We start from the raw sequence: 369,179 nt of genomic DNA on the forward strand, positions 1-369,179 counted from the left end.
TTCGACCTTCTCGATTTCGACGGCCATGATCTTAGGCCGTTGGAATTCACCGCGCGACGGCATCTCCTGGGAGGGGCTGATCAAGAGCAGGGATGATGTCATCCGGCTTTCGGAGGAGATCGAGGCAGACGGAGACCGGCTGTATTTTGCTGCCTGCGATCACGGCCTTGAAGGCATCATCGCGAAAGACCGTGAGAGCCCGTATCGCTCCGGCCGGCGTGGCGACTGGCAGAAGATCAAATGCATCCAAAGCGACGGCTTTGCGATCGTCGGCTATGAGCATTCCTTTGTTGCGCGTGCCTGTATCGGTTCACTGCTGCTCGGAGCGCGCCAGGCCCGCAAGCTGGTCTATGTCGGATCGGTCGGGACAGGCTTCAATGAACGAACGGCGCATGAGCTCCGCGAAGCTCTCGACAAGCTCAAGGTGAAGAAGCCACCGGTGGAATATTCCGGCCGGCGAAAATATATCGTTTGGGTGAAGCCAACGCTGGTGGCCGAAGTCGAATATCGCGCTGGACGCATGACGGCAAGCTGCGGCAGTCGTCCTATAAGGGACTGCGCGATCCGGAGGAGAATGCCGGGATGTTCGAGATCGAATGAGGCTGAAGTCAGTCCCGTTTTTGGCACGGGCCCGGGAATGTCACGTGGCCGCGACCCTTTCCCAATGTCCGCGCGTCATGGTGCGCTTATCGATACCTTAGGCGCGATCGACATGATCGCGTTACCCTCACCCGGTTCGTTCCCGACATTCCAGAACAATGAAAGGATGACGAACGTCTCCACCAATAGTATCGATATGATCGATAGCCAGTTCGGCCGGAGAGTGAAGCCACCAACGCTAGTAGGTTGAATGTGTGCCATGTCTGCCCCTCTGCCCGTCGCCTTGGGGAATCGCCGGTCATTGTGACACTAGGTCAGTGAGCATGGACAAAAAAGCTATCCCTTTTGGGTACTCTTGGTGCCTTTAGTACGCCTTCTGGGTGACCCACTGATTGCCGAGATCGAATATCGCGCGTCGACGCACCACGCTCGAGCCGGAGGAGGATGCGGATATTTATGCGATTGAATGAAAGCGAAGGAACCCGGTCGTAGCCGCGGAAGTTCGGCGACGGGAGGTTCCCATGGTTCGCCGCAGATTGACAAAGGGACCGAAGGCCGCGTCCGTGCAACTGATAGACCGCTCATGGTCAGTGCTGGACAAGGAAACGGGCCTGCCTGTCGAGGCATCCGGATGCAAGCTCACTGGATTGTCCCGTGAGGAAGCAGACGACATAGCCGCGCGGCTAAAGGCTGCCTACATCGATCACATCTCCGACACTAACCCGGAACATCATGAGAGCCATGGTGTTGAGGATGGATCATAACTGAAGCTAATGGGAGGATCATCCAATGCTTCTGAAACTCATCACCGTCTCAGTACTTTCGATCGGTCTTGCAACTTCGGCCATGGCTCAGGCCAGCGGCGGTTCTGGTGGAACTAGTGGTTCTGGCCAGTCCGGCGACACGTCAGGTTCGGGTACCGGATCTGGTACTTCAACCTCTGGGACGAGCTCTTCCGATAAAGACAAGGATTCCCAAGGCAAGCAAGAGTCTTCCGACTGCGCACCGGGTCAGGTTAAAAATGCGGCCGGCAACTGCCAGTAAAAATCTCGCAGTCCGTTAAAGACAAACCCCGCAGTTCAACTCTGCGGGGTCCGAGAACATTCGGAAAACCGTTATTCAGAATGAAAAAAGGACCGTATTCAGAATGAACCCCCTTGCGCTTCTCCTAGGATCATTCTAAATCCGCGCCACCACAGCATAAAACGCTTACGGATGGCCTCGTGGCGGAGTGGTGACGCAGAGGACTGCAAATCCTTGTACCCCGGTTCAATTCCGGGCGAGGCCTCCAAACGCTTTCATTAGCAAAATCAGCATCTTAAAGCGACGAAAAGGCGAGCGTTTTGCCCTTTGATGTCGCGTTCATGTTGCAATCAGCTTTCGTTGATTTCCAGCGGTTTCCTTGAGGCGACGGCAAATCCACGCGACATGAAACGCGACATGTCGGAGCCGTCGCACCGAACCCACACTTTTGAGGTCCGCACTGCTCATGAATCGCACTAACCTGCTGGTATGAGCACCACGATGTCACTCTTCGGTCCCAAGGGCGACGATCAGACAGTCAAGGATTTTATCGAACATGCCGCCGATCGAGGATGAATGACGATGGCTAAGCAAGAGAGGACCAAAAAAGAGCGCGAGGCTCGGATCAGGAGCGCTGAGCGCATTCATGTCGTGATATGAAAGGCCTCGAAATCCACCAGAAGCAGATTGAGGCCTTCTCAATCGCCGCGATGCGAGCTCCGGCATTGGTCGCAGCTGGCGGCGTGGCGGCCAGCTTGGGCTTTTATAGCGCGAATTACTCTCGCCTCGCCGGGAAATCGGAGGCGCTCGACTTATTTAACGCGTCATGGGCGTGGCTGCTTGCAGGTCTCCTGCTCACGGTTCTCGCACCAGGTATCGCCTATTTTAGTCAACTGGCTTATTCACACTCGATCGAAAATCACGAGCATACGTGGGAGTTTCCCTTCTCAACCGAAACCCGACGGTCGCGGATCGCGCACCGAGTGGGCAATGCATCCAGGTGGTTGTGCGTAGCATTGGTGCTTCTATCGATTGCTGCCGTCAACAGCGGGGGAATCAAGTTTCTTCATCTGGTCGCGACACTGTAGCCAGATCGACGCATCCATCACGCCCCTTGCGATTCCACATCCACCCAAGGCTTCACATCCTTTCCGGCCGGCAGGAAAGCGTCTCTGCTAAGTGATGTGTTTGGGTTTTTGGCGCGTGGGTACTGTGAAGAGGGCGGCGGGAGTCCAGTTCCTTGCGACCCTCCTCCGACTCTGCCCACGGTGTGACATCCTTGCCGGCCGGCAGGAAGGCGCTGATCAATTCCGAACGTGTCCAATCATCGTTTGCTTCCTGGTCGACAAAGTCCGCGCAGCCAAACATGTATTCGGCCTTTGCGTGAACTCCTTCCAGGCTGGTTGGACGGTAGAAGCACAGCGCCTCGGCGGCCTCGTCCTTTTCATGGCTTAACTAAACGCCAATGCATCGGCGGCTTCGTCGTCGGGCCATATCTCGTCTGGAAAATCGTTCTAGCGTTCTGGCGGAGCTTTGATGCTCGTATCCCTCGAAATTCACCGGCAGCAGTTGAATGGCTCACGAAGGAAACCAGCACGACTGACACCGCGAGGATTGGTCGTGTCATTGCTACCCCTGAGTATGCTTTGTGGACGCTCGCGAATACCTCATCCGGATGCGTAAAGCTCTTCGAGCACCTCAATGAGAGCCTCGACGGTAGCTCTCTTCGTGAGCTCTACATCTGGACCAAAACGCTATCTTGTTACAAAGACCCCGACGACTTGCTGATCTACTTGCAGAGGGCCGGTCTATCAAATGGTAGGGCTGACGGCGAATTTCACATGCAGCATTTTTCATTCTATCACGACACGGTCACCGGCTACATTGCGAACGCGATCGAGGCTGAGAAGCATCCGTAATCTAACGAGAGGTTAGAGGGTGATCGATAGGAGGAATGTGGCAAATGGCTGATGTTCCAGCCGAGCTTGAGGCCGCTCGTCGGCGCTATAACGACCTTTATCCGGATCGCCCGATCAAGCGGGTCGGCGATACGCCGGAAGCGTCTTACTTTCTCGTCGGGCTCAGCGTCGCCTGGCTCAACGGAATCCCTCTGACCGAGGATGAAATCGCTGCGGTCGAGATGATGACACCGGCGGGGATGTTCTCCTGAACTTTCATTCCTTACCGGGAACCGCCTCACAAGGTCCGCGACCGTACTAGCGCTACTATCCCGCGACTTTTTCCTCTGCCGGACTCGTTTTCGGTGCAGCAGAAGAGCAGAGCTGCAGCACCCGACAGGGCCCGCGTTGATTTCATAGCCCAATGCGGGCCCTGTGTCGCACAGCGACGTGAGGCGACGGCAACGACGCCTTCAAAGAGGGAATGCAAGCCACGCTCAATCGAAAAGGCCCGCCGGGGTGTTGGCGGGCCTTCGAACAGGTGGTCATTGAAAGGCCACCGCTATGCCTCCTGCGACAAAGGCAAAGCGGTGGCCGAGAACCGAACCATAAAGCGTGAAGGCCCTATATATGGCAACTAGCTAATATGGGCTATACGTATCCTAGGGAACGAACCTAGATCGATGGACTTACGTTAGGAGTGCAATCATGTTGATCCAACGTTGGAAGGAGCCCCTCGTCTTGGGAGACGGCCGTATCCGGATTGTTCTCGGCTCGGCTGAGGAGGCTATGAACTGGCTTATTCACGAGCCCAATCAAAACAGCGAAAAGTGGCGTCATGCGTGGCGCACCTGCAATGCGGCTCACGAAGGCCGACTGTCTGCCGAGGAGGCCAGGTCCGCCGTTCAGCTTGCGGCGGCTCCCAGTCGCTGATCGGCTGTAAACGGCATTCGCTGGCTTCGTCACCCGACGCTGTCGATCTTAGCCTATGGGGCATCGCAGACGCGCGTCACGCTCTTTCCGGTAGTCGGCCACTCGAAAACGGCTGCATTCGTTCCACGGGCATGTGGGGCCGAAATGAGGCCCATCCGAACCGCCTCGGCATATCCGTCCATGACGTCACCCAGGCGAAGAAGCCTTCCGCTTGCCTGGCTTGATATAGCCTTCTCCCAAAGGGTCAGATTCCGCACACCCTCCGAGGAGCGGGGGCACGAGCGTGTCGATAGCAAAGACGGCTACATCGTCACCATCGTCGATGAAGAAAACCCTTGGACAGGTGCGAAGACGAGGCCCGTTCATAAGCACCGATGGCTTTGGGGACGGTCCCATCCCTGAAGGGCATGTCTTGAAGTGCCTCGACGGAGACAAGACGAACTGCGACCCGTTCTGCCGCATCTCAGTGGCCGCTTTGGCTTTGCATACGACCAGGCGGAACCAGAGGTGAAGCCGGCAATGATGGCGGTCGCGAAGCTCAAACACGCCGTCAAGCAGGCTAGATCCAAGGTGAGGTCAGGATGAACGAATTCGCCCTCGGAGCCATGCCCGTCGGCTGCGGCTTCATCGTACTAAGCCAGCATTTTTGCATCCGCGGCAGCGTTTACAAAAGCCTGTCTCGCGAGTTCAAGACTCCCATGCTTGCACACGGCAGCCAAACACAGTTGCCTCGCCTGTGCGTAAAGCTCGCACCGCTTTTCGGGCCAACGGTGTTTCAAACATTCCAATGCAGCATCCGGCCCTGAGATCTCCTGTCGGATGCCATTTCCGACGCGCACATGGACCGGCGAACTCCAAGTGACCCCGAAATCAACCTTGATGACTTCAGCCATCTGAATTCCCCGGTTTTTACGGCGTCGAACCTTCCTGGAGGGGCAAATGTTCCATGGAGGATCGGCGTTTGCAAAGGATTGGACGCATGACAAGCTGTTTCGCAGTAGGAGCAACGAAGCGTGGCCACGGCTGGATCGCCTATTATCGGCGCCTGCATGACGCCGAGAACCGGGTACTTCGCGACGGCAAGCACGACATCATCTTCGCGACTGAAGCCGAAGCACTGAAGGCCGCGAACGCGGAGTTCCTGAAATACCTCTACAGCCAGATCACCGGCATCTCCTCCATGGGCGGTAGCAAGAAGAGCGTGGCGAAGAAGGCGGCTGATCGTCTGTTCAAGAAGGGCGGCGGCACGATCGAGGTAGAACGCCGGGGGATTGAGGCATGATCCACGCCGTCAGACAATGCGCCTCCGGCGCAGAGATCGTCGCCAGCTACGCCGCCGTGCGTCAGAGGCTCTACGGGCGCTCGAACGTCGTCAATCTCTTCAAGCCGAAGCAGCCGGAACCTGTCGCACCGATCCCGCTCACCTACTGGGAGCGCCACAAGACTTATTTCGACAGCCACGTTCATGCCTACCGCCGATGGAAGACAGGCCAGCCGTTAAAGCTCTACATCAAGCGTCGATGCCGGGAGTTCGGCTGCTCCTATCGCGAGATGGTCAGCAGTTGCCGCCAAGACCGCCTGGCATGCCGTTAACAAGATGACGGAACGCTTCGAGAGGGCGGCCGAATGAGCAAAGGCAAGCTCGACGCACTGCTCGACGGTCTCGGCATCAAGTTGGTGCCGGTCTATCGACGCCGTGCGGCCGCGCAAAGCCATGCACGAGATCCGCGACCAGTATGGCGACGGTCATCTCGTCTTCGTTCTCCGGTGCATCAAGCAGACAAACAACAATCGCGACGAGCTTTGGAGCGAGACGATCGGCGCAGTCTCCGATATCCTCATCCAGCGTCAGGATTGGGCATTGGACCGCCCCTCAGAGGTCTTGGAAGCTTTCGACAATATCCCCCTTGGTATCTTGCGCGGAAAGGCCGTAGCGCGCCGTCCGTGGCCAGTACGCGCAACTCTCCGAACCTACATTTACGATCGATTGGAGAGCATTCTCGATGAACCAGAACAGCGCCTTGCGGTTTGAAGACCTGACGGAAAGTGCGGCAGTGATCGCCGACGCCAGCCTTATCGTGAGGGCGAGGTTCGTCGAGGCCGCCGACACACTGCTGCATGTCAATGTCCCTGGTCTTTGGCCGGCCGCCCTTAAGGCCTTTTGGCCGGAGCATGCTCTCGATTACAAGGAGGTGCGGCTCCGGTATCGCCCGAGCGCATCCGCCATATCCAGGGCAGAGGAAGTCATGCACGGTTGGCTTCTGGAATATGTGAAGGACGAGGACCGCCGCGTCCTGCTTGGCAAGTGGTTCATGTGCCTTGCCGCCCCTCATGTCGCCGGATCGTTTCGGGATTTCTGCAAGGATACAGGGCGAATTCGTAGGACGTCGGAGCGCCATCTTCAAAGTGAATTCCAGCGTATTTCCAGCGAACTAATTAAATTTCCTCAATCGTTACAAGAGTCTGACTGGTCCAGAGTGTCGCCAAATGATGCCGAATTCGGCTACTGATTTGGATAAGGTTAGAACATCTGTTGCCAAGCATGATCTTCATCATCTGATGGACGGCGCAAACCCGGTCTACGCTCCGCTGAGCCCGGAGCTTGCGGAACTGGTTAAGCGCTTGGAGAAGGCGAACCGCCGGCGTGAACGCAAGCGCCAGGCAGCATAGGTTGAAGGGATGGCCGAGACAACCATCCCCGGCCGCCGTTATCGAGCGGCGAAGATCATTGCGAGGAACGCGGCGGAAATCGCGAGCTCGATAGTCAGTTTGCGGTAGTGGATTTTAAGGTTCATCAAATCTCCTTCGGTTAGCGAAGGGATCACAGTGAACCCTTCGAAAGCATTTAGGGAAAACCATCTCCAAAGCCAACTGCGGTCCGAGATTTTATTCCACGTAGTAACGACGAGGTCCCCGGCGCCCAGATACATTCGTCGGGCACGCTTGCTATCGTCGGTGTCAGCACCGGCAATGGCCAGGAAAGCCGACAAATAATTCCAGGTGATAGTTCGGCCCGCCTGAGACTAGCCGTGGTTATTGCCGCGCCCTACCTTCACCTTCTTAGGAAAGGAGGAGCAAATGAAAAGCATCAGCGACTGGCTCGACGACAAGGTCGACGACATCATCAATACGCCGGGCTTTGAAGAAAGCTCGTCTGGGTTCGAAAGGGAAGCTGAGATATTGCGCGCGCAGGCGGAAGCCGATGGCTTCACCACCAAGGATCTCCAAGACGCATGCGGAGGCGATATTGCAGCCTATCTAATGGAGCGTCAGAACGCGTTTACTGAATCGGAGATGCGTCAGAAGATCGAAGATGATCCTTATGGCAAGTGACTGGACGTTACACAAATAGATCGCTCAGGACACCAGGCCGCAAACTGAGCTGGTGCGCCCGTAATTTCAGCCCGCCACCTTAACCGGTCGGCGGGCTTTTCATTTGTCGAATTGGCATCACGCTCGCCCTGGTGCGGCGACAGCTGGATTGGTCGTGAGCAGGCGTACGACCTCCGCAGCCAACTCTGTCACATCGTAAACGATTGCCGCTCCATGGTTGCCAGTGGCAGTCGTGACTATTGACGTCCGGTCAGGGAGTGCCACCAGCGACACAACCTGATCCGGGTTTACGAAAACTGGCATTGCAGCCTGTCCAACAAGCGTCAATTGCACAAGCCTCATATCATCCTCCTACAAGAGTGATGCTCTTCGAGGCAAAAACGCAAAAAATCCGGAAAAGTTTATGTGGGATTGCGGTCGGGAGGCTACCTCGATCGCTATGATCCAGCCCTGTAAGGGGTGGTAATACGAGGGGAAGCCGACGCGCCCCGACCTTGAAAGTGCTGGATACGCAACCAGTGCCGTCGGCCAAGCCGGGAGGGTAGCCCGTCATCATGCCCCGAGTGAGGAACTGCCGTAGAGCCCGAGGTGCGTGGCTCGCTGAAATCCGGTCGCCGATCATCTCGGCTAGGGGCGCCCGTATTCATGTCGGAGTAGAGTAGCCCGGTAGCTCGCCAGCCTCATAAGCTGGAGGCCGGAGGTTCAAATCCTGCCTCCGCAACAATACCAGCCGCGGGACCTGTTGGGCCCGGTGCGAGAATGCTGCTCCAGTCAAGTGTTTCGGAAATTCCGAATAACTGCCCGTCGCCTCACCCGGTTTTCTCGCCGCCTAGCCCTAGGTAGATCATTAAAGAGGCCGACTGCCGATTTCTATTGAGACGATTAGGTTGCGACCGTTCTCAGCGTGGGCCTCTAATTTGGTTTCGAGCCCGGCGGCGACAAGGGCGTTGCATACATCCACGGCCGCGCTCTTAGCTCTTGCGTCGCCATAGATTGGGGCAAAAACGGTAATGCCTACCCCCGGCGCGATAGGTACGCCAGCGGGCGGTGAACCAACAGAGAGACCTCTTGGCTGCGCAAGCTTCCAACCTGCAGCTTGAAGCGTGGTTACAAGCTGGCCCCAAAGAGGACGTGCGTCAGGAACGCCGTCGGCAACCAACCCAGAAAATATCTGCCCTCGGTAGATCATCGCTGCCTTGCTGATCTCTAGTGCTGTCTGCTCTGAGAGTGCTCTTGGCTTGCGGTAGTTTGCGAGTTGCAATTGAGATTCGGCGGCCTTGGCTTCGGCCTGGGCAGCGCGCGACGAGGCAGAGGCCAAGTCAGCGTTTGCTCGGCGTTCCTGAACGGCTGTAGCCCACATCATGAGGATGGTGCCGATGAACGTAGTTAATGCCGAAAAGAAAGCGGTTGCTGTAAGCGGTTCGATTGCAGCGGCAACGGCGGTCACCGCTCCGATCAGTAGGAAGGCCACCCCAAAGTGCTGGCCCTTCTTCGCATAATCAGAGGGAACGTTGAAAAACTTGCCCAATCACGACCCCAAGGTTAGTTCATGCCAGTCCCGACAAAATGCGCGGCATGAGAAATTCGCCCAGACGCTCGTCAAAGGCAAGACGCCAGCGTGGTGCTATGGGATTTGAGCCGGTGCGAGCGTGAACGCTTCGTACGTCCACCAAGCCCCGATTCCGAAGGAACTGAATGCCCCGATACCCGCGAGAATCGCGACGACGTTTGCAACGAACCCAGCCTTTTTCGCTATCGGGCCGCCGGCGTAAAGCCATTGGGTTAAATAAGTTCCGCCAGAGACCAGGCCGCCGAGCAAGGTGCCTATGGCAAACGGCAGAAGGCAGGAGGCATAGGTGGAGATGAACGGGGATTTGTTCACTGCCAAGTGGGCGATGAAGGCGAGCATAGCAACAGAAGCGCCGCCGTTTATACCGACAATCGTGCGGATGGCGTTCTGTCCCGCCATGATGACTGACTTAAACATCTCGATCTCGCCGTTGTAATTGTGTTTGGCGGCCTCAAGATGAGAGCTGAGATCAGCCTTATAGCGTTCGAGCTCGGCCATTGATGGTTCTGCTGACGGGGCGTCCGATAGTTGATGAGGTTGTCGACGAAGATTGCGGCGGTTCCTTGCTGCTTTATCGCTTCAATCTCTGCCTTCATCTGTGCTGCGAATTGCTTGGCGTTCATGTTTAATCCTGCGTCGGTTGCATAAGCAGGAAACGATGGATGACCTTGAGTCGCAAGTGCAGCTCAACAACAGCCCCGGGCGTGCCGCGAAATCCGTAACGATTTGCACATTGTTCGACTTCTCCACAGCGTGAGAGACGATGATCGATAATTTCCTGATGCGGGCGCTGATGCTACTCGGCGCCCATTGGCTGTGCGATTACCCGCTGCAGGGACAGTTCCTCTCCGACGCCAAACAATCAGGCCCGCTGCGCGTTTATCATCTGATCGCACACTCCGGCATCCAAGGCGCCGGCGTGGCAGTGGTCACGGGGAATGTCTGGCTAGGTCTGTTCGAATGGACGGCACACGCGATGATCGACGAGGCGAAGGTGAGGGGCAAGACGACGTTCGCCCAGGATCAGGCTTTGCACATCGGCTGCAAGGGGCTGTGGCTCGTCTGCCTGGTCGTGTCCGCCGCATTCTTTTCTGGGCAATCTATCTCGGTCTGGTGGCGCTGATCTTCATCATAGGTTCTCTGCCGATGTGGTGGCTGTTATGAGTCCCCGTGCAGAACGCGCGATCCTTACACTTCTCTGTGCTGTTGCTGCCGCCTGTCTCGTCTATGCGGTGTGGTCCATCTGGTAGAAAATTCATATCGCGAAATGCGAAGGTCACATCGGCTAGTAGAAATGATTTTGCGTCATCTGCCAAGAACGAGGCGAATTGCTTCAATTTGGCGACTGCGATCGTCGAAAAAGCGACCGCAAGCGCAATTAGGCGTTCCGTGCGTCCCAAGGTGGTTGCCGTCTGCAGCAGCTTGCCGTCCCAGTAGAGGTTATTGTTCGCATCGATGCCCAGCAGCGAAACGCCTTCGATAGAGATGGAGTTGACACCGGGCGGCCAATCTGCCGGCGGCTTCTCTCTTATGAATTTGAGGCGTCTTATTTTGTCCCAATCTAACGGCTGCTTCATCGAAAGCTCCAAATGCCAGTCCTGAAAAACGCACGGCTGATTATTCTGCGCTTACCGGTTTCGTGCGGGTGAACGCCCACGGGGCGGCAGTATCATATCCGAACTTAGAGCACTCATAGACCTGGCCTTTTACGTCCCTCCTCGGATCGGCGTAGCCAACTGCGAGCATGATCGTCGGCGGGAACTGACAATGACATAGCTTGTAGCCGAGCGACCTTGCCAGTTCAGCTTCGGCTATAGCCAGCTGCTTTTCCGAATTTTCGATGGCCAAGGAGGCCGCTGCTTGCTTGTCGGCAGGCAGCATGTCCTTTGCATCTCTGAATACGCCCAGGAGTTGCCGGATCGCCTTGAAGGAAGCAGACGCCGCGCTTGCGCCAGCTGCAATATTTTCAGGTGTAATTTCCATCGCGTCTTAGCGGTTGCATGAGCAGGGAACTCTCAACCGGCTTGAGTCGCAAGTGCAGTTTGGCAACGTGACCGGGCTTTGCACATGGTTGCTCACAGTGTTCTACATATATTCACAGCCTGATCGGCCTTTGAATTTAATCAACCGGAAATCAAATATGCGCGGTGGACCGAGAAAAGGCGCTGGGCGCCCCAGAGGAGCCGCGACAAAGCGAACTCGCAAGATCGCGGATAGGGAGAGTCAGAAAGGCTTGACGCCTCTGGAGGTCATGCTGAAGGCAATGCGCGAACACGCCGACAAGCAGGATTGGGATGCTGCAGCGTCGATCGCGAAAGATGCAGCGCCTTACATGCATGCCAAGCTCGCCAGTATTCAACACACCGGCCGCGGTGGCGGCCCTATCCAAACCGTAACGTATCGGAAGGACAGCTCAATGCACACGATGCCATCTTTGGCCCGCCTGCCACCGGCAGCGGAGATGATGAGGGCTGTACCCGCAGGTTGATTGGCTCGAGATGGGCGAAAGCTGGTCGCCACGGCTTGAGATCTGCGTCGGAGGCCCGCGCCAGATGCAAGGCATGGGACCGGATGGAAAGTACAAGGCCCTGCTGATCACGGCCAATGAACTGAAATAGCGGCCATGGTCGAGCTCGGGGCATCCTGGGAATGGCCGGAGGATCAGCCGCATATCTCCATCCAGATCGGCTTGAAGGTCGCTGCCCTCATACGTGAGCACGGCAAGCCTGATTTTGTAGTGCTGGAGGAGCAATCCCTCGCCAAGATCGGCAACACCAGCGCCGACGCACTCATTTATCCATGGGTGGCGACCACGGCCATTGTCTCGACGATCGCCAACTTCGGCATTCCCTAGGGCACGCTCCCGCAAGGCACTTGGCGCAAGAGCTTCTACGGACAGACCGTGAAGCCATCGCTAGACAACAAGGGCAAGAAGGATTGGAAGAGCGCCGCCGTCACCGGATGGGAGCGCATCGGCATCCGTCTCCCGTCTCGGAGAACGCTCGCCCACAATGCTGCGGAGGCATGTGCTCTTGCGATCTGTTGGTGGTGAAGGAAATGAAGGTTCATGCCGGCCGGTATCAAGAGCCGCTGATGGCGCTGCGGATGCAGCGGAATGAAAGGGCTGCGGCATGAGGTTTTCAGCCAACTATTGGCTTTGTGTCGGTCCGAGCAGCTGCCAAGGCCTATCCCGATCTGGTCGAGAAACAACGTCTCCGCCTGGTTCGCGTTCTTCGATGGTTTGCCGCTGGGATGGCTACAATTCTGGGCTCTGGACCTCGATGGCGTCATATCGAAACGACACGCCTTGGGCGAGATGATATACGAGAGGATGCACCGGCGCTTCGGAGCCTTTGCGGTCCAGCCTGATCTTCTCGATGACAGACGAGGTGCGGCATGACAGGGCGTGAAATTGGAGAGCGGTTCAGTCGGGCCGTGGAAATCAGCATGTGGTCGTTCTCATCAGTAGGACGCAGGTTCCGAACCGTGCCGCATGGATCGAATATCCATACACCCAGGCCGACAAGAACGGCTGGGGCGGCGAACTGCTCTCCGAGGAGCGCAAGGATTTCTGGTCGACCCTCAGCCGGATAGCGTCAGCCCGCGAAATCAGCGAAGCCGAGGAAACCCAGACATGGCTCTCCTATGTCGACGATGAGAGCGAGCGTCGTTGCCTCACAGCATGGGCGTGGTGTCCGGCTCGGAAGGGGTTCTTCAAGAACTGGTGCAAAGAAGAGGGCATCCACCCCGAGACCGGACGGCGCCGAAAAGAGGGGCAATCTTGCGTATTTTGTTAGCTTTGTCTCGCAAGCCATTGCAGCATAACGAAATCGACCTTCAAGGCCTGTTCCCTGATGACCCTAAAATCAGCGACAAACATGTCATCATCGCAGAAGGTGCGACACACTGGCGGGCCGCAGAGGCAAAGCCCATGGCCTGTGACTTTGATACCGATCTCGCTGGATTTGATTGGGCGGCAAAGCAGAACGAACGCCGCCGTCAGCGAGAGGCCCGCAAGCGTCAGGCGGCATAGAGGTCTGAAGTTCTGCCCGGGTTGATCGCCGGATGCATCCTCACTCGCCCGGCTCGGGCACCAATTCGAGGCAATGCCTCAACAATACAGAATTTGTTTTGAATGCCGCTGGCAGCGCTGTTTAACTCGCCTCTAGGAGGAGTTCCCATGAAGAACGTGATTTTAGCAGCTACGCTTTTGCTCCCGTCGTCGGGCCTTGCCGCCCAGGCCGTGGAAGTCAATGCCCGCGCTCACACGTGTGGCCAGATTGCGCAAATTATCCGCCAATCCAAAGCGGCTTTTGTACGCACCGGCTTCGGCGGCCGCAGCTTCCGCTATCCGCCGTCCCGCTGTAGGCTGGGTGACAAGCGCGCCATCGTCAGCTTGCGGGATGCCAACGGACAGATGTGCACCCTCGACTATGCGTGCGTTAATGATCCGGCATCGCCCTATAACTGGTCCTTGGATTAGCGCTCCGGAGCCCAGTGGATAACTCAACCGAAGGCGGCGCGTCGAACCTGGACCGGCCTGACCACCACAGCCCGCCACCTTAACCGGTGCGCGGGCTTTTCATTTCAGCAGAAATGGTGTGACCGCGGCTATGCAAGATGAACGCCGCTTATCCGTGCTGGAAGTCCCTGTATTGCGTATCTGGGGAGACGACGCCATGTAGATCCAACCGTATTCCGGTTGAGGATGTCCATGAATTCGGAGGCATCCTTGCCCGTCAGGTCTTTCAACTGCTTGTACCCGATCGTAGCAGGATAGCCAGTGATGGCATCAACAACGGTCCACGTGCCGTCTGCTTCTGCGCGGCGGTCGTATGCCATGCAAGAGATTTCGGAAGACATGATGTCCTCCTTTCTGGCGCCCCGTAAGGAGTGGCGCGTATAGGATAAACGCGAAGTAGGCCCATTTGTTTCGGTCCTGGGGCCAGCACCGTCCGTGCCGGCGGGTTCGGGCAAATAAGGAGAAGTCGCATGAGCGAATAGAACCGCCCCGTAAACCAAGGCGAAATTCTTCTGCAGCGGCAAGGACGGGAACACTGTTTTCCTTCCGCCGTCTATTCCGAGGATATCCAATCCGAGGATGACGGCGGGAGAGATCGACCGCGATCCCCGATCCGAATGCCGGCTTGTGGTGGATGGCGTCCTGCCCGGGCTCGAATGCCGCGGTCGAGGAACAGGAGCGTCTGAGCAGAGCTTGCCGCCGCAGCTTCCTCTCAGAGTGCGACAAACCCTCGGAAGGTGGGGTCTCCGCTCGCCAGACCGCCGACGCCGCTCCACGGTCGCTGTATGTCAGCCGTAAGGTCATTAATGCGGTATACAAAGGGGCAGGGTTTCGAAACCACGTTGCCGGCCGACGACCTGCATGTGACGATTACCTACAGCCGGACCCATGTCGACTGGATGGCGATGGGCTCTGCATGGGATGACGAAGTGAAAATCCCGCGGGGTGGGCCCGCGGCTGATGGAGCGGTTCGGAGAGCTGTTCGCGTCGAACATGAGCTGGGATTACGCCGAGTACGGCTGCATATCACCATCTCTTACGACGACGATGCTCCGGAACTCGCGACCGTCGAACCCTATCAGGGCGAGATCCTGCTCGGACCGGAGGTGTCTAAGGAAGTGATCGACGACTGGCTTGCGAGCGTCAGGGAAGTGGAAGTCTGATGCTCGGTGTCATCGGTGTCACGCAGCCAGAAGAAATTCTTGATCTACCTCGCGGTTCAATGCTCCGACCAACTCCTTGGCCTCCTCGGCTGTGAGCATGTCCATGACAAATCCGTTGATCACGGCTTTCTGCCCGGTGACTTCATCGAACACCGACCAATAGATGTTGAGATTCTTGTGAACGTTATACCTGTGGGCTTCCATGGGGAATTCCTCCTTCTTGAAGCATCGATAGAAAAGCACGTCGCCACCAAAAGATGAATCGTGCGTGTGTATATCGAGCCTATCCATTGGGATAGTGCCCGGCTACGCCGCTAACCTCGGGTCCACAATGAATTTTACCGACGCTGTAACCGTCGCGGGAACGCGCCGGCGCGACGACGGCTACCTTGTTGCCGAACGCTCGTATCGCCAGTACAGGCATCCAGATCTATCTGGGATCCGACGTGGGAAAACCGGACATGCGCACGGTGCCGCGTCTATCGCGCGGGCGCTGAGGTCTTCGCCGAGGACACGCTCAAGAGTGCTGGTCACCGGCCGGTGACGAATGACCACCCGCCGGAAATGGTCCCGGCGGATAACTGGAAAAACTACGTAGGCCAGACTGGAGACGAGATCACCGGCGAGGGCATCTTCATTCGCGTCCCGCTTGAATATTCAACCTCTGCTTCAACGGATATCGCCGGCATCGTTGCGCTCGCCACCGGTCGTGACGACGATCGAAGGGCTGCTCTGGCCGTTCCTGTGCCCGATCCCGCCGGGGGCGCTCGCAGTCTAGGCTCTGTAAGCCGCCTCACTAGCTAGCCTGATGACGTAGTCTTCGGATGCGTCGGCGAGGGCGAGGGCCACCTCAGCTCGTCCAAGGCCTTGTGAGTGCAGCCTTTCGATCAATTCAAGCATGGCAGCATCGACGATCTGCCGACAGTTCATGCGTGTTGGTTGTGGTCCTATAAAGTATAGCTTGGCAGTCATGGCACCCCCTTTTGATCGCTTGCAGGATGCCACAATTTCGCAGGTGCACAAGCAACTGCTAATTTTAATATGCGGTGCAATATGGAACAGTTTAACCATAGGCGCTTGCAGGCACCGCCGACCGCCTCATCGCGAAATTCGGCCAGAGCGGCACCGTAACGCGCGTCACGCCTCCAGATCCTGTCGTCGGCGGCGATCCGGTCGAAAAAATCGTCCACGGCCAAGGGCGTGCCGATGGGGTATACGGCGCGCGAGATCGACGGGACTGTCATTCGGGCCGGAGACGTGCAGGTTTACATCTCGTCTGTGGGGCTCGCGATCGCACCGGCCGTCGGCGATCTCGTCGTCACGGCCAATGGCAAGCAGGATCGCGTCGTCAACGGTGATCCCAGAATGACGATGGTGTGACCAACGTCGTCTTTGTCGTCCAATGAAGGATTGCGCCTCAGTCGTCGTGGGACGCCGCCCATTCGCGCTCGAATTGGATGCTGTCATCGAGTGATGGGAACCAGCAGTGAGCGTCGACCGCAGGCGTTCCTGGTCCGCCGCTTGGTGCCTTGAGTATGTATACGCCGGCGCACTTCTTCACGGAATTTGAGAGCTTTTCCAAATCCGAATAGGGAATGTTTGCGATAATCACGGGCCCGAAGTTTCCCATCCGTCACTCCGTGTCTCTGCTTAGCTGAGTATCATCGAAAGCCGAAACGATGGAAAGGAACACCTATGACTAAGTTTCTACTGCATAAGACCTATAGGGCCCGCAAGCCCGGGAACGATCCTCGACGTCCCCCAGCGTGAGGCGGGTTCATTCGAAGCCATCGGCCTCGGGCAGATCATCCAGGTGAGTGTCCGCTCCGATGACACTCATGGCCGCCATACGCTTTATGGCGCAATCTAATTTAGGTAGGCGCACTCTTTGTTTTCATCCTTGTCGTCTCGGGGGCGGCCAACGCCATGTCCCATGGTGAAGCCGGAGGAGAATGCCGGGATTTTACGAGATAGAATAGGCGATAAGGTGTGGCAGGGTGTGGCAGCCACCGTTCTCAAAGGATTGTATTTCAGGCCAAGTGTGGCAGTGCTCTGGTCCGGGCGAGGCCTCCAAACTTCTCAATGCTTTGACATTTCGGCGTTAGATACAATTTGGGAAGGTGTCTAAGCGAGTTGGCAAGCTTTTGCCGCGAGTGACGGCTCACTGGTGGACGCATTGGCCGCGTCTAATTTCATCCCGATTTTTCGCTCTGGCGTATCTCGCGATCATGCCGGCCGGGCACCTCTTGTCGTCGTATAGAACGGCTTCGCCTGGGGCTAATGATGAAACGGTCGGTTTTTGCTTTACGACCTTCATTGCAGCCTCTGCCGGCGCGAAGCCAGCCGAGAACAGAACTGCCAATGCGCAAAGAATGTTCATCGTGCGTTTCATTTTCCCCTCCATCCATTCGTGAATGCTAATAGATATAGCGGTTTGGTCTCAAAGGAAACTTCGCAATCGGATTAGCTCGAAACCGTAACAGGTCGGAGGTTTTTAAAGCGGGTGCATCCACCGTCCGCCAAGCAATTATTTGACAAACAATCATATTTTTGGAAAATGAGGGCCTCTCCAGGAGTAAACCTCCAAGGCAAAAGCCGGGCGCTGCGGTCTGGCTGAATTGCCGAAATCAGTCCGCTGTGATCCGATATGCCGGCCATTGAACAGGAAATTCGACAGGACGCGCGCATTCCGTCCGGCTATAGCGTTAGCGAGCTTCTGGCGTCTCCGCTGTTTGCAATGTCGCTGACGGAGGCGGCGAGCCGCCTCATAGCCATCTATCATCAGGCGCCGCGCGCGGTGCGCTATACGTCTGATCTGCGCCGTTGGCTCGTCGCCCAGGCCGCGCTCGCCTTCTATTTCGAGCGTCGGACGGATGCGAGCCGCGAGGATCTGACGGTGACGCGTCTTACCGAGTTCGCGCCACTACATAGATTCGCAAGCAGGAATACGATCGCTTCCTATATAGCGCAGATGCGCCAGTACAAGCTCTTCACCGAACGGGAGAGCCACGACAAGAGACTGCGGCCGCTGGCGCTTTCCGAAACGGCGGAGCGTCTTATCCGCAACTGGTTCGACAGCCATATGGCATCGCTGGACAGGTTGGACGGGGGGGAGCGGCTCGCTCTTTCCCAGGCCGACCCGCGGCTGCTTTACTATTCCCATCCGCCCGCTGCCCGGGCACTCATCGCCGATCCGCGCTGGAACGATCCGCCGGAAAGCGTAAAGACCTTCACGTTCACCAATCTCGGCAGCAATGTGATTCATGACCTGGTGGCCCGTTTTCCCTCGGGCAATACGCTTTCCGAGCGCTGCTATGTTGGCGAATTGAGGCCGGGAGACCTTGCAAGCCGCTACCATGTCTCGCGCACGCAGACCGTGCGGGTGTTGAACCGTGCGAGAGCCCTCGGCGACATCGGCTGGGACGGATCGCAATATGGCGAAAATTTCTGGATTTCCGCCCGCCTGATCGAAGATTATCGGGGATGGCAGGCCGTCAAATTCGAAGCGCTGTCGAGGTCGATGAGCGACGCTTGCGCGCAGATATACGCATAGTGGGCGTTCCGGCGCGCTGCACTTCACAACTCTGGGCGCACTCACGCTATCGTGTCGTTTCGCTGTCCAGCAGCCCGCAGCAGAATATGGCGATGAGCGCTGCGATGATGAAGAAGTCGAACAGCGTGAGATACTCGAAAAAGGCAGACATGGCCTGCACCTCCTCCATTTCCTCCGGTTGTAAGAATACCACAAACCATCGCTTTGTTCCAAACAAGAGTTGCAGTCGTGGCCGCGTCGGACAGCTGTCGGCTCAAGCGGGAGGATTCTTGCCGCAGTTGCTTACTGTGCCTTGAAAGCGCACGCCGCGGAGATTAAGAGGACGGGTGACAATGCCGCGTTCAACGGGCGAGAGGATATGATGGATTTCGAAGCAGCACGCGCAAAGATGGTCGACAACCAGATCCGTACGACGGACGTCACGTCGCATTCCGTGCTGACGGCCTTCCTGACGGTGCCGCGCGAGGCCTTCGTGCCGGAGAAATCCAAGGCTCTGGCCTATATCGACAACGATGTCGAAATCTCGCCGGCAGCAGGCGGCAAGTCGGCGCGCTTCCTGATGGAAGCTTCGCCGCTGGCAAAGCTGCTGCAACTCGCTGCCATCACCACGGACGATGCGGTCCTCGAAGTCGGCTGCGGCACGGGCTACACCTCGGCTCTGCTGGCCATGCTTGCCGGTTCGGTCGTTGCGGTTGAATGCGACGAAGCGCTTGCGGCCGAAGCAAAGAAGAACCTTTCCGGCTGCGCCAACGTTTCCGTCATAACCGGCGCGCTGGAGCAGGGCAACAGTGCCGGCGCGCCCTACGATCTGATCTTCGTCAATGGCTCCGTCGAGGAGGTCCCCGCTGCCCTTCTCGGCCAGCTCGCCGAGGGCGGCCGTCTTGTCACCGTTCAGGGCTACGGCAACGCCGCCCGCGCCAAGGTGTTCTTCAGCGAAAACGGCGCTGTGTCGGAAAACGTGTTCTTCAATGCTTCTGTCAAGCCGTTGCCGGGCTTTGCCAAGGTTCGAGAGTTCGTGTTCTGACCGCAATTTTCAGGATTTATGAAGCGGGCGCCTCGGGGCGCCCGTTTTGTTTTCCGCCTGTCGCAAAAGCGTCAGCGGCGCTGGCCTAGACTGCCGCAACAAAACTGTGCACGGGCGCATTCATTTGATTCGCGCTGATTTTTTTCATGTCTGGGGTATTCTAAGGTCTGGATGATTCGGATGCCCACTCCACGCAATCCGATCTTGTTGCAGGGATAACGGGGATAGATATGGCTCAGCCAAGCGTAGTGCGTGAACCGTCCATGGAAGAGATTCTGGCGTCGATCCGCCAGATCATCGAGAGCAATGAGCCGGGCGCGGGCAGGGCGATTTCGCCGTCGCTACCGCCTGTCTACGGCGCCGATGACGAGGAGAGCGACTCCAACATCCATCTGACGGTCGACGAGACTTATGCTGACGTCGAGTTCCCCGAGCCTATGATGATGTCCGATCCGCGTTTCGTTGCGGCGAATTCGGCAGGCAGCCGCGAAGCGGAAGCGCCGGCGCCGACGCGGGCGATGTCGCTTGCCGATGTTGCTGCCCGCGTTCGTGCCGCCTCGGAGCGTACCGCACCGCAACCGCAGCGCGAAGCGCCGCCGGTCTTTCGCCAGCCGGAACCGGCCGGATCCCCCGACCAGGACGCCCGCGATCCGGTGGAATCCGTTTCAGCGCCTTTTGGTGCTCCGCCGCCGGCCGCAATTCCAGCCCCGGCCGTTGCGCAGGCAGAACGCGTTGACATGCCGCAGCCAGCCGCCGCAGAAGCGGAGAAGCAGGCTGCCGTCCCGCTGGCGGCCGACGCTGAAGAAGACCGTTTGCCGAATGTCGCCGAAGAAACACAGAGCCTGATTTCGCAGAGTGCCGGACTGCAGGTCGCACGTTCGTTCGAGGAGCTTGCGCTTGCGATGGATGGCGCCGAGCGCCGCTCGCTGGACGAGATTGCCGAGGACATGTTGCGCCCGATGCTGCGCGAGTGGCTGGACGACAATCTGCCGACGCTTGTCGAACGGCTGGTGCGCGAAGAAATCGAACGCGTGGCGCGCGGCCCGCGCCGCTGACCGGGACCGCTTTTATCGAACAAGCCGCTCCGGTCTCCGGGGCGGCTTTTTTATTGACTTGCCGTCAGCCATCCTATTTACAACCCCCATCCTAAAACCCCGAAGTTTGGTCATAAAATGCTCGACAAGACCTATGATTCCGCCGCAGTCGAACCGAAAATCGCCGCGAAATGGGATGAGGCCGATGCGTTCCGCGCGGGCGCCAACAAGAAGCCCGGCGGCGAGACCTTCACGATCGTCATCCCGCCGCCGAACGTGACCGGTTCGCTGCACATGGGACATGCGCTGAATAATACGCTGCAGGACATCATGGTCCGCTTTGAGCGCATGCGTGGCAAGGACGTGCTCTGGCAGCCGGGCATGGACCATGCGGGCATAGCCACACAGATGGTCGTCGAGCGCAAGCTGATGGAACAGCAACTGCCGGGCCGGCGCGAGATGGGCCGCGACGCCTTCATCGAGAAGGTTTGGGAGTGGAAGGCGGAATCGGGCGGCCTGATCTTCAACCAGCTGAAGCGCCTGGGTGCTTCCTGCGACTGGTCGCGCGAACGGTTCACGATGGACGACGGGCTCTCCGAGGCGGTTCTCGAGGTTTTCGTCACGCTCTACAAAGAGGGTCTGATCTACAAGGACAAACGCCTCGTCAACTGGGACCCGAAGCTTCTGACGGCGATCTCCGACATGGAAGTCGAGCAGATTGAGGTCAAAGGCAATCTCTGGCATTTGCGCTATCCGCTTGAAGAGGGCGTTACCTATCAGCATCCCGTTGCCTTTGACGAGGAGGGTAAGCCCACCGACTTCGAAACGCGCGACTACCTGGTTGTTGCGACGACGCGGCCCGAGACCATGCTCGGCGATACTGGCGTCGCGGTAAATCCCGACGACGAGCGCTACAAGTCGATCATTGGCAAACACGTCATTCTGCCGATCGTCGGCCGCAAGATTCCGGTCGTTGCCGACAACTACGCGGATCCGACGGCCGGCACCGGCGCCGTCAAGGTCACCCCTGCACACGACTTCAACGATTTCGACGTCGCCAAGCGCACGGGCCTGCGTGCGATCAACGTGCTCAATACCGATGCTTCGGTTACCATCAAGGACAACGAGGACTTCCTGGAAGGTCTCGGCCATCCGGCCGCCTTGCATGGCGCCTGGGACCGGCTGGAAGGCCAGGATCGCTTCACGGCACGGAAGATCATCGTCGAGATTTTCGAGGAAGCGGGCCTGCTCGACAAGATCGAGCCGCACATACATACGGTTCCGCACGGCGACCGCGGCGGGGTGCCGATCGAGCCGCGTTTGACCGAACAATGGTGGGTGGACAACAAGACGCTTGCAAAGCCCGCCATCGCATCGGTCCGTGAAGGCCGCACCAAGTTTGTTCCGAAGAACTGGGAGAACACTTACTTCCAGTGGATGGAGAACATCCAGCCCTGGTGCATTTCCCGCCAGCTCTGGTGGGGCCATCAGATCCCGGCCTGGTACGGTCCGGACGGACAGGTCTTCGTCGAGAAAACCGAGGAAGAGGCGCTGCAGGCTGCCATCCAGCATTACCTCTCGCACGAAGGCCCGATGAAGGCCTATGTCGAGGACCTCTTGGAAAACTTCAAGCCGGGCGAAATCTTGACGCGCGACGAGGACGTTCTCGACACGTGGTTCTCCTCAGCGCTGTGGCCTTTCTCCACTCTCGGCTGGCCGGAGCAGACGCCGGAACTGGCGCGATACTACCCGACGAGCGTTCTCGTCACAGGCTTCGACATCATACCGTTTTGGGTAGTTCGTATGATGCAGATGGGCCTGCACTTCATGAAGGACGAGGACGGCAATCCGGTCGAGCCCTTCCATACCGTCTATATCCACGCGCTCGTCCGCGACAAGAACGGCCAGAAGATGTCGAAGTCGAAGGGCAACGTCATCGATCCGCTCGAACTGATGGACGAATACGGCGCCGACGCATTGCGCTTCACGCTGGCGATCATGGCTGCACAAGGCCGCGATGTTAAGCTCGATCCGGCGCGTATCGCCGGTTACCGGAACTTCGGCACCAAGCTTTGGAACGCCACGCGCTTTGCCGAAATGAACGGTGTCAAAAGCGACCCGAACTTCGTTCCGGAGGCGACGGGGCTGACGATCAACCGCTGGATCCTGACGGAGCTTGCCCGCACGGAACGTGACGTAACGGAAGCAATAGAATCCTACCGCTTCAACGATGCGGCCGGGGCGCTTTACCGGTTCGTCTGGAATCAGGTCTGCGACTGGTATCTGGAACTGCTGAAGCCGGTCTTCAGCGGTGAAGACGAGGGCGCGAAGAAGGAGGCTCAGGCCTGCAGCGCCTATGTTCTCGAAGAGATCTACAAGTTGCTCCATCCCTTCATGCCGTTCATGACCGAGGAGCTTTGGGCGCATACAGCAGGCGAAGGCGTCGAGCGCGACACGCTGATCTGCCATGCCGAATGGCCGGCGCCGTCCTATGCCGACAATGCTGCGGCCGACGAGATCAACTGGCTGATCGATCTCGTCTCCGGCATCCGCTCGGTTCGCGCCGAAATGAACGTTCCGCCGTCGGCGACTGCGCCGCTGGTGGTCGTCAAGGCCAACAATCTGACGCGCGAACGGCTTGCCCGTCATGAGGCGGCGATCAAGCGCCTTGCCCGTGTCGAAGCGATTACGCTTGCCGATAGCGCCCCGAAGGGGGCAGCGCAGATCGTCGTCGCCGAAGCGACCGCCTGCCTGCCGCTCGGCAGCCTGATCGATCTTTCGGTTGAAAAAACTCGCTTGGAAAAGGCAATCACCAAGACCGAAGGAGAGATCGCGCGCATCAACGGCAAGCTTTCCAATGAGAAGTTCGTCGCCAATGCCAATCCGGACGTGGTGGAAGCGGAACGCGAGCGGCTGGCCGAATTCCAGAGCCAGATCGCAAGCCTCAAGGTGGCGCTGTCGCGCGTCATTGAGGCCTAAGCTTCCCGTGGGCGTATAATACCTTAGGGCGTCCGGTCTGCTCGGACGCCTTTTTTATGCCGTTGGAATGATTCGATCGTTTTGGCTGATTATTCCCGGCTGAAAACATACAGTTTTGCGAATTTATGAAATGAACTGCCCTCTCGGGGCGAAAATCACGACTGTTGTCAGATTGATACAGACCACCCGATGTGTGGAATGACAATCCAAAAATACCCATAAATGATTAGGGTATTAGGATAAAATTTTATGACCAAAAAATATTGACGTGCCCGTCAATTCCTTACGTCAATTTAACTCCTCTCCCGCATTGTGGCTGCAAGATGGCGCAAGTTGCCATTTATTGCGATCGCCTGCACTCTGCCGCCATTGGAGTGCTTTAGTGGGGGAGACACAGTTGGCATCTCGTATGTTTTCCAAAGGCGTAGCATTGCTCGCCATCCTTTCGGCCATCGCCTCGCCATCGTTTGCAGGCGGCCTGGAGCGCGGCGGGTATAATATCGATCTTCTGTTTGATCCTTCACGCTTTGCGGTCGAATCCACCGCCACTTTCGTGATGCCGCAACGCAAGCTGAAGAATGTGGATGATATCAACCCTGCGAACGGCGATCTCAACGCGATCCCGGGATATTCCACCTCGGCGGATGACAGCGAGGACTACTGGTCTCCCCGTATCGGCGCCAAGGCTGCAATCGGCGATGCGGACTGCATGTTCGATTATTCGCAGCCCTATGGTGCTCACACCAATCCAGGTGCTCGCTGGGCGGGCGCAAACGATAACATCGAGACGAAGGTCAACAGCGACAATTATGCTCTGACCTGCTCTTACAAATTCGACATGGGGCCAGGCCAGTTTCGCGTCATTGGCGGCGCCAATTACCTCGAAATGGATGGTTTCAAGGAACGCCTCCTTGTTCCACCGGAGCTCCTTGGCCTTTTGGGGCTTCCTGGAAGCGGTGTGGGTCGTCTTGATCTTGAGGGGGACGGCTGGGGATGGCGAGCCGGCGTGGCATACGAAATTCCGGAATATGCGCTTCGTGCGAGCTTGATGTACTACAGTGAAGTCAAGCTCAACGAAGTCACGGGAACGGTGGACTTGACGCAGGTGCCGGCCGCTCTTAATCCCCTCGGAGGGCTGATTATTCCGGTCGAGGGATCGACGGCGATGCCGGATGCTGTCGAACTGAAGATCCAATCAGGGATTGCACCAGATTGGCTTGCCTTCGGCTCCGTCAAATGGACGGACTGGAGCCAGTTGCAGCGCATCCCGTTCTATAATAGCGGTGTCGAAATCACCTCCCTCGATCTGGGTTATCGAGACGGCTGGACAATCACCGGCGGTGTCGGTCACAAGTTCAATGATCAGTGGAGCGGCGCCGTCAGCGTCACTTGGGACCGCGGCACATCTCAGGAATTCGGTTCGCAGACCGACAGTTGGCTGCTCGGTGCCGGTGTTTCCTATTCGCCGAACAAGAACGTCGAGTTCCGCTTTGGTGGCGTGCTCGGCATATTGACGAGCGGGGATTCGTCTCCGACAACGATTGACGGTGTTGGCGTGGGCGACGAGGCGACATACGAGTTCGACAACGATCTGGTGACGGCGCTCTCGACATCACTCAAAGTCAAATTCTGATCTTGCATCAACGAAGTAGAAGAGCCCGGCAAAAACGCCGGGCTTTTCTTTGCGCCTTCCGTATTAACCTTGCGCCAAGTCATCTCATTTTGTGACGATTCAGCAACACATTTTTACGACAGTTCGCATATCATGGCGGCGGGGCGAGTTTGTCCATTTCCCGCCACAAACAGGGCGCAGCGATATTTGCGGGCGAGGGAATGGCAGGCGTAGGGTACGTTTAAGAAGCAAGATGGGTCGAGTTTTTTCCGCGACGGGCAGAGAGCGTATGAGCGCCGGCTTTGATGCCGCTTCTTGTGCGATTCAGCTTTTCCCGCAAGGCGATTCCGCCCAAAAAACTCACGCAGAAGTCACGCACCCAAGCTGTTCTTCCCCCGATGATACGGCGTCCATTGTCGCCGCACGCAGGCACCGCGATCACGCCAGCACCGGTTTGGTCACATTTGGTGTTTACGAATATTCGAAAGGCGGAAGGATGCTTGTTCGCTCCGCAGGAATGACGCCGCAGGCATTGCAGGCGGACCAGGCCGGAACGCGGGTGGTCTATCGCGATGCGCAAAAAATTCAGGCCCTCGAAGAAGGGCCAAAGGCTGGATGCGACGCGGGCAAAGGGGCCATTGAGCCCGCCGCGGGATCGCTCGCCTGGAGGAATACGCCGGGAAGCCGGGCAGCGGAGTATATGCTGCCCTGGCGGTCTGCGATGGAAGCGAAAGAAACCGAGTGAAATGCTGACATCCGAGTTCAGACTTTTCAGATTTACGCTTATGGGGCTGTCTATCGCGCTTTCGGCGGCGATATCCTCCCCGGCCAAGGCATTCGATATCAATGCAGGCGTTACCAAGGAATCCGGTCCCTTCGATCTCTTCAAGTTCGGCTTCAAGGCCTATAAGAGCGGCCAGAAGGAAGAGGCCATCGAAGCCTATAAATACGCCGCCGAAAAGGGCCATACCGGTTCGCGCTGGGCGCTCGCCAATATGTATGCCGACGGCGACGGCGTCGCCCAGGACGATTTCGAAGCCTTCAAGATTTACAGTGAAATCGCCCAGCAGGGCGTGGAGCCCGGCTCCGAAGATACCGGCTTCTTCATCAACGCGCTTTTGTCGCTCGCCAACTATTACAAGCATGGCATTCCCGGCAGCCCGGTGCGGACAGATCTCAGCCAGGCCCGCCAGCTCTATTTCCAGGTCGCATCGACCTTCGGCGTCGCTGAAGCGCAGTTCCAGCTCGCGCAGATGATGCTGTCGGGCGACGGCGGCACGCGCAGTCCGCAGCAGGCGAAGAAGTGGCTGAACCAGGCCCGTAAGAGCGGCCACCCTGGCGCCATGTCGGTCTTCGGCAATATTCTCTTCCAGGAAGGCCAGTCGGCTCGCGGCCTGGCGCTGATGACGGCGGCGCTCGACCGCTGCAAGCCGAAGGATTGCGGCTGGATGGAATCGCTGCAGGAGCAGGCCTTCTCGGTCGCGACCGAAGGTGATCGCCGCACGGCTGTTTCGCTCTCCCACAAGATCGCGACCGGCAGCGATTAATCTCCGACCTTAAGCTGCGAAGTCGAAATAGGCGACGACCGGAACGTGGTCGGACGGCTTTTCCCAGGCCCGTACATGCTTTTCGATCGCCACCGACCTCATGTGATCGGCGGCCTCCGGCGAAAGCATCAGGTGGTCGATCCGGATGCCGTTGTTCTTCTGCCAGGCGCCGGCCTGGTAATCCCAGAAGGAATAGAGCTGAACGGCGTCCGTCGAGGTGCGGACGGCATCGGTAAGCCCGAGATTTTCGAGCCTGCGGAAGGCCTCGCGCGTTTGCGGCAGGAAGAGCGCATCGCTTTCCCAGACCTTCGGATCGAAGCAGTCGTGCGGTTCGGGGATCACGTTGTAGTCGCCGGCAAGGATGAAGACGTCCTCATAGGCGAGGCGCGAGACCGCAAATTGGCGCAGCCGCTCCATCCAGGCGAGCTTGTAAGGATATTTTTCGGTGTCGACGGGGTTGCCGTTCGGCAGATAGAGGCAGCACACGCGAAGGGCGCGATTGCCGGGAATCGAGAACACGGCTTCCAGAAAGCGCGCCTGCTCGTCGAGAGCATCGCCCGGCAGCCCGCGGCTCACCTCGTCCGGCGTGGTCTTCGAAAGGATCGCAACGCCGTTGAAACCCTTCTGGCCATGCGTTTCGACGTGATAGCCCATCGCCTCGATCTCGAGCCGCGGAAAAGCCTCGTCGATCGTCTTGATCTCCTGCAGGCAGACGATGTCCGGATCGGAATCCTTGAGCCATTGCGTGAGGTTGTCGATGCGCGCCTTGACGCCGTTGATGTTCCAGGTCGCGATCTTCATAGGTTGTTCCTTTTGCCGCTTCGTGCCTGAGCTTTATCGTGCCGGCCCAGGTGCGGACAAGACAATAAACCAGCCGGAGGGGATACTTCGGCCGGTTCGATGTGGATAGACAGGCAAGCTTTAAATCGAAAAGCTGGTGCCGCAGCCGCAGCTTGCAACCGCGTTCGGGTTCTTGATCTGGAAGGATTGACCGAGAAGGTTGTCGACGAAGTCGATTTCCGAGCCTGCCATATAGACCAGCGACAGGCTGTCGATCAGTACCTTGGCGTTGTTCTTCTCGATGACGATGTCATCGTCCCGGGCATCGCCGGTAAGATCGAACTTGTATGAAAAACCCGAGCAGCCGCCGCCTTCGACGGAAACGCGCAGCGCGTTCTTGCCGGTTTCGGCACCGACGATCGCCGCGATTCGTTTTGCCGCCGCGTCGGAAAGGGTTACACTTGTATCCGTCATGTTTCCTCCTGCCGGGGTCAAGATCCGGAGAGAATTGATACTGGCCGATGAAACGTCAAACGGCTGATATCAAAAGAATTTACCACCGGCGTTGCCGGAACGCATTATTCGGCAAAGCAGTTAAGAAAGCGCCTCTTTGCCGTTTGTATTGGCTATAGGTATGAAGAGCGCGATGCGGCGTCAATGGGCGAGGTGCTGCGCGGTGTTGAATGACGGTGAAAAATGAAGATCGACAGGCAGGCGTTGGGTTTTGGAAATGGCGAGCGGGCAACCTATGCGGCAGACCCCTGGACGACGCGCGGAAGGCTTTATGCCGAAAGCTCCAGCCCGACACGCTCCGAATTTCAGCGCGATCGTGACCGCATCGTCCATACGACGGCTTTTCGCCGCCTGAAGCACAAGACGCAGGTCTTCATCGCGCAAGATGGCGATCATTATCGCACGCGCCTGACGCACACGATCGAGGTCGCCCAGATCGCCCGTGCCCTGGCGCGCGCCCTGAAGCTTGACGAGGACCTGGCGGAGGGCGTGGCGCTCGTCCACGACTTTGGCCACACGCCTTTCGGCCACACCGGCGAGGACGCGCTGCACGAGGTACTCTTGCCCTATGGCGGCTTCGACCATAACGCCCAATCGCTCCGCATCGTCACCAAGCTGGAGCGGCGCTATGCCGAATTCGACGGCATCAACCTGACCTGGGAGAGCCTCGAAGGCCTCGTGAAGCACAATGGGCCGCTCTTGACGAAGGACGGGCAGGGCATGCGGGGACCGGTGCCGCAGCCGATCCTCGATTACTGCGAAATCCACGACCTCGAACTTGCGACCTTCGCCAGCCTCGAAGCACAGGTGGCAGCGATTGCCGACGACATAGCCTATAACACCCATGACATCGACGATGGTCTGCGTTCGGGCTACCTGACGTTCGAGATGCTGGAGGAAATTCCGTTCCTCGCCGGTCTGATGGCTGAGGTCCGCGAGCGCTACCCCCAACTTGAAAAGAGCCGGTTCACGCATGAGATCATGCGCCGGCAGATCACGCGCATGGTCGAGGATGTCATTGCCGTCGCCCAGGAGCGCCTGACTGAGGCGAAACCGAAAAGCGTCAATGATGTACGCGAGGCCGGCAAGGTGATCGCAACCTTCTCGGCGGCGATGTCGGAGACGGACAAGCAGATCAAGCAGATGCTCTTCAAGCGCATCTACCGCCATCCCGACATCATGCGCATCCGCGCAGGCGCCGCAAAGATCGTCACCGATCTTTTCGCCGCCTACATGGCCAATCCGAAGGAGATGCAGAGCCATTACTGGGTCGATCATATTGCAGGCCTTGCCGATGCGCCGAAAGCCCGCCATGTCGGCGATTATCTGGCGGGCATGACCGACACCTATGCAATCAGCGCTCACAGGCGATTGTTTGACCGAACTCCGGATTTGCGATAGGCAGCGGGCGCCGCGGCAGGAGCTGCGGCACAGCCTATGCATGGAAGAGTGCGATGAACCTTTTTACCGACTTCGAAGCCAGGATTAAGAGCGCCCTTGAACAGATTGATATCGTCAAGGAAAAGCGATCCGAGCTCGATTTCGGCCGCATCGCCGTCGAGCCGCCGCGTGATGCAAGCCACGGCGATGTCGCGACCAATGCCGCGATGGTGCTGGCAAAGGCGCTGGGGACCAATCCGCGCGCGCTCGCCGAAATCATCATCGCCAAGTTGAAGGAAGATGCCGACGTAGCCGACGTCTCCGTCGCCGGCCCCGGCTTCATCAACATCAGGCTTTCCATCGGCTACTGGCAGCGCTTGCTTGCTTCGATCATCGAGGCCGGAACCGATTACGGCCGCTCGAAGCTTGGCGCCGGCAAGAAGGTCAATGTCGAATATGTCTCGGCAAACCCGACCGGCCCTATGCATGTCGGCCATTGCCGCGGGGCCGTCGTCGGAGACGCGCTGGCTAACCTGCTTGCCTTCGCCGGCTATGCCGTCGAGAAGGAATACTACATCAACGATGCCGGCTCGCAGATTGACGTGCTGGCGCGCTCGGTCTTCCTGCGCTACCGCGAAGCGCTCGGCGAAAGCATCGGCGATATCCCGCCCGGCTTTTATCCGGGCGATTATCTGATCCCGGTCGGAAAGTCCCTTGCTGGCGACTATGGCGTGCGGCTGCACAACATGCCGGAAGAGCAGTGGATGCCGATCGTCAAGGATCGCGCGATCGACGCGATGATGACGATGATCCGCGAGGATCTCGCAGCCCTCAACGTGCATCACGACATCTTCTTTTCCGAGCGGATGCTGCATGATGCCGGCGCTGCCGCGATCCGCACCGCGATCAATGATCTGACCTTCAAGGGCTATGTCTACAAGGGCGCGCTGCCGCCGCCGAAGGGCCAGGTGCCGGAAGACTGGGAAGACCGCGAGCAGACGCTTTTCCGCTCGACGGAAGTCGGCGACGACATGGATCGCCCGCTGATCAAGTCGGATGGCTCCTACACCTATTTCGCCGCGGATGTCGCCTATTTCAAGAACAAGTTCGACCGCGGCTTCGACGAAATGATCTATGTGCTCGGCGCCGACCACGGCGGATACGTGAAGCGCCTGGAGGCCGTTGCCCGCGCCGTTTCCGAAGGGAAATCGAAGCTCACCGTTCTGCTTTGCCAGCTCGTGAAGCTCTACCGCAACGGCGAGCCGGTGAAGATGTCGAAACGCTCCGGCGATTTCGTGACGCTGCGCGACGTGGTCGAGGAAGTCGGCCGCGATTCGGTTCGCTTCATGATGCTCTACCGCAAGAATTCCGAGCCGCTCGATTTCGATTTCGCCAAGGTAACGGAGCATTCGAAAGACAATCCGGTCTTTTACGTGCAGTATGCGCATGCCCGCTGCATGTCGGTTTTCCGCCAGGCGAGGGAGGCGTTTCCGGATCTTGACGTATCGCCCGCAGATCTTGCGGAAGCGGTCTCCGGGATCTTCGATCCCACGGAATTGCAGCTGGTTGCGAAGGCTGCGGAATTCCCGCGCATCGTCGAATCTGCGGCACAGTCGCAGGAGCCCCATCGCATCGCGTTTTACCTCTATGATCTCGCAAGTTTCTTCCATGCGCACTGGAATAAAGGTAAAGATCAAACGGACTTACGATTTGTTAACGATAAGAACCGAGAATCGAGTATTGCCAGACTTGGGCTGGTGTATGCTGTCGCTTCGGTTTTGAAGTCGGGACTCGCCATTACAGGCACTGCCGCACCGGATGAAATGCGATAACGTCACCATTTCCCCACATTGCGCTGGCATTTGACCGCGTGGGTTTACGGGTGGGATGAGTATGGCTGACAAACAACTGGCGTATGATACGCGAAAGAAGACGGAGCTTTTCGATGAAGGCGATCCGCTGGCTGAGCTCGCGCGCATCGTAGGCTTTGAGCCGCGCATAGCCGCCAATACGGTTCCTGACCTGCCCCGGCAGGAGCCGGCATTCAATCTCGAGGACGAGCTTCTCCGCGAATTCGAGCGTTTCGACGCTCCGCGTCCGCTCGCCGGCCTTGATCGTCCGGCCGAACCTGTCGCCGAGGAGTACGACTATCCCGCAGCCGACGCGATCGTCGAGCCGGAGCCTGTCGATCCGCCGGCTGCCGCATCGCCCGCCTTGGAAGAGGCCGAGGTCCTTTCCGCCGCCGATTGGGCCGCGCCCCAAGCGTCCGAGCCGGTTATCGGTGGTGCCCGCGATCTGATCGAGGAGCTTGAGCTTTCGATCGGCGGCCCCACGGTTCAAATCCCGCAGGCGTCAGCTCCTGCCAAGGCGCCGCAGTGGTCGGCTGCCAGCATCAAGCTTCCGCTTGCAAACTTCCATGCCGCCCGCCGCGACGAGCCGGTTGAAGTGCCCGTAAAGGCCGTTGCTCCTGTCGAGGTGGTTGCTGCTGCCGAACAGCAGCCCGAGCCTGTTGCGCAGGTTCAGCCCGTTATCCAGCCCGAGGCGGTAATGGAGCCGGGCATCGAGCCGGTCGCCTTTGATCCGGCCGAGGAATTTGAAACGGCAGCTTCGCAGGGCTTTCCGGCCGAACTCGATCGCCATGACGAAGTGGTCGTGGATGACGAAATGGTCATGGATGAAGCGCCAGCCCAAGAAATGCTTGGGCCGATGGAGGCGCCGGTTGCGATGGAGCCGCGGGTTGAAGCTGAACCCTTCGATCTGGTTGCTGCCGCAACGCAAGGCGTCGTACAGGCGGATGCCGCGCTGACTGAAGCACCTCCCGAAGATCAGCCGATCGCCTTCGATTTCGATGATCTGCTGGCGGACGTCTCCCGTTATCCGGTTCCTCAGCGCGCGGCCTCTGCGCCCGAGGAGCCGAAGGCGGCACCTTTCGAGGAGTGGGAGCCACTGGTCGTCACGCCTGCTGCTGCACCTGTCGCCGCTCCGGTGGTTGTTGCTCCTGTCGCCGCCGAAGTTCCCGCTGTGGCCGCACCTGCTAAGCTGGATGCTGACAGCGAAGATCCGTTTGCCGGCCACGATTTCGAACTCGACCTCGAAGGCATCGAACTCGAACTCGCCGATTTAGATTTTGCCGAGCCTGCAAAGACGCCGGAACCTGCTCCGGTCGTCGCGGCAGCGCCGCCTGCCGTGGTCGTCGCGCGGCCAGTCGGGCAGGTTGCCGCCGCTTCGCTTTACGATGGGCCGCATCCCGCAGCCGTGGAGAGCAAGACCGCTGCAGCCGATGCCGATGAAGATCTGCCCTTCGATGCCTCGATGATTGCTGAGGCCGACCATCATCCCGAGACTGTCGAGGACATGCATGTGCCGTCGCTGCCGCCCGTCGAGCAGCCGGCGCCGGCTGCGCCGGTAAACGACTTCGATTTCGACGTCGACGCGGAAATTGCAAGCCTCTTCGAAACGCCGGTCCAAAAAGAGCCGGCTGCGGCGGCACCTGCTTGGGCTCCTCCAGCAGCCGCTGCCGTCGTTGCAGCACCGCCGGTCGCGGCTCGGCCGCAGTCGGCCGGCGGGCTTGACGAATTCGAGCGTGCGCTTGAGGAGGATTTCCGCCGCAGCGTTCGTGAACCGGTTCGCCGCGCCGAAGCGCCAGCCGAGGTCCGTATCCAATCCGCGGCTGAGGCCGAGGACATGGGCCGTGCCCGTTCCATGAAGCGGCTGCTTGCGGCTGCCGCTCTGATCGTCGTCTTCGCCGGCGGTGCCTATGGCGTCTATTCGGTTGTTACCGACGGCGGCCTCGGCATTGCTGGCGGCGAACCGCGCGTGATCGTGGCCGACAAGGAACCGGTCAAGATCGTCCCGGAAAATCCGGGCGGCAAGACTGTGCCAAACCAGGACAAGGCGGTCTATGATCGTGTTGCCGGTGCGACCGAGGCGCCGAAGCAGAAGGCGCTCGTTTCATCCGACGAAGAGCCTGTCGATGTCGTTCAGCGCACCTTGACGCCCGAAGTTCTGCCGGAAGACAACGACGGACCCATCGCCGATAATGTGGCAAGTACGCCGGTCGGCGATACGCAGGATCCTCGTCTGCTTCCGAACGAGGACACGGCGGAGAACGGTGCTGCGGCCGAGGACGGCCCCGATGGCGATCGTCCGCCGGCTGTTGCACCGCGCAAGGTCCGCACGATGATCGTCAAGCCGGACGGAACGCTGGTTGCGCGCGAAGAGCCTGCCGCACCGGTTGAAGAGCCCGCCGTTCAGCCGCCGGCCGCTGTGACCGCCTCTAAAGGTTCGGCGGCAAGCTTCCCGGCGAGCAAGGAGGTTGCCTCCGCCGATATCCGCGCGACGCCTGTTGAAACGACCACCGTCGCGCCGCTGCCGGCCTCTCAGCAGCCATCCACGTCTACCCTGGAAAAGGTTGCCGCTGCAGATCCGGTAAATGCGAAGGTCGATCAGCCGGTCCACCCGGTTCAGACGCCGCCCGCCGCTGAAAAGCCTGCCGATACGGCACCGGTACCGACGGCCCGTCCGGCCGAGCAGCCGGTCAATGTCGTCGGAACCGTCACCGAGAAAGGCAATGTCCGCCCGGCCGAACAGCAGCCCAAGCCGGCTGAAGTCGCATCGGTCGAGCCTGCCGCTGCCAAGCCGCAGCAGGCTGCACCGGCTGGCGGATACGGCATGCAGATCGCATCGCTGCCGTCCGAAGCAGAGGCGAACAAATCCTATGCGAGCCTGTCGAAGAAGTTTGCAAGCGTTCTCGGCGGCCGCAGCTTTGAAATCCGAAAGGCCGAAATCGCCGGCAAGGGCACGTTCTACCGCGTCCGGATCCCGGCCGGCTCCAAGGACGAGGCCGCAGCCCTTTGCCAGCAATATCGCTCAGCCGGCGGCAGCTGCCTGATTTCGAAGTGAACGACTGATCGTTGATCCGGAGCGGCGGGCATGTCCCGCCGTTTTTTTGTGTCCTGCTTTCCTGTGAATGGCGCTTGACCTTACTCGCAATTCCCCATGAGGCCTCTATGATTCGGATATGACCGAATCAAAAGCGATGATCCTGGGCTGTAGCGGCCTGTCACTCACCCCTGAAGAAAAGGCCTTCTACAAGGCTGAGCGGCCCTGGGGCTTCATCCTCTTCGGCCGCAATATTTCCGAACCGCAGCAAATCGCCGATCTCGTCGCCGAAATGCGCGAAAGCGTCGGCTGGCACGCGCCAGTGCTGATTGATCAGGAAGGTGGTCGCGTGCAACGCATCCGCCCGCCGATCCTGCAGCACTATCCCTCCGGCCAGGCGCTCGGGGATATCTACCGGCGCAATCGCGAGCAGGGGCTGCGCGCCGCATGGCTGATGTCGCGCTTGCACGCCTTCGATCTTCTCAAATTCGGCATCAATGTCGATTGCCTGCCTGTTCTCGACGTGCCGGTGGAGGGCAGCAGCAGCGTCATCGGCAACCGCGCCTATGGCGGCGATCCGAAAACCGTCGCCGATATGGGGCGTGCCGCGGCCGAGGGGTTGAAGGCCGGCGGGGTGCTGCCGGTGATGAAGCATATGCCGGGCCACGGCCGCGGCTTTGCCGATTCCCACCACGAACTGCCGGTCGTCACGGTCTCGCGCGATGAACTGGAAGCGCATGACTTCCCGCCCTTCATCGCCATGAAGGACGAGCTTGCGGCAATGACCTGCCACGTCGTCTTTACGGCGATCGATCCGGACAATCCGGCGACGACCTCGAGCAAGGTGATCGACGGCGTGATCCGAAAGCGCATCGGTTTCAAGGGCCTGTTGCTTTCCGATGATACGTCGATGAACGCCTTGGCCGGGACAATCGGCGAGCGGGCTGCGAATATCATTGCAGGCGGATGCGATATCGTGCTGCATTGCAACGGCCATATGGACGAGATGCAGCAGGTCGTGGCAAACACGCCGGTCTTGGCGCATGCCTCGCTTGAGCGGGCAAATGCCGTGCTGGCGGGCTTCCCAAAAGTCGACCAGGCGGACGAGGCGGCGATCCGCGCCGAATTCGACGGAATGTTCGCAACCGTCTGAGCAATGGAAGAGAGGCAGTGGTGAACACGGTCAAAGGCACAGAGTGGACACAGGCGGCGGCAACGCCGATGGACAAGCTTTGGCAGGACAATGGTGCCGACCGCGCGAGCCATGAGCCGGCACTGGTGATCGACGTCGCCGGCTTCGAAGGCCCGCTCGATCTGCTCCTCTACCTCGCCCGCAACCAGAAGGTCGATCTTTCGCGCATTTCGGTGCTGGCGCTTGCCGAGCAGTATCTGCAGTTCATCGAAACCGCCCGCCGCATCCGCATCGAGCTTGCGGCCGATTATCTCGTGATGGCGGCGTGGCTCGCCTATCTCAAGTCCCGCCTGCTGATCCCGCAGCAGGTCAAGGACGACGGTCCCTCCGGCGAGGAGATGGCCGCAACGCTTGCCTTTCGCCTGAAACGCCTCGAAGCCATGCGCGAGGCTGCAAGCGGGCTCGTCAACCGCAACCGTCTCGGCCGTGATATCTTTGCCCGCGGCGCGCCCGAGCATATTCCGGACCGGCAAAAATCCGCTTACGAGGCAAACCTTTACGATCTCCTGACCGCCTATGCGTCGCTCCGCCAGCGCCAGGCCGTGACCCAGGTGACGATCGCGCGCCGGACCGTCTGGTCCCTGACCGATGCCCGCGAACTGCTGACGCGCATGATTGGCGACATCGGCGGCTGGACGGTGCTGGAGCATTACCTGCTGCGTTATCTGGCATCGCCGGAAGAGCGCATCACGGCAATCGCCAGCGCCTTTGCCGCCTCGCTTGAACTCGTACGCGAGGGCAAGCTGGAGATCCGCCAGGACGCCGCCTTCGAGCCGCTCTATATGCGCCGGGGACCGAAGCATGCGACCCTGCAGGTCGTCGAGCAGGAGAGGCCCGCTTGATGGATTCCAGAGACGATATCGGTCGCGGTGAAGGCGAGAGTGCTTTCCACGAGAGTTTCCAGGCGGAGATGGAGGCCGAGCGCATCGCCGAGGCCCTGGTCTTTGCGTCCTCGCAGCCGGTTTCCGAAGCCTTCATCGCTGATCGTTTGCCGAGAAATTTCAACGTTCGCGCCGTCATGCTCCGGCTCAAGGAGCAGTATGCGCCGCGCGGCGTCAACCTTGTCCAGGTGGATGATGCCTGGGCCTTCCGCACTGCCGCCGATCTCTCCTTCGTCATCCGCCGCGACGACAACGAGGTCAAGAAGCTGTCGCGTGCCGCCCTTGAGGTTCTGGCGATCATCGCCTATCACCAGCCGGTCACCCGCGCCGAGATCGAAGATATCCGCGGCGTGCAAACCTCACGCGGCACGCTGGACGTGCTGATGGAAGCAGGCTGGGTGCGCTTCCGCGGTCGGCGCCGCACACCCGGCCGGCCGGTGACGCTCGGCACGACCCGCGATTTCCTTGATCATTTCGGCCTCGAGGAACTTCGCGACCTGCCCGGGTTGGAGGAGCTGAAGGGTGCCGGCCTTCTTTCCGGCCGCATCCCTGCGAATTTCAACATCCCATCGCCCTTGATGAGCGACGAACTAACCGAGGACGAGGATCCGATCACGCAGATGGACCTTGAGGAATTGGGCCTTCTCGCGCCCGGCGGCGCCTCCGAAGATTAGTGTCATCCGGTCTTTGTTTTGACACCGACGACGAAAACAATAGAGATCACTATAATTCGATAGCCGGACGACTTGTCATCATGGGCGAAGCCGTGACATTAAGCGTCAATTCAAGGGGAGTTTTGATATTGGAAACGATGTCGGAAACTCTTACATCGAAGAAAGATCGCAACAGGGAGTATGCGTAATGGGTTCTTTTAGCATGTGGCACTGGTTGATCGTTCTGGTCATCGTGCTGTTGCTGTTCGGCCGCGGTAAGATTCCGGAGCTCATGGGCGATGTTGCCAAGGGCATCAAGAGCTTCAAGAAGGGCATCAACGACGAAGAAGCGCCGGACACGGCGAAGACCGTCGATCACAAGGCCGACGAACCGAAGTAATAAGTCCGGGAACGGGTGGCTTTTGCCCCGCTTCCCCTCCAGGAGCCTTGAATGTTCGATATTGGCTGGACCGAGTTGCTTGTCATCGCGGTCGTGTTGATCGTCGTCGTCGGTCCGAAGGACCTGCCGCCGATGCTGCGCGCTTTCGGCAAGATGACGCAGCGTGCCCGGAAGGTCGCCGGCGAATTCCGCGCCCAGTTCGACGAGGCGTTGCGGGAGGCGGATCTCGATGACGTGCGCCAGACGATCAGCGATGCGCAGCGTCTTAATCCGGCAAACAGCTTGCGCGAGGCGATGAACCCGCTTCGCCAGATGGGCAACGACATCAAGGCCGACCTCCAGAAGGCAACGGCGGTCGAAAACAAGACCGAAGCGCCGCCGGTTACCGTGCCGGCGCCGTCGATGAGCCTGCCGGAAACGCCGCCTGTCGTCGCGCCGGCTCCGGAAGCTGCGCCGGCACCGCTCGTCGCCGAAAAGCCGAAGGCCGTGCGCAAGCCGCGCGCTGCGCCCGGAAAGGCGCTGCCTGCGGCCGCAACCGAGGCTGCTCCCGCTGCAAAGCCGAAGCGTGCGACTGCTGCAAAGACCGCCGCCGCCGCGACACAACCGGCCGCAGCAACAAAGGCTGCGCCGGCAAAGCCTGCTCCGGCAAAGAAGACTGCAGCCGCTCCGAAGAAGACGGCGACCAAGAAGAAGGACGAGGCATGAGCGGTGATATCGAAGACAAGCCGCAGCCGTTGATCGAGCACCTGATGGAGCTGCGCACGCGGCTGATCTGGGCGATCGGCGCGTTCTTCGTCGCCTTTATCGTCTGCTTCATCTTCGCCAAGCATCTCTTCAACGCCCTGGTTTACCCTTACAAATGGGCAGTCAACTGGGCCGGCCTCGATGTAACGAAGGCGCAGCTCATCTATACGGCTCCGCAGGAGTTCTTCTTCACGCAGGTGAAGGTCGCGATGTTCGGCGGCCTTGTGATCGCCTTCCCAATCATTGCCGCGCAAATCTACAAGTTCGTCGCCCCCGGCCTCTACAAGAACGAGCGTGCGGCCTTCCTGCCGTTCCTGATCGCATCGCCGGTCCTGTTTCTGCTTGGAGGCGCACTCGTCTATTTCTTCTTCACGCCGATGGTCATGTGGTTCTTCCTGACCATGCAGCAGGCGCCGGGAGAGGGCGATGTCGCGATCTCGCTGCTGCCGAAGGTTTCGGAATATCTGAGCCTCGTCATGACGCTCGTCTTCTCCTTCGGTCTCGTGTTCCAGCTTCCTGTCGTCACGACGCTGCTTGCGCGCGTCGGCCTGCTCACCTCGCAATGGCTTGCCGAGAAGCGCAAGTTTGCGATCGTGCTCGCCTTTGTCGTCGCCGCCGTGCTGACGCCGCCCGATCCGATGTCCCAGATCGGCCTTGCACTGCCGACGATCCTTCTCTACGAGATTGCCATCTACGCTGCGCGACTCGTGGAGCGCCAGCGTTCCCGGCAGGCGGTCGAAGAGGCGGACGGGTCTGCGGACGTTGCCAAGACGGACAGCGTCTGAGCGGTTCTCCGAAATTCCCTCCAGAACGCATGCAAAATATCCGGTCGAGGCCCGGTCAGGCTTTGGCCGGGTCATGTCCTTCGTAACGACCCGGAACGACAATGCTCGATATCAAATGGATCCGTGAGAATCCCGAGGCGCTCGATGAAGCACTGGCCAAGCGCGGTGCGGAGCCCTTGGCCCAAAGCCTCATAGTTCTCGATGAGAAGCGCCGCTCCGCCGTACAGAAGGTGCAGGACCTGCAGTCCCGCCGCAACGCCGCCTCCAAGGAGATCGGCGCGGCGATGGCGCAGAAGAACAGCGAGCTTGCCGAAAAGCTGAAGGCCGAAGTCGCCGAGATGAAGGTTTCGCTGCCGGCGGCCGAAGAGGAAGACCGCCAGCTGACGAGCGAGCTCAACGACGCGCTGGCGCGCATTGCGAACGTGCCGCTCGACGACGTACCGGTCGGCAAGGACGAGCACGACAACGTCATCGCTCGCACGGTCGGCGAAAAGCCGCGCTGGAACCACACGCCGAAGGAACATTTCGAAATCGGCGAAGCCCTCGGCTACATGGATTTCGAACGTGCCGCCAAGCTTTCCGGTTCGCGCTTTACGGTGCTGACAGGACCGCTTGCCAGGCTCGAGCGGGCGCTCGGTCAGTTCATGATCGACCTCCACACGACGGAACATGGCTATAGCGAAGTCAGCTCGCCGCTGATGGTGCGCGATGAGGCCGTGTTTGGCACCGCACAGCTTCCGAAGTTCGCGGAAGACCTCTTCAAGACGACGGACGGCCGCTGGCTGATCCCGACGGCTGAAGTAACGCTGACCAATCTGGTCTCGGGTGAGATTCTCGATCAGGAAAAGCTGCCGCTCCGCTACACCGCGCTGACCCCGTCCTTCCGTTCTGAGGCAGGTTCGGCAGGGCGCGATACGCGCGGCATGCTGCGCCAGCACCAGTTCTGGAAGTGCGAACTCGTGTCGATCACCGACGCGGAGAGCTCGATCGCCGAGCATGAACGCATGACGGCCTGCGCCGAAGAGGTGCTGAAGCGCCTCGGCCTGCATTTCCGCACGATGACGCTCTGCACCGGCGACATGGGCTTCGGCTCGCGCAAGACCTACGATATCGAGGTCTGGCTGCCAGGGCAGAACGCCTATCGCGAAATCTCGTCCTGCTCGGACTGCGGCGATTTCCAGGCGCGGCGCATGAATGCGCGCTATCGCGGCAAGGATGACAAGAGCACGAAGTTCGTTCACACGCTGAACGGCTCCGGCACCGCCGTCGGCCGCTGCCTGATCGCAGTGCTCGAAAACTACCTGAACGAGGACGGCTCGGTGGCTATCCCCGACGCGCTGCTGCCCTATATGGGCGGCTTGACGAAGATCGAACGGGCGGCCTGAAACGATGCGCATCCTGCTCACCAATGACGACGGCATCCATGCCGAAGGTCTCGCGGCACTTGAGCGGATAGCGCGCACGCTTTCCGACGATGTCTGGATCGTCGCGCCGGAAACGGATCAGAGCGGCCTGGCTCATTCGCTAAGCCTTTCCGAGCCGCTTCGTCTGCGTCAGGTGGCCGACAAGCATTTCGCGCTCCGCGGCACGCCGACCGATTGCGTCATCATGGGCATCAAGCAGGTGATGGACATCAAGCCTGACCTCGTGCTTTCGGGCGTCAATTCAGGTTCGAACGTCGCCGACGATGTCACCTATTCGGGCACCATCGCCGGCGCGATCGAAGGCACGATGCAGGGCGTGCGCTCCTTTGCGCTGAGCCAGGCCTATAGCTATTCCGACGGGGCGCGCATCGTGCCGTGGGAGGTCGCCGAGGCGCATGCGCCCGCGCTGCTCGACAGGCTGATGACGGTCGACCTGCCGGAAGGCACTTTCCTCAACCTCAACTTCCCGAACTGCCATCCGGAGGATGTGCAGGGTGCCGAAGTCACAGCCCAGGGCAAGCTCGCCTTCAACCTGCAGATCGATGCGCGCTCCGACGGCCGCGGCTTACCCTATTATTGGCTGAAGTTCGGCGAGCGTGCCGGCGCCTTTGCAAAGGGCACGGATATTCACGCGCTGAAGCATAATAAGATTTCGGTAACGCCTTTGAAACTGGATCTGACCGATTATTCCGTGAAGGACCGCGTGGCGCGGGCGCTTTCGGGTACGGAGTAGGACGTTTTGACGGCACGGCTGGTCGAGAAGGAAGGTTTTGCAGCACTCGTCTTGAGGCTGCGGGCGGAGGGTATCTCAGACATCGATCTGCTGACTGCGGTTGAGCAGACGCCGCGCTCGCTTTTCGTGCCGCCGCAATTTTCCGACGACGCCTATTCCACCCGGACGATCCCGATCGAGTGCGGTTCGTTCCTGGAAGGCGTCGATCTTGCCGTTCGCATCCTGCATCTTCTGAAGGTCAAGCCCGGCCAGCGTGTGCTCGAAGTGGGGACCGGCAGTGGCTTCACCGCAGCTGTCATCGGCCGCATCGCCGAGCGCGTGCTGACGATCGACCGCTACAAGACGCTGACGGCCAATGCGCAGCGCCGCATGGATCAGCTTGGCCTTCGCAGCATCGTCGTCCGGCAGGCCGATGGCAGCAACGGCCTGCAGGGCGAGGGGACTTTCGACCGCATCCTGGTGACGGCTGCCTTCAATTCCATGCCGCGCTTTTATGCCGACCAGCTCGTCTCCGGCGGTTCGATGATCGCGCCGCTGATGATCTCCGAGGACCAGTGCCGCATGGTCCGGCTGACGAAGACCGGCAGCCGCTTCGAGCGCGAAGAGCTTTTCGACGTACCCTATTTGCCCATCGTGCCGAGATTGGCTTCCCAGCTCTGAGGCCTTTTGGCGAGCATTTCCGGTGTGTCCGGCGGCTATGATTTCCCACCCGCAAGACTATGGTTATCAATTCCTCAAAAAAAATCGCACTGATTCCAGCGCTTTAACCGGGTGGTAACACTAACGCGCTTTAATATACCCACGAATGGTTGAGTTATGAGTGGGTCGAGTCATGCGTTTTAGCGTTTCGCCAAAGTTCGGAAAGCCGGCCGGCAATCTCTTGTTTATTGCCTTGCTGGCAAGTACCGCAACGGGCTGCAGTTCGGATGTGACCCGCTTCGGCGGCCTCTTTGCCGGGTCGGGCCAGGATCAGATGACAACCGGTTCTGTGCCGAGGCGGAACATGAATGGCTCACAGGGCGATCCGGTCCCGAGCGCCGATCTTCAGTCCGGAATGGCGCAACCCTCATACAATGCCAGCAATGACGCACTGAATCAGCCTTATCCGGCGACGACCGGAACGACAAGCTCCAGCGCGCGCCTTGCATCTGCTCCAGTTTCTGTCCAGCGCACCGAACTTGCCGCCCCGACGGACGCATCCCCAGCGCCGTCGCGGCAAAAGCAGATTGCCATGGCCCAGCCGTTCCCGGCAGCGCCTTCCAGCTCGCAGGCCCCCCGCCAGATGCAGGCTGCTCCGAAGCTGGCTGCGCCCGATCCGATGACGACAGGCACGACGCCGAAGGTCTCCGGATGGTCCGCGGCCAACGCGCCCACCGTCCTGGTGCGTCCGGGCGAAAATCTGTCGACGCTCGCCAACCGCTACGGCGTTCCCGAAAAGGAAATCCTCCGCGTCAACAACATGAAGTCGGCCGCTGCCATCAAGCCGGGCGAAACGATCCTCATCCCGACCTTTAACGGCGGCAGGAATGCTGCCAAGGCTGCCGCGCAGGCCGCCGACCTTTCCAAGACCGGTAAGCTTCCGCAGCCGTCGAAGACGCCGGACCAGAATCTCGCGGTGTTGCCGGGCGCAAGTGCTGCTCGCGACAAGTCGCAGGCAGGCGCGGATGCGGCCGCAGGCAAGATTGCGGCCGGTGCCGGAAAAGACCCGAATGCAGGCGGCGGCACTTACACGGTCAAGCCGGGCGATTCCCTCGCCAAGATTGCCAAGGCGACCGGCACGAAGATCGATGATCTCAAGGCTGCGAACAACCTTTCCGCAAGCTCGATCCGCATCGGCCAGACGCTGACGATCCCGAACGGTTCTAGTTCCGCCGATCAGACGAAGACCGCGTCCATTCCGGCCAAGGCCGAGCCGAAGCCTGCTGCTCCGGCCGCAGTTGAAACGGCGTCCGCTCAGCCGGTCTCCTACCAGGCGCCGGTCGCAACACAGACCGTCGACGAAGTCGAGAAGAAGTCCGATGTCGCCTCCGCAGCCCCGGAATCGACCGGCATCGGCAAATATCGCTGGCCGGTGCGCGGCGCCGTCATCGCCGCTTACGGCGCGAACGTCAATGGCAGCCGCAACGACGGTATCGACATCTCGGTGCCGCAGGGCACGCCGATCAAGGCCGCCGAAAACGGCGTGGTCATCTATGCCGGTAACGGTTTGAAGGAGCTCGGCAACACCGTCCTCATCCGCCACGACGACGGCACCGTGACCGTCTACGGCAATGCCGACACGCTGAGCGTCGCCCGTGGCCAGAAGATCCAGCGCGGCCAGACTGTCGCCGTCTCCGGCATGAGCGGCAGCGTCAAGCAACCGCAGGTCCACTTCGAAGTCCGCAAGGACGCCTCGCCGGTCAATCCGATCACCTTCCTCGAATAGGTAAAGCGTCTCGGGGAAGTGCAAAAGCCCGGCTGACCGCCGGGCTTTTGTCGTTCTGCGGCAGCCGTGGCCCGGCTCAGGCGCGGGCGAGCGTGACGCGCATGCGCCCTGCGAGATCCTGGATGTACTGCCATGCGACGCGGCCGGAGCGCGCACCGCGCGTGGTCGCCCATTCCAGCGCTTCCGCATGCATCTTTTCGCGATCGAGCGTCAGCTTGAAATGCTCGGCATAGCCGTCGATCATCGTGAGATAGTCTTCCTGGCTGCATTTGTGGAAGCCGAGCCAGAGGCCGAAACGGTCGGAAAGCGATACCTTTTCTTCGACGGCCTCGGATGGATTGATCGCGGTCGACTGCTCGTTTTCCATCATATGCCGCGGCAAAAGGTGGCGACGGTTGGAGGTAGCGTAGAAAAGCACGTTGTCCGGCCGGCCTTCGATGCCGCCATCAAGCGCTGCCTTGAGCGACTTGTAGGCGGTATCGTCATGGTCGAAGGAAAGGTCGTCGCAGAAAACGATGACGCGATGCGGCACTTCCTTCAGGATATCAAGCAGGGTCGGAAGGCTCGCAATGTCCTCGCGATGCACTTCTACAAGCTTCAGCGAGACGCCGCTTTCCCGCCGCACGTCCTCATGCACGGCTTTGACCAGCGACGACTTGCCCATGCCGCGCGCGCCCCAGAGCAGCACGTTGTTGGCGGCAAATCCCTCGGCAAAGCGCACCGTGTTTTCGTGCAGGATGTCACGCACATGGTCGACGCCGCGGATGAGCTTCAAGGCAATACGGTTCGGCCGCGCGACGGGCTGCAGATGCGTGCGGGCAGGCGACCAGACGAAACAGTCGGCGGCATTCCAGTCGTTGACGCCGGGCGCTGGACCCGCCAACCGCTCGACCGCATTGGCAAGCCGCCTCAGCTCCTGCAAAATGACGCTGTTCAGTTCTTCGGCCATTGCATGTCCTCCTGAATTTCCTGCCGCGGCATCCGCGCCCGAGTTTTTCGACGCGCAGTAGCATGGCCTTTCCACAGCGGAAAGGTTATGAGACAGGGGAATCGGTACGCCCGCAGGCTGTTTTTGTTGCATTCGTTCTTGCCGCAACTATAGTCCGGCCACCCGAAAAAGAGAGGCGGATATACGCCGCCCGTAGTTGAGGAGCTTATCAATGTTCATCACCCCGGCATTTGCCCAGGCCGCACCGGATGCCGCTGCGTCGCCCTTCGGCTCCGGCTTCGAAATGATCATCCTGTTCGTGCCGCTGATGGTCGTCTGGTACTTCCTGCTGATCCGTCCGCAGCGCGCCCAGGCCAAGAAGCGTGCAGAGACCCTGAGCGCGATCCGCCGCGGCGACCAGGTCGTCACGGCTGGTGGCCTTGTCGGCAAGGTAACGAAGGTCGTCGACGACAAGGAACTGGAAGTCGAAATCGCTGAGGGCGTGCGCGTTCGCGTGGTCCGCAGCGGTATCGCCGACGTTCGCGTGAAGGGCGAGCCCGTAAAGGCAGACGCCGCGTAATTCCGGCAGGCAGATCAGCCGGATCAGAGGCGTCGAGACTGAAATGCTCCATCTTTCCCGTTGGAAAACAGTTCTGATCTGGCTCATTGTCTTTGTGGCGGCGCTATGCGCCGCCCCAAATCTTTTCACGGACGTCTCGCTGCCGGGCTGGATGCCGCACAAGCGGGTGGCCCTCGGCCTCGATCTCCAGGGCGGCTCGTATATCGTGCTGAAGGCGGAGCGCTCCGATATCGTCAGGAAGCGGCTCGAAAATACCGTTGCGAGCGTGCGCGGCAGGCTGCGTGAAGCGGGAATTCGCTATACGGGCCTCGCCGGCAATGGGCAGACCATTCAGGTCCGCATCACCGATCCGAACCAGATCGATCGGGCCGTCAGCGTTCTGACGCCGCTGACAGCTGCGGCAACCGGAGCCCCGGATCCCGACGTCACGCTCTCGAAAGGCAATGACGGCCAGCTGACGCTGCAAATCACCGGCAAGGCGATCGGCCGAAGCCTGTCGGCGGCGCTCACACAATCGGTCGATATCGTTGGCCGCCGTGCCGTCGAGGCGGGCGGGATTGATCCTGTCATCGAAACCCGCGGCCCGGATCGATTGTCCGTTCAGGTGCCGGGTCTCGCCGACCCGCAGCGGTTCAAGGATCTTTTGAGCCAGGATGGCCGGCTCTCCTTCCACCTGATCGATAGCAGCATGTCGCCGCAGGATGCGATGAGCAGCACCGTGCCGGCGCGCTCGCGGATCGTCTATTCGCAGGATGACCCGCCGGACGCCTACCTTGTAGAGCGCACGGAAGTGCTGTCGTCGGCCGATTTGAGCGATTTCCAGGTCGAGCCTGGCAACGACGAAGACAGTTCCATCCTGACCTTTCGCTTTAATCCCGAGAGTGCCAGGCGATTTGCCGAGCTGACGCAGAACAATGTGGGGCGGTCCTTCGCGCTCCTGTTGGACGATCAGGTCATTGCCGCGCCTGATATCCGCGAACCGGTCACCGGCAATAGGGGTGAGATACCGCTCAACTATTCGCAGGAGGAGACGGAGGACCTCGCCGCAGTCTTGCGCTCCGGCGCGCTTCCCGCAACGCTGACGATTGTCGAAGAGCGGACGATCGATCCCGGTCTCGGCGCCGGATCCATCCTTTCCGGCCTCGTCGCAGGGCTTGTCGGGGCCGTTTTCGTGATCGGCCTGATGGTGGCTTTCTATGGTATCCTCGGTGTGATTGCCGGCGCTGCGCTTGTGGTCAACATCATGATGATCCTTGCGGTTCTCAGTCTGTCGGGAGCGCCGCTGACCTTGCCGGGTGTTGCAGGGATAGTGCTGACGATCGGCATTGCGGTCGATGCCACCGTTCTGATCTACGAACGCATCCGCGAAGAGGTCAAAGGCGGCACGCATCTCGATCAGGCGATCGGCGTAGGCTATTCCAGGGCTTTTATGACCGTCGTCGATGCCAATATCACGACCTTGATTGCGGCAGCGATCCTCTTCTACCTCGGAAGCGATGCCATACGCGGCTTTGCAGTCACGCTTGCGATCGGCATTCTAACGACGACGTTCACGGCCTTCCTCTTCACGCGCCCGCTGGTCGTTGCCTGGGTGCGCCACCGCCGCCTCAAGCATCTGCCGAAGAGCGTCCACACTGATCTCTTCGACGGCACGAACATCCGCTTCATGGGCATCCGCCGCTACAGCTTCACCGCGCTTGCGGCCCTTTCGCTCGTTTCCATGCTGGCCGTAACGACGATTGGCATGAATCTCGGCATCGATTTCACAGGCGGCTCCGTCATCGAAGTGAGATCCAAGCAGGGACCGGCCGATCTTGAGGATATCCGTTCGCGGCTGAGCCAACTGAATATAGGCGATATCCAGGCCAGGCGCCTGCGCGATGCCGCAAACGCCATCATCCGCATTGAAGCGCAGGGCGGCGGCGAAAATGCCGAGCAGTCGGCAATCACCCTCGTGCGCAGCGAGCTTGCGGACCAGTATGATTTCCGCCGCGTCGAAGTCGTCGGCCCCGCTGTTTCCGGCGAGCTGACGAAGACGGCGACGCTCGGCGTTCTTGCTTCGCTTGCGGCGATCCTCGTCTACATCTGGTTCCGCTTCGAGTGGCAGTTCGCCGTCGGTGCCATCATCGCGACGTTGCACGACGTCATCCTGACGCTCGGTTCCTTCGTCGTCACCGGGATCGAATTCAATCTGACGAGCATCGCCGCATTGCTTGTGATCGTCGGCTATTCGCTGAACGACACCGTCGTCGTTTACGATCGCATGCGCGAAAACCTGAAGCACTTCAGGAGGATGCCGCTACCGATCCTAATCGACGCCTCGATCAACCAGACGCTGTCGCGCACCATCCTGACGTCGGCCACGACGCTGCTTGCGCTGCTCGCGCTCTACCTCTTCGGCGGCGAGGTCATCCGCTCCTTCGCGCTCGTCATGCTTTTCGGCGTTGCCGTCGGAACCTTCTCCTCCATTTATATTGCAGCACCGGTACTGATCCTCTTCAGGCTTCGCCCGAAGACCTTCGATGAGAACGAGGATGGGACCACCGATGAAAAATCCGGAAAGGCCACAGTGTAAGCCATGGCTAAAGGCATCGAAATCCGCGAGGCCCATTTCCCCGGCCGCGCTCCCGTCGACACGTACGGAAATGGCGGCTTCCGCTTTGCCGATATGTCGCATCGCGGCTCTATCCTCTGCCTTCCATCAGGCATCTACGGCTGGGACATGGATATGTCGAAGGCGCTCTCCGTCGAGAGTTTCCAGAGAGTGCTGGATGAGGCAGATGACATCGAGGTTCTGCTCGTCGGGACAGGCACCGAGCTTCGCCGCCTGCCGCCGGAGCTGAAGAATGCCCTGAAGGCCCGCGGCATTTCCTCCGACCCGATGAGCACGGGTGCTGCCGTCCGGACCTTCAACATCATGCTCGCAGAATCGCGCGCCGTCGCGGCGGCCCTGATCGCGGTCTGACAATGACGGACAAACCGATGAGCAACCAGGAGATCTGCCTGGCGATGCTGCGCGACAGCGACCGCGATCGCTATCTCGCCTGCCTTTTGTCTCCGCAGGACAAGCGCGGCGCACTCGCCGCCCTTTACGCCTTCAATGCCGAACTCGCCCGCATCCGCGATCTCGTACACGAGCCGCTGCCCGGCGAGGTGCGCATGCAATACTGGCGCGATCTGCTGGAAGGCAGCGCCCACGGCTCGACCGAGGCAAATCCTGTTGCCGCATCCTTGCTGAGCGCGGTCGAAGCCCACCGCCTGCCGCGCCAGACGCTCATCGACATGATCGATGCGCGCATTTTCGATCTCTACGACGATCCGATGGAAACGCGCACCTCACTCGAAGGCTATGCCGGAGAGACGGCCTCCGCGCTGATCCAGCTGGCGAGCCTCGTCTTGTCGGCGGAAGAGGCGGCGAAATCCGCGGAGGCCGCGGGCCATGCTGGCGTCGCACAGGCTATTGCCGGCATGCTGCTGCTGATGCCGCTGCACCGCCATCGCGGCCAGCTCTATATTCCGCTCGAAATTCTGAGCGCCACCGGCCTCGACCGCGAGAGCTTCCTGGCGGGCAAGGACAAGGCGCGAATTTCCGCTGCTATCGAAGCCTTCGTCGGTCTTGGCCGCGATCATCTCGCAAAGGCCCGTGCGGTCGTGCTCCCGCCCGCCATTTTCCCAGCCTTCCTGCCGGTGACGCTTGCCGAGCCAATGCTGATGAAGGCGCGGAAGGCTGGTGCTGCACTGTTTGATCAATCGCTGCAACAGCCGCAATGGCGCCGCCAGCTCGGCATGACGCTGGCGCTGATGCGCAGGAAAATCTGAATCTGTTCAAACTCGCGCAAGGCTCGGGCACTATAAGCGGACAACCGCTAAGCCTGAATCGGAGAAAACGGCGTTGAGCATGATTGTCTGGTCCGTCATTTTTGCCCTTGTGGTCTTCCTGGCCTTCGTCGCGACCCGCATGGCCGCGCAGAACAAGGATGGGGAGGGCTTTCACGATACCGGTCTCGCGATCCTAGAATTCAATCGTGCCTTCCCGCACGAGGCGATCCGCCAGCTCCAGGCGACGGCCGACGGACAGGTGGTTTTCGTGCGACTGCACGACAACAAGGCGGGCTTCATGCGCAATATGCACCGCCACTTCTCCTGCCATGTGCTGGAGCCGGGCAGGGTGCGCGTCGTCAGTTCGGAAACGGGAAGGGGCCTGGTCATCGATTTCCTCGATCACCCGCATCACAACGGCGTTTTCGAATTCGCTTCCGCCAAGGAGGCAGCCGAGGTTTCGCTGTGGCTGCTCGGCAATTACGTCGCCGACGCAGACCTTGCGCTGCCGCCGGCCGAAGGGCCGGCAGCCAACAATCAGTAAAACTCAGGCGCTCACTGCAAAGGGCGCGCTCTGGCCGAGCCACGCGGTGCAATCGGCAAGTGCGCGCTTGGCGATCAGCTGCCGCTTCAGGATGGTCTTGTCCTTGCCGCGGAAGCGCTTGACGCCCTCCGGTTTGACGATCGAGCCCGGCTGCAGGTCCGGAAACAGGCCGAAATTGATGTTCATCGGCTGGAAGGAGCGCTTGCCCGGTTCCTCGTCGGTAATGAGATGCCCGCCGGTGATATGGCCAAGCAGCGAACCCAGAGCCGTGGTCGCCGGCGGCAGCAATACCGCTTCGCCCTTGCGTTCGGCGGCGGCGAAACGCCCGGCCATCAGCCCGACGCTGGCGCTTTCGACATAACCCTCGCAGCCGGTGATCTGGCCGGCAAACCGCAGCCCCGGCCGCGACTTCAAGGTCAGCGACGGATCGAGCAGCGTCGGCGAGTTGATATAGGTGTTGCGATGCAGGCCGCCGAGGCGGGCGAATTCGGCGTTCTGCAGGCCCGGGATCATCCGGAAGATTTCCGCCTGCGCGCCGTATTTCAGTTTCGTCTGGAAACCGACCATGTTGTAGAGCGTACCGAGCGCATTGTCCTGACGAAGCTGCACGACGGCGTAGGCTTTGACCGATGGATTATGCGCGTTGGTCAGCCCCATCGGCTTCATCGGCCCGTGGCGAAGCGTCTCGCGACCGCGCTCCGCCATCACTTCGATCGGCAGGCAGCCGTCGAAATAGGGCGTGCCTTCCCACTCCTTGAAGCCGACGGTGTCGCCAGCGATCAGCGCGTCGACGAAGGCATTATACTGCTCCTCGTCCATCGGGCAGTTGATATAGTCCTTGCCGGTGCCGCCGGGACCGACTTTGTCGTAGCGCGACTGATACCAGCAGATATCCATGTCGATGCTGTCGCGATAAACGATCGGTGCAATCGCATCGAAGAAGGCAAGCGCGTCCGCACCCGTTTCTTCCTGGATTGCCGCAGCCAGTGACGGCGCCGTCAGCGGTCCGGTGGCGACGATCGCCAGATCCCATTCCTTCGGCGGCAGCCCAGTCACTTCCTCGCGAACGACGCTGACGAGCGGATGGTCGTTGATGAGCTTCGTCACTGCGTCGGAAAAGGCCTCGCGATCGACGGCGAGCGCCCCGCCCGCTGGAACCTGGTGCTTGTCGGCGCAGGCCATGATGAGCGAGCCTGCCATGCGCATTTCGGCATGGATCACGCCGACGGCATTGCTCGTCGCGTCGTCGGAGCGGAAGGAATTGGAGCAGACGAGCTCCGCAAGGCCGTCGGTCTTATGCGCATCCGTGCCGCGCACGCCACGCATTTCGTGCAGGATGACCGGCACGCCGGCATTGGCAATCTGCCATGCGGCCTCCGAGCCGGCGAGCCCGCCGCCGACGACGTGGATGGGGGAATACGAAGAGGTCTTGTTCATGTGCGGCTGATATCACGCCCGGCGCGAACAGGGAACTCCCGGTGTGAAAAAGCGGACGTGAGCGGCAAATTCCAGAAGATACCAATCCCAAGAGTGTTGCTGGCGAGTGCACCGAAGATCGTATGTCGCAGTCGTCGGGGAATTGCCCTGCGCTTCCTCCTTGGCGTGGATTCCGTCGAATCCATAGGCTCTCTGGCCGAGCGCAACGCGGCTCTCGTCCCGCGCGTACCAGACTATATCGGTTCGGCAGTCTCTGTGAAAAAGCATGGCCTCAAGCCGGCACCAGTTGCGCCGCTCCGCGCTCGAATTTTGCCGAAGCCCTGCCGGTCTGGTTCCGTCGCGATGTCTTCTGCCCTTTGCTTGCAGCAACCGGCGCCGCTGCGGCTTGTTCGGTTTCGCTGACGATCCGCCGCAGAGCCTCGCGCGACTTTTCAGCGAATTTCCGCTGCAGTGGATTGTCGTAGTTATATTGCTCGACCATGGCGAAGACGCGCGCAGCCTCCGGCTGGCGGCCCGCCGCCGCCAGTGCCACCCCTTGCTTGTAGTGCGCCTGCGCGTCGTAGGGCGAGCGTTCGATGATGCGGCCGAAAGTCCTCGCAGCCTCGTCGTAGCTGCCGAGCGCGAGTTGCGTGTCTCCAAGACGCAGATAGACCGGATTCGGGTCGTCGATGCGGCCGATAAGCGCCGTGAAGCCGGCCTCGGCTTCGTGCAGCTTGCCCTTCTCGAACATGAGGCTCGCCAGCCCGAACTCCGCACCCATATGGCTGGGGACGGTTTCGAGAAGCTGCCGGAACGCCGCTTCGGCAAAGGCTTTGGCGCCGTCGCGGTACATCTGCAGCGCCTGGTCGTAGACGAAGCGGATGCTGCGGGGATGGATCACGTCACCGAGATTGCGGCCGCTGCGCGTGCGGAACAATGTGCAACTGATCCGGCGCTCGTCGGGGCCGAACATGTATTTATAGGGCTCGTTGCCGCGCAGGAAGTCGTATGTCTTGAATCCGTCCGTTATCGCCCTGCGAATGCAGTAGCCATGCAGGATGAGGCCGGGCGAAGGCGTCTTCCAGGTCTCGTCGCGGCCGGTGATGTAAAAGAGGATCGACTTCTTCTGCCGGTCGATGATGTTGGCCAATGCGCCGAGCGGCCGGTCGCCGTACCACATCACCGGCACATCGAGATTGCCGTCCTTGAAGCTGTCCATCAGCAATTGGCGCGTCGCTCCGATCAGCCGTTCGGTGCGTTCCTTGCCCTTCCGCCCAATCCACTTCGTGCGCCACAGCTCGAAGAGAATATCGAGGTCGCGGTCGATGGTTTCCGGCGTCGCCATCGTGATGCGATAGTCGTCGTCGCCCTCGACCTTGCGCAGGAAGCGCCGCAGTTTCTGGCGCGTCTGGCTGCTCATCTTCTGTTCCAGATAGTCGTCAAAGCTCGGTGGCAGCGTGACGACCGGGCAGATGCAGTTGTCTATGTTTTCGGGATTTCGCGGGGAGCTGTCGCGGAACATCACCTCCGGCCCCTGCAGCGCGCGAACCAGTGCTTCGCGCCGTTCCGGAGGGCCGCTGAAATATTCCAGCTTCAGATGCGTCCAGTTCTGCCGTTTCAGATAGGCGGCAAATCCGGCGATCGCGTGATGCTCATAGTCTGGCTGCGCGATGAAGCCGGTATAGTCGGCCGAAAAATTGCCGGCCATGATGATTTCGTCGAAAAAGACGCCCGTCTTCTTGTCATGCTGGGTTGTGACACGCAGAGGAAAGAAGGCGACGTAGGGAGAGCGATCCTCGCGTTCGCGCAGCGCTAGGATGAACCAGCGTTTGCGATGAAAAAGATAGGACTTCAGCCATATCCAGGACAGGAAGTGTTGCGCATGAGGATCGTCCATATAGACCCGATCCCAGTCTTCGCGGACAGCCTCGAAGCCGGCCTCGGTGTCGATCACGTCAATGCGCATGGTCCCCTCCCAATACCCATAACACATTCGGGAGGCTTCATTCTAAGGGCAAATGCAGGGCTTCAAATATGCCGTTCGGATGAAACGTTTCTATTAAATATGATTAGCCGCCGGGGGTTAGGAGCAGGGCTAAAGCTCGCCGGAAACATGTGAGCTTGCGTTAATGAAGCTCCAGAGCGATTGGCTGATCGAGACGATCTCGGCGATCGATTTCTCCAACGCCGCAATCTCCTTTTCGTCGAGTTGCTCGACCTTGCCGTAGCTAATTTCCTTGTCGTCCTCGACGAAGCGCATCAGTTGCGTGCCGGAGATCTGGCCCTTGTCGTCGAAGGAATAGATGCAGTGGTTATACTTGTTACGCATCTTGGATTCCTTCTTCATGCGCGACATGGCGTGAAGAACGGCCTTGCGGTCTGCTGCGGGCGTGGAATGCAGCTTTGCGAGGCGCTCGACCAGGTCGATTCTCGCCCGTGTCGTGTTGAGCGTCAAGAACACGACGATTGCCGCATCCTTCCGGATTTTGAGAAGGTGGGCAATGATGTAGATCAGCAGGCTTTCCGTATTGGTCCAGACATAGTTCAGGCGGCCGACCCGCAGCAGCACGTCAGACATCGCCGCCATGAAAGCCTCCCTCCGTCGATCCTCTAGTGAAACGATACTTCAGATCGCCGTAGGAGGCTTTTGTTTTCTTTTGCTGCCTGCTGCCATCAGCGTTCCTTGAATGCACGCGACATGCTGTCGGTGATCGGTTTCGTCAGATATTCGAAGAAAGTGCGTTCGGATGTCTGGATCAGCACGTCGGCCGGCATGCCGGGCACCGGATGGAAGCCGTGAACCCGACTGATCTCTTCGTCGGGTATTTGGACACGCACGATATAGACATCCTTCACCTGCTGGCCGGCATTCTCCTCGATCGAGTCTGCGGAAACGTAGAAGACGTTGCCGTTCAGCACCGGCGTCGTGCGCCGGTTGAGCGCGGAAAGGCGGATGGCTGCCGTCTGGCCCTCATGCAACTGGTCGATGGACGTGCGCAGTACCTGCGCTTCGATGATGAGCGGCACATGCGCGGGCAGGATTTCCATGATCGGCTTGCCGGTGGTGATGACGCCGCCTGCGGTGTGATAATAGGTGCGCACGACGGTGCCATTGACCGGCGAGCGGATGACCGTGCGCTCGAGGACGCCTGCTGCTTCGCGAACCTGCTCGCGCACGCTGTCAAGTTCGGATTCGGCAGTTTCCAGGGCGTCGAGTGCAGCCTGCTTGTTGGAGTTGACGGCGATGACCGCTTCCTGACGGAACTTGGCGACTTCCGCCTCGCTTTCATTGAGCTCGCCGGTCAGCCGCGATATATCGCCCAGCGCGTCGGCCATGGCGCGTTCGATCGCCAGAAGGTCGGTCTTGCGCATATAGCCGACCTTGACGAGACGCGCCTTGGAATCGCGCTCTTCGGTCAGAAGAGCCAGCTGGCGCTCGAAGGCTTCCCTCTGGCCGTTGTATCCCTTGAAGCGGTATTCCAGGGACTTGATGTTCTTCTCGATGAGGTTGAGCTGTTCTTCCAGCTTGATCTGCTTGCTGTGGAAGACGACGTTCTGGCTCTGGATGATCGCATTGACGTCTGGGTCGCTCGCCTCGGCCATGACGATGTCGGGTATCTTGAATTGGCGGGCGCCTTGGGCCTCGGCGCGCAGCCGCGCCACCACCGCTTCAAGGCGCAGGCGCCGCAGCTTCAGCATCCGCTCGTTAGAGAGCGCGGCCGTCGGGTCGAGTGTCACGAGAACGTCGCCTTCCTTGACGACATCGCCTTCGCTGACGCTCATTTCCTTGATGATGCCGCCTTCGAGATGCTGCACGATCTTGTTGTTGCCGGTTGCGACGAAGCTGCCCTGCGCGATGATTGCGGAAGCAAGAGGTGCGGTTGCCGCCCAGAAGCCGAAGCCGCCGAAGGAGGCGAAAAGGACGCCGAGCCCGATGATGCTGTGATAGCGGATGGAGCGCGGCACTTCGCTGTACCATTCGATCGGGTTGCCGGCCGGTTGCGGTTTTTTACTCACCATTGTCGTTGCCTTCGATACGCGGCGGCTGCCGGCCGTTACTCTTGGAAAGCGCTTCCAGGACCTCGACACGCTCGCCGAACATGGCGACGGAGCCTTCCTTCAGAAGCAGGATCTTGTCGACGCACTGCAGCAGGGCGGGGCGCTGCGTGATCGTTACCGTCGTGATGCCCTTTTTCTTCGCATGGATGAGGGCACGTGCCAGCGCTGCCTCGCCCTGCGAATCGAGGTTGGAGTTCGGCTCGTCGAGAACGACGAACTTCGGATCGCCGAAGAACGCACGGGCAAGCGCGATACGCTGTTTCTGGCCGCCGGAAAGCGGGGCACCATCGGCGGCAACGATCGTCTCGTAGCCCTGTGGAAAGCTCGCGATCAGCTCATGTACGTCGGCAAGCACGGCCGCCTCGAAGATCTGCTGGTCTTCGACGTCGTCGCGCATGCGCGATATGTTGGCCTTGATCGTACCGGGAAAGAGCTGAACGTCCTGCGGCAGATAGCCGATGCTTTCGCCGAACTGCCGTTGGTCCCAGTTGCGCAGGTCCATGAGGTCCAGGCGCACGTTGCCGGAGGTCGGCAGGATCGAGCCGACGAGCATCTTGCCGAGCGTCGTCTTGCCGGAGCCGGAATTGCCGATGATCGCCAGCGACTCGCCCTTCTTCAGGGAGAACGAGATGCCGTTCAGGATCACCTTCTTCTGCGGCGGCGGTACGAAGAGAATACGCTCGACATCCAGCCGGCCTTCCGGATTGGGCAGCCGCAGCCGCGGAAAGTTCAGCGGCGAGGTGATCAGCAGCTGCTTGATCCTGCCGAAGGCAGACGCCGACTTGTTGAACTGCTGCCAGCCTTCGATTGCACCTTCGATCGGCGCCAGCGCGCGGCCCGAAACGATCGAGGCCGCAATAACCATGCCGCCCGTCATCTCGCCCGAAAGCGACAGATGCGCGCCCCAGCCGAGCAGCGCGACCTGCGTGATCATGCGGCAGGCCTTCGAGACGCCGGAAAAGACGATATTCCGGTCCTGCGCCGAGACGTGCGATTTCAGCGAGCCGGCCGTCTCGCGGCCCCACATTTTCACCGCCTCGGGGATCATGGCGAGCGCATTGATGATTTGCGAGTTGCGCGACATGGAATCGAGGTGGAAGTTCGCACGGCTGAGATAGCCGTTCGCCTCCGCGAACTGCCGCGCCGTGAACTTCTGGTTCAAATAGGCGATGACGAAGAGCACTGCGCAGCAGGTCATAATGATGAGACCGAGATGTGGATGCACCAGATAGACCACGACGACGAAGAGCGGCATCAGCGGTGCATCGAGAAAGGCGATGAGCGTGCCCGAGGTCAGGAAGGACCGCAGTTGCTGCAGATCCTGCAACGTCTGGTAGTCCCTGCCGTTGCCGTGCAGCGATGCGCGAGCGGCGGCACTCAGGATCGGCGCCCCGAGTTGCACTTCGAGCTCGACCGCCGTGCGCATCAGAATGAAGCGCCGGATCGAATCCATGAAGGCCTGCAGGATGACGGCGCCTAGAACGGCAACCGTGAGCATGACCAGCGTATCGATTGAACGGCTCGTCAGCACGCGGTCGGAAATCTGGAAGAGATAGAGAGGGATCGCAAGCAGCAACACGTTGATGGCGATCGTGAAGGCCATGACGATGACCATGTTGCGCCGGACAGCTGCGATACCCCTTGCGAGGCTAACGGCAAAGTTCACCGGCTCGCTGCGCTTGTGGAAGCTGGCGCCGCCACCGCCGCTACCGCCGCCACCGCCAAAATCGGGGGTCTTGCCGTTGTTGCCGCCGTCGTTGCGCTGGCGGCGCTCGTTCTCCCTGATTGGCCCGCGATTGCCGTCGATTGTCTTGCCGAAAGGAATTGTGGGATTGGCCTTTGCCTCGCTCTGATCACCCGGCGTCTTGAGCGGCACGACGGGCGTGTCAGGTGTTGTCTTGGCAAAGGTTTCCCCGGCCTTCGCCTGTTCCGTCGACCGCTCGGGACCTGGGACGGCTTGCGAGCGTAGCGGGATCAACGGGACCGTCTCCTCGGCTGGATTTTCGATCGGCTCAGGTGCTTTTTCGGCCTTCGGCTCGGTAGGCGAAACGGACTGCGCCGGCGCCGTGCGGTTCTCCGTGAGCTTCCGCAGGCTCGCAACGGCTTCGTCGATCGCCGACATGCATGCGCCCGTCACCGTTTCGTCGACGCGGCCGGTACTGCCAAATCTGAGCGAGCGGTCGGCGGCAAGCGTCTGTTTTGAAATATGGTTCACGTAACGTCTCCCTCTGGCTCCGGTTAGGCGACGACGGTTTGCATTACGTCGGCCGGTTGCGCCAGCGTCCATGAAAGGTCATGACCTGCGTTGATGACCGCGTCCTCGGATCCGCCAAGCGGCTCGTCCTCCCCGAGGAATGCGATAACTTCATTGGCGAGATGATCGCTGTTCGGCTGTGGCTGCGATGTGTCGTGCTCCACCAGGCCGCCCTGGATCAGGATGGCATCCGAATAGAGCTGGCCGGCAAGGTAGGTCGTCTGGCCGAAGCTGTCGTAATCGGTAATCTGCGCGATGTTGACGACGGCATTGCTGCCCGTGTCGATCTTTATATCGGCGCCCTGGTTGTGCTCGAGAATGTTCGATACGGCCTGTGTCACGTCGTCGGAATCGCCAAGGATGCTCACCTGCTTGATGATGTTCACATCGTAGAGATTGCCGGTGATGTAGAGGACGTTAAGGCCGATATAACCTTCGAAATTGCCGTCATGCGATAGCCCCGACGGCATCGCTGCATCGCGGTCCTCGATTGCCTTTTGCGTCTGCACCACATAGTCGGGCATCGCTTCGAAACGGTCGTTTGCGCCGACGTTATGGATGGATGCGAGGTTCCAGATCAGATTGTTGCCGGATTGCACGGTGGCTCCCGGAGCTCCGTCCTCGGCGCGCACCCAGTCGTTGTCGTAGAGCAGGGCGATCTGCGAAATGACATTCATGTCGAGAATGTCGCCGCCGACGATGATCAGGTCGTACTGCATGCCGATCCCGAGGAAGGAGGCAAGGTTGACGGCGGCATTGCCACCCGTCAGCACGGTTGCCTCCGAACCGGTCGTCGTCACAGTCATCGTGTCGTTGTCGCTGATGAAGTGATACTGCTCGATCCAGTTCACGAAGGAAACATCGCCTTCGATCACGCTGACGCGCCATGCGGTCGGAAAGATCGTCTCAGCCGCCGGTTCTGCGGTATCCGGCCTTCCGTCGTCGTAAGTGCTGCGCTCGAAAATCGCGATGTTGTTCGCAACGGTCGTCGCGCTGTCGTCATGATTGAAGACGGAAGCGATCTCGTCGCGGTCGCTATAGACGTAAAACTGCGAAATCGCATCAATCTGATGGTAGTTTCCCATCACGGCGGTAACCGGCGATATGATCGCCGTCTCGGTGATCTCCACCACGTTTACAAGCACATTGGCGCCTGCGGCCACATCGAGGCTGTTGCCGCTGCCGCCATCCTGTTCCACGGGTACGTCGCTTTTCTCAGGCTCCGCGGGCGGCGTTGCGATGCCGCGGTCGGGCATGAAGTCGTCGATCGAAGGCGCGTCTTCGACGAGCTGACCGTTCACATAAGTATAAGTACTAACGCCGTCGATCTGGTTGTCTGGGAGCACGATGATCTGCGGTTCCCCGCTTTCCATCGTCGTTGCGCCGCTCTCACGCGCCGCCTGGATAAACTCGTGGATATCGTCGGCGATCGCCCGCAGGCCCTCCTGCGTATCGACGCGGTCATAGGAAGAGAAGGGCGTAGAGGCGTCCGCTTTCTCGCTGAATTCCATGAGGCGGTGTGTGACGAAGCTCGTGTCGCGCAGCTCCGGCTGATCGCCGGTCATATTCAGGTGGTCGTCGTCGATCAGCATATTCGCCTGGGCGACATGGCTGATGACTGAGCCTGGTCCCTGGAAGACTTCGAGTTCTTCTTCCTTTTCGCCGGGAAGGTAGACATTGGCGCCGAAGTGTGGAGCGCTGAGATCGCGCGATGCAATCTCGGCCAGCTTCTTCAGGGTCTCTTCGAATACGCCGCCGAAGTGGCGCGGATCTCCGTAGTTAATATCATAGCTGACGGAGCGGTAATCGACGCCCGGATCGTAATCTTTCAGCTGAAGGTTCGAAGCGAAGGCCGGGCTGGAAACCTCGTCCTGTGACAGCGAAGGATCTGCTTCGCGCGGACGGGCGCCGTCCAGGTAATTGCTTCGCATCCGCGCTTCGTCGGTTGCGGCGCCGAATAAGCCGATGAAATGGGCAACGATTTCCGAAATCTTCTCTGCATGCATGACAGCCCCTCCCGTTCAACACGGTGTCCGGCCTGAAAGGCAGCAAACTCATCGATGACGAGCTATTCTTCTCAGCCGCTTCTCAAGCCGCCAAACTGCACCGGCGCAATGCCGGTGCAGTTTGTTTCCGCAGTGGTCGGAGGTCAGGCTCCAGAGTCGGCGTCGTCCCCCGCCAGGTTGCCGCCTACGACGCTGCTGTCGAACGTGTTGGAGAGCAGGTTGGCGCCTTGCACGACTTCCAGATGGAAGCCGGAATTGGCAATGATCGCCGAAGCATCTGCCGTGCTCGTGCCGGTGACGTCGTCGCCTGCGCCGCCTGCCCAGCCGGCACCGCCGATGTCGATGCCTTCCGAGCCGAAGGCCTTGCCGCCGTCCGCTTCGAGATGGTTGCGGGCCCCTTCGTTATCCATCTTGATGTTCCAGGCACTGTCCTGGTCGGCAAGATGATTTGCCTGGACAGCGCTGAAGCCGTTGCCGCCAGCACCGAGCGAGCCGTTGAGGATGTTGTCGACATCAAGCGTGAACGAGAAGTTGTCACCGATATTGAGGTTGCCGCCGGCGATCCCGAGGTTGTCGAAATCCTTGACGTCTTCAAGAACGGCGAAGTCTGTGTCCGTCTTGTTGAAGCTGTCGGTCGTCGTCGTATTGTGGCTGTTGGTGTCGGTGATCGTCTTGATATCGGTGTCAGTATCGGTGATCGTCTTGATATCGGTATCGGTAATGGTCTTGATGTCGGTGTCCGTCTTGGTGCTGGTGATCGTGTCGTTGTCGCTGTACGACTTGCTGTCGTAGCTCCAGTCATAGTCGGTCTTGACGTCCGTATCGGTAATAGTGGTCGTCTTGGTGTTGGTGATGTTGTCGTTGTCGCTATACGACTTGCTGTCGTAGCTCCAGTCGTATGAGTTGTCGCGGTTGTCGCCGTTGTTGGCATCGACATCGATCTTGGAGTCCACGTCGACATCGACGCTGCTGTCGCTGTTGTTGCGGTTGTCGCCGTTTGCCACACCGCCGACATAGCCGGTGGAGCCGTCATCTACGTCAGTATCGTTGATTGCAGTATTGGCGAAGCCGTCGGCAAGTGCGCCGACATTCGTTTCGTCGCCGCCATTCGGATAATTGTAGCTCATTTCGCATTTCTCCAAAAAAATTCGGAGCAGCTTTCGAAATCCCTTTCATCTCAACGGGATTTTGCTCGCGCTTGCTCCGATACTGTTACAGATCGGCAGATGTAAGCACTACCTTGTCACCTGCATTTGACGTTCCGGTTTGTAGACCAAACCCTCATTGAACTGCGCATTACTAAGTACAAAGGCGCAGGTAACTGATCCGCAATTGTAACATTGCAGACTTCATGCACTTATTTCTTTGAGTTACCCCAGCTAAGGCGCCGCGATACCGCAGGCACTAGGTGATATTCCGACGCCTCCCATGTCGCCATTTGGCAACGGTGCGACTGTGGCCGAGAAAATATTTTGTTGATAGATACCAATTCGGGCTAGCGAATCAGGAATTACTGGAGACAGCCGGAGGTAGTCATGGAAAATAGACTAGCGAGGCACTCGGGCATCCAGTCTCGCCCTCGCAACCTGATGCCGCAAGGCCGCTGGCCCGGTGGTCCCGAAGGTTCAGCTTGCTGGATTCGCGGCCAGAACGTTTTCATAAGTAACTTCTTAGTTCACGGCCGCGATAGTAAAATACCAAAAATAGTCGGTCTTTTATATTGGGACACAAATACCATTTCGAGACAAAAATATTGGAACATATAGCCCAGAAGTTAGCTGTACTTACGCCGATACAACCGGAACAATAGGAAATATCACTTTAAATCTGCAAAAACTAACCCATTTGGGCCATTTATTTTCGTATCTGTTCATATTACCATAATTAAGAAATGGCTAACTAACTAAGTCGGAAATTTTCAGGGCACACCTCTTTGGGTGTTTTCACAGTATCGCCCAAAGCATCTGTAACGTGTAACGCTATGGGGAGGCGTAAATGTTCATGACGGCGTCGAAGACGGGGGATGCCGACCAAGGCCGAAAGTTCGGCCCGGCCGGAGATACTATACTGGTCATTGCAAATGCGGATTTGTTTTCCGAATGCCTAGCAGAGGCTTTGGCGAAGAAATTTGCAGGCTGCGAAGTGGTCAGCAAGGGCTATTCAAAGGCCTTGCTGGAAAACGACGCAAACGATGCCAAGCTTGTGCTCTTCTATCATATAGCCGGCACCGAACTGAACGAGGCGCTTCAGGTCGTGCGGGAAAACCACCCGTCGACGTCGATCGGTCTCGTTGTCGAGGCGATCGACATGCTGGAGCCCTATATAAACCGGCTGGTTGAAGCGCGGGTCATTGATGGCGTGCTGCCGCTCAATCTCCGCCTGGACGTGTTCATGGCGGCGGTCGACCTTCTGATGAAGGGCGGCGAGCATTTTCCATCGGCGCTGCTTAACCGGCTCACGGCCGCGCAGCCGGAGAAATCGCTTTACGACACGAAGTCAGTTGCTGCGGCCAGTGGTGGCAATTTGAGGGTTCGCCAAGGCGATCTTTCCGCGCTCACCACCCGCGAAGTCCAGATCCTGGACCTGATCTGCAAGGGTACGCAGAACAAGATCATCGCCGATGAGCTGCACCTTTCCGAAAACACCGTGAAGGTGCACGTACGGAACATCTATAAGAAGATGAACGTCCGCAACCGCACTGAGGCCGCTTCACGCTTCTTCAACAATGAAGCCGGCAATGCATCGGGCAGGTGGCGAAACTAGACGCTCGTGGTCATCAGGTGGCCGGTCGCGCGAAGCAGCGCGACTTCTGGCCGAACCCGCTCGGCGTGCAGATCCAGGGCGCGGACCCATAATAAACCTTGGACCCCGCGCTCACTGGCGCTGCCGCTTTGGTGCTCGCCACCGCATAGCTGTAGATCTTGCTGCTGCGCGGCACATTGGTAACCACGGTTTTTGCCGGCTTTGCATTGGAGGCAAGTGCCAGGTCGTCATCGACGGCCGCGCATGAGATCGGTCCTGCAGCGATGAGCATCAGCCCAAAAGCCAGCGCAGTCCTGCGGACGGTATCCGACGTCCGCATTCCGGTGAAATCGAAGTTCCGCATCGCTCTTTCCCCTCAACAAGGCAGCCTTTTGCCTGCCTTCCCCACCCATGTCTAGAACGTATTGGTTGAGCGAAGCTTGCATTGTCGATTCTGTAACCAAATCCAACATGGTTAAGCAGGATTAAACACGCTTACATCAACTGTATTACAAGAGTAATCAATTCGAAATAGCCCACGGTTTTTATATTGACGGAATATAAAAGCCTAATATCATCAACCGTAGATAGACTTGATTTAGCAGGTTGGGCCAAAATCTACTTGGATAATTCAAGTATTTATCTATTTTGCTTCGGAGTAATTCTGGAGACTGAAGGAGATCTATTAAAATTTAGGGGTCAGTGTTCTTGATCCCATTGGGAAGGGGTTTGTAATGCGTAGTTTCGTTCCCAACGAAATATGTTCCGGTCATGATAACCTATCGGGCCGGACACCGAAGAAAGTGCTCGTCAACGGAGGCGCAGGATTCCTCGGCTCCCATCTTTGCGAGCGGCTTCTCAAGGGCGGCCACGAAGTCATCTGTCTGGATAATTTCTCGACCGGCCGCCGATCCAACGTCCACCATCTCCGGCCATTTTCACGTTTTCGGATCATCGAGCACGATGTTCGCAGTCCGTTTGACGTGGATGCGACGCTGATTTTCAATTTCGCGTCTCCGGCATCTCCGCCCGATTATCAGCGTGATCCGGTCGGGACGCTGCTCACCAATGTGCTCGGCGCCGTCAATGCGCTTGATCTCGCACGGCGGAACGGGGCGACGATCGTGCAGTCCTCGACCTCCGAGGTCTACGGCGATCCGGAGCACAGCCCGCAGCGGGAGAGCTATTGCGGCAACGTCAACCCGGTCGGTCCGCGTGCCTGCTATGACGAAGGCAAGCGCAGTGCCGAGACGCTGTTCTTCGACTACCATCGAACCTACGGCGTCGATATCCGGGTCGGGCGGATATTCAACACCTACGGGCCGCGCATGCGTCCGGATGACGGCCGCGTGGTCTCGAATTTCATCGTCCAGGCGCTGCAGAACAAGAACATCACCATTTACGGCGATGGCTCGCAGACCCGTTCCTTCTGCTATGTCGACGATCTGATCGAAGGGTTCCTTCGTTTCTCGAACGCCGGGAAGAAATGCACCGGGCCGATCAATCTCGGCAATCCGGCCGAAATCCCGGTGCGCCAGCTCGCCGAGATGATCCGCGAGATGACGAACTCGCGCTCACGCATCGTTCATCTGCCTCGGGTCACAGATGACCCGAAACAGCGGCGGCCGGATATCTCTCGGGCCCAGGCAAAACTCGGCTGGCAGCCGCGTGTCGCGCTGGAAGTCGGCCTTGGAAAGACGATCGAATATTTCGAGGCACGTCTTTCCGCGGCAAAGGTAGCGGAGGCCGTATGAGATGTCTCCCTACATCATCGTCACTGGTGGTGCCGGGTTCATCGGCAGCCACATCTGCAAGGCGCTGGCCGGCGCGGGGTTCACGCCGGTCGCATATGACAATCTGTCGACCGGCCATCAGGATGCCGTTCGTTGGGGTCCGCTTATCGATGCCGACATCGCCGATGTCGGCTCCCTGAAAAAGGCGCTCGGCCGGTTCGAGCCGGTATGCGTCATCCATTGCGCGGCGAATGCGTATGTCGGCGAGTCCGTCGCAGATCCGCGCAAGTACTATCGCAACAATGTTTCAGGCAGCCTTGCGCTTTTGGAAGCGTGCCTTGACCAGCAAGTTGATCGCATCGTCTTTTCGAGCAGCTGCGCGACCTATGGCATTCCGGCGGCATTGCCGATCCGCGAGGAGATGGCTCAGCAGCCGGTCAATCCCTACGGACGAACGAAACTGATCTTCGAAATGGCGCTGGAGGATTATGCCGCCGCCTATGGCCTTCGTTTCGTGTCACTGCGTTACTTCAATGCCGCCGGCGCCGATCCGCAGGGCGATCTTGCCGAACGTCATGAACCTGAAACTCATCTCATCCCGCGCGCGTTGCTTGCGGCTGCACACCGTCTGCCGTGCCTGGAGGTTTTCGGCAATGACTACGAGACCGAGGATGGCACCTGTGTTCGCGACTACATCCATGTCAGCGATCTCGCGCAAGCCCACCTTGCCGCCGTCGACTACCTTGCAAGCGGCGGCGAAACGCTGCGAGTCAATCTCGGTTCCGGACATGGCACCTCCGTCGGCGAGATACTGAGCGCCATCCATCGCATCACCGGACACGAGGTCCCGGTTCACTACGATATCCGCCGCGCCGGCGACCCGCCGGTGCTTTTTGCCGATACCGCACGGGCGCGGGCGGTTCTCGGCTTCACGCCGCAGTTCTCCGATATCGACACGATCATCCGCACGGCGAGCCCGACCTTCGGTCTGGAGGTACGCGCATGAACGTAGCGCCATTCGTGACCAGACAGAGAAGGGCGACGACGGCTCGTGCTGCTAGACAGGACGCGCTCGAGCCCATCTTTGCAGGCTGGAGCCGCGCCGCCTACTGGTTCGGTGTCGCCTGCTGGCTCGCCGCGCTTGCCTATTTCTGGACATGGTGGCTGCAGCCCTCCCATGTGATCTCAACGCCGGCATTCATCATGACGACGGCGACCGTTGCCTGGCTCACGCTGATCCCGGCCTATTTCATCTTCATCTTCGTCAATGCGAAGCGGATGAAGCATTCGGCTGCCGTGCCCCCGGGCCGCATCGCCATGGTGGTCACCAAGGCGCCGTCCGAGCCCTTCGAGGTGGTGCGCAAGACATTGCTCGCCATGCTGGATCAGAAAGGCGTCGAGTTCGACATCTGGCTCGCCGACGAGGATCCGGCGGAAGAGACGAAGCGCTGGTGCGCCCAGCATGGCATCTTCATTTCGACGCGCAAAAGCGTTGCCGCCTATCACCGGACTGAGTGGCCGCGCCGGACGCGCTGCAAGGAAGGCAACCTTGCTTATTTTTACGATCGCTACGGTTATGACCGCTATGATTTCGTGGCGCAGTTCGATGCCGACCACGTACCCGAGCCGACTTATCTGCAGGAGGTCATGAAACCCTTCGCCGATCCGCGCGTCGGCTATGTCTCGGCTCCTAGCATCTGCGATGCGAATGCCGCCGGCAGTTGGGCCGCAAGAGGCAGGCTCTATGCCGAGGCAAGCCTCCATGGTTCGCTTCAGGCTGGTTACAACGGCGGCTGGGCGCCGCTCTGCATCGGCTCGCATTATGCCGTGCGCACCGCAGCGTTGCGTCAGATCGGCGGCCTCGGACCGGAACTCGCCGAAGATCACTCGACGACGCTGATGATGAACGCCGGCGGCTGGCGCGGCGTGCATGCGCTCGATGCGATCGCCCATGGCGACGGCCCGGCGACGTTTGCCGATCTCGTCGTCCAGGAATTCCAGTGGTCGCGGAGCCTGGTGACGATCCTGCTGCAATACTCGCGCAACTACGTGCCGAAGCTGCCGCTGAAGCTGAAGTTCCAGTTCCTGTTTTCGCAGGTCTGGTATCCGCTGTTTTCGGCGTTCATGGTGCTAATGTTCGCCCTGCCGGTCTTGGCCCTGCTGACAGGTCACGTCTTCGTCGGCGTCACCTATCCGGACTTCCTGCTGCATTTCTCGCCGCTGTCTCTGGTGCTGATTGCGCTTGCTCTCTTCTGGAGGCGCAGCGCAACTTTCCGGCCATATGACGCCAAGCTTTTCGGCTGGGAGGGCATTGCCTTCGTTCTCCTGCGCTGGCCGTGGTCGCTTGCCGGAAGCCTGGCCGCGCTGCGCGATCACGTCTCCGGCTCCTTTGTCGATTTCCGCATCACGCCGAAGGGCACGCAAGCGCAGAGGACGCTGCCGCCGGTCGTTCTGCTTCCCTATGTGCTGCTGGCGGGTATTTCCCTTGCCGCGATGGTGCTGGCACCTGCCGAAGGCGCTGCCCGCGGCTTTTATATCTTCGCCGGCATCAACGCCGTGATCTACGCCGCGCTGGCCGTGCTGATCGTTGCGCGCCACGCACGCGAAAACGGGCTGCCGCTTATGCCCCGCACACATGGTCTTAGGCTCGTGGCGGCCAGCGCGCTGACGCTTCTTGTCGCCAGCAGCGGCGAAATCCGCCTGCACGGCCTGGGCAGTCTCGAAGCGCTGTCGCATGGCCAGGGCATCGTCAGTTTCACGGAAGCAAAATTCGCAGTCGCAGGCGCCGGTCTCGGCGGCGGCAAGACGCGGATCGTCAAATTCCGCTTCAAGTGGAACGGGTTCCGGCAGCAGGCTGCCGCAGGATCAAAGAGAGTGGAGCCGAGCGCGTAGAGTCAAAGCCATGTCGGCGGGTGCGCTTCGGTCGAAGGAGGGTGCAATGAGAATAGGAACAAGAACATATGGCGCGGCGGCTGCCGTCCTCAGCCTCGTACTTTGCTTGCCGGGCGCGGCAGCGGGAGCCGAAGCGAAGAAAGCGCCGATGCCGCTCAGCGCCTACGAACTCTACCAGCTCTATCGCGACAAGACCTGGACCTGGGCCGCCGGTGGCGGCCGCTTCATGGACGAAGGCCGCCGCTTCGTCGCCTGGACGAATGATGGCGGCAAACAATGGGTGGCCGAGGGCCGGTGGGCTGTCGACGATCTCGGGCAGATGTGCATGCGTGCTACCTGGACGAACGAACAAGGCCCGGCCCGCGTCAGCACCTGCTTCGGTCACCGCAAGATCGGCAGGGTGATTTATCAGAAGCGCCAGCCCGACGGCAATTGGTACATCTTCCGCCACGCCTCAGCGCGCGCCGGCGATGAATATCTGAAGCTCGTGCCGGCGGACACCGTCAGCGCCAATGCGGATGCCTACAGGCAGAAGCTGATGGCTCGGAGGTAAGAGGAGAAGGCCATGAAGAAGCTAAGGGAAAGAATAGTCTCGGCCACCGCGATCGCGCTGCTGCTATCGGTCGCAGCCGGCCCCGCAACGCCGAGCCTGGCGCAGGACGCAGCTGGAGTTCCAGCACCCTTGAGCCGGTCAATCGTTGACAAGCGTCCCGTTCTGCATGCGGACGGCATCAAGTTCGGCGCCTATGACCCGCACGGCGATTTCACGTCGCAGCAGGGTGTCGCGACCGAACACCTGTTCCTGCCGTGGGAAGACGTCGATCTCGAAACGCTGGAGGCGGCAGACGCCTATGCGCAGGCGAGGGGACGCAACCTGCTGATTTCCGTCGAACCCTGGTCATGGGATGTCGACTGGCGACTGACCTCCGATGAGCTGCGCCGGAAGGTCCTGCGCGGCGATTACGACGTCAATATGCGTGCGATCGCCCGGGCGATCACAAAGCTCAAGAGCCCGGTCATCGTCCGCTGGGGGCAGGAAATGGAAGATCAGGACAGCCGGTTCTCCTGGGCTGGCTGGAACCCGCGCGACTATGTCACCGCATATCGGCGAATGATGGATATCGTGCGTGCCGAGGCACCTGGGGTGGAAGTGATGTGGTCGCCGAAGGGGCTTGACGGCCTCGATGCCTACTATCCGGGTGACGATTATGTCGATCTCGTCGGCCTCTCCGTCTTCGGCCTGGAGCCCTACGACACGCTCGCCTATGGCGGTCCGCGTGACTTCCGCCAGGCGCTGACGGACGGCTACCGCCGAGTCTCGGGATATGGCAAGCCCATCTGGGTAGCCGAACTGGGCTATGAGGGGACAGACGCCTACATGCGGCCGTGGATCGACACCGTGACGTTGAAGCATAGCGATTTTCCGAAACTGGAAGAAGTCGTCTATTTCAACGACCGCGACGTCCATGCCTGGCCCTTCAATCTTGGCCGTCCCAACTGGAGGGTCATCAAGGGCGACGAGACGAACTAGGCGTCGTCGACCAAGAGCTGTAGATGGCTAGCCCGGTCTCTCGCGACTGCATCGGGCTGGCGCAGGCCAGGAGAAGTAGATTATAAGCGAGTTATCGACCCCGATCTGCTGATAGGCACGCCGACATGACTGAGCCTGGCTCGGTGATCGACTGGCTTCTCCACTCCGACCCATCGATCCGATGGCAAGTGATGCGCGACCTGATTGACGCCCCGGAACCGGAGTGGGCGGCGGAGCGGGCGAAGGTGGAGACCGAGGGCTGGGGCGCCTGACTTCTTTCCTACCAGGACGAGGACGGGCAATGGGCGGGCGGCTCCTTCGTCCCAGCCGATTTTGATCCTTGCGAGTGGAAGGAGCACGGTCAGCCGTGGACGGCCACGACCTTTTCGTTGTCGCAGCTCCGGGAATTTGGTCTCAATCCCTCGTCGGATCGGGCCAAACGAACTGTCGAATTGATTGGCGTTAACGCACGTTGGGATGAGGGCGGCCAGCCCTACTGGGAGGGCGAAGTCTAGGAGTGCATCAACGGCCGGACCGTTGCCGATGGTGCCTATTCTTGGGGTTGACGTCTCGTCCATTGTCGACAGGCTGATAGGCGAGCGTCTCGCTGACGGCGGCTGGAACTGTGAGAGGCTTGCCGGCTCGGTCCGCTCGTCATTCGCCAGCACGATCAACGTGCTGGAAGGGCTCCTGGAATACGAGATAGCCACAGGGGGGTACGCGCAAATCTCAAGAGGCTCGCAGGTCTGGCGAGGAATATCTGCTTGAGCGTAACCTCTTCCGCCGTCTCGGCACGGGTGAGCCGGCAGACGAGCGGTTTCTGCGCTTCCTGCATCCGAACCGTTGGCGCTACGACGTCTTGCGTGCGCTCGACTATTTCCGCTGCTCTGCGATGCTGACCGGCGCCGATCCCGACCCGCGACTTGGCTAGGCTATCGGCCACGTCCGTTCCAGACGCCTGGAGAACGGTACCTGGCCCCTCGACTGGAGCCTGACGGGGCGGGTGTGGTTCGAGGTCGACGACGGGCAGGGCCGCCCTCGCGATGGGTGACCCTGCGGGCTATGCGGGTGCTTAGGTGGTGGGAGGGCCGATCGGGAAATTCCCATCAGGCCTACGAACATTCCACAAAGGGAGAGATCGAGGCTGTTCGTTTCGCTGGCGCGCAGTGCCTGGGCTGACAGGGCCCAGAAACGAAAACGGCGCCAAAGCGGCGCCGTTTTTGGTGTATCACGCCTGCCGCGATTAGCGGAACGAGCGGGATGCGATGTTGCGAATCTCGTAGCGGCTGATGCCGATGTCGGAGAGCGTCTGGTTCGAAAGGTTGCCCAGCTCGTTGAGCGTGCGGCGGTAGCTAATCCAGCTCTTAGCAATGCGGATCGGGTTCATTGTCATCTTCCTTAGAACGTTGCCTCGCGGGCGGCGCCATCGCCGTCTCTGCGGTTGACATTCATATAATGGTTCCCGGTCATATTGTGCAGTGCAAAGAAAAGGCATCTGCTATGCGTTTGTGCAATGTAATGCACGATAAATACGCAGAAGCCATTTTTTGAGCGGTAAAAGAGAAGGCGTTTTTCGCTGCAACTATTGCGAAAGTGTAAATTGAACAAAAGAAAACGCCCGTTGCCGAAGGCACCGGGCGTTTTGAAGGAGGAGATCAGCTTGGGAGGACGCTGATCGCCTGAATTAGCGGCCAGAAGCCTCACGAGCAACGCGATGGATGTCCGAACGGTCGATGCCGAGGTCGTGCAATTCGCGGTTGGTCATGCGGCCGAGTTCAGTAACGGTCTGACGGTACTTGCGCCAGTTGTTGAAAGAGCGTGTGAAGTTCATTTTAATCCCCTTTCCGAGGGCTTGCCATCTGCCAGCTGCTGCCCATCAGCGCTGGCTTGCGTTTGATGACCAGAATATATGTTGCGCCGCGAAGAACTAACAGAGACAAGATTTCATTCCACCTATGCATTCGGCGCAAGTCTCTGGCGGGAAATTACGCGATTTCGCCGTTTTCTGGTCAACGAATAGGCAGAATGTTTTTTGGTGGGCATGGCTTTAAGTTCGATTGGTCAAATCGCGGTCAGCCGGGATCGCTGCCGATATGGCCGCCTTCAAATTAAAAACCAAGATCATCTCGCCCTTCGCCGCAGTTTTGTTATTGGCAAGAGCCCGGCGCGCTTTCCAGACCGTCGGAGCCGGGCGTTTCATGACTTAGCGAGCCTGTCGGCGAAATCCCTGCAAACCGGGAGGCTAATCGTTTTATGCCCGCAAACCAAAACGCCCACCGGGGGAGGATCCGGTGGGCGTCATGTTGATGACTGACAACTGGGAGGAGGAGTGTTGTCAGTCTATCGGAGGGCGCTGGGAGGAGGAGTGCGCTGCTCCGAATTTCGTTTACGGACATCATATCCGCAGGCATCCGGCAAACCGGGTCGGGCTGCCATGCCCGCGCTTCTTGATTGTCAATATAGTATGACTAATGATTATTTTGCAGTGCAATATTTTCATGGTGGCCATGCGTTTCATGCATGCCTTATCTGCAACGACTCTATAGTACCTCGCTGCTGTTAATGCCCGGTTAATCCCGTGCCAAGTTCGCACAGTGAAGTATCTTCAACGGCATAGGTCCGGGAGATTGCGAAAGACGCTGCTCCATCTATAAGATTGACGGGGAAAGCCGCTGGAATCGGCACGGAGGCAGGGATGTATCGGGGACGGTTGGAGCGGGATCTGTCGCTCTGGGTGGAAAAGGGCCTGCTGCCCGAGGCGATGGCGGAATTGCTGCTTGTCGAATATGACAGCCGGCCTGCAAGTTTCAGTCTCGGCAATGTGCTGATGGTGCTTGCCGCGGTCTTGCTTGCAGCGGCAGTCCTGCTGCTCATCGCCTCCAACTGGGAGGCGATCCCGCGGCTGGTCCGAGTCGGCACGATCCTCGCCCTGATCTGGGCTGTTTATCTCGGCGCGGCACTAATGTTTGCCCGAGGGGCTTCGGCGGTTGCCAGCGGCCTGCTCGTCATCGGTGCCTTGAGCTTCGGCGGCGCGATCTCCCTCATCGGCCAGATGTATCATCTGTCGGGTGACGAGCAGACTGTCATGTATCTCTGGTTCGCGGTCGCGGCTGTGTCTGCCGCGCTCTTCCGCTCAGGTGCCGTGACTGCCATAGCCGGCTTTCTGTCCTGGGCCTCATTTGCTGTTTATCTGACGGACTACGGCGCGCGTTGGGTGGGCGTCGATCCCTGGGCGCCGCCCGTCATGGCCGTGATCATTGTCGCACTGGTGCGCTTTACCGGTGCCGATCGTGCACGGCATCTTGCCTATCTGCTTGCTGTGGGCTGGCTTGCATGGCTCTACACCTTGCATGAGGATATCCGGGTGGCGTTTGCCTTCGTGCTTTGCGGCATGGCCGCGTTCGTGGCCGTCAGCCTGCCGCCGCTGCTTGGCTTTGCATTCATAAGGACTGCGGGTGCTGCGCCGGCCTTTTACGCATTCTTGGTGGCGGCAGTCGGATTGCTGTTGCTCAACATAGAGTACGATGAAAGCTGGCCGCTTGTTGTGGTCGGCATGGCAACGCTCGCAATGGCCGTGCTTGCGATTGCGCTGCAGGGCCGGGACAACGGCGCCGTGCGGTATCTTGCCTACGCCACCTTTGCCGCCGAGGTTTTCTATCTTGCTTCCGTCACAGTCGGTTCGATCCTCGGAACGTCGAGCCTCTTTCTCCTGTCCGGTCTGCTGGTGGCGATCGTCGCCTGGGTGGTGATCCGCCTCGAGAGACGTTTCGGTGCAAGGTCGACGGAGGTGACGGAATGAATGCGCTGTCTTCAAAACGTCAATCGGGCAGGGGTTTCCTGATTGCAGCGGTCATTGCTGCCGCCCTCCAAACCATCATTCTCGGATACATAATCGAAAGCCGCGCGGCGATCCTGCGTAGCGGCACCGAAGTCCTGCTGAAGACGACACCTGTCGATCCACGTGATTTCCTGCGTGGCGACTACGTCGTGCTGAATTACGCGATTTCGTCGGTTCCGGCACAAACGGTGGTCGGCGAACTGCCCACTGTACCGGGCGAGCAGACGCTCTGGGTCCGCTTGAAAAAGCAGCCGGACGGATTTTGGGCAATCGCCGAATCGGCGTTCCACCCGCTCCCCGAGGCAGCGGAAAGCGCTGTGCTCAGGAGCCGTCCATTTTACAGCTACGGTGTGCGCACGGCCGACACGATCCGCGCCGAATACGGGATCGAACGCTATTATGTGCCGGAAGGCCATGGCAAGCCGCTGGAGGAGGCCCGGCAGGACGGCAGCGTCTCGATTGCTGCGCGTGTTTCAAGCGATGGCACGGCTCAGATCCGCAGCTTGCTCGTAGACGGCAAGCCCGCCTATGAGGAGCCGCTTTACTGACTTTGGCGAAATGCCAGGAGAGGGGCTCCGCAGCCCAAAAAATCCCTGTCATTTGGCCTTCATTTTTCCTTTGCCTCCACCAAATCGGGTGATATAGAGACGCCGCGCTCCGGAAGGCCTCATGTGCAGGCAAATGCATTGCGGTTTTGCGAACGCGGGTATGGTGAAATTGGTAGACACGCCAGATTTAGGTTCTGGTGCCGCAAGGCGTGGGAGTTCAAGTCTCTCTACCCGCACCAAAGCTGGCTTGCAGGTGGGAAGACCGGGATAGGTCGCCCCAATTACCCGGCAGGATGGCGCCGTCCCCCCTTGGGGGGGATGCATTGGAATCTGACAAAAGCCACGCGCGGCAATTTTCCGGCGTCGTGCTCATCGAAACGAACGGCGTCTGGGCACGGCCGCCACGAAATGAAGGTAGGAAGACATGCAGGTTATCGAAACGCTCGCTGAAGGGCTGAAGCGCGAAATCAAGGTCGTTATCCCGGCCAAGGACATGGAAGACAAGATGAACGAGCGCCTTGCCGACGTAAAGGACAAGGTGCGCATCAATGGTTTCCGTCCGGGCAAGGTCCCGGTCGCCCACCTCAAGAAGGTCTACGGCAAGTCGATCATGGCCGATCTCGTCAACGAGATCGTTCGCGAGCAGCCTACCCAGATCCTTTCCAGCCGTGGCGAGAAGTCCGCCACGCAGCCGGAAATCGCAATGACGGAAGACAAGGACGAAGCTGACAAGATCCTCGCTGCTGAGCAGGACTTCGAATTCACGCTCTCCTATGAAGTTCTGCCGCCGATTGAACTGAAGTCCGTCGAGGGCATCAAGATCACCCGCGAAGTCGTTGATATTTCTGACGAAGAAGTCAACGAGCAGGTTCTCAAGGTTGCCGAAAGCGCCCGTTCTTACGAGACCAAGAAGGGCAAAGCCGCCAATGACGACCGCGTCACGATGGATTACGTCGGCAAGGTCGACGGTGAAGCCTTCGAAGGCGGCACCGATCAGGGTGCTGAACTCGTCCTCGGCTCCGGCCGCTTCATCCCGGGCTTCGAAGACCAGCTCGTTGGCGTCAAGGCTGGCGATGAGAAGACCATCACCGTGACCTTCCCGGCCGACTATCCGGCAAAGAACCTCGCCGGTAAGGAAGCCACCTTCGACGTCACCGTCAAAGACGTTGCTGCTCCGGCCGACGTGGAAATCAATGACGAGCTGGCAAAGAAGCTCGGCCTGGAATCCGCTGATCGCCTAAAGGAAATCGTCCGCGGCCAGATCGAGTCGCAGTACGGCTCGCTGACCCGCCAGAAGGTCAAGCGCCAGATCCTCGACCAACTCGACGAGATGTACAAGTTCGAGACTCCGAAGTCGCTCGTTGAAGCCGAATATAACGGCATCTGGAGCCAGGTGAACAACGATCTCGCTCAGTCCGGCAAGACGTTCGAAGACGAAGACACTACTGAAGAGAAGGCCAAGGAAGAATACAAGACACTCGCCGAACGCCGCGTCCGCCTCGGCCTCGTCCTCTCCGAAATCGGCGAAAAGGCCGGTGTCGAAGTGAGCGAGGACGAAATGCAGCGCGCGATTTACGAGCAGCTGCGCCAGTATCCGGGCCAGGAGAAGCAGATCCTCGAGTTCTTCCGCAGCCAGCCGGGCGCCGCCGCTTCGATCCGCGCGCCGATCTTTGAGGAAAAGGTCATCGACCACCTGCTGACCGAGATCGAGGTCACGGACAAGAAGGTCACCAAGGAAGAGCTGCTCGCCGACGAAGAAGGCGAAGGTTCAGTGAAGGAAACCAAGAAGGCCGCGCCGAAGAAGAAAGCAGCCGCAAAGGCTGAAGCTTCCGAAGGCGACGAGGCCGCTGCTCCAAAAAAGAAGGCCGCTCCGAAGAAGAAGGCCTCCGAAGGCGACGCCGAGTAATCGGTTCTTCAAAGTCTAAAATTTAAGGCCCTGCCGGGTGGTTCGGCGGGGCCTTTTCTTTGGGCGGCAATGCGAGTGCTGTGCTGGGCAGCGCTTGCCGAATGAGGCGGGCGGCTCAGAGTTCCGATTTGATGTCGCCCATGCGGTTCCAGGCGTCGAGACCGGCGATCTTGTAGGCTTCCGCAAGCGTCGGATAGTTGAAGGTATTCTCGACGAAATACTCGACGGTGCCCTTGAGGTTGAGCACCGCCTGGCCGATATGCACGAGTTCGGTCGCCCCTTCGCCGACGATGTGAACGCCGAGCAGGCGGCGGGTCTTCAGTGAAAAGATCATCTTCAGGAGACCGGTTTCGAGGCCCATGATGTGACCGCGGGAGGTCTCGCGGAATCGAGCGATGCCGCATTCGTAGGGAATGCCGCGCTCCTTGACCTCTTCTTCCGAAAGGCCGCAGGTCGAAATCTCCGGCACGGCATAGATGCCGTAAGGGAAGTATTTCGGAGGCTCCTTGGCGATCGCGCCGATGGCGACGCGGGCGGCGATGCGGCCCTGCTCCATCGAAGTCGAGGCGAGGCTCGGAAAACCGACGACGTCGCCGGCGGCATAGATGTTCGGCACCGAGGTCTGGAAGGTTTCCGGATTGACCTTCAGTCGACCGCGGCTGTCGGCCTCGAGGCCGGCGGCAGCAAGGTTGAGCGCGTCCGTCGCCCCCATGCGTCCGGCGGCAAAAAGCACCATGTCTGTCGTCAGGTGGCGGCCGTTGTCGAGCGTCAGCGCGACTTTGCCATTGTCGAGAGTCTCCACCTTGTCCGCCTTCTGGCCGAGCAGCAATTTCATGTTGCGGTCGCGGAGCTGGTAGGTGAAATCCTCGACGATCTCCTTGTCAATGAAATCGAGCATGGTCGACTTGGGATCGAGCAGGGTCACGGCCGTATCGAGGGCGCTGAAGATTGTCGCATATTCGATGCCGATGACGCCTGCGCCGATGACGATCATCGAACGCGGCAGTTCCTTGATATCGAGCAGTTCATCGCTGTCGATCACGCTCTTGCCGTCGAAGGGGATGTAGTCCGGGCGGAAAGGCTTGGTACCGACGGCAAGCAGGATGCTGGCGCAGCTCACCTGCATGGTCTCTCCGTCATCCTTGATCACCTGCAGCGTCGAGGGATCAACGAAGCTTGCCCTGCCGCGGATATGCTGGACGCGGTTGCGGGCGAACTGGTGCTCGAGCACTTCGACCTCGTGGTCGAGCGTGATCAAGAGGCGGCGGCGCAGATCCTCGGCGCTGATCTCTTCCTTGACGCGATAGGCACGGCCGTAGAAGCCGCGCTCGCGCCAGCCGGAGAGATTGAGAGCCGTCTCCCGCAGCGTCTTGGAAGGGATGGTGCCGGTATGAACCGAAACACCGCCGACACGCTTGCCCTGTTCGATGACCAGGACCTTCTTGCCGAGCTTCGCAGCCTGGATGGCGCCTCGGCGTCCCGCCGGACCGCTGCCCACAACAACAAGATCGTACTGAAACATGGCGCAGCCCCGGAATTGGAATTTGGAATCATATATTGCGTCGCAAAATGTCGCTCATCCACGGGTAGCTGGTCAATGTGACAGATTGTTTTTGGGGCTGCTGTCAGGAACTGCCGAAAACGAAGGTCTCCATTTTCTCGAACGTGCGATCCATCGCGAAAGCGCGGCTGAACGGGAAGGGCAGGTGCCCGTAGAGAAGCGATAACTGCTCCTCGGCAGCCTCTTCGCCCTTGCCGGCCACGGCGGCCAGATAGAGAGCGGAGGCAAGCCCGGTGCGATCGGCACCGGCGCGGCAATGAATGAGCAGCGGTTTCGGCGCGTCCCGCATGATGGCGATGAGGTCCTTGGCCTGTTGCGGGCTCAGTTCCCTTCCGGCGGACATTTTGAAGTTGATATGGACGATGTTCAGGGCTTTCGCCTGCTGAACCTCGTCGGCGTACCATTTGGAGCTGTCGGCTTCACCCCTGAGGTTGAGGATCGTCCTTATGCCATACTGTTTTTCAAGCTCTGTGATTGATTGGGCGGACGGCTGCGACGAACGGTAAACTTCGCCGGCAACGACCGTTGCGAAATTGTCCGTTGCCTGCAGATAAAGAAAATAACCGCCTGCGGTGAGCAGGAATAGGCCGAAGAGCCTTAGCGCCGCCTTCCCGTAGCGTGGGAAGAATTTTATCGTCATCGAATGCCTCTGCCTCGGAACGCTACCTGCGAGGCAGCATGCGCTCATTGCGACCCGAAGCTGACAGACACCTGAATGGTGGCGCTTTTGCCCCTGGATCAGCCGAAGCCCGTCCTTGCCGATAATGATGTGGTTGCGGTCAATTCAAGGGCATCTGCCGGGATTGGCTTCTGTTCGGCTAAATTTTGACTCTTGCCAACGATGGCAGCGACAACGTGCGCCGGGGCGTGGGACGACGGGACCTGCTTAGATGGCTTACGAAAACTAATCTTCTGCGACGCAGCATCGATCGCCATGCCCACGGACACCATCGCATACGCTATCGGGCAGCGCGATGCGATGGACGTCGGAGAGATCGTCATCCGGCCAACGGCCCAGGCATTACGAGGAGGATAGACAGTGCAATCACCCTGGACGGCAAGGTCGCCCCGGTCGCTGGGCGACAGTGGAATGGGCCTTCGAGTAAGATGTAGTAGAATATTGGGCAACGGCCAAAACCAGATCGGCGCTGCGCCACTATCGGGTCGAGACGGAGCTGTCTGCGATACGATCCGTAAGGCGACGCAAAACCATACCGCCGTGGTGCAAGGTTTTTGCGTCGACGAAGTCGCCATCGGCGGTGAAGCCGGTGTCGTCCCAATACTCGATATGTGTGCCGGTCACTTCGTAACGCCCTTCATAGGCGCGTTCGCGTTTACCGCGTGCCTCGACATAACGCCCGCTTGGCAGGAGTTCGTGGCGGACATGGCCGTCGTCGGTCACCCACATGCCGGTATAGGAATGGTTAGCCTGCAATTTGGATTCCCCGGCTTGTACGGATTCACTCGACAATGTGGCGGTTAACACGATTGCAAATGCATGCCGCATGATCGGGCTCCTAGTCATCTATTGTATATCTTGGCTGCCAGAGCCGAATTAGGTTCTGCATGGGTCTGAGGTCCGGCCGTCTTGGCGGCTGACGATGCGAGAGGCCAACCCACAGCTGGACTCATAACCGCCAGCTATTGCGCACGCGGCTCGTTCTCGACAACCTGCTGGTAGGCGACGAGATCCAGAAAGGCCTCGGCCTCGACGACAGAGCCGTCCTTCATCCGGAATATCCAAACGAACTGGTTGCGATAAGGTGCTCCCGAGGTTGTCGTGGCCGTGCCGTCGAAGCGGATGACGACCATGTCTCCATCGGCCATGATGTCATGCACCTGCGGCAACACAGGCGTCGTGAGACGGCTGACCAGGGGGCAGAGGCTCGCTCGACGAAATCCTGGAGACTGCGGTAGGTGCCGGCTGCCGGGCCGGAGCCATGGATTGTCCAGACGACGTCGGGCGCGAGAAGCTCTGCAAAGACGTTACCGCCTGCACGCCATTTCTCAAACGCCTTGCGCACGATGGCCTTGTTCTGCGTCTCGATATTGGTCTCCTGGATCTCGACACGGGCGTCCGACGCGCTGGTCTCGGCATGCGCCGGTCCGATGATGGCCAAGAATGCTGACGCGGCCAGCAGTTTGCGGCCCGCAGCGATGAGGCGACCGGTCAGTGAGGAAAAGGTCATGGTATCATTGCTTTCTTGGGTTGCTGAAGGGCGAGAAGGCCGCTGTCTGGACAATCGCCTTCACGCATGTTGGTCTTCTTCGTCTGAGTTCAGATGCGGCGAGCCACAAAGGCTCCGCCGAAGATGAGTTGCTGAACCAATGGGCGATCTACGAAACGGGCAGGGAATATCGGATCTGGGTCGCTTACTCGGTTCAGGCGATCGAGCTGCTCCGGCGACAGCGCCACTTCCAGAGCGCCCAGATTTTCCTCCGCCTGGGCGACGGTGCGGGCGCCCATGATAGGCGACACGACTGTGGGATTCGCAAGCGTCCATGCAAGCGCTACCCGAGACGGTGTCGAGCCCATTTCCTGCGCAACGGTGCGAACCTCGTGCGCGATCTCGATCGAGCGCTCGTTGAGATGCCCCGACGAGGCGATGACGCCCTTGCGGCTGGGAGACACGGCCGCTTCTCGGGAATCCTGAACGTCCGCTCGGGAGTATTTGCCGGCCAGCACGCCGCCGCCTAGCGGCGACCACGGGAGCACGCCAAGTCCCAAGGATGCGGCCATCGGCATGAGCTCATGCTCGACGGTGCGTTCCACGAGACTGTATTCGATTTGGAGCGCGACGAAGGGGGACCAACCGCGCATGTCGGCGAGCGTCTGCATTTCGGCGATCCGCCATGCCGGCGTATTGCAGATGCCAATATAGAGAATCTTTCCCGACCGAACGAGATCGTCGAGGGCGCGCATCACCTCGTCTGGCTGGGTCGTCATGTCCCATCCGTGCAGATAGAAGAGATCGATGCGATCAGTGCCAAGCTGCCGGAGGCTTTGCTCGACAGACCGCATCATGTTGAGGCGATGATTGCCGCCCGAATTAGGGTTGCCAGGCTCGCGGGCCATCGTAAACTTCGTCGCGAGGACGAGCCGCTCACGCTTGTCGCCGACGAATTCCCCGAGGAAGCGTTCTGCGGCGCCGTTGGTGTAGTTCACCGAGGTATCGATGAAATTGCCGCCCCGATCGACATAGAGATCGAAGATGCGGCGGGCTTCGACACTGTCGGCGCCCCAACCCCAATCCGACCCGAAGGTCATGGTGCCCAGGCTTATGGGCGAAACACGCAAACCTGAGCGTCCTAGCAGCTTGTAGTTTTCGAGCATCATCTTGTGGCCATCTCCAATTCACCGAGCCAAACGTAGAGGCTGCTGGAGGAGCGGACAACTTGCCCAATCGTGACCACGCTGGTAAGTTAGACTAACCAATGGCTGTGGATCTGAATGGCATCTCTGTTTTTCTGGCCGTCGCGGAGGCACGAAGCTTCCGCGCGGCCGCCGAGCACTTAGGTGTCACGCGGCCAGCGGTGAGCCAGACGATCCGTCGCCTCGAAGATCGGGTTGGCGTCGCGCTCGTTCAGCGAACAACCCGGAGCGTCAGCCTGACAGAAGCTGGCGAGCAGCTTTACCAGCGCGTGGCGCCAGCCATTGCGGAGGTCGGCCTGGCCCTGAACGCCACCGCGGATCGAGACATCGCTCCGAGCGGCCTTTTGCGGCTGGCAGTGTCCTCGATCGCAGAACGGTTCATCTCAGGACCGCTGCTGTCGAGCTTTGCGGACGCCTACCCTGCCGTCCAAATCGATCTGTCCGTCACGGACGAAGCATTCGACATTGTGGCGGAGGGATATGACGCGGGGGTGCGGCTTGGCGAAGTGATCGACCAGGATATGATCGCTATCCCGGTGTCGGGCGAGCAACGTCAGATCGCGGTTGCCGCGCCTTCCTATATCGAGCGCTTCGGGAAGCCCTCGCATCCCTCGGAGTTGGCCCAGCATCGCTGTATTGGCTGGCGTCCCGCACCGCACACCGCGCCTTACCGCTGGGAGTTTGGTGAAAATGGACGTGAGTTTGACGTGGCGGTCAATCCTCAGATCACCACCAATGATATGTGGTTGATGATCCGCACGGCCTGCGCCGGGGGAGGCATAACCTTTGGCATGGAGGAGACCTTCAGACCCCTCGTCTCATCCGGCAAGCTGGTGCCTCTCCTCCAAGAGTATTCCCCGCCGTTTGCGGGCTTTTTTCTCTATTTTCCCAACCGGCGGAATCTCGCCCCGAAGCTACGTGCCTTGGTTGAACATGTAAGGCGGTGGCGATAGCGCCGACGATCTGCGGTTCGAGTGAACCGCGGCGATCGGATGTCGCATCGATGCCAGGACTGAGCGGAAGCCGCGCTGTGGTGACCGGGGCGTGGCTGAAGGAGCCCAGCTCGGGCTTGCCCAAGTGGGCCGAGATCGTTGCGCGGCCTGCCGTCAAGCTTGCAGGCGATCGCGCGGGACTGACAACCGAATGACGAGGCCTTCCGGCTTCCAGTCTCGCTGGATCTCGCCGCCAAGCTGGCTACGGACCGTGGCGCGGCCGAGAGTCGTGCCGAAGCCGTCCCCGTCAGCGGCTTGTATTACGGGCGGGCCGTCTCGCTCGGTCCAGGTGAGGATGAAGGTGTCGCCTTCCTCTTCGCACGCGATTTCGACGCAGCCCTTGTCGGTCGACAGCGCCCCATATTTCGCGGCATTGGTCGCAAACTCGTGCAGCAGCAGCGCGAAGCTCGTGAGAGACCCCCCGGAGATCGTCGCGTCGGGGCCACTTACGACCGCATGGGGTGTGGATGCGTCTGCGCCGCGATCATATGGCGCTAGGATCGTCCGCAACAGGGTGTGGAGCGTGGTCGCCTGCTCGATGCGGTCCGACGCCTGGGACGTCCGCGTCACCGTCAAGGCGTGGGCCTGGGCGAGTGCTCCCAGCCTCTGAGACACTGCTGTGGCGAGCTCGCGCGGTGTCGTCGCCCTTTTTGCACTCAGCGACACGACGCTGCTCGCCAGCGCGAAAAGGTTCTTGACGCGGTGATCCATCTCTCGGAGGAGAAGGTGCTGCTGCTCTTCGGCGCGCCTGCGTTCGGTGATGTCACGCGCGATCTTGGATGCGCCGATCACTTGGCCTGCGCGATTTCGGATCGGCGACACCGACAAGGATATCTCGACAAGGCTCCCATCCTTGCACCGGCGGATGGTCTCGTAGTGGTCGATCTTTTCGCCCCGTCGAAGCCGGGCGAGGATGTTCGGCTCCTCGTCGGCTCGATCCAGTGGGATGAGCATGGTGACCGAGCGGCCGATGGCTTCTTCGGCAGTATAGCCGAAAAGCCGCTCGGCGCCGCGGTTCCAGTCGGTGATTGTGCCGTTGAGATCCTTTGCCAGGATGGCGTCGTCGGATGATTCGACTATAGCTGCGACCCGCTGCGCGGCTTCGTCGGCGACAGCAGCGTCCGATTGATCGACGAGCATGTTGACCGCACCGAGCAGCGTGCCCTCGGCGTCGAAGATCGGAGTCGGAAAGGCCCGGAACAGGACCCGGCGGCCGTCCGGTCGCTCGGCAAATGCTTCGAGCCCTCGCACCGGGCGCTTTTCGCGCAGCGCCACGGCCATAGGGCATTCGTCATGTGGCAGGGGCGTGCCGTCCGGCCAATATAGCTTCCAGGAGCCGCAGAATTCGCTCTTCCCGAGCTCCGGCCTCACTCCCCAGAGCTCGGCGGCCGCCTCGTTGTAGAAGGTTATCAGCCCTGACGCATCGGTCGTATAGACGGCTTCCGGTAGAGCCTGAAGGATGTGCTCGATCGTCATGTTCGCGTGAATCGCGATGGTTGCTGCGTGCGGTTCCGCCTCGTGAGGGGGCCTAGTGAAGGGCGTCTCGCTCTGGCTCAGGGGCTTGTTCATGCGATACTCCTCGTGGACTTCGTGACGGTCACATTGCTATTGGCTCTTCTCCGGGTGTCCGCACGATCTGGCCGCTGGTGCGGCTGAAGGTAAAGGCCCGTAAGGCGAAGGCTTAAAGCTACCGGATGCAGCGGCGGTTTGATAGGGCCCCGTCGTAAGCAGTCTGGATTTGACGATACTACCGGAAATCCCGCGTGTTCACCTTAATCGTGTCCCGGTGCAGGTCGGAAATGTAGATGTCGCGCGTGCGCAGTCCTTTGGGCGGCAAACCGCGCGGGTCGGGTGCGGGCGGTCCATGATGGAATTCGTCGCCCCGGGCCACGCTGCGGGAAGCCGCCGTCCCGGTCTCCGACACTCGCCAACTCGGCAGATAGATCCGTCAGGCTCTGCGCGACAAGCGAACGACTTCGCCCGCGCGCCGCATGCGACCGCGCACGGCGATCATTTCGGCCGAGAAAATGGTGCGCCGGTTCTTTCTTCTCGAACACCTGCGGCCAGACTACGAGATTGGCGATGCCGCTTTTGTCCTCGAGCGTGATGAACGTGACGCCTCAGCGCTGCCTGGCCGCTGATGGACTGGCACGATGCCGCGGTCTCGAGCCAGCGGCCGTCGCGGGCACCGCCGCCCTGAGCATCCCAAGCCGGTGGCCTAAGGCAGCTTTGAGGGATGCTGTGCACCGGTGTGAGCGTCGAATGCTGAAATGATTTCATCCCAATCCTCGGGATGAATTTCATGGCCGCCGCCCTCAAGACGGAGAAGTTCTGCGCCTTCGACGGTTTCTGCCAATAATTCGCCGTGCTCGACCGGGAAGATCGGGTCTGCCGTACCGTGGACGATGAGAAGGGGCGCGACCAACTCGCCGAGCTTGCTTTTCCACGCATCGCCACCCTTCAGCATGACATGATTGGTAGCACTGACGAAGTTTTTAGCGCGCTTGACGTCGCGCTCCACAAGATTACGGGTACGTTCCTCATCATGGCGGTGCGCCGTGCCAGCAATCATCCGCGTATCCTTGACGATGAAGTCGATGACCTGAGCGTTGTCGGTCCAATCAACGCTCTCGCCTGCCGCCGCATGCTCCATATAGGTATCGCTGGTTTGCGGTAGAGTGGAGGTGTCAACGCCGATCGGCGTGGTAGAGATCAGCGTCAGCGTTCTCACCCGCGCTGGATGGGCGAGGGCAGCGATCTGTGCGATCATACCGCCCAGCGACATGCCGACCAGATGGGCGCTCTCGATGCCGTAAGCTTCGAGTACGTGCATTGCTTCCTCGGCCATGTCGTCCATCGTATAAGGCGGGCTGCCCGGCTCGTAGAAGGTCGAAAGGCCGGTGTCGCGATTGTCATAGCGGATGACATAGCGGCCTTGGGCGGCGAGCTGATGGCAAAACTCTTCCGGCCACCAAAGCATTGAGGCCATGGCACCCATAATAAGCAGCGTAGGCTCGTGGGTCGGGTCGCCAAAAACCTGCGTGGCAATTTCCAGGCCGTCAGCCATGATGATGCTTTCATTCATTTCGGTGGTCCCTCCCTTGCAAAGGATGAAGTCGCAAAAGGCTGAGGTGTGAGTGTCGCCACGCTTAGCGATGGACGCAGCAGAGCGCGGTGGGTAAGGCTCATGGTTCCGGCTGTGGTGAAGTGCCTGCCATTGCCCTTCTCTATCCAATTGCATTATGCAACTGGTTGTGTTATTGCATAACCAATCCCATTATGCAACCGGTTTTCCCGGAAGGATCGATATGCTCGACAATCGCTCAGGCTGCCCCATCAACCTGACCATGGAAGTTATTGGAGACCGTTGGAGCCTTGTCGTCATTCGCGACATGATGTTCGGCAACCGCCGCCATTTTCGGGAACTGCTTGAGAATTCGATGGAGGGCATCGCCTCGAATATTCTGTCTGCACGGCTCAAACACCTCGTCGATATAGGCTTGCTCAGCCGCAGCGACGATCCAAGCCATAAGCAGAAGGTGATCTATTCGCTCTCAGAATCGGCGATCCAACTGGTTCCGGTCATGGCCACGATAGGCGCATGGGGGCGCCGGCACCGGCCCGCGACCAGGGAGCTCAGCATTCGGGCTCAATTGCTCGAAGAGGGCGGACCAGAGTTATGGGAAGAATTCATGGACGAGCTGCGCGTCCTGCATCTCGGGGCTTCACCCAAGAGCGAATTTTCCGTGCTGCAAAAACTGACGGAAGCCTTTCAAGCCGCCGCGGAAGCGACGAAAAGCGAACTTCCGTCAAGTGACCGAGACAAAATCAAGTGAGGTGGAGACGTTGGATCGTGCCGACTTCTATGACGCAGAATTAAAGCGGCACAACGGGCATTTGCGCGCCGCCGCGAGCGTTGGAGTACGTGACCGCGTGCTCGATATCGGTTGCGGGGCAGGACAATCAACGCGTGAGGCCGCCCGTGTCGCGGTGCAAGGCGACGCGCTCGGCGTGGATACGTCCTTGGAGATTCTCGAGGTTGCGCGACGACGTTCCAACGAAGCGGGGTTGCAAAATGTTGTGTTTGAGCACGGTGATGCCCAGCACCACGCATTTCCCGCTGCCAGATTCGACCTCTGCATCAGCCGGTTTGGCGTGATGTTCTTTGCTGATCCGGTGGCGGCGTTTGCCAATGTCGCCCGCGCGATGCGTCCGGGCGCGCGCCTTGTATGGATGGTTTGGCAGAGCCAGGAGCGCAACGAGTGGTCTGGTGCCATTCGGCGAACCTTGGCCCCCGGAACCGCGGTTTCCGCAGCTGCTGTCACACCGTTTTCACTTGGCGATCCCACCATCGCTAAAGAGCTTCTGAGCACGGCGGGCTTTGTTTCGATCGATTTTACCGACGTGCGAAGGACGCGCTCGCGCGAACCGATGAAGCGCCCGACAAGGCATTGCAGCGACTGCGCGATTTACTGGAGGCGCATATGACCACGCAGGGCGTACTGTTTGAGTCGCGCGCGTGGATCATTACCGCTCACAGGGGACAGAGTAGGTGACGGGTTGTCCGCGCTACGAACTTTAGCTCATTGCCGGCACTGTTAAATTCAACAATGGCTCAATCGAGCCGTTCCCTCGCCCTGGTGCACTTGCTCCTCAGTCTCGATGATCTTGGTGACCTCGAACTTCCTGAAGCGCCGAGGCCTTGACTTCCTGCAGGAGGGGTGGCTGCTTCGCCGAAGACGGCGGCCAGCGAAACCGAAACGCTCAAGCAGCGCCTTGGCGATCGGCTACGTATCGTGCCGCGGGATTAGCCAAAACAGCGGCAATCGAGATTCGTAACGGCAAGTGCAGTATCGCGAGGTCGCGGAAGCGGCCGCGTAGCCGCTCACGATGGCCGCGATAGTTCTTCCTTGGAGAGAGCCCGGGCAGCGGTCTGTTTGCGGATTAGAGCGGGCTTAGCCGGCTGTTCGGCAAAGAATTGGCGCTCGTCAACCGGCCATGGTGGCCTAAGTCGAAAGGCAGTTCATGGTTCTGGCGGAAGCGATCTGCGTTCACCCGTTGAGCGGCAGGCCCGGACGGTCGATGCCGCCGGGCGAAAGCGTGAAGATCTCGCAGCCGCCGGCCGTGACACCGACGGTGTGTTCGTATTGCGCCGAAAGCGACCGGTCGCGCGTGACCGCCGTCCAGCCATCGGCAAGCACCTTCACATGTGGACGGCCGAGATTGATCATCGGCTCGATCGTGAAGATCATGCCTTCGCGCAACTCCGGACCCTCGTTGGCCCGGCCGTAATGCAGGATGTTTGGCGAATCGTGGAAGAGGCGGCCAACGCCGTGGCCGCAGAAATCGCGGACGACCGAGCAGCGCTCGTTTTCTGCGTAGGTCTGGATCGCCTCGCCGATCGCGCCGGTGCGCGCGCCGGGGCGGACGGCGGCAATGCCGCGCATCAGCGCTTCATGCGTGACTTCGAGGAGACGTTCGGCGGCACGCTTGATCTGCCCGACCGGATACATGCGGCTGGAATCGCCGTGCCAGCCGTCGAGCACGAAGGTCACGTCGATATTGACGATATCGCCTTCGCGCAGCGGTTTTGCGTCCGGAATGCCGTGGCAGACGACGTGGTTGATCGAGGTGCAGGTGGATTTGGTATAGCCGCGATAATTGAGCGTCGCGGGATGGGCGCCGTTGTCCATGCCGAATTCGAAGACGAACCGGTCGATCGCGTCGGTCGGAAGCCCGGGCCTGACGATCGCCGCGAGTTCGTCGAGGCAGCGGGCGGTCAACTGGCACGCCTTGCGCATGCTCTCGAAGGCCTCGGGACCATAGAGCCGGATGGCGCCGGTATTCTTCGGCGGCGCGGAGGAGGCTTCGATATAATTCACCATTGCAGGGCCTTAGCGGAGATTGTCCTCATCGTACATAATGCAGCTATGCCGCGTTCGTCCATCGCGATCAACCGCTACCAAGAGATTTGTACCACTTCGACAAGGTGCGTCGGTATGCCTTTCCAGTCACGCGGTGGGTTTCACCCGTGTTTTGCGTCTTGCGCTCCACTCGGACGGCGCTTTCGGAGCGAAACGGACATTGCGCAAATCGCGCTTACAGAACCGGATTTATTGAGGACTTGCCCTAGCTTTTCTGATTGGACACAAGGAAACGCGGCGGGACATCATGAGCGAAACGCGACGCAAGCTGACCACCATCTTCTCCGCCGACGTGCAGGATTACACGCGCCTGATGGGTGCGGATGAGGAGGGCACGCTGGCGATGCTGAAGCGGTATCGCAATGCGATGTCGCGGCTAATCGCGTTGCACGGAGGGCGGGTGATCAATACCTGGGGCGACGGATTGATCGCCGATTTTCCGAGCGTCGTCGAGGCGGTGCGTGCGGCAGTCGACGTTCAGAACGAGCTCGCGGGCATGAACGCTACGCGGCCAGCGGACGGTCGCATGCTGTTCCGGATCGGCATCAATCTCGGCGATGTGATCGTCGAAGGCGAGGATCTCTATGGTGACGGCGTCAATATTGCCGCGCGGCTGCAGGCGTCTGCCACCGCCGGCGGGATCGTGATATCGAATACCGTCTACGACCAGGTCCGCAACAAGGTGGCCGTCGGTTTCGATTTTCTCGGGCCTTTGGTGGTGAAGAATGTCACGGAGCCCGTGCCGAGTTATGCCGTGCGCATCGGCGAAGGCACAAAGAGCGCCCTGCAGCCGGAGGCTGCAGCGAACCGCCCGGATGCTCCGGCAATGACCAATCGGCCGCTTGGCGCAAAGGCTCGCAAGATGTTTGGTCTGCTCGCCTTGTTGAGCGCTGTGCTGGTCGTCATTAATCTTCTTTCCTGGCGGGGCGTCTTCTGGGCGGCATGGCCGCTTCTTGCCTTTGCTGTCCTGACGGCAATGACATGGGTGCGGAACCAGAACCGCGTCGATCGGGGCATTGCCGCCCTCGGCATCGCCGGTCTTGGCATGATCGCGATCAACCTTTTATCGTGGCACGGGATATTCTGGGCGATATGGCCAGTTCTGGGCCTGGCTGCCGCTGCCGGCGTTCGGTGGGTGATGCGAAACTGACCCAACGAGCGCATTGGCCGTGACTACGAGGGGGCGTTGCCAGTGTTCCTGAATTGCGTATCTTGCCGCGCTGCTCGATGATCGACGAAAGGCACCATGACAACGGAAAAGTTAGATCAGTTCCGGGACATCATTCTCAGCGAGTATCCGGACTTGGCGGCATCGACATTCGAGCTCGCCCCGGTAGGCTGGGATTCGATCGCCGTTGACGTGGACGACCGGCTGATCTTCAAGTTTCCACGCAATGAGGTCGCACAAAAGGCGCTTGTGAGGGAGGCCGCACTGCTTGCTGTCGTGCGACCCAGGGTCTCAATGGCCGTCCCGGCGCTGCGCATTTTCGAGAGAGGTCAGCACCTGTTTTCTCTTCATGAGAAGCTGAAGGGCGAACATCTGCTCACGGCCGAATATGACAGGCTGCCGGAGGATGCGCGCCAGCGCCTTGGCGATGCATTGGGGCAGTTTTACACCGAACTTCACCGGCTCGACAAGGAGCAAATGGCGGATGCCGGCGCCGCGCCGATCGGCGCATGGCAAAGCCCTGCAACGCTTCGCGGCAAAGCCGTGCCGGCCCTTCCGGCCGAACTTCGCGGCGTGGCCGAGGATATCATCGCAGGATTCGAGCGGCTTGCGCCCGATCCCCACGGACAGACCTATGGCTTTTTCGACGGCCATGGATGGAACATGGCTTTCGACCGTGTGCGGAGCCGCCTCAACGGCATCTACGATTTTGCTGATTCCGGCTTTGGTCCGGTCCACCAGGAGTTCATCTATTCGAACTTCATATCGCCGGATCTCACCGAGCGGATCGCTGCGGCTTATGAAAAGGCGTCGGGCCGGACGCTCGACCGGTGCCGTATCGCGATCCTCACCGGTATTCATAGGCTGTCGGAACTGGCAGAGCTACCGGACGATTCCCGCCACGCTCCGGCAATGACCCACCATACCGTGATATGGCTCGAGACGATGTCGGACCGCGGGTTCGCTGCGAGCTAATGGGCGAAAAAGGCGGCGGAGACGATTTCAGACAACGGAACCAAAGAACCGAGCTGCGATGCTGGCGACTTCGTCGTGAATAGACCGCCGATCGATGCCATCGGCATCCGTGAATATGTCCGGTGCCAGTTTCCGGCCTTGCGGCGTCGGTTCCGGCACAAAAACGTAATGGTCAACTCCGCCTTTGAGAATATCCAGCCCGGCGCCTGGCAGATGGCTGTGCAGCCAGCCGCAGCACTCCTGCGCAGGCGCAATGGTATCCGCATCACCGCCGACAATTCGAATCGGCTTTGCGATCCGCTTCAGGCTCTCGGCCGAAAAGCCCAACACCGAGCGGCCAGGCGCAAGGACGAGGGCAGCATCAAATCGAGGGTCGCTATAGTCTTTTGATCTGCGGCTCCACGACGCGCGGAAAACTTCGCTGCGCTCCAGCAGGGGAGATATGTGGTCGGCCAGATCGGGAAACTCCCTCGGCCCACGGTGCGGGCTCTTGATCGGGTTTGCAGATTCAAACTGGGAATAGGCCACGCGTGCGCCCATCAGCAACATAGCCGTGTAGGCACCGGCGGAAAAACCAGCGACGCAGGCGTGAGCGCTGATCATTCCGCCCAGTTGCCTTCGCCAGCTGCGATCGTCGAGCATTGCACTTATGTCGCTTGCCCGTTCCCAGAGGCAGAGGAAGCCTTCCGGTCTGTAGGGTTCGGCACCGGTGTGGCCGTGATGATTGACCGCAAGGGCGACGAAGCCCCGCTGCGCCAGGCGATGGGCCAGCCATTCGAGACCGGCGGCAACTCCCCCGGTGCCATGAGAGAGCAGCACGAGGGAATGGGGCCTCGCTGCCGGTTTAAGAGCCGCGTCACGCGCAACAGGCTTCAGCCAAAACCAAGATGCTTCAGGTACGGTCGTCTCGACTGCGCCGTCATCCGCAGGATACCAGGCCGCCCAGGAAAGAGGCCGGGGGCCGCTACCCTCCCAATTCGTCCTGTTCGCATCAAGGCAGAGGCCTTTTGCGAAGCCCACCGGCATCTCATTGCTCCAATTCGCCAGCTATCCCGTCGCGTCCTACCTTCGCAGGAAGATGGACTAAAGGCCATCCAGCGAGGTGAGGCAGGTGCTTAGCTTCGTTTCGAAAACAGCGATGCGAGGCTTGGACGTGGAGAGGGCGGGTTTTTCAGGCGCGGCACGACCACGAGGCGTTTGACTTCGCCGCGCTTGAAGGCGGCAAGGAAGCGGCGGTAGTCCTTGAACGAGATGCATCCGTTGGAATCGCCACGCTTGCCGAGCATGTAGGTGTGGGCGAGCAGGCCGACGCGACCGTGGATCTTCTGCGGGCCGCCGATGGGATGGAGGCGGATCGCCTCGACGCCATGGAAAAGCGCTTCTCGCATGGCGAGGTCATAGGTGTGCGGCGGGGTGGGGCCGCGCATTTTCTTATCGGCGTAGCGCGGATTGTCGCGCATGGCGCCGAGGCCGGAATGGGCTTCGAGCCTTTCGCCGCTCGGCAGATAGACGATGCTGGCCTCGATATCGTAGATCGCCACCCCATTGCGGGCGCTCGGCATCAAGGCCGGCTTGGCGAATGCTGGCATCTCCTCGTCGTCATCTTCCGTTCGCGCATAGGCAAGAGCCGGTCCGGCTTCGGGCGCGTCGATCTTCGGCTTGCCGGGGCGTGCCATCGGCAGCGGAATATCGGTGCCAGGCGCCAGAACGAGGCCGAAAGGCTCGTCGGACGTTGTCGTCTCGGCGGAGGCGGTTTCGACAGGAGCGGCGGCAGGTATCGGCTGGGCGGAAGGAAGCGTTGCCGCAAGCGCGAGGCTTGACGCCGGTTCAACCGGCTTGGCGGAGGCGGTCTGAAGCGAATAATCAGGTGCCGGAAGGGCCGCAGGCGCGGTGACCGCCGGAACTGGTGCGGCGCTTGCAAGCACCAGCGCCTGCTGCTTCAGCGCTGCGGCTATCGCCGCGCTGTTGTTGCGCATGGCAAGCAGCGACAGGCCGCGGCGCTGCATGAGGGCGACCATATCCTTGGAGGATTTTGGCGAGGGTTCGGCAACCATGCGGTCCGAAACCGTCGTCTGGCCCGGAAGGCGCGAGAACTTGCTGACGCGGATCAGCGGATGCGCAGGCGTGGCAACATGTGGAGCCGGCTTCCGGGCGATCGCGACATCGGCGATCGTCGCAGCTGCGGGTTGCGGCATGGCGGAGGCGTGCATGGCCGCGATCGAGGCAATCGTCCAGGCGGACAGAGCGACCGCGATACCAATTGCAGCAGTTCCGGAGATGAGCCGGAGGGGTCTGGCTGAGCGAAAAAAAGCCCAGCCGAAAGGGTTGACGCTTTCACGCGTCTCAACAGCAAACGCCATACTACTCGGTTTCCCAACGCGTCACATTACCGGCGGCTTACGCGGAACGCCCTTGCCGGAGCCGGTAATGAAGCAAGAGGGCCAAAATGAGGCCCGATGCGGCTTGCCGACTGCCTGGAAGCATGACGCACTATGGTAACTAATTCCTTTACGGGCTTATCTGGCTGGACGAAATGGACCGGTTTGCCTGTCCTCGCGATGTGTAACGAAGGAGCTGGCGCCGTCGCCGGCGAGCCTCATCGCCTTTGAAAGAACGCGTTTGCCTTGCAAGCCGTGCCGTTATGCCCGCTCCATGACGTAGCTGCCCGGTGCTTCCTCGATGGCGTTGAGGGCCGTGCCGCCGGGTTTGCGCGCTGGCACGCGTTTAGCGTCCTTGGCTTCGATCCAGGCGTGCCAGTGTGGCCACCAGGAGCCGGGGTTTTCCTCGGCTTTGGCAAGCCAGGTGTCGTAATCGCCCCTGGTCGGGCCGCCGGTCCAGAACTGATATTTCTTCTTGTCGGGCGGGTTGACGACGCCGGCGATATGGCCGGAGCCGGCCAGCACGAAATCGACTTTTCCGCCGAAGAACCGGCTGCCGACGAAGACGGAGTTCGCAGGAGCGATATGGTCTTCGCGGGTCGCCAGATTGTAGACCGGGATCTTCACGTCCTTCAGCGATACGGTCTTGCCGCCAAGCATCATTTCGCCGGCGGTGAGCGCGTTCCTGAGATAGCAGTTGCGCAGGTAGAAGGCGTGGTTGGCGGCCGCCATGCGGGTGGAATCGGCATTCCAGAAGAGTAGGTCGAAGGGCATCGGCATCTCGCCCTTCAGGTAGTTGTTGACGAAATAGGGCCAGATCAGCTCGGAGGCACGCAGCATGTTGAAGGCGGTCGCCATCTTCGAGCCGTCGAGATAGCCGGTCGCCTGCATATGCGCCTCGAGTGCTTCCAGCTGCTCCTCGTCGACGAAGACCTTGAGGTCGCCCGCATGGGTGAAGTCGACCTGGGTGGTGAACAGCGTCGCCGTCTTGATGCGCTTGTTTTTCTCCTTGGCGTGCAGCGCCAGTGTTGCCGCAAGCAGCGTGCCGCCGACGCAATAGCCGACGCTATTCACATCCTTTTCATCGGTCGCCTTTTCGATCGTTTCCAGCGCGAAATCGATGCCCTCGCGGGCATAGGCCGTCCAATCCTTCCCGGCATGGCGGGCATCAGGGTTCACCCATGAGATGACGAAGACGGTATGGCCCTGGTCGACGCACCATTTAATGAAGGATTTCTGCGGGTTGAGGTCGAGAATATAGAATTTGTTGATCCACGGCGGGCAGATGAGGAGAGGGCGTCTCAGCACCGTATCCGTGGACGACTCGTACTGGATGATCTGGCAGATGTCATTCTGCGCGATCACCTTGCCGGGGGTCAGCGCCATGTCCCGGCCGACGGCGAATTTGGTCATGTCGGTTTGGCGCAGTTTCAGGTCGCCGCGGCCGGCCGCGATGTCCTCCGCCAGCATCTTCATACCGCGCACCAGGTTTTCGCCGCTGGTTGCGATCGTTTCGCGGTAGAGCTGCGGGTTGGTGGCGACAAAATTGCTCGGCGAAAGGGCAGCGGTGATCTGCTTCACGTAGAAGCTCGCCTTATGTCTTGTATGCTCGTCGAGCCCCTCGGTCTGGGCGACGATTTTCTCTGCCCAATCGGCGGTGATGAAATAGACCTGACGCAGGAAATCGAAGAAGGGGTTCTTCTGCCAATCTGCGTCGGAAAAGCGCTTGTCCTTGCGCTCCGGCTCGGGCTCGCCAGCCTCGCCTTGCAACCGTTGCATCGAACGCATCCAGACGCCGAAATAGCTGCTCATCAGCTGTGTTTGCGCCTCGAAAGTCCGGCGCGGATCGGACATCCAGTATTCGGTGACCTTCGAGAGCGTCTTGACCATGTCGGTCATCGGCGCGGCGAGCCGGTCGTTGATTTCCCCGCTCTTGCGCGGCGCCAGCCAAACGGAGGCCGCCTTGCCGAGGTTTTCCAGCGCGCGGGCAATGTTCATCGCCATCGCCTCGGGATCCTTCAACAGGTAAGGATCGAGATTCGGTTCGAAACCCGGGGTTTTCGTCTTCCCGCCATTTTCCTGCTTGCTGTCGGTCACGTGTCTCCTCCGGCGGCAGCATTCTCTTGCATATTAAGTTGTACATCGTCCCGGATCGAGAAAACAAGTTCAACGCAAGCGCACTCGTGCTATTGCTTTGTTGCTGCGACAAATTTAACAGTCGCTGAGGCTTCAGGATTTGGAAGATCTGGCATGACGACGAACGGCATCTTAGGCATGGCACTCGCAACCCGCATGGCACTCGCTGCCGCGGCCGCAGCGATGACGCTTGCTGGATGCGCATACACGCCGGAGCAGAAGGCGGCCGCCGCGGCGCGGCGCGCGCCTCCGACGGCCGTCGTCATGACGCCGACCAAGGGCGAGGAGCCGGCACAAAGCAGCCTTGCCCATTATCCGGACGGCTATCCGAGCTTCGGCGCGCCGCTGACGGCAGCAAACGCCCAGATGAGCAACGAGGAAGCCGCAAGCTTGGGGCAGAAGCTTTCGGGACTTCGCGTCCAGCGCAAGGCAGGCACGATTTCGGAAGCCGAATATCAGCGGCGGGTGGCCGAATATCGCAAGCTTGCCGCCGAGCACGGCACAGACGCGCTCTCTGCAATCGGCAATTAAGCCTTGCCTTTCAGGCGATTTGGACGCAAAGCCTTCCGCAGCTGGCGGGAGACGCAATTTTCCCGATAATGCGCGTCTGTCGCGGCCTTTCGTCAAAGATTCGCCGCGGGACGAAAGTCTGATGAATACGGCGTTTGCGATTGTGAAGTTCGTGTCGCAGGCAGCCGGGAACAAACGAGCTTCGAGCGCGGTCATGGTGGCCGCATTTCCATGGGGAAAGAGATGGAAGAGTTTCACAAAGTCCGGCGTTTGCCGCCTTACGTTTTCGAACAGGTCAACCGTTTGAAAGCGAGCGCGCGAGCGGGCGGCGCCGATATCATCGATCTCGGCATGGGAAATCCGGATCTCCCCACTCCAAAGGCGATCGTCGACAAACTGTGCGAGGTCGTCCAGGATCCGCGCACGCACCGCTATTCCTCCTCCAAGGGCATCCCCGGCCTTCGCCGGGCACAGGCCGCCTATTACGCCCGCCGTTTCGGCGTGAAGCTCAATCCGGATACGCAGGTCGTCGCGACCCTCGGCTCGAAGGAAGGCTTCGCCAACATGGCGCAGGCGATCACCGCGCCGGGCGACGTCATCCTCTGCCCGAACCCGACCTATCCGATCCATGCCTTCGGCTTCCTGATGGCGGGCGGTGTGATCCGTTCGATCCCGGTCGAGCCGGATGAGAACTTCTTCCAGCCCTTGGAGCGGGCCGTGCGCCACTCGATCCCGAAGCCCTTAGCGCTGGTCCTCAACTATCCGTCCAACCCGACGGCCTTTGTCGCGACGCTCGATTTCTACAAGGATGTCGTTGCCTTCGCGAAGAAGCACGACATCATCGTGCTTTCGGACCTCGCCTATTCGGAAATCTACTTCGATGGAGAGCCGCCGCCTTCGGTCCTGCAGGTTCCTGGCGCCATGGATGTCACCGTCGAGTTCACCTCGATGTCGAAGACCTTCTCGATGCCCGGCTGGCGCATGGGTTTTGCGGTTGGCAACGAGCGGCTGATCGCGGCCCTGACGCGCGTCAAGTCCTACCTTGACTACGGCGCCTTCACGCCGATCCAGGTCGCGGCGACGCATGCGTTGAACGGCGACGGTTCCGACATCGCGGAAGTCCGCAACGTCTACAAGCGCCGCCGCGACGTAATGGTCGAGAGCTTCGGCAAGGCCGGTTTCGACGTGCCGCCGCCGGCAGCCACGATGTTTGCCTGGGCGAAGATCCCGGAAAAGTTCCGTCATCTCGGTTCGCTGGAATTTTCCAAGCTGCTTGTCGAAAAGGCCGATGTCGCGGTCGCACCGGGCGTCGGCTTCGGCGAGCAGGGCGACGATTACGTGCGTCTGGCGCTCGTGGAGAACGAGCATCGCATCCGCCAGGCCGCCCGCAACATCAAGAAGTTCCTGTCGACGGCCGACGAGACGATGCACAACGTCATCTCGCTCAACGCGCACCGCTGATATCTTCACACTTCAACGGCAGCCGCTTTTTGGCGGCTGCCTCTCATAAAACACGCAGGATCGTTCCATGACAGACGCCCTCAAAATCGGCATTGCGGGCCTTGGCACCGTTGGTGCTTCGCTCGTCCGTATCATTCAGAGCCGCAGCAACGAGCTTGCTGCCACATGCGGGCGGCCGATCCTGATTACGGGCGTTTCGGCTCGCGACAAGACCAAGGACCGCGGCCTTCATCTTGCCGGCGTCGAGTGGTTCGACCGGCCGGAAGACCTGGCTGAAAAAGGTGACATCGAGGTTTTCGTCGAACTCATCGGCGGCGCCAACGGCCCTGCCAACAGTTCGGTGCGCGCCGCTCTCGAACGGGGTCTCCATGTGGTGACGGCCAACAAGGCGCTGCTTGCCTATCACGGCGTCGAACTGGCGACGATCGCGGAAAAAAAGGGCACGCTGCTGAATTTCGAAGCGGCCGTGGCCGGCGGCATTCCCGTCATCAAGGCGCTGCGTGAATCGCTGACAGGCAACACGATTTCGCGCATTTACGGCATCATGAACGGCACCTGCAACTACATCCTGACCAAGATGGAGAAGGAGGGCCTCTCCTTTGCAGATTGCCTGAAGGAAGCACAGCGTCTCGGCTACGCCGAAGCCGATCCGGCCTTCGACATCGAGGGCAATGATACGGCGCACAAGCTCTCGATCCTGACGACGCTTGCCTTCGGCAACCAGATCGCGGCTGACGACATCTACCTCGAAGGCATAACGAATATTTCGATCGAGGATATCCATGCGGCGGCCGAGCTCGGCTATCGCATCAAGCTGCTCGGCGTCGCACAGCGCACCGATACCGGCATCGAACAGCGCGTGCACCCGACCATGGTGCCTGTCGATTCGGTCATCGCCCAGGTGGACGGCGTCACCAACGCTGTGGCGATCGAGTCCGATATTCTCGGTGAATTGCTGATGGTTGGCCCGGGGGCCGGCGGCAATGCGACTGCATCCTCGGTGCTTGGCGACATCGCCGACATCGCCAAAAGCCAGCCTGGCGCGCAGCGCGTGCCGGTTCTCGGCCATCCGGCAAAGGCGCTGGAATCCTATCGCAAGGCCCGGATGAAGAGCCATGAAGGCGGCTACTTCATCCGCCTGACGGTGCTTGACCGCACCGGCGTTTTTGCGAGCATCGCGACGCGCATGGCGGAAAACCACATCTCTCTGGAATCCATTGTGCAGCGGTCGCAGCAGCACCTGGCGCCGTCGCACCACCAGACGATCATCCTTGTCACCCATGCAACGATGGAGGATTCCGTGCGCAAGGCTGTTGCTGCTATCAAGGGCGAAGGCTACCTCGTGGGCGAACCGCAGGTGATCCGCATCGAGCGTCCCAAAGAAGATTGAGAACCCGTCTTCCTTAAAAGAACTGATGAGCGAGGCGGCCGGGGGGCATTCTCGTCCACAGCTAACATGGGCCTTCGCGTCCAAAATCGTTGTGTGCTCCACCAAAGCCACATAAATCTGCCGACAGCGCCCCGGTCCCGGGGCGGTGACAAGCGATGGGCGATCAGAGGGGCGTTGTGGATTTAGCGGCCGATCCGGTACAGCGGGCATTCCTGGGAGTGGAGAAATCCGTCCTCGATAACCGCTGGGTGTCGCGCCTGGATCAGGCGGGACAGAACCGCGCGCTTGCCATATCGCAGGTGCACGGCCTGCCGGATTTGATTGCCCGCGTGCTTGCCGGGCGGGGTGTCGGGGTCGACGAGGCCCTGGAATTTCTCGATCCGACGATCCGCAGCCTAATGCCTGATCCCTATACGCTGACGGATTGCGAGAAGGCGGCCAGACGTCTGGTCGAGGCAATCCGGCGCGGCGAGAACGTTGCGATCTTCGGCGACTATGACGTCGATGGCGCGGCTTCCTCGGCGCTGATGTACCGTTTCCTCACGCATTTCGGCGTTAGGGCCAATATCTACATTCCCGATCGCATCTTCGAAGGCTACGGACCCAATCCGGGCGCGATCGATCAGCTGATCGACAACGGCGCGCAGCTGATCGTGACGGTCGATTGCGGCTCGACCAGCCACGAAGCTCTGGGGGCCGCCGAGAAGCGAAATATCGACGTCGTCGTCATCGATCACCACCAGGTGACACATGATCTGCCGCACTGCCATGCTCTGGTGAACCCGAACCGCGAGGACGATCTTTCGGGGCAGGGGCATCTCTGCGCTGCGGGCGTCGTCTTCCTGGTGCTGGTCGCGGCGCTGAGGCTGTTGCGCGAGGCGGGCGACAAGCGAATTTTGGCGATCGACTTGCTGCAATGGCTGGACATCGTGGCGCTGGCGACGGTCTGCGATGTCGTGCCGCTCAAGGGGCTGAACCGGGCCTATGTCGTCAAGGGCCTGGTCGCCGCGCGCCACCAGAGCAATGCCGGGCTCACCGCACTTTTTCGCAAGGCGGGCCTTTCCGGACCGGTGACGCCCTATCATTTCGGCTTCCTCATCGGTCCGCGCATCAATGCCGGCGGCCGCATCGGCGACGCGGCACTCGGCAGCAGGCTTCTGACGCTGGACGATACCGGCGAGGCGGAGGCCATCGCCCAGCGGCTGGACGAGCTCAACCGCGAGCGCCAGGCGATGGAAGCGGCGATGCTGCAGGAGGCCGAGGCGGAGGCGCTTGCCGAGTATGGAGACGGCGAGGGAGCTTCGGTGATCGTCACCGCACGGGACAAGTGGCATCCGGGCATCGTCGGCCTGCTGGCTGCGCGGCTGAAGGAGAAATTCAAGCGTCCGGCCTTCGCCATCGCCTTCGACCCGTCGGGCCGCGGAACGGGCTCCGGCCGCTCGATCAACGGTTTCGACATGGGAAGGATGGTGCGCGCGGCGGTCGACGAAGGCCTGCTTCTCAAGGGGGGCGGCCATGCGATGGCCGCGGGCTTGACCGTCGAGCGCGAAAAGCTCGGAGCCTTGCGCAACTTCTTTACAGAACGTGCCGAAAAAACCGTTGCGGCGCTGGTTGCCAATGAGACGCTGAAGATCGACGGCGCGATCGGCGCCAGCGGTGCGACGATCGAACTGATCGACCGGCTGGAAACGGCCGGGCCCTACGGCTCGGGGCATTCGCAGCCGATCTTCGCGGTGCCCGCGCATCGCCTGCGCGACGCGCGGATGGTCGGCGAGAAACATGTGAAGGTAACGCTTGAGGCGATGGACGGCTCCCGCCTCGACGGCATCGCTTTCCGGGCCGCGGACACCTCGCTCGGCAACCTTCTGCTCAATTCCCGCGGGGCGAGCCTGCATGTGGCGGGAATGCTGGGGGCCGAGCATTATCAGGGTGCGCGGCGCATCCAGCTGCGTGTCTGCGACGCGGCGCCGGCGCGGTAGACCGAGCGAGCTCACCAGTCAGAGGAGAGCTTCGTCAGATATTGACCGTAGGCGCTCTTGCCGAGCCTTTCGGCGAGCTTGGCGAGGTCATCCTGCGAGATGTATCCCATGCGCCAGGCGACTTCCTCGGGACAGGCGATCTTGAAGCCCTGGCGTTTCTCCAGCGTGCTGACGAAACCTGCGGCGTCGAGCAGGCTGTCCGGTGTGCCGGTGTCGAGCCAGGCATAGCCTCGGCCCATCAGTTCCACGAAGAGCTGTCCGCGCTCGAGATAGGTGCGGTTAACGTCGGTGATCTCCAATTCACCGCGCGGTGACGGCTTCAGATTGGCGGCGATATCGACCACCTGCTGGTCGTAGAAATAGAGGCCGGTCACCGCCCAGTTCGATTTCGGCTCATTGGGCTTTTCCTCGATCGACAGCGCATTCATGTTCGCGTCGAATCCGACGACGCCGTAGCGTTGCGGATCGGTGACGTGATAGGCGAAGACGGTCGCGCCTTGAAGGCGGCTCGTGCCGGATTTCATGATTTCCGGCAGGCCGTGGCCATAGAAGATGTTGTCGCCGAGGACGAGAGCCGAGGTGTCGCCATGCACGAAGTCGGCGCCGATGATGAAGGCCTGGGCGAGGCCGTCCGGGCTCGGCTGCACTGCATAGGTCAGCGAAATGCCCCATTGCGATCCGTCGCCGAGAAGGCGCCTGAAGGCTTCGACGTCATGCGGCGTGGTGATGATCATGAGGTCCCGGATGCCGGCGAGCATCAGCGTCGTCAGCGGATAGTAGATCATCGGCTTGTCGTAGACCGGCATCAGCTGTTTCGAGACGGCCTGGGTGATCGGGTGCAAACGAGTTCCGGTACCCCCAGCGAGAATAATCCCCTTCATCGTATCTCCCTAAGAGCCTTTGTTAAAAATGACTTGCATGACAATCCTCATGGATTGCTTCCAGTCCGGTAGTCGGATTGCGTATATGCTGGCGAGCTTGTCGCCGTTGAGGCGTGAATTGGCGGGACGCTTCGCCGGCGTCGGATAATGCGCTGTCGTGATGCGTTCGACGCGAATGCTCTTGCCGCCGGATTTGTGAAGTTCGGCGAATATCTCCTCGGCGAAATCCGCCCAGCTCGCTTCGCCGCTGCCGGTCAAGTGAAAGGTGCCGCGGAGCGATGGTGTCGGGTCCGTGACGAGACGGGATGCGATCGCAAGGATCGCGTCGGCGATGTCGAGCGCAGATGTCGGGCATCCGGTCTGGTCGGCGACGACGCTGAGATGTTCCCGCGTCTCGGAAAGCCGCAGCATCGTTTTCAGGAAATTGGCGCCGAAGGGCGAATAGACCCAGGCGGTACGCAGGATGACGTGATTGGGGTTTGCGGCCGCCACGGCCCGTTCACCCGCAAGCTTCGACTGCCCGTAGACGGAGATCGGCCCGGTCATATCCTCTTCGGTATAGGCTGCCGGCTTGTCGCCACTGAAGACATAATCGGTCGAAATGTGGATGACGGGCACACCGATCCGCGCGGCAGCTTCGGCAACCGCCGCAGCACCTGCCGCGTTGACGGCAAAAGCGAGGTCGGGCTCGCTCTCGGCCTTGTCGACCGCCGTATAGGCGGCAGCCGAGACGATGACATCGGGATGTAGGACCGAAAAGGCGGCTGCAACGCTGGCGGGATCGGAAAGGTCCATTTCCGGACGCCCGACCGCGATGATTTCGACGCCCTTCTCGGCGCCGCGTCTCATCAGCGACTGGACGGCCTGGCCCTGTTTGCCGGTGACGGCAATGCGCATCGCTATCGCCCCTTGAAGACGCCGAGGCGTTCGCCGGAATAGACGTTTTCGCGCAGCGGCCGCCACCACCATTCATTTTCGAGATACCAGTGTACGGTCTTCTCGATGCCCGTTTCGAAGGTCTCCTCAGCCTTCCAGCCGAGTTCGCCTTCGAGCTTGGAGGCATCGATCGCGTAGCGTGCGTCGTGTCCGGGGCGGTCGGTGACGTTGGTGATCAGCTGCGCATGCGGGCCGTTGTCCTTGTAGACGCCGTCGAGGATGGCGCAGATGCGCTGAACAACATCGATGTTCCGGCGCTCATTGCGGCCGCCGACATTGTATTTTTCGCCCGGGCGGCCACGGGAGGCGATGGTGTAGAGGGCGCGGGCGTGGTCTTCGACGTAGAGCCAGTCGCGGACATTGGCGCCGTTGCCGTAGACCGGTAGCGGCTTGCCTTCCAGCGCATTCAGGATCATCAGCGGAATGAGCTTTTCCGGGAAGTGGTAGGGGCCGTAGTTGTTGGAGCAGTTGGAGACGACGACCGGCAGGCCGTAGGTGCGGTGCCAGGCGATCGCCAGATGGTCGCTGGCGGCCTTGGAGGCGGAGTAGGGCGAGGACGGATCATAGGGCGTCGTCTCCTCGAAAAGACCCTTCTCGCCAAGCGAGCCGTAGACTTCGTCCGTCGAGACATGCAGGAAGCGGAAAGCACTCTTTCCACGGGCGTCAAGGTCCTCCCAATAATGCCGCGCGGTATCCAGCAGGCTGAACGTCCCGACGATGTTGGTCTGGATGAAATCGGCAGCTCCCGAGATCGAGCGGTCGACATGGCTTTCGGCGGCGAGATGCATGACGATGTCGGGGCGGAAGGAGACGAATGCTTCCTGGATCTTGGCGCGGTCGCAGATATCGGCGCGCAGGAACTGGTAGTTCGGCGCCGATTCGACGGACGCCAGCGATGCCAGGTTGCCGGCATAGGTCAGCTTGTCGACGTTGAGCACCTCGGCGCCGATATCGCCGACGAGATGGCGCACCAGTGCCGATCCGATGAAGCCCGCTCCGCCCGTGACCAGTATGCGCATCGTCGATCAATCCTTGGGTTGTTTTGCTGAATAAGAAAAGTGGTTAGGCAAGTCGGCGAGCCGCGGCAGCGTCCTGTCCTTGTCGGACAGCACCATGGCTTTCTCGTCGACCGGCCAGCGGATGCCGATCGCCGGGTCGTTCCAGGCGATGCCGCGATCATGCTGCGGGTTGTAGGGAGCGGTTACCTTGTAATTGATGACGCTGTTGGGCTCGAGCGTGGCGAATCCATGCGCGAAGCCGGGCGGCACCCAGAGCTGCGTGCCGTTTTCCGGCGAGAGCTCCTGAGAGAGCCAGTTGCCGAAGCTCGGTGAGCCGGTGCGAATATCGACGACGACATCCATGATCCGGCCGGCAACGCAGCGCACCAGCTTGCCCTGTGCGAAGGGCGGTATCTGGAAATGCAGTCCCCTGACGGTGCTGGGCTCAGCCGAAAGCGATTCGTTGTCCTGGATGAAGGTGACGTCGGCCACATTTTCTCGAAACCAGGCGTCCTTGAACACCTCGGAAAAGTAGCCGCGGTGATCGCCGAAGCGTGGCGGCGTGATCGCGACGATGCCCTCGATGGCCGTGGTCTCAATACGCATGACGCACCTTTCCTGTCGTTTTCATCGAGCGTCGGCCTCCATGACGCTCATCAGCATTTCCGCCTGCGAGCGGGTTTGCATTGCCGCAAAACCCTTTGCGGCAATGGTATCGCGCTCATCGGCATCTGCGATCAGCTTGTGGCAGCGCTCGATCATGGTGTCATAGGGCTCGATCGCCAGACCGCCGATGAACGGCTGGAGGTCCGGATCGCGGATGTCGCCTTCGCTCAGCACGCAGACGCAGTTGGCGAGTAGATAGGAGATGCGCACGATCTCGAAGACGCCGCTCGCATAATGATGGATGTTGATGACGACCTTGGCGCGGGCAATGGCCGCATCGCGTTCCGCACCATAGATGTTGAAGAGATGTGCGACCTTCAGCCCGCCCTGTTCGAGAGCTTTCAGGATATGGTGGCGGCGCTCGTTCATCGAGCCGTAAAAGAGCACGTCGATATCCTTGACGGGGGCGTGCTTTATCTGGCTGAGGCAGCGGCTGTAACCGATTTCGAGCACACCGGCGTGTTCGATTCCCTTGGCGGCGAGGTTTTCCCGGTTGCGCGGGCTGTAGTCGAGAACCGGCAGCGACTTCAGGATCGAGGTGTAGCGCGAATTGATCCAGATGCTTTCTTCGGAGACCTGCTCGAGATTGATGACGACGCTGTCCTTCGGTAGGTGTCCAACAATTTCGGCAGGGAGAAGATTGCCCCCGTAGATGATCGGCGCACGGCCCGCGAAAGCGTTCATGTCGCGGACGATCGGTGCCGAGCCACCGAGTTCCTCGAAGGCACCCTGCAGGCCGAGCGCGACCTCGTCGAAGGCGTGGCTATGGTTGTAATTGGCCGGTGTCACGATCCAGATGCAATGACGGTCCTTGTGCGCCTGCCATCCGCCGGCAAAGGGCCGTATTGCGTTGCGGAGTGGCTCAATCTTCGGTGCGGCAGGCGCCGCCGGCATTTCGGCATGTACCTCTTGCTGCTTGGCCGCGGCGGCGCCAGAAGGCTGCGGAGCATCGGCGCGCATCATTTCGCGGCCACCGGTGAAGTGGCCGCGCGGCATCCAGGCCGGCGGGTCGTCGGCGCCCCAGATGAGATGCGGCTGCTTGATCAGCGGCTGGCGGCCCTCCTGCCAGGAGGTCAGGAGAGCTTGGTCGCGGCTTTGCAGAAAGGCTTCCTTGGCGGCGAAGAGGCTATGCAGCATACGGCCGAGGCGGACGCCAAACTTCCACTCGAAATCGGCGACTGTCGGTACGAAGGCGGTGATCTTCAATCCGGAGGCGGCAGCCTGCTGGACATAAAGCCCGAGCAGACGCTCGATCACGAAGGGACGCATATTCGCATTGGCATCGCGTGAATAGTTTGCCGCACCTGCATAGGCGGCGCCCGCCGCCGTGCCGAGACGCGCTTCGTTTTCCAGCGATTCGAGAATGCGTTCGCAAAAGGCGAAATACCCGGACCAGAATTTCCGGTTGCCGCAGAAATAGTTGCAGAACATGAAGGCCCTCTTGTCCTGCGGCAGCGCGATTGGATGACCGAGCTTCTGGATATGCAGGAAGATCGGCTCCATGCCGGGATGACCACCGAGCAGAGAATGTTCCCAGACATTGCTGTAGATTGCCGCATGGCCGATCAGCGGATTGTAGAGATAGGCATCCGCACCATCCGCCCTGGCCTTTTCCGCCTCGGTAACGAAGGAGGGGAAGCTGGTGACGGACTTCATCTCGAATTTGCTGGAAAGCAGCCCCCAGAACACGTCGTCGCCAAGGCCGATCGCCTCGTGATGCTGATGCAGGATGCGGAAGAGCTCGTATTCGCGGGTCGAAGCCTGCGTATTGAATGAGATGTCGAGCGGCACTGCGGCTTTGTCGAGCTGGCCGCGCTGCGAAGGATCGAGATAAGGCTGATAGATAATGACCGATCCGGTGCTGGCAGCTTTTTCCGTGAGAAACGCCAGATCAGGAAGGCCGGCCGGCAGCGCGGAAATGGGCTGATTGATCGTCAAGGCATCGTCCTTCGCGCATGGCTGCCGTCCGTGATTCACGAAACGGCATTCGGGCTTGTTTGGGTGCCGACTATTGGACGTGAAGCTTGCGCCACACTGTTCGCGCGGACTTTCGCTGGTCAGCCTGGGAACAGGTTGAAGCATGATGTTGGACGAAGCCCACTTTGCGCGATATGCCCAACCTCTGGACGGCGGTCATGAAAAACGAGAAGATCTTTGTAACGAGGCCCAGTCTGCCGCCGCTCGAGGAATTCATTCCATCGCTGGAAGCGATCTGGAACAACCGCATCCTGACCAATGGCGGACCATTTCATCAGCAATTGGAGCAGGAACTCTGCAGCCATCTCGGTGTGAAGCATGTCAGTCTCTTCTCCAACGCCACCGTTGCGTTGCTGACTGCGCTTCAGGCACTCCGCATCACCGGCGAGGTCATCACCACGCCTTACTCCTTCGTGGCCACCTCGCATTCGCTTCTCTGGAACGGCGTGAAACCCGTCTTTGTCGATATCGATCCGGTGACGCTCAATCTCGATCCGGCAAAGATCGAGGCGGCGATCACGCAACAGACGACGGCGATCATGCCGGTGCATTGCTACGGCCACCCTTGCGACGTCGACGCGATCCAGAAGATCGCCGATCTCTACAATCTCAAGGTCATCTATGACGCTGCCCATGCCTTCGGCGTGGAAGACGAGCGGGGAAGCGTTCTCAATCACGGCGACCTTTCCGTCCTGAGCTTCCATGCGACGAAGGTCTTCAACACATTCGAAGGCGGGGCGATCATCTGCCCGGACGCAAAGACGAAGACCCGGATCGACCAGCTGAAGAACTTCGGTTACGTCGATGAAGTGACCGTGGTGGCGCCGGGCACGAACGGCAAGATGAGCGAATTCAACGCCGCGCTCGGCCTGCTGCAACTGAAATACATCAAATTCGCGCTCGAACGCCGCGAGGTGATCGACCGCGCCTATCGCGAGCGGCTTCGCGGCGTTGCAGGCATCGAATGCCTGGACCGTTCCGGCGAGACCGTCTCCAACTTCTCCTATTTCCCGATCCTCGTACGCCCTGGCTATCCCATCTCGCGCGACGGACTGTATGAGAGGCTGAAGGAGAACGGCATTCACCCGCGCCGCTACTTCTATCCGCTGATTTCGAGCTTCTCGATGTATCGCAGTCTGCCGTCTGCGCACCCATCGAACCTGCCGGTCGCAACCGAAGCCGCCCAGCAGGTGCTTTGCCTTCCCATTTATCCCGACATGGAGTTGGAGATCGTCGATAAGGTCTGCGCGCTGATCGAGTCGGCCTAAGAACACGATATTCCGACTGTCGTCTGGCGGCTTCAGATCGAAAGACCTGCGGCGCGAGATCGCGTGCAATAGCCGGCCAGTGGCCCCATTTTTTCACACGTTAAGAGCAAGCTCGGCCTCAGCGATTGGCGCCGCAGATGAAAATCGCGTTTCATTGGCGGCTGGTCATAAGGAAGCGGCGTGACTATTGATCACGCCGCTTCCGGTTACTCTCATTGGCGCTTGGCTAGAGCGCCAGTTGCGGGGCCCGGATTTCGACCCGTTCCGCAACCGGGTGGTGTACGCCTTGCGGCTCGATCTCGACCCAGCGGTTTTCAAGCCGCGAGCATTCGATTGCTTCCAGCAGCCGCAGTCCTTCCTCCGCCTCCTCGAGTCCGAGCACGTAGGGATGGGGCAGGCGTGTGGTACTTGTCTTGCATTGCAGTAGGGCATCGGCAAGGTCGGCATAGTAATTCGCGAAGGCTTCGATGAAGCCTGACGGATGGCCTGCCTTGAAGCGCTCATAGCGCGTATCATTGGCGATCATGATGTCCGGGCTGGCGCGATCGAGGATCTGCTTGCGGCCGTTTCGGTCGTAGAAATAGGCGACCTCGGGGACTTCCTGGTGCCATTCGATCGATGCCTTGGAACCGTAAAGTCGCACACGCAGGCCGTTGCGTTGACCGAGCGCGGTCTTGCCGTACCACATGCTGCAATGCAGGCCGCCGGCGCATCGAACGAGCGCGTGGACATTGTCGAGCACCTGCGGAAAGTTGCCGAAACTCTGGCTGGTTGCGCAGACTTCTTCCGGCTTCCGCTGCGTCAGGAAATATAGAAGCGAATGCACATGAACACCGAGATCGAGCGAGACCGTTGGCACGACACCGTCGTGCAAGCGCCAATCCTGCGGTGTCATCGGCGTCCCGTCGCGGCGGAAACGGAGGAAGGTCTCCTGCGGCATCTCGATATGGATCTGCTGCAGCTCACCGAAAATGCCGTGCTCGACCATGCTGCGTATTTCGCGAAGCATGGGATATCCTGTGTAGTTGTAGGTAACGGCCAGAAATCCTCCGTTCGCGCGGGCTCCGCCGATCATACGGGCTTCGGCGCTGGAACCGGCAAGTGCCTTCTCGCAGATCACCGAGATGCCCGCCTCGAGTGCTGCGACAACCTGCTTCGTATGCTGCTGCGTCGGCGTGAGCACGACAAGGGCGTCGATATTGCCGGCCTCCTTGGCAAGCAGGGTATCGAAGTCGGCATGGCAATGTTCCGGCAGGATGCGATACTGCCGCGCCGTCTCCCGATTGATGTCGTCGTGGCGGCTGAAGCAACCGGCGACGAGGTCGAATTTCTGATCAAGCTCGATTGCATCGCGATGGGCGCGACCCACGGCAGAATTGACGGCGCCGCCTAGAAAAGCGAGGCGCAGCTTCTCCGGAACTCCCTGTCTTGAGCGGATCATGCGAGATCTCCTTGCAGCGTTTGAAGCGAAACGAATGTCTTGAAATCCGGCGTCACCTTCAGCATCTCGTCGCGCGTCTCGAAGCGCGCGTAGAGGATGGCGAGCTTGTCGAACGGCGCCGCATTCATCGGCTTGCCGGTGGTCTTGAGCTGCGCGATGCGGACATCGGATGACGGAATGAAGTGCGAGAAGGAAAACGGCGTCGACGGCGTATCGGAGGTGATGGTGTGACGCCCAAAGAACAGCGGCGGCTCGAAGCGCGGCGTGACCGAGAATGCCTCGCCGAGCAATAGCGTTATGACGAGATCGGCATAATCGATGCCGAGAGACTGGTCGACGAGCGAGCCATAAAGATCGCCGGGGCAGCGTCGCATGCATTCGATGATCCAGACATCGTCGCCATTCGACAAAAACTGCGTGTGGATCAGGCCGTCCTCCAGTCTTAGCAGCTTGACGACGCGCGCCATGATGGCTCGCGTCTTCGAGCGAACGGTTTCGCAAAGGCGTGAGGGATGGTTCGATGAATCGACCTGGTACGGATAGACCGTGCAATATTCATCGACGAAGACGTCGAACGCGATCTCCTGATCTTTGATGAAGGCGGAATGGCTGTGCAGGCTGCCTTCGATGAATTCCTCGATGACGACCTCAGCAGAGCGCGAGTTCCGTCGGGCATCGGCGACGGCGGCGGCAAGTTCCGTTCGGTCGAAAACCTTCGTGACGCCGCGGCCGCTGAAACTGTCGCTCGGCTTCACCAGCAGCGGATAGCGCAGCGCCCCGGTCTCGATTGGCGCATCGCCCTGCAGGCGCACCGAGCGCGGGGCGGGGATATCGTTGCGCTCTGTAAAGCGACGGAACGCCTGCTTCGTGTGAATGATGGTTGCAGTTTCCATCGAATCGAAGCGCGGAAATCCGAGTTTTCCGGCAACGAAAGTGGTCGACATGTAGGCGACATCGTTGCCCGTTGGGACGATGAAGTCGAAATCGCCGTTCTCGACGAGGGAAAGCAGCGCGTTCGGATCGCTGTAATCCATGAAATGCGATTGATCCGCATGCGCATGGCAGGGTTCATCCGGCCGGTTTCCGCAAACGGAAATATGCAGGCCGCGCCTTTTCAAAGCGAAGAGAAGAGGAACTGCGCTGAAGTTACTGCCGACGAGCAATGCTCTCTTGGTCATTCTCAAATCCATTCCACGCATCCCTGGATGGGTCAGATGCGCTGCACATTGGCCTGTTGGAACGGCACAGCCCGTAACAGGGTGTGCAGTCCCATTTCGTCCGATTTCGATATGCAAAAGACTGAAACGGACGCGATAGCGAGAGTCATAGGATGCGGGCGTTACCTGAGGCTTGCCGACTGGAGGGCGGCGTCTGTGTTCAACCCCGTGTCGCTGCCTTGTTTGTGGGAAGCAGACGGGCCGCCTTGTTAAGCCGAGTCCCATCTCATACGCTTTCAGTCGTGATTCCAACCTCCGCATCGGCCAAGATGCTGACTGCAGCTGCGAAAAGAGACACCGCGCAATGAATGAAAAACTGCCTGATCTGATTGAGGGCGAGCGCATCTTCTTCCAAAAGGTGTTCGAACGGCAGTCCCGCGCGACAATGGAGATGCGAGAGCAATGGCGCGCGGAAACGATTCTTCAGCGAAGAAGACGTGTGTCGTCGGAGATCTACGACCTGCTTGGGGGCGTGGTGAAATACGGTCCGTTCAAGGGGCTTTCGCTTGCGAAGAACAACTGGTGGGGCGGCGGCGACTTCGGGTCGATGCTCTTGGGCCTCTATGAGAAGGAAATATTGGATTTCCTGTTCTCCGAAAGACTGGATGGCTTTGAGAGTTTCGTCGATGTCGGGGCCGCCGATGGATACTATGCGATCGGCATGCTTCGGTCGGGCCGGGTGAAAAACGCCGTCTGCTTCGAGCTGAGCGAGGAAGGACAGCGCACCATTGCATCGAATGCCGAGTCGAATTCCGTGTCGGACAGGATCGAAATATTCGGCGCCGCAGACAGGCTGTTTTATGAAAAGCTCAGCCACCTTGATCTGGCGAAAACAGTCGTCCTCGTTGACGCCGAGGGTGCGGAATTCGAAATCTTCGACGACGACTCTTTGGCGGCCCTGAAACAGGCGACGATCGTCATCGAGATCCACAATTGGATTGAGGATTTCTGGGACAAATACACCCGTTTCCTCACCTCGGCCGCAGCGCTGTTCAATGTCGAATTCATTGCTCCTGCAGTCAGGGATCTGACGCAGTTTCCGGAATTGAACGATTTCACCGACGACAACCGCTACCTCATTTGCTCCGAGGGGCGGCCAAACGTTATGCGCTTCATGGTTTTGACGTCCAGGGGCTGATTGCGCCGAGAAGTCTGGAGCGCATAAAACGCTCCAGCCTGTCATTCAGGCACGGCACTGCCTTCCAATTTTGCCGATACTCCGACCGAGCTCCAGAAGTCCCGGGTGAAGAGATAGCCGAATTCCTTTTCCTCGCGCTCCATTTTCAGCTTGGCATTCAGGATATCGTGCAGCATCGGCAAATTGTAATAGGGAACCGACGGCAGCAGGTGGTGCTCGGCGTGGTAATTCATGTTGGCATAGAAGAATGCGACCGGTGCCGGCAGATTGACCGTTCTTGAAAAAAGAAGCGCGTTTTCGTCTTTGTGGTCTTCTAGACCGACGTGTTGCGCAAGCGCCAGGACGCGGTTCGGGAGCGATCCGGCGAACGGCGTGACGAAAAACATGAGAGCGAGCGCAGGGGACCCCGTCACCAGGAAAAACAGCACCAGGCAGATGGCGTTGAGCGCAAGCATAGAGATCGCATCGGATTGCGCCGCGCGCCGTTCGGGGGGCATCAGTTTCAGTCGGATGCCCTTGCCGAAATACGCTTCGTAGCCGAAGGCATTGCAGAGTGCATAGAGGATCCGCCTGCAAAGGCTTTGATAATCAAGCAGGACGAGACGCGCTGCGCCCAGCAAGTCGAGCGGAAAATCGCGATAGATTTCGCTGTCATCCTCATGGAAAGTGGAAGCGTGGTGGAACTGATGGCTTTTTTCGAAATAGCTCGGATTGTTCCAGGTCACATAGGAAAACAGCTTGAAGAACAGAGTGTTCAGCCATTTCCTGCTGAAGACCTTCTTGTGAAACAGCTCATGGCCGATGCCGGCATAGCCGGCGAACTGCCATAGGACGGCGTTAAGATAAAAGGCTGCGAAAGCAAGCGCGGGATAGCCGCCTTCCCATGTGCGGACCATCGCGAAAAGCAGGCCGGCCTGGATGCCGATCCTGAGCGCCAGGTGGGAATAAGCGATCCGGTCATTCGGTGCCGTGAGTTCCCGGAACTCGTCCTTCGTCAACAGGCTGCCGATTTTGATCTCGCTGGCACCCATGATCAGAGCTCTATGTTGACCAGCGCAAAGGCCACAAGGCTGTTTGCGACATGGAAGACCACCTGCGATTTCGAGAACTCCGCCAAATACTCTGTGACGTCCCCGTGAATCTTAGAATTGTAGTCATGCCAGACGATGACGCCGCGCTTGACGATTCCGAATGCGTTTTCCGTATCCGATTGGACGATCTGGTGCTCATGCCCGCCATCGATGAAGATCATCTCGGCCGACTGGAAGGCCTCGTTGAAATCGATTGTCGTCGAGTCTTCCTTGACGAGCGTGAGGCGCTTCCTTTGCGCCTCGGTGATCGACGCCAGATAGGCCTCGCCGTCGATTTCCTGGCGCTTGCGGAGATAATCGTCATTCTGCTCGGCGGACGACAGGGCGCTGCGCTCGTCAGTCTCGGCTAGATGCGCCGTGAGGCCCTTCGGCAGGTCGATGGAGACCACGTCGCAGTCTTCCGGCGTGTTTTCGATGAAAAGGCGTGTGGTGAAACCTTTGTACGTGCCGATCTCGATGATCTTGCGGGGCTTCACGATCTTGGCGAGCAGCACCAGGACAACCTGGTCGACGAGCGTGATGCTGCCGATTTCGATCGGGGGAAGGCTGGCGGTATACTCTTTCGCGATGTTCAATTCGTCGGCGAGTTCCAGAAGCGCGCGCAATTTCAGTTCGTAAATTCCAGATTTCGCGGCAAGCGCGGAGCGTAACGCCGCGGCACTTTCAATGAGCTTCTGCATCCCTGATCCCGTGATTCCGTCCATTGTGATTTAATCCTTTACGATTTCTATTGCGCCTGCATGGGACTTAGAGACGCGCGCTGATGCGGGCGATCCGTTCATCCAGTTCCGGGAACAATCCTCTCCAGTAGGAATAGTGATTGATGAGGTTCCGATGGGCGATGGGCAGATCGGAGGGCTGCAGGTAGCCCTTCTCGATCGCGAGATCGAGCACTTCCTCGTAGTAGGTGATCGAGTAGATGAAATAGCGGTTGGCGGCCGGATTGGACTGCGAATTGGAGTGCTGGCGGAAATAGGAGAGGGGCATGGGATGCCCGACGATCGCCCCGCGGAGGGAGAGCCCCACCCAGGACGAAAGATCGAGCGGCCCGGAAATGATGCCATCCACGACCTTGAAAAGACCGAAACGGCCGGATTCATCGAAGCAATCGGCCGTTCTCAAGAGCACCGACGAGAACTCGCCAAGCAGATTATGATGCTTGACGGCGGTGATGCGTATGAAGTCGCGGCCCTCGATCACCTTCAGAGAACCTTCGACCATCAATCCGTTGCCGAGATTCGTAACCTGGTTCCGCTCGTCGATGAAATAGCGCGGGGAAAACGCAAGTTTCGTCCCTCTGTTCTGTGTGGCTTCAAGCGCCTGGAGGAGGTACTGGATGCAGAACGGATTGAGGACGTCGTCGTCGAAGAGATATTTGATGTACTCGCCGCTGGCGAGCCCGGCGAGCCGTATGACGTTTTTGTATTCGGCGGGATCCGGATTGCGGCTGTACTGAACAACGCTGGAGTATCTTTCGCAGATCTTCTCGACCGCATCCGTCGGGCAATCGTCAGAGACAATGATTTCCGTGTCATCGAAACTTTGCGCGATCGCGCTTTTTAGCGCGAGTTCAAAGAAATCGGGCTTGTAGGCCGGTATACAGATCGACACGCGCGGCAAATGTTTCTCCCTTCAGGTACCTCTCTCAAGCCGGTTGAAACGTCTTCGTATTCCGCCGGCAAGAGCGATGGTCGGCGCTCCGAAGGACCGAAGCAGACCCGCTTGCCATGCTCATAGAGCGCGGACTTTACGCGAGGCTTGCGGAAGTCCAGGCGGTAGGGGAGACCCGCATGGCTGGCCCGGCGACATACCTGTATTTGAGAGGAGAAAAATGGCACGCCCTAGGGGAGTCGAACCCCTCTTCCCAGAATGAAAATCTGGTGTCCTAACCGATAGACGAAGGGCGCTTCCTTCGTGGTGGCGCCCTTATAGTCAGCACTTTTGTGCGCCGCAAGCGGCAAAACGCGAAAAATTTGCGATCATGCAGATTTTTTCGAGGCTTGTGGAAAAGACGGTTGTTACATCCGTGTCGGGACGAACAAAATCATCCTGGGCGGCCTTGTTCAACCTTAGATGTGGCACCGTCGCCGAGACGATCATTTTGGACTTGTCGGCGGCAAAATCCTGTCCTGCAATACCGTCGGCGCTTGCTTTGCTCGGTGCGGGGGCGCCCGCCCCAAAGCTGACCTCTCGGCCTGCCGCGAATCATCGATAGTTACCCAACTATTTTTTTAAATAACTATATGATTTTGCTTTGTAAATTTGGTACGCCCTAGGGGAATCGAACCCCTCTTTACAGAATGAGAATCTGTCGTCCTAACCGATAGACGAAGGGCGCGTTGCGTCGGGTGCAGATAAGAACACTCGCCCGCTTTCTAAAGCGTACCGATAAATAGACACAATGAAAAGAAAAATGGCACGCCCTGGCCTGCTCCTCGCCCCCGCGTGGAGGAGCTTGCGCGCTGCCGAGCTCTTCGGGCGTCTCCAAATGAGCTACGCAAACGACATGCCATGCCGCCCACCCGTGGAAGCAGGATGCTCCCGAGCGAAATCGTGACCGTTACGGGAATGCGAATGTGGCAGAAGTCCAGACGTATTCGGGCGCCAACTCAACGACGGAACTGGTTATCGGGGAAACTCCGAACTGCTTTTTTGATAGTTGAAAGGTTGGTTGCCGGGCAACCCGCCTTCTTGCGGGTCGGGGTAAATGTTTACCCGTGGTGCTACCCGAAACTATCCGACTTGCCGATTTTGTCGATGGATTGATGGCACGCCCTAGGGGAGTCGAACCCCTCTTCCCAGAATGAAAATCTGGTGTCCTAACCGATAGACGAAGGGCGCTTCCTTCGTGGTGGCGCCCTTATAGTCAGGCGCTTTGGATCCCGCAAGCGGGAATATCGGTTTTCCTTCAAAAAAATGACAGGATATCCGAGGCTGTGTGAGAGACCGATTATCCGAGCTGAATCAATAGGCTGCCGACTGTTCCTTTAACGGGATACGGCCGCGTTGCCGCAACGTGATGCGGGAAACCGCGCTTCCGTTAGATGGCTCTTGCGTTCGGTGTCCTGGTGCGTCCGGCGCCACAGCCCCAGTTCCAGTCGCGGCTTTTGCCGGTGTCGAGATGGACCGATTCGGTATGGCAATAGGTGCCGACGCCGCCGCGGTTCGGCAGCGAGCGGATAAAGGCGGCGATTTCCCATTTTGAGACGCCGTCGATCTTGATATCGGCTGCATCGCAGGTCTTGTGCATCGATTCTTCGGCGCCGCCGACCATGCGGTTATGCCCCGCGTCGCGATATCCGGAGGTGACGATGACCGGCTTGCCGAAATGGGTTTCGACCGCCTTGATGACATTGAGCATCTCGGGCTTGAAGCAGCCGACTTCGACATTGTTGTTTTGGATGTGTAGGCCGTTCGGCGCCACGCGCGTCATGCCCGGCAGAGACGCCTTCTCAAGGAGCCCGGCGAGGCCGCCGACGAGGTTCTGCTTCGGAGCGGCATAGAGCGCATTCATCGACCCGCCTTGAAGGCGGCCGGTCGCGAGCGATGCCGTCTGAGAGGCCGGCGCAAGTCTTGTGGTGGTTTTTTCGGAGGATTGCTGGGGCAGAAGCGTCTCGCCCTCCTGTGCCGGCTGGGCGGGTGGCGGCGCGCTGAAGACGCTGCTGCGCGCGGCATCGATGCCCTGAGCGGGTGCATAGGCGTTGGCGTCCGCCGGCTGAATGATCGTTGAGGTCGTGTTGTTCTGCGGCGTCGCCGGCTGGGCTGAAAAGATACTCATCGCGTTCGCATTGATCCGGCTTGGCTGCATCGCCAGGCCGCCGATATTGGCGGGCTGCGTGGCCGTTGCGCCGGCGGACATGGTGGCGGCATTGGGATCCTGCGCTGCCGCCGTCTGCTGCGCGCTCGACACATTCGTGACCATCGGATCACGATAGGCGCCCTTGGCGGTTCTGCCCAGCGTGTTCGCGGCAAGCTGCTCGGCTGAAGGATCGGTCGCCACGGCGGCTGCGGAATCGAGGGCCTTGTGGTTTGAGACGCAGCCGGAGAGCGCAACCGCGGCAACAGCAATGAGAAGCGCGCCCGTGGCGGGCATCCGCTTTTGGAGAATGAGCAAGCGACGGTCTCCGTTGTGCGAAGGACGTTCAACCGTGTCGTCTTCCGCTTCGAGTCGGCCGGAGAGTGCCTACGGGGCGGGCTTGCGGCAAGCGCGAAGCGGGCGCGGCGGCCCGAAATCGCAAAAACCGCAAGCCTCGCAAAAGCCTCAGCTTACCAGGCGCCGGTATTGCCCATCGAAAGCCACGGCTCGGCCGCCGGAAGGCTGCCGTTCTTCTGGAGGATTTCGATGGAAATCCCATCCGGCGAACGAACGAAAGCCATGCGGCCGTCGCGGGGCGGACGGTTGATGATGATGCCGTTGTCCATCAGATGCCGGCAGGTCGCATAGATGTCGTCGACCTCGTAGGCGAGGTGGCCGAAGTTGCGTCCGCCCGTATATTCCTCGGGATCCCAATTGTAGGTAAGTTCGAGGCAGGGGGCGCCATTTTTCTCTGCATTTGTGATATCCTCGTTTGCGGCGAGGAAAACCAGCGTAAAACGGCCGCTTTCGTTTTCGGAGCGCCGGATTTCCTTCAGGCCGAACAGCGTGCCGTAGAAATGCAGGGAGGCATCCAGATCCTTCACGCGGACCATAGTGTGGAGATAACGCATTCTATTTCCTCTCTAAAATGTGGGAGCTGCTTCGTTATGTGGCGGGGGGTCAGCTTCGGGCAAGGCATGCGACTAAAATGAGCAGTTGGGAATAACCGAAAACAGGACTTGCGCTTATCCGTTACCAAGATGTTAATCTTGATTGCAAGAATCAGTTAACCGTAACAGTGTGACGCGTATTGAGGGGCTGGCGACATGGCTGACAGGATTTCATCGAAGGAATTCACCGATATCGACGAGCTGTCCGGGGATGCCGTCGACCTCGTTGAAATCACCGGTGTCGTCAAGTGGTTCGATGTCGCCAAGGGCTTCGGCTTCATTGTCCCGGACAATGGCATGCAGGATGTCCTGCTGCACGTAACCTGCCTTCGCCGCGACGGTTACCAGACGATCCTCGAGGGCACGCGCATCGTCGCGCTGATCCAACGCCGCGAGCGCGGCTATCAGGCCTTCAAGATTCTCTCGATGGACCAGTCGACCGCTGTCCATCCGTCGCAGCTGCCGCCGGTGCGCACCCACGTGCAGGTTACCCCGACGAGCGGCCTCGAGCGGGCACTGGTGAAGTGGTTCAACCGCACGAAGGGCTTCGGCTTCCTGACGCGCGGCGAGGGTACGGAAGATATCTTCGTGCATATGGAAACGCTCCGCCGCTTTGGCCTGACGGAGCTTCGCCCCGGCCAGGTCGTCCTCGTCCGCTACGGCGACGGCGACAAGGGCTTGATGGCGGCCGAAATCCACCCGGATATGCCAAGCCCGGCAAGCCGGTCGCATTGATGCCTCGCGGCATGGCAATACATGCCATCAAAGGCGCCTTTCTGGCGCTTTTTTTCATCCTGGCAGTCTCCGCCTTTGCCCAGCAGCAACCGCATTTCGACAAGGAGCCGTTGGTGATCCAGACTGCCTCCGGCAGGATGCTGAATTTCACGGTGGAGATTGCCGCCAGCAATGAGCAGCGGCAGTACGGCCTGATGTTCCGCAAGGAAATGGCCGAGGATGCCGGAATGATCTTCGACTTCGGCCAGCCGCGGCGGGTGACCATGTGGATGGAGAACACCATTTTGCCGCTCGACATGCTCTTCATCGATAGCGGCGGCACCATCCGCCACATCAAGGAAAATGCCGTGCCCTATTCGAGGGCGATCATTGATTCGATGGGTGAGGTGAAATACGTCGTCGAGCTGAATGCCGGCGTGGTCAGGAAATTCGAAATCAAGGTCGGCGACAAGGTCGCAAGCGCGACGGTAACGAAGAAAAAGTAGCGGCAAGCCGAAGCGTCCGCCCGATCTCTCTTAGAATTACTGCTTTCTTACCGGTTTGGCCTTGGCCTGGATCAGTCGCTCCATGAACAGCGCCATTTTGCGCTTTATGGCGCCGTAGGTGCCGAGTTCGAAGTCGCAGTGATAGCAGGTGATGATGTCGCTATCGAGTGGCTGCGGGCGCGGAAAGTTCATCCGGGTCTTGCCGCACTTGGGGCAGGGGACTTCAACTTGCATTTAGGGCTCCTGCGCAGCGCCACTGGCCGCCTGCGAAGACAACATTTTTTGAAAGGATGGTCGGAGTGGAGAGATTCGAACTCCCGACCCTCTGGTCCCAAACCAGATGCGCTACCAGACTGCGCTACACTCCGTGAGAGGGGGCAATACACGCTTCACCCCGGCCCCGCAATATCTAATTCGCGTCTTCCCCGTCTTCAACACGGCATTGTTGTTTCAATCAGCAAGCCGTCCGGCGGACTGGATCCTGGCTTGCGGCGCAAGCATTCCCCTCAGTCGGCTTTTTTCTTGAAAGTCGAGGGATTCGCGGCTAAGCAAAATTCATCTCCTCGCGTTATAGAGGCGATGAAGACCATTCCGGAGACGGGGTGGAAGGCTAAGTTACAGCGGGTCAGGCCCGCATATCCGGAGGCGTGCAGCTGATGTCTGCCAAGATCTACCGTCCAGCCAAGACCGCCATGCAGTCCGGCAAGGCGAAGACGCATCTTTGGGTGCTTGAATTCGATCAGGAGCAGCCGCGCAAGATCGATCCCATCATGGGCTACACGTCCTCCGGCGATATGCGCCAGCAGGTGAAGCTGACCTTCGAGACGCAGGAACTGGCGGAAGCCTATGCCAATCGCAACGGCATCGAATACCGCGTGATTGCGCCAAAGGAACCGGCTCGCCAGACAGTCGCTTATCCTGATAATTTCCGCTATACCCGCACGCAGCCCTGGACGCATTGAGCGCTCAGGCATGCCGCCTCTCACCGCTGCACGGACGCAGCGGCCGGATGGCCCCTTAGCTCAGCTGGATAGAGCACCTGCCTTCTAAGCAGGTTGTCGCAGGTTCGAGTCCTGCAGGGGTCGCCAATCTTTTCAACTGTTTAACGCGGCCGTTCAGTCGCCCTGGCGCGCTCCGGGTAACGAATGGGGTAACGGCAGCGCAAAAAAGCCCGCCTCATTCGCGAGACGGGCATAAGTGCGAGGTCGTTTGAGTTAATTATTAGCAGGCTTGTCATATCGACTGGTGAAGTCAGCCATGCGACCCACGGTGTCAGAAATAAACCGGTTCATAGCTGCCACGCGAACAAGATCGGTGTTCCTGCTTCCGTCTTGCCGTACGTAGTCCATCTCGCACAAAATCTCGCGGACTGTCTCGGTAAGTTGGTGCAGATCCTGCAGCTCATAGTACAGATCCGAAAGTTGGTAAGCAGGATCAAACGTCTCCATTTCTTCTCTCCCTGTGAGTTTGCGCGAAATTAGCCTTCGAATGGTCGGCAGCCAAAGTAGAGGCCAAGGCGGCGAACTGCGGGAGGTCATCTCTGAGCCGCGCGTGATAACCGAGCAGCAACCAAGCGCGCGCTTTAACTTCGTCCGGTTCGATGGGCGCTGCTTCGTTGGCGAGTGAAGCTAACAAATCAATCACACCATCGACAGAGGTGATCGTGTCATCGAGTTCATCTTCGGCATTGGAGGTGCAGCGGGGCTGGTTGAGTACACCCGCGAGACCGTCGCGCGCGGCAGTTAAGCCGTCTAGGATCAATCCAAGATCCTTCATGCTCAACTTGCGGAAGCTATCGGCGTTAAACGCAATTGTCACCGCATGCATTAAATCACCCTCCCGCCATAGTTTTCGACCTTGCGCACGGCGCGCGCACGGCGCTCGGGCTTGCGATAGGGACAGACGTGCAGGCATATGACGCCCTGCTTCAGTCGATTGCCGGGCTCACCACCTCGGCGAACCAGATGATCTATCTCACCGGCACGGATACGGCAGCGGTGGCGACCATCACCGCGTACGGGCGTTCCCTGATCGATGACGCTGACGCAGCGGCCGCCCGCACGACACTCCCTGGGCACCATGGCCACCCAAGCGGCTAGCGCAGTGGCAATCACCGGTGGTTCCATCGCGGGCATTACGGATCTGGCAGTGGCAGACGGCGGCACAGGGGCGAGCAGTGCTTCGGCAGCTCGCACTAATCTTGGCCTGGTGATCGGGACAGATGTCCAAGCTTTCGATGCAGCCTTAAGCGCCATCGCTGCATTGGCTGTGACGGACGGGAATATCATCGTTGGGAACGGCACTACCTGGGTGGCTGAGAGCGGCGCCACAGCAAGAACGTCCTGGGGCTTGGTTCGATTGCCACCCAAGCCTCAAGTTCTGTGTCAATCACAGGGGGGTCGATTACGGGAATCACGGACCTAGCCATAGCAGATGGCGGGACTGGGGCGTCCAGCGCTTCAGCAGCCAGAACGAACCTCGGCCTCGGCGGCCTCGCCGTCTTGGACTTTAGCGATCTGGTTTATACGGGTACGAGCAACAGCAACACCACCTTTCCCGTAGGGTCTTCGGTCATGTTCACGGGAGCCGATTCAGGTAGCACACGCAACGCTACCGTCACTGTCCGGCTAGACGCCGATACGTCTGCATTCAACAACACTTCAGGAACTGCCCTTTCGGGAACGTGGAGAAACCGGGGCAGGTCGGGGTCAACTGGGATTGCTGAAAGAGCAGCATAAAGGATTGAGCAACATGGAAAAAATAGCTGAAGAAGCCGCCGTGGAGGGACCGCAGAGCAGGCTGACGCTTAATGAAGTGCACTCGGTGCGCGCAACCGCGGAAGCAGACTCGTATGTCCTGTTTTTCAACCTTACCGATTTTCGCGGCGATACCTACGACTGTGAATATTGCAGCCGTCCAGACGATCCCTATGGTTTGAACCCGGTCATTCGGCAATGGCTTACTGACAAGATCAAGGGTGACAAGCTGCCGCCGGCGTCTCATACGTCGTCTTCGACGGCGCAGTTAATTCCGGCGTTGCTCAGTCCGTCAAATGGCTACAGCGTGCGCTTCAGGCTCTCGGTCTGTACAAGAGCGGCATTGACGGCATCCTTGGCCAAGGAACGCTCCTGGCGCTCTCCGGCGTCAATGACAATGACGCGCTCGTCGGCCTCATCCTCGATCGCCGCATGGTCTTTCTGCGGGCTCTGAAGACATGGAAGACGTTTGGCAAGGGCTGGACGGCCCGCGTCAATGGCGTGCGCGCTGTCGGCCAGGCCTGGGCCTCTGGTTCGGTCGGGCCGGAGGTTCAGTACATCGTCGGCGGCGATGCCAAGGCGTTCCTCTCCGATGCAAAGCGCGCTCCAACGCTTGCCGTTGCAGATGCCACCACGGGCGGCGGCGTTGGCTCTGGCGGCTTGGCCGCCACGCTTCAGCAGGTTCAGGATCAGCTTGCGCCGCTCAGCTACAGCAGCGAACTCATCGGCAAGGTGGTTGCTGGCCTCATCGTCATCAGCGCCGTGCTGACGATAGGTGGCCTTGCGTATCGCTGGTACGCCAACCGGCGCAAGACGGAACGCCTCGACGCCCTCGATCTGCAGGTAAAGACCGATGCTCAAGCTGCTGCCTGAATGGCTCAAGATTGGCGGCGCAGACAGCGACAAAGCCGGTTGCATGCGCAGGGTTCGAGAAGCTTCAGCCAAGCCTTGAGACGTCGGTGACAATCCTGACGACGGATCGCCCGTTCGCCAATCAGGTCGCGTCACACAACAGGTTCGGTAAGTCGCAAGGCTGCTGGAACTGAAAACGCGGATACTTATCGAAGACTGAGGGAACGACGTGACGACAGAATTTGATCCTCGCCTGCATCAGCAGATGGGGGAAGTACTTGCCGAAATCCGCAACCTGCGTGATGCCTTTCGCCAATCAGAGATCAAGTCGGACAATAGTCGTGCCACCATGCATCAGCGCATGGATATGCTGGTCGACCGCGTCGCGACAGTCGAGAGCAACGTCGTCGCCGTTCAGACTGACATCAAGGAAATGAAGCCGGTGACCGATGACGTTGTCCGCTGGAAGCTGATGGGCATCGGCGCGCTTGCCGTTATCGGTATCGGGGCCATGGCGATGGGCGTCACCTTTGCCGATGCGATCCGGCGGATTGGCGCGATCATTCTTGGACGGTAGTGCCATACGACGAAGGCCTACCTCGTCGCCACTGGCGTTCACTCGTCAACAAGAGACCTAGGATACTCGGGGGCGGGCGGCGCGCAAACCTCATCGAGCCTCTCCACGATGGCACCCGGCGAACTAATGCCGGAACTGACGAGGGCGATGGCCTGCGTTAGCGCCGCCTGGCCGTGTTCGCTTTTGACATCGACATGATTTCTCTCTGACCAACGGCCGACTACGGACGTGACCAGTTCAATCTCATCATCGGTAAAGGAAATTAATTCGAAAAGAGACATAACAGCTCTCCTATTGCAGGCAAGAGCAAAGCGTCTCTCAAGCGGCCCGGGGCACCCGGTTGAAATTGTCGGGCCGATAAATAAGCATGCGCTTAAATACTGCATAAGGCAAACGAAGCCATCAAGAATCATGGTTTCCGTACGCTAACAGACCGATGCGCGAAGAATCGAGGCGGACCGCACGACCACGTGCTAGGGGATAAGCACGGTGACGGGAGAGATTAGCCGCACGATCCAATCCGCCGAACATCCGAAGCGGCTGAATGTTCCTAGTCTTCCGCTTCATACTCCTGATCAGCAATTTCATCGTCGAGCTCCTGAATTTTTTCGCGGATAATGCTCCTGAGGCTGCCGAGAAGATCGGCCAGTTCGAAGTCTCGATCCTCAGTCGCCTTTGCGGCTCGTACTTCAGCCTTGCCGACGTAAAATTGGAAAGTGTGCCGCTTGCTGCCAAATCGCAGCTTCCCAGCCTTCTCCCCGCAAGACGTGCATTTCAGCCGCTTCTCAATGTCGCTGATAAGCGCGTGCCGCATTGTACAGCTTGTCCCGCTGAAACTCCCGCGTCTCACCGCAGGCCGTGCATTCCACCAGGATGTCGATGTGATGCGGGCAGACGTTCATATAGTCCGGCGTCCAATCAAGTATTCGCACAAATCGGCGCATGCTCGCTCCTCGACCGGTTACCGATGACCATAAGCGGTGGAAGCTTATGGGAATCGGCGCGCTTGCGGTCATCGGCATTGGCGGCATGGCGATGGACGTCACGTTCGCCGATGTTGTGAAGCGCATCGCAGGCGTTATCCTCGGGCGCTAGTCAAAGCGGCTCGCATTTGCCTCGGCTGCCGTTTCCCCGATCGAGAAGGCCCTGATAAACGGCACCAGCTGCCAAAGGGCGGAGAGACCGACGAGGATATAGATGATCGTCGAGAGCGCGCTGTCGCCGCCGAACAGGGTGGCAACCAGATCGACATCTGCAATGCCGACAAACAGCCAGTTGATGCCGCCAACAATAACAAGCAGCAATGTGATTAAGTTAAGCGTTCGCATTTCTTTCTCTCCAATTGGGGGGCGACCGCGCGGCCCAGGACGAAGGGTCTTTCATCGCTGGCGGTTGGGTAGGAGGACTGCCGCGCGGCCAACCCTTCTAACGACCTGAGCACTGTGGCGTTCCGGTCCGCTAGCGTACGGTCAAAAAGAGCCCCGCCGGGGCAGCTTGGCTAACCAAGGTGGAATCGTGAGGCTTTCGTATGAGGTAACGGAAGGGACCGGAAGAGAGATCGACCACGCGATCCCAACGGCTCCAACCCTCAAGACGTAGCCATGTTCCGGCTCGGAGCAAAAAGAAGGCCCTGCTGCTAGGGAGGGTAACGGGCAGGGCCAGGTCGCCAGCATTGCTGGCTGGACGCGCGTCTAGCAGGGCGTGCCAGATCACGCAATCCACTAATCTCACCTGAATTGTATTGATGATGTTCCAGTGCGCCAGCGATTTGGTCAAAAAGAAGTCCCGCCGCAGCGAGGCAATCTGATCCAGAGGACCGCGCGGCCTTCCGAAGGGCGGAAGGGCTTAGCAGGAGCCGCGCCACGCGATCCCAAACACTTAAACGAACGGGTTTCGCTGATGTTGCGGTAGATGAAAACCTCGTTCTCTAGTCAACCGAGACGAAACGTGACAGGTTTCATCCCGGTAGTTTAGGGGAAAGGATTACCTTGTGAGAGGGTTCGCACGGGGGAAGAAATGTTTAATAGGATTCTCAACCTTCTCGAAGACAGCGACCGCGAGCGCCTGCTAAAATATCTGGAGCCCGTCGCTCTTCCGCGACTGGCAGTGCTTTCCGAGCCTGATCAGCCTCAGGAGTTCAGCTACTTTCCGGAATCTGGCATTGGCTCGATCATGGCTGTCTCGCCATCAGGAGAAACAGCCGAAGTGGGCATCTTCGGGCGGGAGGGAATGTCGCCTCCAAACAGTCTGTTTGAAGACGATCGAGCACCCTTCAAAGTATTCATGCAAGTGGAAGGGAATGGTCACAAAATCAGGAATGAGCACCTGTTCGCGGCCCTTGTCTCAAGCCGCACCATGCGAAAGCTCTTGAGCCGCTACGCACAAGCGCTGTTCGTCCAAACGGCCTACACCGCCCTTACGAACGCCACTCACCATGTCGACGAACGACTGGCGCGATCGCTATTGATGGTTCACGACCGTACAGCCGGTGATAGGCTTTCCGTTACGCACGATTTCTTGGCAGGATTGCTCAATGTGAGACGCCCAAGTGTAACGACGGCGCTCCACGTTCTTGAGGGACACCGCTTTATTGTGGCCGAGAGAGGTCAGGTGACCATACGCAACCGCGAGGCGTTACAGGCGTTCGCCGGTGACGCCTATGGGATTGCCGAACGGGAATTCACGCGCCTCATTGGATCAATGCGCTAGGAATTCGTACGAACGGAACACCGTCCCCAGCAAATGAATATTCTGACCGCTCGGCAGGCACTTGACCGTGTCAGCGTCGACCGCGACCATAGTAGCCCAGACAACCAACTCAGCGATCATCGCGTCATCCCTCCATGCGGGGCAGGTCGCGATACTTCAGCGGTTGATCTTGTGGCGTCTGCGCGCTAATCGGAAGTCATGCAGCGTTTTCCAAATTCCCTCCTGGACGGCTATCGCAATTTCATGAACGGGCGTTACGCCGAAGCCTGCGACCGTTATAAGATGCTGGCTGAAAACGGTCAGAGTCCGAATACGCTGGTTATTGCCTGTTCGGACTCGCGCGCAGCACCGGAACTTATCTTCGATGCCGGGCCCGGTGAGCTTTTCGTCATCCGCAACGTCGCCAACATGGTGCCGCCTTACGAGCCGGATGGCCATTTTCACGCGACATCTGCCGCCTTGGAATTCGCCGTACAGGTCTTGAAGGTTTCCGACATCGTCGTCATGGGTCACGGTCGCTGCGGCGGTATCCGCGCAGCACTTGATCCCAATGCCGAGCCACTGTCGCCCGGCGACTTCATCGGCCGCTGGATGTCGCTCGTCCGGCCTGCTGCGGAACAGATTCAGAGCAATGAGGTAATGACCGCCGCTGAGCGTCAGACGGCGCTCGAGCGCGTCTCGATCCGCAACTCAATCAACAACCTCAGAAGTTTTCCGGATATTAAGGCGCTGGAAGAGGCAGGAGAGATTGCCCTGCATGGAACCTGGTTCGATATTTCGACCGGCGAATTATGGGTGATGGACGCGGAAACGCTCGATTTTATCCGCCCGGAAGTATAAACCGCTCGGGCGGAATCTGACTCGCCGTCGATCCACTGGCATCCGTTCCCGTATCTCATCACGCTTTTGACCAAGTGTGCCAGATCCCTGCTTCGGTCATAGCTTCGATCCCTTGCCGCGGTATGTCACTGGCGGCGGCAGCGCCTCGTGTGCTTGTGCCAGCGTTTCCAACCAAGCCGCCAGACCTGCTGGGATTTCCTCATTCCCAGCTTCGAGCGCCTCGATCCAAGACAACTCGCATTGAAGAGCGACCGCGATGTTGATCGGCGTCCACCGGATATGCAGGAGGCATTCGGAAAATCGTTCTGGTGTCATGAGTTCGCCCACGTCCTAGCTGTGATTCCGGCAGGGCACAGTCGCACATAGGGCTTCGTAGTCAACGACGGCTTCAGGAGAAAAACAGAGAAGTAGCGTGGCGAACCCGCACATTACGAACTGATCAGGCTCCGCTCGACCTTGGGCGAGGAAATCGCGCTGATCGTGGGCGGCGTCAAGTGCTGCTCTGACAATTGAGATGGATTGGCGATCTGCAGTTCAAGAAGGCATCTATCCGGTCGCCTTCGCTGCAAAAATGACTGAGATGACGAACGCCCGTGTGGCGTCGTGGTTTCGTGCGCGCTCTCAGTCCACTCTCGCTCCGGCGATCATCACCCCATATGAGCCTGTAAAAGGCCAGCTCATTATGCCGTTCCTGGCTCTAGTGGAAAGCCGCTTCGTCGCTCGGTTTCGCAAGCATGGTCTTTCCCTTCAGACTATCCGCAAGGTAGCGAAGAAGCTTCGACAGAAGCATGATCTTTTGCACCCCTTCGCTACCCAGTCGCGATTCAGAACGGATGGTCGGCGAATCATGATGGAAATAGCTGACGACGAGGAACGACGTCTGCTGGATATCATGACGGATGAATGGGCGTTTCCGAGTGTCATCGAGCCATCATTGTTCGACAGTGTCGTTTATGTCGATGACATAGCGGTTCGGATGCATCCCTTCCCCGAATTCTCCCACGTCATCATCGATCCGAAATACGCATTGGGTAGGCCGATTATTGATGAGGGATTCATTCCGACAAGAACGCTAGCGTCAGCGTACTTGGCCGAAGGTGATCTTGAGGCTGTTGCGGATTAGTTTAACACGACGCCTGATCTCGTTTCTCAAGCAATCGGTTTCGAGCAACGGATCTCTGCGTGAAAATCAAGTTCGATGAGAACATTTCACCGCATATCGTCCAAGCCATACGGTGCCTGGAAACCGACAAAAGCATTGCCATAGAATCGGTTCTCGAAGACTACGGGGCAGGCACCAGCGATCCAGATTGGATGTTTCGCTTCAAGGACGAAGGTGGTTCCGGCATGATTTCCGGAGACCATCGGATTCTTCAAGACCCGGTTAATTTGGTCGCCTATACAGAGTCGGGCCTGGTCTCAATTTGGCCAGACAGCGCTTGGCAGCCGCTGAAGCGTTTCGGGCAGGCTGCTTTGCTGGCTCGTTGGTGGCCATGTATCAAGGAGCGCATTGCAAGCTCGACCAAAGGCCAAAGGTGGCGCCTTCCAACTTTGTGGACAGCTGAGGTGAATAAGTTCAAAGAACTCCGTGATCCACGAGTTGGCTAGAGAAATCCATCCCCGGCATGATCTTTGAACCGATCGGCGCGGCGAACATAAGTTTCCACCGTCCTCGGGTCTTGATGCCGGGTGACTTCCCATGATGCGGGGAGGTGCCCGATTCTCTGTAGCGATGTGACAAAGCCTGGCGCGCAGAGCCGTTCGACTTCGAGTCCGGCCGCGGCGGCTTATCCACAGAGCGTCAAAACAGGCCGGCGACCGATTGGCGTTTTGTATGGGATCCATTAGGCTCGTCTGAATTTTCGTGGAAGTGGTGATGGAAAGGCAGTCAGTGAATGCGTTTCGGTGCATCCTCGATTTGCTCAAGGATTTGGATAAGGCCCAAGACAGCCCTTTTTTCGAGACCCACAAGTATAAGACCCGACCTTTCAGCCGGTTGGCCGGTACGTCGATCGATGATCGTCCAAGTCTTGTCTGTTTGCTTAAGCGCTTCGAAGCGGGGTTCGGCTGTCATGTTCGCTCTTTCCAATTTCGCGTTTGGCCGAAGACGGAGAACATTGGACCGCCCAGAGCAGGATCACATAGGCTACGGCTCCCTGTAAAGCCTCAGCAGTTCGGCCGCTATTCCCTCGTTCACGAGGCGCGGGCAACAGGTCCGCTCATTCACCCGCCCAGCCTGGCCCGCGCACTGGCCAGTGTTGATTTCAAAGCGACGGGTATTTATCGTAGTAGCTGCTCAAGCTCTTCCACGCCTTCATTCCATTTTTGGTCAACCACACCTCGTCAACCACGTTCGGCTTATCGGTCTCGTAGCTCACGGCGATGTAGCCACGGTGCTCCAGCTTCTTTTGGGTTGATGGCCCGAAGTTCTTCAGCGTGCGCCAACAAGTTCGAACCTCGGCTCCAAGCGTGGCCAAATGTTGCATAGTCTGGTGCTCTCTCCAGTCGAAAGGTGGGTCAACGGGCTCCCGGGGCCTGTCTGAGATCCGATGGATAGGATTTAGATGCGCTTCGGAATTTTCTTGGTGATTGGGGCAGATACGGACGGTGACGTCGCCGTCCACGTATTCTACCACGACGCCAAACTCCTTGGCGACTTTCGCCATTCGAAGCATATCGGCGGTTTTGAGCGGGAGCTTTATTATCGGCATTCTGCACCAATCATCTAATGTCTCTCAGCCCTTCCGTTTGCCTTTCGACGTCAACATGGCGCGCAATTCGCGCTCCTTCTTGGCGTCTTCCTCGCGATCCACCTCCGCCCAAAAATCATCATCATCCGCCCAGACGTCTAGCAGCTTGCGCTCGAACAATGTCTGTTCCCGCTTGCGGAGGATTACTGCCCAACCGAAACTGCCCGTGTGCTGCACGAAATACCGCCCTTCGACGGAATAAAATTCCGCTTCTCCGCGCAGAGTTTCGCAAATCACATCCCCTATTTGCGGGCAACTGCCGAAATGACTCAGGGGCAGGACTGAGTCGGACTGAAGTTCACCATCATCGCCCACGATATAGAACCGGATTTCGATAGACATCGAAGGTCTCGCTTTATGATTTGCCCGGGCGATAAACTCGGGCTCTCTGCCTTGCTGCCCTCAGATCAGCAAGACGTTTCTCAATGTCGATAATTTCATAAGTGGCTGACGCAGCCGACTTGATCTGCTGTTTCAAGACCAACGGCATCGCCGTCGTGCGCCGCCTTGCGATGAACTCGTGAATGTCTTTTGGAAGGTATCGGCGAGTAGGACGCTTGTTTCCGAGCCCAATGTTCACAAAGGGCATTTCGCCTGCAACGGTAAGGTGGGTCAGCTGCTTGACGGAAATGGCAAGTATTTTTGCGGCCGCGGCGGGAGTGAGTAAAAGGGATGGGTCGTTTGGTCCATCACCCTTCACCTCTTCGCCGCTGCAATTTCAGGCGGAGTGCCTCCTGCGCGCTCATCCCCCGTTGATTTGAAGGGGTCTGTTGTGCGGTTTTTTGAGTGCAGCTCTCGATCATCCTTCTTATCGCATTCCTGGTCACAAAGTCCTTGTTTGCGATCCGGACTATTTCAAGATTGCCTTTACGCGCCTCGGTGCGGAGCGCCGATTTCGTAAGGCGACCATTGAAGAAGAGCTGCGCGGCGTCTCGAAGGGGAACGGGTTCATCGTCGCCAACAACATCATCGCTCATTAGGTAATCCTCGCGGCTTACTTCCTTAAGGCTGTTATCGAGGTCACGTAATCTGCCCAGGCCGTCAGAGCGGCGCGCTTTTCGCTCGCATAATCGTATCGATTATACACCGCTGCAACCCCTTTGATTGAACCGGATGTGTGGTTGAGAACCGCTTCCAACACGTGGATGGCGACACTCAGTCGCGCCATCCCGCTCGCAGCCGTCCGGCGCAGATCATGGAATGTCCACGGTTCCCACGGCGTAAGCCGATCGGGATCTTCGCCTCTTTTCATCGCCTCGTCTTTGACGATCGACAGAATCTCCTTATCCAGACTTTTCTTGGCGTTGCCGTAGCCGGAAACGTGCGTCCTGCCAGTCGTAGTGAAAAGGAAAATCGGATCTTGGTCTTCTTTCGGCTTCACCTTTGGAAGCTTCTCGATTTCGGCCAAGGCCAGAGAGCTGAGGGGAACGAAATGTTCCTTTCGGTTCTTCGATCGCTCGGGCGGGATCACCCATAGCTGGTTGTTGCCGCCAAGCTCCAGTTCCTTCCACTCGAAGCCCGCTACCTCGCTTCGGCGCTGGCCGGTGAGAAGCAGTAGCCGTATCATCGGCCCGAAGGGATAGCCCATTTTACCTGCGGCAAGCCAAACAATGCGGATCTCGTCGTCCGAGAGAATGCGGTCTCGCGTCTTTTCCTCTCCTGGCGGATCGATCTTCTTTTCCATTGGAGACGTGTCGATGATGTCCCGATCGACTGCCCAAGAGAAAAACTTGCGGAGCAGGGCGAGGAGCCGATTTGCGACGATTGGCGCACGCTCGGCTGTATCGTCGATGAGCTTGACCACGTCGAAGCGGGTTATGCTGCGCATAGTGCGCTTTCCCCACTTTGGACGGACATCTTTGTCAAAGAGCCGCGTCCGCTCCTTGAGTGTCGTCGAGCGATTCTTGACGGTGACGTGGCGCTTCAGGAAATAGTCGATCGCATCATTGACGCTATCGACCTTGCGGGCTTTGCGAAACGACTTCTCTTCGGCCGGGTTCTTTCCTTCAGAGACTCCGCGCATTAGCCGGCTGGCTTCCTCGCGCGCCGTCTTGAGCGAATAAGCGGGGTAGGAGCCGATCGTATGTTTCTTCGGCCTGCCGTCGAAACGGTAGCGTACGGCCCAGCTCATGACAGGCGGTAGTTCTTTGCCATCGCGCTCACGCTTCGGCTGCACGATCAAGTAGAGACCCGGCATGCCGCCGTCTGGGATTTCACGGCGAAGCGTATCTGGTCGAGTAGCGTCAACTGATTTGGCCGTGAGTGTTTTCGCCATGGGGTATTTTTCTCAGGGTAACGTCGGGGTAACAGAAATGGCCTGTTAAGTGATGATTCGAAATGTTATTAACACCACCAACCATTAGGGCCGCAAGCCCTGAGAACAAAGGAATCTGGGGATATCTATTGTGAGGCGATGTTAGCCGCTGTTGCCATGCGGTACCTGCCTTCTAAGCAGGTGGTCGCAGGTTCGAATCCTGCAGGGGTCGCCAATCTTTTCAGTGTGTCCGACCCGGAGACATCGGTAACAAAACGTACCTAACACATGGGTGACAACCTCGTGCTGAACGGGTTGTCGATGGTTTGCAAGGTCCTCTGCTCCAGGTCGATATATCCCAGATCATAATGCATGAAGCTGACGAGCCAAGCCGGGTTCCTGGCGCTCCTGCAGTAGCCGAACGAGAGGAACGCGGCATGAGGGAGCGCTTGGACTCACTTCATCGTCGGCGGAAACTCTTTTGGAGGCGGGGTTGGATTCGGAACTTCTTCCGGCGGCAAATCCGGAATCGGCTCTTCGACGGGCGGATCGGGAACATCGGGCGGCCGATCAGGAACAGGCCCAGGCTTGGGGCTTGGCGTCGGCTCAGGCGGAATGATCGTCAGGGAGGGCTCCCTTCTATGACCCCAAACCATTCCAGTATTGGTTTGTTCCTGCGACCCACAGTGAACGACAGTGATCACCGGAATGCCAGCTTCCTCGGCCGCTCGGATGAGTGCAGATCTCGCCTCTGCCGGCGACGTCGTCCCGTGCAACGCCTCCAAACACGTCTTAACGGCCACGAGGTATTCCTCGCCATCGTCTAGGGGCCACGATGCGAACAGGGCTTCTGCAGCGTCTCCCACCGACTTCACCAACCTGTATTTTTCAGAGCCATTCATCACCAACATCAGCGGCGCGAACGGTCCGAATTTGTGCCAGTTCATTACACTTGAACTCCTAGCGGCAAACACATTGGTAACTGTGCAAGAGTCGTGCCGTTCGGGGTGGCAGCATGAACATCTACCGTGACGGGCAGGTTCTTAGCAGTGTTAGAGCGCAAGATGGACACGTCACCTGAAGTAGAAAAACGATCTCTTAATTCCAGGTTGGCAGAGGTCTCGTAGGCTTGCCCGCGGAACCGAGCTCAACAGGAGGCTTGAAGTTTCCAGACGACTGTTGACATTCACCGGACGGCCTACAGACTTGGTCTCAGGTATTCGAAAGAGCCATTACTCACGTAGCGGGTGATGCAAGGCCGGCCGCACCATGTTTTAAATTAGATCATTCGAAAGCGGGTGGGTGGTGGGCTGCGTGGCAGACACCCAGTGTACCCACACAGAGACGCCGCGATCCTTCAGTGTATCGAAGATACGCCTGGCCTGCGTGCCGGCCGTCATGACCTCGTCTAGAACTCTCTCTTCTTTCAGCGCCGGCAAGTCGAGCAGAGCTTCGATGTGGTCTATCCCGGTACTGAGCCTCAGGTATTCCAGTCTCTGGCATGACAGAAGGGCGCGCACGTCGACGCTTTCGATCATCGAGATCGCAGAAAAGCTTTTGAGATTCCTGCAAAGCTCGATCCCTGACAGGTCCTTCACGTCGAAGACATCGTCCTCGCCGTCCCAGAAATACCAGACAAACGGATAGGCGGTTCCTCCGCCGTCGAACTCGATCTCCTCCACGGCAGCGAGAAGCTCGTTATCGCTCCAGATAGTCCTGTGCCGCGGGAAAGATTTCGTAGCCTTCGTCCTCGAGATCGAAGGCTCGGCCCAGGACGTGGGTCGCGAGCTGCGCTGGAGTGCCGAGATCGATCTGCTTCGCATCGAGAAGCGAAGACAGCACGACGAGTTTGAGATTTGGGTCCGCAAAGGGCGCTCCGGCCATGCCCACGGCCGCCGGATAGGATGGTTCCGTCGGTTCGGGATATTCCCCCGCAGGGTTGGAGAAGCCGATTTCGTTGACGGTCTCGAGGGTGAGGCGGACACGCTGAGTGTAGCTCTCGGGAAACTGTCGCACGCCCATGCGCACGCCTCGCATCAATGGAGCGTCGTCTCCGATTTCGAGAGACGGCATGGCGGCGCGCACCTGCTCGATCGTCATTTCCATGGTGATCTCGCCGACCGGGTGCCGGAAGCGATGGTCGTAATCGAGGATGCCGATCAGCCCGTTCCGATCGATCCATACGACGAAGCCGTGGCTGTTTTCGAGCAGGTCGATCTTGCCGCCTTTATGTGGAGCAGGTGGTCTCCAGGCGGGACCCATTGCTGCCTCGACCTTCGCCATTGGCATTCCGGGCCTTAGCCTGCGAGCGCCGCGACATCCACATTCTCATTCAACCCCGCCATCACCCGCCCTCCATGAATGCCCGCAAGCGCGATCGCGGCCACGCCGATCATCAATTCTCGCTTCCGCATCAAAATGTCAGCCATCCTCGGTGTCCCCGGCTATGTTAATGCCGCCGTGCGACAAATATGTCCCCGTTGACGGACTTTGCATGCAGGGGAAAAACGGACCCTCCTGAACTCGCTTCTCTGAGCTCGACGCGTTCACAGCCAGATGTTGCGAGATCATCGAACGCTAAAGTTACCGTCGCGCTTGCCACATAGGACCGCAAAAGTATGCAGCGGTTTTCCGATCCGATCCGGCGAACACAGGCTTTAGAAGTTGGGAGGGACTGCTTCCGGCCCAAAACCGCCATCGCTACACGGCATGTCGTATTTGGGTGGATTGCAGTCGTTGGTTGGTCAAACCTGAGCTAGCAATATCTCGGTCAGAGCCTCGGGCTTCAGCCGTGCTACATTGTGCCCGCAATCGAAGGCAAAGGTCGACCACTCCGGCTCGCCGTTTAAGCGTTGATAAAGGTCAAGGAACGGACTTCCTTCCCATCCAAATGCGCCGATGAAGCTCTTGCGTGGCACTTCACGCCAACGTCCGCTGAGATTGATTGATTGGAGAAACGTCCCAATCGGATGCGGTCGGCATCGCGGGTCAAGATTGGGAGGCGGAGTGCAAGTTAGTCCGTCAGCCTTCGCGCCCGCGACGAAGACATCTCGAAAGCGAGGCGTCGTCAGGGACCAGACGGAGTCACCGGAATCAGGCACATAGGCGTCTACATAGACCAACGCCCGGATTTGCGATGGCGCAGCATCAGCTGCGCCGCTCACGACCATCCCGCCGTAGGATTGTCCAACAATGACCAGGTCGTCGCCATGCGACTTCACAGCGCGAACGACCTCATCGATGTGATCTTCAAGATTGGCCGTTGGGGCGGGAGCATCGCCGAGCCCCGAAAGAGTGATCGGTAAGGCTTTGTGCCCGTGCGCAGTAAGTATGTCTGCCACCTTTTGGTAGACCCAACCGCCCTGCCAGCCTCCGGGTATAAGGATAAAGGTGGCCATATTATTCATCCCTGACTTTGACGCCTACGGAGCTTCGACACCTCTTCCGCCGAAATTAAGACCACTGTGCCGGCTGACTGTGCTGAGTGTCCGTAAAGGCCGAAAGCGGTTAATGACCTTTCTCGCAGAAGTCCCCGATAAAAACGACACTTGTTTTCCTGACTGTTGCGACATCGCAGAATAGGAAATTCTGCAACGGTCGCAATGGCCGGTATTGACGCAATACGGCCAAGGCTAAGCTTCCGCAGTCGGCACACAATGCGGCCAGTTGCCTGCGTCTGGTACGGGCGCTTGCCGTCGAAACGCACGAGAACTGGCTCGAAGACAACCGCTACATCAACATGGAGGACCTGAAAGAACACAAGGAGATCATGCTCAAAGCAGCCGCATGACCAGCTTCATGACCGCCAATTTTGCAGAACTTGACGCACACAACCACGCACGGGGGAGGGATCCGCCGGGCTAGCGCCTTGTCGCGCGCCGTCGAGCCTAGCCGGTCCCTTGATCGACCTCTTTGCATTTCGAGAGAATCCGTCGACAATGACGGCGAGCGGCGCAGTGGCGTCGATCACGACACCACACTTCGGAACATCCTCTTTCGTTGCAAGCAATCGCGCAATCAGCTCCCGTTCGGCGGGTCTTCCGCCAAACTCGTCTACTGGTCTCCCGGCAAGTTGCCGGTTCAACGTGTCGAGATCGACGTCGAGAACGAAAACCCGGTCAAACAAATCAATAAAGCGGGAGAAATTTCGAGAGCCGCCGCAGAAGAAGGAGATCGCGTTGCGTTGATCAGCGACCACGGATGTGACTTCGTCTACATCCCAAATGTGGTGTTCGTGCCCCCATGTGACACTGTCCGTCACGGTCTCGTGGGAAAGCCCGTCCAGCCGTTCACCAGTCTCGGGATCGCCTACATAAGACAAGTCCCGGTCACCGTGGATGACGTGGTAACCGCGCCGCTGCAGTTCTTCCGCCACCGTGGTTTTGCCGGTGCCGGAAACGCCTTCGATCAATTAGTTTCTTACGCCCATTTAGTGCTCGTTGCTCCGTCCCTCACCGCCGTCGGGTGAGATGGCGCGATTGCCTTAACACCGATTGCCCCCTCTGAAACGCCACGAGCACCCAGACGCGCTAGGGGGCATGAGTGCAGCCGAGGGCCGCGGAATGTTCGGCACCGCTTTGTCAACTTGTCAGGCAAGTGTGACGGTCCGCCCGGTTGAATTTCGGACGGACGTTTCGTGTCAGCCTTGGCGATTGGGCGACAGCCAGTGGCGGTGAAGTGCCTCCACGTCGCCTTTAGTCAAGATTGGCATCGCCTTCCTCAACTCGGCATCAGACCAATCCCACCACTTCATTTTGAGTAGCAATTCAATCTTCCTATCCTCGAAACGCTTGCGGATTGGCTTGGCGGGATTGCCTCCAACTATGGTGTACGGTGCGACATCACGTGTCACCACTGCACGCGTTCCGAGCACTGCACCATCAGCAACCTTGACACCAGGCATGACGACAACCTCAGAACCGATCCAGACGTCGTTGCCGATCACGGTGTCGCCGCTCGGCAGGTATCCGTTTTCCGCTCCGCTGAATTCGGGTACCTCTGGCATCCAGAAAAACGGAAACGTGCTGATCCATTCATGACGGTGCCCCTGATTACCCGCCATAATGAAGGCAGCGCCCGATCCGATTGAGCAGAAGCTCCCGATTACGAGCTTATCGGCTCCCTCGTCGTCCAAAAGGTAGCGGGCGCAATCGTCGAAGCTGTGGCCATGGTAGTAGCCCGAATAATAGCTGTATCTCCCAACGATTATGTTGGGATTCGTGACCTGCTTGTCGAGCGTAATGCCCTTGAAAGGGCTTTCAAAATAGTTGTTCATCGATGTTCTCTCTACAGACCTTCCTGACCGCTTGCGCCATGGCAAACGGATGCAAGGCGAGAAGCCGTTCAGACTCTCGCTAAGCTCATCGCGTTAGCGCGGGAGCACGATGTAGGGGGTACTCGATGCTTTGATCATGCCGACTTCATATCGCAAAAACAGCTATAAGCCAATGACGGCAGTTAGCGCTAGTGATCACTCGACCGCTTTCGGCCCAGACCTGGGGAGGCGAGTTAGAATGCCTGCCATGGCCGAACCAATCCTCGCGCAAACAAAAAGGATGAACTCGCCCTTGAAGTCGGCGCACCACAGATCGTTCGGCAGACAGGGATGAGATAGAGCCGTTCCGTCAGCCCGAAAGCGTTGGCGTTTACGGGCATGGGCGACCGGCCCGGTCGACAAACGCATGCACCGTGCTCTTGGACGGCACAAAACGTCAACTATCTCTCAGGTCGGCAGATTGATTTTAAAGTGAAATTTGCCGTACCTATGGGCGTTGCCAATCTGGTCTCTGAATGTCCAATGATGGGGTTAGGATGCCGAAGCAAATCGACGAAGCCTTGCGGATGACCGGCCCCGTCCTCTCAGGGCGATTTGATGGCTATTCTTTCGCCTTTGCTGCTGGTTCGATCATTCGCGGGGAGGGTACAGAAAACTCCGACATCGATCTGGTGGTCGTGTTCGAGAAGCTCGATCGTGCATGGAGGGAGTCGTTCGTTGAAAACGGTCTCCCCTTCGAAGCGTTCGTTCATGATCTAGAGACGCTCAATTGGTTCTTTGAGCGCGACTTGAATTCCGGCCACCCGCTCATTGTTCACATGGTGGCGTCCGGACGGATTATAGGACCGGGCAAGGAGAACGGCCGAGCTTGGCAAAGCCATGCTGCGCAATTGTTGGAGGACGGTCCACCTGAGCTTGCCGGGCAGGAGCTGGATGCTCTGCGATATCAGATCACCGATTTGTTGGACGATCTTCGCGGTGAACGCAGTGGAGCTGAAATCCGCGCGATTGCGTCCCAGCTTTATCAGCCTCTTGCCGATCTAATACTTCTTGGACGCGGCACATGGTCCGGGAAAGGAAAATGGATTCCACGCCTTCTGAAGCAGCTCGACAACGAGTTGTTCGAGACGTTCGACTTAGGTTTCAAACGCGCCGCTGAAGGGCGGGCTGAAGAGCTTTACCGTTTGACCGACGCGGAGCTGGCTCGCAAGGGTGGTCGGTATTTCGATGGAGATCGTCGCGAGGCGCCGCTTGATGCCCGCAAGACAAGTGCCGTACCGGGACGTTCCCGCTGATTTGCGATGAGCTGGGCTTCGATGCAGGATTTGGGATAGTGAAAATCTTCTTTGATGTTGATGGTGTTCTCATCGATGGCTGGCATTCAGATCCGTCGCTTCGCAAGCCCTGGGACGCGACGATCGAGGCTGATCTCGGCGTTGACCGGGCGGCATTCGGCAATCTCTTCTTTGGAAATGGAGGCGGCCGTTCGAACTCGCTTATGGCGGAATGCATCACCGGCAAACGCGATCTCGCGGAGGCGCTTGCCGAGATTCTCCCGGAGGTTGGATATCACGGCGATGCGAAGGACTTCATGAGATATTGGTTCGAAAAGGATTCGAATCTCAACAGTGAGGTCTTTGATCTGGTCGAGAGCATAAGGAGCGGCAGTGATGTCGAACTCTACGTGGCAACTGGCCAGGAGCATCACCGGGCGCAATTTCTCTGGAACGAGCTCGGCTTCTCGAAGCTGTTCGACCGTATGTTTTACAGTGCGGAAATTCGATACCCGAAGAAGGACATCCGCTTTTTCGAGGCGATCAATTCCCGATTGAGCATCGGCTCTGGCGAGTGCCCGATATTTTTCGACGACCAGCCCGAAATCGTGGCGGTGGCAAGGCAGGCAGGCTGGGACGCAAATCCGTTCGTTTCCGCGTTAGACATTCGCCAGCTCCCGCGGCTGCGCCATCTTTGGGCATCCGGGTGATCGCTGGTGGATATGGCCCGCGTTTCCGCCCTGGAATGCGCGCAAACGCTGCTCGCTTCGCAGGGCGGTTGGGCGGAAGGTGGAACCCTCAGTGGCTTCCGGCTTTCTTGCTGGCGAGCAGCATCACATAGTCTTCGGCCGCGTCCGCAAGCGCGAGCGCTACTTCCGCAGGCGTCCAGCCGTGCTGCTGCAAGCGCTTGATCATTTCGAACATCGCGGCTTCGACTTCCGTCCGGCAGTTCAGAGGATGCTCTGGTCTGCCATTTGCATGCTGAGAACCGTGAATTTCTATCATTCTCTCTGCCCCCGTGTTTTGGACCCGTGCTATTTCAGGCGCCATTTTAGGCAAAGAGCATGGCATAACTTCACGCTGAAGCAAATGGATGCCTAATCAAGAGTTAAAGCAGACCGTTGCATGACGTCATTTGACGACATCTCAGCAAGCTGCGCATTGGCGAATTAATGGGCTGGGATGCCACCATGCCCTGTCGCGGCGCCTTTTAGCGGTCATCACCCCAGTCGAAAAAGGGGCGGTAGACGCGCCTTGCAATCATCAGGCTGCGGTCGGGCCGGATGATGTAGGTCTCCTCCACCTCGCGTCCCCTGTTATCGTAAAATGTGTGCGGGAATGCGGAACCGATCGGTGATTTCGTCAGCTTCGTACGCGGCTGGCCGCTATAGGTGATGCTGCCGGGGATGGGCTCCAAGCCGGGACCGGAAATGTCGCCTACGGCCGTACATCCTGCGATCAATGCCCCCACGATAAGAATTGCGGCAAACTTGGCTTTCATCGGAATGCTCCATGGCGTGGGTCGGCAATGCTATCCTAGATAGGTATGCCCCTCCGCTTTTCCATGGCCGAACGAATGCCGATCCTTCAGTGTACGTTGCCGTTCACGCGGGTAATTCTCCAACCGTTGTTGTGAGCGATGAGAATGCTCGCTGGCGATAAAAAAAGCCGCCGGAGGGCCTCTCCGCCGGCTTTTCCAAGGCAGTTCTTTCGCTCAATGCAGGATCTGGCTGAGGAAGAGTTTGGTGCGCTCGTGCTGCGGGTTGTCGAAGAATTCGGCGGGCGAATTCTGTTCGACGATCTGGCCCTGGTCCATGAAGATGACGCGGTTTGCGACCTGACGGGCAAAGCCCATTTCGTGGGTCACGCAGAGCATCGTCATGCCTTCTTCCGCAAGGCCCACCATCGTATCCAGCACTTCCTTGATCATTTCCGGATCGAGCGCCGAGGTCGGCTCGTCGAAAAGCATGATCTTCGGGTTCATGCAGAGCGAGCGGGCAATCGCCACGCGCTGCTGCTGGCCGCCGGAAAGCTGGCCGGGATACTTGTTCGCCTGTTCCGGAATCTTGACGCGCTTCAGGAAGTGCATTGCGACTTCTTCCGCCTGCTTCTTCGGCATCTTGCGCACCCAGATCGGCGCCAGCGTGCAGTTTTCCAGGATCGTCAGATGCGGGAACAGATTGAAGTGCTGGAACACCATGCCGACTTCGCGGCGCACTTCGTCGATCTTCTTCAGGTCGTTCGTAAGCTCCGTGCCGTCAACGAGAATGTGACCCTTCTGGTGCTCTTCCAGACGGTTGATGCAGCGGATCATTGTCGACTTGCCGGAGCCCGACGGGCCAGCGATGACGATGCGCTCGCCGCGCATGACCTTGAGGTTGATGTCGCGCAGCACGTGAAAATCGCCGTACCACTTGTTCATGTTGATGATCTCGACCGCCACATCCGTTGCGGAGACGGTCATTTTCTTGGGTTCAGCCATGTTTATTCCCTCATTCTTATCGTTTGTGGCCGGTGTCGAGGTGGCGTTCCATGAACACGGAATAGCGCGACATGCCGAAGCAGAAGATCCAGAAGACGAAGCCTGCGAAGACGAGGCCCGTCAGCGGCGTGACAGAGCTTGCCCAATTGGCGTCGGTGAAGTTCAGGCGGACGATACCAAGCAGGTCGAACATGCTGATGATCGAAACGAGCGACGTATCCTTGAACATGCCGATGAACGTGTTGACGATGCCCGGGATGACGAGCTTGATCGCCTGAGGTAGCACGATGAGCCGCATCTTCTGCCAATAGCCAAGGCCGAGTGAGTCGGCTCCCTCATACTGGCCCTTCGGGATCGCCTGCAGGCCGCCGCGAATGACTTCTGCCATATAGGCGGAGGCGAAGATCGATACGCCGATCACCGCGCGCATCAGCTTGTCGACATTCCAGCCGGTCGGCAGGAAGAGCGGCAGCATGACGCTTGCCATGAAGAGGACCGTGATCAGCGGTATGCCGCGGATCACTTCGATGAAAGTCACGCAGACCATCTTCACGACGGGCATTGTCGATCGCCGGCCAAGCGCAAGCACGATACCGAATGGCAGCGAGACCGCCATGCCGACGAAGGACACGACCAGCGTCACGAGCAGGCCGCCCCAGAGCGGTGTCTCGACGATCTCGAGGCCGAAGCCCCCATAGAGCATAAAGAACGAGAAGACCGGCAGCACAGCGAAGAGCAGGATCGCGTTCAGGCCCTTGCGCGGCACAGACGGGATCAGCATCGGCACCAGCAAGAGCACGAAAAGGATGCCGACGAGCGTCGGACGCCAGCGCTCGTCGAGCGGATAGCGGCCGAAAATGAACTGATCGAACTTCGCACTGACGAAGGCCCAGCAGGCGCCGCTCCAGTTCTCTGGTTGCACGCCACCCTGCACGGCGGTTGCACAGAAAGTGCGGTCGGTGCCGGTCCACACGGCCTGGATGAACAGCCAGTCGATCATCTGAGGCACGACCCAGGCGAGGGCGGCGATCGCGAGCACCGTCAGCACGATGTCCCTCGGCGTTGCGAGCAGGTTGCGCCTGACCCAGGCGGCAGCGCCGCGTTCACCGGGCGGCGGCGGTTCCGCCGCCAATATCGCCGTTCTGACAAAGGAGGTGTTGGAAACGGACATCTTATCTCTCCACCAGTGCCATCTTGGCGTTGAACCAGTTCATGAACAGCGACGTGAGAATACTGAGACTGAGATAAACGACGATCCAGATCAGCACGACTTCGATGGACTGGCCGGTCTGGTTGAGGGTCGTTCCCCCGACGGCGACAAGATCCGCAAAGCCGATCGCAATGGCCAGCGACGAGTTCTTCGTCAGGTTCAGATACTGGCTCGTCAGCGGCGGAATGATGATGCGGAAGGCCTGGGGCACCACCACAAGGCGGGTGATGGAGGAAGCATGCAGCCCAAGGGCGCCTGCCGCCTCCGACTGTCCTTTGGCTACACCGCGAATGCCGGCGCGGACGATCTCGGCGATGAAGGCTGCCGTATAGAAGGACAGTGCCAGGAAGAGCGACATGAATTCCGGGCCGACGACCGAGCCGCCCGTCAGGTTGAACTTGCCGGCGACCGGGACGTCGAAGGTCATCGGCAGCCCGGCCAGCAGGAAGGCGAAGATTGGCAGACCGGCGATCAGTGCGATCGAGACCAAGATCGTGTGGAACGGCTGGCCCGTCGCGGCCTGGCGCTTATGCGCCCAGCGCGCGGTTGCAAAGGCGGCGATGATGCCGACGACAAAGGCGATCAGAACCGCCCACATGCCCGCTTCGAATATCGGCTTCGGGAAGGCGAGACCACGATTGTTCAGGAACATGCTGAACGGCAGATGCAGGGATTCGCGCGGCTGCGGCAGAACGGCGAGAACGCCTGAGTACCAAAAGAAGATGACAAGCAGCGGCGGGATGTTGCGGAACACCTCGACATAGACCGTGCACAGCTTGGCAATCAGCCAGTTGTGCGACAATCGCCCGATGCCGACGATGAAGCCGATAATCGTTGCGGTGATGATACCGGTAACCGCGACCAGGAGAGTATTCAGGAAGCCGACGACGAGCGCGCGTCCGTAGGTCGAGTCGCTGGAGTAGGAAATCAGCGACTGACCGACCTCGAAGCCGGCGCGTCCCCTGAGGAAGGCGAAACCAGAGGCCGTATTGCTGCGTGCGAGATTCTCGATCGTGTTGTCCACAATCCACCAGATCACTCCAGCGATCACGAGGATGGTGAGAACCTGATAAAAGATACCCCGGTATTTGGGATCATACATTGCGGACCGGAAGGTCCCGCCGGTTTTAGGCAACGGTGTCGTGCCCAGAGCCTCTTGCGTCATGCCGAGCCAATTCCCCTATGTGCCCGTTTTGGGCTTTCTTCTTGGACGTGGGAAAGGCGGTTGCCCGCCTTTCCGGTATTTCATTCCAGGCCGGCGATCAGCGGACCGGGGGCGCGTACTGGATGCCGCCCTTGCTCCACAGAGCATTCAGGCCGCGTTCGATCTTGAGCGGGCTGCCCTGACCGATGTTGCGCTCGAAGACTTCGCCGTAATTGCCGACGCCTTTGATCACATTATACGCCCAATCGTTTGTGAGTCCGAGGTCGGTGCCGATCTTGCTGTCGGCTTCGGAACCGAGGAAGCGCTTGATGTCCGGGTTCGGCGAGTTCTTCATCTCGTCGACATTGGCCTGCGTAATGCCGAAGTCTTCAGCATTGACCAGAGCGAAGGCCGTCCAGGAGACGACATCGAACCACTGGTCGTCACCCTGGCGAACGGCCGGGCCAAGCGGTTCCTTGGAGATGATCTCCGGAAGGATCATGTGCTCGTCGGGGTTCTTGAGCGTCAGACGCAGAGAATAAAGGCCGGACTGGTCGGTCGTGTAAACGTCGCAACGGCCGGAGTCGTATGCGGCGTTGACTTCCTCGAGCTTTTCGAAAACGACCGGGTTGTACTGAAGGTTGTTGGCCTTGAAGTAGTCGGCGAGGTTGAGTTCGGTGGTCGTGCCGGCCTGAACGCAGACGGCAGCGCCGGAGAGTTCGAGAGCCGACTTAACGTTCAGGCTCTTGCGAACCATGAAGCCCTGACCGTCGTAATAGGTGACCGGGCGGAAATTGAAGCCAAGCGCGGTATCGCGGTTGATCGTCCAGGTCGTGTTACGCGACAAGACGTCGACTTCGCCGGACTGCAGGGCCGGGAAGCGGTCTTTCGCGGAAAGAGGCGTATACTTGACCTTGGTCGGATCGCCGAACACGGCTGAAGCGACCGCCTTGCAGAAATCGACGTCGAAGCCGGCCCAGTTGCCGGACGCGTCAGGCTGAGCAAAGCCGACGAGGCCGCTGTTGACGCCGCACTGGACGAAACCCTTTGCCTTCACGTCTGCGAGAGTGGCTGCCGACGCAGCCGAGGCGCCAAGGGCGAAAACTGCTGCGCCGACGGCGGCGGACAGGAGCTTAATCTTCATTTTTCCCAACCTTTATCTGTTGTCTTATGTTTTTGTGGAGGGGACGGCTGAAGCAAACCATTCGCCCCCCAATTCTCGACACCCTCCCGGCGCGAGCGGTTCTATCACAGTCGCAAATATCACCACGGTCAAGTGTCGCGGTCCACAATTGTGGCAGAAATTGGCATTTTGGTAAAATGCGCCGCCGTGATAGGCATTTGAGCAGGAAATGGGCAGCCCTTTGCGGAAAATTATCGCGTAATCCACTGATATATCTGATAAAGTAACGAACTGGGGAATTTGCATAGTCTTAGCCCGGGGTTGACCGTTTTGCGGGGCGGGTCCAGAAGTGCAGCTTTGCATCATTCCGCCAAGGGCCATTCCAGATTATGAACGACAGAGACAATTTACTGCAGAACGCGGGCATCAATACGCGCCTGACACATATCGGCAACGATCCTTCGGACTACTTCGGTTTTGTCAATCCACCGGTCGTCCATGCCTCCACGGTGCTCTTCCCCAATGCCAGGACGATGGAGACGCGGTCGCAGAAATATACTTACGGCACCCGCGGGACGCCGACGACGGATGCGCTCTGCGATGCGATCAATGCACTTGAGGGCTCTGCTGGAACGATCCTGGTTCCTACGGGCCTTGCCGCCGTTACGGTGCCGTTGCTCGCATTTCTCTCGTCTGGCGATCATGTCCTCATCGTCGATTCGGTCTATACGCCGACGCGGCATTTCTGTGACACGATGCTGACGCGTCTCGGCGTGGAGGTCGAATATTACGACCCGGCGATCGGCGCCGGCATCGAGCAGCTTTTCAAGCCGAACACGAAGCTGGTGCACACCGAGGCACCAGGGTCGAATACCTTCGAAATGCAGGACATTCCCGCAATTGCCGCAATCGCCCACAAGCATGGTGCGGTCGTTGCAATGGACAATACCTGGGCGACGCCGGTCTATTTCCGGCCGCTCGACTTCGGCGTCGATATTTCGATCCATGCCGCGACGAAATATCCCTCCGGCCACTCCGACATCCTGATGGGCACGGTTTCGGCCAATGCCACGCATTGGGAGCAGTTGAAGGAAGCCAATATCACGCTCGGCATTTGCGGCGCTCCGGACGACGCCTACCAGATCCTGCGCGGCCTGCGCACCATGGGTGTACGGCTTGAGCGGCACTATGAAAGCGCGCTGACGATCGCCAAATGGCTTGAGGGCAGGGAGGAGGTCGCGCGCGTCCTGCATCCGGCTCTGCCGAGCTTCCCGTCGCACGAACTCTGGAAGCGCGATTTCAAGGGTGCGAGCGGCATCTTCTCCTTTGTGCTCGCAGCCGATGCGCCGGGGAAATTCAAGGCGAAGGCGCATGCCTTCCTCGACGCCCTGCAGATCTTCGGCCTGGGTTATTCCTGGGGCGGCTTCGAGAGCCTTGCAGTCCACGTCAATCTCAATGATCGCCGTATCCGCAAGGCGCCGCAGGAAGGGCCTGTCATCCGGCTTCAGGTCGGTCTTGAAGACGTGGTAGACGTCAAGGCCGATATCGAACGCGGTTTTGCAGCCGCCAATGCCGTCTGATCAGTCGATCGGACGGTAGCCGTAGACCCAGTCGAGCTCCGCCGCGAGGGTTTTCGGCGCCTTCAGCAAAAGAACGATATCGCGGCCGATGCGCACCGGACCGCGGGCATGATAGACGAAGCGGTTGAAGGCGCCGCGCTTGCGAATTTTTGCGACGCGCGGCGCGCGCTGTTGTTCGAAGCGAAGCAGAGCTTCCTTCACAGGATGGGCTGCAAGCAGCGCCGCGAGCTCGTAGGCATCTTCGATCGCCATCGCCGCGCCTTGGGCCGCAAAAGGCGTCATGGCGTGAGCCGCGTCGCCGATAAGGACGGTGTCACTTCCGTTTTGCCAGTTGCCCTCCGTCGCCTCGTAGAGCGGCCAGAAGGTAATCCGGGCGTCACCGAACAGCGATTTGATATCGGCACTCCATCCGGAAAAGCGTGACGAGAGCTGCTTCAATTGCTGCTCCGTCGGCTGGTTGCCCCAGTCCTGCGGCGCAGCATTGCCGGCCGTGATGGCGACGAGATTGAGGCTGCCGGTCTCCTTCAGCGGATAGCAGATGAGATGGGCCGCCGGCCCCAGGAATGCCGAGACATTGGCGCGGTCGAGGAACGCCGGTGCGGAATTGCCGGCGATCGTGAAGCGATAGGCTACGTGGCCGGAAAAGTGCGGCGAGGGACTACCCGTGATCGACTGCCGCAGCTTCGACCAGACGCCGTCGGCGCCGATGATGACATCCGGCTGGCGGGTGTGTTCAGGAAGCGCGCCCGGGGCGATCCGACGGCCGAGATGGATCGTGCAAAGAGGGTTTGCTTTGACTGCCGCAAGCAGCGCCCCTTGCAGCGTCGCGCGGTGCAGGACGCCGTAGGGAGCGCCCCAGCGGATGCGAGCGAAGTCGCCTGCGGGAACGGCCGCAAGCGGGCGGAGCGTATCGCCGGAGAAAAGGCGAATGAATTGCGGCTCGAGCCAGACTTTTTCGATGTTCTGCAGAACGCCGAGCTTTGCGAGGATGCCCGAGGCATTCGGCGAGATTTGCAGGCCGGCGCCGACCTCTGCAAGCGCGGCAGCCTGCTCGAAAATATCCGAACTGATGCCGCGCTTAGCCAGCGCCAGAGCCGCGGTCAGGCCCGCAGTTCCGGCGCCGATGATGGCGGCGTGTTCGACCGGCATCTGATGTCCGATCTTGAGTGAATTTAGGCTGCCTTGACGTGGAAGACGCAACCGGCCGGGTTCGTCTGGCTCGGCTTCAGCGCTCCGTTGAAGCGATAAAGCGTCGAACAGTAGGAGCAGACCTTTTCGTTGTCGTCGCCCATGTCGATGAAGATATGCGGATGATCGAAAGGCACGGATGCGCCGGTGCACATGAACTCCTTCACGCCGACTTCGATCACGCGGTGTCCGCCGTCGTTCTGGAAGTGGGGAATGTTGTGGCCGGCCATGTCTGTCTCCGAATGCTTTGAAATGTGCGCGGACATTATAATCCTTCGCCTCAAATGTGTAGAGCCAAAGCGCCGCACGGCACATGGTTTTTTGGCGTGGCGAGGGTTCACCTCCGCTGCTCGATAAAATATGGTCCGGCCAAAAAGGACGGCATTATGAATCTGAATACGCCCGCATTTTCCAGTTTCACCCACCGCGGCCTGAAACTCGTCTTTTTCGACGAAGGGGATCCCAACGGCCCGCCGGTGCTGCTCATTCATGGTTTTGCTTCGACCGCCAACGTCAACTGGGTGCATCCCGGCTGGGTGAAGACGCTGGGCGATGCAGGCTATCGGGTGATCGCGATGGATAATCGCGGCCACGGCGCAAGCGACAAACCCCACGATGCCGAAGCCTACCGGCCGTGGATCATGGCCGAAGATGCCGTGGCGTTACTCGACTATCTAGGCATTCCGGAAGCCAATGTCATGGGCTACTCGATGGGCGCGCGGATTTCGGTCTTCACGGCGCTTGCCCATCCGCATCGCGTGCGTTCGCTGGTGCTAGGCGGCCTTGGCATCGGGATGACGGACGGCGTCGGCGATTGGGATCCGATTGCCGATGCGCTGCTCGCGCCCTCGCTGGACGACGTCACGCATGCTCGCGGGCGCATGTTCCGCGCCTTCGCCGAGCAGACCAGGAGCGACCGGCAGGCGCTCGCTTCCTGCATCCGGGGATCGCGCGATCTCGTGGCGCGGGCCGACATGGGCAGGATCGATGCGCCGACTTTGATCGGCGTTGGAACAAAAGACGATATTGCAGGTTCGGCAGAGGAATTGGCGGGCTTGATGCCGCATGCCGAGGCGCTGGACATTCCGGGCCGCGACCATATGTTGGCGGTTGGAGACAAGGTATTCAAGAAGGCGGTTCTAGCGTTCTATGAAAGAGTCGCCGGGCGGTGACAGTCCGTCTCAGAGTGCCGTGATTACCGAAAAAACATCCTAAAAAAGCATAGGACCGGCACCCATTTATGTTCTGGGCATTATGCTCTATATAATGTTGTTCCGACGGAAACGAGGAGACCTGGAATGGTCGCGAAGACTGACGTTCGTTCTTTTGAGGCATCAAACCCGCTGAAGGTCATGGATCCGATCTGGGACAGCCTGCGCGAAGAAGCGCGGGTTGCTGCCGAGAAGGATCCGGTGCTGGCGGCTTTCCTTTATTCGACGGTGATCAACCACCGTTCGCTGGAAGAATGCGTCATTCATCGTATCTGCGAACGTCTCGACCATCCCGACATGCAGGCGACGCTGCTTCGCCAGGTCTTCGACGGAATGCTCGAAGACTGGCCGGAATGGAGCGATATCCTGCGCGTCGATATTCAGGCCGTCTACGACCGCGACCCGGCATGCCTGCGCTTCATGGAGGCGGTGCTGTATTTCAAGGGATTCCATGCGCTGCAGACGCATCGCCTGGCCCACTGGCTGCTCAATCACGGGCGCCGGGATCTGGCGCTTTATCTGCAGAGCCGGTCGTCCAGCGTCTTCCAGACGGACATCAATCCGGCAGCGCGCATCGGCCGGGGAATCTTCCTCGATCACGCGACCGGCCTCGTCGTCGGCGAAACGGCGGTAATCGGCGACAACGTCTCGATCCTGCATGGCGTCACGCTTGGCGGCACTGGCAAGGAGGGTGCTGACCGTCATCCGAAGATCGGCAGCGGCGTGCTTATCGGTGCGGGCGCGAAGATTCTCGGCAATATCCAGATCGGCTATTGCTCGCGCGTGGCGGCCGGCTCGGTCGTTCTAAAGGCCGTCCCGCCGAAAACGACGGTTGCTGGCGTGCCGGCGAAGGTGGTCGGAGAGGCCGGGTGTTCGGAACCGTCGCGCATCATGGACCAGGTGATCGGCGCCGATATCTGATCCGATATATTTGTCAGGACGGAAAAGCTGGCAAAATCCTGAGGGGAAAGCCGGGGCAGATATGCCGCGGCAACCTTTACAGCTCCGCTTTTCCTGTGCAAGAAGCGGCCAACGAAGACCGCTAGGAGACCAAGTGTGAAGCCTGAAGAACTCAAGAAGCTCGACGCCTATTTCAAGAAGACGCTCAATCCGCAGATCGTCGTCAAGGCGCGCCCGCGCAAGGATGATTCCGCGGAAGTTTATCTCGGCGAAGAATTCCTGGGTGTCGTCTATGTCGATGACGAAGACGGCGATCGTTCCTACAACTTTTCGATGGCGATCCTCGACGTCGATCTCTGATGATCCTAGGGCGGGCCGCATCATTGCGGCTTGCCTTGCCTGACGGCATCGGCTCGTCCCCAGTCTGCTCGGCATCAATTTAGCCATCCGCGCTGGATGAGTTCGTCCTCCGCCCCATTTTAGTTTCTGCGAATGCAACCGAACTAAATTGGAGGATGAGACGTGGGTATTTTCGATAAAATCAAGAACGCGATTTTCGGCGGCGAAGCGCAGGCAGCTCCGGTGACCGAGGCGGCGGCCGCGCCGAAAATGGAACCTGCACAGAAGCCGGCCGCGCCATCGGCGGCACCGTCCGCAACCCCAACGACCGCGCCCGCAACGACGGCGTCCGCGACCGTCGATATCGTTCCGATTCTCGATGCTGCCGTCAAAAAGAGCGGACAGAAGCTGGATTGGCGGCACTCGATCGTCGACCTGATGAAGGCGGTCGGTATGGATGCGAGCCTTTCCGAGCGCAAGGAACTTGCCGCGGAGCTCGGATATTCGGGAGACACGGGCGATTCCGCCAAAATGAACATGTTTCTTCACAAGGCGCTCATGAAGAAGCTGTCCGAAAATGGCGGCAAGGTTCCCGCAGATCTGATGGATTGAGACAGCGTCTGCCCGCCTCAAGATTGTGGCTTCGCGAGATTGTTTATGAAGCCTCAGGTTGTGGCCCCCTGATATATGTTTTGAAAATCAATCGGCGACGTACGTTGCTCTTTTTTCAAGGCGCTTTAGAGCAGCGTTATGCAATCCCCGGTAGTTGTGCAATGCACAAAATCGCTTGACTATTTGTGCGACGCAGCTACCTTTGCAACAGCCAGTATCCCAAAAGGAGGAGACGAACATGTTCAACTTCGACGACACGAGCCGGAAGAGCAAGGAAGCCATGGACACGATGCTGAAGAGCTATTCCGACACGGCCAAGGGCGTCCAAGCGATCGCCACCGAAGCTGCCGAATATTCCAAGAAATCCTTCCAGGACGCCGTCAATCATTTCGAGACGCTCTCGGGCGCCCGAAGCTTCGAAACGGTCTTCGAATTGCAGACCGGCTTCATCAAGTCTTCCTACGAGAATTTTATCGCCGAGGCGACGAAGATGGGGGAAATGTACGCCGATCTCGCCAAGGGCGCCTATAAGCCTTACGAACCGCCGGTATCGGCTCCGTCCGCGAAGTCGTCCAAGGCTCCTCAGGTGACGCCCGCAGCTGCGTAAATGCAATGGTGCGAACAGCGCACCCCTTGAAAAACGAAGACCGGCAACGCATCTGCGGCCGGTCTTTTTTGTTTCCAGAAGCCCTTCAAGAATTCGAATGGGACTTTTTTAGTCTTTGCGTCGAGTCCTGGCGAATTGTGATTGCAGTCGCAAACAAGGGGCTTAAAATCGCTCTATTATGAACTAAGTTAGTGTTTCAGATATCCGGCGGGTAAAGCAGCCTCCCATGCACCACCGGATAGACCGAGGAATGAATGACAATGATCGCAAAGCCGATCCGGATGCAGAACGACAGCGAAAGGAACGGGGACAACGGAAATCGCGGAACCTCGGTCATCACACGCACAAAGCCGAAGACCAAGAAGCCAAATCTCTACCGCGTGCTGATCCTGAATGACGACTACACTCCCATGGAATTCGTCATCCACATCCTGGAGCGTTTTTTCCAGAAGGATCGTGAAAGTGCCACCCGCATCATGCTTCATGTCCATAACCACGGCGTCGGCGAATGCGGGATATTTACATACGAGGTAGCGGAGACGAAGGTAAGCCAGGTGATGGACTTCGCCCGTCAGCACCAGCATCCGCTGCAGTGCGTCATGGAAAAGAAGTGAGGATCTCAACGTGCCAACATTTTCGCCTAGTCTTGAGAAGGCGCTCCATCAGGCACTGACCTTTGCCAACGAGCGGCATCACGAATATGCGACGCTCGAGCATCTGCTGCTCGCCTTGATCGACGATGCCGATGCGGCAGCTGTCATGGGTGCATGCAATGTCGATCTCGACGCGCTGCGCAAGACGCTGATCGAATACGTCGACAATGAACTTTCCAATCTGGTCACCGGATACGACGAGGACTCCAAGCCGACCTCCGGCTTCCAGCGCGTCATCCAGCGTGCCGTGATCCATGTGCAATCGTCCGGCCGCGAAGAAGTGACGGGGGCGAATGTCCTTGTCGCGATCTTTGCCGAGCGCGAAAGCCACGCGGCCTATTTCCTGCAGGAGCAGGAAATGACCCGATACGACGCGGTCAACTACATCTCCCACGGAATCGGCAAACGCCCGGGCTCTTCGGAAGTCCGCACGCCGCGGGGCGCCGACGAGGAAGCCGAAAGCAAGCCGACTGCATCGCGCGGCGGTGAGGATGAAGGCGGCGCCAAGAAGCAGCAGGATGCTCTGAAGGCCTATTGCGTCAATCTCAACGAGAAGGCCAAGAGCGGCAAGATCGATCCGTTGATCGGCCGTAACTCGGAAGTCAGCCGCACGATCCAAGTGCTGTGCCGCCGCTCCAAGAATAACCCGCTTTATGTGGGCGATCCGGGCGTCGGCAAGACGGCGATCGCTGAAGGCCTCGCCAAGCGCATCGTCGAAGGCAAGGTGCCGGAAGCGCTCGCCGACGCCACCATCTTCTCGCTCGACATGGGCACGCTGCTTGCCGGCACGCGTTACCGTGGCGATTTTGAAGAGCGCCTGAAGCAGGTCGTCAAGGAACTCGAAGAATATCCGGGGGCCGTGCTCTTCATCGACGAAATCCATACCGTCATTGGTGCGGGCGCCACCTCTGGCGGCGCGATGGATGCATCGAACCTTCTGAAGCCGGCGCTTTCGTCGGGCGCGATCCGCTGCATCGGTTCGACGACCTACAAGGAATACCGCCAGTTCTTCGAGAAGGACCGAGCTCTGGTTCGCCGCTTCCAGAAGATCGATGTCAACGAGCCGTCGATCGATGATGCGATCGAAATTATGAAGGGCCTGAAGCCTTATTTCGAAGAGTACCACCACCTGCGCTACTCGAACGACGCCATCAAGTCGGCGGTCGAGCTGTCGGCCCGCTATATCTCCGACCGCAAGCTGCCTGACAAGGCGATCGACGTCATCGATGAAACGGGTGCCGCTCAGATGCTGCTGCCGCCATCCAGGCGCCGCAAGCTGATTACCGAAAAGGAGATCGAGGCGACGGTCGCGACGATGGCCCGCATTCCGCCGAAGAGCGTTTCGAAGGACGACGAAGCCGTTCTCGCCAACCTGGAGCAAGAACTGCGCTCGGTGGTCTACGGCCAGGATATGGCAATCGAAGCCCTTTCGACCTCGATCAAGCTGGCGCGTGCCGGGCTCCGCGAGCCGAACAAGCCGATCGGCGCCTACGTCTTCTCCGGCCCGACCGGGGTCGGCAAGACGGAAGTAGCCAAGCAGCTCGCGTCGTCGCTCGGCGTCGAGATGCTGCGCTTCGACATGTCGGAATATATGGAACGGCACACCGTTTCTCGCCTGCTTGGCGCACCTCCCGGCTATGTTGGCTTCGACCAGGGTGGACTTTTGACCGATGGCGTCGACCAGCATCCGCATTGCGTGGTCCTGCTCGACGAGATCGAGAAGGCGCATCCGGATATCTACAATATCCTGCTGCAGGTCATGGACCACGGCGCGCTGACTGACCATAACGGCAAGAAGATCGACTTCCGCAACGTCATCTTGATCATGACGACCAATGCGGGCGCGTCGGAAATGGCCAAGGCCGCAATCGGCTTCGGTTCGTCCAAGCGCACCGGCGAGGATGAGGAGGCGCTGACCCGCCTGTTCACGCCGGAATTCCGCAACCGTCTCGACGCGATCATTCCCTTCGCGTCACTGCCTACGGCCGTCATCCACAAGGTCGTGCAGAAGTTCATCATGCAGCTGGAGGCTCAGCTTTCTGAACGCAACGTCACTTTCGACCTGCAGGAGGAAGCGATCGATTGGCTTGCGGAAAAGGGTTACGACGAGAAGATGGGAGCTCGCCCGCTTGCCCGCGTCATTCAGGATGTGATCAAGAAGCCGCTGGCGAACGAAATCCTCTTCGGCAAGCTGAAGAAGGGCGGCGTCGTGAACGTCACCGTCGGCCCGAAGGAAGACGGCACGCCTGGTATCATCCTCGAAGCGATCCCCGAATCCGCGCCGATCAAGCCGAAGCCGGAAGCCGAAACCGTTCATCTGGAAGCCGACGACGAGGACGACGGCGAGCTGAAGACGAAGGCAAAGGCCAAGAAGACGGCGGTTAGGAAGGCGAAGGCTGAGGTCAGGGACGCACCAAAGAAGGCGAGCGCAGTGCCGAAGGTGCCGCGGAGGAAATAGGTCGTCGTCGTGACGTAAATGAAGAAGGCCGCAGCGATGCGGCCTTTGATTTGTCTGGGTTTTCGGGGCGCAACGCCGCGCGAACAGAGCGTGTTAACATCATTAGGCTTTGGCGCGATCAGCAGTCTCCGGACGCCTGGCGGGAGGTCGCGAACCCGCCGAAAATCGATAAGCGGGAAACCGACGTGAACCTTCACCGGACTGAAAAAACTTTCTGACACGTGTACGCCGACTTTGACCGATCTCAGCTGCTCGAACTTGGGAACGGTCAAGGCTGGGCCCGCAGCAGTCATTCGACGCGCTGCTAATTAATAGGTCCTGAAACTAGTTCCCAAGCTCACCCTTTATCTTTTCGGCGTTCGCCGCAAGCACGCCGCCATCCTCCATCTTGCCGGAATGCGGCTTGAGGGCAACGCCCTCGTGGCGCGGGATGACGTGGAAGTGCAAGTGGAAGACGCTCTGGCCGGCGGCCGGTTCGTTGAATTGGCAGACCAGGACACCGTCGGCATCGAAGGCCTCTTTCACGGCCTTCGCGATCTTCTGGACGACGGGTATCGTCTGCGCGAGGACCGTGGGGTCGGCATCGAAAATATTGCGCGACGCCGCCTTCGGCACGACCAGGACATGGCCGGGAGCCTGCGGCATGACGTCCATGAAGGCTACCGTCTGCTCGTCCTCGTAGATGCGGTGCGACGGGATCTCGCCGCGCAGGATTTTGGCGAAGATATTGCTGTCGTCGTAAGCGGCGCTGGTCATCTCGAAATCTCCTCGTTCTCCGGTGATCGGGTAGCGCAGCAAAGGCGCGAGCGTCAATCCTCCTGCTGCCGCTCGCCTTTGCGGAACGGACTGTGCTCGGCGAGAATCTCGTTCATGTGCTCGACGTCCTCGCGTTCGCGTTCCAGATAGTCGGCAATCGCGCGCCGCAGGCCGGCATGGGCGACATAGTGCGCCGAATGTGTTGTCACCGGCAGGTAACCGCGCGCGAGCTTGTGCTCACCCTGCGCGCCCGCCTCGACCCGCTTCAGGCCCTTGGCGAGCGCAAAGTCGATCGCCTGATGATAACAGACCTCGAAGTGCAGGAAGGGATGGTCTTCGACGCAGCCCCAGTGGCGGCCATAGAGCGTATCGCCGCCGATAAAGTTGATGGCGCCCGCGATATAGCGGCCGTTGCGCTTGGCCATCACCAGCAAGACATCTTCCGGCATACGCTCGCCGATCAGCGAATAGAACTTGCGGGTCAGGTATGGCCGTCCCCATTTGCGGCCGCCGGTATCCATGTAGAAAGCGAAGAACTGGTCCCAGATGCGTTCGGTGAGATCGCTGCCGGTCAGCCAGTCGATACTGATGCCGTTTTCGAGCGCGGTGCGGCGCTCCTTGCGCAGCGCCTTGCGCTTGCGCGAGGCCAGCGTTTCGAGGAATTCCTCGTGATTGGCATAGCCCTCGTTGATGAAATGGAACTGCTGGTCGGTCCGGTGCAGGTAGCCGTCGGTCTCGAAGACGCCGATCTCGTCTTCAGGCACGAATGTGACGTGCGCCGATGAGACGCCGAGGCGACGGACGACTTCCTTCAGTCCCTCGGCAACGGCGTTCTGGATCGGCCGCCGTTCAAGGCCCTCCGCAACGAGCAAGCGCGGACCGGTCGCCGGGGTGAAGGGAATCGAACATTGCAGCTTCGGGTAATAGCGCCCGCCGGCGCGTTCGAAAGCATCTGCCCAGCCGTGGTCGAAGACGTATTCGCCCTGGCTATGACTCTTCAGATAACCGGGCAGAGCGCCGATCAGCTCGCCCCTGTCCTCAAGTAGCAGATGATGGCCGAGCCAGCCGGTTTGCGCGGTGGCAGAGCCTGACTCTTCGAGCGCGGAGAGGAAAGCGTGGGACAGGAAGGGATTATAGGCGAGCGCCTTGCCTTCCTTAGACGTTCCGGAAAGCCGGGACCAGCTCTCCGGGGAAATCGCGGTGAAGGACCGTTCGACGCGGATCGATAGTTCGTCTGTCATGGAGCAAATGCGAGGTCCTTGGGAGGAGGATTATTGGCTCCCCTCAGTCTGCGCACGATCTTGTCCAAAAAGCGAGCGTCAAACCGAAACGCGGGGATCGAAACCTTCGAACGTCATCTGATCGGCATTCTCGAAGGTGTGCTTGCGCGCCTTCTCGTCGCGGACCGTCCAGGTGATGACCGGGATGCCCTTCGCGCGCTGGCCGGTGATGAAGGCATTCGGCAGATCGGCGAAGAAATAGGAGATGAAATCGAGGCCGATTTCCATCGCCCGTTCGTGGTTCGCGAATTCTTCCGGCTTGTTTCCGCCGGCGGTGAGGCCAAGCGGGTAGGGCGCGCTCGAGGCTTTGAGGTCGCGCAGCAGCCAATGGTCGAAGCTCATGAGCGCGACTTTGCCGTCATAGCCTTCCAGCACTTCGACCACCGCTTCGGCAAAGCCCTCGTCATCCGCCTCGCGGCCCTTGAGTTCGAGGACGAGCGGAACCTTGCCCTTCACGAGATCGAGCAATTGCCTGAGCGTCGGGATCTTGTCGATCGTGCCGCCGACGGACAGCAGGCCAAGTTCCCTGGAGGTGCGCTCGCGGATATCGCCCTTTATGTTACAGAGACGTTCGAGGTTCTCGTCATGAAAGATGATTGGCACGCCATCGGAGGCATAATGGAGATCGCATTCGATCGCGAAGCCGGCTTCGACGGCGCGGGCAAAGGCGGTGAGCGTATTTTCCCAGACGAGCTTGTTGGTGTCGTGGTAGCCGCGATGGGCGACCGGCAGTTCCTTAATCCATGCGGCGGCAGTCATGACGCAATTTCCATGATGGCATCGATTTCGACTGCGGCGTTGAGCGGCAGCGCCGCCATGCCGACGGCGGCACGGGCATGCTTTCCGGCCTCGCCGAGGACGCCGGCGATCAGGTTTGATGCGCCGTTGATGACGAGATGCTGTTCGACGAATTCCGGGGTGGAGGCGACGAACCCGTTGAGCTTGATGACGCGCTTGATACGGCCGAGATCGCCGCCGAGCGCCGCCTTGGCCTGAGCGAGAATGTTGATGGCGCAAAGCTCGGCGGCGCGCTGACCGGCGGGAACGTCGACATTCCTGCCAAGATGGCCGCTCACGGCGACCTTGCCGCCTTCGAGCGGAAGCTGGCCGGAAATATAGAGCAGGTTGCCGCTGATCACATAGGGAACGTAATTGGCAGCGGGTGCGGCGGCTTCCGGCAGAGTTATCCCCATTTCCGTCAGGCGGGCCACGATTTCATTCGACATTTTCGTCTCCGCTTTTTGTTTCAGTTCTTCAAAAAATCATGCATCGGGACTAGAATCTTTGAGTATGACGGTTTCGAGCCTCGATTTGGCCGAAAGCGTTCTTATAACATCGCGGCCGAGTCCAACAGGAGATAATGGATGTTCCGACCGAGTCTTGCCGCCCTTCTTCTTGCCGGCGTCGCAACGAGTGCCGGGGCGGCCGCGCCTGCCTCCGGCGCTGCGATCGCCTCCGGTCTGGTCGCTCACCGGGCGATCTACGATCTCGAACTGAAGGACGCGACCGAGCGCTCTGGCATCGCCGGCATGTACGGCCGCATGGTCTACGAATTCAACGGCAATTATTGCGACGGCTTCACCACCAATTTCCGCTTCGTGACGCAGATCAACACCGGCGACAGCACCCGCGTCAGCGACCAGCAGACGAAAACCTTCGAAAACGTGAAGGACCGCCGCTTCACCTTCGAAACGAAGTCTTTCACGGACGATCAGCTCGACAAGGAGGTCAACGGCGAGGCAAACGACAAGCCGGACGGCGTGACAGTCGACCTGACGCGCCCTCAGAGCAAGGAACTACAGCTTGCCGAAAGCCGCTTCCCGACCGAGCACATGCTCGACGTGATCGAGAATGCCAAGGCGGGCAGGCGTTTCTTTGAAGCCCGCGTCTTCGATGGCTCGGACGATGGGGACAAGCCGCTGGCGACGACGACCGTGGTCGGCAAACAGATTACGCCGGTTGCCGGTGACGAGGCGGATGCCGGCAATGCCGGCGCGTTTTCAAAGACGGCCGTCTGGCCGGTGACGATCTCCTATTTCAACGAGAACACGAAATCGGACGCGCTACCGGTCTATCGCATGTCATTCAAGCTTTATGAGAACGGCATTACGCGCGATCTCACCATGGATTATGGTGATTTCGTTCTGACCGGCAGGCTCGCGAAGCTGGAAATGCTGGATAACAAGGCCGATACCTGCAAGTGAACCGCTGGCGGCATTGAGGCGCAATTTAGACAACGTGTTATGCCCTATTTCGCTTTTTCTGGTGCATAATAGAAGTGCAGGACAGACATTGTCCTGCCCGGGCCTGCCTCCGTTGACGGGGCGGGGCCGATAGGGGGTGGGATATGAAGGACTTGCCACGGATTGCACGTTCAGGGCTTATGGTGGCGCTCGTTGCCGCTGCGACCGCGGTATCGGGCGGTCATGTGATGGCGGCCGATTGCCACGACACGCCTAACGCAGGCGTTGACTGGAGCGAATGCACCAAGAAGAACCTGATGCTTGAGGGCAGCGACTTCGAAAAAGCTAGTCTCGCAGGCACGGATCTGTCGCAGACCAGCCTCAAGAATGCGAACCTTGCCTCGGCAAACCTAGAGAAAGCCACCCTGATACGCGCTTGGCTCGAAGGTGCAAAGGCCGACGAGGCCAGATTCGACAAGATCGAAGCCTACCGGGTCGTGTTCCAGAATGCGTCGGCGCAGCGCGCTTCCTTCATCAGCGCTGAGCTGCAGCGTGCGGATTTCACTGGCGCACAGCTTTCAGGTGCGAACTTCGAAAAGGCCGAGCTTGGGCGCGCAACTTTTGAAACGGCCGTATTGACCGGAGCCAGGTTTGCGCTTGCCAATCTCTCCCGCGCCGATCTCAGCGGCGCGAGCTTCGAAGGTTCGATCGATTTCGATCGCGCCTTCATGTTCCTGACGAGAATAGAGGGGCTCGATCTCTCCGCTGCAACAGGGCTTCAGCAGTCGCAGATCGAACTGGCCTGCGGCGATACGTCGACCAAGCTTCCTTCCGGTCTCACGATGCCGAAGAACTGGCCCTGCGCAACGGACTGAGTGGGCGCGCAAACGGTGGCAATGAAATCAATGTCCCGCGGGAGGCGCCGGCATGAATTTCACATTTGCGGTTGGCGACATCCATGGCTGCCTGGAGCCGTTGAGAGAGATGTTTGATCGCATCGGGACATACGCACGCGCCGGCACGGTGGTTTTCATCGGCGACTATATCGACCGCGGCCCTGACAGCAAGGGAGTGATCGATCTCCTGATGAACGGATCGGGCAGCGAATCCTGGCGATGGGTATGCCTGAAGGGCAACCACGAGGATATGATGCTGCGCGCCTACGCTAACGATGACGAGCGCACCTGGTGGTTGGAAAACGGCGGGTTTGAAACGGAGCTTTCCTATGGGGGCAAAGTGGCCGCAAACCATCTGCAGTGGGCCAGTCAGCTGTCGTTGATGTATGCCGATAGCCACCGGATCTTTGTGCATGCCGGCGTTGTTCCGGATCTGCCGCTGGAGATGCAGGCCCCCCAAGACCTGCTTTGGCTTCGAGTTCCCGATGACTATTCAGCGGACTATTGGGGGAAGCACTTGTGTCATGGACACACGCCCTCGGACGCGAATCCGTTGACCGTCGGCAACCGCACGAATGTCGACAGCGGATGCGTGTTCGGCGGTCCGCTTTCCTGCGCCGTGTTTGAAGATTCGCTGGCCGGCGGGCCGGTCGAGTTTATCCAAGTGCAGGGCTAGGGGCGGTCAGATGGCAGTTTTTTTGAGCGAACGCCTTGCATTTTCGGCGGATCGACGGTAAGGGCAGCCGCATTCCACACGTAAGGCATGGGATCGTCCGGGAGAAATCCGGATTTTTCCGCCGGTGGCATCTTCGAAGAGGATGCTGTTCGCCTTGCGGAGGTTCAACCGGAAAAGGAGTCAAAGGCATGGCATTGCCTGATTTTTCTATGCGCCAGCTTCTGGAAGCTGGTGTTCACTTCGGCCACCAGACTCATCGCTGGAACCCGAAGATGAAGCCGTACATTTTCGGCGATCGTAACAACATCCACATCATCGATCTGGCTCAGACCGTACCGATGCTTTCGCGCGCGCTGCAGGTTGTCAGCGACACCGTCGCCCGTGGCGGCCGCGTTCTCTTCGTCGGTACCAAGCGTCAGGCTTCCGAGCTCATCGCTGACTCGGCCAAGCGTTCCGCCCAGTACTACGTCAACTCGCGCTGGCTCGGCGGCATGATGACGAACTGGAAGACGATCTCCAACTCGATCCAGCGTCTGCGCAAGCTCGATGAAATCCTTTCCAACGAAGCCCAGGGCTTCACCAAGAAGGAACGTCTGAACCTCGAGCGCGAGCGTGAAAAGCTCGACAAGGCTCTTGGTGGTATCAAGGACATGGGCGGTACCCCGGACCTGATGTTCATCATCGATACCAACAAGGAAAAGATCGCGATCGACGAAGCCAAGCGCCTCGGCATCCCGGTTGTCGCAATCATCGACTCGAACTGCGATCCGGACCTGATCGACTATCCGATCCCGGGCAACGACGACGCGTCGCGCGCCATCGCTCTCTACTGCGACCTGATCTCCCGCGCCGCTATCGACGGTATCGCCCGTCAGCAGAGCGCATCGGGCCGCGACCTCGGCGCTTCCGTTGAAGCTCCGATCGAGCCGACGCTCGACGAGGCTCAAGCCTGATAAACAGGCGGACGGGCCTTCAGGTCCGTCCAGCTTGACTGGATTGGGAAAGGCCGCGCGAGACTTGCGAAGCTCCGGCGGCCTTGACCTTTTTAGGGCGGTAGGTTCAGGCCGATCCGCCCAACAAGTTCTGTTATGGCGCGTCTTCATCACGCTGTCATACATAAAGGTACATTTCGTGCCTCAATCCGGTGGCGCAGAGCATTTTGCAGACCACCGTAAACCGACAAGAGGAAGCTTATGACCGAGATTACGGCTGCAATGGTGAAGGAACTGCGCGAAAAAACCGGCGCAGGCATGATGGACTGCAAGAAGGCTCTAGCTGAAACCAATGGCGACATGGAAGCGGCGATCGACTGGCTGCGCGCCAAGGGCATCGCCAAGGCTGACAAGAAGTCGGGCCGCACCGCCGCCGAAGGTCTCGTCGGTGTTGCCAGTGAAGGCACCAAGGCAGTCGTGGTCGAAGTCAACTCCGAAACCGACTTCGTTGCCCGTAATGACGCCTTCCAGGATCTCGTGCGCGGCATCGCAAAGGTTGCCGCTTCGACCAACGGTTCTGTCGAGGCCGTTGCTGCAGCGACCTATCCGGCTTCCGGCAAGTCCGTTGCGGACACGATCAAGGACGCGATTGCGACCATCGGCGAAAACATGAACCTGCGCCGCTCGGTTGTCCTCTCCGTTGAGGACGGCGTCGTCGCCACCTACGTCCACAACGCTGTTTCCGACGGTCTCGGCAAGCTGGGCGTTCTGGTTGCGCTGAAGTCGACCGGCAACAAGGAGGCGCTGAACGCCATCGGCCGTCAGATCGCCATGCATATCGCTGCGACCTCGCCGCTCGCCATTCGTCCGGAAGAAGTCGACGCCGCTGTCGCCGAGCGCGAACGCAACGTCTTCATCGAGCAGTCGCGCGCTTCCGGCAAGCCGGACAACATCATCGAAAAGATGGTTGATGGCCGCATGCGCAAGTTCTTCGAAGAAGTCGCGCTGGTTTCCCAGGCTTTCGTCATCAATCCGGACCTGACGGTCGGTGCCGCACTCAAGGAAGCTGAAAAGACCGTCGGTGCGCCGATCGAGATCACCGGCATGGCACGCCTGCTCCTCGGCGAAGGCGTCGAGAAGGAAGAAACCGACTTCGCAGCCGAAGTCGCGGCTGCCGCCAAGGGCTGATAAAACCTCATATAATGTGAAAACGGCAGGGCATCGCGTGACAACGCGGTGCCCTTCGTGTATCCGGCAATCATGCCAACATACGAGGAGCCAAGATGTCGTCAGAGCCTGTCTATAAACGCGTTCTACTCAAGGCTTCCGGCGAAGCGCTCATGGGCAGCCAGGGATTCGGTATCGACGTTGCGGTAGCGGACCGCATCGCGTCGGATATCGCCGAAGCCCGCCAGATGGGCGTCGAAGTCGGTGTCGTCGTCGGCGGCGGCAATATCTTCCGCGGTGTAGCCGTCGCCTCCAAGGGCGGCGACCGTGTGACGGGCGACCACATGGGCATGCTTGGTACCGTGATCAACGCGCTGGCGCTCGCAACCTCGCTGCGCAAGCTGAACATCGATACGGTCGTGCTTTCGGCGATCTCCATGCCGGAGCTCTGCGAGAGCTTCTCGCAGCGCGCGACGCTCTACCATCTGTCGATGGGCCGCGTGGTCATCTTTGCGGGCGGCACCGGCAATCCGTTTTTCACGACCGATTCTGCCGCAGCCCTTCGAGCCGCCGAAATGGGCGCCCAGGCGATCTTCAAGGGCACCCAGGTGGACGGAATCTATTCAGCCGACCCGAAGAAGGATCCGTTTGCGACGCGCTTCGACCGGCTGACGCACCAGGAAGTGCTCGACAAGGGCCTTGCCGTGATGGACGTCGCGGCTGTCGCCCTCGCGCGCGAGAATTCCATTCCGATCATCGTCTTCTCGATCCACGAGAAAGGCGGTTTTGCTGAAATCTTGACGGGCGGTGGCCTCAAGACCATCGTATCGGACAACTGATTGAGAGACAGCGCTACGACGGCTGCGCGTCTTCGACTGACAGGAGTATTGAGCATGACTGAAGCTACAGACATCAAGGAACTGAAGCGCCGCATGGACGGCGCGATTTCCGCATTCAAACACGATATCGCATCGCTGCGTACCGGCCGCGCCTCGGCCAACATTTTGGACCCGGTGACGGTCGAAGCCTACGGTTCGCGCTTGCCGCTCAATCAGGTCGCCAATATCACCGTGCCGGAGCCGCGCATGCTTTCGGTATCCGTCTGGGACAAGTCGATGGTGAGCGCGACGGAACGTGCGATCCGCGAGTCGAATCTCGGACTCAACCCGATCGTAGACGGTCAAAACCTGCGCATTCCGTTACCGGAACTCAACGAAGAGCGTCGCAAGTCGCTAGTCAAGGTCGCGCATGACTACGCCGAGAAAAGCAAGGTGGCGATCCGCCATGTGCGCCGCGACGGCATGGACGGCCTTAAGAAAGCCGAAAAGGACGGTGTCATAAGCCAGGACGAAAGCCGGGCGCAATCAGATCGTGTGCAGAAGATGACGGATGAGATGATTTCCGAAATCGATCGCTTGCTTGCCGACAAGGAAAAGGAAATCATGCAGGTCTAGGGCTTTGCCTGCGCCCCTGGAGACCGGACGGGAAATGTCGGAACCAGTATTCTTGAGTATGCCAGAACATGTTGCCATCATCATGGATGGCAACGGCCGTTGGGCAAAGCAGCGAGGGCTGCCGCGCGCGATGGGTCACCGCAAAGGTGTTGAAGCCGTTCGCGAGACCGTGCGCGCCGCAGGCGACGCCGGCATCAAGTACCTGACGCTCTTTGCCTTTTCTTCGGAGAACTGGCGCCGGCCGGAAGCGGAGGTCTCGGACCTCATGGGATTGCTCAAGGCCTTCATCCGGCGCGACCTCGCCGAACTGCATGCGCAGAATGTGCGGATCAGGATCATCGGGGACCGGCATAGTCTTCGCAGCGATATCCTCAACCTCCTGCTCGAAGCCGAAGAGACGACGCGGGACAATACCGCGCTGACGCTGGTCATCGCCTTCAACTACGGCTCGCGCGACGAGATCGCCAGAGCCATGGTGAGCCTTGCCGAGGATGTCGAGGCCGGGCGGCTGCGAGCCCAGGAGATCACACCCGAGCTCGTCAATGCCCGGCTGGATACGGCCGGCATTCCCGATCCCGATCTCATCATTCGCACCAGCGGCGAGGAGCGCCTTTCGAACTTCCTTTTGTGGCAGGCCGCTTATTCCGAGTTCGTCTTTGTGCCGGAATTCTGGCCGGATTTCGGCCGGGAGCTCTTCTATGCCGCGCTCGAGAAGTTCGCAGCGCGCGACCGTCGATTCGGCGGCCTGTCGCCGCAGGCCGCGGCAGTGGGCACCTGATTGATGCAGCAGGAACTGAAACTCCGCATTATCTCCGGTGTCATTCTGGCAATCGTCGTGCTCGCGGTGACCTGGTACGGTGGCCTCGCCTTCCGCCTGCTCTCGGCGGTAATTGCCCTGCTTATCTATTATGAATGGTCGACAATCACGCGGCTGCAAACCGAACAGCCGGTCGCGAATGTGGCAGGCTGGGTGGGGCAGGCGGCCATCGCGGCTGCAATCCTGCTCGGACGCTTCGATTTTGCGTTGAGCCTGCTTGTCTTCTTTGTTGCGATCGCTGTCGGATTCGTGGCGGCGCAGAGCGCCAGCCGATGGTTTCCGGCAGGCATCGTCTATGCCGGACTGACCGGCATCGCACTTGCCGAGATCCGGGGCGGCGACGCTGCAGGGCTGCAAGCCATGCTCTTTGTCTTCGCGGTGGTCTGGGCAACCGACATCCTTGCCTATTTCGTCGGCCGAGCAGTCGGCGGGCCGAAGCTCGCACCGAGGATTTCACCGGGAAAGACGCAATCCGGCGCTTTGGGCGGCGCAGTTTCGGCTGTGATTGCGGGCAGTGTCATCGCCTACTTCTTCATTCCCGAGGCGGACTGGCTGATGGCTGCGGCCGTCGCCTTCATTCTTTCCGTCTGCAGCCAGGCAGGCGATCTCTTCGAATCCTTCATCAAGCGGCGATTCGGTGTGAAGGATTCCAGTCATCTCATTCCGGGACACGGTGGCGTGATGGATCGCGTCGACGGGCTGATATTCGCTTGTTTTGCAGCCTTCTTGCTCGCGACACTATTTTCCCTGATAAAGGGTGACGGCATGGCGCCGCTAGGCGCCGCTTTGTTCGGGTTCTGATATCTGCGCTGGGCGCAGCGGAAGGATTTATGGAAGGCATGACCGGGATATTCGGCTTTCTGACGGGTTATATCATTCCGTTCGTTCTGGTCCTCTCGCTGCTCGTTTTCGTGCACGAGATGGGTCACTATCTGGTCGGCCGCTGGAGCGGCATCCGCGTGCTCGCTTTTTCTGTCGGCTTCGGACCAGAGCTTGCGGGCTTTACCGATAGGCATGGAACGCGCTGGAAGATCTCGGCGATCCCACTTGGCGGCTATGTGCGCTTCTTCGGCGACGAGGATGCCTCGAGCAAGCCGGACATGGATAAGCTCGAATCGATGTCGGAAGCGGATAGGGCGCGCTCATTTGCGGGCGCGAAGCTCTGGAAGCGCGCAGCGACGGTGGCCGCAGGTCCCATCGCCAACTTTCTGCTTGCGATCATCATCTTTGCGGTTCTTTTCTCGATCTACGGCCGCTCGATCGCCGATCCGGTCGTCGCCGAAGTGAAGCCGGAGAGCGCTGCCGCCGAGGCCGGAATCCTGCCCGGTGACCTGCTGATCGCAATCGACGGCGGGAAGGTCGATACGTTCGACGATGTGCGCCGCTATGTAAGCGTTCGCCCGGAACAGCGGATCGTCGTTACCATCGAGCGGAACGGCGAGAAGATGGACCTGCCGATGGTGCCAAAGCGCACCGACATGACGGACCAGTTCGGGAACAAGATGGAGATCGGTCTGATTGGGATCGTGACGAACCAGGAGGTCGGCCATTTCCGCGTGCAGACATACACGCCGCTCGCAGCCTTGGAGGAAGGCGCCGTTCAGACCTGGCATATCGTCACCGGTACCTTCAAATATATCGGCAATCTTTTCGCGGGCTACATGAAACCCGATCAGCTCGGCGGACCGATCCGCGTGGCCCAGGCATCCGGCCAGATGGCAACGCTCGGTGTTGCAGCCCTGCTTCAGCTTGCCGCGGTGTTGTCCGTTTCCATCGGATTACTGAATTTGATGCCTGTTCCGGTACTTGATGGCGGGCATTTGATGTTCTATGCGATTGAGGCGGTGAGGGGTAAACCGTTGGGGGCATCGGCCCAGGAAATTGCATTTCGCATTGGTCTGGCTATGGTCCTTTCACTGATGGTTTTTGCTACCTGGAATGACATTAGCGCGTTGATAGGTTAACACGCGCGGTGAGGGGAAATTACCGTTTATTTACGATGTTTCAAAGCTGTAGTGGCGAATGGGTCACGCTTCGAAATGAAGTAAACAGAAATTAACTTGCTGCCTTGCTTGTAGGGCAAAAGCGGGTAAAACGACACACGTGCCGGAATCGGGTTCGCCCGGCGACGGGGACGAGAAAAAAGGTAATGGGTGAAATGAAGGCTGGTTCAAGATTTTTGAACGCAGTATCGGCGGTTGCGCTGTCTGCAGGTATTGTTGCTTCGGGCGCAAGCGCAATTACTATCGTTTCTGCGACGGCTGCGGAAGCAGCGGTTATTCAGCGGATCGATGTGCGTGGAGCGAGCCGCGTCGGCGCTGAGGCAGTCCGGTCCAATCTCACCATTGCCCCAGGCAGGAACTTCTCGAATACCGACATCGATGACTCGGTAAAGCAGCTCTACGGCACGGGGTACTTCTCCGATGTCAAAATCTCCGTCTCCGGCAGCACGCTGGTAGTGACTGTCGAGGAAGCCCAGCTCGTCAATCAGGTCGTTTTCAACGGCAACCGCAAGGTCAAGGACGACAAGCTGGCTTCGGTTGTACAGACGCATGCCTCCGGTCCCTACAACGATGCGCTGATCCAGGCCGATATCGCGGCGATCAAGGAAGCTTACGCGGCAACGGGCCGCAGCGAAGTGCAGGTCACGACGCAGGTCGTTCCGCTTGGCGAAGGCCGCGTCAACCTCGCTTTCGTCATCGATGAAGGCGACCGCACGAAGATCGCAGCCATCAATTTCGTGGGCAACAATGCCTACAGCACCGGTCGTCTAGCTGCCGTCATTAGCACCAAGCGCTCGAACTTCCTCTCGTTCCTGACCCGCAAGGACGTTTACAGCGAAGATCGCCTGCATGCCGATGAAGAGGCGCTGCGCCAGTTCTATTTCAACCGCGGCTATGCCGACTTCAAGATCATCTCTTCGGATGCTACTTTTGACGAAGCCACGAATAAGTACACGCTGACCTTCAATATCGAGGAAGGCCCGCGTTACGACTTCGGTCCGGTAACCGTACAGTCGACCGTAGAAGGCGTAACCGGCGAGCAGCTTCAAGGCCTGGTAGAGACGCGCGAAGGCGAAGTCTACAGCGCCAAGGACGTCCAGAGGTCCATGGAAGCCATTTCGGATCAGGTTGCCTCGGCAGGATATCCGTTCGCCCGTGTCACGCCGCGCGGTAACCGCGACCTCGGCAACAATACGATCGGTGTCGAATACCTCGTCGACCAGGGTGAGCGTGCCTACATCGAGCGCATCGAAATCCGCGGCAACAGCCGCACGCGCGATTACGTCATCCGCCGCGAATTCGACATGAGCGAAGGCGACGCCTTCAATCAGCAGATGATCACCAAGGCGAAGCGCCGTCTCGAAGCGCTCGGCTTCTTCTCGTCGGTGAATATCTCGACCGCGCCGGGCAGCTCGCCTGACCGCGTCGTTGTCATCGTAGATGTTCAGGATCAGTCGACGGGTTCGTTCGGTATCGGTGCCGGTTACGCCGCAGGCGGCGACGGTCTGATCCTGGAAGCGTCCATCGAAGAAAAGAACTTCCTGGGTCGCGGCCAGTATATCAGGGTTTCTGCCGGTGGCGGTGTCGAAGGCTCGCAGAGTTATGGTTTGAGCTTTACCGAGCCTTACTTCCTCGGTTATCGCCTTGCGACCGGTTTCGACCTCAATCACAGCCAAACCTCGAGCAACGACAATTACGACTATACCGAAGATAGCGTCGTTCTCCGCGCGACGGCGCCGATCACCGAGGATCTGGCGACGACGTTCCGCTACAACTTCAAGCGGATGGACTACGATGCCGATGGCAACGATCTGTCCGATCTTTCGACGCCCTATCAGGATCTTGTGAACGATGGACCTTGGATCCGTTCATCGATTTCCAATACGCTGACCTATAACACGCTCGATGACATGACGCTCCCGCGCGAGGGTATATACGCGACGTTGACGCAGGAAATTGCCGGGTTGGGTGGCGACTCGCAGTTCTACAAGATCTACGGGAAGGCGCGTTATTATCATCTGCTGGCTGACGATGCCGATATCATTGGATCTGTTGCGGCCGGCGCGGGCCATGTTGTCGGCATCGGCAAAGACCTAAACATCTTCGACCAGTTCACATTGGGCAACAACGACATCCGCGGCTTCGAAAACAAGGGTATCGGTCCTCGCGTTGGTGGCGGACCGGATGATCCGCTCGGAGGAACGACTTATTTTACCGTGTCGGCGGAAGCGACCTTCCCGATGCCCGGATTCCCGCGTGACTTTGGCCTTCGTGGCGCGGTCTTCGCTGATGCGGGTACATTGTTTGGAAATGATGTTGACGTGACTTCGCCAGAATTCGTGCGAGGCGATAGCGCAGCACTTCGCGCGTCCGTCGGTGTTGGCCTTGTCTGGCAGTCGCCGTTCGGCGCGCTGCGTGTCGACTACGCGATCCCGGTCGTGAAGGAAGATTACGACCAAACGCAGTACTTCAAGTTTGGCATCAACAACCAATTCTGATATCGGCAATCCAGAATCGAAAACTGGAGCTTTGCCGGTGGAGCAGAACAATTTCTTTCCGCCCCGCGACGGCGTCAAACTTTCGGAGTTGGCGCAATATCTCGGGGCGGAACTTGCCGATCCCGAAAACGGCGACATCCTTATACGATCGGTGTCGCCGGTCAGCCGTGCGAAGGCCGGTGATCTTTGCTATATCATCTCACGCAGGAGCCGTGCCGAGCTTGAAACCTGTCGGGCGTCGGCAGTTCTTTGCGAGCCCGCGATAAGGTCGGCCGTACCTCCTCATATTCCGGTTCTCTTGTCGAAGAATCCCCATGCCGCTTTTGCGATGGCAGGCGGGCATCTCCATCCGACTGCCCTGCAGCCGCTGGCAACAATGTCTTCGACGGCAGAGATCGCGGCGACTGCGGCTGTCGATCCGACGGCGCGGCTGGAACCGGGCGTGTTCGTCGAGCCCTTGGCTGTCATCGGCGCGAATGCGGAAATCGGCCAGGGAACACGGATCGGTGCCGGCGCGCTTATCGGTCCCGGTGTCAAGATCGGCCGCGATTGCACGATCGCCGGCGGTGCCAGCGTGATATGCGCGCTTTTGGGCAATGGCGTGATCGTGCACAACGGTGCGCGTATTGGCCAGGATGGTTTCGGATATGCGCCGGGCCCCAGAGGGATGATCAAGATCGTTCAGATCGGCCGGGTCATCATCCAGGACAATGTCGAGATCGGCGCGAACACGACGATCGATCGCGGCACGATGGACGACACGGTCGTCGGCGAGGGAACGAAGATCGACAACCAGGTGCAGATAGGCCACAACGTCAGGATCGGGCGTCATTGCGCGATCGTTTCGCAGGTCGGCATCGCCGGCAGTGCGGTTATTGGAAACGGCGTGCAGATCGGCGGCCAGACAGGAATTAATGGCCATATTACGATTGGCGATGGCGTACAGATCGCGGCAAAGAGCGGCGTCATTCAGAGCATTCCTGCCGGTGAGCGTTATGGCGGCATTCCGGCACGTCCGGTAAAGGATTTTCTTCGAGAGTCGGCGGAGATAATGGCGCGCGCGAGCGCTCGGACTCATAAAACGGGAGATCAAGAATGACTGAAGGGGTCAAGGAGACGCTTGCTTCGGCGGACATCATGGAGATCATGAAGCTTCTGCCGCATCGCTATCCGTTTTTGCTGGTCGACCGGATTATTGAGATCGATGGCGATGATTCCGCGATCGGCATCAAGAACGTCACTGCCAACGAACCTCATTTCACCGGCCACTTTCCCGAGTCGCCCATCATGCCGGGGGTGCTGCTGATCGAAGGCATGGCGCAGACGGCGGGTGCGATCTGCGCGCGTAAAGATGGAACGAGCGGTAACCTCGTCTATTTCATGACCATCGATAATGCACGTTTCCGCAAGCCCGTCATCCCAGGCGATCGCGTCGAATTTCATGTGAAGAAGCAGAAGCAGCGCGGTAATATCTGGAAGTTCCATTGCGACGCCAAGGTCGACGGCGCATTGGCCGCGGAAGCTGATATCGGCGCGATGATTCTTCGTAAGGACGAGGCATGAGCACGATCGCAGGGAGCGCCCGCATCCATGCCATGGCCGTTGTCGAGGATGGCGCGGTCATCGGCGAAGGCGTGACCGTCGGTCCGTTCTGCCATGTCGGTCCGAGGGTTGTTCTTCATGACAATGCCGAACTGCTGGCGCATGTCGTGGTAACCGGTAGTACCGAGATCGGCAAAGGCACCCGGATTTTCCCGATGGCGGTCATCGGCGGCGACCCCCAGAGCGTGCACCATGGCGGTGAGGAGACGACGCTGACGGTGGGCGAGAATTGTACCATCCGCGAAGGCGTGACGATGAATACCGGCACTGCCGATTTCGGCGGCAAGACAATCGTCGGCGACAACAACCTGTTTCTCGCCAATTCTCATGTCGCCCATGACTGCCGCGTCGGCAATCATGTCATCATGTCGAACAATGTCATGCTCGCTGGGCATGTGACGATCGAGGATCGGGTCATTCTCGGCGGCGGATCGGCCGTGCATCAGTTCACGCGCGTCGGCCGCCAGGCCTTCGTCGGCGGCCTTTCGGCTGTCAGCTACGATGTCATTCCGTATGGGATGCTCAATGGAAATCCCGGTTTGCTGGGCGGTCTCAACGTCGTCGGCATGACGCGGGCCGGGATTGATCGCGCTGTCATCCATACGGTGCGGCGCGCTTACAAGGCGATTTTTGAAGGATCAGGCTCGATCCGCGACAACGCGGCAGCGATCCGCGACGAATATGCCGATTGCGAGCCGGTGATGCAGATCCTCGATTTCATTGCCGCGGAAAGCGACCGCGCGCTGTCATCGCCGACGCGAGGGCAGAAAGGCTGACCTTGTCTCCCGCCGATGATACCGACAAAGGCCGTCTGGCGATCATTGCGGGAAACGGTCTTCTGCCGTCTTATGTCGCCGAGGCGGCGCGGGCAGCTGGCGAGGATCCATTCGTGATTTCGCTGAAGGGCGAGCTCGACCGGTCATGGGAGGGCTATGACCATGCAGTCATCGGCGTCGGTGATTTGTCGGCGCTGGCAGAAATTTTCAAGCGCAACAACATTACCCGCGTCGTCATGTCCGGCGGCGTTCGCCGTCGCCCGGAATGGCGGGAAGTGCGGCCAACCTGGCGGACGGTCGCAAAGATGCCGGGTGTGGTGCGTACGCTGCTTTCGGGCGGCGACGATACGGTGTTGCAGATGGTCATCAAGCTCATCGAGGATGACGGCCGGCGCGTCGTCGGCGCGCAGGATATTGCCCCCGACCTGCTGGCAGCTGTCGGGCCGATCGGCGCCATGTCGCCGGGGAACGACGACAAGATCGATATCCTGAAGGCGGCAGCAGCCGCCGAAGCGCTCGGTGCGCTCGATGTCGGGCAGGGCGCAGTCTCTGTAGGCGGACGCATCGTGGCGCTCGAAGGCGCGGAGGGGACCGACGGCATGCTTGAGCGCGTCGCATCGCTGCGTGCCGCCGGGCGCATATCGCCGCGCCGCCGTGGCGTGCTGGTCAAGCTCTGCAAGCCGCAGCAGGATGTCCGCGCCGACCTTCCGTCGATCGGCCTCTCCACAGTGACGAATGCCAAGGCGGCGGGCTTGGCGGGAATTGCCATCGAGGCGGGACGTGCTCTCGTGTTGGATCGCCAGGCTGTCATCAAGGCAGCCGACCAAGCCGGGCTTTTTGTCTGCGGGCTCGATCGCGGCCTGCCGTCATGGGGGCTGAGATGAAGATCGCGATCGTGGCAGGCGAGGTTTCCGGAGACCTTCTCGGCGCCGATCTCGTGGCAGCACTAAAGCGCAGGCATGCCGGGATTGAACTTGTCGGCGTCGGCGGCGACGCGCTGGAGGCTCAGGGCCTGAAATCGCTCTTCGACTTCTCCGAGCTTTCGATCATGGGCATCACGCAGGTGCTTGGAAAATTGCCGAAGCTTGTCGCCCGCATCAGGCAAACGACGGCTGCAATCATTGCGGCAAAGCCCGATATTCTGATCATCATCGACAGCCCGGATTTCACCCATCGCGTTGCCAAACGTGTTCGCGAAGCCCTGCCGGAACTCCCGGTCGTCAATTACGTCTGTCCCAGCGTTTGGGCGTGGAAGGAATATCGCGCCCAGCAGATGCTCGGTTATGTCGACCATGTGCTGGCCGTTCTGCCGTTCGAGCCGGCGGTGATGGAGCAGCTCGGCGGACCGCAAACGACCTATGTCGGTCACCGGCTAACGGCGGATGCGGAATTGATTGCCGCCAGGCGCGGCCGGGCAGAAAGGCTCAAGACCGGCGCGGAGGGCCGGAAAACGATCATGCTGCTCCCCGGCTCGCGCTCGTCGGAGATCACAAAACTGCTTCCCTATTTTCGCGATGCCGTCAATGAGCTCGTCGCCCGCAGTGGCGCAATGCGGTTTCTCATGCCGACCGTCAGCCGCAGGGAATCGATGGTTCGCAACCTCGTGGAGGACTGGGAAACCAAACCCGAGATCCTGACTGGCAATGAACAGAAATGGCGGGCTTTCGCAGAGGCCGATGCGGCAATGGCTGCCTCGGGGACTGTGATCCTCGAGCTTGCACTTACAGGTGTGCCGACTGTCTCAGTCTATAAGACAGACTGGATCATCACGATGATGACGCGGCGCATCAAGACGTGGACAGGCGCAATCCCGAATCTGATCGCCGACTATGCCGTCGTCCCGGAATATATCAACGAGGTCGTTCGTGGCGCGAGCCTGGCGCGCTGGATGGAGCGCCTTTCCAGCGACACGCTCCAGCGGCGCGCAATGCTCGAAGGTTTCGACCTTGTCTGGCAGCGCATGCAGACGGAAAAGCCGCCGGGCGAGAAAGCGGCGGATATCGTTCTCGACATTCTGGACAAGAAAAAACCCGGCCGTCTCTGACCGGGTTTTCTTTTCGGGCGGAAGCGGCTTAGCGCTTCGAAACCGGAACGTAGTCGCGCAGCGGTTCGCCGATATAGAGCTGGCGCGGACGGCCGATGCGCTGCTGTGGATCCTCGATCATCTCGTTCCACTGGGCGATCCAACCGACCGTGCGGGCCAGCGCAAAGAGCACCGTGAACATCGTCGTGGGGAAGCCCAGCGCCTTCAGCGTGATGCCGGAATAAAAGTCGATGTTCGGGTAGAGCTTCTTTTCGATGAAGTATTCGTCGGTCAGCGCGATGCGTTCCAGCTCCATCGCGACTTCGAGAAGCGGATCGTCCTTGTGACCGAGTTCGGCGAGAACCTCATGCGTCGTCTTCTGCATGATCTTGGCGCGCGGATCGTAGTTCTTGTAGACACGGTGACCGAAGCCCATCAGGCGGAACGGGTCATTCTTGTCCTTGGCGCGGGCGATATATTCCGGAATGCGCTCGACCGAGCCGATTTCCGAAAGCATGTTGAGCGCCGCCTCGTTGGCACCGCCATGAGCCGGGCCCCAGAGGCAGGCAATGCCGGCCGCGATGCAGGCGAACGGGTTGGCGCCCGAAGAGCCGGCGAGACGAACTGTCGAGGTCGAGGCGTTCTGCTCGTGATCGGCGTGCAGGATGAAGATACGGTCCATGGCGCGCGAGAGGACCGGGTTCACGACATATTCTTCGCACGGTACGGCGAAGCACATGCGCAGGAAGTTCGAGGCGTAGTCGAGATCGTTCTTCGGATAAACGAAAGGCTGGCCGATATAGTACTTGTAGGCCATGGCCGCGATAGTCGGCATCTTGGCGATCATGCGCAGGCTTGCGACCATACGCTGATGCGGATCGGTGATGTCTGTCGAGTCGTGGTAGAAGGCAGACAGAGCGCCGACACAGCCGCACATGACGGCCATCGGATGGGCGTCGCGGCGGAAGCCAGTGAAGAAGCGAGACATCTGCTCGTGCACCATAGTGTGATGCGTGACGCGGTAGTCGAAATCCTTCTTCTGGGCAGCCGTCGGCAATTCACCGTAAAGCAGCAGATAGCAGACTTCCAGGAAGTCGCCATGTTCGGCAAGCTGCTCGATCGGGTAGCCGCGATGCAGCAGAATACCTTCATCGCCGTCGATATAGGTGATCTTCGATTCACAGGAAGCGGTCGAGGTGAAACCAGGATCGTACGTGAAGGAACCGGTGTTTTTATAGAGTGCACCAATATCGATGACATCCGGACCGATCGTTCCGCTTTTCACGGAAAGATTGGCGGTTTTGTCGCCGATTTTGATTGTTGCGCTTTGATCCGTCATGCTGATCCTCCAAACTGGCGGCGGCGCCATAAAAGCGCCATAGGGTTAAGCGTCCTCTCCGATAGCTATATGATCACGGCGCCAATGCCAAGTTACCGTGGCGCCATTTTGTGCATCGCAGTATCAACTTTTAGACACTCCTGCGATGCCGGAGGCGCATAGCGGAAGCCAATGATTTAATTCGGCTTTTTGCAATCCAATTTTTTGGTCTTTTTTCAATCGATTATTGTTGCTGAAACGCCCTCAGGGCTGCATTCTGGTTGTATTTATAGGTATCGGCGGACTGGGTGCATGCCGGAGTTGAAAACGACCGAGCGGCGCATTTCCGCTTCAGCAGATGTCGCGGACGAGCAGTGCGGAAGCCTTCGGCAAACGCAAAGCTCTCGCCCGCCAATAGCCACCGTTCAGTCCCATAGCCATCGATCAGTCATTGTGGCGGCATTCCCAGGCTTTCCGCCTGCACATGGCGAGCAGCCGTGAGGCGCTGCGACCCGCGAAAGACGGAGGGAAAGCGAAATTTTAAACCGGAGCAGCATGAAGAGGCAAGAAATGCGATGCGGAACAGTGCGACGGCCGGCTATTTCTCGTGCGTCAAGAAAGCCTGGTGTCCGGCAAGAGTCGAAAACGGTTCCGTGCTGACGGTGCTCGAAAATGCCGCCTATCTTGGCCCGGCTTGCGATACCTAGGACATCGTCATCACGCGGGTAAGGCTTAGGTTCGGCGCCTGCCGGTCCGGCGCCGTGCATTTGCGGATGAAACCCTGCGGAAAACCGGCGCCGTCGAACCGCGCTTTGAACAATCGCCTTCGAGAAACGCAATCGCCCCTAGAGCAGTCATGGCTATGATTGGCGCAGCGGCGCCTTTGCCGGCGACGCCTGCCGGTCAATGGTAGCGGCGGATAAGGCCGACGAGCTTACCCTGAACCTTTACGCGATCCGGTCCGAAGATGCGCGTCTCATAGGCCGGGTTTGCCGCTTCAAGGGCGATGGACGCACCCTTGCGGCGGAACCGCTTTAGCGTCGCTTCCTCGTCATCGACCAGTGCTACGACAATGTCGCCGGGATTGGCGGTGCTGGTGTTGCGGATGATGACCGTGTCGCCATCGAAAATGCCAGCATCGATCATCGAATCGCCCTTGACCTCAAGCGCGTAGTGTTCGCCGGAGCCGAGCATATCGGCCGGAACGTTGATGTCGTGGGTGTTGTTCTGGATCGCCGAGATCGGCACGCCTGCCGCAATGCGGCCCATGACGGGAACCGAAACAGAGCTGTGATTGTCTTCGTTCGCCGGCTTCGGCGCGGCGGCCGCAGGCTGTGGCTTGCCGAGGCTGCCCTCGATGACGCTCGGCGAGAAGCCACGGCGGGGCTGGATGCTCGGGCTATAGGCCTCCGGCAGCTTGATCACTTCAAGCGCGCGGGCGCGGTTCGGTAGGCGACGAATGAAACCGCGCTCTTCCAGAGCGGTAATCAGCCGGTGGATGCCGGACTTGGACGCGAGATCCAGCGCATCCTTCATTTCGTCGAAGGACGGCGGAACGCCGGATTCCTTCATACGCTCATGAATGAAGAGGAGAAGCTCCTGTTGTTTGCGTGTCAGCATCGAAGTTTAACCTCAGATTCGTGAAACAAAGCCAGAACAGACACTATATGTTCCATATGTGTTCCGCAAGTACCTAAATTTTCGTAAAACTTCGTCTCAACTGCGTTCATTTTCGGAAAATTTTGTTTGCCGGATCAGCGCTTTCAGCTTGCATTGACCACATAGCGGCACACATCTTCAGCACAGGAGATGGAGACCTGACGCCATGCTGCATCCGTTGGATCATCTTGTTCTACCGGTCACCAACATCGATCTGGCGCGGGAGCGGTTGGGACGGTTGGGGTTCACGGTTGCCGCCGATGGCCGTCATCCTTTCGGCACGGTGAATGCTTGCGTTTTCTTCTCCGACAAGACCTATCTCGAGCCGCTTGGCGTCGCGAGCGCGAAAGAATGTGAAGAATCAGTGCGGCACGGAAACGTCTTTGTGGCGCGCGACCAGGCCTTTCGTTTCCGGTGCGGCAATGACGGGTTCTCTGCGGCAGCATTCAGCACGGAGGACGCGGACGCCGATCATGCTCATTTCGTGCGTGCGAGAAAGAGCGGCGGCGCCATGCTGGAGTTTTCGCGCCTGATCAAGATGCCGGACGGGTCGCAATCGACAGGCACTTTCAAGCTTGCCTTTGCCGCTGATCTTCGGGCGCCGGATTTCTTCCTCTTTGACTGCCAGCGCATCAACGCCTTTCCCGCCGGTCGCAGCGCGCTGGAAAAGCATGCGAACGGTGCAACCGGTATCTCGGAGATCGCGCTGAGCGCGCCGGAGCCCGAAGCCTTCGGCTCGTTCCTTCAGTTGGCCGCGTCTACGACGGAAATCGAGCGAACACCGTTTGGCGTGGCGATCGCCGCAGCGAATGCCAGGATCAGTCTGCTATCGCCGGAAGGGATGGAGGCTTATTTCGATTCGGTGCCGTTAACCGTGGATAAGGGACTGAGAGGCAGCGCTATCGTCTTCCGCACCACCGATCTTGCCGTGACAGAAGCGCTTTTGGCTGATAACGGGATGCCCTATACACGCAAGAACAACAGAATCCTGGTGAAGCCCGCGCCCGGCCAAGGTGCAATCTTCGCCTTCGAGGAGACCCGATGAGCAATACGAATTCCGAAGTCGCAGTCGGCGAAGGTGCCGGACGCGTCGTATTTTCCAACAATGGCAAGCTGTCGCTGATCGCCGGCGCATGCGAAATGGAGAGCCGCGACCATGCCTTCATGGTTGCGGGCACGCTCAAGGAGCTTTGCGGCAAGCTCGGCATCGGGCTCGTCTACAAGACCTCCTTCGACAAGGCGAACCGCTCTTCGCTGTCGAGCAAACGCGGTATCGGTCTAGAGAAGGGCTTGGAAGTCTTCGCCGACCTCAAGAAGGAACTCGGCATTCCGGTTCTGACAGATATCCATTCGGAAGAGCAATGCGCGCTGGTCGCCGAGGTTGTAGACGTTTTGCAGATTCCGGCCTTCCTCTCCCGTCAGACGGACCTGCTTGTGGCAGCCGCGAAGACCGGCCGTGTCATCAACGTCAAAAAGGGCCAGTTTCTCGCTCCCTGGGACATGAAGAATGTTCTCGCCAAGCTAAATCAGAGTGGCAATCCGAATGTTCTGCTTTGTGAGCGTGGCGCGTCCTTCGGGTACAATACGCTGGTCTCGGACATGCGCTCGCTGCCGATCATGGCGGCCATGGGGGCTCCGGTCATCTTCGATGCGACCCATTCCGTACAGCAGCCCGGCGGCCAGGGCACGACGTCGGGCGGGGAGCGCCAGTTCGTCGAGACGCTGGCGCGGGCGGCGGTTGCGGTCGGTGTTGCAGGTGTCTTCATCGAGACCCACCAGGATCCGGACAATGCTCCCTGCGACGGCCCCAACATGGTGTATTTGAACGACATGCCGCGGCTTCTGGAAAAGCTGCTGGCCATCGACGCCGTCGCCAAGGCGGCCTGAAACTGGCGGAAGGTGCCCGCCGTCAACCGGCGAGCGCCATCCTTTGGCTTGAGTACGCGGCGGATGCCGATACGTCGTCGAGAAGGAAACGGGCCAGCAGGTGGTTGAGGTGTATCGTCTCGTCACCGAGCTCGCGGCAGGCGGCACTTGTCTGTTCAACCATCGCCGCGTTCTGCTGCGTGACGCTGTCCATAGTGTTGACGGCGGCGTTGACTTCCAGGAGAGCGGTCGTTTGTTCGGCAGAGGAACGCACGATCGACTCGATCAGCGCGGTGACCTTCAGAACCTGCTGATCGATATTGCTGAGCGCTTCACCGGTGCGGTTGACCAAGGCAACGCCGGCTGAAACCTGGCTGGAAGACGTCTCGATCAACTGCTTGATTTCCTTCGCCAGATTGGCGGAGCGGCCGGCTAGGTCGCGCACTTCCTGTGCAACGACCGCAAATCCCTTTCCGGCCTCGCCCGCTCGGGCGGCTTCCACGCCGGCATTGAGCGCAAGCAGGTTGGTCTGGAAGGCGATTTCGTCGATGACGTTGATGATCTCGCCGATCTGCGTAGATGATGTCTCGATCTTCTTCATCGCAGCGACCGCCTCGTGCACGACGGTTGCCGAATAGCTGGCGCTTTCCTTTGTCGCCGTCATCATCACGTTGGCTTCATTGGCCCGTTCCGACGAGTTCTTGACGGTGACCGTGATCTGGTCGAGCGCCGAAGCCGCCTGCTCCAGCGAGGCGGCTTGATGCTCGGTTCGCCGGGCCAGATCGTCCGTGCTCGATGCGATTTCGCCTGAACCGGTCCTTACTACATTCGTCACGGTCGAGATTTCCTTCATCGCTCCGGAAAGCGTGCGGACGCTCGAATTGAACTGCTCGCGCAGCTTCTCGTAGGCGGCGTCGAAAGGCTCGCTAAGCTGGACCGTGAGATCGCCGCCGGAGAGCCGTTCCAGACCATGGCTCAGGCTGGCGATGACGCCCTCGCGGACGGCTTCCTCGTCTGCCTTGGCAGCGGCAAGCGCCGCATCGCGCTGTGCTTGGGCTTGACGTTCGGCATCCTGGCGCGCGCGGATATTGTTCCGCTCTTCGGCGGATTCGCGGAAGACGGTGACGGCGCGCGCCATCTCCCCGATCTCGTCGGCCCGGCGGCTGAAGGGCACATCCTTCGAATAGTCGCCGCCGGCAAGGATCGCCATATAGTCGCGCATCGCCGAGAGCGGCACGATGGCGCGGCGGCGGAAGACGTAAAGGCCGCCAAGAAGCAGGCAAAGCGAGACTGCGGCAGCCGCGAGCGTGATAGCCGAAAGGATGCGTGTCTGTTCGGCGGCGTCCTTTTCAGCGGACGCCAGGAAGGTGTTCGCCATATCGACGAGTTCGTTGACGGCGTTTTCGTGGATATGGAAATTCGTCGCAAGCTTTTCGAAGGACGCCGGAATGACTGCGGAGTCATTCTTGACGATGGCCGGTGCGAGTTCCTCCTGCATCACCTTCCAGAACACGTCGCCTTTGACAAGGACATCGTTCAGGAGCTTCTGCTTAAGGTCCGAGCTGAGCGCGGTCGCCAGCCAATATTTGCGGCGGTCCTCGTAGGCGGGCTTCAGGACATTTTCGATGCGGTCGACGTTCTTCTTGGCAACTTCGGGGCGCTGCACCGCTTCGAGCGCAAGCATGTAAGACTCAACGAGGTAGAGGGGCGGCGGCAGAATATCGGCGACGAGATCCTTGCCGTAGATGATTTGCTTGTACATCTCGCCGTTCACCCGCAGCTTATTGAAGGCATAATTCTGTATGCCGATCGAAGCGATCAATCCCGCGGCGACGACCATCGCGAAGATAGCAAGGCTGCGTGCAATATTGAGTTTCATCCTGCGCCCCATGAATTGAATAGCGAACAGATGCAGTTCGTTTGAAAATTATTCTGGAATTTCCAAAGGGACCTGAAATTGGAAAGGTCCGTATAATCAGGCGGATTTGGACCGCACGAGGAAGCGCATCATGCAATACTACTTGCCGGAAAGCGGGGCAGTATTTCCTCACTGAGTATTAATTGTAATATTGATTGGTTACTGACCGATAAATTTACAACCAGATCGAAAGTGACGGGTGTTGTTTTCAAAACCTGAGGTTCCGAAACGCCGGAGCAAGCTCGCGGACAGGGAAGCGATGGGGTGGCGAAGCGGCTTCTTCAAAAGCCTGACATATTCGGGTTATAGGCCATGCCATGCCGTGTGTCGTCGGTGTGGCATTGTAATTTGCGTGCCTTCGATTAAACAGGCTTCGAACGATTTATCACCCACCGAGCAGGAAGAGATCATGACTGCAATTACCGACATTATCGCCCGCGAGATTCTCGACAGCCGTGGCAATCCGACCGTCGAAGTCGATGTCTATCTCGAAGACGGCAGTATGGGCCGAGCGGCTGTGCCGTCCGGCGCCTCGACCGGTGCGCATGAGGCCGTCGAAGTTCGCGACGGCGGCAAGCGCTATCTCGGCAAGGGTGTTGAAAAGGCTGTCGAGGCTGCCAACACGGAGATCTTCGACGCGATCGGCGGCATCGATGCCGAGAACCAGATCCAGATCGACAACATCATGATCGAACTGGACGGCACGCCGAACAAGTCCCGCCTCGGCGCCAATGCCATTCTCGGCGTATCGCTCGCCGTCGCCAAGGCCGCCGCCCAGGCTGCCGGCCTGCCGCTCTATCGCTATGTTGGTGGTGCGAGCGCGCATCTGCTGCCGGTTCCGATGATGAACATCATCAACGGCGGCGCGCATGCCGACAACCCGATCGACTTCCAGGAATTCATGATCATTCCGGTCGGCGCCGATTCGATCCGCGACGCGGTTCGCATGGGCTCGGAAGTCTTCCACGTCCTCAAGAAGGAGCTTTCGGCCCAGGGGCACAACACCAATGTCGGCGACGAGGGCGGCTTCGCGCCGGGCCTGAAGAGCGCGCCCGAAGCGCTCGACTTCATCATGAAGTCGATCGAGAAAGCCGGCTACAAGCCGGGCGATGACATCTGCCTCGGTCTCGATTGCGCTGCGACGGAATTCTTCAAGGATGGCAAGTATGTTCTCGAAGGAGAGGGCCGCACGCTTGAATCGGGCGCCATGGCTGAATACCTCGCCGATCTCGCCGGAAAGTACCCGATCATCTCGATCGAGGACGGCATGGCTGAAGACGATTGGGACGGCTGGAAGGCCCTGACGGACCTCGCAGGCCAGACGGTGCAGCTGGTGGGCGACGATCTTTTCGTCACCAACTCGGAGCGCCTGCGCGACGGCATCCGCATGGGCGTCGCCAACTCGATCCTCGTGAAGGTCAACCAGATCGGATCGCTGACGGAAACGCTCGACGCCGTCAACACCGCGCACAAGGCAGCCTACACCGCCGTCATGTCGCACCGCTCGGGCGAGACCGAAGACTCCACGATCGCCGATCTCGCCGTCGCGACCAACTGCGGTCAGATCAAGACCGGCTCGCTGTCGCGTTCCGACCGTCTGGCGAAGTACAACCAGCTGATCCGCATCGAAGAGGGCCTTGGTCCGCAGGCTCGCTACGCCGGCCGCTCGATCATCCGTGGCTGATAGCCTTTAAAAATCAGTTCCTTGAAACCCGCGCTTTGCCGGCGCGGGTTTTTTGTTGCTCTAAATTCATAGTCAACGGACGGTTAATCTCTCAGGCGTAAGCTCGTTAAATAGGTAGTGCGTTTGAGAGCATGTGTGCGTATGTGGACAAAGCATCATAAGAAGAGAAAGATCGGCCGGTTCGTCATTCCGGCCATGACGGTCGCTTTTCTCTCCTATTTCGGTTATCACTGCATTCACGGCGACTATGGTCTCCGGGCCACGGAAGGCTTCGAGAAGCGCCGAATTGCGCGTGAGCGTGAGCTTGCGGTGTTGAAGGCGAAACGCGAACATCTGGAGCAGCAAGTCGCGCTGTTGAGCGATGGCTCGCTCGACAAGGACATGCTGGACGAAAAAGCCCGCTATCAATTGAACATGTCGCGGGCCGACGAAATTGTGATTTTCAATTCCTATGCCAATTAACCGGAAATAGGTTAATTGGCAATTCCGTAGCTTTATCAATTATTTAAAGCAGAATACGTGCCATGCATTTATGGCATTGCTGTGGCCAAATTTCTTCCCTATGGTACGCCCCACCCAAGAAACGACAAACCCATAGGGAGGGTTGAATGGCGCCGCGAAAGACCGCGACCGTTTCCAGCCGCAAAACCAGCGCAAAACCTCAGAGCAAGCAATCGAATGGCGGGGCTATCGCCGATTTCGACCGCGATACCGAACTTAAGGCCTATCGCGAAATGCTGCTCATCCGGCGTTTCGAGGAAAAGGCAGGCCAGCTGTACGGCATGGGCTTCATCGGCGGGTTCTGTCACCTTTATATCGGCCAGGAAGCCGTTGTTGTCGGCATGCAGTTCGCCCTCAAGGAAGGCGACCAGGTCATCACCGGCTACCGCGATCACGGCCATATGCTGGCGACCGGCATGAGCGCGCGCGGCGTGATGGCTGAGCTTACGGGACGCAGGGGCGGCTATTCCAAGGGGAAGGGCGGGTCCATGCACATGTTTTCCAAGGAGAAGCATTTCTACGGCGGCCACGGCATCGTCGGCGCCCAGGTTTCGCTCGGCACCGGCCTCGCGTTCGCCAACAACTATCGCGGCAATGACAATGTTAGCGTCGCCTATTTCGGCGACGGCGCGGCCAACCAGGGCCAGGTCTACGAAAGCTTCAACATGGCGCAGCTCTGGAAGCTGCCCGTCATCTACGTGATAGAGAATAACCGCTACGCCATGGGTACCTCGACCGCCCGCGCGACCGCGCAGGCCGATTTCTCCAAGCGCGGCGCGTCCTTCGGCATTCCGGGCATGCAGGTGGACGGCATGGACGTGCGCGCCGTCAAGGCTGCTGCCGATGAAGCGATCGAGCACTGCCGTTCCGGCAAGGGTCCGATGATCCTCGAAATGCTGACCTATCGCTATCGCGGCCATTCGATGTCCGACCCGGCGAAGTATCGTTCGAAGGACGAAGTGCAGAAGATGCGCTCCGAATCCGATCCGATCGAGCAGGTGCGCCTGCGCCTCATCGAGAAGGGCTGGGCGTCGGAAGACGACCTGAAGTCCATCGACAAGGACGTGCGCGATATCGTCGCCGACAGCGCCGATTTCGCCCAGGCCGATCCAGAGCCGGATGTATCCGAGCTCTACACCGACATTCTGCTCTAATCGGGGAGGGAACCTATGCCTATCGATATCCTCATGCCCGCCCTCTCTCCGACGATGGAAGAAGGCACGCTGTCCAAATGGCTCAAGAAGGAAGGCGACAAGGTCACTTCCGGTGATGTGATTGCCGAAATCGAAACCGACAAGGCGACGATGGAAGTCGAAGCCGTCGACGAAGGCGTGATCGGCAAGCTGCTGGTCCCGGCCGGCACCGAAAATGTCAAGGTGAACGCCAAGATCGCCGTGTTGCTGCAGGATGGCGAGTCGGCTTCAGACATTTCCACGGCAGCGCCTGCCGCACAGCCGGCTCCGGCTCCGGCTGCGGCTCCTCAGGCCGAGGAAAAACCAGCCGCCCAGGCGCCCGTTCCGGCCGAGCCTAAGGCGTTCGTTCCGAACGATCCGGAAATCCCGACAGGCACCGAGATGGTGTCGATGACCGTTCGCGAAGCGCTTCGCGACGCCATGGCCGAAGAAATGCGCGCCGACGAAAGCGTCTTCGTCATGGGCGAGGAAGTTGCCGAATACCAGGGCGCCTACAAGGTAACCCAGGGCCTCTTGCAGGAGTTCGGCTCGCGCCGCGTGGTCGATACCCCGATCACCGAACACGGCTTTGCCGGCATCGGCGTCGGTGCTGCTATGGCCGGCCTACGGCCGATCGTCGAATTCATGACTTTCAACTTCGCCATGCAGGCGATAGACCAGATCATCAACTCCGCCGCCAAGACGCTCTACATGTCCGGCGGCCAGATGGGCGCACCGATGGTCTTCCGCGGCCCGAACGGCGCGGCTGCCCGCGTTGCCGCCCAGCACAGCCAGGACTACGCTGCGTGGTACTCAAGCATTCCGGGCCTCAAGGTTGTCATGCCGTACACGGCGTCGGACGCCAAGGGACTGCTAAAGGCAGCCATCCGCGATCCAAACCCGGTCATCTTCCTCGAGAACGAAATCCTCTACGGCCAGCACTTCGACGTGCCGAAACTCGATAACTTCGTTCTGCCGATCGGCAAGGCCCGTATCCACCGTCCAGGTAAGGATGCGACCGTCGTTTCATGGGGCATTGGCATGACCTATGCCACGAAGGCGGCCGCCGAACTCGAAAAACTGGGCATCGACGTCGAACTGATCGACCTTCGCACCATCCGTCCGATGGATCTGCCGACCGTCATCGAATCGGTCAAGAAGACGGGTCGCTTGGTCACGGTCGAGGAAGGCTATCCGCAGTCGTCCGTCGGCACGGAAATCGCCACCCGCGTCATGCAGCAGGCCTTCGACTATCTCGATGCACCGATCCTGACGATTGCCGGCAAGGACGTTCCAATGCCCTATGCCGCCAACCTCGAGAAGCTGGCTCTGCCGAATGTCGGCGAAGTCGTCGATGCGGTGAAGGCCGTCTGCTACAAATAACAAGGGGAGGGTATTTCGATGCCTATCAACATCACGATGCCAGCCCTTTCTCCGACGATGGAAGAAGGCAATCTGGCCAAGTGGCTCGTCAAGGAAGGCGACACCGTCAAGTCCGGCGACGTGATCGCCGAGATCGAGACAGACAAGGCGACAATGGAAGTCGAAGCCGTCGATGAGGGCACGATTGCCAAGATCGTCGTTCCGGCCGGTACGGAAGGCGTGAAGGTCAATGCGCTGATCGCGGTTCTTGCCGGCGAAGGCGAGGAGGTTGCTGCCGCTGCAAGTGGCGCGGGTTCGGCTGCTGCCTCGTCCTTCGAGGCGAAAGCCCAAAGCGCTTCCGCCCCTCGGGATGAGGCAGGGAAAGGCACCGCGCCAGCCGCTGCGCTGCTTGCCGCAAATGCCAATGTGAGCGCTCAGCCTGAGGTGCCGCTGCAGTCGGCCCCGAAGGGCGAGGGCGGCACACGCACCTTCTCCTCGCCGCTCGCGCGGCGTCTGGCCAAGGAAGCTGGTATAGATCTTTCCGCAATTGCCGGTTCCGGCCCACGCGGCCGTGTGGTTAAGAGCGATGTCGAGGCCGCCGTCGCCGGTGGTGGTGCTAAAGCGGCTCCCGCTGCTGCTGCGGCGGCGCCGCAGGTTGCCGCGGCCCCTCCGGCTGTAGCCAAGGGGACACCGGAAGAGGCTGTCCTCAAGCTCTTCGAGCCGGGCTCCTACGAGCTGGTGCCGCATGACGGCATGCGCAAGACGATTGCCCGCCGTCTGGTGGAATCCAAGCAGACCATCCCGCACTTCTACGTCACCGTCGATTGCGAACTGGATGCGCTTCTGGCGCTTCGTGCCCAGCTCAACGATTCCGCCCCTCGCAAGGATGGTGCCCCGGCCTACAAGCTTTCTGTCAACGACATGGTCATCAAGGCGATGGCGCTCGCGCTGCGAGACGTTCCGGACGCGAATGTGTCCTGGACCGAAAACAACATGGTCAAGCACAAGCATGCCGATGTCGGCGTCGCCGTCTCCATTCCAGGCGGGCTGATCACCCCGATCGTCCGCAAGGCTGAAGAAAAGACGCTGTCCGCCATCTCCAACGAGATGCGTGATCTCGGCAAGCGCGCCAAGGACCGCAAGCTGAAACCTGAGGAATACCAAGGCGGCACGACCTCGGTCTCGAACATGGGCATGATGGGCGTGAAGGACTTCGCAGCCGTCGTCAATCCGCCACACGCGACGATCCTTGCGGTTGGCGCCGGCGAGCAGCGCGTCATTGTCAAGAAGGGCGAAATGGCGATCGCGACCGTGATGAGCATCACGCTTTCGACCGACCACCGTTGCGTCGACGGTGCGCTCGGCGCCGAGTTGCTGCAGGCCTTCAAGGGCTATATCGAAAACCCGATGAGCATGCTTGTCTGATCATTGAGCGGAGACGGAAATGACGAAGACCGTTCTTTGCTATGGCGACTCGCTGACCTGGGGCTACGATCCGGTTTCGCTGAGGCGGCATGCCTATGAGGACCGCTGGCCGAGCGTGCTGCAGGCAGCGCTTGGCGGTGCGGCGCATGTTATTCCGGAAGGAATGAACGGCCGGACGACCGCTTTCGACGACCATCTCGCCGATTGCGACCGCAACGGTGCGCGCGTCCTGCCGACGATCCTGCAGACGCATGCGCCGCTTGATCTCGTCATCATCATGCTCGGAACCAACGACATGAAGTCGGTCGTGGCGGGATCGGCGTTTGCCGCCTGCCAGGGCATCGGCCGTCTGGTGCGCCTGATCCGCAATCATGCCTGGCCCTTTGAATTCGATGGGCCGGACATCCTAATCATAGCCCCGCCGGCGATCTGCGCGACTGGGAATGTGCCTTTTGCCGCTTCATTCCCGGGCGGTATCGAGGAATCGGCAAAACTCGCAACGCTTTATCGTGACCTTGCCGACGAACTCGGTTGCGGCTTCTTCGACGGCAACTCCGTCGCGAAGACGACACCGGTCGACGGCATCCATCTCGATGCGGAAAATACCCGCGCTCTCGGGCGCGGGCTGGAATCAACTGTACGGATGATGCTGGGGCTCTGAACATGGCCTCTTTCGCCGCGCTGCGGCCGGCAGAACGGCGGGACGCGGCGGAGCTGGCCATCCTCGTGGACATCGGCTCGCACGGCGTTGCTTCCTGGCTTTGGTTCGCAGAGGTGGCGGGCAGCCGCGCCGACACGCCGCTGGAGCGGGGCCGGATGAAGTTGAGCCGCGATGGCGCATCGGGAAATTGGCAGTGCGCGGTGATTGCCGAGGCTTATGGCGAGATCGCCGGAACGGCGGTGGGCTATGCGCTTGGCGAAGAGATTAGAGCGATCACGGCGGATCGTCCTGCGCTGGAGCCGGTCATAGCACTACAAAAGCAGGCGGCCGGAAACTGGTTCATCGGCACACTGGCCGTCTACCGCCATCTGCGCGGTATCGGCATCGGAAAGCGATTGCTGGGCGACCAGATCGAGAAAGCGGGAGAGCGGGCTGTCAGCCTGATCACCGCAAGTGATAACGAGGCAGCGCTCGCGCTGTACGAGAAGAATGGGTTTTCGCAAGCCGCCCGCGCTGAGGCCGTGGCGCTTTTCGAAAACAGCAGGAAACACGAGTGGGTGCTTTTGACCCGCCTCGCCGGATAAAAAAGGCAGGAAAACATGGCTGAGAATTACGACGTCATCATCATCGGCTCCGGTCCGGGCGGCTATGTCGCCGCCGTGCGTGCCGGCCAGCTCGGTCTGAAGACCGCGATCGTCGAACGCGAGCACCTGGGCGGCATCTGCCTGAACTGGGGCTGCATCCCGACCAAGGCGTTGCTGCGCTCGGCCGAAATTCTCGACCATTCCAATCATTTGAAGGATTACGGCCTTGTTCTCGAAGGCAAGGTCAGTGCCGATGTGAAGGCCGTTGTTGCCCGTTCGCGGGGCGTCTCCGCACGCCTCAATAGCGGTGTCGGCTTCCTGATGAAGAAAAATAAGGTGGATGTGATCTGGGGCGAGGCCAAGATCACCAAGCCCGGCGAGATCGTCGTCTCCAAGTCTTCCAAGCCGGTTGTTGAGCCGCAGCATCCGCTGCCGAAGAACATCAAGAGCCAGGAAGGTACTTATACCGCCAAGCATATCATTATTGCGACCGGCGCCCGTCCGCGCGCGCTGCCGGGCATCGAGCCGGACGGCAAGCTGATCTGGACCTATTTCGAGGCGCTGAAACCGGATGTCATGCCGAAGTCCTTGATCGTCATGGGCTCGGGCGCCATCGGCATCGAATTCGCGAGCTTCTACCTCTCGATGGGTGTCGATGTGACGGTCGTCGAAGTCCTGCCGACGATCATGCCGGTCGAGGATGCGGAAGTGACCGCCATCGCCCGCAAGCAGCTGGAAAAGCGCGGCATGAAGATCTTCACGAGCGCCAAGGTGGCGAAGGTCGAGAAGGGCGCCGGCAGCATCACGGCCCATGTCGAGACGGCTGACGGCAAGATCCGGCAGATCACCGCGGACCGTATGATCTCAGCCGTCGGCGTGCAGGGCAATATCGAGAATCTCGGTCTCGAAACACTCGGCGTAAAAACGGACCGCGGCTGCGTGGTAATTGACGGCTATGGCAAGACCAACGTTCCCGGCATCTACGCGATCGGCGATGTCGCCGGCCCGCCGATGCTGGCTCACAAGGCCGAACATGAAGGCGTTGTCTGCGTCGAAAAGCTCGCCGGCTTGCCGAATGTTCATCCGACCGACAAGGGCAAGGTTCCAGGCTGCACCTATTGCCAGCCGCAGGTTGCCTCTGTTGGCCTGACGGAAGCAAGGGCCAAGGAACTGGGCCGCGACATCCGCGTCGGCCGCTTCTCCTTCGCCGCAAACGGCAAGGCGATTGCGCTCGGCGAGGACCAGGGCCTCTGCAAGGTGATCTTCGACAAGAAGACCGGCGAACTCCTCGGAGCGCATATGGTTGGCGCTGAGGTAACCGAGCTGATCCATGGCTTCGTCGTCGCGATGAACCTCGAGACGACCGAGGAAGAACTGATGCACACGATCTTCCCGCATCCGACCGTCTCCGAATCGATGAAGGAAGCCGTTCTGGACGCTTACGGCCGGGTGTTGAACGCTTGATAATTTCCCTTTCCACCCTCTGTCCGAAGGTAGAAAAAAGAAAGGAAATCATCATGTCTATGGAGACGCAGGCATGGCTTGTCTTCCTCCTGATTGGCCTCGTTGCGGGCTTCCTAGCGAGCTTGGTCGTCGGCGGAGGTGGATTGATACGCTGCCTGCTCAGCGGCATCATCGGCGCGTTCGTGGGCGGGTTTCTGTTCAATGCGCTGGGCATATCGCTCGGCATTGAAAATGCGTTGGTCGTGCAGATCATTCACGCCACAGTGGGCGCCATTCTCGTGGTGTTGATTGCAAGGGCGATAGCTTAGGGAAAACGACAATCATGGAAGGCGTCGGCTGGATAGCGGCAATCATCATCGGCGGTTTCGCGGGCTGGCTCGCCGGCAAGCTGATGGAAGCGCGATATGGCATTGTGCTGAACATCGTGCTCGGCATCGTCGGTTCGGTGGTCGCGACCGCCATCCTGGCGCAATTCCACATCGAGGTGGCCGCAGGACGGCTCAGCTATTTCGTCACCGGCTTCCTCGGTGCCTGCCTGCTGATATTCATCGCCCGGCTCGTGCGGCGATAATGCGCGCCACGGCTCGAATTGTAAGGTTCGAGCAAAACGCTTATGTGCAGACGGATGACGAAGCCGCATGGAGCGGCGGAAAGTTGATACTGCAATGGTAACCATTCTCGACACGATCAATCCCGACGCCAAGCGCGTGCGGCATCCGGAAAAGGCGAACCGCCCCGATACGGAAGTCATGCGCAAGCCGGACTGGATCCGCGTCAAGGCCCCGACCTCGAAGGGCTATGCCGAAACGCGCGCGATCGTGAAGGAAAACAAGCTCGTCACCGTCTGCGAAGAAGCCGGATGTCCGAATATCGGCGAGTGCTGGGACAAGAAGCATGCGACATTCATGATCATGGGCGAGATCTGTACCCGTGCCTGCGCCTTCTGCAACGTCTCGACCGGCAAGCCGAACGCGCTCGACATGGCAGAGCCTGAAAACGTCGCCAAGGCCGTGAAGGAGATGGGCCTTTCCCACGTCGTCATCACCTCGGTCGACCGCGACGATCTGGAAGACGGCGGTGCTGAGCATTTCGAGAGGGTGATCTGGGCGATCCGCGCCGCATCTCCGGCAACCACGATCGAAATCCTGACGCCGGACTTCCTGCGCAAGCCGGGCGCGCTGGAGCGCGTGGTCGCCGCCAAGCCGGATGTCTTCAATCACAATCTGGAAACCGTGCCGTCGAACTACCTGACGGTCCGCCCAGGCGCCCGCTATTTCCACTCCATTCGCCTGCTGCAGCGCGTGAAGGAACTGGACCCGACGATGTTCACCAAGTCCGGCATCATGGTTGGCCTTGGCGAAGAGCGCAACGAAGTGCTCCAATTGATGGACGACCTGCGCACCGCCGACGTCGACTTCCTGACGATCGGCCAGTACCTGCAACCGACCCGCAAGCACCACAAGATCGAGAAGTTCGTGACGCCGGATGAATTCAAGTCCTACGAAACCGTCGCCTACACCAAGGGTTTCCTAATGGTGGCATCGAGCCCGCTCACCCGCTCCTCGCACCACGCCGGCGACGACTTCACGCGATTGAGGGCGGCGCGCGAAAAGAAGCTGCTGATGGCGGCGGAATAATCAACGAAGGCTTGCATTTTCTGAAAGCCGCGGCGACCTCCCGCGGCTTTTCCTTGGAGGATGCCATGGCCTGGTTGAGCGATGTCAGGGATGCCGCCCATCGGCTGAAGACGGCTGATCGCGTACTCGTCGTCGGCTGCTCCGGCGGCGGCAAGACCACGCTTGCGCGGAAGATCGCAACGCGCTTCAGCCTGCCCTTCATTTCCATGGATCGGGAGTTCTTCTGGCTGCCGGGCCGGGTCGCACGCGCAAGGCCGGAGCAGCGGGCGTTGATAGCCGAACGGATCAAGCGAGATCGCTGGATCATGGACGGAACCAATACGTCGAGCTTTGATCTCCGGCTGCCGCGGACCGATATCGTCCTGTGGGTCCGCATGCCGCGTCTGATATGCGTTTGGGGCGCCGTCAGCCGCTGGCTGAAGTGGATTGGGCGTACACGGCCGGAAATGACGCCGGGCTGTCCGGAGCAGGTCGATCTCGAATTCCTGCGCTACATCTGGAATTTCGAAAAGAAGCATTCGCCCATGGTTCTCGCCGCCATGGCCGCCCACGGCCCCGATGTCTTCCCGGTTCTCCAGCTAAAATCACGCCATCAGATGCGCGAGCTTCTTGATCTTCTCGGCTCTCCCGCTTAACTGCCGATCATGCCGCAATTCGAAACGCATCACCGCGTCCCGCACTCCGCCAATCAGATGTTCGACCTCGTGGCCGATGTGGAACGCTATCCGGAATTCCTGCCGCTCTGCGAAGCCCTGAGCATACGCAGCAGCAAGGAGCGCGACGGCAAGATCTTGCTGATTGCCGACATGACCGTCGGCTACAAGGCGATCCGCGAGACCTTCACGACGCAGGTGCTCGTCAACAAGGCGGAGCGCTTCATCGACGTCAAATATATCGACGGGCCGTTCCGGTATCTCGACAATCGCTGGCGCTTTGAGGAGGCCGGTGACGGCTGCACCATCCATTTCTTCATCGACTACGAGTTCAAGAGTCGGATCCTCGGTGCGCTGATGGGCTCGATGTTCGACCGCGCCTTCCGCATGTTTTCCGAGGCTTTCGAAAAGAGGGCGGAAGCGATCTACCGGTAGCCGTCAGACGGCCATGTCCTGACAGCCTTACCGATCGAAGAAGTGATCGAAGTACCGATTTGCCGGATAGGCATATGCCCCCCGATCAATAAAGTTGCGCCGGGACAGGCAACTTCTCAGGGCCGCGTTGTAAACGAGGCTGTACGGGTTGGGCGACCCTCTTCGCCACGACATCGCCTCGTACTGGCAATATCCAAGCGCCCGGTCGTATTTCGCCAACAAGACCGGGTCGGAATCGACGCGGATACCATGATATGTCTGATAGTTTGACGGGGCCTCGGCAGCCGATACGCAGCCCAGGCTCAAAGCAACTCCGATTGCGGCCAGATATCTCATCGACGTAACCCCTTGCGGAATGAAATCCGGCATAGGAACGGGCGCCAGTGCTCTTTGTTCCAAGCGCAGGATTAGGCCCGGTTTTCCTGGAGTTCGATAAGCATTTCCAGCGCCGTCTGTACGGATGCAAGACGGACCTTGTCGCGGCCGATATCGCCATAGAGCATCTTGCGGCGGATGAGGGCGCCGGTGCGCGATTTCGCCGCCAGATGAACCAGTCCGACCGGCTTTTGCGGCGAGCCCCCGCTCGGCCCGGCAATCCCCGTCACAGCGACCGCGACGTCGGCGCGGGAGCGGAAAAGGGCGCCGTGCGCCATCTGCAGCGCAGTCTCCTCGGAAACGGCGCCGAAGCTTTCGAGTGTGCGTTCCTGAACGCCGAGCATCTCGATCTTGGCGGTATTGGTATAGGTGACGAAACCGCGATCGACGACTGCCGAGGAGCCGGAGATTTCGGTGAGCGCGCCGGCGATCAGCCCCCCGGTGCAGGATTCAGCAGTTGAGATCATTTTCTTTGCCGTCGTGAAATCGCGGACGATGTTCTCCGCGAGCGAGAGAATGTCGGCGGTGAACATGCTTACCCCTTTGCTCCGCGATAGACGACGGTCGCGGTTGCGATCGCCGCAATGCCCTCGCGGCGGCCGACAAAGCCGATCGCCTCGTTCGTCGTGGCCTTCACTGAGCAGCGGTCGATCGAGATGCCCAGAAATTCGGAGAGATTGGTCCGCATCGCGTCGCGGTGCGGGCCGACTTTCGGCGCTTCGGCAATCAGCGAGACGTCGGCATTCATGATCGTGCCGCCGCGATCGCGCACGATCTTCGCCGCGTGTTCGAGGAAGATGCGCGAGGCGGCACCCTTCCATTGTGGGTCCGAAGGCGGGAAGTGATCGCCGATATCGCCTGCGCCGCAGGTGGCAAGCAGCGCGTCCGTCAGGGCATGCAGCGCGACGTCCGCATCCGAATGGCCCTTGAGCCGCTGGTCGTGCGGGATGAAGACGCCGCAGAGCGTGACCCCATCGCCGGCTTCCAATTGATGCACATCGTAGCCGTTGCCGGTGCGCACGTCGGGCAGCTGCGACGACGAAAGCCGGTCGTCGGCAAGGGCGATATCCCGTTTGACCGTCAGTTTTACGTTGTCGGCAGCACCTTCGACGATTGTCACCGGAATCCCCGCCCATTCGGCGATTGATGCGTCGTCTGTGAAATCCGTGCGGCCGATCTCGCTTGCCTTTTCATGCGCCGACAGGATGGTGTCGTAGACGAAGGATTGCGGCGTCTGGGCTGCGAAAAGATGCTCGCGCGAAACCGTTTCCAGAACCGTGCCCGTACCGTCAGCCCGCTTCAGCGTGTCGGCAACAGGCATTGCGGGCAGGACCGCCGGCGCACCGCCGGCCAGGGCATCGGCAATGCGATCGAGAAGCTGGTGGTCGAAGAAGGGGCGAACGGCGTCATGAATGAGGACATGCGTAATGCCTTTGTTTTTCAGGTTCCTCAGTCCGGCGAGAACAGACTGCTGTCGCGTCGCACCGCCGTGAACGGCTTCGATCGGCGTGGCGGACAACACCTCGCTAAATGCCTTTGCGACCAGTGCGTCGTCGTCAGGATGGATGACGACGACGATGTGGGCGGCGTGCTCCCATGTGACGAAGTTTTCAAGCGTATGCGTGATAACCGGCTTTCCGCCGATTAAGCGGTATTGCTTCGGACCTTCCTCATGCGAGCCCGCCCGCTCGCCGCGGCCGGCAGCAACGATGACAATTCCAGCCGAGATCGGTTGCTTCGAATGCATTTGCGGCATAAATCCCTAAAAATGTGCGGAGAGCGGCATGACTGCTCTATCGCCTTCGCTGTCCGCTTTCCAGCATCTGCCCAAAAAATATCAATTCTCACCGAAGCCTCTTGGCAAGCCCCTTTAGTATGGCTAAAAATAGTGCAGCAGTATCGTGTGCCTGAAAGATAATCAATTGCATCCAATAAATCTTGCGGCGCCCTTGCAGATCGGAAATGTCTCCGTGCGCAACCGCGTTGTGCTGGCGCCGATGTCCGGGGTCACCGACATGCCTTTCAGGCAACTCGCCTGGCGCCATGGCGCGGGCCTTGTTGTTACCGAGATGGTCGCGAGCAGGGAGCTCGTGAATAACACGGCCGAATCATGGTCGCGACTGAGGGCTGCCGGCTTCAAGCCGCATATGGTGCAGCTCGCCGGCCGCGAGGCGCACTGGATGGCGCTGGCGGCCAAGATCGCGGCCGATAGCGGCGCCGACATCATCGACATCAACATGGGGTGCCCGGCCAAGAAGGTGATCGGCGGCTATTCCGGCTCGGCGCTGATGCGCGATCCGGATCATGCGCTGAGCCTTATCGAGGCAACCGTGAAGGCGGTCGGTATTCCGGTGACACTGAAGATGCGGCTCGGCTGGGACGACAATTCGATTAACGCACCAGAGATCGCCAAGCGTGCCGAAGATGCAGGGGTAAAGCTGATCACCATTCATGGCCGCACGCGTATGCAGTTTTACGAAGGCAAGGCGAATTGGGACGCGATCCGCGCCGTTCGCAACGCAATTTCGGTTCCACTGATCGCAAATGGCGATGTCGACACACAGGCAGATGCGCAGGAGATCCTTCGCCGCTCGGGCGCTGATGCGGTGATGATCGGCCGGGGTTGTCAGGGGCGGCCATGGCATGCAGGCGCGCTGGCTGGCGCAGCCGCGCCGTCGCCGGAGAAAATTCCGGATATTGCGGTCGAGCACTACGAAATGATGCTGGATTTCTATGGGGAAGCGACGGCTATCCGCCATGCCCGCAAGCACCTGGGCTGGTATCTGGAGCGTTTCGCACCGTTGCTGCCGGTTTCGCAGAAGGCGGCAATCATGACATCGCATACACGGGCAGAAGTTGTCTGGCGCCTTCGCGATGCGCTGGCGGCCGGTTTGGAAATTTCAAAAAGCCGGGAGGCGGCATGATGGACAAGGTTCAAGCCGATCATACCGGTGGCGTTGCGATGGCAGTGCTGAACGCGATCCAGAATCCGGTGGTGATGGTCGACGAGGCGGGCTTGATCGCCTTCGCAAATTGGGAGGCGGAATCGTTTTTCGGCGCCAGCGCGTCGCACCTTGCCCGCTACAAGATTTCCACCTTCATTCCGTTCGGAAGCCCACTACTGGCCCTGATCGATCAGGTGCGGGAGCGCAGGGCGCCCGTCAACGAATACCGCGTCGACCTGAGTTCGCCCCGTCTTGGCCAGGACAAGCTGGTCGATATCTATGTCGCTCCGGTGATCAGCGAGCCCGGCTCCGTCGTCGTGGTGTTCCAGGAACGTTCGATGGCCGACAAGATCGATCGTCAGCTGACGCACCGGGCGGCCGCCCGGTCGGTGACGGGCCTTGCATCCATGCTCGCCCACGAAATCAAGAATCCGCTCTCCGGCATTCGTGGAGCCGCCCAGCTTCTCGAGCAATCGGTCGTCGATGAGGACCGCGCGCTGACGAGGCTCATCTGCGACGAGACCGACCGCATCGTATCGCTGGTCGATCGCATGGAGGTCTTCTCAGACGAACGCCCTGTCGATCGTCTGCCCGTCAACATCCATTCGGTGCTCGACCATGTGAAGGCGGTGGCAAAGGCAGGCTTTGCCCGGCACATGCGCATCACCGAGAACTACGACCCGTCGCTGCCAGCAGTTTACGCCAACCGCGATCAACTCGTGCAGGTCTTCCTCAACCTCGTGAAGAATGCAGCCGAAGCAGTCGGAGACCGGCAGGACGGCGAGATCATGCTGACGACGGCCTATCGCCCCGGCATCCGCCTTTCTGTCGCCGGAACGCGCGAGAAAATCTCGCTGCCGCTGGAGTTCTGCGTCCAGGACAACGGTCCCGGCGTGCCGTCCGATCTGCTGCCGCATCTCTTCGATCCGTTCATCACCACGAAGACGAACGGCAGCGGCCTCGGCCTTGCACTTGTCGCCAAGATCATCGGCGATCACGGCGGCATCATCGAATGCGACAGCCAGAACAACAAGACGACGTTCCGCGTCCTTATGCCGGCTTCCAAGGATGCTTCGGCCGATGATGCGGCAATTGCAAACCCAACAGGAACTTCTCGATGACAGCAACGATCCTCGTCGCGGATGATGACGCGGCCATCCGTACCGTGCTAAACCAGGCGCTCAGCCGTGCAGGTTATGATGTTCGCATCACCTCCAATGCCGCCACGCTCTGGCGCTGGGTTTCGGCTGGCGAGGGCGATCTGGTCGTGACTGACGTGGTGATGCCGGACGAGAACGCCTTCGATCTGCTGCCGAGAATCAAGAAGGCTCGTCCAGAGTTGCCGGTGCTCGTCATGAGCGCGCAGAACACCTTCATGACGGCCATCAAAGCCTCTGAGAAGGGCGCTTACGACTATCTTCCAAAGCCCTTCGACCTGACTGAACTCATCGGCATTATCGGTCGCGCGCTCGCGGAGCCGAAGAAGAAGCCAGCCAAGCTCGACGAAGATATGCAGGACGGCATGCCGCTTGTCGGCCGTTCCGCGGCCATGCAGGAAATCTATCGCGTCCTCGCCCGCCTGATGCAGACCGACCTGACGCTGATGATCACGGGCGAATCCGGCACCGGCAAGGAGCTTGTGGCCCGCGCGCTGCACGATTACGGCAAGCGCCGCAACGGACCGTTTGTGGCGATCAACATGGCGGCCATCCCTCGTGACCTCATCGAATCCGAGCTCTTCGGCCACGAAAAGGGTGCCTTTACCGGGGCGCAGACCCGTTCCACCGGCCGCTTCGAGCAGGCCGAAGGCGGCACGCTCTTCCTCGATGAAATCGGCGATATGCCGATGGACGCACAAACGCGTCTTTTGCGCGTGCTGCAGCAGGGCGAATATACGACTGTCGGCGGGCGTACGCCGATCCGCACGGACGTCCGCATCGTCGCGGCGACCAACAAGGATCTGAAGCAGGCGATCAACCAGGGGCTCTTCCGCGAGGACCTCTATTACCGCTTGAACGTCGTCCCGCTGCGGCTTCCGCCGTTGCGCGACCGCGCCGAGGATATTCCGGACCTGGTTCGGCACTTCATCCAGCAGGCCGAAAAGGAAGGGCTCGGTACCAAGCGGTTTGACCAGGAAGCAATCGAGCTGATGAAGGCCTACGCCTGGCCGGGCAATGTGCGCGAGTTGGAGAACCTTATCCGCCGCTTGGTGGCACTTTATCCACAGGACGTGATCACCCGAGAGATAATCGAAGCCGAGCTTCGTTCCGACGTGCCGGACAGCCCGATCGACAAGGGGCCGATCCGCGCGGGATCGATGTCGATTTCCCAGGCAGTGGAAGAAAACATGCGGACTTATTTTGCAAGTTTCGGCGATAATCTGCCGCCTCCGGGCCTTTACGACCGGGTGCTGACGGAACTGGAATATCCGCTGATCCTCGCCGCATTGACGGCCACGCGCGGCAACCAGATCAAAGCGGCGGATTTGCTCGGACTCAACCGCAATACGCTGCGCAAAAAGATCCGCGAACTCGGCGTCTCCGTTTACAGAAGCTCTCGAACAGCTTGACAAGGCTGTGGGCCGCGTTGCATTTTCGCCACAATGCGTTGCTTAAAGGTCACGCATAGGGTTTGGACTTCGCCATCGCATCGAGGCTGCTGAAGCTCATGTTTCAGGCTGTCCGGCGCCGTTTCAGCAGAAGGCTGAGACGCCGGGGGCTTTGCATGCATGGCGATCATATCCAGTCGATGAACCGTGACATACCGGCTTCTGCCGCTTGGAGTGATGACTTTATGAAGCAGGATGCGGCACCGCCTGCGGCAGACAGCGATACGGTCTCGACCGTTACCGATCGCCGGGCGCTGTTTGCGCTGCCGGGCCTTGTCCTGGCCGGCGGAGCGTTGCTCTGCGCGACGCTGACGCTCTTCATTCTGCTGGGTGTGACGCCGATCGACCCGACGACCCGCGTCGTCATCACTTCGGTCGTGGTAAATTCCTTCTTCGTGCTTGCACTGATAGCGCTGATCGGACGCGAAGTTGCGCGATTGCTCAAAGCGCGCACGCGCGGCCGCGCCGCTGCCCGTTTGCACATTCGGATCGTCGTCCTGTTCTCGATCGTCGCCATCACGCCGGCGATCCTGGTGGCGATCTTTGCAAGTATCACGCTGAATGCCGGGCTCGACCGCTGGTTCGCGCTGCGCACGCAATCCATCGTCAGTTCGTCGCGCAATATCGGCCAGGCCTACATGATGGAGAACGCCAGCTATCTGCAGGGCCAGACCATCTCCATGGCGAACGACCTGGAACGCAACCGGGTGCTTTACAACCTCGACCGCACGGGCTTCGGGGAGTTGATGACGCGTCAGGCGCGGGGCCGCGGGCTGCTGGGCGCATTCCTAGTTGAAAGCGACGGCACTGTCATCGTTCAGGCGGATATCAAGACCGAGAAGCCGTTACCCGCGATCCCGCAGGATGCCCTGCAGAAAGCCGCCGCCGGCCAGCCGACGCTCATTCCGCCGGGCGTAACCAACCTTGTCGGCGCCATCATCAAACTCGAGCAGATTCCAAGCGCGTTCCTCTACACCGTGCGCGCCGTCGATCCGAAGGTCATGGGCGCAATGCGCATGATGGAGGAGAATGCGACGGAATATCGCTCGATGGAGGCGGGCCGCGTCTCGCTGCAGATTGCGTTCGCGGTTCTCTATATCGGTTTTGCCCTGATCGTGCTGCTTGCGGCGATCTGGACGGCTATTGCCGTTGCCGACCGGATCGTCCGCCCGATCCGCCTGCTGATCACGGCGGCCGACAGCGTGGCGTCCGGCAACATGGATATCGTCGTGCCGGTTCATGCGGTCGATGGCGACGTTGCAAACCTGTCCCGCACGTTCAACAAGATGATTTCGGAAATCCGCACGCAGCGCGACGAGATTTTGGAGGCGAAGGACGAGGTCGACGACCGCCGCCGCTTCATCGAGGCCGTGCTGTCGGGTGTCACCGCCGCAGTGATAGGCGTCGAGAGCGACCGGCGGATCACCATCGTCAACAGTTCTGCCGAGACGCTGATGTCGCTGCCGGCGCGCGAGATGCTCGGGAAGCAGTTGAATGAAATTGCTCCCGAAGTCGATCAGGTGCTGACCGAAGCCGCATCGCGCTACCGCGGCGATTTCCGCAAGCAGATTGCCCTCGTGCGCGGCGGAACGGTGCGAACGCTGAGCGTGCAGGTCACGCGCGAGGAAGTTCGCGATACGAGCGATTCCTACGTGATCACCCTCGATGACATTACCGATCTCGTGATTGCGCAGCGCTCGACGGCCTGGGGCGACGTGGCAAGGCGCATCGCCCATGAGATTAAGAACCCTCTGACGCCGATCCAGCTCTCCGCCGAGCGCATCCAGCGCCGTTACGGAAAGCAGATCAATCAGGAGGATCGCACGGTCTTCGATCAGTGTACCGATACGATCATCCGGCAGGTTGGCGATATCGGCCGCATGGTGGACGAATTCTCGGCTTTTGCGCGCATGCCCAAGCCGACGAAGGAACAGACCGATCTGCGCAATATTCTTCGCGATGCCATCTTCCTGCGTGAGATGGGCAATACGCATGTGAGCTTCCTGCAGGAATTCGGCGACAAACCGCTGGAGGGCCAGTTCGACAGCCGCATGCTGGGCCAGGCATTCGGAAACCTGATCAAGAATGCGGTCGAATCCATTGAGGCTGTCCCGAGCGGCGAGCGCGATCAACGGAAGGTTCTCGTAAGGGCGTCGTTGGATGAGAGCCGCGACCGCTTCACGGTCGACGTCATCGACAACGGCCGGGGACTGCCAGTGGAAAACCGGCACAGCATCCTGGAGCCCTACATGACGATGCGGGAGAAGGGCACTGGCCTTGGCCTCGCAATCGTCAAGAAGATCATTGAAGAGCATGGCGGGCAGTTGGAACTGCATGATGCGCCCGCTGATTTCGACCAGGGAAGGGGGGCCATGATCCGCGTGCATCTGCCGCGTCTCGAGCCGGTTCCCGCCGCCCCGGCGTCAAATGACAAGGAAAGTGTGTATGGCCTCTGATATTCTCGTCGTCGATGATGAGCATGATATTCGCGAGATCGTCTCCGGCATCCTCTCTGATGAAGGACACGAGACGCGTACCGCGCATGACAGCGACAGCGCGCTCGCCGCGATTTCTGATCGCGCGCCGCGCCTGATTTTCCTGGATATCTGGATGCAGGGCAGCAAACTCGACGGTCTCTCATTGCTGGACGAGATTAAGACGCGCCATCCAGACATCCCGGTCGTCATGATTTCGGGCCACGGCAATATCGAAACGGCTGTTTCCGCCATCAAACGCGGCGCCTTCGATTTTATAGAAAAGCCCTTCAAGGCTGATCGCCTGATCCTGATTGCCGAACGCGCGCTGGAAAACTCGAAGCTGAAGCGGGAGGTATCTGAGCTGAAGCGGCGCGCAGGCGACGCCGTCGAACTGATCGGCACTTCGGTCGCGGTCTCGCAGCTTCGCCAGACGATCGAAAAGGTCGCGCCGACCAACAGCCGCATCATGATCTTCGGCGCATCCGGCTCCGGCAAGGAGCTGGTGGCGCGGATGATCCACAAGAAGTCGGCGCGCGCCAACGGGCCGTTCGTGGCCTTGAACGCTGCGAACATTACGCCGGACCGCATGGAAGTCGCCCTCTTCGGGACGGAAGGCTCCCCTGGCCAAGCGCGCAAGACCGGGGCGCTGGAAGAGGCCCACCGCGGCATACTCTATCTTGATGAAGTCGGCGAAATGCCGCGCGAGACGCAGAACAAGATCCTGCGCGTGCTTGTCGACCAGCAGTTCGAGCGCGTCGGCGGATCGAAGCGCGTCAAGGTGGATGTCCGTATCATCTCTTCGACGGCTTACAATCTGGAAAGCCGCATCGCCGAAGGCTGGTTCCGCGAGGATCTTTACCATCGCCTCGCGGTCGTCCCCGTTCGCGTACCGGCATTAGCGGAGCGTCGGGAGGATATCCCATTCCTTGTCGATCAGTTGATGCGTCAGATTTCCGAGCAGGCGGGCATCCGCCTGCGCCGTATCGGCGACGATGCAATGGCGGTGCTGCAGGCTCATGACTGGCCGGGCAACATCCGCCAGCTGCGCAACAATATCGAACGTCTGATGATCCTTGCACGCTCGGATGGCCCGGATGCACCGATCACAGCCGACATGCTGCCGACGGACCTCGGCGACATGCTGCCCAAGGTGTCTGCCAAGAACGACTACCACATCATGACGCTTCCGCTGCGCGAAGCCCGCGAGATGTTCGAGAAGGATTATCTGATCGCGCAGATCAACCGTTTTGGCGGCAATATCTCGCGCACCGCGGAATTCGTCGGGATGGAGCGCTCGGCGCTTCACCGTAAGCTGAAGTCGCTCGGCGTCTGATTGCTCCGGCGCAGTTTTCTGCGCCGGTTTCCCATTTCATTGCCTTAGATCCAGGTTTTCCATGCCGAGAATTTCCTATGTAAATGGCCGCTACGTGCCGCACGCCGATGCGATGGTCCATATCGAAGACCGAGGCTACCAGTTCGCGGACGGCGTCTACGAGGTCTGCGAAATACGTCACGGCTACATCGTTGATATCACGCGCCATCTCGATCGCTTGAACCGCTCGCTTGGCGAGTTGCGTATCGCCTGGCCGATGAGCCGCCAGGCGATGATCCATGTGATTCGTGAAACGGCGCGCCGAAACAAGGTACGCAACGGCCTGTTCTATCTGCAGGTGACGCGCGGCGTGGCGCGCCGCGACCATGTCTTTCCGGCCGAAGGCACCAAGCCTTCGCTGGTCATCACGGCCAAAAGCACCGATCCTGCGGTCATCGCGAAGAAAAACGCAAACGGCATCAAGGCGATCACCGTTCCGGACAATCGCTGGGATCGGGTTGACATCAAGACGGTCGGTCTTCTTTCGAATGCCTTGGTCCGCCAGCAGGCGAAGGAAGCCGGCGCCCAGGAGGCCATCTATGTCGATGCCAACGGCTGCGTGAAAGAAGGTGCCGCGACCAATGTCTGGATGGTCGACGCCGCCGGCACCTTGATCACGCGCCCTGCCGAACATGGCATTCTGCGCGGCATCACGCGCACGACACTGATGGATGTCGCGGTGAAGCTTGACCTCAGGATCGCCGAGCGGAACTTCACCGTTGCCGAAATGCTGGCGGCACGCGAGGTCTTCATCACGGCTGCCACAAGCATTTGTTTTCCCGTCATTTCCATCGACGGGCAGACGATCGCCAACGGTCATCCCGGTACGATCTCGCAGAATATTCGAGAAGCCTTTTTCGACGTTGCGGAAAAGATTGCGATTTGATACCAAGATTTGCTGGACGGAAGGGATGAGGGTTACCATCCGTCTTTCAGGAGAGGTTGATTAATATTCACCGGCCAGATCAAGCCGGCAATAAAGAAAGAAGCGGCGCGATGGCGGAACGTTCTCAGAATTTGCAGGACTTATTTCTCAATACTGTTCGCAAACAAAAGATTTCTCTCACAATTTTTCTCATTAACGGCGTAAAGCTCACGGGCGTTGTCACTTCTTTCGACAATTTCTGCGTTCTTCTTCGCCGTGACGGCCATTCGCAACTCGTGTATAAACACGCGATCTCAACGATCATGCCGGGTCAGCCCATGCAGATGTTCGAGAGCGAAGAAGCAGCGTCCTAACAGGGGCAGCAGTCATTTCGACACGCGATACCAGGAATGATTCCATCATCCCGGAGGCTCAGAGACTTCGGGATGATATGCGGGCAACCGTCGTCGTGCCTGTGCTCAAGCAGGCGCGGAGTAGGAGTGCGCCCATCGAAGGAGCTGCGACCCGCTCGCCGGAGAGCCGCCTGGACGAAGCGACCGGTCTCGCAGAGGCAATTGATCTGGATGTGGTCAACGGCGCGATCGTACCGATCTCAGAACCGCGTCCGGCCACGCTGCTTGGCACCGGCAAGATCGAGGAAATCAAGGCGCAGCTCGATGAGCATGATTCCGGCCTGGTGATCGTCGATCACCCCCTGACGCCGGTGCAGCAGCGCAATCTCGAGAAGGAGTGGAATGCCAAGGTCATCGACCGCACGGGCCTGATCCTGGAAATCTTCGGCCGCCGCGCCTCCACGAAGGAAGGCACGCTGCAGGTCGATCTCGCGCATCTGAATTATCAGAAGGGCCGTCTGGTCCGCAGCTGGACCCACCTTGAACGCCAGCGCGGCGGCGGCGGCTTCATGGGCGGCCCGGGCGAAACGCAGATCGAAGCCGACCGTCGTCTGCTGCAGGATCGTATCATCAAGCTGGAGCGCGAGCTGGAGCAGGTTGTGCGCACCCGCCAGTTGCACCGGGCCAAGCGCAAGAAGGTGCCGCATCCGATCGTGGCACTGGTGGGCTACACCAACGCCGGCAAGTCGACGCTCTTCAACCGCATTACCGGCGCAGGCGTGCTTGCGGAGGACATGCTCTTCGCCACGCTTGACCCGACGCTTCGCCGCATGAAGCTGCCGCATGGCCGGACCGTCATCCTGTCCGATACGGTCGGCTTCATCTCCGACCTGCCGACGCATCTTGTCGCCGCCTTCCGCGCAACGCTCGAAGAGGTGCTGGAAGCCGATCTGATCCTCCACGTCCGTGATATGTCGGATGCCGATAATCAGGCGCAGAGCGCAGACGTGATGCGCATCCTGAATGATCTCGGTATCGACGATGCCGAAGGCGCACGACGCATCGTCGAAGTCTGGAACAAGATCGACCGTCTCGAACCGGAAACGCATGATGCGATGGTGCAGAAGGTTGCAGGCGCCGAAAACGTGGTCGCTGTTTCGGCCATTAGCGGCGAGGGCATCGATCACCTGATGCAGGAAATCAGCAAGCGCCTTTCCGGGGTGATGACCGCGACGACGATTAAGCTGCCTTTGGGCAAGCTGGCGCTGCTACCCTGGCTTTACGAACATTCGATCGTCGACGGCCGCGAGGACAATGAAGACGGCACGGTGACGCTCGATGTAAGGCTCGCCGAAAGCGAAGCGGCCGAATTGGAACGGCGCATGGGCGACGGCCCGAAGCCGCAGAAGGAAGACTGGGAATAGCCAGACGCCTGACCGCTGATCACTTCTAAGCAAATTCGAGACCCGGTGTCCGTTGCGGATGAAAAGACGGTTCGGCGCGGAAGCTGTCGCAGTTTGGTGTCGCCTTGCCTCCTTGCCCTCATCCCTATGCCTGTCGAGGGGATCCAGCGCTCAAGTCCTTGGGTGCAGGAGACACTTCTCTAGTGGCATGTGAGTCATTCACCCCGCGCACCCGGTAGCTGGCGTCCTGTGAGGAGAGTATGGGATGGACGCTGGTGGCAAAGGGCAGGCATTCAGCGGATCCATACCGCAAAGGCGACGTAGGGGAGGTGATCCTTCGAAGCCTGCGGCTTCGCCTTCGCGCAGCTATGCCGAAGGCGGCAGATTCGACGAATGAGCGTCGACCCTCGACGCTAGCCGCGGAGATGTCATTCCCCCGCGACCGCACGCTCGATCGCCTTGGCGGCCTGCCAGATTTCCTCCATGCGCTCCAGCGTTGCCGCTTCCAGCGTTTCGCCATCTGCTTCAAGTGTTTTCTCGATGTGATTGAATCGCCGCCTGAATTTCGTGTTCGTGCCGCGAAGCGCCTGCTCGGGATCGGCCTGTACATGCCGGCCGATATTGGCAATGGCGAAGATCAGGTCGCCGAGTTCATCGCTGACCTTCGCGTGATTGCCCTCCTTGAGTGCGGCACGAAGCTCGCCGATCTCTTCCTCGATCTTGTCGAGGATGGGCTCTGGAGCCGACCAGTCGAAGCCGACCTTTGCGGCGCGTTCCTGTAGTTTCAGCGCTTCTGTGAGCGCGGGAAAGCTCCGCTGCACGGAACCAAGAAAGCCTGCTTTGAAATCTTCGGAAACGCCGCGCCTTGCGCGCCTTTCGGCACGTTCGTGTTTCTCCGCCTGCTTGATCTCGTCCCATTGCTTCTTGACGAGTTCCGGCGTGTCGGCATCGGATCGCGCGAAGACATGCGGGTGGCGGCGGATCATCTTGCGCGTGATGGCTTCGACGACGTCGCCGAAGGTGAATTCGCCGGCTTCCTCGGCCATACGGGCATGGAAAACGACCTGCAGCAGCAGGTCGCCAAGTTCCTCGCAAAGATCGTCCATGTCGTTGCGTTCGATCGCATCGGAGACCTCGTAGGCTTCCTCGATCGTGTAGGGCTTGATCGTTTCGAAGGTCTGGACGATGTCCCAGGGGCAGCCGGTTTCGGGATCGCGCAGTGCAGCCATGATCTCGATCAGGTGCGAAATGTCTTTTGAAGCTTCCATGATATCTCAGTTCAACGGGATGGCATTGGCGTCTTTGGACACCTGATAGATGTCGGACAGCGCATCGTAGCGGGCCTTGATGCTGGCGGCCTGCGCTTTGAGATCGGTTTTCAGCTGTTCGTCCTCGGTTTCGATGAGGTCGGCGATCGCAAAACTGTTCCAGAACGCGTTGTGGCGGCGGTATCCGCCCGGTTCGAGGCCGAAGACCTCCTTCAGAATCTTCAGATCATGCGGGATGGCAAAGCTGTCGCGCGAATCCTCATGGCTGAAGAAATAGTAGAAATTATCGAAACCCGCCCAGGTGATCGCCGACATGCACATGCTGCAGGGCTCGTGCGTCGAGAGAAAGATGAGATCCTTGGTCGAGGGCTTGTCGGAGAGCTCGTAAAAGCGCTTCAATGTGTGGACTTCGCCATGCCATAGCGGATTTTCGAGTTCGTTGTTCGTTTCCGCGACGACCAGCGCCAGGTCGGATTTTCGCAGGATTGCCGCGCCGAAGACCTTGTTGCCTTCGGAAACGCCGAGTTCCGTGATCGGCAGGATATGATTCTCGATGACTTCGAGAAGTCGGGAGGCAATCGTCTTTTCCGGCATGGTGTTCTCCTGTTTCTTGCAGTTTACCGATTGCCGCCGAGAAGCGGAATGCATGATCCCGCCGAATCTGCGCATTTGTCACCAGCTTATGATGCGCTGCAGCAGCATTTTCAAACGACCGGGCGACTTTTCTCAAATCCTTGAGAAGGCGAGCAAAAGAATACGCGCTCAGCGGAGCTTTCGAATTTCTGTTTCTTCAATCCGTTGACCGTAAAAGGCATAGTCGGCCAACTTCGAAGTGGAATGATAATGCCGTCCAGCAACGAACAGCTATCGGTGTTTCCCGCATTCTTCCGTGTGGAAGGGCGGATCGCAGCCGTTTTCGGCAATGGAGACGAGGCCTTCGCAAAGGCGCGCCTGCTGCTGAATACGCGCGCCCGCATTGTTGCTTATACGGACCATCCCGAGGCTGATTATCATTCGTTCCTGATTTCCAATCGCATCGAAACGGTTCGTGGTGCTTTCTCGCCCGAGCAGGTGGATGGTGCGACGCTTGTTTTTGCTGCAACCGGTAATGCTGCCGAAGATCGCGCGGTCGTGGAAGCGGCCCGGGCGGTCAGAATTCCGGCCAATGCAGTCGACCAGCCGGACTATTGCGATTTCTTCACCCCCGCTCTCGTCAATCGCGCGCCGGTCGCCGTTGCGATCGGCACGGAAGGTGCCGGTCCGGTGCTTGCCCAGATGATCCGTGCCCAGGTCGATCAGTTGCTTTCGCCATCGCTCGGCCGCCTGGCCGATCTTGCGACGAGCTACCGCGGGACCGTCGAACATCTCGTTCCGCGCGGCGTCGCCAGAAGGGTCTTCTGGCGCCGTTTCTTCTCTGGTCGAGTGGCGGACGCCGTTGCAAACGGCAATCTTCCCGAAGCGCGGCGTGCCGCAAACGGCCTCCTGCGCCCGACGGAAAAGGTTGACGGCCGCGTCTGGCTCGTCGGTGCCGGTCCTGGAGCCGAAGATCTGCTGACCTTGCGCGCCCAGCGCGTGATGATGGAAGCCGACGTCATCGTTTTCGATGCGCTGGTGCCGCAGGCGATCGTCGATATGGGCCGCCGCGATGCCGAGCGCCTTTCGGTCGGCAAGCGCAAGGGTTGCCATTCGAAATCGCAGGAAGAGATCAACGATCTGCTTGTCCAGCTTGGACGCCAGGGCAAGCGCGTCGTGCGCCTGAAATCCGGCGATCCGCTGGTCTATGGCCGGGCAGGGGAAGAGATGGCGGCGCTGCGTGCCGCGGGCATCGGCTACGAGGTCGTTCCGGGCATCACTTCCGCTTTCGCCGCCGCGGCCGATTTCGAGCTGCCGCTGACGCTGCGCGGCGTTGCCTCGTCGCTGGTCTTCACGACCGGGCATGATCTGACCGGCGACGTGCTGCCCGATTGGGCAAGCCTTGCCGTGTCCGGCGCGACGATCGCCGTCTATATGGGACGTACCGTCGCAGCCTCGGTCTCCGAGCGGCTGATGAGCGCCGGGCTTCCCGCCGAGACGACCGTTGCCGTCGTCGAGAATGCCAGCCGTGCGGACCGTCGCCTACTGCACGGCATTCTGCGCGATCTTCCCGACTTGCAGCATCGTGACGAGTTGACCGGACCGGTCATGGTCATTATCGGCGATGCTGTCGCAGGCGCCAATTTCGAACTGTCCGAGCCACTGGTGCGCCATGAGGCGACCGCGCCGGAATTTGCAAGGAGCTGAACATGGTCGACAAGGTTCTGACCGCCAACAGGCTGACGGACGGCGTGGCCGTCTGGCTTGACGCCGGCGGCGAATGGGTAACCTCGCTGCAGGATGCGCTCGTCGCCCGCCATGCCGAGGCCGTGACGGCTCTGGAAGAGATCGGAAAGAAATCCTATGCCGACAACAAGGTCGTTGACGTTGCCGTCATCGAAGTTCAGGAAACCAACGGAGTTCTATGGCCACTGCGCCTCCGCGAGCGCATCCGCGCCCAGGGCCCGACCATGGAATATGCGCCGGGCTACAAGCCGGCCGATCCCGAATTCATTGCAGTCTGAGGAAGCTGATGTACCGTTACGACGAATTTGACCACGCCTTTGTCGCCGAGCGCGTCGAGCAGTTTCGCGACCAGGTCCAGCGCCGTCTGTCCGGTGAGCTTGCCGAGGATGCGTTCAAGCCGCTGCGCCTGATGAACGGCGTCTATTTGCAGCTCCATGCCTATATGCTGCGCATCGCCATCCCCTACGGCACGCTCTCCTCGCGTCAGATGCGCATGCTCGCCCATATCGCCCGCACCTACGACCGCGGCTACGGCCACTTCACGACCCGCCAGAACCTGCAGTTCAACTGGCCGAAACTCTCCGACATGCCGGACGTGCTTGCCGAACTTGCGACGGTCGAGATGCATGCCATGCAGACCTCCGGCAACTGCATTCGCAATGTCACGGCGGATCATTTCGCTGGTGCCGCCGCGGACGAAGTCGCCGACCCGCGTCCCTATGCGGAAATCCTGCGCCAGTGGTCGTCCGTACATCCGGAATTCTCGTTCCTGCCGCGCAAGTTCAAGATCGCCGTCACCGGCGCCGAGCGCGACCGCGCGGCGATCCAGGTCCACGATATCGGCCTGCATCTGAAGAAGAACGACAAGGGCGAGATCGGCTTTGCCGTTTACGTCGGCGGCGGCCAGGGCCGCACGCCAATGGTCGCCAAGCTGATCCGCGACTTCCTGCCGGAAGAGGACCTGCTGTCCTACACGACCGCGATCATGCGCGTTTACAATCTGCACGGCCGCCGCGACAACAAGTACAAGGCGCGCATCAAGATCCTCGTGCACGAAACCGGTGCCGAGGAACTGGCGCGCCAGGTCGAGGTTGAGTTCGTGCAGCTCAAGGATACCGAGCTCAAGCTGCCGGAGAAGGACGTCCAGGCGATCGCCGCCTATTTCGCGCCGCCCGCGCTGCCGGAACGCGCCGAAGGCTGGGAGAACCTTGCCCGCTGGAAGAAGGCCGATCCGGCATTTGCCCGCTGGGTGCAGCAGAATGTAGCGCCGCACAAGAACCCCGATTACGGCATGGTGACGATCTCGCTGAAGCCGATCGGCGGCATCCCGGGTGATGCCTCTGACGCGCAGATGGATGCCGTTGCCGACATCGCCGAGGAATATGCCTTCGACGAAATCCGCGTGAGCCATGAACAGAACCTCATCCTGCCGCACGTGGCGCTGGGCGATCTGGAAGCCCTCTATCGCGGCCTGGTCGCGGCTGGTCTGGAAACTGCCAATGCCGGCCTCATCACAGATATCATTGCCTGTCCGGGGCTGGACTATTGCGCGCTCGCCAATGCGCGCTCCATTCCGGTTGCGCAGGAGATTTCCAAGCGATTTGGCGATCCGGCGCGTCAGGCGGAGATCGGCGAACTGAAGATCAAGATCTCAGGCTGCATCAACGCCTGCGGGCATCACCATGTCGGCCATATTGGCCTGCTCGGCGTCGAGAAGAAGGGTGCCGAACTCTATCAGATCACGCTTGGCGGCTCCGGCGACGAACACACCTCGATCGGCGAGATCATCGGCCGCGGCTTCGAACCGGACAAGGTGACGGACGCGATCGAGACGATCGTCGATACCTATCTAAGCATCCGCCGGGACCCGTCTGAAACCTTCCTTGCAGCTTATCGCCGCGTCGGTCCGCAGCCTTTCAAGGATGCGCTCTATGGCGCGGCTGCGGAAGCGGCATAAGGAGGGATGATGACGAAGATTTGGAGAGAAACCGGTTTTGTCGCCAACGATCCCTGGGTGATCGAGAGCGATGAGGTGAAAGCGACCGAAGATCAGAAGCCTTTGCTCGGCCTCGACGATCTGATCGCCAGGGCCGGAGAGAGCAACGATGTCGGGCTTGGTGTGCTCATCAAGCCCGCCGACGACGTCCGCAAGCTCGAGCCTCACCTCGATCGCCTCGATATCATCGCCGTTGCTTTTCCGGCATTCAGCGACGGCCGTGCCTTCAGCCATGCTTCACTGCTGCGCGAGCGACTGGGTTATGCCAACGAATTGCGGGCGGTAGGCGATGTGCTGATCGACCAGATCCCGTTGATGCTGCGCGTCGGGATCGACAGCTTCGCCGTGACCAATGAAACGGCAATCAAGCGCCTTTCCGAAAACCGGCTGCCCGGAATTCCCCATCATTATCAGCCGGCTGTGCGTGACGCGGAGGTCGGCAAGGGCTATAGTTGGCGCCGTCAGGCGAAGCCGGCGGCATAATGCCGGCTCGCCGTCTCTGGTGACGGAAGCGATGCAATGAAACATTTCGAAGTGGCGGTGATCGGTGGCGGTCTCGCCGGCATGGTGGCCGCGATCGCACTCGCCCGCGGCGGCCGCAGCGTGGCGCTGATTGCCCCTCCCGCCGCGACCGAGGACCGGCGCACGACGGCGCTGATGGATCAGTCTATCCGCTTCCTCGATCGCCTGACGCTCTGGGAAAAGCTGAAGCCCGAGACCGCGCCGCTGAAAAGCATGCGCATCATCGACGGCACACATCGCCTGCTGCGTGCACCAACCACGACGTTCCGCTCGGTCGAAGTCGGGCTCGATGCCTTCGGCTACAACTTCCCGAACAAGGCTTTGACCGACGTGCTCGAGGCGGCGGTCGCCATCGAAGGCAATATCAAGCGCTTCACTGCTTTTGCTGACAGCATTGATATCGGCGAGAATGCCGTTTCCATTATGCTGGCGGGCGGCGAGATGCTGTCTGCAGATTTTGCTGTTGGCGCCGACGGTCGCAAGTCGAAGCTTAGGGAAAAATCCGGCATTGGTGCACGCAACTGGTCCTATCCGCAGTCGGCAATGGTGCTGAATTTCAGCCACTCGCTGCCGCACGAAAACACCTCGACGGAATTTCACACCGAATGCGGCCCCTTTACCCAGGTGCCCTTGCGCGGCAACCGCTCTAGCCTGGTCTGGGTACAGGATCCGTCGGATGCCGCCGCTGGTCTCGAATTGTCGCTTGCCGAATTGAGCAATGGCGTCGAGGAGCGGATGCAGTCGCTGCTCGGCAAGGTGAGTGTCGAGGAAGGCGTCCAGATTTGGCCCCTTTCGGGCATGATGGCGCACCGCTTCGGCAAGGGCCGGATGGCGCTGATCGGGGAAGCCGCGCACGTCTTCCCGCCGATCGGGGCGCAAGGCCTCAATCTCAGCCTGCGCGATATTATGGCGCTGACGGATATTCTCTGCGACCGGCCCGAACTGCCGATACCAGCCGATTCGGGCGATCGGTTCGACCGTAGGCGCCGCGCCGACATCATGACGCGAACGGTCAGCGTCGATTTGCTGAACCGCTCGCTTCTCTCGGGTTTCCTGCCGGTGCAGATGCTGCGCGCCGCGGGCCTCCACATCCTCTCGGCGTTTCCGCCGCTACGCAGCGTCGTCATGCGCGAAGGCATCGAGCCGGGCCGCGGATTGCGGGATATTCCTACTGCCTTGCGGGAAAAGTTCAGCCGGAAGAAAGGCTGATCTGATCGCGATCTGTACGGCGGCTTACTCTTTGCAGGCTATGATGTGCTGCCTTCAGCCGATCCGCATCAGGATCGGAAAGGTCTGCTGGAACCAAATGGCAATATCGCTGACGAAACCGAAGATGAAGGCGAGCCCCGTGAGCACGAGGAAGCCTCCCATGATCTTTTCGATTGTGCCGAGATGGCGGCGGAAGCGCGCCAGAAATTTCATGAAGGCACCGGAAAAGCCGGCGGCGATCCAAAAGGGAATAGCGAGGCCGAGCGAATAGACGGCGAGGAGCCCCGCGCCGGAGCCGACGGTCTCGCGCGATGCCGCAACCCCCAAAATGGCGCCGAGCACCGGCCCGATGCAGGGCGTCCAGCCGAAGGCGAAGGCAAGTCCCATGATATAGGCGCCTGTCAGCGTCGCCGGCTTGCCGCCGCTCTGGAAACGGGCCTCGCGCGCGAAAAGCCCAATTCGGAAGACACCGAGGAAGTTCAGCCCCATGATGATGATGATGAGGCCGCCGACCTTTGCCAGAAGATCCAGATGCTGGCGCAGCAGCATTCCGATGCTGGAAGCGCCGGCGCCGAGCGCGACGAAGACCGTGGCGAACCCGAGCGTGAAGAACAGCGCCGAAAACAGCACTCCGCGCCGGACATCGGGCGCAACCGCAACAGCATTGCCGCCCCGGAACTGCTCGACGGATATGCCCGCCATGTAGCAGAGATAGGGCGGAACGAGGGGAAGCACGCAGGGAGAGAGAAAGGAGAGGGCACCCGCAAGCAGGGCGCTCAACAGGGAAATATCGGCAATCGACACGCATTCTCTCCGGCTGCAATCTGGCGGATGTTTAGCGCCGCAATCCACCGAATGCCAATCACCTTTTCGAGCCCCGGCAAGAAATATGCCTAACGCGGCGAAAAAGGGAGATTTTTCGGTTGACCACAATAGGTCGCCTGCATATGTTCCGCGCACTTCCGGCCGGGGGCTGTTTTGAGTTCAAGGCGTCAAGGGAGAGCGTAGCTCAGCTGGTAGAGCAACTGACTTTTAATCAGTAGGTCATGGGTTCGAGCCCCATCGCTCTCACCAAAAAATCCAGCAAAAGCAATAAGTATTGTTTCAGATCTGAAACGATTTCAGTTACGAATCGCCTCGGGGGAAAATCTGGGGGAAAGTTGGCTTCACGTCTCCCCGACAATCTGGCATTCTCTGCCGCATGCCAGCGCCATCGAAAGCCCGACTCCGGCCGACTCTTGTCGAGAATCCGTATTTTTCCCGCGCCCATCCAGCCGATTCGAAGAACCCTCGCTCCATTCCGGCGATGGTCAACGTTCGCGAAAGCGCAATCACGACGCTCGCTTCGCGCGGTGTACTCGATGCGGCCCAGGTCGCCGCTGCTGATCGTTTCCGGGCGCTCTTTGAGGCTATGGGCGGCAAGGGTGCTGGTGCTTTGATTACGGTCGCGAGCATGTCGACGGCGGCAAGGCGCGCGATCCGATTTCCGAGCGGCAGGCGAACGCGGGCAAGGAACTTGCCAGATGCCGGGCGCTGCTCGGCGTCCGCATCTATGGGCTCGTGTCTGCGGTCTGCGGTGAAGGCTTTGCGCTCACTGAACTCCTGGCGAGCAAGGGCGCTGACATGCTCCGCATGGGGCTGAACGATCTTGCCGGCCTCTGGGGCATTGCAACCCGGCGATAAAGCCGCGGTTTGCCTCCTGCGCGCGCCGTCAGCGCGTTTTCCGGGCTTCCTGAGGAAAGATGCCGCCTGGAGGAAATGAGCGCCCTATGCCCCGGGAGAGGCGGGCACTTTCTTATGTGTGAGGCCGATATCTCCGGCACTTGGCGCTTCCAACGCGGAAGCGCTACGGCCTTGGTTGGGAGCGCGAACCTCGCCGCGCTCTTGCGCAGTATACGTCAGCCAGCCGCCGCCTGGGACCTGCTGGTCCTTTGACAAGCCAGCGTTTTCCGCCGCCTGCCGTTGGGAAATCAAAGTAGGGGTGACCCCACTTTGTTTCTGCGCATTAGCGGGCCGTGCGTCGAATTCCTTCAGCAGTTCGCCGGCTCGCCGCCGCGCTCGATTGCGTGAAGCTGGATTTTCCGCAATTCGGTAACCGATGCCACCATAAGCACTTGTCAGTTTTCTCTCTTTCACTGAAGTTGTGGCTGGCAACGTTTGAACTGTGGGGAGCACATGATTCAGCTGCGGTTTGAGGACATTTTCTTCTATCTGTTGGCAGGGATTCTCGCGATGATGGTAGCGCTTATGGCGCCCTATGTGTTTCGTTATAAGTCCATCAACGAATTACCGAAGTGGGTGCTAATCCGGCTGACGCTGACAATTTTTCCACTCGTGTTCGCGTTCCTTCTGATCGCGATGAAGGCCAGCGAACTGCATTTGAAAGGGCCGCCCCAGTTCCCTTGAACGTGCGTAACGTAACCCACAATGGTCGCTTTGGGGGCGTGACGCGACCGTGACCGAGGTCTCAAATGCGGCATGATCGGTCACTGGTGATCTTAGGCTGTGGACGAGGCACCTTCGAGGTTAAAAGGTTGCGAAGGGTTAGCGGGGCGAGACGATGGGGCAACCTATTCATGATCAAAGAGCTTCAAGGGAGGTTACCGTCCTCAAGATTGTACTCCCGTTGGCCGCTGTAGCGGTCTTCGTGTTCATCGGGGGCCTCTATCTTTGGCGACTGCATAATTTCTCCAGCACTGTCGCAACTATAGAGGCAGTCTGGCAGGAAAAGCGCCAGACACGAGGGGGCTAACGGTTGTTACTTTCGGGGAGCTAACTTTTACGAGGATCACGGCGGACGGGAAGCCTGTGTCCTGCAGACATTCCTTCGAGATCGGTAAGCCAAGCGACAAGTTCAAAATTGGCGATAGACTGGAAATCATCCCGGCAACCGGTACATGTCAGCGAGTTGATATTGTCGGACGAAGCGATGCTGGGGCCTGAGCGTTACGGCCTGGCCTGTGGCGCCGTTGAGAGATAGCCCTGGTTCAACTTCGTCGACTGTGCTGACGAAGTTCTCTTGTCTTGATGGCCTTCCGGGTCCGCCATCGCCGCGACAAGCCCGCTGGCCGTTGTTCCTGTGGCGGCGCTCATTGGCCGACCAAAACTGTTCTACAATTTCTAGGACTTGCTCAAATCGGAAGGACAAATTTAACTTGCGCAATGTATGTATCGTGCAGCTAATACATAGGGCGAATCAAATGTTTGTCGTGTCGATACTTGATGGTGGGGACGAGCGAAACTTCCTTGCGACAGGTCTGACATTCCAAGGCGAGTCTGTGTTCATAGATGCTGCCGGGGTAAAGCATCGATTTCGGCGTGCCGACATCTTGGAAGTCCTTCCGGTCTACGATGCTGAAGCGTGCCGTGATTTGCCGCCGCGTTGGTGCGGTTTGGCCCGGCCTTGCGACGTGATGCCTGAGAGGGCAACCCTGCAATGACCCCGGCTTCGTCGCGTATCTCTTTCACCTTGGCAGCGGTGAATATTTCCCCGGCCTCGACGCGTTCGTTGATAAGCGCCTGAACGTCGGGTTCGGTTTTCGCGATTTCAGCAAGGGCGCGTGGGGTAATGTTTGCACATTGCGCAAACAATTCAGGATTGACGGATTTTGATATCTCAATCGCCTGATACGCGAAGCGCTGTGGAATGCCGGGAAGCCGGGACGCAGCCATCCGGTAAACCCGCCCTTGTCGCGCCGGTATTTGAAAAGCTCTTGCGCGGCGTCGACTAGCGCTAGCCCACACATTTTAACCGCCTGTCTCATTCTTCTCGACCAAGGCCGGTTCCTGCTGCATTGGTTCCTCATAGTGATTGATGAACGCTTGGTGCTCATCGACCGACGCATTGATTACCGCCCTAGCGTCAGTCCCGAAGTAGTCGTGGATGATGGAGGAGCCGCGCACAAGAATGCCGATGAAGCTGCTTAGGGTGGATGCGAGGCCTTCTGCCTCTGGCTGATCGAAGATGACAAGCTCCAAATTTTCTCCTTCGACGCGCAGATGCCGATTGGTGAGGGCGCGGATGTTGTTGTGCGTCTCATTGCACAGGCTGTTGTAGACCGAGCGATAAATGTCCTCCATGCCCGCGCGGCGGAACCGCTCGTAGACACTTAGCGGAGGGGTCAACGACAGTGCGTCAAGATCAACCCTATGCTGTGCCAGCAATGCGGCGGCCTCTGGGTTGTTCTCGAAACCCTGCAAAAACGGGTTGCCCCCTGCAACGCCATGCTGCGCAAGCTTTATCCATCCGGTCGAGTTCTGCACGGTTATTGACAGCATCATCATCGCTCGCTGTCTTCGGTTACGACTAGCGCCTCTTCGGTCACGCTAAATTCCAGATCGCCTTCGCCAATCGCCAAGGCGGCGGCGTCGAGCGCGATAATCGTGTTTTCGGCAATCGTCGGCGCTGTCAGCCACGCCATGCTCGCAACGCCAGGCGCGGCGAGAACAGCGCGAATTCTGACTTCCTCGCGGGACAGAAAAACCAAATCGGACGCGCCGGGAACGGCGGCTGCCAGAACGCCGAGATCGGCGGCGATTCCTGCCGCGCCGGTTTCAGCGGAAGCGGGCAAGGGCGCAACGTTGGAAAGCAAGCCTGCGGGCGTTGCCCCGGCGGCGGCGTTGGCGGAAAGCAGGGCAACATCGACCATGGCCATCACGTCGGCGGCGGTAACGGCGCGCACGAGATTTTCAAAAGTTTCCCCGGTCGCCGCGCCATTTCGCGGGTGTAGGTCGAGATAATCCCGATTTTTCCGGGGGCGGCGCTTCCCGCAACGAGCCTGCCCTTGCGAACGGGAATTTCCGAGCTTTCGCCAATGAAGCCGCCGCAATATCGTCCGGCGCTGCGCTCGGAAGCGTTACGGCTGAATTGCCACTGAAACTTAGCCGCAACGTTCCGGGGCGGCGGGCAAGCTGCGAAAAGGCGCTTAACGGTGATAAAATCGCAACCGGCCCAATCGCGTGATCGGCAAGCTCGGTGGCCCAACCAGCAACCGTTGTTTGAGCCGGGGCGGTTGCGGCTTTGAGAACGGCGCTCGGATTGGCGGCGGTTTCGAGAACGCTTCTCGCGACCGCTTCCGGGAAATTGGCTTCGACGTAGGTTTGGAAATTCTGCTTGGCTACCCGCGCCTTCAGCGAAGCCGCCATGGCCCGGATGATTTGCGCGGCGGGATCGGGTGACCGGCCCTGCCGGTTTCCCTGCCGTAGCCCAGCAATCTGCCTTTGCGCGGAATGCCGACCGATTTTGCGTGTTCAATCCGGCGGTCGAGATCGAGATATTCGGCTCGTGAAATGGCGTCAGACATAAAAAATGCCCCTTAAAGATTGAGGGGCGTCATCGATCGAAATTCGTGCCGTCCCGTCGGCCCGTCCCAAGGAAGAATTGCCTGAAACTGTATCATCATCTCCCCGCTTTGGCCAGCAGTATGCAATTATAGCATAGCTAAAGGAAGTCAGAGAATGTCAATGGAGGGTTGCATCCGATGGCGTTTCGGTTGGAAGGAACCCCGAATAATTTTTCAGCGGGTTCTCGCAAAAGGAAGAGGGGGCGGTCAGGAACCGGGTATGGCCTACTTTTCGAACTCACCGCCCCGGGATGCAACCGTCCCGCGTATTTGACCAAGCGTGTGGCATTTAATTGCCGCCGCCTTAGGTTTTTAGCCATACTAAATGTGCATATCTCATCAGCAGTACGGTGACCGCGATCTAGACCGAACGCCGCGAGAGTGGGCGTGGCCTTGGCTGGCGATCAAGTGGGGCGGCGGTATTGCGCCAATTCCAGTCATTGACAGCAGGTGCAACAAATGGCCGGATTCGACCCTTCTCAGACCTTGCCGCGGAGAAGTTGACGACAAGTCCAGACCCCGTTGCGGTCGTTCAGTGCCCATCGTAGCACGACGCTGTGCATTGCCTCGGAGGCCCACGCATCCTCCATCCGACGGAAGGCTACTCCATTTGAGCGAGACACGCGGAACGTGGCTCGGCGCGCTAATTGTGGTATCTTAGTTGAAGAGGCAGTTGCTCATGCGTCGGCTACGGCATGAGCTTGGAGGGGTCCGGGGCATCGGCGATCGAAGATGCAGCCTCGTCCCAGGCGCTGTCGCAGCCAATCGGGCTGACTTACGACCGCACGCTTGATCTCGATCTGGGGAACAGGCGCTCGGTGAAACCACACACGTCTCGAGCGCAAGCAGGTCGCCTCTAAATCTGCGGCGGCGCTGAGCATCGGCTTGGATCCATCGCTCGCACCATGGAGGAACCAATGAAACCCACAATCGCGGCATGCGCCGCAGCGATGACACCTGTCAAAACAGCGCTTCTCTCCGGATTACTCCTGGGCTTAGCTCCTGGAGTCGTCCTCGGACAGCCGATCGAAAAGAAGGGGACCACGCCCTATGTCACGCATTTCGTTTTTCGGCCTTTGATGAGCATTGACATTCCCGGAGTCGGTACGGCCACCGCGCTGGAGGCGGTCGGGACCACCGAAAATATGAAGGGAGAGGCGATGCTCGACAAGATGTCAGCACATTGCACGGCGGTAAGTGTTGCTTCGGGCGACAAGAACTACATTGATGGCGCTTGTGTGCTGGCCGATCGGGACGGCGACAAGATCTTCTCGACCTTCGATACACGCGATCTCGACAAGTCGCAGCCGGAAATGGATTGTGGCACCCATATTATCACCGGCGGCACCGGCAAGTACGCGGGCATCACGGGGCGTGAGCCCTTTGCTTGTATAGCGATGCCTGCGCTGGCTGGTCCCGGCGGCTATACTGCGATGGACATCCCGCATAACACGACGTGGGAGATCAAATGACAGGAACCTTGATGTCCTATCGCAAACTCGGCGGCCGACAACCGGTCCCAACAAGGTTGAATGAGAGCCCGGCCCGACAGCCGGGCTTTTTTCTGCACGGGATCAATGGCTGATGAAGCACAGTAGACCTAGCACAAGAATCTTTGGGACGTCCTCAGCCTTGCCCTGCAAATCGCAGGGGCCATTGGGGCGTCAATGTCCGTTCGTTGTTCATCTGCGTCATTCACCTGGCTCGAACAGATGACCACTTTCCACCCATTGCTGCCATTCGATCTGACGCGGGCGAACGGCAGCAATTGGGCCGTAAGCTGCTGTACTACCGAATACAGCGGGCGCGGACGCTGCATTGAACGATTTCGGGGGAAGCAACCAGGGCGCAAAACTGGAGGAACTGAACCATGGATAACGACGTGGAATTGCTGAACGCCAGGAGCGCGCCGCCCGACGACGTGGCGAAGCTGAACGCCAAAATTGCCAATCTCAAAGCCAATCTGACCGAAGCCAAGGATGAGATTGCCAGCCTTTAAAATCGATCTGGAGATTGCCGCCGAAGACGCCGGAAAGGGTGAGGAAGGGCACTACAAGCTTTTGCGACAGATCGGTGGGTTCGAGCCCCATCGCTCTCGCCAAAAATTTACCAGCGAAATCAGATATTTACCGCCATCCCTGGATGGTTTTGCTGGCGGAATCATGAGCCGAAATTGCCTATTTTTCGGCGTTTTACGGCACACGTGCCAGGTACCGGCACATGATTTGGCACACGGCACACGTTTATGCGAGTTCCTCTGAGATTCTCTCGAATGCATCTTTGTGATTCTCGCTAGGGAAGCGGTGCCCGTAGCAGTCCATCGTGATAGCGTGGGATTGCGTGCCCCGGCGTTGCCAAAGCCCGCGAGCAACTGGTCTGCAGAGATTGCCGACAACCGACAAGAAATCCGCCCAACGATCGGCGAACTGATGACCGCCGCGGAAGGTGCCAGCCGACGTTCGAAAGAGATGTAAAAACCGGCGAGCGCGTTTCTCTTGGCTCACTCAAGTCTCTGGGTGGTCGATTGGTCGAATGGGCAGTGACGAAAAGGGCCGCAAAATCCGGCCAGGTGATCGTGTAGCACCGGCAGGTGGAGAAAAGTCTGCACCGCAATCCTAACCGATCCGTCCTACCTATGCTGGATCCGCTTACGGGCGTCGAGGAAAGTAGACGGCTATTGCTCAGATTGGGCATCGACGGTGGCGTACCGTTCGAGAATCTGCCGGTTCCTGCAACGAGGTGCGAGGACGCGGTAGCAAAAGGCGCGGGCTTCCTGGGTGGTGTATCATGTCCTACGGGTAACACGTCCAGCGGCGCCCAGTTTTGGGAGCCCCCGAAGTCAAACAAGGCGAAGCGGCAGCCGTGATCGAAGAAGTTGCCGGCCGAGGCACACTCAAATCAATCGGCATCCGGCTTGGATACGCCGAAGAATACGCTGACCGGGCTGGCAAGGCTGCGCTAGCTGGCAAGGCTGCGTTAATTGAAGCTGCCAGAACTCTGACAGCGGCCAACGATAACGAGAAAGTTGCAAACCGCGTGCCAAAACGTGGCGCAATCCGACGTATAGGTATGAAAGAGGCCGCCATTGCGCGGCCCTCTCCATTTGGGGCGCTGTCGATCCGCAGACGTTCAAACTCGCGTAGATCGCTGGGACTGTCCTGGGACTGTCCCGAACCCTACCGCCACCGCGGCTCTCGTGGTGCGTTGTGCAGCAATTCGCTGGCGGACGCGAATGGTCCAAACAATTGTAGCAGTCGAGCCTCTTCCTCCTCCTTAAGTCGGCGCCGTTTGGAGAAATCCTTGACCGACCAAACACGGGTCGTGGTTCCGGTGCCGACGTTATTCGGTTCAACTCGCTGCATACGTTACTCCTCCCATACAGTTGGGGAGACCTATACCAAAGTATAATTTAGAAATAAATAAAATAAGATGTGTTGGCGCCTTTTTTTTGCGTCGTGGACGCATCCCAGGCGCGCCTCCTCCGCGACAGGTGATCTGCGGCAGGTCGAGCTTTCAATGCAGGCTCCCTGCCGCTTTTGATTGCTCTATCCCTAGCCGAGCCACGGCAGAGGTTCATGTTCTAGAACGCAAAGATCTGCCTCGCGGATTTATGGGCGCAACCGACGCTCATCGCCAAAATTGAATACTGCGCCTGGACGCCTGACGGAAGCTCTGGCATGCGTCTTATAAGGGATTGCGGGAGGCCGAGGAGAATGCCGCGATTTATGACGGTGCTCTCCCAATTGCTAACTCGTAATAGGGCAGTTGTGTCGCATTTATCAGGCGTGCCTTCAGCTTGTTTTCGAGCGGTAAACACGGATGATCACTCCCCGAAGACCAACCAGCATAGGTGTGTCGCCAAATCATGAAGCCGAAGCTTATCGAGACCCGCCCGAGCTTATAGCCTTCCATGCTTGTCAAAGTCAGAGCGCAGCTGTCCACTTCACCAGTTGGCGGCTTTTTCTTGTGTGTCACGCGCCGACATCAACTCAAAAAAAGACCGCCTCGATCTGCGAGGCGGTCAACGCGGATTCGATATCCGCCGACCACGGTGAGAAAGGTGGAGAGACACCGAAGTCGATAGCAGCTTGGCACCGCTGATCGCCTCACTGGGGGTGTTCAGGCGATGGCGCACCTTATCGCTAGCCCGCGCCTTGCGAAATTATACATAGGTTGCCTCAAGCTGGACTCGCGTATGTGTCTTCGTGCGGCGCGGGTGGCTTACCGCTATGCGGAGAAAGTGCCGATTCTAACCCGCCAAAGAGCCGGTTCAATCAAGAACAAGCTCCTATAACAATATCAAACACTTCGGTTGGAAATGGCTCCCCGGGCTAACTTGGTAAACGGGTACACAATGCTCTCTGGAGCGCACAATGTTCTCATGAATAAGAACGAACTTAAGAATGTGTCCGCCCTTGGCTTGTCGCCAGTTTCCCTGGCGAAACTGCTGGAGGTAACACCACGCGCAATCAGCTCTGTCCGGCCCAGCGTTTTAGCTGGAATGTCGACGTGAAGGCGACGATGGGATCTGAGTGTGGATGTTGGCTACATCGACGCTCAAACGAAGCTTGGCCCTACTAAGGCCAAGCACACGTTCATGCGGTCCTTGCCTGAGTAGGAAAGTAGGAAAATCGCAGAGAGGGCGCTTGCACCCTCTGCCCCTCCGTTGGCACATAATTGGCACACAAAGCGCTACAGACCCTTTAGAGCAATGAAAGAAGGCCTGACTTTTAATCAATAGGACATGGGTTCGAGCCCCATCGCTCTCACCAAAAAACTCAATAACTGGTGAGATTCAAATCTTTGGTGACTGCTCCAGTCGCCACGGAATACCCACGGCAAGCTGGGCCTCGTATCATGCGCGGGCGTGTGAACCCATACGCTGTCGATTTTGAGCTGAGCGCGGACCCGCCGCTTTACTGACTGCGGCTGATGGAAACATCCGCCGGAAGGCGCTTCACGTACGCGGCGCAGGCCGGGAAGGTGCATGACACGCTCTACGAAACGGCAAAGTGGCGTCGGGAAGAGGTGCGCATCAGCCACCCCGGAGCACCGTGGGCAGCGAACGACAATCACTCCGCAGCGAAAGGCGCTGCATAGCGGCTCGAATCTCGTTCGATAGCGTCCAGAGAGTTCATCAAGTCGACAAAATCACAGGCCTCGGCCCAAGACATGCCACTCACCTTCACGTCACCAAGCGTGGCAGGCTCCATCGTGAGCCCGTCCACAACGAGCCACTTGTCATCGACTTCATGTCGAAGATTGAAACGTCGCATCGCAAAGTCTCCAAACGGTGAATCGCGGTACCATATTTTAGGATGGATGAATATAGGAAAGTTAACGGCTGTTAACGATAGTATCGGGACCAGCAAAGCCCCCGGCCAGCCTCTCGCTGAGCGCACGCCTGAAGAACATGCGGAAGGAGACGCCAGGGTCATTGCCAGGATCGATGGAGTCAAAAGGCTGGCGAGTTTGGTTCTTTGCTAGGGCCATTGGTAGCGCGGTTCGAAGAAGCAGCCATTCACGGTTCCACACTCGAGGAGGTCGGGACGATGTCGGGCGCTACAAGCTCGCGTTCGGCAATGGCTGTCGATCGCTCGGTAGTGCACATGGCGCTGGTGACGATCCGATATAGAACAGATTCAGAAGCCGTTATCGAGCGGCCTTCTCCTTTTGGGGCACCCCGTCGCGCTCAAGGTAAACCAAGCAAAATGACGCAGGACGCGCCTCATACCCATGTCGCACGGATTACCGCCACTTCGGTGCCCGTTTGGCGTTGTGCATGAGTTCGAATGCAGTCGCGAATGGACCAAACAGCTGAAGTAGTCTCGTTTCTTCTTCCTCGTCCAATCGATGCCGCGCGCAAAATTCCGTCACCGACCAGACCTTCGTTGCCATATTGGAATCTGCATTTTCCGGCTCAACGCGTTCCATGGAAATCCTCCCGCCTCATGGGGGAACACTATCGAAGTCTAATTTAGAAGCAAATGAAATGATAATGCAGCGCGATTTTTGTTGCGCCGCATGCCGTCACCTGGCGCGCCTCAAGCCTGTGCTCGGCGCTGGCAGCGTATCACCAAGATCTGTTAGCATTGCGCCGGTTAAACCTCGACAGTTTTGGCGCTGCCGGACAGCGCGTTATTGCGTCTGTGCGCTCTGCCTCTCGAGATCGGCAAGAAACCACTGGCGCAGGCACAACTCAAGGAATTGTGACCGATCTGCACTGTTGGACTGTTATAGGCGCCACCTGGCACTTCGAAACTTTATTCTGGACCGGGACGAAGCATGCGTGTGGCGCAACCGGCAAGGCGGTGAAGAATGACGCCAGAGGAAATTATGAAGGCCGTCCTTTTCTTCCTGACCGTCTCCGTCGCCGGCTGCGCTGCCAGTCCGGCGTTGGCGACTTCGGCCCGGTCTTCGAACCAGCCGACATCGTCTCGACCGCCCGCGACAGCAATGTCTTCAGGCTGACTGCCGCGTCGGCGCCGTCTGCATATCAACTGGGCGAACGGCACGGCTAAGGTGGCAATCTTGACCGCGTTCAAGTCGTTCAGGCGATGGGATATCCAACGATATGGCCGAACAGGCGTCGTGCCGACCTCAATATTACATCACCTAGCGAAGGTTGAGGGCCGTGAAGGAACTCTACACCAGCGCGGGTCAATGAGAAATGCATGCAGCCGTCGAAGCCGGAACTGTTTTCCTCAACTAGATCCATCTCCCACGCCTCACTGAGACCCGGCAAGTTGGCGTCCATTTCCTCAGAGTCGGACACCGGGTATCGCGCCCATGCCTCAACGGTCAGAAGTGCATTTCGAATTTGTGTCATCCAAGTATCGCGAGTCCCAGAAAGTTGATTAGCCGAGCAATAACTACTCAACATACTTGGCGTTTATTGTCGAGTGACTTGGAAGTGACACATGAAATATTTTTTGGGGGGTGCGGGCAGCAAGGCGATGAGAAAATGACCAGCCAGCAAATCATTTACGCAGTGCTGTTCTTCTTTTCCGTGTTCGGCTTACTGTTCCTTAGCTTGGAAGTACTTGGACAGTAATTTAACGGCGGGACGAAAGGAGACTGCGAAGGTTGCGGAAGTCCTTGCGGCACGTAAGCTGCAGACGGCTGAGCACTATGCTTCCAAGCAGCGACTTCGAGAAACCACAGATCAGATTATGGACGCGATCCGGATCGGCTAAGTAAGCAGCAGAATTGCTGACAGTCGGGCCCGCCGTCGAGTGGGCCCTTTCTTTTCCGGATCCGCGAACCGGTAATGGCGGAGACCCAGCCGCGGGCCTCCTGTAGCCCGATTGCCAGGTCTCCTGCCGTAGCGGGGAGGGGTGTCCTACGGCCCCATAACGTTGATCGGCTTTCGTTGAGTCGGTCCATTTCGATGAACCGGTAAGGATAATAGCCGGTAAATATCCACCGTATGCGTTTCGATCCGAGGCATCACTACAAGGAGTCTCCTACACCAACTGACGGCGGCTGTTTGGCTATGCGCAGCGGAGGGTACGGCACCTTTCTCGACGATTCGACCTTTTAGTCTGTCGTTTTTCGGGCTACCGCGAGCTTCCCAACGGCCCTGAACGCCCTAACTTCCGGGTTGTAAGAAGGAGGTTGCCATGGCCGACTCTGCCAATCAGACGGTGCCGACGCGCAGAGTGTTGCGCGGCCGGCCATACAGCATAAGCGAATTCGCCCGGAAATACCGTTTGGATGAAAAGGAGGCCAAGCGCCTCTATGAGAAATTCGGACCGTCGGCGACCGAACTCGATCTCCTGATGGCCGCCAAGCGCAAGCCGCCGACGCTGCCCCTGGATTTCGACGCCTGATGAGAATGCGCACTGGGGGCTGCCTTTGCGGCGCCGTCAGATATGAAGTGAAGGGCGAGCCGCTTCGCGCCGGGCTCTGCCACTGTGCGGGCTGCCGGAAGGAGAGCGGCTCGGCCTTCGTCACGTTCGCCGTATGGCCGCTTGCGGCATTCACGCATTCCGGTTCGGTCGCGACATATGAAGGCCGCAGCTTCTGTGCGGCATGCGGCAGTCGGCTGTTTTGTCTTACCGAGAAGGAGGCGGAGCTGCGGCTTGGATCTCTCGATGATGCGCCGATGGAAATCGCGCCGCTCTATGAGGTCTGGATCAAACGCCGCGAAAGCTGGCTGCATCCGCTGCCGGGGATCGACCAGTATGAGGAAGACGCCGGCTAAAAGCGGACTTTCATTACCAAGATTTAATTGCACTTTTTCGTCATTCCGTGCGAATGCGCCCCTTGCGCTAATTTCCGGTTCATCTTCGCTATGACTATCTGGATGGCAAACGGAGCAGGCGCTTCTATTTTTGACTTGAGGGTTTTATGGACGATTCCGGAACCGGCAGGAAGGCTGCAGCAGCCAATACCGATCTTGCTGCCGTCCTGGCGGCCTCCGCCAAGCGCGGCAAGGGCCGCCGCTGGCGCGGCCGCCTTATCGCCGCTGCAGCATTGATCGCGTTCGCTGGGACCGGTGCCTATTTTTACACCGGCCGCAGCGGCAACGGATACAGCTATGCGACGCAGCCGGCAAAGCGCGGCGACCTGACGATTCTCGTGACGGCGACCGGCTCGGTGCAGCCGACGGAACAGGTCGACATATCGAGCGAACTTTCCGGCACCGTGCGCGACGTCAATGTCGATTACAACAGCGAGGTCAAATCCGGCGAGGTGCTGGCAGTCCTCGATACGAACAAACTGGAGGCCGATGTGAAGAGCTCGCGCGCGAAGCTCGATTCGGCCAAGGCGAATGTGCTGAAGGCGAATGCCGATCTGCTGTCGGCGCAGGTTTCGCTGGAGCGCTTGAGGAGCCTCGTCAGAGGCAGCGTCTCGACGCAGCAGAGCCTTGACGATGCGACCTACAAATACGAATCGGCCGCAGCCACGAAGCAGATCAACGAGGCGGAAGTGCTCTCTGCCGAGGCCGACCTGCGGCTCGCCGAGGTCAACCTTGCCAAGGCCAGGATCGTTTCGCCGGTTGACGGTGTTATCCTGACCCGCTCTGTCGATCCGGGTGCCACCGTCGCCGCGTCGCTTTCCGCGCCAGTTCTCTTCACCATCGCCGGCGATCTCAGGAAGATGGAACTGCAGGTTGATGTGGACGAGGCCGATGTCGGCCAGATTGGCGTCGGGCAGAAGGCGACCTTCACGGTCGACGCCTATCCGAACAAGTCCTTTCCCGCCGAGATCGAGCAGATCCGCTTCGCCTCCGAGACGACCAACAATGTCGTCACCTACAAGGCCGTGCTTTCGGTCGACAACGCTGATCTCCTGCTGCGCCCGGGTATGACGGCAACGGCGGATATCACTGTCGAGGCCGTCAAGGATACCCTGATGGTGCCGAATGCTGCGTTGCGCTATGCGCCACCAGAAGCCGAACCGCGCGGCAGCCGCGGCATCTTCGGTCTTTTCCGCCCGCCGCGTATGGGGCCTCGCTCCGGCGGCAACGGCAGTGAAGCGCTCACGGGCGCCAAACGGCGCGTCTGGGTGTTGCGCGAGGGCCGCCAGGTGCCTCTCGTCGTCCAGGTTGGTTCCTCGGACGGTCAGTTCACACAGGTCACGGCCGGTGAACTCAAGGAAGGCGATGCGCTTGTGACCGACGCGACGACACGGACGCGATAGGCGGGCGAACGATGATCAGTCCGCCGCTTCTCGAATTCAGGCAGGTATCGAAGATTTACGGTCACGGCGAGGCGGCGATCCGCGCGCTCGACCATGTCGATCTACGGATCGGCACCCATGAATTCGTCGCGATCATGGGGCCGTCGGGTTCGGGTAAGTCGACGGCAATGAATATCCTCGGCTGCCTCGATGTTCCGAGCGCCGGAGACTACGTCTTCCAGGGCATTTCCACGACCGGTTTCGATCGCAGTCAGCTGACGCTGCTGAGACGCCATATGCTAGGCTTCGTTTTCCAGGGGTTCAATCTTCTCGCGCGGACATCGGCGGTCGAGAATGTAGAGTTGCCGCTGATTTACCGCGGTGTCGCGGCGGGCGAGCGCCACCGGCGCGCCAAGGAAGCGCTTGGCTTGGTCGGACTGACGGGGCGCGAGCACCATAAGACGCAGGAGCTTTCCGGTGGCCAGCAGCAGCGCGTGGCAATCGCGCGCGCGATCGTCACCGAACCAGCTCTGCTGCTTGCCGACGAGCCGACCGGCAACCTCGACACGAAAACCAGCGCCGAGATCATGGATCTGATGACGCGGCTGAACCGGGAGCAGGGCATCACCATCGTCATGGTCACGCATGAACCCGACATCGCGGCCTATGCAGAGCGCATCCTCCGTTTCGTCGATGGAAAGCTCGAAGCAGAGGTCGCGCATCAGGGCGAGGCGAATCATGTTTCTTGAAACGCTGAAACTCGCGCTGCGCGCCATTAGCCGCAACATCCTGCGTTCCTTCCTCACCGTGCTCGGCGTCGTCATCGGCGTTGCCGCCGTCATCGCCTTGGTGACGATCGGCAATGGCACCACCGAGCAGGTCTCCACGGAGCTCTCGCGGCTTGGGACCAACATGCTCTTCGTGCGTCCGGGCCAGTTTGGTCCGGGGCGCGCGAGCTCCGAGGCGAGGCGGTTCACCGTTAAGGATGTCGATGCAATCCGCGATCAGCTAACTGGCCTACGCGCAGTCGCGCCGCTCAACCAGACGACGGCGACAGCAATCTACGGTGGCCAGAGTCATTCGACTACCGTCATGGGCACGACCAACGACTATTTTATCGCGCAGGACTGGGACATAGCCCTCGGCCGCACCTTCGAGGCGGCGGAAGAGCGCGGCCGCGCCCGCTGCATTCTCGGCGAGACGGTACGATCGCAGCTTTTCGGCGCGGCCAATCCAACAGGGCAGCAGATTCGCGTGGGCAAGGTGTCCTGCGGCGTCATCGGCGTGCTGGCGAAGCGCGGGCAATCGGGCATGGGCACTGACCAGGACGATGTCGTGATCATGCCCGTGAAGATCTATCAGCGTCGGATCGGCGGCAGAGCCAACGCCAATGTCCAGATGATCGTCATTTCGGCCCGGGATGGCGTTTCGACCTCCAAGGTTCAGACGGAGACCGAGAACCTGCTGCGCGAGCGCCGCAAGATCATTCCGGGCCGCGAAGACGATTTCAACGTCAACGACATGACGCAGATCGCCGAAGCCATGACGGGCACGACGACATTGCTCACGGGATTGCTTGGTGCTGTCGCCGCAATCAGCCTTCTGGTCGGCGGGATCGGCATCATGAACATCATGCTGGTGTCGGTCACTGAACGCACGCGGGAGATCGGCATCCGGCTTGCGATCGGCGCATTGGAGACGCAGGTACTGTTGCAGTTCCTGGTCGAGGCGGTTGCGCTGTCGCTCTTCGGCGGCATTACGGGCATCGTATTCGGATTAGGCATCGGCTTTACCGCCGTGACGCTCTTGAAGGTTCCCTTCGTCGTCAGCCCGCTGATGATCGCCGTCGCCTTCGTCTTCTCGGCCGCAATCGGCATGATCTTCGGCTATTTCCCGGCGCGAAGGGCAGCGCAGCTGAATCCGATCGAAGCCTTACGGCACGAATGAACAAGGCCGGGTGATGCCCGACCTTGGAACATTCCGTGTGCCGATTGCTCAGAACTTCGGGAGGTCCGGGCGGTTCGCCAGTGCCTTTTCGATTACGTCAATGACGCGCTGGCGCTGTTTGCCGGAAAGCGGCAGGCGAGGGGCGCGGACGCAGTCGTTCGACTGGATCGCATAGACTTCCGCAAGCTTGATTCTGGACGAGGAAGGTCGAGACCATCGAGGTCGAGCAGCGGCCGGAACCAGCGGTAGATGGCGCGCGCTTCATCGAGGCGGCCCGCCTGAACGAGCTTATAGACCGCGACCGTTTCCTTCGGGAAGGCGACGACGAGATCGTTCTTCGCCAGCTCTTCGAACATCGGGATCGTGACGTCTACGCCATAGGCGATTGGATTATTGTAGACCATGATCGGCAGGCCGCCGGCTGCGGCAATTGTCTGGACATGCGTCAGCGTCTCTTCCGGAGCGGATTTGCAAGGCACCGCCTGGCAAGCCCCTGAAGCCGCTCCCGCCGGCCTTTGCTGCGGCCTTGGCGGCAGCGGCGCCGCGCTTTGTCGAGCTTTCGCAGACCGTCATCAGTACTGGCTTAGAACCCGCAGCCGAGCGAGCGATATTCAGAATTCCCAGCGTTTCTTCCGGCTCGAGCGTCATGTTCTCGCCGAGCGAGCCGCAGACGATGATGCCATAGACACCGGCATCGGCCTGGAGCCCGAAGCAGCGTTCCATTTCGGCAAGATCTAGCTCGCCGTTCTCAGTGAATTTCGGCGTTACTGCAGGAAATACGCCGCGCTACATGTTCGTCTCCTTGATCCTGATATATCACAGCAGCTTGCCATCTGATTTGCGCCGTGTCAATATCTGATATATCAGAATTGAAGTATGGACGATCGAATGCAGAGTTCGCAGAGCCATCTGGCCTATCTCGCACTTGAACACGCGATTGTGACGCTGGTGTTGAAGCCGGGCGCGCTGGTGACCGAAAAGCAGCTGATCGATATTGCCGGTCACGGCCGTACGCCGGTGCGCGAAGCGATCCAGAAGCTTGCCTGGCAGGGGCTCATCATCGTCAGGCCGCGGGTCGGGCTGCAGGTGGCGGAGATCAAACCGGACGATCATGCCAATGTCATGCAGGTGCGCAGGGAACTGGAGCCTGTTGCTGCATCGCTGGTCGCGAAGCATGCGACGGACGAGCAGCGGGCGGCGCTGATAGACTGCGCCCGCACAATGACGAATTGCGCGGTCGATGGCGATCTTGCCGCCTTCTTCGCTGCCGACAAGGCATTCGATGAGCTCCTCGAAGAAGCTTGCCCGAATACGTTCATCACCGCGGCGCTCGGGCCTGTGCAGACGCATTCACGCCGTCTTTGGTATTCGACTGCCACTCCGGATCGGATGGACCGCTCGATCGCGCTGCACGTCACGGTTATTCGCGCCATCCAGCAGGGCAAGGTGGACGAGTCGCGGCAGGCAATGGCGGCCTTGATCGAGTATCTCAGCCACAAATGAAAACGGCCCCGTCTCCGGAGCCGTTCAATCAATAATCCAAAAACCGTCAGCCGACGAAGGCGCGTTCGATGACGAACTCGGCCGGCTTGCTGTTGGCGCCTTCTTCAAAGCCTGCCTTTTCGAGCAGTTCCTTAGTGTCCTTCAGCATGGCGGAAGAGCCGCAGATCATGCCGCGGTCGATTGCCGGGTCGAGCGGCGGAACGCCAAGATCGGTAAAGAGCTTCTCGGAGGAGATCAGGTCGGTGATGCGACCGCGATATTCGAAATCCTCGCGGGTGACCGTCGCATAGTGACGCAGCTTGTCGCCGACGATCTCGCTCAGCAGTTCGTCGTTCCGGATCTCTTCTATCAGATCGAAGCCGTATTTCAGTTCCGCGACCTCGCGCGTCGTATGGGTGAGGATCACTTCCTCGTACTTCTCGTAGGTATCCGGATCGCGGATAAGGCTTGCGAAGGGCGCGATGCCCGTTCCAGTCGAGAACATGTAAAGCCGCTTCCCGGGTGTCAACGCGTCGAGCACCAGCGTACCCGTCGGCTTCTTGCGCATCAGAACCTGGTCGCCTGGCTTGATGCCCTGGAGATGCGATGTGAGCGGGCCGTCCGGCACTTTGATCGAGAAGAATTCGAGTTCTTCGGCCCAGGCTGGGCTTGCAATGGAATAGGCACGAAAAATCGGCTTGCCATCGACCATAAGGCCGATCATCGCGAATTCACCGGAACGGAAACGGAATCCCTGCGGTCGGGTCATCGTGAAGCGGAAGAGCCGGTCCGTATAGTGCGTGACGCTCAGCACCGTTTCGGCATAGACATTTGCCGGAACGGCGGAGGCGAAATCTTCGGTCTTTGCTGGAGCGTTCATTCGGTATCGGATCCCGTATTCGTCGCATGATCGGTCTGATGCGAGGCAGATATTACAAATACGCTGGAAATGAAAGGCATTCCATTCTCTGCGACGCTATCAGTAGGAAATATGGATATCATTGTCATGTATCAATACCTGCGCGATATCGATGTTTTTGCGCTGGCGAAGCGAGGCAAAGGATGCATATTAGGCCAAAACGCTGCCGGCAGGTTTTAAGCGGCGGCAGGCGGTACGGGGAAACATGAAGATTTTCAACTACAAGCGCGTTCCTTATGCAGAGATACGCGCCTTTTCCGTCCATATTTTGACGGCGTCCGGCTCTTTCCTCGCATTTCTCGGCGTGGTCGCCGCCGCCGAACACCGCTTCATCGACATGTTCTGGTGGTTGGGCCTTGCTCTGCTCGTCGACGGCATTGACGGTCCGATCGCCCGCAAGGTGCGGGTGAAGGAGGTGCTGCCCAACTGGTCGGGCGACACGCTCGACAATATCATCGATTATGTGACCTACGTGCTGTTGCCGGCGTTCGCACTATACCAGAGCGGAATGATTGGTGAACCCTGGTCTTTTGTCGCGGCCGGCATGATCGTCGTGTCGAGCGCCATCTACTATGCCGATATGGGTATGAAGACCGAGGAGTATTTCTTCTCCGGTTTCCCTGTCGTCTGGAATATGATCGTCTTTACGCTCTTCGTCATCGACGCAAGCGCTGCGACCGCCCTGACGGTAGTGATCGTCTCGGTGATCCTTACCTTCCTGCCAATCAATTTCCTGCATCCGGTGCGCGTCCAGCGTCTGCGGTTCATCAATCTCGGCGTTTTCTTCTTGTGGTCGGCGCTCGGCATGTATTCGCTGCTCATGCACTTCAGCATGCCGCAGTGGGCCATCATTCTCTTCGTGATCAGCGGTGTCTATCTTTATTGCATCGGCGCCGTGCTGCAGTTCTTCCCGGCGCTGGGACGTAGCGAATAGGAGGCGGTTATGACAAAGACGCAGGCGATTGCTTTCAGCCGCAATGGCGGTCCTGAGGTTCTTGAGTATGTCGATGTCGATTTGCCGCCGCCATCCGCCGACGAGGTCCAGATTAGGCACGCTGCAATAGGCCTCAATTTCATCGACGTGTATTTCCGCGATGGAACTTATAAGGCGGCGCATTTGCCGTTCATCGCCGGGAAGGAAGCGGCAGGCACCGTGACGGCGATCGGACCTGGCGTCAACGATTTCGCAGTCGGTGACCGGGTTGCCTATGCCGGTGCCGACGGCGCCTACAGCGTCGAGCGGAATGTGGAGACCAAGCACCTCGTCAAGGTGCCCGACGCGATCAGCCTGGAAACAGCAGCCGCGATGATGCTGAAGGGCATGACCGCCGAATATCTGCTGAACCGAACATTCAAGGTCGGCCCTGAGACTGTTCTGCTTTTCCATGCTGCCGCGGGCGGCGTCGGCCTCATCGCCGGGCAATGGGCAAAGACGCTGGGCGCAACCGTGATCGGTACCGCCGGCTCGGAAGACAAGGTGAAGCTCGCGCTCGAGCATGGCTACGATCACGTCATCAACTACAGGACGGAAAACTTCCTCGACCGCGTTCGTGAGGTCACCGGCGGCAAGGGCGTGGACGTCGTCTATGACTCGATTGGCCGTGATACCTTCCCGCAATCGCTCGACTGCCTGAAGCCGCGCGGCATGTTTGTCTCCTTCGGTCAATCCTCTGGCGCTATTGAGAATTTCACGATGGCGATGCTGGCGCAGCGGGGCTCGCTTTATGCAACGAGGCCGACGCTTTTCACCTACATTGCCGCGCGCGATGAACTGACCGCCTGTGCAAACGCGCTATTTGATATTGTGCTAAGCAGCAAAGTGCGTATCAATATCAACCAAACCTATCCGTTGCGTGAGGTGGGACGGGCTCACACGGATCTAGAAACAAGAAGAACTACGGGAACTACGCTGCTGATCCCATAAACGATCCGGAACGGACAGGTCGGCAGAGGGAAATGAGGGGAACGTGTCGTCATTGAATGCGCTGCCGTCCGGTGCGTTATTGTCGGTCCAGAAACTGACGAAGCTCTTCGGTAGCTTTACCGCCTGCAACGAAGTCGATCTCGATATCGCTCCGGGCGAAATCCACGCGCTTCTCGGAGAGAACGGCGCAGGCAAGTCCACGCTGGTGAAGATGCTGTTTGGCGTTTTGGAGCCGACGGCCGGCGATATCCTTTGGGAGGGAAAGCCGGTTGCGGTTGGCGCGCCTGGAGAAGCCCGCAAGCTCGGCATCGGCATGGTCTTCCAGCATTTCTCGCTCTTCGAAGCCCTGACGGTCGCCGAAAATATCGCGCTCTCCCTCGATGACAAGATTCCGATCGGCCGGATCGCCGAAGAGGCGAGGGCATTGTCGCGCGCTTACGGGCTGCCGCTCGATCCGCACGCCCACGTGGCCGACCTTTCCGTCGGGGAGCGTCAGCGCATCGAAATCGTCCGCGCTTTGCTGCAGAATCCGAAGCTGATCATCCTCGACGAGCCGACCTCAGTTCTGACGCCGCAGGAGGCCGACAAACTTTTCGAAACGCTCTTCAAGCTGAAGGCGGAGGGCCGCTCGGTGCTCTATATCAGCCATCGCCTGGAGGAGGTGCAGCGCATTTGCGATCGCGCAACCGTGCTTCGCCACGGCAGGGTTACCGGCGCCTGCGATCCGAAGCGGGAGACTCCCGGTTCCCTCGCCAGAATGATGGTCGGCTCCCAGGTGCCGAGCGTGAGCCATCCCGATCGCGGCAATGTGGGGGACGTTCAACTTGCAGTAACGAGCCTTTCGGTCGCTCCGCGTACGCCCTTTGCCACACCGCTCAGGGATGTGTCGCTTGCGGTCCGCTCCGGCGAAATCCTGGCGATTGCCGGTGTTGCCGGAAACGGGCAGGGCGAGCTTTTCGACGCCTTGTCCGGCGAGTATCCGGTGGCGCAGCCTGAGGCGATCATGATCCGAAGGAGGCCTGTCGGCACGCAGGGCATCACCGCCCGCCGCCTGCTCGGTGCAGGCTTCGTCCCGGAAGAGCGACACGGCCACGCCGCAGTTTCGGCCATGAAGCTTTCGGATAATGTGGTGCTCGCGCGCAGCCAGTCGGACCGCAAGGCGTTCCTTGGCGGCGGCTTTCTCAAGGTCATCCGGCGCGGAGCGGTGAGGAGTGCGGCAAAACGCATTTCGGAAAGCATGGACGTCCGCAAGAGCGGTGAGGATCCCGCCGCAGGGGCGTTGTCGGGCGGCAATCTCCAGAAGTTCATCGTCGGCCGGGAGCTCGACCGCCAGCCGGCCGTCCTCGTCGTCAATCAGCCGACCTGGGGCGTCGACGCAGGGGCTGCGAGCCACATTCGTCAGGCGCTCGTCGATCTCGCACGCGCCGGGTCTGCCGTCGTCGTCATCAGTCAGGACCTCGATGAGATATTCGAAGTCGCAACCGATATCGCCGTCATCTCGGAAGGGCGTCTTTCGCCGCCGTTCCCGGCCGGTGAACTGACCCGTGAGCGGATCGGCATCCTGATGGGCGGTCTACATGAAAGCGGGCCTGCCGCGGAGACCGCCGATGCGCATTGAACTCGAAAAACGGCCGCAGGTCTCGAAACTCTTCGGGTTCATTTCGCCGCTCCTGGCACTGGTGCTGACGTTGGTTGCAGGCAGCATCATGTTCGCTTTGCTCGGCAAGGATCCGGTCGGGGCGCTGAACGCCTTCTTCGTCGAACCCTTGCTTGAAGTCTGGTCGCTGCACGAACTGGCGATCAAGGCCGCGCCGCTCATCCTGATCGCAGTCGGCCTTTCGGTTTGCTACCGCTCGAACAACTGGAATATCGGCGCCGAGGGCCAGTTCACCATCGGGGCGATCGCAGGCTCGATCCTGCCGATCGTCTTCTACGATTGGCATTCGCCGCTCGTGCTGCCGCTGATGCTCCTCATGGGCGCCATCGGCGGCGCGCTCTTCGCCGCCATCCCGGCACTCTTGAAGGCGCACTTCAATACCAATGAAATCCTGACTTCGCTGATGCTGGTTTATATCGCCCAGCTTTTCCTCGATTGGCTGATCCGTGGTGCCTGGCGCGATCCGAAGGGCTTCAATTTTCCCGTTTCGCGCGACTTTGCTCCGGAGGCGGTCCTTCCGGCTATCTGGGAGGAGTCGGGGCGCGCGCACTGGGCCTTCATCTTCGCGATCCTCGCGGCAATCCTCGTCTGGTTTATGATGCGTTATACGCTGAAGGGCTTCGAGGTCGTCGTGCTCGGCCAGTCCGAGCGGGCAGGGCGCTTTGCGGGCTTCTCCTCGAGGCGGATGATCTGGTTCAGCTTTCTGTTGTCCGGCGCGCTTGCCGGTCTCGCCGGCATTTCCGAAGTGTCCGGTTCGATCGGCCACCTGCAGCCGGCCATTTCGCCGGGTTACGGCTTCACGGCGATCATCGTCGCCTTTCTCGGACGCCTCAATCCGCTCGGCATCACCGCTTCCGGCCTAGTGCTGGCGCTTACCTATCTCGGCGGCGAGGCGGCACAGCTCTCGATCGGGGTGTCCGACAAGGTGACGCGTGTCTTCCAGGGGCTCCTGCTCTTTTTCGTGCTCTCGTGCGACACGCTGATCTTCTACAGGATCAGGATCGTCTGGTCGCGGGTGCAGACAGTCACCGGAAAGGTGGCGCAATGATCTTCGAAGCCATCTTGCTGACCGTCATCACGGCCGCTACGCCTCTCGTGATCGCTGCATTCGGCGAACTTGTGACAGAGCGCGCTGGTGTCTTGAACCTTGGCGTTGAGGGTATGATGATCATGGGCGCTGTCGGCGCCTTTGCGGCCGCCCAGGCCACCGGATCGCCTTATGTCGGCCTGCTGGCCGGTATCGCGACCGGGGCAGTGTTCTCGCTTCTCTTCGGCTTCCTGACGCTGACGCTGGTAACCAATCAGGTCGCGACCGGTCTTGCGCTGACGATCCTCGGGCTTGGGGCCTCCGGGATGCTCGGCGAGAGCTATGTCGGCATCCCCGGTATCAAGGTTCCGCAGATCTACATTCCGTATCTTTCCGACATTCCCTTCATCGGACCGGTGCTTTTTCATCAGGATCTGGTGTTCTATCTGTCGATTGCACTCGTCATCGGAATCAACTGGTTCCTCTTCAAAAGCCGCCGAGGCCTGAAGTTGCGAGCGATCGGCGACAATCACAGTTCGGCACACGCGCTCGGGATCGATGTCATTCGTACCCGCTACCTGGCGGTCATGTTCGGCGGCGCCTGTGCGGGGCTTGCCGGCGCGCAGCTATCGCTCGTCTATACGCCGCAATGGGTCGAGAACATGGCGGCGGGGCGCGGCTGGATCGCGCTTGCGCTCGTCGTCTTTGCGTCCTGGCGGCCGTGGCGGGTGCTTGCGGGAGGCTATCTATTCGGTGCGGTCTCGATCGGCCAGCTTCACGCGCAGGCCTTTGGAATCGGCATTCCGTCGCAGTTTCTTTCGATGCTGCCTTATGCCGCGACTATTGTCGTTCTCATTATCATTTCCCATAATCGGCGCACGACGTTGATCAATACGCCGGCATCACTTGGCAAGGCTTTCGTGCCTGACCGGTGACGCACAACAACAGACGGGTTTCAAACTCCCAACCAACAGGGGCTAAAATGAAGAAACTAGCACTCGCACTTGCGGCAACAGCAGCGCTTGTCATCAGCGTCGGCTCGGCCGCACAAGCCGCAGACAAGACCAAGGTCTGCTTCATCTATGTCGGCACCCGGACGGACGGCGGCTGGACGCAAGCCCATGAAATCGGTCGCCAGCAAGTCGAAAAGGAATTCGGCGACAAGGTCGAAACACCTTACCTCGAAAGCGTTCCGGAGGGCCCGGATGCCGAGCGCGCGATCGAGCGCATGGCCCGCTCCGGCTGCTCGCTGATCTTCACCACCTCATTCGGCTTCATGGATGCCACCGTCAAGGTCGCCCAGAAGTTCCCGAAAGTGAAGTTTGAGCACGCAACGGGCTTCAAGGCAGCGGAAAACGTCGCGACCTACAATTCGCGCTTCTATGAGGGCCGCTACATTCAGGGCCAGATCGCCGCCAAGATGTCGAAGAAGGGCCTCGCTGGCTACATCGCTTCCTTCCCGATTCCGGAAGTGGTGATGGGGATCAACGCATTCGAACTCGGCGCGAAGTCCGTCAATCCCGACTTCAAGCTGAAGGTCGTATGGGCCAACACCTGGTTCGACCCGGGCAAGGAAGCCGACGCCGCCAAGGCACTGATCGACCAGGGCGTCGACATCTTGACACAGCACACCGACACCACGGCGCCGATGCAGGTTGCTGCCGAACGCGGCATCATGGCCTTCGGTCAGGCATCGGACATGATCAAGGCCGGTCCGAAGACCCAGTTGACGGCAATCGTCGACACATGGGGCGCCTACTATACCAAGCGCACAAAGGCCCTGCTCGACGGCACCTGGAAGTCTGAACAGATCTGGGACGGCCTGAAGGACGGCATCCTGACCATGGCGCCCTACACGAACATGCCGGACGACGTGAAGAAAATGGCCGAAGAAACCGAGGCCAAGATCAAGTCTGGCGAACTGCATCCCTTCACCGGCCCGATCAACAAGCAGGACGGTACGCCCTGGCTGAAGGATGGCGAGAAGGCCGATGATGGCACGCTGCTCGGCATGAACTTCTACGTCCAGGGCGTCGACGACAAACTGCCGCAATAATCGCCGGCTTTCGCAGTTGCAAAAGGCGCTCCCTCTCGGAGCGCCTTTTTTTTGCGAGCGATCCTAAAATAGTAATTTACAAAAGTAATACTATATGATTTTTTCACTCCTGCGCCGCGAGGAGCGGCATTTGGGAGAGACAATCATGAAATTGAAAAATGCACTTTTGAGTGCCACGGTTTTGGCTGCCTGCATGTTCGGTTCCGCATCCGCAGCTGAGCTTGTCGTGGGCTTTTCACAGATCGGCTCGGAGTCCGGCTGGCGTGCCGCTGAGACGACGGTGACGAAGCAGGAAGCTGAGAAGCGCGGCGTTGATCTGAAATTTTCGGATGCCCAGCAGAAGCAGGAGAACCAGATCAAGGCGCTGCGCTCCTTCGTTGCACAAGGCGTCAACGCGATTTTCCTCGCTCCCGTCGTCGAAACCGGCTGGGACGATGTCCTCAAGGAAGCCAAGGAAGCCGAAATCCCGGTCATCCTGCTCGACCGTACCATCAAGGCTCCGGATGATCTCTATCTGACGGCTGTGACCTCCGACCAGGTCCATGAAGGCAAGGTTGCGGGCGAGTGGCTCGTCAAGAATGCCGGCGACAAGAAGTGCAATATCGTCGAATTGCAGGGCACCACCGGCTCCTCGCCGGCGATTGCCCGCAAGAAGGGCTTCGAGGAGGCGCTTGCCGGCCACGACAACTTCAAGATCGTCCGCAGCCAGACCGGCGACTTCACCCGCGCCAAGGGCAAGGAAGTCATGGAAAGCTTCCTGAAGGCTGAAAACGGCGGTAAGGACATCTGCGCGCTTTATGCCCATAACGACGATATGGCCGTCGGCGGCATTCAGGCGATCAAGGAAGCCGGCCTGAAGCCCGGCAAGGATATCCTCGTCGTCTCGATCGACGCCGTTCCGGACATCTTCCAGGCGATGGCGGCAGGCGAAGCCAACGCGACGGTCGAGCTTACGCCGAACATGGCCGGCCCGGCATTCGATGTGCTTGACGCCTACCTGAAGGACAAGAAGGAACCGCCGAAGTGGATCCAGACGGAATCGAAGCTCTACACGCCGGCTGATGATCCCATGAAGGTCTACGAAGCCAAAAAGGGCCTCGGTTACTAATTGACACTGTGGCCGCACCTGGTCCCTCATGGACCGGTGCGGCGCTGCCCGTGCGAGCGGGACATCATGTCCGGCAAGTGCAAGGGCATGAGCGGTCATATCTGGAAAATATCGAACCATGATTCACGATTTCGAGAACGTTCTCGTCGCGTCCGGAATATCGAAATTCTTCCCCGGCGCCGTGGCGTTGGACAAGGTCGATTTCACGCTTCGCAAGGGCGAAGTCCATGCGCTGCTCGGCGAAAACGGAGCCGGCAAATCCACACTCATTAAATGCCTGACCGGCGCCTATCGCCGCGACGAGGGAAGACTTGCGCTCGAGGGCAGCGAGATCGACCCCACCGATACGCTGGCGGCACAGAGGCTCGGCATCGGAACCGTCTATCAGGAGGTGAACCTCCTGCCGAATCTCAGCGTCGCCGAGAACCTTTTCCTTGGCCGTCAGCCGCGGCGTTTCGGCATGGTCGATACGCGCGCAATGAACCGGATGGCTCGCGAACTGCTGGCGCAATATGGCTTGGACATCGATGTCACGGCACAGCTCGAGCGCTTTTCCGTCGCCGTCCAGCAGGTGATCGCCATCGCCCGTGCGGTCGATCTTTCCGGCAAGGTTCTGATCCTCGACGAGCCGACCGCGAGCCTCGATACGCACGAAGTCGCGATGCTCTTCAATGTCATCAATGACTTGAGGAAGCGTGGATTAGGAATTGTGTTTATTACACATTTTCTTGAACAGGTTTACGAGATCAGCGACCGCATCACGGTGCTTCGCAACGGCAGGCTTGTCGGCACCCGGGAAGTGGCGGAACTGCCGCGGCAGGCGCTGATCCCGATGATGCTCGGCCGCGAACTGGCGCAGACGGAAGAGGCCGCAAAGGAACGCACGGCCGCTGCGGGCAGCGTCAAATATCGCTTCGAGGGCTATGGCAAGCGCGGCAAGGTAAAGCCTTTCGATCTCGACATTCGCGTGGGCGAAGTCGTCGGCATAGCCGGCCTGCTCGGTTCTGGACGTACAGAGACGGCAGAACTTTTCTTTGGCATAGAGCACGCCGACAGCGGCAGGGCGGTGATCGATGGAAAGGTTGTGGCGCTGTCGAGCCCGCGCGCTGCGATCAGGCACGGCTTCGGTTTCTGCCCGGAGGACCGCAAGACCGACGGGATTATCGGCGATCTGTCGATCCGCGAGAATATCGCGCTGGCGCTTCAAGCCCGCCGCGGCTGGGCAAGACCGCTGTCGCGCGGCGAACAGAATGCTCTTGCGGACCAATATATCAAGGCGCTCGATATCCGCACGACCGACCGCGAGAAACCGATCCGGCTGCTTTCGGGCGGCAACCAGCAGAAAGCCATCCTCGCGCGCTGGCTTGCCACCAATCCTGATTTCCTGATCCTCGACGAGCCGACGCGCGGCATCGACGTCGGGGCCCATGCGGAGATCATCCGGCTGATCGAGGAGCTTTGTGCAAAGGGCATGTCGCTGATCGTGATTTCATCTGAATTGGAAGAGCTTGTCGCCTATAGTTCACGCGTCGTCGTCCTTCGCGACCGCGAGCATATTGCCGAGCTTGCTGGAGACCGCTTGACGGCATCCCACATCATCGACGCGATCGTCGCGGCCGAACAGAAAATGGAGGATGCATGAGTTCCTCGCTGAAGGCGCTTGCCGTACGCCTGGCGCCGCAATTGATTGCGCTGGCCGTCATTCTTTTGTTGAATTTCATCATGTTTCCGCAGTTCTTTAATGTCGTCGTTCAGAATGACCGCCTCTATGGAAGTCTGATCGACGTCCTGAACCGCGGCGCCCCCGTTGCCCTGCTCGCCATCGGCATGACGCTGGTGATCGCGACGAAGGGCATCGATCTTTCCGTCGGCGCCGTCATTGCGATCTGCGGTGCGGTGGCCGCATCGTCGATCGTCTCCGGCAATTCGCTGGCCTACACGCTGATCACGACGCTTTGCGTCGGGCTGCTTTGCGGCGTTTGGAACGGCTTCTTGGTGGCGATCCTGAATATCCAGCCGATTATCGCCACGCTTGTGCTGATGGTCGCCGGACGCGGCATCGCCCAGCTGATCACCGAAGGCGTGATCATGACTTTCAATGATCCGGGTCTGATATTCTTTGGTAGCGGCTCCTTCGTCTTTTTGCCGATGCCCGTCGTGATCTGGCTGATCGCCGGCGCGTTGGTGATCCTGCTCGTCAGGCGGACCGCACTCGGCATGCTGATCGAATCGGTCGGCATCAATCGCCGTGCCAGCACGCTTTCCGGGGTTCGCACGCCCGTTCTTTTGATGGCGGTCTATATGCTGAGCGCGCTCTGTGCGGCGATCGCGGGCATTGTCGTGGCCGCCGACATCAAGGGTGCTGATGCCAACAATGCCGGTCTCTGGCTGGAGCTCGATGCGATCCTTGCGGTCGTCGTGGGCGGTAATTCTCTCCTCGGCGGGCGCTTCAGCATTCTCGGCTCCCTGATCGGGGCGATGATCATCCAGGCGGTCAATACCGGCATCCTGCTGTCCGGTTTCCCCCCGGAGTTCAACCTGATCATCAAGGCCGTGATCGTCCTGATCATTCTCATCATCCAGTCGCCTGCGCTGCAATCCGCCGCAGTCTTCTTCAGCCGCAAGCCGGAAGTCAGAGCGGAGCTGTTGAAATGAACTCGAAATACCTGCCGCTCCTGGCAACCATCGTCATCTTCGTCCTTTCCTATGCGGCCTGCGCGCTGCAGTACCCGAACATGCTCTCCACCCGCGTCGCCGGCAATCTGCTGACCGACAACGCTTTCCTGGGAATTGCCGCGGTCGGCATGACCTTCGTCATCATCTCAGGTGGTATCGACCTATCGATCGGCTCGGTCATCGCCTTTACCGGCGTGTTCCTTGCCGTCGTGCTGCGGGACACCTCGATTCATCCGCTGGCAGCCTTTGCGTTGGTTCTCGCCATCACCACTGCCTTCGGTGGACTGACGGGCGCGGTGATCCACTATCTGAAGATGCCGGCCTTCATCGTGACGCTTGCCGGCATGTTCCTGGCGCGCGGCATGTCCTACGTGCTTTCGATCGACAGTATTCCCATCGATCACGATTACTATTCGACGCTGACCGGCATTTACTATCGCCTGCCGGGCGGCGGACGCCTGACGCTGGTCGGTGGGGTCATGCTGCTGGTTTTCATCGCCGGCGTCTTCATTGCGCATCGCACCCGCTTTGGAGCAAATGTCTACGCGCTCGGCGGCGGCGTCCAGACGGCGGAGTTGATGGGTGTGCCGGTCGGCCCGACGACCATCCGGATCTACGCGCTCTCCGGCTTTTTGGCGGGCCTATCCGGAATCGTTTTTTCGCTCTATACGTCTGCCGGATATTCCCTGGCGGCGGTCGGTGTCGAGCTTGACGCCATCGCGGCGGTGGTCATTGGGGGGACTCTTCTGACCGGGGGAGCAGGATTCGTAGCGGGAACCTTCATCGGTCTCCTGATACAGGGGCTTATTCAGACATACATCACCTTCGACGGGACGCTCTCGAGCTGGTGGACGAAAATCCTGATCGGCCTTTTGCTCTTTGCGTTTATCCTGATGCAAAAGGCGATCCTGTTCTTGTCCAGTTTGAACAAGAGGTACGCCTGACGGAGGACTTGTTGCGCAACCGTTTGCTTGAAACACGAAGGACCGGCCGGAAGACCCGCACGAGCCACGCGCAGGTCGTGGACGAGCTTGGCAAGGCCATCGTCGCCGGAACCTATCCGGTCGGCTCGATTTTGCCCGGTGACGTCGAGCTTGCCCAGCGCTTCAAGGTCTCCCGCACCGTCCTTCGCGAAACGATGAAGACGCTTGCAGCCAAGGGCATGGTTGTCGCCAAGGCCCGCGTGGGCACGCGTGTGACGGAGAAGACCCTCTGGAACATGTTCGACAGCGAGATCATCGCCTGGCACTTCGACCACGGCGTTACCGAAGAATTCCTGCTGCAGCTCTACGACATCCGTCTTGCTGTGGAACCTTTCGCCGCGGGCCTTGTGGCAGAACGTGCAAACGCCGATGACATCGCGACGCTGCGTGCATTGGCGCTCGATATGGCTGCGCCCGGCCACACGACGGAGAGCCTTGCGCTCGCCGACCTGAAATTCCATCTCGCCGTAGCGGATGCTTCCCACAACCCATTCATGCGCACGCTCGGAAGTCTGATCGAGGCGGCCCTCGTCGGCATGTTCCGCCTGAGCACGCCGCCATCGCAGAACGGTTTTGCCAACATCGCCGACACGCATATGCGCATTGTCGATGCGATCGTCGCCGGCGACGTTGCCGGCGCCCGCAAGGCGATGGAAGATGTTATCGTTGAAGGCCGCAAACATGTGCGTGACGCCTATGCGGCGTTCTCCGAGGTTTCCGCCTGATCCAAATTCATCTTTGTCGCCGGTTCGCCTTGCTGCTATGAGGCAGAGCTGAACAAAGGATTCCCGGAGCCTGCCCATGGAACGCACCTGCCTTGCCGTCATTCTTGCCGCCGGCGACAGCACACGCATGAAATCCTCGAAATCGAAGGTGCTGCATTCGGTCGCCAACCGGCCGATGATCGCACACGTCGTGGACGCCGTGGCGAAGGCCGGCATTTCGTCGGTCGCTCTCGTCGTCGGGCGTGATGCCGACGAAGTCTCGAAGGCCGCCAGTATCGGCGGCGTCGCGGTCGAGGCACACTTGCAGAAGGAGCGCCTCGGAACCGGACATGCAGTTCTTGCGGCACGCGAAGCGATCGCTCGCGGCTACGACGATATCCTGGTGACGTATGGCGATGTCCCGTTACAAACCGAGGGTCCGCTGAAGGCGGCGCGCCAGGGTCTGGCGGAGGGCAGCGACATCGTCGTCATCGGCTTCCATACGAGCAAGCCCACAGGCTACGGCCGGTTACTCGTCAAGGACGGCGAATTGATTGCGATCCGCGAGGAGAAGGACGCGACCGATGCGGAGCGCGCCGTCAAATGGTGCAACAGTGGCCTGATGGCGATCAACGGCCGCAAGGCGCTCGATCTCCTTGCGCGCATTGAAAACATCAACGCCAAAGGCGAATACTATCTCACAGACCTCGTCGAGATTGCCCGCTCGCTCGGCGGCCGGGTAACGGCCGTCGATGCGCCGGAAGTGGAAATGACCGGCTGCAACAACAGGGCAGAACTCGCGGCGATCGAGCGTTTCTGGCAGGAGCGCCGCCGCCACGAATTGATGATCTCCGGCGTGACGATGATCGCCCCCGAAACGGTTTACCTGTCGCACGACACCGTCATCGGCCAGGATGCGCTGATCGAGCCGAACGTCGTCTTCGGTCCGGGCGCGGTGATCGACGGCGGCGCGGTGATCCATGCTTTCTCCCATATCGAAGGCGCGCATGTGAGCGTCGGTGCCACGGTCGGTCCCTTTGCACGCCTGCGGCCGGGCGCCGATCTCGGCGAGAGATCGAAGGTCGGCAACTTCTGCGAGGTGAAGAACGGGCAGATCGGTGAGGGCGCCAAGGTCAACCACCTGACCTATATCGGCGATGCGGTCATCGGCGCCGGTGCCAATATCGGCGCGGGCACGATCACCTGCAATTATGACGGCGTTAACAAGCACGAGACCCGCATCGGCGCCAACGCCTTCATCGGCTCTAACAGTGCGCTGGTTGCTCCGGTCAGCATTGGCGACGGCGCCTATATTGCGTCGGGCAGCGTCATCACCCACAATGTCCCTGCCGAGGCGCTCGCTTTCGGCCGGGCGCGCCAGGAAATGAAGCCGGAGCGCGCCAAGGCGATCCGCGAGCGCGCGCAGGCGATCAAGGCCGCAAAGCAAGCCAAGACTGAGTAACGGCCGGAAATCGAAAGTGACCGGCTGACCGATTGAGAAATAACAGATAATCGCTAGGACTGGCTCGTTATTTTCGAAGCGTTGGGGACATTTTCATGTGCGGTATTGTGGGGATCGTCGGCAGTCAGCCGGTCGCGGAACGTTTGGTTGATGCGCTGAAGCGGCTCGAATATCGAGGTTACGATTCGGCGGGCGTCGCGACGATCCACGAGGGCGTGATGAGCCGCCGCCGCGCCGAGGGCAAACTCTTCAATCTCGAGAAGTGCCTCGACGTCGAGCCGCTGCCCGGTACGACCGGCATCGCCCATACGCGCTGGGCAACGCACGGCGTTCCGAACGAGACCAATGCACACCCGCATTTCGTCGAGGGCGTGGCGGTCGTCCACAATGGCATCATCGAAAACTTCTCGGATCTGCGTGACGAGCTCATCGCAGAAGGTGCAGTTTTCGAAAGCCAGACCGACACCGAAGTCGTCGCCCACTTGATGGCGAAATACCTACGCGAAGGGCTTGAGCCCCGCGCTGCCATGCTGAGGATGCTGAACCGCGTGACGGGCGCCTATGCGCTCGTCGTCATGCTGCAGAGCGATCCGGGCACGTTGCTGGCCGCGCGTTCCGGCCCGCCGCTTGCTATCGGCTTCGGCAATGGCGAGATGTTCTTGGGCTCGGATGCAATCGCTCTTTCGCCCTTCACCAACGAAATCACCTATCTCGTTGACGGCGACTGCGCGGTCATCACCCACGACGGTGCGACTATCGTCGATTTCTCCGGCAATCCGATAAACCGCCCGCGGCAGATATCGCAGGCGACGGCCTATGTTGTCGACAAGGGCAACCATCGTCACTTCATGGAGAAAGAAATCTATGAGCAGCCGGAGGTCATCTCCCACGCGCTCAGCCACTACATGAATTTTGCCGAGAACACGATTGGTGCTAATGCGTCGGAGATTGATTTCAAGACAGTCAGCGGCCTCGCAATCTCGGCCTGCGGCACCGCCTATCTCGCCGGCCTGATCGGCAAATACTGGTTCGAGCGTTATGCCCGTTTGCCGGTCGAGATCGATGTCGCTTCCGAGTTCCGCTACCGCGAAATCCCGCTGTCTCCGCAGTCGGCGGCGCTCTTCATCTCGCAGTCGGGCGAGACCGCCGACACGCTCGCATCGCTCCGGTATTGCAAGGAACAGGGCCTGAAGATCGGCGCCGTGGTCAATGTACAGGAGTCGACGATCGCGCGCGAATCCGATGCCGTCTTCCCGATCATGGCCGGTCCTGAAATCGGAGTTGCTTCGACGAAGGCCTTCACCTGCCAGCTGGCCGTCCTCGCGTCTCTGGCGATCGGTGCCGGCAAGGCGCGCGGCACCGTCAGCGCCGATGAGGAAAAGGGGCTCGTCCGGCAGCTCGCCGAAATGCCGCGCATCATGAGCCGCGTGCTGAACCTGGTCCAGCCGCAGATGGAAAGTCTCTCACGCGAACTCTCCAAGTGCCGCGACGTGCTTTATCTCGGCCGCGGCACCAGCTTCCCGCTGGCGATGGAAGGTGCGCTGAAGCTCAAGGAGATTTCCTATATCCATGCGGAAGGGTATGCGGCGGGCGAATTGAAGCACGGGCCGATCGCGCTGATCGACGAGAATATGCCGGTCATCGTGATCGCTCCTTACGACCGGTTCTTCGAAAAGACCGTTTCGAACATGCAGGAAGTCGCAGCCCGCGGCGGCCGAATCATCTTCATCACCGACGAAGCAGGTGCTGCTGCCTCCAAGCTGCCAACAATGGCGACGATCGCGCTTCCGAACGTCCCTGAGATCATCGCGCCAATGATCTTCTCGCTGCCGATCCAACTGCTTGCCTACCACACCGCCGTCTTCATGGGCACGGATGTCGACCAGCCACGAAACCTTGCAAAATCGGTCACGGTGGAGTGAATCGGAAAGCCGCCGGAAGGCTTGTGAAAGGGGCCGAATTCTGGCAGCTTCGTTCCAGGTGCGGGGAGCGCCTGATCACGACAGCCGGTAGGTTCAAGGGAGTTCATCGCGAGCGATGACGCACAAACTACCCCGATTGCCGATAGCGACCCGCATGAGAAACAACTTCCTTGCGGGCCTTATCATCTGTGCTCCGATTGCGATCACGCTGTGGCTGACATGGTCTGTCGTCCGGTGGGCTGACAGCTGGGTGAAGCCCTACATTCCGGCGCGTTACGATCCGGACAGCTACCTCAATTTCGCCGTGCCCGGCTCCGGCCTGGTGATCGCGATGATCTTCATCACCATCATCGGTTTTCTCGGCAAGAACCTTATCGGCCAGACCATCGTGCAGTTCGGCGAGTCGGTGGTACGCCGCGTGCCGCTGGTGCGCAGCATCTACAGAAGCGTGAAGCAGATATTCGAGACGGTGCTGGAGGAACGGAGCAATTCCTTCAAGAAGGTGGGCCTCATCGAGTATCCGAGCCCCGGGCTCTGGGCGCTGGTGTTCATCGCAACCGATGCAAAGGGCGAGATCGCTTCGAAGTTCAATGCTATGGGCCAGGATATGGTGAGCGTGTTCCTGCCGCCGACGCCAATACCGACCGCGGGCTTTCTGATCTTCGTGCCGCGCGAAAAGATCGTCCTGCTCGACATGAGCGCAGAAGACGGCGCCAAGCTGCTCGTCTCCGGCGGCCTCGTGGCGCCAGACTTTCCGGCCAAGCCGTCCAAGGAGCCGGCGGTTCCGGGAAAACCGAGACTGCTAGCCCGCGCGAAGAAAGCGGATCGCTTCGTCGCGCCGGAATAGATAGAGCAGGGTGCGGGACGCGGAACCGCGTTCGCTCGTGAGTTCCGGGTCGCGCTCGATCAGATAGGCGGCATCCCTTCGGGCGATCTCCAGAAGGTCGGCATGCGCTTCGAGGCTTGCGATCCGGAAGCCGGGCGTGCCGGATTGGAGGGTGCCGAGCAGTTCGCCTTCGCCGCGCAGCTTCAAGTCTTCTTCGGCAATCCGGAAGCCGTCCTCCGTCTCCCGCATGATCGAAAGCCGCGCATGGCCGGTTTCGCCGAGCGGGCCTTTGTAGAGCAGGATGCAGGTCGAAGCTTCGTCGCCGCGGCCGACGCGGCCGCGAAGCTGATGGAGCTGCGCGAGACCGAAGCGTTCGGCATGCTCGATCACCATGATCGTCGCATCCGGCACGTCAACGCCCACTTCGACGACGGTCGTCGCCACCAGCAGTCTGAGTTCGCCGTTCTTGAACGCCATCATCACGGCATCTTTCTCCGGTCCGCTCATGCGGCCGTGGATGAGGCCGATGCCCGGTCCGAGCGTTGAGACCAGCGTCGCATGCCGCTCTTCGGCGGACATGAGGTCGAGCTCTTCGGATTCCTCGACCAGCGGGCAGATCCAATAGGCCTTCTTGCCTTCGGCAAGCGCGCTCTGCAGCCGCTCTACGATTTCCCCGGTCCGTTCACTCGGTATGGTGATCGTCTGGATCGGCTTGCGGCCGGCGGGTTTCTCGGTGAGCTTCGAGACATCCATGTCGCCGAAGGCGGCGAGCACCAGCGTGCGTGGAATGGGTGTTGCCGTCATCACCAGCATGTGTGGCGAGATGCCCTTCGCCGTCAGCCGCAGCCGCTGGTGTACGCCGAAGCGATGCTGCTCGTCGACGACTGCCAGCATTAGGTTCTTGTAATTGACGCTCTCCTGGAAGAGCGCATGCGTGCCGATGATAATTTGGGCCTCGCCGGAAGCGATGCGTCCCAGGATATCGTCGCGCTCACGTCCCTTGGTGCGGCCCGTCAGGACCTCGATACCGAGACCGGCAGAAGCGGCGAATTTGGAGATCGTCGCGTAGTGCTGACGCGCGAGGATCTCGGTTGGAGCCATCAGAACGGCCTGTCCGCCGCACTCGATCACCGCGGCCATTGCCATCAGCGCCACTAGCGTCTTGCCGGAGCCGACATCGCCCTGCAGCAGCCGCAGCATGCGATCTTCGCCAGCCATGTCCTTCAGGACGTCGGCGATCGCTTCCGTTTGGCTGCGCGTGGGCGAGAAGGGCAGCGCCTGCAGGATCTTGCCGCTGATCCTGCCGGTGGCATGGACGGGCTGCCCGGAAACCTTGCGAAGCCGCTGGCGTACCAGCGCGAGCGATAACTGTCCGGCAAGGAACTCGTCATAGGCGAGCCTTCGCCGGGCAGGGGCTTGCGGATCGACGTCCGTTGCATCGCGTGGTTCATGCAGCATATGGAAGCTGTCGGCGATCGAAGGTAGCCCCTGTGCCTGGACTAGCGAAAGATCGATCCACTCCGGCAGTTCCGGCATTCGCAGCACTGCCGCCTCGATGATTTTGTGCAGCGTTTTTGGTGAGAGCCCGGCGGTCAGCGGGTAGACCGGCTCGACGAGCGGCAGGCTCTCCGTATCGCCTGCCTTTACGATGTAGTCCGGATGCACCATCGTTGCCCGGCCGTTGAACCAGTCGATCTTGCCGCTGACAGTGACCTCCTCGTCGATCGGAAGCTGCTTGTCCAGCCATGCCGCCTGTCCGCGGAAGAAGACGAGGCTGAGTTCGCCCGTCTCGTCGTGCAGGAAGACGCGGTAGGGGATATTGCTCTTGCCCCTCGGCGGGGGTTGGTGCCGGTCGACCCGCGCCGTGATCGTCACAATCGCACCTTGCGGCGCGCGCGCAATTCCCGGCTGGTTGCGCCGATCGATCAGCGAATGCGGCGCATGGAAGAGCAGGTCGATGATCCGCGTGTCGTCCGGTGTCTCGCGTCCAAGCAGCTTCACCAGCAGCTCGGCAATCTTCGGGCCGACGCCCGAAAGAGCCGAAACGGGGGAAAACAACGGATCGAGGATGGTGGGACGCATGCTGCAAAATGCGATGAAGAATAGGGCATTGGCAAGGCTGACAAGCCGCTTTCGAGGGGCTATAGAGGCGCATCAACAGGAAGGTGATGCCATGACAGGTGTGACACTCTCGAGTGCCGGTCTCGACCCGCGCCGCCGCCGCATATTGTTCCGCTGTTGGCATCGCGGGCTGCGCGAGATGGATCTGGTGTTCGGCCAGTTCGCCGAAGCCGAGGTGGCGACGCTCTCCGAAGCAGAGCTCGACGAGCTCGAAACCATCATGGGCGAGGAAGATAACGACCTTCTGCGCTGGGTTATGGGCACATGGCCCGTGCCGGAGCGCTTTCAAACGCCGATGTTCCAACGCCTCGCAGCCTTCAGGCCGGATTTCGAATACCCGACCGACACCGCATCCAGGAAGCCGGAATGATCCCAGGATTTGATGCAAGCAAGCTCGCAGCCGCCGCCGAGCCGCTGACGATCGGCAATGTGCCGTCCGGCCTGGAACCGCTCCTGCTTGCCGAATTGGCACGCGCTGGCGGACCGGTCGCCTACGTGCTTTCCGACGGGCAGCGCATGGCCGACCTGGAGCAAATGCTCGGCTTTGTCGCGCCGGACATTCCGGTTCTTACGCTGCCCGCCTGGGACTGCCTACCCTACGACCGCGTTTCTCCCAGCGCCGATACCTCGGCCCGCCGCCTGGCGGCACTGAGCGGCCTGATCGCCCATCGCAAGAAGCCACATGCGGCAATCGTGCTCGTTACCGTCAACGCAATGCTGCAGAAGGTGGCGCCGCAAGATGTGATCGAGAGCCTGGCATTCTCGGCACGCCCCGGCAACCAGATACGCATGGACGACCTCGCCGGCCGTCTGGAGCGCAATGGCTTCGACCGGGTCGCGACGGTTCGCGAGGTCGGCGAATATGCGGTGCGCGGTGGCATCCTCGACGTTTTCGTTCCGGGCTCCGAAGAGCCGGTCCGCCTCGATTTCTTTGGCGATACGCTGGAGAGTATCCGCAGCTTCGATCCGGCAAGCCAGCGCACGACCGGGCAGGTGCGTTCTCTCGATCTCAACCCGATGAGCGAAGTGACGCTGACGCCGGATACAATCAGCCGCTTCCGCAAGAATTATCTCTCGGCCTTTGGCGCCGCGACCCGCGACGACGCGCTTTATCTCGCCGTTTCCGAAGGGCGCCGCTATCCCGGCATGGAGCACTGGCTGCCGCTTTTCTACGAGAAGTTGGAGACTGTCTACGATTACCTGAAGGGTTTTCGGATGGTCACGGATCATACCGTGCGTGAGGCCGCCGACGAGCGCTCGAAGCTCGTTCTCGACTACTTCGATGCCCGCCTCAACTCAGGCCAGCACGTCAAGGGCCAGATGGCGCAGGGAACACCCTATAAGCCTGTGACGCCCGGTCAGCTTTATCTCGACAGTGAAATCTTTGCGAAGACTCTGGATGCGTTCAATACCATACGTATTTCGCCCTTCAACGAGCACGAGGGCGAGGCAAGGCGCGTCGTCAATATTGGTGCGCGCCAGGGCGAGCGCTGGGCGCGGGCGAATGCCGAAGGCGGCGGCAATGCCGAGCGCGTCAACATCTTCGATGTTGTCGTCAAGCATATCGCCGAAAGACGGGCAGGCGGCGCGAAGGTTCTCATTACCGCCTGGACGGAAGGTTCGCTTGAACGCCTGCTGCAGGTGCTGAACGAACATGGCCTGGAACGCGTCAAGCCGGTCGAAGCGTTGAAGGCCGTCGATTCGCTGGACAGGGGCGAGGCAGCGGCAGCCGTGCTCAGCCTCGAGTCGGGCTTCGAGATCGGTGACCTCATCGTCATCGGCGAGCAGGACATTCTCGGCGACCGCATGGTTCGCCGCACGAAGCGCCGTAAGCGCGCTGCCGACTTCATTTCGGAAGTTGCGGGTCTCGACGAAGGTTCGATCGTCGTTCACGCCGAACACGGCATCGGCCGTTTCGTCGGCCTGAAGACAATCGAGGCGGCCGGCGCCCCGCATGCCTGTCTAGAGCTGCAATATGCCGATGACGCCAAGCTCTTCCTGCCGGTCGAAAACATCGATCTCCTGTCCCGTTATGGCGGTGAGGGAACCGAAGCCCAGCTGGACAGGCTCGGCGGCGGCGCATGGCAGATGCGCAAGGCGAAACTCAAAAAGCGCCTGCTCGACATGGCGGACGCGTTGATCCGGATTGCGGCCGAGCGTTTGACCCGCCACGCGCCGGTGCTGGCGACACAGGAAGGGCTTTACGACGAGTTTGCGGCCCGCTTCCCCTACGATGAGACGGAAGATCAGGACAATGCCATCGAGGCTGTGCGCGGCGACCTTGGCGCCGGACGCCCGATGGATCGCCTCGTCTGCGGCGACGTCGGGTTCGGCAAGACGGAAGTTGCGCTGCGCGCCGCCTTCATCGCGGCGATGAACGGTATTCAGGTCGCCGTCGTCGTGCCGACGACGCTGCTTGCGCGGCAGCATTTCAAGACCTTTATCGAGCGCTTCCGTGGCCTGCCGGTGCGTATCCAGCAGGCCTCGCGCCTTGTCGGCGCGAAGGAACTTGCTCTAACGAAGAAGGAGGTGGCCGAGGGCAAGACCGATATCGTCGTCGGAACGCACGCGCTGCTCGGCGCCGGCATCAAATTCGCCAATCTCGGCCTCCTCATCATCGACGAGGAGCAGCATTTCGGCGTGAAGCACAAGGAACGCTTGAAGGAGCTGAAGAGCGATGTCCACGTGCTGACACTTTCGGCAACGCCGATCCCGCGCACGCTGCAGCTGGCGATGACCGGCGTTCGCGAGCTGTCGCTGATCACAACACCGCCGGTCGACCGCATGGCGGTGCGCACCTTCATTTCGCCCTTCGACAGCCTCGTCATCCGCGAGACGCTGATGCGCGAGCATTATCGCGGCGGCCAGAGCTTCTACGTCTGTCCGCGCTTGGCGGACCTCGAGGACGTGCATGCCTTCCTGCGGTCGGATGTTCCCGAGCTGAAGGTTGCCGTCGCCCATGGTCAGATGCCGGCGGGCGAACTCGAAGACGTCATGAATGCCTTTTACGAGGGCCGCTACGACGTGCTGCTTTCGACGACCATCGTCGAATCCGGCCTCGATGTCCCGACAGCCAACACGCTGATCGTCCACCGCGCCGACATGTTCGGTCTGGCGCAACTCTATCAGCTCCGCGGCCGCGTCGGCCGCTCGAAGGTCCGCGCCTTCGCGCTCTTCACGCTGCCGGTCAACAAGGTGCTGACGGCAACTGCCGAGCGTCGCCTCAAGGTGCTGCAGTCGCTGGATACGCTCGGCGCCGGCTTCCAACTCGCCAGCCACGACCTCGATATCCGCGGGGCGGGTAACCTTCTGGGCGAGGAGCAGTCGGGCCATATCAAGGAAGTCGGCTTCGAGCTTTACCAGCAGATGCTGGAAGAGGCAGTCGCTGAGGTGAAGGGCGTGGACGAAATTCAGGATTCCGGCTGGTCGCCGCAGATTTCGGTCGGGACGCCGGTGATGATCCCGGACGGCTACGTGCCGGACCTGCATTTGCGCATGGCGCTCTATCGTCGCCTCGGCGAGATCACTGAGCTCAAGGAGATCGATGCCTTCGGCGCCGAAATGATCGACCGCTTCGGTCCGATGCCGATCGAGGTGCAGCATCTTTTGAAGATCGTCTACATCAAATCGCTTTGCCGCATCGCCAATGTCGAAAAGCTGGACGCCGGCCCGAAGGGTGTGGTCGTCCAGTTCCGCAACAAGGAATTCCCGAACCCAGCAAACCTGGTCGGGTATATCGCCAAGCAGGGCACGATGGCGAAGATCCGTCCGGACCACAGCGTGTTTTTGACCCGCGACCTGCCGACGCCGGAAAAGCGGCTGCAGGGCGCGGCCGTCGTCATGACGCAGCTGGCCGAAATGGCAAAGCCGTAGGCCGCTCAGTTCAGCCCGGCGCGCGCTTCCGCCTTCGCCTTGGCGATGTCGCGAAGTGCGCCTGCCAGCACGTCCGGCATCTGAGCGCCGCTGACAGCGTATTGCTGGTCGAAGATGAAGAAGGGGACGCCGTTGACACCCATCTTCTGGGCCGCCTCGATCTCGGCAATCACCAGGTCACGGTCGGCATCCGAAGCAAGCAGGGAGGCGATGACTGCACGGTCGAGCCCGACTTGCTCGGCGATGTCGAGCAATACGGCGTGGTCTCCGACATTGCTGCCTTCCTCGAAGTTCGCCTTGAAGAGTGCGTTGACGACGCGGTCCTGCTTCTCGCGGTCCTCGACCATCGCCCAATGGATCAGGCGGTGCGCATCGAGTGTATTCGGCCCGATCTTGATCGCTTCGAAGTCGAAATTGATGCCGACCTCGCGGCCGAAGTCGGTCAGCATCTTGTGGGCCTGCGCGACGCGCTCGGCGCCGCCCAGCTTCTGCTCCAGCGCTTCCTTCTGATCGACGCCTTCGGGCGGATAGTCGGGATTGAGGCGGTAGGGCCTCCAGTTGATGTCGACGCCCACTTCGTCCTGCACTTCTGCGATAGCAAGTTCAAGCCGCGCCTTGCCGAGATAGCACCAGGGGCAGACGACATCCGATACGACGTCGATGGTTATGCGTTCCATGGTGGTTCCTTTCATCGGTCCGAGGCTTCGCACGCCATCTATGCCCTGACGCGTCCGACTTCAACCAGGCAGGAAAAAGGAACCAGCTCCGGCAGGCTTATTGCACGCTCTGATCCCACCAGGCCGGAAGCTGGTAGCCATAAAGCGGCACGACGTCGGGACGGCCGAGTCGCTTGTTGCGTGCGATCCATTGCCGGTCGATATGGTAGAGAGGCAGTACATAATGGCCGGAAAGAAGCAATCGGTCATACGACCTGACGGCGGCGGTGAAATCCTCGTCGGAGCGCGCGGTAAGAATATGCTTGATCGACGTATCGACATTCGGGTCGGCAACGCCCGCGAAACTTGAACTGCCCTCGCGGTCGCGCGCAGCCGAGGACCAGTAGGACAGCTGCTCGTTGCCGGGCGAGAGCGACGACACATAAGATTTTAGGATAACATCATAGTCGAAACTATTGGTCCGGCTCTGATATTGCGAATCGTCCACTGTGCGGACCGAAGCGCCAATGCCCAGGGTTTGGAGCGAACGCTGAAAGGCGATCGCAAGTTTTTCCTGATCGGCATTCTGCGTCATGATCTCGAAGACAAGCGGCTTGCCGTTTGCGTCCGCCATCTTGCCGCTCTGGATCGAGTAGCCGCCTTCCTTCAGCACCTGCACTGCCTTTTTCAGCACAGTGCGGTCGCGTCCGGAAGCATCGGTCACAGGCAGCTTGTAGGTGCCGTCGAGGATGGCAGGGTCGATCTTGTCTTTGATCGGGCCCAGCATGTCGAGTTCGCGGGCGTCGGCCGGAACGCCGAAGCTCGAAAGCTTCGAATTCTGCCAGAAGCTCTGCGTACGCTTGTAAGCACCGGAATAGAGCGTCTTGTTCGCCCATTCGAAGTCGAAGATCAGCGAGAGTCCCTCCCGGACCTTGATGTTTGCGAATAGCGGCCGTCGCGTGTTGAAGACAAAGCCGAACATGCCGCTCGGCAGCTTCGACTGGAACGTATCCTTGATCACGGCACCGGAAGAAACCGCCGGAAAATTATAGGCCGTCGCCCAGTGGCCGGGGCTGCCGTCGGGATAAACGTCGATATCGCCCTTCTTGAAGGCCTCGAAGAGCGTCGTGTCCTGAAGAAAATACTGAACGGTGATCTGGTCGTAATTGTCCATGCCGACCTTGGAGGGGATATCCTTGCCCCAATAGTTCGGGTCGCGCTCATAGGTGATACTCTCGCCGGGCTTCACCGTCTTGATCTTGTAAGGGCCGGAGCCGAGCGGCGGCACGAGAGACGTCCGGTCGAAGGTATCGGGATCGATGGCATGCTTGGGCAGGACTGGAAAAAGCCCAAAGATCATGGGCGTTTCGCGGTCTGCCTTGTCATTGAAGGTGAAGCGCACGCTGCGCTCGCCGATCTTCTCCATCTTGGAGACAAGATTGAGACGATTCGCGAAGGGCACGCGTCCTTTGTCGCGCAGCAACTCGAAGGAGAACATGACGTCCTCGGCCGTTACCGGCTGGCCGTCGGACCACCTGGCTTTCGGATTGAGATTGAACTGGATGAACGTGCGGTCCTCGTCCCATTCGACGGTTTCCGCAAGCAATCCATAAAGAGTGAAAGGTTCGTCCCGGGAGCGCAGCAGCAACGATTCGTAGACGAGGGTGCCATAGTCCGGATCCCACATGCCGCGCGCTGTCGTCCGCATGCTTTTCAGGATGAAGGGGTTGAGATTATCGAAGGTGCCGACGACGCCGTAGGTGATCTTGCCGCCTTTTTTCACGTCTGGGTTGACGTAGGAAAAATGCTTGTAATCCGGGGGCAAGGCGGGTTCTCCGTGCATGGCGACACCATGCAGCGGGCTGGCAGCAACGGCGCCGCAGAACAGCGTAAAGGCAAGAGGGAAAACAACCCGGAGCATGCTCAAATCCTTTCCGGCAAAAGGCACGATTCGGCCAAAGACTATCATGCACGGCAGGAAATCGAACATTCACATGCCGAAATCTTTCGGCCCATCCAGAAATTGCCAAAGAAATACTGGATATCTGGATCACCTCAATGTAACAGGTGGTCCCGGGTTTTGGGGGACATGCATTTGCCTTAATGTTTTTAGAGGTGGAATGCCTAATGACCCCGGTTGGAGAGGACGGCAGATCGCGGTCCCGAATGGGTATCAGGAGACAGAATCCGTTATGATGTTCAAGTCTGATAAGAAACTGCGGGCAGCTCTGTCCGTTCTGGCAGTAGCTTTCGGCGCCGCTTCGGCCCCGGTATCTTCCTTCGCGCAGGATGCAAACGCACCCGCACAGGCCGCCGGCGCGCCACGCCTTGGCTGGTACAAGACCTGCAGCAAGCAGGAAGACAACGATATCTGCGTCGTTCAGAACCTGATCCTCGCCAACGGCGGCCAGCTCGTCACGGCTGTCGGCCTCATCAGTATCTCCGGCAAGGTTAACCGCAAGATTCTGCAGGTATCCGTACCGACCGCTCGCCTGATTCCGCCGGGCATTATGATGCAGGTCGATAACAACAAGGGCCAGAAGCTCGATTACGCCGTCTGCCTGCCGGACAAGTGCACCGCCGAAATCCCGCTGACAGATGCGATGATCGCCGGCCTGAAGAAGGGCAGCGACGTGATCTTCACGTCGATCAATTTCCGCCGTGCGCCGAACCCGATCAAGATTTCGCTCGAAGGCTTTACCGGCGCCTATGATGGCGAAGCCGTTTCGCCGAACAAGCTCGCCGAAAGCCAGAAGAGCCTGCAGGACAGCATGCAGAAGAAGGCTGAAGAAGCCCGCAAGAAGCTCGAAGACGCGCAGAACGCCGCTAAGGCGCAGTAATTCCTGCCAGCTCGCAAGAGAATGAACAAGGACCCGGCCGCTGCGCCGGGTTTTTGTTGTTACGGCAAAAAAACCCCGCCGGAGCGGGGTTTAAAATCATAATCGATTGCGCGTCTTAGTGGGCGAAACTCATCTTGGGTTTGAGCTGGCCAGACGGCGCTTGATCGAAAATCTGGTAAACCTGCTGATTGCGAAGCGGAATGCCGCTTTCGTCATTCACCAGGTTCTGCTCGGAGACGTAAGCGACATATTCGTTTTCGTCATTTTCCGCGAGCAGGTGGTAGAAGGGCTGGTCCTTGTCAGGGCGGACGTCGGGAGGGATCGAATTCCACCATTCTTCCGTATTCGCGAATTCCGGATCGACATCGAAGATGACGCCGCGAAACGGAAAAACCTTGTGCCGGACCACTTCACCGATACTGAACTTTGCTACTCTTTCTTTCATGGTACGACTTCCTTTCATCACCTGATCTGGTGATTGGGCCCGCTCAAATCAAGATTTTTGCGGGTCTTCGTCACATGAGTGTCATGTCGCCATCAGCCTCAGTGACAAGGAAGGAAGGCTCGGGCGGAACCGGAGCCTTCCGCTCAGCGATCAAGCCGAATAGTACATATCGTATTCGACCGGATGCGGGGTCATCTCGAAGCGCATCACCTCTGCCATCTTCAGCTCGATGAAGGCGTCGATCTGATCGTCGTCGAAGACACCGCCGGCCGTCAGGAACTTGCGGTCCTTGTCGAGGCTTTCGAGGGCCTCACGCAACGAACCGCAAACCGTCGGGATCTTCTTCAATTCCTTCGGCGGCAGATCGTACAGATCCTTGTCCATGGCCTTGCCGGGATGGATCTTGTTTTTGATGCCATCGAGACCGGCCATCAGCATGGCGGCGAAAGCGAGATACGGGTTGGCGGTCGGATCGGGGAAGCGGACCTCGACGCGCTTTGCCTTCGGGTTGGAGCCGAACGGAATGCGGCAGGAGGCCGAGCGGTTGCGGGCCGAATAGGCAAGCAGCACCGGTGCTTCGTAGCCCGGAACGAGACGCTTGTAGGAATTGGTCGACGGATTGGTGAAGGCGTTGATCGCCTTGGCATGCTTGATGATGCCGCCGATGTAATAGAGGCAGGTTTCGGAAAGGCCGGCATATTCGTCACCGGCAAAGGTCGGCTTTCCGCCCTTCCAGATCGACTGGTGCACGTGCATGCCCGAGCCATTGTCGCCGAAGATCGGCTTCGGCATGAAGGTTGCAGTCTTGCCGTAGGCGTTGGCAACCTGGTGCACGACGTACTTGTAGATCTGCATCTTGTCGGCGTTGCGGACGAGCGTGTCGAACTTGATGCCCAGTTCGTGTTGGGCAGCGGCCACTTCATGGTGGTGCTTCTCGACGACGACGCCCATTTCGGCAAGCACCGTCAGCATTTCCGAGCGCATGTCCTGCGCGCTGTCGACCGGCGGAACCGGGAAGTAACCGCCCTTGACGCGCGGACGGTGGCCGAGGTTGCCGGTCTCGTAGTCGGTGTCGTCGTTCGACGGCAGTTCGCTGCTGTCGAGCTTGAAGCCGGTATTGTAGGGATCGGCCTTGTATTTCACATCGTCGAAGACAAAGAATTCAGCTTCCGGACCAACGAAGATCGTGTCGCCGATGCCGGATGCCTTGAGGTAGGCCTCAGCCTTCTTTGCCGTGCCGCGCGGATCGCGGTTATAGGCTTCGCCCGAAACGGGGTCGAGAATATCGCAGACAATGACCATGGTGGACTGGGCGAAGAACGGGTCCATGTGAACCGTTTCCGTGTCCGGCATCAGGACCATGTCGGACTCGTTGATGGCCTTCCAGCCGCCGATCGAGGAACCGTCGAACATGACGCCGTCTGCGAACATATCCTCATCGACGCAGGAAACGTCCATCGTGACATGCTGAAGTTTGCCCTTGGGGTCGGTAAAGCGCAGATCGACGAACTTGACGTCGTTTTCTTTGATCTGCTTAAGAATTTCGTTCGCGGTCGCCATGAAATCTCCCTTTCATTTGCAATGACGATGAATAAATTCGCCGCGTCGGGCGAGCCGCCTTATATAGCGTCGATGCCGGTCTCGCCGGTACGGATTCGAATAACTTCTTCGACGTTGGATACGAAGATCTTCCCGTCTCCGATCCGGCCGGTCTGCGCGGCCTTGCGGATCGCGTCGATGACGGCTTCCGCATTCTCGTCGGCGAGCACGACCTCGACCTTCACCTTGGGCAGAAAGTCGACGACATATTCAGCGCCGCGGTAAAGTTCCGTATGGCCTTTCTGGCGACCGAAGCCCTTTGCTTCCGTGACAGTGATACCCTGCAGGCCGACTTCCTGAAGGGCTTCCTTCACCTCGTCCAGCTTGAAAGGCTTAATGATCGCTTCGATCTTTTTCATGAGAAAATGACTCTCCGCTTCTCCCGTTAAAGCGGGCAAATTGCCGCTCGCGAGACATGATGCAGGTATCGTGCCAGTTCGCAACGCCGGAGAGCGGAAAAATATGTCAATTCCCCCCGAATTCGCGGCTTCGCGGCGCTTTTTGAGGCATTTTTTCCAGCAAAACAGGTTGGGATTGCTATCGGAAATTCAAAAATCGCGCAAAAGCAGGAAATATGCCGAGCGGCTCTTAATGGATCCGTCACACCTCAGGCGCCCTTAAATTAGGCAAATGACTTAAATTTAAGCTGCATAGCAGATCGTAAATCAGGTTGTTTTTTAGGCGCTTTTTGAATTGAATGGCGCATGGCAGAAAAACTGGGTGACCTACTCCTTACGCCTGCAGAAATGGCTGCCGTCGATGCCGCCGCGGCCGAATCGGGCATTGCCTCTTTCGGGCTGATGTGGAGCGCGGGGGCGGCCGTCGCGGGTGCCGCGCTTCGGCTGTATCCCGGCGCACTGCGCTTCGCCGTTCTCTGCGGCCCCGGCAACAATGGCGGCGACGGATATGTCGCGGCCCGTCGCCTTGCGGAAAGCGGCGCCGAGGTTGCCGTCTTCCATCTCGGCGACCCGGCAAGGCTTCACGGCGATGCCGCGCGGGCAAAGGCCGAATGCGCGCTCGCCTCGCAGCCGCTCAATGTCTATATCCCGAGGCCGGGCGATGTTGTTGTTGATGCGCTCTTCGGGGCGGGGCTCGGACGGGATGTGCCGCCGCAGGTGCGTTCCGTCATCGAGCAGGTGACCGGCGCTGCGGTTCCCGTCATTTCCGTCGACTTGCCATCCGGGCTCGACGGCCGCAGCGGCGAGGTGCTAGGTGCGGCATTCAAGGCGGCTCACACGGTCACGTTCATGACCCGCAAACCCGGCCACTTGCTAATGCCGGGCAGGGAGCTTTGCGGCAGCGTCGAGGTTGCCGACATCGGCATCCCGGCGCGCATCATCAAGGCTCATTCGTCCGGCATGATTGCCGAAAACACTCCGGCCAAATGGGCGCACCTGCTGTCGTCTGCGAAACTGGAGACGCATAAATACAAGCGCGGACACCTTGCTGTTTTCTCAGGCGGCGCGGGTAAAACAGGTGCTGCGCGGATGTCTGCGATGGCCGGGCTGAAAGCCGGGGCCGGTCTCGTAACCATCGCCGCGCCGAGCGACGCGATGGCTGAAAACAGCGGCCATTTGACGGCTGTCATGCTGCATGTCGTCGATGACGGGGTGGCCTTGCGCGACTGGCTCGCCGACGAGCGCCTGCAGACTTTCGTCCTCGGACCGGGCTTCGGGATCGGTGCAAAAACAAGAGACTTCACCGCCGCGCTCAGCGGCCGCCATCTCGTGCTCGACGCAGACGGCATTACGTCGTTCAAGGACGATCCGCGAGAGGTTTTCAACCTCTTTGCGGAAGGCGAGCCGCATCTCGTGCTGACGCCGCACGAAGGCGAGTTCGCACGCCTCTTTCCGGACATCGCGGCAGACAAGAGGCTCAGCAAAGTCGACAAGGCGCGGGCAGCTGCACTGCGCGCCAATGCTGCGATCGTCTACAAGGGCGCCGATACCGTTATCGCATCGCCGGATGGCCGGGCTCTGATCAACACGAACGCACCGGCCTGGCTTGCGACCGCTGGCTCAGGCGATGTCCTTTCCGGCGTGATCGGGGCGCTTCTGGCGCAGGGTTTGCCCGCATTCGAGGCTGCTGCATTCGGCGTCTATCTCCATGGCGAAGCCGGGCAGCGCGCCGGCAAGGGCCTGACGGCCGAAGATCTCGTGGCCCATGTGCAGCCGTTCTAGGCCGGCTGCTATTTCCCGACCTCTTCCTGGAGCGCGATCGCGCCGAACGGTGCATTGACCTTGCCTTCGTGGATCATAAAGGCAAAAACGTCACGGGGATCGCTCTTGACCTTCCGCTCCTTGTCGATCAGCGGCAGATCATCCGGCACCTTGCCTTCAGCCCATGTCTCGAGGCGCTTGGCCCAGGCCTTCAGGTCCTTGGGAGCGTAGCAGGTCTTGATGTCGTCCGAACCCTTCTGCAGCCGGGCATAGACGAAATCCGCCGTGACGTCGGCGATCATCGGATAGTCGAAGTGCTCGGCGCAGACCGGCGCCACGCCGTATTTAGCCAGCAGCGCGATGAATTCCGGAACCTTGAAGGAATCGTGGCGCACCTCAACCACATGCCGCAAAGGCAGGCCGTCCTGCTGGGCCGGCAAGAGCTTCAAGAACGCTTCGAAATCCTCGGCATCGAACTTTTTGGTCGGCGCGAGCTGCCAGAGGATCGGACCGAGCTTGCCGCCAAGCTCGGTCAGCCCCTGCGTCAGGAAACGCTCCATGGATTCGCCCGCCTCGCCGAGCACGCGCCGGTTCGTGACGAAGCGGCTGGCCTTTAGCGAAAAGATGAAACCCTCCGGCACGTCGGATGCCCATTTGGCGAAGGTCTCCGGCTTCTGCGAACTGTAATAGGTGCCGTTAACCTCGATAACCTTCAACTGCCGGCTGGCATAATGCAGCTCATCCTTCTGCTTGAGATCGGATGGGTAGAAGTGGTCGCGCCAGGGCTCGAAAGTCCAGCCGCCGACGCCGACGCGGATGCTGCCGGATTTGCTCATGTGTTCCTCCCGTTGTTCCGCCGTCGCCAGAGCTCTTCCGACACGCCTATTCCGCTGCCACAAACGTCTTCTTCACCGGCCGGCGCTCCAGCAGTTCCTTCAGGAACTGACCGGTATAGGAACGCGGCTCCTTGACGATCGCTTCCGGCGTGCCCGCCGCAACGATCTCGCCGCCGCCGTCGCCGCCTTCCGGGCCGAAATCGAGTACCCAGTCGGCCGTCTTGATGACTTCGAGATTGTGCTCGATCACCACGACGGAATTGCCCTGGTTCACCAGCTCGTGCAGCATTTCGAGCAGCTTGGCGACGTCATGGAAGTGCAGGCCGGTCGTCGGTTCGTCGAGGATGTAGAGAGTCCGGCCCGTCGAGCGCTTCGACAGTTCCTTGGCTAGCTTGACGCGCTGGGCCTCGCCACCCGAAAGCGTGTTTGCCTGCTGGCCGACCTTGATGTAGCCAAGGCCGACATCAAATAGCGATTGCAGCTTGTCGCGTACCCCCGGCACGGCGCTGAAGAACTCCACACCTTCCTCGACCGTCATGTCGAGCACGTCCGAAATCGACTTGCCCTTGAAGGTCACGTCCAGGGTCTCGCGATTGTAGCGCTTTCCATGGCAGACATCGCAGGTGACGTAGACGTCTGGCAGGAAGTGCATTTCAATCTTGATGACGCCGTCCCCCTGGCAGGCTTCGCAGCGCCCGCCTTTGACGTTGAAGGAGAATCGCCCCGGCTGGTAGCCGCGCGCTTTCGCCTCCGGCAGGCCGGCGAACCAGTCGCGAATTGGCGTAAATGCGCCGGTGTAGGTTGCCGGGTTCGAACGCGGCGTGCGGCCGATCGGCGATTGGTCGATATCGATTACCTTGTCGATGTGCTCGAAGCCGTCGATGCGATCATGATCGGCCGGAATTTCGCGCGCGCCCATCACGCGACGTGCGGCCGATTTGTAGAGCGTCTCCACCAGGAAGGTGGATTTGCCGCCCCCCGAAACGCCCGTCACGGCCGTGAAGACACCCAGCGGGATGGAGGCGGTGATGTTCTTCAGATTATTGCCGCGCGCGCCGACCACCTTGATCTCGCGGCCTTTTTTCGGCTTGCGCCGTTCGTCGGGCACCGGCACGCCGAGTTCGCCGGAGAGATACTTGCCGGTTAGCGATCTCGAGTTCGCCATGATGTCCTGCGGCGTGCCGTGTGCCACGATCTGGCCGCCATGCACGCCGGCTGCCGGACCGATGTCGACGACATCGTCGGCCGTCAGGATCGCGTCCTCGTCATGCTCGACGACGATCACCGTATTGCCGATATCGCGCAGGTGCTTCAGCGTGTCGAGCAACCGCGCATTGTCGCGTTGGTGCAGGCCGATCGACGGCTCGTCGAGAACGTAGAGCACGCCCGTCAGGCCCGAGCCGATCTGCGAGGCAAGACGGATGCGCTGGCTTTCGCCGCCCGACAATGTGCCGGAATTCCGCGACAGGCTGAGATATTCGAGGCCGACGTCGTTCAGGAAGCGCAGGCGGTCGCGGATTTCCTTCAGGATGCGGACTGCGATCTCATTCTGCTTGGCCGAGAAAGTTGCGGGAAGCGCCTCGAACCAGTCGCGTGCCACACGGATCGACATATCGGTGACCTGGCCGATATGCAGCTTGTTGATCTTCACTGCCAGTGTTTCCGGCTTCAGGCGAAAGCCGTTGCAGGCCGGGCAGGGGGCTGCAGACATGAAGCGCTCGATCTCTTCGCGCGCCCAGGCGGAATCGGTTTCCTTCCAGCGGCGTTCAAGATTGGTGATGATGCCTTCGAAGCTCTTATGCGTGGTGTAGGAGCGTGCGCCGTCGGCATAGTGGAACTCGATCTTCTCGTCCGTGCCGTTCAGGATGACGTCCTGCGCTTTTTCCGGCAGATCGTTCCAGCGGTTGCCGAGCTTGAAGCCGTAATGTTTGCCGAGCGCTTCCAGCGTCTGATTATAGTAAGGGGAACTCGACTTTGCCCACGGCGCGATGGCGCCGTCGCGCAGCGTTCGCTCCGGTTCGGGGATGATCAGCGCCGCGTCGATCTTCTGCTGCGCGCCAAGGCCGTCACAGGTCGGGCAGGCACCGGCCGGATTGTTGAACGAAAAGAGCCGCGGTTCGATCTCCGGAATGGTGAAGCCGGAAACGGGGCAGGCGAATTTTTCCGAGAACAGCACGCGCTCATGTGTCTCGTTGAGCGATTTGTTGGCGGACCCACCCGCAGACGTTTCCTCCGGGGGCAGCGGCTTGTCGGCAAATTCTGCGATGGCGAGCCCTTCGGCGAGCTTCAGGGAGGTCTCGAAGCTGTCGGCAAGCCTAGACGCCATGTCGGGACGCACGACGATGCGGTCTACGACGACGTCGATGTCATGCTTGTATTTCTTGTCGAGCGCCGGAACATCGGCGATCTCGTAGAACTGGCCGTCGACTTTGACGCGCTGGAAGCCCTTCTTCATGAGCTCCGCCAGTTCCTTCTTGTATTCGCCCTTACGGCCGCGCACGATCGGCGCCAGAATATAAAGACGCGTGCCTTCCTCGAATTCCAGCACACGGTCGACCATCTGGCTGACGGTCTGGCTCTCGATCGGCAGACCGGTTGCCGGCGAATAGGGAACGCCGACACGCGCAAAGAGCAGGCGCATGTAGTCATAGATTTCGGTGACCGTGCCGACCGTCGAACGAGGATTGCGCGAGGTTGTTTTCTGCTCGATCGAGATGGCCGGCGACAGGCCGTCGATCTGGTCGACATCCGGCTTCTGCATCATCTCCAGGAACTGGCGGGCATAGGCCGAAAGGCTTTCGACATAGCGGCGCTGGCCTTCGGCATAGATCGTGTCAAAGGCGAGCGACGACTTGCCGGACCCGGAAAGGCCGGTCATGACGATGAGTTTGTTGCGCGGCAGGTCGAGGTCGATGCCCTTGAGGTTGTGCTCGCGCGCGCCGCGGATGGAAATCGTCTTAAGTTCACTCATCGTAATTTTGCTTCTGTGCTGGAGTAAGCCCCTTATTTAGTGATGCCGCCGGGCGAGTCGAGGCTGAATATCCATCTGTTGCGAGGTTTTCGATTCTGTTGACAGGATCATAGCTATAAACTAGAACAAATAAAGAACAAAATTCCTTGTGGATGAACCGGCGATGGACGCGCATGGTCGGGGCTCTATAGTTTAAGATACAGCGATTGTTTCAAGCGCCGCCGGGCAGGGCGGCAGTAAGGTGAGAAGTATGGCTGGCAGCGTGAACAAGGTAATTCTGATCGGAAACGTGGGCGCAGACCCCGAAATCCGCAGGACGCAGGATGGCCGCCCGATTGCCAATCTTCGCATCGCGACGTCCGAGACGTGGCGTGACCGCAATTCCGGCGAGCGCCGCGAAAAAACCGAGTGGCACACCGTCGTCGTTTTCAACGAAGGTCTCTGCAAGGTTGTCGAGCAATATGTGAAGAAGGGCGCCAAGCTCTATATCGAAGGCCAGCTCCAGACCCGCAAATGGCAGGACCAGAACGGCAACGACCGCTATTCGACGGAAGTCGTGCTACAGGGGTTCAATTCGACGCTGACGATGCTCGACGGCCGCGGCGAAGGCGGCGGTGCGAGTGCCGGCGGCGGACGCGGCAGCAGCAATGATTTCGGTGGTGGCGGCAATTACGGAGACGATTACGGCGCCCCGGCGCAGCCGTCCGGTCGCAGCAGCGGTGGCGGCGGGAATTTCTCGCGCGATCTCGATGACGACATCCCGTTCTGAGAAGAAGCACCTCTTTAAGAACCGCTGCTTGTCAGCGGTTTTTTATTGGAGTTTCTCAGCAGAAGCGTTCGGCGCGAACGATGTTCCGGCGGTTACGGCGTCATTGCGCCGGAACTGTCAGAATGGTCCACGCGACGCCGATTGCAGCAGAAATCGCCAATGTCGCAATCACCGAAAGCTTCAGGTGAAAGATCGCCAAGGCGGCAAACACCGTTAGTACCAGCGACGGCCAGATGAGCGAGGCTGGAACCGGGACATCGATTGAAACCGGTCCCCAAGAGGCAGTGCGCACGTCGGAAAAAAGGACATGGACGCCGAACCAGATCGCAAGGTTCAAGATCACGCCAACGACGGCAGCCGTGATGGCTGACATCGCTCCGGTCAGCGCAGGGTCGCCGCGCAGCCTTTCGATGAACGGCGCTCCGAGGAAGATCCAGAGGAAGCTCGGAATGAAGGTCACCCATGTCGTCAGGACGGCGGCAAGTGTGGCAGCAAGCATTGGATCGAGCGACCCAGGGTTCCTATAGGCGGCCATGAAGCCGACGAACTGGACGACGCTGATCAACGGTCCCGGGGTTGTCTCGGCCATGCCGAGACCATCCAGCATTTCGCCCGGTTTCAGCCATCCGAAATGCTGGACCGCTTCCTGAGCGACATAGGCAAGGACCGCGTAAGCGCCGCCGAATGTCACGACAGCCATTTGGCTGAAGAACAGCCCGACCTGCGAGAAGACACTGCCGGATCCCACTGTCACCAGTAACAATGCGACTGGCACAAGCCAGGCAGCCGCAAGGCTGCCGGACACTCGCAGCGACCAGGCGAGGTTCGGCCGGGCGTGGAGCGGTGTATCTTCGCCGAGGAGGGAATCGCGATCTTCGAGGATATCGCCTGAACCGCCTTTGTGTCCGCCGCCCACCTCGAACAAGGGCGATCCCGCGCGGCCGGCGAGGAAGCCAACGATGCCAGCTGTGATGATGATCAGCGGGAACGGGACGTGGAGGAAGAAGATTGCGATGAAGGCGGCGGAAGCGATGCCTATCATCACGTTGTTTTTAAGCGCTCTGCTTCCGATCCGGAACACCGCCTGCAGCACGACCGCCAGCACCGCCGCTTTCAGGCCGAAGAACAGGCCGGCAATAAAGCTTACGTTTCCATAGGCGGCATACACGTAGCTCAGCCCAAGGATTGAGATGAAGCCCGGAAGCACGAACAGAGCTCCGGCGATCAGGCCGCCAATCGTCCTGTTGAGCAGCCAGCCGATATAGATCGCCAACTGATGGGCCTCTGGCCCCGGAAGCAGCATGCAGTAGTTGAGCGCATGCAGAAAGCGATGTTCGCCGATCCATCGTTTTTCGTCGACGACGATGCGGTGCATGACGGCGATCTGTCCCGCCGGTCCACCGAAACTGAGCGCCGCAACCCTTGCCCACACTTTCGCCGCCTCACCAAGAGGGACAATATCGCAGCTCGCCGGGGCGTCCCGTTCCATATCCATTATTTCGACCACATCACTGCGCCCGCCTCGGGTTGGGCCAATTATGGGTCTCGTCAGTGGCGTCGCGGCACCAGCGGTAAAACGCGTCATAGAGCGTCAGACCGGCGTCGAGTTGCTGCAGGTCATCAGTGAACATGCGCGAAAGCCCGAGCGAAGCGGCGAGCAGACCGGCGGCTTCCGGCGCGAGATCGAGCCTGGCAGTATCAGCGCCGCGAATAATGGTGGCGAGATGCAGCAGTGGTTTGGAAGTGAGATTGAATTCCTCGATCATCACGTCGAAGGTGCAGCGTTCGCCGCGATGGCTCCAGAAAACGTCTTCGATATCGAAAGGCGTCGCGCCGAAACGGTCGGCGACGGCCGATACTTCCGATGCCGGAACGAACAGGAAGACGGCATTGGGATCGACGAAACGCTTGATCAGCCAGGGGCAGGCGATCCGGTCGATCTTGGGACGGGCCCGCGTCACCCAGACCGTACGGCCCCGCGGGTCGCGTGCCGGCAGCTTGACATAGGGCACCGCCTGGCCACCGGCCTGCAGCCACGCCTCGAATCCCCCTTCGAGAACTTCCGCGTCCGTTCCGAAATGGCGAAGATAAGCGGCCACGCCATGACTGAGCTTTTGCCCCCTCTGGCACACGATGACAGCCGTGCCGGCAACCTCGTGGCTCCATTCGCTGACATCGGTGTGACGACGCCGGACCGACCCCGGCACGAGCCGTGGGTCGGCGGAAAAATCCTCGGCCGTGCGGACGTCGATAATGACGGGCGCATTCGGCGTTCCGATGATGCGGTTGAGCTTGTCGGATGAAATTTCTAGAAATGACGGCATGACGCGTCCTCCGTTGTGCGGGTTATCGGACGCGATACTTCAGCTGTCGCCTCGTGGGGTGATCGCGACCCCAGACCCAATCATGTGCTGCAGGCCCGCGGGAAGTCAAGCGCTGTTGGTGTGCCTTGCGGCGGCGCACTTTTCAACTGACAGCCATCGCCGCCTTCACGCCGTCCACGACGAACTGTGCTGCAAGTGCCGCCAGGATGACGCCGAGCAGGCGGGTGAGGATCGCCCGGCCGGTCACGCCGAGGAAGCGGTCGAGGCGGTCGGCGATCAGCAGCGCCGCCAGCATCAAGAGAAGATTGCCGGCAATGACGATGAGAAGCTGCGCCCGCTCGACGGAGGTCGGCAGCGAGCCCGCAAGCAGGATTGTCGCCGAGATCGCGCCGGGACCGGCAATGAGAGGAAGGGCGAGCGGAAAGACCGCGATATTCTGGATGTGATCCTTGGTGATCGCCACTTCGCTGGTCTTTTCCTTGCGGTCCTGCCGTCTCTCGAACACCATTTCGAAGGCGATCCAGAAAAGCAGCAGCCCGCCGGCGATGCGGAAGGCGCCGATGGAAATGCCGAGCACCCCGAGCACGCTTGCGCCGAACAGCGCAAAGATGGCGAGGATGATGAAAGCGATGACGGAGCTGCGCAGCGCTACCTGCTTGCGCTGGCTGCGGCTCATGCCGGTGGTCAGTCCCAGAAAGATCGGCACAAGTCCGGGAGGATCGATTGTGACGAGCAGCGTCGTGAAGGCGTTGATCAATTGGTCGGCGCTTGCCATCGTCTCTCCGAAACGCCATATGAAGGCTCGATTTATTCGCGATTGTGGAGCGAGGTTTTTCATTTGGCAAATGACCGGCGGTGGGGCGGCGCTAAAAGCCGTCGAAATCGCCGGATTGCCGCCCTTCCGCCGCAAAGTCTGTTCAAAACCCCGGCTCAAATTGGCGCCGGGCAAGGCTTTCCGCTATAAATCTTTCAGTGATTCTACAAAGAGATCGTGATCTGTTTTGACTGAACAAACACCCCCAGGTGGCGGGAAGCTCCCGCCAGGCATCGAGCCCATCTCCATCATGGAGGAAATGCAGCGGTCCTATCTCGATTACGCGATGAGCGTCATCGTCAGCCGCGCGCTTCCGGACGTGCGCGACGGCCTCAAGCCTGTGCACCGGCGCATCCTCTATGGGATGTCCGAGCTCGGCATCGACTGGAACAAGAAATACGTCAAATGCGCCCGCGTCACCGGTGACGTGATGGGTAAATACCATCCGCACGGCAATGCTGCGATCTACGACGCGCTCGCCCGTATGGCGCAGGATTGGTCGCTCCGCCTGCCGCTGATCGACGGCCAGGGCAACTTCGGCTCCGTCGACGGCGACCCGCCGGCGGCCGAACGTTACACGGAATGCCGTCTACAAAGGGCGGCCCATTCTCTGCTTGACGACCTCGACAAGGAAACGGTCGACTTCCGCGACAACTACGACGGCACGCTCTCCGAGCCCGTCGTGGTGCCGGCGAAATTCCCGAACCTTCTGGTCAACGGGGCAGGCGGCATTGCCGTCGGTATGGCGACCAATATTCCGCCGCACAACCTGACCGAAGTCATCAACGGCTGCATCGCGCTGATCGATGATCCGGCGATCGAACTGCCGGAGCTCATGCAGATCATTCCCGGTCCGGATTTTCCGACTGGTGCGAAAATCCTTGGCCGCGCCGGCATCCGCTCGGCTTATGAAACCGGCCGTGGTTCCGTGATCATGCGCGGCGTTGCCGCGATCGAGCCGATGCGAGGCGACCGCGAGCAGATCATCATCACCGAGATCCCGTATCAGGTGAACAAGGCGACGATGATCGAGAAGATGGCTGAGCTGGTGCGCGAAAAGCGCATCGAGGGCATCTCCGATCTCCGCGACGAATCCGACCGCCAGGGCTATCGCGTCGTCATCGAGCTGAAACGCGATGCCAATGCCGAAGTCATCCTGAACCAGCTTTATCGCTACACGCCGCTGCAGACCTCCTTCGGCTGCAACATGGTGGCGCTGAACGGCGGCAAGCCGGAACAGATGAACCTGCTCGATATGCTCCGTGCTTTCGTCTTTTTCCGCGAGGAGGTCGTTAGTCGGAGAACGAAATTCCTTCTTCGCAAGGCGCGCGAACGTGCGCATGTCTTGGTGGGTCTCGCGATTGCGGTCGCCAATATCGATGAAGTGATCCGCGTCATCCGCCAGGCGCCCGATCCGCAGTCCGCGCGCGAAGAGCTGATGACGCGCCGCTGGCCCGCGGAAGATGTTGAAAGCCTGATCCGCCTCATCGATGATCCGCGCCATCGTATCAACGAGGATATGACCTATAACCTCTCGGAAGAGCAGGCGCGGGCAATCCTCGAGCTCCGTCTTGCCCGCCTGACAGCGCTCGGCCGCGATGAAATCGGCGACGAACTCAACAAGATCGGCGACGAGATCAAGGATTATCTCGATATCCTGTCGTCCCGCTTCCGCATCCAGACGATCGTCAAAGACGAGCTGACATCGGTTCGCGACGAATTCGGCACACCGCGCCGCACCGAGATCGTCGACGGCGGCCTCGAAATGGACGACGAGGACCTTATTGCCCGCGAGGACATGGTCGTTACCGTTTCGCACCTCGGCTACATCAAGCGCGTGCCGCTGACGACCTATCGCGCCCAGCGCCGCGGCGGCAAGGGCCGCTCCGGCATGACGACGCGCGACGAAGATTTCGTTAGCCGGCTATTCGTGGTGAATACCCACACGCCGGTCCTCTTCTTCTCCTCGCGTGGCATCGTCTACAAGGAAAAGGTCTGGCGGCTGCCGATCGGCACCCCGACCTCTCGGGGCAAGGCGCTGATCAACATGCTGCCGCTGGCACCTGGCGAACGCATCACCACGATCCTGCCTTTGCCGGAGGACGAGGAGAGCTGGGAAAGCCTCGACGTCATGTTCTCGACGACACGCGGCACCGTTCGCCGCAACAAGCTGTCAGATTTTGTCCAGGTGAACCGTAACGGCAAGATCGCCATGAAGCTCGAGGAGGAGGGCGATGAAATCCTCTCCGTCGAGACCTGCACTGAACATGACGATGTTCTGTTGACGACGGCGCTCGGCCAGTGCATCCGCTTCCAGGTCGATGATGTCCGTGTCTTTGCGGGCCGCAATTCGATCGGCGTGCGCGGCATCAACCTCGGCAACCGCGACCGCATCATCTCGATGACCATCGTCGGCCATGTCGATGCCGAACCTTGGGAGCGTGCTGCCTACCTCAAGCGTTCCGCTGTTGAACGCCGCGCCACCGGCGTCGACGAGGAGGATATCGCCTTGGTCGGCGAGGAAGTCACCGAAGAGGGACTACTGACAGACGAGCGCTACGAGGAACTGAAGGCACGCGAACAATTCGTGCTGACAGTATCGCAGAAGGGCTTCGGCAAGCGGTCGTCTTCCTACGACTTCCGCATCTCCGGCCGCGGCGGCAAGGGCATTCGCGCCACCGATACCTCCAAGACGAGCGAGATCGGCGAACTCGTCGCCGCATTCCCGGTCGACGAGGGCGACCAGATCATGCTGGTCTCGGATGGCGGGCAGCTGATCCGCGTCCCGGTCGGCGGCATCCGCATCGCCAGCCGCGCCACCAAGGGCGTGACGATCTTCTCGACCGCCAAGGATGAAAAGGTCGTCTCCGTCGAGCGCATCAGCGAGCCGGAAGATGACGGCGAGGAGGTTGGCGAGATCGTCAACGAAACGCCGATCGAAAGCGGCGAGGCGCCTCCTGCAAGGGAAGAATAATTCAAACCAGGCTTTGGTTGAGAACCGGGCGGCCCCTGCCGCCCGGTTCTTTTTTGCGCTGATCCGATCGTTTCGGAAAGCTCCGACGGCATTCTCGTCGAAACGTCGCGCTACGATCGTTTCAGCCCACACTTTTTCGGATGTCGTCAAAGCAGTAGGCACGATCCGCAAAATTGCCGGCAATGAGGAAACCGTGGTGTCGTTCGCGGTGCTGCAGGACGATCAGAGGCCACCGCGCGGCGAGCTGATCGCGCGTTTCCCGCATGGGTTTGAAAGCGACCGGCTGCTTGTCTGAAGATTGCCGATCTCGCACAATTGCTGCGCGACAGGCCGATTGCTGATCCCTGCATCGAGTATATATTCGATTCCTAACAAGGAAGGTGGCCATGGCAGTGGCTTCACGGATCTCGAAGACGGGGACGCATTTGCAGGATCCATCCTCGCGATGGTCTTCCTGCTGGGCGCCCCGGCTGCCATGGTCTTCTGTCCGCCGGGTGAGAGACCGGTCGCGCTGGCCGGAGAGCGTGAAGATCCTGCGCTGGGCACTGCATTCGTCGTCGTGACCGGCGAAAGTCCTGATTATGTGCGCGGGCTCTACGCTTGCGGTGTCTTGATGGTGCTGCGTTTCCGCAAAAGCGGCTGGCCAGCCTACCGGCCGGCCTGAAACCATCCAAAGAAAAAGCCGGACGCGGGGACGGCGTCCGGCTTTTTGAATGGCCCCGAGCGCTGGAGGGGAAGGCGCTCAAGGGCAGGGGAACTCAACTCAGAAAGTGCTGTGCTTCTTCTCGTCGAACGCCTTCACTTCTTCGCTTTCGCGGCGAAGCGCGGAAACGGTTGACGCCACTGACACGATAAACATGACGCTGATGAGAGCGGTAAGAACAGTCAAGATCGTGAACATGGGCAATCCTTTCCGAAGTTGCGTTCACGTTCCTCAGTACTGGCTTATGATGGCCGTACGGGCCGAAGCATAAGGACCATATACCTTGGACGTATCGGTCTTCTGGTCATAGAGTGCGACAGTTGCGGTAAGCATTCCCGTGATCATTGCCATCCAGAATACATTGATGATGGTAATCTTGTCGGGCATCTTGTTTTCCCTTCGTGCAGCGTATCGCATCTACGCTTCGGTTAAGTGAACGTATCCGTCTAAAAATGGTTCCGGCGGATGTTGGCGTGTCGTTTAGCAAGCCCGGTCTGAAGCGACCTTGAATGCCTTGTTCATCTGGCGTTCAGATTCGGGAGTAGGTTTCAACGCGCCCTTCCGAGCTGCCGCATGATGGCGTGATGCTCGGTGACTTCGGCGCGCACCCAGCGCATCTGATAGCGGTCCTGCAGGTAGCCATATGCCAGCTCCGCAAGTAGGGAGAGAACGACGGCAAGGGCGAGAAGCAGGATCAGCATGTCGATATCTTTCGGAAGTGTCCGATGCTGGTGGCATCGGCTGCGTTGATGTTTCCGATTATGCGCATCGCGTCTGAAACCGCGTTGAACGCGGCATTCATCCACCGTTCAGCAGGGCGGCAAATGACTTGCGGGATGCGGGTATCCATGACAAAAGGCATCGAACAAAACGGCCGGGTCCTATGACGACTGCTTTTTATCCGGGGTCCTTCGACCCGCTCACCAACGGACACCTGGACGTGCTCGTCCAGGCGCTGAACATCGCTGAAAGAGTGATCGTTGCGATCGGCATCCACCCCGGCAAGGCGCCGCTGTTTTCCTTCGAGGAGAGGGCGGAGCTGATCCGAAACGCGCTTGCCGAGGCCATGCCGCAGAAAAGCGGCAGCATTTCCGTCGTCTCCTTCGACAATCTGGTCGTGGATGCTGCGCGCATGCATGGCGCGGCGCTGCTCATCCGCGGCCTTCGTGATGGCACCGACCTCGACTACGAAATGCAGATGGCGGGCATGAATCGGCAGATGGCACCGGATGTGCAGACAATCTTTCTGCCGGCAGGGACGGCCTCGCGGCCCATTACCGCCACATTGGTCCGTCAAATCGCGGCCATGGGCGGCGACGTCAGCGCCTTTGTGCCGGCCGCCGTTTTGAAGGCCCTTCGATCCAAGCGCAAATCTTGAGGCGTTTTCCGCCGCAACGGAGCTCACATGAAACTTTTCTATATTGCATTTGCCGGCGTGCTTTACCTCGCCTCCTTCGCTGGCGACGTGTTTGCCCAGGCCAATCACACGCTGACGATCCAGCTCAAGGATGGTCCCGTCGTGGTCCAGCTGATGCCTGACGTGGCTCCCAAACACGTTGCGCAGATCGAGGCTCTGGCGAAGAAGGGGGCCTATGACAACGTGGCCTTCCACCGCGTTATTGACGGCTTCATGGCGCAGACCGGCGACGTGCAGTATGGCAATATGTCAAAGGGCTACGATCCTAGCCTTGCGGGCACCGGCGGCTCCGATCTGCCGAACATTCCGGCCGAATTCTCTAAGAAGCCGTTCGTGCGTGGCACGGTGGGCATGGCGCGTGCCCAGGATCCGAATTCGGCAAACTCGCAGTTCTTCATCATGTTCGCGGACGGCTCCTTCCTGAACGGCCAGTACACGGTGGTCGGCACGGTCGTCTCCGGCATGGAAAACGTCGACAAGATCAAGCGCGGCGCCGGCCAGAACGGCGAAGTAAGCGATCCCGACCGCATGGTCAAAGTCACCGCCGGCAAGTAATTTCGTGAAACGAGGAGAATGAAAATGGCCGAGATCAAGGATCCGGAAAACACCGTTATCCTGGAAACCACCAAGGGCAAGGTTGTCATCCAGCTGCTGCCGCAAGTGGCCCCCGAGCATGTCGCCCGGATTAAGGAGCTTTCTCGCGAGAAGGCCTATGACGGTGTCGTCTTCCATCGCGTCATCCCCGACTTCATGGCGCAGACCGGCGACGTCCAGTTCGGCAAGAAGGGCGGCGAGAGCTTCAACCCGGGCCGCGCCGGCATGGGCGGCTCGTCGAAGCCGGACCTGAAGGCCGAATTCTCAGCGACGCCGCATGTCCGCGGCACCTGCTCGATGGCGCGCTCGCAAAATCCGAACTCGGCAAACAGCCAGTTCTTCATCTGCTTCACCGATGCGCCGTGGCTGAACAAGCAATACTCGGTCTGGGGCCAGGTCATCGAAGGCATGGATGTGGTCGACACGATCAAGAAGGGCGAACCGGTCAGCGATCCGGACTCCATCGTCTCTATGCGGGTTGCCGCCGACGCCTGATTGTGATTTCTGCTGAAACCCGCCCTTGCGCGAAGGCGCCGGGCGGGTTTCGCTTTGCCTGAAAGTGCCCGATGCGCGTAGACCTTTTCGATTTCGACCTTCCGGATGAACGGATCGCCTTGCGGCCCGCCGAGCCGCGCGATAGCGCGCGCCTGCTCGTCATCGATCCGCATGCCCAACCGGTTCTCGGCGACCATGCCGTCAGCGACCTGCCGTCTTTCCTGCGGGCAGGTGATGCGCTTGTCTTCAACGACACCAAGGTCATTCCCGCGCAGCTCGAGGGCATCCGCCATCGTGAAGGGGCAGGCGGCCAGCAGGTCTCGGCGACATTGCATATGCGCGTCGGCGCGAGCCGCTGGAAGGCTTTTTCCAAGCCCGGCAAACGCATTAAGATCGGCGATCGTATCGCCTTCGGCCACGACGGTGAAAGCTGCTTCCTCGGCCAGCTCGATTGCACCGTCGAGGAGAAAGGCGAGGGCGGTGAAGTCACCCTTGCCTTCGATCTTTCCGGCCCGGCGCTGGACGAGGCAATCGCCGCCGTCGGCCATATCCCGCTGCCGCCCTATATCGCAGCCAAGCGTCCGGACGACGTGCGCGACCGCACCGATTACCAGACGATCTATGCCCGCGAGGAAGGCGCCGTCGCAGCGCCCACCGCCGGCCTGCATTTCACGCCACGACTTTTTGAGGCCATCGACAAGGCTGGCGTCGAGCGCCATTTCGTGACGCTGCATGTCGGCGCCGGTACCTTTCTGCCGGTCAAAGCCGATGATACCGACGACCACAAGATGCATCTCGAAAGCGGCTATGTCAGCGCCGAGACGGCGGCAAAGCTGAATGCCGTCAAGGCGAGGGGCGGGCGCATCATTTGTGTCGGCACGACATCGCTACGGCTGATCGAAAGCGCGACCGCGGACGATGGACGAATCCGTGCCTGGGCGGGCGCCACCGGCATCTTCATCACGCCCGGCTACCGTTTCAAGACAGTCGATATCCTGATGACCAATTTCCACCTGCCGCGCTCGACGCTCTTCATGCTGGTTTCGGCCTTTGCGGGGTTCGAAACCATGCAGGCGGCATACAAACACGCCATTTCGACAGGTTACCGCTTCTATTCATACGGGGATGCGAGCCTTCTTTTCCGGAAAGACAGATGACCGAGAATTTCCAGTTCACGCTCAGAAGGACCGATGCAGGCGCCCGCCTCGGCGAGATCTCAATGCCGCGCGGCACCATCCGCACGCCCGCGTTCATGCCCGTCGGCACGGTCGGCACTGTCAAGGCCATGTATCTCGACCAGGTTCGCGAAACGGGCGCCGACATCATTCTTGGCAACACCTACCACCTGATGCTGCGCCCGACGGCAGAGCGCGTGGCGCGCCTCGGCGGCCTGCACAGCCTCATCCGCTGGGAACATCCGATCCTGACCGATTCCGGCGGCTTCCAGGTCATGTCACTTTCAGGTCTTCGCAAGCTCGACGAGCAGGGCGTCACCTTCAAGTCGCATGTCGACGGCAGCCTGCATCACATGTCGCCGGAGCGCTCGATCGAAATCCAGGGCCTGCTCGGCTCCGATATCCAGATGCAGCTTGACGAATGCGTGGCGCTTCCGGCCGAACCGCGCGAGATTGAACGCGCAATGGAGCTTTCGCTGCGCTGGGCTGAACGCTGCAAGGTCGCCTTCGGCAACCAGCTGGGCAAGGCGATGTTCGGCATCGTGCAGGGCGGTGACATTCCCGCACTCCGCATTCGCTCGGCCGAAGAGCTGGCACAGCTTGGTCTTAAGGGCTATGCGGTCGGCGGTCTTGCGGTTGGCGAACCGCAGGAGGTCATGCTGAAGATGCTCGAGGAAACTTTGCCGGTGCTGCCCGGCGAAAAGCCGCGCTACCTCATGGGCGTCGGCACGCCCGATGATATCCTGAAATCGGTTGCTCGCGGCATCGACATGTTCGACTGTGTGATGCCAACCCGCTCCGGCCGCCATGGCCTGGCTTTTACCCGCCGCGGCAAGGTCAATATCCGCAACGCTCGCCACGCGGAGGATGTGCGTCCGCTCGACGAGCAGTCGAATTGCCCGGCCTCGCGCGATTATTCGCGCGCCTATCTGCACCATCTCGTCCGCGCCAACGAGGCGCTCGGCGGCATGCTGCTCTCGTGGCACAATCTCAGCTACTATCAGGAACTGATGCAAGGCATCCGCACGGCGATTGCCGCGGGTCGCTTCGCCGATTTCATGGCGGAAACCCAGGAGGAATGGGCAAAGGGCGATCTCGAGCGCGCTTGAGGCCGATGGTCTGCCGGCTGTCGGCGCGAGCCAGGGCGCGCCGCGCCTGACGATCTTCAGGCCAGGTCCAGATCACCGTCGGGATGCTGGTCCTGTTGTCGGTGCTGTGCGGATTTCTCCTGCATCCGGCAGCTTTTGCATTCGCCGGCCTTCTCGACGCCGCGCTCGCATGTTTTCCCGGATGCCTTGGAACAGGATCGGCTGAACCGCCGTCAAATGCCTTTGCTGTCGGTGTTCGGCACGATCTGCACGCCGTTGATCTTGTAGTCGCCGTCGGGCTGCCGCATCATCTGGTAGATCGCCGTCCAGTCCTTGCCGTCGCGACCGGATATCAGGACCTCGTGATAGATCATCGCGCCGTTATCGATGGAGCGGCTGCGGCCGAAGGCATAGTTCCCGGGATGATAGACGGGTTCGTAGCTCTTCTTCACCATCGCAAAGAAGACGCCCTTGTCCGGATACATCGCTTTAATGCCGGGCGCTGCAAAGGAATAGGCCGTCTCCGCATCATCCTTCAGGAAGGCCGTAATCTGATCCTCGATGATATGCCGCGTCGTCTCGACCGAATCTTCTGCCCGCGCCGGTATCGATACAAAGATCAAAGCAGCACACAGCGCAGACACCGAGTAAAAAGCGCGCATGGATTTCTCTCCGGCGATATAAAGCGGAGTGTAGAGTACTTTGCGGATTTGGAAAGTGGGGCAGTTGCTGCGTTCATGCAGACTGTCAGCTCGCACGGCGTCCTCCACCGTCGAATCCTTGCGCTTTCACCTTGCACCTGTGTCGAAGAGCGAAAGCGTCATTCGTTCTCTGTTCGCAGCAGCGAGTTGGTGTGCCGCCAGCAATGGCGGCCTCGATGGAAGCAAGCGCGGCCGCACGCCCTTTGAATTGGGAGATCTTCGGCAGTCATGCTGGCTCCTTGGTGAAATCCGGCATACCATCGACGCGGCGACAGGCAAGCGGCTCGATCAGCCTCGCCGTCTCTGCGCCATCAGAAACACCGCCAGTACAAAACACATGAGGCCAAGGGACGACGGCAGCCCTTGATGTCCGATCAGTTGCATCGCTAGTCCTGTCGCAGGCGAGCCCACGATGCCGCCGATACCCCATACGAACGCGAAGGCCGCGTTTCCGGCGATCAACGCTTGACCGATGAAACGCTCGCCGAGATGGATCAGCGACATGGTGTAAATCCCGAACGAGACCCCGCCCCAGACGAAAACGAGCGGCCAGATGAGCCATGCGTTGAAGAGCGACGGCAGTAGCAGGCAGCCGGCCAGCGAAGCCAGGGCACAGAATAACATGGTCCGCGTCGAGCCGAACCGTTCGGCCACGCGTCCGAGCAAAATCTGCATCACGGCATTGCCTGCGGTGAAACAGGCGATGAGCGAAGCGATGCGCGCATCGGCACTGCCAAGCGCGGCACCATAAACCGTGAACAAGGAAATCACGACTTGCTCGAAGGCCGCAGCAGTGAAAACCGCGAACAACAGAAGGGGTGCCTGTGCGAAGAATCCGCCGACCGATGTTGCCTCGCCTTCATGCGGCATCTTCGGCAGGCGCGGCACGACCGCAAGCACGATCAGGCCGCAAAGAGGGAAGGCCACAATGCCAATGATGAAGGGCGGCCAGCCCTGTGTGCCGACAAGGCCGAGCGACAGCGGGCCGATGGCGAAGCCACCCGAAACGATCGATGAATAGAGGCCCATGATGCGGCCCCGGCGTGGCGCGGGCGTGATCGCGATCAGCCAGGTTTCGCTGATTACGTAAAGCGGATTGGCGAAGAAGCCGAGCAGGAAGCGCAGAGGCATCCAGGCCCAGACCTCCTGGGTCCAGGCAATCGCGATCAGGATGAGCGCGGCGAGGGTGGAACAAAGGATCGCAAGCCGCGCCGCGCCCACGCGCCTCGCCAGCGTCGGAATGAAGGGCGCGGATACAATGAAACCCAGCGGCGTCATCGCCGCCGACAAGCCGATCAGACCGGGCGTCGTCTCCTGCCGCTCGAGGATGAAGCTGAGCAGGGGATAGGTCAGTCCCTGTGCCACGGCGAACACCGTGACGGTCGCGATGATGCCCGCCATCGCGGCCCGTGAGATCCGATCCTCTCGCGGGGATGTCGTGGCGTGCAAGTGCCGGCAAACCGTTGCGGCCCTCGGAAACTCGCGATCCGGTGTCATTGCAGCGCTCGCCTTATCGTTGCCAGAAGGGCTTGGCGATCTCTGCCTCGACCTGCCGCCTCGTCAGACCGATATCGTCGATCAAGTGGGGATCATCCTTCGACTTTTGCTCAAGTTGCCAGCGAAAGCGTTTCCGCTCGTCCCAGGTCGCGATAACGCTTCGCAGGGCTGCCAGGCTGTAGGTCCGACGCCGCACTTCCGCCAGTCCCACGGAGGGAAAATCGTTCATAGCAACCTCCATATGGTTTGACGGCCAAGAGCCCTCGACCTGAAGAGGATGAATTCTGCAGGATACGAACAGCGCCGTAATTAAGCTCTCCCAAATAGTTCCAAAAACTTCAAAACGGGCTATAGATGCGCCGCATGCTGGGATCGCGCTTTGCCTTTGGTCCGTTCGTGCTTGATCCGGGTGCGGGAACGCTCCTTCGGAATGATGATCCCGTTGCTGTCGGCTACCGCGGACTAAAGCTGCTTGCGGCGCTCGTCGGACGGCCTGGCGAAATCCTGAGCAAGGCCGAGTTGATGGACGCGGCATGGCCGGGCACGGCCGTCGAGGAAGGCAACCTCACCGTCCAGATCGCGCAGCTCAGGAAGCTGCTTGGTCCGACCGCCAATGGGGGGGAATGGATCGCCACGGTTCCGCGGGTCGGCTACCGCTTCACGGGGCTAATCGAACACCTCGGTGGCGCGAAGCGAAAACCTTTGCCGCTGCCCGACAAGCCATCGATAGCCGTGCTGCCCTTCGTGAATGTCAGCAACGATCCCGAGCAGGAATTCTTCGCGGATGGGTTGACCGAAGACCTGATTACCGACCTGTCCAGGATCTCCGGCCTGTTCGTCATCGCACGCAACTCGGCCCTTGCTTACAAGGGAAAGGCGATGGATGTGCGCGGGATCGCTGAGGACCTCGGCGTGCGCTACCTCCTGGAGGGGAGCGCAAGACGTGCCGCGGGGCGCGTACGCATCAACGCCCAGCTGGTCGACGCGGTGAGTGGCGATCATCTATGGGCTGAACGCTTCGATCGCAGCCTGGACGATATCTTTGCCGTTCAGGACGAGGTCACTGGCAAGATCGTCGAGGCGCTGCTCGGCCGGCTGCGCGCACCGCCGCCGCGCAATCGACCCAAAAATCTCGAGGCTTACGATCTCTGCGTGCGGGCGCGCAAGCTGATGGACGACTCGCCGCAGACGGCGCGGGAAGCGCATCTGATGCTGACGCGCGCGGTTTCGCTCGATCCCGAATATGCCGAGGCCTATCGCTGGCTTGCCGTGAACCACTGGATGGGATGGGTACATAGCGGCGGACCAACAGAAGCTGCCCGCAGCGACGCTTTGGAGCTGGCGCGCAAAGCTGTAACACTCGATCCCAACGATGCTGGCTGTCGCTGGATCCTTGCTTACTTGCTTGCCTATGAGCGCAGCTTCGCCGAGGCGGACGCGGAATTCGCCAAGGCGATCGAGCTCGACCCGAACGAAGCCGACACGTGGGCCGCGTTATCCGACATTACGGTCCTGGCCGGGCGGGTCGAGGAGGGCCTTGAGCACATCCGCAAGGCGTTCCGGCTGAACCCGCTTCCGGCAAGCTGGTACTATCTGACGCTCGGCCAGGCGCAATATGCGGCCGGTGAATACGAAGCCGCTGTCGAGACACTGCGTCGGGAAGAGACTTATCGTACAAGCTCACGCCGTTTCCTGGCGGCAAGCCTTGCCCAACTGGGCCGGCTCGACGAGGCGCGCGCAGAGGTCGAACTGTTCCTCGTCGGCAACCCGCATTTCACGACCCATCACTGGGCCACGACAGAGCCATTCCGCGACGCTGCGACGCTCGAGCATTTCGTTGATGGCTACCGCAAGGCCGGTCTTCCGGAGTGACCCTCCCAAACGGCCATTAGATCCGAGGACTGCTGTAACGGGGCCCGCGCACCCGTTCTGCGACCTATTGCTCAAAGCGGCTCGTGGCGTCACGATCGCGGTCGTATCGTCTCGTCATCGGAAACGGCGGCAACCAGGACTCGCGACGGACGATCCAGCTTTCGTAGGTTGGCATCAGCTGGTCAGTTGCATCCAGGGATCCCAGGTTCACTTCGATTTCGTCTGCGGTGCGCGCGAAAACGGGCGAGCCGCAGCGGGGACAGAAAAACCGCCCGGCGTAGTCTCTTGCTTCGCCATCGATCGTCACCGCATCCTGAGGGAAGATCGCGGAAGCGTGAAAAAGAGCCCCATGATGCTTGCGACAGTCGAGACAATGACAAAGGCCGACTCGGTATGGGAGTCCCGACGCCACAATTCGGACGTTGCCGCAGAGGCAACCGCCAGTGAATCTGTCCATGCTGCGTCTCCTCTAAGTCAAACGGTCGGACCCGCCTCGATCTGACCGGCTGGTCCGGGTTGCAAGGCAGCTCGGGGAGGGCGCTAGCGACCACTAACATTGCCAGCAATTTCGTATTGCTCTCAACCGAATTTATCCGAGTGGCATTCGCTCGAATTTCTGCAACGAGGAATCAATCGTGTCCCACCCATGGCCGCGGATGGTGTATGTGACCACCTGCGGGTTGAATTGGCCAGGGTCGTCAAGGCTGGTCGCGGGGACCGCAATCAGCTCCGGCATTGCGACAAATGTCAGATGGACCGGCGTTCCACAGGTCGGGCAGAAGGCGTGGACCTTCTCGTTCCCGCTGTCGCCCGCTACCCGCCAGGTGTTCGCGTCGCCCGTAATCGTCACATCGGCTCGGTGGGGGAAGGTCAGGTATGATCCATGCCCCGTGCCACTTCGTTTCTGGCAATCGCGACATTGGCAGTGGTTCTCGAAGATAGGTTCGCTACTCGTTTCATAGCGGATCGCGCCGCACGCGCATCCGCCGGTATAGGTCTTGGTCACTGTCATTCTCCCGCTGGCAGACTTGTTGATGGGCACCGCAAGGGATCAGGCCGATTTTGGCTTGGCGAAAAGGTCAATGCCGCGGCCAGTTTCCAGGAAGGATTTCAGGCTGGACAGGACGGCCGGCCAACCTTGTTTGATACCTTTCGCCATCCCGCTGCCGGCTTCGAGCTCGTCATGGGTGACGGTCAGCCGGACCATGGTGTCGTATTCCTCGATCGCGAACGTCACCCGGCTGTAGCTTGCCGGGTCGGAGGCCTGCGAAGCATTCGCCCAGGTGATGACGAGACGGGTCGGCGGCGAGACCTCAATGACCTTGCCGACGAGTTCGACAGTCCGTTCATCGTTGGCACGGATATGTTCCCATTTCGATCCTGGCTTCCAGTCGGAGACGTTCTCGTGGCCCCAGTATCGCCGTGCGACGTCCGGTTTCGTTATGGCCTCGAACACCTTTTCCGGGGTCGAGAGAATATAGGTCACGTATACAAAGCTGGTCGTCTCTTTGGTCATTGTTACCCTCCTTCGAGTTCATTCTTGAGATCATGCAGCAGGCTGAGCCGCTGATGTTCGAATTTCCGCACCCACCGTTCGTAGACCTCGTGGAGCGGCACGGGGTTGATGAAATGCAGCTTCTCCCGACCGCGCCTAACCGTGCTCACTAGATTGGCCGTCTCCAATATTCCGAGGTGCTGCGTGACGGATTGCCGGGCCATGTCCAGGTTGTCGCATAGCTGGCCGAGCGTCTGCCCATTCTTCTCACAAAGAAGGTCAAGCAGCTTTCTGCGTGTCGGGTCGCCCAGCGCTTTGAAAACCTTGTCGGCGTCCATCGGTCTCACTCGAATGTGAAAACCATAATATGCAGGCGTTTACCTGCCTGTCAAGCGCAGGTATTTACCTGCATCTCAATTGGCAACGATCGAAGGTGATCGAGCATCGAGCGGCATGGGGCAGGGATTGCAGCACCTCAATCAGTCGGTCACGTCCGCCGCTGCTTGCGTGATCGCCACAGGCCAGCATCCACCATCCAGCTGCGCAATGTCTCGCGCGACACACGCAATCCATCTCGGGCAGCAAGCTTCTCGGCCGCCAGCGTGGACCGAAGTCCGCATACCGTTCGCGAACCAGCGTCACGCCGTAATCCCGAACACCGTCACTGATCCGGTTGTTCGACGGCCTGGACAACGCTCAGGCGCTCGTCACGGATCTTCTGGATGACTTCGAGGCGATGCAATTCCTTCTGCGACATGGTGATCAAACAGGACATGACGACTCCGACCGCTCATGGCTCGACCAGGCTTAAGGTCGTCATCCTTGCTCCCAACGTTGGCTTTGACCAGTGCGTCGAGAGGCGAGACCGTCGCATCTCTAACCGGCCTATGTGTCGCATCACTAAATAGCCCTTACACCCAATGATCGCATAAGATAGATTATGGAACATATCAGAGCCGATGAGCGAAGGCTGACACCTGTAAGAACGGAGAAGAAGAACTGGCACAAACGGTCGTGCCAGAATAATCTTGTAGCGTGATTGGCTCCACCAACGAGGTCCGCTCCCGCATTTTGCATCGTGGTTACGATAGCCAACACTGCGGGCGAACACGAACTACAAGCATCGATCGCTGCGGCCATTCACCGAAAGCGCTTAGTCGTCTGTTCCACAGCGGCACCCAGAAGGCTCGGTATACGCGACAACGCTTCTTGGGTCGCTCGTTTGCGTCTGTGTTGAGACGCGTCGAGGCAATCAAACGCCATAAACCGCGTCCTACGCCACTTAAGAGCGAGCGTTCATGTTGTTATCGGGAGGCAGTTCTCCTAAAAGGAGGTCTCCCACCGCACTAGCTCCGGAGCCACAACATGCACATCGGACCGCAGCAGCGGATTTATGTCTGCTTCTTCCTGTTCGCTGTTTCGATGGGCGCTATGCTGTCGCGCCTTCCGGACATTCAAGACGCCCTCCAGATTGACAAATCTGAACTCGGTTTGACGCTAATTGGAGCAGCGGTCGGCGCGTTGGTTTCACTAACGTTTTCGTCCCCCATCGTGGCCCGCCTCGGCGCACGCACCACCGCTTTTCTTACCGTGTTGGGAACGTCCGCGTGTCTTGCTCTTGTGCCTTGGGTGAGTACTGCTCCTTTAGTTTTCGGCATTCTTCTGTGCGAAGGACTGCTGGCAGGAGCGTTGGAGATTAATCTCAACGTCGAGATTGACCGCATCGAGGCGCAGCTTGGACGGGGCGTGATGAACCGGGCACATGGATTCTGGAGCCTTGGCTTTTTCGTCACAGCCCTGGTTTCGGCCGCAGTCCGCCAGGCCGGCGTATCAACGCAGCTTCATCTTGGATTGACGTTCGGGTTTGTCCTGATCGCGGGTACGATAGTAATCGCTGGCATGCGCAATGCCCCTGCAAGAGCGGCGCTTGATCATGCAGACGCGGGGCGTATCGCGCTTCCGACAGTTGCACTGCTTCCTCTTTGCGTCATTGGTATCGCCGCATTCCTGGTCGAGGGCGCGGGCATTGATTGGTCGGCGATCTACATGCGCGATGTCTTCCAATCCGAACCGTTCGTCGGAGGGCTGGGCCTCACGCTTTTCACCTTCTTCATGGCTTTGACGAGGTTGTTTGCGGATCCGTTTGTCGATCGCTTCGGCTCCCGGACGGTCGCGTTGACACTGCTCCTCGTGTCGGCCGTCGGGCTTTGCGCGGTGTGGCTTGCTCCGCATCAATATGTCGCCCTTGTTGGATTTGCGCTCATGGGCGGCGGTTGTAGCGTGGTATACCCCCTTGCCGTTTCTGCAGCGGCGCGGCGCTCGGACCGAGCCTCCCACCTCAATGTCGCGGCGCTGGGCCAGATGTCGTTTGTCGTGTTCTTCCTCGCCCCACCGCTTCTCGGTTTTGTGGCGGAGCACGCTGGTATCAGGACAGCCTACCTTGTATGCCTGCCAGTCATACTTTCCGCTTTAATATGTGTTCGGTCCCTCTCCGCTCGCCGCCGATTGGCTGCTGTCTAAATGCACTATGGAAACTGCTCCGTTGGCATTTACTGGGATATAAACACCTGCCCAGCTATGCGGCCACAAACGGCGCGGCCCCGCCGTCCGTCGACAGCCCTGCTCCGCGCCGGCGAGTTCGTACGGGGCACCAAACGTAAGTCCCCACCTGGTGGGCGCTGATCGATCTCGGGGACGCTAGACGGCAGAATGACCTTGGGGTCGTGTTGCGCTGCTGTCGAGATCTTGGATGGGTGGATCCGACCAGGATGCCGCTGCGGAGGGGCAGCGACCCTCACTGTGTCATCTGATCTCCAGGCGCCGAAAAGATGGGAGCCTACGCTCCCGGTCGGTTCAACCGGCGATGCCTGCCGTCTCCGGTTGACCGTCGAGGTAGTGATCCTGACTAGGTCTTTTGGGCTAGTTGCCTTGGCTGTTGAGTGTGACAGTTTACTCGGAACGAGGAAAGTATCGAGAGACAGCGCTCCGCTGCGTCGTGCGTCCAGATGGTAAGATCACTCGCTCGGGGCGATGCGCCGGCAAGCCAAGGAGAAGAGGATAATGACCGCGACCGACGCGCATTTCCAGGGAGACATTCCCGCGATCTACGAGCAGTTCCTCGTGCCGATCCTGTTCGAAGGATACGCCTCGGATTTGGCGGCCCGCGTCGCGAGCTGCCATCCTGAATGTGTTCTGGAAGTCGCCGCAGGATCGGGGGTGCTGACACGGGCCATGGCGGCCAGGCTTGCGCCGGAGGTCCAAATCGTCGCTACCGATCTAAACCAGGCGATGCTCGATATTGCAGCGAAGAAAGGCGTTGGCCGCCAGGTCGAGTGGAAACAGGCGGACGCACTTGAGCTGCCCTTTGAGAGCGCAAGCTTCGATGTTGTCGCCTGCCAGTTCGGCGTCATGTTCTTTCTGGACAAGCAGCGCGGTTATGGCCAGATACTAAGGGTGCTGAAGCCTGGAGGAACGTTTCTTTTCAACACCTGGGCCTCGCTTGCCGAGAACGAAATTGCCCGCACCGTTTCCGAGGCAATCGTCGCGGCCTTTCCCGACGACCCCACGCGTTTTCTCGAACGAACGCCGCATGGCTATTACGAGCGAGAGACGATCGAGACCGATCTCAGGCACGCGGGCTTCCGGAAAGTGACGATCGAAACGATAGACATGGCCGCGCATGCGCCCTCGCCGCGCGACGTCGCCATAGCATTCTGTCGGGGTACGCCATTGAAAATGGAGATCGCCGCACGCGCTGCCGATGACGAAAAGGCTGTTCAAGCGGTCGCCGCCGCGTTCGAACAGCGCTTTGGCAGCGGACGGATTCAGGGAAACCTACGTGCTCATGTCGTTATCGCCGAGGTTCGCTAGCCGGTGCCGCAAAATACCGGTCACTAATCCGTGCCCAGGTCGTGCCAGATCGCTCGGAGCTCATCCACTTTGACCTCGAACTGCATCTGATCATAGGCGGGTTCGACGTGTTCGGGTGTCTCGGCCATCACGGTGTCGTAGTCGAGCGGCGTATGCATATGCGTCAGGATCGCCCGCTTCGGCTTCAGCCGCCCGATCCAGTCGAGAGATTGCTCAAGCGACAGGTGGCTCGGATGATAGCGGTATTGCAGCGCGTCGATAATCAGGATGTCCAGATCCTGAAGTTTTGCGACAGTCTCCGGCGGAAAGTCGCTGATATCGCTGCAATAGGCGACATCACCGATTCTAAAGCCAAGCGAATGTATGTCGCCGTGCTGCTGCAGATGCGGTCGGAATGAAATCGTGCCTCCAGCGCCGCTGATGGCGATAGGCGTCATGTCCTCGATCAGGATCGGTTCGACGATCGGCGGATAATTGCTGCCGGGCGGCGTTTCGATGCAATAGCCGAAGCCCTGGCGGATGCGGTCCATCGTGAACGGATTGGCATAGATCGGCACGCGCTGCTGTGCGTTGTGGAAATAGCCGCGCAGATCGTCGATGCCGTGAATGTGGTCGGCATGGGGATGCGTGTAAAGCACAGCATCGATGTGCTGCACCCTGGCGGCAATCATCTGCTCGCGGAAATCCGATCCGGTGTCGATGACGACGGTCGTGACCCCGCCGTTGTCGTCGTATTGCTGCACCATAAAGGCTGCACGCGTACGGCGGTTCTTCGGATTGGCCGGATCGCAGGCGCCCCAATCGCCGGTAATGCGCGGCACGCCGGGCGACGACGCGCAGCCGAGAATGGTGAAGCGCCGCCGGTAGCTCACGCGGCTAGACCTTCGGCATCTTCGAGAAGAGCCGGAAAGCATTCTCGGTGGTGATCCGCGCCATCTCTGCATAGCTGATGCCGAGCGTTTCAGCCAGAACCTCGGCGGTGTTCACCACATAGGACGGCTCGTTGCGCTTGCCGCGCCAGCGCTTCGGCGCAAGGTAAGGCGCGTCGGTTTCGACCAGCAGCCGGTCGTGCGGGACTGTTTTTGCGATCGCCCGCAACTCCTCGGATTTCGGAAATGTGAGGATGCCAGAGAAAGAGATGTAGCCGCCGAGTTCGACGCCGGTTCGGGCAAGCTCGGGACCGGCCGAGAAGCAATGGAGAATAAAGGGGAAGGCCCCCTTCCCCGTTTCTGACGTCAGGATTGCCGCCATGTCCTCGTCGGCACTGCGGCTATGGATCACAAGCGGCAACTGTGTTTCGCGCGCGGCAGCGATATGGCGCAGAAAGCCTGTCTTCTGGTTTTCTGGCTTCTGCGTGTCGTAGAAGTAATCGAGCCCGGCTTCACCGATCGCGACGACCTTCTCATGTTCCTTGGCGAGGCGCACGAGATCTTCGGTCTGAATGTCGAGCTCCTCATCCGCATTGTTCGGATGCGTGCCGACCGAGCAGAAGACCGAGGGATATTTCTCGGTGATCGCGAGCAGCTTTTCGAGTTTCCGCACCCGCGTCGAGATCGTCACCATCTGCTTCACACCTGCCTGGCGAGCGCGTGAAACGATATCGTCTCGCTCCTCTTCGAAATCGGCGAAATCCAGATGGCAATGCGTATCGATCAGCATGGCAGACCCTCAGGTTTCCGGCGCCACATAGCGCGGGAACACAGGCTTTGGGGCCTCCAGCGGCGTTCCGGGAACAAGGCGTCCGGCTTCGCCCAATGCCGCGAAACCGCGCTTGTCGGCTGGCGCGGCAACGAGGTCGAGCAGCTTACCTGCCGATTCCGGCATGAACGGCTGCAACAGGATCGCGATCTGGCGGACGACTTCAGCGGTGACATAAAGCACGGTGCCCATCCGCGCCGGATCGGTCTTCTTCAGCGCCCACGGCTCCTGGCTTGCAAAATAACGGTCGGTTTCCGAAACGACGGCGATGATGGAAGCGAGCGCCCTGTGGATCATCTGCTTGTCCATGTCCTCGCGCGTCGACGCGAGCAGCGCATCGGCCTGCGCCAGCATCGCCTTGTCCTCGTCGGTCAACGGTCCGCATTCCGGTATCTTGCCGTCGCAATTTTTGACGATCATAGACAAGGAGCGGCTCGCGAGATTGCCGATGCCGTTCGCAAGGTCGGAATTGATCCGCGTGCCGATCGCCTCTTCGCTGTAGCTGCCGTCCTGGCCGAAGGAAACTTCGCGCAGGAAGAAATACCGCACCTGATCGAGACCGAAATGGTTCACCAGGTTGACGGGATCAACGACATTGCCGAGCGACTTCGACATCTTCTCGCCCTTGTTGAGCAGGAAGCCATGCGCAAAGACCCGCTTCGGCAGCGGCAGCCTGGCCGACATCAGGAAGGCGGGCCAATAAACCGCATGGAAGCGGATGATGTCCTTGCCGATGACATGAATGTCGGCCGGCCAGTACTTCGCCCTCGGGCCGTTCGGATCCTGGAGATAGCCGGTCGCCGTGATGTAGTTGGTCAGCGCGTCGACCCAGACATACATGACATGCGACGGATCGTTGGGCACCTTGATGCCCCAGTCGAAGGTCGTGCGCGAAATCGAAAGGTCCTTCAAGCCGGACTTGACGAAGGAAACCACTTCGTTGCGCCGTTCGGCAGGACCGATGAAATCGGGATTGTCCTCGTAGTGCTTGAGGAGCTTGTCTTGGTATTCGGAAAGCCTGAAGAAGTAGCTTTCCTCTTCCACCCATTCGACGGGCGTGCCCTGCGGCCCGTAGCGCACGCCGTCGGCGCGGAGCTCCGTCTCGTTCTCCTGGTAGTAGGCTTCGTCGCGCACAGAATACCAGCCGGCGTAGGAATCCTTGTAGATGTCGCCGTTTTCCGCCATCAGCTTCCAGATGTCGCTGGAGGCTTCGTGGTGGCGGGGTTCCGTCGTGCGGATGAAATCGTCGTTCGAGGCATTCAGAAGCTGGGCCATCGCCTGGAACTCGCCGGAGTTGCGCTCGGCAAGCTCCTGGGCGGTAATTCCCTCCGCGCGCGCCGTCTGCTGCATTTTCTGGCCGTGCTCGTCGGTGCCCGTCAGAAAGAAGACATCACGGCCATCGAGGCGCTGGAAGCGCGCCATGGCGTCGGTCGCGATCAGCTCGTAGGCATGGCCGATATGCGGCTTGCCGTTCGGGTAGGAAATCGCGGTTGTGATGTAGAAGGGCGTCTTGTCTGTCATGGCGGCCATCGTGTCGGGCTTACTCTCTCGAAATATCAGCCGCTCTTAGCGCATGTCATGAAGAAGAGAAACACTAAGTTTCGAAACCGCTTATGATTTGGCGGTTTGCCGAAGCGCTGAGCTTGACTCGCTTTCTGCCACATTCTAGGCCTTGCGAAACTGAAGGACGGGGCGCAACCGACGTGAGATTTCCAGCAGCGGGCAAAAGCCGTTTCTCTGTCTGTCAGGGGTCCGTCGCTTGACGTTTCTCGAAAATTTTCAGCCTCTCTATTCACTTTCCGGCTTTTTCGTCGGCGCGCTTGTCGGCATCACCGGCGTTGGCGGCGGCTCGCTGATGACGCCGCTGCTCGTCCTGTTATTCGGCGTCCATCCGGCAACCGCGGTCGGAACCGACCTGCTCTATGCCGCCGTCACCAAGACGGCGGGCACGGCGGTCCATGGCATGCATGGCCGTATCAACTGGCGAGTTGTCGGTGCGCTCGGGGCGGGCAGTGTTCCCGCAGCGCTCCTGATGCTCTGGCTGATGGCAGGCGTCGACCGCAAGAGCATCGAGGTTGCCCATACGATTACCGCAGCGCTTGGCTGGCTGCTCGTCATGACGGCCGTGATGCTTGTCTTCCGCGCGCAGATTCTCGCCTTTGCCCGCCGGGTCACTGGCGAGCGCGCCCCGCCCCGTCCGGCGACGATTGCCGTTCTCACCGTCATCCTCGGGCTGGCTCTCGGCATCCTAGTCACACTGACATCGGTCGGTGCCGGTGCACTCGGGGTAACGATACTGCTTGTGCTTTATCCGCGGCTGGATGTCCGCGAAATCGTCGGCTCCGATATCGTCCACGCGGTGCCGCTGACGCTCATCGGCGGCATGGGCTACTGGATCATCGGCGAGATCGACTGGCTCCTGCTGTTGGCACTGCTGGTCGGCTCGATTCCGGGCATCATCGCCGGCAGCCTCCTGGCGCCGAAGCTGCATGAACGCACCATTCGCATCGTGCTTGCGCTCACGCTCGCGATCGTCGCCTGGAAACTGCTTGCGGGCTGATCAGAGGCCCGGCTGCTTGATGTCGCCGAGAATGCTGAGGATCGTCTGCTTGCGGTCGAGGTTGTAAGCGTTGGAAACGGCAAGCCGCTCGTTGATATCGGATTGCAGGCGTGCCAGCCGTTCGGCGGTGGAAACCTCGCCTGCCTGTGCCGCGTGGCGCGCCCGGTGCATCAGGTCGTCGCCGACATGGCTCACGAAGAATTCGAATATCGTGTCGCTGTCCTTGCCGGACAAGGCATCCGCCAAACGATGCATTGCCTTTCGAGCCGTCGGGCCTTGAGCCGACAGGACCTCGTTGTATGCCGCGATGATCTCGCCGCCGCCGTAGTTCAGGAGCTTCAGCGCCTCCCCGACGCTGCCTTTCGCGATCGATATCATCGAGGCATCGCTGCCGGTTACGCCGAGATTGGCGAGTGCCGCGCCCAAGGCGCTATTATCCAGCGGCGAAAGCTTAAGTGGCAGGCACCGTGAACGGATTGTCGCCAGAAGTTTTCCCGGCGCATGCGACAGCACGAGGAAAAGCGCACGTTTGGGCGGCTCCTCCAGAATTTTCAGGATGGCATTGGCCGCATTGCGGTTCATGTCGTCTGCCGGATCGATGATGACGATGCGCCAGTTTCCGGTTCCGGAGGTCTGCGAGAAAAAGCGTCCGGCGCGCCGCACCTCGTCCACCGTGATCGCCGACTTCACCTTGCCTGTCTTTTCGTCAACGGGACGCGAAAGATAAAGCAGGTTATGCGACGCCCCCGAAGCGATCTGGCGGCTGACAGCAGAGGCCGCATCAGGATCGCCGATCGCTGCAGGCGCTGTTGCCGGATCGGGATTCGACAGAACGTAGTTTGCAAAGCGAAAAGCGAGCGTGGCCTTGCCGATCCCCTCCGGCCCCTCGATCAGGACCGCGTGATGGCCCTTGCCGGAGCGATAGGATTGAGAAAGAAAAGCCTGGGCTTCGTCATGCCCGAAGAGCTTCGTGTTTTCGGCCGGCCAGATGGCGCCGTCCAGAAGCCCCGGCCGCTCGTCACTCATGCGCGGCCTCCGGCATCTTGACGACGGCAACAGGCCCAAGAAGCTGATCGACGATCGCAAGAATTTCCGCGGCAATCGGCTCTTCGTCCTGTATCGCGTTGACGACGTGGCACCGCTGCGGTTCACGCGCGGCTATGTCGAGGTAGGCTTCGCGGCGTTTTTCGTGCGTCTCAAGTTCTTCCTTTTCGAAACGGTCCGGTCCGTCCGCCGTCGCCGCACTGCGCTTCTTCACTCGCTCCAGACCAAGCCTTGCCGGAATGTCGAGGATCAGCGTGCAATCTGGTACGACGCCGTTGACGGCGATCCGCTGCAGCGTCTCGATGAAGTCCGCCTCGAGATTGCCCGTCACGCCTTGATAGACGCGCGAGGAATCCATGAACCGGTCGCACAGCACGATCTTGCCCTGGAGAAGCGCCGGGCGAATGACCGCTTCGACGTGATCGTTACGGGCTGCGGCGAAGAGAATGGCTTCCATGCGCGTGCCGAAGGCTTCCGCGCTACCGGACAGCAGTACGTGGCGCACGGCTTCCGCACCAGGTGAGCCGCCGGGTTCCCGCGTCAGCAGAACCTCATGGCCGCGCGCCCTCAGCGCTTCCGCCAGCAGGCGGATCTGCGTGGATTTCCCAGCCCCTTCCCCGCCTTCAAACGTAACGAACAATCCCGTACCGGATGACAATGATGCATTCCCGTATTCTTCAGCGCCCGTGCCACCGGGCTTTCTTCCTATCTATCCGAAGACAGGGCCAAGCGAAACCTTCAGGCTGGGCGCCTTCCGGTCCTTCCCCGGTATTTTAGGCAATGAATATGGCGATCAGGTGGGCTCGGCCTTGTCCCAGAGCCACGAGAAAAACAGCGATTCGCCGAGTTCCAGAAGCGCGTCGACCGCCCGGCTCGTGAGCGAACCTTGCTCAACGCCATGTGCGGTGTAGAGCGGTACCTCGCGCAACACGCGGCCGCCCGCCGATATGACCAGCGCGCCCACTTCGGCATCGGCAGCAACGGGCGCCATCAGCGGCCAGCGGTAAACGATCCGCGCCGAGAGCCTGTCAGGATTGCTTACCGGAATGAAGACGCTGACAGCCCCCTTCGCGACCAGGTCCACCTTTCCGGCCTGGCCGCCATAGACGCTGGCCTCGCCGACGATCTCCTCGTCCGCGAAAAGCTGCCGGTCCTCGAAGGCCGTCTGCCCCCATTCCAGGATGCGCTTTGCCTCCTCGGTCCGTTCCTTGTCGGAAGCAATGCCGCCGAGCGCCAGGAAGAGCCGCTTTCCATCTCGCTCCGCCGAGGCGACGATCGAATATCCCTCGCCCTCTGCAAAGCCGGTCGCCAGTCCGTCCGCGCCAAGTCCAAGGCCGAGCAAAGGATTGCGGTTGCGCTGAAAAATCCTGTTCCACTCGAAATCCGGCTGCGCGAAATATCGATAATATTCGGGATAGGATTGCTGCAGATCGATCGCAAGCGTCACCAAGTCACGCGCCGATACCTTGCTCTTGCCGTCCGGCAGGCCGGTCGAGTTTCCGAAGACCGTTTTCGGCATGCCGAGCACCTCCGCCCGCCGCGTCATTGCGGCAGCGAAATTGCCCTCCGTGCCGCTCATGCCCTCCGCAAGGATGATGCATCCGTCGTTGGCACCCTGGATGGCGACGCCCTTGATCAAGTCCTCAACACGTATGCGGGATTTCAGCACGGCAAACATCGTTGCCGTCCGAGACGGAGCACCTCCCGTCCGCCAGGCATATTCGGAAACCGGATATTCGGTGTCGAGCGTGATGTCGCCCTTCTTCAACGAACCGAAGACCAGATCCATCGTCATCAGCTTTGCGAGCGAGGCAGGTGAAAAACTCTGCTCTTCGTTCTTTGCAAGCAGCACCGTTCCGGTGGATGCCTCGATCATGTAGGCCTGTGCGGCCTTGGTCACAAAGCCGGCGGGCGCGGTTTCGGCAGCGTAGGATGGCGAAGCGAAGGGCAGAAGGCACGCACAAAGACGAAGCAGACGCTTCAACATCGAGGCTCCATGGGATCGAAGGTTCGACTCCGGACGTTAGAGGCAGCGCGCGCTGCGCGCAATCGCTTCCAATCAGGGCGCGAGCTGTTTTGCCTGCTGGCGCTTGAGGGAGGCGAGGATCGAATCCTGCGTCAGTCCGTCATTGCGGACCATGACGGCGTCGAAAGCAAGCTCCACGGTCACCGTCTTCACGTCCTCGTCCTGGTAGCCCATCGCGAGCGAACCGCCCTGCCCGTAGCCATATGGACGTTCATAGGGAACGGGTCCGATTTCCGGAAGCACGACCATCTGCCCGAAAGCCTGTCCTGAATTTCCGAGAACGGAAGCTGGTGTCGCCACCGGTGCCGCATTGTAGCGCGCGCTCGGCGTCGAGCCGCCATAGGCCGTCGCAGACATAGGCACCGGCACACGCGATTGATCCACGGTCAAAGTCCCAAGGCTTTGCAGCTGATCGCCGGTGATCCGCTTGCTGTTCGACGCCACCATCACCCCGGTTGCGATCTGACCTCCCGGATTGACGCCCGGAATCCGGCTTCCCTTCGGCACGTAGGACGCCATCAGGTAGGGCATGTCGTGCCCATCCATGCGCGCCTTGCCGACATACTGCACGCGCACCTTGCCGGTGCCGCTGTGCTGCAGGTCGAGCATGTCCGCCGTCTTGTTGGAAAGATCGATGATGCGGCCTTCATGATAAGGGCCGCGGTCGTTGACGCGCACGACCACCGACGATCCGTTTTCGAGATTTGTGACGCGTGCGTAGCTCGGCAAAGGGAAAGTCGGATGCGCGGCGGAAAGATGCATCTGGTCGTAGACTTCGCCGTTTGCCGTCAACCGGCCGTGAAATGCGGAGCCATACCACGAGGCTACGCCCACCTTGTTATAAGCGAAGTCCTCCTTGGGATAATACCACTTGCCCTTGACCTCATAAGGGTTGCCGACGATGTAGCGCCCGCCGCCCTTCGGTATGTTGGCGCCACTGGCAACGCGCGGGCTGGCTTTGACGCCATATTCTTTTTCGGAGAAATATTCCTTGCCGTGAGCGCGCTTCTTCGGCACCTGCGAAGCCGTACCGCAAGCCGTGACGGTGGCGCACATCAACGCCAACGCCAGCCACCGTGTACCCGTTGCGAAAGAGGTCGCCCCGTATTCCAGTCTCATATGTCCCACGCCGCCCAAGATCGTATGGTTAAGAACCTGCCCGACAACGGGCCAGTTATGCCTACGCCCACTCACCTAACGAGACTTTAACTTGGCGGCCATCATGGCGAATTTGCGAATGATTTCGCGGTGATAGAAACAATTTTAATAACCATGGTTTACAGAATCCTAACGGCGCATCGCGCAGTCGTCATCCAGCCGGGTCCTTCGGCGGTAGATTTTTGCGCCCGACCCTTGCATTGGCCATATCCTTTGCGCCATAAGGCGCGCAAGGAAGAGTGTCCGAGTGGTTTAAGGAACCGGTCTTGAAAACCGGCGTGCGGGAAACCGTACCGTGGGTTCGAATCCCACCTCTTCCGCCAGTTACGTTGATTTTGTTATGTTTTTTGTAGCTTTGTGCCGATTGCCATAACTGCGATTAATCGTTTTCCCCAAGCAATGTGCATAAAACGCAAAAAACAAATCATGAACAATGCTCGACTTGCCAAGGTTTTCAGCACCTTGTAGATAAGCAAGGTGGCATACGCATTCGCGCTCGCCTGATTCGGAGCTTTCTAGTCCAAACTGTTGTGGGAGGACTCTAGCTTCGGCGGAAGTGACCGAAGGGGTGGCAAGCTCTCCTTGCCTTTATCCAGAAAGGATAAAGCCCGTGCGGATAGTATGCTCGATTAGTAGGCCCGTTTCGGTTATCCGATACTGGCGCTTCAGACTGGGGCAATGGGAACAAGTTCGCGCCCATTGCCGACGTTGGCCGCGTTCCCCCGCGTTCATCGCCTAACCAGTCGAAGTAGCATCAACTTAGCCCCGCTTAGGCGGGGCTCTTTTTTTGTGTATCCGCTGTGGATACGTAAATTGAGTAGACGCATTTGCAATGTGTTGCAACAGGTAACGTGTTCGCTGAGACGCAAATCTTACGACGACGCGAATCAATTTCGGTAAAAAATACTTTTCTATCAATGGCTTAACGTTGTTGCCTCTGCATACCTTGATGCAAGGAGAAGTCAAGGGGAAAATCGCGGCCATGACCGCCCAAGTGTTGATAAGTACCCGCTTTTTTCCCAGCTAATTCACAGGGTAGTTAAGGATCACGCTAGTCTGATTCTTAGTCCTTATCTCCAGAAAAAGACAAAAAGGGGCCCCTTGAGGCCCCTACTTGCCGTCCCTACTGCTAACTGAATCTCGCCTTCTCCCCGCCCGGCAAGATTGGATGCGGGAAGCCGCCGCGCGGTTGGCGTGGCTAAGCGGTTAGGATTTTCGGATAGGGTCTGAGCCGGGAAAAGCCGCGATAATATCGCCTTCGACCGTCTGCAACGCAGCCTCCTCCCCTTCGCCAAGGTCAAGCTCAGGCGCAGTAGGAAGCGCGGCAACAATTTCCTTCACCATCTCAGCAAGCATGGGTTTATCCCCGATCCTGAGCGTCTGCAGGCCGTTCCTGAGCAGGCTTGGGAGCCTCAAGTACCAGCCTCGACGCTCGCTCCCTAGGAGCTGAATGCCGCGCATAGTCAAAGCCAGATCGGGGAAGAACACCTCCGCGTGCGCTGCCGGATTCTTGACTGGGCTATGCCGCCAAGAGCGCTCACTGGCCTTGTAGACGGCCAGTAGTTTGAACTTCGTCATGCTACGACTCCCGGCTTCCCGCCCGCAGCTGGCGCCGTATTGAGCGGGACGCGGAGTTGATTTCCGTTTTCGAGCGGCTTCAAATCCATGGTCTGGCGAGCTTCGTTTAGCGTCATGATTCCGGCCGACGTGAGGCTGTTGTAGGCTGCCGAACGCTCCTGCAATGAGCCGGAAATAAGCGAATCCCACTTGGCCGCGAGATAGAGCGTTTTTCGCTCACGGGAGCCAAGCACAAATGCGCACAACTGATGGCACAAGCATTGCGACCAGACTTCAGCCGCGAGGTTCACGAACTGGCGGTTAGCCTCGCTCGCCGATGACCACGTGCTGTGAAAAGGCAAGCCCGCAACATCCGGAGGAACGCCGAAGGCCTGCGCCACGAGGTAGGCGTTCAAGCGGCGATTCTCCAAAACCTCATTATCGCTGTTCGAAAGCGCCATGCGGTCGAACTTGAGGCCGTCGCCCAAAACAGCGACTTTGCCAGTGCCAGCCGCACCCATGTAGCTGGACTCGAAAGTCGCTTTCAAACGCTTGGCCGTGTCGTCGCCAATAGCGTTCGGCGCTGTCAGAATGCCGCCTGCCTTGAAGCCAGAACGCGCATCGGTAGCAATAGCGCTCTCGAAATCACTGGCAATGCCCATCGACAGAGCGGCCAGAGCGAGCGGCGAGCGGCCGCGCAGGTTCTTCGGACGCCACTTGGCATGGAAAATGTCGTTGCTTGAATGGACGGTAACGGCATTGTTCCGCAGCGGATCAACAACCCTATACTGCATACGGCCGTTGCCAATCAGCTCGACGCTGACGTTATGCCATTCAATTGGCGCCAAATTCGTCAGCCTGCCTTGGTTGTCGAAGCTGACTTTCGCGAATGACTCGCCGTATGACACAAGGCTTTCCATCAGAGCAGACTTCAGCTCATAAGCGGACATATCCGCCGTGCCATTCAGCATCAGATCATAAAGAGCGTGCCCTACAGCCGGCTCAGGGCTGCCGTCATTGCGATCCTGCCGGTACAATGTGACGTCAGCGCTCGCAAACGCGCCAGTAATCAAGCTGATGCAGCGGGAAGCCGTCGACATGTTGAGCGCTGCGCTTGCCGTGGGTGCATAGCCGAGGATAGAGGCCACGAGGGGGTCAGACACGTCGGTTGCGCGGGTTTCGGGAGTCTTGCGGAAGAGACCGCCAAACAGGCCACGAAGGGAATTTTGAGATTTGGCCATTGGCTTAGGCTCCCAGATAATATGTGTACAAACGGGCTCGCAGGTCGGCCTCAGCGTCCGAATGCAGCTTGCGAAGGCTCAGTGTATGGGCGGTAGGCTCGACGGCGGCATGAGCCCGGATGACCGAGATTTCCAGCAGGTCTGCTTGCCGTACGGTGCGCTTGTTGCCGGTCCAGCTATCGTCAGCGGCGATGAAACCTATCGACAGGCCGCCAAGCAGCTTGGATTCCGCCATGGCCTTGATGTCGTTGCCGAGCTGCGTTTCTGGCAAGGTTGCTTCGACCTTCAGCCCGCGTGAGTCCTCGCTGATTCGCAGGCTCGCATTGGCTTGCCGTGCCAGTAGCTGAGACGCGTCGTGGTCCGTGAGGAGTAGAATATCGCGATGCCTGGACTCGCGGTTGGTGAGGGTCTTTGTAAAGCTGCCGGGTTCGAATACTTCCGTGAAGTCGCCGATACGAGTTTCGACGCCCCAAAGCACTGCGTAGCCCGTCAGTATGCGCCCGGTGATTTCGCTAAACGGCGCAGCGGCTAGTCTTTTTTCAGTCTGCATAAGCCTTGTCTCCTTTCGTCAGGTGGCGGTAGGAGGGGGCTGGCCGCATAGCCAACCCCCTCCTCATGGCCCTTACGAGCCGCTAACCGCTGCCTCGCCCCAAGCGAAGGATGCCGAGCCCTGCTTGAGGGCAACGTCAACGTCGACAAAGCCAACGAGCTTGACAGCCCCTTCGGAGGAGTAGGTCGCCGTATCAACAATGATATCGACAGACGGCGCAGTACCGGCCTGATTCCAGAATCCGACTACGAGGTCCGAAATCTTGCCGTAGACGAGCTTGTTGCCAGATACGTTGTTCGTGACGACAACCTTCTTGTCGTAGAACTGCGTTGCTAGCGGAACCGGCATGCCGAGAGCATTGCGGTAACGGCGAGCCAGATTCGCAACGCCCTGCGAGATGAAGAAAACATCTCCATCGTTGTCTTCGACTTCGACAGCGTTCATCAGGTCGGCAGCGTGCAGGCTGACGTCGTTGGCATCACCAAATACGGTAGCTGCGATGGTGGACATGATGCCTTCCGGCTCGTTCGTGCCGCCACCAACGAGAGCAGTCTTGTCAACGGCGCGGCCGATGGAGGTGTTTAGGTCCGAACGAAGCAGCGTATCGAGGCCAATCGAGTTGGTCACGAGGGCCTTGCGGCTGACCTTGAGGAACACGCCCGCCGTCTTCGGAGCGAGCGTGACGTTGTCGAACGTTGCAGAGCCCTGCGAAACAGCGCCGGATTCAGCTACCCACGAGATATTCGCGTCCGGGCCGCCTACCATGCGCGGAAAGCTGATCGAGCCGTAGCCAAAGCCGGACAAGACCGTTGCGCCAGCCTGAATGACACGGCTAGCCGGTGCAAGACGCGGAATCAGGTTCTGGAAGCTCTGATTCTGGAAAGCCGGGTTGGCCGTAACTTCGCGGCGCTCATAGTCAGCGATGGCAGACAGCGGGATTCGCATACCGCGAGTGGTCTGAGCGCTGTTACGCAGCTCCTGAGCAACCTCAGCCTCACGGCCTTCAAGCCTGCCGTTGGCGTAGCCGGTGACGGCCGCAGACACGCTATAGGCGCGAATTTCAGACTCAAGGCTATCCTTGGCGGGCTGTCGGGCCTCGAACGCGGCCATGCGTTCCTCAGCGTTGATTTGAGCGTCGAAAGCTTCAACCTGCTTGGCCAGCTTCTCGAACTCCGCGTTGTTGCCTGCGGACAAGGCTGCCCGCATCTCCGAAACGGTTGCTGCCCGATCGGCTTTGATCTTGTGAATATGCATCTGTGCTGCTTCTCCTTGAGTGACTGATTGCGAACCACAGCCCCAAGGGAAATACGGCGGCGAGCCTGAAAGACTCGCCGCCGAAACATCAAGGAGCAGCGTATTCGTGACTCTCTAAATGAGTTTTTCCGGCCATCGGTCAGGCAGCTTTATTTTCTTTATTTTCAGTGCTTTGCGTTGTCAGGTTGACTAGCGAATACTACACCGTGAAGGGGAGCCGCGAGGCTGAGAGACATAGATCTGCCGCTGTGGTATCTGAGTACCCATATTCTGAATTGCAGTCACGTGTAGAAAGGCACCGCGCCGGTCCTCAGCCGATGACAATCCGCAAAGTCGCGCGGCCCCGCTGCTAGGCAATTCTGCTAACCGGGTGATACTTAAAAAGTCCCTTCAATGAGGACGTTTTGACATGCTTGAGAATGTTAGGTTTTGTGTTTGCATCTACCTCGACGGCAACCCCGATCGGATTGAGAGCGATGGCAATGAATGTGCAGCGGCGTTGCAGGAATTGACGGGCATGTCTTCGGAAGATGCAACGTCTCGCTTGATCGATGCAGTCATCCTTGGAAGCACGTCACAGACCACGCCCTACGAACTCTATATCGAGCACCTTGGCTGGACGGACTGAACCTGCTTGGTTGCCGCGAGGACGGCCAGAGAGCGCGTTATCTGCTGTTGAGGGATCGGCGGAGGGAACGTAGGAGGCGCAGCGCGTCAACGTGCGGTTGGCCAGACGCGGCCTTGCACCGCTGCGCCTCCTTGTCGGACTGGAGAATCCTGAGCAGCGGGTGGACATCGCAAAAAGTTCCCGTTGCCTTGATGTTGAAATGGGCTTGGGAAGACTGAAGGTAAACGACGGCAGTGACTTTATTTCACTGCCGCCAATCGAGAGACGGTTAGGAACCGGCAGAAACCGTGCGCACAAGCTCGCCATCAGACTGTAGCGAGACGTTCATAGTGACGCGGCCGCCTTGCTCTGCGCCTATCGTCAGCTCCGAGACATGCATGCGGCCAGTCCAAGTGATCGTCTTCGCCGGGAAGAAAATCTCCACCTTGACCGGAACGGAGTCGACGTTTTCCCATGCGTCAAGCCAAGTCTCAGCAGACTCGGCAGCGGCCACGCCTTCGCCGGTAATCGCAGCAGAAAGGCTGGCAGCATCGCGGCCTACCCATGCAACGGCGTCAGGATCGTCGCAGTCAGGAATGTTGACGTCCGTCAAGTCCTTCGTGAGCTGGAGCGACTTGGAAGTAAAACCGCAGGGGGCGGCATAAATAATTGGGTCGGCATCGTTGCCGAGTTTCACAGAAAATTTTCCGAAGCGGGCAGTTGTAGGCTTAGCCAATGAAGAACTCCTAGGAATGTTAACATTCCGTAGGTGTTCTTGCCGTGAGAAAGCGGAAAGCGTGCGTAAAATTGTGTGCATTGGGCAGCTTGAAATCGGTTAATCGACCACCCAAATCACAATGCAAGCCGCGACGATCTGTCTTCGTTTAGCGGCCTTTTGTAGTCAAGTTTATCTTGACGATTGAATTTTTCTGGGTATGATCAGGCATCCGCACGAGGGTTACTATTAATAGTAGTAGACTTCGTTAAAAAAGTGTGAAAAAAAGGGCGTGCTAGAAATCTAGCACGCCCTTTGTCTTGAGGAGCTGTAGCGGAATTTGGCCCCCGCTAAGAAGCGCAAGACCGGACAGCATACCTCGTCTCGCAACCGAGTATGTAACGCCGTAGGGCTCTAACATCAAGCCTGAGGCAGTACATACATGACCACATACATCGCGACGTTTGACCTCAACAAGGAGGTCAAGCGCCCTAACATCCTCAAGGAAATCAAGAAAGGCGGCAACTGGGCAAAGCTCTCAGAGTCGTCCTACGCGATCTCCACCAATGAAACGGTTGAGCAGGTTTACAGTCGCCTGAAGCCCTATTTGGACAACAACGACAACTGCTACATTATTACCCTGTCCCGCCCCTACACGGGCTGGGGGCCAAAGGAAGTTAACGACTGGCTGGAAAGTCATCTCCAGTACCAACGCGCATAACTTTCGCCCTCCCAAGCGACCGCAGCAATACGAGCGCCCCTCGCGGGGCGCTTTTCAATTCCACCAATCATCGCATGACCTCCAGCGGCTTCCGCAGCCTACGCCATCGGGCAGAATGATGTACCTGCGTGCTCAATCGAGTAACGGGGTCCCGTCTGCCAACATTAGGTCATGGAAGGCACGTTTCAACCAAGTCACTGCGCCGGGTTCGCCAAATTCATCAAGTAGCGAAATAAGGGTTATCCAGTCGCTGTGGTTCAAAAACATTGCGACCACCTCCGCCCAAGCCCTTTCCGGCGTCATAACACTCGAATACTGAGGGCCCACGCGTTCCAGACGAGTATGCGCAAACTCTAACTCAGCACGATGGTTGATGTGGAAAACTCTCGCATGATTAAAGATGGCGATGACACGGTCTCGTCCATTCATAGGGCTACTACGCATTTCACTCGCTTCCTTTCGCATTGTTGTCGTTCCGGCCGGAGCTTCCCCTCCCGCCATCTGATCTTTCTTCCCGTATATAGAAATACGGGGAAAGATAAGATTGTGGCGGAGGCTCAGGACATGCTCAGGTGAGCACCAAAGACGTTCCTTCTTTCTTGATCTTCAGCGCCTTAAGAAGCGACCGGATACCCGCATCAAATCTATTATCGAGCCTCTTCTTGTCCTCAGCCGTAGCGTCTTCCGGCAATGGATTATTGAGAATATAGCGGGTGCGAGCGTTGCCTAAGGGAACATGATTGTTGCTGTCGACTGTGGCCATAATCGCGGCTAACACGTGGCCATCCCTGCTGTCAGCGTTGTCGAGAAGCTTTTTAGCTCTGGTCTTGCCCTCTTCGCACTGATCGACAACCAGCGTCTTGACATCGACCCCGTCGCGGCTCCGGCCAACGACGACTTCAGTCGGCTTGAAGTGCGTATAGACGCCAGTTTCGATGTTGTTCGCCTTGATGCACTTCAGTTCGCGAACATCGTCAGCTTTCTCTTTGATGACAAAGGATGCATCAACTGCGCCAGACAACGCGGTCGCGCCCATTGGCTTCCCGCTCTCCCCCTTGTCGCTAACGTGATGCACTACCATCACATGAGCGCCTGTTTTGCTCATGATGTCTTTGCAGCTATCAGTGAATTTCTTCACGTCCTGATTGCTATTAATGTCACCATCTCCTAGCGACATTGCCATGGTATCAATGATGACAAGTCCGCCCTTGGCTTGGAAGAAGTATTGAATGACTCGCATCGTATCGGCGATGTCGAGCGTATCAGCCCATTTCCCGAAAAAATCGACCTGCTTAGGTGTGATAAGCATGTCCAAATCGGTGATGCCGTGCTTTTGCTTCCAAGCGATAACGCGCTTTTTGACTTCCTCGCCGCGTTCGGCCGCCACGTAGATTACTGGCCGCTGCCGAACCTTCCGGCCATGCCAATCCATTCCCGCTTGCACGTGGCAGGCAAGGTCAATTGCGGCAAACGTCTTGAGGCTGCCCGGCGTACCAGAAAGGACCGAAAAGCCGCCGTCGGCAAGCATCCCGTCGATAAAGAAAGCAATCTCGATTTCGTCAAGGCGCAGGTCGGTTGCCCATACCGGCCGGAAGCTGCTGATAAATGAGGAGCCGAATTCCTCAAGGGCGCCCATCACTGACTTGCGACGGCGCGCTGCGGCCGTCTTGGCAAGCTTGCTGGCCTGCCGTGCAACGTAGGCGGCTAGCCCTTCGGCCTCCGCTTCAAGGCGCAGTGCATGGTATCGCGCGATGTCTTCATTGGAGACGCCGTCCATGATGCTCGCGAGCTTGAAACCGACCATTAGGCGGACACCTTCGAAGCAACCCAAGATTCTACCTCGGCTCTTACGTAAGCGATCCGGCGCTGGCCGATCTGGCGAGGCTTGGGGAATTTCCCTTCGATGCTCATGAGGCGCAGCAAGGGCCGCGACATTGTCGTGACCGCCGCTGCTTCTTTTGGCGACATCAAAGGGGATGCGAATTCTGATTTTGTCTTTGTCATGGTGCTCTCCGTTTCCGATAATTATCAGTTGGGAGAGCTGGCCAATTTTGACAAAGAGGAAAATTCGCGAGCTGCAAATATCTATTTTTTTGGCGCTGTACCGCAGAACGTTGCCCAATCCGCCATAAGTTTCCGGCGCTTTTCGAGCGCGTCCTTACGTCGGTAGGCGGCCTCCGTCTTGTCCTTGACTATATGGGCGAGCGCGGCCTCGATCACATCGCGGGGATGATGGGTTTCATCACCGGCCCAATCGCGGAACGATGAGCGGAAGCCGTGCAATGTCGCATCGCCTGCGCCTGCCGCCCGTAGCGCCTTAGTCATGCCAGTGTCGGAGATCGGCTTTCCCTCACTTTCGCCCTCAAATACGAGGCTGCCCGTGATAACTTGCAGCCGCGCTTTCAGGATCGCCACGGCGCGGTCGCAGAGCGGTACGCGATGCTCACGGCCCGCCTTCATACGTTCCGCCGGAATCGTCCATAGTGCGCCATCAAGGTCGACTTCATCCACGGTCATGAATCGAGTCTCGCCGGAACGAGCCGCAGTAAGACATGTGAATTCAACGGCACGCGCAGAAACGCCAGAGGCTTCCCGCAGGCTCGCAATGACGGCAGGGATAGCCTTATACTCAACTGCCTCATGATGGCCCCGTGACAGCTTGTTTCGGGCGGGCAGTAGCTCTTTCAGGCCGCCTTTCCAGTCTGCCGGATTATCGCCAACGAATAGGTTCCGGGCCTTGGCATGGTCGATCACAGCGGCAATACGCATTCTAGTGCGGTCGGCAGTTTCCGGCTTCGATTCCCAAATCGGCTTCAGCGTCTCTACGACGTCGTCACGGGTAATGTCAGCAACGGCCTTCCCGTGCAGGGCCTTAGCATATTTTCGAAGCGTCATGGCCCATTGCGCCTTGTGCTTGTCATTCTTGGCGGCGGCCGTCTTCACTTTGATCACGTCCTCCATGATGGCAGAGAACGTCGGGCGGGCGGCAAGCTCTTGGCCCCTCGCGAGGCGCTGGCGGATGCCGTCCGCCTTCTCCCGGGCTAGCTCTAACGAGACAGGGGCCGTGCCCTGCCCGTAGCCCCCTAGCCCAAGCTCAGTGCGCTTTCCATCGCGCTTGTAGATGAAAAACCACTGCTTGCTTCCGCCAGAACGGACGCGCAAAAACAGCCCGTCGCCATCGGAGTAAATACCGGCTTTGTCGAGCTTCTTAATCTTGGTTTCGGAGAGCTTATTGCGCGCCATCGTCGATTCCCGTTGCCATAACCTCACAACAGAAAATACGGAAAATAGGAGAAAATACAATACCTTGCGTCACGTAATTTCAATAGCTTACGGAAATCAGCGGACACCTCTTCCGCCATATGGATCGTGTGTCCGACCCGGAGATGGGGTATTCGGCTTTCGCCCCATCTTCTATGGTGATGCAGGGAGGTGCAGCGCTTCGAGCTGCAGTGGTTATTCGGGGGCTGGCCAGGGCGGGATTGCCGGCTATCTGCATCGAGACGCGCCATGTGAAGGCATTCCTGAAGGCGCAGCCCAACAAGACGGATCGCAACGATGCGCGCGGCATCGCGCAGATGATGCGCGTCAATCTGTAACGCCCAGTGCATGTGAAGACGCTGACGAGCCAGAAGCGGCGGGCGCTCTTAACGGCCCGCAAGCTGCTGCAGGAAAAGGCGATCGCCATCGAGAACGACATCCGCGGCCTTCTTCGCAATTTTGGGCTGAAGGTTGGCGCCGTGGGAACGGCGAAGTTCGAAGAGCGCATTGGGGAGCTCACCGAAGGCATGCCCGACCTCGCAGCGATCATGAAGCCACTGCTCGCAGCCCGAGGGAAGCTGCGTACCGAATATGCGCGCCTCGACAGACAAGCTCTGGCGGTCGTGAAGGATGATGCCACCTGCTGGCGCCTGATGACGATCCCTGGTGTCGGCCCCGTGGTGGCGCTCGCCAACCGGCATTACGGCTACCGGAGAATCGCCGTGCTTTTGAGCCGAGAAGGCTGGCGTGCCAACCACAAGCGCGTGCTGCGCCTGATGCGGGAGGATAATCTGCTGTGTCTGCGCAAATCCCCGTTCGTGCCGATGACAACCGACTCCAGGCATGACTGGTGCATCGTGCCCAACCTTGCCCGAGGTCTTCAGCTGACCGACATCGACCAGCTCTGGGTCGCCGACATCACCTATGTCCATCTCGCCGAAGAATTCGCATTCCTGGCGATCGTCCTCGACGCTTTCAGTCGCAAGGTCATCGGCTGGGCTATTGCAACCCATCTGAAAGCCGAACTTGCCATTGAGGCACTCGACATGGCGGTTGCGGCCCGCCGGCCGCGACCTGATCGCGTCATTCACCATAGCGACCGCGGCGTCCAATATGCCTGCGCCGACTATCCGGCACGACTTGCGGACCACGGCATCCAGCCGCGCATGAGCCGCGTCGGCAATCCCTACGATAATGCGAAGGCCGAGAGATTCATGAGGACCTGAAGGAAGAGGAGGTGGATGGTCAGGCGTATCGCGACCTGGACGATGCAAGGACTAGGATCGGCGAATTCATCGAGGTGGTCTACAACAGGCAGCGCCTGCACTCGGCCCTCGACTATCTCGCGCCGGACGCTTACGAAGCCAGTCTCTGGCTACAGCGGCAAGAGACACCAGACGCAATTCACAGCCGGGAGAACTGTTACTGATTGCTGTCTCACCAAAGGGGTGCAGTCCACTATGTCTCCGGTACGAAACGTCACCTATCTCTCAGGTCTGGAATCGCCTATCGCTTTGTTTTTTAGCTGTATTCAAAGAGAAAAACGGGCTCCTCCCCATTTTAATCTGGGCGTGGGGATGTCATCTTTAACCGAGCTCGGGTCGACCCTTGCCGCTCCATCATCCGTACACGTGGCTCATCGTTTCAGCTCAAGAATCAATTCGCGAAGCCAAAAACCCGCCTCGTTAAGTGAGGCGGGCATAACGCCCATCGCCATGGCGCCGATACCGATGACGGCAAGCGCCAATCCCCATCAGCTTCCAACTCTGAACATCATCGGTGACCTTTCGCATTTCCGGAGGATCCTCCTGAATGGCCGTGACGCGGCCTGCAATAGCCGACCTCTTGCGCGCAGTCGTTAATTCAAAATGGCTAATATATAGAGCAGGTTCGTCGTGATATTCAGTGAGTTAAGTCACGGAGGGTAAGATGTTTCGATTGAGCGCTCGGTTCGCGTTTTTAGCCGCCTCTGTAATGGGTCTGCAGCCGTCCATGGCAGCGGCTGCCGATAATACGCCGATTGCGCGCGGCGAATATCTCGTCACGATCGGTGGCTGCAACGACTGCCACACGCCAGGATATTTCTTCGGAAAACCGGACAGCTCGCGATTTCTCGGCGGCTCGGATGTCGGTTTTGAAATCCCGGGGGAAGGTGTTTTCGTCAGCCCCAACATTACGCCTGATAAGGAGACCGGCATCGGCAGCTGGACCAGGGAGCAGATCGTGACTGCGATTCAGACCGGGCAACGGCCCGACGGTCGCGCCCTGGCGCCAATCATGCCGTGGCATGCATTCGCGAAGCTCACCGAAGAAGACGTGACATCGATTGCAGCATTCCTTCAAAGCCTGAAACCGGTAAGCCATCAGGTACCTGGTCCTTTCAAGCCAGGGGAGAAGGTTTCAACCTTTATGTTCCGGATCTTGCCGCCGGGTGAAACCGCAGCTGCCGCGCCACACTAGGAGGTAATGGGTGCCGCGAGAAGGCGACGGTGGAGTTGCAAGCGTCAGGCAGCACGGCTGAAATGGAGTACCTGGAGCACGGTCAAATTTGGCAGGGAGCCTTCGGGTTAACGACGATGGGCAATCGAAATAGACGCTGCAACTCGCAACTCTGCGGACTCGCTACCTGCCAAGAATGATCGAGCCGATGCGCCGCATGGCATCAGCAAAGGTGATCCCCATCGCCATGCCGCCGGTGCCGATGACGGCCAGTGCGCCGATTCCCATCGGCTTCCACCGCTTTAGGTCGTCGGTGACCGGTCGCATTTCCGAAATGTCTTCCTGGACGGCGGCGACACTGCCCTCAACTTCGCCAGCCGAACGCTGCGGCTACATCTTGACTGAGGACGTGAGCACACCAGGCGGAAGGCCGGCGAGGTCCACAGAGACCGCGATATTTCTCGGTGATGTGAGTCGCATACAGCCTGCGACATGAGTTTTTAGTGCCTGTGCCGGCGCGTACGATGCGTAGGCTGCACAACAACCTAGGTTTGCGAATTAATCGTTTTTCATTAGTCAAAGCGGTTCTACCACTCCTAGACACACTTCACGCCAAGGCGCAGAATCTCCATCCAGTTCGGGGATGCGTCATGATCAAGGAACTGGTTACGTTCTTCTTGAAGATCTGGGTCTTTTTCGGGACCCTCTATCTCGCTGTCATTGTTTTAGACCAATACAGCCTCGTGCCGCCGCCACCGGCGAAATGGGTGGCGGAACTCCGCAACGCTCGTGAACTCGTGGACGAGGCAAATAAGCTCGCGGACAAAGCCCAACCGGTGGCGAAGGCTGTTTCCGATATTTCCAACGCGGTCACGGCTCCCCTTCAGCTACTCACGCAGGTGTTGAAAGCCATTCCGTCAACATCGCCAGGTGCAGGTGGCGTCCGACACGCTAAGGACTTGCCGATCGCACCCCCTGGTCTAACCAGTCCACCCGGCACCTCGGGCGGATCAACAAACCCCCCGCCCAGTATATTGAGGCCGCATATACCTGATCCGAGTCGGGGGATGTTGCGGCCGCCGAGGTTTTGGTGATTGCCTGGTATTCCTGAACGATCTCAACGGCGTTAATTGCGCCAGCGACCTACATTTGCGCCGTCGCGTTGGTCTTGATGTGGACCACGCCAGCGAATTCTAGCAGATTACGACGAATCTTAAAGGCATAATATCATTTATTTTCAATAGGATAACGGACTTATGAGAATGGCGTCGAACGCTAATTCGGCTGACACCTTTTCCGCCATAATCTCGGTTTAGGCATTTTTTATCGAGTGCCGTTTCCGGAGCCCAAGAAGCCATCCTCAACTTCATCAAAGCACTTGCGCGGAAACGAGCAAAGGCTGGATTCTCACCCCGAAATACCAATGAAACCGTCGCAAACCGTTCTGATGGGGTCGGAACAAAAAACAAGTTATCTCATTTCTCTTCCATCATAGATGGAGAAAACTGCCATGACTCACGACCAATTCCCTGATCGCAGATCAGACCCGCGCACTACTCCGGTCCGCAGTCGCTCTTCGTGGGGCGCATGGGCCGCCATTATCGCGGTGATTCTGGTGGCTGGCGTTGTATGGTTCGAGTGGGGTGGCTCGCCCGACACCGATCCGATCTCGACGTCTTCAACGACGCCCTCCACGCAGTCTGCTCCAGCACCGGCAACGCCGACTGCGCCGACCAGCAACAATGTAACCCCGGCGCCGGCTTCTCCTCCTGCGGCTCCGGCGCAGCAGTAGGGCCTGCCTCTACGCCTGCAACAGTTGCTATTGAGATGGATCCAGAAAGGTCGGTGCGAGTTTCGCCCGGCCTTTTTTCGTCCTCCCGATCGGTGACCAATCCTTGAGTAAGGCGTCGCGAAAAAAGTTCGAGCTGCCTCGGATCGTGCTCGTCGAAATAGAGGAGATCGAAGGCCACGAACATCGCTTCGCGAGAGGTCCGCTTGCCGCCCCGACCGCCGAGCGATTGCTGCAGCAGTGCGCAATCGGATCGGCCCTGCTCGTCGAGCACGACCGCCTCGCCCGTCGCCACGCCGAGCCGACCTCCTTAACGGGCCTCCTTGATCGCGGGAAACCGATGCGTCCAGTCATGCCCGCCCATTTGATTTCGTAAACCCACTGCTCGCCCCTGTGTGGTTTGATGCTTGAGAAGCGTCAGGCATAGATCGATGTGGTCCGGCATGGGATCGAGGAAACGGCTGGGCCGGGCCCGATCGCGTGGTCTTGCTACTCTGGTACGGACACTTGCGGCGTCTTTGGCGAATATCGATGCAACTCTCATGACAAACCTCCCTCTCTCGCCGGGCCCTTACCGCGGCTGAGCGCAGAAGCAGGCTCGCGAATATATCAACCCGGCGGACGATCCTCAGAAGTCGCAATAGCCGGCCGCTGCATTGTTGTCTCAACAGCGGCAAGGACGAATGGCCTCTGACCTTGGCCGAAGGTGGATTGAGGGTCAGGCCCGCAGTGCTTTCAAGTTATTCGACGACCTCGATCACCGCGCGGGTCTTCGGATTGACGAGCACGCGCTTTTTGTTGACGACCACATAACCGTAATCGGGCTGATCGGGGATCGTTTAGATCTCGACCGTGTCAGGAAGCGCCGTACCGATTGCAACATCACCTTCAAACGTGAGCGATGGCGCTTGTTGCTCAATAACATAGGTTCTGACCTCGCCGGGAACGACGACCGTCGCTGTCTGCGCCGTAAGCGCTAGTACACTTTTTCTCGGAACAGACTTCATGGCTATCCGTTGAGATGATCGCCAACGGAGATTGCATTTCATGAACTCGGACATCTGGGAACGCAGCATCGAGTTGATCGACTGCGACGATCGTTTCCGCACCGTAAAAAATACGAGAGAAGCCGTTGCGTTTCTGATGACGTCCTGGCCCGGTCACAAAGGCCCCGCATATGCGGCAGCGCGGAAGGCCTGTCTGCGAGCCCTCGAGGGCGAAAAGCCCGACATAGATCCTCAGACCGCTTTCATCGCAGCAGCAGAGGAATCTGGTATTCTCAGGGCCAACTGAAATATTCACCCCGCTGCTCATAGGCTCCGGCGCGTAGTTCCGCGTATCGCTGGTGCATCCATTTGATTTCAGGGGTACCAACAGCTGCGGAGGCGCGTCGCCTCCGTGGCGGCGTAACGGCGCAACAACCCGGTTCGGGAAGCCTGATGCCGGTTGCGAGATGGCGCGCTCATTAACAGCGGTTCGGTGCTTGGACAAAGCAGCGTCCGTCGAGTAACGACAGGAGCGGCGGCAGTGACGGACGAACCATTTCCGCCGCCCGCCATAGGCGACGTTCGATGTCCGCAGCAAGTGGGTCCGGCGTAGAATCAGGCCATATTGGCGGCGGCCTGTGACGCCTTCATACGCGACGTCGTGAAGCCGCGCTTCCTGCCGGAGATCCGGTCGAGTGAATGGAACCATCCGGTGGATATCCGCGGCGACTGGCGCGGCGGGCAGCCGCGCTGTTCGGTCATGCTCGCTGGGGTCGTCGCCTAGCCTTCAAAGGTTTCATTTTCCGCGACATCCGAGCGAGAGGGCTATGGCGTAAACATAGGATCTGCTTTGCCACGCCACCCACATCCCTATATCTTACGATATCCGGACTCATTGACGCCCTATAAGGGTTGTATGTCCTTGAGCGCCTAGCGGGCGCTCGGATTGGAGCGGGTCGTAGCGTCGGCGGGGGCGCAAGCTTCGACCCGCTCTTTCTTTCCAACAACGGAGCGCGCCTATGTTTTGGGATTTCATCACGATCGCAGCGATCTTCGGCGCTTTCTTTTTTGTGCGAGAGGCACAAACCGTGCTCGCGAAAGCCCGCCTGTCGAACTGGCGCAGCTTCACCTTCCGGTAAACGGACCAGGAAGCGACAACTTTCCTGAAACACGATTCTGGCGGGATCTGGTTGCTTTTCCGCCCATCGCGCGTGCAATCTGCTTGTATTTTCCAAGCTCCTGCCGCCTTCCGGATATCCCATGATCAATCGACTTGCCGCACTGCCGGTGATTTTCCTCGTTTCACTGCCTGCAGCCGCCGGCAACTACCGGCCGGACAATGGCTGTACGCTGGATTATCCGCAATCTGTGCTGAAGAATGGCAGCTTCAAGCTCGACAAGGAGAAGGGTTCCGGTTCGGAGAGCATAGCGCTCACCCCGAATATCGATGTGAGCGTCGAAAGCGGCGGCTGCGAATATTCGACCAGGACTTACCGCTTCTCTATCTTCCTGACAGGCGATGAAAATCAGATGTCAGGCATTGAATATGTAAAAGCCGTCGAGCTGCTTGCCATGCTGGAGCGTCGCAAGGAACTGGCACTGGATTTTTCCGGCGCCCGTAAAGCGCTCCAATCCTACATGGCGCTGGTCGTGGAGCCGAAGCTGGGAGAACAGCTGTATATTCGCAACGACACCGAGAATCAGTTTTCAGAGAAAGTCTGGATCGATGTCGATCGCAGCACGGAGCCCACGCATATCGCGGTGACGTTATCCAGCGGTCCGTACTAGAGACAGCCGTTTTAATTCAAATTTCGCAGTTAACCGCCTGTTAATATTTAGCTTGCCCCGCAAAGCGAATGATCTATCCTCCAGAATCACAGGGCTGCGTAGAAATGTGCAACGAGAGTTCGAGAATGCCGCCGGGTTTTGCAGTTCCTGCCCTCCCCAGCGTGTGTCGTTGTTGAGAGCTTGTCCATTTCACATGCCGGTAACACTGCTGCTACCCTGATCCGGCAAGGAACGTTTCTGCAGGTTTTGCGTTCATTTTTGTTGCTTCTCTAGGAGGGAGATCACCATGGAAGGCGAAGGCGTAGGTTGGATTGCGGCGATCATCATCGGCGGTATCGCCGGCTGGTTCGCGGAAAAATTCATGCACAGCAATATGGGCCTGCTCATGAATATCGTTCTCGGCATTGTCGGCGCGATCGTTGCCAATTTCATTCTCGGCGTCCTGAACATCCAGCCGCTCGTAGGCTGGCTCGGATACCTGATCACCGGTTTCGTCGGCGCCTGCATTCTTATTGCGCTCGGACGTCTTGTGCGACGCTGATTTCAATCGCGGAAAAGCCAGGACCACAGCTCCCTGGCTTGTACATTGAGAGGCCGGAACATCCGATATGATGTTCCGGCCACGTTTGTCATTGGGTGGTTGTAACACCGCAATGCGATGCGCAAAGCATTGTACGATTATTGCCGCGTCGTTTCAGCGGCGGCTCATCAGGCCGAAAACGTAGGCAATGCCGGCGGTTACGGCGAGTGCGAAGATCGGTTCTTCACGCACTTTCTCGCGCACACGCTCGGTCATGACAGAAGCCTCGTCGGTAACGGCGGTCTTTGCGCCCTGCCCCAAGGCGACGACGCTCTCGGACAGCCGTGCCAAATCCTCGCGCAATGCGGTGACTTGAGCCGAAAGATCATCTGCTGCAATTTCCGCCTTCACGCGTGCGCCCGTCGTTTGTCCGGAGGCGGTCTTGAGTTCGGCCATTGTCTGCTCCTCTTTTTGCGGATGCGGCTTCAACGACGTGAGGGCCGAAAGGTTCCCTGAAGCGCTTCATTTCTTGAACGTGATCGCCTTCCGGGACCTTCGCCGACACCTGCTATGTTTTCACGCGCAGACGCTTCATTTCCTTACGCGTTTGTTCTAAGGAACGTCGAAAGCTTTGCCCGTGAAAGGGCGAAATATAATGCGAGGTTTGCGTTTCGATGTTCCATTTCCTGAGAAGAGCCGCCCGGACCTGGGTCGCCAAGCTCCTGATGCTTCTCCTGGTCGCTTCATTCGGTATATGGGGCATCTCCAGTTCGCTGCTCACCGGCAGCAGCAGCACGGCGGTCGTCACCGTCGGTGACCAGGAGGTAGACGCCACCGAATTCCGCCTTGCCTACCAGCGGCAGGTCGCAAGCCTCAGCCAGCAGTTCGGCATGCGTCTGACGCCCGAGCAGGCCAAGGCCTTCGGCGTCGAGCAGCAGGTGATCGCCCAGCTCGTCGCCGGCGCCTCGCTCGACCAGCTTGCCGCCGACATGAATCTCGGCCTTTCGGAAGATCGTCTCGCCCAGCTGATCGCTGAGGATCCGGCCTTCAAGGCCGTCAACGGCCAGTTCGATCGCACGCTCTTCACCTCGCGCTTGCGCAACGCCGGCATCCGTGAGGCGGACTATATCAGCGAGCGCAGCAAGGTCGCCGTGCGCAGCCAGATCGTCGATGCGGTGTCGAACGGCTTCACCGCTCCGAAGACGCTCGTCGACGCGCTGAAGCTCTACCGTCAGGAAAGCCGCGACATCGACTACTTGCTGCTGACGAACGCGAACATCGAGCCCATCAAGGCTCCGGCCGAGGATCTGCTTTCGAAGTGGTTCGATGGCGTCAAGAGCCGCTATCGCGCGCCGCAATATCGCAAGATCGCCTATCTGAAGCTCGAACCTGGAGACATTGCGGATGCCTCGACCATCACGGACGATCAGATCCGCGAGGATTTCGACAAGCGTAAGGACAGCTATCGTACGCCGGAAACGCGCACGATCGAGCAGCTGACCTTTGCCAGCAAGGATCTGGCGACCGCTGCCGAAACGGCGCTCAAGAGCGGCACGAGCTTCGACCAGCTCGTGACCGACCAGGGCAAGACGGCAAGCGACGTGCTGCTCGGCGACTTCACCAAGGACAAGGTTCCGGACCAGGCCATCGCCGATGTCGCTTTCGCAGTCGCCAGGGACGGCGGCACGACGCCGGTCGTCGATGGTTCGTTCGGCCCGGTCATCCTCCGCGTCTCCAACATCAAGCCGGAGAGCGTCAAGAACTTCGACGAGGTGAAGGAAGACATCCGCAAGCAGTTGGCGCTCGTCAACGCGTCGCAGGAGGTAATCAACGTGCACGATCGTATCGAGGATCTGCGCGGCTCCGGCCAGACACTCGAGCAGATTGCCGAACAGCTGAAGCTGAAGGCCGTCGTGATCGACGCCGTCGATCCGAGCGGGTTGGACAAGGGCGGCAACGAGGTCAAGGACATCCCCGCGAAGCCGCAGTTGATCGGTGAAGCTTTCAAGACCGAATCCGGTGTTCAGGCGCCGGCGCTGTCACTCGGCAAAGACGGTTATGTCTGGTTCGACGTGCGCGAAATCACGCCGGAGCGCGATCGCCCGCTGGCCGAAGTGCGCGACAAGGCCGTGCAGGATTGGACCGCCGAACAGCAGAAGCTCGAACTTGCCAAGAAGGCCGGAGAGCTGAAGCAGGAGGCGGAGAAGGGCAAGACGCTTGCCGACATCGCAGCTCCGCTCGGAATTGCCGTCGAAAGCAAGAGCGGCCTCACGCGCGGCACCGAGGATGCCGTTCTCGGCCGCGCCGGCGTGACCGCTGCCTTCACAGGCCCGGTCGATACTGTTGCGAATGCCGTTGGCGGCGATCCCGGCACGCAGATCCTGCTGAAGGTCACCAGCGTCAACACGGAGCCGACCGGTGATGTGCTGAACAATCAGGATGCGCAGATCACTGCCATGGCGAACGCTGCCGGCGACGACATTCTTGACCAGATGGTGAACCTACTGCAAACGCACTACGGTGCGTCGATCAATCAGACGCTCGCCGATCAGGCAGCCGTTCGCTAGGAGCTGTAGCGCATGACCGATCTGAAGCCGCTTCTAGCCAAGGCCGCGAGCCGCGAGCCACTGACCCGCGAGGAGGCCCGCGAGGCCTTCGAAATCCTGATGTCCGGTCAGGCCACTCCTTCGCAGATCGGTGGTTTCCTGATGGCGCTGCGCGTCCGCGGCGAGACGGTCGATGAAATCGTCGGTGCTGCGACGACCATGCGCTCGAAGATGCTGCGGGTGGAAGCGCCTGCCGATGCGATCGATATCGTCGGCACCGGCGGTGACGGCAGCGGCACCTACAATATCTCGACGCTGGCGGCGCTGATCGTCGCCGGCGCCGGTGTTCCGGTCGCCAAGCACGGCAACCGGGCACTGAGTTCGAAATCCGGAGCCTCCGACAGCCTGGCAGCTTTGGGCGTCAAGCTTGAGATTGCGCCTGAAGTGATCACGCGCTGCATCACGGAGGCAGGCGTCGGCTTCATGTTTGCCCAGCAGCACCATTCGGCGATGCGCCATGTGGGGCCGTCCCGGGTCGAGCTCGGCACCCGGACGATCTTCAACCTGCTCGGGCCGCTGACGAACCCGGCCGGAGTGCGCCGCCAGTTGCTCGGCGTCTTTGCGCCGCAATGGGTCGTGCCGATCGCTGAGGTCATGCGCGACCTCGGTTCGGAGAGCGTCTGGGTCGTGCATGGCGATGGTCTCGATGAGATCACCACCACCGGCAAGACCAGCGTAGCAGCGCTTGAAAACGGCAAAATCCGAACCTTCGAGCTTTCGCCGGCGGATTTCGGCGTGCCGCCCTGTGCACTTGCGGCGATAAAGGGCGGCGATGGCGTCGCCAATGCTGCTGCACTTCGCGAAGTGCTGAGCGGTGCGAAGAACGCCTATCGCGATATCGCCCTTGCCAATGCGGCTGCCTCGCTCGTCGTTGCCGGTAAGGTAGAGACGATCGCCGACGGCATGAAGCTCGCGACCGAATCGCTTGATAGCGGCGCGACCGCCGTAGCCCTCGATAAACTGATCGCCGTTTCGAACGATATCGACTAGGATTGGCCGATGACCGATATCCTGAGAAGAATCGAGACCTACAAGCGCGAGGAAATCGCCGCCGCCAAGGCTAAGGTTTCGCTTGCCGACCTGAAGGCGATGCAGGCAGGGCAAACCGCGCCGCGCGGCTTCCACAAGGCGATCGTTGCCAAGCGCGATGCCGGACACTACGGCCTGATCGCCGAGATCAAGAAGGCAAGCCCGTCCAAGGGCCTCATCCGCCCGGATTTCGATCCGCCGGCGCTCGCCAAAGCCTATGAAGCCGGCGGTGCCGCGTGCCTGTCCGTCTTGACCGACACGCCAAGCTTTCAAGGCGCGCCGGAGTTCCTGACGGCTGCACGCGAAGCCTGCGCCCTTCCGGCGCTGCGCAAGGATTTCATGTTCGAGACCTACCAGGTGCACGAGGCACGCGCCTGGGGCGCGGATTGCATTCTGCTGATCATGGCGTCGCTTTCCGATGACGAGGCTGAACGGCTGCAGGATGAAGCCTTTGCGCTCGACATGGACGTGCTGGTCGAGGTGCATGACGCCGCAGAAATGGAGCGGGCGCTGAATCTCTCCTCACCGCTCGTCGGCATCAACAACCGCAACCTGCGCACCTTCGAGGTCAGCCTGAGCGTCAGCGAAGAGCTTTCGGCGATGGTGCCGGACGATCGGCTGCTGGTCGGCGAGAGCGGTATCTTCACCCATGCCGACTGCAAGCGGCTGCGGGCGGCCGGCATCAACACCTTCCTCGTCGGAGAGAGCCTGATGCGCAAGGATGACGTGACGGCTGCGACCCGCGCTCTGCTCTTCGGCGAAGCGGCAATCGCGGCGGAGTGACATGAGCGGCGAGAAGCCAGGACTTACCCATATAGACGCCTCCGGTGAGGCCCACATGGTCGATGTCGGCGGCAAGGCCGATACGGTTCGCGTCGCAACCGCGGAAGGCCATGTGAAGATGGCGGCGCAAACGCTGCGGCTGATCCGTGAAGGAAACGCGAAGAAGGGCGACGTCATCGGCACGGCGCGGCTGGCCGGCATCATGGCGGCCAAGCAGACGTCCAGCCTTATTCCGCTTTGTCATCCCCTTATGCTGACGAAGGTGAGCGTCGAGATCGAGGAGGATGTCGCCCTGCCCGGCCTGCGCGTCATTGCGACCGCCAAGCTCACCGGCAAGACCGGCGTCGAGATGGAAGCGCTAACCGCCGTGTCCGTCGCCTGCCTGACGATCTACGACATGGCGAAGGCCGCCGACAAGGCGATGGAGATCGGCGGCATCCGGCTGCTCGAAAAGTCGGGCGGCAAATCCGGCGACTTCCGCCATCCGGAGGCTGGCCGATGAACCTCCTTCCCGTCACAGAGGCGCAAGGCAGGTTGCTTGGGCATGCCAAGCCGATTTCCGATGTCGAGACCGTTTCGCTTGCCGACGGCGATCGGCGCGTGCTCGCGGCCGGCTTGACGGCGCGGCTAACGCAGCCACCCTTCAATGCGTCTGCGATGGACGGCTACGCGCTGCGCCGCGAGGACGCACCGGAACCCGGCGCTGAACTCAAGCTCATCGGCACGTCTGCGGCAGGACACGCTTTCGATGGCACCGTGGGAAAGGGCGAAACGATCCGCATCTTTACGGGCGCGCCGGTTCCCTCCGGCGCTGACAGCGTCCTGCTTCAGGAGGACGCTGAGAAAATCGATGGAGGCATCCGCACGAAATATCCCATCCGCCAGGGCCAGCATATCCGTCCCCGCGGGCAGGATTTTAATGAAAACGAGGCGGTGCTCGCCGCCGGCACCGTCATGGATTTCACGCGACTGACAGTGGCCGCCGCGATGAACCATGCGTCACTCGACGTGCTGCGCAAGCCGATTGTGGCGATCCTTGCAACCGGCGACGAACTGCTGACGCCAGGAAGCGACCTGGGACCCTCGCAGATCGTCGCGTCGAACACGTTCGGTATCGGGGCGTTGGTGCACAACGCTGGCGGCGACGTGCTCGATCTCGGTATCGTGCCCGACGACAAGGTTGCTATCACGGCAGCGGTCCGCAGGGCACAGGCCGCCGGTGCCGACGTCATCGTAACGCTCGGCGGCGCCTCCGTCGGCGACCACGACCTCGTGCAGGCCACACTGGTTGCTGCGGGCATGACGCTCGATTTCTGGAAGATTGCCATGCGGCCAGGCAAGCCGCTGATGGTCGGCAGCCTCGGAAGCACGCACGTGCTCGGTTTGCCGGGCAATCCGGTATCAAGCCTCGTCTGCGCCTTGCTGTTCCTCGAGCCGCTGGTCCGCAAGCTCGCCTCCCTGCCGCCGGTCAAGCGCGACGCCATGGTGGAGACGGCTGTCAGCCTTGCCTCCAACGATCAGCGCCAAGATTATGTGCGGGCGAAGCTCGCCAAATCCTCCTCCGGCATGTGGCTGGCGGAGCCGTTCGGCAAGCAGGATTCGTCGATGATGAAGGTCTTCGCACATGCCGACTGTCTGATCATCCGTCCGCCCCATGCGCCGCAGCTTCCGGCGGGATCCCCCTGCCCGGTGATGCTGCTCCGGCCGGAGCTCCTCGGCTGACTTCTGGCAGAGGTGCGATCCGTCGCGCCTCCGCTGATCTAAAGCGAATACACCCCGCACACATTCTCCATCTCCGCCCCGAAGTCTGCGACGGCGTATGTCGTCACCAGTCGAAGCCGCTCGCGGGGAAAAGGCGCCCTGCCCGGGTCGCCGATCAGGACGTCGATGCCAGCGGCGCGGCAGCGGGTGAAAAACGGCAGGACGCGACTTGCAAGCCTTGCATCGTAGAACACGTCGCCTGCCAGGATGAGATCGCAAGCGGGAGGCGAAGCGTCGAGGATATCGGCTTGCAGCGTTTCGATCTTAATACCATTAGTAGCAGCATTGAGGTCTATAGCGGCAATCGCATGAATATCGATATCGATCGCGGTGACATGGGCAGCCCCTGCATTCGCAGCAGCAATGGCGACCAGGCCCGACCCTGAACCGAGATCGAGGACATGGCGGTCGCTGACGGTCTTGGGCTGCGAGAGGATATGGCGGGCGAGGACCGCTCCGCCAGCCCAATGATAAGCCCAGTAGGGTGCGGCGGAAACTGCACCGTCAAGCCTTGTCAGTCGCCCCAGCCCGCTTCCCGAATGTGCTGTATAGAGCATTATCTCGGGAATTGACGGCACAGGCTGAAGGCGGAGGTTCTTGCAAATGAAATCTGCCGCTGCAAGATATTGCGGGCTGTCTTTGCCGGTCATTGGCGGCGCCCCGATGTCCACCGGCGCCCACGGAATCAGTAGTTCTTCATGGCGAGGTGCGGCATGCCCCCGTCGAGAAATTCATCGCCGAACGCAGTAAAGCCGAACTTCTCATAGAGCGCGATCTTGTCGCTTTGAGCCGTCAGATAAAAGCGATTGCCGCGTGCAGTGTGATGCGCCTCCATCCCAAAGCGGATCATCGCGCTTGCGATACCATGGCCGCGCCATTGCGCTCCGACGGCCACGCGCCCGATCTTCACGTGATCATCGAGATAGACGACCCGAAGCGTGCCCGCGACTTCGCCGGCCTGGATGGCGACGATGTGGTGGGCGCTTAAGTCGGCTTCATCGAATTCCTCATCGGCAGGCACATTCTGCTCACCGACGAAGACGGCGCGACGCAACTTGAAAGCTTCGTTGCACAAGGTGCTGAAGAGCGGAACGGATAAAATCACGATCTCTGTCATGGCTGCATCCTCAGGAGAGCATAAACGGAAGGCGCCAATTGTCAGTCCGTCTCGCCTCAACCCTGCTTCTTCTTAGCGAACTTGCCCTTCGGCGCGAAGCCACCCTTGCCTTCGAATTTCGGTTTTCCCGCGGCCTTGCCCCAAGGCTTGGCGTCGCGTTTCTCACTGTGGTCGACGGTTGCGGAAGCTGTCTTACCCTTGAAATCCTTCTTGAACTTGCCCTTAGGGCGATCGTCATAGGATGTCTCGTCACGGCGCTCGCCGAACGTCTTCTTGCCGGCATAAGGTTTTGCAGCAACCGGACGGCTGAAATCCGGGGTGCCGTTCAGACGCGTCACGCGGATACCGCGCTCCAGCGTCTTGTTCGGCCCCACCGCTTGGAGGAAAGCTTCGGCGCTATCGGCAGAGATTTCCACATAGGTCTCTTCCGGCTGCATCTTGATCGCACCGATCTCCCGTTTCGTCAGATTGCCGTTGCGGCAGAGCATCGGTATCAGCCAGCGCGGTTCGGCATTCTGCTTGCGGCCGACGGAAACCGAGAACCAGACGCTCGGGCCGAAGTCGTCACGCGGGCCCTTCTGGCTCGGCTCCCGCGGCTCGAAGGCGTTTTCGCGGCGCTGACGCTTGCGGTCGCCCTCTATCGAGACTTCGATCAGATCTTCCGGCGCCGATTGATTGGAGCGATAGAGGCGCACGAAGGCCGCGGCAAGCTTCTCTGCGCCGTGATTTGCAATGAGCTGGCCGACCAGTGCTTGATCCTCGTCGCGCCCAGCCTCGCTGAGGATCGGGTCGGCAAGCAGGCGCTCGTCGTCGCGGCGCATCACATCTTCTGCCGACGGCGGAAGAGCCCAGGTGGCGGCAATCCCGGCGGCATCGAGAATGCGCTCGGCCTTACGGCGGGCATTGAGCGGCACGATCAGTGCGCTGACGCCCTTGCGCCCTGCCCGGCCGGTGCGACCGCTGCGATGCAAAAGTGTTTCCGGATTGGTCGGCAAGTCGGCATGGATGACGAGGTCGAGGCCTGGAAGGTCGATGCCGCGGGCGGCGACATCGGTTGCGATGCAGACGCGGGCGCGGCCGTCGCGCATTGCCTGCAGCGCGTGCGTCCGCTCGTTCTGCGTCAGTTCGCCGGAGAGTGCCACGACTGAGAAATTGCGGTTGTTGAAGCGGGCCGTCAGATGATTGACCGCAGCGCGCGTCGAACAGAAGACGATGGCGTTGGTCGCCTCATAGTAGCGCAGGACATTGATGATCGCATTTTCGCGGTCAGCCGGCGCAGCGGCAAGCGCGCGGTATTCGATATCGACATGCTGCTTCTCTTCGGTCTGTGTCGATATACGCACGGCGTCGCGCTGGTAGCTCTTGGCGAGCTTGGCGATGGCGGAGGAAACAGTTGCCGAGAACATCAGTGTCCGACGGTCGTCGGGTGCCGCTTCGAGGATGAATTCCAGATCTTCACGGAAGCCGAGGTCGAGCATCTCGTCCGCCTCGTCGAGAACGACGGCCTTTAATGCGGACATATCGAGAGCTTTGCGGCGGATATGGTCGCAAAGACGTCCGGGGGTGCCGACGACGATATGGGCGCCGCGTTCCAGTGCACGGCGCTCGCTGCGGATATCCATACCGCCGACGCAGCTGACGATCAGCGCACCGGTCATCTCGTACAGCCATTCGAGCTCGCGCTTCACCTGCAAGGCAAGCTCGCGGGTCGGCGCGATCACAAGCGCCAGCGGTTCGGCGGCGGGTGCAAAGCGCTCCTCGCCTTCGAGCAGCGTCGGCGCGAGCGCAAGGCCGAAGGCGACGGTCTTGCCCGAGCCGGTTTGCGCCGAAACCAGCGCATCTGAGGAGACAAGCGCCGGATCGAGCATGGCTTTCTGAACGGGGGTCAGCGCTGCATAGCCGCGCTTTGCCAACGCCTTGGCGATCGCCGGGACGACGCTGTTGAGATCTGTCATCTGTCTGTCTTTCGGAATATCGGGCGCGAAGCGCCGTGGCCGGAACCTGCCGGCAGAACGGTTGGCGCGTTCCTACCCGCTAAGTCGGCAAATGTCAAAGCGGCAATATCAGCCGGCGCAGCGCCACAGCCAGACGTCGATGCTGCCGGAGCGGCCGCGGATTTTCGTCTCCACCGGACCTTCGAGCGGACCGGCGGGTGACGGGCCGGCGCCGGCGGATGCTACGCGGACAAGTGCCGCGCTGAAGGCGACCTCAGCGCCGCGGCTGGCCGCAACTTCCATCAGGCGGCTGGCGACATTGACGGTGTCGCCGGTCGCGGTAATCTGCTGGCGATCGCCGGTGCCGAGGCGCGAGGCGACGACAGGCCCGCAATGGGCGCCGATCTTGAAGCCGATCTTCCGTCCCCCTTGGAGAGCTGTGTGCGAATCGAGCCAGGAGCGCATGCGATCTGCGAGCGCCAGCGCGCAGGCGGCGGCGCGCGAAGCGTCGTCTTCCGCCGGGTGCGGCAGCCCGAACAGGATCATCGCACCGTCGCCCATGAAGCTCGTGATCGCGCCGCCATGCGCCCGCGCCTCCTGGTCGGCTATCTCGAAAAAGCCGCTCAGGACCTCGCGCACGGTTACCGCTCCGACCGCTTCACTAAGCCCGGTAAAGCCCGAGAGATCGATAAAGACCACCGCAGCATCCTGCCGGACTGGCTCGGCAAGGAAGGATGGATCGCGTGCGAGCCACTCTCCAAGGCCGGGTGCTTCGATGCGCTGGAGGAGCTCGCTTTGGGCAGCGAAATGGCGTGCCTGGCGGCGTCCGAGAAGGAGTTGCGCTGCGCCGAAGATGAGAACCGGAGGCAACGCGGCGGCGATCGGCAAGGCTGCGCTCAGCCAATAGCCTGCCTTGAACATGGCAAGATTGATGGTCGCCCAGACCACAAAAACGAGAGCGATCAAGACGAAACCGATCAAGCTGCGCCGCCAGGCTATCAGGCCGACGAGCGCAAGCGGCAGAAGCACCGCGACCGTGGCGTCGAGCCGGCGGATATTATGATCGCGGACGATGCTGTCTCCGGCGATCAGATGCGCGATCGCGGTCGAAATGACCTCGACCCCGGGGAGAACCGGATCGAAAGGCGTTGGAAAAACGTCACCACCGGCCGTGACGGTTGAGCCGATAACGATGACGCGGTTCTCGATTGCGTCTGCAGGCACCTTGCCATCGAGCGCATCCATCAGGCTGAAAGTTGGGATCGTCCGGCGCGGACCGTAGAAGGTAAGCGGCAGGCGCTGACCAGTATCGGTCGGAATATGCCTGTCGGCAAAGGAGATGCTGCCCGGCTGGAAGGCCGGATCGCGATCGAGTGCCAGCGACGCCGCGCGTAGCGGAAACGACGGATCCACACGCCCGGCGCTGCGCGAGATCAGCGGAATGAAGCGGGGGACCCCTGTCTCATCCGTTGCGACATTAACAACGCCGGTAGCGGCGATATCGGAAAAACGCTTGAGAGGAAGGAGCAGGCTGTCGGCGACGGGAATGCCTGAAAGCGGATCGTTCGGATCGCTTGTCACCATCTGCTTGCTTTCCGGAAAGACGGCGGCGGCTGCGATGACGGAGGGCACAAGCCTGAGGGCCGATGCAAGTGCGACATCGCCTTCCTCGGTGCCGGGATCGAGCAAGAGCAGATCAAGTGCGATCGTCTTCGGCCTCGACGCGGAAACCGCAGTGATTGCGCGGGCAAGCGTTGCCCGATCGACAGGAAAACCGTGCGAAGCTGCGGTGCGGTCGTCTATCGCAATGATCGCGACGGCAGGTGGCGGCGTCTTGCCGCCGATTAGCACGCTTCGAATATCGGTCAGCGAAGCTTCCATCCGGTCGAGGAATCCGGCGCTGCCGGTCAGATGTAGGGAGCCCAGAAAGCCTCCCCAGAGCGCGGACAGAAGAAGAGCTGCAGTGATCAGAAATCGCTGGCGCGGCATGAGGGTTCTACTGGCCGAGGCGGGCAAGCAGGGCGTTGACGCGGGCGGCCGGCCAGCGGCGCACCTCAAGCGCGCCTGTGCCGCTCACAACATCGACGCCCTCGCCGGGGCCGAGCACCACGGGATCGCCCGCAGGACGGCGCACGGCAACGGAGCCTTGGACCACAAGCACGGAGGTCTGGCCGCTTGCGACGTCGACCGCCCATCGCGTGCCGCGCACGGCAGCGATTGCCTGCGGCGTCACCACCTGAAAGCTGCCTGTGTGGCGAGCGTCGTCGACATCGACCAGGATTGCCTTGCCACGCAGCGACACAACATCGGGGCTGCCATCGCGGTTGCGATCATTCAGCCTAAAGGCGGCACCTGCCTCGGCCGTCACCGTTACCCCGTTCGGGCAGCGGAGAATCTCACGCCCGCCCGCTGCATTCTCGACGGTGCAACCGCCCGTTTGGGCAAGTGATGCGCCCGCCGGCAGCAGAAGTGCCGCAAGGGCGGTTGCGGTAGAACCGCACAGGAATGCTGAGATTACGTTCATGATACGTCCCCACCTCGCGCAAGCGCCCAACACCGGCATGGTGTTCGCCATGCGGTCAAGTGCTTGTCCCGGCACCGTCACCATAAAACAAAACAAGGGTTTCGTATGCAGAAAAGCGCAGACTGGCAAGGCCGGCCGGCCTTACGCGCCAGAGGTTTCAATAGAGGGGCCGGTGTAACGGGCTCTTGGACGGATGAGACGGCCGCTCTCGACCTGTTCCATCGCATGCGCCAGCCACCCGCAGCTGCGGGCGAGCGCGAAGATGACGAGCGGCGCATCCTGTGGAAGCTCGAAGCGTTCCGCCATTGCCGTCAGCGCGAAATCGATGTTGACGCGCTCGCCGATCATCGCTTCGCCTGCCACTTGGATTTCGAGGAAAATCTCCGCTGGCGTGATATGCGCAAGCAGGGCTTCGGCGCGGATATCGCCGTCCGGGTAGAGCGGATGACCGAAGGCCGGAAGCCGGCTGCCCTGCGCCAGGATGCGGCGGATGGCTTGCTTGGCGCCGATGCGGCTTGCCGTCTCGGAAAGCGTTGCTACGGCCTCCCATGCGCCGCCGTGCAGCGGACCGGTCAGCGTTGCAAGACCGGAAAGCACCGATGCGGAAAGAGTCGCGCCCGCGGAAGCCGTGACGCGTGCGGCGAAGGCCGATGCATTGAGCTCGTGATCGGCAAGCAGCACTAAGGCGCGGCGCACCGCATCGCTGGCTTCTGGCCGGCGCCAGCTTTTTGCAAGGCGCAGATGGAGAGGCAGGTCCGATGCGCCTGGAGCGAGCGCGGAGGCGATCGTCGTCATGATATCTTGCGCTTCGGCTCGTAACGCCGGGAGCGAACGGCCGAGGCTCGGCAGGTCTTGAGGCACGCGGGCAGCGAGCGCCGAGAAAGCGGCAGCCATGGATGGAATGGATGCCTCGCTCCCGCAGGTTGCGATGTTGATAGGCGTACCATTGTTCCAAAGCAGTGCCGCCGTTTCTTCAAGCGTTGCATATTCGGAAAGTTTGGCGGCATCAATTCCGCGATAGTAGAGATGCCCATTCACGACGGTTGAAACCGCTGACGGAAGGACCGGATCGCCCCACTGGATCGCCTCCGCTGCGACAATCTCGATCTTCCTCCGGCCTGCATGGCGCTCGGCAAGCCGGGTGACGTCGGCGGTGTAATAGAGGCTGCGGCGCGGGTCGGATGGATCGGGTTTTGCGCGAATGCGTCCCCGGCTGACATTGGCGTAAAGGGTCTGCGGCTTGGTGCCGAGACGGTTCAGCGCTTCCTCTGCAGTCAACCAGGGCATCCAGCCTCATATTGATCAATTTCATCAAGATTGACGTCAATCAATCTAGGACCGATCTTCTTTTCCGTAAAGGAGAAATGCCTATGAAAAACGGTTTGGAAGATGTGATCGCCGCGGAGACCCGGCTTTCGGATGTCGACGGCCCGGCGGGCCGGCTGATCATCCGCGGCGTGTCGCTCGACGACCTCGTTGCGGACGGCACCTATGAAAGCGTCGCGGCGCTGCTGCTCGACGGATTGATGGAAACGCACGTCAATGCCGAGGGCTTGAAAGACCGGCTCGGAGCTGCACGCGCAGAGGTCTACGCGCATGTCGTGGCCGACGCCACCCTCCTCGCCCTGCCACCGGTCGATGCGATGCGGGCACTGGTTGCGCGACTGCCGGACGGCGAGGATTTCGAAACGGCGCTCAGGCTCCTTGCGGCCCCCGCCGTGTTCCTGCCGGCGGTTCTGCGGATGCAGCGCAGAGAAGCGCCTGTTCCGCCGGATGCCTCAATATCGCAAGCCGCAGACATCCTACGCATGATGACGGGCAGGCTGCCGAGCTTCGAACAAACGGCTGCGCTCGACGCCTATCTGGTGACGATCTCCGATCACGGGTTGAACGCCTCGACCTTCGCATCGCGGGTGATTGCCTCGACGCATGCCGGCCTCACGTCATCAGTGCTCGCGGCGATCAGCGCGCTGAAAGGTCCGCTGCATGGCGGCGCGCCGGGACCGGTTCTCGACATGCTGGATGCGATCGGCGCCGAAAGCCATGCGAAGACCTGGCTCGCGGCTGCCCTCGATCGCGGCGAGAGGCTGATGGGCTTCGGCCATCGCATCTATCGCGTCCGGGACCCGCGTGCCGACGCCTTGAAAAATGCGCTAAAGCCGCTTGTCGCAACCGGCCAGGTCGATCGGTCGCGGATCACTCTGGCCGAGGGGATCGAAAAGGCGGCGCTCGCAATGCTCAAGGAACGCAAGCCGGATCGTCCCTTGGACGTGAATGTCGAATTCTATACGGCGCTGCTTCTGGAATCGCTCGGCTTTCCGCGCGAGGCGTTCACCGGCGTCTTTGCGATCGGCCGCACCGTCGGCTGGATTGCGCATGCGCGCGAGCAGTTGCTCGAAGGCCGGTTGATTAGACCGAAGTCTGTCTATGTCGGGCCTTTTCCGATCGCGGCTTGAACGAAGTTCCGGCGGCAGGTTCACGCCTGTCGCCGGATCTGCAAGCTTTCACTCGGCAATGTCGATACCGAGGAAACCGCCCGGCTGCCGGGCCCAAAGGCTGGCATAGATGTCGCCCGCGCAAGCAGGTCCTCGGACGGCCCTCCTCCGCAATGGGCCCATTGTCGAGAACGACAATCCGCCCGTCGTGTCTCAGAGGAGAAATTAGACCAGCCGACTCTGCTCGGTTGCGGCTTCGATGAAGCTTGCGAAGAGCGGATGCGGGTCGAGCGGGCGGGACTTGAGTTCCGGGTGATACTGGACGCCGATGAACCAGGGGTGATCCGGATATTCGATCGTTTCCGGCAAGACACCGTCCGGTGACATGCCGGAGAAGACGAGGCCGCAGTTTTCCAGGCGGTCCTTGTAGTCGACGTTGACTTCGTACCGGTGGCGATGGCGCTCGGAAATGTCTGTCGAGCCATAGATTTCGGAAATCTTCGTGCCCTTCTTAAGCGACGCCTTGTAGGCGCCAAGGCGCATCGTGCCCCCCAGATCACCGGAAGCCGTGCGCTTTTCCAGCGCATTGCCCTTGATCCACTCGGTCATCAGACCAACGACCGGCTCCTTGGTGGGGCCGAACTCGGTGGAGGAGGCATTCTCGACGTCAGCAAGATTGCGTGCTGCTTCGATGACCGCCATCTGCATGCCGAAGCAGATGCCGAAATACGGCACCTTGCGCTCGCGGGCGAAGCGGGCTGCATGGATCTTGCCTTCCGAACCGCGCTCGCCAAAGCCGCCGGGAACGAGAATGCCGTGGACCTTTTCAAGGTACGGGGCGGGATCTTCCTTTTCGAATATCTCCGACTCGATCCATTCGAGATTGACCTTAACGCGATTGGCGATGCCGCCGTGATGCAGCGCCTCGATCAGCGATTTATAGGCGTCCTTGAGACCAGTATACTTGCCGACGATCGCGATCGTGACTTCGCCTTCCGGCGTGCGTATGCGGTTGCAAACGTCTTCCCACGGCTCAAGACGCGGCTTTGGCGCCGGCTCGATGCCGAAGGCGGCGAGCACTTCGCTATCGAGGCCTTCCTTGTGATAGGCCATCGGCACATCGTAGATATTGGCGACGTCGAGCGCCTGGATGACAGCGGACGGACGGACGTTGCAGAAGAGCGAGAGCTTGCGGCGCTCAGCTTCCGGAATTTCGCGGTCGGCGCGCACCAGCAGGATATCCGGGTGAATGCCGAGCGCCTGAAGTTCCTTCACGGAATGCTGCGTCGGCTTGGTCTTCAACTCGCCGGCAGCCGGAATGTAGGGCATCAGAGTCAGGTGGACGTAGATCGCCGTGCCGCGCGGCAGGTCGTTGCCGAGCTGGCGGATCGCTTCCATGAAGGGCATCGCCTCGATATCGCCGACCGTGCCGCCAATCTCGCAGATGACGAAGTCGTAGTCGTCATTTCCCTCGACCACGAAATCCTTGATCTCGTTGGTGACGTGCGGAATGACCTGGACGGTCGCGCCGAGATAGTCGCCGCGGCGTTCCTTGTCGATGATGTTCTTGTAGATGCGGCCGGTGGTGATGTTGTCGGTCTTGGTCGCCGAACGCCCGGTGAAGCGCTCGTAGTGGCCGAGATCGAGGTCGGTTTCCGCGCCGTCGTCGGTGACGAAGACTTCGCCGTGCTGGGTCGGGCTCATGGTGCCCGGATCCACGTTCAGATAGGGGTCGAGTTTGCGAAGCCGCACCCGATAACCACGGGCCTGCAACAACGCTCCGAGAGCCGCAGCCGCAATTCCCTTGCCGAGAGAGGAAACCACGCCGCCAGTGATAAATACGTATCGCGCCATGGGAGTCACCGGATACCTTTTCAAAAACGATTCCACCAGCCCAAAAATTCTTTTCCAGAACTTTTGGTGCCAGCTTGGAATCTGAACAAAAGAAAACCGGCAGACCCTGGGGCCTGCCGGCGGTTTATTTGGTTGACCGGGTTATTGTCCCGTTGGGACGCCGGTTCCGTTTTGTGCCGGGGCTGCCGGAGTGGCAGGCGTTGTCGGGGCAGGCTGCGTCGCAGGTGCGGTCGCCGTCGGCGCCTGAGCGCCGGGAGCGGCTGCGCCGCCGTTCGGAACGCCGTTGCCGGCAGGCTGGTTCGCGGGCTGCTGCGGAGTGCTGCCGCCGAGCGAATCGAGAATGCCGTTGCCCTGCCCGCTCGTTGCCGGGATGCGGTCGAGAATATCGGTCGGGCTGCCCTGATAGCGCGTCAGGATGCCGAGGCCGAGCGAGGTGATGAAAAACAGCGCTGCAAGGATTGCAGTCGTACGCGTCAGCGCATTGGCCGTTCCGCGCGCCGACATGAAGCCGGACCCGCCGCCGATACCAAGGCCGCCGCCTTCCGAGCGCTGGATGAGCACGACGCCGACAAGCGCCAGCACGATCATGAGGTGGATGACAATCAATACTGTCTGCATGGGTCCAGTCCTGCCCGCATGCGGCGGGCATCGAATAAAATCTGGCGCTGTTTACATGAGGTGATCCGCTATTCCAAGCCCTCCGGCCCAGAATATATATGGCATCACGCGAGCAGCGCTTCGTATGCGCCGTAGATGGCGAGGAAATCGGATGCTTTCAAGCTCGCGCCGCCAATCAACGCGCCGTCGACGTTGGCGACACCCATCAGTTCCTTGGCATTGCCGGGCTTGACGGAGCCGCCGTAGAGAATACGGACTTTCCCGCCATTGGCGCCGAAACGGGCGACGAGTTCCGAACGCATGAAAGCATGCGCCTTTTCGACGTCCTGCACCGTCGGCGTGAGGCCGGTGCCGATCGCCCAGACAGGTTCGTAGGCGATCACGGTGTTTTCCGGCGTCGCGATATCCGGAACGGAGGCGGAAAGCTGTCGCTTGAGAATGTCAAGGGTCTGTCCGGCCTTGCGCTGGTCCGCCGTCTCACCGATGCAGATGATGGCGGTGAGATCGGCAGCGAAGGCAGCCTCGGCCTTGGCGCGGACGAGATGGTCGGTCTCGGCATGGTCCGTCCGGCGCTCCGAATGGCCGACGATCACGTAGGTTCCGAAGCAATCGGCGATCATCTCGGCTGAGATATCGCCGGTATGGGCGCCCGACGGGCTCTGATGGCAATCCTGCGCACCGATCGCAAGAGGGCTGTCGGTGCAGAGCGCGGTCGCGACATAAAGCAGCGTCGCGGGCGGGCAGATGAGCGCCTCGACCTTCTCGGCAAGGGGCGAATTCACGCCTTCCGCAATCGCCTTGACCTGATCGAGGGAGGCGCGCGTGCCGTTCATTTTCCAGTTTCCCGCCACGAGCGGGCGCACGTCAGGTGTCATGCCAGCCTTCCCAATTTTTCCGTATTGAGCGGCCTTAGCAAAAGCATTCGGTATTGAAAAGCTTTTGAACCTTCACGTAAGGGAAATAAGGCCGATTTGCCGCGCAAATGCTTAAAATTTGGCGGCGCAACTGTCTATGAAGCGAGAATCCAGTTCAAAACCCTCCGCCAATCGATCATGCGGATCGGCGTGCCGTGGTTGCCGGTTTGAAAAAGCGTGAAATGGGCAGGGTATTTCGCCTCATGAAGTTTTTCGAAGAAAGCCTGCTGTCCGGCAGCGGCATAGACCGGATCGCGGCTGCCATGGACGAACCAAAGGGGCAGCTTCGCCTTGTAGAACGCGCTCTTTGCGAAATCCGGATCCGTGACGCCGCTCATGACGACCATGCCCTTCAGCGATTTGACACTGCCTGCATCGCGCGCGATGCCCCAGCAGACCTGGCTGCCCATGGAAGCACAGGAAAGGATCACCGGGCGGCCGTCGGATTTCTCGCTTGCATAGCGGATCAGCTCGGCGATGTCTGCCACGCCCTCGCCGTCGAACGTGCGCACTGTCGGCGAATAATAGACGCCGCCATTGGCTACGGCCAGGTTCTTGAGCCGATTGAAATTGCCGCCGAAGCTGTAGTCGTTGACCCCGAGCCGCCGGTCGCCATCGCGCCCGTGGATAAAGATTACGGTGAATTGCGCATTGTCTGTCGGTCCCACCCTGGTGAGATCCACCCGGCGGCCATTGAGTGACAGTGTTTCGTCCTGCTGCTGCTTGCGGACAGCGAGCGACACGTATTTCTGCTGCGCACGCTTTTGCGGGATCTGGTCGCGGCCGTTGATGTCGCGCATCTCGTCATATTCGATGGCTTCGAAGGCGCCGCCGTCGGCGGTTTGCAACACGTTCTGTCTGGAGAAAAGTTCGTCCTTGTAGGGCGGCAGCGTCTCGGCTGCGGCGCTGCCGGATCCCGCCGACAGGAAAAAGGTCGCAATTGCGGCGATAATCGTGCAATGACTTGTGGACATTCTCATGCGGGCGGTTTCCTAACACATCATGCCGCTTGCCATTCTGGGCCCGGCAACGCAAACCAATTCCATAGAAATTCCGCCAAATCGGGCGGCGTCGCGTAACGAGACGCTTTCTGGCAGAATCTGCCTGATTCGCTAACGTGACATCAAATGCGGTGATTTTGGGTCTGGCCATAAGCGTATGTGTGGCCCAAGACAGGATTGAAGATCTGAACGACTCCATGGATGACAGCAACGACCTCTTCTCCGGAATGCCCCTGATGCCGAAGCAGGAGGCGGCGGCAAAGCCTGCCGAAAGGCCCGCGGCGGCGGCCCCTGCGTTGCGCCCTGCCCCGGCAGCCTCGGGCTCGGACGACTACGGCGCATCCTCCATCCGGGTTCTCGAAGGCTTGGAACCGGTGCGCATGCGCCCCGGCATGTATATCGGCGGCACGGACGAAAAGGCGCTGCACCACCTCTTTGCCGAAGTCATCGACAACTCGATGGACGAAGCAGTCGCCGGCCATGCAAACTTCATCGAGGTGCATCTCGATATCCAGGGTTATCTGACGGTCAGTGACAATGGCCGCGGCATCCCCGTCGAGAACCATCCCCAGGTTCCGGGCAAATCGACGCTTGAAGTTATCATGACCAAGCTCCATGCCGGCGGCAAGTTCGACGGCAAGGCATACGAGACCTCGGGCGGTCTGCACGGCGTCGGCGTTTCGGTCGTCAACGCACTGTCGGATTATCTTGAGGTTGAAGTGGCGCGAAACCGCAAGCTTTATCGCCAGCGTTTTTCGCGCGGCGTGCCGCAGGGCGGTCTCGAGGAGCTAGGCGATGTGCATAACCGCCGCGGCACCCGCGTGCGCTTCCATCCCGATCCGCAGATTTTCGGCGACCATGCGAAATTCGATGCCGGGCGCGTCTTCCGCATGGCACGCTCGAAGGCCTATCTTTTCGGCGGCGTCGAAATCCGCTGGAGTTGCGATGAAGGCGTGCTGCCGGAAGGCTCGGAAATCCCGGATAAGGCAGTCTTCCACTTCCCCGGCGGCCTGAAGGACTACCTGCAGGCGACGATGGGCAAGGAATTCACCGTCACCCGCGAAATCTTCGCCGGCAAGACAGAGAAAGCAAGCGGCCACGGGTCGCTCGAATGGGCGATCACCTGGTACGGCGGCGACCAGCAGATTCACTCCTATTGCAACACCATTCCGACGCCAGAGGGCGGCACGCATGAGGCGGGCCTGCGCATCGCGTTGACCAAGGGGCTGAAGGCCTATGCCGACCTGACGCAGAACAAGCGCGCAGCGCAGATCAGCACCGACGATGTGATGATTTCCGCCGTCGGCATGCTGTCGGTTTTCATCCGCGAGCCGGAATTCGTCGGCCAGACCAAGGACAGGCTTGCGACCGTCGAGGCGCAGCGCATCGTCGAGAACGCGCTTCGCGATCCCTTCGATCATTACCTGGCGGACAATCCCAACGAGGCCGAAAAGCTGCTCGACTGGGTAATCGAGCGCGCCGAAGAGCGTCTGCGCCGCCGCAAGGAAAAGGAAGTCAACCGCAAGACCGCCGTGCGCAAATTGCGCCTTCCGGGCAAATTAGCCGATTGTGCGCAGAACACCGCTCAGGGGGCCGAACTCTTCATCGTCGAAGGCGACTCGGCAGGCGGTTCCGCCAAGCAGGCGCGCAACCGCGCCAATCAGGCGATCCTGCCTTTGCGCGGCAAGATCCTCAACGTTGCGAGCGCTGGCCGCGAAAAGCTCGGCGCCAACCAGCAGCTTGCGGATCTCGTTCAGGCTCTCGGCTGTGGTACCCGTTCCAAATATCGCGAGGAAGACCTGCGCTACGAGCGCATCGTCGTGATGACCGATGCCGATGTCGACGGCGCCCACATCGCATCATTGCTGATCACCTTCTTCTATCAGGAGATGCCCGAGCTCGTGCGCGGCGGCCACCTGTTCCTTGCCGTGCCTCCGCTCTACAAGATCACCCAGGGCGCCAAGTCCGCCTATGCGCGCGACGACGCCCACCGGCAGGAGCTGATGGAAACGGAATTCAAGGGCAAGGCGAAGATCGAGATCAGCCGCTTCAAGGGTCTCGGCGAAATGCTGCCGGCGCAACTCAAGGAAACGACCATGGATCCGAGCAAGCGCACGCTGCTGCGCGTGGTGATCGATGAGGTCGATTTCGAAGGAACCCGCACCGCAGTCGATGACCTGATGGGCACGAAGCCGGATGCGCGCTTCCGCTTCATTCAGGAGCGTGCTGCCTTTGCCGAAAACCTCGATATTTGAGCTTCCGCTATTTCATGGAACTGACGAAGAACCGTAACAACTCCGTCAAATAACCGGTGCACGAGAAGCGACGCGACCGGTGCGCCGTTCCTTTAGGGATTGGGCACGCGGTTCGTTCCGCTCCTCACCCCTTGCCAGCCGGATGTTTGCCATGACCAAGCGTTTCCTCGCGACTGCCGCTTTTGCGCTCCTGTCCAGCGCTGCCGCTCCCCACGCAACCGATATCGGCGCAACCTTCGAGACTTCCTGCCCCTTTGGCGACTGCGCAGCCGGCATCTCCCTCTCCCATCTCGGTGAATTCGTCATCCCGACAGGCCACGTGGAAAACGGTGTCGAATTCGGCGGCATTTCCGGCCTCGATTTCGACGCGGCAACGGGCCACTACATCGCCATCAGCGACGACCGCTCGGAAAAAGGCCCTTCTCGCTTTTACGAGCTCGCAGTCGATGTCGACGGCGATGGCCTCAAGGGCGTCGCCGTCGTCAAGCAGGTGACGCTGAAGGACAAAAACGGCGAACCCTTGGCCAGGCGCACCGTCGATCCCGAGTCGATCCGGCTCGGCCGGGAATGCCCGAGGCGTCGGCAATAACGTGAAGATCTTCATGATCGATCTCGACGGTGCTACAGACGTCTCGGCGATCGCCTCGCTTGCGAAGACCGATCAGCGTGTGGTTCCCCGCAAGAGCCAAGTTCTCGGTCTGCGTGCAGCCGGCCTGGTGCCGGACAATATCGAGTCCATGGCGATCGGCAAGGTGAAGGACGGCAGCGACGCGCTGAACCTCGGCTCGGACAACAACTTCTCGACCAGCCAGAGGACGCAGTTCTACGTCTTCAAAATACCGCGCCGTCCGCAATAGCAACCGAAAGATCGTGCAGTTAGTCGAGGCGGACTTCGATCTTCGTCTTCACCGAGTTGGCGAGGAAACAGAGTTCATGGGCCTCGTGATGGAGCTTTTCCTCCATTTTGCGGCTCGGCGCTTCGTCCGCATAGACTACGGCCGGCTTCAGCTCGACGCGGCTGACGAGCATTCTCCCGTCGATCTTCTCCATGATCCCGGTCGCCGTATCGACATAGCTGTCGACGACGATGCCCTTCTTCGAGGCAAGCCACAGGTAGAACAGCATGTGGCAACTGGAGAGCGCCGCGACATATGCCTCCTCGGGATCGACGTTCTCGGCGATCGAGTACGGAAGCGGCACGTTGTGCGGGGATGCCGAAGCAGGCACCGAAAGGCCGCCATCGAAATTCCACAGATGGCCGCGGCTGTATTTGCCGTCCGTGAAACTGCCCCCGCCGCGCTGCCATGATACTTCCGCTGAAAATTTCGTCATCGTCCGAGCGATCCCTATGAATCCTGATGCCCAACCTGCGGCCACTTGCACCGGCGAGCAAGGTTCGCAAGAAATTTCCGTCACATTGCGTACAGAGGTTTAAGATATCCCGTTGTCCCGGCGGCTTGGCGCACCTTCGATGGGACGAGGCCGGCCCTTCGACGATCGATATGCTTGCGTCCGGGCTCCCAATGGCGCATATCCGTGATTGAGAAGAAGGAATAAAAAGCGACGTGAGCCTCTCGAACAACAAGAAACTGCCTGGCGAGCCGCGGTGGCTTGGGCCTTCTGCGCCCACACGTACGCCGCTCATTCCCTCGATTTCCGCTGCCCGCTGGCTTTTAATCCTCATCGTTGCGGCAGGCGTTTATTTCTTCTACGGCTTCGTCGTTCCGGTTCTGGCCGCACTCGTCATCGGTTTTGCGAGCTGGCCGCTCTATCGCAGACTTCTTGCGCGCGTCGGCGGCAATACGACGATCGCAGCCACGATCGCGATCATCCTCATCGTGACTTTCCTCGTTATCCCGATCGGGCTTGCGATCACCTATACGACGGGCGAGGTGCGCGAATGGGTCGCCTGGATCATTCACGCCAACCGGCAGGGCGCGCCCACACCACAGTGGATCCTCGCTTTGCCTTTCGCAGGGCCTTATCTCGACGATCTCTGGACCAAATATATCGGCAGTCCCGGCTCTGTGGGTGAAGTCATCCAGGCGGTCAGCGGTGCCAATATCGGCAATATCTACCGCGCGGTTCTCGCAGCCGGCGGCGCGTCTTTCCACCTGCTTCTGACGCTGCTTTTCATGCTGATCGCGCTGTTCTTCGTCTATCGCGACGGCGCGTCCTTCTCGCGTCAGATCGACATGCTTGGCGAACGCATCCTGCCCAATCGCTGGGAGCGGATTTCACGCGTCGTTCCGGCAACGATCAGTTCCACGGTTATGGGTATGACGCTGATCGCGATCGGCGAAGGCATCGTGCTCGGCGTCGCCTACTGGATCGCAGGCGTCCCCTCGCCTGTGACACTTGGCGTCCTGACGGGCATCATGGCATTGATACCCGGCGGCGCGCCTCTCTCGTTCACCTTGGTTTCGATCTATCTCGTCGCTAGCGGATCGCATGTCGCCGGGATCGCGCTCTTCATCTGGGGCACGGTCGAACTTTTTATCGTCGACAAGACGCTGCGTCCGAAGCTTGTCGGCGGCCCGATCAAGCTTCCCTTCCTTCCGACTTTCTTCGGCCTCGTCGGCGGCGTGAAGACTATGGGCTTCCTCGGTCTCTTCATCGGCCCGGTCTTGATGGCACTGCTCGTCGCGATCTGGCGCGAATGGATGCACGAAGTGAAGACGAACGATCAGACCGCGCTCGGCCCGGAAGTCATGATCGACGAGCAGGCGCCGCCGGTGCAGCGCGCGGCCGACGGCTGATCATTTCAGCCGCTTCTCCATGAAAAGGCTGAGCGGGTCCGGCAGGTACGAGCCGAAGGGACCGACGTCGGCATAGCCGTATTTGCGATAAAGACCGACCGCCTCCGGCTGATAGATGCCAGTCTCGAGCCGGATCGCATCGAGATCCAGCGCCCGGGCATGCTCCTCCAGCCGTTCCATCAGCCGGCTTGCGACCTTCAGTCCTCTTGCCTGCGGATCGACGAACATGCGCTTGATCTCCGCCGTACCGTCTCCCGCCTGCAGGAGTGCCGCACAGCCGACGATTTCTCCTGCATTCCGCGCCACGAAGAAGCTTACGATGGACTTCTCCAGGGTCGAGAGATCGACGAGGTGATTGCTTTCGGCAGGATAAAGCGACTGCGTATAGGCATCCGAAAGGTCGAGCAAGCGGATGATTTCCGGCTGGCGCGGCGATTCAAGAGCGACGGTGACAGACATGGCATTCCCCGGTTTGCGGGGCCGCCGCGGCGCATGACAAAGGTTAATGCAGCCGCCATTATTCGGTTGGAATTGCCCCGTCTATGACAGTGGATTTCCATAACCAAAGGGTTCAATTATGCAAGCCATCCTCGTCGCCATGACCATTCTCGGGTGCAATGATTCGGTGACGCAATGCAATTATGTCGCAACGGTCGATAAGCACTGGGACACGGTGGCCATGTGCGATGCCGAGTCGGAAAAGCGGCTCAAGTCCTTCGCCGATGCCAAGTACCGACCGTGATCGCCGTCTGCGAAGCACCGAAACCCGCGATCGCGCCGGAACAGCCCAAAGTCGCCCAAGCTCTGCCCGCTCAGGTGCCGCCCGTTCAGGAGACTGGGAAGACAGGCATTCGCGCTTTCGCCATACGCATTGCCGATCAGGTTCACACGCACCTGCCAACCGGCGAAAGCGTCAAGCACAGGCTTGAGAAGCCGGTGCATTTCGTTTCAGATGGCTATTCCTGGGCGGTTGCGCTTCAAGAATTAAACTAGGTCCTGTTGACAAAGTCTGGTGGTCCTGTCGGGCAGCTACTTCGTGGCAAGACCCGACCCGTACGACGAGATGGCCAATTCGAATAGACCCGGACTTGCCAAGCGCTGCTCAAGCCTCGTAGCGAGTGAGTACATGCGTTTGGGCTGGACTTTGAAGCATCAATTATTTGGAGAATGATACCGAGCCATATGAAAATATCTTCGAGTGGCTTCAGTCAGGCGAGCCAATTTCTATTTCAGCAGACTCCAGAGACTGCCACTCAACAAAACATTCGTTTCTCTGTGAAGAAGGCGATTCCAAAATCGGTCGGCGCATGATTCAAGCCTGCTTTTTTAGGAGGGGGTCTTGGCACGAGGCGATTTGAGTGATGAAGAATGGCACATCATTGCTCGGTTTTTACCGAAGGAACGCGGGCGTAAGTCGCGGCCCTCCCATGATAACCGGCGTTTCTTGAACGGCATGCTGTATGTTCTGCGGGTCGGCTGCCCGTGGCGTGACATGCACGAGCGCTACGGAAAATGGAATTCTGTCTACGTCCGTTTCCGTCGATGGGCGGAGCAAGGGGTATGGGATGCGCTTCTGGAAGCGCTCGTTGAATTGGGCCTGACCGACGATTGGCGGCATATGATCGACAGCACCACAGTTCGCGGCCATTCGCAGGCTGCGGGCGCTAAAGGGGACCCATAAGGAGGCTTTTTGTCGATCACGCGGCGGCTTTACGACAAAAAACCACGCCCGTGCAGACGGTCAGGGACGCCCTCTCGGCTTTGTCCTAACGGGCGGTGAAACATCCGACTACAGTGCTGTTCCCGATCTTTTCACCATGCCGGTAAATCGACCGCGCCGAATGCTCGCCGATAAGGGATACGATGCTGACGCCATTCGCCAGGAGCTTTTGTTCCATGGGACGCGTCGTCGCTCAACGCGGAAGGACCCGCCACCCTGCGACTACCGAGTTTATAAAGACCGCAATCGCATCGAGCGAATGTTCAACAGGATAAAGCAGTTTCGTCGGATTGCTACACGTGGCTTCCGCACTTTGTCAGCAGAGCCTAAATAGATGAGATAGATCGCCCCCATCCATCTTTGCAATTCTTTACGATTCCATCGTCCGGAAAATCGTTCTATTTTCTTCGCATGGTGCCACGACGACGCGGAACGCCATCGGTGTCCGATCGCGCCCGGCATCGGAACATCCTTGGAGCATTTCGTTTCAAGACCACTCCAGGCTGCCGGTTCAGCGGCACAAATCCACGAGGAGACGAGCGATGGGCGCACCGACACCGGACAACATCATGCAGCTTGGCCTGGGCTTCTGGGCCTCCAAGACAACGCTCAGCGCGATCGAACTCGGTGTCTTCACCGAGCTCGCCGCAGGCCCGGCCGACCTGCCGGCACTGCGGGCTAGGCTCAAACTGCATCCCCGCTCGGCCCGCGATTTCCTCGATGCCCTGGTTGCCCTGAAGCTGCTCGAACGCGACGACGGCATCTACCGCAACAGCCCCGATACGGACCTCTTCCTCGACAGGGCCAAGCCGTCCTATATCGGCGGCATCCTCGAAATGGCCAATGCTCGGCTCTACGGCTTCTGGGGCTCGCTCACCGAAGCCCTGCGGACGGGGGAAATGCAGAACGAAAGCAAGCATAAGACGGACTTCTTCGCCACGCTCTATGCAGAACCGGAACGGCTGCACGGCTTCCTCAGGGCCATGAGCGGCATCAGCGCCGGGGCGGCGCAGGCGATCGCAGTCAAGTTCGATTGGTCGAAATACACGACATTCGCCGATGTAGGCGCGGCGCAGGGCATGGTGCCGGTGGCGGTCGCGCGGGCTCATCCCCACCTTAAGGCGATCGGCTTCGATCTGCCCACCGTGCAGCCGATATTCGAGGAGTTCGTCGCCCAGCAGGGCCTCTCCGACCGTATCCGCTTTCAGGGCGGCAACTTCTTCGACGATCCGATGCCGAACGTGGATGTGATCGTGATGGGACATATTCTGCACGACTGGGATCTCGCCGAAAAGAAGCTGCTGCTGGAAAAGGCCTTCGCCGCGCTGCCGAAAGGCGGGGCCGTGATCGCCTACGACGCCGTCATCGATGACGAGCGCCGCGAGAACGCCTTTGGGCTCCTGATGAGCCTGAACATGCTGATCGAAACCCCCGGCGGATTCGACTATACTGGCGTCGATTGCCAGGCATGGATGCGCGAAGCGGGCTTCGTGTCCCCGCGCGTCGTGCCGTTGGCGGGACCGGATTCGATGGTGATCGGATTCAAGCCCTAATGAGCGAACCCTCAGGGGTACGCGGCCCCAGTTCGGTCCTTCGTTTTAGCGCAGTCCGTCCCCGCCCTTGATCTCGGCCGTGCCCCCCGACACGCGGCAGGGGACGGCCGCTGTCGGTGATGATGACGACCATGATCTCGCCGGCGCCCGGAGCGTCGGGTATGCGCACCTCCATGGCGTCGAAACGGCGGCCCACATAGGCAGCGTCCTCGTGGCCGAGCGACAAGTCGAGCTCGCCGCCCAGGCCGCAGCGCTTCTTCGCACACCGGATCAGGGCCGCGCCCTTGCCGAGCAATTCACGGTCGTCGTCGTAGCGATGAATCCAGTCGAAGACGCACAAATCATCGCCAGCCCCTGCATGCACGGTGCAGACGGTCAGGGACGCCCTCTCGGCTTTGTCCTAACGGGCGGTGAAACATCCGACTACAGTGCTGTTCCCGATCCTTTCACCATGCCGGTAAAGTAAATCGACCGCACCGAATGCTCGCCGATAAGGAGTTTATAAAGACCCCAATCGCATCGAGCGAATGTTCAACAGGATAAAGCAGTTTCGTCGGATTGCTACACGTTGCGGTAAGACCAGAACTTCATATGCAGGCTTCCTCGCTCTGGCCGCCGCAAAAATCTGGCTTCCGCACTTTGTCAGCAGAGCTTAGGCTGCCGCGAGCGCCGTCAGCGATGCGTAGCTGCGGGCCGATTGGCGTTGATCAGCGATGTGAAGCTTCTCGACCAGATCGAGCAACTCGCTGACGGCGCCATGGGTACCGTCGTGGTGACGGAAGCGTTCGAGCAGCCTGCCGCAAACGTTGGCAAGCATTGTGCCTGCGGTCTTTCTGGAAGCTTCGCGCCAGAGAAGCGTCGCCTCGACGAACACTGTGCTGATCTCGCGGGAGAGCCCGGCCGCCTCGTAGAGGGCACGTACCGCATGCATGCGCCCGGTGGCGAGGATCGAGCGCACGCGCTTTTCGGTGCAGCCGGTGAGATTGACGATGGCGCCGGCGAAGAAATCGACCTTGCCGGAGCACAGGGCATGCATGAGAAAGGACGGCGTCAAATGGCCATTAAGACGCAGATGCTCGACGAGATCGGTGATCTCGCGCGGCTGGATATCGCCGACAAGCGACACGACGGCCGCCTGCGTCGCCTCGCGGCTGATGCGCTGCAGACGATTGAGGCCGATCGCGGCCTGCGCCAAGGGCAAGGCGACCAATGCATTGCTGACATGCTGCGTCAGCAGCTGACGGGCATCGACCGGCAGATCGGCGCGATCAAGCAGAAGATTGCGGATATCGCAACAGTCGCCTAGCCGCTCCGCAATGCGCTTCAGGGATACTGGAGCAATCGCGGCTCCCTCGTTTTCGAGAAGGCAGAGGATAGCCTCTTCATCGCCGACCTCCGCAAGAGCGGCTGAAACAGCACGTGAGATCGATGCGCGTGCGGCGATCAAGATACGGGTGACGCTGCCGCCGCGCGCTGCGAGATCGACGAGATCGGCGTCCGAAAGAAGCGGGGAACACGTCACCGCATGGCAGGCGATCTCCGGCTGGTCTTCAGCCAGGGCAAGTATGAGGGCGCGCGGCGCTTCATCAGACCAAGCGATCGCTTCGACCAGCGCCAGACGCACGCGCGGCGATGGATCGTCGAGCAGGAAGGTCATCGCCATTTCGGCGGCCCTGCGTTCCTCGGGAAGCATTTCGGACTGTAGATAGGCGCGGCCGAGCGCGCTTGCGGCGCGAGCCCTATCTCCGGCCTTGGCAGTTTCAACCCAGCAAAGAAAAGCCTCTACGATCACACTACGCCCCAACCTGCGAACGCGATTCCTTCGCGCTCTACCCTTGGAATGAGGCTACTGAGAAATGGTTTACGATTGGTTCACTATATTCATTAACCCTTGCCAGCCGCGATCAGATCGTTCGGCACTTGCGGGCGCAGCAGCTCGAAAACGTCACTGCCTTCGCTGTAATCCATATACCCCATGCGTGCGACAGGCCGCGCGATCGACATATCCAGGCGCCCCTCGCGGATGATCTGCTCGTCGATATGGATGCCGACGACCTCGCCGAGAACCATGACGCTCTCTGAAGGCTCGCCCGAGAGGGTCTTGGGTTCGATCAGCTCGGTCACCTTGCATTCGAGCACCGCGAAAGCCTCCCCGACATAGGGCGCATCGACAAGCTCACCCCGCTTTGCCGTCAGGCCTGCCAGCTCGAACTCGTTGATGCCGTAAGGCAGCGCCGCCGATGACAGGTTCATCTGTTCGACAAGGTTGCGGCTGACGAAGTTGCAGGTGAAGGCCCCGGTTTCCGCTGCGTTGCGCTGGCTGTGCTTGCGGCCGCTGGAGGAAAACATCACCAGCTTCGGTCGATCGGACACGGCGTTGAAGAAAGAATAGGGGCCGAGGTTCAGCGAGCCGTCCCTGCCCTTCGTGCCGATCCAGCCGATCGGACGCGGTGCGACGATCGCCTTGAACGGATCGTGCGACAGCCCATGCCTGTTCGTTTCTGTCGGGTAGAACATCAAGCGTCCCCACCAACCCAAGTGACGGTTTCCGATATTTCCGGACGCGGTCGTTCAACTGCCGGAAAATTTGTCGAACCGATATGGACGAAACCGGCAACCCGTTCGCCCGGCTGGACGCCAAGCAGCGGATAGGCACGCTCGTCGTAGGCGAACCACTCGGTCAGCCAGTTGGCCACCCAGCCATGGGCGTTCGCCGAGAAGATAATATTGAGGCAAACGGCGCCTGCCGACATGATCTGTTCCCATTCCGGGATCTTGAAATGCGGCCCGGCTTTGCTGACGACGGCGATGACGACCGGCGCGCGGGTGAAGCGCGCACGCTCGACCTCGATCATTTCCTCGGAAAGATCGGGCTTGGCTTCGAGCGCGAGCTTCAAAAGCTCCTTTCCGATATGGACGCGCTCTTCGCCGCGATAGACGATGAAGCGCCAGGGCGCGAGCTTGCCGTGGTCGGGAACGCGAGATGCCAGACGGAGGATTTCCTCGATCTCCGCCTTCTCCGGTCCCGGTTCGCTCATCTGGAATGCGGGAATGGAACGGCGCACGGCGAGGTAATCGATCAGCTTGATATCGGATTTCATGCGGGAGAAACTTTCATTTTCATGACAGCGGGATGGATGGGTCTTGAATTTGCCATCGCGTTGGTCTTGAAGTGGCCTCTGTGATTTCAGAAGTCAATCTTGTTCAGGAAACACATGCCCGGCATTTTGCCTTTTGCGCGTATGGCTCTTGCGCTCGTCCTGGCGGCTTGGCTGCCTTTTGGCGCAAGCGCGCAGGAAGCGTTCAAGGAATTCAAGCAGCTCGATACGACGGCGAAAATGCCGAAGCTCAACGCTTTCATCGCCCCCGGCAGCGCAACGCAAGGGGCCGCGTTGCACGAGGTCGAGATCGAGGCGAAGCTGACGGCCGACGGCCAGCCGGTGGAGGACGGCCTTTCCTGGTACGTGTTCAGCCCGATCGCCGGCGCTGACGGCAAGCTGCCGCTGGTGGCGAGCGCCCGTGGCGGGGCGGCGGCTTTCCAACTGGCGCCGGGCGACTATCTGGTAAACGTGTCCTTCGGCCGCGCCGGTGTTACCCGGAAGGTGAATGTTCCCGACAGCGGCAAGCTCGACAAGCAGGTGATGGTGCTCGATGCGGGTGGTTTGCTGCTCAACGCTGTGTCCGGCTCCGACGTTCGCATCCGCCCGGATCAACTGCGCTTCTCTATCTACTCGTCGGAAGTACGCGACGACGGCGAACGCGGCTTGGTGACGGCAGACGTCTCGCCGAACACCGTCGTCAGGCTGAACGCCGGCACCTACCACATCGTTTCCGAATATGGCGACGTCAACGCCGTCATCCGCGCCGATATCCAGGTGGAAGCGGGAGGGCTCACGGAAGCGACCATTCAGCACCGTGCAGCACAGATCACCTTCAAGCTGGTTTCCGAAGCCGGCGGCGAAGCGATCGCTGATACGGCCTGGTCGATCCTGACGGCTGCGGGCGACAGCGTCGGCGAAAGCGTCAGCGCTTTTCCGACGATGGTGTTAGCCGAGGGCGAATATTCCGCCGTCGCGCGCAACAAGGACAAGATCTATCAGCGCGACTTCAAGGTCGAGGCCGGTAAGAATACCGATGTCGAAGTGCTGATGAAGAACGAGCAACCGCAGGAACCGGCAAGCGCGGCGACGACGCTGCAGCAGGAACCGCAGCCATCAGCCGCCGGCGAGCGGCAAAGTTCCGCGCAGGCGCCGCTGCCTTCCTATGAGCAACTGCTGCCGGGCAGCGGCACGACGGGTGCCGATACCGATTGAATTCTCAGATGCGCTTTCGTTTGATGTCGGAACCCAACGAAAAGACCGCATCGTAAAGCGCCGCCAGCAGGGCCTTGCGGTCGTTCCTTCTCAGCTTTTCGTAAGGCAGAACCCGACCTGCATGCGCTCTGATCGTCTTGCCTGACAGCCGGCGGAATTCGCGGATCAACAATGAGAGGCGAAGCGTCAGCGAGAAGCGGCTGACGATATGAAAGAGCCGCCCGTTCTGGCCTTCGAAATAGATGGGCAGAACGCTTGCACCAGCCGCCTGGACGAGCTTGGCAGGAAACATCTTCCAGGGTAAATCTACGGCCTGCCCGAAACCGTTCTTCGCGGTGGCGACGCCGCCGCCCGGGAAGATGATGACGACAACGCCCTGCTTCAGAAGCCCAGCGCCTCAAGGCGCGTCTCCATGTTGAGGGCGACGCGCCTCTTTCGTCTCATCGAAGGATACCGGAAGCGAATTGGCCGCCATTTCCGGAACTTTGAGCAATTCGTTATGGATGAGAACGCGGAATGGCCGTCCAAGCTGTTCGGCAAGCGCCAATATGGCAATGCCGTCTCCGATACCGAACGGATGGTTGGCGACGATGACAAGCGGCTGATCCGCGGTTAGTTGCGGTGGCCAAGCGCCATTGATGTCGAGGCCGACATCTAAGAGATCAAGCAGTTTGCCGAAGACGCCTTGGCGCGTCGGAACAATATCGCTGCGCTAGATATCGTAGAGCCGCATGTAACGATTACGGCCGGAGAGCCCCTCGATCGAGCGGATCAGCCAGCGCTTGAGACGCGGATCGCTTTCGCTCGCATAGGATAGTTGTTTCAATCGCAAAGCCGTCCGGCCTCAGGGTGGAAGAACCGGACAGCTATATTTCAAAGAGATCACTGCTGTCTGACAGAAATCAGGCAGCCTTTGCCTTCTTGGCTTCGAGCTTGCGGCGGATATCCGGAGGCGTCGCTTCCCAGGCAAGGCTCTCGATCGCCGCCTCGAGCGGCATCGCGGACTGCTCCTGGCTGCCGAGGCGGCGGATATTGACAGTTCCTTCCTCGGCTTCCTTCCGCCCGCAGACGATGATGACGGGAACTTTCGTAACGGAATGCTCGCGGATCTTGTAGTTGATCTTCTCATTACGGAAGTCGGTCTCGACGTTGAGTCCCGCCTCGCGCAGCGCTTCGGCGACTTCTGCGCCATAACCGTCCGCTTCCGAGGTGATCGTCGCGACCACGACTTGCAGCGGCGAGACCCAAAGCGGCAGATGGCCGGCGAAGTTTTCGATCAGGATGCCGAGGAAGCGTTCCATCGAGCCGCAGATGGCGCGGTGGATCATCACCGGCTGCGTCTTCTCCGAATTGCTGTCGATATAGAAGGCCCCGAAGCGCTCCGGCAGGTTGAAGTCCACCTGCGTGGTGCCGCACTGCCATTCACGGCCGATCGCGTCCTTCAGCGTATATTCGAACTTCGGGCCGTAGAACGCGCCCTCGCCGGGCAGGATGCCGGTCTTGATGTCGTTCGACTGCTGCTGGATCGTGGTGAGCACGTCCATCATGACGCTCTCGGCGCGATCCCAGAGCTCATCCGAACCGACGCGCTTGTCCGGGCGCGTGGAGAGCTTGATGGTAATCTCGTCGAAGCCGAAGTCCTTGTAGACCGAGAGGATCAGGTCGTTGATCTTCAGGCACTCGGCGGCCATCTGCTCGTCGGTGCAGAAGATGTGCGCGTCGTCCTGCGTGAAGCCGCGCACCCGCATCAGGCCGTGGAGAGCGCCTGATGGCTCGTAACGATGGACCGTACCGAATTCTGCCAGGCGGATCGGCAGTTCGCGATAGGATTTCAGCCCGTGCTTGAAAATCTGCACGTGACCCGGGCAGTTCATCGGCTTCAGCGCGAAGACGCGGTTGTCGGCTTCCTTGTCATCCGGATGCGTCAGCGCATGCGCCGATTTCACCGCGAACATGTTCTCCTGGTACCAGCCCCAATGACCCGAGGTTTCCCAAAGGGACGTATCAAGAACCTGCGGCGCGTTGACCTCCTGATAGTCGGCAGCGAGGCGCCGCCGCATATAGGCGACCAGCGCCTGGAAGATACGCCAGCCCTTGCCGTGCCAAAAGACGACGCCTGGGCCCTCTTCCTGGAAGTGGAACAGGTCCATCTCGCGGCCGAGACGGCGATGGTCGCGCTTCTCGGCTTCGGCGAGCATGTGAAGATAGTTGTCGAGTTCGGACTGCTCGGCAAAGGCCGTGCCGTATATACGGGACAGCATCGGATTCTTGCTATCGCCGCGCCAGTAGGCGCCTGCCACCTTCAACAGCTTGAAAGCCGAACCGATCTGACCGGTCGATGCCATGTGCGGGCCGCGGCAAAGGTCAAACCAGTCGCCCTGATAATAGATCTTCAGATCCTGGCCTTCCGGGATCGCATCGACGAGTTCGACCTTGTACTGCTCGCCTTTGGCGGCAAACACTTCCTTCGCCTTCTGACGCGACCACACTTGCTTGGTGAAGGGCGCATTGCGGGCGATGATCTCCTTCATCTTCTTTTCGATCTTCGGCAGATCGTCCAGCGTGAAGGGTTCGTTCTTGGCGAAGTCGTAATAGAAGCCGTTCTCGATGACTGGGCCGATCGTCACCTGCGTACCGGGCCAGAGCTCCTGCACGGCTTCCGCCATGACATGCGCTGCGTCGTGCCGGATGAGTTCCAGGGCGCGCTCGTCGCCGCGGGTAATGATCTCGATTTTGCCCGCCGTCACGGGATCGGAAAGGTCGCGCACGGTGCCGTCGATCGCAATGGCGACAGCTTTCTTGGCAAGCGACTTGGAGATGGATTCGGCAACGTCGAGGCCGGTCGTTCCGGGCTCGAAGTTGCGTTGATTGCCATCGGGGAAGGTCAGGGAAACGCATTGGGACATATCGAAATTCTCCTTGTCCAGTCCCGCCAACGAATGCGGGTGGTTGCAATGAAGCGCTTCGTCGGCACGAATGCGCTGCCGCCTGATACCGAGATTTGGCGTGTGAGTAAAGGCAAGGCCTGCTCAGCCGATCATTTCGGCAAGGCCGCGCACCGTGTTCCAATTGCGCAGCGTGCCGACGCCCATACGCTTGGTCGTGAGCGCCGACAGCAGCTTCCATTCACTGGGTTTGCCGGCGAAATCGATCCAGAGATCGCCATTGGCAATCGCCAAGCGCTGGTTGGCTTCGACGTATTTCTGAAGCGTGGTTAAGGCGGACCGGTCGAGCGGCTTGCGCATCACGCGCACGATCACTTGGCTACCGTCGCCATCCGGAAACGGATTTGACTTCGCCAGTCTCAGCCAATCCGCGCCCCTGCGGACGATGATATCGACGGGCTTGCCGAATTTCGTTTTGAAGGCAGCTTCAATCTTCGCTTCGATGTCACCGAGGCGCGCACTGTCTGCTTCAAAGACGATATTGCCGGTCGAGACCAGCGTGCGCGGGTTGCCGTATCCGAGTGCCGCAGCCATATCGCGAAGATCGGACATCACGACCCGGCGACCGGGCGCGAGCACAATGCTGTGAAGGAGCGCGACGTAGAGAGTTTTACGTGGCATGGGTTTGCCGTCAGCCCGTTTTCCGTCCGAGCGCAAAATAGCGCCATGGCGTCCACCAATGGAAGCGCTGCTCCAGCCCTTCAGGCACGGGATCGAAACCACTCGTTCCGCCCGGCCCGCAGCGCCCGACGCGAAAGAGCGTCATCCATCCGCCGGCCCACAGGCCGTGGCGTGCGATCGCCTCGTAGCCATATTCCGAGCACGTCGGGATATGCCTGCATGAGTTGCCGATAAAGCCGGATAAGGTCAGTTGATAGAGCCGGATCAATCCCATGCCGAGCAACCGGTCAGGGGTCTTGCGGAAAGGGCCGGTATAGTTACGGGAGTATCCGGCCACCGACCCGGAACACCCCCCTCTGTCACTTCGTGACATTTCCGGGGAGATTAACCGGGACACCCTGCGTTTCGGCAGACCTTCGTCGTCGTCCTGCTGAAGAGAGCAAAATTCGCACATGGCTAACCTCCGCGTCTTGAGGAGGCGCCGGCAGTGCCGCACGATCCCGATCTTCCCCCTTGCGGGGCCGATGTCACGAAGTGACAGAGGCGGGTGTCACATAGCGGAACGCTCAATGTTTACGCCTCGGCCATTTCGGCTCGCTTTACCTCGATCTGCCCAACGGCATCGACGACAGCGTCGAAAGTCAGCATGGTGGACGCGTGGCGAGCCTTGTAATCCTTGACCGGGCGCAGGTAGCGCATGTCCTCGAAGCGGCCATCCGGACCTTCTCCGTCCGCTTTCAGCATGGCGAGCATGTCCTCGCGGGCCTTGCGGAGTTCGCCGGCCGTTGCGCCGATCACGTGCCGGGCCATGATCGAGGAGGATGCCTGGCCGAGCGCACAGGCTTTGACGTCATGGGCAAACGCGATGACGGTATCGCCGTCCATCTTCAGCCAGATCCGCACTTTGGAGCCGCAGAGTTTCGAGTGCGCCTGTGCGCTTGCATCGGCATCGGCCAAGCTGCCTGTCAGCGGAATATTGCCTGCAAATTCGAGGATTTTGCTGTTATAGATGTCGTCCATGATGAATTCCGCTCCAGATTGCCGCGGATCGGCTTATTCGGCGGTCATTGTATCATAAACAAAAAACACACCGTGTCGTGCTTAGCATACTTACATGAAGACGCCGTCTTCCTATATGTATGTCGTTCGAAGACCACGAAAATGCAATGGTCCTCGGGTAAGTTTGATTGGGAAACCGTGCCGGACGGGCTATAAGCTGCCCCGAAAGCCCCGGAGCCTGCCAAAGGTGCAACATTCCTGACAAGGGATACCAGTGGCGAGTCCGAAAGACGGTCCAAACGTTCGTGGACCAGGAGACTTGAGCAGTATGGACGCCATCGTAAAGAATTTTCCGCAGACCAGCCGTGACGCCGAACGCCCCAGCCAGAAGGAAGCCGAAGACGCAATTCGCGTTCTGCTTCGTTGGGCTGGTGACGATCCGTCGCGCGAAGGGCTGATCGATACTCCGACCCGTGTCGCCAAAGCCTATCGCGAACTTTTCGCCGGCTACGAAATGGACCCGGAAGACGTTCTGGGCCGCACCTTCGAAGAGGTCGCCGGCTACGATGATATGGTTCTCGTGAAGGATATTCCGTTCTATTCGCATTGCGAACATCACATGGTGCCGATTATCGGCAAGGCACATGTCGCCTATATGCCTGACGGCAAGGTACTTGGACTTTCCAAGATCGCCCGTGTTGTCGAGATCTATGGCCGCCGCCTCCAGACGCAGGAAACCATGACCGCACAGATCGCCAAGGCGATTGATGATACGCTGGCTCCGCGCGGCGTTGCTGTCATGCTCGAAGCCGAACACATGTGCATGGCGATGCGCGGCGTCCAGAAACAGGGTTCCACGACGCTGACGACGACCTTTACCGGAATCTTCAAGGCCGAGCCTGCCGAACAGGCGCGATTCATGACCATGGTGCGGAGCCGCTGATACGGCTCCCCATTAAGAGAGCCGAATGATGCCATTTGCATTCAATGCGCCATCCGACGATAAATCAGAACTGGAAGATGCAGGCGATTTCACGCCCCGCTTCGATGATCGCGGCCTGATCACCGCGATCGTCACCGACGTGCATGACGGCGAGATCCTGATGGTTGCGCACATGAACGCGCAGGCGCTGGCACTGACGATCCAGACGGGCAAGGCACATTACTTCAGCCGGTCGCGCGGCAAGCTCTGGATAAAGGGCGAAACCTCCGGCAACATCCAAACGGTGAAGGAAATCCGTACCGACTGCGATCAGGATGCAATCTGGCTTAAAGTAGAGGTCGCGGGCCACGACGCGACGTGCCATACTGGCCGTCGTTCCTGCTTCTACCGCACGGTGACGCTCCAGGACGGGAAACCAATGCTCGATATCGTGGATGACGAGCGGCATTTCGACCCGAAAGACGTCTACGGAAAATAGCGCGCGTGTCAGTTACCTGTTCGCTATTGAGACAGATAGCGCTGCTGTATACGATTTGGAAAGGGAACGGGGACACTATAACAAACTGAAATATTTATGCCTGGAGGAGGCTTACCATGCTGAACTGGAGTTTGCATCGTCAGAGCTCTGAAGCAGGCAGTTCAGGTTCCGGTGTCTCGACAGTTCCAGATATGACTGCTCCTCCGACGTCCACCCTTCCCCCTAAAAGAGCAAAGATTGCACTGGCGCTTGGCGGCGGTGCGGCGCGCGGGTGGGCGCATATCGGCGTGCTGCGCGCAATGGACGAGGCCGGCATCGAAGTCGGCATGATCGCCGGAACCTCGATCGGTGCGCTGGTCGGCGGCTGCTATCTTGCCGGCAAGCTGGAAGAGCTCGAGGCCTTCGCCCGTTCGCTGACGATGCGCCGCATTGCCAGCCTGCTTGATCTTACCATCGGCGGCAGCGGACTTTTCGGCGGCATGCGCCTGACGAAGCGCATGCAGGAGCATCTCGAAGGTCTGAACGTGGAGGACCTCGACCGTCCCTTTGTCGCCGTGGCTGCGGAGGTGAACACCGGCCACGAGGTCTGGATTTCCAGCGGCTCGCTGATTACGGCGCTGCGTGCATCCTATGCCCTACCCGGCATCTTCGAGCCGGTCCGCAGCAACAGCCGCACGCTGGTCGACGGCGCACTGGTCAATCCGGTGCCGGTTTCCGTTTGCCGCAGCTACGAACAGCAGCTCGTCGTGGCTGTCAATCTGAACTACGATCTCTTCGGCCGGTCCGCAGTCGTCAAGCACAATGCGACCTTGACGCTTCAGGAGATGCAGAAGCAGGAGGAAGCCCCCTATGCGCGTCTTGGAATGACCGGCGTGATGGTGCAAGCCTTCAACATCATCCAGGACAGGATTTCGCGCGCGCGCCTTGCCGGCGATCCGCCGGACATATCGCTGCATCCGCGGCTCAGCGACATCGGCCTGTCGGAATTCCACCGGGCTGGCGAAGCGATAGAGCGCGGATATGAGGAAGCCAGAGCGCGGCTTCCCGAACTCCGGCGGATGCAGGAAGCGTTCGCCACCCAGGCGTGATGGTGGGCGAACGCCTCAGCCCGCGATATAGGCCTTGATTTCTTCTGCCTCGCGCTCGACTTCTGCGATGCGCGTCTTCACGACGTCGCCGATTGAGACGATACCGACGAGCTTTCCATTGGTTTCAACAGGCAGATGGCGGAAGCGCCGGCTGGTCATCAGTTCCATCAACTCGTTGACGGTCGTGTCCTCGTGGCAGCGGAAGACCCTGGAGGTCATCAGCGAGACAACCGGCTGATCGAGGCAGTCCTTGCCGAACTTTGCAACGGCATTGACGAGATCGCGTTCGGTGAAGATCCCGGCAATGCGGCCTTCCACGCCGACAATGACAACGGCGCCGATCTTGCGGCTGCTGAGCACTTTCGCCGCTTCGCCGGCGGTCGTGTTCGCCCCGGCCGTGACGACGTTGCGGCCCTTCAGGTCGAGGATGGCTTTTACGGTGTTGGACATTCGAAACCTCCCATGTCGAAAGTGAAACACTTAACTGAACAGAGGCACCTGCGACGGGCTGTTCGTCCCAACGCGGATCAACCCGAATGGTGCACTCCAAACCTCAAGATTGCAATATATCCGGCTCTTCCGGAACCTCAGGCTCCGCAGGAATATTCCGGTCGAAGAGCGAGAAAAGGAAGAATCCGAAAACGAAACCACCGATATGTGCGTCCCAGGCGATCGGCTGGTTCGGGTCGCCGATCAGCGGAATGCCGACGGCGATCAGCCCGTTGCCAATCAGCCAGAAGAGCGTGAATACGACCACCGTGCCGCTGCGAAAGGACTCGGCGACCGACAGGCGCGGATTGAGATGGGCCGGACGCGTCACCTTCCGCTCCGGCGGAAACGCAAAACGGCAGGCCGCCCCCATGAGCCCGGAAACGACACCGGAAGCGCCGATGAGCAGGGTTGGATCGCCCCAGTTCAATCCGGCGTGAAGCGCTGCCGAGGCGACCGATGAAAGAATCCAGAAGATAACATAGCGCAAGCTTCCGATGCGGCGAACGACCGGCGCGCCGAAAGCCATCAGCCACAGCCCATTGAAGAGGATATGCTCCACGCTGCCGTGCAGCAGAGAATAGGTCACCGGCGACCAGAGCCACTGCAGCCCCTGTTCCGAGAACGGGATCACATAGCGTACCGGAATGAAGCCGAAAGTGATGAAAAGCCAGTCGACTGCGTTTGCGGAGAGGATGAACGACTGGACCGCATAGATCGCGCCGAGCAAACAGAGTGTTGCCAGCAGGATGCCGGGCAGATTGAAAACCGGCGTCCGGTTCTTTTCAATCGGGATTTCCTCAACCGTTTCCGGCTCCGTCCTGTGATCGTCCATATGCGTCCTCGCCGGATTGAGGTCTCAGCCTTACAGGAGCGAAGATCAAAAAAAAAGCCGCCCGGTTGAACCGGACGGCTTGCCGAGCGCGCCCCGAAAATGACCCCGCGCCCGATCAGTGAAGTGCTGAACTTCGTTTCCGAAGCGATACCCAACAGTTGCACGGCTTGTGACCGGTCGCAATCTAAACCGTTCCTTAACCTTAACTGCCCGCAGTTGGCATGAAATCCGCTTGGTAAGCATCAGAAGAGCCGTTCGGGCTTGAACTTGAACCGAAATGAAACAGGTTGGTGTGCCGTGCGTCATCAAACGATCATCGATGTTTACGATTACTGGAACCGCCTGCGTGGTGCCGGCGAAGCACCGTTGAAATCGCAGATCGAACCGTCGAGCCTTGGCCACCTTCTGCCGAGCCTCTTCATCCTTGAAAAGAACGACGAGCTGGGCGCCGTCACCTTCCGGCTTGCCGGCACCAGAATCTGCGATCTCTTCGGGCGGGATCTGCGCGACGAGAGCTTTGCCGAGCTCTTCGGCGACGGCCATGCCGATGACATTGAGGCAACGCTTCTGGGTGCGATGCATCACGTCATCCCGACGCTGCTCAACGCGACCGGCTACAGCACGGCGGGGCATCAGGCCACCTTCGAGATCATCGTCATGCCGCTGCGTTGCGAACACGGCTGCCGCGCGCGGCTGCTCGGCGCCATTGCGGCGTCCGTCGCGGCAAGCTGGCTGGAAATCGTGCCGCTCGATTTTCTGGCGCTCGACCGCAGCCGCCTGCTTCGCGACAAGCCCGGGCAGAACGGCGGTGGGAGCAGCTGGCCATACACAGCTGCCGCCGAACCTCCGCATGGTTTTAGTGTGGTCCTCGGCCGCATGATGTCTTCATTGTTTTCCGGGGCGGCACCGCGCTGACCGTCTCATTCCGGCACACCCCTATCCTATGCTGCAAGGTGTAGTCGCTCCGTTCAGGACAACCTTCTGTTAAGGGATTGCGGGTAATGATTGTCGTATAACATTCTATGAAGAAGCGCTTTCATGCACTCATTCCAGCAAGCCCAGACGCCACGGACAACAGTGCCGCGCCCTGAGCAGGGTGTCTTCCAGCGCGTGCCCATCAATATGCAGGGCCGCCTCATGCTTGCGAACTACGAGGAATACGAATGCACGGTGATCGATATGTCGCCCGGCGACATGTATGTCACCTGCGCCGGCCGGCCGCGCGCCAATGAGCGCGTCGTCGCCTACATCGATCATCTCGGCCGGGTCGAAGGCAACGTTCTGACCGTCGACGTGCGTGGCTTCACGATGTCGATCAACGCCACCGAGCGCAAGCGGGAGAAGCTTGCCGCACAGCTCACCTGGCTTGCCAACAAGCATGAGCTCGGCCTGCCGGAAGACCGGCGTCATGATCGCCTGACCCCGCGCGAAACGAAGACAGAGCTAACCCTTGAGGACGGCACACGCTACACCTGCCGCATCATGGACTTGTCGTTGTCGGGTGCTGCAGTTGACGTGGAGGTGCGCCCCGCTCTCGGCACGCCGGTCCGCCTCGGCAACATGCGCGGCCGCGTCGTGCGTCATTTCAGCGAGGGCGTCGCGCTAGAGTTCCTCTCGCTCCAGTCCCGCGAGACGTTGCGCGAATTCCTCTAAGCGGCTGCTGTCATTTCAATGTCATGGATATGACCGATGAAGGCCGTTCGAACAGGCGACCCTTCATGTCTTCGCTTTATCCCAAAATCGAACCCTATGACACAGGTTTCCTGGAGACCGGAGACGGTAACCGGATCTACTGGGAATGCTGCGGCAACCCCGTCGGCCAGGCTGCGCTCGTTCTCCACGGCGGTCCCGGCTCGGGATGTTCTGCAGCCGCGCGACGCTATTTCGACCCTTCAGCCTATCGCATCGTGCTCTTCGACCAGCGAAATTGCGGCCGCAGCCTGCCGAGTGCGGCCGAGTTCGATACGGATCTTGCGGCAAACACGACGTGGCATTTGGTTGACGACATAGAGCGGCTTCGGCTTCACCTCGATGTCGAGACCTGGGTGATATTCGCGAACTCCTGGGGCTCGACGCTGGCGCTCGCCTATGCCGAGAGCCATCCCGATCGCGCGCGAGCCTTGGCGATCGCTGGAGTGACGACGACCCGCCATGCCGAAATAGATTGGCTCTGCCGCAGCATGGCACGCTTCTTTCCCGAGGAATGGCGGCGGCTGCGCGAGGCGATACCGCCAAACCTCCGCCATCTCGATACGCTTTCGGCCTTTTACCAGTTGCTGAATGCGCCTGATCAGGAAGTCCGCATGAAGGCGGCACGCGATTGGCACGACTGGGAGTCTGCACCGATTCTTCTCGCCGATCCGGATGGTTTGCCCCACCGCTGGCGCGATCCGGACTATCTGCTGGTTCGAGCGCGGATCGTCACGCACTACTTCCACAACGGCGCATGGCTTGAGGACGGCGTCCTGCTTCGCAACGCGGGACGGCTTTCGGGAATACCCGGCATCTTGGTACAGGGCCGCTTCGACCTTGAAGCGCCGTTGACGACCGCCTGGGAACTGGCCGAAGCGTGGCCCGGCAGCCGCCTTGTCGTGGTTGAAAACGCTGCGCACTCGACGTCGAACATGGCAATCTCCTCCGCCATTATCGCCGCAACCGACGAATTTCGCGAAATTTCCCAAAAATAATTTTTTGAGGCATCGCTGCGAAGAACGAGCCGCAACCGCGGTTTGGAGCAACCCTGTTCAGAATTTCCGCGTCTTCTCCATGCCGCGCGAGCTGTCTCCGTCCCGGGCAGCGCGCTGCAGTATTTAGCCGCATTGGTCGCTGTCGTTAACTTTTTTACGGAACGGCAGCACCCGCGGCGCCTTCAAGCTTGCGTCGAAACATAAAATTTTACTCGAATTTGCATCGAAACTGCGACGAGTTTTACGCGTATTCGATTTTGTTTTTAATCAGGTTTTACGCGCTTTTGAATCAACTAAGCTGTTAATTTTACTGCGTAATTTTGCGCTGGGTAAAAACGTCCGTGTCATTGTCATCCTCACAAAACGGGGACGACAAAGACAATGTTCAATGCACTCAAAGGCGCCTTTCTGGCCGGTATCCTGATGATGGCAATGACGGGCTCGGGCCAAGCGACGCCTGCCAATATGACGCTTGCAGGCAACACAAGCCCCCCGATCGGCCACTATGAATTTTGCAAGGTAAACGAGAGCGAATGCGCCTATGACGGTGGCGACGCCGGCCCCGCGATCCTGACCCAGGAGCGTTGGAAGGCCATTCTCAAGATCAACTACGAGGTCAACTCGCAGATCCAGCCTATGACCGACAAGGAAATCTACGGCGTCGAGGAGCGCTGGGCCTACCCACGCAGCGTCGGCGATTGCGAGGATTTCGTGCTGCTGAAGCGCAAGATGCTGATAGACGCCGGCATCTCGCCATCCGATGCGCTGATAACGGTTGTCATGCAGCCGAACGGCGAAGGCCATGCCGTGCTGACAGTCCGCACCGACCATGGCGACTTCATCCTCGACAACATGCGCAACAAGGTGATGCTCTGGGCGGACACCGAATATACCTTCCTGAAGCGCCAGTCCGCCGATGATCCGGCACGCTGGATGAAGCTGCAGGACGGCCGTGCCGTCGCGGTTGGTAGCGTACGCTAAGCCAAATTGCCCGCCCGAAATACCGGCGGGTCCTACTCGGCCCGGTCAGTCCCCTACATCCCCGTCCCGACCGGCGCCCTGGAGCCGTTCCCGCTGTCCCGGGAGCGGCTCGCCCCTTTCTGAGGGACGCTCGGCAATCAGGGTTAATCTTTCTTTAACTGCATCCGTCCGATGATGCCGCCAGATTCATCCAGGCACCGGCGACTCCAGTCTCGTTCGCGGCGGTCAGACACTGAAGATCCGCCATGAGCCACCTCGCCCACAGCACCGGGACATCCGACGCGTCGCCCCTCTTGTCGAACGGCTTCATCTTCCGTCTGGCCGCAGTTGTCGCAATTCTTGCAATGCTGACGCTGGGTATCAGCATCGGCGGCCGCTGGATTGGCCGGCACATTACGCTGGCGGGCAATACCGACAATACCGCCATCGTCACGATCACCATCGGCCGCGACACGCTCAATCTGCCCGAAAACGTGATCCGCTTCCCGAGCCAGAGGCATAGCGAGGCCGCCGAACGCGCCGACGTCTATCTCACCTGGCCGGAATTGCAGGGCTACACGAAGGAACACCGCGAGCGATTCGACGACGTCTCGCAATCCGCCAATCTTATCTTTCTGCAGATCACCCAAAGCACGATGTCGCGCGACATGTCCGGCCGCGTCGAGCTCATCTATACGCATGTGATGGAAGGCGCCGCCGTGCCCTATGGCAACGGACTGACGCTTCGCAATCTGAAAGCCGAGGCAGGCTATGGCGGCGAGGTTCTGCTGACGGCACCGCGCGCCAATGAGGCCACATATGCCGTTCGCTGTATCCTGCCCTCCCCGGCGGTTAGCCCAACAAGCGGGGACTGCCAGCGCGACATCAAGGTCGGCAAAGACCTTAGCGTCCTCTACCGCTTCTCAAGCCGCCATTTGCAGGACTGGGACCATATTGATGCCGCTATTCGCAGATTTGTGGAGGCCCGTCTTGTGACCCGTTCCGCAACACCCCGCTAAAATGCATCTGTACGGCGAAGCAAACGATTAATCATAAACGGATTGGTAACCCCGCTCGGTTAGATTCAAAAGACAATGGCCGAGACAACGAGGACACGTGTGTAGGCCGATATTTGAAATGCAAGCGAAGAGTGAAATAGTGTCAAGGTCAATATCCTTCGTATCATCGCCACGATCCGGCAATTTCCTGGTGAAGATGTTAGCGGCGATCGCGATCGCAACAACGGCTTTCCTCGTTGAGTCGGCCACGGCCGAAGCAGAAGCGGCAAATTCGAAATATGCGGGCATTGTCGTCGATGCGAAGTCCGGCAACGTTCTCTACAGCGAGAATGCCGATCGCCTGCAATATCCGGCGTCTCTGACGAAGATGATGACGCTCTATATGGTCTTCGAGGCGCTTGAGCAGGGCCGCATCCGTCTCGACACGCGTGTTCCCTTCTCGGCTTACGCTTCATCTCAGGCCCCGACCAAGCTCGGCGTCAAGGCCGGCGGTTCGATCAGCGTCGAACAGGGCATCCTTGGCCTTGTGACACTCTCCGCCAATGACGCGGCAACCGCGCTTGGCGAATTGCTTGCCGGCAGCGAAAGCCGGTTCGCGCAGGCGATGACCGTCAAGGCGCACGCGCTCGGCATGACCCGTACTACCTATCGCAATGCCAACGGCCTGCCGAACACGGCACAGATGACCACGGCACGCGATCAGGCCCGCCTCGGTATCGCACTTCGCCAGCATTTTCCGCAGTATTACAGCTATTTCTCCACGCGCAGCTTCAAGTTCGGCAAACGCGTCATCCGCAGCCACAACCGCCTTGTCGGTTCGGTGCGCGGCGTCGATGGCATCAAGACCGGCTATACCCGGGCTGCCGGTTTCAATCTTGTGAGCTCAGTGCAGGCCGACGGCAAGTCGATCGTCGGTGTCGTCATGGGTGGCGCCTCCACGCCTGCTCGCGATGGACAGATGCGTAAGCTGATTGCGACCTATCTTCCGAAGGCTTCCACGCGCGGCGGCTCCAACCTGATTGCGCAGACGGCACCCGCGCCGGTCCCGTCACCTGTTGCTTCTGCAGCTGATATTCCTGTCGCGGCCGCCGATGTCGACCTGCCGCGCAAGGGCCCAACGCCGGATGCGCGCTATGAGGTAGCGTCCGCTGCCGTCGCCTATACCGACGCTCCTGCTGCGAAATCCGAAAACCCGCTCGTTGCCGAACAGAAGACCGAGATTCCGGCTCCGACCAAGGTGAAGATTAAGAGCTTCAAGCAAGCCTCCGTTGCTGTCCCCTCTCCGGCGCCTGCCTACATGCCGCCGGAAGAGCCCGCCGCCAATCCGGTCGATGCTCTCACGACCGCTTCGGTCGGTCCCGCCGCCGCTGCCGCGAAGCCGGCGCCGGTTGCCGACCAGGGGCCTAGCGGCTGGGTCGTTCAGATCGGCGTGTCGTCAAGCCGCGAAATGGCGATGGATCTGCTGGAAAATGCAAAGAGCAAGGGCGGCAAAGCCTTGAGCTCGGCAAAGCCCTTCGCAGTCGCCTATGCAAACGGGGGCGATCAGGTCTATCGCGCCCGCTTCGGCGGCTTCGACGACCAGCGCGAAGCGGTAAATGCCTGCAAGGCGCTGAAGCGCGCAGGCGTCAAGTGCTGGGCTGCAGCCCAATGAGAGATACGGTGCCGCCAGCATCCCTGACGGCGCCGTTCACGGCCGGAATCAGTGTTTGCGGCGCCGGCTACAGTTCATAACCTCGATTTGTAATGCGTACGGGGATCATTATGGCAACCAATGGAAATGTAACGGGTTTTCCGCCCCGCAGTCCAGGCAAGCCGGCACGGTTCGGCCTTCATCCGCTGCACGAGGCAGCACTGCGGCTTGCTGAGATCGGCCTGCACCGGCCGAGAGCCAAATCGGCGAAAACCAAGGATCTGATCAATCTGTTGCTCTGCCACGGCGCGCGCGCCTGGCGCTACTCGCAGCCGGAAGCCAGCATCCATTTGCACGTCACCTGCCCGGACGGCAAATCGCCGGTCATGCTGCGGCTGCGCTGAGGTTAGAGCAATCCAAGCTCCGACAGCTCCCGGCGCAAATCCGCGGGCATCTCGGCAACACCCTCTCCGAGCGTCGTGATATCCCGCGGCACGTCTTCTTCCGGATAATAGCGCCAGCCCTGGAAGGCGCGCTTCGGCTGCACGGCAGTTTCGATCACTTCCGGCCCAAGAACCAGGTGGCACCGGCCGATCCCTTCGCTGTCCGTGAAGGTCTGGATGTCCAAGAGCTTCTGGCGCGCTTGCACCTGCCCCTTGATGACCCAATAGAGCGAACCGCCGTCAAGCAGTTCATCCACGCGTTTCGGAACCATGCGCGTCGTGTGAACGGAATGTGGCTCGAGGCCAGCCGCAATTGCCCGCAGCGAACGCTCGGCCACCCATTCGCGCAAATCGTCGATCGAGTCGGCGCCGACGCATAATTTGATCAGATGCAATGCCATGCCGTCGTTGAAATCCTTTTGGCCGGCAGCGTCAAGCGACTAACGGTCGCAAGTCCACAGGCTCAGCATTCGACGACGTTGACAGCGAGACCCCCGGTCGAAGTTTCCTTGTATTTCTCGTTCATGTCGTGGCCCGTCTGGCGCATCGTCTCGATGCAGGCGTCGAGCGGCACGAAATGCTGGCCGTCGCCTTTGACAGCAAGCGAGGCGGCGGTAACGGCCTTGACGGCACCAAGCGCGTTGCGTTCGATGCACGGCACCTGGACGAGACCGGCCACCGGGTCGCAGGTCATGCCGAGATGGTGCTCCAGCGCGATTTCGGCCGCATTCTCGATCTGGGCGGGCGTGCCCCCCATCACCGCCGCAAGTCCCGCAGCCGCCATCGCGGCCGCAGAACCGACCTCGCCCTGACAGCCCACTTCGGCGCCGGAAATCGAGGCATTGTGCTTGATAATGCCGCCGACGGCAGCCGCAGTCAGGAGATAGTCGCGGATGCCGTTCTGATCCCAATCCTCGTGGAAATGCTCGTAATAGCGGATCGTAGCGGGAATAACCCCCGCTGCACCGTTCGTGGGCGCGGTCACCACGCGGCCGCCGGCCGCATTCTCCTCGTTGACGGCCATGGCATAGACGCTTAGCCAGTCGTTGGCGAGCAGCGGATTGATGCGGTTGCTCCTCCACTCCTCCTGCAGCTTGTCATGGATCTTCCTCGCACGGCGTCGGACATTCAAACCGCCCGGCATGACGCCGTCGACCTTGAGGCCGCGCTCAATACAGGAGCGCATGGCTTCCCAGATACGGTCGAGACCTTCGTCGAGCTCCTCACGGCTGCGCTGGCTCTCCTCATTGGCGCGCTTCATCTGCGCGATGCTGAGGCCGGAGCGCTCCGCCATTTCCAGCATCTGCTTGGCGGTGGCGAAGGGATAGGGAACCTTGGTCGCACCCGCGACGGCTTTCTTCTTGGCGCGCATCTGCTCGAGCTCGGTATCGGTGACAACGAAACCGCCGCCGACGGAATAGTAGACGCGTTTCAGGAGCAGGCGTTCGTCCCTGTCATAGGCGCAGAAGGACATGCCGTTTGCGTGGCCCGGCAAGGGCTGCTTCTTGTCGAAGACCAGATCGTTCTTCGGCATGAAAAAATAGGCCGGGTGGCCGGGCGGCGTGATGCGGCCGGAGCGCTCTACCTGGTCGATGATGCCGTCCATCTTGTCCGGATCGACGCTGTCGGGCTTCTCGCCCATCAGGCCGAGAATGACCGCCCTGCCCGTCCCGTGCCCGATACCGGTATACGCAAGCGAGCCGTGCAGGCTGACCTTGATCGCGGCAACCTGCGCGCCAGAGGACGGACGTGGCCATTCGCTCGAAAGGATCAGGTCGAGGAAGCGGTTGGCAGCCGACATCGGCCCCATCGTATGCGAGCTCGACGGGCCGATACCGATCTTGAAAACGTCGAATACCGAAAGGAACATGCCTACTTCCTGTGAAAATCTTCCGCCAGACTATCCAAAAGGCTATTCCGGCACTCGCGACGAACCGACATCGCGTTTAATTGGCGCGACACTAAAACGAAGGGCGCGTCTTGCCAATCATTGCAGCATGCAATTGCATCTGTAGAGTGGCGACGTCGAATGCAGGATTGTAACATTGATGCTGACGGTTGCGGATTATATCGCACTGGCTTTCTTCGCCATTCTCTGGCTCGGCTATTCCTGGCTGCTGCGCGGCAGGACATTCTTCGGCCGCACGAGCCTCACCCATGCCATGATCGAGCGGCGGCGCGAATGGATCTACAATTCGCTGCGCCGCGACCTGAAGATGATCGACACGCAGATCATGGCCGGGCTTCAGAACGGCACGGCCTTCTTTGCATCGACCTCAATGTTCGCGATCGGCAGCTGCTTTGCACTGCTCGGCGCGACGGACAAGGTAAAATCCATCTTCGCCGATCTGCCTTATGTATTCAGCAGCGGCACCGCGAGCTTCGAACTCAAGGTCGGCGGGCTGACGGCCCTCTTTGCATACGCCTTCTTCAAGTTCGGCTGGTCTTATAGGCTTTTCAACTACTGCAGCATCCTCTTCGGCGCGATCCCAATGGTGCGCGACAGCGAGACTGATATCATCGCCGCCGAGCGCGCCGCCGAACGGGTCATCCGTATGAATGTGATTGCCGGCGGACATTTCAATGAGGGCCTTCGCGCGATCTTCCTGTCGATCGGTTATCTCGGATGGTTCGTGAACGCTTACGTTTTCATGGCGACGACGGCGATCATCGTCGTGGTGCTCACGCGCAGGCAGTTCTTCTCGGAGGCGCGGCTGGCGATCATGGATGCCAACCCGCCATCAATTCTCCACCTTTCTGCTATTCGCCGCGATATGCCGCCAGGTGGCGGAAGTGATTTGCCCGGGGGACTATGATGGCTATTTCGGCGAACGAGAACGGTGCGCCCGCCCAGCCGCCGCGCATCGGCCTGCTCGATACGGCGCGCGGCGCGGCCCTGATTGCCATGGCGACCTACCACTTCACCTGGGATATGGAGTTCATGGGCTATCTGGCGCGCGGGACAGCGGAGGCTGGGTGGCTGAAGATCTATGCCCGCGCGATCGCCTCGACATTCCTCTTCCTCGCCGGCGTCAGCTTGGTGCTTGCCTGCACGCCAAGCATCAGGCGCCGGGCCTATCTCCGGCGGCTTGGCATGATCGTTTCGGCCGCGGCTCTTATCACGGCCGCGACGGCAATCGCGATGCCGCAGGGGGCGATATTTTTCGGTATTCTGCACAGTATCGCAGCTGCAAGCGTCATCGGCCTGCTCTTCCTGCGCATGCCCGGGATGATAGCGATCGCCGCCGGCGTTGCGGCCGTCATCGCCCCGCTCTATCTGCGCTCTTCATTCTTCGATACGCCATGGCTTTGGTGGGTGGGCCTTTCCCAGACGGTTCCGCGATCGAACGATTATGTGCCGGTTCTACCCTGGATCGGGCCATTTCTCATCGGCATGGGCGTTTCGAGCATAGCGCTGAAACAGGGCTGGGCGGAATGGCTCGCAAAGTTCGGCACCGGCACCACTCTGCTCGCAAAAGCTGGCCGTCACAGCCTCGCCATCTACCTGATCCACCAGCCGATCCTGATCTCGATCGCCTATGCGCTTTCAATCGCCGTCCCGCCCGCAAAGCCGGATCCCGTGCAGACCTACTTGCAGCAATGCCAGTCCTCCTGCGTCGTCCAGGAAGGCGAAGCGCTTTGCCGCAGCTTCTGCCAGTGCACGCTCGAAAGATTGCAGGGTGAGAACCTGTTCACGCCACTCCAGTCCGGCGCAATCCAGGCGGATAAGGATGAAAGGGTACAGCGTATCGCATTGGAGTGCAGCACCGAAGCGCAATGAAGGTAGTTCGATGAATGCCTATCGTTCGAAGCCGCTGAAATTTCCATGGCCGCCGGTTCTATACGGCCTCGCTTTTGTCTCCGCTTTCCTGCTCGGCGAAATCGCCGGGCTTCCGGTACCGCGAGTGCATAGCGCCTTTGCCTGGATCTTAGGCACAGCGCTCACCGTCGCGGCCGTCTCGCTCGACATATGGGCGATCAAGACCCTGCTGGAGAGCAGGACGACGATCTTGGCGCATCGCGCAACAGCCCATCTCGTCACCCGCGGTCCCTTTCGCTACACGCGCAATCCGATCTATCTCGGCTACACGCTTGCAACGATCGCTTTCGGCCTCATGACGGCAAACAGCTGGTTCTACGTCGCAGCGGTCGTCGCGGCGATCGTCACCACCTTTGTCGCGATCCGGCGCGAGGAAAGACACCTGCAGGCCCGCTTCGGCTGCGATTTCGAAAGCTATTGCAGAAGAACCAGACGCTGGATCTGACGCTCAGGTGCCCACGCCGATTTCGGCGAGACGGCCGAGGCAGGCCTCTTCGATATTGTCGAGCTCCGTCAGCGTGTCATCGATGTCCTTGCGCTTCTTGCGCAGGTCTTCCCGCTTTTCGTCAACCCGTTTCATCAAAAGCTTGAGCTGGCCGAGTTCCCCCGGCGGATCCTTATAGACCTGAATGATCTCGCGAATCTCCGCGATCGTGAAGCCGATGCGGCGGCCGCGCAGGATTTCCTGGATCAGGCGCCGGTCGGCCGGACGGAAGAGGCGCGTGCGCCCGCGGCGTTCCGGATGGATCAGGCCCTCGTCTTCGTAGAAGCGAAGCGTGCGCGTCGACACTCCGAATTCGCGCGTCAGCTCCGTTATGCTATAGTACTTGTTCACTGGCATTGGCTTCCCACTCTCGTGCCCATAATATTGACTTTTACGTAATAGTCAATTTAGGCAAATCCGGCTCAGATGCCGAACCACCAGGTGGCGATACCGAGGAAAGCGAAGAAGCCGGTGCAGTCGGTGACGGTGGTTACGAAAACGGACGACGCAATAGCCGGGTCCGCGCCGACCTTATCCAGAAGAAGCGGCAAAAGAATGCCTGCCAGCGCCGCAGCCACCAGATTGATGATCATGGCGGCGCCGATGACCATACCAAGCTGGTAGTCATGGAACCACGTGCCGGCAATCGTACCCATGATGCTGGCAAAGACGATGCCGTTCATGATGCCGACGCCCGCCTCCCTGCGGATGATGCGGCCGGCATTGTATATGTCGAGGTCGCGGGTCGCGAGCGCGCGCACGGTCACGGTCATCGTCTGCGTACCGGCATTGCCTCCCATGGAGGCCACGATTGGCATCAGTACGGCAAGCGCGATCATTTTCTCAATCGATGCGTCGAAGAGCCCGATGACACTGGCCGAAAGCATCGCCGTGCCGAGATTGATCATCAGCCAGAGGAAGCGCGAGCGGACGGTCGAGATGACATTGTCGGACAGCTCTTCGTCACCGACGCCGCCGAGGCGTTTGATGTCCTCATCCGCTTCCTCGTGAATGACGTCGACTACATCGTCGATGGTAAGAACACCGACAAGACGGTCGTTCTCGTCCACGACGGCGGCTGAGAGAAGGTCGTATTGCTCAAAGAGCTGCGCCGCCTCTTCCTGGTCCATCTCGGCTGGAATCGGATGAGTCGTCTCGCGCATGATCGCTTCGATTTTTGTCTGCCGCTTGGTGCGGAGAATCTGGTCGAGATCGACGGCGCCGAGCAGCTTGAAGGTCGGGTCTATAACGAAGATCTGCGTGAAGGAATAAGGCAGGTCCTCCTCTTCGCGCATGTAGTCGATCGTCTGACCGACAGTCCAGAAGGGCGGCACCGCCACGAATTCCGTCTGCATGCGGCGGCCGGCAGAGCTTTCCGGGTAATCGAGTGCCCTGCGCAGGCGCACCCGCTCGGTGAACGGCAGCTGCGCCAGAATTTCTTCCCGGTCTTCCTTGTCCAGGTCCTCGAGAATGTAGACAGCGTCGTCCGAATCGAGGTCGCCGATTGCAGCGGCAATCTGCTCGTTCGGTATCTGGTCGACAATTTCGCGGCGGATCGTTTCATCGACCTCCGTCAGCGCCGTCATGTCGAAATCGTCGCCGAGGAGGCGGACAAGCGCCAGGCGCTGATCCGGCTGGATCGATTCCAGCAGGTCGCCTATTTCGGACTCGTGAAGGCGCGCAACGTTCTGCCGGAGAAAAATCGTATCGCGGTCGGCGATGGCAGCGCCGACAAGCGCCAGAAAGTCGCTGCGGACATTGCCGTCCTCGTCATAGATGTCGGCTCCTTCGTCGTCCGGACGTCTGCGGATGCGGTCGTCTTCTCCGGTTTCCGTCATCTGCCGTCCTCGCATTCCAAGATTAACGACTGTCACGCCGCATTCGAGAATGGCGGCCGAAAAAGCATTGTCAACAAGCGGATAAACGAATTCCGCCTGCCCTCTCGGCCCGCCCGAATTCCAGCCCCTGCTAACCGAAATGCTCGGTGGCGTCTAGCGCCAAAGCGCATCGCGCAGATGACAATGCCCCGTCTTGCCGATAGTTTCCGCGCGCCAGCAAACAAGGACCGCCGCCGATGGCCATTCGCCCCATTCTTCGCTATCCGCATCCCGGCCTGAAGACAGTCTGCGAACCGGTGACGGTCTTCGATTCGGCACTGCGTCAGCTTGCTGACGATCTGCTGGAGACGATGCGCGTCGCACCCGGCGTTGGCATCACGGCCGCCCATGTCGGCGTCTTCCTCCGGGTGGTCGTGATCGAGCTCATCAGGGCGGACGGAGTTCGGATCTTTATCAACCCTGATATCATTTCGGTTTCGGATGAATTCATGCGCCAGACCGAAGGAAGCGTGTCGATGCCGGGCGTGAGCGACGAGGTGACGAGACCCCGCGCAGTCCGTTTCCGCTACCAGGACATCAACGGTCTCCAGCATGAAGAGCATGCCGATGGTTTCCTGGCAATTTGTATTCAGCACGAAGTCGACCAGCTTGACGGAATCTTCTGGCTTCAGCGCCTGTCGAAGCTGAAGCGCGACCGCCTGATCCGGAAATGGGAAAAAGCGACGTTGTGATTCACGAAACTTTGGCGAACCATTCCGGACCACGGGCGTTCTTCGATCAAGGTAACACCTGAGGGAGAATGACGATGCCAAAGAAGAACGACAAGACCACATTTTCGCGCGAAGACGATTATCGCGATTACGAAGAACGCAATCTTGACGACGGCTGGCCCTACTCCGACGAAGCAGGTGCGCGATCGCCTGAACCGAAAAATCGAGCCTATGGCGAAACGCCTGCAAACTTCGACCGCGATCCTAACAGCGGCTTTCGCGTCGACGGCACGGACGACGACGGAAACGAAAACCGGCTCAAGGATTCACTCAGGGCCGATACGATCGATCGCGACGAAAGCGATGACCTCGAAGCGCGCGTGACTGAGAACCTGGAAAACATCCCGGATCTGAACCTCGACAGCATCGATGTTCATGCCGACGGCCATACGGTAACGCTGGAAGGCGCGGTCGAGACCATCGGAATGGCCCGGAAGGTCGAACTCGGTGCCCTTTCAGTCGATGGCGTCCACCATATCCGCAACCGGCTGGAAACGATCGGTGTTGATTCGCATCTATCGGACGAGGATTGAAGTCCCTGAGAATCAAGGCCAATCGAACCGTCGAGCATGCCGCAAACGAAAAGGGACCGGAAACCGGCCCATTTCTCATGTCGCCCGCGAGATGGGACGTTCTAAAAAATTCTCTGGAAGAGAATGGTGCGGTCGAGAAGACTCGAACTTCCACGGGTTGCCCCACAGCGACCTCAACGCTGCGCGTCTACCAATTCCGCCACGACCGCATCGTGGTAGGTGCCGATTTGCGTCGGCGGGGCAGCATGTAGCAAAAGCATTTGGGGTGCACAAGGGCGATATGGCAGATTTTTGCAAAACAAAATCACAGCATTTGAATTGCCCGTCAAACGGGGCCATATAGGCGATCTGCCGCCTGTGATCGCCGTGCGGCGAGGGAAGTCTATGCTGCGCACCGATCTGCAATTCTCGATGTTTCCGCTTGAAGGCTCAAAGCCGGTACGTTGGCGCATCGCCGATGGTCTCATTGCTTATAGCGAAGCCGTCGAGACGATGGAGCGCGAGGTGGCGGTGATCGCCGAGGGCGGCGATGAGCTTGTCTGGCTCGTCGAGCATCCGCCCCTCTATACTGCAGGCACCAGCGCCAATGCGAAGGACCTTGTGCAGCCGGACCGCTTTCCGGTTTTTGCGACCGGCCGCGGCGGCGAATACACTTATCATGGCCCCGGCCAGCGCGTTGCCTATGTGATGCTTGATCTCAAACGCCGGCGGCAGGATGTACGCGCCTTCGTCGCGGCGCTTGAAGAAGTGGTGATCCTTACGCTCGGTTCGATGAATGTACGCGGCGAGCGGCGCGAGGACCGCGTCGGCGTCTGGGTGAGACGGCCGGAGAAGCCGCTTCTTCCCGACGGCAGCATGAGCGAGGACAAGATTGCTGCGCTCGGCATCAGGCTTCGCAGATGGGTGACGTTTCACGGCTTGTCGCTCAATGTCGATCCCGACCTCGACCATTTTACCGGCATCGTACCCTGCGGGATTTCTGCCTACGGCGTGACCAGCCTTGTCGATCTCGGCCTGCCGGTGATGATGGCGGATGTGGATATCCGCCTGCGGGAAGCCTTCGAATCGGTCTTCGGCAAAACGGTGGGCGAGCGCTAGGCCATATTGATCGGCATGCATTCCTGTGGTTGATGGCTTCGTTCCCGAAAGCCTGCACCATGTCCCAAGAACAATCTCCGCAAAATCCGCTTCAAGGCATGGTCATCATGGCCGGCGCCATGGTCGTCCTGCCCGCCATGGACGCGATCGCCAAATACATGGCGACCTTCGAGGCGATGTCACCGGGACAGGTGACATTCTATCGCTTCTTCTTTCAGGTAGCCTGCACGCTTCCTATCCTGCTTGCCGTCTTCCGCTGGAAGGCGCTTTCGGCAAAGCGGCCATGGATGAACCTGCTGCGGGGCGTCTTGCATGGCGCAGCCAGCCTGCTCTTCTTCGTCGCGGTCAAATACATGCCGCTCGCGGATGTCTTTGCGATCTATTTCGTGGAACCATTCATGCTGACGGCTCTTTCGGCGCTCTTCCTCGGCGACAAGGTCGGTTGGCGGCGGTGGGCGGCGATCGTCGTCGGCTTCGCAGGCGCGATGATCGTCATCCAGCCGAGCTACGAAATCTTCGGCCTGAAGGCGCTGCTGCCAGTGGTTTGTGCCTTCCTTTTCTCTCTCTATCTCTTCCTCAACCGGGCAATCGGTGAAGCCGATTCGCCGTTAACGATGCAGACCTTGGCCGGAATCGGTGGAACGCTCTTCATGGGGGCCGCGCTCCTAGGTGGAAATGCGCTGGCAATGCCCGATTTCGAAATGTCGCTTCCCTCGTCGGTATTGGGCCTCGCCCTGCTGCTCATCCTCGGCACCATCTCCGGCTATGCGCATATGCTGGTCGTCAGGGCATTCCGCCTTGCGCCGCTGTCGCTGCTTGCCCCGTTCCAATATTTCGAAATCATTTCGGCGACCGTGCTCGGATACGCGCTGTTCAACGATTTTCCCAATTTTTCCAAATGGATCGGCATTTTCATCATCGTCGCGTCCGGCCTCTTCATCATCTGGCGCGAACGCGTTCAGTCAAGATCGCTAAAATCATCGGAAACACCTGCGTAGTCGATTAACCCTTGTCGTTGAGGGTTCTTCAATTCCGCGGGGCTAAAATCATTTCCGGCTTCATGAAGAAGTCTGGAGATGAAAGATGAGCGAATTCCGACTCGCTTTTCCGGCATGTGTGATCGCGGGAAAGCATCGGCTGGCCGCCGACGATATCAGCCTCTTGCGCAAGCACAGCTTTCCGCACGGCGTCCGGAGGGCCGACGACGTCGTTGTCATGCTGGCGCTGAATAATTCCTGTCCTGAAAAATGCCCGGAATGGAGCGCCTTCTTCGTGGAAGAACTCGCCGGTTTCATCGTCAACTACAGCTATCCGCAGGGCTCGCTGGACGAGATCAATGTCGCCTGGATCATGCGCATGTTTGCGACCGACGGCGTCATCAATTCGGCGCTCGAACTGGAACTCGTACTGCACATCATGGAGATTTCCTCCCATGTACCGGACGAGCTGCGCGCTTTTGCGCTCGATCAGCTGCGCCTCGCGATTACCGACGATGTCGGCGGCTACAAGCTGTCGCGTGCAGTGAACCGCAAGGGCATCGCCCGCCAGGATATCGATTTCGTGATGCGCGTGCTGCGGAACATCTGCGAGGGCGGTGTGATTCCGGTTTCGCATCTCACCCACAGCGTCTTGCGCCGGATCGAAGCGGAAACGCTGCCTTCCGCCAATCATCCCCGCTGGGCTGAAATCCTCCAGGCGCTCCAGCTTCGCGATTACGCCGAACCGCGCATCAGCCGCTGGCTGCGGATCGTGGACGACGAACAAGCCGTTGCGTGACTTGCGTTAGGACAGGTCCCTTCCCCACCGTCAGATTTCGCGCGATTGTGCGTCTCGGCGTTTGTGCGTAGAACTTCTGGACGCATTTTTCGGGTGGAGTCTGCATGTTCAAGAAAATCCTGATCGCGAACCGCGGCGAGATCGCTTGCCGCGTGATCAAGACTGCGCGCCGCATGGGTATTGCAACGGTCGCGGTCTATTCGGACGCAGACCGCGATGCCCTTCACGTCGAGATGGCTGATGAAGCAGTGCATATAGGCCCGGCCGCGGCAGCCGAGAGCTATCTCGTCGCCGAAAAGATCATCGCCGTCTGCAAGGAGACCGGCGCGGAAGCTGTTCACCCCGGCTACGGCTTCCTTTCCGAACGGGCCTCCTTTTGCGAGGCCCTGGAACGGGAGGGCATCGTCTTCATCGGACCGAAACCGAAGGCCATCAGGGCGATGGGCGACAAGATCGAATCGAAGAAGTTCGCCAATGCCGCCAAGGTTTCAACAGTGCCGGGCCATCTCGGCGTCATCGAGGATGCAGCGCATGCCGAGAAGATCGCCGGTCAGATCGGCTATCCCGTGATGATCAAGGCTTCGGCCGGCGGCGGCGGCAAGGGCATGCGTATCGCCTGGAACGAGGCGGAAGTCCGCGACGGTTTCGACCGTGCCCGCTCCGAGGCAAGGAGTTCTTTCGGCGACGATCGCGTCTTCATCGAGAAATACATTGTCGATCCGCGCCATATCGAAATCCAGGTGCTGGCCGATGCGCACGGCAGTACCGTCTATCTCGGCGAGCGCGAATGCTCGATCCAGCGGCGGAACCAGAAGGTCGTCGAAGAGGCCCCCTCGCCTTTCCTCGACGAAAAGACCAGACAGGCGATGGGCAAGCAGTCCGTCGCACTGGCGAAGGCCGTCGATTATCAGAGCGCAGGAACGGTGGAATTCATCGTTGACCGCGACCGCAATTTCTATTTCCTCGAAATGAACACGCGGCTGCAGGTCGAGCATCCGGTGACGGAACTGGTGACCGGGATCGACCTCGTGGAGCAGATGATCCGGATTGCCGCGGGCGAAACGCTTCCCTTCAGCCAGAAGGACATAAAGCTGAATGGCTGGGCGATCGAAAGCCGCCTCTACGCCGAAGATCCCTATCGCAACTTCCTGCCGTCGATCGGCCGCCTGACGCGTTACCGCCCGCCCGCGGAAGGCTGGCACGGTAGCACGATCGTCCGCAACGATACCGGTGTCTTCGAGGGCGCCGAAATCTCGATGTATTACGATCCGATGATCGCAAAGCTTTGCGCCTGGGCGCCGGACCGTTCGGCAGCGATCGATGCCATGGGCCAGGCACTCGACGGCTTCGTGGTTGACGGCATCGCGCATAATCTGCCGTTCCTCTCGGCATTGATGAAGCATCCGCGCTGGCGCGAGGGCAGACTTTCGACTGGTTTCATTGCCGAGGAATATCCGGACGGCTTTGCGCCGATGGCCCCCGATCAGCGGGAGGAGGCTCTGCTTGCGGCCGTCGCGCTGTCTACAGCACTGATCGAAGCCGATCGCCGCGAACGCCATATCGACCGATTGCGCGCTTCGGACGGTAAACTTCGCGAGGAATGGGTCGTGAAGATCGGCACGGACTATGTGCCGGTGAGGCTTGCCGGTGGACTGGTGACCATCCCGTTCGACATGGAGATGGAAGCAGCGGGAGAAAAGTTTCATGTTGTCACCGATTGGCGACCCGGTGAGCCAGTCTGGAACGGGGCAATCGACGGACGGGCGGTGACGGCCCAGGTTCGGCCGGTTCTGAACGGCATGCGCATCGATTGGCAGGGCCTTGCGGTCCGCGCCACGGTTTTCACGCCGCGCCACGCCGAACTCGATTGCCTGATGCCAGTCAAGGTCCCGCCCGATACCTCGAAGCTGTTGCTTTGCCCGATGCCGGGGCTGGTGATTTCGATCGCCGTCGCGGAAGGCCAGGAGGTAAAGGCCGGCGAAACGCTTGCCGTCGTAGAAGCTATGAAGATGGAAAACGTGCTGCGCGCCGAACGCGATCTGGTCGTCGGCAAGATCAATGCGAAGCCTGGCGAGAGCCTCGCCGTCGATGCCGTGATCCTGGAATTCGCCTGATCCGGATTGGCACAGGTCCGCCTGCGCCACCGCTGACGCGACTTCGCATTTGTTAAGGTCTTGCAGCCTAGTATGCGGCGTTTTCGTCCTGTGGCTGGGGCCTCGGAGACACGAATGACGGCGCTGCAATCTGCCGCCCTGCTGCTGTTCATCAATCTTGGCCTGCTCTGGCTCCTCATGCGCATACCACTTGGCGTGCGCACCATTCGCCTGACGCGGACATTCCACAGACCGCCGGAGGAGCTGTGGAGAGCGATCGATCCCGCCGGCACCGACGCCGACTGGCATCATTCCGTCATCAGCAGCAAGCCGCTCAAAAACCGCATAGGCATCGTCGAGCAGATCTACAGCCATTTGGACCGCGACGGAGCGCCTCTGCGCCGCTTGCTGGCTTTGGAGCCGTTGCCGGCCGCCGGCGGACGCGGCTTTCGTTCGCGCGTCGCTGACGACAGCACCCTTGATGTGGCCTTCTGGCGGGATTTCAGCGAAAGCAGGATCGTCCGCCGCCTGCCCGACGGCGCCGAGATCGAAATTACGCAGACGGATCGTTACCGCGGCCTCGCCTTCCTTCTTTTCCGATATGTCATGCTGCGCCGCGAGCTGCGTGCGCTCGAAGGTTGGCTGGAAACCGGTGCATCGGTTCCGCAGGGATATTTCGAACATCCCACCTTTCAATGCGGCCTGGCAGTACTTTCGACGTTTTTGCTGTGGCCGTTCTTCGGATTGACGACATCCGGGCTAATGATCTCGACATTTCTTACCCTCGTCATCGCTCTGCACGAGCTCGGGCATCTCGCCGCCTACAGAACTTTCGGACATGAATCCGTGCGCATGATCTTCGTGCCGCTCCTCGGCGGCATCGCGATTGGCGGCAGACCGTACAAGAGCCATTTCGAGGTTGCCACCTGTGCGCTGATGGGGCCTGGCATCTCGGCCTTCTTCGTGCCTATCCTGATTGCCGGGGATAACATTGCGGCAAATGGCCTGCTGTCGGAGCAATTCCGCGGCCCGCTATTGATCTTCCTGTTCACCCTCGGCGCTTTTAACCTGCTCAATCTTCTGCCAATGCAAAGGTTCGACGGTGGTCAGGTCTTGCGGCAGATCTTCAGAACAACCCGCTCGCTGATCGGAGCGAGCTTTGCCGTTACGGCCTGCATTCTCCTCATCGGCTGGGAGGTTGGCGTTTCCAGCGGCATCCTGGCTGCGGCGCTCGCCGTCTTCATCCTGCTCAGCATGATTGGCGCGGGATCCCTCAAGCCACGCCACAAGCTCGTGGAGATGAAGGCCTGCGAGCGCCTGCTGGTCACCTTCGGCCTTTATGCTGCGATCCTCATTCACGGCTATGCAGTTATTTTTTCGGCGGAGAAGCTCTTTTGACGCTCTGAGCAAACTGGTTGTCGCAAGTAGCTGATTTTGCAATAATGTCGGCGCCGCCCTTCCTTTTCGCTTGAGCCGCCGCCGCTCGGCATGCCAAGGTTACGCCGGAAAATCACGAGGAGATCAGACGATGGACGTTCGCGCCGCTGTTGCCGTTCAGGCTGGACAACCGCTTGAAGTCATGACCGTGCAGCTGGAAGGCCCGCGGGCCGGCGAGGTTCTGGTCGAGGTCAAGGCGACCGGCATCTGCCACACGGACGATTTCACGCTGTCNGGCGCCGATCCGGAGGGCCTGTTTCCGGCAATCCTCGGCCATGAGGGTGCCGGCATCGTCGTCGATGTCGGCCCGGGCGTCACCTCGGTCAAGAAGGGCGACCACGTCATTCCGCTCTATACGCCGGAATGCCGTCAATGCCCGTCCTGCCTGTCGCGCAAGACCAATCTGTGCACGGCGATCCGCGCCACCCAGGGCCAGGGCCT

At 59.7% G+C, this 369,179-nt stretch carries 361 protein-coding genes, 11 tRNA genes and 21 pseudogenes; 227 read left to right on the forward strand and 166 right to left on the reverse strand.

The genetic code is table 11. The annotated features are described in order from the left end of the window. From A3C3_RS41495 to A3C3_RS0114460, 7 genes and pseudogenes are all read left to right on the forward strand, one after another. A pseudogene (locus tag A3C3_RS41495) lies at positions 1-600 on the forward strand (ATP dependent DNA ligase); the annotation flags it as partial. Positions 601-1,121: 521 nt separating this feature from the next. Continuing rightward, positions 1,122-1,364, forward strand: coding sequence for a hypothetical protein (locus A3C3_RS0114420; protein ID WP_022715313.1), 243 nt, complete (start codon positions 1,122-1,124; stop codon positions 1,362-1,364). 25 nt (positions 1,365-1,389) lie between these two features. Then, a complete protein-coding gene (locus tag A3C3_RS46080; protein ID WP_084796962.1) occupies positions 1,390-1,644 on the forward strand; it encodes a hypothetical protein in 255 nt (84 codons plus the stop codon). 173 nt (positions 1,645-1,817) lie between these two features. Then, positions 1,818-1,891 (forward strand) — tRNA-Cys (locus A3C3_RS0114425). 388 nt (positions 1,892-2,279) lie between these two features. Further along, positions 2,280-2,711 (forward strand): hypothetical protein, encoded by a 432-nt coding sequence (locus A3C3_RS0114440; protein ID WP_022715314.1) that lies wholly within the window; start codon positions 2,280-2,282, stop codon positions 2,709-2,711. A gap of 875 nt (positions 2,712-3,586) precedes the next feature. After that, the gene (locus A3C3_RS0114455; protein WP_022715317.1) at positions 3,587-3,793 is read left to right on the forward strand and encodes a hypothetical protein; all 207 of its coding nucleotides are present in this window, start codon (positions 3,587-3,589) and stop codon (positions 3,791-3,793) included. Between the two features lie 436 nt (positions 3,794-4,229). Beyond that, positions 4,230-4,454: a DUF982 domain-containing protein gene (locus A3C3_RS0114460; protein WP_022715318.1), complete on the forward strand. Its 225-nt coding sequence runs from the start codon at positions 4,230-4,232 to the stop codon at positions 4,452-4,454. Positions 4,455-5,086: 632 nt separating this feature from the next. Here the strand turns inward: A3C3_RS0114460 and A3C3_RS0114465 are convergent. After that, positions 5,087-5,347: a DUF982 domain-containing protein gene (locus A3C3_RS0114465; RefSeq protein WP_022715319.1), complete on the reverse strand. Its 261-nt coding sequence runs from the start codon at positions 5,345-5,347 to the stop codon at positions 5,087-5,089. Positions 5,348-5,433: 86 nt separating this feature from the next. Between A3C3_RS0114465 and A3C3_RS0114470 the strand changes: the two genes are divergently transcribed. From A3C3_RS0114470 to A3C3_RS38410, 5 genes are all read left to right on the forward strand, one after another. Continuing rightward, on the forward strand, positions 5,434-5,736 hold the full coding sequence (locus A3C3_RS0114470) for a hypothetical protein (protein WP_022715320.1): 303 nt from the start codon (positions 5,434-5,436) through the stop codon (positions 5,734-5,736). Then, entirely contained in the window at positions 5,733-6,047 is a 315-nt protein-coding gene (locus A3C3_RS0114475) for a hypothetical protein (protein WP_022715321.1), read from the forward strand. The genes A3C3_RS0114470 and A3C3_RS0114475 overlap by 4 nt, the downstream gene beginning before the upstream one ends. A gap of 121 nt (positions 6,048-6,168) precedes the next feature. Further along, on the forward strand, positions 6,169-6,486 hold the full coding sequence (locus tag A3C3_RS41500; protein WP_233450644.1) for a hypothetical protein: 318 nt from the start codon (positions 6,169-6,171) through the stop codon (positions 6,484-6,486). After that, positions 6,458-6,964, forward strand: a complete 507-nt coding sequence (locus tag A3C3_RS41505; protein ID WP_233450643.1) for a hypothetical protein — start codon at positions 6,458-6,460, stop codon at positions 6,962-6,964. The genes A3C3_RS41500 and A3C3_RS41505 overlap by 29 nt, the downstream gene beginning before the upstream one ends. 568 nt (positions 6,965-7,532) lie before the next feature. Beyond that, a complete protein-coding gene (locus A3C3_RS38410) occupies positions 7,533-7,787 on the forward strand; it encodes a hypothetical protein (RefSeq protein ID WP_022715323.1) in 255 nt (84 codons plus the stop codon). A 117-nt stretch (positions 7,788-7,904) separates the two neighbouring features. On the opposite strand, the gene A3C3_RS0114500 is transcribed toward A3C3_RS38410, so the two are convergent. Next, a complete protein-coding gene (locus A3C3_RS0114500) occupies positions 7,905-8,129 on the reverse strand; it encodes a hypothetical protein (RefSeq protein ID WP_022715324.1) in 225 nt (74 codons plus the stop codon). Between the two features lie 304 nt (positions 8,130-8,433). Between A3C3_RS0114500 and A3C3_RS0114505 the strand changes: the two genes are divergently transcribed. Continuing rightward, a tRNA-Met gene (locus tag A3C3_RS0114505) sits at positions 8,434-8,508 on the forward strand. A gap of 126 nt (positions 8,509-8,634) precedes the next feature. On the opposite strand, the gene A3C3_RS0114510 is transcribed toward A3C3_RS0114505, so the two are convergent. Together A3C3_RS0114510 and A3C3_RS0114515 are read right to left on the reverse strand one after the other, a co-directional pair. Next, the gene (locus tag A3C3_RS0114510) at positions 8,635-9,315 is read right to left on the reverse strand and encodes a hypothetical protein (RefSeq protein WP_022715325.1); all 681 of its coding nucleotides are present in this window, start codon (positions 9,313-9,315) and stop codon (positions 8,635-8,637) included. 96 nt (positions 9,316-9,411) lie between these two features. Continuing rightward, positions 9,412-9,855 carry a hypothetical protein gene (locus A3C3_RS0114515; RefSeq protein WP_028739657.1) on the reverse strand — a complete coding sequence of 148 codons (444 nt, stop codon included), beginning with the start codon at positions 9,853-9,855 and terminating at the stop codon, positions 9,412-9,414. A 265-nt stretch (positions 9,856-10,120) separates the two neighbouring features. On the opposite strand from A3C3_RS0114515, the gene A3C3_RS38415 reads away from it, so the two are divergent. Continuing rightward, positions 10,121-10,480: a DUF3307 domain-containing protein gene (locus A3C3_RS38415; protein WP_022715326.1), complete on the forward strand. Its 360-nt coding sequence runs from the start codon at positions 10,121-10,123 to the stop codon at positions 10,478-10,480. Here A3C3_RS38415 and A3C3_RS0114530 read toward each other — a convergent pair. Then, complete coding sequence (locus A3C3_RS0114530) at positions 10,458-10,934, reverse strand: hypothetical protein (protein WP_022715327.1); 477 nt, start codon at positions 10,932-10,934, stop codon at positions 10,458-10,460. The genes A3C3_RS38415 and A3C3_RS0114530 overlap by 23 nt on opposite strands. Before the next feature lie 40 nt (positions 10,935-10,974). Beyond that, complete coding sequence (locus A3C3_RS0114535; RefSeq protein WP_022715328.1) at positions 10,975-11,340, reverse strand: hypothetical protein; 366 nt, start codon at positions 11,338-11,340, stop codon at positions 10,975-10,977. Between the two features lie 268 nt (positions 11,341-11,608). On the opposite strand from A3C3_RS0114535, the gene A3C3_RS46085 reads away from it, so the two are divergent. The 5 genes from A3C3_RS46085 (at position 11,609) to A3C3_RS0114575 (ending at position 13,840) form a co-directional block, all read left to right on the forward strand. Next, on the forward strand, positions 11,609-11,845 hold the full coding sequence (locus A3C3_RS46085) for a hypothetical protein (protein ID WP_183906879.1): 237 nt from the start codon (positions 11,609-11,611) through the stop codon (positions 11,843-11,845). Positions 11,846-11,980: 135 nt separating this feature from the next. Next, positions 11,981-12,211, forward strand: a complete 231-nt coding sequence (locus A3C3_RS47020; RefSeq protein WP_022715331.1) for a hypothetical protein — start codon at positions 11,981-11,983, stop codon at positions 12,209-12,211. 595 nt (positions 12,212-12,806) lie between these two features. Continuing rightward, positions 12,807-13,154, forward strand: coding sequence for a hypothetical protein (locus A3C3_RS0114565; RefSeq protein ID WP_022715334.1), 348 nt, complete (start codon positions 12,807-12,809; stop codon positions 13,152-13,154). Continuing rightward, a complete protein-coding gene (locus A3C3_RS0114570) occupies positions 13,139-13,390 on the forward strand; it encodes a hypothetical protein (RefSeq protein ID WP_145611856.1) in 252 nt (83 codons plus the stop codon). Before A3C3_RS0114565 ends, A3C3_RS0114570 begins: the two co-directional genes overlap by 16 nt. Before the next feature lie 147 nt (positions 13,391-13,537). Continuing rightward, positions 13,538-13,840: a hypothetical protein gene (locus A3C3_RS0114575; protein WP_022715336.1), complete on the forward strand. Its 303-nt coding sequence runs from the start codon at positions 13,538-13,540 to the stop codon at positions 13,838-13,840. 128 nt (positions 13,841-13,968) lie between these two features. On the opposite strand, the gene A3C3_RS0114580 is transcribed toward A3C3_RS0114575, so the two are convergent. Continuing rightward, positions 13,969-14,220: a hypothetical protein gene (locus tag A3C3_RS0114580; RefSeq protein ID WP_022715337.1), complete on the reverse strand. Its 252-nt coding sequence runs from the start codon at positions 14,218-14,220 to the stop codon at positions 13,969-13,971. Between the two features lie 465 nt (positions 14,221-14,685). Here A3C3_RS0114580 and A3C3_RS0114585 point away from each other — a divergent pair, with 465 nt between their 5' ends. Then, on the forward strand, positions 14,686-15,042 hold the full coding sequence (locus tag A3C3_RS0114585; RefSeq protein ID WP_022715338.1) for a hypothetical protein: 357 nt from the start codon (positions 14,686-14,688) through the stop codon (positions 15,040-15,042). Between the two features lie 18 nt (positions 15,043-15,060). Here the strand turns inward: A3C3_RS0114585 and A3C3_RS0114590 are convergent, their stop codons facing one another. Further along, entirely contained in the window at positions 15,061-15,246 is a 186-nt protein-coding gene (locus A3C3_RS0114590) for a hypothetical protein (RefSeq protein WP_028739658.1), read from the reverse strand. A 228-nt stretch (positions 15,247-15,474) separates the two neighbouring features. On the opposite strand from A3C3_RS0114590, the gene A3C3_RS48185 reads away from it, so the two are divergent. Together A3C3_RS48185 and A3C3_RS41510 are read left to right on the forward strand one after the other, a co-directional pair. Next, positions 15,475-15,846 (forward strand): DUF2213 domain-containing protein, encoded by a 372-nt coding sequence (locus A3C3_RS48185; RefSeq protein ID WP_312866235.1) that lies wholly within the window; start codon positions 15,475-15,477, stop codon positions 15,844-15,846. 296 nt (positions 15,847-16,142) lie between these two features. Continuing rightward, positions 16,143-16,448: pseudogene (locus tag A3C3_RS41510) on the forward strand (hypothetical protein). 755 nt (positions 16,449-17,203) lie between these two features. On the opposite strand, the gene A3C3_RS0114615 reads toward A3C3_RS41510, so the two are convergent. Beyond that, positions 17,204-17,434, reverse strand: coding sequence for a DUF6719 family protein (locus tag A3C3_RS0114615; protein ID WP_233450641.1), 231 nt, complete (start codon positions 17,432-17,434; stop codon positions 17,204-17,206). Positions 17,435-17,689: 255 nt separating this feature from the next. Between A3C3_RS0114615 and A3C3_RS38440 the strand changes: the two genes are divergently transcribed. The 7 genes from A3C3_RS38440 to exoR all read left to right on the forward strand — a co-directional run bounded on the left by A3C3_RS38440 (position 17,690) and on the right by exoR (position 26,791). Further along, positions 17,690-18,595 (forward strand): hypothetical protein, encoded by a 906-nt coding sequence (locus tag A3C3_RS38440; RefSeq protein ID WP_022715344.1) that lies wholly within the window; start codon positions 17,690-17,692, stop codon positions 18,593-18,595. Positions 18,596-18,953: 358 nt separating this feature from the next. Further along, on the forward strand, positions 18,954-19,619 hold the full coding sequence (locus A3C3_RS0114630) for a protein-L-isoaspartate O-methyltransferase family protein (protein ID WP_022715346.1): 666 nt from the start codon (positions 18,954-18,956) through the stop codon (positions 19,617-19,619). A 230-nt stretch (positions 19,620-19,849) separates the two neighbouring features. After that, entirely contained in the window at positions 19,850-20,674 is an 825-nt protein-coding gene (locus tag A3C3_RS0114635; protein WP_022715347.1) for a PopZ family protein, read from the forward strand. 117 nt (positions 20,675-20,791) lie between these two features. Continuing rightward, positions 20,792-23,632 carry a valine--tRNA ligase gene (locus tag A3C3_RS0114640; RefSeq protein WP_022715348.1) on the forward strand — a complete coding sequence of 947 codons (2,841 nt, stop codon included), beginning with the start codon at positions 20,792-20,794 and terminating at the stop codon, positions 23,630-23,632. A gap of 397 nt (positions 23,633-24,029) precedes the next feature. Further along, a complete protein-coding gene (locus tag A3C3_RS0114645) occupies positions 24,030-25,265 on the forward strand; it encodes an OmpP1/FadL family transporter (RefSeq protein ID WP_028739660.1) in 1,236 nt (411 codons plus the stop codon). Positions 25,266-25,533: 268 nt separating this feature from the next. After that, positions 25,534-25,989 (forward strand): hypothetical protein, encoded by a 456-nt coding sequence (locus A3C3_RS46090; protein ID WP_051154468.1) that lies wholly within the window; start codon positions 25,534-25,536, stop codon positions 25,987-25,989. Between the two features lies 1 nt (position 25,990). Further along, on the forward strand, positions 25,991-26,791 hold the full coding sequence (gene exoR / locus A3C3_RS0114655) for an exopolysaccharide production regulator ExoR (RefSeq protein ID WP_022715350.1): 801 nt from the start codon (positions 25,991-25,993) through the stop codon (positions 26,789-26,791). Between the two features lie 9 nt (positions 26,792-26,800). On the opposite strand, the gene xth is transcribed toward exoR, so the two are convergent. Continuing rightward, the gene (gene xth, locus A3C3_RS0114660) at positions 26,801-27,592 is read right to left on the reverse strand and encodes an exodeoxyribonuclease III (RefSeq protein ID WP_022715351.1); all 792 of its coding nucleotides are present in this window, start codon (positions 27,590-27,592) and stop codon (positions 26,801-26,803) included. Positions 27,593-27,712: 120 nt separating this feature from the next. Next, positions 27,713-28,045, reverse strand: a complete 333-nt coding sequence (erpA, locus tag A3C3_RS0114665) for an iron-sulfur cluster insertion protein ErpA (protein WP_022715352.1) — start codon at positions 28,043-28,045, stop codon at positions 27,713-27,715. Between the two features lie 222 nt (positions 28,046-28,267). On the opposite strand from erpA, the gene A3C3_RS0114670 reads away from it, so the two are divergent. The 13 genes from A3C3_RS0114670 to A3C3_RS0114730 all read left to right on the forward strand — a co-directional run bounded on the left by A3C3_RS0114670 (position 28,268) and on the right by A3C3_RS0114730 (position 43,582). Further along, positions 28,268-29,485 (forward strand): deoxyguanosinetriphosphate triphosphohydrolase, encoded by a 1,218-nt coding sequence (locus tag A3C3_RS0114670; RefSeq protein WP_022715353.1) that lies wholly within the window; start codon positions 28,268-28,270, stop codon positions 29,483-29,485. Positions 29,486-29,538: 53 nt separating this feature from the next. Then, entirely contained in the window at positions 29,539-31,296 is a 1,758-nt protein-coding gene (gene argS, locus A3C3_RS0114675) for an arginine--tRNA ligase (RefSeq protein ID WP_022715354.1), read from the forward strand. Between the two features lie 61 nt (positions 31,297-31,357). Then, positions 31,358-34,366, forward strand: a complete 3,009-nt coding sequence (locus A3C3_RS0114680; RefSeq protein ID WP_022715355.1) for an SPOR domain-containing protein — start codon at positions 31,358-31,360, stop codon at positions 34,364-34,366. A 118-nt stretch (positions 34,367-34,484) separates the two neighbouring features. Continuing rightward, on the forward strand, positions 34,485-35,498 hold the full coding sequence (gene nagZ, locus A3C3_RS0114685; RefSeq protein WP_022715356.1) for a beta-N-acetylhexosaminidase: 1,014 nt from the start codon (positions 34,485-34,487) through the stop codon (positions 35,496-35,498). A 20-nt stretch (positions 35,499-35,518) separates the two neighbouring features. Next, on the forward strand, positions 35,519-36,379 hold the full coding sequence (locus A3C3_RS0114690; RefSeq protein ID WP_028739661.1) for a segregation and condensation protein A: 861 nt from the start codon (positions 35,519-35,521) through the stop codon (positions 36,377-36,379). Then, complete coding sequence (gene scpB / locus A3C3_RS0114695) at positions 36,379-37,092, forward strand: SMC-Scp complex subunit ScpB (RefSeq protein WP_022715358.1); 714 nt, start codon at positions 36,379-36,381, stop codon at positions 37,090-37,092. The genes A3C3_RS0114690 and scpB overlap by 1 nt, the downstream gene beginning before the upstream one ends. 187 nt (positions 37,093-37,279) lie before the next feature. Beyond that, entirely contained in the window at positions 37,280-37,471 is a 192-nt protein-coding gene (locus A3C3_RS0114700) for a twin-arginine translocase TatA/TatE family subunit (RefSeq protein ID WP_022715359.1), read from the forward strand. Between the two features lie 51 nt (positions 37,472-37,522). Further along, positions 37,523-38,176 (forward strand): Sec-independent protein translocase protein TatB, encoded by a 654-nt coding sequence (tatB, locus tag A3C3_RS0114705; protein WP_022715360.1) that lies wholly within the window; start codon positions 37,523-37,525, stop codon positions 38,174-38,176. Beyond that, positions 38,173-39,000, forward strand: a complete 828-nt coding sequence (tatC, locus tag A3C3_RS0114710; protein WP_022715361.1) for a twin-arginine translocase subunit TatC — start codon at positions 38,173-38,175, stop codon at positions 38,998-39,000. Before tatB ends, tatC begins: the two co-directional genes overlap by 4 nt. Before the next feature lie 101 nt (positions 39,001-39,101). Beyond that, positions 39,102-40,385 carry a serine--tRNA ligase gene (serS, locus tag A3C3_RS0114715; RefSeq protein WP_022715362.1) on the forward strand — a complete coding sequence of 428 codons (1,284 nt, stop codon included), beginning with the start codon at positions 39,102-39,104 and terminating at the stop codon, positions 40,383-40,385. A gap of 4 nt (positions 40,386-40,389) precedes the next feature. Next, a complete protein-coding gene (surE, locus tag A3C3_RS0114720; RefSeq protein WP_022715363.1) occupies positions 40,390-41,157 on the forward strand; it encodes a 5'/3'-nucleotidase SurE in 768 nt (255 codons plus the stop codon). A 6-nt stretch (positions 41,158-41,163) separates the two neighbouring features. After that, complete coding sequence (locus A3C3_RS0114725) at positions 41,164-41,817, forward strand: protein-L-isoaspartate(D-aspartate) O-methyltransferase (protein WP_022715364.1); 654 nt, start codon at positions 41,164-41,166, stop codon at positions 41,815-41,817. 172 nt (positions 41,818-41,989) lie between these two features. Then, positions 41,990-43,582, forward strand: a complete 1,593-nt coding sequence (locus A3C3_RS0114730; protein ID WP_022715365.1) for a peptidoglycan DD-metalloendopeptidase family protein — start codon at positions 41,990-41,992, stop codon at positions 43,580-43,582. Between the two features lie 76 nt (positions 43,583-43,658). Here the strand turns inward: A3C3_RS0114730 and A3C3_RS0114735 are convergent, their stop codons facing one another. Beyond that, positions 43,659-44,531, reverse strand: a complete 873-nt coding sequence (locus A3C3_RS0114735) for an ATP-binding protein (RefSeq protein ID WP_022715366.1) — start codon at positions 44,529-44,531, stop codon at positions 43,659-43,661. A gap of 211 nt (positions 44,532-44,742) precedes the next feature. Here A3C3_RS0114735 and yajC point away from each other — a divergent pair, with 211 nt between their 5' ends. The 5 genes from yajC (at position 44,743) to A3C3_RS0114760 (ending at position 49,453) form a co-directional block, all read left to right on the forward strand. Beyond that, positions 44,743-45,090 (forward strand): preprotein translocase subunit YajC, encoded by a 348-nt coding sequence (gene yajC, locus A3C3_RS0114740; protein ID WP_022715367.1) that lies wholly within the window; start codon positions 44,743-44,745, stop codon positions 45,088-45,090. A 43-nt stretch (positions 45,091-45,133) separates the two neighbouring features. Further along, positions 45,134-47,665, forward strand: a complete 2,532-nt coding sequence (secDF, locus tag A3C3_RS0114745) for a protein translocase subunit SecDF (protein ID WP_022715368.1) — start codon at positions 45,134-45,136, stop codon at positions 47,663-47,665. A 3-nt stretch (positions 47,666-47,668) separates the two neighbouring features. After that, positions 47,669-48,055: an Mth938-like domain-containing protein gene (locus tag A3C3_RS0114750; RefSeq protein ID WP_022715369.1), complete on the forward strand. Its 387-nt coding sequence runs from the start codon at positions 47,669-47,671 to the stop codon at positions 48,053-48,055. 17 nt (positions 48,056-48,072) lie between these two features. Then, positions 48,073-48,909, forward strand: coding sequence for a phytoene/squalene synthase family protein (locus tag A3C3_RS0114755; protein WP_022715370.1), 837 nt, complete (start codon positions 48,073-48,075; stop codon positions 48,907-48,909). A gap of 73 nt (positions 48,910-48,982) precedes the next feature. After that, positions 48,983-49,453 (forward strand): hypothetical protein, encoded by a 471-nt coding sequence (locus A3C3_RS0114760; protein ID WP_028739664.1) that lies wholly within the window; start codon positions 48,983-48,985, stop codon positions 49,451-49,453. A 3-nt stretch (positions 49,454-49,456) separates the two neighbouring features. Here the strand turns inward: A3C3_RS0114760 and trmFO are convergent, their stop codons facing one another. The 7 genes from trmFO to A3C3_RS0114795 all read right to left on the reverse strand — a co-directional run bounded on the left by trmFO (position 49,457) and on the right by A3C3_RS0114795 (position 60,315). After that, positions 49,457-50,890 carry a methylenetetrahydrofolate--tRNA-(uracil(54)-C(5))-methyltransferase (FADH(2)-oxidizing) TrmFO gene (trmFO, locus tag A3C3_RS0114765; protein WP_022715372.1) on the reverse strand — a complete coding sequence of 478 codons (1,434 nt, stop codon included), beginning with the start codon at positions 50,888-50,890 and terminating at the stop codon, positions 49,457-49,459. Positions 50,891-51,161: 271 nt separating this feature from the next. Beyond that, positions 51,162-52,835, reverse strand: coding sequence for a GNAT family N-acetyltransferase (locus A3C3_RS38450; protein WP_022715373.1), 1,674 nt, complete (start codon positions 52,833-52,835; stop codon positions 51,162-51,164). Positions 52,836-52,964: 129 nt separating this feature from the next. Then, positions 52,965-53,456, reverse strand: coding sequence for a hypothetical protein (locus tag A3C3_RS0114775; RefSeq protein ID WP_022715374.1), 492 nt, complete (start codon positions 53,454-53,456; stop codon positions 52,965-52,967). Positions 53,457-53,542: 86 nt separating this feature from the next. Beyond that, positions 53,543-54,889, reverse strand: coding sequence for an HlyD family type I secretion periplasmic adaptor subunit (locus A3C3_RS0114780; protein ID WP_022715375.1), 1,347 nt, complete (start codon positions 54,887-54,889; stop codon positions 53,543-53,545). Continuing rightward, positions 54,879-57,143 (reverse strand): type I secretion system permease/ATPase, encoded by a 2,265-nt coding sequence (locus A3C3_RS0114785; protein WP_022715376.1) that lies wholly within the window; start codon positions 57,141-57,143, stop codon positions 54,879-54,881. The genes A3C3_RS0114780 and A3C3_RS0114785 overlap by 11 nt, the downstream gene beginning before the upstream one ends. Before the next feature lie 23 nt (positions 57,144-57,166). Beyond that, positions 57,167-59,188, reverse strand: a complete 2,022-nt coding sequence (locus tag A3C3_RS0114790; protein WP_022715377.1) for a hypothetical protein — start codon at positions 59,186-59,188, stop codon at positions 57,167-57,169. Positions 59,189-59,331: 143 nt separating this feature from the next. Beyond that, positions 59,332-60,315, reverse strand: a complete 984-nt coding sequence (locus A3C3_RS0114795; RefSeq protein WP_022715378.1) for a hypothetical protein — start codon at positions 60,313-60,315, stop codon at positions 59,332-59,334. 868 nt (positions 60,316-61,183) lie between these two features. Between A3C3_RS0114795 and A3C3_RS0114800 the strand changes: the two genes are divergently transcribed. After that, on the forward strand, positions 61,184-61,951 hold the full coding sequence (locus A3C3_RS0114800; RefSeq protein WP_022715379.1) for a helix-turn-helix transcriptional regulator: 768 nt from the start codon (positions 61,184-61,186) through the stop codon (positions 61,949-61,951). A gap of 13 nt (positions 61,952-61,964) precedes the next feature. Here the strand turns inward: A3C3_RS0114800 and A3C3_RS0114805 are convergent, their stop codons facing one another. Next, the gene (locus A3C3_RS0114805; protein WP_022715380.1) at positions 61,965-62,294 is read right to left on the reverse strand and encodes a hypothetical protein; all 330 of its coding nucleotides are present in this window, start codon (positions 62,292-62,294) and stop codon (positions 61,965-61,967) included. A gap of 370 nt (positions 62,295-62,664) precedes the next feature. On the opposite strand from A3C3_RS0114805, the gene A3C3_RS0114810 reads away from it, so the two are divergent. The 6 genes and pseudogenes from A3C3_RS0114810 to A3C3_RS41515 all read left to right on the forward strand — a co-directional run bounded on the left by A3C3_RS0114810 (position 62,665) and on the right by A3C3_RS41515 (position 69,265). Then, a complete protein-coding gene (locus A3C3_RS0114810) occupies positions 62,665-63,684 on the forward strand; it encodes a UDP-glucuronic acid decarboxylase family protein (RefSeq protein WP_022715381.1) in 1,020 nt (339 codons plus the stop codon). Between the two features lies 1 nt (position 63,685). Further along, positions 63,686-64,669, forward strand: coding sequence for a UDP-glucose 4-epimerase GalE (galE, locus tag A3C3_RS0114815; RefSeq protein WP_022715382.1), 984 nt, complete (start codon positions 63,686-63,688; stop codon positions 64,667-64,669). Further along, positions 64,666-66,555, forward strand: a complete 1,890-nt coding sequence (locus tag A3C3_RS38455) for a glycosyltransferase family 2 protein (RefSeq protein ID WP_022715383.1) — start codon at positions 64,666-64,668, stop codon at positions 66,553-66,555. The genes galE and A3C3_RS38455 overlap by 4 nt, the downstream gene beginning before the upstream one ends. A gap of 46 nt (positions 66,556-66,601) precedes the next feature. Then, complete coding sequence (locus A3C3_RS0114825) at positions 66,602-67,108, forward strand: DUF995 domain-containing protein (RefSeq protein WP_022715384.1); 507 nt, start codon at positions 66,602-66,604, stop codon at positions 67,106-67,108. A gap of 12 nt (positions 67,109-67,120) precedes the next feature. After that, positions 67,121-68,086, forward strand: coding sequence for a glycoside hydrolase family 26 protein (locus A3C3_RS0114830; RefSeq protein ID WP_022715385.1), 966 nt, complete (start codon positions 67,121-67,123; stop codon positions 68,084-68,086). A gap of 125 nt (positions 68,087-68,211) precedes the next feature. Then, a pseudogene (locus A3C3_RS41515) lies at positions 68,212-69,265 on the forward strand (squalene cyclase). Between the two features lie 64 nt (positions 69,266-69,329). Here the strand turns inward: A3C3_RS41515 and A3C3_RS43645 are convergent. Both A3C3_RS43645 and A3C3_RS43650 read right to left on the reverse strand, forming a co-directional pair. Next, a complete protein-coding gene (locus A3C3_RS43645) occupies positions 69,330-69,473 on the reverse strand; it encodes a DUF1127 domain-containing protein (protein WP_074061123.1) in 144 nt (47 codons plus the stop codon). A gap of 297 nt (positions 69,474-69,770) precedes the next feature. After that, positions 69,771-69,917 (reverse strand): DUF1127 domain-containing protein, encoded by a 147-nt coding sequence (locus A3C3_RS43650; RefSeq protein ID WP_022715389.1) that lies wholly within the window; start codon positions 69,915-69,917, stop codon positions 69,771-69,773. 864 nt (positions 69,918-70,781) lie between these two features. Here A3C3_RS43650 and A3C3_RS0114865 point away from each other — a divergent pair. From A3C3_RS0114865 to tig, 4 genes are all read left to right on the forward strand, one after another. Continuing rightward, the gene (locus A3C3_RS0114865) at positions 70,782-71,885 is read left to right on the forward strand and encodes a DUF2157 domain-containing protein (RefSeq protein ID WP_022715391.1); all 1,104 of its coding nucleotides are present in this window, start codon (positions 70,782-70,784) and stop codon (positions 71,883-71,885) included. Next, positions 71,882-72,472, forward strand: coding sequence for a GDYXXLXY domain-containing protein (locus A3C3_RS0114870; protein WP_022715392.1), 591 nt, complete (start codon positions 71,882-71,884; stop codon positions 72,470-72,472). Before A3C3_RS0114865 ends, A3C3_RS0114870 begins: the two co-directional genes overlap by 4 nt. Positions 72,473-72,626: 154 nt before the next feature. After that, positions 72,627-72,711 (forward strand) — tRNA-Leu (locus A3C3_RS0114875). Between the two features lie 185 nt (positions 72,712-72,896). After that, entirely contained in the window at positions 72,897-74,378 is a 1,482-nt protein-coding gene (tig, locus tag A3C3_RS0114880; protein WP_022715393.1) for a trigger factor, read from the forward strand. Between the two features lie 115 nt (positions 74,379-74,493). On the opposite strand, the gene sthA is transcribed toward tig, so the two are convergent. The 5 genes and pseudogenes from sthA to A3C3_RS0114915 all read right to left on the reverse strand — a co-directional run bounded on the left by sthA (position 74,494) and on the right by A3C3_RS0114915 (position 79,276). After that, positions 74,494-75,900 (reverse strand): Si-specific NAD(P)(+) transhydrogenase, encoded by a 1,407-nt coding sequence (sthA, locus tag A3C3_RS0114885; protein WP_022715394.1) that lies wholly within the window; start codon positions 75,898-75,900, stop codon positions 74,494-74,496. Positions 75,901-76,003: 103 nt separating this feature from the next. Continuing rightward, positions 76,004-76,579: a dual specificity protein phosphatase family protein gene (locus A3C3_RS0114890; RefSeq protein ID WP_022715395.1), complete on the reverse strand. Its 576-nt coding sequence runs from the start codon at positions 76,577-76,579 to the stop codon at positions 76,004-76,006. A gap of 516 nt (positions 76,580-77,095) precedes the next feature. After that, positions 77,096-77,446, reverse strand: coding sequence for an Atu4866 domain-containing protein (locus tag A3C3_RS0114900; protein ID WP_022715397.1), 351 nt, complete (start codon positions 77,444-77,446; stop codon positions 77,096-77,098). A 134-nt stretch (positions 77,447-77,580) separates the two neighbouring features. Further along, positions 77,581-78,128: pseudogene (locus A3C3_RS41520) on the reverse strand (nuclear transport factor 2 family protein). 89 nt (positions 78,129-78,217) lie between these two features. Continuing rightward, on the reverse strand, positions 78,218-79,276 hold the full coding sequence (locus A3C3_RS0114915; protein WP_022715400.1) for an aldo/keto reductase: 1,059 nt from the start codon (positions 79,274-79,276) through the stop codon (positions 78,218-78,220). A gap of 98 nt (positions 79,277-79,374) precedes the next feature. Between A3C3_RS0114915 and A3C3_RS0114920 the strand changes: the two genes are divergently transcribed. Next, positions 79,375-80,265: a LysR family transcriptional regulator gene (locus tag A3C3_RS0114920; RefSeq protein ID WP_022715401.1), complete on the forward strand. Its 891-nt coding sequence runs from the start codon at positions 79,375-79,377 to the stop codon at positions 80,263-80,265. A gap of 153 nt (positions 80,266-80,418) precedes the next feature. Here A3C3_RS0114920 and A3C3_RS0114925 read toward each other — a convergent pair whose 3' ends face one another. Next, complete coding sequence (locus A3C3_RS0114925) at positions 80,419-81,873, reverse strand: PAS domain S-box protein (RefSeq protein WP_084796963.1); 1,455 nt, start codon at positions 81,871-81,873, stop codon at positions 80,419-80,421. 422 nt (positions 81,874-82,295) lie between these two features. Here A3C3_RS0114925 and A3C3_RS45255 point away from each other — a divergent pair, with 422 nt between their 5' ends. Next, positions 82,296-82,445: a hypothetical protein gene (locus A3C3_RS45255; protein ID WP_022715404.1), complete on the forward strand. Its 150-nt coding sequence runs from the start codon at positions 82,296-82,298 to the stop codon at positions 82,443-82,445. A 77-nt stretch (positions 82,446-82,522) separates the two neighbouring features. On the opposite strand, the gene A3C3_RS0114940 is transcribed toward A3C3_RS45255, so the two are convergent. After that, positions 82,523-83,389 carry an alpha/beta fold hydrolase gene (locus A3C3_RS0114940; protein ID WP_022715405.1) on the reverse strand — a complete coding sequence of 289 codons (867 nt, stop codon included), beginning with the start codon at positions 83,387-83,389 and terminating at the stop codon, positions 82,523-82,525. Positions 83,390-83,612: 223 nt separating this feature from the next. On the opposite strand from A3C3_RS0114940, the gene A3C3_RS0114945 reads away from it, so the two are divergent. After that, on the forward strand, positions 83,613-84,140 hold the full coding sequence (locus tag A3C3_RS0114945) for a winged helix-turn-helix transcriptional regulator (RefSeq protein WP_022715406.1): 528 nt from the start codon (positions 83,613-83,615) through the stop codon (positions 84,138-84,140). Positions 84,141-84,150: 10 nt separating this feature from the next. Further along, positions 84,151-84,860 (forward strand): annotated as a pseudogene (locus tag A3C3_RS41530) (class I SAM-dependent methyltransferase). Between the two features lie 495 nt (positions 84,861-85,355). On the opposite strand, the gene map reads toward A3C3_RS41530, so the two are convergent. Then, a complete protein-coding gene (gene map, locus A3C3_RS0114960; RefSeq protein WP_022715408.1) occupies positions 85,356-86,189 on the reverse strand; it encodes a type I methionyl aminopeptidase in 834 nt (277 codons plus the stop codon). A gap of 286 nt (positions 86,190-86,475) precedes the next feature. Between map and A3C3_RS0114965 the strand changes: the two genes are divergently transcribed. Together A3C3_RS0114965 and A3C3_RS38480 are read left to right on the forward strand one after the other, a co-directional pair. Next, positions 86,476-87,378 (forward strand): adenylate/guanylate cyclase domain-containing protein, encoded by a 903-nt coding sequence (locus tag A3C3_RS0114965; protein ID WP_022715409.1) that lies wholly within the window; start codon positions 86,476-86,478, stop codon positions 87,376-87,378. 96 nt (positions 87,379-87,474) lie between these two features. Continuing rightward, positions 87,475-88,371: a phosphotransferase family protein gene (locus A3C3_RS38480; RefSeq protein WP_022715410.1), complete on the forward strand. Its 897-nt coding sequence runs from the start codon at positions 87,475-87,477 to the stop codon at positions 88,369-88,371. 27 nt (positions 88,372-88,398) lie between these two features. On the opposite strand, the gene A3C3_RS0114975 is transcribed toward A3C3_RS38480, so the two are convergent. The 3 genes from A3C3_RS0114975 to phaC all read right to left on the reverse strand — a co-directional run bounded on the left by A3C3_RS0114975 (position 88,399) and on the right by phaC (position 92,846). After that, a complete protein-coding gene (locus A3C3_RS0114975; RefSeq protein ID WP_022715411.1) occupies positions 88,399-89,397 on the reverse strand; it encodes an alpha/beta hydrolase family protein in 999 nt (332 codons plus the stop codon). An 89-nt stretch (positions 89,398-89,486) separates the two neighbouring features. Beyond that, positions 89,487-90,731, reverse strand: a complete 1,245-nt coding sequence (locus A3C3_RS0114980; protein ID WP_022715412.1) for a DUF2778 domain-containing protein — start codon at positions 90,729-90,731, stop codon at positions 89,487-89,489. Between the two features lie 279 nt (positions 90,732-91,010). Then, positions 91,011-92,846 carry a class I poly(R)-hydroxyalkanoic acid synthase gene (gene phaC / locus A3C3_RS0114985; RefSeq protein WP_022715413.1) on the reverse strand — a complete coding sequence of 612 codons (1,836 nt, stop codon included), beginning with the start codon at positions 92,844-92,846 and terminating at the stop codon, positions 91,011-91,013. A gap of 153 nt (positions 92,847-92,999) precedes the next feature. Here phaC and A3C3_RS0114990 point away from each other — a divergent pair, with 153 nt between their 5' ends. From A3C3_RS0114990 to recJ, 4 genes are all read left to right on the forward strand, one after another. Next, complete coding sequence (locus tag A3C3_RS0114990; RefSeq protein WP_022715414.1) at positions 93,000-93,416, forward strand: hypothetical protein; 417 nt, start codon at positions 93,000-93,002, stop codon at positions 93,414-93,416. Positions 93,417-93,638: 222 nt separating this feature from the next. After that, positions 93,639-94,856 (forward strand): LL-diaminopimelate aminotransferase, encoded by a 1,218-nt coding sequence (locus A3C3_RS0114995; protein ID WP_022715415.1) that lies wholly within the window; start codon positions 93,639-93,641, stop codon positions 94,854-94,856. Between the two features lie 67 nt (positions 94,857-94,923). After that, a complete protein-coding gene (locus tag A3C3_RS0115000) occupies positions 94,924-96,246 on the forward strand; it encodes a homoserine dehydrogenase (protein ID WP_022715416.1) in 1,323 nt (440 codons plus the stop codon). Between the two features lie 155 nt (positions 96,247-96,401). Continuing rightward, entirely contained in the window at positions 96,402-98,225 is a 1,824-nt protein-coding gene (gene recJ / locus A3C3_RS0115005; protein ID WP_022715417.1) for a single-stranded-DNA-specific exonuclease RecJ, read from the forward strand. A gap of 11 nt (positions 98,226-98,236) precedes the next feature. Here the strand turns inward: recJ and rfbA are convergent, their stop codons facing one another. Genes rfbA through A3C3_RS0115030 form a run of 5 tightly spaced genes read right to left on the reverse strand, consistent with a single transcriptional unit; the run spans position 98,237 to position 103,644 of the window. Continuing rightward, complete coding sequence (gene rfbA / locus A3C3_RS0115010) at positions 98,237-99,106, reverse strand: glucose-1-phosphate thymidylyltransferase RfbA (protein ID WP_022715418.1); 870 nt, start codon at positions 99,104-99,106, stop codon at positions 98,237-98,239. Positions 99,107-99,115: 9 nt separating this feature from the next. Beyond that, positions 99,116-100,003 carry a dTDP-4-dehydrorhamnose reductase gene (gene rfbD / locus A3C3_RS0115015; protein ID WP_022715419.1) on the reverse strand — a complete coding sequence of 296 codons (888 nt, stop codon included), beginning with the start codon at positions 100,001-100,003 and terminating at the stop codon, positions 99,116-99,118. Between the two features lie 2 nt (positions 100,004-100,005). Further along, the gene (rfbB, locus tag A3C3_RS0115020; protein WP_022715420.1) at positions 100,006-101,061 is read right to left on the reverse strand and encodes a dTDP-glucose 4,6-dehydratase; all 1,056 of its coding nucleotides are present in this window, start codon (positions 101,059-101,061) and stop codon (positions 100,006-100,008) included. A gap of 6 nt (positions 101,062-101,067) precedes the next feature. Beyond that, positions 101,068-101,646, reverse strand: coding sequence for a dTDP-4-dehydrorhamnose 3,5-epimerase (gene rfbC, locus A3C3_RS0115025; protein WP_022715421.1), 579 nt, complete (start codon positions 101,644-101,646; stop codon positions 101,068-101,070). 21 nt (positions 101,647-101,667) lie between these two features. Next, positions 101,668-103,644 carry a CgeB family protein gene (locus A3C3_RS0115030; RefSeq protein ID WP_028739671.1) on the reverse strand — a complete coding sequence of 659 codons (1,977 nt, stop codon included), beginning with the start codon at positions 103,642-103,644 and terminating at the stop codon, positions 101,668-101,670. A gap of 197 nt (positions 103,645-103,841) precedes the next feature. On the opposite strand from A3C3_RS0115030, the gene A3C3_RS0115035 reads away from it, so the two are divergent. Then, positions 103,842-104,951, forward strand: a complete 1,110-nt coding sequence (locus A3C3_RS0115035; protein WP_028739672.1) for a DegT/DnrJ/EryC1/StrS family aminotransferase — start codon at positions 103,842-103,844, stop codon at positions 104,949-104,951. 226 nt (positions 104,952-105,177) lie between these two features. Here the strand turns inward: A3C3_RS0115035 and A3C3_RS0115040 are convergent, their stop codons facing one another. Then, a complete protein-coding gene (locus tag A3C3_RS0115040; RefSeq protein ID WP_022715424.1) occupies positions 105,178-106,392 on the reverse strand; it encodes a Gfo/Idh/MocA family protein in 1,215 nt (404 codons plus the stop codon). Continuing rightward, entirely contained in the window at positions 106,389-107,570 is a 1,182-nt protein-coding gene (locus tag A3C3_RS0115045) for an ATP-grasp domain-containing protein (RefSeq protein WP_233450640.1), read from the reverse strand. The genes A3C3_RS0115040 and A3C3_RS0115045 overlap by 4 nt, the downstream gene beginning before the upstream one ends. A gap of 343 nt (positions 107,571-107,913) precedes the next feature. On the opposite strand from A3C3_RS0115045, the gene A3C3_RS0115050 reads away from it, so the two are divergent. Continuing rightward, positions 107,914-108,747, forward strand: a complete 834-nt coding sequence (locus tag A3C3_RS0115050; protein ID WP_022715426.1) for an FkbM family methyltransferase — start codon at positions 107,914-107,916, stop codon at positions 108,745-108,747. A 41-nt stretch (positions 108,748-108,788) separates the two neighbouring features. On the opposite strand, the gene A3C3_RS0115055 is transcribed toward A3C3_RS0115050, so the two are convergent. From A3C3_RS0115055 to A3C3_RS0115095, 8 genes are all read right to left on the reverse strand, one after another. Then, a complete protein-coding gene (locus A3C3_RS0115055; protein WP_022715427.1) occupies positions 108,789-109,778 on the reverse strand; it encodes a fatty acid desaturase family protein in 990 nt (329 codons plus the stop codon). A gap of 2 nt (positions 109,779-109,780) precedes the next feature. Continuing rightward, on the reverse strand, positions 109,781-110,518 hold the full coding sequence (locus tag A3C3_RS0115060) for a class I SAM-dependent methyltransferase (RefSeq protein ID WP_022715428.1): 738 nt from the start codon (positions 110,516-110,518) through the stop codon (positions 109,781-109,783). A gap of 67 nt (positions 110,519-110,585) precedes the next feature. Continuing rightward, a complete protein-coding gene (locus A3C3_RS0115065; RefSeq protein ID WP_233450694.1) occupies positions 110,586-111,449 on the reverse strand; it encodes a glycosyltransferase family 2 protein in 864 nt (287 codons plus the stop codon). 221 nt (positions 111,450-111,670) lie between these two features. Further along, positions 111,671-111,745: transfer RNA gene (locus A3C3_RS0115070), tRNA-Glu, on the reverse strand. A 356-nt stretch (positions 111,746-112,101) separates the two neighbouring features. Beyond that, positions 112,102-112,176 (reverse strand) — tRNA-Glu (locus A3C3_RS0115080). A gap of 428 nt (positions 112,177-112,604) precedes the next feature. Further along, positions 112,605-112,679: transfer RNA gene (locus tag A3C3_RS0115085), tRNA-Glu, on the reverse strand. A 199-nt stretch (positions 112,680-112,878) separates the two neighbouring features. Then, positions 112,879-113,931, reverse strand: a complete 1,053-nt coding sequence (locus tag A3C3_RS0115090; RefSeq protein ID WP_084796975.1) for a YcbK family protein — start codon at positions 113,929-113,931, stop codon at positions 112,879-112,881. A gap of 173 nt (positions 113,932-114,104) precedes the next feature. After that, positions 114,105-114,545 carry a VOC family protein gene (locus A3C3_RS0115095; RefSeq protein ID WP_022715432.1) on the reverse strand — a complete coding sequence of 147 codons (441 nt, stop codon included), beginning with the start codon at positions 114,543-114,545 and terminating at the stop codon, positions 114,105-114,107. A 195-nt stretch (positions 114,546-114,740) separates the two neighbouring features. Here A3C3_RS0115095 and A3C3_RS0115100 point away from each other — a divergent pair, with 195 nt between their 5' ends. Then, a complete protein-coding gene (locus tag A3C3_RS0115100) occupies positions 114,741-115,319 on the forward strand; it encodes a cold-shock protein (protein WP_022715433.1) in 579 nt (192 codons plus the stop codon). A gap of 11 nt (positions 115,320-115,330) precedes the next feature. Further along, entirely contained in the window at positions 115,331-115,804 is a 474-nt protein-coding gene (locus A3C3_RS0115105; protein WP_233450639.1) for a DUF192 domain-containing protein, read from the forward strand. 36 nt (positions 115,805-115,840) lie between these two features. Here A3C3_RS0115105 and A3C3_RS45260 read toward each other — a convergent pair whose 3' ends face one another. Together A3C3_RS45260 and A3C3_RS0115115 are read right to left on the reverse strand one after the other, a co-directional pair. Beyond that, a complete protein-coding gene (locus A3C3_RS45260; RefSeq protein WP_145611852.1) occupies positions 115,841-116,038 on the reverse strand; it encodes a hypothetical protein in 198 nt (65 codons plus the stop codon). Between the two features lie 57 nt (positions 116,039-116,095). Beyond that, positions 116,096-116,172 (reverse strand) — tRNA-Pro (locus A3C3_RS0115115). A gap of 288 nt (positions 116,173-116,460) precedes the next feature. Here A3C3_RS0115115 and A3C3_RS0115120 point away from each other — a divergent pair. Further along, positions 116,461-116,766 (forward strand): ETC complex I subunit, encoded by a 306-nt coding sequence (locus A3C3_RS0115120; protein ID WP_022715436.1) that lies wholly within the window; start codon positions 116,461-116,463, stop codon positions 116,764-116,766. Positions 116,767-116,815: 49 nt separating this feature from the next. Further along, positions 116,816-116,892: transfer RNA gene (locus A3C3_RS0115125), tRNA-Arg, on the forward strand. A 126-nt stretch (positions 116,893-117,018) separates the two neighbouring features. On the opposite strand, the gene A3C3_RS0115130 is transcribed toward A3C3_RS0115125, so the two are convergent. Both A3C3_RS0115130 and A3C3_RS0115135 read right to left on the reverse strand, forming a co-directional pair. Continuing rightward, a complete protein-coding gene (locus A3C3_RS0115130) occupies positions 117,019-117,252 on the reverse strand; it encodes a hypothetical protein (RefSeq protein WP_022715437.1) in 234 nt (77 codons plus the stop codon). After that, positions 117,239-117,631, reverse strand: coding sequence for a hypothetical protein (locus A3C3_RS0115135; protein ID WP_022715438.1), 393 nt, complete (start codon positions 117,629-117,631; stop codon positions 117,239-117,241). Before A3C3_RS0115135 ends, A3C3_RS0115130 begins: the two co-directional genes overlap by 14 nt. Before the next feature lie 77 nt (positions 117,632-117,708). Here A3C3_RS0115135 and A3C3_RS0115140 point away from each other — a divergent pair, with 77 nt between their 5' ends. From A3C3_RS0115140 to A3C3_RS0115150, 4 genes are all read left to right on the forward strand, one after another. Next, the gene (locus A3C3_RS0115140) at positions 117,709-117,903 is read left to right on the forward strand and encodes a hypothetical protein (RefSeq protein ID WP_022715439.1); all 195 of its coding nucleotides are present in this window, start codon (positions 117,709-117,711) and stop codon (positions 117,901-117,903) included. Positions 117,904-118,522: 619 nt separating this feature from the next. Further along, positions 118,523-119,014, forward strand: coding sequence for a hypothetical protein (locus A3C3_RS47030; RefSeq protein WP_233450638.1), 492 nt, complete (start codon positions 118,523-118,525; stop codon positions 119,012-119,014). Beyond that, positions 118,993-119,433 (forward strand): hypothetical protein, encoded by a 441-nt coding sequence (locus A3C3_RS42625; protein WP_051154470.1) that lies wholly within the window; start codon positions 118,993-118,995, stop codon positions 119,431-119,433. The genes A3C3_RS47030 and A3C3_RS42625 overlap by 22 nt, the downstream gene beginning before the upstream one ends. 208 nt (positions 119,434-119,641) lie before the next feature. After that, positions 119,642-119,989, forward strand: a complete 348-nt coding sequence (locus A3C3_RS0115150; RefSeq protein WP_022715440.1) for a DUF1515 family protein — start codon at positions 119,642-119,644, stop codon at positions 119,987-119,989. A gap of 38 nt (positions 119,990-120,027) precedes the next feature. On the opposite strand, the gene A3C3_RS0115155 is transcribed toward A3C3_RS0115150, so the two are convergent. Both A3C3_RS0115155 and A3C3_RS46095 read right to left on the reverse strand, forming a co-directional pair. Beyond that, positions 120,028-120,270, reverse strand: a complete 243-nt coding sequence (locus A3C3_RS0115155; RefSeq protein WP_022715441.1) for a hypothetical protein — start codon at positions 120,268-120,270, stop codon at positions 120,028-120,030. 269 nt (positions 120,271-120,539) lie between these two features. Next, positions 120,540-120,803 carry a hypothetical protein gene (locus A3C3_RS46095; protein ID WP_183906877.1) on the reverse strand — a complete coding sequence of 88 codons (264 nt, stop codon included), beginning with the start codon at positions 120,801-120,803 and terminating at the stop codon, positions 120,540-120,542. A 176-nt stretch (positions 120,804-120,979) separates the two neighbouring features. Here A3C3_RS46095 and A3C3_RS43655 point away from each other — a divergent pair, with 176 nt between their 5' ends. Further along, complete coding sequence (locus A3C3_RS43655; RefSeq protein ID WP_233450637.1) at positions 120,980-121,084, forward strand: DUF1515 family protein; 105 nt, start codon at positions 120,980-120,982, stop codon at positions 121,082-121,084. Here the strand turns inward: A3C3_RS43655 and A3C3_RS0115170 are convergent. Beyond that, positions 121,081-121,317 (reverse strand): DUF378 domain-containing protein, encoded by a 237-nt coding sequence (locus A3C3_RS0115170; protein WP_022715443.1) that lies wholly within the window; start codon positions 121,315-121,317, stop codon positions 121,081-121,083. The genes A3C3_RS43655 and A3C3_RS0115170 overlap by 4 nt on opposite strands. A gap of 688 nt (positions 121,318-122,005) precedes the next feature. On the opposite strand from A3C3_RS0115170, the gene A3C3_RS0115175 reads away from it, so the two are divergent. After that, complete coding sequence (locus tag A3C3_RS0115175; RefSeq protein WP_022715444.1) at positions 122,006-122,698, forward strand: Crp/Fnr family transcriptional regulator; 693 nt, start codon at positions 122,006-122,008, stop codon at positions 122,696-122,698. A gap of 198 nt (positions 122,699-122,896) precedes the next feature. Continuing rightward, positions 122,897-123,538: a carbonic anhydrase gene (locus A3C3_RS0115185; RefSeq protein ID WP_022715446.1), complete on the forward strand. Its 642-nt coding sequence runs from the start codon at positions 122,897-122,899 to the stop codon at positions 123,536-123,538. Positions 123,539-123,634: 96 nt separating this feature from the next. On the opposite strand, the gene A3C3_RS0115190 is transcribed toward A3C3_RS0115185, so the two are convergent. Further along, positions 123,635-123,853 carry a hypothetical protein gene (locus A3C3_RS0115190; protein ID WP_022715447.1) on the reverse strand — a complete coding sequence of 73 codons (219 nt, stop codon included), beginning with the start codon at positions 123,851-123,853 and terminating at the stop codon, positions 123,635-123,637. Positions 123,854-124,052: 199 nt separating this feature from the next. Here A3C3_RS0115190 and A3C3_RS0115195 point away from each other — a divergent pair, with 199 nt between their 5' ends. Together A3C3_RS0115195 and A3C3_RS45265 are read left to right on the forward strand one after the other, a co-directional pair. After that, complete coding sequence (locus tag A3C3_RS0115195) at positions 124,053-124,661, forward strand: hypothetical protein (protein ID WP_022715448.1); 609 nt, start codon at positions 124,053-124,055, stop codon at positions 124,659-124,661. Between the two features lie 59 nt (positions 124,662-124,720). After that, a complete protein-coding gene (locus A3C3_RS45265) occupies positions 124,721-125,146 on the forward strand; it encodes a PIN-like domain-containing protein (protein ID WP_145611848.1) in 426 nt (141 codons plus the stop codon). 656 nt (positions 125,147-125,802) lie between these two features. Here the strand turns inward: A3C3_RS45265 and A3C3_RS0115210 are convergent. From A3C3_RS0115210 to A3C3_RS0115250, 9 genes and pseudogenes are all read right to left on the reverse strand, one after another. Next, a complete protein-coding gene (locus tag A3C3_RS0115210; RefSeq protein WP_145611846.1) occupies positions 125,803-126,204 on the reverse strand; it encodes a hypothetical protein in 402 nt (133 codons plus the stop codon). Between the two features lie 69 nt (positions 126,205-126,273). Beyond that, positions 126,274-126,630 (reverse strand): hypothetical protein, encoded by a 357-nt coding sequence (locus tag A3C3_RS0115215; protein ID WP_022715452.1) that lies wholly within the window; start codon positions 126,628-126,630, stop codon positions 126,274-126,276. Between the two features lie 13 nt (positions 126,631-126,643). Continuing rightward, on the reverse strand, positions 126,644-126,988 hold the full coding sequence (locus tag A3C3_RS48190; protein WP_022715453.1) for a helix-turn-helix domain-containing protein: 345 nt from the start codon (positions 126,986-126,988) through the stop codon (positions 126,644-126,646). Beyond that, positions 126,978-127,265 carry a hypothetical protein gene (locus A3C3_RS43665; protein WP_033419683.1) on the reverse strand — a complete coding sequence of 96 codons (288 nt, stop codon included), beginning with the start codon at positions 127,263-127,265 and terminating at the stop codon, positions 126,978-126,980. Before A3C3_RS43665 ends, A3C3_RS48190 begins: the two co-directional genes overlap by 11 nt. Positions 127,266-127,282: 17 nt before the next feature. Further along, on the reverse strand, positions 127,283-128,563 hold the full coding sequence (locus A3C3_RS0115230; protein WP_022715455.1) for a tyrosine-type recombinase/integrase: 1,281 nt from the start codon (positions 128,561-128,563) through the stop codon (positions 127,283-127,285). Between the two features lie 665 nt (positions 128,564-129,228). After that, positions 129,229-129,489: pseudogene (locus A3C3_RS47035) on the reverse strand (DUF982 domain-containing protein); the annotation flags it as partial. Between the two features lie 327 nt (positions 129,490-129,816). Next, positions 129,817-130,831, reverse strand: a pseudogene (locus A3C3_RS48585) (DUF7256 domain-containing protein). A gap of 8 nt (positions 130,832-130,839) precedes the next feature. Then, positions 130,840-130,971: a hypothetical protein gene (locus A3C3_RS47915; RefSeq protein ID WP_267903849.1), complete on the reverse strand. Its 132-nt coding sequence runs from the start codon at positions 130,969-130,971 to the stop codon at positions 130,840-130,842. A 315-nt stretch (positions 130,972-131,286) separates the two neighbouring features. Next, positions 131,287-131,940, reverse strand: coding sequence for an alpha/beta fold hydrolase (locus A3C3_RS0115250; RefSeq protein WP_028739673.1), 654 nt, complete (start codon positions 131,938-131,940; stop codon positions 131,287-131,289). Positions 131,941-132,197: 257 nt separating this feature from the next. Here A3C3_RS0115250 and A3C3_RS45275 point away from each other — a divergent pair. Further along, positions 132,198-132,332 (forward strand): annotated as a pseudogene (locus tag A3C3_RS45275) (IS256 family transposase); the annotation flags it as partial. Between the two features lie 97 nt (positions 132,333-132,429). Here A3C3_RS45275 and A3C3_RS41550 read toward each other — a convergent pair. The 3 genes and pseudogenes from A3C3_RS41550 to A3C3_RS47040 form a co-directional block, all read right to left on the reverse strand. Beyond that, positions 132,430-132,953, reverse strand: a pseudogene (locus A3C3_RS41550) (AAA family ATPase). 228 nt (positions 132,954-133,181) lie between these two features. After that, positions 133,182-133,817 (reverse strand): type B chloramphenicol O-acetyltransferase, encoded by a 636-nt coding sequence (gene catB, locus A3C3_RS0115260; RefSeq protein WP_022715458.1) that lies wholly within the window; start codon positions 133,815-133,817, stop codon positions 133,182-133,184. A 276-nt stretch (positions 133,818-134,093) separates the two neighbouring features. Next, positions 134,094-134,247 (reverse strand): annotated as a pseudogene (locus A3C3_RS47040) (IS481 family transposase); the annotation flags it as partial. A gap of 106 nt (positions 134,248-134,353) precedes the next feature. On the opposite strand from A3C3_RS47040, the gene A3C3_RS0115265 reads away from it, so the two are divergent. Both A3C3_RS0115265 and A3C3_RS0115270 read left to right on the forward strand, forming a co-directional pair. Continuing rightward, a complete protein-coding gene (locus A3C3_RS0115265) occupies positions 134,354-135,112 on the forward strand; it encodes a nucleotidyltransferase domain-containing protein (protein ID WP_022715459.1) in 759 nt (252 codons plus the stop codon). 38 nt (positions 135,113-135,150) lie between these two features. Beyond that, entirely contained in the window at positions 135,151-135,801 is a 651-nt protein-coding gene (locus tag A3C3_RS0115270; protein ID WP_022715460.1) for an HAD family hydrolase, read from the forward strand. An 88-nt stretch (positions 135,802-135,889) separates the two neighbouring features. Here the strand turns inward: A3C3_RS0115270 and A3C3_RS47920 are convergent, their stop codons facing one another. The 6 genes from A3C3_RS47920 to A3C3_RS0115300 all read right to left on the reverse strand — a co-directional run bounded on the left by A3C3_RS47920 (position 135,890) and on the right by A3C3_RS0115300 (position 141,071). Then, the gene (locus tag A3C3_RS47920) at positions 135,890-136,015 is read right to left on the reverse strand and encodes a hypothetical protein (protein ID WP_275593272.1); all 126 of its coding nucleotides are present in this window, start codon (positions 136,013-136,015) and stop codon (positions 135,890-135,892) included. A gap of 286 nt (positions 136,016-136,301) precedes the next feature. Next, positions 136,302-136,592, reverse strand: coding sequence for a hypothetical protein (locus tag A3C3_RS0115280; protein ID WP_022715462.1), 291 nt, complete (start codon positions 136,590-136,592; stop codon positions 136,302-136,304). A gap of 213 nt (positions 136,593-136,805) precedes the next feature. Next, on the reverse strand, positions 136,806-137,573 hold the full coding sequence (locus tag A3C3_RS0115285; RefSeq protein WP_022715463.1) for an amino acid ABC transporter ATP-binding protein: 768 nt from the start codon (positions 137,571-137,573) through the stop codon (positions 136,806-136,808). 16 nt (positions 137,574-137,589) lie between these two features. After that, positions 137,590-138,744, reverse strand: a complete 1,155-nt coding sequence (locus A3C3_RS0115290; protein WP_022715464.1) for an amino acid ABC transporter permease — start codon at positions 138,742-138,744, stop codon at positions 137,590-137,592. 1 nt (position 138,745) lies between these two features. Beyond that, the gene (locus tag A3C3_RS0115295) at positions 138,746-139,948 is read right to left on the reverse strand and encodes an amino acid ABC transporter permease (protein WP_022715465.1); all 1,203 of its coding nucleotides are present in this window, start codon (positions 139,946-139,948) and stop codon (positions 138,746-138,748) included. Positions 139,949-140,045: 97 nt separating this feature from the next. Continuing rightward, a complete protein-coding gene (locus tag A3C3_RS0115300; RefSeq protein WP_022715466.1) occupies positions 140,046-141,071 on the reverse strand; it encodes an amino acid ABC transporter substrate-binding protein in 1,026 nt (341 codons plus the stop codon). A 368-nt stretch (positions 141,072-141,439) separates the two neighbouring features. On the opposite strand from A3C3_RS0115300, the gene A3C3_RS0115305 reads away from it, so the two are divergent. Then, positions 141,440-142,630, forward strand: coding sequence for a cystathionine beta-lyase (locus A3C3_RS0115305; RefSeq protein WP_022715467.1), 1,191 nt, complete (start codon positions 141,440-141,442; stop codon positions 142,628-142,630). Here A3C3_RS0115305 and A3C3_RS0115310 read toward each other — a convergent pair whose 3' ends face one another. Further along, positions 142,631-143,779, reverse strand: coding sequence for an FAD-dependent monooxygenase (locus A3C3_RS0115310; protein WP_022715468.1), 1,149 nt, complete (start codon positions 143,777-143,779; stop codon positions 142,631-142,633). It lies immediately after the preceding gene. A 23-nt stretch (positions 143,780-143,802) separates the two neighbouring features. Then, positions 143,803-144,048, reverse strand: a complete 246-nt coding sequence (locus tag A3C3_RS0115315; RefSeq protein ID WP_028739675.1) for a zinc-finger domain-containing protein — start codon at positions 144,046-144,048, stop codon at positions 143,803-143,805. A gap of 156 nt (positions 144,049-144,204) precedes the next feature. Between A3C3_RS0115315 and A3C3_RS0115320 the strand changes: the two genes are divergently transcribed. From A3C3_RS0115320 to clpA, 7 genes are all read left to right on the forward strand, one after another. Next, positions 144,205-144,990, forward strand: a complete 786-nt coding sequence (locus A3C3_RS0115320; protein ID WP_022715469.1) for an alpha/beta fold hydrolase — start codon at positions 144,205-144,207, stop codon at positions 144,988-144,990. A gap of 126 nt (positions 144,991-145,116) precedes the next feature. After that, on the forward strand, positions 145,117-145,950 hold the full coding sequence (gene cysE / locus A3C3_RS0115325) for a serine O-acetyltransferase (RefSeq protein WP_022715470.1): 834 nt from the start codon (positions 145,117-145,119) through the stop codon (positions 145,948-145,950). A 135-nt stretch (positions 145,951-146,085) separates the two neighbouring features. Next, the gene (locus A3C3_RS0115330) at positions 146,086-146,289 is read left to right on the forward strand and encodes a DUF3126 family protein (RefSeq protein WP_022715471.1); all 204 of its coding nucleotides are present in this window, start codon (positions 146,086-146,088) and stop codon (positions 146,287-146,289) included. A 162-nt stretch (positions 146,290-146,451) separates the two neighbouring features. Beyond that, entirely contained in the window at positions 146,452-146,880 is a 429-nt protein-coding gene (locus A3C3_RS0115335; protein WP_022715472.1) for a DUF3597 domain-containing protein, read from the forward strand. Positions 146,881-147,118: 238 nt separating this feature from the next. Continuing rightward, positions 147,119-147,487 (forward strand): phasin family protein, encoded by a 369-nt coding sequence (locus A3C3_RS0115340; RefSeq protein ID WP_022715473.1) that lies wholly within the window; start codon positions 147,119-147,121, stop codon positions 147,485-147,487. Between the two features lie 260 nt (positions 147,488-147,747). After that, positions 147,748-148,101 (forward strand): ATP-dependent Clp protease adapter ClpS, encoded by a 354-nt coding sequence (clpS, locus tag A3C3_RS0115345; RefSeq protein WP_027509391.1) that lies wholly within the window; start codon positions 147,748-147,750, stop codon positions 148,099-148,101. 10 nt (positions 148,102-148,111) lie between these two features. Continuing rightward, positions 148,112-150,598, forward strand: coding sequence for an ATP-dependent Clp protease ATP-binding subunit ClpA (gene clpA / locus A3C3_RS0115350; protein ID WP_022715475.1), 2,487 nt, complete (start codon positions 148,112-148,114; stop codon positions 150,596-150,598). 324 nt (positions 150,599-150,922) lie between these two features. Here the strand turns inward: clpA and A3C3_RS0115355 are convergent, their stop codons facing one another. From A3C3_RS0115355 to A3C3_RS0115370, 4 genes are all read right to left on the reverse strand, one after another. After that, positions 150,923-151,354, reverse strand: a complete 432-nt coding sequence (locus A3C3_RS0115355) for an HIT family protein (protein ID WP_028739676.1) — start codon at positions 151,352-151,354, stop codon at positions 150,923-150,925. 53 nt (positions 151,355-151,407) lie between these two features. Further along, positions 151,408-152,595 (reverse strand): GNAT family N-acetyltransferase, encoded by a 1,188-nt coding sequence (locus tag A3C3_RS0115360; RefSeq protein ID WP_022715477.1) that lies wholly within the window; start codon positions 152,593-152,595, stop codon positions 151,408-151,410. 78 nt (positions 152,596-152,673) lie between these two features. Continuing rightward, positions 152,674-153,393, reverse strand: a complete 720-nt coding sequence (locus A3C3_RS0115365) for a glycerophosphodiester phosphodiesterase (protein ID WP_022715478.1) — start codon at positions 153,391-153,393, stop codon at positions 152,674-152,676. After that, positions 153,390-153,860 carry a RidA family protein gene (locus A3C3_RS0115370; RefSeq protein ID WP_022715479.1) on the reverse strand — a complete coding sequence of 157 codons (471 nt, stop codon included), beginning with the start codon at positions 153,858-153,860 and terminating at the stop codon, positions 153,390-153,392. The genes A3C3_RS0115365 and A3C3_RS0115370 overlap by 4 nt, the downstream gene beginning before the upstream one ends. Positions 153,861-153,998: 138 nt before the next feature. On the opposite strand from A3C3_RS0115370, the gene A3C3_RS0115375 reads away from it, so the two are divergent. From A3C3_RS0115375 to lpxB, 16 genes are all read left to right on the forward strand, one after another. After that, positions 153,999-154,838 (forward strand): cell envelope integrity EipB family protein, encoded by an 840-nt coding sequence (locus A3C3_RS0115375; protein WP_022715480.1) that lies wholly within the window; start codon positions 153,999-154,001, stop codon positions 154,836-154,838. Between the two features lie 143 nt (positions 154,839-154,981). After that, positions 154,982-155,692 (forward strand): pentapeptide repeat-containing protein, encoded by a 711-nt coding sequence (locus tag A3C3_RS0115380; protein WP_022715481.1) that lies wholly within the window; start codon positions 154,982-154,984, stop codon positions 155,690-155,692. A gap of 52 nt (positions 155,693-155,744) precedes the next feature. Continuing rightward, the gene (locus tag A3C3_RS0115385) at positions 155,745-156,389 is read left to right on the forward strand and encodes a metallophosphoesterase family protein (RefSeq protein ID WP_022715482.1); all 645 of its coding nucleotides are present in this window, start codon (positions 155,745-155,747) and stop codon (positions 156,387-156,389) included. 188 nt (positions 156,390-156,577) lie between these two features. Then, entirely contained in the window at positions 156,578-157,342 is a 765-nt protein-coding gene (gene rpsB, locus A3C3_RS0115390) for a 30S ribosomal protein S2 (protein WP_022715483.1), read from the forward strand. Positions 157,343-157,582: 240 nt separating this feature from the next. Beyond that, positions 157,583-158,509 (forward strand): translation elongation factor Ts, encoded by a 927-nt coding sequence (gene tsf / locus A3C3_RS0115395; RefSeq protein ID WP_022715484.1) that lies wholly within the window; start codon positions 157,583-157,585, stop codon positions 158,507-158,509. Between the two features lie 95 nt (positions 158,510-158,604). Next, positions 158,605-159,327, forward strand: coding sequence for a UMP kinase (gene pyrH / locus A3C3_RS0115400; protein ID WP_022715485.1), 723 nt, complete (start codon positions 158,605-158,607; stop codon positions 159,325-159,327). A gap of 54 nt (positions 159,328-159,381) precedes the next feature. Further along, positions 159,382-159,942, forward strand: coding sequence for a ribosome recycling factor (gene frr / locus A3C3_RS0115405; RefSeq protein ID WP_022715486.1), 561 nt, complete (start codon positions 159,382-159,384; stop codon positions 159,940-159,942). A gap of 34 nt (positions 159,943-159,976) precedes the next feature. Further along, positions 159,977-160,720 (forward strand): isoprenyl transferase, encoded by a 744-nt coding sequence (locus tag A3C3_RS0115410; RefSeq protein WP_028739677.1) that lies wholly within the window; start codon positions 159,977-159,979, stop codon positions 160,718-160,720. A gap of 3 nt (positions 160,721-160,723) precedes the next feature. Continuing rightward, the gene (locus tag A3C3_RS0115415) at positions 160,724-161,560 is read left to right on the forward strand and encodes a phosphatidate cytidylyltransferase (RefSeq protein ID WP_022715488.1); all 837 of its coding nucleotides are present in this window, start codon (positions 160,724-160,726) and stop codon (positions 161,558-161,560) included. A gap of 29 nt (positions 161,561-161,589) precedes the next feature. Continuing rightward, on the forward strand, positions 161,590-162,723 hold the full coding sequence (gene rseP / locus A3C3_RS0115420; RefSeq protein ID WP_022715489.1) for an RIP metalloprotease RseP: 1,134 nt from the start codon (positions 161,590-161,592) through the stop codon (positions 162,721-162,723). 194 nt (positions 162,724-162,917) lie between these two features. Next, a complete protein-coding gene (gene bamA / locus A3C3_RS0115425) occupies positions 162,918-165,260 on the forward strand; it encodes an outer membrane protein assembly factor BamA (RefSeq protein WP_028739678.1) in 2,343 nt (780 codons plus the stop codon). Between the two features lie 37 nt (positions 165,261-165,297). Beyond that, positions 165,298-166,359: a UDP-3-O-(3-hydroxymyristoyl)glucosamine N-acyltransferase gene (gene lpxD, locus A3C3_RS0115430; RefSeq protein WP_028739679.1), complete on the forward strand. Its 1,062-nt coding sequence runs from the start codon at positions 165,298-165,300 to the stop codon at positions 166,357-166,359. Beyond that, positions 166,356-166,823, forward strand: coding sequence for a 3-hydroxyacyl-ACP dehydratase FabZ (fabZ, locus tag A3C3_RS0115435; RefSeq protein ID WP_022715492.1), 468 nt, complete (start codon positions 166,356-166,358; stop codon positions 166,821-166,823). Before lpxD ends, fabZ begins: the two co-directional genes overlap by 4 nt. Then, positions 166,820-167,638 (forward strand): acyl-ACP--UDP-N-acetylglucosamine O-acyltransferase, encoded by an 819-nt coding sequence (gene lpxA / locus A3C3_RS0115440; RefSeq protein WP_022715493.1) that lies wholly within the window; start codon positions 166,820-166,822, stop codon positions 167,636-167,638. The genes fabZ and lpxA overlap by 4 nt, the downstream gene beginning before the upstream one ends. A gap of 2 nt (positions 167,639-167,640) precedes the next feature. After that, entirely contained in the window at positions 167,641-168,522 is an 882-nt protein-coding gene (locus A3C3_RS0115445; RefSeq protein ID WP_028739709.1) for an LpxI family protein, read from the forward strand. Continuing rightward, positions 168,507-169,682 carry a lipid-A-disaccharide synthase gene (lpxB, locus tag A3C3_RS0115450; RefSeq protein WP_022715494.1) on the forward strand — a complete coding sequence of 392 codons (1,176 nt, stop codon included), beginning with the start codon at positions 168,507-168,509 and terminating at the stop codon, positions 169,680-169,682. Before A3C3_RS0115445 ends, lpxB begins: the two co-directional genes overlap by 16 nt. Positions 169,683-169,710: 28 nt before the next feature. Here the strand turns inward: lpxB and gltA are convergent, their stop codons facing one another. Then, positions 169,711-171,000 carry a citrate synthase gene (gene gltA, locus A3C3_RS0115455; protein WP_022715495.1) on the reverse strand — a complete coding sequence of 430 codons (1,290 nt, stop codon included), beginning with the start codon at positions 170,998-171,000 and terminating at the stop codon, positions 169,711-169,713. A gap of 554 nt (positions 171,001-171,554) precedes the next feature. On the opposite strand from gltA, the gene A3C3_RS47925 reads away from it, so the two are divergent. Further along, entirely contained in the window at positions 171,555-171,686 is a 132-nt protein-coding gene (locus A3C3_RS47925; RefSeq protein WP_022715496.1) for a hypothetical protein, read from the forward strand. Between the two features lie 196 nt (positions 171,687-171,882). On the opposite strand, the gene lexA is transcribed toward A3C3_RS47925, so the two are convergent. Then, entirely contained in the window at positions 171,883-172,599 is a 717-nt protein-coding gene (gene lexA, locus A3C3_RS0115470; protein WP_022715498.1) for a transcriptional repressor LexA, read from the reverse strand. 205 nt (positions 172,600-172,804) lie between these two features. On the opposite strand from lexA, the gene A3C3_RS0115475 reads away from it, so the two are divergent. Together A3C3_RS0115475 and kdsA are read left to right on the forward strand one after the other, a co-directional pair. Further along, positions 172,805-173,683, forward strand: a complete 879-nt coding sequence (locus tag A3C3_RS0115475; RefSeq protein ID WP_022715499.1) for a VOC family protein — start codon at positions 172,805-172,807, stop codon at positions 173,681-173,683. Continuing rightward, a complete protein-coding gene (gene kdsA / locus A3C3_RS0115480; protein ID WP_022715500.1) occupies positions 173,680-174,525 on the forward strand; it encodes a 3-deoxy-8-phosphooctulonate synthase in 846 nt (281 codons plus the stop codon). Before A3C3_RS0115475 ends, kdsA begins: the two co-directional genes overlap by 4 nt. Before the next feature lie 22 nt (positions 174,526-174,547). Here kdsA and A3C3_RS0115485 read toward each other — a convergent pair whose 3' ends face one another. Beyond that, complete coding sequence (locus A3C3_RS0115485; protein ID WP_022715501.1) at positions 174,548-176,383, reverse strand: methyl-accepting chemotaxis protein; 1,836 nt, start codon at positions 176,381-176,383, stop codon at positions 174,548-174,550. A 448-nt stretch (positions 176,384-176,831) separates the two neighbouring features. On the opposite strand from A3C3_RS0115485, the gene eno reads away from it, so the two are divergent. From eno to A3C3_RS0115550, 13 genes are all read left to right on the forward strand, one after another. Continuing rightward, positions 176,832-178,106, forward strand: a complete 1,275-nt coding sequence (eno, locus tag A3C3_RS0115490; RefSeq protein WP_022715502.1) for a phosphopyruvate hydratase — start codon at positions 176,832-176,834, stop codon at positions 178,104-178,106. Positions 178,107-178,247: 141 nt separating this feature from the next. Continuing rightward, complete coding sequence (locus tag A3C3_RS0115495) at positions 178,248-178,568, forward strand: FtsB family cell division protein (protein ID WP_022715503.1); 321 nt, start codon at positions 178,248-178,250, stop codon at positions 178,566-178,568. 146 nt (positions 178,569-178,714) lie between these two features. Next, complete coding sequence (pdhA, locus tag A3C3_RS0115500) at positions 178,715-179,761, forward strand: pyruvate dehydrogenase (acetyl-transferring) E1 component subunit alpha (RefSeq protein ID WP_022715504.1); 1,047 nt, start codon at positions 178,715-178,717, stop codon at positions 179,759-179,761. A gap of 15 nt (positions 179,762-179,776) precedes the next feature. Further along, on the forward strand, positions 179,777-181,162 hold the full coding sequence (locus A3C3_RS0115505; protein ID WP_022715505.1) for a pyruvate dehydrogenase complex E1 component subunit beta: 1,386 nt from the start codon (positions 179,777-179,779) through the stop codon (positions 181,160-181,162). Between the two features lie 18 nt (positions 181,163-181,180). Further along, a complete protein-coding gene (locus A3C3_RS0115510; RefSeq protein WP_022715506.1) occupies positions 181,181-182,566 on the forward strand; it encodes a pyruvate dehydrogenase complex dihydrolipoamide acetyltransferase in 1,386 nt (461 codons plus the stop codon). Positions 182,567-182,585: 19 nt separating this feature from the next. Further along, complete coding sequence (locus A3C3_RS0115515) at positions 182,586-183,227, forward strand: SGNH/GDSL hydrolase family protein (RefSeq protein WP_022715507.1); 642 nt, start codon at positions 182,586-182,588, stop codon at positions 183,225-183,227. Positions 183,228-183,229: 2 nt separating this feature from the next. Continuing rightward, positions 183,230-183,811, forward strand: coding sequence for a GNAT family N-acetyltransferase (locus tag A3C3_RS0115520; RefSeq protein ID WP_022715508.1), 582 nt, complete (start codon positions 183,230-183,232; stop codon positions 183,809-183,811). Between the two features lie 15 nt (positions 183,812-183,826). After that, on the forward strand, positions 183,827-185,275 hold the full coding sequence (gene lpdA / locus A3C3_RS0115525; RefSeq protein ID WP_022715509.1) for a dihydrolipoyl dehydrogenase: 1,449 nt from the start codon (positions 183,827-183,829) through the stop codon (positions 185,273-185,275). A 53-nt stretch (positions 185,276-185,328) separates the two neighbouring features. Next, positions 185,329-185,583, forward strand: a complete 255-nt coding sequence (locus A3C3_RS0115530; RefSeq protein ID WP_022715510.1) for a GlsB/YeaQ/YmgE family stress response membrane protein — start codon at positions 185,329-185,331, stop codon at positions 185,581-185,583. A 14-nt stretch (positions 185,584-185,597) separates the two neighbouring features. Further along, a complete protein-coding gene (locus tag A3C3_RS0115535) occupies positions 185,598-185,846 on the forward strand; it encodes a GlsB/YeaQ/YmgE family stress response membrane protein (protein WP_022715511.1) in 249 nt (82 codons plus the stop codon). Positions 185,847-185,940: 94 nt separating this feature from the next. Then, complete coding sequence (gene lipA, locus A3C3_RS0115540) at positions 185,941-186,912, forward strand: lipoyl synthase (protein WP_022715512.1); 972 nt, start codon at positions 185,941-185,943, stop codon at positions 186,910-186,912. A gap of 65 nt (positions 186,913-186,977) precedes the next feature. Then, the gene (locus A3C3_RS0115545; protein WP_028739680.1) at positions 186,978-187,547 is read left to right on the forward strand and encodes a P-loop NTPase family protein; all 570 of its coding nucleotides are present in this window, start codon (positions 186,978-186,980) and stop codon (positions 187,545-187,547) included. Positions 187,548-187,556: 9 nt separating this feature from the next. Further along, positions 187,557-188,000, forward strand: coding sequence for a type II toxin-antitoxin system RatA family toxin (locus A3C3_RS0115550; RefSeq protein WP_022715514.1), 444 nt, complete (start codon positions 187,557-187,559; stop codon positions 187,998-188,000). A gap of 27 nt (positions 188,001-188,027) precedes the next feature. Here A3C3_RS0115550 and A3C3_RS47045 read toward each other — a convergent pair whose 3' ends face one another. The 3 genes from A3C3_RS47045 to A3C3_RS0115565 all read right to left on the reverse strand — a co-directional run bounded on the left by A3C3_RS47045 (position 188,028) and on the right by A3C3_RS0115565 (position 190,131). Further along, on the reverse strand, positions 188,028-188,336 hold the full coding sequence (locus A3C3_RS47045; protein WP_028739681.1) for a hypothetical protein: 309 nt from the start codon (positions 188,334-188,336) through the stop codon (positions 188,028-188,030). A gap of 71 nt (positions 188,337-188,407) precedes the next feature. Continuing rightward, on the reverse strand, positions 188,408-188,908 hold the full coding sequence (locus A3C3_RS0115560) for a CinA family protein (protein WP_028739682.1): 501 nt from the start codon (positions 188,906-188,908) through the stop codon (positions 188,408-188,410). A 2-nt stretch (positions 188,909-188,910) separates the two neighbouring features. Further along, positions 188,911-190,131, reverse strand: a complete 1,221-nt coding sequence (locus tag A3C3_RS0115565; RefSeq protein WP_022715517.1) for a bifunctional 2-C-methyl-D-erythritol 4-phosphate cytidylyltransferase/2-C-methyl-D-erythritol 2,4-cyclodiphosphate synthase — start codon at positions 190,129-190,131, stop codon at positions 188,911-188,913. Positions 190,132-190,276: 145 nt separating this feature from the next. Between A3C3_RS0115565 and dusB the strand changes: the two genes are divergently transcribed. From dusB to hflX, 8 genes are all read left to right on the forward strand, one after another. Continuing rightward, positions 190,277-191,299: a tRNA dihydrouridine synthase DusB gene (gene dusB, locus A3C3_RS0115570; RefSeq protein ID WP_028739683.1), complete on the forward strand. Its 1,023-nt coding sequence runs from the start codon at positions 190,277-190,279 to the stop codon at positions 191,297-191,299. Further along, positions 191,296-192,441, forward strand: a complete 1,146-nt coding sequence (locus A3C3_RS0115575; protein ID WP_051154473.1) for a two-component system sensor histidine kinase NtrB — start codon at positions 191,296-191,298, stop codon at positions 192,439-192,441. Before dusB ends, A3C3_RS0115575 begins: the two co-directional genes overlap by 4 nt. Then, positions 192,438-193,889: a nitrogen regulation protein NR(I) gene (gene ntrC / locus A3C3_RS0115580; protein ID WP_022715520.1), complete on the forward strand. Its 1,452-nt coding sequence runs from the start codon at positions 192,438-192,440 to the stop codon at positions 193,887-193,889. Before A3C3_RS0115575 ends, ntrC begins: the two co-directional genes overlap by 4 nt. Positions 193,890-194,113: 224 nt before the next feature. Next, positions 194,114-196,384 (forward strand): sensor histidine kinase NtrY-like, encoded by a 2,271-nt coding sequence (locus A3C3_RS0115585; protein ID WP_028739684.1) that lies wholly within the window; start codon positions 194,114-194,116, stop codon positions 196,382-196,384. Further along, positions 196,374-197,738 (forward strand): nitrogen assimilation response regulator NtrX, encoded by a 1,365-nt coding sequence (gene ntrX / locus A3C3_RS0115590; protein ID WP_022715522.1) that lies wholly within the window; start codon positions 196,374-196,376, stop codon positions 197,736-197,738. Before A3C3_RS0115585 ends, ntrX begins: the two co-directional genes overlap by 11 nt. 61 nt (positions 197,739-197,799) lie before the next feature. After that, the gene (locus A3C3_RS0115595) at positions 197,800-198,663 is read left to right on the forward strand and encodes a D-amino-acid transaminase (RefSeq protein WP_022715523.1); all 864 of its coding nucleotides are present in this window, start codon (positions 197,800-197,802) and stop codon (positions 198,661-198,663) included. 110 nt (positions 198,664-198,773) lie between these two features. Continuing rightward, the gene (gene hfq, locus A3C3_RS0115600; RefSeq protein ID WP_003539403.1) at positions 198,774-199,016 is read left to right on the forward strand and encodes an RNA chaperone Hfq; all 243 of its coding nucleotides are present in this window, start codon (positions 198,774-198,776) and stop codon (positions 199,014-199,016) included. 77 nt (positions 199,017-199,093) lie between these two features. Continuing rightward, positions 199,094-200,419 carry a GTPase HflX gene (gene hflX / locus A3C3_RS0115605; protein ID WP_022715524.1) on the forward strand — a complete coding sequence of 442 codons (1,326 nt, stop codon included), beginning with the start codon at positions 199,094-199,096 and terminating at the stop codon, positions 200,417-200,419. 407 nt (positions 200,420-200,826) lie between these two features. On the opposite strand, the gene mazG is transcribed toward hflX, so the two are convergent. Continuing rightward, positions 200,827-201,666, reverse strand: a complete 840-nt coding sequence (mazG, locus tag A3C3_RS0115610; RefSeq protein WP_022715525.1) for a nucleoside triphosphate pyrophosphohydrolase — start codon at positions 201,664-201,666, stop codon at positions 200,827-200,829. A 6-nt stretch (positions 201,667-201,672) separates the two neighbouring features. Continuing rightward, complete coding sequence (locus A3C3_RS0115615) at positions 201,673-202,260, reverse strand: nucleoside deaminase (RefSeq protein WP_028739685.1); 588 nt, start codon at positions 202,258-202,260, stop codon at positions 201,673-201,675. 249 nt (positions 202,261-202,509) lie between these two features. Between A3C3_RS0115615 and cysG the strand changes: the two genes are divergently transcribed. The 5 genes from cysG to A3C3_RS0115640 are packed head-to-tail and all read left to right on the forward strand — an operon-like array spanning position 202,510 to position 207,712. Then, positions 202,510-203,946 carry a siroheme synthase CysG gene (gene cysG / locus A3C3_RS0115620; protein WP_028739686.1) on the forward strand — a complete coding sequence of 479 codons (1,437 nt, stop codon included), beginning with the start codon at positions 202,510-202,512 and terminating at the stop codon, positions 203,944-203,946. A gap of 2 nt (positions 203,947-203,948) precedes the next feature. Further along, entirely contained in the window at positions 203,949-204,263 is a 315-nt protein-coding gene (locus A3C3_RS0115625; RefSeq protein ID WP_022715528.1) for a DUF2849 domain-containing protein, read from the forward strand. 8 nt (positions 204,264-204,271) lie between these two features. Continuing rightward, positions 204,272-205,942, forward strand: a complete 1,671-nt coding sequence (locus tag A3C3_RS0115630) for a nitrite/sulfite reductase (protein WP_022715529.1) — start codon at positions 204,272-204,274, stop codon at positions 205,940-205,942. A 9-nt stretch (positions 205,943-205,951) separates the two neighbouring features. Beyond that, a complete protein-coding gene (locus tag A3C3_RS0115635; protein WP_028739687.1) occupies positions 205,952-206,464 on the forward strand; it encodes a DUF934 domain-containing protein in 513 nt (170 codons plus the stop codon). A gap of 36 nt (positions 206,465-206,500) precedes the next feature. Beyond that, positions 206,501-207,712 carry a UbiH/UbiF family hydroxylase gene (locus tag A3C3_RS0115640; protein WP_022715531.1) on the forward strand — a complete coding sequence of 404 codons (1,212 nt, stop codon included), beginning with the start codon at positions 206,501-206,503 and terminating at the stop codon, positions 207,710-207,712. 54 nt (positions 207,713-207,766) lie between these two features. Here the strand turns inward: A3C3_RS0115640 and A3C3_RS0115645 are convergent, their stop codons facing one another. Next, positions 207,767-208,516 (reverse strand): cytochrome c biogenesis CcdA family protein, encoded by a 750-nt coding sequence (locus A3C3_RS0115645; RefSeq protein ID WP_022715532.1) that lies wholly within the window; start codon positions 208,514-208,516, stop codon positions 207,767-207,769. A gap of 194 nt (positions 208,517-208,710) precedes the next feature. Here A3C3_RS0115645 and A3C3_RS0115650 point away from each other — a divergent pair. Further along, positions 208,711-208,786 (forward strand) — tRNA-Lys (locus A3C3_RS0115650). 1,101 nt (positions 208,787-209,887) lie between these two features. Next, entirely contained in the window at positions 209,888-210,118 is a 231-nt protein-coding gene (locus A3C3_RS0115665) for a hypothetical protein (protein WP_022715535.1), read from the forward strand. A gap of 876 nt (positions 210,119-210,994) precedes the next feature. Here A3C3_RS0115665 and A3C3_RS0115675 read toward each other — a convergent pair. The 4 genes from A3C3_RS0115675 to A3C3_RS45280 form a co-directional block, all read right to left on the reverse strand. Then, positions 210,995-211,384, reverse strand: coding sequence for a hypothetical protein (locus tag A3C3_RS0115675; RefSeq protein ID WP_022715537.1), 390 nt, complete (start codon positions 211,382-211,384; stop codon positions 210,995-210,997). Positions 211,385-211,459: 75 nt separating this feature from the next. Beyond that, complete coding sequence (locus A3C3_RS0115680) at positions 211,460-211,996, reverse strand: DUF5677 domain-containing protein (RefSeq protein ID WP_022715538.1); 537 nt, start codon at positions 211,994-211,996, stop codon at positions 211,460-211,462. Further along, positions 211,993-212,394 carry a hypothetical protein gene (locus tag A3C3_RS0115685; RefSeq protein ID WP_022715539.1) on the reverse strand — a complete coding sequence of 134 codons (402 nt, stop codon included), beginning with the start codon at positions 212,392-212,394 and terminating at the stop codon, positions 211,993-211,995. Before A3C3_RS0115685 ends, A3C3_RS0115680 begins: the two co-directional genes overlap by 4 nt. Positions 212,395-212,841: 447 nt before the next feature. Continuing rightward, a complete protein-coding gene (locus A3C3_RS45280) occupies positions 212,842-213,015 on the reverse strand; it encodes a hypothetical protein (protein ID WP_022715541.1) in 174 nt (57 codons plus the stop codon). Between the two features lie 956 nt (positions 213,016-213,971). Between A3C3_RS45280 and A3C3_RS0115700 the strand changes: the two genes are divergently transcribed. Beyond that, complete coding sequence (locus tag A3C3_RS0115700) at positions 213,972-214,526, forward strand: hypothetical protein (protein WP_022715542.1); 555 nt, start codon at positions 213,972-213,974, stop codon at positions 214,524-214,526. A 398-nt stretch (positions 214,527-214,924) separates the two neighbouring features. Then, a complete protein-coding gene (locus A3C3_RS47930; protein WP_022715543.1) occupies positions 214,925-215,053 on the forward strand; it encodes a hypothetical protein in 129 nt (42 codons plus the stop codon). Positions 215,054-216,230: 1,177 nt separating this feature from the next. Here the strand turns inward: A3C3_RS47930 and A3C3_RS47055 are convergent. Beyond that, positions 216,231-216,416, reverse strand: a complete 186-nt coding sequence (locus A3C3_RS47055; protein WP_084796967.1) for a hypothetical protein — start codon at positions 216,414-216,416, stop codon at positions 216,231-216,233. 246 nt (positions 216,417-216,662) lie between these two features. Between A3C3_RS47055 and A3C3_RS48965 the strand changes: the two are divergent. Beyond that, positions 216,663-216,811, forward strand: a pseudogene (locus tag A3C3_RS48965) (ATP dependent DNA ligase); the annotation flags it as partial. A gap of 1,315 nt (positions 216,812-218,126) precedes the next feature. On the opposite strand, the gene A3C3_RS0115715 reads toward A3C3_RS48965, so the two are convergent. Next, positions 218,127-218,330 carry a hypothetical protein gene (locus tag A3C3_RS0115715; protein ID WP_022715545.1) on the reverse strand — a complete coding sequence of 68 codons (204 nt, stop codon included), beginning with the start codon at positions 218,328-218,330 and terminating at the stop codon, positions 218,127-218,129. 472 nt (positions 218,331-218,802) lie between these two features. Then, the gene (locus tag A3C3_RS46110) at positions 218,803-218,988 is read right to left on the reverse strand and encodes a hypothetical protein (protein WP_022715546.1); all 186 of its coding nucleotides are present in this window, start codon (positions 218,986-218,988) and stop codon (positions 218,803-218,805) included. A 1,688-nt stretch (positions 218,989-220,676) separates the two neighbouring features. Between A3C3_RS46110 and A3C3_RS0115745 the strand changes: the two genes are divergently transcribed. The 5 genes from A3C3_RS0115745 (at position 220,677) to A3C3_RS0115765 (ending at position 224,628) form a co-directional block, all read left to right on the forward strand. After that, on the forward strand, positions 220,677-220,886 hold the full coding sequence (locus A3C3_RS0115745) for a hypothetical protein (protein ID WP_022715550.1): 210 nt from the start codon (positions 220,677-220,679) through the stop codon (positions 220,884-220,886). Then, positions 220,886-221,260, forward strand: coding sequence for a GFA family protein (locus tag A3C3_RS0115750; protein ID WP_022715551.1), 375 nt, complete (start codon positions 220,886-220,888; stop codon positions 221,258-221,260). Before A3C3_RS0115745 ends, A3C3_RS0115750 begins: the two co-directional genes overlap by 1 nt. Before the next feature lie 146 nt (positions 221,261-221,406). Further along, positions 221,407-222,702: an efflux RND transporter periplasmic adaptor subunit gene (locus tag A3C3_RS0115755; protein ID WP_022715552.1), complete on the forward strand. Its 1,296-nt coding sequence runs from the start codon at positions 221,407-221,409 to the stop codon at positions 222,700-222,702. 11 nt (positions 222,703-222,713) lie between these two features. Further along, the gene (locus tag A3C3_RS0115760) at positions 222,714-223,430 is read left to right on the forward strand and encodes an ABC transporter ATP-binding protein (protein ID WP_022715553.1); all 717 of its coding nucleotides are present in this window, start codon (positions 222,714-222,716) and stop codon (positions 223,428-223,430) included. Next, the gene (locus tag A3C3_RS0115765) at positions 223,420-224,628 is read left to right on the forward strand and encodes an ABC transporter permease (RefSeq protein ID WP_022715554.1); all 1,209 of its coding nucleotides are present in this window, start codon (positions 223,420-223,422) and stop codon (positions 224,626-224,628) included. The genes A3C3_RS0115760 and A3C3_RS0115765 overlap by 11 nt, the downstream gene beginning before the upstream one ends. 48 nt (positions 224,629-224,676) lie before the next feature. On the opposite strand, the pseudogene A3C3_RS41560 reads toward A3C3_RS0115765, so the two are convergent. After that, a pseudogene (locus tag A3C3_RS41560) lies at positions 224,677-225,414 on the reverse strand (dihydrodipicolinate synthase family protein); the annotation flags it as partial. A gap of 102 nt (positions 225,415-225,516) precedes the next feature. On the opposite strand from A3C3_RS41560, the gene A3C3_RS0115780 reads away from it, so the two are divergent. Further along, a complete protein-coding gene (locus tag A3C3_RS0115780) occupies positions 225,517-226,131 on the forward strand; it encodes a GntR family transcriptional regulator (RefSeq protein ID WP_028739690.1) in 615 nt (204 codons plus the stop codon). A gap of 46 nt (positions 226,132-226,177) precedes the next feature. On the opposite strand, the gene A3C3_RS0115785 is transcribed toward A3C3_RS0115780, so the two are convergent. Continuing rightward, positions 226,178-226,990, reverse strand: a complete 813-nt coding sequence (locus A3C3_RS0115785) for a ferredoxin--NADP reductase (protein ID WP_022715558.1) — start codon at positions 226,988-226,990, stop codon at positions 226,178-226,180. Between the two features lie 244 nt (positions 226,991-227,234). On the opposite strand from A3C3_RS0115785, the gene pcsA reads away from it, so the two are divergent. The 14 genes from pcsA to A3C3_RS0115860 all read left to right on the forward strand — a co-directional run bounded on the left by pcsA (position 227,235) and on the right by A3C3_RS0115860 (position 243,395). Beyond that, positions 227,235-227,963 (forward strand): phosphatidylcholine synthase, encoded by a 729-nt coding sequence (gene pcsA, locus A3C3_RS0115795; protein ID WP_022715560.1) that lies wholly within the window; start codon positions 227,235-227,237, stop codon positions 227,961-227,963. Positions 227,964-227,972: 9 nt separating this feature from the next. Further along, positions 227,973-228,953 carry a quinone oxidoreductase family protein gene (locus A3C3_RS0115800; protein ID WP_022715561.1) on the forward strand — a complete coding sequence of 327 codons (981 nt, stop codon included), beginning with the start codon at positions 227,973-227,975 and terminating at the stop codon, positions 228,951-228,953. 52 nt (positions 228,954-229,005) lie between these two features. After that, complete coding sequence (locus A3C3_RS0115805; RefSeq protein WP_022715562.1) at positions 229,006-230,571, forward strand: ABC transporter ATP-binding protein; 1,566 nt, start codon at positions 229,006-229,008, stop codon at positions 230,569-230,571. Beyond that, entirely contained in the window at positions 230,561-231,658 is a 1,098-nt protein-coding gene (locus tag A3C3_RS0115810) for an ABC transporter permease (RefSeq protein WP_022715563.1), read from the forward strand. The genes A3C3_RS0115805 and A3C3_RS0115810 overlap by 11 nt, the downstream gene beginning before the upstream one ends. Beyond that, positions 231,655-232,572, forward strand: coding sequence for an ABC transporter permease (locus A3C3_RS0115815; RefSeq protein ID WP_022715564.1), 918 nt, complete (start codon positions 231,655-231,657; stop codon positions 232,570-232,572). Before A3C3_RS0115810 ends, A3C3_RS0115815 begins: the two co-directional genes overlap by 4 nt. A 47-nt stretch (positions 232,573-232,619) precedes the next feature. Beyond that, on the forward strand, positions 232,620-233,693 hold the full coding sequence (locus A3C3_RS0115820) for a BMP family ABC transporter substrate-binding protein (RefSeq protein WP_022715565.1): 1,074 nt from the start codon (positions 232,620-232,622) through the stop codon (positions 233,691-233,693). A gap of 145 nt (positions 233,694-233,838) precedes the next feature. Beyond that, positions 233,839-234,801, forward strand: coding sequence for a galactofuranose ABC transporter, galactofuranose-binding protein YtfQ (ytfQ, locus tag A3C3_RS0115825; protein WP_022715566.1), 963 nt, complete (start codon positions 233,839-233,841; stop codon positions 234,799-234,801). A gap of 118 nt (positions 234,802-234,919) precedes the next feature. After that, positions 234,920-236,443, forward strand: a complete 1,524-nt coding sequence (gene ytfR, locus A3C3_RS0115830; protein WP_022715567.1) for a galactofuranose ABC transporter, ATP-binding protein YtfR — start codon at positions 234,920-234,922, stop codon at positions 236,441-236,443. Beyond that, entirely contained in the window at positions 236,440-237,456 is a 1,017-nt protein-coding gene (locus A3C3_RS0115835; RefSeq protein ID WP_022715568.1) for an ABC transporter permease, read from the forward strand. The genes ytfR and A3C3_RS0115835 overlap by 4 nt, the downstream gene beginning before the upstream one ends. Beyond that, the gene (gene yjfF / locus A3C3_RS0115840; RefSeq protein ID WP_022715569.1) at positions 237,453-238,421 is read left to right on the forward strand and encodes a galactofuranose ABC transporter, permease protein YjfF; all 969 of its coding nucleotides are present in this window, start codon (positions 237,453-237,455) and stop codon (positions 238,419-238,421) included. Before A3C3_RS0115835 ends, yjfF begins: the two co-directional genes overlap by 4 nt. A gap of 11 nt (positions 238,422-238,432) precedes the next feature. Then, positions 238,433-239,185, forward strand: coding sequence for a FadR/GntR family transcriptional regulator (locus A3C3_RS0115845; RefSeq protein ID WP_022715570.1), 753 nt, complete (start codon positions 238,433-238,435; stop codon positions 239,183-239,185). Positions 239,186-239,261: 76 nt separating this feature from the next. Next, positions 239,262-240,626, forward strand: coding sequence for a bifunctional UDP-N-acetylglucosamine diphosphorylase/glucosamine-1-phosphate N-acetyltransferase GlmU (gene glmU, locus A3C3_RS0115850; RefSeq protein ID WP_022715571.1), 1,365 nt, complete (start codon positions 239,262-239,264; stop codon positions 240,624-240,626). 95 nt (positions 240,627-240,721) lie between these two features. Then, positions 240,722-242,548: a glutamine--fructose-6-phosphate transaminase (isomerizing) gene (gene glmS, locus A3C3_RS0115855; protein ID WP_022715572.1), complete on the forward strand. Its 1,827-nt coding sequence runs from the start codon at positions 240,722-240,724 to the stop codon at positions 242,546-242,548. A 115-nt stretch (positions 242,549-242,663) separates the two neighbouring features. After that, positions 242,664-243,395, forward strand: coding sequence for a DUF502 domain-containing protein (locus A3C3_RS0115860; protein ID WP_028739691.1), 732 nt, complete (start codon positions 242,664-242,666; stop codon positions 243,393-243,395). On the opposite strand, the gene recG is transcribed toward A3C3_RS0115860, so the two are convergent. Further along, on the reverse strand, positions 243,351-245,456 hold the full coding sequence (recG, locus tag A3C3_RS0115865; RefSeq protein ID WP_022715573.1) for an ATP-dependent DNA helicase RecG: 2,106 nt from the start codon (positions 245,454-245,456) through the stop codon (positions 243,351-243,353). The genes A3C3_RS0115860 and recG overlap by 45 nt on opposite strands. Before the next feature lie 91 nt (positions 245,457-245,547). Here recG and A3C3_RS0115870 point away from each other — a divergent pair, with 91 nt between their 5' ends. Together A3C3_RS0115870 and mfd are read left to right on the forward strand one after the other, a co-directional pair. Next, complete coding sequence (locus A3C3_RS0115870) at positions 245,548-245,865, forward strand: FAD assembly factor SdhE (protein WP_028739692.1); 318 nt, start codon at positions 245,548-245,550, stop codon at positions 245,863-245,865. After that, positions 245,862-249,368 (forward strand): transcription-repair coupling factor, encoded by a 3,507-nt coding sequence (gene mfd / locus A3C3_RS0115875; protein ID WP_022715575.1) that lies wholly within the window; start codon positions 245,862-245,864, stop codon positions 249,366-249,368. The genes A3C3_RS0115870 and mfd overlap by 4 nt, the downstream gene beginning before the upstream one ends. A gap of 5 nt (positions 249,369-249,373) precedes the next feature. Here mfd and A3C3_RS0115880 read toward each other — a convergent pair whose 3' ends face one another. Both A3C3_RS0115880 and A3C3_RS0115885 read right to left on the reverse strand, forming a co-directional pair. Further along, a complete protein-coding gene (locus tag A3C3_RS0115880) occupies positions 249,374-250,045 on the reverse strand; it encodes a DsbA family oxidoreductase (protein WP_022715576.1) in 672 nt (223 codons plus the stop codon). A 97-nt stretch (positions 250,046-250,142) separates the two neighbouring features. Continuing rightward, the gene (locus A3C3_RS0115885) at positions 250,143-251,945 is read right to left on the reverse strand and encodes an extracellular solute-binding protein (RefSeq protein WP_028739693.1); all 1,803 of its coding nucleotides are present in this window, start codon (positions 251,943-251,945) and stop codon (positions 250,143-250,145) included. 271 nt (positions 251,946-252,216) lie between these two features. Between A3C3_RS0115885 and A3C3_RS0115890 the strand changes: the two genes are divergently transcribed. Further along, on the forward strand, positions 252,217-252,864 hold the full coding sequence (locus tag A3C3_RS0115890; protein ID WP_022715578.1) for an invasion associated locus B family protein: 648 nt from the start codon (positions 252,217-252,219) through the stop codon (positions 252,862-252,864). 115 nt (positions 252,865-252,979) lie between these two features. Here A3C3_RS0115890 and hspQ read toward each other — a convergent pair whose 3' ends face one another. From hspQ to A3C3_RS0115905, 3 genes are all read right to left on the reverse strand, one after another. Continuing rightward, positions 252,980-253,309 carry a heat shock protein HspQ gene (gene hspQ / locus A3C3_RS0115895; protein ID WP_022715579.1) on the reverse strand — a complete coding sequence of 110 codons (330 nt, stop codon included), beginning with the start codon at positions 253,307-253,309 and terminating at the stop codon, positions 252,980-252,982. 150 nt (positions 253,310-253,459) lie between these two features. Further along, positions 253,460-254,869 carry a type I glutamate--ammonia ligase gene (glnA, locus tag A3C3_RS0115900; RefSeq protein WP_022715580.1) on the reverse strand — a complete coding sequence of 470 codons (1,410 nt, stop codon included), beginning with the start codon at positions 254,867-254,869 and terminating at the stop codon, positions 253,460-253,462. A gap of 59 nt (positions 254,870-254,928) precedes the next feature. Further along, complete coding sequence (locus A3C3_RS0115905; RefSeq protein ID WP_003539626.1) at positions 254,929-255,267, reverse strand: P-II family nitrogen regulator; 339 nt, start codon at positions 255,265-255,267, stop codon at positions 254,929-254,931. A gap of 345 nt (positions 255,268-255,612) precedes the next feature. On the opposite strand from A3C3_RS0115905, the gene A3C3_RS0115910 reads away from it, so the two are divergent. Beyond that, positions 255,613-257,088, forward strand: a complete 1,476-nt coding sequence (locus A3C3_RS0115910) for a bifunctional ADP-dependent NAD(P)H-hydrate dehydratase/NAD(P)H-hydrate epimerase (RefSeq protein WP_022715581.1) — start codon at positions 255,613-255,615, stop codon at positions 257,086-257,088. A gap of 8 nt (positions 257,089-257,096) precedes the next feature. On the opposite strand, the gene A3C3_RS0115915 is transcribed toward A3C3_RS0115910, so the two are convergent. Together A3C3_RS0115915 and uvrA are read right to left on the reverse strand one after the other, a co-directional pair. Next, positions 257,097-257,903, reverse strand: coding sequence for a DUF72 domain-containing protein (locus A3C3_RS0115915; protein WP_022715582.1), 807 nt, complete (start codon positions 257,901-257,903; stop codon positions 257,097-257,099). Positions 257,904-257,949: 46 nt separating this feature from the next. Further along, a complete protein-coding gene (gene uvrA / locus A3C3_RS0115920; RefSeq protein WP_022715583.1) occupies positions 257,950-260,874 on the reverse strand; it encodes an excinuclease ABC subunit UvrA in 2,925 nt (974 codons plus the stop codon). Between the two features lie 250 nt (positions 260,875-261,124). Between uvrA and A3C3_RS0115925 the strand changes: the two genes are divergently transcribed. After that, positions 261,125-261,643 carry a single-stranded DNA-binding protein gene (locus A3C3_RS0115925; RefSeq protein ID WP_022715584.1) on the forward strand — a complete coding sequence of 173 codons (519 nt, stop codon included), beginning with the start codon at positions 261,125-261,127 and terminating at the stop codon, positions 261,641-261,643. 100 nt (positions 261,644-261,743) lie between these two features. Here A3C3_RS0115925 and chrA read toward each other — a convergent pair whose 3' ends face one another. From chrA to A3C3_RS0115940, 3 genes are all read right to left on the reverse strand, one after another. Beyond that, positions 261,744-263,138 carry a chromate efflux transporter gene (chrA, locus tag A3C3_RS0115930; RefSeq protein ID WP_051154479.1) on the reverse strand — a complete coding sequence of 465 codons (1,395 nt, stop codon included), beginning with the start codon at positions 263,136-263,138 and terminating at the stop codon, positions 261,744-261,746. Positions 263,139-263,151: 13 nt separating this feature from the next. Then, positions 263,152-263,967, reverse strand: a complete 816-nt coding sequence (locus A3C3_RS0115935) for a chromate resistance protein ChrB domain-containing protein (protein WP_022715586.1) — start codon at positions 263,965-263,967, stop codon at positions 263,152-263,154. Between the two features lie 142 nt (positions 263,968-264,109). After that, entirely contained in the window at positions 264,110-264,742 is a 633-nt protein-coding gene (locus A3C3_RS0115940) for a MarC family protein (RefSeq protein WP_022715587.1), read from the reverse strand. A gap of 226 nt (positions 264,743-264,968) precedes the next feature. Here A3C3_RS0115940 and gyrA point away from each other — a divergent pair, with 226 nt between their 5' ends. Both gyrA and A3C3_RS0115955 read left to right on the forward strand, forming a co-directional pair. Then, positions 264,969-267,755: a DNA gyrase subunit A gene (gene gyrA, locus A3C3_RS38525; protein WP_022715588.1), complete on the forward strand. Its 2,787-nt coding sequence runs from the start codon at positions 264,969-264,971 to the stop codon at positions 267,753-267,755. A gap of 445 nt (positions 267,756-268,200) precedes the next feature. Beyond that, positions 268,201-268,419 (forward strand): hypothetical protein, encoded by a 219-nt coding sequence (locus A3C3_RS0115955; RefSeq protein WP_051154480.1) that lies wholly within the window; start codon positions 268,201-268,203, stop codon positions 268,417-268,419. Positions 268,420-268,518: 99 nt separating this feature from the next. Here A3C3_RS0115955 and A3C3_RS46115 read toward each other — a convergent pair whose 3' ends face one another. The 3 genes from A3C3_RS46115 to A3C3_RS47060 all read right to left on the reverse strand — a co-directional run bounded on the left by A3C3_RS46115 (position 268,519) and on the right by A3C3_RS47060 (position 269,159). Further along, the gene (locus A3C3_RS46115) at positions 268,519-268,656 is read right to left on the reverse strand and encodes a hypothetical protein (protein WP_022715591.1); all 138 of its coding nucleotides are present in this window, start codon (positions 268,654-268,656) and stop codon (positions 268,519-268,521) included. Positions 268,657-268,689: 33 nt separating this feature from the next. Next, the gene (locus A3C3_RS45285) at positions 268,690-268,875 is read right to left on the reverse strand and encodes a hypothetical protein (protein ID WP_145611842.1); all 186 of its coding nucleotides are present in this window, start codon (positions 268,873-268,875) and stop codon (positions 268,690-268,692) included. Positions 268,876-269,006: 131 nt separating this feature from the next. Further along, complete coding sequence (locus A3C3_RS47060) at positions 269,007-269,159, reverse strand: hypothetical protein (RefSeq protein ID WP_233450634.1); 153 nt, start codon at positions 269,157-269,159, stop codon at positions 269,007-269,009. A gap of 182 nt (positions 269,160-269,341) precedes the next feature. Between A3C3_RS47060 and coaD the strand changes: the two genes are divergently transcribed. From coaD to tgt, 5 genes are all read left to right on the forward strand, one after another. After that, complete coding sequence (gene coaD / locus A3C3_RS0115975; RefSeq protein WP_022715593.1) at positions 269,342-269,836, forward strand: pantetheine-phosphate adenylyltransferase; 495 nt, start codon at positions 269,342-269,344, stop codon at positions 269,834-269,836. 27 nt (positions 269,837-269,863) lie between these two features. After that, positions 269,864-270,430: a peptidylprolyl isomerase gene (locus A3C3_RS0115980; protein ID WP_022715594.1), complete on the forward strand. Its 567-nt coding sequence runs from the start codon at positions 269,864-269,866 to the stop codon at positions 270,428-270,430. Positions 270,431-270,454: 24 nt separating this feature from the next. After that, positions 270,455-270,964 (forward strand): peptidylprolyl isomerase, encoded by a 510-nt coding sequence (locus A3C3_RS0115985; protein WP_022715595.1) that lies wholly within the window; start codon positions 270,455-270,457, stop codon positions 270,962-270,964. A gap of 71 nt (positions 270,965-271,035) precedes the next feature. Then, complete coding sequence (queA, locus tag A3C3_RS0115990) at positions 271,036-272,121, forward strand: tRNA preQ1(34) S-adenosylmethionine ribosyltransferase-isomerase QueA (protein WP_022715596.1); 1,086 nt, start codon at positions 271,036-271,038, stop codon at positions 272,119-272,121. Then, a complete protein-coding gene (gene tgt / locus A3C3_RS0115995) occupies positions 272,118-273,248 on the forward strand; it encodes a tRNA guanosine(34) transglycosylase Tgt (protein ID WP_022715597.1) in 1,131 nt (376 codons plus the stop codon). The genes queA and tgt overlap by 4 nt, the downstream gene beginning before the upstream one ends. A gap of 212 nt (positions 273,249-273,460) precedes the next feature. On the opposite strand, the gene A3C3_RS0116000 is transcribed toward tgt, so the two are convergent. The 3 genes from A3C3_RS0116000 to A3C3_RS0116010 all read right to left on the reverse strand — a co-directional run bounded on the left by A3C3_RS0116000 (position 273,461) and on the right by A3C3_RS0116010 (position 275,654). Continuing rightward, positions 273,461-273,889 carry a DUF4864 domain-containing protein gene (locus A3C3_RS0116000; protein WP_022715598.1) on the reverse strand — a complete coding sequence of 143 codons (429 nt, stop codon included), beginning with the start codon at positions 273,887-273,889 and terminating at the stop codon, positions 273,461-273,463. 327 nt (positions 273,890-274,216) lie between these two features. Beyond that, positions 274,217-275,425 (reverse strand): MFS transporter, encoded by a 1,209-nt coding sequence (locus A3C3_RS0116005; RefSeq protein ID WP_022715599.1) that lies wholly within the window; start codon positions 275,423-275,425, stop codon positions 274,217-274,219. A gap of 13 nt (positions 275,426-275,438) precedes the next feature. Beyond that, positions 275,439-275,654 carry a DUF1127 domain-containing protein gene (locus A3C3_RS0116010; protein WP_022715600.1) on the reverse strand — a complete coding sequence of 72 codons (216 nt, stop codon included), beginning with the start codon at positions 275,652-275,654 and terminating at the stop codon, positions 275,439-275,441. 134 nt (positions 275,655-275,788) lie between these two features. Between A3C3_RS0116010 and A3C3_RS0116015 the strand changes: the two genes are divergently transcribed. Beyond that, complete coding sequence (locus A3C3_RS0116015; RefSeq protein ID WP_028739696.1) at positions 275,789-277,297, forward strand: winged helix-turn-helix domain-containing tetratricopeptide repeat protein; 1,509 nt, start codon at positions 275,789-275,791, stop codon at positions 277,295-277,297. A 64-nt stretch (positions 277,298-277,361) separates the two neighbouring features. Here the strand turns inward: A3C3_RS0116015 and A3C3_RS0116020 are convergent, their stop codons facing one another. The 5 genes and pseudogenes from A3C3_RS0116020 to A3C3_RS43685 form a co-directional block, all read right to left on the reverse strand. Then, positions 277,362-277,754: a GFA family protein gene (locus tag A3C3_RS0116020; protein ID WP_022715602.1), complete on the reverse strand. Its 393-nt coding sequence runs from the start codon at positions 277,752-277,754 to the stop codon at positions 277,362-277,364. 132 nt (positions 277,755-277,886) lie between these two features. Further along, positions 277,887-278,303, reverse strand: coding sequence for a GFA family protein (locus tag A3C3_RS0116025; protein WP_022715603.1), 417 nt, complete (start codon positions 278,301-278,303; stop codon positions 277,887-277,889). A 45-nt stretch (positions 278,304-278,348) separates the two neighbouring features. Further along, the gene (locus A3C3_RS0116030; RefSeq protein WP_022715604.1) at positions 278,349-278,813 is read right to left on the reverse strand and encodes an SRPBCC family protein; all 465 of its coding nucleotides are present in this window, start codon (positions 278,811-278,813) and stop codon (positions 278,349-278,351) included. A 2-nt stretch (positions 278,814-278,815) separates the two neighbouring features. Next, positions 278,816-279,130, reverse strand: a complete 315-nt coding sequence (locus tag A3C3_RS0116035; protein ID WP_022715605.1) for an ArsR/SmtB family transcription factor — start codon at positions 279,128-279,130, stop codon at positions 278,816-278,818. 152 nt (positions 279,131-279,282) lie between these two features. Then, positions 279,283-279,488: pseudogene (locus tag A3C3_RS43685) on the reverse strand (ISNCY family transposase); the annotation flags it as partial. 669 nt (positions 279,489-280,157) lie between these two features. Here A3C3_RS43685 and A3C3_RS0116045 point away from each other — a divergent pair. Together A3C3_RS0116045 and A3C3_RS0116050 are read left to right on the forward strand one after the other, a co-directional pair. Then, the gene (locus A3C3_RS0116045) at positions 280,158-281,312 is read left to right on the forward strand and encodes an MFS transporter (RefSeq protein ID WP_022715607.1); all 1,155 of its coding nucleotides are present in this window, start codon (positions 280,158-280,160) and stop codon (positions 281,310-281,312) included. Between the two features lie 540 nt (positions 281,313-281,852). Further along, positions 281,853-282,662, forward strand: coding sequence for a class I SAM-dependent methyltransferase (locus A3C3_RS0116050; RefSeq protein ID WP_022715608.1), 810 nt, complete (start codon positions 281,853-281,855; stop codon positions 282,660-282,662). Between the two features lie 23 nt (positions 282,663-282,685). Here the strand turns inward: A3C3_RS0116050 and A3C3_RS0116055 are convergent, their stop codons facing one another. From A3C3_RS0116055 to metG, 3 genes are read right to left on the reverse strand one after another with little or no spacing between them, the layout of a single operon-like run. Then, positions 282,686-283,534 (reverse strand): MBL fold metallo-hydrolase, encoded by an 849-nt coding sequence (locus A3C3_RS0116055; protein WP_022715609.1) that lies wholly within the window; start codon positions 283,532-283,534, stop codon positions 282,686-282,688. 4 nt (positions 283,535-283,538) lie between these two features. Beyond that, positions 283,539-284,321, reverse strand: coding sequence for a TatD family hydrolase (locus A3C3_RS0116060; RefSeq protein WP_022715610.1), 783 nt, complete (start codon positions 284,319-284,321; stop codon positions 283,539-283,541). 9 nt (positions 284,322-284,330) lie between these two features. Beyond that, the gene (metG, locus tag A3C3_RS0116065) at positions 284,331-285,881 is read right to left on the reverse strand and encodes a methionine--tRNA ligase (RefSeq protein WP_028739697.1); all 1,551 of its coding nucleotides are present in this window, start codon (positions 285,879-285,881) and stop codon (positions 284,331-284,333) included. Between the two features lie 238 nt (positions 285,882-286,119). Here metG and A3C3_RS0116070 point away from each other — a divergent pair, with 238 nt between their 5' ends. Beyond that, positions 286,120-286,920, forward strand: coding sequence for a sulfite exporter TauE/SafE family protein (locus A3C3_RS0116070; protein WP_022715612.1), 801 nt, complete (start codon positions 286,120-286,122; stop codon positions 286,918-286,920). On the opposite strand, the gene A3C3_RS0116075 is transcribed toward A3C3_RS0116070, so the two are convergent. From A3C3_RS0116075 to A3C3_RS0116090, 4 genes are all read right to left on the reverse strand, one after another. After that, positions 286,921-287,946 (reverse strand): DNA polymerase III subunit delta', encoded by a 1,026-nt coding sequence (locus tag A3C3_RS0116075; RefSeq protein ID WP_022715613.1) that lies wholly within the window; start codon positions 287,944-287,946, stop codon positions 286,921-286,923. Beyond that, positions 287,939-288,622: a dTMP kinase gene (gene tmk / locus A3C3_RS0116080; protein ID WP_022715614.1), complete on the reverse strand. Its 684-nt coding sequence runs from the start codon at positions 288,620-288,622 to the stop codon at positions 287,939-287,941. Before tmk ends, A3C3_RS0116075 begins: the two co-directional genes overlap by 8 nt. Before the next feature lie 135 nt (positions 288,623-288,757). Further along, positions 288,758-289,951, reverse strand: coding sequence for a D-alanyl-D-alanine carboxypeptidase family protein (locus tag A3C3_RS0116085; RefSeq protein WP_022715615.1), 1,194 nt, complete (start codon positions 289,949-289,951; stop codon positions 288,758-288,760). Between the two features lie 72 nt (positions 289,952-290,023). After that, positions 290,024-291,109, reverse strand: coding sequence for a septal ring lytic transglycosylase RlpA family protein (locus A3C3_RS0116090; protein WP_028739698.1), 1,086 nt, complete (start codon positions 291,107-291,109; stop codon positions 290,024-290,026). Between the two features lie 272 nt (positions 291,110-291,381). Here A3C3_RS0116090 and A3C3_RS0116095 point away from each other — a divergent pair. Further along, positions 291,382-291,471: transfer RNA gene (locus A3C3_RS0116095), tRNA-Ser, on the forward strand. Between the two features lie 883 nt (positions 291,472-292,354). Here the strand turns inward: A3C3_RS0116095 and A3C3_RS0116100 are convergent. From A3C3_RS0116100 to A3C3_RS0116115, 4 genes are all read right to left on the reverse strand, one after another. Then, positions 292,355-292,726, reverse strand: a complete 372-nt coding sequence (locus A3C3_RS0116100; RefSeq protein WP_022715617.1) for a hypothetical protein — start codon at positions 292,724-292,726, stop codon at positions 292,355-292,357. After that, positions 292,723-293,946 (reverse strand): phage portal protein, encoded by a 1,224-nt coding sequence (locus tag A3C3_RS0116105; protein ID WP_022715618.1) that lies wholly within the window; start codon positions 293,944-293,946, stop codon positions 292,723-292,725. Before A3C3_RS0116105 ends, A3C3_RS0116100 begins: the two co-directional genes overlap by 4 nt. 4 nt (positions 293,947-293,950) lie before the next feature. Next, complete coding sequence (locus A3C3_RS38535) at positions 293,951-294,496, reverse strand: HK97 family phage prohead protease (protein WP_022715619.1); 546 nt, start codon at positions 294,494-294,496, stop codon at positions 293,951-293,953. Between the two features lie 72 nt (positions 294,497-294,568). After that, on the reverse strand, positions 294,569-295,750 hold the full coding sequence (locus tag A3C3_RS0116115) for a phage major capsid protein (RefSeq protein WP_022715620.1): 1,182 nt from the start codon (positions 295,748-295,750) through the stop codon (positions 294,569-294,571). Positions 295,751-296,159: 409 nt separating this feature from the next. Between A3C3_RS0116115 and A3C3_RS0116120 the strand changes: the two genes are divergently transcribed. Further along, positions 296,160-296,378, forward strand: coding sequence for a hypothetical protein (locus A3C3_RS0116120; protein WP_022715621.1), 219 nt, complete (start codon positions 296,160-296,162; stop codon positions 296,376-296,378). 268 nt (positions 296,379-296,646) lie between these two features. Here the strand turns inward: A3C3_RS0116120 and A3C3_RS0116125 are convergent, their stop codons facing one another. Beyond that, complete coding sequence (locus tag A3C3_RS0116125) at positions 296,647-297,093, reverse strand: phage tail tube protein (RefSeq protein ID WP_022715622.1); 447 nt, start codon at positions 297,091-297,093, stop codon at positions 296,647-296,649. A 421-nt stretch (positions 297,094-297,514) separates the two neighbouring features. On the opposite strand from A3C3_RS0116125, the gene A3C3_RS0116130 reads away from it, so the two are divergent. Then, positions 297,515-297,793, forward strand: coding sequence for a hypothetical protein (locus A3C3_RS0116130; RefSeq protein ID WP_022715623.1), 279 nt, complete (start codon positions 297,515-297,517; stop codon positions 297,791-297,793). 568 nt (positions 297,794-298,361) lie between these two features. Here A3C3_RS0116130 and A3C3_RS0116140 read toward each other — a convergent pair. Next, complete coding sequence (locus A3C3_RS0116140) at positions 298,362-299,915, reverse strand: AAA family ATPase (protein ID WP_425337559.1); 1,554 nt, start codon at positions 299,913-299,915, stop codon at positions 298,362-298,364. Next, positions 299,879-301,036: a tyrosine-type recombinase/integrase gene (locus tag A3C3_RS0116150; RefSeq protein ID WP_022715627.1), complete on the reverse strand. Its 1,158-nt coding sequence runs from the start codon at positions 301,034-301,036 to the stop codon at positions 299,879-299,881. Before A3C3_RS0116150 ends, A3C3_RS0116140 begins: the two co-directional genes overlap by 37 nt. A 221-nt stretch (positions 301,037-301,257) precedes the next feature. Between A3C3_RS0116150 and A3C3_RS47065 the strand changes: the two are divergent. From A3C3_RS47065 to A3C3_RS0116170, 4 genes and pseudogenes are all read left to right on the forward strand, one after another. After that, positions 301,258-301,752 (forward strand): annotated as a pseudogene (locus tag A3C3_RS47065) (IS110 family transposase); the annotation flags it as partial. 24 nt (positions 301,753-301,776) lie between these two features. Further along, positions 301,777-302,280: an IS3 family transposase gene (locus A3C3_RS47070; RefSeq protein WP_245278811.1), complete on the forward strand. Its 504-nt coding sequence runs from the start codon at positions 301,777-301,779 to the stop codon at positions 302,278-302,280. 11 nt (positions 302,281-302,291) lie between these two features. Continuing rightward, complete coding sequence (locus tag A3C3_RS48590; protein ID WP_167521944.1) at positions 302,292-302,483, forward strand: IS3 family transposase; 192 nt, start codon at positions 302,292-302,294, stop codon at positions 302,481-302,483. A 500-nt stretch (positions 302,484-302,983) separates the two neighbouring features. Continuing rightward, the gene (locus A3C3_RS0116170) at positions 302,984-303,514 is read left to right on the forward strand and encodes a c-type cytochrome (protein ID WP_022715630.1); all 531 of its coding nucleotides are present in this window, start codon (positions 302,984-302,986) and stop codon (positions 303,512-303,514) included. A gap of 162 nt (positions 303,515-303,676) precedes the next feature. Here A3C3_RS0116170 and A3C3_RS43700 read toward each other — a convergent pair. After that, positions 303,677-303,856, reverse strand: a pseudogene (locus A3C3_RS43700) (DUF1515 family protein); the annotation flags it as partial. 287 nt (positions 303,857-304,143) lie between these two features. On the opposite strand from A3C3_RS43700, the gene A3C3_RS0116180 reads away from it, so the two are divergent. From A3C3_RS0116180 to A3C3_RS48600, 3 genes are all read left to right on the forward strand, one after another. Continuing rightward, complete coding sequence (locus A3C3_RS0116180; RefSeq protein ID WP_022715632.1) at positions 304,144-304,587, forward strand: hypothetical protein; 444 nt, start codon at positions 304,144-304,146, stop codon at positions 304,585-304,587. A 521-nt stretch (positions 304,588-305,108) separates the two neighbouring features. Further along, positions 305,109-305,285, forward strand: a complete 177-nt coding sequence (locus A3C3_RS48595; RefSeq protein ID WP_376774938.1) for a hypothetical protein — start codon at positions 305,109-305,111, stop codon at positions 305,283-305,285. 103 nt (positions 305,286-305,388) lie between these two features. Then, positions 305,389-305,658: a hypothetical protein gene (locus A3C3_RS48600; protein ID WP_145611835.1), complete on the forward strand. Its 270-nt coding sequence runs from the start codon at positions 305,389-305,391 to the stop codon at positions 305,656-305,658. A gap of 364 nt (positions 305,659-306,022) precedes the next feature. Here the strand turns inward: A3C3_RS48600 and A3C3_RS43710 are convergent. Continuing rightward, a pseudogene (locus tag A3C3_RS43710) lies at positions 306,023-306,289 on the reverse strand (DUF1236 domain-containing protein). Positions 306,290-306,329: 40 nt separating this feature from the next. On the opposite strand from A3C3_RS43710, the gene A3C3_RS0116195 reads away from it, so the two are divergent. Beyond that, positions 306,330-306,575, forward strand: a complete 246-nt coding sequence (locus A3C3_RS0116195; protein ID WP_022715635.1) for a DUF982 domain-containing protein — start codon at positions 306,330-306,332, stop codon at positions 306,573-306,575. Between the two features lie 308 nt (positions 306,576-306,883). Here A3C3_RS0116195 and A3C3_RS45295 read toward each other — a convergent pair whose 3' ends face one another. Then, the gene (locus A3C3_RS45295) at positions 306,884-307,030 is read right to left on the reverse strand and encodes a hypothetical protein (RefSeq protein WP_156890786.1); all 147 of its coding nucleotides are present in this window, start codon (positions 307,028-307,030) and stop codon (positions 306,884-306,886) included. Between the two features lie 498 nt (positions 307,031-307,528). Here A3C3_RS45295 and A3C3_RS0116210 point away from each other — a divergent pair, with 498 nt between their 5' ends. Together A3C3_RS0116210 and A3C3_RS0116215 are read left to right on the forward strand one after the other, a co-directional pair. Further along, positions 307,529-308,056 carry a hypothetical protein gene (locus tag A3C3_RS0116210; protein WP_022715637.1) on the forward strand — a complete coding sequence of 176 codons (528 nt, stop codon included), beginning with the start codon at positions 307,529-307,531 and terminating at the stop codon, positions 308,054-308,056. 286 nt (positions 308,057-308,342) lie between these two features. Next, complete coding sequence (locus A3C3_RS0116215) at positions 308,343-308,597, forward strand: GlsB/YeaQ/YmgE family stress response membrane protein (RefSeq protein ID WP_022715638.1); 255 nt, start codon at positions 308,343-308,345, stop codon at positions 308,595-308,597. 153 nt (positions 308,598-308,750) lie between these two features. Here the strand turns inward: A3C3_RS0116215 and A3C3_RS0116220 are convergent, their stop codons facing one another. Further along, complete coding sequence (locus A3C3_RS0116220) at positions 308,751-309,032, reverse strand: hypothetical protein (RefSeq protein ID WP_022715639.1); 282 nt, start codon at positions 309,030-309,032, stop codon at positions 308,751-308,753. A 218-nt stretch (positions 309,033-309,250) separates the two neighbouring features. Here A3C3_RS0116220 and A3C3_RS0116225 point away from each other — a divergent pair, with 218 nt between their 5' ends. Genes A3C3_RS0116225 through A3C3_RS0116245 form a run of 5 tightly spaced genes read left to right on the forward strand, consistent with a single transcriptional unit; the run spans position 309,251 to position 314,716 of the window. Then, positions 309,251-311,143 (forward strand): peptidylprolyl isomerase, encoded by a 1,893-nt coding sequence (locus A3C3_RS0116225; RefSeq protein ID WP_022715640.1) that lies wholly within the window; start codon positions 309,251-309,253, stop codon positions 311,141-311,143. A 12-nt stretch (positions 311,144-311,155) separates the two neighbouring features. Then, complete coding sequence (gene trpD / locus A3C3_RS0116230) at positions 311,156-312,172, forward strand: anthranilate phosphoribosyltransferase (protein ID WP_022715641.1); 1,017 nt, start codon at positions 311,156-311,158, stop codon at positions 312,170-312,172. Positions 312,173-312,181: 9 nt separating this feature from the next. After that, positions 312,182-312,994 carry an indole-3-glycerol phosphate synthase TrpC gene (trpC, locus tag A3C3_RS0116235; protein ID WP_022715642.1) on the forward strand — a complete coding sequence of 271 codons (813 nt, stop codon included), beginning with the start codon at positions 312,182-312,184 and terminating at the stop codon, positions 312,992-312,994. 1 nt (position 312,995) lies between these two features. Further along, positions 312,996-313,496: a cyclic pyranopterin monophosphate synthase MoaC gene (moaC, locus tag A3C3_RS0116240; protein ID WP_028739699.1), complete on the forward strand. Its 501-nt coding sequence runs from the start codon at positions 312,996-312,998 to the stop codon at positions 313,494-313,496. After that, on the forward strand, positions 313,493-314,716 hold the full coding sequence (locus A3C3_RS0116245) for a molybdopterin molybdotransferase MoeA (RefSeq protein ID WP_022715644.1): 1,224 nt from the start codon (positions 313,493-313,495) through the stop codon (positions 314,714-314,716). The genes moaC and A3C3_RS0116245 overlap by 4 nt, the downstream gene beginning before the upstream one ends. A 38-nt stretch (positions 314,717-314,754) precedes the next feature. Here A3C3_RS0116245 and A3C3_RS0116250 read toward each other — a convergent pair whose 3' ends face one another. The 6 genes from A3C3_RS0116250 to A3C3_RS0116275 form a co-directional block, all read right to left on the reverse strand. Further along, the gene (locus tag A3C3_RS0116250; protein WP_051154481.1) at positions 314,755-315,405 is read right to left on the reverse strand and encodes a class I SAM-dependent methyltransferase; all 651 of its coding nucleotides are present in this window, start codon (positions 315,403-315,405) and stop codon (positions 314,755-314,757) included. Between the two features lie 35 nt (positions 315,406-315,440). Next, entirely contained in the window at positions 315,441-315,872 is a 432-nt protein-coding gene (locus A3C3_RS0116255; RefSeq protein ID WP_022715646.1) for a GNAT family N-acetyltransferase, read from the reverse strand. Between the two features lie 56 nt (positions 315,873-315,928). Beyond that, entirely contained in the window at positions 315,929-317,827 is a 1,899-nt protein-coding gene (locus A3C3_RS0116260) for a DEAD/DEAH box helicase (RefSeq protein ID WP_022715647.1), read from the reverse strand. Positions 317,828-317,935: 108 nt separating this feature from the next. Then, positions 317,936-319,795 (reverse strand): CHASE2 domain-containing protein, encoded by a 1,860-nt coding sequence (locus A3C3_RS0116265; protein WP_022715648.1) that lies wholly within the window; start codon positions 319,793-319,795, stop codon positions 317,936-317,938. 7 nt (positions 319,796-319,802) lie between these two features. Beyond that, on the reverse strand, positions 319,803-320,330 hold the full coding sequence (locus A3C3_RS0116270) for a FecR domain-containing protein (protein ID WP_051154474.1): 528 nt from the start codon (positions 320,328-320,330) through the stop codon (positions 319,803-319,805). Positions 320,331-320,471: 141 nt separating this feature from the next. Beyond that, entirely contained in the window at positions 320,472-321,617 is a 1,146-nt protein-coding gene (locus tag A3C3_RS0116275) for a citrate synthase (RefSeq protein WP_022715650.1), read from the reverse strand. Positions 321,618-321,700: 83 nt separating this feature from the next. On the opposite strand from A3C3_RS0116275, the gene A3C3_RS0116280 reads away from it, so the two are divergent. After that, positions 321,701-322,786, forward strand: coding sequence for a citrate synthase/methylcitrate synthase (locus tag A3C3_RS0116280; protein ID WP_022715651.1), 1,086 nt, complete (start codon positions 321,701-321,703; stop codon positions 322,784-322,786). A 204-nt stretch (positions 322,787-322,990) separates the two neighbouring features. Here A3C3_RS0116280 and A3C3_RS0116285 read toward each other — a convergent pair whose 3' ends face one another. From A3C3_RS0116285 to A3C3_RS0116300, 4 genes are all read right to left on the reverse strand, one after another. Continuing rightward, complete coding sequence (locus tag A3C3_RS0116285) at positions 322,991-324,619, reverse strand: CTP synthase (RefSeq protein WP_022715652.1); 1,629 nt, start codon at positions 324,617-324,619, stop codon at positions 322,991-322,993. 141 nt (positions 324,620-324,760) lie between these two features. Beyond that, positions 324,761-325,237: a preprotein translocase subunit SecG gene (secG, locus tag A3C3_RS0116290; RefSeq protein ID WP_022715653.1), complete on the reverse strand. Its 477-nt coding sequence runs from the start codon at positions 325,235-325,237 to the stop codon at positions 324,761-324,763. 104 nt (positions 325,238-325,341) lie between these two features. Further along, a complete protein-coding gene (gene tpiA, locus A3C3_RS0116295; RefSeq protein WP_022715654.1) occupies positions 325,342-326,112 on the reverse strand; it encodes a triose-phosphate isomerase in 771 nt (256 codons plus the stop codon). Between the two features lie 134 nt (positions 326,113-326,246). Then, positions 326,247-327,131: a dienelactone hydrolase family protein gene (locus tag A3C3_RS0116300; RefSeq protein WP_022715655.1), complete on the reverse strand. Its 885-nt coding sequence runs from the start codon at positions 327,129-327,131 to the stop codon at positions 326,247-326,249. Between the two features lie 218 nt (positions 327,132-327,349). Between A3C3_RS0116300 and parE the strand changes: the two genes are divergently transcribed. Together parE and A3C3_RS43715 are read left to right on the forward strand one after the other, a co-directional pair. Then, positions 327,350-329,407 carry a DNA topoisomerase IV subunit B gene (gene parE, locus A3C3_RS0116305; RefSeq protein ID WP_022715656.1) on the forward strand — a complete coding sequence of 686 codons (2,058 nt, stop codon included), beginning with the start codon at positions 327,350-327,352 and terminating at the stop codon, positions 329,405-329,407. Positions 329,408-329,558: 151 nt separating this feature from the next. Further along, positions 329,559-330,264 (forward strand): annotated as a pseudogene (locus tag A3C3_RS43715) (esterase-like activity of phytase family protein). 19 nt (positions 330,265-330,283) lie between these two features. Here A3C3_RS43715 and A3C3_RS0116315 read toward each other — a convergent pair. Then, complete coding sequence (locus A3C3_RS0116315) at positions 330,284-330,739, reverse strand: OsmC family protein (protein WP_022715657.1); 456 nt, start codon at positions 330,737-330,739, stop codon at positions 330,284-330,286. Positions 330,740-330,972: 233 nt separating this feature from the next. On the opposite strand from A3C3_RS0116315, the gene A3C3_RS0116320 reads away from it, so the two are divergent. Next, entirely contained in the window at positions 330,973-332,166 is a 1,194-nt protein-coding gene (locus A3C3_RS0116320; protein ID WP_022715658.1) for an AI-2E family transporter, read from the forward strand. On the opposite strand, the gene A3C3_RS0116325 is transcribed toward A3C3_RS0116320, so the two are convergent. Then, positions 332,167-332,625: a GNAT family N-acetyltransferase gene (locus tag A3C3_RS0116325; RefSeq protein WP_022715659.1), complete on the reverse strand. Its 459-nt coding sequence runs from the start codon at positions 332,623-332,625 to the stop codon at positions 332,167-332,169. Positions 332,626-332,743: 118 nt separating this feature from the next. Between A3C3_RS0116325 and A3C3_RS41595 the strand changes: the two are divergent. The 3 genes and pseudogenes from A3C3_RS41595 (at position 332,744) to A3C3_RS0116345 (ending at position 335,439) form a co-directional block, all read left to right on the forward strand. Then, positions 332,744-333,159: pseudogene (locus tag A3C3_RS41595) on the forward strand (hypothetical protein). Positions 333,160-333,505: 346 nt separating this feature from the next. Then, positions 333,506-334,199 (forward strand): annotated as a pseudogene (locus A3C3_RS43720) (IS5 family transposase); the annotation flags it as partial. Positions 334,200-334,428: 229 nt separating this feature from the next. Then, positions 334,429-335,439, forward strand: a complete 1,011-nt coding sequence (locus A3C3_RS0116345; protein WP_022715660.1) for a methyltransferase — start codon at positions 334,429-334,431, stop codon at positions 335,437-335,439. Positions 335,440-335,484: 45 nt separating this feature from the next. Here the strand turns inward: A3C3_RS0116345 and A3C3_RS43725 are convergent. From A3C3_RS43725 to A3C3_RS0116365, 4 genes and pseudogenes are all read right to left on the reverse strand, one after another. Beyond that, positions 335,485-335,740 (reverse strand): annotated as a pseudogene (locus tag A3C3_RS43725) (amino acid synthesis family protein); the annotation flags it as partial. 351 nt (positions 335,741-336,091) lie between these two features. Continuing rightward, on the reverse strand, positions 336,092-337,231 hold the full coding sequence (locus tag A3C3_RS0116355) for a DUF2336 domain-containing protein (RefSeq protein WP_022715662.1): 1,140 nt from the start codon (positions 337,229-337,231) through the stop codon (positions 336,092-336,094). 92 nt (positions 337,232-337,323) lie between these two features. Continuing rightward, the gene (locus A3C3_RS0116360; RefSeq protein ID WP_022715663.1) at positions 337,324-337,956 is read right to left on the reverse strand and encodes a flavin reductase family protein; all 633 of its coding nucleotides are present in this window, start codon (positions 337,954-337,956) and stop codon (positions 337,324-337,326) included. Next, on the reverse strand, positions 337,956-338,540 hold the full coding sequence (locus tag A3C3_RS0116365) for a nitroreductase family protein (RefSeq protein ID WP_022715664.1): 585 nt from the start codon (positions 338,538-338,540) through the stop codon (positions 337,956-337,958). The genes A3C3_RS0116360 and A3C3_RS0116365 overlap by 1 nt, the downstream gene beginning before the upstream one ends. A 114-nt stretch (positions 338,541-338,654) precedes the next feature. Here A3C3_RS0116365 and A3C3_RS0116370 point away from each other — a divergent pair, with 114 nt between their 5' ends. Further along, positions 338,655-339,752 (forward strand): hypothetical protein, encoded by a 1,098-nt coding sequence (locus A3C3_RS0116370; protein WP_022715665.1) that lies wholly within the window; start codon positions 338,655-338,657, stop codon positions 339,750-339,752. A 4-nt stretch (positions 339,753-339,756) separates the two neighbouring features. Here A3C3_RS0116370 and A3C3_RS41605 read toward each other — a convergent pair. The 5 genes and pseudogenes from A3C3_RS41605 to A3C3_RS0116405 form a co-directional block, all read right to left on the reverse strand. After that, positions 339,757-340,584: pseudogene (locus A3C3_RS41605) on the reverse strand (lysophospholipid acyltransferase family protein). Between the two features lie 70 nt (positions 340,585-340,654). After that, complete coding sequence (gene thrS / locus A3C3_RS0116390; protein WP_022715669.1) at positions 340,655-342,658, reverse strand: threonine--tRNA ligase; 2,004 nt, start codon at positions 342,656-342,658, stop codon at positions 340,655-340,657. A gap of 123 nt (positions 342,659-342,781) precedes the next feature. After that, on the reverse strand, positions 342,782-343,318 hold the full coding sequence (locus tag A3C3_RS0116395; protein ID WP_022715670.1) for a DUF1697 domain-containing protein: 537 nt from the start codon (positions 343,316-343,318) through the stop codon (positions 342,782-342,784). 10 nt (positions 343,319-343,328) lie between these two features. Then, a complete protein-coding gene (yidD, locus tag A3C3_RS0116400; protein WP_022715671.1) occupies positions 343,329-343,772 on the reverse strand; it encodes a membrane protein insertion efficiency factor YidD in 444 nt (147 codons plus the stop codon). A 119-nt stretch (positions 343,773-343,891) separates the two neighbouring features. Next, a complete protein-coding gene (locus A3C3_RS0116405; protein ID WP_022715672.1) occupies positions 343,892-344,338 on the reverse strand; it encodes an iron-sulfur cluster assembly scaffold protein in 447 nt (148 codons plus the stop codon). Between the two features lie 307 nt (positions 344,339-344,645). Between A3C3_RS0116405 and folE the strand changes: the two genes are divergently transcribed. From folE to A3C3_RS0116420, 3 genes are all read left to right on the forward strand, one after another. Beyond that, positions 344,646-345,260, forward strand: coding sequence for a GTP cyclohydrolase I FolE (gene folE / locus A3C3_RS0116410; RefSeq protein WP_022715673.1), 615 nt, complete (start codon positions 344,646-344,648; stop codon positions 345,258-345,260). Between the two features lie 25 nt (positions 345,261-345,285). Further along, positions 345,286-345,738 (forward strand): phosphoribosyl-AMP cyclohydrolase, encoded by a 453-nt coding sequence (gene hisI / locus A3C3_RS0116415; protein WP_022715674.1) that lies wholly within the window; start codon positions 345,286-345,288, stop codon positions 345,736-345,738. A 116-nt stretch (positions 345,739-345,854) separates the two neighbouring features. Then, on the forward strand, positions 345,855-346,826 hold the full coding sequence (locus tag A3C3_RS0116420; protein WP_022715675.1) for a patatin-like phospholipase family protein: 972 nt from the start codon (positions 345,855-345,857) through the stop codon (positions 346,824-346,826). A gap of 15 nt (positions 346,827-346,841) precedes the next feature. On the opposite strand, the gene A3C3_RS0116425 is transcribed toward A3C3_RS0116420, so the two are convergent. Both A3C3_RS0116425 and A3C3_RS0116430 read right to left on the reverse strand, forming a co-directional pair. Then, positions 346,842-347,276: a CBS domain-containing protein gene (locus A3C3_RS0116425; protein ID WP_022715676.1), complete on the reverse strand. Its 435-nt coding sequence runs from the start codon at positions 347,274-347,276 to the stop codon at positions 346,842-346,844. 103 nt (positions 347,277-347,379) lie between these two features. Next, positions 347,380-348,150 carry a rhomboid family intramembrane serine protease gene (locus A3C3_RS0116430; RefSeq protein WP_022715677.1) on the reverse strand — a complete coding sequence of 257 codons (771 nt, stop codon included), beginning with the start codon at positions 348,148-348,150 and terminating at the stop codon, positions 347,380-347,382. 297 nt (positions 348,151-348,447) lie between these two features. Between A3C3_RS0116430 and A3C3_RS0116435 the strand changes: the two genes are divergently transcribed. From A3C3_RS0116435 to A3C3_RS0116465, 7 genes are all read left to right on the forward strand, one after another. Further along, the gene (locus A3C3_RS0116435) at positions 348,448-349,065 is read left to right on the forward strand and encodes a PAS domain-containing protein (protein ID WP_028739701.1); all 618 of its coding nucleotides are present in this window, start codon (positions 348,448-348,450) and stop codon (positions 349,063-349,065) included. Positions 349,066-349,188: 123 nt separating this feature from the next. Beyond that, positions 349,189-349,803 (forward strand): PilZ domain-containing protein, encoded by a 615-nt coding sequence (locus tag A3C3_RS0116440; RefSeq protein WP_022715679.1) that lies wholly within the window; start codon positions 349,189-349,191, stop codon positions 349,801-349,803. Positions 349,804-349,868: 65 nt separating this feature from the next. Beyond that, positions 349,869-350,837 carry a prolyl aminopeptidase gene (gene pip, locus A3C3_RS0116445; protein ID WP_028739702.1) on the forward strand — a complete coding sequence of 323 codons (969 nt, stop codon included), beginning with the start codon at positions 349,869-349,871 and terminating at the stop codon, positions 350,835-350,837. A gap of 381 nt (positions 350,838-351,218) precedes the next feature. Then, positions 351,219-351,818: a transglutaminase-like cysteine peptidase gene (locus A3C3_RS0116450; protein ID WP_022715681.1), complete on the forward strand. Its 600-nt coding sequence runs from the start codon at positions 351,219-351,221 to the stop codon at positions 351,816-351,818. A gap of 245 nt (positions 351,819-352,063) precedes the next feature. Further along, the gene (locus tag A3C3_RS0116455) at positions 352,064-352,816 is read left to right on the forward strand and encodes a hypothetical protein (RefSeq protein WP_022715682.1); all 753 of its coding nucleotides are present in this window, start codon (positions 352,064-352,066) and stop codon (positions 352,814-352,816) included. 118 nt (positions 352,817-352,934) lie between these two features. After that, a complete protein-coding gene (locus tag A3C3_RS0116460; RefSeq protein ID WP_028739703.1) occupies positions 352,935-354,467 on the forward strand; it encodes a D-alanyl-D-alanine carboxypeptidase in 1,533 nt (510 codons plus the stop codon). A 110-nt stretch (positions 354,468-354,577) separates the two neighbouring features. Then, positions 354,578-354,850: a hypothetical protein gene (locus A3C3_RS0116465; protein ID WP_022715684.1), complete on the forward strand. Its 273-nt coding sequence runs from the start codon at positions 354,578-354,580 to the stop codon at positions 354,848-354,850. Between the two features lie 2 nt (positions 354,851-354,852). Here A3C3_RS0116465 and A3C3_RS0116470 read toward each other — a convergent pair whose 3' ends face one another. Then, the gene (locus tag A3C3_RS0116470; protein WP_022715685.1) at positions 354,853-355,290 is read right to left on the reverse strand and encodes a DUF1489 family protein; all 438 of its coding nucleotides are present in this window, start codon (positions 355,288-355,290) and stop codon (positions 354,853-354,855) included. A gap of 62 nt (positions 355,291-355,352) precedes the next feature. Next, a complete protein-coding gene (locus A3C3_RS0116475; RefSeq protein ID WP_022715686.1) occupies positions 355,353-356,759 on the reverse strand; it encodes an L-serine ammonia-lyase in 1,407 nt (468 codons plus the stop codon). A gap of 181 nt (positions 356,760-356,940) precedes the next feature. Between A3C3_RS0116475 and A3C3_RS0116480 the strand changes: the two genes are divergently transcribed. From A3C3_RS0116480 to A3C3_RS0116490, 3 genes are read left to right on the forward strand one after another with little or no spacing between them, the layout of a single operon-like run. Then, positions 356,941-357,705 (forward strand): DUF599 domain-containing protein, encoded by a 765-nt coding sequence (locus tag A3C3_RS0116480; RefSeq protein ID WP_028739704.1) that lies wholly within the window; start codon positions 356,941-356,943, stop codon positions 357,703-357,705. After that, on the forward strand, positions 357,705-358,670 hold the full coding sequence (locus A3C3_RS0116485; protein WP_028739705.1) for a heparan-alpha-glucosaminide N-acetyltransferase: 966 nt from the start codon (positions 357,705-357,707) through the stop codon (positions 358,668-358,670). The genes A3C3_RS0116480 and A3C3_RS0116485 overlap by 1 nt, the downstream gene beginning before the upstream one ends. 10 nt (positions 358,671-358,680) lie before the next feature. Then, a complete protein-coding gene (locus tag A3C3_RS0116490) occupies positions 358,681-359,154 on the forward strand; it encodes a methyltransferase family protein (protein ID WP_022715689.1) in 474 nt (157 codons plus the stop codon). 3 nt (positions 359,155-359,157) lie between these two features. On the opposite strand, the gene A3C3_RS0116495 is transcribed toward A3C3_RS0116490, so the two are convergent. Beyond that, positions 359,158-359,550, reverse strand: coding sequence for a MerR family transcriptional regulator (locus tag A3C3_RS0116495; protein ID WP_022715690.1), 393 nt, complete (start codon positions 359,548-359,550; stop codon positions 359,158-359,160). Positions 359,551-359,615: 65 nt separating this feature from the next. After that, positions 359,616-361,031, reverse strand: coding sequence for a magnesium transporter (gene mgtE, locus A3C3_RS0116500; RefSeq protein WP_022715691.1), 1,416 nt, complete (start codon positions 361,029-361,031; stop codon positions 359,616-359,618). 236 nt (positions 361,032-361,267) lie between these two features. Between mgtE and A3C3_RS0116505 the strand changes: the two genes are divergently transcribed. Both A3C3_RS0116505 and A3C3_RS0116510 read left to right on the forward strand, forming a co-directional pair. Next, a complete protein-coding gene (locus tag A3C3_RS0116505) occupies positions 361,268-361,762 on the forward strand; it encodes a peptide deformylase (RefSeq protein ID WP_022715692.1) in 495 nt (164 codons plus the stop codon). A gap of 74 nt (positions 361,763-361,836) precedes the next feature. Further along, on the forward strand, positions 361,837-362,334 hold the full coding sequence (locus A3C3_RS0116510; protein WP_022715693.1) for a BON domain-containing protein: 498 nt from the start codon (positions 361,837-361,839) through the stop codon (positions 362,332-362,334). Positions 362,335-362,458: 124 nt separating this feature from the next. On the opposite strand, the gene A3C3_RS0116515 is transcribed toward A3C3_RS0116510, so the two are convergent. Then, positions 362,459-362,543, reverse strand: a tRNA-Leu gene (locus tag A3C3_RS0116515). Between the two features lie 175 nt (positions 362,544-362,718). Between A3C3_RS0116515 and lipB the strand changes: the two genes are divergently transcribed. The 6 genes from lipB to A3C3_RS0116545 all read left to right on the forward strand — a co-directional run. Beyond that, a complete protein-coding gene (lipB, locus tag A3C3_RS0116520) occupies positions 362,719-363,432 on the forward strand; it encodes a lipoyl(octanoyl) transferase LipB (protein ID WP_022715694.1) in 714 nt (237 codons plus the stop codon). Positions 363,433-363,491: 59 nt separating this feature from the next. Continuing rightward, on the forward strand, positions 363,492-364,430 hold the full coding sequence (locus A3C3_RS0116525) for a DMT family transporter (protein WP_033419687.1): 939 nt from the start codon (positions 363,492-363,494) through the stop codon (positions 364,428-364,430). Between the two features lie 85 nt (positions 364,431-364,515). Further along, positions 364,516-365,208, forward strand: a complete 693-nt coding sequence (locus A3C3_RS0116530) for a hypothetical protein (RefSeq protein WP_022715696.1) — start codon at positions 364,516-364,518, stop codon at positions 365,206-365,208. 104 nt (positions 365,209-365,312) lie between these two features. After that, positions 365,313-367,322 carry an acetyl-CoA carboxylase biotin carboxylase subunit gene (locus tag A3C3_RS0116535; protein ID WP_022715697.1) on the forward strand — a complete coding sequence of 670 codons (2,010 nt, stop codon included), beginning with the start codon at positions 365,313-365,315 and terminating at the stop codon, positions 367,320-367,322. A 114-nt stretch (positions 367,323-367,436) separates the two neighbouring features. Continuing rightward, positions 367,437-368,699 (forward strand): zinc metalloprotease, encoded by a 1,263-nt coding sequence (locus A3C3_RS0116540; protein WP_022715698.1) that lies wholly within the window; start codon positions 367,437-367,439, stop codon positions 368,697-368,699. A gap of 130 nt (positions 368,700-368,829) precedes the next feature. Further along, on the forward strand, positions 368,830-369,179 hold a 350-nt coding region (locus A3C3_RS0116545), incomplete at its 3' end, for an alcohol dehydrogenase catalytic domain-containing protein (RefSeq protein WP_028739708.1).

The sequence above is a fragment of the Rhizobium mongolense USDA 1844 genome (genome assembly GCF_000419765.1).
Lineage (GTDB): Bacteria > Pseudomonadota > Alphaproteobacteria > Rhizobiales > Rhizobiaceae > Rhizobium > Rhizobium mongolense.

Bases quoted from the DNA above. Each gene is read 5' to 3' on its own strand.
- A3C3_RS0114420 (WP_022715313.1), top strand. From the start codon at position 1,122: ATGGTTCGCCGCAGATTGACAAAGGGACCGAAGGCCGCGTCCGTGCAA.
- A3C3_RS46080 (WP_084796962.1), top strand. From the start codon at position 1,390: ATGCTTCTGAAACTCATCACCGTCTCAGTACTTTCGATCGGTCTTGCA.
- A3C3_RS0114440 (WP_022715314.1), top strand. From the start codon at position 2,280: ATGAAAGGCCTCGAAATCCACCAGAAGCAGATTGAGGCCTTCTCAATC.
- A3C3_RS0114455 (WP_022715317.1), top strand. From the start codon at position 3,587: ATGGCTGATGTTCCAGCCGAGCTTGAGGCCGCTCGTCGGCGCTATAAC.
- A3C3_RS0114460 (WP_022715318.1), top strand. From the start codon at position 4,230: ATGTTGATCCAACGTTGGAAGGAGCCCCTCGTCTTGGGAGACGGCCGT.
- A3C3_RS0114465 (WP_022715319.1), bottom strand. From the start codon at position 5,347: ATGGCTGAAGTCATCAAGGTTGATTTCGGGGTCACTTGGAGTTCGCCG.
- A3C3_RS0114470 (WP_022715320.1), top strand. From the start codon at position 5,434: ATGACAAGCTGTTTCGCAGTAGGAGCAACGAAGCGTGGCCACGGCTGG.
- A3C3_RS0114475 (WP_022715321.1), top strand. From the start codon at position 5,733: ATGATCCACGCCGTCAGACAATGCGCCTCCGGCGCAGAGATCGTCGCC.
- A3C3_RS41500 (WP_233450644.1), top strand. From the start codon at position 6,169: ATGCACGAGATCCGCGACCAGTATGGCGACGGTCATCTCGTCTTCGTT.
- A3C3_RS41505 (WP_233450643.1), top strand. From the start codon at position 6,458: ATGAACCAGAACAGCGCCTTGCGGTTTGAAGACCTGACGGAAAGTGCG.
- A3C3_RS38410 (WP_022715323.1), top strand. From the start codon at position 7,533: ATGAAAAGCATCAGCGACTGGCTCGACGACAAGGTCGACGACATCATC.
- A3C3_RS0114500 (WP_022715324.1), bottom strand. From the start codon at position 8,129: ATGAGGCTTGTGCAATTGACGCTTGTTGGACAGGCTGCAATGCCAGTT.
- A3C3_RS0114515 (WP_028739657.1), bottom strand. From the start codon at position 9,855: ATGGCCGAGCTCGAACGCTATAAGGCTGATCTCAGCTCTCATCTTGAG.
- A3C3_RS38415 (WP_022715326.1), top strand. From the start codon at position 10,121: ATGATCGATAATTTCCTGATGCGGGCGCTGATGCTACTCGGCGCCCAT.
- A3C3_RS0114530 (WP_022715327.1), bottom strand. From the start codon at position 10,934: ATGAAGCAGCCGTTAGATTGGGACAAAATAAGACGCCTCAAATTCATA.
- A3C3_RS0114535 (WP_022715328.1), bottom strand. From the start codon at position 11,340: ATGGAAATTACACCTGAAAATATTGCAGCTGGCGCAAGCGCGGCGTCT.
- A3C3_RS46085 (WP_183906879.1), top strand. From the start codon at position 11,609: ATGCTGAAGGCAATGCGCGAACACGCCGACAAGCAGGATTGGGATGCT.
- A3C3_RS47020 (WP_022715331.1), top strand. From the start codon at position 11,981: ATGGTCGAGCTCGGGGCATCCTGGGAATGGCCGGAGGATCAGCCGCAT.
- A3C3_RS0114575 (WP_022715336.1), top strand. From the start codon at position 13,538: ATGAAGAACGTGATTTTAGCAGCTACGCTTTTGCTCCCGTCGTCGGGC.
- A3C3_RS0114580 (WP_022715337.1), bottom strand. From the start codon at position 14,220: ATGTCTTCCGAAATCTCTTGCATGGCATACGACCGCCGCGCAGAAGCA.
- A3C3_RS0114585 (WP_022715338.1), top strand. From the start codon at position 14,686: ATGCGGTATACAAAGGGGCAGGGTTTCGAAACCACGTTGCCGGCCGAC.
- A3C3_RS0114590 (WP_028739658.1), bottom strand. From the start codon at position 15,246: ATGGAAGCCCACAGGTATAACGTTCACAAGAATCTCAACATCTATTGG.
- A3C3_RS0114615 (WP_233450641.1), bottom strand. From the start codon at position 17,434: ATGAAACGCACGATGAACATTCTTTGCGCATTGGCAGTTCTGTTCTCG.
- A3C3_RS38440 (WP_022715344.1), top strand. From the start codon at position 17,690: ATGCCGGCCATTGAACAGGAAATTCGACAGGACGCGCGCATTCCGTCC.
- A3C3_RS0114630 (WP_022715346.1), top strand. From the start codon at position 18,954: ATGATGGATTTCGAAGCAGCACGCGCAAAGATGGTCGACAACCAGATC.
- A3C3_RS0114635 (WP_022715347.1), top strand. From the start codon at position 19,850: ATGGCTCAGCCAAGCGTAGTGCGTGAACCGTCCATGGAAGAGATTCTG.
- A3C3_RS0114640 (WP_022715348.1), top strand. From the start codon at position 20,792: ATGCTCGACAAGACCTATGATTCCGCCGCAGTCGAACCGAAAATCGCC.
- A3C3_RS46090 (WP_051154468.1), top strand. From the start codon at position 25,534: ATGAGCGCCGGCTTTGATGCCGCTTCTTGTGCGATTCAGCTTTTCCCG.
- exoR (WP_022715350.1), top strand. From the start codon at position 25,991: ATGCTGACATCCGAGTTCAGACTTTTCAGATTTACGCTTATGGGGCTG.
- xth (WP_022715351.1), bottom strand. From the start codon at position 27,592: ATGAAGATCGCGACCTGGAACATCAACGGCGTCAAGGCGCGCATCGAC.
- erpA (WP_022715352.1), bottom strand. From the start codon at position 28,045: ATGACGGATACAAGTGTAACCCTTTCCGACGCGGCGGCAAAACGAATC.
- A3C3_RS0114670 (WP_022715353.1), top strand. From the start codon at position 28,268: ATGAAGATCGACAGGCAGGCGTTGGGTTTTGGAAATGGCGAGCGGGCA.
- argS (WP_022715354.1), top strand. From the start codon at position 29,539: ATGAACCTTTTTACCGACTTCGAAGCCAGGATTAAGAGCGCCCTTGAA.
- A3C3_RS0114680 (WP_022715355.1), top strand. From the start codon at position 31,358: ATGGCTGACAAACAACTGGCGTATGATACGCGAAAGAAGACGGAGCTT.
- nagZ (WP_022715356.1), top strand. From the start codon at position 34,485: ATGACCGAATCAAAAGCGATGATCCTGGGCTGTAGCGGCCTGTCACTC.
- scpB (WP_022715358.1), top strand. From the start codon at position 36,379: ATGGATTCCAGAGACGATATCGGTCGCGGTGAAGGCGAGAGTGCTTTC.
- A3C3_RS0114700 (WP_022715359.1), top strand. From the start codon at position 37,280: ATGGGTTCTTTTAGCATGTGGCACTGGTTGATCGTTCTGGTCATCGTG.
- tatB (WP_022715360.1), top strand. From the start codon at position 37,523: ATGTTCGATATTGGCTGGACCGAGTTGCTTGTCATCGCGGTCGTGTTG.
- tatC (WP_022715361.1), top strand. From the start codon at position 38,173: ATGAGCGGTGATATCGAAGACAAGCCGCAGCCGTTGATCGAGCACCTG.
- serS (WP_022715362.1), top strand. From the start codon at position 39,102: ATGCTCGATATCAAATGGATCCGTGAGAATCCCGAGGCGCTCGATGAA.
- surE (WP_022715363.1), top strand. From the start codon at position 40,390: ATGCGCATCCTGCTCACCAATGACGACGGCATCCATGCCGAAGGTCTC.
- A3C3_RS0114730 (WP_022715365.1), top strand. From the start codon at position 41,990: ATGCGTTTTAGCGTTTCGCCAAAGTTCGGAAAGCCGGCCGGCAATCTC.
- A3C3_RS0114735 (WP_022715366.1), bottom strand. From the start codon at position 44,531: ATGGCCGAAGAACTGAACAGCGTCATTTTGCAGGAGCTGAGGCGGCTT.
- yajC (WP_022715367.1), top strand. From the start codon at position 44,743: ATGTTCATCACCCCGGCATTTGCCCAGGCCGCACCGGATGCCGCTGCG.
- secDF (WP_022715368.1), top strand. From the start codon at position 45,134: ATGCTCCATCTTTCCCGTTGGAAAACAGTTCTGATCTGGCTCATTGTC.
- A3C3_RS0114750 (WP_022715369.1), top strand. From the start codon at position 47,669: ATGGCTAAAGGCATCGAAATCCGCGAGGCCCATTTCCCCGGCCGCGCT.
- A3C3_RS0114755 (WP_022715370.1), top strand. From the start codon at position 48,073: ATGAGCAACCAGGAGATCTGCCTGGCGATGCTGCGCGACAGCGACCGC.
- trmFO (WP_022715372.1), bottom strand. From the start codon at position 50,890: ATGAACAAGACCTCTTCGTATTCCCCCATCCACGTCGTCGGCGGCGGG.
- A3C3_RS38450 (WP_022715373.1), bottom strand. From the start codon at position 52,835: ATGCGCATTGACGTGATCGACACCGAGGCCGGCTTCGAGGCTGTCCGC.
- A3C3_RS0114775 (WP_022715374.1), bottom strand. From the start codon at position 53,456: ATGGCGGCGATGTCTGACGTGCTGCTGCGGGTCGGCCGCCTGAACTAT.
- A3C3_RS0114780 (WP_022715375.1), bottom strand. From the start codon at position 54,889: ATGGTGAGTAAAAAACCGCAACCGGCCGGCAACCCGATCGAATGGTAC.
- A3C3_RS0114790 (WP_022715377.1), bottom strand. From the start codon at position 59,188: ATGCATGCAGAGAAGATTTCGGAAATCGTTGCCCATTTCATCGGCTTA.
- A3C3_RS0114795 (WP_022715378.1), bottom strand. From the start codon at position 60,315: ATGAGCTACAATTATCCGAATGGCGGCGACGAAACGAATGTCGGCGCA.
- A3C3_RS0114800 (WP_022715379.1), top strand. From the start codon at position 61,184: ATGTTCATGACGGCGTCGAAGACGGGGGATGCCGACCAAGGCCGAAAG.
- A3C3_RS0114805 (WP_022715380.1), bottom strand. From the start codon at position 62,294: ATGCGGAACTTCGATTTCACCGGAATGCGGACGTCGGATACCGTCCGC.
- A3C3_RS0114810 (WP_022715381.1), top strand. From the start codon at position 62,665: ATGCGTAGTTTCGTTCCCAACGAAATATGTTCCGGTCATGATAACCTA.
- galE (WP_022715382.1), top strand. From the start codon at position 63,686: ATGTCTCCCTACATCATCGTCACTGGTGGTGCCGGGTTCATCGGCAGC.
- A3C3_RS38455 (WP_022715383.1), top strand. From the start codon at position 64,666: ATGAACGTAGCGCCATTCGTGACCAGACAGAGAAGGGCGACGACGGCT.
- A3C3_RS0114825 (WP_022715384.1), top strand. From the start codon at position 66,602: ATGAGAATAGGAACAAGAACATATGGCGCGGCGGCTGCCGTCCTCAGC.
- A3C3_RS0114830 (WP_022715385.1), top strand. From the start codon at position 67,121: ATGAAGAAGCTAAGGGAAAGAATAGTCTCGGCCACCGCGATCGCGCTG.
- A3C3_RS43645 (WP_074061123.1), bottom strand. From the start codon at position 69,473: ATGAACCCGATCCGCATTGCTAAGAGCTGGATTAGCTACCGCCGCACG.
- A3C3_RS43650 (WP_022715389.1), bottom strand. From the start codon at position 69,917: ATGAACTTCACACGCTCTTTCAACAACTGGCGCAAGTACCGTCAGACC.
- A3C3_RS0114865 (WP_022715391.1), top strand. From the start codon at position 70,782: ATGTATCGGGGACGGTTGGAGCGGGATCTGTCGCTCTGGGTGGAAAAG.
- A3C3_RS0114870 (WP_022715392.1), top strand. From the start codon at position 71,882: ATGAATGCGCTGTCTTCAAAACGTCAATCGGGCAGGGGTTTCCTGATT.
- tig (WP_022715393.1), top strand. From the start codon at position 72,897: ATGCAGGTTATCGAAACGCTCGCTGAAGGGCTGAAGCGCGAAATCAAG.
- sthA (WP_022715394.1), bottom strand. From the start codon at position 75,900: ATGTTTCAGTACGATCTTGTTGTTGTGGGCAGCGGTCCGGCGGGACGC.
- A3C3_RS0114890 (WP_022715395.1), bottom strand. From the start codon at position 76,579: ATGACGATAAAATTCTTCCCACGCTACGGGAAGGCGGCGCTAAGGCTC.
- A3C3_RS0114900 (WP_022715397.1), bottom strand. From the start codon at position 77,446: ATGCGGCATGCATTTGCAATCGTGTTAACCGCCACATTGTCGAGTGAA.
- A3C3_RS0114915 (WP_022715400.1), bottom strand. From the start codon at position 79,276: ATGATGCTCGAAAACTACAAGCTGCTAGGACGCTCAGGTTTGCGTGTT.
- A3C3_RS0114920 (WP_022715401.1), top strand. From the start codon at position 79,375: ATGGCTGTGGATCTGAATGGCATCTCTGTTTTTCTGGCCGTCGCGGAG.
- A3C3_RS0114925 (WP_084796963.1), bottom strand. From the start codon at position 81,873: ATGAACAAGCCCCTGAGCCAGAGCGAGACGCCCTTCACTAGGCCCCCT.
- A3C3_RS45255 (WP_022715404.1), top strand. From the start codon at position 82,296: ATGCGACCGCGCACGGCGATCATTTCGGCCGAGAAAATGGTGCGCCGG.
- A3C3_RS0114940 (WP_022715405.1), bottom strand. From the start codon at position 83,389: ATGAATGAAAGCATCATCATGGCTGACGGCCTGGAAATTGCCACGCAG.
- A3C3_RS0114945 (WP_022715406.1), top strand. From the start codon at position 83,613: ATGCTCGACAATCGCTCAGGCTGCCCCATCAACCTGACCATGGAAGTT.
- map (WP_022715408.1), bottom strand. From the start codon at position 86,189: ATGGTGAATTATATCGAAGCCTCCTCCGCGCCGCCGAAGAATACCGGC.
- A3C3_RS0114965 (WP_022715409.1), top strand. From the start codon at position 86,476: ATGAGCGAAACGCGACGCAAGCTGACCACCATCTTCTCCGCCGACGTG.
- A3C3_RS38480 (WP_022715410.1), top strand. From the start codon at position 87,475: ATGACAACGGAAAAGTTAGATCAGTTCCGGGACATCATTCTCAGCGAG.
- A3C3_RS0114975 (WP_022715411.1), bottom strand. From the start codon at position 89,397: ATGCCGGTGGGCTTCGCAAAAGGCCTCTGCCTTGATGCGAACAGGACG.
- A3C3_RS0114980 (WP_022715412.1), bottom strand. From the start codon at position 90,731: ATGGCGTTTGCTGTTGAGACGCGTGAAAGCGTCAACCCTTTCGGCTGG.
- A3C3_RS0114990 (WP_022715414.1), top strand. From the start codon at position 93,000: ATGACGACGAACGGCATCTTAGGCATGGCACTCGCAACCCGCATGGCA.
- A3C3_RS0114995 (WP_022715415.1), top strand. From the start codon at position 93,639: ATGGAAGAGTTTCACAAAGTCCGGCGTTTGCCGCCTTACGTTTTCGAA.
- A3C3_RS0115000 (WP_022715416.1), top strand. From the start codon at position 94,924: ATGACAGACGCCCTCAAAATCGGCATTGCGGGCCTTGGCACCGTTGGT.
- recJ (WP_022715417.1), top strand. From the start codon at position 96,402: ATGGGCGATCAGAGGGGCGTTGTGGATTTAGCGGCCGATCCGGTACAG.
- rfbA (WP_022715418.1), bottom strand. From the start codon at position 99,106: ATGAAGGGGATTATTCTCGCTGGGGGTACCGGAACTCGTTTGCACCCG.
- rfbD (WP_022715419.1), bottom strand. From the start codon at position 100,003: ATGCGCATTGCCGTCACCGGCAAACAGGGCCAGGCCGTCCAGTCGCTG.
- rfbB (WP_022715420.1), bottom strand. From the start codon at position 101,061: ATGCGCATACTGGTCACGGGCGGAGCGGGCTTCATCGGATCGGCACTG.
- rfbC (WP_022715421.1), bottom strand. From the start codon at position 101,646: ATGCGTATTGAGACCACGGCCATCGAGGGCATCGTCGCGATCACGCCG.
- A3C3_RS0115035 (WP_028739672.1), top strand. From the start codon at position 103,842: ATGAAAAACGAGAAGATCTTTGTAACGAGGCCCAGTCTGCCGCCGCTC.
- A3C3_RS0115040 (WP_022715424.1), bottom strand. From the start codon at position 106,392: ATGATCCGCTCAAGACAGGGAGTTCCGGAGAAGCTGCGCCTCGCTTTT.
- A3C3_RS0115045 (WP_233450640.1), bottom strand. From the start codon at position 107,570: ATGACCAAGAGAGCATTGCTCGTCGGCAGTAACTTCAGCGCAGTTCCT.
- A3C3_RS0115050 (WP_022715426.1), top strand. From the start codon at position 107,914: ATGAATGAAAAACTGCCTGATCTGATTGAGGGCGAGCGCATCTTCTTC.
- A3C3_RS0115055 (WP_022715427.1), bottom strand. From the start codon at position 109,778: ATGGGTGCCAGCGAGATCAAAATCGGCAGCCTGTTGACGAAGGACGAG.
- A3C3_RS0115060 (WP_022715428.1), bottom strand. From the start codon at position 110,518: ATGCAGAAGCTCATTGAAAGTGCCGCGGCGTTACGCTCCGCGCTTGCC.
- A3C3_RS0115090 (WP_084796975.1), bottom strand. From the start codon at position 113,931: ATGCCCGCCACGGGCGCGCTTCTCATTGCTGTTGCCGCGGTTGCGCTC.
- A3C3_RS0115095 (WP_022715432.1), bottom strand. From the start codon at position 114,545: ATGCGTTATCTCCACACTATGGTCCGCGTGAAGGATCTGGATGCCTCC.
- A3C3_RS0115100 (WP_022715433.1), top strand. From the start codon at position 114,741: ATGGCTGACAGGATTTCATCGAAGGAATTCACCGATATCGACGAGCTG.
- A3C3_RS0115105 (WP_233450639.1), top strand. From the start codon at position 115,331: ATGGCAATACATGCCATCAAAGGCGCCTTTCTGGCGCTTTTTTTCATC.
- A3C3_RS45260 (WP_145611852.1), bottom strand. From the start codon at position 116,038: ATGCAAGTTGAAGTCCCCTGCCCCAAGTGCGGCAAGACCCGGATGAAC.
- A3C3_RS0115120 (WP_022715436.1), top strand. From the start codon at position 116,461: ATGTCTGCCAAGATCTACCGTCCAGCCAAGACCGCCATGCAGTCCGGC.
- A3C3_RS0115130 (WP_022715437.1), bottom strand. From the start codon at position 117,252: ATGGAGACGTTTGATCCTGCTTACCAACTTTCGGATCTGTACTATGAG.
- A3C3_RS0115135 (WP_022715438.1), bottom strand. From the start codon at position 117,631: ATGCATGCGGTGACAATTGCGTTTAACGCCGATAGCTTCCGCAAGTTG.
- A3C3_RS42625 (WP_051154470.1), top strand. From the start codon at position 118,993: ATGGTCTTTCTGCGGGCTCTGAAGACATGGAAGACGTTTGGCAAGGGC.
- A3C3_RS0115155 (WP_022715441.1), bottom strand. From the start codon at position 120,270: ATGTCTCTTTTCGAATTAATTTCCTTTACCGATGATGAGATTGAACTG.
- A3C3_RS46095 (WP_183906877.1), bottom strand. From the start codon at position 120,803: ATGCGGCACGCGCTTATCAGCGACATTGAGAAGCGGCTGAAATGCACG.
- A3C3_RS43655 (WP_233450637.1), top strand. From the start codon at position 120,980: ATGGGAATCGGCGCGCTTGCGGTCATCGGCATTGGCGGCATGGCGATG.
- A3C3_RS0115170 (WP_022715443.1), bottom strand. From the start codon at position 121,317: ATGCGAACGCTTAACTTAATCACATTGCTGCTTGTTATTGTTGGCGGC.
- A3C3_RS0115175 (WP_022715444.1), top strand. From the start codon at position 122,006: ATGTTTAATAGGATTCTCAACCTTCTCGAAGACAGCGACCGCGAGCGC.
- A3C3_RS0115185 (WP_022715446.1), top strand. From the start codon at position 122,897: ATGCAGCGTTTTCCAAATTCCCTCCTGGACGGCTATCGCAATTTCATG.
- A3C3_RS0115190 (WP_022715447.1), bottom strand. From the start codon at position 123,853: ATGACACCAGAACGATTTTCCGAATGCCTCCTGCATATCCGGTGGACG.
- A3C3_RS0115195 (WP_022715448.1), top strand. From the start codon at position 124,053: ATGGATTGGCGATCTGCAGTTCAAGAAGGCATCTATCCGGTCGCCTTC.
- A3C3_RS0115210 (WP_145611846.1), bottom strand. From the start codon at position 126,204: ATGGCGAAAGTCGCCAAGGAGTTTGGCGTCGTGGTAGAATACGTGGAC.
- A3C3_RS0115215 (WP_022715452.1), bottom strand. From the start codon at position 126,630: ATGTCTATCGAAATCCGGTTCTATATCGTGGGCGATGATGGTGAACTT.
- A3C3_RS43665 (WP_033419683.1), bottom strand. From the start codon at position 127,265: ATGAGCGATGATGTTGTTGGCGACGATGAACCCGTTCCCCTTCGAGAC.
- A3C3_RS0115230 (WP_022715455.1), bottom strand. From the start codon at position 128,563: ATGGCGAAAACACTCACGGCCAAATCAGTTGACGCTACTCGACCAGAT.
- A3C3_RS47915 (WP_267903849.1), bottom strand. From the start codon at position 130,971: ATGGCTGACATTTTGATGCGGAAGCGAGAATTGATGATCGGCGTGGCC.
- A3C3_RS0115250 (WP_028739673.1), bottom strand. From the start codon at position 131,940: ATGGCCACCTTTATCCTTATACCCGGAGGCTGGCAGGGCGGTTGGGTC.
- catB (WP_022715458.1), bottom strand. From the start codon at position 133,817: ATGAACAACTATTTTGAAAGCCCTTTCAAGGGCATTACGCTCGACAAG.
- A3C3_RS0115265 (WP_022715459.1), top strand. From the start codon at position 134,354: ATGCCGAAGCAAATCGACGAAGCCTTGCGGATGACCGGCCCCGTCCTC.
- A3C3_RS47920 (WP_275593272.1), bottom strand. From the start codon at position 136,015: ATGTTCGAAATGATCAAGCGCTTGCAGCAGCACGGCTGGACGCCTGCG.
- A3C3_RS0115280 (WP_022715462.1), bottom strand. From the start codon at position 136,592: ATGAAAGCCAAGTTTGCCGCAATTCTTATCGTGGGGGCATTGATCGCA.
- A3C3_RS0115285 (WP_022715463.1), bottom strand. From the start codon at position 137,573: ATGGCTGAACCCAAGAAAATGACCGTCTCCGCAACGGATGTGGCGGTC.
- A3C3_RS0115290 (WP_022715464.1), bottom strand. From the start codon at position 138,744: ATGTCCGTTTCCAACACCTCCTTTGTCAGAACGGCGATATTGGCGGCG.
- A3C3_RS0115295 (WP_022715465.1), bottom strand. From the start codon at position 139,948: ATGACGCAAGAGGCTCTGGGCACGACACCGTTGCCTAAAACCGGCGGG.
- A3C3_RS0115300 (WP_022715466.1), bottom strand. From the start codon at position 141,071: ATGAAGATTAAGCTCCTGTCCGCCGCCGTCGGCGCAGCAGTTTTCGCC.
- A3C3_RS0115305 (WP_022715467.1), top strand. From the start codon at position 141,440: ATGAACGACAGAGACAATTTACTGCAGAACGCGGGCATCAATACGCGC.
- A3C3_RS0115310 (WP_022715468.1), bottom strand. From the start codon at position 143,779: ATGCCGGTCGAACACGCCGCCATCATCGGCGCCGGAACTGCGGGCCTG.
- A3C3_RS0115315 (WP_028739675.1), bottom strand. From the start codon at position 144,048: ATGGCCGGCCACAACATTCCCCACTTCCAGAACGACGGCGGACACCGC.
- A3C3_RS0115320 (WP_022715469.1), top strand. From the start codon at position 144,205: ATGAATCTGAATACGCCCGCATTTTCCAGTTTCACCCACCGCGGCCTG.
- cysE (WP_022715470.1), top strand. From the start codon at position 145,117: ATGGTCGCGAAGACTGACGTTCGTTCTTTTGAGGCATCAAACCCGCTG.
- A3C3_RS0115340 (WP_022715473.1), top strand. From the start codon at position 147,119: ATGTTCAACTTCGACGACACGAGCCGGAAGAGCAAGGAAGCCATGGAC.
- clpS (WP_027509391.1), top strand. From the start codon at position 147,748: ATGATCGCAAAGCCGATCCGGATGCAGAACGACAGCGAAAGGAACGGG.
- A3C3_RS0115355 (WP_028739676.1), bottom strand. From the start codon at position 151,354: ATGACCAGCGCCGCTTACGACGACAGCAATATCTTCGCCAAAATCCTG.
- A3C3_RS0115360 (WP_022715477.1), bottom strand. From the start codon at position 152,595: ATGACAGACGAACTATCGATCCGCGTCGAACGGTCCTTCACCGCGATT.
- A3C3_RS0115365 (WP_022715478.1), bottom strand. From the start codon at position 153,393: ATGACTGCCGCCGCATGGATTAAGGAACTGCCGGTCGCCCATCGCGGC.
- A3C3_RS0115370 (WP_022715479.1), bottom strand. From the start codon at position 153,860: ATGTCGAATGAAATCGTGGCCCGCCTGACGGAAATGGGGATAACTCTG.
- A3C3_RS0115375 (WP_022715480.1), top strand. From the start codon at position 153,999: ATGTTCCGACCGAGTCTTGCCGCCCTTCTTCTTGCCGGCGTCGCAACG.
- A3C3_RS0115380 (WP_022715481.1), top strand. From the start codon at position 154,982: ATGAAGGACTTGCCACGGATTGCACGTTCAGGGCTTATGGTGGCGCTC.
- A3C3_RS0115385 (WP_022715482.1), top strand. From the start codon at position 155,745: ATGAATTTCACATTTGCGGTTGGCGACATCCATGGCTGCCTGGAGCCG.
- rpsB (WP_022715483.1), top strand. From the start codon at position 156,578: ATGGCATTGCCTGATTTTTCTATGCGCCAGCTTCTGGAAGCTGGTGTT.
- tsf (WP_022715484.1), top strand. From the start codon at position 157,583: ATGACCGAGATTACGGCTGCAATGGTGAAGGAACTGCGCGAAAAAACC.
- pyrH (WP_022715485.1), top strand. From the start codon at position 158,605: ATGTCGTCAGAGCCTGTCTATAAACGCGTTCTACTCAAGGCTTCCGGC.
- frr (WP_022715486.1), top strand. From the start codon at position 159,382: ATGACTGAAGCTACAGACATCAAGGAACTGAAGCGCCGCATGGACGGC.
- A3C3_RS0115410 (WP_028739677.1), top strand. From the start codon at position 159,977: ATGTCGGAACCAGTATTCTTGAGTATGCCAGAACATGTTGCCATCATC.
- A3C3_RS0115415 (WP_022715488.1), top strand. From the start codon at position 160,724: ATGCAGCAGGAACTGAAACTCCGCATTATCTCCGGTGTCATTCTGGCA.
- rseP (WP_022715489.1), top strand. From the start codon at position 161,590: ATGGAAGGCATGACCGGGATATTCGGCTTTCTGACGGGTTATATCATT.
- bamA (WP_028739678.1), top strand. From the start codon at position 162,918: ATGAAGGCTGGTTCAAGATTTTTGAACGCAGTATCGGCGGTTGCGCTG.
- fabZ (WP_022715492.1), top strand. From the start codon at position 166,356: ATGACTGAAGGGGTCAAGGAGACGCTTGCTTCGGCGGACATCATGGAG.
- lpxA (WP_022715493.1), top strand. From the start codon at position 166,820: ATGAGCACGATCGCAGGGAGCGCCCGCATCCATGCCATGGCCGTTGTC.
- lpxB (WP_022715494.1), top strand. From the start codon at position 168,507: ATGGGGGCTGAGATGAAGATCGCGATCGTGGCAGGCGAGGTTTCCGGA.
- gltA (WP_022715495.1), bottom strand. From the start codon at position 171,000: ATGACGGATCAAAGCGCAACAATCAAAATCGGCGACAAAACCGCCAAT.
- A3C3_RS47925 (WP_022715496.1), top strand. From the start codon at position 171,555: ATGCGGAACAGTGCGACGGCCGGCTATTTCTCGTGCGTCAAGAAAGCC.
- lexA (WP_022715498.1), bottom strand. From the start codon at position 172,599: ATGCTGACACGCAAACAACAGGAGCTTCTCCTCTTCATTCATGAGCGT.
- A3C3_RS0115475 (WP_022715499.1), top strand. From the start codon at position 172,805: ATGCTGCATCCGTTGGATCATCTTGTTCTACCGGTCACCAACATCGAT.
- kdsA (WP_022715500.1), top strand. From the start codon at position 173,680: ATGAGCAATACGAATTCCGAAGTCGCAGTCGGCGAAGGTGCCGGACGC.
- A3C3_RS0115485 (WP_022715501.1), bottom strand. From the start codon at position 176,383: ATGAAACTCAATATTGCACGCAGCCTTGCTATCTTCGCGATGGTCGTC.
- eno (WP_022715502.1), top strand. From the start codon at position 176,832: ATGACTGCAATTACCGACATTATCGCCCGCGAGATTCTCGACAGCCGT.
- A3C3_RS0115495 (WP_022715503.1), top strand. From the start codon at position 178,248: ATGTGGACAAAGCATCATAAGAAGAGAAAGATCGGCCGGTTCGTCATT.
- pdhA (WP_022715504.1), top strand. From the start codon at position 178,715: ATGGCGCCGCGAAAGACCGCGACCGTTTCCAGCCGCAAAACCAGCGCA.
- A3C3_RS0115505 (WP_022715505.1), top strand. From the start codon at position 179,777: ATGCCTATCGATATCCTCATGCCCGCCCTCTCTCCGACGATGGAAGAA.
- A3C3_RS0115510 (WP_022715506.1), top strand. From the start codon at position 181,181: ATGCCTATCAACATCACGATGCCAGCCCTTTCTCCGACGATGGAAGAA.
- A3C3_RS0115515 (WP_022715507.1), top strand. From the start codon at position 182,586: ATGACGAAGACCGTTCTTTGCTATGGCGACTCGCTGACCTGGGGCTAC.
- A3C3_RS0115520 (WP_022715508.1), top strand. From the start codon at position 183,230: ATGGCCTCTTTCGCCGCGCTGCGGCCGGCAGAACGGCGGGACGCGGCG.
- lpdA (WP_022715509.1), top strand. From the start codon at position 183,827: ATGGCTGAGAATTACGACGTCATCATCATCGGCTCCGGTCCGGGCGGC.
- A3C3_RS0115530 (WP_022715510.1), top strand. From the start codon at position 185,329: ATGTCTATGGAGACGCAGGCATGGCTTGTCTTCCTCCTGATTGGCCTC.
- A3C3_RS0115535 (WP_022715511.1), top strand. From the start codon at position 185,598: ATGGAAGGCGTCGGCTGGATAGCGGCAATCATCATCGGCGGTTTCGCG.
- lipA (WP_022715512.1), top strand. From the start codon at position 185,941: ATGGTAACCATTCTCGACACGATCAATCCCGACGCCAAGCGCGTGCGG.
- A3C3_RS0115545 (WP_028739680.1), top strand. From the start codon at position 186,978: ATGGCCTGGTTGAGCGATGTCAGGGATGCCGCCCATCGGCTGAAGACG.
- A3C3_RS0115550 (WP_022715514.1), top strand. From the start codon at position 187,557: ATGCCGCAATTCGAAACGCATCACCGCGTCCCGCACTCCGCCAATCAG.
- A3C3_RS47045 (WP_028739681.1), bottom strand. From the start codon at position 188,336: ATGAGATATCTGGCCGCAATCGGAGTTGCTTTGAGCCTGGGCTGCGTA.
- A3C3_RS0115560 (WP_028739682.1), bottom strand. From the start codon at position 188,908: ATGTTCACCGCCGACATTCTCTCGCTCGCGGAGAACATCGTCCGCGAT.
- A3C3_RS0115565 (WP_022715517.1), bottom strand. From the start codon at position 190,131: ATGCCGCAAATGCATTCGAAGCAACCGATCTCGGCTGGAATTGTCATC.
- A3C3_RS0115575 (WP_051154473.1), top strand. From the start codon at position 191,296: ATGATGGACAAGGTTCAAGCCGATCATACCGGTGGCGTTGCGATGGCA.
- ntrC (WP_022715520.1), top strand. From the start codon at position 192,438: ATGACAGCAACGATCCTCGTCGCGGATGATGACGCGGCCATCCGTACC.
- A3C3_RS0115585 (WP_028739684.1), top strand. From the start codon at position 194,114: ATGAAGCAGGATGCGGCACCGCCTGCGGCAGACAGCGATACGGTCTCG.
- ntrX (WP_022715522.1), top strand. From the start codon at position 196,374: ATGGCCTCTGATATTCTCGTCGTCGATGATGAGCATGATATTCGCGAG.
- A3C3_RS0115595 (WP_022715523.1), top strand. From the start codon at position 197,800: ATGCCGAGAATTTCCTATGTAAATGGCCGCTACGTGCCGCACGCCGAT.
- hfq (WP_003539403.1), top strand. From the start codon at position 198,774: ATGGCGGAACGTTCTCAGAATTTGCAGGACTTATTTCTCAATACTGTT.
- hflX (WP_022715524.1), top strand. From the start codon at position 199,094: ATGCGGGCAACCGTCGTCGTGCCTGTGCTCAAGCAGGCGCGGAGTAGG.
- mazG (WP_022715525.1), bottom strand. From the start codon at position 201,666: ATGGAAGCTTCAAAAGACATTTCGCACCTGATCGAGATCATGGCTGCA.
- A3C3_RS0115615 (WP_028739685.1), bottom strand. From the start codon at position 202,260: ATGCCGGAAAAGACGATTGCCTCCCGACTTCTCGAAGTCATCGAGAAT.
- cysG (WP_028739686.1), top strand. From the start codon at position 202,510: ATGCCGTCCAGCAACGAACAGCTATCGGTGTTTCCCGCATTCTTCCGT.
- A3C3_RS0115625 (WP_022715528.1), top strand. From the start codon at position 203,949: ATGGTCGACAAGGTTCTGACCGCCAACAGGCTGACGGACGGCGTGGCC.
- A3C3_RS0115630 (WP_022715529.1), top strand. From the start codon at position 204,272: ATGTACCGTTACGACGAATTTGACCACGCCTTTGTCGCCGAGCGCGTC.
- A3C3_RS0115635 (WP_028739687.1), top strand. From the start codon at position 205,952: ATGACGAAGATTTGGAGAGAAACCGGTTTTGTCGCCAACGATCCCTGG.
- A3C3_RS0115640 (WP_022715531.1), top strand. From the start codon at position 206,501: ATGAAACATTTCGAAGTGGCGGTGATCGGTGGCGGTCTCGCCGGCATG.
- A3C3_RS0115665 (WP_022715535.1), top strand. From the start codon at position 209,888: ATGATTCAGCTGCGGTTTGAGGACATTTTCTTCTATCTGTTGGCAGGG.
- A3C3_RS0115675 (WP_022715537.1), bottom strand. From the start codon at position 211,384: ATGGCTGCGTCCCGGCTTCCCGGCATTCCACAGCGCTTCGCGTATCAG.
- A3C3_RS0115680 (WP_022715538.1), bottom strand. From the start codon at position 211,996: ATGATGATGCTGTCAATAACCGTGCAGAACTCGACCGGATGGATAAAG.
- A3C3_RS45280 (WP_022715541.1), bottom strand. From the start codon at position 213,015: ATGTCTGACGCCATTTCACGAGCCGAATATCTCGATCTCGACCGCCGG.
- A3C3_RS0115700 (WP_022715542.1), top strand. From the start codon at position 213,972: ATGAAACCCACAATCGCGGCATGCGCCGCAGCGATGACACCTGTCAAA.
- A3C3_RS47930 (WP_022715543.1), top strand. From the start codon at position 214,925: ATGGATAACGACGTGGAATTGCTGAACGCCAGGAGCGCGCCGCCCGAC.
- A3C3_RS47055 (WP_084796967.1), bottom strand. From the start codon at position 216,416: ATGCAGCGAGTTGAACCGAATAACGTCGGCACCGGAACCACGACCCGT.
- A3C3_RS0115715 (WP_022715545.1), bottom strand. From the start codon at position 218,330: ATGCGACGTTTCAATCTTCGACATGAAGTCGATGACAAGTGGCTCGTT.
- A3C3_RS46110 (WP_022715546.1), bottom strand. From the start codon at position 218,988: ATGGAACGCGTTGAGCCGGAAAATGCAGATTCCAATATGGCAACGAAG.
- A3C3_RS0115745 (WP_022715550.1), top strand. From the start codon at position 220,677: ATGGCCGACTCTGCCAATCAGACGGTGCCGACGCGCAGAGTGTTGCGC.
- A3C3_RS0115750 (WP_022715551.1), top strand. From the start codon at position 220,886: ATGAGAATGCGCACTGGGGGCTGCCTTTGCGGCGCCGTCAGATATGAA.
- A3C3_RS0115755 (WP_022715552.1), top strand. From the start codon at position 221,407: ATGGACGATTCCGGAACCGGCAGGAAGGCTGCAGCAGCCAATACCGAT.
- A3C3_RS0115760 (WP_022715553.1), top strand. From the start codon at position 222,714: ATGATCAGTCCGCCGCTTCTCGAATTCAGGCAGGTATCGAAGATTTAC.
- A3C3_RS0115765 (WP_022715554.1), top strand. From the start codon at position 223,420: ATGTTTCTTGAAACGCTGAAACTCGCGCTGCGCGCCATTAGCCGCAAC.
- A3C3_RS0115780 (WP_028739690.1), top strand. From the start codon at position 225,517: ATGCAGAGTTCGCAGAGCCATCTGGCCTATCTCGCACTTGAACACGCG.
- A3C3_RS0115785 (WP_022715558.1), bottom strand. From the start codon at position 226,990: ATGAACGCTCCAGCAAAGACCGAAGATTTCGCCTCCGCCGTTCCGGCA.
- pcsA (WP_022715560.1), top strand. From the start codon at position 227,235: ATGAAGATTTTCAACTACAAGCGCGTTCCTTATGCAGAGATACGCGCC.
- A3C3_RS0115800 (WP_022715561.1), top strand. From the start codon at position 227,973: ATGACAAAGACGCAGGCGATTGCTTTCAGCCGCAATGGCGGTCCTGAG.
- A3C3_RS0115810 (WP_022715563.1), top strand. From the start codon at position 230,561: ATGCGCATTGAACTCGAAAAACGGCCGCAGGTCTCGAAACTCTTCGGG.
- A3C3_RS0115815 (WP_022715564.1), top strand. From the start codon at position 231,655: ATGATCTTCGAAGCCATCTTGCTGACCGTCATCACGGCCGCTACGCCT.
- A3C3_RS0115820 (WP_022715565.1), top strand. From the start codon at position 232,620: ATGAAGAAACTAGCACTCGCACTTGCGGCAACAGCAGCGCTTGTCATC.
- ytfQ (WP_022715566.1), top strand. From the start codon at position 233,839: ATGAAATTGAAAAATGCACTTTTGAGTGCCACGGTTTTGGCTGCCTGC.
- ytfR (WP_022715567.1), top strand. From the start codon at position 234,920: ATGATTCACGATTTCGAGAACGTTCTCGTCGCGTCCGGAATATCGAAA.
- A3C3_RS0115835 (WP_022715568.1), top strand. From the start codon at position 236,440: ATGAGTTCCTCGCTGAAGGCGCTTGCCGTACGCCTGGCGCCGCAATTG.
- yjfF (WP_022715569.1), top strand. From the start codon at position 237,453: ATGAACTCGAAATACCTGCCGCTCCTGGCAACCATCGTCATCTTCGTC.
- glmU (WP_022715571.1), top strand. From the start codon at position 239,262: ATGGAACGCACCTGCCTTGCCGTCATTCTTGCCGCCGGCGACAGCACA.
- glmS (WP_022715572.1), top strand. From the start codon at position 240,722: ATGTGCGGTATTGTGGGGATCGTCGGCAGTCAGCCGGTCGCGGAACGT.
- A3C3_RS0115860 (WP_028739691.1), top strand. From the start codon at position 242,664: ATGACGCACAAACTACCCCGATTGCCGATAGCGACCCGCATGAGAAAC.
- recG (WP_022715573.1), bottom strand. From the start codon at position 245,456: ATGCGTCCCACCATCCTCGATCCGTTGTTTTCCCCCGTTTCGGCTCTT.
- A3C3_RS0115870 (WP_028739692.1), top strand. From the start codon at position 245,548: ATGACAGGTGTGACACTCTCGAGTGCCGGTCTCGACCCGCGCCGCCGC.
- mfd (WP_022715575.1), top strand. From the start codon at position 245,862: ATGATCCCAGGATTTGATGCAAGCAAGCTCGCAGCCGCCGCCGAGCCG.
- A3C3_RS0115880 (WP_022715576.1), bottom strand. From the start codon at position 250,045: ATGGAACGCATAACCATCGACGTCGTATCGGATGTCGTCTGCCCCTGG.
- A3C3_RS0115885 (WP_028739693.1), bottom strand. From the start codon at position 251,945: ATGCTCCGGGTTGTTTTCCCTCTTGCCTTTACGCTGTTCTGCGGCGCC.
- A3C3_RS0115890 (WP_022715578.1), top strand. From the start codon at position 252,217: ATGATGTTCAAGTCTGATAAGAAACTGCGGGCAGCTCTGTCCGTTCTG.
- hspQ (WP_022715579.1), bottom strand. From the start codon at position 253,309: ATGAAAGAAAGAGTAGCAAAGTTCAGTATCGGTGAAGTGGTCCGGCAC.
- glnA (WP_022715580.1), bottom strand. From the start codon at position 254,869: ATGGCGACCGCGAACGAAATTCTTAAGCAGATCAAAGAAAACGACGTC.
- A3C3_RS0115905 (WP_003539626.1), bottom strand. From the start codon at position 255,267: ATGAAAAAGATCGAAGCGATCATTAAGCCTTTCAAGCTGGACGAGGTG.
- A3C3_RS0115910 (WP_022715581.1), top strand. From the start codon at position 255,613: ATGGCAGAAAAACTGGGTGACCTACTCCTTACGCCTGCAGAAATGGCT.
- A3C3_RS0115915 (WP_022715582.1), bottom strand. From the start codon at position 257,903: ATGAGCAAATCCGGCAGCATCCGCGTCGGCGTCGGCGGCTGGACTTTC.
- uvrA (WP_022715583.1), bottom strand. From the start codon at position 260,874: ATGAGTGAACTTAAGACGATTTCCATCCGCGGCGCGCGCGAGCACAAC.
- A3C3_RS0115925 (WP_022715584.1), top strand. From the start codon at position 261,125: ATGGCTGGCAGCGTGAACAAGGTAATTCTGATCGGAAACGTGGGCGCA.
- chrA (WP_051154479.1), bottom strand. From the start codon at position 263,138: ATGGATATGGAACGGGACGCCCCGGCGAGCTGCGATATTGTCCCTCTT.
- A3C3_RS0115935 (WP_022715586.1), bottom strand. From the start codon at position 263,967: ATGCCGTCATTTCTAGAAATTTCATCCGACAAGCTCAACCGCATCATC.
- A3C3_RS0115940 (WP_022715587.1), bottom strand. From the start codon at position 264,742: ATGGCAAGCGCCGACCAATTGATCAACGCCTTCACGACGCTGCTCGTC.
- A3C3_RS0115955 (WP_051154480.1), top strand. From the start codon at position 268,201: ATGGTCTTCCTGCTGGGCGCCCCGGCTGCCATGGTCTTCTGTCCGCCG.
- A3C3_RS46115 (WP_022715591.1), bottom strand. From the start codon at position 268,656: ATGTTCACGATCTTGACTGTTCTTACCGCTCTCATCAGCGTCATGTTT.
- A3C3_RS45285 (WP_145611842.1), bottom strand. From the start codon at position 268,875: ATGCGATACGCTGCACGAAGGGAAAACAAGATGCCCGACAAGATTACC.
- A3C3_RS47060 (WP_233450634.1), bottom strand. From the start codon at position 269,159: ATGCTGATCCTGCTTCTCGCCCTTGCCGTCGTTCTCTCCCTACTTGCG.
- coaD (WP_022715593.1), top strand. From the start codon at position 269,342: ATGACGACTGCTTTTTATCCGGGGTCCTTCGACCCGCTCACCAACGGA.
- A3C3_RS0115980 (WP_022715594.1), top strand. From the start codon at position 269,864: ATGAAACTTTTCTATATTGCATTTGCCGGCGTGCTTTACCTCGCCTCC.
- A3C3_RS0115985 (WP_022715595.1), top strand. From the start codon at position 270,455: ATGGCCGAGATCAAGGATCCGGAAAACACCGTTATCCTGGAAACCACC.
- queA (WP_022715596.1), top strand. From the start codon at position 271,036: ATGCGCGTAGACCTTTTCGATTTCGACCTTCCGGATGAACGGATCGCC.
- tgt (WP_022715597.1), top strand. From the start codon at position 272,118: ATGACCGAGAATTTCCAGTTCACGCTCAGAAGGACCGATGCAGGCGCC.
- A3C3_RS0116000 (WP_022715598.1), bottom strand. From the start codon at position 273,889: ATGCGCGCTTTTTACTCGGTGTCTGCGCTGTGTGCTGCTTTGATCTTT.
- A3C3_RS0116005 (WP_022715599.1), bottom strand. From the start codon at position 275,425: ATGACACCGGATCGCGAGTTTCCGAGGGCCGCAACGGTTTGCCGGCAC.
- A3C3_RS0116010 (WP_022715600.1), bottom strand. From the start codon at position 275,654: ATGAACGATTTTCCCTCCGTGGGACTGGCGGAAGTGCGGCGTCGGACC.
- A3C3_RS0116015 (WP_028739696.1), top strand. From the start codon at position 275,789: ATGCTGGGATCGCGCTTTGCCTTTGGTCCGTTCGTGCTTGATCCGGGT.
- A3C3_RS0116020 (WP_022715602.1), bottom strand. From the start codon at position 277,754: ATGGACAGATTCACTGGCGGTTGCCTCTGCGGCAACGTCCGAATTGTG.
- A3C3_RS0116030 (WP_022715604.1), bottom strand. From the start codon at position 278,813: ATGACCAAAGAGACGACCAGCTTTGTATACGTGACCTATATTCTCTCG.
- A3C3_RS0116035 (WP_022715605.1), bottom strand. From the start codon at position 279,130: ATGGACGCCGACAAGGTTTTCAAAGCGCTGGGCGACCCGACACGCAGA.
- A3C3_RS0116045 (WP_022715607.1), top strand. From the start codon at position 280,158: ATGCACATCGGACCGCAGCAGCGGATTTATGTCTGCTTCTTCCTGTTC.
- A3C3_RS0116050 (WP_022715608.1), top strand. From the start codon at position 281,853: ATGACCGCGACCGACGCGCATTTCCAGGGAGACATTCCCGCGATCTAC.
- A3C3_RS0116060 (WP_022715610.1), bottom strand. From the start codon at position 284,321: ATGCTGATCGATACGCATTGCCATCTGGATTTCGCCGATTTCGAAGAG.
- metG (WP_028739697.1), bottom strand. From the start codon at position 285,881: ATGACAGACAAGACGCCCTTCTACATCACAACCGCGATTTCCTACCCG.
- A3C3_RS0116075 (WP_022715613.1), bottom strand. From the start codon at position 287,946: ATGAGTGACGAGCGGCCGGGGCTTCTGGACGGCGCCATCTGGCCGGCC.
- A3C3_RS0116085 (WP_022715615.1), bottom strand. From the start codon at position 289,951: ATGTTGAAGCGTCTGCTTCGTCTTTGTGCGTGCCTTCTGCCCTTCGCT.
- A3C3_RS0116090 (WP_028739698.1), bottom strand. From the start codon at position 291,109: ATGAGACTGGAATACGGGGCGACCTCTTTCGCAACGGGTACACGGTGG.
- A3C3_RS0116100 (WP_022715617.1), bottom strand. From the start codon at position 292,726: ATGACGAAGTTCAAACTACTGGCCGTCTACAAGGCCAGTGAGCGCTCT.
- A3C3_RS0116105 (WP_022715618.1), bottom strand. From the start codon at position 293,946: ATGGCCAAATCTCAAAATTCCCTTCGTGGCCTGTTTGGCGGTCTCTTC.
- A3C3_RS38535 (WP_022715619.1), bottom strand. From the start codon at position 294,496: ATGCAGACTGAAAAAAGACTAGCCGCTGCGCCGTTTAGCGAAATCACC.
- A3C3_RS0116115 (WP_022715620.1), bottom strand. From the start codon at position 295,750: ATGCATATTCACAAGATCAAAGCCGATCGGGCAGCAACCGTTTCGGAG.
- A3C3_RS0116120 (WP_022715621.1), top strand. From the start codon at position 296,160: ATGCTTGAGAATGTTAGGTTTTGTGTTTGCATCTACCTCGACGGCAAC.
- A3C3_RS0116130 (WP_022715623.1), top strand. From the start codon at position 297,515: ATGACCACATACATCGCGACGTTTGACCTCAACAAGGAGGTCAAGCGC.
- A3C3_RS0116150 (WP_022715627.1), bottom strand. From the start codon at position 301,036: ATGGCGCGCAATAAGCTCTCCGAAACCAAGATTAAGAAGCTCGACAAA.
- A3C3_RS0116170 (WP_022715630.1), top strand. From the start codon at position 302,984: ATGTTTCGATTGAGCGCTCGGTTCGCGTTTTTAGCCGCCTCTGTAATG.
- A3C3_RS0116180 (WP_022715632.1), top strand. From the start codon at position 304,144: ATGATCAAGGAACTGGTTACGTTCTTCTTGAAGATCTGGGTCTTTTTC.
- A3C3_RS0116195 (WP_022715635.1), top strand. From the start codon at position 306,330: ATGAACTCGGACATCTGGGAACGCAGCATCGAGTTGATCGACTGCGAC.
- A3C3_RS45295 (WP_156890786.1), bottom strand. From the start codon at position 307,030: ATGACCGAACAGCGCGGCTGCCCGCCGCGCCAGTCGCCGCGGATATCC.
- A3C3_RS0116210 (WP_022715637.1), top strand. From the start codon at position 307,529: ATGATCAATCGACTTGCCGCACTGCCGGTGATTTTCCTCGTTTCACTG.
- A3C3_RS0116215 (WP_022715638.1), top strand. From the start codon at position 308,343: ATGGAAGGCGAAGGCGTAGGTTGGATTGCGGCGATCATCATCGGCGGT.
- A3C3_RS0116220 (WP_022715639.1), bottom strand. From the start codon at position 309,032: ATGGCCGAACTCAAGACCGCCTCCGGACAAACGACGGGCGCACGCGTG.
- A3C3_RS0116225 (WP_022715640.1), top strand. From the start codon at position 309,251: ATGTTCCATTTCCTGAGAAGAGCCGCCCGGACCTGGGTCGCCAAGCTC.
- trpD (WP_022715641.1), top strand. From the start codon at position 311,156: ATGACCGATCTGAAGCCGCTTCTAGCCAAGGCCGCGAGCCGCGAGCCA.
- trpC (WP_022715642.1), top strand. From the start codon at position 312,182: ATGACCGATATCCTGAGAAGAATCGAGACCTACAAGCGCGAGGAAATC.
- moaC (WP_028739699.1), top strand. From the start codon at position 312,996: ATGAGCGGCGAGAAGCCAGGACTTACCCATATAGACGCCTCCGGTGAG.
- A3C3_RS0116245 (WP_022715644.1), top strand. From the start codon at position 313,493: ATGAACCTCCTTCCCGTCACAGAGGCGCAAGGCAGGTTGCTTGGGCAT.
- A3C3_RS0116250 (WP_051154481.1), bottom strand. From the start codon at position 315,405: ATGACCGGCAAAGACAGCCCGCAATATCTTGCAGCGGCAGATTTCATT.
- A3C3_RS0116255 (WP_022715646.1), bottom strand. From the start codon at position 315,872: ATGACAGAGATCGTGATTTTATCCGTTCCGCTCTTCAGCACCTTGTGC.
- A3C3_RS0116260 (WP_022715647.1), bottom strand. From the start codon at position 317,827: ATGACAGATCTCAACAGCGTCGTCCCGGCGATCGCCAAGGCGTTGGCA.
- A3C3_RS0116265 (WP_022715648.1), bottom strand. From the start codon at position 319,795: ATGCCGCGCCAGCGATTTCTGATCACTGCAGCTCTTCTTCTGTCCGCG.
- A3C3_RS0116270 (WP_051154474.1), bottom strand. From the start codon at position 320,330: ATGAACGTAATCTCAGCATTCCTGTGCGGTTCTACCGCAACCGCCCTT.
- A3C3_RS0116275 (WP_022715650.1), bottom strand. From the start codon at position 321,617: ATGCCCTGGTTGACTGCAGAGGAAGCGCTGAACCGTCTCGGCACCAAG.
- A3C3_RS0116280 (WP_022715651.1), top strand. From the start codon at position 321,701: ATGAAAAACGGTTTGGAAGATGTGATCGCCGCGGAGACCCGGCTTTCG.
- A3C3_RS0116285 (WP_022715652.1), bottom strand. From the start codon at position 324,619: ATGGCGCGATACGTATTTATCACTGGCGGCGTGGTTTCCTCTCTCGGC.
- secG (WP_022715653.1), bottom strand. From the start codon at position 325,237: ATGCAGACAGTATTGATTGTCATCCACCTCATGATCGTGCTGGCGCTT.
- tpiA (WP_022715654.1), bottom strand. From the start codon at position 326,112: ATGACACCTGACGTGCGCCCGCTCGTGGCGGGAAACTGGAAAATGAAC.
- A3C3_RS0116300 (WP_022715655.1), bottom strand. From the start codon at position 327,131: ATGAGAATGTCCACAAGTCATTGCACGATTATCGCCGCAATTGCGACC.
- parE (WP_022715656.1), top strand. From the start codon at position 327,350: ATGGATGACAGCAACGACCTCTTCTCCGGAATGCCCCTGATGCCGAAG.
- A3C3_RS0116315 (WP_022715657.1), bottom strand. From the start codon at position 330,739: ATGACGAAATTTTCAGCGGAAGTATCATGGCAGCGCGGCGGGGGCAGT.
- A3C3_RS0116325 (WP_022715659.1), bottom strand. From the start codon at position 332,625: ATGTCTGTCACCGTCGCTCTTGAATCGCCGCGCCAGCCGGAAATCATC.
- A3C3_RS0116345 (WP_022715660.1), top strand. From the start codon at position 334,429: ATGGGCGCACCGACACCGGACAACATCATGCAGCTTGGCCTGGGCTTC.
- A3C3_RS0116360 (WP_022715663.1), bottom strand. From the start codon at position 337,956: ATGTTCTACCCGACAGAAACGAACAGGCATGGGCTGTCGCACGATCCG.
- A3C3_RS0116365 (WP_022715664.1), bottom strand. From the start codon at position 338,540: ATGAAATCCGATATCAAGCTGATCGATTACCTCGCCGTGCGCCGTTCC.
- A3C3_RS0116370 (WP_022715665.1), top strand. From the start codon at position 338,655: ATGCCCGGCATTTTGCCTTTTGCGCGTATGGCTCTTGCGCTCGTCCTG.
- thrS (WP_022715669.1), bottom strand. From the start codon at position 342,658: ATGTCCCAATGCGTTTCCCTGACCTTCCCCGATGGCAATCAACGCAAC.
- A3C3_RS0116395 (WP_022715670.1), bottom strand. From the start codon at position 343,318: ATGCCACGTAAAACTCTCTACGTCGCGCTCCTTCACAGCATTGTGCTC.
- yidD (WP_022715671.1), bottom strand. From the start codon at position 343,772: ATGTGCGAATTTTGCTCTCTTCAGCAGGACGACGACGAAGGTCTGCCG.
- A3C3_RS0116405 (WP_022715672.1), bottom strand. From the start codon at position 344,338: ATGGACGACATCTATAACAGCAAAATCCTCGAATTTGCAGGCAATATT.
- folE (WP_022715673.1), top strand. From the start codon at position 344,646: ATGGACGCCATCGTAAAGAATTTTCCGCAGACCAGCCGTGACGCCGAA.
- hisI (WP_022715674.1), top strand. From the start codon at position 345,286: ATGATGCCATTTGCATTCAATGCGCCATCCGACGATAAATCAGAACTG.
- A3C3_RS0116420 (WP_022715675.1), top strand. From the start codon at position 345,855: ATGCTGAACTGGAGTTTGCATCGTCAGAGCTCTGAAGCAGGCAGTTCA.
- A3C3_RS0116425 (WP_022715676.1), bottom strand. From the start codon at position 347,276: ATGTCCAACACCGTAAAAGCCATCCTCGACCTGAAGGGCCGCAACGTC.
- A3C3_RS0116430 (WP_022715677.1), bottom strand. From the start codon at position 348,150: ATGGACGATCACAGGACGGAGCCGGAAACGGTTGAGGAAATCCCGATT.
- A3C3_RS0116440 (WP_022715679.1), top strand. From the start codon at position 349,189: ATGCACTCATTCCAGCAAGCCCAGACGCCACGGACAACAGTGCCGCGC.
- pip (WP_028739702.1), top strand. From the start codon at position 349,869: ATGTCTTCGCTTTATCCCAAAATCGAACCCTATGACACAGGTTTCCTG.
- A3C3_RS0116450 (WP_022715681.1), top strand. From the start codon at position 351,219: ATGTTCAATGCACTCAAAGGCGCCTTTCTGGCCGGTATCCTGATGATG.
- A3C3_RS0116455 (WP_022715682.1), top strand. From the start codon at position 352,064: ATGAGCCACCTCGCCCACAGCACCGGGACATCCGACGCGTCGCCCCTC.
- A3C3_RS0116460 (WP_028739703.1), top strand. From the start codon at position 352,935: ATGCAAGCGAAGAGTGAAATAGTGTCAAGGTCAATATCCTTCGTATCA.
- A3C3_RS0116465 (WP_022715684.1), top strand. From the start codon at position 354,578: ATGGCAACCAATGGAAATGTAACGGGTTTTCCGCCCCGCAGTCCAGGC.
- A3C3_RS0116470 (WP_022715685.1), bottom strand. From the start codon at position 355,290: ATGGCATTGCATCTGATCAAATTATGCGTCGGCGCCGACTCGATCGAC.
- A3C3_RS0116475 (WP_022715686.1), bottom strand. From the start codon at position 356,759: ATGTTCCTTTCGGTATTCGACGTTTTCAAGATCGGTATCGGCCCGTCG.
- A3C3_RS0116485 (WP_028739705.1), top strand. From the start codon at position 357,705: ATGGCTATTTCGGCGAACGAGAACGGTGCGCCCGCCCAGCCGCCGCGC.
- A3C3_RS0116490 (WP_022715689.1), top strand. From the start codon at position 358,681: ATGAATGCCTATCGTTCGAAGCCGCTGAAATTTCCATGGCCGCCGGTT.
- A3C3_RS0116495 (WP_022715690.1), bottom strand. From the start codon at position 359,550: ATGCCAGTGAACAAGTACTATAGCATAACGGAGCTGACGCGCGAATTC.
- mgtE (WP_022715691.1), bottom strand. From the start codon at position 361,031: ATGACGGAAACCGGAGAAGACGACCGCATCCGCAGACGTCCGGACGAC.
- A3C3_RS0116505 (WP_022715692.1), top strand. From the start codon at position 361,268: ATGGCCATTCGCCCCATTCTTCGCTATCCGCATCCCGGCCTGAAGACA.
- A3C3_RS0116510 (WP_022715693.1), top strand. From the start codon at position 361,837: ATGCCAAAGAAGAACGACAAGACCACATTTTCGCGCGAAGACGATTAT.
- lipB (WP_022715694.1), top strand. From the start codon at position 362,719: ATGCTGCGCACCGATCTGCAATTCTCGATGTTTCCGCTTGAAGGCTCA.
- A3C3_RS0116525 (WP_033419687.1), top strand. From the start codon at position 363,492: ATGTCCCAAGAACAATCTCCGCAAAATCCGCTTCAAGGCATGGTCATC.
- A3C3_RS0116530 (WP_022715696.1), top strand. From the start codon at position 364,516: ATGAGCGAATTCCGACTCGCTTTTCCGGCATGTGTGATCGCGGGAAAG.
- A3C3_RS0116535 (WP_022715697.1), top strand. From the start codon at position 365,313: ATGTTCAAGAAAATCCTGATCGCGAACCGCGGCGAGATCGCTTGCCGC.
- A3C3_RS0116540 (WP_022715698.1), top strand. From the start codon at position 367,437: ATGACGGCGCTGCAATCTGCCGCCCTGCTGCTGTTCATCAATCTTGGC.